The organism is Clostridium sp. BNL1100 (assembly GCF_000244875.1).
Lineage (GTDB): Bacteria > Bacillota > Clostridia > Acetivibrionales > DSM-1351 > Ruminiclostridium.
Window position 1 is genome coordinate 2384043 of record NC_016791.1, and the last position, 461373, is coordinate 2845415.

Below are 461373 nucleotides of genomic sequence, written 5' to 3' on the forward strand. Positions count from 1 at the left end.
GATTTGAAAGCATTCCTCCGGGTACCTGATAAATAAGTGTGTTAACGTCAACACCCATTACTTTTACATCCAATAGTCCGCTTTCTATATATTTTTCTTTAAGAGGTCTGAAATAGTCTGCAATTTCACTGAGTTTTTCCAAATCCAGTCCTGTATCGAATTCAGTTCCCTTTAAAGTTGCTACCAACGGCTCTGTAGGCGGCTGTGACGTTCCCATTGACATAGGTGAAATTGCACAGTCAACAACATCAACACCTGCTTCTATAGCCTTCAGATATGTCATTGATGCTACACCGCTTGTATAGTGCGTGTGCAACTGTATTGGTATCTTTACACTTTCTTTTAGAGCTCTTACCAATTCGTATGCCTGATACGGTACTAAAAGTCCAGCCATGTCCTTGATACAGATAGAGTCTGCTCCCATGCTCTCCAACTGTTTTGCATCTTTTACAAAAAGTTCAAGATTATGAACCGGGCTTATTGTGTAGCAGATACAGCCCTGAGCATGGCCGCCTTCTTTTTTACATGCCTTAATTGCCGTCTCAATATTTCTGGCATCATTCAATGCGTCAAATATTCTCATTATGTCCATACCGTTTGCAACTGCTTTTTGGACAAAGTATTCAACTATATCATCTGCATAATGCTTATATCCTAAAAGGTTCTGACCTCTAAGCAGCATTTGCAGAGGTGTCTTTTTTGCAACATCTTTTATTTTTCTCAGTCTCATCCATGGATCTTCATTTAAAAATCTCATACATGAATCAAAAGTAGCTCCACCCCAAGCTTCCAGCGAATGGTAACCAACATTGTCAAGCTTCTCAACAATGGGAAGCATATCTTCGGTCTTCATTCTGGTTGCTATAAGGGACTGGTGAGCATCTCTTAATACTGTTTCCGTAATTCTTACGCCTGCCATTTTTCCATCTCCTTTGCGGTAAAGTCAGCCTTTTAGGCTATAGATACCATTAATTCTCCAGCAGTAACAGACTTTCCGGCTTCAACAGTTAAAGTAGTTATTTTACCGTCAGCCGGTGCTACTATTTCATTCTCCATTTTCATGGCTTCCAGTATTAAAAGCACCTGTCCTTTTTTAACCTCGTCACCGAGATTAACCTTTACCTTTAAAACAGTTCCCGGCATTGGAGCAGCAACATCCCCTGCCTTGCCTGCCTGAGGCTGTGCAGATTTTGCAGCCGCAGTCTGCCCTGGTTTGGAGGCTCTTGGCTTTGGAGCAGCCGCAACCGGTCTTCCTCCGCCAACTTCTTGAACCTCTACTTCATAAGGAGTTCCGTTTACCTTAATTATATATTTATTCATTACACTCATCCTCCAGATATTTTGTTTCCTATATTATAGCGGAATGTTACCATGCTTCTTTGAAGGCCTGTTTTCCCTCTTCGTATCCAACATTTCCAGTGCCTTTATAATTTTTATTCTTGTTTCAGAAGGCTCTATAACATCATCAATATAACCTCTTGATGCTGCTACATAAGGATTTGAAAATTTGTCTCTGTATTCCGCAATCTTTTCCTGTCTGGTTTCTGCCGGATTTTCAGACGCTGTAATGTCCTTTTTGAATATGATATTTGCTGCTCCGTCAGGTCCCATAACAGCTATTTCAGCTGATGGCCATGCCAAAACCATATCTGCTCCGATTGTTTTGCTGTTCATGGCAATGTAAGCTCCGCCATATGCCTTTCTGAGAATGACATTTATCTTTGGAACTGTTGCTTCTGAGAATGCATATAAGAGTTTTGCACCATGGCGGATTATACCGTTATGCTCCTGTGCCACACCGGGTAGGAATGCAGGTACATCTGTCAATGAAACTACAGGTATATTAAAAGCATCACAGAAACGGACAAAACGTGCCGCCTTATCAGCTGCATTCATATCAAGGGAGCCAGCCATTACTTTTGGCTGATTCGCAACAATACCAACACTTTTGCCATTCATTCTTGCAAATCCGATTATTATATTCTGAGCGAAATAACTTTGAATTTCAAAGAAATCGCCATCATCTACTACTTCAGCTATTACGTCAAACATATCGTAAGGTTTGTTTGATTCTTCAGGAATAATACTATTTAGGCTTTCGGCTAATCTGTCAGCAGCATCAGACACTCCGTAGTACATAGTATCTGATACGTTATTATCCGGAATAAAGCTTAAAAGTCTCTTTATATCTTCTATGCACTCTTCTTCACTTGAAGACTTGAAATGTGCCACACCGCTTACAGCAGTATGAACGTCTGCACCTCCCAGATTTTCAACTGATACGTCTTCACCCGTAACAGACTTGATTACCTGTGGTCCTGTAATAAACATCTGACTTGTTTTTTCTACCATAAATATAAAGTCGGTTATAGCCGGTGAATAAACGGCACCGCCTGCACATGGCCCCATTATTACTGATATCTGGGGAATGACACCTGATGCGAGAGTATTTCTGTAAAAAATATCTCCATAACCTGAAAGTGCATCCAAACCTTCCTCGATACGAGCTCCGCCCGAATCATTAATTGCTAAAAAAGGTGCTCCCATTTTCAGAGCCATATCCATAACCTTTGTAATCTTCTTTGCGTGCATCTCTCCCAATGAACCGCCTATAACAGTAAAGTCCTGAGACGCTACAAAAACTTTTCTGCCGTTAACTGTTCCGTAACCGGTAACAACCCCGTCACCAGGAAGTTTCTTCTTCTGCATACCAAAGTCAAAGCATCTGGATTCTATGAATGCATCTACTTCAACAAAACTGTTCTCGTCAAATAACAAATCGATCCTTTCTCTGGCAGACAGCTTTCCATCTGCGTGTCTTTTTGCTATTTTCTCTTCTCCGCCGCCCTGAGCTATAGTTGTCTTCATATTTTTTAGATTTTGTATCTTTTCAATTTGTGACATGCAATCACCTCTTTAAAATATATACTAGATAAATTATTCTATAAATTCAACGTGTTAATTCTCAAATTGATAATTTATCCGGCAGTTTCATAACTATTATTAGTTATTAGCACCTAGTAATAATTATATTATATTAGGAAAAGAGTGTCAATATAGCTTATATACTCTCCTTAAATTTATTTGATACAACATGGAAATTTATATATAATAGTAGATATTTAATTATGTCAACACAATTGCTGTTTATAGGTTTGTTTTATAAAATTTTTCTGTTTGCCCCCTCAAAACAGAATGTACTTGCGAATAATATTGTAAGGAGTGAATATATAAGTTGACCATTCTAAATTTATTTAGCAAATCCCGGAAAAAAGCACAGTCTATCGAAGAAACTGTGGCTAAGATCAAGAATGGGGAAACTCATTTAAAAGAAGGCTTAATTAACGACTACAAACCTTTCATTTTAAAAGTAATATCCACGGTCACAGGTAAATTTGTTGACACTAAAAACAGTGATGAGCTCAGTATTGGCCTTATGGCTTTTAATGAGGCTATTGAGTCTTATAACCCTGAAAAAAATGTAGGGTTTCTGAGCTTTGCTGAAACAGTTATAAAACGAAGAATAGTAGACTATATAAGAAAGGATTACAAGCATAGTAACGTTTATCCTTTCACCTATTTTCAAACTAACGATATTGATGATAAAGATATTATTGAAAATAAATACATGGTAGTTGAAGCAAGTACTTTTTTTGATAATGTGGAACTAAAAGAAGAGATTGATTTATTCAGAACAAGACTTAAAGATTTCGGAATAAGCTTGTCTGATTTGGTTGGAAATGTCCCCAAGCATACAGATTCTAAAAAACTGGCAATAAGTATTGCCCGGGTTCTGTCGGAAAATAAATCCTTGTCTGATATGCTCATTACAAAGAAAACCATCCCTATGTCGCAACTAATGAAAATAGTGCAAGTAAACCGTAAGACCGTTGAAAGAAACAGAAAATTTATAATAGCAGTTTATTTAATACTGAACAGTAGACTTGAAGTATTACAGGAATATGTGAGCAATATAGAGAAAGGAGGAAATAACCATGGGAAATAATACCGGAATGATTCTTGAATTTAAGGGTAATAAAGCTATCGTAATGACAAGTACATGTGATTTTATAACTATAACCAGAATGCCTGAAATGTTTGTTGGACAGCAGCTGGATTTAAGCAACTCTGTTCTCCCAAGGAAAATTAATCCGATGAAATATTTTGCTATCGCCGGGATGTTTGTTTTAATATTTTGTTCGCTTTTAATTTACCAATTGGTTAAACCGTCTTCTGTTTTTGCATATGTTGATGTAGATATAAACCCAAGCCTTGAATTATCAATAGATAAAAAAGCCAATGTTATTGAGGTCAAAGCACTGAATAGTGATGCGGCAGCTCTTATAAAAAATATAAGACTTGTAAACAAGTCCTTAACCAGTGCCGTAAGGATTATTATAGAAGAATCACAAAGTAAAGGGTTTATTCATCCCGGCACCAAAAATGCGGTTTTGATTTCGGCTTCAATAAAGTCCGGTAGTGAAAAAGTTCTTGATGGTATTGTTTCTGAGCTTCAAAAAACGGATTTCAGAGTGGGGTCTGAATCTATAAAGCCGGAGGTAATTAAGGTTAATCCAACCGAAAGATCCAAGGCTGTAAGAAATAATATTTCCATGGGACGTTATAAGCTGTTTGAAGAAATTTCAGATTCGGACGGTGATATAGATATACAAAAGGCCAAAACCGAAGGTATTTCCAAAATAATTGAAGCATATGAAGCCAAAAAGCAGAACAAAATATCTTCTGATAAAAATAAAGACAATAATTACAAACCTGTACAAGAAAATGAAAAAGCCCTTGACATGCCAGAGAAAAGCACTGATAAAGATACTCCCACGGTTCCTAATAGTAAGAAGCCAGAAAATAACGACTCTAAAAATTATAGTAATGAGAAAACAAACAACTCAATAAGTTCTGCTGAGAAACCGGATAAAGCAGATAAACGGGTTAAGGTCATTCCTTCCGGCAGTGAAGATAAATCTTCAAATAATAGTGATAGCAGTGGAAATACTGTCAAAGAAAGCCCTGATAAAAAGGAAACTTTTAATCAGGGCTCAAAACCTATTCCTTCGGAAAACGGTAAAAAAGCTCCTAATGATAATACCAACGGAAAGCCTAATAACAATTCCTCAAGTGAGAAAAAAGAAGAAAATGGTGCTAACCAACAAAATGAAAAAGGTCAAGGTAAAAAATAGAGAGATAGCCGCTTTTTCCTAACCAATCTTCTCTAAACAAACAAAAATAGGAGGACAGTTTATCTGATTAACAAATTCGGTTTGCATTACACTGAATTTCTTGCAGTCTATTGTTTTAATATAATTAATAACTTCGTTCTTTTCATCAAAACCACTGTCCCCCCCATAGTATACAACTATACTGATTATACCGTGAGGAACTACCAGCTCCATGGCACTTTTAATAGCCTCGATGGTAGTTCCTCCCCTAGTACCTATGTTATGGTCTCCTCCCGGAAGATACCCCAGATTAAACATAGCAGCTTTAATAGGCTTATTTACATACTTCATCATATTTTGATGGCCGTCATGAATTAGATTAACCCTGCTCAAAAGATTTTCCGATTCCAATCTGTTTTTTGTGGTATCTAGTGCCGATTCCTGAATATCAAAGGAATAAACCTGCCCACCCGCGCCCACTAGTCTTGCCAGAAATGCCGTATCGTGCCCGTTCCCGGCAGTCCCATCAATAACGGTATCGCCGTTACAGACCACACGGGAAACTATTTCATGAGATTGGTATAATGAATTTTTTAAAATACACATTAAAAACTCTCCTTTTCATTAACTTTACTTATCGTAGATATATTATAATGATTGTTTTTATGCTATAATTTAAACACACATTCTAAAATTTGTATTAAGGAGATTTAATTATGGATCAATATAATGAATCGGATATTGCTTTACAGGATGATCCCCAATCAACAGCAACTAACAACGCAGTATTAAACAACAATACCTATCAGCAGCCGCAAGCTGACTATCGGTATCAGCAACAACATATACCTCAACCGGGTATTTACAATTCCATCATCAACAGTCTGTCAGGATGGATGAAATTTTTAGGAATATACACAATTGTAATCGGTGCAATAACCTGTATAGGTATTATATCTGCAGCAATCGGTGTTCCTCTTATATTTGCAGGTATTTCCCTTACAAATGCATCTAAGGCTATAAAGGAATATGCTGATTTTAATAATCCCAATGTACTGTATAATTTGTTTACATATCTTAAAAAGTACTTTAAAATCCAAGGTATCATGGTAATCGTGTCTCTTGCACTTACCTTTGTGTATATTGTTATTATATTGGTTGTTTTTGCCCTTGGTGCTTACAGTTATATGTACAATTATTAATATAGAATTTTTATTTCATTGTCATGAAGATGTCTCCACTTTCCCTCGGGAAGGTTATCCAGAGCTATAGGCCCTATCTGAATTCTTTTTAATGTCAGTACTTTATGGCCTATGGCTTCGCACATCTTTCTCACCTGTCTGTTTTTCCCTTCATGGATGGTAATTCGGACAAGTGTATTAATTCCCTGCTTACCTAAAACCAGAAATTCTGCCGGAGAAGTTTGATAATCTTCTATTTTCAATCCGGATTCAAACCTTTTAATTTCATCCTTTTCAGGAAAACCCGAAATGACAGCTTCATAAACCTTATTTATCTCATGCTTTGGATGTGTTAGGCGGTAAGTAAAATCACCGTCATTTGTGAGAAGAATAAGCCCTGATGTATCATAGTCAAGTCTCCCGACCGGATACAACCTCTTTCCCGCATCCTTTACCAGGTCAATAACCGTGGGTCTTCCGAACTGGTCTTTGCTGGTAGAAACATAACCCACAGGCTTGTTCAGCATTATATATACTTTTTTCTCTTCTGTTATAACAGGCTTTCCGTCTACAGTTACTACATCAGTGCTTGATACAGTAACCCCCATGTTCTCCACTATAATGTTATTTATGGCTACCCTACCCTGTTTGATCATTTCTTCTGCTTTTCTTCTGGAAGCAACCCCGGCATGTGCCAAAAATTTCTGTAATCTGATTTCCAACATTCATAATATTCCTTATATAAATTTTAGTATACCTTTTATTCTATATTTGATTTTAAATTGAGTCAACATTATCAGAACTTACAGACAGTGTAAAACTACGTTAAGTAAAACAACAACTTACAACAAAGTCACTTTGTCCTTTGCGAGTTGTTGTTTTGCTTTAACGTTAAGAAAAATGTTTTCCGACACCTTTTATTCTTTACATTTTTCATTTTCTTCTTTTTTATTTTTACTGTGTTCTTCTTTTGGTTTTGACATCTTTTCATTAAGCATTTGACTTGCTTTTTGAACCAATTCCGGAACCATATCCAGAATTTTGTCAACAGATGAATTCACATTTACAGGAAGGAGTTTAACCTGATTCTGTCCGCACACCATAAATGCCACAGGATTTATTGAAACACCTGCTCCACTACCTCCGGCAAAAGGGAATTTTCCTTTATCTTGTTCTTCCTGTGAATTATTAGAGGATGAATCTTCACCATAGTCCCCTCCTCCTGCTGCAAATCCAAAACTAACCTTAGATATAGGTATAATTACAGTTCCGTCAGGTGCTTGAACTGCATCTCCAACTATTGTATTAACATCAACCATTTCCTTGATACTTTGCATTGCTGTAGTCATTAGACCTTCTATTGGATGATTTGACACCAGCACCACCTCCCTTTCTATTTTTTAAGTACAGTATGGCAATTACTTTAGCTACAGTAATAATATTTACAATTTTTAGGCTAAATATGCAGTCTAAGTTTACTTTAATATATTTTCCATTAAAATCGGCCTCAACTTTAATTTCTTTATTTTTAACCTTATATTGCGTAAAAATCAGATTCTCTATCATTCCAATTGCGCTCCATAAAAAGCCGTATAAAATAGCAGTGTTGAACGCATCTCCGGTTCCTTGCTTAATATGAAGCTTGAAGTCTTTTATTATTAAGGATCTTCTGAAAAGTCCTCTCAATATGTGCAAGCTTTTTTTTAATTCTTTCAAGTCTCTCTTACCATTTACCGTTTTTCTCTTAGGTTTTTTATTCTTTTTGGGAATAGGATATATCATAAAGTTTTTAACAACATTATTTCTAAATGAATATATAGTAATAAAAACTGAACAGTCCTTGTTTTGAAGTTTTGCTGTAAAACCCAGTGTCAGTCTGATATTCAAAATTATAGTTACAAGAATGCAAATTATTATAATAACAATAAAAAAAATAACCAAGGGAATCACCTCTTGGTTATTTTTGACATGTTTTACAGTTTTAAATCACTTATTATCCTCTTCTTGTACTTCATCAACAAGTTCCTGAAGATTGAGATCACTTAAATCATCAATATCCAGCAATGGCAAATCCCTAAGGGATTTAAAACCAAAGCATCTCAAAAACTCATCGGTGGTTTCGTACAATCTGGGTCTTCCCGGTACATCCAGTTTTCCTGCTTCTTTAACGAGGTTTCTTTCCAAGAGTCTTGTTACTGCACTATCGGAATTAACACCCCTGATTTGCTCAATCTTGGCCTTTGTTATAGGCTGATTATATGCAATAATCGCAAGTACCTCATATGCTGCCTGTGAAAGAGCCTGTTTCTGCCTGATTTGATAGAGTTTAGATACATAATCAAAATATTCGGGTTTTGAACACATCTGGTATTTCTCGTTGATTTCTCTTATAATAATACCCCTGTTTGACCTGTTATACGAGTCCATCATATTTTTAATTATGCTTCTTGCAGTTTTTTTATCCAACTCCAGTATTTCGCATATTTTATCTAGTGGTAAAGGATCGCCGTAGGAAAAAATAAGGCTTTCAATTACGCACTCTATAGTACTGATTTCCATTTTAGACCTCCATTTTATGACCGGTTCTAGAATTCACTTATGTTTTCATCTATATCATTATATAATTCATAGTCTTCTTTTTCGTTCTGGGTATTGCCGATTACATGAATATCTGAAAATTGTTGATTCTGAACAATTTTGACCTTCTTCATCTTAGCCAGTTCTAAAATCGCCATAAAGCCTGTGACAACCTCTGTTTTAGACTTGGTTTTAAAGGAAAAAAGCTCTGAGAACTTAAAGGAAACCTTGTGAATCAGCTGTTTTACTACCTCTCTCATTTTGCTACGAAGTGAAACTTTTTCATGTTCAACAAGCTTTGTAATGTTTTTTGCACCCAAATTTATTTTTTTCTTATTTCTGTCTAATATTGCAATGTACTGCTGCCGCAAAACCTGAGGGTCGATTTCCATGATTTCCTCTCTTACGGGCAAATCAAGTGCTTCCGGAAGTCTGAAAGAAACTCTATCCCATTTCTTTTCCATCTCTTTTAGTTCTTGTGTAAATTCCTTATATCTTTTATATTCAACCAAACGTCTGACCAGTTCTTCCCTTGGATCTTTTTCCTCTTGCTTTTCCTCTTTTTTGCTTGGGAGAAGAGTTTTTGACTTTATATGCAACAACGTTGCAGCCATTATCAGAAATTCGCTTGCCACTTCAAGGTCAAGCTGCTGCATGGCATACAAATAATCAAGATATTGGTCTGTAATAGAACTTATAGGTATATCGTAAATATCTACCTGATTCTTTTCAAATAAATGAAACAACAAATCAAATGGACCTTCAAAATTGTCAAGTTTTAAAGTACAGGCGTTTGTAAGGGAGCTTTCCATCAACTACCACCTTAATTATTTATGTAATATCGTTTTTTTAACCTTTTAATCTTATCATAAATGGGGCAATAATTACAATATTATTGCGATGGTAGACATATCATTAAAGTTCTAGTAAAATTTATACAGCGACATCAAAGAGATGCTAATAAAGTCGGCCTTTCAGGAATGGAGGAAATATGCTTTTTTCACGCGGGGATATAATTTATACGTTAATGATTATACCGGGAATACTTTTGGGGTTTGTACTGCATGAATTCGCTCACGCAGTTACCGCAAACAAGCTTGGTGATCCTACACCTAGGGTTCAGGGAAGAATTACTCTTGACCCCAGAGCTCATATAGATATTATAGGATTTATTATGATTCTTCTTGTGGGATTTGGTTGGGCAAAACCTGTTATGACCAATCCACGACATTACAAAAAGCCCAGAAGGGATGACATTCTTGTTTCCCTTGCAGGGCCTTTCATGAACTTACTGGTAGCAATCGGTTTTTTATTAATTTTAAAACTGGTAGCAGTAACGGGGTTTCTTTCAAATAACCAGGTTGTTCTTGAAAATGTGGCTAATCTTCTGACATATTCAGCTCGAATAAATGTTGTACTGTTTGTGCTGAACCTTCTTCCAATACCGTTTTTTGACGGCTATCATGTTATTTCAAACATATTTAATACTTGGAAGTACCGTTTCTTTACCATATTGGAGCAATATAGCATGGTTATTTTCATACTTTTGTTATTTACCAGAGTTTTTAATAAGATAGTTGGAATTCCTGCATCATATATTTTTATTTCACTTTATAAGGCAATTATTTTTTAAAGGAGGGAGAGCTTTTACGCTCTCCCCAGACTGAACCACCTTACAATTAGTTTTGAAAAAATTCTGCCGTAAGATACTTTATCAATTCTTTCACTTGCAATGAGATCAAATCTTCCTGCTTCTTTTCCGTCTATTTTATAAATTACTTCCCCAACCTTTTGATTTATTTCAACTGGTGCAGAAAGACCCGGTACAAGTGCTACTTCCTTTTCTACTTTACCCTTTTGACCTTTTGAAACCATTATACTGGTATCAGTACCATATACCGCACTAACACTCAGTTTGTTTCCCTTTTTTACGGGTATATTGCCTACAGCATTTCCTCTTTTATCCAGATTTATTACCTCATAGTTTGCAAAACCGTAATCCAAAAGTTTCCTTGACTCAGCAAACCTTGTATTAGAATCGGGTTCGCCAAGTACAACTGAAACCAGTCTTAAATTGTTTCTACATGTTGTAGCTGATAAGTTAAAGCCTGCTTTGCTGGTAAAACCCGTTTTAAGGCCGTCACAATTTGCGTAGAATTTTACCAGCTTATTTGTATTATACAGGTCAAATGATCCGTTTCTGAAAGTGTCATGCCATTTTCCGGTAAACTGGAGAACTTTCGGGTGTTTCATAATCAGTTCTCTTGACATTAAAGCCACATCGTGTGCAGAACTGTAACCGTCATCATTCAATCCCGTACAATCCATAAATTTTGTATCCTTCATTCCCAACTCTTGAGCCTTGTTATTCATATCAGTTACAAATGTTTCCTCGCTCCCGCTGACCTTTTCTGCCAAAGCAACCGCAACATCATTTGAAGAGTGTATTGCCAAAGCATTCATCATTTCAGTAACAGTAAATTCCTCACCAGGCTCCATGTACGCTTGAGAGCCGCCCATGCCTGCCGAATATTCCGATACGCTTACTTTATCATCAAAAGTAAATCTACCTGAATCTATAGCCTCCATTACCAGAAGCATAGTCATAACCTTGGTTACACTTGCAATCGCAAGTCTCTCATGGCTGTTCTTTTCAGAAAGAACTTTTCCGGAAGCTGCGTCCATCAGTACAGCAGATTTTGCCTTTAAATCAAGAACATTTGTCTTGGTTTCCAATTTTGTTACTGTCACAACGTCATATTTTGCGGATGCCTCAACTGCAGCTTCGTTTGTATCTGCTAATACCGCAGCCGGTAACATGGTTGTAACTATAGCTATAATCAAAGAAAAAGCTAAAACAGAGTTTCTTTTCACTTAGGTCCCTCCAGTTAACTATTCGTTATTTAAAATACAATTCGTCCTAGTTAATTGTTATGCGGGACAATATTAGTATATTCTAGTAAAATAATTATTTTTTTATGTTTCCTTCACTGTCGATATACGCCAGAATCAGCGGTTTTCTTTCATGAGGCAAATCATTTATTACAACTGCTTCGTTTAAAAGAGAAACAGCCTGTAAAAGCGTCTCTTCCCTGTTTGTATACAAAAATGCAAGACAATCTCCAACTTCAACCCTGTCGCCGGTTTTTTTATTTAACATAATACCTGCACTGTAGTCGATTTTACTATCCTTTGTCTCCCTTCCGGCTCCAAGAACCAGTGAAGCCATGCCAATTTTATCGGTTTTCATAGACTGTATATAACCCGGCCTCTTACATATAAAGCTCATCTTGTAAACAGGCTGAGGGAACAAGGTATAGTCATTTATAACTTCTTTATTTCCCCCCTGATTCTCAATCAACTCAGCAAATTTGGACAATGCTTTTCCGCTTTCAACCGCATCGACAACTTTTATCCTGCACTCTTCAAGATTGCCTATGCCACTAAGTTCAAGCATTCTGGCAGCAAGTTCAAATGAAACATCTTTCAAATCCTCAGGCCCCTTGTTTTTTAGTGTATCAATGGCCTCAATTATTTCGAGTGAATTCCCTACTGCATAGCCCAGCGGTATGTCCATATCAGTAACTACAGCAACTGTTTTTCTACCTGTATTACGGCCTATCTTTACCATAGCCTTCGCAAGTTCTACAGAATCCTCATAGGTTTTCATAAATGCTCCACTTCCGGTTTTTACATCCAACACAATTCTGTCGGCACCCGAAGCAAGCTTCTTACTCATAATACTGCTTGCAATAAGCGATATATTATTTACGGTTGCAGTCACATCTCTCAAAGCATATATTTTTTTATCAGCAGGAGCCAGATTTCCTGTTTGTCCAGCAATTGAGATGCCTATGCTTTTTACATTATCTATAAACTGTTCTGTTGAAAGGCTTGTATTGAATCCGGGTATTGACTCAAGCTTGTCTATTGTTCCTCCTGTATGTCCAAGCCCTCTTCCTGACATTTTTGCAACGGGTATTCCGCAGGCAGCAACAATAGGTGCTAGTATAAGCGTGGTCTTGTCTCCTACACCTCCTGTGCTGTGTTTATCAACCTTTATACCGGGTATTGAAGAAAGATTTATTCTATCACCTGAATTCGCCATTACATTGGTTAAATCCGCCGTTTCCCTTTCATTCATCCCCCTGAGGAAAATAGCCATTAAAAGTGCAGCCGCCTGATAGTCAGGAACATTATTATTGCAATATTCCGTAATGAAATAATTTATTTCATCCAAGCTGAGTTCTAAACCATCTCGCTTTTTCTCAATTATTTCGTACATTCTCATGATATAACCTCCATTGGACTTTCTTTGGTTCAAGTAAATCGTATATGTAGCATTTTATCATAAAAAAAGGACATCTCACTATAAATGAGTGTCCCTTTGTACAACAAAATTATGCTCTGGGATGAGTCTTTTTGTAAACATCTTTAATTTTGTTTTTAGCAATCTGCGCATATATCTGAGTCGAAGAAATATCTGAATGACCAAGCATTTCCTGTATTGACCTTAAATCCGCACCATTTTCAAGTAAATGTGCTGCAAAGGAATGTCTTAATGTATGTGGTGTTATGTCCTTATTTATTTTTGCTTGATTCTTGTAATGTTTTATTATCTTCCAGAACCCTTGTCTTGTAAGACGTTTACCGTTTACATTTACAAAAAGTGCTGTTTCCTGACTGTCCTGAATCAAAAAGTTACGGGATTTTTCAAGATACTCATGTACTGCGGCCATTGATATGGATCCGATGGGAATTGTCCTTTCACGTGTGCCTTTATTGCACTTTATAAACCCTAATTCAAAATTAATATCGTCTAAGTTTAGTGATATAAGTTCTGAAACACGAATACCTGTTGCGTATAATAATTCAAGCATAGCCTTGTCACGGATTCCTTTAAGATCAAGGCACTTAGGCTGGTCGAGCAGCAACTCAACCTCTTGGGTTGATAATATCTGTGGAAGCTTTTTTTCTACTTTAGGTGATTCCAACTCGGAGGTAGGGTCATTGTCTATTACTTTATCCTTATAGAGGAATTGATAAAAGGACCTTATTGACGCAAGGTTCCTTGATATGGTAGATGTAGCTCTACCCTTTTTCTGTAAATGTAACAAGTAGGCAATTACAGTTGTCTTATTAGTATTTGCGATGTTGGTTACGTTAATTTCTTTTAAGTATGTTATGTATTGTTCTATGTCCCGTTTATAGGACTGAAGCGTATTGAGCGATAATCTCTTATCTCTCTCTAGAAAATTAATAAACTTTTCAACATTAGCTTCCATCAAACAACGACTCCTTTATTATCTATTTATCCATTTTATGTAAATGGATAATTATACGAAACCATTTTATAATTTGGAATGGTTTTCTAATAATATTCTAATACAAATTATGTAATTTTGAAAGGATTATTTAGGATTTTTATCAATTTTTAACAAATTTTCTATCTGTAATTATACAAATGTCAATAATCTTAAGGTAAATGGAGCTATAAAAGCATCCATAATTGTCATAACCAGTATAAATAAGGAAAAGAAAATAGCAACAAAACAGTAGGGCAGAAATCTAAATTTTAATGTGTCTTCTTTTTTAACAGGTTTTTTAATCCAATTCTTGAATATTCCTTTTGTTAATCTTATACCATTAACTCCGAGGGCAATAATAAAAGGTACTGTCAGGATTTCTTTCGGGAGAAAGCAGAAAACTGAAACCAATATTCCCTTTTCTCCCAGAACTCCCATTACAATCCCTGAACTGAATCCGGTACTAAACCCTTTCATTCCCAAGGTCAGGTAATAAACAGGTAATCCTATTACTGTAACACCAAGCAGCCAAAAAAGTATTATAATTCTCATACTGTCCAGTATTGAAATCTTTAGTAACGATATTCCATTTACATTATCACTGTTTAACAACTTTAAAAAGTCATTGAAAAATGTAGTCATTTCGGTTTTCTGGTGGTAGTCCAGCTCATTAACAGATAGTGCACCGGCCACAATTCCTATTATATAAAAAATAAACAAACTAAGGTATGTGTATTTATTATCTCTTATGTGTTCTTTTACTACATTTGCTGTTTTGTGAATCACAATCTTATCCCCCGGCGTCAAATTGTTTAACCCTCGTTACTTATTAAATATATATGCCGGATAAACATAAGATATTACTATAATTTAATAACTTTTTACATTACTTTTCACGCAATATTTTTTCTGCCATCATAACACCTATAATAGTCTTTGCGTCTGTTATTTCGTGATTGAGAATCATGTCAACGAGTTTTGAAACATGAATTTTTTCTACATCCAGAAATTCGTCTTCGTCAGTACATGAGTCTCCCTGGGTAAGCTCAGTTGCTGCATACATATGAATAACCTCGTTACAGAAACCCGGCGTGGTATGTATGCTTATCATATGTTCTATCTTTCCGGCGCGGAGACCTGTCTCCTCCATTAACTCCCTTTCGGCGCATAGTTTTGGATCTTCCCCGGCTGAATCAAGTTTACCGGCAGGCAGCTCAAGGGTTGTCATATCAAGAGGTTTTCTGAATTGCTTAACCATGTACAATTCACCTTTTTCGTTTATTGGAACAACAACCGATGCTCCCGGGTGTAATACTATATCTCTTGTAGCCTCTTTTCCGTTTGGAAGGCTGACGGTTAAATTTTGCACCTTAATTATGTTGCCTTTGTAGATATCCTCTGTTTTAAGTGTTTTTTCATTATAATCCATATTTCAATTCCTCCTAGCTGTTTTTCTTAATTTCGTCCGTTGCAAGCTTGTCACACCGATTATTATATACATTATCTGCATGACCTTTAACCTTTATCCATTTTATTTCATGAATATCTGCAAGCCTAACAAGTTCTTTCCATAGTTCTATGTTTTTTACTTCCTCATTTTTATTCCGCTTCCATCCGTTTTTTATCCATTTATCAAGCCAGCCCTGTAAAAAAGCATTTACCAGATAGGCACTATCACTGTATAAATTTACCTTACACGGCTCTTTTAGCCTTTTCAGAGCTTCATATGCCGCCGTCAGTTCCATTTTATTGTTTGTGGTACTCTTTTCAAATCCGGATATTTCAACTTTATGCTCACCATACATGAGCACTGCTCCCCAACCGCCTGCACCGGGATTTCCGGAGCAGGCTCCATCGGTGTATATTTCTACCTGCTTCATTCCGCCTCCTGCTAATCAGCAAATTCTTTATCCGTAGATTTTACCAAGCTCTCTTGCTTTTTTTGTACACTCGTTCATAGCTTCCATTATAGAGTTTCTGAACCCGTGCTTTTCCAAAGCCGCAACCGCTTCAATTGTAGTACCTGCCGGTGAGCAAACCTGATCTTTTAATTCTCCCGGATGCTTACCTGTCTCAGCTACCATTTTTGCACTTCCTGCCACAGCCTGAGAAGCAAGCCTGTACGCAGTTTGCCTTGGGATACCTGATAAAACAGCCGCATCTGCCATTGCTTCTATTAACATAAAAATATATGCAGGACTGCTGCCGGTTAACGCTACAACTTCATTCATAAGTTTTTCTTCCATACATTCTACTTTTCCAAGAGAACTCAGCAAATTCATAGCTTCTTTTACTTCACTATCCGGAACACAAGAATCAAAGCTTATGAGGGTCATTCCTTCACCAATTACTGCGGGAGTATTTGGCATAGCCCTAATTATTTTTTTGTCTTCGCCAAGTGTATTCTTGTAGGTTTTGAGAGGAATACCAGCCGCAATACTTATAAAAAGCTTTTCATTGGAAAATACATCCTTTATATCTTCTAAAACTATTTTTACTACGTTTGGCTTAACTGCAAGAAATACAAAATCACATTTCTTTACAATTTTTCGTGAACTTTCTTCTGCATTTACTCCCAAATCGCTGCATAATACATCAAGCTTTGCTTTATCCAAATCAAAAACATGAATATCTGAAGGGTTGACAATCTGTGCCCCAATTATTCCTTTTATCATTGCTGTTCCCATCATTCCTGTACCTATAAATCCTATTTTTTTCATAAAGTTTCCTCCATTCATATAATTTTCCGTTTTATCAATACTACTATTATATCTTATAAACAGAATTTGAAAAGTAAATCTGAAATTTCGTTAAAATGGCACAGTACCATTAGTACTGTGCCACAGCAAATCCCAACGAATGTTTTTATTGGTTTCTCATATCAATAACACGCTTTGCTTTTCCTGTTGTTCTTTCAATTGATTTTGGTTCTACAAGCTTAACCTTTGCATCTATCTGAAGAACGACTTTTAATTCATGACGTATCTTTTTCTCAAGTTTTTCTAACTCGCTAAACTTTTCAAGGAGTCTCCCATCAATAAGCTCAACATGTACTTCTATTGCGTCCATATATCCGTTTTTAGTAACAATTATCTGGTAATGAGGTCCAATTCCTTCCATACCTACAAGTACACTCTCAATTTGAGAAGGAAATACATTTACACCTCTAATTATCAGCATATCATCAGTTCTTCCAAGAACCTTGTGCATTCTAACGGTAGTTCTTCCACACTCACATTTTTCCGGGTTCAGTATGGTTATATCCTTTGTTCTGTAACGAAGCATCGGAATTCCCTCTTTTGTAATTGTTGTAAGTACAAGTTCTCCTTTATTTCCATACTCAAGAGCTTCTCCTGATTCTGAATTAATTATTTCAGGATAAAAATGGTCTTCATTAATATGCATACCGCATTGGCAGTAACATTCACCTGCAACACCGGGGCCCTGTACTTCACTTAGTCCATAATTTTCTGTAGCCTTTATACCCCATCTTCTTTCTATTTCAGCCCTCATTTCAGGAGTATGACCTTCACCGCCGAATAAACCCAACTTTAGCTTAAGCTTACTCTTGTCAAGACCCATTTCATCAGCAGTCTCTGCTAAATAAAGTGCATATGATGGTGTTCCTACAAGAATGGTGGTTCCAAAATCCTGCATAAGCATAAGCTGTCTTTCGGAATGACCACTGGAGGAAGGAACAACTGTAATTCCAACCTTTTCAAGACCCTGATGCAGTCCAAAGCCACCCGTAAAAAGACCATATCCGAAAACAACCTGTGCTATATCGTCTTCACTTCCGCCTGCTGCAATAACAAGTCTTGCTATGTTTTCAGACCAGTTTTCCATATCATTTTTGGTGTAACCTACAACTATGGGTTTACCTGTTGTACCGGATGATGCGTGAAGTCTTACTATTTTCTTTAAAGGTACTGCAAAAAGTCCATAGGGATAGTTGTCTCTTAAATCATTCTTTGTTGTGAATGGAATTTTCTCTATATCTTTCAACGATTGGATATGCTCAGGCCTCAGGCCTATTTCGTCAAATTTTCTCTTATACATTGGAACATTCTCATATGCAACTCTTACGATATTCTTCAAACGTTCCAGCTGAAGCTCTTTCATAGAATTTCTTGTCATACACTCAACCTGAGTATTCCAAATCATTTTAACTTCCCCCTAGTTATCTTATATTTTTAATCCTATTTTAAGCAACATCATTGCGTACACAGATGTTACAAATGTCAAAATTAATGCGAAAACAAATGCTATCCTGATTACTTTGTTTTCTTCACCAAGCTTGTCTATTGATGCTGCTGCATTTTGAAGCTTTGCAGGAGATATTACACTTGCGAGACCTCCTCCAAATGCAAGTGCAGCAGTAACAATTATAAGTCCGTCAAGTCCCAGATTCAGCTTATTAGCCGTCTGCATTGTATAGTTTGCAAACATGGCAATGGTTGAGGCTTCACTTCCCGTTACAAAACCACCAAAGAGACCGACGAATCCTGTTATAAATCCATAAGCTCCACTGAATGCATTTGCTGATGTACTTGCAAGGACTTTTATCATACTTTCGGTTTGGTATGCCATGGTATTAAGACTCCAACCCGAATAATTCATTACATCACCTATTGCGAAAAATATTGCAGCCGAAAACACAGGTCTTGGAGCTCTCTTAATCCATACTTTTACAGAGGCTTTTAACTCTGATTTTTTAGGCTGTATTACAAGCATTGAGACAACTACGGCAACTGCAATCCATGTATATGCATTCCATAGTGCTCTTGTAGCTATAGGCCTTCCATCAACAGTTATTCCCTTTATAGGCAGTGCCAGATTGTAAAGGTAGTCATAAATCGGCTTTGGAAGATTTAATGCAAGTATAAAGCCAATAAGTATAATCCAAGGACTCAATGCCTTCCAAAGAGGGTACTTCTTCTCATATTCTCTTTCTTCATCGGTTAAGATGCTTTTATCAATAATCTTTTTACCGGTAAATTTCAGGTAAAGCGCCATCGCTAATATTACCGCAAGGCCGCTTAAAACTCCGGTCAATGTTACCAGATTATCAACCTTGTTTGTGAAAAATGCTACAAGTGCTATAACCCCGCCCGTTACAATACAAGGTAGAAAGCCCTTCTTAATTCCGTTCCATTTGTCAACGATATACAACATACAGAATCCGATTAAAGTTGAAACTAAAGGTAAAAACATAAAAAATACTCTTCCTGCCTGTGAAGGTGTTATTTCATGCCCTTGTCCCAAAAAGTTGTTTGCAAAATCCAGAAATGCCACAAGAGGAGCACCCAGAAGTGAGTATGTACAAAGTGAATCATATCCTATAGATGGAAGTGCAATTGAAACATATGTGGAATATCCCATTGCTAGGAGTATAGGCGGAAGTATGGATACAGGTGTAGCACCCACAGCTACCATCAAAGTACCAAACCCTATGTTAATCATCATAATCTGAACTGCTTTATTATGACTTGCTATTGTCTTTATGAATATTATTATTCTTTTCAGAGCACCGGTTTTTTCCATATAAGCCATCATAAATAATGATGTCAATACTATCATTGAAACCGGAAATGAACGAATGAATCCCGAAGCAGTTGACCGGAAAATAACCGGCAAAGATGTTTTAAAAAATAGAAATGCTACAACAGATACGCAAAGCCAGCCTACAATACCACTGATGTCAGCTGACTTCTTAAAAATTACAAGCATACATACTATTACCAAAATTGGTAATAGTGTCAAAATTAGTGACCCTACCATTCTACCGTCCTCCACAAAACTAAATTAATTTTAAAACCCATTCTACTAAACTACTGACGCAAAATACAATCGCTACTATAATATTTTATTACAAACTTCTACAAAAATAAAGAATTATTTGGAGGATTCTTCCGAAGTATAATATTTTGAGAATAACTGGTAGTAGGTATATGTCTCCTCTGCATATTTTTCTTTTGTCTTAATTGGTCCGATGTTTTTTGAAATTTTTGACTGATTGTATTCAGCCAATATCTTATTTAGCTGCTCCTTCTTAAGATTATTTAGGTTTACGTTTTTGTCACCGGTAATTTGAATTGCCCTTGCTTTAAGCTGAACCGCACAAAAGTATACTGCCAGTTCCGGGGTTTCCAACATTTCCCTGATAAGTTTATCGGAATAATTTACAATCAAAGAGCTTTTTCCGTGTACAACCTGTTCGTTAAGGCGGACATTATCTATTCCAATCTGACAAATACCTATTGATTTCCCTCCCAGAATAGGAACCCCATCAAGAATATCCTCCTGCCCGAGAAACATCATTTCTCTGAATAAAACTGAAGATAAAAAGGCCTTAGGCATCTTTTGGGCTTTTGCAGTTTTTGCAATGACAGGCTCAAGTTCTTTTAGAGCATCAAAAGTATACTCAAAATCGTTTATATAATAAAAACCGAGCTTTTTATCTCTGTATGAATCTGCTTCAACCTGACTTTTTAACTGCTGAGTGATACTTTTAACCTCAGGTTTGTACATAAAATCACTGAATTCAAAATCCCCTCCGGAGCTTTTAAAATTTTGCTCTTGAAGGTACATGTATCCTTTGCTGCTGCTGTTAATTAAATTGTTAAGGGTCTTACCATCATATGTATTATTTGAATTATATGTTACGTTATCTCCGTCGGAGTCATTAGAACCTCCCGTATACCGGTCTCCCTGCGATGTTCGTTCACCGTACATATACTTCATTTCTTTTTCTTTTATTTTTACGTATGTCTTTCCTATATCATCTTTTATATGTATATATCCGTTTGCATAATTAAGCAACGTAAAACATGTCATTATCATAATTAAAGAAAAAGCAAATTTTTTCTTTAATTCAGCCGTCTTCATATGATTTTCCTCCATGCACCGACTTTATCAGGTACAATAATGTAAGTACTCAACTTTAGTCAATATCCCTATTTGTTATACATATTTATAAAAGAAATGTCAATTATTCTATTTTACCAAAAACATTAAAATTCAGTAAGTGTTATCCATTACCGCCATATAAATCTCTTTATTTGCTAAAAGGTATGTTTTCCTAGCACATTTGCAAAATTGCTCAAAGTCTTCATTTCCTAAGGATTTCAGGCATAAAAATAGACAAAAACACAGGAGTAACCCTATCCTTTTTTGTCTATTTTTAATAGTCCCATATTCAAAATTACAATATAGTAATTTTTATTTTAAGGCTTCAATAATCGATTTTTCAACCATTTTGAGTTTGGCAGCAACTTCGTCTATTTCCACATCTGACTTTTCCTGCTTTAAATCATTTTTAAGTATTTCTGATAATTCATCAAACTCTTCTTTTAATGTTTCAAGCATTTCAACCACCGCAAGACGTCTAAATCTCTTTTTGGCATTTGCACTAGGAACATGTTCGTAAATGCTTCCTCCACTTATGACATAACTCTCACCTCTTGAAGGAACAATGCACTGTAAGCCAAGCTCATCAGTAATAGTCTGTGCAAATGAAGCAGCAACGCCCTGTTCTCCATGGACGACAAATATGTTCTTTGGCTTTCTTCCGATGCTCCTAATCCAAGAAAGAAGTCCTGCCTTGTCCGCATGTCCCGAAAAGCCGTCGATACTTTCTATTCGTGCATTTACAGATATCTCTTCACCAAATAGTTTTACCTTCTGAGCCCCATCCTGTATTTTACGTCCAAGAGTTCCTTCAGCCTGATAACCCACAAAAAGAATTGTTGATTCTTTACGCCAAAGGTTATGTTTGAGATGATGCTTTACTCTGCCGGCATCGCACATACCGCTGGCAGATATAATTATCATGCTTTCAGCTTTTTCATTAAGTTTCCTTGATTCCTCGGGAGATTGTGTAAATTTAAGAGACGGAAAGTCAAGGGGATTGTCTCCGTTGGCAATATATGCCTTTGCCTCCTCGTCAAAGCAGTCAAGGTTTTCCCTGAATATCTGGGTTGCTGAGGTTGCAAGGGGACTATCAACATATACGGGAACATTCAATATCTCATTTACCTTGTCACCGAAAACATCCATATGCTTGTTTAAATCATATATCAGTTCCTGAGTTCTTCCTACCGCAAAGGATGGTATAACTACATTTCCTCCCTTGGAGATTGTTTCTGATATTATACTTATAAATTTTTCAATTTTGTCAGTCTCTTTTTTTAGTGTATGCAGCCTGTCTCCGTATGTAGATTCAACTATAAGGTAATCAGTATCCCCGATTATGCTGGGATCCCTGAGAATTGGCATTCCCTTGTTTCCAAGATCACCGCTGAATACAACCTTTGTTTCCTGGTTATTTTCCCTTATCCAAATTTCCAGTATTGCCGAACCAAGAATATGTCCTGCATCATTAAATCTAACCCTCACATTATCTGAAACAGATATTACTTCATCATATGCCACACCTTTAAAAAGGCTGAGGCAATCAGTAGCCTCTTCTAACGTATATAATGGTTTAACAGGAGGTTTTCCGGCCCTCTGCCTCTTTCGGTTGGTCCATTCATTTTCCATTTCCTGAATGTGCCCGCTGTCGGGAAGCATTATACCACAAAGTTGTACTGTAGGCTTGGTGGCGTAAATAGTTCCTTTAAAACCGTCCATATAAAGTTTTGGAATTCTTCCACTGTGGTCAATATGTGCATGGGTCAAAAGCATGAAGTCCAATTCACCGGGATTAAAAGAAAATGGTTCTGTATTTAATAAAACTTCATTTGCCTTACCTTGAAACATTCCGCAATCAACCAGAAATTTTGTTTCCTTCGTTTCAACCAAATAACATGAGCCTGTAACGGTTTTTGCTGCCCCCAGAAATGAAATATTCATAACAGACCTCCATTCGACAAATAAAATTAAATCTTTATCTCTAATAATACTAATTCTGCTTTAAATCCTGAAATTCCTTGTTGAAATTTCCAATATTTTAAATTTGAAACTTTCATTTACTTGTAATGTTTCATAAACAGACCCGCCAGCTTGACACAGTTATTTAAATCTTGAATGCTCACCATTTCACAAGGGGTATGAACATACCTGCATGGAATTGATATACCTCCGCATGGTATTCCTGTTCCAGATGTCTGCATTGCGCCGGGATCACTCCCTCCCCTTTCCAGTAATTCCAAGGTATAGGGAATATTGTTTTCCTGGGCTAAATCCTGTAAAGTCCTGCGAATCTGTGGATGAGCTATATAAGAAGAATCTTTTACTTTTATTGCAGGGCCCTTGCCAAGCTTTACTTCCATACTGTTACATTCCGGTGTATCACCTGTACGTGTAACATCAATTGCGATGGCACAATCCGGCATAATTCCGAAAGAAGCTGTCTTTGCACCTCTCAGTCCCAATTCTTCCTGAGTAGTAAAGACAAAGTAAATTTCATTATCTGTTTTAGGCATGGTTTTTATAAGCTCAATAAGTACTGCACAGCCGCTCCTGTCATCCATTGCCTTTGAAACGGCAAAATCCCCCTGAACATGAAAATCGCCTGTAAAGCTGGCTGTATCTCCAACCTTTACGTATTTCTCAGCTTCCTCTTTGCTGGTGCAGCCGATATCAATATACATTTTTCCAAGTCTGAGATCCTTCATGCTTTCAAGTTTCTCTTCTGCATTTATACAACCCACTGTGCCGTTTTTAAACCTCACTCTTTGTGCAAGGGAATTGAACGCTGATACTCCCCCTAAATTGGAAAACCTTATAAATCCTTTATCATCAATAAAGGTAGCTATGACACCAATTTCATCCATATGGGCCGCAAATAGGATTTTCTTCTTTTTTCCTTTTTTTACTGCAATCAGATTTCCCATTGCATCAACTTTTATTTCATCAACATATTTTTTTATTTCAGAAGTAATTATTTCTCTGATATCTTCTTCATTTCCGGATACACCAAAGGCCTGTGTAACTGTTTTTAATGTTTCCTGCATTTAAATCCCTCCAATTTTGTTAACTCACCTGTCTCTATACTGCTGCCATGTTTTTTATAAAATCCTTATCTTTGTTCATTTCATTTAATGCCGCAAGTGTAAGTCTTTCTACACATTCAAAATCACTTCTGCTCATAACAGAAACGGGAGAATGTATATACCTGCAAGGAACAGAAATTGATGCCGTTTTAACACCACTACCAGTTCTTTGTATCTGTCCTGCATCATTTCCACCTGTTGTGGTCTGTTTATATTGAACTTTTATTCCATTTTTAACTGCCGTATCATATAAAAACTGTACCAGCTTTCTGTCGCTGTAACAGGTTCTGTCTACCAGTGTAAGAGCTGCACCATTACCTAGTTCTGTAGAAAAATCAAAGGGTTTTACCTCGGGAACGTCGGCACAAGTAGTTCCTTCCAGAACAAGGGCTACATCCGGCATAATTTTAAATGCCGCTACTTGTGCACCTCTAAGTCCAACTTCTTCCTGCACTGTAAAGCACGCATACAAATCAAACTCAAAGTTATACTTTAAAACCTCCATAAGTACTGCACAGCCTACTCTGTCGTCCAGTGCCTTTGCCTTTATACTGTCTTTCCCAAGTTCTACATAATCACTGTCAAAGGCTATAAACTCTCCCAAAGGAGCTAATTTTTCGGCTTCTTCCTTTGTTTCCGCTCCAATATCTATATATAAATCCTTAATTTTAGCTATCCTTTCCCGTTCTTCAAGACTTTGCTGATGTAGCGGCTTTGCACCGATTACACCTTTGAGTCTTTTTTTACCAATTACCACTCTTTTACCGGGCAAAATTCTACTGTCAATACCCCCAACAGGTTTGAATTTTAAAAATCCTTTTTCCATATAACCCGAAACCATGAATCCTACTTCATCCATATGGGCTGAAAGCATAACCTTAAGCCTGCCGCTGCTGCCTTTTTTATAAGCAATAATATTTCCGATTGTGTCAACCTCTATAGAATCACACAATCCATTAATTTTATTTTTAATATATTCTCTCACTTCATTTTCATTTCCAGATACACCATTTAAATCTGTAAGTTCTTTTATCAACGTCATACAATCCTCCACAAGCCTTACTGCCGTAATATACTATTTATGATATGATTTAATCAGATAGTCTTTCATTGCAGAACTTTCTCTAATTTCTCACTGCTAAGTCTTAAAAACTCCGTTATTATTCTGGCCGTATACTTTATATCTTCCAAATTAACAGTCTCTACAGCAGTATGCATATATCTGACCGGTATTGAAAGCAGAGCGGTAGGTATTCCGCAGCCGCTGACCTGAGTTGCCCATGCTTCAGTTCCTGTATCCCCTGATTCAACCATTTTTTGAAAAGGAATGCATATATCTTTACCAAGTTCAAACAGCTTTTCAACCATTCCCTGATGGAGGTTTGGGCCTATCGATATTTCAGGCCCTTTTCCCGGGGTTGAGGACACATCCTTTGAAAGATCAGGTATGTCTCCATGGCATGCATCAATTACTATTGCAGCATCCGGCTTCAGTGCAAACGCTGCGGTTGTGATACCTACAAGACTTGTTTCTTCCTGAGTTGAAGCCATAAATATGATATCATTTTCATGGTTTATATCCTTTAGAGACTGTAATATTTCCATCAAACAAACAATACCGGTACGATTGTCAAAAGACTTTCCGCTGGCTTTGTTTTTGTTCATTAAAGAGAAGCTTGATTTAAAGGATACAACATCGCCAATTGAAACTACTTTTTTAAGATCTTCCCCCTTTAGTCCTGTATCCACACGTAAATCCTTTATTTTTACTGCCTTTCCTGCATCCTCCGGCTTCATCAAATGAGGCGGCATTGCTCCTATTATACCGGGGATATCCTCTCTGCCGTGTATTATTACTTCCTGTGCCAGCAATATTTTGCTGTCTATACCTCCAATTGAGCTTATACCGATAAAGCCCTTATCGTCTATGGAGTTGACCAGAAAGCCTATTTCATCACTGTGTGCGGTAATCAATATCTTTTTTGCCGACTTATTAAAACCTTTTTTCAGGAAAACTACATTGAAAAACTTATCTATTCGGACTTCGTCGCAGTAATCCTTAAAGGTTTCAGCAATTTTTGCAGCTGCTGTTGCTTCAAAGCCTGCTACTGCCACAAGTCCTGACAAATACTCCAAACAATTTGCTATTTCCATTCTTCTGATTCCCCTATTTTTATTTGATCTGTTATTAATCTTTTATATAATACTAGCAAAAAATCATAGATTTTCCTAGAGAATTGTAAATCTTAAAGCACTAAAAAAATATTTATTAATAAATTTATAATATTACTATTGACTTAATTTAATTTTTTTATTATACTAAAACTCGTCCTTTCGAGGGCCTTTAGCTCAGTTGGTTAGAGCAACCGGCTCATAACCGGTTGGTCCGGGGTTCGAGTCCCTGAAGGCCCACCAATTAGTTTGTTAGTGTTTTAAAAAACACTAACAATCTTGCCCAGATAGCTCAGTCGGTAGAGCAGGGGACTGAAAATCCCCGTGTCGCTGGTTCGATTCCGGCTCTGGGCACCAAAAAAGAATTTTTCGTCTACAAAACGAAAAATTCTTTTTTTATTTTCAAAGCCATATCTTCGTCAAAAACATCGTCAGGAGCAAATACACTCCAATACTTATCAAAATATAAGGCCAGACAACCTGAATGATAGCTATAAAAATTGCTAAAATGTCTTTGAATGATTCTCTTTGTATTAATTTCATATTCTTACTCCCTACCTCAGGTAATTGTCAAGCAAAATGACATGCAACTTTATGGTTTTGTCCAACATCTTTCAATTCCGGTACCTGTTGTTTGCAAATATCGCTGCACTTTGGGCATCTTGTGTGAAAGCGGCAGCCGGACGGAGGATTTGCAGGGCTGGGCAAATCCCCGGATAAAACTATTTTTTCTCTTTTAAGTCTAGGGTCAGGCAGTGGGACGGCCGATAAAAGGGCCTTTGTATACGGATGAAGCGGATTATCATAAAGCTCTGTTTTGTCAGCAATCTCAACAAGGCAGCCAAGATACATTACTGCCACCCGGTGTGAAATATGCTTTACTACGCTTAAATCGTGTGAAATAAATAAGTAGGAAAATCCATATTCTTTTTGAAGATCAGATAAAAGGTTTATTATCTGTGATTGAATGGATACATCCAATGCCGAAACAGGCTCATCGCATACAATAAATTCAGGATTCAAGGCCAAAGCCCTTGCAATACCGATTCTCTGCCTCTGCCCTCCTGAAAATTCATGGGGATATCTGTCAATATGAAAGGTCAGCAGTCCGCACTGTTCCATAACCTTTAATACACGCTGTTTTAAATTCTTTTTTTCACAAAAACCGTGTTCAAGAAGTGCTTCACCAATAATTTCACCAACTGTAAGTCTGGGATTCAAGGAGCTGTACGGGTCCTGGAAGACAATCTGAATTTTGGGCCTCAGCTTTTGCATTTCTTGTTTCTTAAGGTCAAATAATTCTGTTCCTTTAAATAAAACCTCTCCTCCGGTTTTATCATGTAGCCTCAGAATTGTACGGCCTACGGTGCTTTTTCCGCATCCCGATTCGCCTACCAACCCCAGAGTTTCACCCTTATTTATTTCGAAGGATATATCTTCTACTGCTTTAACGTGTCCTACCGTTCTCTGGAATACTCCTCCTTTTATGGGAAAGTACTTTTTCAAATTTTTTACCTCAAGCAAAGCTTCACTCATCTTGTCACCTCCCCAAACAATGTACATGCAACGAAATGGTCATTTCCCATATCAATCAGCTTTGGAAAACCTTGTTTACAGACATCCTTGCACATTTTACACCTATCTGAAAAGTAACAGATTTCAGGTAAATTAATAAGGTTCGGTACCTGTCCGGGTATTGTATAAAGCCTGTCACTTACAGTAGTTATACTCGGTTTTGATTTTAGAAGCCCTATTGTATACGGATGCATGGGATTCAGATAAATGTCGTTTACATTTCCCTGTTCAATTATTCTTCCTGCATACATTACTATTACATAATCCGCCATTTCGGCTACGACCCCAAGATCGTGTGTAATTAACATTATGGAAGTCCCGAATTTTCTCTTTATTTCTTTAAGCAAATCTAGTATTTGTGCTTGTATTGTAACATCCAAAGCTGTTGTCGGTTCATCTGCAATCAAAAGTTCGGGATTGCAGGAAAGTGCCATGGCTATCATGATTCTCTGTCTCATACCTCCGGATAATTCATGGGGGTAAGAGTCATATATGCCTTCTGCACGAGGTATTCCAACAGTTGAAATCATTTCGATTGCTTTTTCCCTTGCCTGTTTTTTTGTTAAATTTTCATGAAGTATAAGTGATTCTGCTATCTGGTTACCAACTGTAAAAACAGGATTTAATGAAGTCATAGGTTCCTGAAATATCATTGAAATCCTGTCTCCGTTTATTTTCCTCATTTCACTCTGGGATAGTTTTACAAGATCCTGACCATTGAAAATTACCTGTCCCTCAACTATTTTTCCCGGTTCCTGTATTAATCGCATAATAGAAAGAGACATGACACTCTTTCCACAGCCGGATTCACCAACTATGCCTATCGTTTGTCCTTTATTAACCTGAAAGGAAACGCCGTTTACCGCTTTAACAACACCTGCATCAGTATAAAAAAATGTATGTAGATCTTTAATTTCCAAAAGTTTTTCAGACATAAATGCTTCTTCCTCCTACTTTTTCATTTTAGGGTCAAAGGCATCCCGTAGGCCGTCACCCACAAAATTAATTGCAAGAACTATGGTGAAGATACATATTCCCGGTGGTATCCAAAGCCATGAGCGGAGAATGAAATCATTGGTATCTCTTACTGCCTGAACCATGTTTCCCCACGATGGGAACGGCATAGCCACGCCAAGTCCAAGAAAAGATAATGCAGATTCCATCAATATGGCATCACCTATCCCAAGAGTTGCAGATACAATTATACTGGGGATAACATTAGGAATAAGGTGTCTTACTATTTTTCGCCTGTCCTTGAGTCCAAGTGCTTCTGCTGCAATCATATACTCCTGTTCACGTAAGGTAAGAATCTGTCCGCGAACCAATCTCGCCATTACAGGCCAGCTGAGAACTCCTATTATGAACATTACGAAATATATCCTGCGTTGAGGAGGTATATTTAAATCAGACATTATTGCACCTATTATTATTACAACAGGCAAAAATGGGATACTAAGGAATATATCAACAAGCCTCATAAGCATATTATCAATTTTACCACTGTAATAGCCTGCCAAGCCTCCTATAGTGGTACCCAGGAGTATTTCCAGGAGTACAGCAACAAAGCCTACGGTTATGGAGATTCTCCCTCCATACATCAAGCGTGTTAAAATATCACGTCCGCTGCTGTCAGTACCCAATAAATGCTCAGGCCCCGGTTTAAGCTTTGCCATAATTATGTCTGTTTTCAGTAAAGGATATTTAGAAAATACCGGCCCGTAAAAACATATAATAATAAGAAAAGATATCAAGAATAATCCCACTATTGCCAGTTTGTTTCTTTTAAATTGTTTGATAGCCATAGTCCAAGGTGTCTGAATATTGTCTCCTTTGTTGCGTTCCCTAGTATCCAGTATTTTGAGTATAGCTACAAAAATCAAGGAAACAAATGCAACTATAACCAGGAGCTTTGCACCCGGCCCGGTCTGAGACGTAATATCACTGGTTTTAAATATAGTTTTACCATCACCGGTTTTTAATTCAAGGAGTATGGTACCAAAAAAATCAGTTATGGATGTCTGACTGTTGGAAAGCTGTACTCCATATGATATTACAGCACATATAACTGCCCCCAAAGCACCTGAAAGTGCTTTACTGCTTTTACGTAACTGATAGTACGCTAATAAAGCAATAGCAGCAATAAACAATAAAAATGTTACAAGCAGTGGAACAGAAGTGCTTGTAAATACATAAGTCTGTATGTTTTCAGTAAGCTTGTGAAGCTCTTTTCTTTTGAACAGCGACGTTATAAGATTAAACCCGTTTATTGAACTATAATCCTTAAATGTGAGAAATGGGAGTATATAACACAAAACTGCTGCAAACAATGATATCATCGTAAATATTTTTATCTTCATTTTTCTTTCCACCTCACTTTAGCTTAACTCTGGGATCAACAATTGCATAGAAAATATCCGAAAGCAGATTTCCCAGAAGGGTAAGTACAGCAACAAACAGTGAAAATCCCATCAAAAGCGGATAATCTCTTTTTGTCACTGCTTCCAGTGCAATTTTTCCTATACCCGGAATACCAAATATACTCTCTGTTATGATTGCACCTGAAAATAATCCCGGAAGTGAAAGACCAATGAGAGTAACGATAGGAATCAATGCATTTCGCAATGCATGTTTATATATAACCACCTTTTCACTGAGACCTTTTGCTCTGGCAGTCCTTATATAATCCTGTTTTACAATTTCAAGTACAGCAGTTCTTGTGTATCTCATCATAGACCCGGCACTTATTAATGCAAGTACTAGAACCGGTAGTATCATATGTTTCAGCCGGTCAATTATAAACGCAAATCCTATATAGTTGGAACCCGGCGTATTTAAACCCGCCAGTGGCAGAATATGAAGGTTTACGGCAAAAACTTTTATTAATATATATCCAAGGAAAAAGGATGGAAAGGAAATTCCGATTAGTGCTAAAAAAGTAAAAATCATATCAGTCTTTGAGTATTGCCTGGTAGCAGAAATAATACCTATAGGTATTGCAATAAGCAGCTCCAGAATAAAAGCCACAAGCGCAATACTGAAGGAATTCCATACATATGTATTGATTACGGTAGAAACAGGCTTCTGGTATGTAAATGAATCACCAAAGTCAAAATGAACGGCACCTTTAATCCATTTAAAATACTTGAGATAAATGGGGTCGTTAATCCCGTAAATATCTTTAAGATGTTGAATCTGCTGGGGTGTCATATGTGTGGATGAAACTTTTGAATCAATAAAATTTCCGGGAACCAGATTGATTATTAGGAATAATATTATGGAAACTCCAATTATAATAGGTATCATCTGAAGGATTCTTCTGGCTAAGTAATTCCACATGTTACAACTCTCCTGTCGTTTGTTAATTTGGGTTAAAGAGAATGTCCGTTCATTTTAATGACGGACATTCTCAAAAACATATGTGAAAATTTCTTACTTTCCAATTTCGGCTTTATATAAGTTATAGAAAAAATCCCTGAAAGATGAAAGTTCATAGTTCTTTATTCTGGAGTTGGCTACCCACATGTCACTTCTCTGATATACAAAAAGTACAGGTAAGTCGTTATTCAATATTTTGTAGAGTTCCTTGTAAATAGGCTTTCTCTTTTCTGTGCTTATTTCGTTCAGACCTTCTTCGCACAGCTTATCAACTTCGTCATTTTTGTAATTGTAATAGTTTTGAGTTGCGTTTGATTTATATGCATTTGCTAATGAATTATCAGGATCCGGAGTAAGTCCGTTAGCCATAAAATAAGCTTCCAGCTGCTTTTTGGTTGCCTTTTGCTGAAGAGTCGGCCAGTCAAGATTCTCAACAGTAACATCTATCCCCAGCTTTGCATAATCGTCCTTCATAACCGGAACCATGATGTCCGTTACAGGATGAGGGCTCATACAGGAGAACTTGATTTTAAACTCTTTACCATCTTTTTCACGTTTTCCGTTGCTGTTTAGCTTCCAGCCTGCTTCATCCAACAGCTGTCCTGCTTTATCCAGATTATATTCATATGTATTGCAGCCTTCATCGTCGTATGCCCATGATACATTTGACTCAGGTATATTCACGACTCTTGCATATTCACCGTATACCTTTTCTACAACAGCAGCTCTGTTAAGGGCATACATAAGAGCCTGTCGTACTTTTACATCACTGAATTTAGGGTCAGCATCGTTTAATCCCACATATCCGTAACCATTGGTTGCGAATCTGTATATGTCTATAAACCCTGCATCCTTTGCTGCTTTCATATTATCAGGTGAAACATCAGCCATATCTATATCCGTCTCCCCTGCCATGACTCTCTGAAGTTCCTGACCTGTAGGTGTTACTGAAAATATAAGATTTTTAATTTTAGGAGCTCCCTTGAAATAACTCTCGTTAGCTACAAGTTTCAGCTCCTGACCTGCTTTATAATCAACAAATTTATATTGACCTGTACCCATTGGTGCTCCGTTTTTTTCCTTGACCTTCGCAGTATCACCCTTCTTGAAATCTGCACCGTAATACTTCTTTTCAAGTAACGGAACCTGTAATGCATAGATTGCAGGGCCACTGGCTTTGTCAACGGTAATTTGCAGTGTTTTATCATCAATTACCTTTATACCTTCGATTTTATCAGCGCTTCCGTTTTTATATGCATCAAGACCTTTTATGAATGTTTTTGATATATCCGACGGTCCATCATATTTGGGGTCTGCTTCAAGATAATATGCAAACTCCAAATCAGAAGCTGTAGCAGGATTTCCATCCCAGAACTTGACACCGTCTTTGATTTTAAAAGTATATGTGAGTCCGTCATCCGAAACTTTATAATCGGTTGCACCCGGTATTGCCTTACCATCGAAATCAACTTCTATATTGAAATCAAACATGGTATAGATTGCATACCAATCGTAAGCATTATCGCCGTACAAATAATTAAATATTCCTGTTGTATCCGGTAAACCAATAACTAATGTGTCCTTTCTGTCTGTTGCAACTTTAGGACTTTTTCCTACATCAGTAGCGGCAGTATATTCAACGCCGTATTTCTTGTAGCCAAATCCTGTCTGACTAGCCTTTGTTCCTGTTGATGTGCTTAATGACGAGCTCTCGGATGTATCTCCGGGTTCAGATTTACTGGTGCATGCAGGTATTGTCAATATAATTGACAATACAATTGATAATATTGCTAATTTCTTCTTCATTGCAATCCCCCTTTTTTAATGTTAATAGCATTCTGCTTACAAAAAAACACAGATAGTTCTACTACATGGAGCGCCCTTGCTTCCATTTAGAATTAATCCATGTTAATTTCAACATGCATGTTTTGAATCTAGATTGTGGTTTGTAATTATTTGTTATTTTACCATATATTTGTGTGTTTAGCAATTTATAACTGATATTTATAATTATGTTATTATTTTTTACAGTAAGTATTCTTCAAATAATACAATTAAATAAAATTATCAAAAGTTGTTGACAAGATGTAGTATTTAGTGCATAATTTTATTTGTTGCTGAAAACAACATATTGATTTTGGAGGGGTTCCCGAGTGGCCAAAGGGGGCAGACTGTAAATCTGTTGTCTCTGACTTCGATGGTTCGAATCCATCTCCCTCCACCAACAAAGCTCTGTACATTCGCTTTTATGCTGTGTACGGAGTTTTTTCATTATCAACCTTTCTTTAGGAAACATAATACTTTTACATTTTTTATTTTACAAATATATTACAGCTATTGACAGGACTTACTATGCTGTAATAACATATGTTGGTAATGTATTCTTTTATATTACAAATTCGGTGAAAGGAGTGTTTAAAAAATATGTACAATAAAATTAGCGGGGTATTTCATCCATAATTTAATATCGGACCTTTATATAAAGCATTTGTTATTTTGTTTTGCTTTTTAAGGTCAGCACTTAAGTAACCGTCATACAGTTAAATATGTTAAATAAATATATTGAACACGATGCTTGCGTTATCGTGTTTTTTTATTCCTTATTTTTCAAAAATTTCTCATAATACACCCTGTTTTTATGTGACTGTTACTAAAAAATCATTACATTTATATAAGGAGAATTTATCATGCAATCCAAAAACAAAGGTCGATTTAAGATGCTCTATTCATTCATGGAAGGATATAAATGGTTATTTGCTCTTGCTGTGTTGTTTACAATGCTAGCAATAGTATTCAACTACCTGATGCCACAAATAACTAAGATTATTGTTGATTCAGTTATTGGCAATGAGGAGCTGAAACTGCCTAAATTTATTATGAATTTTATCAACAGCCATGGAGGCAGGGATATGCTGAGGAGCAATCTGCTTGCCTGCTCCCTTCTGGCACTGGCACTTGCCGCTTTGTCAGGTTTGTTTACATTACTTTTCAGAATATGTATCGCAAAGGCTTCAGAGGGTACAATCCGTAAAATGAGAAATCACTTGTTCAGTCATATTCAGAGGCTACCCTACAGCTGGCATGTTAAAAACCAGACTGGCGACATAATACAAAGATGTACTTCTGATGTTGAGGTTATAAGAAATTTTATCTCCCAGCAGCTTATAGAAATGATAAGAACTGTTTTTTTAGTAGGCTTCTCTATTACTATCATGTTTACAATGAATATCAGGCTGTCTCTTATAGCACTAGCTTTCTTCCCTATCATTGTGGCATACTCAGCAATTTTCTATAATAAAATTGCTGCCAAGTTCAAGTTTGCTGACGAAGCAGAAGGTGCATTGTCTGCAATGGTACAGGAAAATCTTACCGGAGTACGTGTAGTGCGTGCTTTCGGAAGACAGAACTATGAAATAGAAAACTTTGACACTAAAAATGATCACTTCGCCAACTATTGGATTAAATTGGGCTTTCTTCTAAGTAAATATTGGGGAATCGGGGATTTTGTTTCCGGCCTTCAGGTTGCGCTCATAGTAATCATGGGATCAATTGACGCAGCAAATGGAGTTATTACACTTGGTGAATTTCTTGTATTTGTTTTCTACAATTCCATGTTGATTTGGCCGGTAAGGAACTTCGGACGTATTCTTTCAGAACTTAGTAAAACCAGCGTTTCTCTGAATCGTGTACTTGAAATAGTTGCAGAAGAAGAAGAAAAAGATTGTGAAGATGCTGTGACACCTGAAATGACAGGTGATATTGAGTTTAAGAAGGTCAATTTTGATTATGAAGGTGTTAAGCCGGTACTAAAGGATATTTCATTTAGAATTAAGGCAGGAACCACTTTTGGCATACTGGGAGGTACAGGTTCGGGTAAGTCCACAATAACATACCTTCTGGACAGATTATATAACCTGCCTGAAGATCAGGGTTCAATTGAAATTGGTGGAGTGGATATCAGAAAAATACAGCTTGAACATCTCCGTAAAAATATTGGGTTTGTTCTTCAGGAACCGTTTTTGTTTTCCAAAACTATTAAGGAAAATATAGATATTTTTGAGAATACGGGAGATATGGAGCGAATCCGCTATTGTGCAGATGTTGCTGCCGTAGATGATGCCGTTATGAGCTTTTCCAAGGGGTATAACACTATTGTAGGCGAGCGTGGAGTTACTCTCTCGGGAGGACAGAAGCAAAGAGTCGCTATTGCAAGAATGCTTATGCAGAAGCCACCAATCATGATATTTGACGACTCCCTTTCTGCAGTTGACTCTGAAACAGATGCAAAAATCCGCAGTGCCTTAAAGAATAGTACCGGGCAAAGTACAGTACTTCTGATTTCCCATAGAATTACAACATTAATGCAGGCAGATGTAATCATGGTTCTGGATAACGGTAAAATTTCGGAAATCGGTTCACATACTGAATTACTTGCCAATGACAAAGGTATCTATAAAAAAATATATGAAATACAAAGCAGTCTTGAAACTGAGCTTTCAGATTCAGCTGTTCAAACAGGAGGTGGTAATTAATGGCATATTATGAAGAAGAAGATTACAAAAAACCTTTTTCCATAAAGGTTTGGGGAAATGTTGTTCCCTTTGTAAAGCTTTATAAAAAAGCCTTTGCAATGGCTATGTCATTTTTAATACTTGTTTCTTTGATTGACATTATATATCCGTTTTTTCAACGGTATGCAATAAACAATTTTATAATACCAAAGTCTACTGAAGGAATAGGAAAATTTGCACTGGTAAACACTTCTGTACTACTTGCTCAGGCCTTAGCGGTAATTATTTTTATACGTAATGCAATGACTGTTGAGCTTAATGTATCAAAGTCCATTAGGAAGTCTCTTTTTGTACACTTGCAGAAGCTTTCCTTTACTTATTACAATAAGACTCCCGTGGGCTATATGATGGCCAGGGTTATGAGTGATACCGGAAGGATAGGCCAGATGGTTTCCTGGGGTCTTATTGATTTGCTATGGGCTGTTATTTATGTAATCGGTGTTTTCATAGCAATGCTGTTCCTTAATGTTAAACTGGCCTTGTTGGTAATGACTATTATCCCGTTTATTTCTGTTATAACTATGTACTTTCAGAAAAAGATTCTAAATGTTAACAGAAAAATCAGAAAAATCAATTCAACCATGACAGGTGCTTTTAATGAAGGGATAACCGGAGCGAGAACCTCTAAAACTCTGGTAATTGAGGACAACAACTTGAAGGATTTTTCACAGGTTACAGATAAGTTTTACTCCTCGACTATGCGTGCAACTGTATTGAATGCAGTATTTATACCAATCATTCTATGTTTCAGTGCAACTTCTCTCACAATGGTATTGACCTATGGCGGTTACATAGTAATGAAAAATCCAAGCGAATTAGGTACTCTCTCTGTATTTATTACCTATGCTGTCAGCATTTTTGAGCCAATACAGCAAATAGCCCGTGTATTTGCAGACTTTGTATCTACCCAGGCAAATATAGAACGTGTTACGGGTCTGTTGGAGACAGAGCCTGATATTACGGATACTCCTGAGGTTATTGAAAAATACGGAGATAATTTCAACCCCAAGAAAGAAAACTGGGAACCACTTGTAGGTGATATTGAGTTTAAAAATGTTACCTTTAAATACCCTGACGGTGACGAATATATATTGACGGATTTCAATCTTAAAATACCGGCAGGAACAACAGTTGCAATTGTAGGTGAAACCGGTGCGGGCAAAAGCACTCTGGTTAATCTTGCATGTAGGTTTTTTGAACCAACCTCCGGTGAGATACTCATTGACGGAAGAGATTACAGGGAGCGTTCACAATTGTGGCTACACAATAACATAGGCTATGTGCTTCAAAGCCCCCACCTGTTTTCCGGAACTGTCCGGGAAAATATTCGTTATGGTAAGTTCGACGCCACTGATGAGGAGATAGAAGCCGCCATAAAAATAGTGGCTGCAGACAGTGTTATAAACAGTCTGGAAAACGGTCTTGACACAAACATAGGCGAAGGCGGCGACCGACTGTCTACCGGGGAAAAACAGCTGATTTCATTTGCCCGTGCGGTTATATCAGACCCAAGGATTTTCGTACTCGACGAAGCAACCTCCTCTATTGACACACAGACTGAGCAAATGATTCAGGAAGCAATCATGCATATTCTGAAAAACAGGACATCGTTTTTAATTGCTCACAGGCTTTCTACCATCAAGAAAGCAGATATTATTCTAGTTGTAAAAAACGGTAAGATTATGGAACGTGGAAATCATAGCGAACTGCTTAAACAGAAAGGTTACTATTATTCCCTGTACAAGAAGCAGTTCGAAGATGAGACAGGTGCAGCAGTTTTGAATAATGCATAAATAAAACTTGTAAGTGTTGAACTGTCACGTAAGGACGACAACTTCAAATAAATATGAAGCATAATTCATAGCTTTTGCTAAAATTGTAGGCTCACAGCAATCCTTTTTTCCGTTAAGTGACAGGATGTCACTTTATGCAAAACGCCGAGCACACGATGTGCGAGTCGTTGCAACGCTAAAAAAAGGTGAGCTGTGAGCCGAACTATTTCAAGCAAAGGCTTTGTGTGCAAGCGTTTATTTGAAGCTTGTTCAGGGTAAGCAGGCGACCACCCCCATGCAAGTTAAATCAAGTTGATAATTATCTTCCACCCATTGATAAATTTTATTAATAATTGATATAATACCCATATCAAATGACATGGAGAGAACAAATGAAGGTACTTGGAATAGTTGCAGAATACAACCCTTTTCATAACGGGCATATGTATCATATAGAAGAATCAAAAAAACTCACCGGCTGTGATGCAGTGGTTTGCGTAATGAGCGGTAACTTTATACAAAGAGGTGAACCGGCCATTATTAATAAATTTGCTCGTACTGAAATTGCTCTTGGTAACGGCGTGGATTTAATCATAGAGCTGCCTGCTCCCTTTGCGGTATCAAGTGCAGAGTTTTTTGCATTTGGTGCCGTAAGCATTTTAAACTGTATAGGTATAGTTGATTGTATCTCTTTCGGAAGCGAGTCAGGCGACATTCGTTCTCTTAAAAAATTAGCTAAAATCCTTGTTTCCGAGCCGGAAAGCTATAGGGATGAATTGAAAAAACAGTTGTCCGGAGGGCTGTCTTTCCCTGTTTGCAGACAAAGAGCTTTGGAAAAATATCTTAAACTACAAAATGATTCAAATGAGGATCTCTCCTATTTACTTGAAACCTCTAATAATATACTTGCTTTAGAATATTTAAAGGCTCTTATAAAACTTAATAGCCCCATACAGCCGTGTACTGTAAAAAGGATCTCCAACAGCTATAATACACCGGAGCTTACCGGTAGTATTTCCAGTGCAACTGCTATCAGAAACAGTATTCATGAGAGTGAAATTGTTGCCAGCAGGCAAGCCCTTCCCACACTGGCACTGCAGATTTTGGATAGGGAAATTTCCGCGGGCAGAGGGCCGAACAGCTTGTATTCTTTTGAAAATATAATATTGGCCTTTCTGCGTCACGCCACAACACAAGAGTTGGAAAATATTCAGGACGTTGCAGAGGGCCTTGAGTATAGGATAAAAAATGCCGCAGAAAATTCAGGCTCCTTTGATGACCTGCTTGCCAATATATGCACTAAGCGTTATCCTAAAACACGTATACAGAGAATACTCATTTCTCTCCTTGCCGGAATGAAAAGGGTTGATATGGAGGGATTCATGGGAAGTGGTGGTCCTCAATACGCCAGAATTCTAGGATTTAACGAAAAAGGACGTGAGCTACTGTCCATTATGAAAAAAAAATCAACAATCCCGGTTGTAACTAAGGCATCCCACTACAAATCATCCTCCGACAGTTTGATTTCAAGAATGCTGGAGGTTGAGGCACAGGCAACGGACACGTATGTTCTGGCATATAAAAACCCGGCTTTCAGAAAAGCCGGGCAAGAATTTACTCAAAATATTGTTATTTGCAGGTAAATGAACTTATATTTCCATTATTATAGGCAATATCATTGGTTTACGCTTTGTACGTTCGTAAATACAGTCCTTTAGAGCTTCTCTGATAGCTGACTTTCTTATGGACCAATCTCCCTGATTTTTAGAAGAACTTTTGAATATTGCCTGTTTTGCTATTTCTTTAAGCTGTTCCATTAAATCCTCAGATTCACGGACATATACAAAGCCTCTTGAGATTATGTCAGGGCCTGCCACAACATTTCCGGTATCGCCCTCTATTGTGATTACCACCACTATTAGACCATCCTGTGAAAGGTGCTTTCTGTCCCTTAAAACAACATTTCCTACATCTCCGACACCTAAGCCGTCAACAAGAACCTTTCCTGCTGTAACAGACCCGTTAATTTTTGCGGAGTCATTGGTAAGCTCCAGAACTTTTCCTGTTTCCATTATGAATATTTTCTCTCTTGGCAAACCCATTTTTACGGCAAGCTCAGCGTGCTGTCTAAGATGCCTGTGTTCTCCATGTACCGGCATAAAGAACTTTGGTTTAACTAAGTTATGAATTAGCTTGATTTCTTCCTGACATGCATGTCCTGATACATGGACATCCGCAAGTGCTTCATATATTACCTTTGCACCTTTTTTGAACAACTCATTTATTACCTTTGAAATCAGTTTCTCATTTCCCGGTATTGGGGACGCTGATATAATAACCAGGTCATCCGGAACTATTTCAACTTTTTTATGTTCATTGAATGTAATCCTTGTAAGTGCTGACATAGGCTCGCCCTGACTGCCTGTAGTTATTATTACAAGCTTGTCCCTTGGTACCTTGTCCATGTTGTCAAGATCAATCAGTACTCCTTCCGGCACATTAAGATAACCCAACTCCATTGCAACATTTACAACATTAATCATGCTTCTTCCAAGAACTGTAACCTTACGTCCAAATTTAACTGCTGCGTTGAATATCTGCTGAACCCTGTGAACGTTTGAAGCAAAAGTTGCAACCAGAATCCTGCTTTTACAGTTCATAAATATCTCGTCAAAGGTCTCTCCTACAGTACGCTCTGAAAGTGTATACCCTTCGTTTTCTACATTTGTACTGTCGCACATAAGTAGAAGTACACCCTTCTTGCCTATTTCCGCAAGTCTTGCGAGATCCATTGGCTGTCCCTCAATCGGGGTATAGTCAATTTTAAAATCTCCGGTATGGATTACAGTACCTACAGGTGTAAAAATTGCCAAAGCTACGGCATCGGCAATACTGTGAGTAGATCTTATAAACTCTACCTTAAAAGACCCCAGCTCTACTGTTTGCCCCTGATGAACAGTTTCCATCTGGACAATATCAAGAAGTCCATGTTCTTCAAGTTTGCACTTTATCAAACCAAGAGTAAGCTTTGTTCCATATATAGGCACATTTAGTTCTCTCAATACATATGGTAGCGCACCTATATGGTCCTCATGACCATGTGTCAGAACAATTCCTCTAACTTTTTCTTTATTTTTAACCAGATACGTAACATCAGGTATTACCAGGTCTATACCCAGCATTTCATCCTCAGGAAATGAAAGACCGCAATCAACAACCAGAATGTCATCTCCATATTCAAAAGCAGTTATGTTTTTCCCTATTTCCTGTAATCCGCCAAGTGGTATTACTTTTAATTTCTTTTTACTCTTTGACACAATTAAACCTCCAATTTTAACTAAATAATAAAATCAATCCCTATTTGAGCTGTTATATTGAGAAATAACATAGTTATATTCATGTAAAATTTGCTCCGTTATTCTATTCCAATTATAAAGCCTATGTACATTTTCCAATGCATTAATACTAATCTGTTTTGCTAAATTATCATCACAAAGCAGTTCAAGGATACAGTCTGCCAGAGAATTGGAATTTCCGCTGTAAAATTTCATTCCGTTCACCCTGTGATCCACTATTTCCCTTAACCCTCCGGTATCCGATACCACTACTGGAATGCCTGCAACCATTCCTTCAAGTGCTACAATTCCAAAAGGTTCATAGGTACTTGGAAAAACTGCAATATCTGAACATTTGTATAACTTCTGTAAAACCTCCTCACCTACAAAACCGGTAAAATAAACTCTGTTTTGAATTTTAAGATTACGGCTTTGTTCAATTAAACTATTTAAACACGGTCCTTTGCCCGCAATTACAAACTTAACATCATTATAACTTCTTATAATTTTAGGTATTGCATTTAATAGCACATGCACTCCCTTTTCACTTACAAGTCTTCCCACAAAAAATACTATTTTTTCATTAGGGGCAGCATAATTATTTCTGAATTCACTATCACATTCTATGTTATCGAATTTGCCCAGCTCGATTCCATTACTTATTACACTTATTTTGTCCCCAGTTATATTAAATATAGATTTAATTTCTTCTTTCATATATTTACTATTTACTACTAATTTTCCCGATTCTTCAGAAAGCATTACTTCAACATCGTTGATTGCTTTTTGCATATCAGAGTAAATTCCGTTGTTTCTACCAAATTCTGTTGCATGAATGGTCGAAACCAACGGAATTGAAAAGGAGTTTTTTAAAACTTTTGCTGCATAAGCAACAAGCCAGTCATGCGCATGAATAATGTCAAATTTGCTTTCCCGTAAAAGCCTGACTGCTGATTCAAGCATTGCGAAGTTCAGCTGCAAAACCCATTCTATAAAGTTTGTTGTAGAAACCTCACTGACATGGACTCTATGTACAGTTACATTACTTTCAATTTCAAAATCCGGGGTACCTTCTTCCCAGCACGTAACAACGTGAACCTGATTACCGCAATGACCTAACTTATGTGCCAAATCATGCACTACTCTTGAAATACCTCCGATTATCCTTGGCGGGTATTCCCATGAAAGCATTAATATTTTCATAAATATTCCTCATTTTCAATGAAGATATATAATGTATATACATAAAATTACAAATAACCTATACTATTTTATCATAATGGTATATCTTTTTCAAAATAAACATTTTATGCTATATTTTAAATTTATTCCTAAAAAGTAATTGACACTATATTAGAATAAAACTATAATATTATTACCAATATACACAGTCTCTTTTGTTTTCCCCGGACGGATAACAAAGAAGATTACTTAAAAAAACAGAAGTTTTATAACTTCTGTTTTTTTGTTTTATACAGAATAAAGTTATTCGTACACATGAAAAAAGTATTTCAGTTTGATTAAAACCAAACTGAAATACTTTTGGCTGCGGGTCAAGGGCTCGAACCCTGACAAACTGAACCAGAATCAGTCGTGCTACCATTACACAAACCCGCATCGCTCATCGACAAGTGGTATTGTAGCACATCCCGAATATTTATGTCAATACATTTTTCACTATTTTTTTATTTTTTACTTACTAATTTTAATACTTTATTTCAGATAAAATATTTACCAAAATTTAACGCTAACATAATCATATTTAAAAGCTCTACTCATATAATTATATTAAGCATTTGTAAATTTCCTATTTAAAGGCTTAAGAATAACAAGGCCTTTTTTTTTACATTTCTACTATATCCCCTGTTGAGAATAAATAAATGTATCTTTCCTTAACCCGTTTTAAGGTTAACATTTCTAAAGCTCTTGAATAATAAGAAATTTGCAGTTTGTACTTTTCCTTCATGACCTCAATGTCACCGTTAGGAACATAATCCGTTTTATAATCAATAAGAACGATATTATCCTCCTCTTCAAAATAGCAGTCAACAACACCCTGAAGCAGTATTTTGTCCTCATAGCCGCTCACACCAGGCAACTGAGGGTAGATTTCCTTATAAGGCAATTCAATGTTAAAGGGAACCTCTCTGTGTATCTTACCGGACTCGAGCATCCTTTTCCCTACGGTTGAATTAATAAAGGCATATATTTTTCTGATATCAATATTTTTTGCCTGAACTTCAGTTAAAAGTTCTTTTTTAACCATCAATTCAATTTGTCCGGCAATATCTTCATTACGGAAATCCACATGCTGCATTACAAAATGCATGGCAGTTCCCTTCTCTGCCGGACTCAGTCCTTTCTTTTTCTCCAGAAATGCAGGTTTTTTTATGGTAGTAGTTTTGTATTCCTGCTGACTATTTTCTTCATCGTTATTAAGATTAAAATACCTTTTTAGCTCTGTTACTGATATTTTAGAGGGTATTTGAGCAAAATCGCTGTAAGTATATTTCCAGCCTAAACGGCGATGAATCTCACTAGCATCTTCTCTATCGCAATTATCCTTTTGCTGAAGCCAATTTAATATGTCTTCCCTGTCCTTGATATCTGCTTCGAGCTTCTTTGCCACAGCAATATCCGACTGATTGGTAAGTATTATTTCCCAGAATGAGTCATCTGAAATAGTAGGCCCGTTATAATCCACACCAAGGCCTGCTGCTTTTCTTAAAATTTCAGAATCCTTGTGTCTCATAATGGATGGGCATATCCAATCCAGATAATTCTGTGCCTTAAGCATATTATTGGCTGGGAACTTATTACCGTTGCTCTGTGCTGTACCCAACCATTTTAATGCAGATTTTTCAATATTATTTACCGACCCGGTAATTATCAGCTTTTCTCTTGCTCTTGTCATTGCTACATAGAGTATTCTCATTTCCTCCGACAAGGTTTCAACTCTTATTTTCTGCGCAATTGCCTGCTTTGGAATCGAAGGATACTTTATTCTCTTTTTATAATCAACAAAATCAGGCCCAAAGCCCAGTTCCTGATGCAGTAAAACACTTTTATACATATCCTGCATATTGAACTTTTTCCCGCAGCCGCACAAAAACACAACGGGGAATTCCAATCCTTTGCTCTTGTGAATGCTCATTAGCCTGACAACGTTATCGTTTTCTCCAAGAACCTTTGCACTTCCCATATCTCCCTTGTTTGTTTTTAGCTTATCTATAAAACTTATAAAATTAAAAAGCCCGTTGTAGCTTGTATTTTCAAACTGTAAAGCACGTTCAAACAGTATTTTCAGGTTTGCTTGTTTCCTTTCACCGTCCTGCATTGCTCCTACTATACTGAAATAGCCTGTCTCGTCATAGAGCTGCCAAATGAGTTTGTGAGTTGACATATAGAGTGACATTTCTCTCCATTTTGCAAGCTTTTGCAGAAATTCAGAGGATTTCTTTGATACCTCTGTGTCCTGCACTGCTATTTTTTTAAGTGCTTCAAATATGGAAGCGTTACGGTTCATTAGGCGTACTTCTGCCAAATCACCTGTACTGAAATTTACTATTGGTGATCTTAATACTGACAGCAAAGGAATATCCTGATAAGGATTATCAATTATTTGAAGCAGGGACAATATTACCTGTATTTCCGGTGTCTTAAAAAATCCGCTTCCTGTATCTGCAAAAACAGGTATATCCGACTTGGCAAGTTCTTCTGAAAACACTTCCGTCCAATTTCTGGTGGTTCTCAGCAATATTACTATGTCATTAAACCTAACATCCCTGTAATCCCCTAGTTTTTTATCGAATACAACAAACTTCTTTCCCTCTGCGTCAGGTTGAAATAGCTCAATTATCCTGTTTGCAACCATTCTGGCTTCCTTTTGAATATTATCAAGTATTTCATCTTCTTCCTGGGAATCTTGTTCGTCCACCGGTTCACTACTTTCTGCTTGCATGCTGTTATCCACAGCAGAGGTTTCTATAAGATGCAGCTCTATAGGCCCTCCAACTACTTTTTTTTCATTTTGGCGTGGTGGAAAGCCTGCTCCTGGATTCAGCTCTTCTATTTCATTGTAATCAAGCTCTCCCACCTTTTGAGACATTATCTGCTTAAAGATGTAGTTGATACCGTCAACAACATCCTTCCTGCTTCGGAAATTCTTAAACAACAGTATTTTTCTATAGCTGCTGCCTTCATCAATTGAGTAATTATTATATTTTGCAAGAAAGAGTTCCGGTTTAGCCTGTCTGAACCTGTATATGCTTTGTTTTACATCTCCCACCATAAAAACATTAGGGCTTCCTTTATCCTCTTTTGAAATCATATTAATTATGATTTCCTGAACTAAATTGCTGTCCTGATATTCATCTACCAATATTTCAGTAAATTTATCCTTGTAATACTTAGCAATTTTTGTAGGACGTATGTTTCCGCCCTCATCAGTTTCCGCTAAAATATTGAGGCAAAAATGCTCAAGGTCGTTGAAATCAACAGAAGCTCTCTGATTCTTTTTCTGTGAATATCGTCTCCCAAAATCCATAACCAACCTTGAAACACATTTCAGTATTGGGTACATGTCCCTAAGGTCAGAAGCTATTTCATCCGACTTCATGAAAAAAACTTCATTTCTAAGCCCAGTAATTACAGCCTTTAACTCGTCCCTTGTTTTCTTTACACTTTCCTGCACTGTTTTTTCTGCATCCTTTCCGCATCTGGGCAGGGTCTGAAATTCAAAACTATTGATATAATCGTACAGTTTGTCCCATTGCACTCCGGTTTTACATACTTCAATAAGCCTATTCAAGTTATCGTTATCCTCAACAAAAACAGGCAGATATTTTTCCAGACCTGGTGCGTATTTGATTTTTTCACATGCTTCATTCATAATATCTCTGAGGCCTTCAAGCCTCATAAAACCGGTTTCCAGAAGAATTCTACCCCAGGGTGTTTCTCCAAAGTCGTTGGTCTCGAAATTATAATTTTCCACTTGTTGTTCAAGCCATTTTTCCGGCCAAGGATAACTCTGGACGAAGCTGTAAATATTGAGAACCATATCTTGAATCTTCTCATCATCTCTGTTTCCCCCATAGGACTCTAACAGGTCAAAAAAATCTTCGTTTTCCTCAACATTTTCGTAAATTTCTTCAAACAACTCACTCAAGGTCTCCGATTTTAATAGAGTAGCTTCCGTCTCGTCAAGTATCTTGAAAGCCGGGTCTATTTCAATACTCTGAAAGTTGCTTCTTATAACCTCCAGACAAAACGAATGAATTGTAGTAATGGAAGCCTTATTTAGAAGTATAAGTTGTCTTGAAATATTTTTTGAACCTTGATTTTTTTCTATTGCGTCGGAAATTGCCGCCCCTATTCTTTCTCTCATTTCAGTAGCTGCAGCATTTGTAAAAGTTACTACCAGCAATGAATCTATATCCACAGGGGTTTCTTCATCAGTTATTTTCCTTATTATCCTTTCAACAAGTACGGCGGTCTTGCCTGCACCGGCCGCCGCAGCCACAAGCAGGTTGCAGTCCTTTTTAGTTATGGCGGCGTATTGTTCTTGTGTCCACTTAGTTTCAGACATGTATTGTTCCCCTTTACTTACATTCATTAATTATCTTTTGAGTTTATTCCATCCATAAGTTTCCATATATCATCATCTTCTCTGTCATGCAGCATCCTGAAGCTGTTCTCCTTTTGGGTTTGATCAAACTGGCATACTGATGAATAATTGCAGTAGCTGCAAGAAGTTAACTTCTTTTTTTTGTATGGACTTATGGGAACATTCCCCTTCATAAGTTCGCTGCACATATCTTTCAAAATCTGCTTTACGAAACCTCTTAATACTGTAAATTGTTCTATGGTAGCAGCAGATGATTTTCCTAAAACATCTCCTTTATTTATCCTTGCAGGAATAATGATAGAGTTCCCTTCTATTGTATTGTCCATATATTTAATAAGCTGGACATCAGCAAGGAGCAACCCCTTCATTTTTAGCTTCTTCATTATGGCTGCTTCTATTTCTTCCGGTGAACTGCTGCCCGTACCCCTTATCATTGGATCATCAACCCGGAAATACAGAATTCCTCCCGGCAAGGCCTTTTCTCCACTCTTTTCGGAGTGTTCCCATAATGCATCCAAGTAGGTAATAAGCTGCATTTGAAGGCCATAATAAACATCACTGAGTTTAAAATCCTTTTCACCGGATTTATAGTCTACTATTCTTAAATATGTTCCGTTATCAGTACTCAAAGTATCGATTCTGTCAATTCTGCCAACAAGTTTTATCTTTTCACCTGTATCCAATTCAATGACTATGGGAGGATATGCTCCACCCTCTCCGAATTCCACCTCATAACCCACAGGTTCAAAACTGCTCCGCCGTATATGCTCTGAAATAAGCCATACAGCTCTTGTAACAACTCGTTTCAGTCTTACTGCAAGAGCTTTAAACCTTTTTGAGCCCCCAAGTATGGTATTTTTCATACTGGCCAAAAGCTCATCTACTATTTTTGAAATCTCATCACTACACCATTGTCTGTCAAATTCCCTCCAGGAATAGTTGTTTTCATCTACCATTTTTGAAAATCTTTCAATGACTGCATGCATAAAGGTTCCGACATCCGGTGGACTCAGCCGGTATATCTTTCTTTCTCTTGCCCCCAGACCGTATTGCACATAAAATGCAAATGGGCATGAAGTGTACTTTTCCAGTCTTGAAACTGTAAAATAAGGATTTTTTCCGTACAACTCTCGCATTTTTGACTTATCAACGGGGACAGCTATGTTTCTGTATTTCAATGCATTTATCATTGCAGCACACTTTTGCTTCCATTCTTCCTGATCTGAAAACCATGCAAATAATTCCTTCCACATGTCTCCCGGCTCTATTCCCTCATTTTTCTGCCTAAGAATAGAAACCAACTGATTAAACGCTGGTACAGGTGATGCTAATAAATCAATGTTCTGCTTGTCCTCAGCAGGTTTTAAAATATTATTTTTTTCGATGATATTTGGAAATATCTTTCGCATCCTTGATATTATTATGGAAGGACGCATTGTTCTTCCCTCATGGTCGGCAATAGGCCAGCTTATTCTCAAAAAGTTTTTCGGTGTGGTCAATGTTCTATATATAAGGTACTGCTCGTCAAAAGCTCTGGATTTTGTATCGCTGGCCAGTTCAATACCGCTTTTATTAAGTATTTCCCTATCGGCATCCGACAAAATCCCCTCGCTTATCCCTGCGGATGGAAATACTCCGTCGTTGGTTCCAAGAATGTACAGAGCTTTTATTTCGTGGCTTCTTAGATGCTCGATACTGCCTATCAAAACCTGGTCAAGGGATGCCGGAATAGATGAAATCTTGTATTCTGCCAGTCCTATTTTGAATACATTGGCAAACTTTTCAATTCCAAAGGTTTCATCTCCCATTACTTCTACAACCTGATCAAAAACATCCATTAGTATGTTCCACACCTGCTGATATTCCCCTGCAAGCCTTAACTGTCCACTTTGGGTAAAGCTGTCTATATAATCACGAATTCTTTCTTCTACACCGATTTCAACCAGATACTCATAAATTCCGGTGCAAAAATCTTCCGCAGTTCTTCTTCCCTTTGTCCTGTTTCGAAAACGTAAAAGAGGCTCCCTTATTTCGTTTCTAGTCATATTTACCTTTAAGAGCATTTCATCATTTTCAGGATTCTGGCTATCGTCAGGCCTGAATTCAATACTTGTATTCCAGTTTGGCTCCTGAGTCCAACGGCTGCCCCTGATACCGCAGGCCAGAACGTAGTTTTCCAGTAGGTCTATCTTTGTATCATCTATTCCCGTAAGCCCTGACTTGAGATATCTGAAAACCGCTTCATAGGACCAATTTTCAGTAAATATCTCCAGCATTGAAAGAACCATCCTAACCAACGGATGATTTGTTATTTCGGTTTTTGAATCTATAAAACAAGGTATGTTGTACTGGTCAAAAATTACCTCTATAAGATGTTCATATCCTGTAAGATTTCTTGTGGCGACGGTTATGTCCTTAAACTGCATACCATTGTCACGGCACTGCCTGATTATATCCCTTGCACATTCTTCGATTTCAGTATAAATATTTACCGATTCAAAAAGCTCTATATCTGTTGTTGGCTGCTGATAAACCCTATAAGGATAGGAAAAGTAATTTGCTTCAAGACTCTGCAGTTCTCTGCTGTCTTTAAACCTGGGCAGTTTTGCCGTATTCAGACCCATAGGCGGAAGTATATTAACACCACATGATTCCGCAATACTTACAAATTTTTTGCAGGATTTTTTTACTGCTGCAAAAACATCCGTTGAATCTGACTGCGCCTCGTCAAAAAGGATATCGGTACACATAGTTATGTAAACATTCTCCGCCTGTTGAATAAGCTTCGATATTACATCAACCTCCTGAGGAGTAAATCCAGCAAAGCCGTCAATCCATATCTCCGATTGATTATACATTTCTGTCGATTCGAGTTTAGAAGCCAGTAAAGTCAGTTCATCATCCGTATCTCTGTAGCGACTTTCCAGCATATTGTCAAACTCACTGTAAATAAGCTTTATTTCCTTTAGCTTATGTAAAAGATAATTGTCGTCGGTAAGTTCTTCTAAAACTTCATCGAAGCTTTCAGCCCTTACGTTATATCTTTTGAGCTCGGTTATAAGTGTTGATAAAGTATTTACAAATCCTTTGCAATTGGCAGATTTGTGAAATATAGTAAATTGTTCTTTTAATCTCTCCAGAATACGATATATAATCATACTCTTTCCGGCAGGATGTATATGCGGATATGTAATTCCACCAACCTCGTTCATAACCCTGTAGGCCATTCTTCTGAAGCTCAACACCTCAGTATTTAAAATTCCTCCTGTTCCGAGAACCTTTATCAAGTCACGTTCCGCCTGTAATGTATACTGCTCAGGTACAAGCAGGACAAGTTTCTTATTAATATCCTTATTCTGTTTCGTTTTTATTGAATTCAGGCAATGGAAGGATTTCCCTGAACCTGCCCTTCCATATATAAATTGAAGACTCATAGCTTCATCCTTTTCTTATGTATTTTAACAAGTAGTTTTTATGTCTTCTACGGTCTGCACCGGCTCTTTAATTATAAATCCTGTAATAAAGTAAAATAAAATACCTGTAATTATTACTGAAATGAGATTACCTGCGGAGTTAAAAGCTGATGTGTAAAACACGGTATTTGTGGAAAGTACATTATCAGGATAGCTCATAATTAAAAATCCTATCAGATTGTTTACCGCATGAGCCCCTATTGCTGCCTCCAAAGAGTTTGTTTTTATTGTAATCATAGCTAAAATCATTCCAACCACGAAATAATTCAAAATCATGCATATAGTACTTAAAACACCTATTTTGCTTGAAGCAGTTACTTCAGGGTTCATTAGATGCGGAAGCGTGAACATAAAGCCCGAAATAGCCGAAAGTAGCATACCGTTTTTTATTTTAAGTCCAAAGCTCTGGATTACATATCCCCTGAAAACAAATTCTTCTGTAGCCGCCTGTATAGGTGTCATTATAAGGATGAAAGGCAAAGCTATCCAAAATTTTGACCCATCAAAACTAAATGTATAGGTTTCAGGTGATAAGAAATAATCAATTACAGACCCGGCAGCAATAAGACCGCCGTACACTAAAAAGCCTATCCAGAATCTGCTCCACTGCATTTTTGTTTTCGTTGTTATAAGTGAAGTAAATGTCCTGTAATGTATAAACTTTGTTGCAATAATCAATCCCGCTAACATAAGGTATATTGTAAAATTGGTAAATATGTAATTGGTAAAAGGGTTTACATATTTATCCATAAATGCATAAACATCAGTTGAAAATGTTAAATCAAAAATAGCATCCTTATTTTTGAATAAAGCATATACTATCGGTATTGAGCCTATAAAGCTTCCGATAAAAAAATAAAAGTATAGTATAACTGAAACAGATGCTACAAATCTCGATGGCTTAGTATTACCTGTCATGGCCATATCCTGATATTTAATTGACATGTCAGTCCTCCAACATTTTATATTCAAGCAGTTATAGTTTTAATTATACTATTTTTTTATTTTTATTAAAATCCTTTAATCCAATATGTAAAAAAGCAACAGTCAATAGGGCTGCTGCATTTTTAATTAATTTATGTCTACCTCAAAGCTACTAGTACACAAGCCATAACTGCATCAAGTCCAAGCTCGTTAATCCGCTTTAACAATTCATCATCATATGTTCCGGGCTGAAGCCAGATGTTTTTAATACCCAATTTTGCAGCTTCTTCTATGACAATCCTCCCTCTTTTAGGGGAAACAACCATATCTATTACTTCGGGTTTTTGTGGAAGCGAGGACAAATCCCTATAGCATTTGTCACCTTCTACAGTCTCATATCCCGGGTTGACAGGATAAACTTCATATCCCCTGTTTTTCAACTTTTTATATATTCTATTGCCATACTTTTCGGGGTCCTGATTTGCACCTACTACTGCCCATACCTTTTTTTCAAGCATTTGTTCTTCATTCATTTGATTTATCCCTTTCTATTTATATTCTTTAGAAAATCTATTTATACTTTTAGTATACCACCTGTTTCAATTATAAAACGGTAATTATGTTCTACGTGTGTACAGGTTTGTACGTGCTATTGCATTTGCCGCTTCCATGCCACTTTTGAGAGCTCCTTGCTGCCATCTGTGTATTGCTGATACGTGTTCTCCTGCAAAGTATACTCTTTCCCCATATTCCGGCAAAGTCATTATCCATGAAAATAATTTTTTCTGCTGGGGTGTAAAATAACAGAATGCACCTCTGAAAAGGGGATCATTATCCCAAACCTGTGTTTTAAAGTCTGTAACAATGTTATTTAGATATCCTTTAGAAAGACCGTGTACTTCTTCAACATTTCTTTTTATTTTGTCAAATCGATCTTCGTCCGTCATATTACCCAGCCTTACAGCATCCAGATTAAAATTATAAGAACCTACAATTACGCCGGGTTCGGCTTCTGTTCTTCTTTGATTAAGTCCCTGCGGAACCTGCCCCCGGCTGGAAGTATACCATATACCAGTTACAGGCAGATCTGTATATGAACCGCCACCGAATATCCCCTGTTCCTCCCAGAATCTCCTGTTGCAGTTAAGCAGGGTCTTTTGAGAGTTGCCGTAGGTTACTTCCTTTATTGCCTGCATTTTTAAACTGCTGAACATAGGAGCTATTTCAAAGGTTCTCAAAACGGAGAAAGGAACTGCACATACAATATAATCAAAATTTTCATATCCTGTTTCCATGAGCTTTGTATTATCATATGTAATGGTTACTCTGCCGTCTTCAAGGCATTTATATATGCCTTTTACCTTTACCCCCTGCTTCCATGTGACTTTACCCAGAAGTTCAGCCGGTATATCCGGATAGTACTCCCAAGGCGCATTACTTATAAATGATCTGTGGAATGCTAAAGGTAAATTTACCATTCCTCCTGTTATTTCATATAGGAACCAGAAATTCACAGGAAAGTACTCCTGCACCAAATCAACATAATTGTGATACAGGAACTCTCCTCCTATTGGAAATAGGTTTGAAAGGAGGTTAATCGCACCCTGACTGAGTTTTTTATATTCAAACATCTGACGCGTATTAAGGCTGTCCCAAAACAACAGTTGCCTGCTATATCGTGGTTTTACCTGAATAACTTCAATTCTGGCAGCCGGAGGAGCTTCAAGAACAGGTGCTTCTATCCCGTAATACCCCAACTCCTGCCAGGATGTTTTTGCTTCCCATGAGGCGAGATCGTAGGTTGGATAAATATACTTCATAACATTTTTACCGTATGGATCATTTCTTGCTCTTCTTTGGTGAAGATATATAAAAGTCTCCGGGTAACTCTGTATAAATGGCCTTGTATCAAGCTTGAATAAATTAATATAATGCCATACTGTCTCATGGTTAACCGGTATTCTCATAGGCCCTAATTCGCCATAAAGTTTTTTTTCCCTATCAAAATAATATGTATAAACCCTTCCGCCTATCCGATCCTCCGATGCCTCTAATATTGTTATATCAAACCCAAGCTTACGAAGCTCATAGGCGGCTGCCATTCCTGCTAGGCCTCCTCCTATAATTCCCACACTTTTTCCTTTAAACTGGCCGGGCTTGGCTATTGATGTAATATTCTCAGATGGTGAAAATGCATTCAAAATATTGCAATAGTCCTCCGGATGACAGGTTCTGTATAATGCATATTTTGCCATGGTCTGACGTTCCTCGAATGACGGATTATCAGGTTGCGGAGGCCTTGGTTCTTTAGAATAAAGAATATTTGGACAAATCATATGCGCTCTCTCAATCTACAGTACTTCTAATTATTTATATGAAAAGTGATTATTTTTTGTGTTTTATTTCACTTTAATATGGGAATTCATATAATATTATATTTAATCTTGGAGGCAATAGTTTATGAATGACGTTATAATAATAGGCGGAGGTCCGGCAGGCTATACAGCTGCTCTCTATAGTTCCAGAGCACAGCTAGACACCCTGGTTATTGAAAAAATGTTTTCGGGTGGTCAAATGGCTACAACGGACGTAATGGAAAACTACCCGGGATTTGAGGAGCCTATCGGAGGCTCCGACCTTGCTTTGAGAATGGAAAAACAGGCTAGAAAATTCGGTACCGTAGTATTAAATGATGAAGTACTTGAGCTTGATCTGGATTCACATATAAAAAAGGTTAAAACAAAAAATAATACTTTTGAAAGTAAAACAATAATTCTTAGCATGGGAGCATCACCAAAAATGCTGGGCCTGCCAAAAGAAGAAAAATTAAGGGGTTCAGGCGTCTCCTACTGCGCAGTATGTGACGGTGCTTTTTTCCGTGGAAAAACAGTTGCAGTTGTTGGAGGCGGTGATACTGCTGCTGAGGATGCACTATATCTGGCAAGATTTTGTCCCAAAATATATATAATTCACAGAAGGGATACAATGAGAGCCACAAAGCTCCTTCAAAACGAGCTGTGTTGTAACAAAAAAATTGAGTTTTTATGGGACTCGGTAGTAGAAGAAATTGAAGGGCAATTTGGTGTTGAAGGCTTGAAAATTAAAAATATCAAAACAGGAGAACAAAGTTCTATAAAAGTAGACGGCTTATTTGTAGCAATTGGTTTAAACCCCAATAATTCCCTTGTAAAGGATAAGGTAGAACTTAGCAAAGATGGTTATGTTATAACCGATGACAGAATGAGGACTAATATTCCCGGTGTATTTGCAGCCGGAGATTTACGTGAGAAGTACCTTAGACAGGTCATTACTGCTGCTGCTGACGGAGCTTCTGCAGCCTACACTGCCGAACAGTATATAAACGAAAATATGAAAAATTTTAAATAAAAAAATTTCCACGACTTTAATCATTTCTTTCGGAAACAATAATTTTGAATTCATTATGAAAGGATGATTGCGATGAAAGTAAAAGATATAATGACCACAAATGTAACTTATGTTGAACCGAACGCTTCTATTCTCGATACTGCAAAGTTAATGCAGCAGCACAATGTAGGGTCAATTCCTGTTTGTGACAAGGGAAGCGTTGTAGGTATGGTAACTGACAGAGATATTGTTGTCAGGAACATTGCTATAGGCAAGAACCCTCAGCAAACACCGGTTAGTGATATTATGACAACCGGTATAACTTCTGTCAGCCCTGACATGGATATGTCACAGGTTACCAAAATGATGGCTGATAGCCAGATAAGAAGAGTACCTGTAGTTGACCAGAACAATCTTGTAGGTATTGTTGCACTGGGCGATGTGGCTACTGATGCAAAATTTGACACTGAGGTTGCCGACACTCTTACTGAAATTTCAAGACCTTCAAAGCCTCAGTAAAACTATTGAGGTAGTCTAAACAAGGCTTCATCAGATGAAAATCTGATGAAGCCTTGTTTATTATTTTAGCCTTTTTTTCCGGTGTAGATGAGAATTGCATCTCTCAGGAATTCTGCCGTACCCGGTTGTTCCTTATCATAATATGCTCTGAATCTTTCGTCATCTACATACATTTGGGCAAGCCCTGCATGAGCCTCACTGCTGTAACTTGGCCACGAAAAGCCAAGCCATTGACGATGGAGGTCAGCAGCTTTCTGTGCAAGTTCTCCCGACGGATCTCCTGTTTTAAAGGCCTGCTTTAATGTCTCCTGAACAAGGGCTGTAAGTTCTTCAAGTTCCTTATATTGTTCCTCTGACATACCCCTTAATTTATCGTATGATTTATTCACAGTCTCTTCGCCGTACTTTTCACGGATTTCCTCTCCATATTTCCTGTCATTTTCATTAAGAATCTTTTGTTTGAATCCCTCAAATTTCTCTTTATCAGTCATTTCAATTCTCCCTTCATTGGCAGCTATTGTTTTATCAATAGTCCTTATTAACTGCTCCAACTGGTTTTTCTTTTCCAAAAGCTTTCCTCGGTGGTCTTGTAAAGCTGAAATACAGTCATATTCCGGATCATTCACAAATTCTCCAATTTTATCGAGTTCCACACCCAGTTCACGATAAAACAAAATGTGCTGAAGCTTGTCTATTTCCTCCTGACCATATATACGGTATCCCGATGAATTTATTCTCGCCGGCTTGAGAATACCTATTTCATCATAGTACCTGAGTGTCCTTGTACTTACACCGGCTATTTGAGCCAGCTTTTTTATTGTGTATTCCATAGCTTTTAAACCTCCTGACAGGATTAATATACACCTTTACGTTGCGTGAATGTCAACATTGTTTTAAAAAATTATTCACCAAATATTAGTTTAAAACATACAATATAAACAGTATTCCCTTTTACATATTTATGGAGGTAATGATGAGCTATACATATCCATCCGGCCAGCCCCAAGGCACTGCACGTAAGGTTACCAACAGGCTAAGAGAAATAATGATTGCAGAATTAATTGCTATTAACGGGTACCAAAGACACATTGCTAATTCCTACATGATAAATGTAAACGAGGTCTGGCATCGTATAATGCTAGATGAAATAAGGCACTATGAAACCGTTCTCAACCTTCTGAGAAAATATGACCCTGTCCAGTATAAAGCTTCTTTAGAACAACACGAGGATTATCTGAAGCCAAAATCACCCATGCAATTGTACAATCCATCTTATGAAAAGCAAATAATACTAAATAATATAAGAGAAGATATTAAGGGAGAATTGGAAGCCGTAATACTTTATGAGGAAGAAATTGAGGCATATTCTTCCTACAAGGATATAAAAATTGCAATTCAATCTATAATTGATGATGAAAAAGAACACACAGAACATTTAACTCAAGTTCTCAAAAAGTATGAAAATGAGCAATTTATCTATATAAAAGAAAAAGGAAAGAGTGAATCACACAAACATAGTAAACCGTAAATTTTCCCACGTTTTGAATTACATAGAATACTGAATAAAACCAATAATAATTTAATAAATAAATTTTTATTGGGAAGGTAATTACTTTGTTTAAAAAACTGTCAAGGTTCATAAAATTTGTTAATGATGTAAGAAGCAAGCAAAGCGATAATAACAAGCCTTCACCTGATAATGTGTCTTATGTAGGTAATCATCAAAGCTTAAATGATTCTTTGGACGAAAATTCACAAAAGCTAAAAGCAGCCTTGGGCAAAAGTGATGACATCATATTCAGAGAGTTTTATTTTGGAGTAAAGCATCAAACTAAAGCTCTAATCAGCTTCATTGACGGAATGGGGGATAAGAAGCTGATACTTGAATATGTTGTTAAATCTCTAATGGTTAACATCCATATTACAGACCCCCATGGTAAACTTGTAGATAAGCGGAACATGTTTGATGATATCAAAAAATATATCCTAAGTATTGTCGAAGCAACTGAAGTAAGCAATTTAGATCAAGCCATCGACGCAATTTTATCAGGTAATACACTTCTGTTAATAGACGGATGTAATCTGGGATTCTCAGTAAGTGCAAAAGGCGGAGAAAGCAGAAGTATACAACAACCTGAGACTGAAGTTGTTATTCGTGGTTCACGAGAGGCTTTCGTAGAAACACTCAGGGTTAATACTTCTCTGATACGTAAAACAATCAAAAACCCCAACCTTATTTTTGAAACCCTTGTAGTCGGCAAGCAGACCCGAACTGATGTTTGCGTTGCATATATTCAGGGAATTGCCAACGACAAGGTTGTTCAGGAAGTACGGGACAGGATAAATCGAATAGACACCGATGTCGTACTGGAATCAGGTTATATCGAGCAGTTCATTGAGGATAATCCCCTTTCCCCTTTTGCAACTATAGGAAACAGCGAAAGGCCAGACAAGGTTTCTGCAAAACTTCTTGAAGGAAGGGTCGCAATTTTCTGTGGAGGAACCCCTATTGTATTGACAGTACCCTATACTTTTGTTGAGTCACTTCAAGTACCGGAGGATTATTATTCCCGGCCGTATCTGACCAACCTTGTAAGGATACTGAGGGTTCTGGCTTTATTTATAACTCTTACCCTGCCTGCAGTATATATTTCACTTACCACCTTCCATCAGGAAATGGTCCCCCCCGTCCTTCTTGTTACCTTTGCTGCTGCGAGAGAAGGAATTCCTTTTCCTGTTATGGTTGAGACTCTTATTAGTGAGATTATATTTCAGTTCCTGCGTGAATCCGGAATAAGGATGCCTAAAGCTGTTGGTACGGCAGTGAGTATTGTTGGTACTCTTGTTATAGGACAAGCCGCTGTTGAAGCAGGAATAATTGGCGCACCTATGGTCATCATAACAGCATTGTCAGCTATTACAAGTTTTATACTCCCGTCCATTTACGATGCTTTAATAATTTTGAAATTTCTAATGATTTTTATCAGCAGTGCTTTTGGGCTTTTTGGCGTTATCGTAGGTATGTTCTGCATATTGGCACATATGTGTTCCCTTAGAACCTTCGGAACACCATTTATGTCACCTTTGGCCCCTATAAACTGGAGCGACTTGAAGGACAGCATTCTCAGATTTCCCCTCTGGATTATGAAGAACCGTCCTAAAGCTATTACATGGAAAAAGTCTAGCCGGCAAGCATCAAAACAAATGCCCAATAAGCCTGACAAGAAAAAAGGAGGGAAAAAATATTGAATAAAAAGATTGTTGCAATAACAGTTATCATTACCTTTTCTGCAATGCTTCTAACAGGCTGTTGGGACCGTAAAGAACTGAATCAATTGGGAATTGCAATGGCTATAGGGTTGGATAAGGGAGATGACGGCAGAATCCAATTAACAAGTCAGATAGTCCGTCCTGCAGCAATGGAAAAAAAAGGCGGTGGAAAAGAACCTCCTTATGAGCTAGTCATTTCGTCAGGAGACTCTATATTTGAAGCAATCAGACATACAGTTAAGGAATTTGACAGGAGAAGCTTTTTCTCTCATATTAAAGTAATAGTCGTTGGTGAGGACTATGCACGAGAGGGCCTTGGAGACACAATTGACTTCATAACCCGCAGTCATGAATTGAGAAAAACAACATGGCTTATCGTTGCTTCAGACTGCAAAGCCTCCGATGTACTTGGCGTTAAACATGGACTTGAAAAGGTACAGGCAAACTATATGGAAGGCATACTCAAATCTCAGAAGATAGAGTCAAGTTCCGCAGTCTCTAAAGTAATAGATTTTATAAAGACAATGCCCGGTGAAGGAAGCAACCCTGTTACCGGTGTTTTTTCGTTGATTGATGTTAAAAGTGTCCCTGCAGAAGGAACAGAACCAGAGCAACGCAAAGGACTAAGTCTTACCGGATCAGCACTATTTAAAAAGGATAAACTGGTGGGGTTTCTTGATAATAAAGAAACTCTTGGTCTGAATATTTTGACCGGAAAATGCAAAAAGACATCCATGAATGTACAAGCTCTTAGTAATAAAGCCGACAGTCAAGTTACAATTGAACTGATAAAAATTAAATGTTCTGTCAAACCATCCATCAATGATAAAGGTAATATATCATTTGATGTTGCAATAAAAGCAGAGGGAAATATGACTGAAGTCAAGCAAGACCTTGATGTGACTAATCTACAGCTTTTTGAACAAATTAACAATAATTTTTCAAATTATATAAAACTTTTAACTAGCAAAACAATAAAGGACATACAGGAAAATATGAAAACAGATGTATTTGGTTTTGGAAGAGCTTTAGAAATAAAGTACCCTAAAACCTGGAGTAAAATAAAAAGCAAATGGGATGATGAGATATTTCCTAATGTATCATATACAGTCGAAGTAGCCACTTGTCTCAACAGAACCGGACTGACCTTAAAACCACTCAATGCTAAAAAGCTTGGTAAGTAAAAGTAGCCTTTAGTTTTTATTACCTGAAATCAGTCTTATCAGTGATAGTACCGCATAGTATAAAGCTACGGCTACTAAGATAAAAGCATATCCCCATGCCGAAAATGCTATTATACTTTGCCCTATCCCTGTCTCTATTGTGTCATTTATTATTTTTGTGATAAACTTCATCATACTTCTTCTCTTCTTCCCTAACTTTTATTTATTTTGAATATTTAAATCCTTATTACAATATCTTTTTAGATGAAATATCAATAAAAGCATTATAGGAACTATATTGCTAACTGGAACCCATTGCTGCCAGTACTGCGGTACAAGGTATTTTACATGAAACGGATAATTGGGCTCGTATATTTTTGAATACCACATAATGAAAACAGCCAATGGAATTAAAACCCATCTGTAATCTTTTATATGAAATAATTCTGCAAAGATTAAGACTGCCGAATAGTAAAACAATATGGTTAGATAGAATCCACCCATAAATACAAGAATAACTCCTATTGCATCAAGGTTAGTAATTATATCTCCTATACTAATGAGTTTGATTACCTCCAGGAACGGTATAGTTGCATTGGAAGTATAATTAGTACCCATTGAAGTAACCATTATAATAAGGGAAACAGTTAGATTTACCCCTGTCAATGCTAGTGCCCAGTAAGTTGTTTTTTTTACTTCCTTTATCGACCCGTTATACTTCCAGAACTGAAAAAACACATAAACCAAACCGAAGGGAAAGTTAATTCCTATTGGATAAAAAGCCTTTAGTATAGGTTTGAACCCCCCTTGAAATACAGGCAGCAGTTCTTTTAGATTTATTTGTTTTGATGCAATTATCATAATATAGATAGATATTATTAATAAAATTACTACAGGAAATATTATTTCCGCAATACGTCCCAGAGTCTCTATCCCTAAAAAAAGCACATAAATAATTGCTATATAAAAAATAATCTGTATTACCAGATTGGGTGTATCCTGGAGGAATGTTACATTTATCAGATCAGCAAATTCACTTGTGGTTCTGGTGGCATTAAAAGTATATATCATAAAATAAATAAATCCCAATGGCCATCCCAAAGTTTTACCCAGAATGGATTGAGTTATTCCCACAATGTTCTTTTCAGGATATTTACTGTATATGGATGTATACAACCAGACCAAACCCATTCCGGCAATTGTTGAAATTATATCTACAATCCAGGCATCTCTTTTTGCTTCAATACCTAAAGCCCATAGATTGGTGCTGCCTATCTGTCCCATCATTATCAGACAGAAAAGTTGGTTCTTACTTATTTTCTCCATAATAAACCACTCATTCTTATTTTTTATTTCAATATTATGCGCATTTGTATTAATGTGTATTCGGCGGTGTTTTTTACCATTTTTTAAACTCCCATTCTTACATTAGACAATCCCGCATATATTTCTTTAGAGGGAGGTTTAGCATGTTTATCTTAATAAATAGGAACAGATTATTCTCAATCTTCACAATTTTTATAATGTCCATTGCTCTCTTTTTTGCAGTTAATACTTATGTTATCAAAGGGAGTTTTACAAGGCATGCAGCTAATAACCAACAACAATTTCTGATATTGATACATATAGATGAAAAAACACTTTACTTATTTGAAAACGATAAATGTATAAAGAAATACCCTATTGCATCGGGAAAACCCGGATGGCCCTCTCCAATAGGAGAATGGAAAATAGTTGAAAAAAGCCAATGGGGAAAAGGTTTCGGCGGAAGGTGGCTGGGCTTGAATGTCAGATGGGGTAATTATGGGATTCATGGTACAAAAAACGAAGCCTCAATTGGAAGGTCGGCAAGTCATGGATGCATACGTATGTATAATAGGGACATAAAAGAGCTATATGATATAGTGCCTTTGGGAACAGCAGTTGTTATACGCAACGGTCCATTTGGGCCCTTTGGAATGGGATTCAGAAATTTGAAACCGGGAGACAGGGGATCAGATGTTCTGGCCGTTCAAGAAAGACTAAAACAATTGGGATATTTTAATGGTTATGAATCAGGTATATATGAGGATGATTTAAAAGAGGCTATCTTTCAATTTCAAAAAGATCATAATCTTAAAGTAAAAGTTACAATTTCCACGCCAGATTATAATGCAATGGGTTATTCGGAATTTGAATAGGATTTTAGAAAGGCTATGGGCATACTGTCTGAAATTACTGGAATTCCCAATTTGCCTTGATTCTCAGTTGGATGGCAGGAAAATCAAAACCGTAAAATGGCCCTCCCATTCACTTCTAATAGTCGTTAAGCGTGGTGAACAGGAGATTATCCTAAAAGGAGATACCTTTTTACAATCAGGCGATTATCTTGTTATGCTTACAAATGAGGATAGAGTTTTAAAAATTAATGATTTGATGCTAACATTAACCGAAAGCAAATAAAATAAACCCCTCAATATTAGTCTACAATTTGGCCATGCTTTTCGTAATTGGTTTTACAAGTAATACGATTATTTTCGTCAACAAATACTACATTGGGTTTATGCTTCTGGGCTTCTTCCCTGGTCATCTGTGCATATGCCATGATAATAACTTTATCACTTATTTGTGCATATCTGGCAGCTGCACCATTTAGACAAATCACACCCGAACCCTTCTCACCAGCAATTGTATATGTTTCCAACCTTTTACCGTTATTAATATTTACTACGCAAACTTTTTCATATTCCATAATCCCCGCTGCTTCCAAGAGATCTTCATCTATAGTGATACTTCCTACATAGTTTAATTCTGCCTGCGTAACTGTAGCTCTATGGATTTTTCCGCTTAATAATGTAATATTCATACCTGCACCTCGTATAAAATCAATTAGATTGTTTAATCGGGTATAAAAGAAAAATTGTCAATTAGTCTGACATTTCCTATATAAACCGCCATTGCTATTAGAACAGGTCTGTCTATAGTATCAACCTGCTGCATTGTCATTGCGTCTACAGCTTTTAAATAATCTATCCTTGCTAACGGCTCCTGGTCTATGATATCTTTCATCTTCTTTAAAAGAAGATCTACTTCCCTGCATCCTTCTTTAACCATATCTTTACCGGCGAAGATTGATTTACTTAGTGCCAACGCCGCTCTTCTTTCTTCACTGTTCAGGTAAGTATTTCGCGAGCTTTTTGCAAGACCGTCTTTTTCTCGGATAATGGGGCAGCCGACAATTTCAACATCCATGCTTAAGTCCTTTACCATTCTCTTTATGATAGCCAACTGCTGTGCATCCTTCTCTCCAAAATAAGCTTTGTCCGGATTTACAATATTGAGCAGCTTATTTACAACAGTGCATACTCCCTTAAAGTGCACAGGGCGGCTAAGCCCGCATAAATCCTCGCTCAGAACCGATATGTCCACAGAAGTACAGAAGCCCTCAGGATACATCTCTCCCGGTTCAGGGTTGAATATTAAATCCACACCTAATTCCTCGCAATACTTTGAATCCTTTTCCAAGTCTCTGGGATACTTGTCCAAATCCTCTGTAGGCCCAAACTGCATGGGATTTACAAATATACTCACTACTACTTTAGAATTTTCACGGGCTTTGATAATAAGGCTTCCATGGCCTTCATGCAAATATCCCATAGTAGGAACAAAGCCGATTGACAAGCCTTGTTTTTTCCAAGCATTTACTATATTTTTTACTTCATTTATCGTCTTGACTACTTTCATAACTTATCCTCCGAAATCAACTTCTCAATAACCGCTGCATCTATCTTATAAGAATGTTCTTGTTCCGGAAAAGTTGAGTTCTTTATTTCACTAATATATCTTCTAAATGCCGATTTCATCTCCGAACCTATATCAGCATATTTTTTTACAAATTTAGGAGCAATATCCGAATAAATACCCAGCATATCCTGATATACAAGTACCTGCCCATCACAGTATTTTCCTGCACCTATTCCGATTGTGGGTATAGACAGCTTATTGGTAATAATTTTTGAAAGTTCTGCCGGAACACATTCCAGTACAACAGCAGTAGCACCGGCAGCTTCAACAGCTTTGGCATCATCAATTAATTTAATGGCAGCTGCTTCATCTTTACCCTGTACTTTAAATCCACCAAAAGAATTTATGGATTGGGGTGTCATACCCAAATGGGATACCAAAGGTATTTTTGCATCTACAATTGCTTTTATCTGAGGACATACTTCCTTGCCACCTTCAAGCTTTACTGCATGTGCATTTCCTTCCTTTATCAATCTTCCTGCATTTACAACAGCATCGTAAACAGAAGTATGGTAAGACATAAACGGCATATCTGCAATAATAAATGCAAACTTACTTCCCCTTGATACGGCCGCTGTATGGTGTATCATGTCCTCCATTGTAACCGATAAAGTATTCTCATAGCCAAGCATAACCATACCCAGTGAATCCCCCACCAGAATACAATTAACTCCTGCTTCATCCATCAATTTTGCTGTTGAATAATCGTAAGCTGTAAGCATACTGATTTTATCGCCGTTTCTTTTCTGATTTTGAATAGACGCAGCTGTATTTTTTATTCTATTTCCTTCTACTGTCATTCCATCAACGCCCCTATCGTATTTACTTAATTTTGCCCTAAAAGGTCTTCTAATTCAATGTAATTTTTTTCAGGGTTTTTTATTTTGGCTATTTTAACTAATTTTCTGGATAATGAAATATATATATTTTTTTCTTCTTCTGATAAAGCCTGAAGATGCTTTCGTACGGTCATTATATCATTACGCTCAACAGGCCCTGTTAATGCCTCTGACAATCCTTGTTTCTCAATATTTTCAATGGCATGACCCATTAGAAAAAGAACGGATTTTATAGCTTCATCCCGGGTAAAACCACATTGCTCCAGAAGGTCTGCGCCCTGCCCGGCAAGTGCTATTGGCTGATTACTGGCAAAAACCGCTGCAGCATGATATTTAATTTTTTGGGTCGAATCAATTATTCTGGTACTGTTTCCAAGTCTTTTGAAGAATTCTTCAACTTCCTGCAAACGCTCCCGGCTTCCTTCAATTGTTATCAACGCATCATACAGTTTTTTATATGAGGAGGTTTTGCTGCTACACGAAAAAAGAGGATGAATTGAATAACCAAATGCCCCTTTCTCGCCAATCCCCTTAAATACATCCGAAGACAAGGCTCCAGAGCAATGACAGATTATTTTACCTTCAATAGATAGATCTTTTATATCTCCCCATACGTTTTGTATAGTATTATCAGTGGTTGTAATAAATATAATATCACTGCATTTAACAAGCTCGCTTAATGATGTATATACTACCGACAGTGTAAAATCCGCTGCTTCCATTGCAGCATTTATATCAGTATCATAATACCCCGTCAGTTCTATGTTATTTTGTTCAAAGTATTTTCCAAGAGTATTGCCGACTTTTCCCGCTCCAATAAATCCTACGTTCATTACAAGTAACCTCAATAAGCATATTTGGTTAAATACCCAGCCTTATTATATGTATAATATACTTTTTCGAAGTGTACTTGTCAACCTTTTACAAATATCGCAAATTCGTACCTCTTTGTACATTTATTCTACAGTTGTTACCTTAGTACTGACAGACACCGACTTTGGTTTGTGAGGATTACTTCTTTTTAACAAGAAACAGATAGGTACCGCAATCAGCACTATAACCATAGATATGAAATAAACATCATTTATACCCATTACAAAGGACTTATCACTTATAAAATCCTTGCTCAGTTTTAACGCATCACCTGTTTTTACAAGGTCAACAGCATGCTGTTTTGCCTGAAAAGTCAGTAATGATGTGAAAATACCTATTGATAAACAGCCTATACTTTGAGTCACCCAGTTATTAACGGAAGAACCGTTACCTACAAGTTTCCTATCCAAAGAAGACATGCCTATATTAGTCACAGGAGAAGTCGCCAATGCTATTCCGATATTACGGAGCATCATGCATAATACTATATAGGTATGACTGCTATCCACAGTTAAATGAGATAAAAAATATGATCCCACTGCCATTGAAATTACTCCTGTTATAACAAATATTCTAGGGTCAATACGGTCGCATAGTTTTCCCACAATCAACATGCTTAATGCCATAACCAATGAAGATGGAAGGAGAATCAATCCGGCATCCAAAGCTGAAACATGTTGAGCATTTTGTAAAAATAACGGCGTCAACAATGACCCTGCATATAGGCCCATTGTAATGACACTCCTGATTATAACACTAACAGTGAACCCTTTGTTTTTAAATATACTCAAATTTAGTATAGGATTCTTGGCCTTCAATTCACGGATTATAAATACTGACAAAACTGTCAAACCTACTGCCATAAATATTATAGTTTTAAGGGAAGTCCAACCCCATTTTGCAGCCTCGCTAAATGTTGTCAATAGCAAGATGCTTGCTGCCAAGCATGTTGTAAAACCAAACAAGTCAAAACTCACAGGTGGATTCAGCTTATAAAACGGGATAGCTTTGATAATTAATAATATCGCAACTATTCCAAAAGGTATATTGATTAAAAAGATTGCTTTCCAATTAAATACTTGTATGAGCCAGCCACTTAATGTAGGCCCGAATGCAGGGGCAAGCATTGCAGAAAGACTCCATAAACTTATTGAAAATCCTTGCTTTTCTCTGGGTACAACCTGATAAATAATTGACATGGTTGAAGGAACCGCAAACCCATTGAAAATGCCCTGAAATATACGAAAAACTATTAAGGATTGTACATTCCAGGAAGCTATACATAATAATGAGCATACTGTAAATCCGGTAATTGAAATCAGGTATGTTCTTTTATAACTGAATTTTTCTCCAAAAAAGCAGGTTATCGGTGCCATAATTCCGGTTGCCAGCATAAAGCCAGTCATAGTCCATTTCACCATATCAAGACTGGTATTAAACTGACTCATTAAATAAGGTAATGCTATATTAATAGTACTGGAAGCGAGACTCATGAGAAATGCGCCTGTGACTAATGCAGTCATTAATAATGCGTAATTTAATTTGCTTTTTTCATTGGTTTCCATTAAATAACTCCTAATATTAAACTTAGTAATTGATTATATGTCAATATTGACATATAATATGTTATATATTACTCTTGTATTTTTAATATGTCAATAATGACATATTGGATAAGGAATGCTTATGAACAAATTATCTTATGGATTGCTTAGCTTTTTATCAACTGAACCAATGACAGGGTATGATTTAATGCTTAAGCTGAATCAGTTCTGGCGTACTACCCATAGTGCAATATACCCTTTGCTTGCTGAACTGGAAGAAAAACAATACGTTATATATACGTTGGTTGGCCAAAATAGCAAGCCTGATAAGAAGGTTTACGAAATAACCGAACCCGGCAGAGAAGTTCTCAAAGGATGGATTTCGTCTCCAACTGATGAAGCGGTTAGAAAAGATGAAATGATGCTAAAAATTTATTGTATACAAGGTTTTGACGGTGCAACTATTGAAAAGCTAATTAATGAAATGGAAGAAAGGTATCAAAAGCAGCTTATTAGATATACTGAGTCGCTGAATAAACTGATATCCGGTGTTAACAATAAATTTGATTCCTTTAAATCACAGGGATTCGGCTCTTATTTGCTGCTTGAGAAAGCAATATGTGACGTAAAATTATCAATAAGGTGGTGCAAATGGATTCGTGATATATATAATCGCAATAAGGAAATTGACTGCACCCACGATAATTTTAGAGGATTTCAGGAAAATTAATTTAGTTAAATAAAAGCAGGCATTGTAAAATGCCTGCTTTTTTATACATTACTATTATTAAAATTCAAATTTATTTTCAAAATATGCCGCAAGATCTTCAATTTTGATTCTAACCTGTTGCATTGTATCTCTGTCTCTTATTGTAACACTCTTGTCTTCAAGTGAATCAAAATCAAAAGTAATACAATATGGTGTTCCTATTTCATCCTGTCTTCTGTATCTCTTACCTATGCTTCCTGTTTCATCATATTCACAGTGATATGTCTTAGTTAACATATGGTAAACCTTCTCTGCTTCTTCGCCCAATTTCTTTGAAAGCGGAAGAACAGCTATCTTTACAGGTGCTATAGCAGGATGGAATTTTAAAACAGTTCTTACATCACCCTCTGCAACTTCCTCTTCGTTATAAGCATCACACAGGAAAGCCAGTGTAACTCTGTCAGCACCCAAAGACGGCTCTATACAATATGGAACATACTTCTCATTTGTAGTAGGGTCAAAGTATGACAAGTCATCTTTTGCATGGGTCATGTGTTGTTTCAAGTCAAAGTCAGTTCTGTCTGCAATTCCCCAAAGCTCTCCCCAACCAAATGGGAAAAGGAACTCAATATCAGTAGTTGCATTACTGTAGTGTGAAAGTTCTTCCTTTTCGTGGTCACGAAGCTTCAGATTTTCCTTTGTCATATTCAGGCTTAGGAGCCAGTTATAACAGAAATCCTTCCAATATTTAAACCATTCAAGGTCTTTTCCGGGTTCACAGAAGAATTCAAGTTCCATCTGTTCAAATTCTCTGGTTCTGAATGTAAAATTACCGGGTGTTATTTCATTTCTAAAAGACTTACCTATCTGTCCGATACCAAAAGGTATTTTTTTTCTGGTTGTACGCTGTACATTCTTGAAATTAACAAAAATACCTTGTGCAGTTTCCGGTCTCAAAAATATTTCAGCCTTTGAGTCTTCAGTAACACCTTGAAAAGTCTTGAACATAAGGTTGAACTTTCTGATTTCAGTGAAGTTTGCAGATCCACATCCAGGACATTTTACACCTTTATCCTTTATGTATTGCATTAATTCTTCATTTTTCAGACCATCAACTCTGAACTCAATATTATTTTCTGCATTCCAATCTTCAATAAGTTTATCTGCCCTATGACGTGTTTTACAATCCTTACAGTCAATTAAAGGATCACTGAAACCGCCTACGTGACCTGAAGCCACCCACACCTGAGGATTCATAAGTATTGCACAGTCAACTCCTACATTGTATGGACTTTCCTGTATAAATTTACGCCACCAGGCTTTTTTTACGTTATTTTTAAGCTCTACGCCAAGAGGACCGTAGTCCCATGCATTTGCCAATCCTCCGTATATATCGGAACCTGGGTAAACAAACCCTCGGTTTTTAGCTAATGCAACTATTTTTTCCATTGTCTTTTCAGCTGCCACTTTACAACGCCCCCTATTTTATCCCGCTCTTTGTTCTAACATAAGTTATTTTATCCTCTGCTATCTCATGTATAGCAATAGTAACTTCTTTATCGGAGTTAAACTTAGTCATCTTGCTTGATCCGTCTACTAATTGTCTTGCCCTTTTTGCAGCTTCAACTGCTAATGTGTACCTACTGTCAACTTTTTTCATCAATTCATTAATTGAAGGATAAATCATTATATAATACCTCCCGTATTACTTGAATAAACTTTCTATCATTTCAATATTTCTGGATGGCTTTAACCGCTCGCTATCTAAAACCTTTTCTATATTCAAAACTGCTTCATCAACACTGTCATTTAAAATTAAATAGTCATATTTTGAAACATATTTAATTTCGTTGGCAGCCTTTTGCAATCTTTTTTCTATAACGTCAGTACACTCTGTAGCTCTGCACTCTATTCTCCTTCTTAATTCATCAAAGGACGGCGGCAGAATAAATATAAGTACGGAATCAGGGTACTTTTGCTTTATTTCAAGAGCCCCTTCAACGGTTATTTCCAATATTATGTCCATACCGTTTTCCATGCAGGAATCAACATATGACTTTGGTGTTCCATAGTAATTGTCACAGTACTTATCCCACTCGATGAGGGCATCATTCTTTATCATATCCAAAAATTTGCTTTCTGAAACAAAGAAATAGCTCTGGCCCTCAATTTCACCTTCACGTGGTTTTCTGGTAGTAGCTGAAACAGAATACCTTACATTTTCCCTTTGAGACAACAACTTTTTGCATACCGTACCCTTTCCTGTTCCTGAAGGTCCGGACACTACAACTAATAGGCCTTTTTGTTGCATGATTTCCTCCTACTCAGTAACTGAATCTTCATCAGTTTCGTTGTCATCGTTGTCCTTGGTATTTAATCTGTGGGCTACTGTTTCAGGCTGTACCGCTGATAAAATTATATGGTCGCTGTCGGTAATTATTACTGCTCTTGTTCTTCTTCCGTATGTTGCATCAATCAACATACCTCTGTCTCTTGCTTCCTGAATAATTCTTTTAATTGGTGCCGACTCCGGGCTTACAATTGCCACAAGTCTGTTAGCGGAAACAATATTCCCAAAGCCAATATTTATAAGCTTCATACGATCCTCCTGATATCTATTCCATATTCTGAATTTGTTCTCTTATTTTTTCTGCTTCACTCTTTAATTCCAAAACGTTCTTAGTAATAATTATGTCATTTGATTTTGAACCGATTGTATTTATTTCCCTGTTTATTTCCTGAACCAAAAAGTCAAGCTTTCTTCCAATAGGCTGTTTCTTTATATTTAATATATCTCTTAACTGTGTTAAGTGACTTCCCAGTCTTACCAATTCCTCATCTATACCACACCTATCAGCAAATATTGCCACTTCCATTGCAATCCTGTTTTCATCTACTGTTTGCTGATTCAGCAATTCTTTTATCCTGTATTCCAGCTTTTGCTTATATTCAGTGACAACCTGAGGACTTCTTTGAGAAATATCTGATATAATGGTTTCCATATAATCAGCTTTCTGAAGTAGGCTGTTTCTTAATTCATTTCCCTCTTTTTCTCTCATTTGGAGAAGCGAAGCTATTGCCAAGTCCAATGCTTTTTTAAGAACAGACCATAAATGTTCTTCATCATCTTCATTTTTCTCTATTCTTAAAACATCCGGAAAACGGGAAATAAGTGATACACTCAAGTCATCCTTCAAGCTATATTTTTCCTTGAGCTTTTCAACTGCCTGTATGTAAGCACTTGCCAGTGGCTCATCAAGTGTAACACTTCTGGAATTATCTGAGCGGTCTTCGAAGGATATAAATATATCTACTTTACCTCTAAAAAGGCTTTGAGAAGCTACTTCTCTGACTCTTTCCTCAAGATAACCAATCTGTCTCGGTAATTTTATATAAAAATCTATATAACGATGGTTTACAGTTTTTATTTCTACAGTAAATTCTTTGCCATTATCACTAAAGGTTCCTCTACCGAAACCTGTCATACTCCTAACCATATATGCCTCCGGTAACTGGGATAAAATTTAACCCAAAATATAACTATTAATCCCGCTTAGTATTATAACACAAATTTGCAGAATTTAAAGGATAAATTACTACTTTTCATATATTTTTATCAATTTACTTCAATTTACTTATGTTTTTAATTTGTTGCAATATTTCCTAAAATAATGTGTTATTACTCAAATTTATAAAAAATAAAATGGAGGACATTATCCCCCATTTATATAATAGACATATTATCAGAGATTTATAACATTTTCAATTGCTTGTTGAACCCTGGTTTTATCAAAGGGTTTAACAATAAAATCTTTAGCTCCCATTTTTATTGCATCTATTACCATAGCCTGCTGCCCCATTGCCGAAACCATTATTATCTTGGTAGCAGGGCTTACTTCCAATATTTCCTTGATTGCCATAATTCCATCCATCTCCGGCATTGTGATGTCAAGAGTCATTATATCAGGTTGATTGCGCTTTGCCTGTTCTATAGCTTCTCGGCCATTGGCACCTTCACCCACTACATGATAGTTTATATTTTCTTCAATCATTCTTTTTATTAAGGTTCTCATAAATACTGCATCGTCAACAACAACAAATTTAAGTTCTCCCATTAGACACATCTCCTAATTCATACATCAAAAGTGATAAAGCTACCATTCCGGCAGTTTCCGTGCGTAGGATTCTTGGCCCCAGAGATATCTTCTTAACCCCTCTGTCTTCTGCCAGTTGAACTTCTTTTTCTTCAAACCCGCCTTCAGGACCAATGATAATACTTCCACTGGTAATTCCTTCATAACGGGGTACAATATTTTTAAGCCCAACCGCACTTTCCTTTTCATAAGGTATAACTGCCAGTTCAGCTTGAGATGCCATTTCAACAGCCTCTTTAAAGGTTATGGGATAGAGAATATTGGGAATCGTTCCCCTATTACACTGCTTTGCTGCCTCTCTTGCTATCTTTTGCCATCTCGCAAGCTTATTTTTAGCATCCTTATCAGTATTTATCCTTGAAACGCAACGTTCTGTAATTACAGGAACTATTTCCCATACTCCAAGTTCAACACATTTCTGTATAATTAACTCCATCTTGTCCGACTTTGGCAAGCCCTGAAACAAGGTAACTTTTAATGGCGATTCTGTAAAATTTTTATTTACATCTGTTATTACACACGAAATTGAACTATCATTTATTTTTTCTATTTCAGCCGTGTAGTCAAATCCTCCACAGCACACAGTTACTTCGTCCTTTATCTGAGCCCTTAGCACTTTTTTTAAATGCTGAAAATCTTCACCGATAATGTTAATTCTGCCATTAGCTATTTGAGCTTCTTCTACAAAGTATCTGGACATTTAAACACCATTGCCACCCATTCTCCCATTTCAAGGGTTTCTATCCGTGACATCCCGTTTTTTTCACACGTATCTATTACTTCTTGTTTTCTTTCTTTGATAATACCTGAAGTAATAAACAAAGATTCCTTTTTTAAATAATAAGGTATTAGCGAGGACAAGTCAATAATTACATTTGCTATTATATTAGCTACTATTATATCGTATTTATGATCTTCCTGCTTCAAATCAGACAATATAGCCTTATATGCCGATACTTTTGATATTTCCTGATTCAGCTCGATATTTTCCTTGGCAACTTTTACAGCAACTTCATCTATATCAATAGCTTCAACTGTTTTTGCACCAAGTTTCGCTGCTATTATTGAAAGGATACCCGTACCACAGCCGATATCAAGGACCTGTGTGTTATCCTTCATGTACTTATCAAGCAATATAGAACACATCTGTGTTGTTTCATGTGTCCCTGTTCCAAAGGCCATTCCGGGGTCCATTTGTATTATTATTTCATCACCTTTGGGACTATAATCTTCCCAAGTTGGTTTTATTACTATTCTATCTGTAAGCTGAAGGGGTTTATAGTACTTTTTCCAAGCTGTAGACCAATCCTCATCATCTACTTCGCCGTATCCCTCAAGACCTTTTCCAATATTTAAAAATTGGGAAATATTTCCCAATCCATCATTTATTTTCTTTAATAGCTCGTCTATATTATTTCCGCTCTGGAAATATGCCTGTATAATAACGTCCTCACCTAATGATTCAAGGAATTCATCATCTGCATAGTCCAGAGTATTTGGCTTTAATATTTCTTTTTTTATATCAAAAGGGTCCTTGATAGCCACGCCTCCGGCACCCATTGTAGTAAGCATTTCAGAAACCGCATCACTTGCTTCGTCAGTAGTACTTACACGTATTTCATACCATTTCATATTATTCCGTTTGCCTCCATGAGCAGTAAAATTCTTAATTATTTAAACGCATCCTTCATTTTGTCAAAAAAGCCTTTTCTCTGCTCGTGGGATTCATCGTCACTGATTTCAGCAAATTCCCTCAGCAATGCTTTTTGTTTGTCATTGAGTTTTTTCGGAACTTCAATATTTACCTTAACATACTGGTCTCCACGTCCATTCCCTCTCAAATAAGGGATTCCCTTGCCCTTTAATCTGAAAACAGAGCCTGTTTGAGTTCCTTCCGGTACGGTATATTTAACTTTTCCGTCAAGGGTAGGTACTTCTAATTCAGCACCTAATGCTGCCTGTGTAAATGTAATGGGTACATCACATACAACATTATTTCCCTGTCTTGAGAATAACGGATGAGGCTTTACACGGATGTTAACATACAAATCTCCGTTTGGGCCACCTTTTAATCCCGGGTCTCCACCACCTCTTAATGAAATGGTCTGGCCGTCATCAATTCCCGCAGGAATATCTATTTTTATTTTCTTTGTACTCCTCAGTCTGCCTTTTCCGTTACAAGCAGGACAAGGCTCTGTAATAATCTTTCCTTCACCTTTACATGCATCACATGTTTTAGTGTTTATAAATTGCCCGAATGGTGTGTTTTGTTTTACCTGAACCTGCCCTGTTCCGTTACAATGACTACAGGTTGTTACATTACTTCCGGGTTTGGCTCCTGATCCGGTACATTTTGAACATAATTCCATTTTGCTTACATTTATTTCCCGTTCAATACCAAAGGCAGCTTCTTCGAAGCTGATCTCCATAGAGTATTTAATGTCAGCACCCTTTTGAGGACCTCTTCTTGTTTTGCTTCTTCCTCCAAAGCCTGAGCCTCCAAAGAAAGTTTCAAATATATCTCCGATTCCTCCAAAGTCAAAATCAGAAGAGAAACCTCCTGCACCGCCAAATCCGTTAGGGTCTGTTCCAGCATGACCGAACTGGTCGTACCTGCCCCGTTTCTGAGAATCACTAAGAATCTCATAGGCTTCATTTACCTCTTTGAACTTTGCTTCTGCAGTCTTATCTCCTGGATTGACGTCCGGGTGGTACTTTTTTGCAAGATTTCTATATGCTTTTTTTAGTTCAGCATCAGAAGCGTTTCTCTCAACGCCCAATACTTCGTAATAATCTCTTTTTTCTGCCATCCAATTCAACTCCCGTCTCATTACACAGCAAACCAGCAACCTAAAATAAGCCAGAGCTGTATTATGTAAGCTTTGGCGTTTATAAAAACCTTATGCTGTTAATGCTGTTAATGCTGTTAATGCTATAGGGGCTTTTTAAGCCCCTATACATTATTATATATTTATTTATCATCGTCAACTACTTTATAGTCTGCATCAACAACATTATCATCCTGTGCTGCTCCAGCTGCTCCCTGTTGTCCTCCAAAACCAGCAGCTCCAGCGTCTGCCTGTGCTCCTTGAGTCTGTTGATATATTTTTGAGGATATATCATAGAAGGACTGCTGTAATTCTTCGGTAGCTTTCTTTATTGCTTCGGTATCAGTACCTTTAAGGGCATCCTTTACCTTGTTTACTCCGCTTTCAATCTTTGACTTGTCTTCAGCAGATACTTTATCGCCAAGATCTTTTAATGACTTCTCTGATTGGTAAACCAAGGAATCTGCATTATTTCTAACATCGATTTCTTCTTTACGCTGTTTGTCTTCCGCAGCAAATTTTTCTGCTTCTTTTACAGCCTTGTCTATATCGGAATCAGACAGGTTAGTTGAGGCAGTTATTGTTATCTTCTGCTCGTTACCTGTTCCAAGGTCTTTTGCGGATACATGAACTATACCGTTTGCATCTATATCAAAAGTAACTTCGATTTGTGGTACACCTCTTGGTGCTGATGGAATACCTGTAAGCTGGAATCTTCCAAGAGACTTGTTGTATTGAGCCATTTCTCTTTCGCCCTGCAATACATGAATCTCAACACTTGTCTGTCCGTCTGCCGCTGTGGAGAATACCTGACTCTTCTTGGTAGGAATAGTTGTATTTCTTTCAATCAGCTTTGTGAATACTCCGCCAAGTGTTTCAAGTCCAAGTGATAATGGTGTAACATCCAGAAGCAGAAGTCCGGTTACATCACCTGTCAATACACCCGCCTGAATTGCAGCACCAACGGCAACACATTCATCAGGATTAATTCCCTTGAAAGGATCTTTTCCTAAGTACTTCTTTACTGCTTCCTGAACTGCAGGAATTCTTGTAGAACCACCAACTAATAGAATTTTGTCTATCTTGTCAGGTGTAAGTCCTGCATCCTGCATAGCCTGTCTTGTAGGACCCATAGTATTTTCAACCAAATCAGCTGTAATTTCATCAAATTTTGCTCTAGTAAGAGTTACATCAAGATGCTTTGGTCCTGTTGCATCAGCAGTTATAAACGGCAGGTTTATATTTGATGAAGTCACACCGGAAAGTTCTATTTTTGCCTTTTCAGCTGCTTCCTTCAATCTCTGCATTGCCATTTTGTCGTTTTTGAGATCTATTCCACTTTCCTTTTTGAATGTATCAACAAGGAAATCTATTACTCTCTGGTCAAAGTCATCTCCGCCAAGTCTGTTGTTACCGTTTGTTGCAAGAACTTCGAATACGCCGTCTCCGATTTCAAGTATGGATACGTCGAATGTTCCTCCACCTAAGTCATAAACCATTATTTTCTGGTCATGCTCTTTGTCAAGACCATATGCCAAAGCTGCTGCTGTAGGCTCGTTTATAATTCTGAGAACTTCCAATCCCGCAATTTTACCGGCATCCTTTGTTGCTTGTCTTTGAGCATCGCTAAAGTATGCAGGTACGGTGATTACAGCCTGAGTTATGGTTTCACCAAGATAAGCTTCCGCATCAGATTTAAGCTTTTGAAGAACCATTGAGGATATTTCCTGTGGTGAATATTTCTTACCATCTATATCAACCTTACGGTCGGTTCCCATATCTCTCTTTATTGAAATAATTGTTCTTTCCGGATTTGTGATAGATTGTCTTTTTGCGACTTGCCCTATCATACGTTCACCTGTTTTTGAAAATGCAACAACAGAAGGGGTAGTTCTATTTCCTTCCGGATTTGCAATAACAACAGGCTCACCGCCTTCCATAACTGCCACACATGAATTTGTGGTACCTAAATCTATACCAATTACTTTTGACATAAATAATACCCTCCTTAATATATTTATTAATCGTTTTTTTATTTTTAAACTACTGTGTTAGTTTACTACCTTTACCATACTATGTCTGATTACTTTACCCTTCATTGTATAACCCTTCTGAAATTCTTCAACCACAATATTTTCACCGATTTCATCATCTGTTACATGCATTACGGCATTATGGAGTTCTGGGTCAAAAGAATTATTGACCGCCTCTATTGCTTCAACTCCTAGTTTGTCGAGACAATCCTTCAACTGTCTCATAACCATTTCAACGCCTTCCTTCAATGGACTATTTTCAATGTTTTCTGCGGCTTTTAAGGCTCTTTCGAGGTTATCTACTACCGGAAGGAAGGTATTTACAGTGTCTATTGCTATATCAAGGCTAAGGGCTTCCTTTTCCTTGATTGTTCTTTTTTTATAGTTGTCAAACTCGGCTGCTGTACGCTGAACCATATTTTTGAAATCTTCACATTGTTTTGCCTTTTCTTCCAACTTTGATTTTAGTTCCTCAATCTCCGTACTTACTGCTTCGTCACCCTTCACATCAGCAGTCCCTGATACCTCCGGATTTTCTGCTCCTTTGTTGATTTCTTCAGCATTCATTTCATTAGTGTTTTCGTTTTCATCCTTAGGATGTTTTTCTTTTTTCATTACCTGAATACTACCTCCTTATTTATACTATCCATTATCCAGGAGTTTAAGAATCTCCTGATTGATTTTATTCCTTATATAATTCATAGATGACACAACCTTTGAATACTCCATTCGGGTTGGCCCGATAATGCCTATTGTTCCTATTACATGATTACCTACACTATAGGATGCAGTAACCAAACTGCAATCCTTTATACCTTCTATAGCATTCTCATTTCCTATGTGAATAATTATCTCATTATTTTTATTTGAATTATTTGTAAGAAGGTCAGATACAAATTTCTTTTCATCTAATATATTCAAAAACTCCTTGGCCTTATCAACTTCCTTAAACTCCGGAAAATTCAGAATATTTGTAGCTCCTTCAAGATATACTTCCGGCTTATCAATGGTCTTAATCAAATCCTCTATTCCGTCGAGGATAGGTTTAATTAATCCATAAGGCAATGAATTCAGTTTTTCAAACTTTTCATTTAATATGTCCGATTTTAGCATTTCCAAAGTAAAACCTTTTAACTGCTCGTTTAGCATATTTGAAATCTGAATTAAGAAATCGGGCGTAACACTTTCAGGAATTCTTATCAGATTATTTCTTACAACGTTAGCATCTGTAACAATAATTACCAATGCTTTCCCAGGCTCTATAGGTACCACCTGAACAGCTTTTAATACACTCTGTTTCATATGAGGGGTTATCGCCATAGAAGTATATTTGGTAAACCTGGACATAACCGCTGATGCATTCCTTATAAGCTGGCTGAGTTCATTTATCCGAATGTTCATATCACTTCGGATTTTCTCTATTTCACTATCTGTTAATTCATTTATCTTCATCAGCTGATCAACATAAAGCCTGTACCCTTTATCGGAAGGAACTCTGCCTGCCGATGTGTATGGCTGCTCCAAAAGCCCCATTTCTTCAAGATCAGCCATTTCATTTCTAATTGTAGCCGAGCTTAAACCAAGTTCATGCTTCTTGGCAATAGTTCTGGAACCTACAGGTTCAGCAGAGTATATATAATCATCTATAATTGCTTGTAGTATTTTCAATTTTCTATCGTCAAGTAGCATTATAATCACCCCTCTTGTTAGCACTCTTTAATGTTGAGTGCTAATTATATACTAAAAATAACATTAGCATATTTGTTTGTCAAGTATTTTTCTTGTAATATTCGGTAATAAATTATAAAATCTAAAAGACCCTGCACAGAATAAATATACATTCCGATACAAGGTCTTTTTTAGTATTTCAAATAGTTATTTTTAAATTCCGCCGCTCATTTGTTTGTAGTATTCTGCACAAGCATACTTTCCTGATTTTTCACGATATATTTCAAAGAAAAATACAATTGTTATAAATTCGGCAAGATATGATACTATGGACGATACAGCTCCTCCAATAATAGGAATCCATCCTACCACCAATCCTAATATTGATCCGGCAATTGTTCCAATTATAGTAATAAGGATAGTGGTACCTAAAATTGTCCAGAAATTACCTGAAACATAACGGAATGATTTTTTCAACCCTGTCAGTATATCTGAATCTTCTACACAAACTGATGTAAACCACAGTGAAGTGTATACACCAAGCGCTACACAAGCAACTATGAAAGCCAAAGTAAACAGTACCATCAATATTGCACCTGCAACATTTGAAACCACTGTTATTACTACCACTGCAATTGCAACAAGTATTAAATAAGCAACTATCATTCCTATCCAAAGAGCAATTTTTAATAATCCGTAGAGTACAAATCTTCCGATATACTTTGTCATGGAAGATGTCATATCACTAAGAGTTGAAGTACCTGTCTCATACTTTTTATTTATCATTCCGTATGTTGCAGGATAAACCAGAATAGATAAAACCAGAGTCAAAACTGTTGAAATTATCATACTTATAATCATTGCAGGCCCATACAAGCTGAGGAACATATGGTACGATGGAATAAATTGCCCACTATTGTCCATCATCTGTTCAAATATCTGTTCAAAATTCTTAATATTAAATAAAAATCCTAAGGATCCCACACCCATGATCATACTCGGTATTGCCATAGCTATTAGCAATGGAATCGTTATTATAAAGTTCTTAAACGTAAACTTAAATGCGTTTTCAAGGTATCTCATACCTAACCTCCCAATTAATATATTCTTCTATTTCTTATTGCTATTGCCTTCAATATATGCCGATATAAGACTGTTATAACCTTTCATAACATTTTGGGTTAGAATATTCTCCGATGAATTTAATATACACCCATCTATTATTTTTATCGGCAATGCATTAATGGATGTACCAGTTATAAAAGCTGCATCAAAATTACTTAACTGATCAACACCAATCAATGTTTCTATAACTTCGTATCCTAGTTTTACACAAACATCAATTATATATTGTCTTGTAATACCTTTCAATATATATTCTTCGGGAGATGTATAGATTTTGTCACCTTTTACAAAAAAAACATTGGATTTTCCGCCCTCTGTTATTTTATCGTTGTCATCTACCAAAAGCACTTCAAAAGCATTATTTTCTTCTGCAACCCGCTTAATTTCTGCCTTGTATGAAATATTTATCATTTTGATATTTGGGTTGCTTCTCTTGAGCTTAACGGTACAACACTTTACACCACTATCATATTCGTCTTGTGAAGGATAGTAGAACTTGTTTATATGGAGTAGTGTAATCTGCACTTTTTCATAGAGAAGCACCAACACTTTTACATTGCAGTCTGCTAGATTATTTAGCTCACATATTTCAGTAATTTGGGTCCTTAAATCCTTTTTTGTTACTTCTAATTCATTTAGAGTCTTTTGTACAGAACTTTTAAGACGTGTAAAGTGATCATCATAAAATAGCGGAATTCCCTTTATTATACGTATAACTTCATAGCAAGCCGTATACTTTTCTTCTGAATATTTATTCAATGCTTCAGACGACAAGGTTTCACCGTTTATAATGCACTTTGTACCTATGTTATCTTCAAATGTCATTTTTTTGCCCCTTTTGATATTGAATTAAAGAATGTATTAATTTTATATTTTTCCAATACAATCTTAATTATATAACAGTCTTAATAAATTAATCAATCTCATCAAGGGACAAATTAAAGCTTGGTATAAATTTTTCCATGAAATACATAACCTCAGGCAAATCAATCTCCATTATTGTTTGTAGAATGGTTTCCCGGGCCTTTTTGAATTCGTTGTTTCCGGCCTTGACTTCTTCTATACATTTTATATAGGCAGAAATCCTGTCAGCCGCCTTTACAAGTTTCCAACAATTCATATCATCCGGATTTTTAAAGAATAAAGAATAATATTCATCTGCCATTTCCTCAGGCAGCATAGATATAATTTTCTCCTTTGATATATCTTCGATATCCTTGTAAATTTTACTTATCTGAGGGTTATAATATTTTATGGGAGTAGGCATATCCCCTGTTATTATTTCATTGCAGTCATGAAACATCGCAAGAATTGCCACTCTCTCGGGGTTTATTTCTCCGTTAAAATATGTGTTTCTGATTACCGCCAGCCCATGTGCTATTATGGCAACCTGCAAACTGTGTTCCTGTATATTTTCAGTAGACGTGTTGCGCATAAGTCCCCATCTATTTATATATTTCATCCTTGATAGAAATGCAAAAAAATGAAAGCTCTTATCATCCATATTTCCACCTACATCCAGTATATTTCTTCAAAGCAGCTTTGTGCAAACTGGTCTGTCATGCCTGCTATAAAGTCAATAACTTTCTGTGCATCACTTTCAGACTTATCATATGCCTTGTCTGCTATAAAGTTATAAAACATTCTGTAAACCTTATTTTCATTTGTCTGAAGCCTTTCAAAATCTGATAGGCTGTTGAGCAGGCTGTCAAACAAGCCTTCAAGGGTATTTTCAGCAATTTTTTCGTACCGGGTTATCTTATCGGCCTTGTAAATCAACCTTACATTCTCGTTGATTAGTTTTTCAAGTGCCTGACCTTTTTCCGGACTAAGCTGAATACAATCCCTGCCATAGCTGTTCTCAACCATATCGCAAACCAGAGTGTTTATTATTTCTCCATTTGTATTTCCCAATTCATTTCTTATATCCATGGGTATGTCATGCATATTCATTAGGTTTACACGTACAGCATCCTCAATATCCCTGCCAACATATGCTATTTTATCCACCAGTCTTACAATGCAGGCTTCAAGAGTAAATGGAAGATGGCCTCTATCTTTAACATTATGCAGTGATCGTGGTGTTTTCCCTAAATCTCTTCTTAAAGAGTATTCATTATAGTTCTCGCCGCAATGTGAAACTATTCCGTCCTTTACCTCAAATGTAAGATTAAGACCGCATTTTTCATGTATCTTTTCTTTTGAGATACGTGTAGCAAGCTTTTCTACAACCCGAAGGCTGTGAAGTTCATGTTTAAAGCCACTTTCTTTACTTACTTTCTTCATGCATTTATCTAATACACGTTCTCCGCTATGACCGAATGGTGCATGCCCCAGATCATGTCCTAAAGCTATTGCATAAGTAAGGTCCTGATTCAGATTGAGGGTCCTGGCTATAGTGACAGCTATTGATCCTACATTTAGTACATGCTCCATCCGTGTACATATGTGGTCGTTCTTTGCATTAAAAAATACCTGAGTTTTGTGCCTTAGTCTTCGAAACTCCATAGAGTATAGAATTCTGTTTCCATCCCGCTCATAATCTGTCCTGATAGGACATTTTTCTTCATTGATTATCCTGCCAAAAGAATTAACACTTCTTGCGGCATAGGGACTCAACAAATTCTCTTGTTGCTCTCTTAACTGCCTCCACACCATAAAAACACACCTCCGGCCTTTAACTCTAATATACCATATTCTTGCAGGAAAGTATGCATTACAATTTATGACCTAGTTTACCATTGTCCCTTTGTTTTCTTACCACTGGCAAATATTGCAATACCTGCTGCTATGAGTGCCACCGGAATGAAAAGACTTGGTTTTATAAATGTCAATATTGTGTTAAGGAACATACATGCAAAGAAGAATGCTGAAACTCCTGCAATTATCAAACTTGCTATTAATAAACCCTTTTCTCTATTTGAAAACAGATACATCTGAAATAGTCCAACAGCTACAGATAATATATATACAGGCCAAGTATACTCTGCAAAATACCAATTTGTTGCAACCTCGAACATAAAGAGTAGTCCGATAGTTGTAATAATTCCTCCGGGTATGAGTAGTCCGGGCTTTCTTCCTGTTAAGAAATAACTGAATTCAAAAGTCAACCCAAACAGAAGTACTATAAACACCCAAAGATCTCCGGTGTTCAAATCCAGAAAATTTATACCAAACAGCATTTTTAAAACCAGTAGCAAAGCACCCACAGCTATGAGTAATGTGCCTACCAAAGAATAATTTTTTTTCATAATATCCCTCTCTTTTTTAATTTCTATTGAGCTTATTTTTAATTACATTGATTATACATAATTTTGTTATTTTTTGTCTGACTCTTCTAGATACGAATTTTATTTTTTTAACTGGAAATAATATGCCTATTATTCAAAAACAGGAGTTGAGTACCATTAAGAAGAGAGGCAGGTTATTATTACTTATTATCAGTGTCCTTATTAGTTTATTTTGCATTTTTATCTGGAAAAACGTTTATGATGCCAGCTATACTCCTGAAGGCCCTCAGGCGAATATTTCATGTATTTTAAAGAAAAATAAACTTAGCAGTGAAGATTATTCTTTTTTATTTAAACAAACAGGCCTTTCTCAAACAGCTATTGATGAGTTTCGTTTATCCTCTGATGGTAATGAAAAAATACTTTCAATTCAGAGTAACTATTTTAAAAGAAACAAGATATTCAGAGAGCAACTGAACCCTTTTACAGTTCAGGAATCAATTCTTGTTAACGGCTCTTTAAGCAGGTTTATTCAAATGGCGCCGGTTAAAAATGGGGACATACTTTTGACTAAATCCTGCTACACCCTTTACTGGAGGCATGGACACTGTGGAATTGTTATTGATGCTAAAAAAGGAATAACTTTGGAATCTCTTACACCGGGAAGCCACAGTATAAAACAGGATATATCCAAGTGGCAGTACTTTCCAACCTTTAAGATTTTAAGGCTTAAAAATGCAGATCAGAAAAAGCTTGATGAAATCGCAGCTTTTGCAGCTAAAAATCTTGCAGGTATAAAATATGGCATTTGCTCTCCTAAGCGCTACGATGATACCAAGCCAAAGGTGGAGAACTGCTCACAAATGATATGGCAGGCATATTACCACTATGGATATGATATAGACGGAAATAAAGGCTTATTGGTGACACCTTCCGATTTAGCAAAGAGTGATCTTTTTGAAGTGGTCCAAACATTTGGATTCCCTCCGGATAAACCTTGGTGATTTTTATAAAATGATAATGCTTGTCAATAATATCAATACTGAAAACAGCATGGCAAAATAATCCGGACAAAAAAAGCGATATGTCTTATACCCGCTGTCCTTCTTTCTTAAATTAAACCCTCTTAATTCAGCAGATATTGCACTACCCTCAATGCGTTTTACGGAGGATATGAGAAGGGGAACACACAGTGGGAGCAGTAACTTCAGCTTCTTCACAGGGTTTTTTGTATCAAATTCAACTCCCCTTGCAGTCTGGGCTTCGATTATACCCGTCATCTCATTTTCAAAAATGGGTATAAATCTCAGGGCTGTTATAAACGCAAAGGTGTACTTGTACGGTATATGAAGTTTTTGTACCATAACATTGGTAAGATCGCTCATTCTGGTAACTGTCAGAATTATAACCAAAGGCATGGTAGCCCCTACAAGTCTCAAAACAAGCATTATACTAAATTTCAAACCTGTATCTGTAATGTACAAATTGAACGGAAGATTCAAAAGGGTATTTCCTGTTCTGATGAAAAAAACCTGTAATAAAAAAAGTACAATTCCTATTTTAAATAGTGTAAGCAGCAAAGAAAATGCCCTGTCAACTATTCCAGCAAGATAGGCTATAAAAAGGTTTACAACAATAATTCCAATTGTACAATAAATGTTACTGTTGGCAAAGCTGCTCAAGCAAAGCAAAAAAGCAATTACCATTTTTGATAGAGGGTTTAACCTGTGTATAACGGTCTCACCCTGACTGTATTCTAAAATGCCCTTCACATTATACACCCTCTCTCTTGGCTTTTTGTGATATAATTCCTGTCATTTCATCCAATGTAAATACACCCTCAAAGCCTTTACCAAGCCGTATAGCAAGTTCGGCTATCTGAGGTGGGGCTAGGGATGCCTCCTCTAATACGTCCGTCCGGGACATTACCCTGCGGCAAATATCATCAGCAAGTATACGGCCTTCACCCACCACAATTATCCTTTGTACAAAATCAGCTACCAGTTCCATATCGTGGCATACCATGACAACGGTAGTTCCGTTGATGTTCAGTTCATTTACAATTTCCATTATATGCATACATTCCTTATAGTCTAACCCGGTAGTGGGTTCGTCCAATACCAGTATTTCAGGAGACAAAGCCAGTACTGATGCAAGCGCAACTTTCTGTCTCTCTCCCCTGCTCAAAGAAAAGGGATCCTTGTCAGCGGTCAAACCAAATTTCTCTATTGTGTTCCTGCACCTTTTTTCTATATCAGCATTGTCTGTCAGAATACATTTTAGGCCGAATTCTATCTCTGCCTTAACTGTGTTGCGGCAAATCTGCCTGTCGGGGTTTTGAAACAAAAATCCTACATGCCTTGCCAGTTCACTTGTCCTTGTTACTGAGGTATTAAGGTTCGCAATGGTGACTACACCCGAGGTAGGTTTCAGTAAGCCGTTTAGCAGCTTCATAAGAGTAGTCTTTCCTGCACCATTTCTGCCTACAATAGCAACAAATTCTCCTTTTGTTACGGAAAGACTTATATTGTTCAGAATATTCATTTTGTCATATGCGAAGCACACGTTGTCGAACATTATCACCCGATCACCCCCCTAACCATGGTTTCAGCTTCCATTATATTGACGGGAACCGGTCCATTGTATATTTTGAGCTGATTAAGATTGTTTGCCAGAGATGCTACCCTTGGGCAGTTAACACCAATATTAGTCAATCTGGTGGTGTCACTCAGCACCTCTTTTGGTGTCCCCTCCAGATAGATTTCACCGCTGTCCAAAATTATGATTCTCTTGGAAAACTCGCTGAGCAACATTATTTTTTGTTCAACAACTATAATTGTTATGTTCAGAGTTTTGTTCAGCATTTTCAACATGTTATATATTTGCAGGCTACTCTGTGGGTCGAGTTCAGCAGTTGGCTCGTCAAGTACCAGTATATCAGGCATCATTGCAACCACTGCCGATATGGCAACCTTTTGCTTTTGACCACCGCTTAGTGTATTGATGTTTCTATATCGTAAATCTTCTATACCTACCATTTTAAGGATATCTGTTATTCTCTGCTCGATTTCTTCTTTCGGTACTCCGAAATTTTCCAGACCAAATAATATCTCATCTTCAACAACTGAGGATACCATCTGCCCGTCAATATCCTGAAATACACTTCCTACGCTCAATGCCAACTGTGTCGGTGATGAATCAACAGTATCCTGCCCCTTCACCCTGACCTCACCATAAAAATCACCTTCATAGTGATGTGGAATAACTCCGTTAACTGCATAGGTAAAGGTCGACTTGCCTGCTCCGCTATTTCCTATGATACCTACGAAATCACCTTTTTGGATAGAGAGATTCTTTATTGTTAATGCAGGCTTTTCACCTGTTTTATATTTAAATGAGAAATCCTTGAACTCAATCATCTTTTCCACGTCCCAATGCCAGTTTTACAGGTATATAAAGGATCTGAACTATTACCGCATTTACTATAGCAGTTAACAGTATCATTATTGAAAACATACTGAAGGGTATTGCCTCTACATCCGCACCTGCATAAAATGCAATATACAATACTCCAAGATAAGTAAGGCCACTTGCCAGAGTACTCAGGAAAGTACCTAATACGGGTTTTAATAATGAATAGGTTTTAAACTTCAGAGGTAGGCTAATAAGAACAGCCATTACAAAAGCACCTAAGGGCTCACTTATTAAATTTATGTACGGTGTCCCCGGGAATACCTGACAGATGGCCCCTGCTATAATGCCTATGATTATAGCTTCAGATAACCTTGGCTTTATTATAAGAATTGCCAGACAATACATTGCAATAATAAAATTTGGCTTCATACCAGCATTGAACATAGAGCCCACGAAGAACTTAAGTACAGCCCCAGTTGCCAGTAACACACCTACAAGAATTACGTCGGAAATAGTAAGTCCTGCTTTTTTCTCTTTTAGAACTACTCTTTTTTCCATAAAAAAACCTCCATCAATATTTTTTTGAGTAGAGGTTTTGAATTTGTATTTATTATTTTAAGCAGCCAAGCTAAATACAACCTATTAAGCCAATAGGCGTACTCATCCTTTTCTGTTTCTGATCTCATCTAATCTAAACTCGTCTCTTCTCGTCTCTACTTGTAAAGAATATAACATTCATCGGCAAGGCTTGTCAATATAAGACAATAAATATTATAATTTGTAAATAATTTACAACCATTTACAAATTTATTTATTAAATACTTTATTGTAATAATTTGTATCCAATATTTTTGCAGAGTACGTAAACATATTGTTTACACGTTGTGAAATATCTGCCCTGTATTGTTTGTTTGCAGTTTCTTTTGTTTCTCCTTCTGCCAAAATAAATTTACCATTTTTTGAATTGTAGCGGGCTTTATCTGTAAGCCAGCTCCAGTTTGAGAACACAACAAGTGGTGGTTCATCTGAAAGTATATCTCTTCCCATTAGTAATCTGGAATCATATTCCACACCCATCAGGTTAGAAATTGTAGGCAATATGTCCAGACTGGCACAGGGCTTGTTTATTTCTTCAGATTTTATTCCCTTTGACCATAAAATAAATATTCCCTTGTAAAGTTCGAAATTTGTCTCCACAGGGTGCCCTGCAAGTTCACTTATTTCGCTGTTTGTAAGTCCGTAGGGATAGTGATCGGGGCTTATAGCAATAAGTGTATCTTCAGCAAGCCCGGATTTTTCAAGTCTGGCAATTAACTCTCCCATAGCCCTGTCGAATTCTATATTGCAAGCAAGATAAGCTTTAACTGCACGTGAATATGGCAAGTTTTTGACAAGCTCTCTATTTTTTTCTGCCATGGCATTTCCGTTAAATGTATACATCAAGTGTCCGCTGACAGTCATATAATATGTGTGAAAAGGTGTTTTCCCTATATAGTCATCTGTGGTCTTCTGAATCATTTCAAGGTCTGATTCCGGCCAAGATTTTGTCATTTCAAGTCCATTACCAACAGCTTTAAAAGCATATCCCATATTTGGGTGGGATACATCCCTGTGATAATAGGTATAAGAGTGGTCGTGGTATGCACGTGTACCATATCCAAGCTTTTTTAACTGGTTTCCCATACAAAATGGCATATAGTTTCTTCCCGAAACATAGAAGCTCCATATTCCGGGCTTTGGTATCAGTGAATTGCAAGCTACATATTCTCCGTCAGATGTACTTACTCCCCATATAGGCGTATAAAATTCGGTAAATCTGAAACCTTCCTCAGACATTTTATACAGTGTTGGTGTCAAATCCTTGTTTACCGCATATGGCGAAAATCCCTCAGCAGTTATCATTATCAAGTTTTTACCCTTGAAGATTCCGGTGTATTTATTCTTTTTAGTCGGTTTGACAGATTTAAAGTATCCGTGCATCGAAGCAATGGTAGAGTCGCTTTCTCCTGCTATAAGTTTGTCAAAATCAATGTCCATTATATTATACTCTTTGCTTGGTTCCGGAGTAGAATTGACTTTATCATTCGAAGAATTCTTGCTTTCATCAAGCCGGGGTTTTCCAGTACTTTCCTGACTTTGCTTTGCTGACTGATATGGAGTCCCCATTCCTTTGTTATCGTCAACAGCAGTCATTTGTTCTTCTTCTCCACCGTCATCGATGCTTGTAAATCCAAAAACCAAATGCTTTACATCCAAGCGTGAAGTAGTAAGCATACCGAATCTGTTTACTGCCAAATCTGGTATAACTGCTTTTGAATAAAGAAAGCTTGTACTGAGCTCTCCGGTATTTGACATAGAAACTAGAATTGTAGCTGCCACCTGAAAACATATCATGCCCCCTGCCAAAAATGCTTTCCGCTTTCCCGTGGTCTTTTTCGCAAGAAAAAGAATCCTACCGAAAATAAGCAGAAATAAAATTGGTACCAGTAGTAAAAATATAGCACCGGCATTGTTTTTTACGGCAATGAGTACCTCCTGCCAGAATTGGAGTACCTGATTTGTACCGTTTAGTGAGAATAAAGCCAAAAAGGTACTGAATATTTGATAGTAAACAATCTGGACTATATATACGAATGTTAGAAATACAGTAAGAAATATGGACAGAATTCTGTTCACTCTGCTGTTGAATAAGCTACATAATAAATATAACAATATCCCAGCCGGAATTGAAAATAAAACCATATATATAAAACCAATGTTGAATAGTTCTTTAAATACAGCTAATTTAAATACTGACTCAAGATAAATAATAGATATAGGAAAAAACAATATTGAGCCATAATGTTGTAAGCGGTCTATTTTTTTATCCACACACATTCCTGCTCTCTAATAAATTTGTAATAACATTTGTACATTTATTATCAGTAAATCCGCTGACAATATGATATGTCAGCGATACTTTTTTATTGGTACTTATGGGTTGTTATGCCTTTTAATGTCCTTTATTTTCCTTCTATAAAATATGTTGCTTCCATGTCTGCCGTACATAGTGCAAATGCCAGCGGAAATTGCTCAAATGCATCTCCTATGCATCTTTTATCTTCACAGCCCGAAAAGCCCATGTGATAACGTATAGCAAAGGCTTCCTCTCTAGTCAGCTTCATAAACCCAGTTATTATGTATACTGATTTTTCACCATGTCCATAAGGCAGCCTGTCATCATACTCATAAGTTGGAACGGTCTGCCAAACGCCACGTTCATCCTTCACATTCCGGGTTCCCGGCCTGTAACAGTTTATTTTACATAAATCATGTAAAAGTGCAGATATTGCAATGGTTTCCGAATCGTAGTTTAAACCATAGATATCCTTTACTCTTGTCCTTGAAAGGTAATCAACCAAACATTCATATACATTTATACTATGTTCAACTAAACCACCTTCGTAAGAGCCGTGAAACCTTGTACTCGCCGGGGCAGTAAAGAAATCACTTGATTTGGACAGCATGTATTCCAAAAGTTTGTCGGCTCCGTCACGTTTAATATATGTATTATATAATTCAATATATCTATCTTTTAAATTCATATGTAACCCCTTCACTTGGATAATTCTAATTTAAACACAGTTAACAAGCTATTTTATTATAATATTTTTATAAGAATCAAAACAAGAGTAACTTTAAAAAAGCTGTACAGTACCTGAACCTCAGGAAAACTGTACAGCTCCATAAATATTGATTTTTTAATTGTTATACTTCATTAAACTACATTTATTTGGCATTCAACCTTCTGAGAAAAAGGTGTCCCGGTAAATACAAGCTTATGACTTCCCGGTTTTACTGCGGTGAATGTCCAAACTATTAAGTACATGGAATCAGCCGAATTCGGGTGCTCATCCAATATCTCTTTTGAAAGTAACGTAAATGGTATTTCTTCGGGAATGGTGTATTTCCAAGAATAACCAGCAATTCCTCCGCCAATCATTGCTATTTTAAATGTATCACCTTGCTTTACGTTTATTACGGTACCATTTACAGTACTTACATATATATCACATTTAACGGTTTTCAATGGCTCCACATCTGTTTCCCAAGGCTTCCTGTATGTAAACTGAATTGTATACCTACCCGCCATTAATGCTTTAAAAGTCCATACCTTTTGAATAGGCGTACCATCAAGATTTGGAGTGAAACAATAGCTGTCTTCTGAAATTAATGTAGCTGCAGCAACATCCGATATTACATAATCCCACTGATAACCTGTTGACCCGTTTTCCTCTAATGCTATTTGAAAAGTATCATTAAGAAAAGGATAAATACTGCTGTTATCACCGGTACTCGGATATTTTGTTTTAACAGGAAATGTTCTAATCTCTCCGGTGATGAACTTTCCCATTATAGCTAAATCTAATGAATTAACATCCTCATCACCATTTAAATCTGCTGCTTTCAGATTTACTGTACTCGGAACAGTCGTTCCCAATAATATCATTTTCATTTTTGCATAATCAAGAGAATCGACGTTATTATCACTATTGAGATCTCCGAAAAGTGTATAACTTCTCGCCACTCCGTCATCCGTAATAGATGTTTCCGCACGTACTTCTGCAAGAGCAATAACGCTTAAAAACATTACTACAGCCATAAAAACAGAAGTGTACCGTATAACTCTTTTGGACATCCATCTAAAATCTTTTTTCATTAAGTTTCCTCCTTATATAAGCTATTTTCACCTTCTTTTTGCAAAGAAAGTGAAAATAGTCATGATGCTTCATTAAACAACATTTATATCGAATTTCGCACCATTTGAAAAAAATGAGCCCCCTTCAAATATTAACTTATAGCTTCCGGGTCTCACTGCAGTGAATGTCCATTGTGTCAAATTTAGGGCATCTGGTATCCCCGGATTTTCCTCAATGATTTCTTTATTGAGTAAACAAATTGCTGTTTCATCAGTATTGGAATACTTCCAAGTACCCCCGAAGATTCCTCCACTAATAAGTGCTATGTTAAAGGAATCACCTTGCTTTATATTTATTGTTCCACCAACATTACTTACATATATATCGTATTTAACGGTTTCCAGCGGTTCCACATCTGTTTCCCAGGGCTTTCTGTATGTAAACTGAATTGTATGCTTTCCAGACTTAACTGCTTTAAACGTCCATACCTTTTGGATAGGTGTACCCACAAGATTAGGAGTAAAACAATAGCTGTCTACTGAAATCAAATTAGCTGCATCGGCATCCGATATGACATAATCCCACTGATAGCCTGTTGACCCGTTTTCCTTTAATGATATTTGAAATGTATCAGCGGAATCAGCAAGAAATAGATACGTACTGCTGTTATCATAGGTACTTGGATATTTCGATTCAACAGGGAACGTTCTTATCTCTCCAGTGATTAATTTTTTCAATAATACTAAATCTAATGAATTTAAGGCCTCATCTCCATTCAAATCTGCCGCTTTCATATTTACTGTATCCGAGGCATTTGTTCCCAATAGTACCATTTTCATTTTTGCATAATCAAGAGAATCGACCTTATTATCACTATTGAGATCTCCGAAAAGCGTATAACTTCTAACCACTCCATCGTCAGTACTTGATGCTTCTGCATTTACTTTTACCGGAGCAATAAGTATTGAAAAGATAAATACAGACATAAGAACAGAAATGCATTTCATAACTCTCATGGACTTCCATGTGTAATTCTTTTCCATTAATATTTCCTCCTTACATAATCTATTTTTCAAACCTTCTTGTTTTATCTGATTTATCAAAAGATTTTACAGAAAAGTAATATAGATTAGTTACTTATTTTGGGAAATATGGTTTCTATATACATTATATTGAATAGGATACAAAAAGTCAATTTTCTTCTATACCTTTACAGTAAGCTTCTTAATAATATCATTTATTTTCACCGCTACCCATATAGGAAGTATTGAAGTAATTATTTTTTGACAAAAGTTAATAATTCCAGCCATAAAAGGTGGTCGTATTCCATATTGTTTTTTTGCTCTTTTGCGCACAATAGATATAAATTTAAAGGTTCTTTTAATATCTGTCGAAATAAGTGAATTCTGCCTTTGACGGTAGAGTATGATTGAATCTTCTATATTGGCAAACTTTCCGTATTTAAATAACCTGAAATACAAATCCAAACCTTCAGCTACTGTAAGGGTTTCATCAAAGTAGAAAACTTCGGGAGGGATTTTTGAGCAGTTATACATACTGGTTGGATCTGCGATAGGCTGAAAGGAGAAAAACTTCTTTTTTATTTCTCTGTCGCTAAGGGGAAATCTGGTTCCGCCTATTATTTTATCATCCTCGTCAATATACGTTTCCTGCCCTCCAACAACTATACACTCCGGATTTTCCATCAGATAAGCAACCTGTTTTTCAATCCTGTCTTTGACCATGATATTATCTGAATCCATGCGTGCAACTATTTGACCTGAACTGTATTTAAGTGCATGATTCAGTGTATGGCTAACACCCCTGTTTACATCATTCTGAAATACTTTAATACGACTGTCTTTTTTGCTGTATTCATTTAGTATTCCAATGGAATTATCCCCGGAACCGTCATCTACTGCAATGATTTCTATATTTGTATATGTCTGGTTTACAACACTCTCCAGACATTTGGCAAGATATTTTTCAGTATTATAAACAGGGATGATAATACTAACCTTTGGGCAATCATGGCTTTTATTCATAATAAATCACCTTTTTAAATACATATTTATAGATAATGGATTGTGATCTGATAAACCCTTGTGGGGAAGGTATTTGTGTGAGCTGATAAGGATATTGTCATTTTCGGGGATAAGAGCGTAGTCAAACCTCCATAGTTTTAATCCATCCATCTCAAACGTTAGTGGTAAAATATCTCTTGAATATTTTACTGTATCAATATGATCTTTCAGCAGTCCGTTCATTACCCCCATAGATTTTGAAGAATTGAAATCTCCTTCAATAAAGTAATCTGTATTCGTTTTTTTGATGTCTTCGTTTAAGTTTCTGAACCCAATTTCCCTAGCCTTATATCTTCTAGATATTGCATTGTAAAAATACGGTACAAAAGGATTTCCGGGTTCTATGTGAAGTAGCATATGAACATTAAAAAAGCGCATTGTTTTACCGTTTATATCTACATCTGAAACCGCATACTGCTCAGAATAGTCCGCATGAGACCGAATTATAGGATATCGAGAGATAATAACAAACTGGCCGTCTGTTGAGAAAAAGTATCCCGGAAATTCTTTTTTAATTCTTTCTGTTTCGTCTATTGTAAGATAATTCGGTGGAAATCCCGGAATAATATTGCAGATTTTAAATGGCGTCTGACTTTTATCATTTCTGTCAGTTACACAGTGAAGGTATTCCTGAAGAAGGTATACATCTGCTTTTTGATTTTTCAGATAATCATAAAACGCATTTCCGTCTTTCAGCTGATCCCAGAGGTTTGTATTCCAGCAAAATACCTTCACTGGTATGTAATTATCCTTATTTATATTGTTATTGCTTTTTGTTGCAATATTTATATCTAACTGAGTTGTTCCCATTACCAAGGAGACTGACATTATACCTATGAATATGACTCTTCTCTTTTTTTGAACTAAAAAGTATACCAACAGTATAACGGGAACAATTACGAAAAAGAATGTAGGCGTACTTGCTGGGAAATTCAGAAGAAAGAATTTTCCTACAAATGCAATATGTATAATCATATAAACAAACCATAATACTGCCAGTACCTTAATTGCATTTTGTACATGTTTTTTCATCACAGATATAAAACCTCCGAATTTATTTAGACTTGGATTCAGAAGGAGCTAACGGTATATAAGCTTGTTCAGAAATTTTGCCATTCGTATTGAAGCTTTATCTCCTTCAATCTTTCTGAGGAAATACTCAAAGTTCTTTTGATTTTCGCTACTTTGTTGAGATTTATTTACAGGATGAACAAGATGGTAATTTACTATCGAGAAATTTCTTTTGATTTTAACTCCCGATTTGCCTAACCTGTATCCCAGATCTGTATCCTCAAGACCCCATCCGGTAAAATTTTCATCAAACATATTGACAGCTATCAGGTCTTCCCTGCGTGCCGAAGAATTTCCGGTACTGAAAGTTATTCGTTCTATAAGCTGGCCGAATATAAGGCGCGCAATTTTTTTTGCGGGTTCATAGGGTTCAGGTATTGAATCCCTGTCAATCCTACTGTAATCTGATTCTGTTAAGCCATTCAAATAAAGCTGTTCAAGCACTTCTTCCGGATATTCGACATTGTTTCTTTGTCCAACTATTGCAAAACGCCCATTTTTATGGCTAATTACATGTTTTGATATAAAATCACTGCAAGGTATCCTGTCATCATCAAGAAAAATGACTATTTCACCGGATGCCTTGAGAATACCGGAGTTACGTGCTTTTGACCTTCCAACGTTTTCAGAGTAAATTATTTGTATCGGTTCAAAACCCAGCTTCAACTTTTTAAAATCACAAAGCACTTCGTCAGAGCAACCATCAAATATTATTATAACCTCTACAGTATCATCAACCTGAGATTCCAGAGCCTTTAGAATCAAGCGGAGCCTTGAAAGCTTATTCATTGTAGGAATTACAATACTAGCTTTTTTCATACGTTTACTCCCTCTGTTGTTTTCTTTTTAAGACTAGCTTTTTAGCTTTTTAAGGTAATCAAAACCTACTTTCCATAGGTTATCACTTAAAACTTTCTTGAGGGATTCAATAAAGTAATCTATTTGTTCTCTGTTAATAATAAGGCTTGGTGTAATAAGTATCTGGCTTGAATCATGAGGAGGTGTGTTAAGCAGAATACTGTAGTCCTTGAGCATTGAGGTTATTACAGAACCTGTAACAAACTTTTCTACCAAATCCGTACCTGTACTTGAGAAAAATTTAACTATCTTCTCTGCCCTTGAATGGAAGATGATACATGCTAACAGACCAACTCCACGTACAGCGGCTACTATATCAGGGAATTCCTTTTTGACTTCCTGAAGTCTTGACAACAGGTATTTACCCATTTCTTCTGTATTTTCCAGCAGTTTTTCATCTCTGATAATATTCAAAACTTCAATGGCGGAAATTACCTCTTCACCAAAACCGTTATATGTAGTTGAGTGTAATGTTGCTTCATTCATTTTTGAATATGCCTTATTAAATATCTTTGGTCTTGTAATAAATCCTGCAAATGTGGCCTTTCCACCACCAAATGCCTTTGAGAAGGAACAAATGTCAGGGCAAATACCATAATGCTCAAAGCCAAACATTTTTCCTGTTCTACCGAAGCCGGTAAACACCTCATCCATTATAAGTACGATGTCATACTTGTCGCAAAGTTTGCGAACCTCCTGATAATAGCTTTTATCAGGTATAACAACACCTTCGGAGCGGATTGCTTCTACTATAAATGTACCTATTTTAGTTGAATTTTTTCCGGTTTTATTTTCTTCAATAACTCGTTTGAAATCTTCGATATCCCCATACTTTATCATTATGCAGTTTTCGGTTTTATTGAAATGATGATTTTGATGCTTTTCAGATCCTGATAATGTAAGTGTTGCATGAGTCTTGCCGTGAAATGATATGTCCGTATAAACAACGGTTTTTCTTGACATTCCGCTATATTTTTCTGCAAGCTTCAATGCTCCCTCATTGGCCTCGGCTCCACTATTGCAGAAGAACATAACTTCAAGGTCTTCGGGAAAAATAAGTGAAAGATTATTACAAAGTACTCCCTGATATGGTGAGGGGAAAAATTTCCATGACTCCAATCTCTTTTCTTCCGCCCACTTTCTTCTCACTTCTATTATTCTCGGATGGTTATGTCCCGCAACAAGCATTCCCAAATGCCCCGTCATATCAAGAACTTTACGCCCATCTCTCAAAGTAACATACATTCCGCTTGCTTCTACAGGTATGGAATCGGCAAAACCGAGCATTGAAAGTGTTTTTCCCAGCTGGCTTGAAATGTGCTTTTTAAATAATCTCAGGTTTTCTTTCTCTGTCATGTTGTGTGCATCTTCAATTGTTAAAAAATTCTTATCCTCGTACATTTTCTAACTCCCCCTTGTTTATATTTTTAAAATCTTATATTTTATGACTTAAAAAAATAGTTTGGCATATTTTAAAATTCCCTGGTTCCAAACAACATTATTGCTTGCCCCCGGTTTGTTTCCTATCTTATTCTTGTTTTCAAGATACCACCGGTAATTTCTTACCAAAGAATCCTTGTTTGAATGCTTTGGCTTATAACCAAGCTTCCTTTCTGCCTTTTCAATAGAAACGTAGTAGTTTCTGTTGAGCTTGAGATAAAGCCTTTTGTAAAAAGGAGAAAGCTTTAATTTCTCAAGGATATTCAGAATAAAAAACATCGGTTTTGCGGGAAAACATATTATCTTTTTATTAAAACCTGCCGCATCAAGTACCGCCTGGTAATCGTCCTTTATACTCGAAAATTCCTTAGCTCCGATGTTGAAAAGGTCATTTGCATTGTCAGCATTTACCGATATGGCCAAATAAATTGCCTGACATAAGTCCTCTACATCCAGTAATTGGTACTTGTTTTTACCCGGCCCCAGCATGGGGAAGTTCCTTCCTTCACTTGCCCATTCATAAAGTATCCCGAAGGTTCCCAGTCTTTCAGGCCCTAAAAAAGATCTCGGACGAAGTACGCTGACACAGTGACCTTTAGATCTCCACTGGTCACAAAGTCTTTCTGTCTCTATCTTGCTCCTGTTGTATGGGTCATAGGGCTTAACTTCGTCTGTTTCATATATTGGAGCCTTTTCAGGCACTCCATATACGGAGGTGGATGATATGTAAACAAACCTTTCGACCTTTCCTACAGTAAATGCACATTCCAATAAATTGGCTGTACCGTTTATAATTATGTCGTATATCTGAGATTCCTCATAAGAAGGAGATGCTCCGGCACAATGAACTACAATATCAATATCACCTATAACCTTTTCTATATCTTCTCTTTTTCTTATATCACCCTTATATGCCAGAAAGTTTGAAAATTCGGAGTTATTCTGATTTATATCAAAAAGAACAAGTTCGTAGTTTTCACTTTCGTTTTTATGTAAATACTTAACAAGATTTCTGCCCAAAACTCCGTTATTTCCGGTTATAAGAACTTTCTTTTTCATTTGTTCACCCCTCATAGGAATATTTAGCACGGAATTTACTACTGAATATCATGCTTAAAACACCTCTGACAAATCCCCAAAAGGCAACAGCAGTGATAAACCAGTGAAATGCTATAAATACCAGAGTAAAAAAGAATCCTTTTTCCTTAAAAACAAACAGATATTGTCCAAAATCTGAGAGTACAAAAGCCAGAACACAAGCCAAAAATAAAGCTGCAAAATACAGGCTGAGTATTGTCGCCGGAATCGCCAGCGTACTTAAACCCACAGCCAACATTCCAAGCCCTCTCAAAGGAGTTTCAAAACCTTTTGTAAGTTTTTTCCTGTGTAAATAAAACGGTATTCTTTGCACAGCTCTGATATGTATCTTTCTTGCAAGAGTTTTCAGGCTTTCTTCATCATCATGGCAGCCTATCACCTTATCGGAAAGTAGTAGACGGTAATTCTGATTTAGTCGGTTACCAAATTCAATCTCTTCCGTATTACTGAGATTAACATTAAATCCTTTTAGTTCTTGGAATACTGATTTTTTTACAGCTCCTAATGAGAAAAAGCCTGCCGTTACATAACCTACAGAAGTTATTCTCCAATAGTGGCCCTGAAGGGTCCGATAGTCTTTCGCCAAACCTCCCTTAAACAGTGGATCTTTTGAATAAATTCCGCACACTGAACCAAGTGAAGGATCCTTCTCAAATTCTTTTAAGGTGTTTTCAATTGCATCCTTATACAAAGCAACGTCACTATCAAGAAAAAACAAAATATCTCCGGAGGCATATTCAACCCCAAGGTTTCGTGCCGCTGCCACGCCTCCGTTTTTAGGTGTTTTAAATATTTTGCATGGATACTTTTTAGCTACTTCTATGGAATTATCAGTACTGCCGTCATCTACAAATATAATTTCAAAATTCTTATATGTCTGATTCATCAGTGCTTCAAAACATTTTGGCAGGGTTTTCTCATAATTATAGTTAGGAATAATGACTGAAACTAAAGGTTTACTATTCATCTTTTCTCCTTTCACTTCTGAAAATCATTTCAGTATTTTAATTTGACTTTGTTTATTTTTTAGATATTTGAATTTTATTATAATTAAAAACACTCCCACCAATGTCAGCTGAGTTACAAGTAATGAAATCAACTGACCCGTTATTCCCCATGACCTTGTCAACATAATACTTGCAAATATCAATACCGGCATAGGTAGACCTAATACACTCATACAAATTAAAGCACCATTTTTACCCTCTACAGTAAAAACGGAATTAAATACGTAATACAAAAAATGAAAACCCAGACTTACCGAAATAAGCAAAACATATATCCAATTAATGGTGTAATTTTTTCCGTAAAGTAATATCATACAGATACTAAGAGCCATGTTGGCAATTATTGCAATTGGAAGCATAAGAGGTATAAGAGACTTAATCCTTTTATATATTTTCATGGTATCCATCTGAACAATAGTCGGAAGAAATACTACTGCAAATATCTCATGAAACATCAGGTTAAAAAAGTTTTTTACATTAACCTGATAAAGTGAATATATACCTACATCATAAGCTGAACAGAAATGATTAACGATATAAAGGTCGCTGTTAAACATGATATAGGATAAAACACCACTGACCATATTGATTGCTCCATATTTATACGCCAGTTTTGAGGTTTCCATGGAAAATCTGAACTTCTTGATTTTTATGGTTTTTAATGACCATATTATTACAACAACCTGATTTATGATCATACCATACACAAAGTAATAGTAATTTTTAAAAACAAGACTTGAAATCAATGTAAATGTAAAAAATATCAAAGAACTTACCATCTTAATAATGCCTAAGGCTAAAAACCGTTTTCTTGACCGTAATATTGCCTCGGTAATCATTGAATAGTTTATAGTAACCGCCATAATCACAGTCAATAATAATTGTATTGCGGAAAAGTCCAATGCTTTGTTTATTAATGAGTGAAACAGCCAGTATAGGATTATTGATATCACTGTTAAAGCTAAACTCCAAATACCGATTGAGCCCAGAAGCCTCTCGCTTTCTTCTTCATTTTTGCAGTCAGGTAAAAATTTTATTATTGAAAGGTTTATGCCAAAACACATTGGAATATAAAGAAGATAAGCAGTATTTTGAATCAGTGTAATATTTCCTACCGAAACTGCTCCAAGATACCTTGCTGCCAAAACTAACCCAATAACACTTAAAATGGCAGATGTAAATCTGAAAATAAAGACAATACCTAAATTCTCAATAAATGCACGTATTTCTCCATTGCGAATTAATTTGCTGGATTTTTGCTTTAAGTTTTCTATTAACCCTTGTGTAGATGTCATTGTTTCGTCCTTTTCCTTGAATTATGCTATTGTATTAGAATAAACTGTTTGTCAGTAGTTTTGCAGAAATATATATAGCTCCCCACACCAGTATAGCCAAAACTATAGGCCTGTCCTTTAGCAATACCATTTCGGGACTTTCACCGAAGCCAGCTTTATCAGTAAGATATTGATACCTGAAAATTCCATATACTACTATGGGGATTGTAAGAATTGTATATTTCACCTTTACTTCATACAGGGTATGGAAAGAATAAGATATTACCGCACAGGCTGTCAGCATCGGAATTATTTCGTTAATTAATCCAATGGAATATTCACCAAGATTTTTGCGGTGTTTTTGAGAATCCTCTTCCAGTGTAAGCAGCTCTTTTTTACGTTTATTCATTCCAAGATATAATGAAAGAAATGCTATACTTAATAAAAACCAGAATGAGTCTTTTCCATTAACTAATATAATTCCCGATAGTGTCCTAAGAACAAAGCCAAAAGAAATAATTAATAAATCAATAAATACAAAATCTTTTAGTTTCAGAGAATAGGATAAATTCATCAAAAAGTATACGCATATAACTATTCCAAAGTATTTGTTGAGGAAAAAGGATAATACTATTGTACCCGGACAAATTACATAAAAAATTGACAGAGCAAACTTTACTTTTATTTTGCCTGAAGCCAGAGGTCTAAGTCTTTTTACCGGATGCAGCATATCCTTTTTTAAGTCAATTACGTCATTAATAATATATACTGCACTTGAAATCCCGCAAAATAATAGGAATGCAATAATTATTTTAACTACCTGCTGTAACCCAATTAAACCTGATGGAAACAGTACTCCTGAGAAAACGAAAATATTTTTTGACCATTGCCTTACACGTATTAATTTAATAAAGCATTTAACAGTATTTGTAAAACTGGTTTTTTCTTCAATTACGTTCAAAGTACTTTCTTGCTTCATGTTATTTCCATCTTTCTTTATGAAATATCTGTAAATTTTCACTTTTCTTACAGATTATATCATAATGTGCAATTGCTACCACTGTATTATACTCCAGTAATTTGTAGCTTAATTTATTGACTGGATTATAATACAGTGGTATCTTATCTATAATTCCATGTCATCCAAAGATATAATTCCATATTTAAGAACCTTCATTATAGCTTGTACACAGCTTTCAACATTTAGCTTCCTGAAAATATTTGTTTTATGATACCTGACAGTTCCAAGACTTATACCCAGTTCCATGGCAGCGCATTTGTCCGTATAACCCCGGGCAAGTACTTTCAAAATCCTTAGTTGACTATTAGTAAGCTTAACATCACAAAAATCAGTGTTATTTATTTTTCTTTTTTTGTATTCATTGGAAATTTTATAAGCCAGGAGCCTGACTATAAGAGCTATTTCTTGACTAATGCAATTTTCTCTGGAAAGTATGCTTATACACCCCTGATTTTCATTCTTCGTTTTTATTGGAACAGAAAACATATACCAATTTCTAAGAAAATCACAGTAGTTGCTTTCAGGCAGCATATAAGAACTACTGTTAAGTCTCATTGCTAAATCTATAGAGTTTGTCCCACTTATTAATTCATCAAAATTTGTTCCTGTTTGTATTAGTGATTCCTGTGCATAGGATAGGAGTTTTTTTCTTCCGAAAAGTTTTAGAGCGACTTTGTTAACATCTGATAATATAAAAAAAGACATTTATCGATATTTTTACTTTCTATATTATCTAATGCTTCTTCAAAAACTGATATTAAGATTTTATTTTTATCCAACCTCTTCTTTATTTCTTTTTCTTCAAAATAGCTTAGGGGTACTTCTTTCTGTGGTAAAAGATTATTTTCTATACACCTCCTCCATGATAGTAATATTTCATCTTTTTGCTGATAGTTTTCCATTACATAGCCTCCCAAGAATAAGTTAATTTTATGTTAAGTCTAAAAAATAACATCAGAAGTTTAACATTGTAACCTTATTTCCAAATTATGTAAAATTATTAAAGTGAATTCTCTTATGGAAATTTTAGAATTTTATTCGGTTAGGATGAGGCTTATTGCCAAGAGCTTATTACATTATCTTCTTGCAAAATACTAGTTTCGGACTTAAGGCTTGAGTTATACGGATTATATCGGAATTTTCGGAATAGTTGAACTACCTTCTGCAATGAGACATAAATTTACTTGTACATATATTTCCAGTCAATAAATCTCAATTCAAAAATTAAACTTACCTATTTTTTATTAATTATTCTAATTCTATACAATATTTACAAATATATCAATGTATTGATTTGGCATCACATTTAAACAAAATAAAAAAGGACAATAGCGGAAGTACTTTAAAAATTAGCTGTTATGCCCTTTTTATTGTCTTATTAAAATTATAAAAATAGCCGGATATTAAGAAAATGCTTTCATTAATATTCGGCTATGTACATTCATTTGTTATTGTTTTAAAAATTTCTTTTAAGGTTACGGTACAGAATCAAATTTTGGTTATAGCAACAGATTGCTCAAGTTACAAAACTCATAACTATGACTTTGAAGTTTAGGAATAATAATATACAGAGCTTCAGGTGTAGTATGTGGTAAGCCTTGAACATCATGCATCAGAACAATTGAACCATAATTTAATCCGTTGATAACGTAATCCGCTCTTTGCTGAGCAGTTGTTCCGGCTTCCCAGTTGTGAGAAAGAACACCCTGAATGAATGTTAAATCAATGGCACTTGACATTGTACTGCTTGTTGCGGTTTGGTGCACGGAAAAATTTAGGAGTTGTACCTGAATACTTTTTATTAGCTGCATTTGTGTCATTTATTGACTTTTGTATATCTGCAAATAACATTATATTCATGCTTGAATATCCCCATGAATGATTTCCAATCTTATTTTATTTAGTTTTTTTACTTTTAAAAATATATTTTTTTAGGTTTATTGAGTAACTTTTTATATATTTGTTTTTATAGGCTTATTTAGTAATAGGATGGCTTTTATGGGTGAGTGTATTATTGTTTCATTTTTTATCCTATCTTGTATGCCATACTCTCCACCCACACAAAAAACCCCCTTCAACACTTATGTTGAAGGAGGTTTTTTGTGGAGCTGGTAAGCGGAATCGAACCGCTGACCTGCTGATTACGAATCGGAATTTTTACTTTCTATTGCTTTGTACAAATTCTCAAAAGTATTGATATAAGTCTATTACAGAGTTTTTATTCATTATATCCTTTTATGAATTCTGACTACTTTTTATAACAATAGTAGTCAAATAGTAGTCAATTTCTAAAAAACGACTAACCACGATGGATTGAGTGGGATACCTTCTTTGGTAAGTGTATAGTATGATATTTTCCTCCTGGTCGAATCCAGTCTTTCACTCAAACCAAATTTGGGGTCAGTATCAAAGTTACACCATTACCAAGCTTTTCAACTCACCTCGGATTTCTTACATTATACCTTCTTGTTTCTTACTTATTTAATTTATATGACGATCTCTTCTCTATCTCTTGTGACTTTAAATTCTCCATAATAACATTAGCTAGGAAATCATATATAGGGTGGTCTTCTGGTATTACAGCTTTACTTATATCTTCTATTACTGTCCCGTCAGCAAGTATATGGACAACATTTATTTTCGTATTCTTTTTCATACAATCACTCTCTTTTTTATACTTTTACAGGATTTTCTTTAGCTTTCGGGAACTATTATAACTTTTTTTGGCTTTCTTCAATATTGCCAATATATTGTTCAAACTGATATGGATTAATATAATAAGTCCATTTTGAAGAAAGTTTTATAGCAGTTCCGAAAGGTAGTCTACCTAACTGCAATCCAACTCTTACAAAGGATGGTGTTTTACCCATTCTAAAAGCAGTATCACGAACTGTTATATTTTTCAAGATAACAAAACTCTCCTTTAATAGTTTAATTAACTACATTGTTTTTTATCAACCGGCTTTCTATTATCCGCTATCATGATTTTGTACACTATTTTACAACCGATTAAATATCCATTTTTAATGGCTTCTAGTATAAAGTTATTTATGTTTTTTTTGTTTCTAAGATGAACCTTAGGTAAAGAATTTATTAAACTCGCATTTTCCTTTATAAAGTATTCTCTTGCTTCAATTAATTTTTGATTTATTGTGTTAAGTGTATTCTCAAATTGATGATTTCTTATTTCTTGGAGGTTATTAAGCATAAATTCAATAAATATCCTTTCCCCTTTTTTCGTTGCTAGACTCGCTATCTCCATTAATGTTAAACCGCAATGTACTTTTCCTGAATAGTAGTTCTTGATACTTTGGAGAATGAATTGATTATTTAAAGTTGTTATTTCCTTTACCACTTCTTGAGTAGAAATCTCTTTTTGCATACGCATAAGCCCCCTTATATATTAACTCAAATTAGTATTTCCATATGTTTCTTAATTATGTTTTTACAATTAATTTTTTATGTAGGGTTTTGTGTTCTGCCCTTGTATTATCTGCAATTTTATATTCATCTTGAACTGTTTTTCTTCTTTCCCTTTCCTGCCTTATTCCATCTATCCGGCCCATTTCATAAACTGCAGCAAGGCCCCAATAAAACCCTTTATATCTTGTTATACTTTCAAAATACAATCTTTTTAATGAATTCAAGTCAATATTTCCAAAAGATTTAGATTTCCCAAATAAGAAATTCATTTTTTTAAGACCTTCTTTTGTTATAGAAGTTATCATATTTCAGTCCCTCCCTTATTTGCTTCCATAGCTTGTCCTATAGTTATGCCGTGTAAAAATGCCTGTTTACATGCAAAATCAATTATAAATGCATCTGATTTAGATTCAAGTTCGTCTATTTTCATAAGTATTTGAAGTTCTGATTCAGACAATTCCTTTCTTAGTTCTTCTTGAAGTGTGATTATTTCTTTATTTAAAGTTTTGTATTCATCGGTTTTTCCAACCTCTTCAGAAATGTCAAAAGCTATGTTCCTAACAAATTTACATATATTCATATATACATAAGCCCCTTTCATATTTTTATTTAAATAATCAAGTAGTCAAGGTTATCCCTGCTTATGCTTTTGTGGATTTAACGGGTTTCTCATTTGTAGTATAAGTCATTTCTTAAGTACTAAACAAATTTATGGAATTTAATAATTCAGAAGTTCATGATTAAAAAAGATTTCTTCTAAATCGATAGTCCTCCTTCGTTTTTATTGAACGAAGTCACCTAAAATGATATAATAGATTTCAAAAGAAGGTAACTTCTAATTGGAAATAGGGATTGTTCGCTTTGGTCGGGGAGCAATCTCTATTTTTTTTTGTCAAAATATTCTGAACATATAAGCCTTACAATAGATGCTAATGAAATATTTTTACTTTCAGCTTCTTTTTTCAATTTTTCGTATAATTCAGAAGGTATTTTGATATTTAATGCTTTATCATTCAAAAAAGTCACCCTCCTTTCAACTACAATATTACTACAATACTTGTAGTAAGTCAATAAATATTCCTAATTAATTATAAAAAAATATGGGAAATTTAATACTCTCAAACGACTAAAAAAAGAATGAGAAATTTATTACAAAAAGCAAGATGGAGAGTTTTTATAAAATTGATAAGGCCTGACTGACAGTCCGACCTAAACAAAGGCTGGGTATCACAACCAACCTTATTAAGTAACCCCACAGTTGTAGCAAATAGGATTGATGATGAAGAACGGTCTAAGTTCAACTTAGGTCGTCAGGGAAAGGCTATCAGTATTAATGAAATTGGTATTTCTAATTGTAAAAAGGGTAAAAACTTTCAACTTAAGGCAAGGTTAAATCACTTAGGACTTTCTCGGTTTTAAACGGAGAAAGCGCAGAAATCAGTTATAGGTATACTTAGTAAATTCAAATAATATAGAATACTTTAGGAAACCTTAAACCTCCGATTTAAAATCAGAGCATGTACAAAGTATAGTAACCTATTCTAAGCTCGTAAACGCCACGCTAGGCATTGAAGCAGGACAAAGAGACAAGTTTACCTACTATTTGCATTAATACCATCAGAGCCACTGAGATCAATATCAACGGCCTCAATTAATTCGCTTCCCCCAAATTCATATTGTTCAATATCACAAATTAATATCAAATTACCTTTTGAATCAATAATTTTACTTTTAAATATATATAATGTAACAACTCCTTCAGAATTACGATCTCCATTCTCACTGTCGGTTCTATTATATTTATATCTTAAATACCTATCTGATGCCAATAATTCATTTCTTTTTGCGTTGTTTATTTCAAATACAGTTTCAGATAAAATTGAACTACTAAATGGATCTTGATCAATTACAACAATCCATACTCTATTTTCTCCATTAGATATATCCTCAAATGAGCCTCCAGAAAAAAATTCCTCCCAGTTAATATCAATTAGCATAATACGTCTCCTTTTTCTTTATCTGTTTACCAGTGTTTATACTACATCTTCAATTTTTATTATTGCTCTACGATATCGGGGTGAATTTGATTTATATCCATTTTGCACATTAAAAATATCACCCTTAATCCTTATACTTGTTACATATTTAACATCAAATTCTCGCCAATTGCCACCGGCGACTAAGGGGTTCGAGGAATCGCCCTGAATCTGGAATAAATCAAATAAAATATTGTTTGTAGAAGTATGTACATACAGTGCGTGAGGATAACCAATTCTTTCACCTTTTGCATTGTCTCCAGGTGTATCATATTTTAAAACTACTGACTTTCTTAACTTTATCGCCTCAGATAAAATATTTATAATCTCTCTACTAATCAATCGCTTTATCCCCCTTTAATATCTACTGCAATAGAAAAATATACAAATATAAATTAGTTTATTTGAAATAAGTTTCTATTAACTGATTCCACTTTTATTTAACTTTTTTTCCAATCGAGCCCTCTTTTTCGCTTCTTTTTCAAGCCTCTCTACTTCCCTTCGTGCTTCTGCAGCATCACGTCTTTGCTGATTTATTTCCTTATTTCTTGTATAGTCATCAATTACTTTTTTACCAAAAGGTGTTTCGGCCCATTCAAGAAGTTCATCCTTTGGGAACATATATTTGCCACCCTCTTTAATAATCGGTATCTTATAGTATAAAAATGCATGAGCTATTTCACGCATTTTCCCAAGAGAAATCCCCAGTAGATTTGAAGCTATCTCCGTATCCACTTTTTCCTTCTCTTCTTTTTCCTCTCTAAATTCCAGTCGAAATTTCTCATTTGCCCCGACAGGATTAATTGTAAATCTCAAATAATTGTTCAATATAGCCACAGGATCATCGTCATTACTAAACAGCCTCTCTCTATTACGTTTTTTTATTGCCTCAATTTTCTCGAATAGGTATGACATATTTACATTGTGGAGCCATGCCATTAAAGCTACTCTTGAAAATATATATTTCGAACCTATTTTGCGAAATGGAATTTCTTTATTATTACAGCCTTCAATAAGAGTTGATTTTGATATTCCTAACAATTTAGCTGCCTCTGTAGAGTCGAGAATTGGGTTTGTGACATCATTAAGTGGCTCAAGTGTAAACAATGCCAATAGCTTATTAATGCCTTCTAAAATTGCTATCTGACCATTTATAATTTCATTAACCTGTTCTTCATTCATTTAATGCTCCCATCCTTTCAGCACTTTAAGGTCTTACTATTATTTGAACAAAAATATATTTGAGAAGAAATGTCCAACTACTTGACACTTTCAACAGCATTCCAAAAATCATTTTCGTGTACAATTAGAATGCCCTTACCTGATTTCCTTAATGTAACGGCCTGTTCAACTTTTCTACCGTAACATGAGAAAGCCCAACATGGATTACCGTTATCGCCTATAATTAAATATTTTGTGTCTTTTGTTACAGTGTTCTTAAATTTACCTCCTAAAGATTCCACAATATTCTGAATATCAGCCCTTCTAAGCCTTGAGGAAACTCCGGTAAAACAAAACAATTCATTGCAAAAATTAATATTTGGATCTACGCTACACAATCCTTCAATTTTTATAATATCTTTCAGTTTATTTATTTCATCAATATCAATATTTACAGAACTATCAAAATCAATGAAATCACTAAAGAATACCTTAAGCATCAACTTTTCATTATAATCCAATTTACCATCTGATAACACTGAAGAAACAATTGAAAGCAGTTCATCATAAGGATAAAGTCCTTTTAAGTGGTGATTCTCAAAAATCCAGTTCTGCAGACCCTCAACTTCCTCTAAAGATATCTGATTGTCAGCCAATATTCCATGCATAATTCCATGCAGCTTCTGAATATCAGCTGTAATTACATTGTAATATTTGCTTGAACCCTTAAAATTGTTACAGGCCCATAATATATCCTGAATTTCATCTTCAGTAAGAACGTTATCTTCAAGAGATGTTTGGATCAGTGGGATAAGTTCATCAAAAGGCTTTTTATAAATCATTTCTTTATATTGATCGCACCAATTCATAAGTTCAACTACTTCAGCTGTATTTATCTCTCCATCAATTTTAATGCCATTAATTATTCCTTCCAACATGTTTATTGCTTTATCAAGTTCACTTTTAAATGTATATTTCGCATATTCCATATCTTCATAATTTGCAATAGACATATAAACCCCTCCTTATACGTGTACATATTATTAATCTACTATATATTCCCATATTATACAAGTCTTGATATAACAATGTTAGAATAGCTTGAGTTTACTGCTGTCACTTTTTGGGAGAGTAAATAAATATAAGGAGTAATAGAAATAACAAAAAATCAACATTTACGTTTAGATTAAAACAATGTATCCTGTATATAACACATCTTGATTCAAATCAAAAAAATGTGTATTGTAATACCACGCAAAAAACGGGCGAAAGCCCGTTTTTTGTTTTACAGAAAAATAAGCCCCCACCGGAATGAGGGCTTTATGTTATGCTCCAAGGGTACGAACTTTGTACGTATCCTTATGTAGCTCTTCACTGTTTGTTTTTAAGGATTCTTTTTTAAATACAACCCTCTGTACTTTCTGTTGTATATGCCACCAAAAGTCCAAAACGTGAATATTTACGGATTTGTTCTTTGATATATCAGTTAATATATACACATTTTGCTTTTGCCCGCTATTATCTTTATACTCACTGACGATAAAATAGTCGTTAGCATTTCCCCACTTCGGAAAGGATGGACTGGCAGTCTGACCTTTAAAAGATATAACTTTTGTGTGTTGACCGCTTTTTAAAGGTTAGTTCTGGTATCCAACCTTTCAGAGTTCTTCAAAACCTCTAATATAACCCTTATTTATTACTGTTTGTTAAGTTTAACCGCAAAGAAAAAGCTTGAATGTATGACCCCATTGGAATACAGACAGCATCTAGCTAGCTAGATGGTATAAAAACGACTCCAACCATCATTAAATGATTGACGTCATAAAGAATTTTATATTTTTCCACTGTCTACTTAAGGGAGCAGATTGTTTCTCCCTGAGGGCTCTTTCTATTTTTAGTCTAATATTATATCTAGCAAACCGTAATTCTCTAGCTTACCTAAAATACCATTAACTTTTGTTATAACATCATCCAAAGTTGCTGTGTTTGGTAATTTAGATGCAGTTTGCTTTGGAATAGGCTCTTTATCAAAAAAACCAACAGCTCCCACAATTTGCGTACCATCATAACCATTATAAATTCTTCAATGCTCTAATTATATCATCAAGTTTTCTATCTAGATTACCGGTATTTGAGTCTATACTACTTGTGTTTCCCTCTGTATAGCTTACTCTATTATTTATACAATCTAATTTATCATCTATGCTTTCGAGTTTTTCAAAGATGCTTTCCAATAAATTAATAACCGTCTCGTTATTAGACATAGTATCACACTCCCTTCTATTACATAATTCTACATAAAAGAGAAATATCCTTCTATTATCATTAATCGTTCCAAGCTCCTCACAATGATGCCAGAGCTTTAATATGTGCTATAGTGTGACAGTTTTCATTCGGGCTAATCGCTATAATTTAGAATTCATTTATCTCTTTTTCTCAAGGGTTGGGTTAAAGCTCTATCAATATCCCACCCTCTCATGAGCCGTTTCTTCAGTTGATAGTATGTCATACCCCTTAATCTTGCCCATTCAGCTACTGTTTTTGTCTCTCCATTATATGTAACAGATTCAACTGCAGATATAGGTTTTAATGCTTCATCAATGGCCAATCCTTTCTTAAGCCTGTGGCGAAAGAGCTCGTAATCAATACCATATTTATCTGCCGTTTGAGAAACAGTTAGTGTTTCCCCTTTATAGGTAATATGACGGTTTGCTGTCGTGTTATTGGCCTGAGTTTTTTTATCTACCCATCTACAATTTTCTTTATTATAGTTACCATTAACATCTATTCTATCAAGTGTCAAACCTTTTTTATAATCATCCAGCATATCATCCAGGAATCCCTCAAAGGTTTCCCATTTCTCACAATAAGTTATTCCTCGTCCTCCGTAATTTTTAAAAGACTTATTTTTAGGATTATTACATCTTTTCTTCATGTTAGCATGAACATTCCTTAAAGGAGACTGTGAAAGTCCATGCTTATAATTTGAACGCCCGCGTAAACAGCCACAGCTTGTTTTGTGCCCGCTTCGTAAATATGATGTTTTTGATATAGTTTCGTTCCCGCATTCGCATTTACATAGCCATTCGTATTCTTTCTTACCTCTTCCAAGCCCTTTAACGACAGTAAGAATGCCATACTTTTGACCTTCTAAATCTATCACCTTTGCCATATTACGCTCCTAAAGTTATTTCAGATTATACCAACAGTTGCTCTGATCCTTTTTACAAGCCTCTCATACAAATCCTCTTCATCTTTCCAAATAATGTGGTTTATCTGTTGAGTATCAAAATGAGGATTAAACATGTCTGCTTTGCATGTCATAATTACATCTTTTTTCAGTCCTCGAGCATATCCAGCTTCATAATATACCCCTCCTCTTCCCCCTGTAAAATCAGCAACAACAAATCTACAGTTTTCTATTTCATAGAGAATTTCCGGAACAATAAAGCTGTTGTACTCCTTTTCATCAATAATTACAGGGATGTATCCACAGTATTTTATGGCTTGTATTATTTTACCCCTTGCTGCTGCCATGCTCTGATCAAACCACATTGCAATGAATGCTTGAGGTAATGACTTGCTTTTAACCTCCTGAACCATGCTCCATGCTAGCGCTGTTAAAGTATAGTACCGGTTATTGTCATACGATACTATCCTTTTGATATAACCATTTTCTATGAGAATATTAAGGATTTCATCCAATTGTGAAACGGCATACGTCGTGTCATATCCTTGATCAATAAAGAACAGAGGATACACCTTACTATATTGAGCCTCTTCAACACCAAATTCGCCGCCAATAAAACCAATTTCATTTGATATATTGGTAATAACCATTTCTATTTGTTCATTGATGTTTTTAGGGTAAAGTTTTAATAAGGAATTGACATTTATTAATTGATAATTATTAATAATCCCTTCATCCCAATCCGAAGATATAATATGTGGAATCGGTTTACCCTTTTCGCTATTATTATTAATCTTTTTAAAATACCAGTAAACACATGCTCTCACTTTAGGACCTGATGCAGGATCGCAAAATAGGTTAAGAGTATCAGCTTCTATAATAAATTTGCCACACCTTTTACATAGATAGTAATTTGCAAAATAATTTGTAACCGGCTGTTCGTATGCATCCATACTGCAAACTGGGCATTTACAATTTATATTGGACATATAATTTTCTCCAATTTAAAGTAATATTTAATTTCCTTTATTTTACCACTTTTCACCTTAAATTTGGAGTTATCTTTATTATCAGTTTCTAAACATTACCTATTGCAGTGGCACAATACTATTTTCCGCTATGAGTTGAGCCAACATTTTAAAAAAACAGAACAAAAACAACTACCTTTGATTATGACTTTTTTACCACTTACTCGATGTCGGAGTTAATTCAGGGTAACATACTATTTTTCCAAACTGATTCAAGCAGCCTATTTTTAATAGGTTACGCTATTTTCTCTTCAAAACTGAGAAAAACTTGTGTTAAACATAGATATTTACGATATTCCTCAAAATGAACTTTATGAAGGTTGATACCGATAGCCCCTACCTTTGATGTGTTGCATTTTATTTCATATATGGCATTGTAAATAACCTATACTCGGTAACATATTTATCCTGATCCTGGAGAGCTTTTTATTATCCTATTATCGGGACCGTACCACGGTCATAAGCCAATATCTTTTATTACCGGCCAATCTCCATGGAATACCTTCCCTATCTGAATCCAGGTTTGACTTAAATTATAGTTTAGGCCGTAAATCTCGGAAAACTGCCTAAAATTATTAAACGAGTAGTATATGAAATGCGTATACAAAAGGAACCAATCATGCCGGGCATATTTAGGCAGGGGAAAAAAGGCTTTTTAATTTTTCAGCCCTATCAGCTATTATCGTATCAAGCCCAATTGGTCTTGCCATAATTCCTACTTACATGCACACGCGCGAGATAAAGTTATGTTTTCTTCTATTTTTAACCCCTCTTTGTAGTACCGGAGCTATTCATTTACGTCTGTATACAAATAACCTCAAAAAGGAATATAATTCAATTAAAGGGTTAAATAATACAATTTGGAGGTGCAAATCAGATGAAAAAATATATAGCCGGACTGATTACCGGCTTAATAATTGCAGTTTCTTTTACCACTTATGCAGCTGTACAACTAAAGGTAGTGCCAAATCCATACCCAGTATTCATAAATAACACAAAAACTAACGTACAGGGATATAACATAAATGGCTCAACCTATCTCAAGATCTCAGACCTTAAAGCTGTCGGCCTTGATGTCAAATTTACTGACAATAAGATTAATGTAACATCTGCCAATGAACCTAATAGTAACGTCCCCTCCGCAGAGCAATGCTATGCAAATAAAAATATAGATGGCTTTAAGGTATTTCAAAAAGACGGTAGGGAGTATATAAAGTATGGAGATGTTCTTAATTACTTCAGGGGTAAATATATAAGAGGATATAAGATTGGTGAAGCATCTGAAAAGCTTGATGAACCCGAAGTATGCGAACAAGATACCAAATATTGGAAATCCGTGTCTATAAAAATTATCAAAGAGTCAACTTCTAGAATAGCATTTTCGTATATTCCTTGTGAGTATGTATCAATTGATACTAGTGGAATGTTTACTGTATTTATAACAGTAGATGATTATCAAAAATATATTAAGCCACTAATAAATTTATCAATTGAAGAAATTTGGAATAAGGCACATTAGTGCCTTATTTTTAGTACGTAGTAATCAGTCCTAAATTCTCTAGCTGATGCATTAATCCATTTATTTTTGTTATAATTTGTGCTGTTGTCGCTGTACTTGGTAACAACTGTGCCGTTTGTTGAATAATAGGAGCTTTCCCATAAAAGCCGACATTACCATATACCTGCAAATCGTCTGTTGTTGTTGGCCCACTAATATAGTTATTAGCTCCCGAAATATAGTTATTACTTTCTTGGCTATTTATATTAACTCCTTGTGTTGCCTCAACGGTAAATGTATCCTGACAGACAACATTTAGCCCGGATGTGGAACTCAAAATCATACTACCCTGGTTATCCAAACTTATTGCTGATTTATTCGAGCCCCCATTATAAAAATTTAGACTTCTATACCCCGTCGGTAATTGATCCGAATCCCCAATATTAACTTCCTCATTTAAATTCGCTACACCGCCGTTAAGTTGATAGGCGAATATTTTTCCAGTAACTACATAATCCTGTCCCAAAGTTGTGTATAATTGTTGACTTGTCAATGCTCCTAAATCTGCAGCTGTTTGAGGTATAAAAGGCTGGTCAGTTAACTGCCCCCAACTAAGTCGGGCATCCGGGCCCATATTTACATTCCGTCCGAAAGTCAAATCCTGCATAGCATCCTCGTATACTAATTTAGCCCCATTTCTATCTATACAATAAATTGTAATTTTCCCTCCGACTGCATCTTCTTTTTGTGAAACCTGTCTATAGGCGTTCACAATATTTTCAACAGGTTGAATATTTGAAAAATCTCTTAATATTAGTTTCATTGCTAAATCTTGGCCCATACCCCTTGTTTTCAATTCAGAGTCGTTATGTACTATAGGAATGAAGCTATCTGTATGGCAATAGTCAACATAACCAGAGATATTATTTTCAACGTCATAGTAAGCAAGTATTGCAGCTATTGTGGTATACCCTGAATCACAGTATTTCTTTAAGTCAGGGTATCTTTTTAGATAATCTTCGTGGCACTTTCTTGACACATTTTGTACTAAAGTGAATATTTCATTTATAGGCGTTTGTTCACTTACTTCTTTCTTAACTTTTTTAGCCACATAATCCGCAGCCCCCTGTACACCAGAAGCGAATAGCAGAACATGCTCTGTTATTTTTGTAATCTTATTGTGGTTATCTGAAATAAGACTATTGCCTATATTTCTGATTCTTCCGTCTGAGGCTAGATATACGAAGTTCTTAGGGTTATTCATTGCTACACATAAACTCATTTTGGTAATCTCCTCTACTTATAAATAATTAATCTCATAACTCCAATATTAAGTATTTGGTATCACTTCATCGTAGAGATTTCTAAGTCTCAAATAAAACCATTCCAGTGTCGGAAATGGTACCAACCTCAATACGGATTCAATTATTTCATTCCGGAGATTGTAAAGTCTCCGAATCCAATTTTACTTGCTACCATTTTCTTTCGTAGTTCTTCTTATGCGTATTAAATAAATCTGTCAAGGGATACATATTTTTCATAATATTTAATTCTTTATTTTGGGAAAAAATGTACTCCAAAGAGTTCAAAAGTTAATGTGGGAATATTTTATTTACAGAGGTGGACACGTGGTATCCGAGGGCCTTAGTTTTTTATCATGCCATACCCCGGGGGGTATACATAGCCATATTGCTCTGATAATAAGTCAAATAACACTTCTTTTTTGATTTCCCCACGTTCTGCTTTCTTGTGGTACTCATCGGATAATGTAATAAGGTTCTCATCATCCAATCTTAAATCCCAATTGTCTTCAATAGGTATGATATGATGTGTTGATAAGTTAGTGTATACATATCTTGGTGGATTCTCTCTTAATGATAGTTGGCAAAGATATTTGTCTCTTTGCTTTATATCTTCACTCTTATTTCGCCACCTTCGAACAAACTGCTTAATTTAGCTTTTTCAGCTTTTATAATTTCATCTTTTGTCATATCCTCGTATGTCTTTGTTTTTGTCAATAAAATTCACCTCTTTTCAAATACTACACCCCCTATTGTAAAATCCCGTGTGTTAAATGTAGGTGGACACATGGTATTCACTGTTTCCCCACCATCGGGTTTTATGGGGGGGTTACGCCTACATGCATTTATCCTCCACTGGTATTACATTTCCTTGATCATCAAACCTATATCTAAGTTCAATAGGACTATAGCCATGTTCATTGAGCTCGTCAGCATTATGACAATCCAAGCAAAGATATTCTAAGTGCCTATGATTATTTGTTTATGTAATCAGGATCATCTGCAGTCTGACCCTGTTGGTTTATATTATTTTTCTCTGCTCTAACCACTCATTTTCAGCATTGAATTTATTAATCAGTTCATCCAAATTTGTTTTTACTGGTGGAGCAATTATTCCATAATCCTCTGCTAGAACTCTTAATTTATTGTTACGCTTAAGTTTACTTCTTGCCTTATTTATATGGTTATGTATGTCTCGCTCAGTAAGGTTATACTTTTTGCTTAAATATCTTATTGATAGCTGCTTGCCTAAATTTTCAAATATCAATTCTCTTGCTGGGCGGTCAGTAGTTTCTGTTAGTATTTTTTGTACTTCTGATTGAATAAAACTTAATTCTAAATCATCAACAAATTTCTCAGCTTCGGGATCCTGTATCATATCAATAAATTCAACATCTTCGGTATCATTATTTACCTTTGAATTAAGAGACATATTATTCTCATACCTTCTCATTTGGCCTTTTTTTCTTAATATCATCCAAACTATTGCATTACCCAAATATGAAATGAAAAGTATCTCACGTTCTGGTTGATAAGCCTTAACACAATTCAAAAGTACAAAATAACATTCCTGGAGGAAATCGTCTCTATCCTGCTTTGAAACGCTGTATCTAAAAATGAGCTTATGCATGATACCGATATTTTTGTCGTACAGAGCTTGTAAAGCTTGTTTATCTCCTTGCTTTGCCTTTAGTATTAATTCCTCATTAGTCATTGTAATAAGCCTCCTCGACATGGTATAATTGATATATAGAATTCGAGCCGAAAAGGCTTCTTTTTTTATGCCTTCATGTATGACTCATACTCCATTTTTATGAATTCAAGTGTTAATTCTTCCTGTTTGATATAGTCGTCTGTGTCTCTAATTCTGAAAATAAGTAGTTCATCTGTTTCAAACAAAACTTCGCATACTTCACGTTCTGGGCAAAAAGACGTTGAAATACTGCCGTCCTTAAAATCAATATTAATCTTAATTACGTTTTCTTCGCTACCGTCTCTTATTTCTTTTGGAATACTATCGTTAATGGGTATGTATTCAAAGGCTATATTCTTTACCCCATAAGCCCAAACATCATTTACCATTACAGTTTTGCAATTAAACCCCTTAACTGCTTTTTCTACTATTTTCATGTTGTATTTTTCTAACCTATTATTCATAATTTTTCTCTCCTTGTTATTAAAAATATTTATTTGAATCCGTCCCGGATTTCTTGGTCACTTACAACTACATTCCACTTTTTTAGAACATATATGTACTTAGCCATTGGTTCAAGTATCTCTAGTCTAATTTCAAGTACATATAAATCCTGTTCTTGAACTGTATCAAGAAAATCAGCGGCTTTGTTTTGACGTTCGATTAGCCTGTTATAGTTTTCTTTTATTGCAGCTATTATTTGGGGTGTAGGCTTAATGATATCCCATATCTCAAGTGAAGTACTCAAAAAGGCCGCCCCCTTTGTTCTCTGAAACTAATCCTTGGTTGTATGTTTAAACTTTTTCCTAATAGTCTGTATACCTGTCTTTTGATTTCATCTACTCCGGAAACTATAGGCGTTTTTTCTTCTACAAGATTAAGCTCTGATGCACTTGGTACATAATATTCTGATTTATGATCGCTGATTTGAGTACCATTATAGGTAAACTGCTCTCCTGCAGCACAATCACAATGAGCTACAAATGGCTGACTTAAAAGTTGTTCGTCCTTATACTCATATTGATGCCTATAGGTTAAATAACCTCTAGCATTACACTTGGGACAACTACAGCTAATGATTTCCTTGTTTCTGTTATCATATTTCCAATATTCTTGTAAAAATGAGGATATAGGTGGAAGGCTTTTACTATCAGCTCTTTTATACTGATCAATCAACTTGTCACATTTTTTAAAATCGAGGGTTCCCATAGACTTCATCCATTCAACCTTAACACCGTCGTCACCAAAGTTATGAAATGTAAATACTGCCTGTAACCGCTTTATTGTTCTATCAGCTTCACTCTTTGTCAAAATACTCATCCCCTATCTCGTCAAGTATGTGCTGATTACTGTCTGTACTTTTTGACTTTGCCTTTATACCTTTTTGGTTTGATACCTCTTTAAGTGTAAATATCCCTTGCCAACTATTTAATATTGATTGGTTTAGTACATCAATCTTAGATTGCTCATTGTCAGCAAGCCTGTCCAACTTTTTAAGTAATAAGTTTAATGCATATTCCGATTTAATTGGTTTTTTCAGCCCTTGCCTGAACCTTATAAATTCATTAATTGTATTTCTAAGGTCTGGGTTTGTTGTGTAATTATCAACTATAGATTGAAAAATTTTCGTGTTATTATATTTAGTATTTGTATTAGTATTTGTATTAGTATTTGTTGTACTGCATTTTTGAAGTAGGTCGTCCTCTATTTTTGAAGTAGGTGGCACTTCACTTATGAAGGTACTGCATTTTTGAAGTCCCTCTATTTTTGAAGTAAGTATAAAATATTTGTTCCCAATTCCTGCTACAGTCTCTTTTTTTAAATATCCTTTTCTTACCAATCCGTTTATGCTATTTATTAACGTTTTGTCATGTTTAACTTTACTTACATTTTTAAGTTGCTTGTAGCTAGGGAATGCATATCCTTTTACTTTGTTATTAAACCGTATTAAGGTAATTACTATTAATAGTTCTTCTTTGTTTAAATTCTCATCCTCAAATATGTAGTTTGGAATTACTGTAAAACCGTTTTCGCCCACTAAACCACCGCCCTAAATCTTTCTGAGCTTACCATATTGGGTTTTGTCTGCAATATTTTCCTCCATTACCGGGTTTTTAAGCCACTCTTCAAACCAATCAACATTTATTAAGTATTTTGCCCCGACTCTTACAAATTTGATTTTCCCTTGCTTCAATAAACTTCTTAGCATAGTAGGGTTTACTGCGGTCTGCGGATCATTTTCCTTAAAGTATGCTACTGTTTGTTCAACTGTTCTCATTTTAGCCGTTGCCATTTTCTAAGCCTCCCTTATTTCAAATAGATCATCAAAACATTTCCCTAACGCATCACATATTGCTTTTGCTGTTTTTGGTGAAGCACTACATTTTGAATTTTCTACATTAGATATGGTAGAATAATGTGTTTTGGACTTAATTGCTAAACCTCTTAAGCTTAGTCCCTTTTTTATTCGAAGCACTTTAATTTCTTTCCCTTTTGGAACTATTGAAATCATTCTTTTCCCTCCTTTTTATATCAAATTTGTTGATACGTTTTATAGCTTGTATTAATATTGTTTATATTTATACTATATCAATATTATTGATTCGTCAATGTGTAAATAAAAAAAGTGTTGATTTTCGTTTATATCCATAGTATACTGAAACCAATATATAAAGGAGTGTTAATTATGAGTGCTTTTCATGAAAGATTAAAATTATTGAGAGATGAATCAGGTAAGACACAGGCTGAAATAGCTGCAGCGTTGGGCTTAACTCCACAGGCTTTATCATATTATTTTAATGGCAGAGAACCTGGATATGATCTTTTAGCAAGACTAGCAAAACACTTTAATGTTTCTACTGATTACTTACTAGGCATTAGTGAAAATAGAAATAACGCAGAAGTTATAAAAACAAATGGTCTTTTCTTTAAACTTTTTAAGATGTTGGATGCTAATGAGGATATGAAAGAAAATATGTTCAATATTGTTAAAAATATGAATTCAAGTATATTTAGTTACGCTGAAAAAAACTATATCAATAATAATTTTACGGACTTATTGTTTTTATACAATATTGCCTTAGTAAATTTAATAAATATAAAACCAAACCTAAAGTCTGCCGAGGAATCGTATGCAAAATTATCATTGGATTCTGCTTTTAATTTTGTCCAGATAGTAACAAGAGGTACACTATCAGATACTATTGCAAGCATAAACTCATTAATTAACGATATGTGTAATGTTTTAGATGCTGATGAAAAAGCCGAGCGACCTATAATTAAAGACGATATGAGTGAAGAAATTATCAATAGTTATTTAAATGATATTCAGTCTTACAATAGCGATAACCCTTCGAAGGGAGACGAGTAATCTATGGCCAGCATGAGACAAAGAGGAGAAAACTCATATCAGGTAACTGTTTCAAATGGATACGATAGTAAAGGCAAAAAACTCCTAAAAACAAGGACAATAAATTTAGACCCCAAATTAACAGAAAAACAAAAAGAAAAAGAACTTCAAAAACGAGTTGTATTATTTGAACAAGAAGTAAAATCCGGCTCTTACTATGAACCAACTAAAATGACTATGTCTGAATTTATTGGATTGTGGCTTGATAAGAAGAAAAATAACATTGAAAGTAAGACACATCAAGGTTATTCCGGACTATTAAAAGGTAGGGTTTTAAAAGTTATGGGTGATACTAAGTTAATAGACTTAAAACCTCTTCATCTTATTAACTTTTACGAGAATCTTCAAGAAGTAGGCATCAGAGAAGATGGCCGGGAAGGGAAATTATCGGCTAATTCTATTTTACATTATCATAGAGCTTTAAATGCCATGTTTGGTGACGGTGTTCGTTGGGGACTTATTAAAGAAAACCCATGTTCAAAGGTTAGACCGCCTAAAGTAGTAAAAAAAGAAATGAGTTGTCTTGACGAAGACCAGATTCCACAACTAATAAACGCCTTAAGGAAGGAACCTATAGACATAAGTACTTTTATAACACTAGACTTGGTAACGGGGTTAAGACGTGGAGAGTTATGTGGGCTTCAGTGGGATAATATTGATTTAAAAAATAATACAATAGTAGTTGAACAGGCTGTAAGCTATACACCTGAGACCGGTACTATAATAAAAACTCCGAAAACCAAGTCATCTATTAGAATGATTACTATTCCTAAAACAACAAGTTACCTACTATCTCTATATCGTAAATGGTGGTTGGAACAAAAAATAAAAGTAGGCGACCTATGGCAAAAATCCGCTAGAGAAGATGCTGAAAAGAATGGAGAAACCTGGGAAGATCCTGAGTATTTATTTACTACTTGGAACGGTTATGTTATGCATCCAGACACATTAACTAAAACTTTTAAAAAATTTATTAAAAGAAACAATTTGCCGGATATAAGGCTCCACGACCTAAGACATACAGCTGCTACAATGTTAATCCATGCAGGATTAAACATCAGGGCTGTTGCCGCTAGAATGGGACATGAAAACCCTAATGTTACATTAGCAATATACTCACATGCATTGCTCAGTGCAGACAAGCAAGCCGCTGACGTAATGGGAAATTTGATAAAAAAGAAACCCAAAAAAGAAAAAGCTAAATAAGTATTATAACTAAAACCTTAGGACATTTCGTTTATGAAGTGTCTTTATATTTTATAAATTCTTATAAAACTCAGTATCTTTAGTAGTCAAATAGTAGCCAAATCAATCGTCAACAATAAAATATACTTAAAAGCAAAACCCCTCAAAGCTTTATGCCTCAAGGGGTTTAAATGGAGCTGGTAAGCGGAATCGAACCGCTGACCTGCTGATTACGAATCAGCTGCACTACCGACTGTGCTATACCAGCATACATGCAATTTTCATCTTGCACTCTATATATTAGCACTAAATTCCTGCCAGTTCAATTATTTTTCTAGAATTTGCTTATTAGATAAAGAAGGTATTATATTATAAATAATTTCATGCAAAGCGTTTTCGTCATTACTCACAGTCACTATATCAGCCGCAACTTTAACGCACTCTCTGGCGTTACCGACTGCAATTCCTACATCGGCTAAGCTGATCATTTCAATATCATTATCATAATCACCTACTGCGATAACTGTTTTATCACTGTACTGGTGTGAATTTTTTAATCTCTCTAAAGCCGATCCCTTTGAAATGCCTTTTTTAATAAGCTCAAGATAAAATACCTGTGAAAAAACACTATCTACCTTATCAAGCAAATTAAAACCTTCCAACTTAAACTGTGCTTTTTGAAGAATTTCCGGGCTGTCATACAAAAGTACTTTAATCCAGTCCATTTTCATAACCTCATCAAGTGTAGTTCTGCTGAACACCTGTTTTTCACTCTCAACATAGGGGTCGAGTATATGGTCAGGTGTTATTATGTACATCATTTCAGGCGTGAATATTTCAACTGCCATGTTTTTATAGTTTTTCATACAATAAATAATATATTCCTTAACTGCACTTCTGTCCAGAAATTCCGTACCCAGAAATCTTTCCTCTTGGAAATTGTAAATTCCCCCTCCGTTATATAGGATACAAGGGCCATTCAGGATTAAATTTTCTATGTAGGGACGAATATTGTCCTTTGTACGTCCTGTGGCAACAGCAAAGCTTCCACCATTTTTTGTAAAATAGCTTATTGCATCTAAATTCTCTTGTGATATGAAATGCTGTGAATTTATTAAAGTACCGTCTAAATCGCTTATTATAAGGTATTTATTATAATTAAACATATGACCTCGCAAAATAATTTGTACGCTTTCATGATAATTAAACTATAAAATATAATATGGTTTTCTCTGTAAAAAATCAACTTTTATTTTAGATATGCTACAAAATACAGCTTCCCACATGAGAGATTCATGTGGGAAGCTGGTTTTAAGGAAGTTGGTTCTTGTACTGCTGATTTGAAATTTTATCCGTTTCTTCTACGTATCCCTGATTATCAACTTCATTTGTGTAAAATTCTTCATAATCCGCATATCCAGACATATCCTGAGGGCTATCTGCACTTCCGTATTTTAACAGGTCATTAAATTGATCCAAACCTTCAAACTCGTCGTCTTCTTGCTTATTCAAGTACTTTCTGCCAAATGGGCTTTCAAAAATTTCGTCATACTGCTGATCCGGCGTATTAATCTCTTCTGCCTCTTTATCCTCCTGACATTCCATACAAAACCTGGCAGTCGGCACAACTTCCAGCCTCTCCGGATTTATATCCTTTTTACAGTTTTCACAAACACCATAGGTTCCGTTATCTATTTTTTTCAAAGCAAGCTTAATATCATTAAGTTTTGTCTGTTCATGGACTTTTAGAGCCAGATTCATCTCCAGTGTATATAGCTCGCTTCCCAGTTCTGCAGGATGATTATCGTAATTTGACAGCTCCAAAGAAGTATAATTGCTCATTTCCCCCTGGTCTAAATCCCTCATTTGTTCCAATGCAGTGTCAGCCCTTTTTGCTTCGGTTATAAGCTTATCTTTGTAATGCAACAGCTGATTCTTGTCCATATGATTCCTCCTATGTTCATCTGTCATCTAACATTTCTACTGCTGCTTTGCACAATCTTCACTATATCACTTATAAATTGTCCGATGTATGGAAGATTTATTTTTACTATAATATTTAAAAAGTATATGGCAATTGCTCCTAGAATAGTAAAACCTATAGCTATTCCAAAGCCTCTTGCCAGACCACTTACAAAATTGGCCCATAGCATTTTTCTCGGATGTTCAAGATAATAAACGTAATCTACGAATTTCATCTTCTCCATTTTAAGAGACAAATTATCAACTTTTTTTGACAGTTCACTAATTAAATGATTGTTGTTGGCCATATTTTTATAAGTACTCCCTCCACATGAAAACAATTTAAAACTTTTCACTATAATTATGGTTGTTCTGTTTAGCTTTATTTATTCGTAAGAAATTTTTCTAAAACATACAAAAAAGCATATTAACCGTATTATCAAATACTAAAACGGTTAATATGCTTAATCAAAATTTTTTAATATTAATTGGCCAAATCAGAAAGAACCTTTTTAATCAATCCGCTGTCTTCAATGGTACACTGGAAAACCTCTCCAATTCTACGTGGTAAAACAAACTTTAGCCTATTGTCTTTTACCTTTTTATCGTAAAATATCTGGTTGTATACTCTCTCAACATCCAGTCCCGGCAAAGAAACGGGAAGTCCAAGTTTTACAAGAATGGCTTTAACCTGATTAACTGTTTGCTCACCCAAAATTTCCATGTAATGCGCCATTTTGTATGCTCCAACTATTCCGATAGACACACATTCTCCATGCAAAAGCCTGAAATTTTCAACTGTTTCAATGGCATGACCAATTGTGTGACCCAAATTAAGAATAGCCCTTAAGTCGTCCTCTTTTTCGTCCTGTTCAACAACATAGCCTTTTATGGAACAATTCTTTTTAGCCAGATATTGTAGTACATTTTCATCAAATTTAAAAATTTTATCAGTGTTGTAATTAATATAATCACAATATTCTTCATCCATAATCAAGCCATGTTTGATTACTTCGGCAAGACCTGCAGAAATCTCTCTCTTAGGCAGTGTCTTAATAGTATTTACATTAATAAACACTGCTTTAGGCTGATAAAATGCACCCACAATGTTCTTATGCCCATTGAAATCAACCCCGGTTTTACCTCCAACACTGCTATCTGCCTGAGCCAATAGTGATGTGGGTATCTGTACAAAGTTGATACCTCTCATATAGGTGGCAGCGGCAAAGCCGACAATATCGCCGACTACACCGCCTCCAAGTGCCAGCGCAATACTGCTTCTGTCCAGCTTGCACTCTGCCATTTTATTATATATACCATAAACTGCCTCAAGTGTCTTATTATTCTCACCGGGCTTCAGAACATGCTTGTTAACCTCTATTCCGCTGTCTTGAAGTACTTTCATACACTCATCAGAATAATAGTTATCAACATTCTCGTCGGTAACCAACAGTGCTTTGTTACCCTGTCTGAATGATAGGACAATTTTCCCAAGTTCCTGAAAGTCTGTTGCAATACAAATAGGATAACTTCTTTCCTTTAGATTTATAGTATGTCTAATCATAATATGTCTCCCAAATCTGATATGCTTTATTAACCTACTATATCAGCACATCTCTTACAAAGTGTCGGGTGTTTTTCGTCCTTGCCCACAAATTCGCTGAACATCCAGCATCTTTCACACTTATCTCCAGGTGCCTGTTCAACCGAAACCTTTATTCCGGGCATTTCCTCTCCCTTTTGAGCAGCAGCCGGAGCATCAGCAAGATTTTTAATTTCGACAGCTGAAACTATGAACACGGTAACAAGGTCGCTTTCAATGCTCTTTATAAACTCAAGACTTTCTCCATCAGCATATAAAGTTACTTTTGCATTTAGAGAATGGCCTATGGTTTTGTTAGCTCTTGCTATTTCCAGTGCCTTTGAAACATCTGACCTAAGCTCGAATATTTTTTCCCACTTTTCTGACAGTTCTGTATTTACATACTTTTCATTTACCTGTGGCCAGCTGTTCAACTGAACACTTTCAGTATCATCGTCTGCTCTGTGAGGCATGTACTGCCATATTTCTTCAGTAGTAAATGCAAGAACCGGAGTCAACATTCTTACAAGGTTATGAAGGATCTCATACATTACAGTCTGAGCTGCTCTTCTTTCCTTTGAGTCAGCATTTGAAGTATAAAGTCTGTCCTTTATTATATCCAGATAGAAGTTACTCATGTCAACAACACAGAAATTGTGTATAGCATGGAACATCAAATGGAATTCATATGTGTCATAGGCCTCATTTACCCTCTTTATGAGGTTATTCATCCTGCTCAATGCCCATTTGTCCAGTTCATTAAGTTCATTGTAATCAACACTATCTGTGTCTGGGTTAAAATCATTTATATTACCAAGAATATATCTTGCAGTATTCCTTATCTTTCTATAAACCTCTGACAGCTGCTTCAACAAATCCTTTGAAATTCTTATATCAGTTGTGTAATCGGAAGAAGCAACCCAAAGTCTTAGTATATCTGCTCCATACTCCTTAATAACATCTGCAGGGTCGATACCGTTTCCAAGCGACTTAGACATCTTACGGCCTTCGCCGTCAACAACATAACCGTGTGTCAGTACTTTTCTGTAAGGTGCATTTCCCTTTGTAGCCACAGATGTAAGAAGTGAGGATTGGAACCATCCTCTATGCTGGTCACTTCCTTCAAGGTACAGGTCTGCCGGCCAGGATAATCCTTCTCTGTTTTCGAGAACCGCTACATGGCTGGAACCTGAATCAAACCAAACATCCATAATATCTGTTTCTTTTGAAAATTCGTGATGTCCACATTCACATTTAGTTCCCTTTGGAAGAATCTCTGAAGCGTCCATAGCATACCATGCATTTGATCCCTTTTCTCTGAAAAGATCAGCCACAGCCTTTATGGATTCATCAGTTATTAATTCCTTACCACAGTCTTTACAGTAGAATATCGGAATCGGCACACCCCAGATACGCTGTCTGGAAATACACCAGTCTCCTCTATCCCTTACCATGTTAGTAATTCTTTCTTCTCCCCATTCAGGTATCCATTTTACATCTTTGATTGCTTTCAATGCTTCTTTTCTGAACCCGTCAATGGATGCAAACCATTGTTCGGTAGCACGGAATATGATTGGGTCTTTGCATCTCCAACAATGGGGATATTGGTGAGTAATCTTCTCGGAAGCTAAAAGTCTGCCATCCTGGGTCAATTTTTCAATAATTGCAGGATTGGATTTCTTGTAGAACATTCCCGCAAACGGTCCTGCCTCTTTAGTCAGGAAGCCCTTGCTGTCAACAGGAACCAATACAGGAATCTTGTATTTCTGGCATACAAGAAAGTCTTCCGCACCATGTCCGGGAGCAGTATGAACACAACCAGTACCTGCTTCAAGGGTAACATGGTCTCCAAGAATAACTATTGAATCCCTGTCCAGGAACGGATGCTTGCAAAGAATTCCCTCAAGCTCGCTTCCTTTGAACTTTGCAACGGTTTCATATTCTGTTATAGCAGCAGCCTTCATGGTATTTTCCACAAGTTCTGCAGCAAGTACATAGTATTCATCGTTTGCCTTTACAACAGAGTATTCAAATGACTCATTCAAACAAATTGCAAGGTTTGCAGGCAAAGTCCATGTAGTTGTTGTCCATATTACAAAGTTAATCTTTTCCTTCGGTGCAACACCTTGGAAAATTCCCTTGTCATCCCTTACCTGGAACTTAACATAAATTGAAACGGTAGTATCGTCCGCATATTCAATTTCAGCTTCAGCCAGAGCGGTTTCACACTCAGGGCACCAGTATACAGGCTTCAACCCCTTGTATATATGGCCCTTCTTAGCCATTTCACCAAATACTTCTATCTGTTTTGCTTCAAACTCTGGTTTCAGCGTTATATAAGGATGTTCCCAGTCAGCCCTTACACCCAGTCGTTTGAAAGATTCTCTCTGTATATCCAGGTACTTCATGGCAAAGCCTTCACATGCCTCTCTGAAAACAACAGGACCAACTTCATGCCTCTTTAGCCCCAATTCCTTGATGGCTCTCTGTTCGATGGGAAGTCCGTGTGTATCCCAGCCCGGAACATATGGAGTATAGTATCCTGACATACTTTTATACTTTACAACGATATCCTTTAATACCTTATTCAAAGTAGTTCCAAGGTGAATACCTCCATTTGCGTACGGGGGTCCATCATGAAGTATAAAGGAAGGCTTTCCTTCTGCTTTTTTTAATTGCTTATTATAAATATCCATGTCTTCCCATTTTTTTAGGAATTCTGGTTCCCTTTGAGGAAGGTTTGCCCTCATGGGGAAGTCAGTTTGTGGTAGATTTAAAGATTTTCCATAATCTTCTGCCATTTCTATTACCTCCGGTTAAATATAGTAAATTAATTATTCTAAAATATAATAAAGCCCCGTTCCATCAAAGGGACGAGGCTATTTTCGCGGTACCACCCAAATTATTTTGTAGCATGAAAAATAATAACATGACAATAATCACTTCGTTTTATAACGGCTCATCACCGGCACACCCTACTTCAATTTATGTCCTATACATTTTTATTGAATTTCAGGCTGCAACTCATGGATGATTTTCAAAAGCTTGAACCTGCGGAAATCCCACCACGCTTCCGCTCTCTGTGAAGCCAACTGCTTTCTACTCTTTCCAATCATCATATTTAGAATATTTTATATTAAATTAATAATACATCAATTACCCAACCGCCGTCAAGGCTACTATTTTAATTTTTACCACTAAACGACTCTCTTATAATTAAAAATCACATAATCAAATCGTTTGAATAAAATGTAATGTACTTTATATTTAGGAGCACAAAATGCATTTTGACTTTGATGAACTCATTTTTAATCTAAAAAAGAATAACTATAAACGTATCGGTTCGGGTTCATGTCGGAACGTTTATGACTTAGGCAATGGTTATGTAGTTAAGGTAGCAAAGGATGTCAGAGGCATTTTACAGAATGAAACCGAGTATTCTACTTACCGTTCATGTAAGTCAGACTTCTTTGCAGAAATTGCTGCTGCTTCTGAAAATCATAGGTATCTTATAATGGTAAAAGCTAAAAAAATCACTGATATTAGAATAGTTTTAAGGTACTACAAAGTACAAACTATGAGTGACCTTATTAAAAGGCCATTGTTTGAGGAAGATATAGAAAGTAAAAAAATAGGCAGTGGTGACTTAAAGAGAGCATCAAGCTGGGGAATCGTTAACGATGTCCCCGTCTTGATTGATTATGGATTAAGCCAAAGTACCTATAAAAAATATTACAGAAACAAGCTTTTCGGAAGATTCAGACGGCTTAACTATTCTTCTTGATAATTATTTTTAAGACACTTTTCCAAAATCGCCATACCTTCACTTATTTGGTCAATTCCTGCTGATGCAAAACTAAGTCTTATATAATCATCACAGTTTTTGTGTATATTATCATAAAATATATCCGATGGAATAAACACAAGACCATTTTTTTTGCACTTTTGATAAAAAAGCTTTGCTGAGAGATAACGTGGCAATTTTACCCAGAAGTACAACCCTCCACCTGGTCTTTCATATTTCAGTCCATATTTTCTCAGTCTTTCCAAGCCGGTAAGCATAAACTCAAACCTGCCTCTGTAAATCTCCTTCATATACTGCAAATGTTCGTCCCACTTTTCGCTTCTGAAATATAAGTCAAGGGACCTTTGTATCAATCCGGATGAAGAAATATCACTTGTATGCTTTATTTTAGTAAAATCATCAATTAAATTTTTAGGTATAACCATGCTTCCTACTCTTAAGCCCGGCATAAGGATTTTTGAAAAGCTTTTTAAATAAATTACATACTCGTTGTCTTTATCCAGAGCCTTCAGAGACGTAGGCTTTTCCTTTTCAAAATATAACTCCGACATAGAATCATCTTCAACAACATACATGTTATTCTCTTTCGCTAGAAGCATCAGTCTTTCAAGCTTTTCCTGACTATAGCACACCGTAGTTGGATTCTGATACCTTGTCATGACATATACAAATTTGGGTTTGCATATACGAATCTTTTTTTCAAGTTCTTCCATGTCCATTCCATCTTTATCCATGTTTACACTGACAATCCTTGCACCTCTTGATTTAAATGCTGCAACAGCACCATCATAAGTAGGAGTTTCTGTTACAACATAATCTCCGGGGTTTAAAAGTACTTTGCCTATAATATCTATACCCTGCTGTGCTCCTGAAACAATTTGGAGAAAACTCTCATTTTCAACGGAAATAGAATACTCCCTGTTAAAATAATCAAGAATTGACTGCCTCAATGGCCTGTAGCCATTACTCTCGTCATACCCGAAGGCAAAGCCTTTGTCCCTTTCCAACACCTCATTTATACAAGCTTTAAATGATTCAATAGGAAAAATTGACGGGTGTGGGGTTGCACTTGCAAAGTTAATAACAGAGGTATCCTTGAACAATCCAAGATCACTGGAAAAATGTGTATCCAGCTTTCCGGTTTTTGTATTTGAAACAAAATATCCGCTTCCTTTTTTGGCTGTTATATAGCTGTTGCTCTCAAGCTGTTTATATGCATTAACTATTGTACTCGTATTTACTCCCAATTGGGAAGCGAGACTCCTTATTGCAGGAAGACGCTCTCCAGGTTTCATTTCGCCCTGTGAAATCTGTTCTCTGATGCTGTTAAATAGCTGTAAATACTTTGGTTGCTCATCATTTGTTAATTGTATCGATACAATTTTCATACTGCCTCCACCTTCACATTAACTGACACAAGCTCTAAATTTATATTATACATTTGAAATACTCCATTTTATCTGTGTATTCAAGTAAAAAGCCATTTTATTTTTTTTGAAATTCATATTGACATTTAATTTTCTTTGTGTAAAAATGTACGAAATTTAGCCGCAATCACTTATAAGTGTATCGGTACAATTAGTATATTCTATTTATAAATAAAAGTAAAGGAGTATGTATTATGAATGAGAGATATGAATTAAACAAAAATCTTGCACAGATGCTCAAAGGCGGAGTAATAATGGATGTAGTAAATGCAAAGGAAGCCGAAATTGCACAAAAAGCCGGTGCCGTTGCAGTAATGGCACTTGAAAGAGTTCCTTCAGACATAAGAAAAGCCGGAGGAGTTGCAAGAATGTCCGACCCAAAAATGATAAAAGATATACAAAGCGCCGTATCAATTCCTGTTATGGCCAAGGTTAGAATAGGACATTTTGTTGAAGCACAGGTACTTGAAGCCCTTTCAATCGACTATATTGATGAAAGCGAAGTATTAACCCCCGCCGACGAAGAATTTCACATAGATAAGCATACATTTAAGGTTCCATTTGTATGCGGTGCAAAAAATCTCGGAGAAGCTCTCAGAAGAATTGGTGAAGGTGCATCCATGATAAGAACAAAAGGTGAAGCCGGCACCGGGAATGTTGTTGAAGCTGTCAGACATATGAGAACTGTAACAAACGAAATCAGAAAGGTTCAGAGTGCATCCAAACAGGAACTTATGACCATAGCAAAAGAATTCGCTGCTCCATATGACCTTGTGCTCTATGTTCATGAAAACGGTAAACTTCCTGTTATTAACTTTGCAGCAGGCGGAATCGCAACTCCCGCAGATGCAGCATTAATGATGCAGCTTGGATGCGACGGTGTTTTCGTTGGTTCAGGGATATTCAAATCTTCAGATCCTGCCAAAAGAGCTCAGGCTATTGTAAAGGCAACTACTTATTATAATGATCCCAAAATTATAGCAGAAGTTTCAGAAGAGTTGGGTACTGCAATGGATTCCATTGATGTAAGAGAACTGTCAGGCAACAGCCTGTACGCCTCCAGAGGATGGTAAGCTTACAGAAAGGGATAAAAATGAAAAAAATAGGTGTATTAGGTTTGCAGGGTGCTGTCTCGGAGCATTTGGAGAAACTATCCAAAATACCAAATGTAGAGCCATGTAGTGTAAAATATAAAGAAGACATTGATACAATAGACGGACTTATTATTCCCGGTGGTGAAAGCACTACAATTGGAAGGCTTATTTGTGATTTCAGTTTGACAGAACCAATAAAAACAAGAATAAACTCAGGGATGCCTGTATGGGGAACCTGTGCTGGCATGATTATTCTTGCAAAAGAAATCACAAATGACCACCGCCGTCATCTGGAAGTAATGGACATAAACGTTATAAGAAACGGGTATGGGAGGCAGCTGGATAGCTTTACTACGGAAGTTTCCCTTCCGGCTCTTTCCTCTGAAAAAATTCCTTTGGTATTTATAAGAGCACCCTATGTGGTTAATGTAGCTCCACAGGTGGAGGTTCTCCTTCGTGTAAACGAAAATATAGTTGCATGCAGACAAAACAATATGCTGGCCACATCCTTTCATCCGGAACTTACAAATGACCTTAGTTTTCACAGGTATTTTTCAGAAATGGTCTAAAAACATATATTAAAAGGCATATTAACCAAATTTATATTGGTTAATATGCCTTTTCTTGCTTTGTTTCTTATTTACTGTTTTCAATACCGGAAAGCATCTCATTAATATTTTCAGTATTCGTTGAGCCTGATTTTTTGGCTTCCTCAAGCTCCTGCTTGGCTTTATCAAATTCTTTTGTATTATAGTATATGACACCCAGCAGATAATGTCCGTCAGCCGGACTTAGTTCCGCTAAAGCCTTTGAATTCTGAATCCCCTCATCAAGTTTTCCCTGACCTACTTCAGCCCTGATTAATGACCATAATACCCTAATCTTTGTATTTTTGTCGGATGGGTTCAACTCAAGAATTTCCTCTGCCTTTTTTTCCGACTCCGGCCAGTTATTCTGAATATCAAACTGCTCCAGTGCAGCAAGCTTAGGAGAAAGAACATTTATATCATTATTAAAGCCGTAAAATAGCATTCCGACTGCAATTGCTGCCACAAGCAAAATCGATGTTGCTTTTTTCAGTAAGGTTTTTCCATTTCTTTCTTGGTAAGAATACACTGCTGCGGTAGTCAGAAATCCTCCCACAAAACCACCTATGTGTGCATGGTTGTCTATTCTCTTGTTCATAAAACCATAAGCAAGGTTTATTACAAGCATAGTAATAAGATTCACACCATAACTGCTTTTTAAAAGAGCAGGACGTCGTAACGAAAAATACAACATAGCACCTACCAAACCAAATATTGCACCTGATGCCCCTACAGAGGAATTCAGCGAGAAGGCAAAACTTGCTGCCGAGCCAATGAAACCCGACACAAAGTAAATAGCCAAAAACCTTCCTCTTCCGAATATTTTTTCCACCTGAGACCCTATAATATAAATGGAATAGCAGTTTACAGCCAAGTGAACAATATCAGCATGGAGAAACATAGGTGCAAAAAATCTCCAATACTGCCCTTCCATAATGAGATTATTTACCTTGGCCCCAAAGGGTTCTAGCTGTTGTTCATAAGCAGTTCCGGTTTTCATGGACACAAGCTGCAACAAGCCATACATAACAATATTTAATGCGATAATAATATATGTCAGCCATGGCGTTTGAACCTTGAATTGTATTTCAAAGTCCTTTTTTCTTTTCTCAATAATGCCTTCTATATCCTGATAATCGGTTTCTCTTCTATCAAGGCCCTTTGAAAAAAATCTTTTAAAAGACTTTACCAATCCGGCATCAAAAGCCGGAACACTGAAATATTTCTCAACCTGTTTTGCAGAAATGTTTAAAGAAATACATTTCAAAAAACGTTTCTCCGAGGTAATATCCATCTGATGTTGCTTTATAATTTCAACTTTATCCATATCAGTTGTGTTTTCAAACAGAAAAACCTTGAAAATATAAGCGTTACTACCTTGAATATTATTCAGCATTGCTGCACCATTTAACATGATGTTCCTGATTTGTTCTATTGTGTATCTGTCTGCATCAATAATTTCAACAAATACAGAAGTTCCCTGAATCTCTCTAATCATACTTGCAATACCATTAGATAAATCAGGCATCTGATTGTCAGCTGATATCAGGTGGTAATAATCCTTTTCCACAAGATATCTAACAAGGGAATTTAAAAAATTATTTTTCATTCGAAATAAATCCTCCAACATTTACAGCCCCGTACTTATAAAGTAATTCATCCACACAGTCAGAAGCCTTAGTAATTACTCCCGCCCTGCCTTTGTATATTCTCAGAGCAGCCTCCAGAGACTTGGGATTGTCCGATTTTAAAACAAATGGCTGTTTCAAGTAAGTCTGAGCTTCCTTTACTACATGAGATAACAGCAGTTCGTCTGCCCCGGCCACATCTACATCAATAGCTATTAATCCATAGTCCTCTTCCATCAAATCCATAGCGGTATCTGTAATGGAAGATACATCTCCTGCCAAAAGGTCTTTTTTCAGAATTTCTTCCTTATTAATATCTATCCATCCAATTTCTGTTTGTTTTATATCTACAAAAGAAATTACTTTTGTAGAGGATGTGATAAAATCTACATTCAAAGGAAAACTTACCGCATTACATTCGCTAACTACCTTTGAAATTTCAGCAATAAATTCAGGTCTTGATCCGCAGCACCCTCCAACAAGCCTTGCTCCATTTTTTATAAATTCATGTGCGTATTTTGCAAATTTTTCAGGAGTTTCATCATAGACCAATTTACCGTCTACTGTCTGAGGAATCCCTGCATTGGGCTTAATACTAAAATTCAAACCAGTCTTTCCGTAGATTTCGGCAACCTTTATCATGTATTCCGGTCCAAAGGAACAATTTGTACCAACCATATCAGCTCCAAGTGAGTGCAGAATGTAAGCACAAACAGCGGGGTCTGAGCCCATCAGCGTTCTTCCGTTCTGCTCATATGAGATTGAACAAATAACAGGTAAGTTACAATTTTCTTTAGCAGCTAAAAGGGCAATTCTCATTTCACTTACATCTGTAAATGTTTCAAAGCTTATAATATCAGCGCCCCCGGCAGTTACAGCAACAACTTGCTCCTTAAATGTATTGTAGGCCTGCTTAAAAGTCAATTCTCCGAATGGCTCCAAGAGTTTTCCCAAAGGGCCTATGGAAGCAGCTACATATCCATTATCCCCCATTACTTCCTTCGCAAGACTAACACCTGCAAAATTAATATCATAATGCTTGTCCTGCAATCCATATTCAGAGAGTTTCATAAGATTGGACTGAAAGGTATTTGACTGAATTACATTCGCCCCTGCATTACGGTATGCCGTATATATCTCCTTGACCTTATCAGGGTGAGTAACATTCCACTCTTCGGGACAAGTTCCTACTTCAAGTCCTTTGCTTTGAAGCATAATCCCCATAGACCCGTCAAACACCAAAACTTTTTTTTCTATATCATTTAAAAAAGACATATATACCTCCATATATAAAAATTGCCAGTATTTAAACTGGCAATTAATTACTTCTATTATATTATTATAATATTCATTAAGTAAATTGGCAACCACACATTATGCAGTCTCTATAGCCGCTTCATCCTCAAGTCCAAGTTGGGCAATGGCATTTTCCCTCATTTTGTACTTCTGAATCTTTCCGCTTGCAGTCATTGGGAAACTGTCCAAAAAGCCAACATATTTAGGAGTTTTATGTCTTGCCATATTAGCTTTTACTGCTTCTTTAACCTGTTCTTCTGTTAAGACGCAACCCTCTTTAAGTATAATACAGGCCATTATTTCCTCTCCGTATACTTTAGACGGAACACCGATTACCTGTACATCCTTAATTTCCGGCAGGGTATATAAAAACTCTTCTATTTCCTTTGGATAAATATTTTCTCCACCTCTGATAATCATATCTTTTATTCTGCCGGTTATCTTGTAATATCCGTTTTCATCCCTTGTTGCCAAATCACCTGTATGGAGCCACCCGTCATCATCTATGGCCTGTGCGGTTGCTTCGGGCATCTTGTAGTACCCTTTCATTACATTATAGCCTCTGGCAACAAATTCTCCGGGAACGCCGTCCGGAAGGTCCTGATTCGTTTCGGGATCAACAATCTTACATTCAATGAACGGAAGTGCACGGCCCACAGTCGAAACCCTAAGTTCAAGACTGTCTCCTATTCTTGTCTGGGTACATACGGGAGAAGCCTCTGTCTGACCATAAGGAATAGTTATATCCTTCATATTCATTTTTTCCACAACTGCTTCCATAACTTTTATAGGACATGGTGAACCGGACATAATTCCTGTTCTTAATGACGAAAAATCAAATTTACTAAAATCGGCATGATCAAGCATTGCTATGTACATCGTAGGAACACCATGTACTGCTGTACAGCGCTCGCTTTGAATTGCATTCATGACCTTTAATGGTGAATAATAATCAACGGGAACCATTGTTGTTCCATGAGTCACGCAGGCCATTATTGCAAGAACCAATCCAAAGCAATGGAAAAACGGAACAGGAATACACAGCTTATCTTCGTGGGTAAAATGCATACAGTCGCCTATACACATACCATTATTTATAATGTTGTAATGTGTAAGCATTACACCCTTTGGAAAACCCGTAGTTCCTGAAGTGTACTGCATGTTTATAACATCGTGACAATCAAGACTATTGCTGATGTTGTAAAGTTCTTCGTCAGAAATATCTCTGCCAAATTCAATAATATCATCCCAGCTAAACATTCCCGGATGTTTCTCAGTGCTGACACTTATGATATTTTTCAGATACGGCAGTTTTTCACTATGAAAACTACCCGGTTCGGAGTTCTTTAATTCAGGACAAAGTTCATTAATAATCTGTATGTAATTGGAATCCTTGAAACCATCTAAAAGAACCAATGTATTTGTATCCGATTGTTTTAACAAATATTCAAGCTCAAATACTTTGTAGTTAGTGTTTACAGTAACGAGAACAGCTCCTATTTTTGCTGAGGCAAACAGTGTAATAAGCCATTCTGGTACGTTTGTTGCCCAAATTGCAACATGATCACCCTTTTTAATCCCCATTTTGAGAAAACTCTTTGCAACTTTATTGCACAGCTCGTTGAATTCAGAATAAGTTTTTCTGAATGGGCGGTCTGTGTATAATGCACAGTCATGATCTGGATATCTCTTTGCCATATCATCTAGTAAACTACCAACAGTAATCTCTATCAGTTTCTCCACAACCAACACCTCCAAGTTAAATTGTAACCATATTCATAAAATGTTTAAAAAAATAAAAAGCCTTCCGTCTCGTAATCATGAGACGAAAAGCTATGTTTCCGCGGTACCACTCAAGTTAATTCCTTTTCAAGAAATTCTCTTTAAATCATATAACGGTGAAAACCGTTTCAGCCTACTTATTTCAGCCAAAAATGCTCCAGGGCGAGCTTCAACCTTCAAAGCCGCTGTCTTTCACCAACCGACAGCTCTCTACTGACTTATGTACGGTTTACTATTCCCATTCACTGCACTCTTCTATTGGAAATTATTAATATAATACTATGTCGGCAAACTAAGTGTCAATACTTTTTATACTTTTATGTTATGTTTAAATGCATAGATGGCTGCCTGAGTTCTATCATTTACATCCAGTTTTTTGAATATATTTGATATATGATTTTTAACGGTCTTTTCACTTATATAAAGGGTTTTAGCAATTTCTTTATTAATCATTCCCTCTGCTATAAGTTTTAAAACTTCCACTTCACGATTGGTCAGATTGTTTACAATAGATTTATCCTGTTCATACAATGTTACTCTGTTAAACTCCTTCACAAGCTCGCCAGTCATATTAGGCTGTATGTACGTTTGGTCACGGTAAACACTTCTTATTGCCTCTATCAATACTGATGATTCTGCATCCTTTAAAACATAACCCTCGCACCCAAGCTGTAATGTCTTAAACAGATATTCTCTGTCCTGATGCAGCGTCAGTACTATTATTTTATAATTAACAGACTCCTGCTTCAACATTTTAATGGCCTGAAGGCCATTTATAACAGGCATATTTATATCCATCAGGATAATATCAGGCCTTATCTTTTTGGACATGGCTACAGCTTCCTCACCATTAGAAGCCTGCGAAACCACGCAAATATCTTCCTCCAACTCAAGGATAGTTTTTAATCCTTGTCGAACCATAGCATGGTCGTCCGCAATCATTACCCTAATTTTATTCATTTCTGAGAGTCCTCCCCTTCATCCAGTAATGGTATATGAATCGTAATTTTTGTTCCTACTCCTACCTGTGATACTATATCCACCTCTCCTTCAAGCAGGGCTACCCTCTCTTTCATGCTAAAAAGGCCAAATCCGCCAGTACTTTCAGGCTCTATTATTTTAACATCTTCGGTGTTAAATCCAACACCATTATCAGCAATAATAATATTTAATTTTTGATTGACATGCTCCAAGAGAATTGAAACTCTTTTTGCCTGTGCGTGTTTTAGTACATTATTCAAAGATTCCTGTACAATTCTGAAAACGGCAAGAGATATGACGGGCTTAATTTCTTCATTAATTGCTCTGGATCTGAGCTGAACATCTATCCCTGTTTCTTCTCTGAATGAAATTACATAACGCTCTAAAGTCGGCAATAAACCTAAATCATCAAGAGCCATTGGCCTCAGGTTATAAATTATCTTTCTGACCTCCTGGAGACTGTCCCTCATAACTTTTTTAAGGTTCTGCAGTTCTTTTCTTGCTTCATCAATATCTTTATCCATCAGACGTTCACAAATCTCAGCTTTAATAACGATATTCGACATTGATTGTGCAGGACCGTCGTGAATTTCTCTGGCTACTCTTTTTCGTTCTTCCTCCTGAGCCTCTATAATCTTGATACCGAGAAATTGCCTCTGCTGCAAATTGTCCAACTGCTCCCCTGCATTTTGCAGATCTCCGCTAAGATAGTCCAGCGCAATGCCCACATGTCCTATGAGACTACCTGCCCTTTCCAGAGTTTTTATACAATCCTTTATTCTTATTTCAAGATCGTTTCTTCTTCTTATAAGAAAAGTCTCCTGTTCACGCCTTACTGCAAGCTCAACCCTTATATTGTCCGCTGTCTGGTAAGCCTTAGCAAGCTCATTCTGGCTATGTCTGTTAAATTCCTTATTAACATCGTATAGTTTCTTTTTACTTTGTTTAAGGTCATGTTCCAGATTTTCGATTACACTGACAATTTCAAAGACCTGCTGTTTTAATGTTACCAATTCATCTTCAAGTCTTTTGCATTCCTTTCTGGAATTCTCAGCAATTTCAATAATCTCATTTTTACCTGATTCAAGAGATTTTATTGTTTTTGTAATTATATCATTCATCTGTACAGAATTATGTTTATAGCTTCTCATGTTTTTGTCCAATCATAAATAATCCCGCAAATAGCAGGTGAATATTTTTACACTATAGTATATTTTACCTAATATCTATTTTTCCTACAATAAATATTATAAAAAATATCATAATATATAAATATTAGTAAAAAATACTGTACATTTAACTGAAAATTTTATATTATTTTTAGAAATTAAGTGTTGACAATAATAATAACAGCTCTTATAATGTAAAAGTGTTCGGAGGGCAAGTCCTTAAATAAAATAGGCGCCATTAGCTCAGTTGGTAGAGCACCTGACTCTTAATCAGGGTGTCCCGGGTTCGAATCCCTGATGGCGCACCAAACAAAAACCGCTTACTTAAGTAAGCGGTTTTTGTTTGGTGAAAATTCTTAAATCATAAAAATAGAGAGCCTTTCAGCTCTCTTTATCTTTTCTGATTACTTGTTACGGCATACACGAAAACCTTGATCGTATCCCTTACCATTTGCATCAAAATTACCTCTGTAAGAAATTTCACAGGCATGTTCGTCACTTAGCCAGCAGCCGCCCCTCCAAACCCTGACAGAGCCACTTTTACTGTCCAAAGCATCTCCATACCAGTTCCAACACCATTCCCTTACATTACCCGACATATCATAAAGCCCTAATTCGTTTGGTTTCTTTGAACCAACAGGTTTTGTTTGATTTTTATTGCTTTCAATCTTTGGCCAGTACCAATCTCCATCTAATTTTTTATTACCGGAGTTTACCCAGTCCCATGCTACTTCATCTACATTATTACTTCCGCTGTATGTATAATTTTTACTATCCTGGCCTCCGCCCGCAGCATATTCCCACTCTGCCTCTGTAGGTAATCGATAACCATTAGCTTTTGAATTGATAGTTACTGTCCATTTTATATCATCTATTTCGCTTATATTATTTGAGTCTTTTTTATTTTTGTCTATGTTGTAATATGGATCCAGCCCCTCTTTTATACTCCTTTTATTGCAGTATTCAATACATTCATACCAGTTTACCATTTCTACCGGTAAATTATCACCTTTGTATTGTGATGGATTGCTTTCCATTATGTCTTTCCACTCTTTCTGGGTTACTTCATATTTTCCAATATAGAAATCAGAAATTTTTACTTTTTTCTCATAGAGGTTGGACTTCGTATTCTTAAAAATTCCTCCTTTGACTAATACAAAATTATCAGACATTTCTTTCTTATTAAGATTTTCTTGCGCACTAGGTTTATCTTGAGAACATGCGCTAATGGTAACCATCATTGTGATTAAAAGGAAAATTAATAGCTTTTTCATTAATATGTCTCCTTAACTGATAAAAAGTTATAGACTGTAAAGTCCTATAAATTTAGTCTTTTTAGCATTGAAGGCCGTTCATCTAGAAACGGCCCAACGCTTTTGGACTATTTAATCAAACCGGAATACACACCTACTGGCCTGTCTCCAATTTACAGGAACCGTGGATAAAAATTCCACCCTGTTCTATTTTACTCTTTTGAAAGATAATATTCAATTAATATGTAGGTAAGTAATTTTTTTATATATAAGGCAACCGATTTGTAACCGGGCAACCTTACATATATACAGTGAAAAGTATTTTAATGGTCAAATGACCTCTTACCATACTGTTACGTTAGCGCTACCGCTACTTTGATATCCTTCTACGCATAATGCCTGGTATGACCAGCTGCTTCCAAGATTCATTCCTTTACTTTTCCATGCATTAACATGGTTAGCGAAGTTAATCTGAACGTTTTGTCCAGTAGATCTCTTAGACTGTCTAACACTCCAGTACTGAGTAAAAGTCTTTGTACCATCAATGGAAGGTGCATTTACTCTCTGAGTAGTATATATATCATAAGTACCGCCATCACTTGTTACGGAACCCTTGTATGTACCAGTAGGTCTATAAGTACCCCATGAATCAACAACATAATATTCTATAAGTGAGTTTCTTGTCCATCCATAGAAAGTTAAATAACCATTACCTGAAGGTGAGAATACGCCTGCATTGTAGTTACAAACTCTATTTGCAGTTCCGTAATTCCACCCTTTACCAACAACGAAGTTTCCACAATTAGACCAATTAACGCTGTAATTTCCGCCAGATCCATTAGTTACATTTACTGTTCCGCCACCATCGGTCCAGTTCTGCCAGTAATCAGTTGCTGCATATGTTGTTCCTGCAAATAAGCTTGTAACACTCATTGAAATTGCAAAAATTAGTCCTAAAACTTTCTTATTAAACTTACCCATACTATAATCCTCCTAAAAATATAGTTTATTTTACTACTTACCTACATACTAGTTGAATACTATCTTTCTTTTAGCCCTGTTTGTGAAGTTTTTTACTTTAACACAAAAATTTGAACAAAAATTAAGCCATCGCAAAGTCACTAAAAAGAAGTTTTTTATAAATAAAACCCCGGATTTAGTAACAATACCATAATATGCAATATATAGAATGCATTTTTTGTGTAGTTGGGAATTAGTAAATACGTTTAGTAGAATTGTGCAATAACATGTTGAAAATATAGATAATTACTTAGATAACGATGTAATAACTTCTAGATAAAGTAATCTGTAGAGTAAATGAAAACTTAAAAAATCTATTCACCTCCTATATTGTGAATTAACGTAATGACTCTACTAAATCATGTTATCATATTTATACAGTTTTGTAAATATTTTTATTGTATTTTTTTGCTATTTAGTGGAAAAATTTGTTACGCAGGTCGAATCCGTAATAAATCAATATGGAGTGCTAATTTCCCATCAACCTCCTAAGTACAAGATAGCGGGAATATTTTCCTAAATCATAATATCATTTTTATACACATTTGTAAATATATTTCATGTAAAATGTTGCTATTTTGTGGAAATAATTGTGTGCGTAAGAAGAAACTTTGAATTGTCGTATCCTAGATGAAAAAAATAAAAAATACTAAAACAATACTTTAATAAGTTGTACCATTTAGCTCATTTGAGACAAGTTTACTGATCCGCCTCCCAAGTATAAATTAACGTAATCATTCTACTAAAACATATTATCATTATTATACACTTTTGTAAATATCTATTGTAAAATATTGTGGTATAAGTAGAAAATATTGTTACCAAGATTCAACAATAGGTATTCTACATTTTTTTCAGATAAATAAGTATTTTGTTGTTGACATTATCAAATATTGCTCTTATAATATAAAAGTGTTCGGGCGAGGTAAGCCCATAAATATTAAATATGCGCCATTAGCTCAGTTGGTAGAGCACCTGACTCTTAATCAGGGTGTCCCGGGTTCGAATCCCTGATGGCGCACCAAAAAGCCGTTTGAATAATCAAACGGTTTTTGTTTTTTTGTGAAACAGTTCTATTTAATCCATTTGAGCCGAAATTAATGTTTCTTTTTGCCTTCTGGTCATTTTTTTAATGCTGTATTCTCTCGATAACGCTATAGATTTGGTTTCAGCCTCTTCGTAATACACAAGTGTCACCGGCAGTCTTGCCCTGGTATATTTTGCACCCTTGCCTCGGTTATGAACTTTAATTCTTTTTTGCAAATCATCTGTATACCCTGTATACAGTGTCTTGTCAGCACATTGCAAAACGTAAACGTAATACATTTTAAGAAAACACCTCTGATATGTAAATATTTAATGATTTATTCAAGTATTTTTGCAACTGCCCTCACCATACAGGAATCAGCCCTTATTTTTAAAGGAAATGCCATTAATTCAAAATCAGAACCAGCCGGAATTTTGTCCAGGTTGGTTAGATTCTCAAGTAGCAAAATACCGTTGCCGAGCAAATATTTGTGTATTCCAAAAGGAAATCTGTCAGGTGAAGGAGCATCCATTCCCACTAATTTAATTCCATGTTTCACTAGCATTTCGCAAAATGTCATACCTAGCACAGGATGATTATCATAATAGGTTTTCTGTCCATAATATTTATCCATTCCGGTACAAACCATCACTATTCTCTTATCTTTCAAAACTTCCAAATGGCTGCTTTCTGCTTCTAAAACGCTTTTACCGTATGTATGTATTACACAAGCGGCGCCATAAAATTTTTCCAGAGGATAATTACATATATATTCACAAGCATCAGTAATGTGCATTGCTCCATCAACATGAGTTCCGACGTGCATCCCTGTTTCCAGCCTATGATTATTATACTGGTCCTTAGAAAATTCATGGGTTTGGTGTAATCTCACAACATCATCTCCGGGATAAACAGGCATATTGTTAAATATATCACGAGATAAATCTATAAGTTTCATAATTTACTTCCTAATATTTTTTTAGTTTATATTAATTATACAGTTTTTTTGAACTTACGCAAAACTAATAACAAAAGGCTTCATAAAGCCAAATTAAAATCAGCTGAATGAAGCCTTTTGTTACTTATTGTACACTGTAAGTCGTCACAAGTCTGCTTGCGCCGCAGGTAATCTCAATATTATATGTCCCGGTATCCGTTTTTTCGTCCACCTTCCAAGTACATAAAAGATTTCCATCCTTACCTGCAACTAAATTTCTCACAGAAGAATAATCTCTCCCGTTTATTTTATAGGATGCAATAATTCTACAATTTGAGCCGGGTGCAACCCTTATTGCAAGTACCCCTATTTCTCCGCGTCTGATATACGGTCTTCTTGCAACAATTTCTATTCCTCCGTCAGTCTGGGCTTGGAGGTTGATTTGCCTATTTGCTACATCTATACTTCCGCTCTTTAAAGCCTTGTAGTTTATAAAGCCCGGCAACAATAATGTAATGGCTAATAAATAAGATAAAATACGTTTCAAATAAAATCACCTCAAAGTATTTATTACTTATTTTTCACCATTATTATTTTAATATTAATTGTTCAAGGTAGTAATTAATGCTAATTAATAATTTTTTGCAAGCATTTGGAAGTATGCTTGAGGATGGTCGCATACAGGGCATACTTGAGGAGCTTTTTCTCCTACATGAATGTGTCCGCAGTTTGCACACTGCCATATTACTTTTTCACCTTTGATAAATACGGCATTACCTTCAACATTCTTCAGAAGAGCTAAATATCTCTCCTCATGTTCTTTTTCAATTTTTCCTACAGCTTCAAAAAGATATGCTATCTTGTCAAAACCTTCTTCTTTAGCCTCTTTAGCAAATTGCGCATACATATCAGTCCATTCATAATGCTCACCGTTTGCAGCATCCTTGAGATTAGAAGCAGTATCACCTATGCCATCATGCAAAAGTTTAAACCATATTTTAGCGTGCTCTTTTTCATTATTTGCTGTTTCAGTAAATAATGCAGCTATTTGCTCGTATCCCTCTTTTTTTGCTTTTGATGCGTAGTATGTATACTTGTTTCTTGCCTGTGATTCGCCTGCAAATGCAGCCATAAGATTTGCTTCTGTCTTAGTTCCCTTTAAATTACTCAATTGAAATTACCTCCTGTTTAATTAAAAATAATAATAGATTTATTAATGTTATACCACAGTTTTCTGAATTTGAAACCAACATTTTCAGAAAAAAACTCATGATAAATTATATCACACAAAGGTAATTTTAATGAATTATGCCAATACTATGTTTGCTTATATAAGTTATAATGTTAATCAAAAGACATTGTTTAATATTATTAATAATAGATATAGAATAGGAGGTTGATTATCATGGATAAATCAATTAGAAAAAAAGTATCTGATTCCAGAACTGAACAAATTCAAATACTAATGCCTGAACATATAAATGGTTTTAACCGCCTTTTTGGTGGCAAGCTTATGGAATGGATTGATGTTGTTGCAGCTGTTGTTGCCAGAAGGCATTCCGGCTGCAACGTGACTACAGCATCCATAGACAATTTACAGTTTAAAGCACCTGCTTACGTTAATAGTACTATATTTTTACTGGGACAGATTACTTATGTAGGAAATACGTCAATGGAAGTAAGGGTAGATACTTTTGTTGAAGAACTTAACGGAACCCGGCGTATGATAAACAGGGCATATCTGGTTCTTGTTGCATTAGATAAAAAAGACTTCCCTATTCCCGTTCCAGGAATAATACTGGAAACTGAAGAAGAAAAAACAGAGTGGGAAGCCGCCAGAAAGCGCTGTGAATTGAGAAAGCAAAGACGCCGTGAAGAGTTCTGAGAAAGTACTGTTTAATCTGAATCAAATAAATATCTGATCATTTTTTGGGGAGTGTTGAGGAATTGTCTGGTCACAATATAATGCTCTGTTTCTTCATATTGAGTCAGCTTGATTCCATTCTCATCTAATGTAAAAATGTCTGCATCCGGATAAGCCAATAGAATAGGTGAATGGGTCGCTATAATAAACTGACAGTTTTGCTTCACAAGCTCTTTTATACGAACCAGCAGTGTCATTTGTCTGGTTGGGGACAGTGCAGCCTCAGGTTCATCAAGTACATACAGGCTGTTCCCTCCAAACCTGTTCAATACCAGTGACATGAAACTTTCTCCGTGTGACTGGCTATGGAGAGATTTTCCTCCATATGTATGTATGAATGGGTTTGGTGCGGCCTTATCAAGCCTGTCAATCTCACTTGCAACATTATAAAAGCTTTCCGCCCGCAGGAAAAACCCATCTTTCGGTCTCTTTACGCCCCTTACAACAGTGAGATTTTTATATAACGTAGAATGTGTTTCAACTGAAGAAAAATTAAAATTTCTGGAACCACCCTCTGGATTAAACCCTAGATTTACGGCAATAGCCTCAAGTAAAGTTGATTTTCCGGTACCGTTTTCACCCACAAAAAAGGTTACCTTCTTATTTATAATTAAAGGTTCAAGATTCCTGACAATGGGAAGAGAAAAAACATAGCTTTCATCGGATGAAATATCCTCTCTTAGCTTAATTTCTCTTACATATAGATCATTGAAAAGGTTAGGCATCCTTCTTCCTCCATCATTTCCTAAGGGTTTAATCAATTTCCATTATATACATGTTTCTTTAATTTTTCAAGAACATTTGTTCTGTTTGTTTTAACTTGTAGCCTTTGATTATTTAGGAAAATATGCAATAATAATTATATAATCAAAGACGGAGATGTTTTTAATGAATATTGAACTATTGACTGATATCTTAAAAAATGCTGACAGCATTGTATTTTTTGGAGGAGCAGGAATGAGTACCGAATCTGGTATACCTGATTTTCGTTCCGAAAATGGTCTTTATATGACATCTGACGGCTCACAATACTCACCCGAAACAATGCTTTCACACAGTTTCTTTGTTTCACATACCGATGAGTTTTTCAAATATTATAAAACTAAAATGATATACAGAGAGGCAAAACCAAATGCAGGACATTTAGCTCTAGCAAAACTTGAGGAATCCGGCAGACTTAAAGCAGTTGTAACACAGAATATAGACGGCCTCCACCAACTGGCTGGCAGTAAAAAAGTTTTTGAGTTGCACGGCTCGGTTCACAGAAATTATTGTACCAAATGCAGAACCTTTTACGATTTGGATTATATATTTTATGCAAAAGGTACTCCCCGCTGTGTCAAATGCAACAGTGTTATCAAGCCTGATGTGGTTCTGTATGAGGAGGCTCTGGACGATGACGTTGTAAACGGGGCAGTAAATGAAATAAGGAATGCCGACGTTCTTATTATCTGCGGAACCTCGCTGGTTGTATATCCTGCAGCAGGACTTATTGATTTCTTTAGAGGCAAAAAACTCATTCTTGTTAATAAAAGCCCTACTCCCTATGATTCCAAAGCCGACCTTGTAATAAATGATTCAGTGGGAAAAGTCCTTGAGACTGCTGTGAAATCCATCTAATAAAAAATTATATATTCGCAATTGTTTTAGCAAGCATTTTGCCTAATACAACACCTGTAAGGCAAAATGCTACGCTTAAAATAATATTTGCCACACCAAAAACTGCTTTTCCTTCCTGAAAAAGGTTAACTGTTTCTAGGCTGAAGGTTGAAAATGTTGTAAACCCACCTAAAATACCAGTAGTTAAAAACAACTTTATTTTTTTATTATCAGGGCACAAGGCAGCAAGCAATTCTGTAAGGAGTCCTATTAAAAAAGAGCCCAGAATGTTTATTATAAGTGTTGAAACCGGAAAACCACAATTCCCTGAACGATTTATAAAGCTTGACAGCAAATATCTTGATGTTGCGCCAATAAATCCGCCAAGTCCAACAACTAATGCGTTCATTTAAAATCCCCTTCTTAAAATACTTCAACAATTGAGAACCAATGAGAACCCAAAATAAATGTTCTCTCTGGTTTAAACAAAATTTGAATGTTTTATTATTATATAACATGTTATGTTTATACTCAAATTCTATTTAAATCGATTTGTTTAAATATCCAGATAATTTTTTCAATTACATAATTGCACTATTTCAAAAGATATGATAAATTATTTATGCGTGTTTATGCATAAATTCGACTTTTTATGCATTTACAGCTCTCTGGAGAGTCCCAGGTATGGGCGCCGAAGGTGCAAGGCAGTGGTTTTTCCATTGCCGGTCTCTCAGGCAAAAGGACAGAGCTTTATAGCTTAACGTCTTTCTCTTGGAGAGCCAAAACATTTGTTTTGGCTTTTTTGTTTTTCAAAAATTTCAAGAAGGGATAGGTTAAAAATAATGTTAGAAAAAATCAGCAGTTTCATTTCTTGGTTTGATGGTATTGTTTGGGGATTGCCATTAATTATCTTAGTACTTCTCGTTGGAATTTTACTCACAGTAAGAACCGGCTTGCTGCAAGTCAGGCATCTGCCCCGTGCTCTAAAGTATATGGTTAAGAATGAAGAAGGCGGGAAAGGTGAAGTATCCAGCTTTGGCGCACTTTGTACAGCACTTTCTGCCACAATCGGTACAGGAAACATCGTAGGTGTTGCAACTGCAATCGTTGCAGGCGGACCCGGAGCTTTATTCTGGATGTGGATCGCAGCGTTTTTCGGTATGGCTACAAAGTATACTGAAGGACTACTGGCTATAAAATACCGTACCATTGACGAAAACGGACACGTTTTAGGTGGGCCATTCCTTCTACATACGAAACGGTATGGGTAAGAGATGGGGCTGGCTTGCAAAGGCTTTCTCATTTTTCGGAGCTGCTGCCGGGCTCATGGGTATCGGAACCTTTGTGCAGATAAATGGTATTTCTGATGCAGTTCGCAATTATTTTGATCCAAAAAATCTTCATACAATATCTATTCTGGGAAAAAGTTATTCGTGGGCAATAGTATTAACTGCTGTTATTGTTACTTTGTGTGTAGGATTGGTTATTATCGGTGGCTTAAAAAGAATAGCAAGTGTATCGGAAATCATAGTTCCTTTTATGGCAATTTTTTATGTTATAGCTACACTCATAGTTGTTTTTGTAAATATAAAGGCTATTCCCGATGCTTTTGTTCAGGTTTTTCAAGGTGCATTCGGGCTCAAAGCTGTGGGTGGCGGGGCAATAGGTGTTGGAATAAGTTCAATGCTTAATTCCATGAGAATGGGTATTGCTCGAGGTATTTTCTCAAACGAATCCGGTTTAGGAAGCGCCCCTATTGCAGCTGCTGCCGCTAAAACACATGAACCCGTACGTCAGGGTCTTGTTTCAATGACAGGTACTTTTGTTGATACAATTATTATCTGTACAATGACAGGTCTCTGTATTATAACCACAGGTTCATGGAACATAGGACTTAAAGGTGCCTCTGTAACACAGAACGCATTTAAAGAAGGTTTCGGTTTTGCACCGACACTTGGTTCCTTTATTCTGATGATAAGCCTGGTATTCTTTGCCTTTACAACAATTATCGGCTGGAACTATTACAGTGAACGTTGTATGGAATATCTCACAAACGGTAATATGAAGGCAGTTAAAGTTTTTCGCTGGTTTTACATTCTGGCTGTTTTTGCAGGCCCCTTTATGACAATAGAGATCGTTTGGAATATATCAGATATTTTCAACGGCTTGATGGCCTTTCCAAACCTGATTGCACTGATAGCATTAAATGGTGTCGTTGCAGCGGAAACTAAAAAATATTTTGCAAAGATAAAGGAAAAAAAGCTTAGTTAATTTTTGATTTGTTTTTTATTTCAGCAAAAGCAGCAAAGGGTGAGTGTCGTAAGACTACTAAAAAGTAGTAGCGATTTACAAAATTTAGTTGACATATAAAAAACAGCTTTCAAAATATTGAAAGCTGTTTTTTTATGGTCGGAATGACGTGACTTGAACACGCGACCTCTTGCACCCCAAGCAAGCACTCTAGCCAAACTGAGCTACATCCCGATAATGCGAAATTAATTATAGCACACTAAATTTAGAATGTAAAGACTAAACAATATTATTTGTGTACTAGGAAAAAAACCGGAATGCATATCAGCAATCCGGTTTTCTCTATTCCTCTTTTGGTTGTAATTCACTTATATGATACGTAATACACTTGGAAGCTTTTGGTACTTTAGTAATCTTTGGTGTTGTATTAATCACAGCAGCAGCTGTTGTGGTTTTAGCACGCCCTGCTTTTTTGGCCTTTGCTTGTAAAAGCTTGCCCAAATTTGTACTACAATGTTTGTTACTACAACTTCCATTAATAATCATTGACCCACACTTGCAGAATTCTACCATATTATTCATCCCTTCAAGTCTTGTATGAAATACTAGTATACCACAAGAAGGTCTATAAATGTAACTGGAAATAAATGTATTTAAATTGTAAACCTATTATTTCTTATTAACCAGCTTTAATGTAATTTTGAAACTCACATTACTCTTCCGCTTTGTTTTACCATTATTAAATGTCCTGTTTTTATTTCTGCGCACCGCAGTAACGGGATAAATTCTCAAAACCTTATGTATCATTTTTAAAACCGCCTTATCCACAATACTCCAGATAATATATCGGCATTTTAAAACAAAAAAATAGCCTCTAATAAAAACAAGGCTAATGTTTGAGTAGTATTCTATTTGAAATACACAAGGTTAATAGCGTTGACCCTTTTTAGTGATTAATCTATAAACTATATATCCAGCAATAACAAGGATTGCTAATGGTATTAATTGTTTTAGTATGAACCCTACTATGCTAATCGCCGTTATCAGCAAAAATATCGCTACTATTATAGTTATAATTCTTTTAGTTTTATCATCCATATATTTTTTCCCTCCATCTTTATTATAGGTAAATTATACACCTATATGTATACTTTTGTCTATAAAAATTTAATTATTTTGATTCAATTATTAATTTTTTTAATATTTGAATCAATTTCATTAATTTTCATAACCTTTTGCAATCAAATTTATTGATTGTATTACAAAATCGACTTCAGCATTTGTGTTAAAACATCCTACACTCAATCTAACAATTCCGGAATTTACTGTTTTAAAATGTGAATGTGCCAACGGAGCACAGTGGAGACCTGCTCTACATTCAATTTTATACTGTTTGTCAAGCTGATAGCTGACTTCTGTAGAATCCACTCCCTCAAAGTTAAAAGCCACTATCCCACTGTTTTCTTCAACACTTTCGGGGCTGAACATCTTTATATTATTAATACGGCATATTCCATCAAAAAGTCTGATGATTAGTTCATCCTTTTTTTTACGAATTTTATCAATACCGTTTTTCTGAATAAACTCCACTCCCGCCCCAAGTCCTGCTATACCCGGTGTATTAAGAGTTCCGCTCTCAAGTTTGTCTGGCATTATTTCTGGCTGATACAGCAGTTCTGAACTGCTGCCTGTACCACCTCTCATTAGAGGCCTCATCCTTATTTGAGGTGACACATATAATCCACCTGTCCCCTGAGGGCCAAGAAGTCCTTTATGTCCGGGAAACGCAACCATATCTGCATGAATCCGGTTTATATCAAGTTCTATACTACCCAATCCCTGAGATGCATCTATCAGATACATTATGCCATTATTCCGTGCTATTTTTCCAATCTCCTCCACAGGCATAATTATCCCGTTAACGTTTGAAGAAAGAGTACATACAATCAATCTTGTTCTTTTATTTATACTTTTTCTTATATCCTGCGGATCAACACGTCCAAGACTGTCAGCACTAACTATGGAAAGTTTTACTCCTCCGTATTTTTCAAGTGTTTTTAATGGCCTTATCACTGAATTATGCTCCATACAGGTCGTAATTACATGATCCCCGGGTGAAAGACTTCCGCAAATTGCTATATTCAAGGCCTCTGTTGCATTTTTTGTAAAACTTATATTGAGATCGTCCTCTATTTTTAGCAGCTTTGCTATACGTTCACGGGTAGTAGTCACAGTTGAAGCACTGGCAACCGACATTGTATGACTTCCTCTGCCCGGATTAGCACAGTAAGTTCTCAGGCATTTGTCTATTTCAATATATACAGCTTCAGGTTTCGGAAAGGAAGTGGCAGCATTATCCATATAAATCATAATATACCTCAACTATTTGGGTTTATTATATGGTATGAAACAATTATTTCTTTAGTTCCTCTGTAAGAAGCTCTCCCAATATTTTAACTCCCTTAACAATTTTGTCCTCTGTAAGTCCCGAAAAGTTGAGTCTCATTGTATTTTCGTGTCCTCCTCCCGGATAAAAAGCACTACCCTGTACAAAAGCCACTCCTCTTTTCATTGCATTAATTAGAAGCTCCCTGCTTGACATTCTTTGCGGTAAAGTCACCCACAAAAACATTCCCCCCTGCGGTTTAGTGTAGGATATTTCCTTGGGAAAATATCTCTTTATTGAATCAAGCATTGTATCTTTTCGCTTTTTATAAATTAATATATTATCTTTGATATGAGCTTTAATATCGTATTTTTCTATATAACGTGCAATAAGCATTTGCGTAAAAAAATTTGTATGTAGGTCTGTCCCCTGCTTTAGAAGAATATATTTTTTTAAGATTTCTTTCGATGCACTCACCCAACCAACCCTGAAACCGGGACAAACTGTTTTTGAGAAAGTGCTCAGGTATATTACTCTTCCTTCGGTATCAAAGCTTTTCAATGGGGGAAAGTTATTTCCATCAAAGCAAAGTTCACTATAAGGATTGTCCTCAACTATAATCAAGTCATACATATTGGCAACATCAATAAGAGCTCTACGACGCTTCAGACTCATTCTCCTTCCCGTAGGGTTTTGGTAGTCAGGTATAGTGTACAAAAATTTTATGTTTTTATTTTCATTTAGCTTCTTCTTTAAGCCTTCAATAATTAAACCTTCTTCATCCATTTCAATTTCGATATATTCAGGGTAACATGGGTTAAAAGCATTTATCGCAGATAGATAAGTAGGACTCTCACAGAGAACAACATCTCCCTCGTCCAGAAAAACCTTAGCTGTAAGATCTAAACCCTGCTGAGAGCCTGATGTTATCAGAATATCGTCAGGTTCGACATCAATTCCCTTTTCACCCATCAGCTCTGCAATAATTTTATGTAGTTCATTATATCCTTCTGATACTGCATACTGCATTGTTTTAGCTCCATTTTCGGATAATACCTCATGGCAAAGTATTTTCATTTCTTCAACAGGAAACGTCTCCTCAGCAGGGAGACCACCACCAAAGGATATTATGTCCTCCGAATCCGTTAATTTCAGAAGTTCTCTTACTTCAGATGACTTAAGTGTACGAGCTCTCCTTGCAAATGTATCATTTAGCATTAAATTCCCTCCTCCATATCAAGAATTTTATAAAAACGGATTAACCTCTGCTTCAAATTCATATTTCTTTTTTAAGCTACCTGTCGAGTACTGCTTTATGCAATTTTTTAAAATAGAAATACCCTCTTTTATGTACTTTTCACTGGGATATGAAAAATTAAGCCTTATATAGTTACCATCAATACTATAACCCGGATAGAATATATCACCCAGCATCACCACAACTCCTTTGTCGGCCAAGCCTTTGACAAATTCATTCATGCGTATATAATCAGGAAGCCTGAGCCATATAAAATATCCTCCATTTGGGACGGTTATTGTCATACCGTCCAAGTTACTTTTGTTTAGTTCATTTAGCATCAAATCTCTTTTATCTTTATATATTTTTCTTAAATAATCTAAATGGGGCCCCATATGTCCACCATTTAAAAATTCATTAATTATAAACTGCGAATGTGTACTTGTCTGTATATCCGTAATCTGTTTAAACTGAATAAACCGACCTATAATATTCTCACTTGCCACAACAAAACCTACTCTTAGACTGAATGAAATTGTTTTTGAAAATGAGCTGAGGTAAACTACATAGTCGTTATTATCCAAGCTTTTCAGAGAAGGTAATGGGTTTCCACTGTAATATAATTCACCGTAAGGATCATCCTCAAGAATCGGTAAATTATAATAATATGCAAGCTTCAGTAATCCTTTTCTTCTTTCGAGACTCATGGATATTCCCGTTGGATTATGAAAATTAGGCTGAGTATATATAAATTTCGGCCTGTACTTTATAAGACAGGATTCCAGAATATCCAGCCTTATTCCCTCATCATCCATTGGTATTCCAATAATTTTTGCATCATAACTTTGAAATGCTTGTATGGCACCTATATACGTAGGTTCCTCCACCAGAACTACGTCACCCGGTTCTATAATCGTCCGTGCAAAGAACTCTATAGACTGCTGTGATCCTGATGTAACCATTATTTGTTTTGTTCCGGCATTAATACCATTTTCCTGTATGTATGCCTTGATTGCCGTTTTCAGTTCAATACTTCCATCAACCGGAGTAGGCATAAACAGCTTCTCTCTGTATTTTTCTATTATCTGAATGTGTAGATTTTTCATGAGATTAATATCACACGCGTCTTCTGAAGAAATACCCGATGCAAAGGAGATAATTCTTTCTTTTTCAAATACTGATAATATATTATTGATTGTTTGCTCTCCTGATCTTGCAGATCTCTTGCTTTCAAGCTGTCCCCACCTCAATGGTGGTATGTACATTTTCTCCTGAGCGATGTCTTTTGTCAGTGGTGCAAGAACTACAGTTCCACTGCCTATTCGTGACTCGACCAGCCCGTCAGCTTTAAGCTCCATATACGCTTTAACAACTGTACTTCTGTTTACACCAAGTTTCATGCTTAGTGTCCTTTCGGCAGGTAAAATAAAATTTGCAGGCAGCTTGCCAACTGCAATCTGATGCTCTATCTGTTTTTTTATCTGCAAGTATATAGGAGTTTTTGATTCTCTGTTTATAATAATATCCATTTTTTGCCTCTCCTTAGACTACTAATGTACTTTATATAAATAACTGGAAAAAAATAATTCAAAATTGTAATTACCATTAGTAAGTTCATAAATTGGTATCATCCAATTTCATTATACGTCATAATTAATTTGAGAAAAACATCCAATTTGGATATTTTACACCAATCCAATTTTAGATAATATAAGCAAAAAGCTGTACCCTTGAAATCGTCTCTCTTCAAAGGTACAGCTCAATAATTTGTTTAAACTAATTAATCTATTGCCTTCCTCAACCTGGTGATTATCGGTATTGCAATAAATCCTCCTATCAAGGCAGTTACAAGCTGTGGCCAACTGAACATAGCTAAAAGTTTTTGAGCAAACTTTGGAAATTGAAATATATTCAGAAACAAATTAATTGAACCGTACAAAAATCCAAATTTCAAAATAGAGCCCAAAATAACACCTGAATATTTGTTTTTGTTATATAGGAAGTAAAATATTATTACCAATATAAGGTTTGCTACCGATATTACGGGAGCATATAAAAGTAGTGCAGCTGCCAGCGGAGCATGGTTATTTATTAGTGATGTAAACGGAGATAATACTGCAATTGCTACCCCACCTCCGATTCCGGCAGTCATTGCTGCTATCAGAATACACATATTTACCAGCGGGCCGACTATAAAATTATTGTAAGGAAGGCTTCTCCCGGCCATCTGCACCACAACTACAACAGCAAGAAGAACCGAAGTTCTTGTAATCATTCCAATCTTATCATTTTTCATATATGTCCCCCTTTTTATAAATAATATTAATTATATGAAATGAATAATATATAGAATTATTGTATAAATATACCACAAAATTCTGCTTATTAACATCATTTTAGTAATGTGCTTAACTAAATTCCCATTTTCTATAGACTTTTTAAATGAAAAGTAGCATAATAAATCTAGAATTTTCACATAAATTGATTGATACTTTCTTATAAATTATCAAATTTTGTTAATAAATCATAGAGAAGGGAGTAATACGAAAATGAATATTTCTATTACCAAAACTACAAGTCCTAAACAAAAACCTGATCAGAACAATTTAGGATTTGGATCATATTTTACAGACCATATGTTCATTATGGATTATACTGAAGGAAAAGGCTGGCATGACCCGAGAATAGTGCCATATGCTCCTTTAGAAATGGACCCGGCTTCAATGGTTCTTCATTATGGTCAAGCTATTTTTGAAGGTTTAAAAGCATACAAAGCTAAAAACGGCCATATTCTTCTTTTCAGACCCGATAAAAATATGGCAAGAGTAAACAGTTCAAATGAACGTCTTGTAATACCTAGAATTGACGAGGACTTTGGTGTACAGGCTATTAAAGAACTAGTAAATGTTGATTCAGACTGGATTCCTGATGCTCCGGGTACATCTTTGTACATACGTCCGTTTATAATTGCAACAGATCCATTCCTTGGTGTAAGGCCTTCTGACACTTACAAGTTTATAGTCATTCTTTCACCTGTTGGAGCTTATTACAAGGAAGGAATGAATCCTGTAAAAATATATGTTGAGAACAACTATGTACGTGCGGTAAAAGGCGGGCTGGGGTTTGCAAAAACAGTTGCCAACTATGCATCAAGCCTTAAAGCACAGGTTGAAGCAAAACATTCCGGGTATACTCAGGTTCTTTGGCTGGATGGTATTGAGAAGAAATATATAGAAGAAGTAGGAACAATGAATGTATTCTTCAAGATAGACGGAGAAGTAATAACTCCATCCCTTGAAGGCTCAATTCTTCCGGGGATTACTCGTATGTCAACTATAGAGATGCTGAGAAAATCAGGTGTAAAAGTTACTGAACGCAGAATATCAATTCAGGAACTATATGATGCACATGCAGCAGGAAAATTGGATGAGGCATTCGGTACCGGTACCGCTGCTGTCATTTCACCTATAGGTGAATTTAATTGGGACGGAAATGTTATTGCTGTAAACGGTGGAGAAATAGGACCTGTAGCTCAACAAGTATATGATACAATCACCGGAATTCAAAGCGGTGAACTTGAAGATACTTTTGGCTGGACACAAATAGTTAAATAATTATTTTTGATTAGAAAAGCTGTTGTTTTCGAACCATGAAAACAATGGCTTTTTAATTTGAAGTTATAATATAAATGGTACAGGTATATATTAGAAAAGGATATTCTAATAAGTGCGGTATCAATTAGAAATGAATTATTTTTTATTTTCATCATTTATTGCTTTTGCTTTAACTTTCTATTTTTGTAATAAAAATAGAATTTCCCATTATATTAAAAAAAGCTTTCTACCCCTTTGTGCTGTATTATTTATTATAGCTTTGATAGTTTATCCAAAAACGGCTGTTTCTTCAGCTTCAAAAGGTATCCACCTATGGTTGGAGGTTGTTTTTCCATCTCTTTTTCCATTTTTCGTTGCTTCCCAATTGTTAAACCGCTCAGGATTTATTGGATTTGCAGGTATTATAATGGAACCGGTAATGCGGCCAATTTTCAATATACCCGGTTGCGGCTCTTTTGCTCTTGCTATGGGTATTGTAAGTGGCTATCCAATAGGTGCTTCTATTACAAGTGATTTAAAACGTCAGAACCTTATATCTAAAACTGAGGCCGAGAGACTTCTGACTTTTACTAATAATTCAGGCCCCCTGTTTATTATGGGAGCTGTGGCTGTGGGAATGTTCAATATGCCGGCAGCAGGTTACCTTCTATATATTAGTCATGTTGCTGCTTGCCTTACAGTAGGGTTTATTTTCAGATACTACAAAAGTTCTGAAAAAAGTTCTAAAAAACCTTATTTAAAGGTGTCACAAAAAATTAGAATTGAACTTAAAAAGTTGAAGAACTCAGATATAAACCCATACACCCTTTTTGGTGAATGTGTAAAGAACTCCATATCAACTATCTTAGCTATAGGAGGATTTATTATATTTTTTTCAGTTTTAATAAATATTTTGATTTCAAGCGGAATTAGCGGGTGGGTATGCAGTAGAGCCCCGGCTTTGCTTGACAAATTGGGTCTGGGGCGGCAAATATTAGAAGGAATTTTTTGCGGCTTCTTTGAAATAACTACCGGTGCAAACTTTATCAACTTAGCAAATGCAGACTTGATTATAAAACTATGTACGGTTAGCCTGATAATAGGTTGGGCAGGTCTTTCGGTACATGCTCAGGTTTTAAGCGTAATAAACGGCTCCGATATAAGCGCAAAGCCGTATATATTAGGTAAAGCCCTCCAAGGAATTATTTCATGTATATATACTTTTATAGGTTATAATTTATTCAGTAGCTTCATTCATAAAACATCTTCTGTATTCTCCAATTCAGAAAAGGTATTTTCCGACAACTGGAAAAGCATATTACAATCCTCTTTTCACTCTGTCTTGTCAATATCAGTAATAATGCTGTTGATTTCCGTTATTTATATATGTACAACTACTTTTGTGTCAAGGAAAAACTTATTTTAATTCTTCCCTGTTGGTCCTGATTACTTCAGCAGCTTCAGACAGTATATCCTCGACTTTATTTAGAACACCGTCGGCATACTCTCTGGCACCTAAACGCACTTCTCTGGCATTTTTCTGTGCAGCTGCAATGATTTCATTGGACTGTTCATAAGCTTTTTTGGTAATTTCATGCTCGTCAACAAGAGATGCAATTTTATTTTCAGCATCTTTCATTATATTGTTGGCTTCCCTCTGTGCTTCCAGCAAAATCCTCTGGCGTTCTTCCTTAACCCATTTTGCCTGCTTTATATCGTCTGGTAGCTTGAGCCTCATCTCTTTAATTATTTCAAGTATTTCTTCCCTATCCAGAAGACATTTTCCTGAGAATGGTACACTTGGACTTTTCTCAACAAGTTCCTCCAATGTTTCCAGTATAGTTAAAATTTCCATATCATAAACCTCCCCGGGTTATTTGAGTTTAAATTTATCAATAATGTCTTTTTCTATACATTCAGGTACCAGGCCACTTATATTTCCACCATGTCTGGCAAGCTCTTTTACCATACTTGAGCTTAGAAAAGAATAGTTTATACTTGACATCATAAAGAGTGTTTCAATGTCAGGCGCCTGATTTTTGTTCAACAATGCCATCTGCAGCTCATACTCAAAATCTGATACAGCCCGTAGGCCTTTAATTATTACATTAGCGTTTTTTTCCTTTACAAAGTCAACCAGTAATCCTGAAAAACATTCAATTTCAACATTCGTACTATCCTTAACTACCTTTTTTAATAAGTTAACCCGTTCTTCAATAGAAAAGAGAGGATTTTTACTATGGTTAATTAATACTGCAACAATAAGTTTGTCACAAATTTTTGATGCTCTCTCAATAATATCTAAATGACCGTTTGTAACAGGATCAAAACTTCCGGGATATATAAATGTGTTCATTATTTTATCATCCTTGAAATTTATATTCTTTTGTAAAAAGTTAATTTAGTTTTTCCGTAAATCTGCTGCCTGGACACACAAAGTGTGCCTATTTCCTTCGGTAGCTGATCTTCTATATCTGTTTCCACAGATATTAAAACTTTTTCATCCAGTACTCCATAGTTTTCAAGATCTTGTAAAATACCCGGTACAATTTCCTTTTTGTATGGAGGGTCTAAAAAAATTATATCAAACTTTTTACTTAGTTGGGAGAGTTTTTTCAGTATTATTTGTGCTTCTCCCAAAAAAACCTCCGATTTATCAATTAATTTTGTATGCTGTAGGTTTCTAGTTATAATATCTGCACTTTGTTCACTCAGGTCACAAAATACAGCACTGTTTGCACCTCTGCTCAATGCCTCAATGCCAAGGCTTCCAGTTCCTGCAAACAAATCCAGTATGTTTGAACCGGGCATATACGGTGCTATTATATTAAATAGATTTTCTTTTACCCTGTCTGTAGTGGGCCTTGTGTTCATCCCTTCCAAAGTAAATAACTTTAAACCTTTGGCACTTCCTGAAATTACTCTCAGCATGCTAATCACACCTTACTTCTGTTATGATAATGTAACCTTGTCCCCAAAATACACGGCAAGGTATTTTTTCAGTTCGTTATGTTTCATAAGCCCCGGGTCAGCCTGGATAATCTCCATTGCGCTATCCTGAGCCAGCTTTAAAATTTCCATATCCTTGTACAGATTCGCTATTTTTAATTCGGGAAGCCCGTGCTGTCTGGTACCAAAAAACTCACCGGGACCTCTTATTTCTAAGTCTTTTTCTGATATTACAAAACCGTCGTTTGAGTGAGTCATAATTTTCATTCTTTCTTTTGCAACCTTTGAGTTTGATTGGTTAAACAAAATACAGAAGGACTGCTCATCTCCTCTGCCGACTCTCCCCCTCAATTGATGCAATTGTGCCAGACCAAATCTTTCAGCATTTTCTATTATCATGATTGTAGCATTAGGTACATTTACACCAACCTCTATTATAGTTGTAGATACAAGTATACTGATTTCACCTGAAACGAATCTTTTCATTATATCTTCTTTTTCAGATGATTTCATTTTTCCATGAATAATTCCTACGTTTAAATCGCTGAATACACTTTTGCTTATATCTTCTGCAGTAACTACTGCTGATTTCGCCTCAATCTCCTCAGATTCTTCTACAAGGGGACAAACAATATATACTTGCCTGCCTTCTTTTACTTTCTCCCTTACAAATTTATTAATTCTCTCCCTCATAGTTTCATTTACAGAGTATGTTTTAATTGGTTTTCTGCCTGGCGGGAGTTCATCAATTATTGATATATCGAGGTCCCCGTATAAAATCAGTGCCAGGGTCCTAGGAATTGGCGTTGCAGTCATAACCAACACATCAGGATTCTGACCTTTTTCTGTCAATATCGTTCTTTGGCGAACTCCGAATCTATGCTGTTCATCAGTGATAACAAGCCCCAGCTGTTTAAATTCTACATAATCCTCTATAAGTGCATGAGTTCCAATAACTACATCAGTTTTTCCTTCCTTTAACTCTTCTACTATTAACTGCTTCTGCTTTTTAGTCAGACTGCTGGACAGTAATTCAACTGAAATACCAAAGCTGTCAAATAAGCTCTTTATAGATTTAAAATGCTGTTCTGCCAATATTTCAGTGGGTACCATTAAAGCTCCCTGATAGCCGCACTTAACAGCTTTAAACAGCGCCAAAACTGCAATCATTGTCTTTCCTGAACCAACATCACCCTGCACAAGCCTGTTCATCACATGAGAACTTTCCATGTCCTTTTCGACTTCTGCAAAAACCTTTTTCTGTGCGTTTGTAAGCTCGAAGGGAAGAGATTCAATAAAGCCTTCCATTTCGTCTATGTGAGTATATTTTATACCCACTCTTGTATCGGTTGCAAGGCTCTTGTACGATAAAAGACCCAGCTGCAGCATAAAAAGTTCTTCAAAAACCAGTCTGAACCTTGCTCGTTCAATATCCTGGGTAGAAGCCGGAAAGTGTATTTGTTTTATTGAATAGATTTTGTCAGCGAGCTTATACGCTTCTCTGACTGGTAAAGGTATCATGTCTTCAAGCTCAATATCATTTATTCCCTTAATTGCCTCATATACAACCGACCTTATAATGTTCTGTCCCAAATCTTTCGTAGATGAATAAACAGGAAGTATTTTAAGGCTTTTTTTCATGTCTTTAGAACTTGTTTTTTCAAAAACCGGATTTACTATTTGAAGTTTATTTAATTTTCTTTCTGCTTTTCCGAAAAATATATAGTTTTCTCCAAGAGCCAAAGAGTTTTTTACATATGGCTGATTAAACCAGATTGCCGTAATCTTTCCGGTACTGTCCTCTATTGATACTCTTGATAGAGTCATACCTCTCTTAGGTCTTGTTAAGCTTACATTTGATACTATAGTTCCCTCAAAGGAACACGGAACACCATTCTGAAGATCGGCTATATTCTTTATACTGCTCCTGTCTTCATAGTCTCTCGGATAATAGGTTAAGAGATCAAAAAAATTGTGAATTTCCAATTTTTTGAATAGTGATTCCCGTGATTCACCAACACCCTTTATATATCTGATTGATTTTTGTTTCAAATCGTTAATTGTTATTTTTTTCATACAACCTCTTTTGTAAGTACACTAACAATATCCCGTTAAGTCTACGGCTATGTAAAGTAAATTGTACCATATTTTTCGACATAGAAAAAGGGTACATGGTCCTGTATCCTTTTATCAGCTATAAATGCTTTTACTTTTAAATTAAAAAGACTTGCAGTATATGGCTTTTGTGTGTTAAAATAGTTATTGCTTGATGCCGAAATATTGAGAAAATAAAATTCTCCAATAATTAAAGGAGGTGTAATATATGGCAAAGTGTGAAGTATGCAGTAAAGCAACTACTTTCGGTAACAACCGAAGCCATGCATTAAATGCTACTAGCCGTACATGGAAACCTAATGTAAGAAAAATAAAGATAATTGATAATGGCACACCAAAGTCAATTAACATATGCACAAGGTGTCTTCGTTCAAACAAAGTTACCAGAGCTATATAATTTGATTACGTTAAATTTCTAAAAATAAAAAAGCGTTACGAGACGCTTTTTTATTTTTTTTTATTTTTATTACTTCCTCATCAGTAAGATTAGCCTATTTTAAATACCTTCTTTAATATGTTTCCAAAAAACTTAGGCATTTTTACGACTACTATTTTCATAATTACACTCCCCCTGAATAGCTCTTACTATCTATCATATTCTGCAAAAAGTACTTTCGTGATAGTAAATACAAATTCTTAACCTAAAAAAGTTGTCTAAATCTCTATTATAGTGAATAGATATATACGGATAAGCTATTTTTTTCAAAGGGAGTGGTCAGATGTTTTCTTTATTTCATGTTAGTCAAAGAAAAAAACTTATAGTGATAATAGCATTTATTGTATTTTTTGTTGGCATTATTACATTTGTTCGTATTTTTTTTTATGGAAACTCTCATTATACTATAACAGTTAACAGCCAAATCTCATTTTCTTATCCCATGGATTTCTCAATTAAAAATGTGTATGCCAGCGACCCTGCTTCTGCTCCTTATATTCAGGCAAGCAACAGTAAATATAAGAGTTTTATTGATTATAAGTCACCCGAAGACAAATTTCATTTCAGCTATCCTTCCAATTTCAAATTGTATCAACAGGCTTTTCCGGGCAGTGAAATACTATATCATGTAGATTTTCAAAACAAAAGCGATAATTCCTTTACAGGGTTTGTTCAGGTCTGGAATCTGCCTTATGAACTCAGTAAGTTTCTTGAAGAATCAAAGGAAAACTCCCTTACCGATTTTATCAATTTCAATTCCAAAGAAATCGAAGTTAATAAAATGAAGGGGTATTTTTGGGAATATACCGTAAAAGGTTCCAATGAAAATTATAAAACACTTGAAGTATTCCTCTCAAAGGATTCCAGACTATATAGAATAAGTTTTTATATACCTGAAAAAAAATATACCAATGAAGACTATGATATGTTTTGGAAAATGGTAAATTCCTTGAAAGTTAATTAACCCACTTTTTGAGAAATCATAATACAGTTTCTTCCATTTTCCTTTGCCTTGTATAGTGCATTGTCTGCATCTCTGATTAATCCTACTTGGTTGGAAGATGTTTCAGGATAGCACGCTATTCCGAAACTTGCAGTAACAGAGGCTGATATAAGATTGTCTTTAATTACATTGCCTGCAATCTTTGTCCGCAAAAACTCAACTTTTTCATGAGCCTGCTGTATTGATGTGCGAGGTAATATAAGTACAAACTCTTCTCCCCCGAACCTTGCAATGGTATCAGTTCCCCGCAGGTTATTTTTTACGGTTTGTGCTACTTCTTTCAGTACTACATCACCAAAAAGATGGCCGTATGTATCATTAAATATTTTGAAAAAGTCAATGTCCAGAATTACCAGAGATAAACTGTACCCCTTTTCATCTGCCATCTTAAATTCATATTCGAATTTTTCATGGAAGTAGACACGGTTGTAAACTCCGGTCAAACCATCAACTGTGGCCATTTCCTGAAGGTTTGCATAAAGCTCGGCATTTTCAATTGCCATACTTACCTGTTTTCCCATGGTAGTAAGCAGCCTTAAGTTTTCGGTATTAAATGTATTGTTATTTCGGTGTTCAATGAGAGTGAGCCCGAACTTTCTGGATTTCAAGCTCAAAGGCACGCACATAAAGGAACCTATTTGTCTTGTTTGAATAAAATCATATTTATCAGGGTTAACCATATTTTCTATCAAAGGCTTTTCATTTTGCAATATATCAAGGAGAAGCTCACAATTAACATTATCAGCCAAAATCGCAAGCTCTTCTTTATTGGTGATATTTGTAAATTGTACCTTAAGTCTGTTTTTCTTCTGATCAAACAGTAATATGGTAGAATAATTCACGCCCATTACACCTATTATTACATCATTTACAAAATTAAGTAACTCATTTATGTCTAGAATGGAGCCTATGGCCTCACTCACTTGTTGAAGCGTATAAAACTCTGCAATACTGGACGTGAGCCTTTTATTTGTATCTTCAAGCTTAAAATTGGTCTCCTTGAGCTTTTCATACTGGTTTTTTATTTCATCTTTGGCTGAAGCAAGCTGCTCATACTTCTCACCCAATTCATCAATCAACCGGTCATTTTCCTGTTCATTTTTTAAGTTTTCAGAGTAAATTTTAGCACTTATACTAAATATACAAAGTAGTAATATGTATATGCACACAATCCTTAAAAGACTATAAAGTACTTTTGTAGCATCAAAGGACTCTTGTACACCATATAATATAAATATATGTGTTACCTTGATTACTGCACTGAAACTCAATAACGTATAGGTTAACTTTTTGCCCTTATGAATGCTTATAAAAAATAAAGGCAATACAAGAGAAAGGTACTCTATTCCATCCGAGAATGGCAATAAGAATACAGAGGTCAAAAAGACTTCGATTGACCTGAAAATGTCAAATACTTTATCTGAATATAAATTTATACTCTTTACAAATATAATTTTAACAATATTCAGAGCCAGAATTAACACTATAAATAATGTGAGAAAAATTTCCTTACTAAAATAAACATTAGCATCAGTATAAAGTTCCTGCTTGAAAATCAATGCAGAAAACAGTAATACAATAAATACCCAATAAAGGTTAATCATAACCTTTTCATATTTTTGTATTTTATTCATATATTTCCTTTCTAACTACAATTGCATATTCTCCCAATAAATTTCTATATTGTCTCCCTGAGAAATTGTATCGGTAAAATTTGCCTGACTTCCATTTAATTTTAATATAATGTTTCCTTTAGGTACTGACAAATCAAAATTAATATAGTTGAAAATATCCACAAAAATATACTGCTTGTTTTCTTTCAATTCAATTCTTTCACCGTTTACATATATAATAAAGCCTTTTTCAGGCACAGGAACAATGTTGTTTTCCATATAGTACTGTTCAAATTTATCTATTGGTTCAGAATAAGTCTCATAAATCTCTTGTTCTTCAAACCCCTGATCAGGAGCAGTTACAGCATCTGATTCCTCAGGTTCTGAATCAGTTATCCTGTCGTTGTCCTTTAGTATGTATTCAGGACTGACGATTTCCCCATTTACCCGCAATAAACTGCTTTCAAGACCAAGTTCAAATTTTGTTAAGAAGTCCTTTAGTGTGACTATTTCCTCTATTTGAACCTTATCACCATTTTTTATAGGTACATCCATACCGCATACCTGCCCGTTAATTGAACAGTACGGTACGAGCTCTATCCTGTCTTCGTTCAAAAAGACAGTTAGTCCTCTTGCGTATTTTATATAATCAGTCGCTCTCTTTTGGGCGTCCATACCATTGTATGAAGGCTTTATATAAATGGAATCATTATTATTTATTCTAGTATCAAGACTTGCCGGCTCATTGTTAACGAAAATTTCAGCCGCCATTCCAAGTTCACCCTTAATGCTCATATCTTTACCATTAAGTGTGAACTTCAATGTCTTACCTGATCTGCCAATCAGCTTATCAGGATTATATCCTACCAATATTAAAGCATCTGCTACACTTAGCTTCTTGGAATTGAACAGCTTTATTTTATTTTCATTTACAGTGACAGTCATAAAGTCCTGGCCTCTTTGCATATGTGCCATCATAGCTATCCCAAAAGGTGTGATGGATTCAGGCCCTGTTAGCTTTTTAATCTTGGTCTTTATGTTTTGTATTACATCCCTCCCCCTTACTGCAACTCTGTTATCAGGAAGTCCCAGTCCTTCAGCTATCCTGTTTGTAAGCCCGGGTATCTGGCTCCCGCCTCCTATCAAAAACACCGCATTGGGAGCCTTTTGGTTAAATTCCAGAATTTTATCACATATACTTCCTGCTAAAAAATCTATAGCAGGCGTTATTATTTCAATAGCCTTTTGGTGTGTAATCTCATACTTATTCCCTAGTATATCTGTATACTTGATATTTTCTGTACCAGATGAAATAGATATTTTAATTTTTTCTGCTGTATTGAAATCAACCAAAAACTCCTGAGCGATTTTTTCGGTTATCTCGTCTCCAGCTATTGGAACCATGCCATAGGCCACTACGGAGCCGTCCCTGGTTAGTGCGATATCTGATGTTCCGGCACCAATATCAACCAGAACAAGATTCAAAAGTCTTAAATCCTTTGGAATAGTTACATTTATTGCAGCTATAGGCTCAAGAGTCAGACTTATTACCTCCAGTCCAACCTTTGACATAACCGTGTACAAGCTGTCTACTACAACGTGAGGTAAGAATGTAGCCAGTACTTCCACCCCGATTTTCTTACCCTTATGCCCTACCAGTGACGAAATAACATACCCATTGAGAAAGTAGTTTACAACACTATACCCGACACAATAAAAGGTCATTTTTTCTTCATTGGATATTTCGTTATCAAGCTTAAATTGTGCATTCTGAATAGCGTCAACTTCCAGACTGCCAACAATTTCCGATGTTATTTCACGTCCCTGTTCAATATCGTATTCCAGTTTGGTCTGACTTGTTTTTAGAACCCTTCCTGCAGCTGCTATGGCTACTTTTGTCAAAGTAACCCCAAGTATCTTCTCCAGTCGTTCTTTTACTTGAGTTATTACTTCGGCAACCTTTTCAATATCATGTATTTGTCCATCAAGCATTGCACGACTCTTATGTTCACATATCTCAGCCGCAACAACTCTGAAACATTCCTTCTCATAAACCCCTACTATACCTATAACTGTTCTTGTTCCAATATCAAGAGCAAATATCAAATCTTCCTCATTAAAAGTTTCTACTTTAGTTTTTGTTATCTTCTGTTTACCAGGCATACATTACCCCCATGTATAAAAACAGTCGTGACCCTATTTCTTAGCATAATAACTACATAAATGATTCATTTCACACTTTTCACATTCAGGTTTTCTTGCGTTACACACAGCTCTGCCATGAAAGACCAACTTATGGCAAAAGTCTGCCCATTTATCTTTAGGAATTATTTTCTGTAAATCGTATTCAATCTTCTCAGGATCTTCATTCTTGGTTAGACCCGTTCTGTTTGAAAGCCTTTTAGCATGAGTGTCAACAACTACTCCCTGCTTTCCATGTATCTCATATAAGTAAAGGTTTGCTGTCTTACGTCCTACTCCGGGCAATTCAAGCAGTTCCTCCATATTATCAGGAATTTTTCCGTTGTATTTTTCAGTAATAATCTTACAGCAAGCGATTATGTTTTTTGCTTTATTTCTGTAAAATCCCGTTGATTTAATATCCTCCTCCAGTTCTCTTACATCTGCATTTGCAAATGCCTCTACCGTAGGATACTTTTTATATAAATCCTTTGCAACTATATTTACCCTGGCATCAGTACACTGGGCTGCAAGTTGAGTAGAAATCAAAAGCTGAAGCGGATTCTCATACTGCAGGGAACACTCAGCATCAGGATAAAGCTTGTCAAGAACTTCTATCATCTGCAGAACCTTTTCCTTTTTAGTCATCGAATTTTATACCTTCTTTGTGTTATGTTATCTATTTTTGTTTTCTATAGCTATATTATATAAATCTAAGTACTTAATACAAGGCTTCTTCCAAGAAAAATCACTTTCCAATGCCCTGACAACCAGTTCTTCCCACTCTTTACTCTTTTTGTAATAAACCTGTATTGCCCTATTCAAAGTATTCTCAAATTCCTTTTCATCAAATTCAGAGAAAGAGAACCCATTTCCGTTTTTTCTATCCTTATCATAATCTATTACAGTTTCAGCAAGGCCTCCTGTAGCCCTTACAACGGGAATAGTACCATATCTGAAACTAATAATCTGTCCTAAGCCGCACGGTTCGAAACGAGAAGGCATTAAGAACATATCTGCTGAGGCATATATCTTTTTAGCCAGTTTTTGATTGAATTCCAAAAAAACTGCTACATTATCGGGGTACTTTTTCTCAAGTTCCTTAAATGAGTTGTGATAATATTCATCCCCGATTCCAAGCACAGCCAACTGTATATCATTTTCTTTTATAAATCTGTCAATACACCCCAAAATTAGTTCCAGCCCCTTCTGGTGTGTCAATCTCGTAACAACTGCCAACAGTGGAGCATCACTTTCAGCTAAGCCGACCTCTTTCTGGAATTTTCTTTTATTTTCCTTCTTATTCCATGGGCACTTAGAGTCATAAACCTTATATATATCTTCATTCTTACCGGGATCGAACTCTTCGTAAGATATTCCATTTACAATACCAAAAAGGTCTTTTTTCCTGTTATTAAGTATACCTTCCATTTTTTCTCCGTATGCAGTTGAAAGAATTTCTTCTGCATACTGCTTGCTTACTGTATTTATTTTATCGGAATATACAAGCCCGCATTTCATAAAGCTGAACATTCCATAAAATTCAGCCTTGTCATAGGTAAAGAAGTCTTCCTCCACGTTCAGAAAACCGCATATATCAGCACCGAAATTTCCTTGATACTCAAGATTGTGAATTGTATAAACCGTGGTAATATCTTTATAAAAATCCTGTTTTGCATATTTTTCTTTCAGCATCAGGCATAACGGGCCTGTATGCCAGTCATTGCAATGAATAATATCCGGCTTAAAGTCAATATATGGCAACATTTCAAGGGCTGCCTTGCACAGCATTATAAATCTTTGTGCATCATCCTGATAGCAATATATACCGTCTCTATAATAATAATGATAGTTTTCTATAAAATAGACCTTAACTTCTTTTGAACCTGAAACAGGTATACAGCTTTCCTTGATTACACATGTTTCTTTTCTTTCGCCCATTTCAACAGGAAAATCGGCAACATAAGTTAAATCTTTATTTATACTTTTGTATCGTGGCATAAGCACTCTTACATCCTGCCCCAACAACGTTAACTCCTTTGGCAGAGAACCTGCAACATCAGCTAAGCCCCCGGTCTTTGCGAAAGGGTCAACTTCTGCGGATACAAAAAGTATTTTTAACTGTTTATTAGATAAATTCACCACATTACCTCCAAAATGCTAGTTGTTAATCAGCTCTTTAATCATGTTTATAAAAAGATCCGATATTCTTGGGTCAAACTGAATCCCCTTGCATCTTTCAATTTCGTTAATTGCCAATTCCATTGTCATACCTCTTCGGTATGTTCTGTCACTTGTCATTGCATCAAAGGCATCGGCTATACATAATATTCTTCCTAAAAGACTGATTTCCTCACCCTTCAGCCCATTAGGATAACCTCCACCGTTATATTTTTCGTGATGTTCCAGAATTGCTTTTAAGCCGTTTCTTAAAAACTCTACATTTTTAAGTATATTATAGGAAATGAGTGGATGTTTTTTAATTTCTTCATATTCACCATCAGTTAATTTGTCTGATTTATTGAGAATTGAAGCTGATACTCCTATCTTTCCAATATCGTGCAAAATAGCCGCATATCTTAAATCCTGTATAGTATCTTCATCCAACTTCATGCGAGCAGCAATTTCACATGAAATTTCCATCACCCTCTGGCAATGTCCGCTGGTATAAGCATCCTTTGCCTCGATTGCATTTACCAAAGACATAACAGTTTGTATATATCCTGTATTTAGGCTTTCTGAGTACCTTAGAAGCTCTTCATTTTTTTGGCGAAGTTCGTCCTTGGCTATATTGAGACTTTCAATATTATTATTCAAATCGTCGTTTACCGCAGCAGTTTCCTCATAAAGGGCTTCTATTTCCTGCTTTTGTAAATATACATCATTTATTAGCTGAGATTTATACATGGCAACAGCCGCATAATTTGCAAGACTTTGGAGAAATGTAAGGTTTACTTTTTTAAAAGAATCTTTATTTTTTGTTTCTAGAAAAATAACACCCAACTGTTCGTCTGATATGCTCAGTGGTATCACAAGCTTATCTCCCAGTATACCTCTTCTTTTAATCTCAATTCCGCATTTAACTACAACGGAATTTGTATTAAAACATTGTGTAACAACAGAATCCTCATCAAAATATTTCCCTACTTCTCCAAACACTATTTCTCCCAATTCATATTTACAATATATATCTTGAGAATTTACATCTTTGAAGCAAATAAGGCACCTGTCACACCCGGTAAACTTTTTAAATACATCGTACACATATCTAATTATATTTTCAATTTCAATTGTAGAGTTAAATTTTTCAGACGTTATGCTTAAAGCTTCCAACTGATTCTGTTTTTCTACAAGAAGTTTTAAAGTCTTAAAATAGCTCTTTCCCGCTATTGTATTGAGAAGATACTCATTTTGCTGGAGAATACCATATTTTTTTATATTTTTTCGGTTTTTTCTATCTATAATAATATATTCACAAATATCATATGCTAAAAATAAAATACACAAACCACAAGTTATAGCCAACGGTTTCTCAGCATTCATATAAATTCCGTATATAAAGCATGGTAAAGCTATAACGCATATAATTATTTTAACTAGATGTGAATAATATTTGCTTAAGTTCATATATGCCTCCAGCATTTTATAATTCCAGAAAAATCCTTAGATTATATATCTAATTGTAAATTTTTTTTTACTTATTAGCAATACAATTTATTTATTCCCTAAATTTTTTTTATTTTTCAATTAAAGAAAGCTGTCCAATGAAACAATAAATTGTTCACAAGACAGCTTTCATTTAAATGTTATTTACTTTGTTTCGCCTAATTTCGCCTGAACAGTTTTTGTATTTCCATCTCTGAAGATTTCAATCTTAACAACATCTCCAGGTTTCATCTTATTCTTCAATTCTTCAAGCTCATCATAGGACTTAACTGCTTTATTATTGAATTTAGTTATTACGTCCCCAGGCATTATACCTGCTTTAGCAGCGGCACCAAACAGTTCAACATCTGCTACATATACACCTGCCGGCATATTATTTGCCTTTGCTATATCCTCCGTATATTGCTCATTAACTGAAATCCCCAGATAAGGTTTTGCAATGTAGGTTTTTGTCATAAGTTCGTCTGCTATTCTTTTTGCTTCATTTACGGGGATTGCAAAACCAAGTCCTTCAAATCCTGTTGCAACCATTTTTACTGTATTTACTCCAATAAGCTGTCCCTTAATATTCACCAATGCACCGCCGCTGTTTCCGGGGTTTATAGCAGCATCTGTCTGAACAAGCCTAATTCTCTTTCCTCCATCCAACTGAACGGTTCTGTTTAGTCCACTAATAACACCGTATGTCAAAGAACCCATGTATTCGAGGCCTCCCGGATTGCCTATTGCAATGGCCGGCTCACCTATTTTAATGTCATCTGAATTACCAAACTCTATAACAGGTAGATTTGTCTCATTTATTTTCAAAACAGCAAGGTCTGTTTTAGAATCGTAGCCTTTAACTGTCGCAGAATATGGCTTATCTATTTTGTTTGGAAGGAACACTTCAATTTTTGCATCACTTCTGATACCTCTGGTTTTGTCATTTAAAGCCCCTTCAATAACGTGATGGTTAGTAAGGATATATCCATCTGCACTAATTATTATTCCTGAACCTTCGCCGCCTTCAGACTGAACACCAAATAATTCATTTGTATTCTGATAAGATGTTTTTATACCAACTACAGAAGGCCCAACTTTTTCTGCTACACTTGTAACTGCTGATTCTCCGTTTTGTACAATTTCTACTCGTTTTAGTTCTCCGGTAATATTGGGTTGTGTACTTTCTGTTTTAAGACCCGGGAAATTATTTCCAAGGTATTCTTTAATATGTGGCTGTACAACCGGAGCTATAAAAAGCATTAACAATGCAAGAAGAGCTGCTCCAACAAGTGAGCTTACAGCTGATACCAATACATATTTCCATGCATTAGACTTTTTAGTATTTGTTTTTTTAAAGCTTTCCTTGTAATAATTGTTATAAGCCGGGCTCGTTACACCTTGCGTTTCCCAACTGTTATCTTTTACACTAAAATCAGACGTAACGCCTTCTTGTGGTCTGGTTTGTGATTCTTGTGTGTTTAAATCAACAGTATCTTGATTTGTTTTTTCTCCGGCTACATTATCAACCGGCTCATTATTCTCAATTACAGGATTCATTTTTTCATATTGGTCGCTACTATTTGTGTTATCCTCCTGACTTTCATTTACAGACCCCTGTGATTCAGAATTACTGTTTACTTCATAAGTGCCGTTATCATTCTGCGGCTGGTCACTATTGGAACCATTTTCATTTATCTTATCATCTCTATCGTCGATCATTATGAAGTCTCCCTTCCTTTTTCTATAGTTTTATTTTAAAGATGTATTTTTAAAAAAGTATGAACAAAGTGTTAATCTTCAATATGACTTTTGTAGTAATCAAGTGTAAACGTAAACTTTGTTCCTTTTCCTACCTCACTTTCTACCCATATATCCTGCTTATGTTCAGTTATAATATTTTTTACGATTGCTAAACCAAGACCGGTACCTGTTTTATCCTTTCCCCTTGATTTATCGGATTTGTAAAATCTGTCCCATATTCTTTTTTTATCATCGCTGTCTATTCCGATGCCGTTATCTTTAACAGATACATTGACCTTATCTTTATTCTTTGCAGTTTCAACTATTATCTTACCATTTTCATTTGAAAATTTTACGGCATTGTGTAATAGGTTTATAATAACCCGTTCAATGGAGTCTTTGTCAGCTAATACCATCATGCTGTCTATCTCAAAATTAGCTTCAATTTCTATATTTTTAGAGGTGATTAGAGTTTCCAACTTTATTACGCAAATTCTTATTAATTCGTTTATGTCAAATGCCTTCATAGATAACGTCAACTCACCGGATTCCATTTTCGCCAGATCCAGAAGATCATTCACCAATCTGTTAAGCCTGTTGGTTTCATCCCGCACAATCCTTAAGTAGTCTTTTTGCTTTTCAGGCGGTATAGTACCGTCAAGGATACCTTCTATAAAGCCTCTTATAGAGGTCATTGGCGTGCGTAGTTCGTGGGAAACATTGGCAATAAACCCTCTTCTGAGCTCTTCCAGCCTATGCAAATCTTCAACCATATGATTAAAACTGTCCGCAAGTTGCCCTATCTCATCCTGCGAACTGACCACAATTCTTTTTTGGAAGTCTCCCCCTGCAATTATTTTTGCGGCATTGTTAATCTGTTTTAAAGGACGTGTAAACCTTATTGAAAATATATAAACTAGAATTATTGCCAGAATTATGGCTACTCCACCTGAAATAAGAAATAGGCTGAATACCGAGGTTCTTACTTTTTGAATTGCAGGTACCGGAGTATGCAGGTAAACGGCCGCTATAGTCTGCTGCCTGCCATTAATTGGTGTTACTTCAAAGGGCATCTGGATGGTAAGCCACGAACTTCCGTATTTTTGGAAAGCTTCATTACTAAAAAAGCCAAAAAAGTTTCCTGTTTCTGTTTGAGTTTTACCACTGCTATTCATTACTTTTATATATTGCCTTATATCCGGCAGCTTCGGATATCCCGAATCATCTATGTACTGCTTCAGAACATCACTTATTTGGTCATCGCTGGATACCGATATAAGGATATGTCCTGTATTATCGACAATCCAAATTATAGAATTACTTGAAACACTATACATTTCAAGAGTTTGACGGAAAATCCCCTGCACCAGTTGGTTGTTTTTATTTGGTAGGTAATAATTGTAGAAGAAGTCCCTTATATTTTCTGCGCTCTCACCAAGAGTATCAGTCTGCTGTTTTGTTACGAAACCATTTAAAAAATAGTACAAAAAGCCTCCTGTAACTACGTAGCTTAAAACAAGGAGTCCTATAAAAACCACTACGAGCTTCTGAAATATTGTCTTTTTAAATCTGATCATTATTTCACCTCAAACTTATAGCCAACACCCCATACGGTTTTTAGCTGCCACGGTTGACCTTCCAGATCTATTTTTTCACGAACTCTCTTTACGTGTACATCAACAGTTCTGGAATCCCCATAAAAATCAAATCCCCATACGTGTTCCAGAAGCTGTTCCCTTGTAAAAACCTTATTTGGATTGGAGGCTAGGAAAAACAAGAGTTCCAGTTCCTTTGGAGGAAGTTCTATCAGGTTGCCCTTAAGCCTGATTGTATAATTGCTTTTATTTATAATCAGGTTTGGAAATGCAACTTCCAATGTATCAACTTCCTTATGCTCATATCTTCTCAATACTGCCTTTACCCTTGCAACAAGCTCTTTAGGCTCGAAGGGTTTAACCATGTAATCATCTGCTCCCAGCTCCAGTCCAAGGACCTTGTCAAAGGTTTCGCCTTTCGCAGTTAACATAATAATAGGTATAGAACTTACCTTCCTTATTTCCCGGCATACCTGCCAACCGTCAATTCCGGGAAGCATAATATCCAGAACTACCAGGCTAGGAGTCTGTATTTTAAATGTATCAACAGCGTTAAGCCCATTATAAGCATAAAGGACTTCATATCCTTCTTTTTCAAGGTATAGCCCTATCAACTCACATATATTTCTGTCATCGTCAACTATTAATACTTTACTTTTACTACTCATAAGTACTCCTTGTCTTTATAAGTTAATTTTTTTCATAAAATTAATTTAATTATATCAATTCCGCATGAAAAAAGTTAAAAATTTTAAATTGTTAACAAAAAATTAAAATCAGTATTATTGATAAACATAAAAAAACCTCTTTATTCATAGGTATTATTTTACCAAATAAATAAAAAGGTTTATTACTAATTTCTAAAAGCATACCTTACTAGCTTACCTTCAATTCCAATCTCAGCTTATCGGCAATCATAGCAATAAATTCTGAATTGGTAGGTTTGCCCTTACCGATATTTACTGTATATCCAAACAATGCATCAATAGCCTCTACCTGACCTCTGCTCCACGCAACTTCAATTGCATGGCGTATTGCTCTTTCAACTCTGCTTGGAGTAGTATTATATTCCTTTGCAATACTGGGGTATAACAATTTTGTGATGGAATTTATAACGTCAAGGTCTTTAACAACCATCATTATTGCGTCTCTCAAATACTGGTAACCCTTAATATGTGCGGGTACTCCAATCTCATGCATGACATTTGTTACTTCAACTTCAAGGCTTCTTGAAGTATTATTAATATGTGCCGGTTTCTTTTCTGTGATGAATGAATCACTTTTGTGTTGCGATATGGAAGAATTCATTGATGTGGAAGTGCTAGCTGAAGGTAAATATGTGTTATCCTTAAGTTGTCTGATTCGGCTTACAAGAACATCCATGTCAAATGGCTTCACTATGTAGTACTCCGCACCTAATGATAAAGCGCGTTGGGTAATCTTATCCTGTCCTACGGCAGAAAGAACAATAAATAAAGGCTTTTTCTCAAGATTGGATGAAGCTATTTTTTCCAAAACGCCCAAGCCATCCAAATGAAGCATTATTATGTCCAGAATTGCTATATCAGGAGTATTTTGAAGGATCAAATCAACTGCTTCGAATCCATCTCTTGCAAGACCAACAACCTCTATATCTTCCTGGTTGGACAAGTACTCGCATAAGATGTCTCCAAACTCTCGGTTATCATCTGCGATTAGGACTTCTATTTTTTTACTACTCAAACTGAAAACCCCCCATGTTTTTAATTTTTCCATTATATGTCATGAATCTATTATATTTTGAACTCGACATTATTTCAAGTTTTTTACACCAATTGCCAAGGAATTATTTTTTTAGAAATTTTAAAATCCGCTCTATAAGTCTATAGTAGCACATTTTCTTGCATTTTAAAAATTTTCTTTTAAAATAAAAAACATTATATTATTGCCCAAAAAGAGAAATAAGTATAATGTTTTCATTTATATTTATGTTACTTGCTGACATTTTATCTGTAGTTTATCCTGCTTCTTTCTTTGCAGGGAATTCGGAAATATTTTTTAACATCCATTCTACAAATATTCCGTAACCTCTTGTAGGATCATTAACCAAAACATGTGTGACAGCTCCGATTAATTTACCGTTTTGTATTATTGGACTGCCTGACATACCCTGAACAATTCCTCCGGTAGAATTCAATAGCTTCTTATCAGTTACCCTCAGAACCATCCCTTTTGGCCCACTGAAAGACTGCCTTGAAACCTTTTCAATCATTATACTGAACTCTTCAATTTTGTTTCCTTCTATATTTGACAAAATCGTTGCAGGTCCAACTTTTACTTGTCCTCGTAAGCCTATTGGATATAATCGGTTTTTGTTAATATGAAAATCTTCAAACATCTGCCCATATATTCCGCATTCTGCATTGGTAAATATATTTCCCAATGGAGGCTTGTTTTCCATGAATATTCCTTTAAGCTCTCCCGGCGTTCCTTGCTCGCCTTTTCTTACCGAAATAATATTTGATTCCATTACTTCTCCGCTGTTAACGGGCATCAATGTTCCGGTGTCAGCATCCGTTATTCCATGCCCCAGTGCGCCAAATCCGTGAGTTTCGGGATCATAAAATGTCATAGTTCCTATACCCGCTGTGCTGTCTCTTACCCATAATCCAATGTGATATTTTTTGTCATTTACGCCTTCAATTGGATTAATGGTAGTACTCATAAATTCATTTCCACGTTTGAATTTAATTGTTAGCTTGTCTCCTTTACAGTAATCAATCTGGTCAATCAGATCTTTGATACCTGACAATTTTTTGCTATTTACCTCATAAATGACATCTCCTGTCTTTATACCTCCATCCTTGGCAGGCGCAGACTTAGAACCGTCAGGCTTATCAACCTCACTAAGACCGATTACTAAAATACCATCCATTTTAATTTTAACCCCTATAGTATTTCCGCATGCAGCAAGCTTTTTGCTAGGAATTATGTCTACTTGCATAGTCTTTAACGGTATAACTCCAAATGCTTTGAAATTAAGTTTCACCGAGCCTCTCTTTTGTGTTTTAAAAGAAAGGGGTGATATTAATTCCAGGTAATTCCCCTGTGCTTTTATATCAGTATTATTAAGTTTTAAAACTGCCCTGTTATCAGCCTTGATATTTACAAAATAGAAGCTCTTAAAATTGTAAATATACTCCTCTCCTTCCAGAAGAATAAGCTTTTCTGGAATTACGGAAAATGCTTGCAAGTAACTGAGTGTAATAACACAAAAACAAACAAATAATAATACAAACAGCTTTTTCTTATTTGATTTGATATAGTGCATTTATTTTCACTCTCCCGATATTTAAAATATCTTTACGGCTGCTTGCGGATAATAAAATCACGCCTATTAAAGCGTGATCTCAAAATCATAATCATAAGTTAACCTTTATGCATTTTTATTATTCAAGTAAAAAAAAACATGACAGGTAATTAAAGCTCATATCTGTCATGTTTAGCGACTTTTCGATTTTTGGAAACGATTTCTATAATTATTTTTTCTTAAAATTTTCAGCAGAGTGAAGTAATTCTTCCGCATGCTTATAAGCAATGGAAGTTATGTCAGAACCTCCTATTATTCTTGCTATTTCCTGAATACGGCCCTTTTCATCCAAAATTCTTACGGTAGTGTATGTATTTTCACCGTTAGAATTTTTTTCAATATAGAGGTGATTATCCGCCATACAAGCCAGCTGGGACAAGTGAGTCACACAGATAACCTGATGGGTTCTAGATATATAGGACAGCTTTTCTCCAACTTTTTGAGCTGCTTTTCCGCTGATTCCAGTATCAATCTCATCAAATATAAGTGTTGGGATTGCATCTACATTGGCAAGAATAGTTTTTATAGCAAGCATAATTCTTGACATTTCACCACCCGAAGCTATTCTGCTAAGTGGTTTCAGAGGTTCCCCCGCATTACTTGAAATCAGGAATTCCACATTATCCAAACCATTTTTAGTAAAATTATTCTTTGTATCATCCATTATAATATTGACTTTGAAACGGGCATTTTTCATTTCAAGATTTTCAAGTTCAGCGGTTATATTACTTTCAAGAATCAGAGCTGCCTTTTCCCTCTGAGAATGCAGCTTGGTAGCTGTTTCCAGTAATTTTTGAGTTATGGATACCAGCTGCTTTTTCAAGTCTTCAGCAAGGCTTTCACTCTGGAGTAATTCGTCATATTCTACCTGGGATTTCTTGAGAAAATCCAAGGCTTCCATAATACCTGCTCCATACTTCCTCTTTACCCTGGTAATAATATCAAGTCTTTCCTCTATTACGGACAGTTCATCAGGGTCAAAATCACCTTCATCCCTTCTTGCCCTCAACTCCTCACAAATATCCTCAAGCTGGTAAACAACTGATTCCAGTTTTTCAGACAAAGGAATAAGTCCTTCATCGTACTTCTGAACGGCAGCAAGCTCGGAAAGTGCCTTGTTAATATTATATAGAGCTGATTTACCACTGTCTCCGCCATCACTCAGCAATTGATAAGAACTATGTATGGAATTCATTATTTTCTCGGAATTAGCGAGTAGTTGTCTCCTTTTTAATAGCTCCTCGTCCTCGCCTTCCTTTAGTTTGGCATTTTTTATTTCGTCAATCTGAAATTTCAGCATATCCATTCTGCGTTCAATTTCACCTTTATCCCCAACAATGCCTTTGAGTTTGGATTTTACTGATTTATATTCCTCAAAGAGACAATGATATTCAGACTTAACTTTTTGAATGGCTTCTCCGCCAAAAGCATCCAATAATTCAATATGTGATTCTGTTTTAAGCAGCGACTGATTGTCGTGCTGACCGTGGATATCTAAAAGAAGCTGCCCTACCTGTTTGAGCACTGAAACATTTACCAATCTTCCGTTTATACGACACGTATTCTTTCCGCTCAAGCCTATTTCCCTTGATAGGATTAAACTGCCATCCTCATGTTCAATACCCAGTTCGTTCAAAATGTCATTTATATATGTACTGTCATATTCGAACACAGCTTCAATAAATGCCTTTTCTTTACCATTTCTAATTATGTCCCTGTTTACACGTTCTCCGAGGACAGCATTTATTGAATCGATAAGAATGGACTTTCCTGCACCGGTTTCACCTGTAAGGACATTTAACCCCGGTGCAATTTCAAGACTTATCTTATCAATAAGTGCAATATTCTGGATATCGAGCTGTAACAGCATACAAAAACACCTGCCTGTTTAAAAAGTAATTTATGATTTTATCATTTTATTAAATTTATTAACAATGTCCTCAGCAATTTTTTCAGCCCTGCAAACCATTATCAATGTATCATCTCCGGCAATTGTACCCAGTATTTCAGTCCATTTGAGGGAGTCTATTGCAGAACCGGCTGCCTGAGCCATACCTGAAAGAGTCTTAACAACAACAATATTATTTGCGTAATCGCTTGAAACATATGCTTCTGTAAGTATGGTAATCAATCTGTTTGAAACCTGATTTTCAGACTGAGCGAAAGCAGAATATTTATATTTGCCTTCAGCAGTCATAACCTTAATCAGCCTTAGTTCCTTAATATCACGGGAAACTGTGGCCTGAGTTACATCCATCCCTTGTTGTTTGAGCTTTTCTGCAAGCTCTTCCTGTGTTTCAATATCGTTATTATCGATTATATCCAAAATTTTTGCATGCCTGTTATATTTCATATTTTACTCCTCTTTTCTCTCGTAAATTTTACTTCTAAGTACGGTAAAAAAGTTTTTAGAATTCACTCTGATTATTTTTACAGTACTGTCTGTTTTCTCTATTTCCAGGTAATCCCCACCTGTAATTTCAAGATTTTTTTGTCCGTCCACAGTTACAATAGCTTTGTGCTCAAAACCCTGTGAGACACATATTTTTATTTTTCGCATATCCGATGTAATTAATGCTCTTGAAGACAAAATATGCGGACAAATCGGAGTTATGATAATCAGCCCCGATGTAGGCTCAACTATGGGCCCTCCTGCCGATAAAGAATACGCTGTGGAGCCTGTTGGGGTAGCAACAACGATGCCGTCCCCCGGATACATCTCAACAAGGTTATTATCAATATAAGTACTAAGGTGAAGTATTCTTGGAATACCCCCTCTCGAAATCACAATATCATTTATTGCCACGTCCCGGGCAACCAACTTCCCATCCTTATATAATTTGGATGATAACATTATTCTATCTTCTAAAGTGTACCTGTCATTCAATATATTTTCTACCGCTTTGTCTATTTCACCTTTTTCAACATCAGTTAAAAACCCAAGAGAACCAAGGTTAATTCCCAACATAGGGAGTCCGTACAAATATGCGGTTCTGGCTGTTCTCAGAAAAGTGCCGTCTCCACCGAGGCATATGATCATATCGCAATTATCACAAATTTCAACTACATGGTTGTCAATATCATCCATTTCAAAAGTACCGTCATAAGTAGGCAATACAGCTTGTCCACCGTGTTTTTTAATACTTTCAACCAATTGTTTTGTATATTCTAAACCTTTATCTTTTTCTCTGTTGGTTATAATTCCGATTTTCTTCATAGTCGTCAGCCTCCATGAGCCGTGCAGTAACATAGTTGTTTATCTTTTTTTACACTTTAACAGATTATTCAGCTTTTTACCAGTGTGTTGTGTGCTTCGGAAACAACACTTTCTACAAGTTCATTAATATCTTTTGAATCCTGATTTTCTTTTTTTGTTGTATACAATAAATACTCTATATTGCCTTCCGGGCCTTTAATCGGTGAAAACGATAACTCTTTTATATATAAATTACTGGCAATAACAAAATTAATTATATTAAATATAACTTCCTTATGAACAGCGCTGTCCCTCACAACACCGTGCTTGCCAACCTTTTCCCGCCCTGCCTCAAACTGTGGTTTTATAAGACATACCAGCTCAGCCTCGTCCTTTAAAAGTGCCAAAACTGCCGGCAACACCTTTGTAAGTGATATAAACGAAACATCTATTGACGCAAAATCAGATAAAAAGCCGATATCTTCCGGCTTAACATATCTGACATTTGTACGTTCCATACATATGACTCTGGGGTCGTTTCTCAACTCCCATGCCAGCTGACCATACCCAACATCTACAGCAACTACCTTTGTTGCACCGTTTTTAAGCATACAATCCGTAAAACCTCCGGTTGACGCACCTATATCAAGGCAGGTTTTATCTTCAAGATTTATATTAAAACGACTGACGGCTTTAGCAAGCTTTAATCCTCCCCTGCTTACATAAGGATTGACATTTTCCTTTATTTCAATCTCACATTCAACAGGGACTTTTGTACCCGGCTTGTCCTCCCTGATTCCATCAATCCACACAAGTCCGGCCATAATAGCACTCTTGCATTTTTCACGGCTCTCAAACAAGCCTTTATTTACAAGTAGTACATCAAGTCTTTCCTTTTCCAAAATATACCCTCCAAAAGATTTATTATAACGTGGTATTTTTTAACATATCTATTATATCATTTGTTACGGCGTCTGTATCTAATCTGAGTTTTTTCATTAGTTCTTCTCTTGAACCCTGAGATATAAACTGCTCCGGCAAACCTTTTATGAGTAAACGTGTTTTATAATTAAAAGTGTTAAGGGTATCAAGTACTCTGCTGCCGAATCCACCCATTACACAATTGTCTTCCATTGTTACGAGGTTTGTATATTTATCTGCACATTCCTTAATCAATTCTACATCCAAAGGCTTAATAAACCTTGCACTGACAACTCCTGCATTAATACCTTGCTCTTTCAACTTTTCTGATACTTGTAAAGCTGTTTCAACCATACTGCCGACAGCCAGTATACACACATGCTGTCCCTCTCTTAGCACTGCTCCCTTGCCAGATACTAAAGGTATTTCCTGTTTTAGTAAATCTTTTCCTCTGCCTCTGGGATATCTGATAGCTATAGGCCCGGTATGTTTGTTTATTGCATAATCAACCATTGCTTTTAGCTCATAATAGTCGGCAGGAGCCATTATTGTAAAATCAGGTATGTGATTTAAAAATGACAGATCAAATTCACCCTGATGAGTTTCTCCATCCTCACCTACAATCCCAGCTCTGTCCACGCCTATAACTACATGCAGTTTCTGAAGTGCTACGTCATGTATTAACTGGTCATATGCTCTTTGTAAAAATGATGAATAAATTGCAACAACCGGTATCATACCATTAATGGCCATTCCGGCAGCTGACGTAACTGCATGCTGTTCGGCTATACCCACGTCAAAAAACCTTTGAGGGTACTTTTCACTGAATTTGGATAACCCGGTTCCCTTTGCCATTGCTGCTGATATGGCAACCACCCTGTCATTCACTCCGGCAGCTTCTAAAACCGCTTCTCCAAAAACTTCAGAATAGTCGGGCAACTTCTTACCGTAGGTTTCTCCGGTCTCCACCTCAAAAGGTGCTATTCCATGAAATCTGTCAGGACTTTCTTCTGCATAAGAATAACCCTTTCCCTTCTGAGTACATACATGAATTAGAACAGGCCCTTTAATTTTTTTTGCTGCCTGTAGTGATTTATTTAACTCATCCAGACTGTGTCCATCTACAGGTCCGTAATATTTATAACCTAACTGTTCAAAAAATACTCCCGGTGTAATGAGGTATTTCACAGTACTTTTTAATTTTCGTACAGCTTTTCTGGCTTTCTTACCAATATTCGGCATTTTGTCAAGAAAATTATCTATATCCTCCTTAGTCTTTGTGTAAACAGGGTCAGTACGCAGTTTACTTAAGTATCTTGACATTCCGCCAACATTTTGTGCTATGGACATCTCATTGTCATTAAGTATCACAATAAAGTTACTTGTCAGTCTTCCGGCATCATTTAAGGCTTCATAGGCCATTCCGCCGGTCATTGCTCCATCACCTATCACAGCCATTACACTGTAGTTTTCTTTCTTTATATCCCTTGCACGGGCAATACCCAGTGCTGCAGAAATTGATGTACTGCTGTGCCCTGTGTTGAAACAATCATGTACGCTTTCACAGGTTTTGGGAAATCCGGCTAAACCTCCGAATTTACGTAACGTATCAAAATCTGCTTTTCGGCCTGTCAATATTTTGTGGACATATGATTGATGTCCTACATCCCAAACAATTTTGTCCCTATTTGTATTAAAGTTATTATGAATCGCAAGTGTCAATTCAACAACACCAAGATTAGAGGCTAAATGCCCCCCGGTTTTTGAAACTTTATATATAAGAAATGTTCTGATTTCTTCTGCAAGAACCTTTAACTGTTCAATCTCCAATTTTTCTATATCTTCAGGAGAGTTTATACTATCCAAATACCCCACTTGTATTACTCCTTTATAGTACCTTTGTTAGTGCATTTTTTTTTATTATTCCATTTCTTTTTCTTTTTAAAATTTAATTTTCCGAAAAGAAATTTTATAACAACTGCTACTTTATATATAATGTAATTACTATTTTGCAATGCTACGGATTTACCCAGTGCTTTTCCGCCAACAGTGAGGGATGCAACCATTGCTGTAATTGAAAGTCCAAAAATAGAATTTTGTGCATCAGTACCTCCGCCCGAAAACTTGTATACTATAAAAGCAGCCGCCGTACCACTTATTACACCGCAAATATCCCCAACGACATCGTTGCAGAAATTTGAGACCTTGTCGGCATTTCTTATTAATATAACAGCCTGTTTAGCACCATAAAGCTTTCTTGATGCCATAGAATGAAAGGGTGCTTCATCCGCAGCTGTCGCAGCTGTACCTATCAGGTCAAATAATATACTTATGATTATTATAACAAAAACAATAAGAAATGAAACAACTGTGGTAGCATTACCTAATGTTTCATTTGAAAAAAAAGACATAAAAATAGAAATGAAAAAAGTGATTACCGTTATTAAAAGTGTCCAAACTCTTGTTTTTTTTTAGAGCTAATTGCATTAGCCCTGAATTTAACTTTCTTTTCATCGGCTGGATGTTTAAAATTATCTTCCACACCAATCCTCCAGATTTATTAGAAAAACAGGTGGCAGTTTATTGAGTAAATTTTGCGGCTTAGGTCAGGCAGGATTTCCCTGACATGTGCTGGAATGTCGCCAAACCAGTGGTTTCCCTTTAAACACATCACCGTACGTCTCCGTTTACGGGGCCTGATTACCACTTAGTCCACACTTTAATCCCCAATAAACCACTTTTAAGAACAGTCTAGGGGTTTTCCCCAGCAGTCAAAATGATTCCTAGCCTCTTTTGCAAAAAAGGTTTCAAACAGCAATAATGCTTATATATCGGCCAATACATGAAGCATCTGATCCGTTATTCACCGGATTTCACTCAAGGCAGGCTACACTGTTCACAGCCATCATAAAGACACCGCATAACAGGTTTAATCCCTTTTCGTAGTCGAGGTGGCAAGCAAAAGCTTGACTTTTCTTCCACAAGTAAGGGTCTCCACGGAAAAGGGGTCAACGCCCGCATGCCATTGCGGATCGCCCCTAAGCCTTAACTCCCAGCATCAACCCACCACTGGGCGTAGCAAGCCGACACAAGGAACTTCATCGATGTGCCCTTAAACGGATTTTTAGGCCCGTCTTCAGAATCATCAGTACTGACTAGAATACTGCGCCACCCTGTTTTTTTGTCAATAGTATTAATATTAGATAACATAAATGTCATCGAGACAACATTATAACATAAAAACTTTGATAAACAAAGAGAATATTATTCCCCAAAATTCATCTTACCGGTCCCTTACAACCAGTGATAATGCAAGTTCTTTCAAAAACTGCGCCTTATGGCCAAATGCTTCAAGGCAGGAAATACCTTCTTGAGTTACTGTTTCCAGAAGCTTTTTTGACTCTTCAAGTCCATACATGGTTACATAAGTTGATTTATTACAGGAAGAATCGTTTCCGGGATTCTTTCCCATATTTTCAACGGTTCCTTCTATGTCAAGGATATCGTCTTTTATCTGAAAAGCTAGCCCCAAATTTGCTGCATATCCTGACAGAAGCTCAAATTCTTTTTTATCGGCACCACATATTACTGCCGCAGCTTCCACTGGCGCTTTTATCAACGCACCTGTTTTCAGTCTGTGCATTGTTTTAAGCCTATCACTTTCAATGGTTTTTCCTTCTGATTGAAGGTCAATTACCTGACCTCCTACCATTCCTAATGCCCCTGCTGCCTTAGCAACTATTCCGGCAGCCCGCATTTTTTCAATACTATTTGATTCAACTGTATCATTAATCATTATTTCATAAGCCATATTTAATAGTCCGTCTCCGGCCAGTATTGCCATGGCTTCACCAAACACCTTGTGGTTTGTCGGCTTTCCCCTTCTATAGTCGTCATTATCCATAGCCGGTAAATCATCATGTATCAGTGAATATGTATGAATCATTTCGATTGCACAGCCAAAATTAATTACCTCATTAAGCGGCTTATCTAGCATTTCTGCAACAGCTAGTGCCAATAAAGGTCTCAATCTCTTGCCTCCAGCTAAAAGACTGTATGACATTGCTTCCTTTATTTCAAGGTAGTATCCGTTTACTTCCGGAATAATATTATGAAGCCTCTCTTCAATCATATTCACATATATATTGTTTTTTTCCTTAAAATTCATATTTCCTCCGCATTACATGTTAAAATCTTTTTCTTGCAAATTACCCTCTTCATCCTGAATTAACATTGTAATTTTCTTTTCTGCTTCATCCAGCTTTGCTGCACAGTACCTTGACAGTTCTATTCCCTGCTGGAAGCTGGTAATGGACTCCTCCAATGTGGCTTCACCCTTTTCAAGCTTCACAACAATTTGTTCAAGCTCTGCAATAGCCTCTTCAAAGCTCTTTTCAATTTTAACACTCTTGCTCATATATTTTTCCCTCTCTTACCGATATAACGTCACATTCTGCTAATCCGTCATTTATCAATATTTCCAACTTATCTCCTGTATTAACCTGCTTTACACTATTTACAACATGTCCTTGAGAATTTTTTACAACACTATATCCACGTTCCATTATTTTCAAGGGACTCAAAGCATCCAGTTTTCCTGCAAGCATTCCAAACTGTGACCTCTTATCTTTTATAAACGATTGATTTTCTCTTATAAGACTTTTTATTAAATTGTCTAATGTCTGCCTTTGCTGGTTTACTCTGTCATACGGCTGTGTAAAAAAAGGTCTTGAATTTATTTTTTGCAGTTGGTTCTGCAATGCGGTGACTTTTTTCACAAGGGCATTTTTCATTCTCATATTGTAACTTTCCAGCTTATATAATAGTACCTCTATATCAGGGACTGCAAGTTCCGCGGCGGCAGAAGGAGTTGGTGCTCGCATATCCGAAACGAAATCGCATATGGTGAAGTCTGTTTCATGTCCAACAGCAGATATAACAGGAATATTTGATGCATATATGCTTCTGGCAACAATTTCCTCATTGAATGCCCACAATTCCTCCAGTGAGCCGCCGCCCCTGGCGACAATAATTACGTCAACCTTATTATGCTCATTGAGGCGCTTTATTGCTTCAGCTATCTGCCCTGCTGCCTGTAGTCCCTGAACGGCTACAGGATACAGAACCAGTTTCATTTTGCTGTTTCTTCTATAGGTAACATTTATAATATCCCTTATAACGGCACCGGTTGAAGATGTTACAATGCCTATACTTCCAGGCAGCACGGGAATACTTTTCTTTTTTTCCGGATCAAATAACCCCTCCCGCTCAAGCTTCTCTTTCAGCTGTTCAAAGGCAACATGGAGAGCACCCACTCCATCCGGCTGCATATTACTTGCATACAGCTGATACTGTCCGTCTCTTTCAAAAACAGAGATATAGCCGGATACTATCACCTTCATACCGTTTTCGGGAGCGAATCTAAGTGCAATGGCCTGTGACTTGAACATAACGCATTTTAAAAGGCTGTTTTCGTCCTTAATTGTAAAATACATATGCCCTGTATAATGGTGCTTAAAGTTGGATATTTCACCCCTAATTGACACATCCGATAATATTAGGTCCCTTGATACCAACTGCTTTATATAATTATTTATGTCAGAAACCGAATAAACTCTATTCATTATTCTTAAAACTCCTATATTTCAAAAAAGGATAATGTCAAATGTATCACATTACCCTTTAAAGCTTCTATTATTCAGAATCAATTTCACTAGCTACCGTTTCTTGAGGCAAATCACTCTTTGATACCTTAGCCAAAAGTCCATTAACAAACGCTCCTGCATCCTCATTGCTATACTTTTTAGCTAATTCTACAGCCTCATTTACAGAAACACTAAATGGTATATCGTCCCTGTACAATATTTCGTAAATTCCTATTCTTAAAACTGATAAATCTATTTTAGATAAACGATTTATTTTCCATCCGGTTGCTTTTTTTTCTATTATACCGTCTAAAACCGGTGTTTTTTCGTATACCCCATAAACGATCCCTTTAATATATTCCCTATCGTTTTCAGTTAAACTTTCGTCTTCCAGGGCCATGTTAATTTGTTCGTCTCTGTCAGTTTTCTGTATTTCCAATTGATACAACAGTTTCATCGCAGATTCCCTGGATGCACGGCGTCCCATTGATATTCCTCCTTAAATTAAGTTATTTCTGTCTATCTGTATGTACCAGGCGGCAGTATCCTGTCCAGAAGATTTTTGATATAGTCTTTGTCCTGGTACAATTTTTTTCCAACATAAAATCCAAAAACTACACACAACACTATAAACAATGCCTTTAACAATCCAAGAATCAATACAATAACTGCAATCACAAAACCAATTGCGGCCCCCAGTATTTCACCCTTGTGCTGATTGTAAAATTCGGTTAATACCTGTTTATTCATGGTAACACCTCCAATTGTTACTCAACTCTAGCAGATTTGTAACCAGTGAAAATGCTCTCCACTAAAACTCTGACACTATCCACCTGCACGCCCGTGCAATCTTCAACTGCAGATTTTACTTTCAGCTGCATATCTTCAGACAGTAGCGGAATGTTTATGTCAGGAAGAACAATTGCTTTCACAGTAATGCTTACACCTTCGCCTACTTTTGTAACAAATGCCTTGGAATCACGAATCCCGTTGAGCTTTCTCGATGTAGCCAATGCAATGTTCTCGATTGAGTTTAAAGTAATTCTGATATCGCCGTTTTTATTGTATTTGGTTATAGCTTTTTTATCTCCTTCAGGCTTAAAACCGGAAAGAAGGAATGTCAAACTCAAACAGAAAAATATTGAAGAAACAATGAACATTAAAATTGATGGATTCCGATACGCCAACACATCGTTATATAAGTATGTATAAGCCTCCGACAATATGTCAGACTTAATTGTAACAAGCATTGCGAACATGGATGCAATTGTCAGGAAAAATGCATATACGGCTAATAGTACACGTAAAATTATGTTCATATAAACTTCACCTCTATTCTTTTATTTTAAGCAAACAATACCATAAATTCGGTAATTAATTTCATTATATTTCAATTATGTATAAAAATCAAACGTATATGAGAATGTTTGGATAATAATCATTCTCATATACTTTATTTAATTATTTCCAATAACACCGATATTGATACCCTACTTAGTTTCGGAATCCTTTTTAATCTCTTTGTCAAAATTAACTCCCTGAATGTGAATATTAACCTCAACAACATTGAGTCCAGTCATTTCCTGTACTGTGCTTTTTACCTTGTCCTGTATGTCCCATGCCACTTCAGGTATTCTTGCACCGTATTCTACTATTATATATAAATCTATAGCTGCCTCTTTTTCTCCAACCTCAACTTTTACCCCTTTTGAAAGGTTCTTCCTTCCAAGAATCTCAGCGATTCCTCCTGCTATACCACCACTCATTCCCGCTACCCCAGGAACATCAGTCGCAGCAATTCCGGCGATAATGGCAACAACTTCCTCAGATATTTTTACAGAACCATAGTCATCAATTATATTATTTTCTTCCATAATATACCTCCATTATATCAGTCAGGCAATATTACCATTTCTTCTGGATAACAGCTTGTAAAATTATATCACTTCAATCTTTAATTATCAATCTATACTAGTATTTTAAATAACAGCTGTTTCTAATCATTTGGAATAATGTTGCTGCTTGTCCAAAAAACTTATAAAAACAAAAAGGCTATCTTTTTCAAGATAACCCCTTTTTGAGCTGATTTATTTATAAAATTATAAGAATCAGAACATATTCTTGATTATAATCTTATCAAAAGGAACATTTCCCTGTCTTGCAACAATGTCAGCTATTTTAGCCCAGTCAGCCTTGGATATTGCTGGAGCTTTTACAACAACATCTACACTTCCGTCATCAGAAAATAATGCAACTACATCGTTAAAACCTTTTTCTTTAATAAGTGTTTCAATATTGGCCTCTTTCTGAGACGTTTCAACTATTTTCATCATTTTTTCATATGCCTTGGATTTTGCATCCTTACTGGCCATATCGTCTTCATAAACACCCTTCATTGTTTCAATGTCCTTGTCTCTTGTAACATCCCTATCCATTTTTGCCTGGGCAAAAAAGTTGTTTGCTTCCTTTGATGCCGTAGCTGTTTTCTCTTCATCCCCGGCAGTTGCAGTGTCAATATTTTCCTTATCAGATGCATCCTGATTATCTACATATACTGCATCGCCAATTTGAGCGGAGTCATCTTCGCTGTATTGTGAGCTTTTGTTGTAGTTGTACTGCAGATAGCCTGCTACTAACAGCATAAGTACAAGGGAAAGTACAATTATTTGTTTTCTTTTTAAAAAATTCATTACATAGACCCTCCTAACAATCTTTTAGTTTATTGTTTCTCCTTGGCTTTTCACCTAAAGGATTTTTGCTCGTCTCACACATTATGTATATTCATGTATATTTAAGTTTATTTCTATTTTTTAAAATTAGTTTTTATTTCTCTCAAATACCTGTATCTTGTGGGAAGCCACTTCAAAAAGTGCCTCCGTAGCTTTTGCCAGGCTACTTCTGACTTCAGCATCTCCGGCCCCGTCTGCAACTATGACAACACCTTTTACTTTTGGGAGCAGCTCCTTTGTTATGTATGGTTTTTTTACTCCGTCGCTTTCTTCGAAAATGATGCTATTCTCCCTGTCTGCCTGTTTAACTGACCTCGTACCTCCTTCCTTGTCTTTCTCCTGTGTGTCGCTTGTACTGTTTTTAGTGTTATAAGCCGGCACGGATTCATTACCGGAATAAAAGGTCACCATAACACTTACCTTACCAGCTCCTTTTATTTGGGACAGGATAGCTTCCAGACTTTTTTCCAGTTTATCCTTTGTTTCACCTTCCTTCTGACTTAATGTTTCCACAGCCTCTGTCCCGTTTTTAGGCTGGGGAGTAACCTTCTCGTTTTTCTTGGTTGTGCCTTGAAAAAATACACTGCCTGCAATGAGTAGAATTATTCCTATAATTGCAACTATTACGGTATTCTGAATTACCTTTTTACTCCCGTCAGCAGTTATTCTTTTTTTCAGATCCGTTATAAGCTTACTAAATTTATACATTTATATTCCCTCCTGCACCATTTATTCCGAAAATTTATGGGTTATCAAAAATAAATTAATTGACTGTAACAATAATACTGTCCTTTTTTATTTCGAAGGATTTATTTATGGTCTGTTTTAATTGTTCCGTTATTTTTTTACTTTCATCATCTGCAGGTGCTTCTAGTGTTTTGCTATCTTTCCCCTTTACAAAAGGTAACGAAATATCAATCTTTTTAACAGGCATTACAGAATTAATTTTTACACTGTCCGACTGCTTTTTACCCCGTTTTATCTTCAGATTTACTCTGGTTATTTCCCCGAATTTATTTGAAGAGTAGTCCTCGTTGATTTCAATATCAGCTTTCGCCTGAGAAACTCCATCAACCTTAAGGGCTTGTTCCTGTATACTGTTAATCACTTTTTCCTTGTACACCTGGGATACTTGTTTCATCTGCTTGTCCTTAAACAGTTTGCTGCTGGCTTCCAGCTCATTTTTATCAATATACATGCTATCCGATATCACATTCTGTCCAAGATCAAAATTTTTATTTTTAAGAGTTAAAAAAGGGTTTATTACAGCAATCAGCAAAATAAATCCAGCTACAAGACTTATTATTTTCTTTATTTTTCCTGAAGGCATTATTATTTCAAATAAGACAAGAATGATTGTGATTGTAACAATGTTGATAATCCAGCTTTTTAAAAATTCAAGCATTGAAAGCCCTCCCTTACCTTATTGCGGCAGACATATTAGTAGTACTTATTACAATTGTAATTGCTATTAGGAACATAACTGCTATAGCGGCTGTTACTCCTAATATATATGTCAACGAGCCTGACATATCATTAAGGCAATTTGTAATCTTCTTATCTGATATGGGCTCTACAAATGCACAGGCCAGCTTGTACAACACAACCACGGCAAGAATTTTCAAAAGTGGTGCAAGGCATATTAATAGGATTCCAATCATTGCAATAAGTCCTGATGCATTTTTAATTACAAGAGTACAACCTACAACCGTATCCGCTGCATCTGCCAGATACTTTCCTACTACCGGTATAAATGTTCCCAGTGCAAACTTTGCTGTCTTGCTTGTCACGCCGTCTACCACTGCACCCATTGACCCCTGTATTGATACAATTGCTATAAATATTGTAAGGATAAGCCCCAGCCCCCAGGTACATATTTGTTTCATAAAACCAGCAAGTTTGGTTAATTGAATCTTATCGGAAATATTATTTACGATGTTAAGTATGGTAATAAGAAAAATTAATGGGATGAAAAAATTCTTGATTGCTGTGGCACCTATTTCAATCAACATTACCAGTACAGGTTGGAAAACACCTGCTGAAGATATACTTCCTGATGTTGCCAGAAGTGAAATTAGCAGCGGTATAATTGAATGCATAAACGACACCATATTATCAATAATATCCATGCACATTTTCATAGCCGTACTAAAGCTAACCATCAATACTGAAACCAATACAATGTAGCAGACGAAAAAAGCCATTTCACCCACACTTTCACTTAGAAATGAATTTTGCAGGTTTTTCAGTATAGCGCAAATAATGCAAAGGATTATTATTTTTATTAATATGTCTGCATTTAAAAAGACTTCTTTAAGAAGGTACCTGATTACTCTGTTAATAACTCCTGTAAAGCTGAATTTCAAATTACCTTTTGCCGCATCGGAGACAATTTTCCCGGGGTCGAAGTCCGGAAAGAGTTCTTGTGAATCTTCCCCATAATACTTACTTACATTGTCGCTTATACCAGAGTTATCCTTGAGCTGATCGTTAAGAATCTTATCATTTTCAGTACTGCTGTCAGTATTTTGCTGTAATGTCTCTGCATGTATGCAAAGTGGAGAGAAAACAGTTATAAATAATAAAACTGTAAATACAAGTTTTTTTAGTTTCATTGGTAAAATTCCTCCAAGGCTAAAAGCAGCCATTAACGTGATGTATGTCGGATACCTGCTATGGCATCAGTTTTACTACCAGGTCCAGGAGTGATGTTATTATTGGTACTGCCAGAACTACTATGGTAACCTTACCCGCAAGTTCTATTTTGGATGCAATTGACGATTCTCCTGCATCTTTGCAAACCTCTGCTCCAAACTCTGCTATATATGCGATTCCGACTATTTTAAGCAAAATAGCAATATATGTTGAGTCTATATCAGCCTTCTGACTGAAGGTTTTTATAAAATCTATGACTGCGGATAGCTTTACTGCTACAAGCATAAATATGAGAATCCCGGTAATAATGCTGACCTGCAAAGCAAGCTCCGGTTTCTGTACCTTTATCACTGATGAAAGTGCTACCGCAACTATACCAATACAAACAATCTGAAGTATGTCCATATCATATGTACCCTCGTATCCATAATGCTTTTGTTAAAACTGAAACATGGTTTTTACCGCCTCAAAAAGGCCTGCAATCTGTTTTGATACCATTAAAAGTACAACTACTATTCCTGCCAGAGTAGTCATCATGGCCTGCTCTTCCCTGCCTGACCTGATTAAAACCTGATTCAATACCGAAACTAATATGCCTATTGCTGCAATTTTAAATATGAGATCTACTTCCATAAAACTTCACTCCTTTGTACCTAAAATAATACAACTACTATAGCCAATCCGCTTAATACACCAAGGCTTTTGTACATTTTTTCATTTTTCTGTCTCATCTGCTCCGCTTTCATTTCCTGAAGTTTCAGTTGGGATGAGACAAGATTTATATTGTTAATCTGGCCTTCCAGATCTGAACTGCCAAGCATTTTACCGAAGGTAATTAAAATGGCCTTATCTTCCTTATTTAAACCCAGCTTCGAACAAGTGTTCTCTACAGCCTTTTCCCACGCTGTATCTGCAGTTATTCCGGGCAAGGACAGGTTTTCAGCTGCTTCCTTGAAGAGTAGTGAGGCATCAGTTTTGGAGCTTGTATATATCCTTTCAAAGGACTGTGCCAATAAATTTGACAGATAGCTTATCTCATTTGCAAACATTTGCATCAATACCTGAAGCTCTCTTAGCACTTTAGGTCTTTTAGAGCAGTCTGCTGCCAGAGAAAAGCCCATAAGGCTGGTGGCACATATGAGAAGCGCCGAGCCGATAATTTTTATAATCATTTTCGCAGCTCCCTTCTATGGTGATATTCTGTAGACCGGTGTCATACCTGAGTCTACAACTTCTTCAAGGGTTCCCGGCCCGTTTCTGGAACTTAGTACTATATACCTTTCAAAGGCTGCGGATTTAATCAAAGAAAGGAGTTCATCCCTCATTTTTAGCTCTGTTATGTTATAGCCGTGTGCTGAAGCTATTATTTTGATTCCGGAATTTAACACTTTCAGAATAGCATCCCTGTCACCATGAGTCCCTATCTCATCCGTAATTATTATTCCAGGTGACATGCTCCTCAAAAGCATTTCCATCCCTAATACTTTTGGACAACCGTCTAAAACATCGGTTCTATATCCAACATCACTCTGAGGCACACCTTTACAGCATGCAGCGATTTCAGACCTTTCATCAACTATTCCCACCTTCATACCGTTAAAATCGTATTCTGCCTCACCGCTACTCAACATTCTGGACAAATCTCTAAGTATGGTAGTTTTTCCGCATTGAGGCGGCCCGACGATAAGTGTGTTATAAATATCTGAGCTGTTTTTTATTATATATTTTATTATATGTTTTGCACTTCCCTTTACCTCTTTTGCTATACGTATGTTTAGTCCGTTAAAGTCCTTTATATTTCTGATTTTACCTTCCTGCAATACAACCTTACCGCTGAGTCCTATTCTGTGTCCTCCCCGTAAAGTAATATAACCTGATTTTATTTCGTCCTGATATGCGTAAATGGAATTCTCACTCATAAGTTCCAGCGTTTTGACTATCTCTTTTTGGTCCACTATATAAGCCTCGCTCAAAGAACGTGTTAACCGCCCGTTTTGAGTGACAAACCAGTCATTTTTTTTATAAAATACCATTAGAGGTTTTCCTGCCCGCAATCGTATTTCTTCCAAATTGTTTAACTCATTAATATGAATTTTTTGAATAACTTCCCTGATACCGGGAATGAGGAAAGGTAATATTTCAAATTGTAAGTTAGTCATGTGTTAATCACTCCTTGCTTTTCTTTAGTTAACACCCTAGTGTTAAGAAACTGCCTGAATCTCAAATAAGAAATTTATTTATTTATATATATTAGGCTTTGTCCAACATTATGACAAAAATAAAAAAAGGTATAAAAAAACACCCGACGATACCATTTTTGGCTCTATCGGGTGTCTTATTTAATCTATATAATTTTCTCTTATCTCAATGAAACTTTTTTATTCATAATGCGGCCTGTAGTATAGAAGAGGACACATACCATTATTATATCAAATGTATATCCTCCCAGACCAATAACCATATTTGAAGGATTTTGGTTGTTTATGTTATTTATTAAATATCCAACCATATTCTGTGCAGTTAAAGAAATATCAAAACCGCCGGTCAGGCTGACTGAAATTGAAAAAGGAATTATTATGGTAAGTATAGTCTCTACTATCTTTAGTGCTACATTTGTAACCAGAAACAATAGAATCGAGGCTCCTGCCGCCCCTAAATTATGAAATCTTGGACGATTTGCCAAGGTTATAGAAAAGTAAATCTGGCTCATTAAGTACAGTATTGATAAACATACCATAGGTATAATCGCATATATATAATTTCCCATACCATAGCTTTCTATTTCATCCAGAACCGACGACCACACCTTCCCATCTACTCAAAGTCCATACAATGCAACAAAGAAAGCTCCCATACAAATCAGTACACTCAATATCATCCAAATAAATGATACGATTGACTTCGAAACGAGGTGAAGGTGAGGTTTTAAAGGTAATGTAAAACTTAAGTATCCTTCGTTTGAGTATAAGTTTTTATAAAATCTCATACATATTACTACCAGTGTAACAATAAATACTGCAATTCCAACTAATAGCAGTAGCACTGAAGATGTTACCTTGAACCAACCCAACTCCAGTTTTCCGGCAAGCAAGGACAAACCTGCCAGAACTGCTGTTATTACATAAAAGAAAGGTATTATTCTTGATGTATCCTTAACCTCATATTTGAATAATTTCCCTAACATTTGAACACCTCCTCAAAAAGCTCTTCAACAGATTTACCATTTTTCTCACGTATATTATCAACAGTATCATCTACCAGAATTCTATTTTTTCCCACCATGATTACCCTATCAAATATTCTTTCAACATCGTTTATCAGGTGAGTTGAAAGAAGTACTACTGCATCCTCAGAATAATTGTTCAGTATAATATCAAGCATTGCTTTACGTGAAGCGGGATCAAGTCCTCCCAGAGGTTCATCCAGCAAATATACCTTTGCTTTTCTTGACATTACAAGAATCAACTGAACTTTTTCCTGCATTCCTTTTGACATGCTTTTTATCTTTTGATTTGGATCAAGCTTAAATTGAGAAAGCATTCTCGTTGCCTTCTCCCGGTCAAAGTCGGAGTAAAAATCTTCAAAGAAGTCCAGAGCATCCTTAGCTCTTAAATTATCAGCAAGATATGTTTTCTCCGGCAAGTAGGAAACAATGGACTTCGTGTACTCGTCAGGTACTCTTCCATCAATCAGTACCTGCCCTTCATAATCCTGTATAATACCTGCAATTATCTTAATCATTGATGTCTTACCGCATCCGTTTGGTCCCAGCAGACCTACTATTGTTCCACTTCTCAAGGATAGAGACACATTGTCCAGCACCTTTCTGGCCCCATAACACTTATGCAGTGCGTTTATTTCTATTACATTACTCATTTTTAAGACCTCCTTTTTCAATATCAGCCAATCTGCTTGATACTACATATATTATTTCTTCTTTCTTATAACCTAGCTTCTTCATCAGGTTGTAATAATTCCCGGTGTATTCTTCAGCCATCTCATCTCGTGCTTTTTTTATTTTTTCCTCGTCCTGAGAAACATATCTTCCCGATGTTCTTTCGGTATACAGCAAGCCCTCTCTTTCAAGTTCAGAAAAAGCCTTCTGCATGGTATTGGGATTAACTGAAAACTCTACAGCCAGTTCTCTGACAGATTGAAGTCTTTGCCCTGCTTCCCATACTCCTGAAACAATCTTGAGCTTAACTTCATTCATTATTTGAATATATATGGGAACATTAGACGAAAAATCATTAGCCATCAGACCATCTCCCCTTGCAGTTATTTTTCATTATCTTCACTTGCCTTTCCCCATGTAATTTTGTAGCTTCCGGAGTGCTTTTCACCTGAAACTTTCAGTTTGTAGTCCCCGGGCTTATCGAGACTTACTGAAAAGGAGGATGTAGGTATATCCTTCCCTTCATAAACACTGTGGTCCTTTTCATCTGTAATCGACATGTCCAGCTTTCCTGTATTTGAAACAATATCAACATTTACGTCAACGGGATTGCCTTCCTTTACTTTAATAGAAGTAGCTTTGTATCCGTTAAATTTCTCATAGCTCATGGACATTTGACTGGAAGTACTGATTTCAACCGCTCTTGTGCTACTATAGCTTCCGTAAGTACATCCGGATAATAAAATTATTGTTAAAACAATTATTAGTAATATGTACTTTTTATTTATCATAGATTTTTCTCCTTTAAGTTGTATTATTGTATTAAGTGATTAATACAATAATACAACTTAAATATACCATTGTCAATAGCAAAACATTAAAAAAGCTTCCAACAAATATTTGTTGGAAGCTTTTAATAATAATTATATTAAATTATTCTTCATCATGATCATGTCCGCAGCCGCAACCACATTCATCATCACATTCGCAATCCCATTCCAATTCAATCTTCTCGTGGCAATGGGGACACTCGATGGTTTCAGCATCTTCATCAATCATTTCAAGATCAACGTCGATTTTTTCGCCACAGTTTGGGCACTCAATTTCTTCAAACTCAATGTCATCCTCATCATAAATAAGCTTTTCAATCTCTGCGAGATCCTCATCTATGCTGTCTACCTGCTCACCAAGGTCATCCTGAATTTCCTCAATATCTTCAATTGCAAGTGAAATGTCATCAAGTACATCAATCATAGCGTTTAACAGCTTACCTTCATTGGTTGAATCATTAATCTTCATACCCTCTGCCAAACCTTTAATGAATGCTACACGTTCGCTTATATAGCTCATATTTACCTCCTCATTACCACTTCGGTATTTTATTATTTAACTCTTTCCATGTATTCATTTGTTCTTGTATCAATTCTTATTATATCTCCAGTGTTAACAAAAAGGGGCACTTTTATAACAAAACCTGTTTCAACTGTAGCAGGTTTTGTTGCACCGGTAGCAGTATCACCCTTAAAACCGGGATCTGTTTCTGTTACCTCAAGCTCTACAAATGTTGGAGGCTCGATACCGAAAACATTTCCTTTATGTGAAAGAATCTTTACAATATCATTTTCTTTAACAAGATTAAGAGTATTTCCAATTGTTTCCTTGTTTATAGGAAGCTGTTCAAAGGACTCAACATCCATAAAGTAATATAAATCTCCATCATTATATAAATACTGCATATCTTTTCTTTCGATATGAGCTTTTGGCATTTTGTCTGTTGGATTGAAAGTTCTTTCAACTGTTGCACCTGTTATTATATTCTTTAACCTTGTTCTTACGAACGCAGCTCCTTTTCCCGGCTTTACATGTTGGAATTCAACTACCTGAAATATATTATTATCCAATTCAAATGTTACGCCATTTTTAAAATCTCCAGCTACTATCATACCTTACCTCCATAAATATAAAAATGCATAAAACTTTATTTTATCTTTAATACTATCCTAGTTTATATTAAATTAATTTTCTCTATTAGGCAAGAAAAATTTTCAATTTAATGATAAAAGTCAATAAATACACCGAAAAAGTCTAATTTTGGCTTATATAATAATCAAGTCCTTTTTAGAACGGGTTAAAACAAGAGGGTTGTCATCCCTGATTATAATGGTATCCTCAATTCTTACTCCTCCAAGTCCCTCCACATAGATACCCGGTTCTACGGTAACTGCCATATTGTTTTTCAGTATTGTTTCTCCGCTTGGGGACAGGCGTGGATTTTCGTGTATCTCAAGGCCTAAACCATGACCAAGTCCATGCCCGAATTTACCTTCAAATCCTTTGCCGTATATTTTATCCCTTGCTATTTTATCTATTTCCTTCCCTGTTTTTCCTTGAACGGCACCTCTCTCTGAAGATAATTGAGCCTCTAAAACTATATTATAGATATCTACCATTTTTTTATCCGGCTGACCAAGAAAAACCGTTCTTGTTATATCGGAGCAGTAATGGTTATATAATGCGCCAAAATCCATTGTAATTGTATCACCAATTTCGAGTTTCTTTTCAGATGCTACTCCATGAGGCATGGATGACCTCAGCCCTGATGCAACAATTGTTTCGAAGGAAGCACCTGATGCCCCTAATTTTTTCATTTGATATTCCAGTTCAGCAGCAACATCAAGCTCTGTAATTCCGGGCTTTATGATACCAAGAACGTAGTTGAATGCACCATCTGCAATTTCTACAGCCTTGGTTATAGTATCTGTTTCAAAGGAATCCTTTATACTTCTTAACTTTTCAATAACAGAACCTATTCCCTCCAGTTCAGTATCCTTGAATTTGCTTCTAAATGATTTGTATTCCGCATAAGTCAGGCTTTCGTCTTCAAAGCCAAGCTTTTTAATTCCTTCTGAGTTTAATATTTCAAGGATAGAATCTTTTATATCGGTCTTATGCTGAATTATTTCAAACATAGGTGCCTGCTTTGCCGATTGTTCAACGTATCTGAAGTCGGTCAGCAGATATGCTTTTTTATCAGTAATAACAAGGTTTGCCGAGGTACCTGAAAAACCTGACAGATACATATAATTTTCTCTTTTTGTAATCAATGCGCCATCCTGGCCGAGGTTTTTCAGTTCTTTTCTGAAAGTATCCAACCTATTTGATAATATTTGTTTGTCAACCATTTAACTACCTCCATAAATCCCTATTTTTTAACTATATATATATATATATTAACCTTTAAAGGTTTGCCGCCGCATGAAGCGCCAATATGTAGCTCATCTTTCCGAATCCGCATATCTGTCCTACACAAACGGGTGCTATCATGGATGTATGTCTGAATTCTTCTCTGCTATGTATATTTGAAAGGTGTATCTCTATTGTAGGTATTTCTATTGCCTTTATTGCATCTCTTATAGCTATGCTGTAGTGTGTATATGCCCCCGCATTAATTATTACAACATCATATACACCACGTGCTGCATGTAGTTTGTCTATTATTTCCCCTTCATGGTTTGATTGTATAAAATCTGACTCTAACCCAAGCTCCTGAGATACGATATTAACCTCTTTGGCAATATCCAGCAGTGTTTCGCTACCGTAAACAGCTTTTTCCCTGATACCTAACATATTCAGATTAGGCCCGTTTAAAACAAGTATTTTTTTCATTTTAACCTCCATTTTTTATCTAATGAACTGTTGCAAAACAGAAAGTTTTTCTATTTTAACACCGATTCTTCCGTATAAAATTATATCAATGATTGCTTCCAAGATATTTGCAAAAGTTTATAGCGGCTCATCTTTGGATATTTTACCGTCACTCACATTCATCGTCCATAATTCATTGTGTCGCTAAAACTTACATCGTGTAAGTTTTTCGGTAAAATATCCGTGTTCGCCGGTAAACATCTGCAAATATCTTTAACCAAGCTTCCATTGATATACAATTTATACTCCAAAGTACAGGTTAGAAAAGATAAAATTAATTTTGCGACACTCACTTATAAACTACTTTAAAACAAGTTTTGATTTTCCAATATGCCATAATAAATTTCTTTCATTTCTGCGGCATCTTCAGCCATCATGCCTCTTGATTCACAAATAATAACAGGCTCCATTTTCCTGTTAACCAGTACAGGTGCAAGATGCTCGAATTCAGGCCCAAACTGCTTGTCTGCAAAATTCCAGTGCTTTTTTTCTCCGCCTTTGGAAAACTCTATCCGGCTGAAGTGACAATGGATTCTTTTAGTTCTTTCCTTGCCGATTGAGTTTTCTATAAAATCTATGACCGTTTCAAAGTCTTCTTGAGAATTCAGTATTCCAAGGCCTCTGGCATGAATATGTCCGAAATCTATAGTAGGTATCAACCTTTCATCAATTTTGCACATTTCCATTATTTCTTCAAGTGTTCCCAACTGATTATGCTTACCCAATACCTCCGGACATATACTGATATCGCCAAAACCCGCAGCATCAGACATTTGCAGAGTTTCTTTAAGAATCTGTATTGCCCACTCAAGGGACTTTTCCCGTCCTAGTTTGCTGGTGGATCCTGTATGAGCAACTATTCTCTTGGCACCCATCCACTTTGCAACCTGTAAGGTTTCCATAATGTATCTCTTAGAATTTTCTCTTTTGTCCTCTTCTTCACTTGACATGTTTATATAATACGGAGCATGGATACTGACAAAAATATTGTTGTTTTGAGCCTGTTGACCTATTTCCCTTGCAGTTGCCTCTCCAACCTTTACTCCTTTTGTACAGGAGTACTCGTAAGCATTCAGGCCCTTTGAAGCAAGCCATGCAGGCATTTGCGCCGACGATTTGTATCCCTGTTCATAAAAGCTGTCTGAATTTCCAGATGGTCCGAATCTTATCATGTCCTTTTCTCCTAATAACGTTATTTGCTTTCAAGGAAAACTTTCATACCCTTGTAACTCATGTAAATATCTATTTTACTTGATATTTCAATTGGAGAGTGCATAGAAAGTATCGGCACTCCACAATCAAGTACATCAACACCAAGGTTAGCAACATGTTGAGCAATAGTTCCTCCACCGCCCAAATCAACTTTACCCATTTCTGACAAATGCCATATAATGCCTTCTTTATTAAATAAGTTTCTGATTTCTGCTACAAATTCCGCATTGGCATCACTTGCATCATATTTGCCTCGTGAACCTGTATATTTTTGAAATACAATACCATTTCCCATATATGATGAATTTGACTTTTCATTTACACTTTCATACGTAGGGTCAACAGCTGCATTAACATCAGCTGAAAGCATTTTAGAATTTTCCAGACATTGATTTGTTAATATGTCTGAATAGTTATCTGCAGTTAAATATAATAGTTTTGATACAAAATTCTTAAGAAGACTGGACTGGGCTCCTGTATTTCCCATGCTTCCGATTTCTTCTTTGTCCGTAAGAATACATAATGCAGTTTTTTCAGGCTGTACAAGATCGAGCATTGCTTTTACACATGTAAATGCACAAACCCTGTCATCCTGACCGTAAGCTCCTATCATACTCCTGTCGAGTCCAATATCTCTTGCCTTGTATGCAGGTACTGCCTCCAGTTCTGCTGATATAAAATCTTCTTCTACCATTCCGTATTTTTCGTTTAAAAGTTTTAATATATTCAGCTTAATCTTATCTTTTACCTTATCATCCTTTAAAGGTATTGAGCCAAATAATATATTAAGACTTTCACCTTCAATAACCTCGGTGGCTTTTTTCTGCATCTGCTCCTGAGCCAAATGAGGAAGTAAATCTGTTATGGTAAATACAGGGTCTTTTTCGTCCTCACCGATACTGATTTCCACCTTTGAACCATCTGCCTTAATAACCACACCATGTAATGCATAAGGAATGGTTACCCATTGATATTTTTTTATCCCTCCATAGTAATGCGTCTTCAGAAGTACCATACCGGAATCTTCATAAATCGGGTTTGGCTTTAAATCAAGGCGTGGAGAATCTATATGGGCACCTACCATATTTATGCCCTGAGTAAGAGGCTCTTGCCCGATTACAGCAAAAACGGCAGACTTCTCCTTATTTATGTAGTACACCTTGGCACCTTGTTTCAACTTTGTACCTTTTTTCATAAGTTCAGTCAGATTTTCATATCCTGCCTTAACTAACTTGCGTTCTACAACTGAACAGAATTCACGTTCTGTTTTTCCTTCATCAAGGTACGTCTTATATTCATCGCACAATTCAAAAGCTTGTTGAACCTCTTTTTCACTATTCTCCCAAGCATTTTTTTGTTTGTAGGTAAGCTTTTCTTCTAATAATTCACCCTTGGTCTTTTCTTGATTCATTTTCTAACCTCTCTCTTTTTTGACTTTTAGTTTAAAAATGTAGATAATATTAATTAGTATTACATTATTAACGTATCATATTTTATAGGATGGTTAATTTTAGTTTTATTATACTTTTCAAAGGAGAAAGTTACAATGCATGACAACCATATTCATTCAAAATTTTCTACAGATTCACGCATGGACGCTGAAGAAGCCTGTAAAAGAGCAGTCGAAATAGGGCTTCAAGGGTTGGTTTTCACTGACCATGTCGATTATGACTATCCGGATTTTGATGAGAGTTTTTTAATAGATTATAATGAGTATTTTTCCTATTTTAGTAAGCTTAAAGATAAGTGGGAATCAAAGCTTGAAGTACTTATAGGTGTTGAAATGGGTTTTCAGCCCCAAGTCGTTGACAAAATTAATAATATTTTGAATCGTTATGACTTCGATTTTGTTATTAACTCGGTTCATATAATTGAGCACAAGGATCCTTATACCGGGGCTTTCTTTTCAGGTAGAACACAGCATCAAGCTTATGAAAGATATCTTGAGGAAATCCTTTGTTCAGTAAATGCATATGATAATTATGATGTTATAGGTCATATAGGTTATGCTGCCCGATACGGCAACTTTGAAGACAAGCCTCTCAGATACAAGGATTACAGCGATATTATCGACGAGATTTTAAAAGCAGTTATAGAAAAGGGAAAAGGTATTGAGCTGAATACTTCCGGGTTAAGAAGCGATCTTGGATGTACAATACCTGGTTATGATGTTTTTAAACGCTATTTTGAGTTGGGTGGAGAAATTATTACCATAGGGTCAGATTCCCACTTTACCGAACATCTTGGACATAGTTTCAGCGAGGCCTTGGAACACCTAAAAAGTATTGGATTTAAACATGTGGTTCATTTTGAAAAAAGGAAACCTGTTTTTGAAATGATAAAAAGGGGTGCCTAGAAAAGCACCCCTTTGTTTGAATTTATTTGTGTATCAGGTCTATGGAACCCAGTACAACGTGTGCTACTCCAAACCCAATAACGCCTGCTCCAATTGCAACTGCTGTATCACGCTTCTTCATGCCATGTCTTTTCATGTCATAACCTCGCATTGCCAGTCCTGTTGCGGTAACAGCCGTTCCTAATACCGTTGGAATTAATCCTTCACGCAAAGTAAATCCCTCCTCCTGCTTTTAAAACAAATACTTATTTATGGTTTGCACTTAAATAAAAAATATGTTGGAAAATAAACAGTATCAAAGAAATCCTTGGTTCTTTGACCATTTTTCTTTGCTTTGGTACAATTTTTCTATTTCAGCAGGAATTTTGCCTTCAACGGTTTTTAAAATCTGTTTAAAAAACACAAGGTCATTGTATGTAACTAACGGGTAATCATCTGTATTAAATACACCCTGTGGTGTAACCCTATACCATAAATCACCGTTAGGACGTATCCACTTGCTGCTGGTCAACTTTATGGAATTGAGCATTTCTAAAGCAATTTTATGACACTCTTTATCACCTGTCAGATTATAGTAAAGAAACATTACCTCTGTTTCTGCAATAAAATGATTTAGTGAGGTAGGATTAATCTTGTTTTTACCGCTGATATCCATATAATCTGGTACAAATATTGCTTTCCCAACCTTATACTGTTTTGTTTTGTAATAATTTTTATAAAAATTTATATACTTATTCAACTTTTCAAGTACGTATTTATCCGGATAGTCCTTATATATGTATAACAGCGATGTCATGGTATCTGAATTGAACCTTGTATCATAGAAATTGTAACTAATGTTGTAATCCGACTTCAACCATTCAGACATTGGCTGTGTTGGTATGTAGCCTTTGTTACCTATTGAATCGGCAAATACATACATTGAATAGACCCCTACAGTTTTAAAAAGACTTCCTTTATCCAAAACCCATTTGCAAGCCCTTACCTGAAGGCCTGCAGGATTCTTAAAATAGGTTCTTACGCTGGATGACCTGGGAACATAATTATACATGTTTTCCCTGTATACTCCATCACTAAAAAATATTGTACCTGTTTCGAAGTCCATTTTCAGCATTGTATTAAAAGCGGTTTTATGACTCCAATCAACCATAGGATTAACGGATAAAAGCCAGTTTCCCCTGATTTCTCTTTTTGCAATTGAGTTTAATGTTATCTGTGAGTTGAATCCATCTTTTGATTTTGTCAGAACGTTGTCTGCCTTATACTTGTATATTTCGCATACTGTGGAGCCTAACCCTCTGGCTGAAATAATTTCGCCGAACTTAACATAACGTTTTGCACTTTCCAGATATGTAACTTTATTTGAGAGGGTTACTTTGCTCGATGTTTTTTCTCTTTTTAATACATATTTGCCCTTTTGATTTGGAAAAGTCAGTATATCCACATTTGTCTGTTGAGTAAATGCTTTGATTTCATATTTGAGTTTAATGTTATCTTCGTCCGAATAGTAGTTAACAAAAAACATCCAGTTATTGTTATCACTGAGACTTTTCATAGTAAGGTTAACATATCCCGTTTTTTTGCCGTTTTTATACTGTACCAATTTATAAATCTTAGATGTCATATATTTGTATTTATTGATATATGGATTTTGAACTATATATTTCACATCTGAACGGGTATTGTACAGAGATACCTTGAATTCAGGATTTTTATCATTGTCGGCATCAATATCGACAGATTGAATAATCGTATCTTTATTAATGTGGTCGGCACTATAAATATTGTCTACATGAAAAAATACTGCAATAAAAACTACTGCTAGAAAAATAAATTGCAACTTATTTTTTTTCATAATTACCTCCATTTACTATTTCTATGATATATTACCAGTACATTTATGTAAATTCAATCATTTTTTTGAATATAATGCAGAAAATCTCCTATCATAGCTTGAAAATAAACTTTGATAGAAGATTTTAAATAGAATTATGTTAATTATTAATCTATAGTACCGCCGCCTACAACTACATCGCCGTCATAGAAAACTACCGATTGCCCCGGAGTAATGGCTCTTTGAGGTATATCAAATACAACCCTTATCCGGTTTTCATCAATTACATTTATTGTTGCAGGTGCTTCCTTTGCAGAATACCTGATTTTTGCGTTTACCCTCATTCTGTCTATCGGCTTCTCGATTGAAATAAAATTCAAATCAGATGCCGTCAGTGTTTCGGAAAACACCTCACTGTCTTCTCCAAGAACAACTGTATTATTTTCAGGATTAACGGCTACCACGAACATTGGTTTTCCAAAGGCTATGCCAAGTCCTTTTCTTTGTCCTACGGTGTAATGAACAATTCCTTTGTGATTACCCAGCACATTCCCCTTTGTATCTACAAATTTTCCGGGAACTATTTTTTTGTCACAGTTCTCACTCAAAAATTTGCCATAATCGTTATCATGTATAAAACAAATTTCCTGACTGTCAGGTTTCGTTGCTACCGAAAGTCCTATTTCCTTTGCAATTTCTCTGATTTCATCCTTTGTATAATCACCCACCGGCATTAGCGTATGGCTTAATTGCTGCTGTGTCAAATTATACAGTGCATATGTCTGATCTTTTCTGTCGGTAACTGACTTCTTCAGAATAAATCTTCCCGTTGCAGCGTCCTGCATTACTTTTGCATAATGTCCTGTGGCAATATAGTCTATTCCCATGGAAAGAGCCTTGTCCAGCATAGCCTGCCACTTAACATGTCTGTTACAGGCAATACATGGGTTTGGTGTTCTTCCCTTGAAGTATTCTTCTTTGAAGTATTCTATAACTGTTTTATTAAAAATGTCCTTAAAATTTAAAACATAATAAGGTATACCTAATTTATTTGCCACCCTTCTGGCGTCATCAACAGCTGAAAGTGAACAGCAGCCGCCTTCCGACTTCTGCCTTTCTTCATCCATGTCCTGCCATATCTGCAAAGTGACTCCTATTACCTCATAACCCTGTCTTAATAAAATGGCGGCAGCTACAGAACTGTCAACGCCGCCGCTCATACCAAGCATTACTTTCTTTGAACCCATTATATATCTCCTGCAAGAATTCTATTCTTCGTCTTCAAAGTCTTCCTCACGTCCATGGCTGTGGTGACAACATGAACATTCACCTGTACAATCTTCGCCTTCATTAGGGTCAATCAAACCGTTTCTTTTTCTGTAATCTGTCAATGCAGCGGCTATTGCTTCCTCTGCAAGGTTTGAACAGTGCATCTTTGCCGGAGGTAGTCCGTCCAGTGCTTCCGCAACAGCCTTATTGGTGATTTTCATTGCTTCTTCAACAGTCTTACCCTTAACCAACTCGGTTGCCATACTGCTAGTGGCAACAGCTGCTCCGCATCCGAAGGTCTTGAACTTTGCATCAACAATTATATTATCTTCTATTTTAAGATACATTTTCATTATATCCCCGCATTTCGGGTTTCCTACCTGGCCTACACCATTTGCATCTTCTATTTCTCCCACATTTCTCGGATTTGAAAAATGATCCATAACCTTTTCACTATACATTTTTATATACCTCTTTTCCCTATATAATAATTTACTTTTTATCCTTTACAGCTTCCCAAAGAGGTGACATATCTCTTAGTTTGCTAACCGTTTGGGGTATAACCTCAAGTATATAATCAACATCTTCCTGGGTATTTTCATCTCCAAAAGTAAGCCTTAGTGAACCATGTGCAATTTCATGGGGTAAACCTATAGCTAATAGGACATGAGAAGGATCAAGTGAACCTGATGAGCAGGCTGATCCGCTGGAGCCGTATATTCCTTTCATATCAAGCATAAGAAGAAGCGATTCTCCCTCTATAAACTCAAACGAAATATTTACGTTACCGGGAAGTCTGTTATGTCTGTGTCCGTTTAACCTAATATAAGGAACTTTCGCAAACAGACCCTCTATAGTTTTTTCTCTGAGCTCAATGAGTTTCTTGTTGTATTCATCAAGGTTTTCCGTTGCAAGTTCAATTGCTCTTCCTAAGCCAATTATGCCCGGAACATTTTCTGTACTGGCTCTTTTTCCACGCTCCTGCTGTCCCCCGTGGATAAAGGATGAAATCTTAACGCCCTTCTTTATATATAACGCTCCTATGCCCTTTGGTCCATAGAATTTGTGACCTGATAAAGAAAGGAGGTCTACATTCAAATCCTTAACATCTATATTTACATTTCCAACTGCCTGCACAGCATCCGTATGGAATAAAACTCCCTTTTCCTTTGCGATGGCACCGATTTCCTTTATAGGCTGAATAGTACCTATCTCATTATTTGCAAACATTATGCTGATAAGTATTGTATTATCTTTAATTGCATTTCTTACCTGTTCAGGTGATACAAGTCCGTCACTGTCTACCGGAATATATGTTATCTCAAAACCCTCACCCTCAAGATACTTGCATGAACTCATGATTGCGGGATGCTCAATAGCTGATGTGATAATATGGTTTCCCTTTTTCTTGTACGCAGCAGCTATTCCTTTAAGTGCCCAGTTATCTGCTTCACTTCCTGAGCCGGTGAAGTATATCTCTTTGGGTTCTGCACCTATTGCCTTTGCAACCTTTTCTCTGGACTCTTCTACAGCTTTTTTGCTGTCACGGCCCAAACTATATATAGACGAAGCATTTCCGAAATGCTCACTGAAATACGGTTTCATAGCTTCAAATACTTCAGGTTTAACATATGTTGTTGCAGCATGATCTAAGTATACTGTTCTATCCTCCATCACTAACACTCCCTTTTATATATGTGAAAATTGTATTTATTTTAATTATACCCCTGCAAGAAGCAACAAAAACAGCTTATATGTAGTAAATATAATCATTATTGGTTTTATTTCCCAACTCTGAAACAAGATCAGCCAGAGTTATTGAGTCAACTACTTCGTTAATTTTATCTCGTATCTTGGCCCAGACATCTGCCGTAACACACTCATCAGCCCTGTCACAACTGGCTGGCACATCAGGGTCAATACACTCTACCGGGCATAATGTTCCTTCAAGGGACCTTAAAATATCTCCAACGGTTATTTTATCAGCCGGTCTTGCCAGAAGATAGCCGCCTTGAGCCCCTCTTATGCTTTTAACGAGACCTGACTTTTTCAGGGATGAAAATAACTGTTCCAGATAGTTTTCTGAAAGTCTTTGTCTTTCGGCAACACTTTTTAGGGAAACCTGTCCTTCACTTTCATGGGCAGCAAGATCAACAATAGCCCTGAGTCCATACCTTCCTTTTGTTGATACTTTCACTTTAACCTCCACGCCCCTTATAAAAATTAATTTAGGCAATCAGCCTTTTAAAATAGTGTCTTAAAAAAGCTAATCACCTCAATTCCAATTAAATTACTATGATTTAATCAGATGTTAACACATTAACAAAGTTAATGCAAGCATCTGTTAATTTTTTTATTGTTTTATTTTGGCTAAAAAAACGAACTATAACACCTAGTCTTTAACATATAATCAATTTCGTCAATACTCTTGCCGTTTGAACATACTATAAAAACTCCGTAACCTGTACTGCCTGTACCATCATTAGAACTTACGTTATCTTCGGTAATTGCAGAGAAATCAAAGTTTTTTCCCTGATAAACAACTGCATCCACAGGCTTTTTATAGGAGTACAGGTCAACAACCGTATAACCTCTTTTTTTTAACCCTTCTGCAATATCCAATAGATTTGAAGAAACCGCAACAATCATAAATCCACCTCAAATATCCAATAGTCTGTACCAGGATATTATTTGCTGTGGATTTATTATTATTCTTAGTTCTATTTATTTTTTTCAACATCCGACTCTGTTTCCTGATGTCCGGTAGTATCTGTGAAATTTTTGTTTTCTCTTGCCAGCCTTGGCCTTGAAAACAGAAAAAATATAGCTATTATTAAATACAATGCCACACTTGGCACAATTAAAACATGGAATATCGTTATATTTAACAGCAGAAGTACGAAACCTGCAAGTAATACCCATGCCAAAACTCTCTTAAAAGTACTAGTTTCCATTTTACCTCCATTTTTCGAGCCATTCTTTTATTCTGGCTTCATACCCATTTTGAGTAGGGTTGTAGTAGATTGTTCCCTTCATTTCCTCAGGGAAAAACTCCTGCTTGACTATGTTGTTTTTATAGTCATGTGCATATTTATAACCTATACCGTACCCCAGTTGTTCCATTCCCTTTGCTGCGGCATTTCTCAAATGCATAGGAACACTTCCGGTATTTTTTGATTCTACATCTGATAATGCCTTGTTTATTGCCATATATGCCGAATTGGATTTCGGGCTGCATGCCACAGTAACAGCTGCATGGGCAAGTATTATCCTTGACTCCGGCATGCCTATCATTTTAACTGCTTGAGCTGCAGCTACTGCCACCTGTAACGCTGTGGGATTGGCCATTCCTACATCTTCCGATGCACATATAATTATTCTTCTTGCAAGAAATTCGACATCTTCACCTGCATAAAGAGCCCTTGCCAAATAAAATACAGCTGCATCAGGATTACTTCCTCTCATTGACTTTATAAAAGCACTGATATTATCATAATGCTCTTCTCCGTTTTTATCAAATCGTATTGCCTTTTTTTGAACACACTGTTCTATTGTATCAATTCCAATGTCTATTTTACCGTCTTCGCCCAGTTCCGAGGTAAGGACTGCAAGCTCCAATGAATTCAATGCAGTCCTGGCATCACCGGAACTAACCTCACAAAGGTAATCCATTGCTTCATCCGTTATATTAATCTCGTAGTTTCCTAATCCTCTTTCTTTGTCCTCAAGAGCATATTTTAACAACTCTTTGATATCATCACTTTCAAGCGGTTTCAGCATAAATACGGTAGATCTTGATATTAGTGCCTTATTTACTTCAAAAAACGGGTTTTCCGTAGTAGCACCAATAAGTACAATAGAGCCATCCTCAACAAAAGGGAGCAGTGCATCCTGCTGAGCTTTATTGAACCTATGAATCTCGTCTATAAACAATACTGTTCTTCCATTAGGGTTTAACAGTGTGTTTTGTGTATCAGCTGCTATTCTTTTTATGTCCGCTACACCGGAGGTAACAGCATTCAGCTTTTCAAAGCTGGATTGGGTTGTATTTGCTATTATTCTCGCCAGAGAGGTTTTTCCTGTCCCCGGCGGGCCATACAAAATGATAGAGGTTATTCTGTCAGCCTTTATCATCCTGTAGAGCATCTTGTCCTTCCCGATTATATGTTTCTGTCCGACAAATTCATCAATTGTTCTCGGCGACATCCTGTACGCCAAAGGTTGTATCCTATCTCTCATTTTACACCTGTTATTTCGTGATTGTAAATGACTTCCAGATATCATTAATCTCCTTGACTGCCTTATCAGTTGCAGTCAAATCAGGCATGAAACTCATAAATAAATATGAATAGCTTCCTTTTTCAAAAATGTGGATTTGTACAGTCCCGTATAAATCCTGTTCTTCATCTTCTGCCCGGTACGTATAGTTACTGACTTTTGTTCCCTTGTCCGAAGTAGTACTTTTTGAGGTAAGTTTATAACCAGGCATAGACATAATCGAGCTAAGAAAAAACTTTTCCTTATCCGGAAGGTTTTTGGTTTCAGGAGTATTCTGTGTAGCTTCAATCATTATAAAAGCGTTTGAATTGGGATTGCTGAATTGTATAGTGTTAAACATACTGGAATCCGTCCAATAGCCCGGTATTTTCAAATTCCATTTATAGGCTTTATTTACGTAATTGAACGGTTTATCATTTGGAGATACTCTGTCCTCTTCCTTTGAGGCGTTAAAATCACTTATTTCGTCAACCAGCTTATCCCCATTTTCACTAAATAATGATATTTTATCAACCGTATTCAGATATTCATTTTTTGCTTTGGAATATTCATTTTCAGGAAGCTTTACTGAGATTTCATAAACAAATGAACCTTTCTGTAAGTAATATTCATCAATAACGTAACTTTTTCCACCCTGTTTTATCTTGAACTTAAGGTTTTTAGCGGTTTCTCCGGCTAAAGTTCTTTCTCCGGCACTGACAAAGGTATATGCCTTTGAACTAAAGTTTTTGTCATAACCTTTTTTAACATTTTCTACATATTGTCCCAGAGTTTTTTCTTCCAAAATGTTTACAGCAATTTGAACAAAGTGTTTTGTATCAAGTCCTAGAAAAGTTGTTAACTGATTACTAGAAATTTGAAGATTGTTCCAGTTTGCAGGAATATCCATAGACCATGAAAGGTACTTATTACGGGATGAAAATGAAATATAGTTATAATAGCTCACCTTACCGTTAACTACTTTTGAAAGATCCTGTATTCCTTTTACATTGCCTTTGTATTCAAGGCTAAAGGAGTTTATAATGTCTGAGTAATACTTGTCGGACATCAGATGCTTGGAAGATACACTCCCGTCGTAGCAGCCAATTGTCAAACAATAAAAATACTGACCCTTATCGTAAATCCTTGTTCTTGTGGGTTCATCGTATTCTGATGTACCTGAACACTCGAAGTACGGGACTTTTGCCTTTAGATTTAAATTAGATTCTTCTGTACTATTCTCAAGCTTAAATGTATTTGAATATTGTGATAGTGTTCTGCCATTTTTGGGTTCAACCTTAATTTCAAAATACAACCCTCTACCCTCGTTTGTCAACTGAATAGAGTCGGACTTGAAACTGTTGGATATAACTCTTGAACCGGAAGGTACACTGAGACTCCATCCAAAATAACTATTACCGATTTTAGGGGTACTAATACCACCTGTAAGAAATGATAAATCACTTAATGAACCATCGTCTTCCAGAACAATTTTTACTGTTCCTCTATCAACATCGTTTGTGACAGTCACAGGGAAATTTGATGTTATAAAATCCACAGGAACCATTGTACTGTTGTTTTTTTGTTGAGGAGCAACTGACATGGTCTTTTTTTCATAATTTGATGTGTATAAAGTTTGACCTATAGTTATTTCAGCTGTATTTCCGCCGTAAATGATTCGTTCACCCTCAGAGGTTTTAGTTACCTCGGCACCTATTGTATCGGCAAACCACTCCATAGGTACTAAAAAAGTACCGTCAATAACATACGTTGATTCAGCTATATTGAAATAATTTCCATCTACACAAACCTGATTGGTACCTGCCCGGAGTTCAATTACCGTCCTGTCATCATCAGATGCATATGTACCTGAAATGCTTGCCAAAAGAATTGCTAAAACAATGAGTATACTTATATATTTCTTTTTTTTCATATTTGCACGCCCTTATTAATTAATATTATTTCTCCCCAAAAGTAACAGTTATATTTATTTCCCTATTGTCACGCTGTAGTTTAAATTCAGCAATGTCGCCGGGCAGATAATTCTTTAATTCTTCATTGTAGTCTGTGGTTGAGTTGACCTTAACACCGTTAATGGAAATCAGTCTATCATCAACTTTGATATTGTATTTTTGAGCAGGAGCGTTTTTTTCAATTGATTTTACAGTTACTCCCGATGCAGTATTCGGTAAGCCGTATATTGATGTTATACTGTCGGAAAAAACCAAGCCTAAATAAGGGCGTCTGATTTTCCCAAACTTTTCAAACTGGTCTATGGCATATTTAACTGTATCTACAGGTATTGAAAATCCCATACCCTGTACACCTATTCCAGCATAAACCCATGAATTTATTCCTACTACCTCGCCTTTTAAATTAACCAACGGACCCCCGCTGTTTCCCGAATTAATAGCAGCGTCTGTCTGTAGAAATCTATACTGTCTGTTTTCAGACCTGTTCATCCCGCTGATTATTCCCCTTGTAGCGGAATTTCTCAGACCAAAGGACAATGGTGTTCCTATTGCTACAACCTCATCTCCTACAGCTACTTTTGAAATGTCCCCAAATGTTGCAGGTTGGAGACCGCCTTTATCAATTTTTATCTCTGCCAGATCAAGATCCTCATCAATAGCTTTCAGCCTTGCCTTGTATGCTTTACTGTTTGAAAGTACTACAACAATGCTCTCCATATCTTTTACAACATGGGCATTTGTTATTATGTAACCGTTACTGCGATATATAACTCCTGTGCCGAATATGATGTTGTCTGAAGTTTCATCATATTCGTAACTGCTTTCTTTCAATTTACCTATAATTCCGACTACGGAAGGGCTTACTTTTGATACTACATTTGAAATCCTGTCCGAAGAATTTATTTCGACGGAACTGTTCCCCTGTGTAATTGAAACACCTTCCAGATGGGATGACAATGCATCAACGGATATATACTGCTTACCCTCTATTGTCTTTATTCCGCTCGATAGTTCCTGTCCGTTTATCCTAAGTGTAGTTCCGGCTGCAAAGGTATTTGCAGTGCATAAAATGGAAACAAAAACTAGAACTGCACATTTTGCTAAATTATTCCTTTTCATTTTTACCTCCGTATGAGTTTTCTTTTGTAAACCATGTCCCCAAATGCTTTAAATGCTATTTGAGTAATATTTTATCATTATAATTACGTGAATACAATCAGACGAATCTGTAACCTTTTTAGTTAAATCTACAAATCATGTTGGAGTTCAGCCCTTTCAAGGGGAACATATGCAAGCTTATCATTAATACGCTTGCTTTCCATGAGGGATATTGACTTCACTTTGACAGTAAGCTTCTCAATTTCTGTTTTTTCTGCCAGTGATCCAAAATCCCCCATTTTGACTTCCCTTGCCAGAGTTATGTGAGGATTATAGCTTCTTTCCTCTTTTTGATATCCGTTTTGAGACAGGCTATTTTCCATATTATTGTAAAGCTGTTGAAGTTGTAAACTCTTTTTCAAGCCAACCCATATTATACTCCTGTTTCCTTTCCTGAAATTTCCCAGTTTGTCCAGTCTGAGCTCAAATTCAGAAATTCTGGCTGAATCTTTTAATACCTGCTTTAGATTTTCAACCTGCTGCATATTCTGTTCACCTATAAATCTTAGAGTAAGATGAAAATTTTCTTTAAAGGAAAAATTACCGGAGATACAATGGGATCTGACTTCATGCTGAATTTCAAATAAATAATCCTTTATAATTTCGTCAAACTCAATAGCGAAAAATACTCTCATAGCGACTCACTCCATTTTATATAGGTAAATTTTAACATAACATTTTTATTTTTACATCTTTAATCTTTGCAGATATAATACCTGTTATTCGTTATAGTGTAACTTAAAAATGCATCTGAAACTTAAAGATTCAGATGCACTAAAATAAATATGAACATTCAAGTTATCTTGTTTTGACTGATTGTCTTTACTTTATCTACAAAAACATCTGTTAATTCATGAGCAAATTCCTGAGTATAACCTTCCCCTATTACCTTACAAACAGGCTTTTCTGCATCAGGCAATACCAGAACCCACCCCTTATCACCCACTACTTTAACTCCTTCAATTGTTTCAACACTGTCTGAATTCTCCTCAATTATAGCCCTAATAACCTTTCCTTTTGCAGACCAGGAGCATTTTACCTCTTTTTTTATGATATGAAAATCGGGTATCGAATCCATTATCTTTGCAAGGTTTGTATTACTAAGCGCCATATAGTCTATTATTCTGATAAAAGCTTCTATAGGGTCAAAATTCATAGCAAAGAAATCCAACATACTTTCGTCAAATTCATCATCAAGTATCCTGTTCATCAGCTCTTTTGCTGACGTCTTTGTTCTTATAACCCTTTCTTTATTCTCTCCTGCCATTTTTTCAATTACAGTACTGGCATTTAATGGGACTATAACCTTATTGCCAGCTTTTGATTTTAAATGAATGTACGAAATAAGTGCCATATACAAGTCATCAGCTATTATTCTGCCCTTTGTATCTATAAGAAATATCTTATCATATGAGTTTGCAAAATAAACTCCCACATCAAAGCCTCCGCGCCTGACAACTTGCGAAAGTGTTTTCAAATCTGAAAAAAGGCTTTTTCGTTTATCATGGGCTTCTTTTGTATTAACAAACTCATACCGGCAATTCAACTCGTTTAACACTGCCGACACTATATTCTTCAGATCACCCGAAGGTGCTATTAAGGCAATTTTCAAATCATGGTTTTCCGATATTGTATGATTTAGTATACTTCGAATATAGAATACTTTATGATCGGGTACATTAATAACTGCTTTTATTTCATCTGCCTCGCATCTGGTAAAGTCTTCCCTTATATAGCAGTTTTCAATTTTTCTCTCTTCATTTCTGGAAATATTTCTTCCCTTATTATCTAAAATATCAATTATGATTTTGCCTTTTTTATTTCCTTCGGAGATATGAATTCCACCGGCTAAATTATAGTAGCGTATAGCAGACCTTGTAACAGGCAGCAAGGACGTTCCTAAATCGTAGGCTTCCGCACCTGCTGAAAGCACACCTGAAACGCAGGCGTTTTTCACCATTTTTAAAGCATCTACTTCCTCACAGCTTATAGCCAGTCCCGAACCTTTTTTACATACAGCACCGTAGGCCGCAGCCATTCTTGATGCAAATTCAGGTGTAATATCAACATTGATTTCACCGGAAATTCCTCTGCTTCCAAAAAGGTTTTTTGAATATCTGGAACCCCAAACAATGTTTGTACATACTTCCGTACCCATGTCAATGTGCTTTTCAGGCCAGATCTTTATACCTGGCTTGATCAAGGAATTTTCACCCAGAATACAATTTTCACCGACAACCGTTCCTTCAAAAGCCGCTGTTTTTTCCCTGCATTTAACACTACTGCAAAGTACGCTTCCTCTTAGCTCAACATTATTCTTCAAAATACAGCTATTCCATAAGATACTCCTTTTGGTGGTACTGCCTTCACCAATATGACATTCCTCACCTATGACAGTATAGCGTCCCAGTACACTGCCATCCTTTATAACAGAATTTTTACCTATTAACACGGGAGGCTTGATTACAGCTTCTTTTGATATTGCTACTCCTTCCGAGGCCCAAACCCCCTGTCTGATTTCCCGGGCATTAATGCTTATGTTAACCTTTTTATCAAGAATATCGGTGTGTACTCCAACGTAGGCATCCAAATCGCCGATATCACACCAGTAGTCTTGAGTTACAAAACCATACAGTGGCTCTTCTTTTTTCAAAAGGATTGGGAATAAATCCTTACTGAAATCAAAAACAATTCCCTTTTCGAAATATTTAAGTACCTCAGGGGACAAGACATAAATACCGGTGTTTACAGTATCACTGAAAACCTCTCCCCAGCTTGGCTTTTCAAGGAATCTTCTAATTTTTCCGTCTGCAGCTGTTACAACAACTCCGTATTCTATAGGACACTCAACTTTCTTCAAAACCAGTGTCGCAATAGACCTGTTCTTTTTATGAAACTCAAGAGCCTCTTGCAAATTAATATCTGTCAGAGCGTCCCCGCTTATAACTATAAATGTCTCATCCAAAAATTCCTCGGCATTTTTGACGCTTCCGGCAGTGCCAAGGGGAACATCTTCTGTAAAATATTTAAGGTTGACTCCGTACTCTCTTCCATCGCCAAAATAATCTTTTATTTTTTCCGGCATATACTGCAAGGTTACCGCAATATCCCTGATCCCATATTTTTTCAAAAGCTCAATAATATGCTCCATTACAGGCTTGTTGGCAATTGGCACCATAGGTTTTGGCCTATTACAGGTCAGCGGTCTTAGACGTGATCCCTCTCCACCTGCCATAATCACAGCTTTCATCAGATCCATCCTTTCAAAATGTTTTTGTATAACCTTTTGGTATGTCCAATTAAACTGCAAAATTTGAATGAGAGCCTAAGGAACTATTTTATAATTATTTGTTCCAAATATGATAATGAAATTATTTTTACCTTATGTATAGAAACTATTCGATATAGCTTTACAAAATATTTGGTAATGGTATTTTGGTTTAAAATTTACAAAAGACTGTGCAATGTTATCGCACAGTCTTTTTTCTGCTTTTTATTTTTTTAATCAAGCTTCAGAACGCTCATAAAAGCTTCCTGTGGGACTTCTACAGAGCCGACCTGACGCATACGTTTCTTTCCTTCCTTCTGCTTTTCAAGGAGTTTTCTCTTTCTGGTTATGTCACCACCGTAACATTTTGCCAATACGTCTTTTCTGAATGCCTTAACAGTTTCACGTGCTACTATCTTTCCTCCTATACATGCCTGAATAGGTATTTCAAACATCTGTCTCGGTATTGATTCCTTTAGCTTTTCCGTCATTCTTCTGCCTCTTGTAACTGATTTTTCACGGTGTACTATAAAGGACAAGGCATCAACTATTTCACCGTTTAGCATTATATCAAGCTTAACAAGGTCGGATTCCCTGTAGCCTATAAGCTCATAGTCAAAGGATGCATAACCTTTGGTTCTTGATTTCAAGGCATCAAAGAAGTCATATATTATCTCATTAAGAGGCATTTCATAAGTAAGCATAGCCCTACCCTCATCGATATAGGACATATCCTTGTATACCCCTCTTCTCTCCTGGGACAATTCCATGATATTTCCTACGTATTCTGTGGGTACCATTATTGTTGCTTTTACCACAGGCTCCTCCATCATATCAATTTCAGTAACCGGCGGTAGATTGGTTGGGTTATCAATTTCAATAACATCACCATTTGTGGTTGTAACCTTGTATATAACACTTGGAGCGGTTGTAACCAAGTCAAAATTGTATTCTCTTTCTAGCCTCTCCTGAATTATCTCCATATGAAGCAATCCTAGAAACCCACATCTGAAACCGAAGCCAAGGGCTACCGATGACTCAGGTTCAAAGGTAAGTGCAGCATCATTAAGCTGCAGCTTTTCTAAAGCATCACGAAGATCACCATACTTTGAGCCGTCAGCAGGGTAAATTCCGCAGAAAACCATGGAATTTACTTTTTTATATCCCGGAAGCGGTTCTTTAGCAGGATTATCAGCAAGAGTTATAGTATCACCAACACGGGTATCCCTTACATTCTTGATACTTGCCGCTATATATCCTACATCACCGGCCTTGAGTTCTTCAGCAGGGGATAGTCCCCCGGGTCTGAGATACCCCAACTCGGTGACAACAAATTCTTTTTTAGTGTACATCATTCTGATGGTGTCGCCTGTTCTGACAGTACCTTCCTTAACCCTCATATAAACTATGACGCCCTTGTAACTGTCATAGAATGAGTCAAATATCAAAGCTCGCAGCGGTGCATTTTCATCAGAATCGGGACACGGAATCATATCAACTATTTTTTCAAGAACCTCTTCAATATTTAGCCCGTTCTTGGCTGAAACCATTGGTGCTTGCGAAGCATCAAGCCCTATAACATCCTCTATTTCCTTCTTTACAACGTCGGGTTGTGCACTTGGAAGATCTATTTTATTTATAACCGGCATTATCTCCAGATTATGCTCCAGTGCAAGATAAACGTTTGCCAATGTCTGGGCTTCTATGCCCTGTGCCGCATCAACAACAAGAATGGCACCTTCGCAAGCAGCAAGGCTTCTTGACACCTCATAATTAAAGTCAACATGTCCGGGAGTATCTATTAAATTATAAATGTATTCATGACCGTCAGGTGCTTTATATACCATTCTGACCGCTTGGGCCTTTATGGTTATCCCACGTTCTCTCTCGAGCTCCATATTGTCCAGAACCTGTTCCTGCATTTCTCTGGATGTCAGAACCCCCGTCTTCTCCAACAATCTGTCTGCCAGGGTTGACTTACCATGATCTATATGTGCTATTATACAAAAATTTCTTATATATTTCTGTCGTTCACTAGGCATTTATTACCTCCAAAGCTTTGATTCCACATAAACACAATTATGCGCATTTAATTATACCATATACTTTTAAAGGTGCAATATAGTGATTTGATACTTATTGTCCCAAAAACACAAAGCTATAGTCACCACTTTTTGCAGGTGACTATAGCTCATGACTTAAGTCCCGAATAATAATTACTCTTTAATACCGGAAATCTCAAAGTACTCCTGATCCTTCACCTTGCTTACAGACAGGGTTACTATGGTGTCAGACGATTTTCCAGTAGATGTAGCCCAATGGAATGTTATTTTAAAAGTACCATCGCCGTTATCCTTAACATTATATGTTGTAACCCACGGGCTGGATACCCCTGTTACCCAATTCATTTCTTCAAAACCCGTTTTGTTGGCAGCCCTTAATTTTGCTGACATAAGGCCGTACTGAATTACTCCTTTACGTTCCTTTACAGCTTTTGCATATAAATCAGCACATTCTTTTCCACTGTCAGCTCTCATAAACTCAGTGCTCTGTATATCAAACTGACTCGGGGTTACGGTTGATTTAGTGAAAAACCGTATTCCCTCTCCGTCATAACTTACATCCTCTTTTAAAACTTCTGAAAAGTATGAAATAGGTACATACATTACATTCCCTACTATTTTAGCAGGAGTCAGCTTTATTTTTTTTGAACCTTCTGTGTAATATGTGTCAACATTATTCTTAATATATCCACCTGCTATGCTTGCTCCCTTCTTTGAATCCCAGCCTACCTTGTAGCCAAGAATTTCAGCAGTTGTTTTGAGGGGTACCATTAATACATAGTCTTTTTCAAACGTTTTGAACTGGGTTTTCATGCTTGTACCATTAAATCTTATTTTCTCAAGAGGTTTTGCATTTATCATTTGGTTATAGACGTCATCCTTCAGCAATCCTTTAAGCTCTTTGGCAGGTAGGCTGAATTTTGATATCCCCCCTGCATATGGCCTTAATTCATATACTCCGAAGTATATTACAAGTCTGTTTCCGTCAATATAAAACTTGTAATTACTCTTTGCTTCATCTACAGTAGTCTTTGCATCATCAAAATACATATCCTTTTCTTTATCTATTGACTTTTTAATTTTATCAAGAATAACATTCTTGTAGTTTGAGTTGGGATTAAACAAAGAATTAAACGAATATATTTCACCTGATTTGGTATTTACAGTATATGATTCCAGAGTAGTCATACCGTGTGCACCACCGGTGTACACATATGTATTTGTAATCAGGGATAGAATATCACCGCTTGTGTTGTAATCAAATAATGAATCTATGGATGCTAAAGGAAGATTTTGTTCTCTTGGAGGCATATCTTTTATGTATTCATCCAAATACGCCTGTTCTCTCCTGATAAATCCGATAGAATCAAGGTTTGAATTATTGAGTAAATCATTTATTTTTTTAGCTGAAGTAAACCCGCTTAAAACAGGATATATTATCTTAATGGAACAGATGCCATCAATTTTTTCTATCTTTGCAGTCTCAACTTTTGCAGACGTTTCTGAGTCCGCAGCGACAGATGAAACACCTGTAACAGCCGGAAATAAAGTTAATGCTATTGCAATAATCATAACAAATAATAGTGCTTTTTTCATTGTGTCAGACCCTTTCTGTTTTTAAATTAATATCTAAATGTAGATTAACACATCCTACCGATATATTGGTAACAATATGGTTACACTACCGGTCAGTAATAAAAAAAGCTCTTACTTTTAAAACATTACCCTTTAAATACTTCAAATTAAGGTCAAAATAATTACCTAAAAAGGTTATCCGATATATATTTGGATCAACAGACGATATTTGCATAATTTCCATTTTGGGTTCACCATAGTAAATATAACTTTTACTATAATCAACTGCTAAAAGTCCAAATACAAGAATCAGCACAAATACTACTGATACAAGTGCAATTTTAAATCGGTACAATCTCCTTTGCTTGAATCTTGTTTTTCTTGGCATATATAACCCCGCATTTTTTGTTATTTTCGGGTTCAAATCCGTTTTAGTAACAAACCCTTATGTACATTTTTAACAATACAAAGTTATTTTAACCCTATTTCTTTTTGGATATAACATCATTTATAGCCTCTGCCAAATACGATGTACTACGGACACATTCATCAATTACATTTCCGTCCCCTCCTATTTCCACTATAACCGAACCGTTCATTAAATGCTGGTTGTACCTGTTTTTACTTACGTAGATTGGCTTTGCTATTCCTGGACATATTTCGTTCAGCCTGGCCTGGACTTTAATTGCAAGTTTCAGGTTCTCCTTCCACCGTGGGTTGCTTAGCTTGGCATCTGTACCAATAACAAACATTATTTCCGCTACATTTTTGCCGTTAATTTTCTTCACTGCTCGCAGTTTTCCTTCGCCTGCGGCATCACGGTGAAGGTCTATGGCCATTTTAAGGGAAGAATACTTGTCAACATAGCCTGTCAGCGTATTAAGAGACTTTACATAGGAACTGTTATAGTCAGCATCATGTATGGTAGTATTATGCAGAACATCTATATTATATTTTTTCAGATTATTTATCAAAGCGTCTCCAACTCTGACAACATTGTATTTATTGTTAGTGGTCCTTGAAGGGGTGTTGCTTTTACCTATTTCGTCGGCGCTCTTTAAAAAGCACTCCGTTGTGTGGGTATGATAAATAAATATCTTAGGGCCTTTTTTATCAGGAGCAAGCTTTAAAGGCTCATTAAGCAACTTCTTTATATCTATTTTTAAGCTTGTTTCGTTTTTAATGTTGATTTTTCCACTTGAAACAATAGGATTATTTTTCTGATCCGTTTCTTCAACATCACCCTCAAAGGTTATACTGCTTGATGCCTCTTTTAACTGTCCTGCGGGAGTATCTGAAGGCTTTTTAGATACATTTTCCTGTTGCTGTACAGGTTTTGTCTGTGCATCTTGGATTTTGTTAATCTCCTGTTGTACTTTTTCAGAAGCAGGCGGCTGATATTTTTTATCATAAAACATTTTAAAATATGGATAGTTTGTATTTAATATTGTTATGGGATTGTACAGGTCAATTCCAAAAAGCTTAAAAACATGCTCCTTTATGCTTTCGGATGATTCTATTGTTGAAGAAGCTTTCGGGCTAATCTGTTTAAAATCGATTGGTATATTTACCTTTCCGTTAGCCAATCTAAAGGCTAACCCCCCCAGTACAATACCACCAACGGCACACAAAATTATAGGTAGTTTTGTCAGATTACCCTTATTTCCTTCCAGATAGGTATTATCGTAAATAGTATCTCTCATAGCGTTGACCTCCATATCTAACGGCAAAATCCTTATAAATTTCGGGTTATAAAAACTATATTCATATAAAATAAAAATATTACTGGCTTGTACATATTTTCAAAATTTGTAACGTATTCATGGGAAATATTGTAATATAATTTAGTACTATTTATATGAATGAAGTTCTAAAAATAGTCAATTCTAAATATACCTTATAGAATATAATTGAAATGGGGGAAGATATTTTGAATTTTTGCACGATTAGATGCTGCATTTGTGAAAGTGTGCTATTAAACCTTCCGGAAGAAGAAATAAGCAGACTGAATGGACTTACTTTCAGATGTGAAAGCTGCGGGCATAAGCTTTTACTTGACGGAACAAATGTATCAAAGGATATGAGTGTCGACTCAACTTATAATTTGTATAAATACGACTTGAATATCTAGCCAAACGGGAGTGCCATTACCTGTTAAGTACAGTAAAGGCACTCCTGTTTATATAAATTATCTTTTCTTTATTTTCTATATAAACCATCCCCTTCATGTTAAGAATATCTTAAGAATTTTATCAATAGTTCCGTAAGATTGTCCTGCTATTATTGTGTAATGTAGATTATAGCTATATTTTACATGTCCTGAAAACCGAATAAAAGGATGTGATATAATGTTTGCGTTGAATAATTTCAACTTTAACATAACTTTAGCAGTATACTTTGGGAGGTAGTTTTTTGTGAATATTCTTGTTTGTGATGATGATAAGGAAATTGTGGATGCCATCGAGATATATCTGAAAAATGAAGGTTATTGTGTTTATAAGGCATATAACGGTGCTGAAGCTCTTTCAGTATTTGATAATTCTGAAATACATCTGGTTATCATTGATATAATGATGCCTGTAATGGATGGAATCCGTGCCACTATGAAAATTCGTGAAAAGTACAATATTCCTGTCTTAATGCTAAGTGCAAAATCAGAAGACACAGACAAGATCATTGGTTTAAACATGGGTGCGGATGATTACGTTACCAAGCCGTTCAACCCTCTTGAACTCGTTGCCAGAGTAAAGTCACTGCTTAGAAGGTATGTATCATTGGGCAGCTTTGTTACAAACTCAGGTGTATTCAAAACAGGAGGCCTTGTTATTGATGATGACGCAAAGGAAGTAAGAATCGATGATAAACCGGTAAAGTTAACACCTGTTGAATATAAAATTCTAAAATTTTTATGTGAAAATGCCGGAAAAGTGTTCTCCATTGACCAAATATATGAGCAGGTGTGGAACGAACCCTCCTTTTCACCTGAAAATACAGTTGCTGTTCATATAAGAAGAATTCGCGAAAAAATTGAAATTAACCCGAAAGAACCAAAATATTTAAAGGTGGTATGGGGAATTGGATATAAAATTGAAAAAATATAGATATTCCGTCTGGCTGAAAACTTTGGCAGTAATAGTATGTGTTGCGGGAATGCTTACAGTAGCATACGGATTGGAAAAAGCCCCTTATTTTGATACCGGAATTCAGAATAAGGATTTTAAGAAAAGTATGTACCTTCGGGACATTCTAACAGAAACTTACAATCAGGTTTTTGATATTACCGTGAACTACATAAATGAAGAAAATATAAAATCAGGAGCCTGCTTGGATAAAAACAATATAAACGATAGAAAAAATCAACTTCTGAGCGATAAACAAATGGAGATTAACCGAATAAACGATTATTATCGTTCAATGCTGGTCAATTATACAAGCGTAAATGATGATTTTAACGATACTATCGACTCTCAGGGCGAAAAAAGTCCTGAAACGCAAAAATTGCTGGATGAGAGAAAAAGTGAAATTGATAAATTAGAAAACGAATATAAAACCAAAATATATGACATCGAAGCCGATTATATCAAGGAACAGTTGGCAGATTACCATATGAAACTGGATTCCCTGAAGAAAACTAAAGGAATCTATTACGCTGTTGTAAGAAATGGTACCGTAACGTTAACAAATAACAGTAACTATAACGTTACAGATTTCTTTAATTCACTCCCTGTAAATTTTCAATTTAAGCAGCCAGGTGAAAATAAGAATCTTGACATATTTTTTTATACAGGCAATATTCCCTCAGATACTACTATCTTTCTGGGGTTATCTCAGGAACGATACGATGCCGAACTGTCAGTCTATAATAGAAATGTTCATGAAGGACTGTTAGGAATCAAATTTGTAGTAATTGGAATAGTGGTCTTTTTATTTGCCCTTTCCTATATTGTTTATGCGGCAGGACGAAGCAGACGTAAAGACGGGCTCCTGCTTATTCCCATAGATGATATATATCTTGATGCTGCCTTAGCAGTTTTAGCAGGAATTGTAGTTATTTGCATTGCCTCTGTTTTTGAGTATGGAAGGTATGTAATATACAAAAATAGCTCCTACTACAATGTAAATATTTTGACTCTTCTGTTAGGTGCTGCAATATCCATTGGAACACTTGCCGGAATCGTTTTTGTTACTATGTTTGTAAGAAGATTTAAGAGGCATGAAGTTCTAAAGAGTACTGTTATCTGCAGAGCTTTTATATGGATAAAAAATAGCTTTTTCAAGAAATTATTCAAAAAAATTCTCTCTGTATATGATAACAGTCCTGCAGCATTAAGATTAATTCTCATTTTTGGAATATATGCTCTTGCCACATTGGTTGGCGTAGCATTATTGTTTACAAAATCACTTGGCATTCTGGTTGGCCTGGTCATGGTAGTTGGTATTAATGTTACAGCAGTGTATTTTCTGATGAAGGCCTTTAAGATTCTGAAGATTATAACGGAAGGTGCAAAAAGAATCCGCTCCGGGGAACAGTCAACTAATATTCCCCCTCAAAGAATCCCTGAGTTTAAAGAGCTCTCCGAAACCATTGACAGTATTGCGGACGGCTTGAAACTTGCAGTAAGCAGTCAGGTAAAGGCCGAGAGGATGAAAGCCGAGTTGATTACTAACGTCTCTCATGACCTTAAAACTCCTTTGACCTCTATAATAACCTATGTTGATTTGTTAAAAAGCGAGGGACTTGCTTCTGAAAACTCTAAAAAATATCTTGAAATAATTGATAAAAAGTCTCAAAGGCTTAAAACATTAACGGAAGACTTATTTGAGGCTGCAAAAGCATCCAGTGGAAGCATAACTGTTAACCCGGAAGAAATAAATATTGTATCCTTAATAAATCAAGGCCTTGGTGAATTGTCAGACAAAATTCAGGCATCAGGACTGAATTTCAGGACTAACTTTTCATCTGATAAACTACTTGTCATAGCTGACGGCAAGCTTCTTTGGAGGGTTATAGAAAACTTGATTTCAAATGTTTTCAAGTATGCAATGCCAAATTCCAGAGTTTATATTGAAACTGCTGATGTAAATGACAACATAGTTGTTTCAATAAAAAATATTTCTGCATATGAATTGAATATTCCCGCTGACGAGCTGATGGAACGCTTCAAGCGTGGAGACTCATCCCGTAACAGTGAGGGGTCCGGCCTCGGTCTTTCAATCGCCAGAAGCCTCACGGAAATCCAGGGTGGAAGTTTTTCAATCAGTATTGACGGAGACCTTTTTAAAGCAACAGTTGTAATACCTAAAGCGAAATAAACTATTGAAAAAGCTTCAGGATATCTATCCTGAAGCTTTTTTTATTTCCTACATTTCTTTTATACTGAAATGCTACGCTTGCTTTTTCTCCTGTTCGGGATTCTGATAGCTTTCCTGCAAATCAGTCTCACCTCTCATGTTTTTAAATGCAACCGACATCATAAGCTTTATTCTGTTAAGTTGGTTAACTTCACTGGCACCCGGGTCATAGTCAACTGCAACAATGTTTGATTCAGGATATCTTCTTCTGAGTTCCTTAATCATACCTTTTCCCGTAACGTGGTTAGGAAGACAGGCGAATGGTTGCATACATATAATATTTCCGGCTCCGCTCTTAATCAGTTCAATCATCTCCGCCGTCAGGAACCATCCCTCCCCTGTCTGGTTTCCCAGAGAAAGAATCTCCGAAGCACTGTTTGCAAGATGATATATTGAGTGAGGTGCATCAAACCTCTTACTTTTGCGAAGGTATTTCTTTAAATGGCGTCTATACCACTCTATTCCGCTTATGGCAGCGTTGTTCACAACTTTACTCTTTAAGGAACCTGCCAGATGCTTACGCTTGAAGTTAGGCCCATATGCGCAGTAAAGGAAAAAGTCAATGAGGTCAGGCATTACCGCTTCTGCACCCTCTTTTTCCACAACATCAACTACATTATTGTTTGCATCAGGGTGGAATTTTACCAATATCTCACCTACCAGCCCAACCCTTGGTTTTACCTGATCACTAATTTCCAGTTCGTCAAAATCCTTAATAATTGCCTTTATATTCCGCTTAAAACTACCTTTTTTATCTTCATATATAGACTTCATACAGATATCTGCCCATTTTCTATACAGTTCGTTTGCAGAACCCGGTACCTTTTCATAAGGTCGAACCCTGTACAATACCCTCATCAGCAAATCTCCGTAAACAAGACCTTTTAAAGCAAGATCCAGAAGCTTCAATGAAATCTGAAATCCCGGCTGGTTTTCCATACCCAGTGCATTTAAAGATATAACCGGTATCTGTTTCATTCCTGCTTCTGCAAGGGCCTTTTTAAGGAAGCCTATATAATTTGTAGCACGGCAGCCTCCTCCTGTCTGAGTAATCAGTACGGAGGTGTTATCAAGATCATACTGTCCGGATTTTAGTGCATGTATAATCTGTCCAACAACAATAATAGACGGGTAGCACGCATCATTATTTACATATTTTAACCCATCCTCAATTGCATTATTATCAACATCCTGAAGCACGACGATATTATATCCTGCTTTTTTGAAAGCAGCCTCTACAAACTGAAAATGTACAGGTGACATCTGCGGTGCAAGGATAGTATGTGTCTTCCTCATTTCTTCGGTAAATACTTTTCTTTCAAAGCTGCCGGATTTATTCTGGTGTTTGACTGTTTTCTTATCTCTTTCCTCAATGGCAGCAACCAATGATCTGATTCTGATTTTAGCTGCTCCCAGATTGTTGCCCTCGTCTATTTTCAATACGGTATAGATTTCATCATTGGAGTGTAGTATCTCCTGAACCTGATCTGTTGTAACAGCATCAAGCCCGCATCCAAAGGAATTCAGCTGAATCATTTCAAGTTCCGGATGTTCCTTTACTACTGTTGCCGCTGCGTACAGACGTGAATGATATTTCCACTGGTCAACAACCCTAAGCGGTCTTTCTGTCTTTCCAAGGTGAGCCACAGAGTCCTCTGTAAGTACTGCAAATCCAAAGGATGTAATTATTTGAGGAATTCCATGGTGTATTTCGGGGTCCACATGATACGGTCTTCCTGCAAGCACTATACCCTTTTTGCCGGTATCCTGTAAATATTTAAGGGTTTCTTCACCTTTTTCCCTGACGTCTTCCCTAGCCTTTTCTTCTTCTGCCCATGCCTTTTCTACGGCCTGTTCAATTTCGGCTTTAGAGATACCTAACTCTTTGCCCAGTACTTGGAAAAGTCGTACCTTGAGTTTCTCCTTATCATCATACGGTAAAAATGGATTAAAGAATTTAACTCCGCTTGTGTGAAGTATGTCCATATTATTTTTAATTACTTCAGGATATGAAGTAACAATCGGACAGTTATAATGATTGTCAGCTTCCTCATCCTCAACCTTCTCATAAGGTAAAGAAGGATAAAATATATAGTTAACCTTTTGGTTTATAAGGCTCATTATATGACCATGTACAAGCTTAGCCGGGTAACAAACCGATTCCGAAGGCATAGTCTCAATACCCAGTTCATATATTTTCTTTGATGAACGAGGTGACAATACCACCTTAAATTTCAATTCATCAAAAAAAGTAAACCAGAACGGATAGTTCTCATACATGTTCAGAACACGCGGTATACCTACTGTTCCCCTACTGTGTTCAACATCGCTATTTTGCTTGTATCCGAATATCCTTTTATATTTGTAGTCATACAAATTCGGAAATTCCTGTGTTTTGCTTTCAATGCCTGCACCTCTTTCGCATCTGTTTCCGGATACAAATCTGTTTCCGTCACTGAATTGATTAATAGTAAGAAGACAGTTATTGCTGCAAAGTTTACATCTTTGAAGCTCAGTATCAAAGACAAAGTTTCCTATATTCTCCCTTGATAAAATGGTTGATTTGCCCCCGGTATACCGTTCTTTTGCTATAAGAGCAGCACCGAAAGCGCCCATTAATCCTGCTATATTAGGCCTTACAGCTTCTCTCTCCGATATGAGCTCAAAACTTCTTAGTACAGCATCATTGAGGAAGGTTCCTCCCTGTACGATTATTTTTTTTCCCATTTCCTTAGGGTCTCTTATTTTTATAACCTTCAAAAGTGCATTTTTAATTACGGAATACGATAAACCTGCTGATATATCTCCAACCTGAGCCCCTTCTTTTTGAGCCTGCTTAACTCTTGAATTCATAAATACGGTACACCTTGAACCGAGGTCAACAGGCTTTTCAGCCAATAATGCCTGCCGGGCAAAGTCTTCAACTGAAAAATTCAGTGACTTGGCAAAAGTCTCAATGAAAGACCCGCACCCCGAAGAACATGCCTCGTTAAGCATAATGCTGTCAATTACTCCATCTTTTATTTTAAGGCATTTCATATCCTGACCACCGATATCAAGTATAAAATCTACTCCCGGCAGAAAGAAATCTGCAGCCTTATAGTGTGCAATTGTCTCTATTTCTCCGATATCTACCCCTAACCCTGACTTTATCAATCCTTCACCGTAGCCTGTTACGGTGGAGTTAACAATCTTTGCGTCAGCAGGCAATTTGGAATAGATATCATTTAATATTTTAACAGATGAACTCAAAGGGCTTCCCTGATTGCTGCCGTAGAAGGAATAAAGAAGTTCGCCCTCATTATTAATTAAAACAGCCTTTGTTGTTGTGGAGCCGGCATCAATTCCGAGGAAGCAGTCTCCCTTGTAATTCTCAAGGGGTTTAACCGAAATTGACTGCTGCCCATGTCTGTTTCTGAATTCATCCAATTCTTCCTGCGAACTGAATAGGGGCTTTAAACGCTCAACCTCATGTACAGATATAGTATTTAAAACCGGTAATTTATTCTTTATTTCCTTAAAGGATGTTATTTTACATTTCTTTGAAGATAGAGCTGCACCCACTGCTACAAAAAGCTGTGAATTTTCGGGAAAAATAACTTGTTCCGGTTTCAAATTAAGTGTAATCTCAAACCTTTTTCTAAGCTCAGAGAGAAAATAAAGAGGACCTCCCAGAAACGCAATATTTCCGCTTATGGGTTTTCCGCATGCAAGCCCACTTATTGTCTGGGTTACTACAGACTGAAATATTGAAGCAGCTATGTCCTCCTTTGCAGCACCTTCATTAAGCAGCGGTTGTATATCTGTCTTAGCAAAAACACCGCACCTTGCCGCAATTGGATATATGACTCTGCTTTTTTTGGCAAATTCATTAAGCCCTGCTGCATCCGTCTGCAGTAAGGAGGCCATCTGGTCAATGAAAGCACCTGTACCACCTGCACAGGTACCATTCATCCTCTGTTCGAGTCCTCCTCGGAAATATGTGATTTTAGCATCTTCTCCACCTAATTCTATAGCTACATCTGTTTGAGGAATGACGGTTTGAATTGCTTCCGAACCTGCAATTACCTCTTGAATAAATTCAAGTCCCAACCACTGTGAAACCAGCAATCCACCGGATCCGGTTATCATCATCGTACATTCTTCCTGATAAAAATAATTACACATTTCATTCATTAATTCAAATATAGTTTTACGTATATCTGAATAATGTCTTTGATATTTTGAATATACCATTCTATTATCTTTATCCAGTACAGCCATTTTTACAGTGGTTGAACCAACATCTAACCCCACATGATATTTTTTCTTCATAATTAGCGACCTAATCTCTCCAAACTAGAATTTTAAATTGATTATTCTTTTGTTATATTTATATGCAATTCTTCCATCTGTTTTTCATCAACAACGTCTGGTGCATTTGACATAGGACATGATGCATTTTGTACCTTCGGAAAAGCTATTACGTCTCTGATGCTGTTTCTCTTTGCCATAAGCATTACTAGCCTGTCAAGACCAAATGCCATTCCACCGTGAGGCGGGGTTCCGTACTTAAATGCCTCCAGAAGGAAACCAAACTTCCTGTTAGCGTCCTCTTCTGAAAAACCAAGCATTTTAAACATCTTGGATTGTAATTCCTGTATATGAATTCTGATACTTCCTCCACCAAGCTCAACACCGTTTAAAACCATGTCATAAGCCTTTGCACGTACTCTCCCCGGGTCTGTATCCAAATATTCTAGGTCTTCATCCATTGGACTGGTAAAAGGATGGTGTTTTGCAGCCCATCTCTGTTCTTCCTCGTCATACTCGAAAAGCGGGAATTCAGTAACCCACAGGAACTTGAATTCATCCGGATTCAAAATATCGAGTTTTCTTGCAATTTCAAGTCTCAACTGACCCAGTGCATCAAAAACCACATTGTTCTTATCAGCTACAAAACATATCAAGTCTCCAGCCTCAGCTTGAGCCCTGTCTAGGATAGCCTTCATTTCATCCTCTGACATAAACTTGGCAAATGAGGATTTTATCTCGTTTTCCTGACTAATGGAAATCCATGCCATTCCTTTTGCCTTGTATGTCTTAACTACTTCTACCAATGCATCTATTTCTTTTCTGCTAAATTTTGCACAGCCCTTTGCATTTATCGCTCTAACACTGCCACCCATGGAAACCGCGTCGGTAAACACCTTAAAACCGCAATTTGCAACCATGTCTGACATATTTATCAGTTCCATTCCGAAACGGGTATCCGGCTTATCCGAACCAAACCTCTCCATAGCTTCCGCATAAGGCATTCTTATAAACGGAGTTTCAACATCTATATTCAAAGCTTCCTTAAAGGCTTTCTTTACAAATCCTTCATTTACCGTAAGAACATCATCAACATTCACGAATGACATTTCAATGTCTATCTGAGTGAATTCAGGCTGTCTGTCAGCTCTCAAATCTTCATCCCTGAAACATTTAGCAATCTGGAAATATCTGTCATAGCCTGATACCATTAATAACTGTTTGTATAACTGTGGGGACTGAGGTAATGCGAAAAACTTTCCGGGGTGAACTCTGCTGGGAACAAGATAATCTCTTGCACCTTCGGGTGTACTCTTTATCAATATAGGAGTTTCAATTTCCAGAAATCCGTTTTCATCGTAATAGTCTCTTGCCACTTTTGCAACTCTGTGTCTGAGTATAAGATTCCTTTGCATATCAGGTCTTCTTAAGTCCAAAAATCTGTATTTAAGACGTGTTTGTTCATTAACCTCTGAATTCTCCTCTATATACATAGGCGGTGTTTCAGAACTGCTGAGTATTCTCAACTCACTGGCAATAATCTCAATTTCTCCTGTGGCCATCTTTTTGTTTACTGCCTCTGGGGAACGGGCCGCAACAGTTCCTACGGTTGCTATTACAAACTCGCTTCTTATTGATTTAGCCTTGTCAAACATTTCTCCGTCTTTATCCGTAAAAACAAGCTGTACAATTCCGGTTCTGTCTCTTAAATCAATAAAAACTAAGCTTCCCAGATTTCTTTGTTTTTGAACCCAGCCCATTACCGTTACTTTCTCGCCTATATTTGAACTGCTCAGTTCTGTGCATTTATGACTTCTTTTCAAGCCATGTATTGATTCTCCCATGTGTTTATCCTCCCATCAGAATTTTTCTGATTATATGTTATCCTGTGCTTTTAGTTTTTCAATAATCTGTTCAACAGTCAAATCAGCCTGTTCCCCTGTTGCCATGTCCTTTAACTTATAAATACCCGATTTAACCTCATCTTCACCAACAACTATTACATAAGGTATACCCAGTTTATCGGCATATGAAAACTTCTTTCCTATTTTTCCTTCGTTAAAGTATATTTCAGCAGACACGCCTTCATCCCTTATTTTTGTTGCTATTTCCAAAGCATTTCCCATTGTTCCGTTCATTGGTATTACAAGTATCTTTGAAGGCGTGGCTCTTTTCATTTCCCCAAGGATTCCTGCTTCCCTCAGCTGATAAAACAGCCTTGAAAAACCTATGGAAATACCTACACCCGGCAATTTCTTTGTTGTATAATTTTGAGCAAGATTGTCATACCTTCCGCCTGAACATACACTGCCTATAGACGGATACTGGTTAAGAACAGTTTCGTAAACAGTACCCGTATAATAATCCAATCCCCTTGCAATAGTAAGGTCTATGGTATAATTAGCTGAAGGTACCTTGAAGGAATCTATGTAATTAACCACTAATTCCAGTTCGTCTATACCTTCATTAAACATTTCATTCTGAACATTCATTTCTCTAAGATGTTTTATTATGTCCCTGCAGCTGCCCTTGGTGCCCACAAATTCCAAAACTCTTTGAGACTTTTCCTTGGATAGTCCTATGTCTTCAAGCTCCTTTAAAACCCCTTCATTGCCTATCTTTTCAAGCTTATCTATGGTTCGTATGACTTCAGTTTTGTCTGATACCTGAAGTCCCTCAAAAAATCCGTTAAGTACCTTTCTGTTATTTATCCTGATAGTAAAATCATCAAATCCAAGTGCTTTAAAAGTTGAATATATAACGCTTAATATTTCAGCATCATTAATTACGCTGAGACTTTCATTTCCTATAATATCTATATCGCATTGATAAAACTCTCTGAATCTGCCCTTTTGTGGTTTCTCACCTCTGAAAACCTTGCCGATATGATACCTTTTGAAGGGAAATGTCAAATCACCAAAATGCTGTGACACATATCTGGCAAGCGGAACCGTAAGGTCAAATCTCAAGGATAAATCGTTATCTCCCTTATTAAACCTGTATACCTGCTTTTCTGTTTCACCGCCGCTTTTTGCCAGCAAAACTTCCGACTTCTCAATCATCGGTGTATCAAGAGGTATAAAACCGTACTTTTCATATGTTTTTTTAATGGTATCCAGCATATTGTTAAAAACAATCTGATCAACCGGCAACAATTCCATAAAACCCGGTAATATTGAAGGCGTAATTACTTCCTTTGCCATTTAAACAACTCCTATCATAAAAGTATAATACACTACCAATTATTAACACATTAATTAAAAATTAAAAAGAAATATGTAATTTCTAACGAAAGCATATCCACGAACAGTAAAAAACCTCCCGTATCCCAACAAGGGACGAGAGGAACTTCCCGTGGTGCCACCCTAATGATTCCAATATAGAACCCACTTAGATCCTTAACGCGGAAAACGGACGAATCATTCTCATCAGCCCGGAGCTATGCTCTAAAGGGTGTCTTTCAGTAGTCTTACTATAAGCTGCTCTCAGTCCATGACAGCTTTTCCCTTAATAGCAGTACTAATTACTCTTCCCTTTTAAGGCTACTTCCCTATTTACATACATATATTTTAGAATTTACATTTAAGCTTGTCAATATTTATTATTTTCTTCCATAAGAATGTTGGCTTTCCGTTCCAGCATTTCGTCAATTCTACCGATATATTCCTCAACACTCTTTACATTAAATGACCTTTCTATTCTATTCATTGGGAAAATTACCTTTGTAACAGCTCCTGCTCCGCAAGCGAGAATTGTCTGACGTTCTTCCATAATTTGTATATTGTACAAACATTCCATATGAGGCCGACTATATCCTACATTTTCCAGATTGCCAAGAATATTTTTCTGTCTGTAAAGGTAATACGGGTTAAGACCCATTTCTATTGCGCAGGCCCGGGCCATATCAACCATTACGGCAGAATCAACATACTGTGTTTCCAGACTGTAATTGTCCATTTCCCTTGTAAGCTGTGAAGCTCTTTTTATAGCCATTGTGTGAACTGTTAAACTGTCCGGGTTCAACTTTTTTATTTTACTTAAAGTTTCATCAAACATTTGAACGTCCTCTCCGGGTAGTCCGCAGATTAAATCCATATTTATATTGTCAAAACCCATATCCCTTGCAGCGTAAAAAGCCTTGGCCACATCTTCCGGTTTATGTAGTCGGCCTATTCTCACAAGGGTTTTTTCATTCATTGTCTGAGGATTTATGCTGATTCTCGATACCCGGCTATTTTTAATAACCTTAAGCTTTTCAATAGTTATGGTATCGGGACGGCCGGCCTCAAGGGTGTATTCTCTAAGGTATGTCATATCAATACACTCTTCTACCCCACTAAGGAGACGGCTAAGCTGCCGTTCGTTCAAAGAAGTAGGTGTCCCCCCTCCAATATACATACTTTCAACAACAAGTCCTTTTGCTCTCATAAGCTGTGCTGTATGCCTTATTTCTTTCAAAAGCGTATCTACATATACATCAACCATTTTTTTATATTGAGCTATCGTACTTGAACTAAAGGAACAATATAAACAGCGGGTTGGACAAAAAGGAATACCCATGTACAGTGATACGCTATTTCCCTTTGATTCTGTAAACAATTCCCTTTGATTAACTGCCACCTCATAAAGAAGCCTTGATTTATTCTCAGTTACAAAATAATCCTTGTGTAAAACAGAAAGAATATCGCTCTTTGCCATCTTCAGATCAATTAACTCGTTTACCAGTTTAACAGGCCTTATACCTGTCAGGATACCCCACGGAATAACCTTGCCGGTATATTGGGTTAGCAATAAAAACATCTTTCTCTTTAATATTCTTTTAAACTCTTTTACTTTAAGCTTATCCGGGGAATCAATTATACCTGTGCAGGGAAGGCTTATTATCTCGCTAAATTCTTTGTCCTTCAGACTGATATTGAAGAAGTCATTTCCGTCCTCGTAAGACATAAAACAGAAAAGAAATGCCCCGGAACACTCATCCCAAGGCTCATCGGCTTTCTTTATTTCGTTTTGAGTAAAAAATAATTTTATTACATCTTCAAGTTCATAATCAAAATATTTAGTCTTGTTATTGTAAATTAACATTTTATCCTCTTTTTACCATTGTATCGCATTTTTTATAGGATTGTTTCTTATTTCATCTATAATAGTTGTACTCCCACCATGCCCGGGATAAACTACGGTTTCACCATGCAGTACAAAAAGTTTCTCGACAATGGAGTTATAAATGTCAGAAAAATTACCGTTGGGTAAATCAACTCTTCCATATCCGTATTTAAACAGTGTGTCTCCTGAGAAAAGTATATCTTCAACCTGAATACAGATTGACCCGGCAGAATGGCCCGGAGTATGAATTATTTTAAACTCCAGTTCTCCGACTTTTATACTGGTTCCATCCCTAAGGATTTCATACTTGCTCTGAAAGGTTGATGGGGTGCCGGTAAATGCAGAAACATTGAATCTTGCATCCGTCATCGCCTGCTCATCATCAATATGGATGTAAACCATGGCATTTGTTTTCTGTACTATATCGTCAACATGTATTATATGGTCAATGTGCCCATGGGTAAGTATTATTTTTTTAATATTGGTATTAAGTTCTTTTTGTGCAGCAAGCACCTTGTCAGCGGGAACTCCTGCATCTATCAGCACTGCTTCATTTCCATTTCCAACAAGATAGGAAACCGAGTCAAATAAACCTCCGTTTATCGGTTTTACAAACATATGCCGAACCTCCGTCATCTAAAATTCCTTTTTACTGTCCAATAAAAGTGTAACCGGACCGTCATTGCTTATATCTACTAGCATATCAGCCTGAAAAATTCCTGTTTCGGTAACTACACCGGCTTCTCTGCACTTGTTTACAAAACGTTCGTACAGTTCTTTTGCAATCTCAGGCTTGGCAGCTTTGTCAAAACCGGGCCTTCTGCCTTTCCTGCAATCCCCGAAAAGTGTAAACTGTGATACAACCAGCAACTGCCCTTCTATATCTATCAGAGACTTATTCATTTTACCGTTTTCATCCTCAAAAATACGCAAATTCAGTATTTTATCTGATAGATATTCTATATCACGGTCGTCATCTTCCTTACCAACTCCAAGAAGAACCATAAGGCCTTGACCAATGTTTCCTGCAATTTTCTCACTTACAGTAACAGTTGATTTTTTTACTCTTTGAACAACTGCTCTCATTTACATACAAACCCCCGATTTATTGTTTATTTCTGGTTACATCAAATACGCTGTCTATTTTTCTCAATCTTTTAATTATTTTTTCAAGCTGCTCGGTGTTTGTTATCTCAAGTGTAAGAGTTATAACCGTAATCTGTTCCTTGGTAGTCCTTGCGTTTACTGCCTTTATAGGTATTTTTGCTTCTGTGATACAGTTGGTAACATCCAGTAAAAGAGAAGTCCTGTCATTAGCCATAAGTGTTATGTCTGCCTTATAGGCAACATCATTGGTAGTACGCCACTTAACGTCTATAAGCCTTTCTTCTTCCTCCTGATCAGCAGAAATATTTATACAGTCGCTTCTATGGACCGAAACACCTCTTCCTCTGGTTATATAACCTATTATCTCATCACCGGGAACAGGGTTGCAGCATCTTGATAAACGTACAAGACAATTGTCAATTCCCTTTACTACTACACCGCTTTCAAGTGTGTGCTTTTTCTTTCTGTCATTTTTAGTCTGGGCTATTGTTTCCAGTATTTCTTCCAATTCTTCAGGCTTAAGTGTCTTCTTGAATTCTTCCTTGAGCCTGGTTATAACCTTATTTGCCGTAATCGCTCCATACCCTACTCCGGCATATAAATCTTCCTGAGATGCAAAATTGTATTTTTTTAATACAATTTCAACCCACTCGGTTCTAAATAGCTGTGTATAGGACAAGCCCTGCTTTTTAAGCTCACGCTCAAGCATTTCCTTGCCCCTGATAATATTTTCTTCACGTTTTTCTTTTTTAAACCACTGATTTATCTTACTTTTTGCCTGACTGCTCTTAACAATTTTAAGCCAGTCCCTGCTGGGACCATGAATTGTTGATGACGTAAGAATGTCTATTATATCGCCGTTTTTCAGCTTGTAATCTATAGGCTCCATTTTACCGTTTATCTTGGCACCTATCATTTTGTTACCGATAGCACTGTGTATTGCATAGGCAAAGTCTACAGGCGTGGAGCCCACCGGAAGATTTATTACATCACCTTTTGGAGTAAATACAAATACCTCGTCAGTAAACAGGTCAATCTTAAGTGTTTCCATAAATTCGCTTTCGTCTCTGGTATCCTTCTGCCATTCCAAAAGCTGCCTGAGCCATGCAAATTTATTGTCGGAATCCTTTGCGTTGTTAATTCCTTCTTTATACTTCCAATGCGCCGCAATACCAACCTCTGCAACCCTGTGCATATCCCATGTTCTTATCTGAACCTCAAAAGGCTGCCCCTCAGGTCCAATCAATGTTGTATGTAAAGATTGGTACATGTTTGGCTTGGGCATGGCAATGTAATCCTTGAACCTGCCCGGCATTGGTTTATATAGCTCATGGACAAGCCCCAGCACTGCATAACAATCTTTTACAGAATTTACAATTATTCTGAAAGCAAATAAATCATATATTTGTTCCAGAGTCTTGTTCTGCTTTACCATCTTCCTGTAAATACTGTAGAAATGCTTTGGCCTTCCGTCTATCTGTGCGTTTTCTATTCCAAGTTCATTTGTTTTTTCACGTAGAGTATCAATGATTATTGTTATATATGCTTCTCTTTGTTTTCGTTTCGTATTAATTTTTTCAACAAGATCATAGTATCCCTTTGGATCAAGATATCTGAGACAAATATCTTCAAGCTCCCACTTAATTTTGGAAATACCAAGTCTATGCGCAAGGGGGGCGTATATCTCAAGGGTTTCTCTTGCTTTTTCAAGTTGTTTGTCCTGAGTCATGTACTTAAGGGTTCTCATATTATGAAGCCTGTCGGCAAGTTTTATCATAATAACCCTGATATCCTTGGCCATGGCCAAAAACATTTTACGAAGATTTTCAACCTGCTGCTCTTCTTTTGTAGTGAATGGGATCTTTCCCAGTTTGGTAACACCGTCCACCAATTCTGCTACTTCTTGTCCAAACTGAGCTTTCAGCTGATCGTAAGTACATGTTGTATCTTCAATGGTATCATGTAAAAGGGCAGCAACAAGAGCCGTACAATCCAATTCCATCTCGGCAAGAATTATAGCAACCTCAACCGGATGAATAATATATGGCTCTCCTGATATTCTCTGTTGACCCATATGTGCTGCTTTTGATACAGAGTATGCTTTTTCAAGCATCTCAAAGTTGCAGCCAGGGTCGTATTTTTTAACTTTCTCAACAAGTACTGAAAAGCTGTCTATCAATGTGTCCCTCCACCTGTCAAACGACTCCCGAATGAATTACATAATTAATCTTGTTAGAATTTTACTAAAGAATCAACTTTATAACCTTTGAGCTTATCTCTTCCATTCAGGGACATAAGCTCAATAAAGTATACTATTCCTGCAACCTCTCCTCCCAGCTTCTCAATAAGTTTAATATTAGCTTGAGTTGTTCCGCCGGTTGCAAGAAGATCGTCAACTATTAACACTCTCTGTCCCGGCTTGATTGCATCTGAGTGCATTTCGAGGACATCTTTTCCGTATTCCAGATCATATTCTTCACGTACGGTTTTATATGGGAGTTTTCCTTTCTTTCTGACAGGAACAAAGCCCTTATTCATGTGGTACGCTAGGGGTGCACCAAAAATAAATCCTCTTGACTCTGAACCTACAATAATATCAAAATCTCCCATCTTTTCCGCAAGTGTCCTGAATGTGTCCATACATGCTCTGAATGCTTCGGGGTCCTGAAGAACTGTTGTAATATCAATAAAATCGATTCCTTCCTTAGGAAAATCCATAACGTGTCTGAGTTTATCTTTAAAATTCATAGTAAACTCCTCTCATAAATAAATATTATATCATACATAAATATATTATAAATAAATAAATCCAAGGTTACAAGGTTGTATAAATTTACTGTAGGAAAATATTATTTTTTCTGTAAGTAAAAAAGGACTAAAACACAAGTATTATTTTATCATGTTTTAGTCCTTTTTGATTACCTCATGTTTTTTGCTTTTGCTGCATATTTTTTCTATTCAACCGGGAATTGCGTTCTTTTTCCAAGCAGATACTCTTTCAGAAGTACATAATCCAGTGCATCTATTGAACCGTTTCCGTCCAAGTCCGCAGCAGTGAGTCCATCGGGGGAAGGGAACTTTGTTATTGTTCCAAGAATGAACTGCTTCATAAGTGAAAAGTCAATTGCATTTATGTCTCCGCTTCCGTCCAAATCTCCATATACAATTTTATTTGCTTGAGTGCTAAATTTCCAATTATTTACATTAAATAAATACCCGCTTCCCCCTGTAAATTTCAGATATAGGTCGTGTACCCCTGTTGCACCGCTGACTGTACAGGATTTTGTTGCCCAAGTCTGCCAGCCTCCGGTTCCTGAGATGTTACAAGTTCCAACAAGTTTTCCATTAGCACTGTCAAGACGTATTTCTATATTGCCTCCACTGGTTGCTGATGCTACACTTGCATCGAATGACGTTGCACCGGTGGAACCAAAATCAACGCCTCTCACCTTTACCCAGTCTCCATTCTCAATATTGCAGACATCACGGCCACCTGAACTGCAATCCTCCGTATTTATACCGCTCTCCTGTGCCATGGTTTCTGCTTCATTAATAACATAAGGATTTACATACTTAAGTTGGGTAAGACCATCTGTTGTAATGTTAACCTTCTGCATAGTTCCGTCTGCGTTGTATGTTATTTTATCTATACAAACACTTCTCTGGTATGTTCTTGCATCACCGCTGGAAGCACCATTAGCTATGGCAACCGCTCTGTTGTGATAAGCTATATACCAGTTATTCTTAAATGAGAATATTGAGTGATGGTTATTATTACCCTCATTAGAAGGAGGGTTTGGCAATACGGTTCCTTTGTATTGGAATCCTGTCATTGGGTTGTCACTCATCATATAATCTATAGTAGCAGCTCCTTTTGAAAAATCGGTAGAATATGAGAAGTAATACTTTCCATTGTACTTGTGAAGCAATGAAGCCTCAAAGAAAATCGGTGCCACAATCTTTGATGCGGAACCGTTAATACTAATCATATCACTGTTAAGCTTAATTACCCTTGTATTCCCCTCGCCATTTCCGCCAAAATATAAATAAGCCTGTCCGTCATCGTCTACAAAAGCGGCCGGATCAAAGCACCAGAATCCGTTAGGGGGATTTACACCGGGAGTGCTTCCGGTTACAAGTGCTTTCCCCAGTGCATCCTTAAAAGGCCCGGAAGGACTGTCGCTTACTGCAACTCCTATTCCGCCGCCGCCATTTCCATAGTACATATAAAATTTATTATTCTTGGCTACAACTGATGGAGCCCATGACAATGAAGCCCAGCCGGATGCTTTAAAAACCTCTCCGTGATCCGTCCAGTTCTTTAAATCATTTGTAGATATACAAGTTATATCATTCATGATATAGCCCGGATTATTTGGATTGTACACATCGTGTGAACAGTATAAATACAGCCTTCCGTTGGCTTCGATACCAGTAGGATCAGCCGTATAGCGCTGGTAAAAAATCGGATAATCGGCGAACACGGTATTAATCCCTGAAATTGATACCAGTATACAAACCACAAGAAGAATTGACAATTTCTTAACTCTCTTAAACATAAAATAAGCCTCCTTAAAAATTTTTAAATTGGGGTTTAAAAATTGAAGCACTAAAATAGCTCCTATGTCACCTGTCTAACATAATGATGAGTTATTACTTACTTTACTGAATTTATTGACACAAATTAACGTAAATTTGGAGAAGTGTATAAATGATTCGATTTCTACATATTAACCTCCCTTCTTAATTTTTATAAATTAATTTTCGAACCAACGAGGCACTTTATTTGATTATCACTAATGCTACGACCGAACAATTTTTCTCAATAATTTGTAGGCATAATTTTTTAATAGGCAGGTGTAAAGAATAGGAGCAAGATGAAAAGATCGATTAGTAAATCTAATTTCAACTCATTATAAAATGTAAACTGTTTCCATCTCAATATAAATTCTTTTGACTTTGGTATAATAATTTTGTGACTCTTTATACTTGGGCAAAAAAAAATACAACAACTTTGTATTTTTTCTCAAAACCTTTTATTATTTATTTTTGTTAAGCTGTTACCTGTAATATTGTAAAACAAGTTGTACATTTCTATAACCATTATACTCATTAATATCAATGTTGAAAATCATATCCAGCTTTATTTTATTGGTGCGTCCTGCATAGATGTTTTGCAACTCTTCATTTCCAAACCTTTCAGCAACATATGAATCAAACTCATCAATATTTCCGAAATAAATGCAGTCGGCAAAACTGTTTCCGCCCTGCAATCTGAGCTTTAGTACTTTTCTTTCGTTTCCGAATACCCCGGCTCGCTTTACCGATATATTTTTTTCAGCAAACAGAGGTTTTGTGTTTCCTTTTCCGTATGGCTCCAAATAATATAATTCTTCTGCCGTCCTCAAATTTATTGCAGATAACGGTATATGTGCGTCAATATATATTTTAGGGATAAGGTCTTCATCTGTAAGTGTAGTAATACTGTTTACCCTTTCTCTTAAAATATCAACTTTGTCAGCGTCTAAACTGAATCCGGCCGCCATTGGATGTCCCCCGAATTTGGTAAACAGTTCCTTACATTTTAAAAGTTCCTCAAACATATTATATTCTTCTATAGAGCGACCCGAGCCTTTTACACAATTCTCACCCTTTGTAAGTATAAATGTGGGAACATTATATTTCTCTCTTACCTTTCCCGCAATGATACCAGCAATACTTTCATGAATTTCCGGCTTATATACTACCAAAACCCTGTCACCTTTTAAATCACTGTTTTCAATTGTTTCAATTGTCTCCTCCACACCTTTTACAGTCATGGATTTTCGTTCATTATTCAGTTCGTATAATTCAGCTGCCAAGACCTCTGCTTCCTGTTGGTCGTCAGTAAGGAGTAATTTCAGCCCCCTCATAGCCCAATCCAACCTTCCGGAGGCATTAATACACGGACCTAATATAAAACCAAGATGATAAACACCGATATTTTTTCCCAATATTCCGGTCTTTTGCAGAAGTGCGCTAAGTCCGATATTTTTTGTATCAGCTATAGCATTAAGCCCCTGTCTTACAAGAATCCTGTTTTCTTCTGTCAAATCAACTACATCACAAACAGTTGCAATTGCAACAAACTCATAAAACTCGCATTCCTCCTCCCGGGGAATACACATTTCCTCGTAAAGTACCTGTGTAAATTTAAACGCTACCCCCGCCCCGCAAAGTAGTTTAAACGGATACTGACATTCTGCCTGCTTCATATCTATAATTGCATCAGCTTCAGGAAGAATGTCAGGTACATCATGGTGGTCTGTAACTATTACTGTCATACCGGATTCTTTTGCATATTGTATCTGTTCTCTTGCTGCAATACCGTTATCACAGGTAATAATCGTGTCAATTCCGTCATTTAAAGCATTTTCAACCAAGCTGTTGCTTATACCGTATCCATCCAGTATCCTGTGAGGAATGGCATAGTCAACAGTTGCCCCGCACCTAGCCAAGGCTTTATATAATATATAAGTACTAACAACCCCATCAACATCGTAGTCGCCAATTATTCGTATTTTTTTATTTAGCTTGATTTTTTCTTTAACAATTGAAACGCCTTTCACAATATCCTTCATTAACTTTGGATGGTTTAAACCTTGCAAATCGGCCTTTATAAATTTTCTGGCATTATCTAAATCCTTTATACCTCTGTTTACTATAATCCTGCAAAGAAGTTCGCTGATTCCCAATTCCTTTGACATTTTCTTAAAGTCAAACTTAGGATTCTTTAGTATCCACTTTTGCAAATCCACCTGACCCCCATATATTAGTATTATTTCATTGAGGCTATGAGAAGCTCAATCGCCGTTCTATCAGTCATTTTTCCAGTTTTAATGGACTCATCCAGTTCAAGGCTATAATACATGGCCTTTTCCAAAATACCTATTTTCATATTTCTGCTTAATGCAAGAACTTTTGAGGCAACAAAAGGTGTTAATCCCATTTGCTTTGCTGCCGCATCCTCTCTCATGCCCTGTTGTTTGAGTAATTTCATTCTGTAAACCATTCTTATTTGTCTTACAATCATGTACATTATTTTCTGCATTGGTTCCTTCAAAGAAGCCATATCATTCAATAGTATCAGTGCTTTGGAAATGTTGCCTTCTGCTACGGCATCAGTTAAATCAAAAATTCTGCTTTTTATGGTTTTTGTACATACCGACTGAACATCATCAATGGAAATCTGCTGTTTATCCTCTGTAAAATTAACTATTTTGTCTATTTCGTTCAGTAGCTCTACCATAGAATATTCACTGTTCTCGACTATATACGATGCTGCAACATTATCTATGTTTTTTTTATGGCTTTTAAATACCTTAACAACCCATTTTACAAGGTCAGCAGGCTTCTGATAATTAAACTCAACAACAAGACCTTTTTTCTTTATAACATTTACCAGCTTAATTCTCTTGTCTACTTCCTGTTCCACAAAGATAAGACATGTATAGGGAGGCATATTTTCAATATAGTCTGCAAGTTTATTATTTTCTGATTTCTTATCAGAACCCTCGCCCCCACCTTTTTTTGACTTAAAAAAGCCGGAGTTCCTCGAAATTACAAGCTTTTTATCACTGAAAACAGGCATTGTCTCACAGTTTTCTATAAGAGTTTCAGTATCTTTTTTACCTTCAAGATATATATAATTTAAATCCTTTGTTTCTTCGTTAACAATCAGGTTGGCTATAGCATTCATATAATACTTTATAAGATAATCTTCCTGACCATAAAAGAGGTATACATTTTGCAGTTTATTTTCCTTTAATTCTTTTTTTAATATATCAAAACTCATATTCTTCCTCTTTTTATTATATTTTTAAGGTAGCATTGTTCTAATGTTAAACCCATTTCCATAGCTGGTTGCAATAACTGCTCCGTTTTCGTCTGTCCTAAAAAGTTTTGTTCCATTCTCTTGAAATGTATCAATAACAAATTGGCTTGGATGGCCGAAATTGTTTCGCCCTACTGAAACAACCCCATATTCCGGCTTGACCGCCTTTATGTAATCGTTGCTTGAGGAGCCTGGAGAACCGTGATGCCCTACTTTTATTATGTCCGCTTTTAAATCCAGACCTTGTTTTAACATTCTCTCCTCTGACGGAATCCCACTGTCCCCTGTAAACAAAACTTTTACATTCTTATAAACTAATTTTAACACTAATGAGCTTTCATTCAAATCCTCTTGGGCAATGCTGTCTATTTTATAAGAGAGCGGGTTTAATACTTCAAATATCGTTTCGTTATCAAGGTTTATTCTATCTCCTTGCTTACATTTGATTACTGAAATATTTTTTTCCTTACAGATACTATTTACTTTCTCCAATCCTCGTCCATCAGTTTCAGGTACAATTACTGTCCCTACAGACAGCTCTCTGAGCACTGCCTCAAGTCCCTCCGTATGGTCAGAGTGTCCGTGGGACGCAATAACAATATCAACTTTTTTCGTACCCCTATCAAGAATATATGGTACCATAACTGACTCACCTATATCAAACTCGGATTTCGAATTTGCTTCACGTCCGCCTCCGTCAATAAGTATTTTTGTACCATGAGCTGTTCTTATAAATGTGCTGTCACCTTGTCCAACATCTAAATAAGTTATTTCAAGTGGCTTAGGTATTAGCGACTTAGCCCCGAATATAATAATTATTAAAATAATAATTGCTCTTTTCAGATGTTTTGTGTATTTTTTAGCCTGAAAATAATTTCTGCCTTTAAATATATAAATTATAAATAAGTAGTAAAATAAAACCATTCCAAATGTTGGGGTAGGTAATTTTAACAATGAAAATGGTATTTTAGAAGTTACTTCTGTAACAAACAATATGAAGGACAGAAATGTGTTATTGATATACCCGATAATAACCGCCAGGTATATATTAAGTAAACCTGCAAAAACCATAATAAAACCTATTATTGTTACAAATTCAACCAAGGGCACAACGAGGATATTAGAAATAATGGAGAATGTTGAAAAATTGTTAAAATAATATAAGGTAACAGGTATAACTCCTAACTGTGCTGCAATTGTTGCTGCAAGAGTATCTGAAATCACGTTGGGGATATATTTGTACTCAGTGAAGGATTTAATTTGCGGATAAAACATGACAAGTGACAGTGTTGCACCGAATGAAAGCTGGAATCCTATATCAAATAGTGTATAGGGATTGATTATTAGTAAAATAAGTGCTGAGGCTGAAATACTTGTATATATATCGGGTTCCCGCATTATGATTCTTCCTGTCAGTATTATTATTCCCATAATAACAGCCCTGACTACCGAAGCTGAAAAACCCGTAACAAATACAAATAATATAAGTATAAAAATAGTAATTATATTTGCTTTTAAACTGCTCAATCTCAACTTTTTGAAAATAAAAGTAAATGGCAGAATTATAAATGCGACATTCATTCCTGAGGCTACCATGATGTGGCTAAGTCCGGCTTTACTGAATGCTGTAAAGGCATTTTCATCCAAGCCGTCCTTATATCCGATGAGCATACCTTCCAGCAGTCCTGCCTGATTTTTATCAAGAGAATAACTGATTATGTCAACAACTTTATTTTTAATCGCATATCCTATTCTATATAAGTAGCCTCCTCCTTTTTGACCGGAAACTTGAATATCTGATGCACCATGTAAATATATCCGTCCTGAAATCCCTATTGATGCCAGATATCTTCTATAATCAAATCCTGCCGGATTAGTTGCAGGCTTTGGCTTTTCAACAACCCCTGTAAAACCGATTTTTGTTCTGTAGCCTATTTTTATGTTAATATTGTTTACATAAACCAGTATCCTGTTTTTAACCTTGACGGTCTTATTTTTATAAACTACAGATTCTGTTTTTAGAACAAAATTTGACTTGCCGTCTTCCGAATTCTGTATTTCACTATCAATAAAACCCTTTACTTCTACAGGAATACCGTAATATTGATTAAAGCTTCCAATATAGCGATATTCTGCATTATAGAAAAGCATTCCGCCTGCTATAAAAAAAGAAAGCAAGATAAAAATTATAGTTTTTAAATTTCCGAGTTTTTTAAGAAGACAGATTATAGCTAACATCATTATAGAAGAAATTATAAGAAAACGATTCAATCCAATGCTGTTTATAAGTAGTATCCCTAAAATAAAGGACACAGCGAAAAGACAGAGCGGTCTTTTGATATTCAAAACAACCTCCATATTAAGTTTATAGTAAACTAGAAATTATGAATTTTCAAAGATAAAAAATGAAAGTTAAGAATTAAAAGTTGACATAGACCACAAAAACGTCTTATAAAAGACGTTTTTGTGGTCTATGATAAGATTTAAATTACTCTTTTTGCACCAATGTAAGTTCCCCGGTATTCAGATAAACTCTGAATAAGCACTTTTCCATTGGAAGTTGATGCATGAATAAATTGGTTGTTACCTAAGTAAATACCTACATGGTCTATAGCACCAGCTGATTTTCTGGAAGATGCATCAAAGAACAACAAGTCTCCAGCCCTTAAAGCTGTCTTAGAAACCCTTGTGCCATTTGAATACATGCTTGATGCTGAGCTGTTGAGGCTAACGCCAAAGTTCTTATATACGTAGCCGACATAGCCAGAGCAATCAAAGCCGCTTGGACTTTTCCCACCATAAACATACCTTACACCAATAAACTTCTTTGCATATGCAATTACCCTGCCAACCAGAGAATCATCCTCTTCGCTGACAAATGTTGCAGCTTCCGTAGAACGGGAAGTTTTTGTTGAATTCGCCGCTGAAGAAACAAATTTCTTTGAAACGTATCCAACCTTTGAACCTACTTTAACCTTGTGCCATTCAGTAAGTGTATCCAGTATTTGTACATCGGTTCCTTCTTTTAGAGAACTAATTACTTTGCTGCTTGTACTGGCACTTTCTCTGAAATTGACACCATTAGCATTAATACTTCCTTTTGTGGTAAGAACCTTTATGTAGTCACTGTTTACCCAACCGGTCTTTCCATCAAAAGAAATCTTGTACCAACCGCTAGACTTATCAAGCACTGAAACTCTCTTATTGGAAAGTTTAGTGATGACACTTGCTGAAGTATTTGGGTCTTTTCTTACATTGACGCCAGTACCCTGAATCTGGGCTGACTGCGAAGCAGCCATTGCAGCAGAGCATACTAACACAAGTGAAAAGGCGAAAATACAACCGACAAGTACCTTGGTAATCTTACCTGTCATTGGCCCCTCCTATAGTAGCGCTTCCGAAGTTAGCTGACGGGCTCGGGCAATAGGACCTCCCTACCATTCATTAAATAATAAAGAATGGATTAACCCCAAATCTTGGTTCCTCCGTACCTCTTTCGAGGATTCAGCTTATTAATTTCGTTATTATTATATTTAATTTATTACAGTTTGTCAAACTTTTAGTAATAAAACAGCAATTTTTTGGTAATATTTTTGTAATATTAATGATTTTTACACTTTCTTCCACATGATCAGAGCATGTTCAGTTATTTTTTGTAAATCATAAAACGTGTCAAATTCATATTCGGTATAACCACACTTTTCCCAGAATTTTATACCGGATGTATTATTTTTGCTTACCGAAAGACAAACAGTATTCACATTGTATGATTGCTTAAAATAACTTTCGAGAATACTAATGACTTTTTTACCATAACCTTTGGATTGGTATGGCAAGTCAATAGCTATTGAATTTAACCAGAGTATATTTTCCTCAACAGACAACGAACCTTTGACCAGACCTATAGACTTGTCGATAATAAAAGAATCCTTTTTTTCAAGAAAAATATCCAAAAAGAATACATTATTCTGAGATATAAACTTAAAAAGCTGACTGGAAAATACATCATAGCTTATAAAACTATAAACACCGGTTGCATATTTAAAGCCGTCTGTATTTTCGTAAATTGAATATATATTTTCAATACTTCCGTAGCTAATATTTTTTAAATGCAAATCATCATTCAATATATCTATCTTTAGCATATTACCATATCCTTACTGAACAAAAAGGTATTGATACAAAGAATTATACCAAATAATTGCAGTATTAAGAACAGCATATATTAGGAAATATTTGACACATAATATAAATAGCTTTATTTTTATTATATAAGCAATATAAACATTTTACAAAAGACAGAGAGGAACTAAAAATGTGTAAGGTATTTAACGAGCAATTATTTGAATGTTCTTTTATAACTCTTAAACTGTTACTGGAAGTGTTTAAAAAAAATCTAATAGATATAACTGATTTTAAGAGCAATACCGAACTTAAAATCAGTTATATCCAAAGTAACCTTAAGCATATAAATCAAATTGAAAGAAGGTCATTTATTGAATGTGTAATTCATGAATGTATTGAAATTAATCGCAGTTGCTAATTAAAACTGTAAAATTGCAAAATTAAGTCATCTAATCTTTTACTGATTCTAAGAATGTCGTGTTTCGCCCATGGTTCATTATCCAACAAATCATAAAGCTGCTGCTTAAGACACTCGACTTCTTTGTTAAGTGTATAAATATTTGTTTGCATTATGTAACCCCACTTCTTTTCTTTGGTAAAATATATACTTATTTTACCATTATTTTGTATTCAAGTAAATACATATCCTAAAATTTGTAAGTCCTTGTTGATTTTTTTGCTAAAAGCAGTTTACTTTTTAATCGTTCAGTAGTATATTAAAATAAAATAGTTTGAAATTCAAATTAAGTGAGGATTAAAGACCATGAACTCAGAAACAGAAAATAGTTTACTTATTGTGGATGAACTATTTAGAAAGCTTTTTGATAAGTACAATAAACTTGAGAGTAAAAAATTTTTTAGTAAAACTCTTGATGATCTTACTGTTATCGAAATTAATACAATAGTTGTTATAGGTCACGGTGAAGAAGATAAGAAGATGTCAGAGATTGCAAATACTTTGGGCGTCACCTTTGGTACTCCTACTGTAACTGTTGACAGGCTTATTAAAAAAGGTTATGTAATAAGAAGGCGTGACAAGGAAGACAGAAGGCAAGTTTTTATTTCTCTTTCTGAAACCGGGAAAGATGTTTTTGAATCTATTATTATTATTAGGAATATACTTGCTGAAAAAATATACGGTATCCTTAGTGAGGACGATAGAAAGGCCCTAATTAATATACTTTCATCACTTAATTCACACTTTGATGATATTTTTTGCTTCAAAAATAAGTAGTTTTTTTTTGTCGAAATACTTTGAATTTCAAATTATTTAAATTTACAATATTCGAGGTGGTGAAGTAAAAATAAAATGAACATCTATCCAGAAAAAAAGGAGGTAAAAATTATGCAAACACTGAAAAAGTACAAGAAATTTGCCGTAGTCATTGCAGTTATTTTAATTCCATTGGTCTACAGTTTTTTCTATCTTGATGCCTTTTGGGATCCATACAGCAAACTTGATAAACTTCCTGTAGCCGTAGTAAATCAAGATAATGGAGCAACTATCGGCGGTGAAAACAGAAATCTGGGAAAAGAAATTACAGACAATCTAAAAACCGATAAAAATCTTAAATGGGTTGTTACATCAGAATCTGATGCAAAGGACGGTGTAGAGAACAGAAGGTATTACGCAATGATTAATATACCTGGTGATTTCTCCAAAGATATTTCTTCGGCAGCCGACAGCGATAAAACTCAAGGTAATTTAACATATACTGTTAATGAGAAAAGAAATTATCTTGCAAGTCAAGTCCTAAGCAGGGTTACATTAGAGTTTAAGGATAAAGTCTCCAAGTCTGTTTCCGAAGAAATCGTCGGAACCCTTTTAGATCAGATAAAAGATCTTCCTAATAGTCTCAAGGAACTTGATAATGGCTTAAAGGAAATAAAAGACGGAGCTGAACTACTCTACGACAGCAATGGTAAAATTGTAAAAGGTCAGAAAAAATTTAATGACGGTGTTAATAAGCTTAACAACGGACTCTCAGAAGCCAATAACGGTTCTACTACTCTGTCAAAAGGTTCAAAACAACTCAGCGACGGTGCAGAACTGTTCTACAAGAGTTTATCAGGCGGTTCCGATAAAATAACCGGTTTGGTTAGCGGTTCCAATGCTTTTATGTCAGGTCTGTCAAATCTGAATTCAGGTTTAAATCAGCTAAATTCAGGCATTGCTATAGCTGCTCCCCAGATATCTCAACTGACTAAAGGTAGCTCTGACTTAAACAGCGGAGTACAGTCTTATACATCAGGTGTTGACAAGTATATTGAATCGGTAAACAAGGTTTCTCAGGCTCAATCTGTTTTAGCAAGCTCTATTCAGAAGTATGTGGCAACCCATCCGGAAGCCTTGACAGACCCGAATTTCAAGGCTGTAATCGCTACTCTGGAGGCCTCAAATTCTGTTCCTGAACAGCTCAAAGCTGGCGGAGAACAATTATCTTCTTCTGGAAAACAACTTGCTGAGGGTTCAGGTAAAGTTGCAGGCGGAGTTTCCCAGTTGGCTATACAATTGGGTTCTGTAACGGAAGGTATAAATAAACTTACTGCAGGATCAAACAAATTGAATAAATCATATCCAATGATTAACAAAGGTATCCTTGATACTGCTTCTAGTATCAAAACTGCCTCTGATAAATCCAAGGAGCTTGCTTCAGGTGCTTCATCAGTTAATGAAGGAGTCGCAAAACTTTCAAGCGGTGTTTCTGCACTTGCAGCTGGTAGCGAGGAATTGTTAAAGAATTCTGGTGTTATCCTTGACGGTGAAACAAAGATTCAGGATGGTTTAGGCAAACTTAAGGATGGAGTAACAGCAGCCAGCAGTGGTGTATCCTCTTCCCTTCTAAAGGCTGACGGTAAATTAAACGGTACAGACGGCTTAAAGGAATATGCAGCAGACCCTGTTAAAATTACAGAAAAGAAGGTTTACGGTATTCCTGACTATGGTACAGCCTTTACACCTTATTTTGTATCTCTGTCCCTTTGGGTTGGTGCATTGCTGATGTTCTTTGCAATTTATCTGGATGAGGAAGTAAGATTCCGCAGGTTTTCTTCCGAATCTAAAGGCTATATGAGATTTTTTGCATATACTTTCATAGGCATTGCCCAAGCTCTTGTCTTAGACATTGTTATTTTAAAAGGTTTGCACTTGGAAGTTGCTAATATGGGACTTTTTGTACTGACAAGTATCATAATTTCATTGTCATTTACATCTATAATGAGATTTTTACTTGTACAATTAAGGGATGTGGGCAAGTTCATTGCAATTCTGCTTTTGATATTACAGCTTACTTCCTGCGGAGGAACCTTCCCGATGGAACTTGTTCCACGCTTCTTCAATGTGCTTAATCCGTTTATGCCAATGACATATTCAGTTAATGCATTGAGAGAAGTAATTTCAGGTATTAATGATGGATTCCTGGCACAGAACCTGATTGTTTTAGTTGCTATAATGGCAGGTTTCCTTATATTGAACCTTATAGTATCAAAGCTGAGGTTTGGAAGCATTTCTTCTGATTCTGATGATTTTGTTAAAATATCCGAAGAAGTTTCAGCTTAAATAAAATAAATTTATAATAATTTACAAAATCCGTAAACTGACATAGTTTTTGAACTGTGTCAGTTTTTTATTGGAAGCATATCTTTGCTGTTTTTCTAGCAAAATATTATTAAAGGTATTCACATTATTTTATAGCCATAATTTGGCAGACGGAGGTATAAGCTATGAGAAACAGGAAAATAGACGATGACTCGCTTTTAACCGTTTTTGAGCGAATTATAAATAGTATTCCAATAAGATTTCAAAGTAACACCAGGGAGAATTCATATGATGACAGTAAAATGTCTGAGGATGATATCGAAAAATTCCGATAAACTGTTAATTTTAAGACTATGGCCGTATATACCATAGTCTTTTTCTCTTTTTTATTAAATTATATTCACACCTGTCTTGACAAATATGTATTCTATTTTATATTCTTTTGTTATAAGAAAATAATATTCATTTTAGAGATAATTCGTTTAATTTTATATGAGGTGATTATATGTCATGGAAAATTGAAACCAAATGCCTTCAGGAAGGCTACAAACCAGAAAACGGTCAACCACGTGTACTTCCTATTTACCAGAGTACAACCTACAAATATGACTCTACCGAGCATGTTGCCAAGCTTTTTGACTTATCTGTTCCCGGGCACATGTATTCCAGAATCAGCAATCCTACAGTTGAGTGCGTTGAAAACAAGATTGCCGCACTGGAAGGCGGTATCGGAGCTCTCTGTACCTCATCAGGACAAGCTGCTTCTCTGATATCAATTCTTAACATATGCGAAGCAGGAGATCATTTTGTATGCTCAAGTACTATTTACGGAGGCACAATAAATCTTTTCGGTGCCAGCTTGAAAAAACACGGTATAAGCGTAACTTTTGTTGATCAGGACAGCTCGGAAGAAGAGATTCAAAAAGCTTTTCAGCCTAATACAAAAGCTCTATTCGGTGAATCAATTGCCAATCCTAAAATCAGTGTACTTGATATAGAGAAGTTTGCAAAAATAGCCCATAAAAACAATGTTCCCCTTATAATTGACAATACCTTTGCAACACCTATTCTACTGAGACCTATAGAGTATGGTGCAGATATTGTAATACATTCCACTACAAAATACATGGATGGACATGCCGTAAGCGTTGGTGGAGTTATAGTTGATTCAGGAAACTTCAACTGGGAAAATGGCAAGTTCCCCGGTTTAACAGAACCTGATGATACTTACCACGGTATGGTTTATACAAGAGACTGCGGTAAAGCTGCCTACATAACCAAAGCAAGAGTACAGCTTATCAGGGATTATGGCTGCTACATGTCTGCGAATAATGCATTTTTACTGAATCTTGGACTTGAAACCCTCCATTTGAGAATAGAGCGTCACTGTCAGAACGCCGAAAAAGTTGCAGAATATCTTTCAACAAGTGATAAAGTAATATCTGTAAGCTATCCTACTCTGGCAAGCGATCCATATCACTCACTTGCAAAAAAATATCTTCCGAAGGGTTGCAGCGGAGTTGTGTCCTTCAGAATTAAAGGTGGCAGAGAAGGTGCGGTTAAGTTTATGGATAAGTTAAAGCTTGCTGCGATAGTAGTTCATGTGGCTGATTGCAGAACAGCGGTACTGCACCCTGCCAGTTCTACACACAGGCAATTGAGTGATGAACAGCTTGTACAGGCTGGCATCGATCCGGGGCTTATCCGTTTTTCCGTAGGTATTGAAAATGTAGAGGATATAATAGCAGACATAAAACAGGCCTTGGAAGATTAACAATTATATAGTATGGATAATACTGCTTAGTATTTTAATTGCAGTGTTATCCATATTATTTTGTACCAGCCAATATTTTAATGAGGTGTTAATATGCAATTTACTTTTGACGAATTAGATAAACAAATACTTGAAATAATACAGGCAGACCCCGTAATTTCAAACAAAGACCTTGCCGAAAAGGTTGGGCTCTCTCCTTCTGCATGTCTCAGCCGTACAAAGAGACTAAAGGAAATAGGTGTTATAAAAAAGTTTGCAGCAGTTATGGATGAAAAAAAGCTGGGATATGAAGTAATAGCATTTACTTTTGTAACCCTTTCACCTCATACCAGGGATATAACTAATGCTTTCCTGTCTAAAATCAATGAAACGCCTCAGATACTTGAGTGCTATAATATTACAGGCAGCTGGGATTACCTTATTAAGATTGCTGCCCACAACCTAGCAGATTGCCGGGACTTTCTTATCGATACTCTTCTTTCATTTCCGGGCGTAAACAAAATTGAAACCAGTATGGTTCTAAGCACTGACAAGCAGAGTTTCAGCCTGCCGGTGGATTCGGCTGACCAAAAACAGAGCTAGTCTGTTAGCCTCTAAAATGGTATACTAAATATAATTTGGGAAATAAGTTGAAATAATTGCAGCTTTATTTTTTACAAATTGCGTTTGTTAAAAATATGCATGTCAGGAGCTTTAAAAATGCCATTTGATGGAATAGTAACAAAATGTATAGTCAGTGAACTAAATGATTTACTTTCAGGAGGTAGAATAGACAAGGTATTCCAGCCGGAGAACGATGAGATAGTTTTGTTGGTACGTTCAAAAGGTCAGAATTACAGACTTGTTGCAAGTGCAAATGCAAGTAATCCAAGACTTCATTTGACAACCTTACAAAAGGAAAATCCTGCTACTCCCCCTGTTTTTTGTATGCTTATGAGAAAACATGTTGCAGGCGGAAGGCTTTTGGATATAAGCTTCCATGATTATGAACGTGTCATTACATTAAATATAGAGTCTGTCAACGAGCTTGGAGACCTAACAGTAAAAAAGCTTGTTGTAGAAATCATGGGCAAGTACAGTAATATTATCCTACTTAATAGCGAAAATAAAATTATAGATTCCGTTAAGCATGTTGACAGCGATATAAGCAGCGTCAGAGAAGTCATGCCTGCCAGAACTTACATCCTGCCTCCTGCTCAGAATAAGGTGCTTCCTGAGAATATGGAAGTTGATAAAATTTTCAATGAAGAAAACATTGAAGGATCAAAGCATCCGGAAGGTTTGATTTTAAATGCTATTAAGGGATTTAGTCCTTATACCTGCCGCGACATATGTTCTGCTGCAAGGGTTCTACCAAAAACTCCTTTAAATGAGTTAAATGACTCTGATAAAGAAAAAATTAAGGTTGCCCTTGCAAATTATATTGACAAAATTAAAAGCAATAATTTCTCGCCCTGTATTGTTTATGAAGATAAAAGCTTGTTGAGGCCAATTGACTTTTATTGTTTTGAGCCTTCAAAGGAGGTTTTCTATAAAAGCTACGACCTTTTGTCCACAGCTTTGGACCAATACTACATGCTGCGTGATACCAACGAGCGTCTTGGCCAGAAAATGGGTGATGTTTTAAAGGTTGTCAAAAACGGTATTGAACGATGCCAGAAAAAGGCCTCAATGTTTAATGAAAAGCTTAGGGAAGTAGCAGACAGAGATAAACTTCAACTGTACGGAGAGTTGATTACTGCAAATATTTACTGTATCCCTGAAGGTGCAAAATCTGCAAAAGTACTGAATTATTATAGTGAAAATGAAGAATATGTTGATATTCCTCTAAACGAGTATAAATCTGCTCAGGATAACGCTCAAAAATATTTCAAGCAATATTCAAAGGCAAAAAGTACTCATTTAAATGTAACCAAACAGCTTGAGGAAACCTTGTCAGAGCTTGAGTACCTTCAAAGTGTCCTAGCTATGCTTGAAAATTGCAGTTCAAGACAGGAAATCGATGAAATTAGACAGGAGTTAATCGACCAGGGATACATTAGACAGTCATTGAAGAATGCCAGAAAAAAGCAGGACAAGCCGTCTTCCCCTCTGGAATTTGTATCAAGCGACGGATTTCAGATTTTAGTGGGCAAAAACAATAAGCAGAATGACTTGCTTACTCTAAAGACAGCAGCTTCCAATGATTTATGGCTTCATACAAAAAACATACCCGGTTCACACGTTATTATCAGGACTGAACGTAACACTGTTCCCGATTCTACATTGTTAGAAGCCGCAACCCTTGCAGCATATCACAGCAGTGCAAAATTGTCTTACAATGTTCCTGTAGACTATACCACTGTTAGAAATGTTAAAAAGCCTTCCGGCGCCAAGCCGGGTATGGTAATATATGAGAATTTTAAAACTATTAATGTTACACCTGAAGAAGAAATGGTAATTAAAATAACTAATAATAAAAATATTCTTTGTAAGTAGGATTGGGGGACTCATTTAAAATGATATCTAAAAAAATAAGCCATAATCTGGCTAATTCATCAATGATAAGAGCGATGTTTGAGGAAGGTGAAAAGTTAAGAAAAATATATGGAGCGGACAAGGTTTATGACTTTTCGCTGGGCAATCCTGATCCTGAGCCTCCTTTTGAGGTTAAATCTGCCATCATGGAACTTGCAGGCTCCAGCGAGCAAAAAATGCATGCCTACATGAACAATGCAGGATATCCGGAAGTAAGGGAAACTATTGCTCAGAAAATAAACAGTGAAACAGGACTAAATTTAAGCTTTACCAATGTTGTTATGACTGTCGGTGCAGGAGGTGCTTTAAATATTGTTCTTAAAACACTGCTTAACCCAGGTGAAGAAGTAATAGTATTTGCACCGTTTTTTGTAGAGTATACTTCTTATATCGATAACCACGGAGGAAAAACGGTAATCCTTAACACTGATTTCAAAACCTTCCTTCCTGACCCTGAGCTTTTAAGAGCCAAAATAACTCCTAGTACCAAGGCAATTATTATAAATACACCTAACAATCCTACAGGTGTTGTTTATGGAAGAGATACTTTAGAAAGTATTGCGAAAGTTTTAGAGGATAAGAGCAATGAGTACGGAAATACTATTTATCTTATATCCGACGAACCATATAGGAAACTTGCTTATGATGTTGAGATTCCTAATATTTTAACAATTTATAAAAATTCAATAATGATTGACTGTTTCAGTAAATCATTATCACTTCCCGGTGAACGTATGGGATATATCGCTACAAATCCTGAAGCGGACGACGTAGCTACCCTAATGAGCGGTCTTATTTACTGCAACAGAGTGCTAGGCTTTGTTAACGCCCCCGCCCTGTTCCAGAAAGTTATCGCAAAATCTATTAACTCATTAGTTGACATAAATATTTACAAAGAGAGAAGAGATTTATTGTATAACAGTCTTACTGAATTCGGTTATGAATGTGTTAAGCCTGACGGAGCCTTTTATCTGTTCCCGAAAGCACTAATTCCTGACGATATTGAATTTAAAAACCGTGCTGTAAAATACAATCTGCTTATTGTACCGGGTTCAGGGTTTGGAGCACCGGGCTACTTCCGGCTTGCATACTGTGTAAGTCTTGAAACAATTAAAAACTCTCTGCCGGCCTTTGAAGCTCTTGCAAAAGAATTTAAATAATTCTGAACTGTCTTTTTTAATAAAACACCCGAAAAATTTGCTTTCCGTAAATTTTTCGGGTGTTTTTATTTTTCAATTTAATTTATTAGTTATTTTCATTATAATCCAATCCCCATGTTATTCCGTACTTATCCCTTACTACAGCATGGTACGCTCCCCAAAAGGTCTTCTGAAGTTCATATTCCGCCTTTCCTTCCTTTATAAGGTCTGCATATACCTTCTCTATTTCCTGCTTTGAATCCATTCCAAGTATCATCTGAATATGAGAGCTTTGTGATTTGTCACCGAAAATGTCTGTAAGATATATAACACAATTTTTGCCGACATGAAGCTCTGAATGCATTACCTTACCTTCATGTCCTTTGAACATTTCCTCTGTATCCGCAATTTTAACATTTTTTAGTTCTCCGCCAAAAACATTTTTATAGAATTCCATAGCTTCTTGGCAATTATTTACTGATATATTGGGTATTATACTTTTCATATAGTATCTCCTTTTATATAATTTTATCCTTTGTCTACCGAAAGACCATCTCCGTATGCGACCTGACTGAATATGTTTTCTGCCTGTACCAACGGTATTCCCTCAATAGTGATTTTCTCAATATCACTTTCACCAATTTTTTTATTACTGCATTCGAATAAATATCGTATTGCCTGAGGCTTAAACCCCATAAGCCGTGCTGCCACAGTATCTGTTGCTACCGGATCGCACCCTGCAACCACCAGTCCTGTATGTCTGGCAATACCTTTTGTAGGACCTGTTCCAATCATTGCCGGGCTTGCACTTACTATTGACAAATCAATAGGTATTTGCTCAGCCATTGCTGATATGAACCCATGAAGCTCCTTATGGATTCCACAGTTTTTCTTTGGATGACCATGCTCGTCTGCCGGAGGCCAACCCAACGCTATGTTTTTAATTGCAGCCGATATTGTTGCCTCTTCATGTTGTTTTAACTGTGTAAAAGAGATAAGTACAGTAACCTCTTCCAAAAGCTTGTTTATATTAGTGGACGGCACAACTGAATGGTTGAGGTTTATCCGTATAAATGGTCCATGATTAAGGTCAATAAATTCTACCCCTTCATTTCTTATTACTTCTCCAAATCCGACATTATTCATTACATCAGCTGTCTCACCATCTGCCGTACCGGTTGCAACTACAATTCTTTTGGGTTGCATCTGCTTTATCATTGATATAATCTGCCTTAAACTTTCCGGACCTACAACTACCCCTGAATCAGGACTTTTTTTATTATTTACCCAGTTAGGAGTAATAACAACAACATCCTCTTTACCGATTGCAGGTAGAACCTGGAGGAGTTCAACAGCTTCTTTTATAGCAGTTGACTCATTAACATTCCGTGTAATAGCTACTGATGAGTTTTTCCATCGTCTTTCTTTTCTCATATTACCTCCAATTTACAGCTGTGTATATTTATTTATTCTTCATATACAAAATGACCATCGGGACTATTGTACCAAGTATGGCAACTACGATTGTACTGAAGCCTCCCAGCCTGTTTCTCCGTTTTATCTGGTTAATTCCGAAAGTAAATGTATAATATCCGCTTAAAAGCATTAAAAACATCAGTATATATATCATATCTCTTACTCCTATTTTGCAGTTTTATCACTGTATCTTACCGGCATACTTTCAGCCATAAGCCCGGTTCTTCTTATATTAGTATAAACACTTACATTTATCTTGGCATCTATAAAATGTGATAACCAGTTATATTTTTCAAAATCGTTTATTGTTAAAAATTTACTTGCAGCGTAATAACCAAAGCCGAAAATATCGGTTCCCATTTGCTTCTGAACTTTTTCTACAGTTTTGCTTACCCCGTCTTCTATAGAACCCTTTAATAATCCGTTTAATTCATTCATTTTATCTATGCTTTCATAGTGCATACCGCTTTGTATACCAACTATGTCAGCTTCAATATTAAGATTTAAGTCAATTACGGGTTTGCTTTTGTCAAACCTTACCTTGATATCGGGTTTTCTTCCCGGGCGTAAATCAAAGGGTATAGCCATTCCGGGATTCTTTTTGTCCTCAACAGTCAAAATTCCATGTTTGAACTCGTTTATTATCATCATAAAATAACGGGTTTCATCTGCATTTAGGGTACCGGTTAGCTTGTCACCGTTAAATACAGCCGTTCCTATCATTTCCTGTTTTAGGTTACCTTTCTTTGGAACCTCACCGGGATAAAACTGCTCGTCGGTTTTCAGTGGAGGCTCTTCCTCAGTTTCTTTTTTGAGGTTCTTAAAATTATTCAACCCTACATATAGTGCGTATGGCTGTGAGTAAGGCGATATAGTACTCCTGTAAACATTTGTAAAAAAAGCCATAGGGAACAGTCCTGAATTTTCCGACTGAGAAAATGCAAGCTCTATTGATTTTGAAATATTTTCACCTATCAGTGTTTTATTTTCCATGATATAGTCTTCTGCTTTTCCCCTGCAAATACCTACCGTTGCAATACGTCTGGTTTCTCTGAATCTCGCAAAATCGGACAAATATAAGTTTATTCCCTCATATGCTAATTGCTCTGAGAAAATAATACCCTTGCAATGGACAAGGGATATATGTCTGGAAGTTGAAGTACTAAGTAAATTGATACCTTCCAGCACAGTTGAGGATTCTACCGTAGTGACAATCGTTCCGTCAACCTGACCTGATTCCTTTTCTTCACTTTTTCCGCCCCCGCCTCCTCCGCCGCCGGCGCCTGAAGCACTACCGCCTCCCCCTCCTTTATATGTGGGAAACTGAACAGTCAGCCTTATTTTATTATCTACTCCCTTGTCAATTCCAATCATTATTGCATATACCTGATCGTCAATATTTTTACTGTCTGTTGTACAACCTGTTAAAATATATACAAATATCATTGCCAGAATGATTATTTTACTGACTTTGCGCATTGTCTATCCCCCTTTTTGCCGAATATTACTGAGATTAATAAGACTAGTATCGGTATTCCATATATTAATGCCATACTGTATTCACGCATAAAAACGATATTTGTTTTTGCAAGCTCTATAAGGCCCTCAGGCAAAAGGGTCACCATAAATGTTAAGAAAGCAAATTGCAATATCAAAGGTCTATGATTACTAATCTTAAATGCTTTGCAAAAAATACTAATAGCAATATAGAATGCCAGTCCAACAGTTATTAGGGATGCAATAATCCAAATAAAAAGAAATATTGATTCAATTCTTTGGAAGAACCTGCTAAAATATATGACTCTGGCCAACTGGAAAAGATCTGACACATTTTCGCTTGCCATTGTGTAGTCGAAAGCCATAATATCGCATAATGATGAAAGAGAGAAAGCAATTCCCGAGATAACAATGCTATATATTCCTACTTTCTTAAATGTCTTAACACCGTCTATTGAGTTTATTATAAATGCCAATATAATTACTTCGTCATATGCTGAGCTTCTGAAAAAACCTGATTTTATTGTTTCTGCAATACCATAGCCACCGATTGGGAATATAGCTCTTACATTATAATAAGGATACGCAAGAAAGAGAATTATGATTATTCCTACAAATATGGGATAAAAACTAACTGCTGCCAACCTGGCTATACCCTCTAGTCCAATATACGCCAAAATTACCACTACTGCCATAAAGGCAACAATTATTAAGCTGGGTGGTGTATAGGGAAGATTATATGCCTTTATCATTTCGAGAAATTCCCTGAGACTGGATCCTGCGTAGTACACAAAATATGCCGAAAATATAAGCGTTAATATCTTTCCAAAAAATCTACCCGTAACAAGTTCAAATATTTCAACCAAGTTTTTGCCCGGAAATCTTTTCATAACCAAGGAGATCATGAGGAAGAATATTATGGTTATAATACATGATACAAGGGTCATATACCATGCAGCTGTTCCTGTGTTTTTTATCATAACACGTATACTAGTATAAAAGGTTTTTGATGCTATAACAAGAGTAATCAGGTAGATTGCTTCTGCTGTCCCGAATTTTCCTTCTTTAATCATCATCTTCATCCCTTTCATAGCTGTATTTTGGCTCATCCTCAGTCCACTGTCTTGATATCTTGGCTTGTCTTTTCTGTTTTAAAGCATTTAAATAATCCGGTCTGTAAATTTGCTGCCATGCAGGTTTTTTAATGAATAAGTCACTGCTTTCTTTTGTTTTAGGGGCAATAGGAGCAAAAAATGGCACTCCAAATGATTTGATATTGGTAATCAGTATAGCAAACAAAGCAATTCCAATGCTTATTCCATAAAATCCAAGTAACGCTCCCAAAATAATAAAGCAGAAACGGGATACTCTCGCTGCTAATGCCAGACTGTAATTGGGTATTGCAAAGTTGCCAAGGCCAGTTACCGAAACAACTATTATCAAAACGGGGCTTACAATATTTGCCTGAACGGCAGCCTGTCCGAGAATCAATGCACCAATAATACCCAGTGTGTTACCGATTATACCTGGAATCCTTATACCAGCCTCCCTTATAAGTTCAAAGGATAATTCCATTAATACTACCTCAACTATTGTTGGAAACGGTACATTCTCTTTTGCCTTTGCTATGGCAATAAGAAGCTCTGTAGGTATCATTTCCTGATGGAAATTGGTAATGGCAACATAAAGACCCGGCAGTAATGTAGCAATAAATGCGGCTATAAACCTTATTAGCCTTATTAAGGTGCCATATGGCCATCTCATATATGAATCCTCTGGGCTATGCATTAGAGATGGAAGAGTTACAGGAACAATCTTTGCAAAGGGTGCTCCTTCAACAAGTATTGCGACCTTTCCTTCCAGTAAGTGCGAAGCGGTTCGGTCAGGCCTTTCAGTACTTAATATGGTGGGCACAATTGAATATGGATTATCCTCTATAAACTGTTCTAAAATTCCGTCCCCAAGAACCATATCGCTTTTGATGTTTTTTATTCTTCGCTTTACCTCTTCTATTATTGCAGGATTAGTTATTCCGTTTATTGACATAACCGCACATAACTGTTTGTTTACATTTCCAACCTTAATAAATTCGGTAGTAAGGTTGTTATTTTTCACCAATTTTCTGATAAGGGTTACGTTTGTTCTCAGATTTTCATTGAATGCTTCCTGTGATCCAAGAACCACTCCTTCTATAAGAGGTTTTTCTACTCCCCTTTTGTCATAGCCTTTTGTTTCATTGGAAATATAAAAGTTACACCCATCAACATATAAAAGTGTATTTCCTGAGAGAATTTCGTACATAAATTCATCGGGATTATCTACTTTTTTTGCCTGATTGGTCTGCAATATGTTGGACAATATAAAATCCAGCTTGCATTTATCATCAGAATCTTCATCGAATTTGTCGTCGTTTACCATTAGCGCCCTTAAAATAAAGTTGTTTATGGTTATCCTGTCAACCATTCCGTCAATATATGCAATAAATGCTTTGTACTTTTTTGCGACCGTCAACTCCCTTATAATAATATCTTTATTAACAGGAGAATTAAATTTATGCTTTATATATTTTATATTTTCTTCAATGTTTATAGATATTTTCTCATCGTCAGCCTTTTCATATTCAGGCTTATTTTCTTTATTTGATTCTGAAACAGGAACAGGCCTCTTAATCCTTCTGTTTTTTAGACTTTCTCGTTTTATGGTAGTATTTTTTTCTTGCTCGGTTTTAGTATCTTCATTATCTATCTCAGGAACATAAAATTGTTTTACAGGTTTTTTTTCTTTATACGTTATATAAGAAAACAGAGTTTTTATAAAACCTTTCTTTTTACTCATATTGTTCACCTTAATCTCTTTTTAGTTGTAATTAGTATAAGAATATTTTAAAAAAGGTATCCGAAGTAATTTTTGCAAATATACTCAAAATATGAGAAAGTTTTTATATAATAAGAATAATATATATTGATACAATAATATGCAAAGGACGGTTTTTATGAGTAATATATTTACTGAAAACGAGAAGCTTTTCTATATAGATATAAAAGAAGGGCTTATTTGTGAAGGAAAATTTATAGAAAATAACGGCAACGGAATCTGGATCAAGTTAAAGGGAGATGCCCTTAACACCTATGTCTACTCTGACTTAGTTGATGAAAGAGTCTTTAAAGATTACGGCCCTGCTGCTGAGGGACTAGAAACGATTAAAAACAAAATGAAATCAAGACTTTCCAAAGATGACGCATTTATAAAAGATTTGCTTACAAGGCTAAAGAAAAGCGAAGGTGATCTGTATGCCACCATTATTGGAGAGATATTGTATGAAAAAACAAATACCTAGTTTAAATTAAAAGAACTGACTGCTGTATTATTAATAATACAACAATCAGTTCCTTTTTAGATTATTTTAATTAATTATTATATCGTCATATACAGCAGTATTTGTAAAACTGTTTCCGGTGTCCAACGCAATTCTGTCAAACTGAGCAGCGGAACCTGTAAACGGGCAACCTGATTTTATGAGAATATCATTAATGTATGCGTCAAATTTCTGAGTAGAGGTATCGGCAACAATTTTTAAATTGTACCACGCGTTTGCAGAAATCATTTGTATTACATTTCTTGTAGAAGTTCCCGTAAGCCAGCCAAGCCCTTCTTCAAAATTTATAATGTCTATTCCTATGTTGGTTCCATTGTAAAATCTGATTCTATCCCATCTCCCGGTATTAGCATATTTAAAGCTTACGTTAAATGTAACTATACCTTTTTTCGCCGGAAAATCCTTGTAGGCATAACAATAGTTGGATGTTGTGCTATCCGACATTTGTAAAGCCTTATCTCCGTCTACCGAAAGCACTTGTAAATCAGTCGATGCAGGTTGACTTACATTCCATTGATATGGATCAGCGTTTGTCAGCACTCCTTCGAAAGTATACTTGCGATAATCATTAGCAATAGCACCAAATTCTGCTGCAACCTTTACCGTATCAGTGTAGTTTAGAGATACTGATGTTTCATTAAATAGTAAAGGCATCATCAGGTATGACGAATCACTGACTTTTCCTCCCCACGCACCGGCCCATCTATCAGTGAGGTAAACAAAATTTTGTCCTACCGGAAAAACACACGCCCCCTGAGAGTCATAGCAGGTTGCATTTCCTAGGTTTGTTAAGCCCGTCCATCCTGAGGATATTGATGTGGAAGTAGCATATTTCTGCTGGTTTGGACTCCATCCCGTGCATCCTGATGTTATCAGATAATATGTATTGTCACGTTTAAACATACATGGAGCTTCTCTTTTTTGTCCCGGCCAAAGAGTTACCACTTGTGAGGCTATTGATTTATAATCAGATGTCAGCCTGTAAACTATCAAATCAGCATTTTCGTTTGCAGCAGAGATAAAATAGCCTGTACCATCAGTATCCACAAAGGTAGTACAATCTCTTGACATATTATTATTGGGTCTGAAACTTCCGAGATAAGTAAATGGCCCTGTCGGACTTGTACTGTATGCTACAGCTGCCCTTGCTAATGAATAGTCCCTACCGTTTTCGTAATGCATCCACATTACATATTGATTAGTTGATGCATTGTACATAACTTTCGGTCTTTCAATATTACAGGAGTTAAGCTCTGCCGCAGATGTACTGGATAAAGCATTGCCTCTGTCTACCCAGTTAACTAGATCGGTAGATGAGTAAACCTTCACTGATACAAACAGGTTATTTGTATTACGGTTTTCTCCATACCAATAATATGTATCACCAACCTTGATGATGCTCCCACCGTGCGCCTGTACTCCTCCGAAATTTGTTCCGTTATTGATTATGCCAATATCAGCAAAAGCCACAGAGGTGCCTAATATAAGCACAGCAAGCATAACCATAAATAAAACGGCTATTTTTCTAATCATATTTTCCCCTCCTAAAAAACAAGTCTTTACTAATAATATACATATGTTTTCTATTATTGTAAATAATTTGAATTCAGTTAATAGGAATACTTTTTCATCTCTGAAATCCAAAGAAGTTATAGGGTGAAAAGGTTAATGTCTATGGCTTCTGCAACTTTTTCATATCCAGCCGGACTAAGATGCAAATGGTCTCCGCTATCATATGTACTTAGCAGCTTGGTTGGATCGTTTGGATTTTTAACTGCAGCATCCAAATCTATTACTGCATCAAATTGACCGCTTGTTCTTATCCAGCTATTTACTGTCTGTCTTGCCTGTTCATGTATGTTGCTATCGTATTGTGAGCCTCCAAAGGGTGTAATTGTAGCTCCATATACAAGGATATTTTGGGAATGTGCCTTACTGATAAATTCTTTGTAGGCATTTATTAGGTTTGTTGCTACTGATAAAGAAGAACTTGGCCCTATATCATTAACCCCCTCAAATACGATGAGAAATCGCACTCCGCTTTGTTCCAGTACATCACGCTGGAATCTGGAAAGCGCAGTCGGCCCTAAACCTCCTGAAAGTACGGCATTTCCGCCTATTCCCTGATTAAGTACCGATATATTTAACGTAGAAGGATTATCTCGTAAACGACGTGAAAGGTTGTCTGTCCACCTATTGTTTGCGTTTGAGGTGGACCCTCTGCCGTCAGTAATAGAATCGCCCAAAGCAACTATCCCTTTACATGAGTCATCGGTAAGTACATCTATTCCGGCTATAATATACCAGTGTTCAGTAGTAACTGCCGTGGGCATACTCAAACTATTAACACTATTACAGGTTTGAATATAAGATATTGTCCTGGAGCCTGGATGGCCTGTTAATGCTGACGGTACACTTCCAAAGTATATTGTAATGGCAATATTTTTAAGCTTTGATAAACTAAAATTAACAACATCTGAAACAACAGTTTTTCCGGCTGGAATTGTTACAGCTTCCCTTCCTTCGAAAGTCACTGCCTTGTCTGTACCGTCCTGAATTGAGCTTCCACCTGTTGAAACGGCTAAATGAACAGAATTCATGGTAACAGGTGTACTCCCGTATTGATTGGAAAATTTCATTCTCAATTGATTCCCACCAATTGATACATGTACTACCTGACGAAGGGTATTATTAGTTAATCCCGGACTTGGCGGCATATTAGCAGGTTCAGTCAATTGCTGTGCCGCTGTCCATGTACCAACCCATTTAGCTGCCGGTTGTGATGGGTTGTAAGGTAAATTGCTAACCTTCCCCAGTAAGTATTGCTTCATTATTGAATAATCAATTGCATCCACTGCATTATCTTGGTTTAAGTCCATAATGTTACTATATTTGTCACCCTGATTCATTATATTTTGCTTTAACAATGCTAAATCCAGAGCATCTATATTTCCGTCATTATTGCAGTCCCCGAATGCTAATGCATCGACTGCCAGTTGTCTGTCCATTGGTGCAGCTGAAGTAGTGTAATTATTAGGTATCAACATAAACATTAATGTGAAAGATATAATAAACGAAATAATTCTGTTTATTATCTTCAACAACTATGTACCATCTCCTTTAATATTATAAATATACAGCCCAGTCTACAAGCCAATTCATTATACCAATTACCAATATTTACAGTCAACCAATCATATTAAAAATAGGCACTAGTTAAGAAATATTTTATTCAGATTGATAGTACTAAATAAATCCTTACAAATTTACTACTATAAAAAAATTACCAGCCGAGGGCTTGAATCATCTTTTCAGCATATCTCTTGCCCAGTGTTACTTGTGAATCATGACCAAAATGAAGCTTCCACTGTGTATTCGAAGGATCAACTACCAAGCCGCTTGCAGATACTACAGAACAATTCTTTACAATAGAAGGCAGTTTATTTACCAGTGTATTATGTCCTGCACAGCTACCACTGTAAAGCAATTCTCCGGCAATAAAAGGAATATCGCCCAGATTAAGATCCTTTTTCAGGTCTTCTACTAATGTATTTACCTTACCTGGCCAAGTGGTGTCCCCATTATTTGATTCACCTTGATGGAAGAGAATACCTTCAATTACTCCTCCCTTTTGCTGGGCGAGCTTTGCACGGTTAACAATCCAATTATATTTACTTCCGCCGGACTTTAGAAAAGTCTCTATTCTCTCGCCGTTAATAGCACAAGGTATCAATCCTATCGTATCACCGGCAGGTATTTTTTCTACAATGGTCTTTGCAAACCAGTCACCAGGGCCAATGGCACCCTGATATGTTGAATGCAGTGGAGGACAAGCTATATCCCACTGATCCGTTACTCTTCCGAGAGCAGGGTTATTGTCATATCCTAATACAAGTACCCGGGGATCTTCTACTTTATCAGAAGCCAGTGCCTTGGGATAACCCTCCATATTTGACTGACCTAACAATAAGAAACAATGGAATTTCGGCTGAGTTACTGAATCAACCGGAAATTTGGATATCTGTCCCAACAGATATTTTTTGAATAAAGCGATGTCAAGAGCTGTAATACTGCCATCACCGTCTACATCTGCAGCCGTAGTGTTTGTAATGCTTTTAATCCCAAGCAAATGCGATTTCATTGCTGCAAAGTCCAGAGAGTCCACAGTACCACTGGAGTCAACGTCCCCATAAACCGTAGCTGCTTGAATAGCACTAAAGCTAAATGCACTGAGAATTAGCATTAGTACTAACAATAAATAGATTTTTCTTTTCATACAAAATCCTCCCAAAAATTATTTTTGATATTTTAGTACTATCAATCTAAAATATATTACAAATTTTGTATTAATCGTAAATGTTTGTAGAAGTTAACAGTGATTTTAAGTTTAGCTCTCTTTGACGTGTATTTTGGAATTTTTATAGGTTAGATTATAGATAAGTCAACTTGTCTTTATTTTACCATTACTTACATTTAAAATCAATGAAGGGGAAATACGGAAAATATGACAAAGGGGTCTGTCACCTATATACCGGACTGACAAGACCCCTTCTGGCCGTACTTTAACTTCATTAACTACTTATTTTACCGGATAAGCTACTCAACTTGTTTTCTAACTCGTTAAGCCTGTTATCAAAATTATTACTATCTGTTACTCCAACAACAGTACCACATACCAAGCACTGAACAAATGACAAATTATAGTTGGTTCCTGCTAAAGATTTTTCAACAACCTCAAAATTATGATTATTACATTTAGGACATGTACTCCAAGCCATACAGCAACCCTCCTGTTGTTTTTCTAAATTAATAACAATTAAGCTCCGTTATACACGGAGCCGTAAAAAGGATGTACCCTATGAATAAGGTTTGTAATTATTTTACATCTATCGTATTAATTTAGTATTTTGAAATCGTTAATTTCTTGTTAATTTGATTCCAAATTTAATTCGGAAGATTCTACATCAACCTCTATTTCATTCTTTGTCTTTTGTTTGAAGATTGCACCAAAAAGGAATCTAACAAAAGGCTGTATGAAAAACAACTGAGTTAACAGTGCAAACGGAAAATTAAATACAATTTTCTGCATCCACTGAGCAAGAAACTCTGTACTTATTCCGTTATATAAGATTGTAGCTATAAAACTCATCGTTGGACACATAAGTACAACCGTTGAACAAATTATAGCGGTTGTTATAATATATGGTTTTTCATCTCTCGGATTTATAATCCGAAAAGCCATTTTTTCTGCAAGTGGACCGACAATAAATATTTCGAGTAAAAAAGCAAACAAAAACTCAATTCCAACTACTTTTCGAGATGCTATAAATACCTGATTAGACATTCCCCCCATCTCGATGGCAAGATTATAAAATACGAATAAATGAACCGTGATTATAACGGTTAAAAATGCAAAAACTACTCTTTGAAACTTTGTTGTTGGCATAAAAACTCCCTTTCCTGATTATTATGAATTTTGACAATAAAAAAACACATTGCAACACTTTGTACCGTAATCAGATTTACGTGCAAAGCACCACATGTGTCGTTTTCATTTCAAAAAATATTTAATTGACTTAGTTATTATGCAATATTTCCTTCAAAAAGTCAAGGTGTTTTGCCTTTGAAAAACCAAAGATAGTACTTTCTGGATAGGTACAGTGTTAAATAAAATGTAATCCATGAATAGTACCAAGTCCAGTGGATATATTCAATCAGGTCAGTGTAAGTCTCACATAATACCTCAAAAATTGTCATTCCTGTACAGTAACAAAAAAAGTATAAAAACTGCTTTTTCTTACTGCTGTCTTTTGGGTAATGTAAATTGAAAATAACACAAATTGAAGGGTATATAAAATATTCAAAGGAAAAGCTTGTTCTGTTTGCATAGGAAAATAATCTTACAGGATACTCTATAAGTCTCATTTGAACTATTATTAGTCCTAAAAGCCAGGTAACAAACTGTTGAAATAAGAATATAACCTGAGCATGCCTTATTTTGTTTTTGGGGACAAAGACTATTAACGTTATAATCATTAATATCCAAGCAGCAACTAATATCACTATTTCCTTCAACATATATTCTCTCTTATATCTATTTATTTACAACAATAATTGTATTTTCATTTATCTATGTTTACCTTTTTATCGGTTTTTATTTGAATTAAATAAAAAAACATGATGCAAAATTGATTTTGCATCATGTTCTTTTTCAATTATTTTATTATTTTATTATTTTATTCTTTTCCTTCAGGCAGTTCTTTTTTATAAAAACTTTCACCGCTATCATCATCTGAATCTTCTTCGTCTTCATCATCTTCTGCTGTAGGCAACATAGGTTCTACGACATATTTCTTTATAGTAGGATCAACGAAGAAATTATTCATAAGTCCAATGAAGCTAGGAATAATGAGTAAATATAAAACTGCTCCAATGATAGGGTTATAGAAAGTTGCGTACGCTATTAAAATGTTTAATATTAAAAACAGTATGTTTGGCAATAGCTTTAAAAGCGAAAATATAAATGCATTCTTATAAAGATTTTTTATACTTAATTTTACTGTTACCAACATTGGATATAAATATAAATGCATAATACAATACACAATTATGGATAGAAATACAAAAGCTGATGCCGCTGTCGCAAGTATTCCTGGGGTACTAAGATAGAAATTCAATGCTATACCCAAAATATACATTACAACAAAATCAATCCCTGTTATTATCATACCTTGTTTAAAATTCTTGATGAAATTATCCTTAAAATCCCACCAGATAAATGCATGTTGTTCTCTGGAATAATTCCTCATAATATAAGTGAAACCTGCTTGTACGGGCCCAATTGTTACCACTGATAAAAAAATCATAATAGCTGCAAGGAATACCCTGAGATAAAAATCGCTAAATCCTGTATTATCTATTTTGACTTTCTGTAGATAAACGGTGGAAACATATAATGCCAATAGCAAAGCGGGTATATTGCAGAGAACGTACAAAAAGTTAATCTTTATAAGATGCCAGAATTTCCTTTTTAATACCTCAAAAAATATAAAAAATCGCGGTTTTGGAGGTGCATCTTTATCAACCCCAGGTCCCGGCTTATTGTAATTTGCACTAAATAGACCCACGTATAACTCTCCTTTTTATTTGTGTCATTAAATAGTATTGTACCAGCCGTAGCATTTCACTTCAACACATTTTGCGTAAAATAAATAATTTATTTACATTATGTTATGGTAATATAATTTAATAATTTTTTTTAAAATATTGTATTGACAACCTCAATAGTAGCTAGTATAATCATACTTGCTGATGCGGAATGCGGCAGCGAAAACACAGAAATTTAATAGATGCGGTCGTGGCGGAACTGGCAGACGCGTACGTTTGAGGGGCGTATGGGAGACCGTGTGGGTTCAAGTCCCACCGTCCGCACCAAAAAAAGTAATCAACATAATATGGTTGATTACTTTTTTTATGTCATTTTTCTGATACTTGCTTCTACATAATTGTCATTCATCCACCGTTTTGCTTACCTTGCGAAGTCTTCCTTTTATAGGTGTTTTCTGTAATTCCTTAAAGACCAGCTCACCTTTATTGTTTAATATTTCTACAAACGTAGATACATCAAGTATATTGATGATACCTATATCTGCCGCTGTCATACCTTTTAAATTACAGAGTGTCCCAACGATGTCCACCGGCCTCATCTTGGTTTTCTTTCCTGCATTGATATGTAATTTCATAATCTCTTTATTAAGTTGCACACCTTTTGTTTCTTTAATTTCAGGCGTAGTAACTATTTTCTCAGAAAATTCCTGCTTTAAATTATTCACAGTATCTTTATCGGGTATTTCTTTTAATAAAATTTCTTTACCAATGTATTGATTTATATCATTCAGATACTTACTTTCATCTTTTGTTACAAAAGTAATAGCTTTGCCATCCCTGCCTATACGACCGGTTCTCCCTATCCTGTGTACATAAGTTTCACCATCTTGTGGAATATCATAATTAATTACAAGTGAAATGTTGTCTATATCTATCCCTCTGGCTGCAACATCTGTAGCTATCAGATACCTGAAATAGCCCCGCTTGAAGTTATTCATTACTCTTAATCTGTCACGCTGCTCCATTCCTCCATGAATCTTTTCACAGGAATACTTGAAAAGTGAAAGTTTATTATATACCTCATCCACCTTTTGCTTTGTATTACAAAATACTATACAGCTATCCGGGTTTTCTACTATTGTTATATCTCTTAAAAGGTTTATCTTATTTACTCGGTCTACATCATACCTCTCCTGATGCACCCTTTCTGCCGTTGGATTTTGCTCCTCTATTTCAACACGTATAGGCTCTTTCATGTATTTGTTGCATAGAGCCTCTATATCTCTTGGCATTGTTGCTGATAGTAGCACCGTAACACGTTCCTTCGATAGACTTGATACTATAGTCTCTATTTGTTCAATAAATCCCATATGGAGCATTTCATCAGCTTCATCTATTACAAGATACTTTATTTTTGATGTGTCAAATGTATTTCTTTCGATATGGTCTATGATACGTCCCGGTGTTCCAACCACTACATGCGTTTTTTGTTTGAGTTCCTTTTCTTGATTATAGAAGGGAGACTTGCCGTAAATCGCTGATACTTTAAGCCTTTTAAATCTACCTAAATTAAACATATCTTCCTTCACCTGAATAGCAAGTTCTCTTGTAGGTGTAATCACTAATGCCTGAGGTTTATTTTCATCCCATTCTACCAATTCACAAATGGGGACAGCAAATGCAGCTGTCTTTCCACTTCCTGTTTGGGATTTTACTATAATGTCCTTTTGCTCTAAAACAGCTGGTATAACCTTTTCTTGAACCTTTGTAGGACTTTTAAAATTCAACATGCTTATTGCTTTTAATATTTCACTACTCAATTTATAATCACTAAAAGCTGGGTTCATTTTTTAGTATCTCCTTTATCACGATTTCTCTTTTGGCTTATTTTCCTTAACAGTTTCGGGAGAAATCTTAGCGGGCCCTAGTATTTTTCAAACTTATTCTTCTTAATAATTATTTATTTTTCATACTTAAAGCCTATTTTATACTTGTCCATTATTACAATGTACAATTATATCATATCTTAAAAATAACCCTAACACAAAATAATACTCCTATGAGAGGGTAAGGTAGACTGTGTGGGCTCAAGTCCTACTCACCACACAAAGAAAAGAGAAGATTACTTAGTCTTCTCTTCTATAAATTATTCAAGTTGCGCTCAGTTTCCAAAAGAGTATTGCTTTTACTCAGAAAGACAGTGAATTATAATACCTGTGTGAACTACAATATCAGATTCTTTAGAGAGATTGCCACTCTTCTGCTAATATCGCATATACACAATCATCATACCATTGGTTGCCCAACCTACAACTTTTAATAAAGTGAGCTTCTTTTCTAAATCCGATTTTTTGAAGAAGTTTTATTGATTTTAAATTATCAGGGTCAACTGATGCAGTAATTCTATGTTTTTTAAAAACAGTAAAGGCATAATTAATTACGGCCTTGACTGCTTCCACAGCATACCCGTTACCTTGATATTTAGGAGAAAGTGTATAGCCAATTTCAATCTGATAATCATCCTCTAAAAAATGAATTCCAATATCTCCAATCAGTTGCCCTTCCTTTAAGCACACAGCCAATTGCATCCACGTATTTCTTGTGTTAGGGCATACAGAAATATTTTTATTAATAAACTCTTCAATTTCGTCGATATCCTTTGGTCTCCATGCTTGGTATTGATAAATCTCAGGCATGGAACGATATTGGAAAAAATCATTTTTATCTTCCATTTTAAGTATTCTAATTAACAATCTTTCTGTTTGTATAAAATAAAATTTGTGCATTTATTATTATTCCTTTTTAAATACTTTATTAGTATCTATTATGCATCTTTTTTATTTTCTTAGCAAACAAACAGTCTCCATGTATCATAAAACCGCTTAAAATCTATTTTTCACAATTAGTTAGAGTCAAAGTTTAATCTCTAGCTTTCCCATTTCATTTCTCAATTGTAATAGTAGTTTAAATTCATTCATCTCAGACGGTTTCCAACCGTCCCATTGCTTCTTCCCGATTCCTGACTTAATAAAAACTCACAGACAGGGTTACACACGTTCTGGCACTCAAAATACTTTACCACATCCACGTAAGATTTGGCGTTGACCTTGTCAAAATCTTTAGGATCAGGTGTGAAGCTAAAAAGTTTGAGTGGACTTGCATCCAGCTGAATACAGTTATCATTAAAAGGCTGTGTTCCTGACATATGAGCCTCTCCGGTACCTCCAAGCAGGCTCAAATATTGTTTTATAAAATCCAAAATGTTAAATATCGGTGTTTGTTCATCCTTGTTTAGTCTGAGACCAAAAGTATTTGGCTGGGATGAGCTGTTTGAAAACTGTTTGAAGGCATTTATAGGAATATTGTTAGTTAGACCTCCATCTACCCAGACCCCTTCCAGTTCCCTATGGTTTTTCCAGTCTGAACTTCCAAAGATGTATTGCAGGTCTTCGGGCTCAATTATTATAGGTTTATATGCAAATGGAATACTCATTGAAATACGGACAATATCCGCCGCGGATATTTTATTTGTCATATCATCAAAGCTGGAAAAGATGTAACTTTTCATATCCAGCATATTAGTACCTGTAAATGCAAGCTTGGTTTTAGTCAACTTACCCAAATCACCGATAGAAGTATTCATATAGAGTTTCTTAAATTCATAAGATGATTTACTCTGATCATAAGTACGGGATAAGTCAGATATACTGGCATTTTTAAACATATCAGGGTTCTCAATTCTCACCCTTGCCATAGAGATCCATTTGTCAAAGAAATTTCTTATTTCATTTCCCGTAAATACTCCAAAATCGGTATGAAGGCAGTAAACTAAATCTCTTTTCCCTTTTTTGATTCTAAGAAGTACTTCGTCGGGTAGGTTGTTTTTGCCGAAATTTGTAATCACATCGTCTATAATTGGGTTTAAATATTTTCCTATTATTCCTTGAAACTCTCCCAGCTTAAAATCTCTTAACGTTTTGAATTTTATTCCAAGCCCCTGTAATATCTTCTTGTGTATATCACTTAGACCATTTAAACGTTTTTGTTCTCTTTCAAGGAACCTTGTGTTGCTCATTTTATTATTGTTTATTAAAAACGGCTGCTTATTTATATCAGGTCCATCAAAGAATTTATTAAAGTTCTCCAGCTTTAAAATGTCTGTTATCTCTCTGGAATTATATCCGCATGCCAGAAAGAGCGATGTTATAGAGCCGGCGGAAGCGCCGGCTACTCCTTTTATATTTTTGATACGGAAGTTCTCATGCTGAATTACATTTATATCCTCAAGAGCCTTGATTGCTCCGATAAAAGCATTGCCACAGCCACCTCCGCCTTCTAAAGCCAGATATTCTATATCTTCCTTCATTATCTTCAACTTAAGTATCCCCCCCCTATTAAAAGGCTGTTGTTTATTATCTAAACAATAAGTGACTTGTATTAACATAATTCACTGAATTCCTAAGCTTCCAGTTCATCACTCTTCTGAAGAATAACTAATGAGGTTGGGATTGTAACTTCCCACTGTTCACCGGTAAATACACCTTCTGCCGTATCATTGGTCTGTGATTTTATTTCATCAATAATCGATACATAAAGATCATCATCAATAAGAGGGACAGTTCCTCCATTCCAAAGCTTGCCGGTGTTTGTATAGAAAGCCAGTGCTTCTTCATAATTGGGGCGAACGGGGACAATCACCTTTGCTGCACCTGCATGCAGGAACTTGGTGAATTGTGGGTCGGAGCCTTCAGTGTCTTTAATTGCATCATCCCAACCTTCATTTCTCCCCCAGAAATATGGATAGAATACATACGACACTTGTTCCCACTCAAAAGCCTGCTCAAAGAATTGCACATTTTCACCAATTTTCGGAACACTGTTTAGTTTTATATTAATTTCTGAATCGGTTTCGTTGAATGCACTAAAATTAAATTCCTCTCCCCTCAGTAAGTGAATACACCACTTTTTCAATTCTTTCTTTTCAATTTCTCTATTTGTTGCCGGATTACTATAAACGGGTTGGGTATATTCCAATTCAGAGAGCTGTTTGCGGTATTCTGCCATCTGAGCTTCATAAGCCTCCACTATGGCTGTGTATGTTTTAATCTGCCAGCTTTCATAAAGTTCGGGGGTTCTTTCACACTCGACAACGATATTTATTGCAACTCCGGCATAATCTCTCATCATTATGGCTACAGGTATATCACCTATATAACCGTCAAGGTTCATTATTTCGAATAGCTGGGGTTTATCTCTCCATACTTTTCCTATCACTACCTGAAAATCACTATTATTACCTACACCGCCTCCTCCGGCATATGCCCGCACAGCTTTGTATCCATCCGGCACTTTAAGTTTTTTGGTTACATTAGTTACTATAGCAGGATGATCTGCAGGTATATCATAGGATTCTCCAATTGATACCAGCTTAACAGGTGGCGGTGTAACTCCCTTTACATTATATTGATGTATAAAGTTATTGAAATTGTTCTCGGTTATATCTCTATGTGTTATACTCAGTGCACTGGGCATTTTCACACCTTTTTTCATTTCAGTCTTTGATTTCTTATTTATAAAGTTGTAAAAAGCAGCCGGCTCGGGAACGATAAATTCATAAAGCATTCTCTTGCCAAAATTGAATATTTTTGCTTCGTAAACCTTATCCACCCATCTATATATCCCAACCACATTATCAGCACCTGTTTTGTTGTCGAAAGAATGGTTGTTTTTTTCTTCTATCTCGCTTATTGATGTACTTGTACGGGACTCTTTAACTCTTTCCGTTATTTTGGAGACTGCACGTGACACTATTTCTCTGGAGTAGTCCGAAGCTATTCTGTTTGTTTCTGATTGTGAACCGGAGTGTGATATATTTGTGTTTGCAGTAAGTTTGACAAATTGTCCGTAAGAAGCGGATACACTCAAGCCTGCGCTAAAATCGGTATTTGAGGAAATTATGCTTTGGGATTCTCTTTGAAGACTGAACCTTTCACTGTTTTGAAGATCCTTTTCATCCTCTTTTGTTGTTTCTGTTTCTAGAAACGAAACATCTTCTGTCCTATCAAGCCTCCGGTGAATCCTCTCTCTAAGCTCTCCCTTTAGTACATTTTCAATATAGGCTATATCACCCATTTTAGCCCCTTTATATGTCTGCTTGACAACTTTAAGGTCGCCTACGCCCAGTACTTTGAAATGTTCACTCTGGGAAGGATTTGAAGAGGTTTTATTCTTGAAAAAATGCTTTGGAATAACAACTGATGCATTTAAAATTGTATGTATATCTTCAATAGTCTTTGTTTTGATATCATTGTTTGTTAAATAATCTATAAGGTTTATTACTCTTAGGGAGGTAATTACATTTTCATGAGCCTGAGGATCGTCATATGTCCAATAGGCAAACGAAAGCAGCTGCTTCCAAAGTATACTGTAAATACTTTCATTCGTTTCTTTATTTTCCTTCTTAACCGATGAATAAAGCTCCAATGAGCTTGCATACCCTTTTTCCATAAGAATAGCATCTATATCATGTATGAGTTTTTCAATATACTCATTTTTCTGTATATTAGATGCCAAACTATATATACAATGCATAATATCGTAAAAAAAAGGTGGGATTTTCGTGGTGTATGAGCGGATTTTTCTTGCTGCAAGATATCTGTTTCTATAACTTGCTATAGAATGTGTCAGGTTGTCATCAATGTTTAGCGTATAATTTAGGTATTTCAAACCGTCCTTATAATTTATTACTTTTTGTGCAGGCCTGATGCCTACAAATCGGAAAATTTCACTTTCCAAATACATCGCCCCCTAAATAAAATTTAAATTTAAGGTCTAAAAAAACAAAAACAGAGTGCAATTTACATAATTATACAATTAGCTCGATACTGTGTCAATGGACTAAATGAATTTTTTGGAATAATTTTTAATTTTTTGAAAAATTGTGTTCCATTTTGTATATTATCGCACTCTTCTTGCCATTATTATCAAAAGTAAAAATCTCAAACTCTCTAGAGTCTGAATAACAGGGCGTCATATTCTTATAACTTTGCTGTGTAATTGCTTTCCCGTCTAATCCAAATAATTTTGATAAACCATTGGCTTCAGCACAAATTACGTTTTTTACAACCTGAATTCTTGTGAAGTTTGGATTTAGAATAACTGTACCTTTTTTATCAAGTATTCCGAACTTTCCTTTTTCCTTTACTATATACAATTGATTTTCGTAACTATGTTCAATTGAATCGTATTTAGGATTCGTTAAGTACTTTCCATTTTTATCTATAATCCCGTACTTACCACCTTTTAATACAACTGCAGTTCCAAATTCAAAATTCTCATTACTGTTTTGATCTTTCATTATTTCAAATTGTGCCGGAATAACCAGCTTATTTTTTATATTGATATAGCCTATTTTTCCTTTTATAACAACCGGGGCTAAACCGTAACAAAATGTCCCTGCTCCATCATACTGCGGTTTAATTATCTCTTTACCGTTTTTATTTATAAAACCGTATTTGTTACCTTTTTTTACTTTTATATATCCATCGGCTGATATTGTACCGGCAGCGTCAAATTGCGGCTTAGCGAGTACAGTCATATTTTTATTTATTAGACCCAATTTTTTACCTTGAGAAAAGAAAGTGATATCATTTCTCCCAAAGTCATAAATATTATCATAAATCGGGTTAAGTACTACACCGTCCTTAGTTGCAAGCCCCACTTTTTTATTTTTTACAAATGGAGCAAATCCGTCTCTATAGTCATATGCTTCATCAAACTGAGGCTTAACAACCTCCTTTCCGGCTTCATCAATATACCCCCATTTATTGTTAAAATCCTTTACCTGAGCAATCCCACCCCGAAAGCTGATGAGAGTACCGATACCTTCTGCTTCATAGCCAATCTGTGCATATTTGGGGGCAAGTATCTCTTTACCTGTCTTATTGATAAGTCCCCATTTCCCATTAACACATACAGGTGCAACACCATCAACAAAATTAAACACATCATCATATTTTAGTGGTATGACTTCTTCTCCTGTAGTGTCTATGAAGCCCCATTTTCCATTAAACTCCACCCTGGCAAGTCCTTCAAAAAAGTTTCCGACACCATACATATCATATTTGATGTCAGTAATTTTTTTACCGTTCTCATCTATAAAACCAACTTTATTTTCTTTTGTAACAATAATAAATCCATGAAAGTAATCCCATATATCATCATAAATTGCATCTACTATAATAACCCCGTCTTTATTTAAAACTCCATATTTTTCACCTTTTTGAAATTTTAAAAGTGGCAGGTTATTGTCATTTATATCATAATCTGAACTTGAGAATCCCTTTAAATTGTCATACTTAGCTTGTATAATTGTTATTTTCGAATCTAAAGAAGCTGCACCAACATTTGTGCATAGTAATAATGATAAAACTGCAGTTAAAAAAATAAGACATCCTCTCTTCATAAATTACCTCTTTTCAAAAAATAAATGTAATATACATATATTAGAACATATTGAATTTAATAACAATCAGTTGAATATTACCATAGTCCATCAGCAATTTAATGCTTTTTATTTTTCATGGATATCCTTATGTTTTTGACACTCCTTTAATTTTTGCACCAAAACACAGGTAATCTCCATCTGTAATATAAGGGTCGTATTTGACTGTTTAATTACTCCTTTTTCCCAGTAAAAAAATAATATCTGTATTTTCGACATTTTTCTCCACGACTATTTTTCACACAAAAAAGCAGGTACATACTTGTACCCGCCATTCCCACTAACCTTATTGAATTTTTTTCAATTTCTACTCAGGTTTTACCCCGTTATTAAGCCATTCAACGAACTGTGCTTCTGTTATAATACTTATGTTTAACTCCTTTGCTTTTTTATTCTTTGATGAGTTAGACATATTATCATTATTTATCAGGTAGTTGGTTTTTGAAGTAACTGAGCCGGTTACTTTTCCACCTTTTTCCTCAATGACATCCTTTAATTCATCCCTGTTTTTAAACTTCTCAACGGAACCTGTAATAACGAAGTTCATATTTTCGAAAATCTGTTCTGATTGAGATAACTGAACCTTTTCAAGTTCCAATTCTTTTAAAACATCATGAACTATAACCTTTTTCTTTTCATCAGCGAAAAATCTAATAAATGATTCCGCCATAATATCCCCGATTCCGCCTATCTGAATCAATTCAGTAAAGTCAGCATTCTCAATTTTATTCCAATCGTATTTAAAATATTTGCATATAAGCTTCGCATTAGACAGACCTACATTGGGGATTCCAAGGCTGTACAGAAGCCTTACAGCAGTAGTTTTTCTAGCCTTATCTATTGACGCAACCAATTTATTAAAGGATTTTTCACCCAGGCCCTCCATCTCAATTATTTCATTTTTGTATTTTTCTATATGAAATAAGTCCGCCAGCTCTTTTATTAAGCCTTTTGCAATTAATTTTTCCAAAGTGGCTTCGGATAAACCTTCTATATTCATAGCATCTCTGCTGACGAAATGCGTAAATGACTTTATCTGCTTTGCAAGACACTCATTATTAACACAGTATAATGTTTTTACTCCATTTTCCTGCTTTATTTCGGTTTTGCCCTTACAAACAGGACACTCATCAGGTATGGGAGCCATACCGCTTCTGGTGATATTTTCAGAAATCTGGGGTATTATCATATTTGCCTTATATACACCTATGGTATCACCAATTCCAAGCTGCAGACCTTCCATAATGCTTAGATTATGGATACTGGCCCTGCTTACGGTGGTTCCTTCGAGTTCAACGGGCTCAAAAATGGCAATAGGATTTATCAACCCGGTTCTTGAAGCGCTCCATTCAATGTGCAGAAGGGTAGTTTCTTTGATTTCGTCCCTCCATTTAAAAGCAATGGAATCTCTCGGAAATTTTGCTGTAGAACCCAACGACTCCCCGTAGGCGATGTTATCGAATGTAAGTACCAGCCCGTCTGACGGTAAATCGTTTGCTTCAATATTCTGTGAAAACCATTGAACCGTTTCTTCTATATCAGTACTTGTTACCTCTTTAAATTCCACTATATCAAAGCCCTGATTTTTCAACCAGTTCATTTGAGAAGCTCTGGAATTACCTAACTCAACATTATCGGCTTTCACCAAAGAAAAGGCAAAGAAATAGACATTCCTTTCCGATGTAACCTTGTTGTTCAGCTGTCTTACAGACCCGCTGCAAAGGTTCCTCGGATTCTTATACTTTGCATCAACATCCTCTATTTCATTATTTATTTTAATGAAATCAGAATAGCGGATAATGGCTTCTCCACGCAAAATCAACGTACCCTTGTATGCTATGGTAACCGGCAGGTTCCTGAATACCTTTGCATTATTTGTAATAACCTCTCCCACTTCACCATTGCCTCTTGTAACCGCCTTTAACAAATGCCCGTCCTGATAAGTCAACACAATAGTAAGCCCGTCAAGTTTCCATGAAAGAATGCCCTTTTGGCTGCCTATCCATTCCTTTAAAGTATCTACATCTTTCGTTTTATCAAGAGACAGCATTGGCTTTTCATGATGTTCTTTTGGCAGATTGCTCAGTAGTTCATATCCTACATGAATAGACGGACTGTTGGATAGAACAACACCTGTTTCTTTTTCAAGTTCCAATAATTCGTCATAAAGCTTGTCGTATTCTATATTGGGCATTATTTCAGTATTTTCCTGATAGTATGCTTTTGCCGCTTTGTTAAGTATCTTAATCTTATCTTTCATTAATTGAATTTTATCTGCCATGTTTCCCTCCGAATAGTCATGTATAATCAATATTTATGTTAACATTTAAAAATTAGCCTATTTATATAATCAATATTTTTTCCGTGAAGGCTTACTTTTGCTCTTTAAAAAAACAGAATACACCGCAAAAATGGATATACCTACCCAAATCATACCCCAAACTATTGCTGGAATATGAGTTAGTCTGGATAAAGATACAGCATCAGTTACCGGCATACTGCCCATTCTGAAAAGGCCAAACTGATAATTAAGCTGCATTATCACGGTATCCACCAGCGTGTCATATATTGCATATGTAACACTTCCAATACCAATTATCTCAATTACCCATTGGTTTAGGGTGTCATTCTGAATCATATAAAGTATGAGTGCAAAAACAGCAAATATTACTGAGTAAAGCATTGTAAATGACGCAATACCGGAATATCTGAATGTAAATCCAAGAAATATAATGGCTATGACCCCTATTATGTATTTTCTGAAACGGGTATTTTTAAGAACCAGTATCAGAATTGCAAAAAGAACACTTCCCAAATAACCTCCATTGGCGATAAGAAAGGCTGACCACCAGCTTTTGGGAAGTGACATGACATGCCCGCTTTCATTAAAATATATTTTAAGCTCAGTTATACCGCTGCCGGTGGCAATAGCCATAAAAGCATGCCCCAACTCATGGAGAAAAACAGTAAACAATTTTATGGGCTTAATCAAAAATGTATTCCATAATATCATAAGTGAACCGAATATTATCAAAAATCTTCCTGTTTGCTTCAAAATTACCTCCTAAAGGGAAATGTCGATGTAAATGCCCAAATAAAATTATAACCTGTGAGGCAGCAAAAGGGAAGATATTCATATATATCAGTTAATATATCTGCCTACATCGTCAAGTGTGATTCCTTGGTGTAGAGCCATATTGAGCCCATTTGCCACTACCTTTGAAACACGGCTGATAATATCATCTATTTCCTTAGGAGTAACAATAAGGTGGCCTACAAAGGGATTTAAGGCCTCCTTGATAAGTTCATACTTCTGGTCACGGTCAATATCCTTTAAAGTGTTGTAAAACCCGGAATCCTTTGGTGATTCATTCATAAGGCTGTCAATAACAAGGTCCATAGCATCATTTGTCAAAGTAGCCGCATCAACTACAGTTGGCACTCCTATAGCAACCACGGGCATCCCCAAAGTCTGCTCGCTTAGCTCCATTCTCTTGTTTCCAACTCCTCCTCCCGGTGCAATACCCGTATCTGCAATCTGAATGGTAGTGCTAACCCTCTCCATGCTTCTTGCAGCAAGAGCATCTATCGCAATCAAGGCATCAGGTTTAAGTCTGTCAACGACGCCTCTTACAATTTCGCCGGTCTCAATTCCAGTTATGCCCAATACTCCCGGTGAAATTGCACAAACAGGACTAACCCCCTCATCAACATGTTCAGGTACATATTGAAGCAGATGCCTTGTTACCATCAGGTTTGAAACGACCTTCGGTCCCAATGCATCAGGAGTAACGTTCCAGTTTCCCAACCCAATAACAAGGGTAGTAGAGCCTTCTTTCAGCTTCAGCATATCCCTTAATTCTCTTGCCATAGCGTCAATAGTCTTTTTATTTACATCCTCATTATTATCCTTTAATTCAGGGATCTCAAGAGTTATATAGTTTCCCATAGGTTTTCCGATGGAAGCTTCTCCTGTACGTGAAGTAATACGCACTCTTGTAATCTTTACATCCTCGTCTCCGGCATTTTCAATAACCACTCCGGGAGGTGTTTGGCCTTCCTGGGCCTGCTGCTTTGCTTCACTGCTGTTCATAAATATTTCATGTGCCTCAATGGCAAGGTCTGTATACCTGTTGGACAAATTAATCATAAATAATTTTCCTTTCGTTATAAAACTATTAAAATTCATTAATATTATTTCAAAATGTCACATTTTTAGTATTAAATTTTAAATATTAATATAGTGTACTAATCAAATTTATCCAGTTTGTACTTGCAATTTAAAACCTTTCATGGTAAAATATCATCTGTTATGGGCAAGAAGCGGTTTGTAAAACCGATTAACATATTTTTTGTAATTTTTGCTCACTTATTATGCTAAACCGGCTCGCAGGAGGTGAATACTGTGCCAAACATTAAATCTGCTATAAAGAGAGTTAAAGTAATTGAGACTAAGACTTTGAAGAACACTATCAGAAAGTCTGCACTCAAGACTACTGTTAAAAAGTGTAAGGAAGCTATCGCTACTGGTGAAAATAAAACAGACGCTTATAAAGCAGCTACAAAGGCTTTAGATAAAGCCGCAGCAAAGAACTTAATGCATAAAAACACCGCTGCGAGAAAGAAATCCAGATTAGCAAAAGCCTTAAATGCAGCAAAATAATTAAAAAACAAAAACTCAGGTTTAACCCTGAGTTTTTATTTTTGCATTTTATATTCATACAAATTCTACAAACACCTGATTAGCCAAGTCAAAACCAAGTCTTGTTAATTTAACGGAATCACCTGTTATCTCAATAAGTCCTTTGTTCTTAAGCCTTTCAAGAGAATCATTATATTTTGTAAATAAGTTCTGATTAAAACGCTGAAAGAATTCTTTTCCTGTCACCCCTTTTGTTAACCGTAATCCCAGAAACATGTACTCAGACATTTTATCTGTTAATTCAAGTGGAAATTCCTCATATACAGGCTTGTCCTCACGTTTCAGATAATCTATATATCCCTCTATGGAAACTTCGTTTGAAAATCTTATGTCCTTTAAACATGAATGTGCCCCTGCACCCAAGCCAAGGTAGTCCACACACTTCCAATATGTCAGATTGTGCTTACATTCATACCCCTCTTTTGCAAAATTGGATATTTCATACTGCTTTAATCCCTTTTCACTTAGGTAATCAACTGCATAATGATACATTTCTCTGTCAAGCTCGTCTTCCACCGGAACAAGAACGCCTTCTTCCTCCATACTGCCAAATTTGGTACCCTCTTCAATTTTAAGACTGTAAGCTGAAATATGGTTGATACCCAAAGAAATTAAATATCCAAGGGTTTCTTTCCAGTCATCAAGGGTCTGTCCGGGAATTCCAAAAATAACATCCGCATTAATATTTTCAAAACCGGCATCTCTTGCATTTTTTACACTTTGAGAAAAATCCTTGTGGCTATGGCATCTTCCAAGGTATTTAAGAAGCTTGTCCTGGTGTGCCTGTAATCCCATACTTATTCTATTTATACCTGCATTTTTATAAGCCTTTAGTTTTTCTATGCTTAACGTACCGGGGTTGCTTTCTATACTTATTTCACAATTAGCGGATATATTAAACTCAGTCCTGCATTTTTCCAGTATTTCAGAAATATATCTATCATTAACAGCTGAAGGCGTACCACCACCTATAAATATCGTATGGATTAGATAATCTTTCATATTTTCTTTATAAAGCTCGATTTCTTTTTTCATGGATTTAAAGTAATTCTCAGCAAGATTAATCTTTCCAGCATAGGAGTTAAAATCACAGTAATTACATTTCGAACTGCAAAAGGGCACATGGATATATAAACCTGCATTATCCCTATAAAGCAAAGCCTTCATCTCCCAAAAGTAAGGTTTTATTAACTTTACTTATGGTATCACATTATGATATTGTATACTAGTTATAAAATGATTCAAAATACGGAGTATTCAAAATGGAAAACAACATCATAACCAAGGATACTAAATCCTTCTACAAAATGGCTTTCGCTCTGGTTCTTCCTATGGCTATCCAAAACCTCATAAATGTAGGAATAACCTCAATAGATGTTCTTATGCTTGGAAAAGTAAGCGAAACTGTACTTTCTGCCGCTTCTCTGGCAGGTCAGGTTCAGTTCATAATGACGCTTATATTTTTTGGGCTAACTTCAGGTGCGGCAGTACTTACAGCTCAATACTGGGGTAAAGGTGACACCAAAAGCATTGAAAAAATAATGGGAATCTGTATGAGATTTTCTCTTTTGGTTGCACTATTTTTTACTGCAGTCGTATTACTATTTCCTGCACAGGTAATGACAATTTTTACAAATGAAGCACCGGTTATTGCAGAAGGTGTTAAATACCTAAAAATTATAGCATTATCATATATTTTTATGTCAATTACCATGATTTATTTGAACATTATGAGAAGTGTGGAACGTGTAATTATTTCAACAGTTGTATACCTCGCTTCACTTATTGTAAACTTAATTATTGCGTCATCTCTTATTTTTGGTCTTTTTGGTTTACCTAAAATGGGAATAGTTGGTGCAGCAATCGCAACCCTGGCTGCACGTGGAGTTGAATTATTAATCGTAATCATATATCACTTAAAGGTTAATAAGCTGATTAAATTCAAGCCATCCGATTTATTGGTACACGATAAATTATTATTTAAGGATTTCTTGACTTATTCAATACCCGTAACAATAAATGAGCTTATGTGGGGTGCAGGTGTCGCTACCAATGCGATTGTAATAGGACATCTGGGGAGTTCTGTAGTCTCGGCAAATTCCGTAGCCCAGATTACCAGACAGCTTGCTACAGTCATAGCATTTGGTCTCGCAAATGCAACAGCCATAACTGTCGGTAAGGCAATCGGAGAAAATAATTATGAAGGTGCAAAAAATTATGCAAACCGTTTTATAAAGCTAAGTATACTTGCAGGTATAGCAGGAGGGGTTCTTATACTCATTGCAAGGCCTTTTCTTATGTCAACACTTAACCTTACTCCCATAACAAGGGGGCATTTATCGGTTATGATGTTCGTCATGTCCTATTTCGTGGTAGCACAAGCCTACAATACTACCCTTATAGTTGGTGTTTTCCGCGGTGGCGGAGACACAAAGTTTGGCCTATTCCTTGATATATCAACCATGTGGGGTGGTTCAATTCTATTTGGTGCATTGGCGGCTTTCGTTTTCAAATGGAGTGTACCTGTTGTCTACATAATTCTGATGAGTGATGAAATTATTAAAGTTCCTCTGGTTTTATGGAGATATAGAAGCCTTAAATGGCTTAGAAATGTGACAAGGGACTAGCCAAAAAGAATAATAATTGCCTGAAAAGCACAGTATCTGCCACATATATGTGAAGGATATTGTGCTTTTCTCTTTCAGGTATTTCTATTCAAGCATATTCAGCTTTTCTCTATAGTCGGTAGGATTTATTCCCACAATTTTTTTGAACGCCGTACTAAAATAATATGCATCACGGTAACCAACCCTGTCTGCAATTTCATAAATTTTAAGGTCTGTACTTTTAAGCAGATTTTTAGCACTTTGAATTCTTAGGTTAGTAAGATAATCTATAAAATTCTGTCCGATATGATCATTGAACAGTACACTAAGGTAACCGGAACTAATCCCAAAACCCTTTGAAATACTTGTGAGGGTTATGTTTTCATTATAATTCCTATCCACATAATCCTTTACTTTCGAAAGCAGCTTTTCATTTCTGTTACTTCTTTTTTGATTAATATATTCATTAACTTTATAAAAAAAGCTGAGCAGCCATTCTTCAAGCTGTACCAGATTATTTATTTCCTTTACATCAAAATGAAGGTTGAAATCCTCGCCCATTATTTCAAAAACATCATAGCCCAACTCATTTATAGTTTTGCAGGATAAAAGTACTATATTATAAATAATGGTATTTATAGCATCCAACTCAAGTTTGGAGCTCTTAATCTGTGTAATAATGTCAACAATATCATTTTTTATTTCGGGAAACGCACCTATTTTAAGGTCATCATACAGCTTTGTATCTCCAAGAATATGAAGTTGTTTACTGTAAACCGTATTACCAAAATTAAGGTCATTGAAAATATAAACTATTTCCCTTCCGTATACACGGTCAAGCAAGGCCGCAGAACAAGCTTCTCTGTAAGAAATATGCACATCTATAAAGTTTTTATACTTATTCCCGATACCAATAGTTATGGAAAATCCCAGTTCCTGTCTGCCTGACTTAATTAAGTCTTCGAAAGCCGGAATAATTTTATCTATATCATCATAAACAGCAATAACAAGCTGATCTATTTTATAATTTATAACAGAATAAATAAGCTTGTCTTCATAGGTATTGGATGAATCTGTTCCGAAGGATGAAAGAAACTTGGTAACGAGGTTGTAAAAGGACAGATTTACTATATATTTCTGCTCCTCATCCTCTTCTTTAATAAGCTCCATAAAATTATTAATATTTATTACTGCAATAAAGTAATCCCGGTCCTTTATTTTTGAAAGCTCAAGATAATTCAAGTCACTCTCTATATCGCCGATATAGCTGTTGCTTAATAAATCATTGAAGAGTTTTTCACGTAAGGCTTTCTTATTTTCTCTTAACTGCCTTCTCAGGTTTTCAACTTCTACGCGCTCGTTCCTCTCCCTTATAATTTCCTCGGAGAGTTTTTTTACAATATCTAACAGATCCTTGGACTTAAAGGGTTTAAGGATATAATCATTAACATTCAGCTTGACCGACTCCTTTGCATACTCAAACTCTGCGTATGCAGTAATAATTATACACTTGATACCCCGATTAAGGCTTTTTATCTCTCTGATAAGCTCAATGCCGTTCATTTCGGGCATTTGTATGTCAGTAATTACTATATCAATGTTATTTTTTCTGACAATATCAAGGGCCTCTATACCGTTTGCTGCTTGAAAAACCTCAACAAATCCGTGTTCTTTCCAATTTGTATTGTATATTATTTTGTTCCTTATCATTTCTTCATCTTCAACAACTAAAAGCCTGAACATACCCTCACCTACCTATCTGCGGAATATTTACCACTACTTTTGTACCTACAGATACCTTGCTTTGGTATTTTAAGCCGTACTCACTTCCAAAATTCAATTTTATGCGTTCATTTACATTTCTAATACCAAAATACATGTTCTGATCCTCAACCTCTTCTTCCCCCGCCATTATTCGGTTAAGCTGCTCAGTTTTTTCTTCGCCTATCCCTTCACCGTTATCTGAGATTTCAAATATAATCTGGTCATCCTTTAAATAGCCGTTTATAACTATAAGACCTTTTTTATCCAGATTTCTTATACCATGATATATAGAATTCTCAACAAGTGGCTGTAGTATTAACTTAACAGTTCTAAAATTGTAAATTTCATCATCTATCTCAAACAAATAGTCAAATTTGTAGGAAAATCTAAATTGCTGTATCATAAGATAGCTTCTGATGTGGTCAATTTCTTCCCTTATAAAAACAACTTCCCTTCCGTGGCTAAGGCTTGTTCTAAAGAACTTGCCCAGGGAATCAACAATATCTATAGCATCATCATTCCTATTCTGTTCAAGAAGTCCGATAATAGAATCAAGAGTATTGTAAACAAAATGTGGCTTAATAAGCTCCTGCATTGCCTTCATTTCCATAACTCTTATTTTCTGTTGATCGTCTTTGACTTTATCCATAAGCTCCCTTATCTGATTCATCATTTTATTAAAACTGCTTGCCAGCTGCCCTATTTCATCCCTGGTTCTTATATCCGCATAAATAGACAGATCATTTTCAGAAGCTTGTTTCATGATGCTCCTCAGCTTCCTCATTGGATTTGTCAGAACAGAGGTAAGATATATGGTAAGCAGTAAAATTATAATGATTATCAAGGTTATAAGCCAGAAAAATACCCCTCTTAGCGTACTGACTTCTCTGGTCATCTCAGCTTCAGGAGTAACTCCTATGATTTTCCACCCGGTAATGGCAGATGTCTTATAAGTAATGATATAATTTGTGTTGTTTATGCTGTCTACAAGGCTTCCATCTCTGCTATCCATAAGCTTAGGATTTTGAGTTATTATATTTGAAAATCCGTGCTTATCCGAGCTCTGTGGGGTAAATACCACTTCACCATCCTTTTCAAAGAAAACAAAACCTGTTTCACCCAGCTTAATATCACTACAGATTTTTTTCAGGAAATTAACGTCTATATCAATAGCCATAATTCCCATATCTCCTTTTACAGTGCGGTTCACTGCCTGACCGATGGAAAATACTTTTTTATTCAGAATATTCAAATGTGGCGGCTGTATAGCTACAACATCCTTTTTTTTGGTAACCAATTCGCGATATAACGGTTCAGTTGTTATATCTCCCCAGTACCTGCCGTAACAACTTATAGCACTTCCGGAGGGAGACATATATCTTATGTCAACCAAATCTGTTTTCATTTGTTTAAGACTGTCAAATGTTTCCCATATTCTTACTGTGTATTTTCTGTTTCCTTCTATATCCCCTGCTTCATTTAATTTTGAATATTGTTGAAAGTAATAATTGCTTCTTAACCGCATAATATTTTCAATATCACTGATGTAAGTTTCCAGATTTTTGTCAACTCTTTCTATTACCTGTTCCGAATAGCTTGATACATTTTTGTGGAGGTTTTGCAAATAAAGATGGTATGAAATAAGTCCAAAAATAAGAATAGGAATAAGACCCAAAGCCAGAAAACAAATGGTCATTTTGGATCTTATACTGTAAAAACTGAACTTTCTGAACAAACCGAAAAAAAAGTTGTCCTTCATAACTATTTTATCTCCCATCTTTGTTTTCCCTGAAGGAGTTTAGCAAAATTACTCTTATTACCCAGTTCAAGGCCTGTATCTATAAAACTTGAAGGAATCTTTTCACCCTTAATTGCTTTATACAGATTTTTTATACTCAACTCGCCCATCTTATTAAAATTCTGGCCCACCAAAGAATCCGCCAAACCCTTTTCAGCGGCTTCCAGTACCGGATAATAGGTATCTACAAGAATAGAAATTCCTCCATTTTTACACCATGCATGAAAACCTGGAAGTGATTCCGGCGGCGAAACAAAGGGCCATCCCCCCGTACTAAAAAATACATCCGGAGTATCCCCTGTCCTAATATGATTTTCAAGCATATCTCCTGCAATATTCACGTCATCATTGCAGTACAGGGTAGCTGTTATATTGAGTTGGATTCCTCCCTCACGAGCTGTTTCAAGAAAGCCATTGAGTCGCTTGTTCAGATTGTTGCTTTCTTTATCTGCTGTCATTATTAAAAGGTCTAGTGCCTGCTTGTCCTTTCCCTTTGCCTTTGCTTCTTTTATCAGAGCCTTTCCGCATGCTACTCCCGCCGCATAATTGTCGGTTCCGCAGTAAAAAAGCCTGTTGCTGTCAGGAGAATCCGAATCAAATGTGGCAACCTTTATACCAGCCTGGACAGCTTTGTCAATAACAGGCTTTATTTTACCGGGATCAATACAACTGATAACAATTCCGTCTACTCTGCGTCGTATAAGGCTCTCAACTATAGCAATCTGTACATTTGTATCAGACTGCATAGGTCCCTGCCATTCAACTTTAACACCCAATTCCCTTCCAACACGCTCACCTTGTTCAAGTGCATCAAGAAAAACAGGGTTATCCAACGATTTTGGAACCATTGCTATTATAATATCCTTTTTCTCAGAAACCTTCGAATTTTCTTCATAAGATGTGCTTGGCTTAGCTTCTTCGCCTTTTTTTTCATAGGTTGAACCGCCGCACCCCGGTAAAGCTATAAATAACGCCAATACCAAGTAAACGAGTTTGGTTTTATTGAAAAATCCGCCTTTATCCATTTTCAATCAAAACTCCTTAATTATATCAGTATTTGCCTTCACAGAATTATATCATTAAAGCCGACCCAAATATAAATAATAGGATTTCTACCGCCGCTAGTAAATAACACGGACAGTACGAAATCCTATTTTATATTTGTAAGCTTACCTCTTTTTATTTTGATTTTGATTTAGAAAGTACATCAAATGCAACTGCTACCAATAATACAAGACCTTTGATTGTCATCTGCATGTCACTACCTACTCCGAGTATCGACATACCGTTATTCAGAACACCCATAACCAGGGCACCAATAACACCCCCAACAACTGTTCCTATTCCGCCGTAAGCAGATGCTCCACCTATAAAGCAGGCTGCAATAGCATCAAGCTCAAAGTTAACTCCGGCTTGAGGAGAAGCTGCATTAAGTCGTGCAGTGAAGGTTATACCTGCAAGCGCAGCCAACACTGCCATATTTACATATGAGAAGAAAAGAACCTTGTTGGTATTTATACCTGACAGTTTTGCTGCTTTTTCATTTCCACCCATTGCATAAAGATAACGTCCTGGTACTGTCTTCATTGTAAATACTGAATATGCCAATATAAGAATACCAATTAATGCAAGGATTATTGGAATTCCCTTGTAAACAGCCAACCAGTAGGTGAAAACACCTATTGCAGCTACCACAAGAACTAATTGGATTATGAACAGATATCCCGGTGCAACTTCAAAATCATATTTTTTTCTTTCTGCTCTTTTCTTAACTTCAAGATAAATATATATAATTGAAACAATTACTCCTATGAATAGAGTTAACATGTTGAGTTTTGTACCAAATCCGTTAAATAGGTCAGGAATGTAACCTGCGCTAATATTAGTAAAGCTTTCAGGGAAAGGTGAAAGAGTCAACCCTTTAAGCATAGTTATTGTAAGACCCCTGAAAATAAGCATTCCAGCCAAGGTAACTATAAATGCAGGAATTCTTACATATGCAATCCAGAAACCCTGCCAAATTCCAATAATAAAACCAATTAACAAGCACAGTAAAACGGCAAGTCCAACATTCATTTTCATATTTATTACAAAAATACCCATGATGCCGCCAATGAAAGCACAAACGGAACCTACCGAAAGGTCTATGTTACCGCCGGTTAAAATACATAGGGTCATACCAACTGCAAGGATAAGAACATAGCTGTTTTGAAGTATCAAATTTGACACGTTCATCGGTAACAGAAGGACACCCTTTGTTGAAATCTGAAAAAATGCCATTATTACAACCAAGGCAATCAGCATGGCATACTGCCTTATGTTCTTTTTGAAAATATTTTTAATTGTTTCCATTACACTACCTCCCTGTTACTCTGCATAATGCATTTCATAATGCTTTCCTGTGATGCTTGACTCCTGTCAAGTTCTCCTACAATCCTTCCTTCATTCATGACATATACTCTATCACTCATGCCAAGTATTTCAGGAAGCTCTGATGATATGATTATGACTGACTTTCCTTCGTCTACCAATCTGTTTATTATGGTATATATTTCATATTTGGCTCCGACGTCGATACCTCTTGTAGGTTCATCCAGAATCAGCACATCCGGTTCAGTATATATCCATTTGCTTAAAACAACTTTTTGTTGATTTCCGCCTGATAAATTGCCGGTTTTTTGTAATATGCTAGGAGACTTAATGTTCATTTTTTTACGAAAATCCTCAGCAACACGGATTTCCTGATTCTCATCCACAAGCATATTTTTCTTGAGTTTTTGAATTCCTGAGAGAGATATATTATTTTTTATATCCTGAATAAGGATAAGACCCGCTGACTTTCTGTCCTCAGTTACATAAGCCAGTCCATTATCAATTGCTTGTTTTATATTGTGAAGCTCGATCTTTTTTCCGTCCTTAACAATCTCTCCGCTGATATTTTTACCATATGACTTTCCGAATACACTCATTGCCAGTTCGGTTCTTCCTGATCCCATTAACCCGGCAATACCTACTATTTCACCTTTTTTTACATTAAGGTTTACGTTCTTTATAACCTTTTTGCCTTCAATAGCAGGATCATAAACATTCCAGTTCTTAATTTCAAAATTTATATTACCGATTTTAGGTGTCCGTTTAGGAAACCTGTCAACCAGCTGACGTCCAACCATTCCCTTTATTATTCTGTCTTCAGTTAAATCCTCATCTTTTTGGATTGTCTCGATAGTTGCCCCGTCACGAAGAACAGTAATAGTGTCAGCTACCTCCAAAACCTCATTAAGCTTATGTGAAATTATAATGGAACTGATTCCTTCTGCTTTTAACTCAAGTATAAGTTTTAGAAGATTTTCTGAATCATCTTCGTTCAATGCAGCAGTCGGCTCATCCAATATAAGCAGTTTAACGTCCTTAGCAAGAGCTTTTGCAATTTCAACCAACTGTTGTTTACCTACACCAATTTCAGATATAAGTGTATATGGATCTTCCTTAAGACGTACTTTTTTCAGAAGTTCGGTTGCCTGAATATGTGTCTTGTTCCAGTTTATAAAACCGTACTTTGACCTTTCATTACGTAAGAATATATTTTCTCCTATGGAAAGATAAGGTTCTAAGGCTAATTCCTGATGAATAATAACGATACCCATCTTTTCACTATCTTTAATATTACTAAAAATACATTCCTGTCCGTCAAAAATTATATCTCCTGCGTAAGTGCCATGGGGATAAATTCCACTTAGTACATTCATCAATGTGGATTTTCCCGCTCCATTCTCTCCAACAAGTGCGTGGATTTCCCCTTTTCGCACTTTGAAATTAACGTTGTCAAGGGCTCTTACTCCGGGAAAAAGCTTTGTAATATTTCTCATTTCAAGTATAAACTCTGCCATTTCCTCATCTCCCTTTACTTTGTATTCGGCTTGCATATATGAAAGCTTATCAAGCCTTGACATATGCAAACCGAACACATCCATGTCCGGTTTGCATAATGTAATTAGTTTGCTTAATTAAATTATCTGCATATTCCTATTATTTATTACTTCAGATCAGCTTCCTTGTAATAACCACTGTCAACAAGAATTTGCTTGTAGTTGTCTTTGTCAGCGTATACAGGATCACAGAGGAATGAAGGAACAACTTTGCTTCCGTTGTCATAAGTCTTAGTGTCGTTAACAGGAGCTTCTTTTCCCTGTAACAGAGCATCAACCATTTCAACAACCTTTGATGCAAGAGTTCTTGTATCCTTGAATATTGACATTGACTGTTGTCCGTTAATCATTGCTATAACGTTTGGCTTATCGCAGTCCTGTCCGGTAATAATCGGATATGGCTTGTCACTGCTGCCGAAACCTGCATTTTTGAGAGATGCAACAATACCGATTGCAAGGCTGTCATTTGGTGAAAGAACTGCGTCAAGTTTCTTACCGCCTGCATAATTAGCTGTGATCAGATTATCCATTCTTGCTTGTGCTTTTGCAGAATCCCAACCTTGGATTGCGATTTTTGCAAAATCTTTCTGACCGCTTGTTACAACAAGCTTACCGCTTTCTATATATGGTTTCAAAATACTATATGCACCGTCGAAGAAGTAATTTGCATTATTATCATCAGGTGATCCACCAAAAAGTTCAATATTGAATGGTCCTTTTCCATCTTTAAGGCCCAATTTTGTTTCAATATATTGACCTTGAATCACACCAACCTTGAAATTATCAAATGTTGCATAATAGTCTACGTTTGGACTCTTCATGATAAGTCTGTCATAAGCTATTACTTTTACTCCGTTATCTGCTGCTTTTTTCAAAACGTCAGTGAGAGCTGAACCGTCAATTGCTGCAATAACAACAACTTTACTGCCCTTAACAATCATGTTTTCGATCTGCTGAATCTGAGTGTTTACATCATTGTTAGCATACTGAAGATCAACCTTGTAGCCTTTTCCTTCAAGTTCCTTCTTCATGTTGGCACCATCTTGGTTCCAACGCTGTAATGACTGAGTAGGCATTGCTACACCGATTAATTGTCCGCTGGCAGCTGTATCTGTAGCTTTTGCAGAATCAGTTGATGCTGCTGATGAAGATGCGGAAGTATCAGTTGAAGTTCCACAAGCTGCAAGCATACCTACTGAGAGGACAGCTACCAAAATCAAAGCGATTACCTTTTTCATGTCTTTATTCCTCCTGAAAAATATTTTACCCTTCCGACGTATATTAGAAGTAAGTTCCGGGAACAATAAGTATGTCGGTCAAGTTTTATACTGTTATATTAATCTTTTGAGGAATCTAAATAAATGTGATTTTTTTTATAATCCTTTGATTTTTTTAGAAAATTTTTAGTAATTATAGACAAAGACAGACAGAAAATTAATTTGTTTACTATAAATTTTGTACAAAAATAATCTCATTTCCATACTCTTCGAAGCTTAAGGGTTTCCTGAATATATCCCCAAACAGAAATAGGACTCATTAACATCTGATAAAATAAAACATATAAAACGAATCCCATAACATTTTTTCTTACACGCAGATTTAAAGATTTAAAAACACCCTTTTGATAGGTGTACAATACAAAATTCTGAAATAATGCAAGTGGTATTACAAAAAGAGTCGCCGGGCCCACAATCCAAAAATGCCCAAAAAAGGCCAGTACCAACCCCGGTAGCCAGCAAAACGTATACACAAAATCCATGAACGGCATGAATAAGTTGCAACCCGTAAGATATCTCCCATAATATACTGGCTGGGACCAAGGCTTGAATAGCTTCAAGGCTTCAACCATTCCTCTGGCCCACCTGCTTCTTTGTCTGAAAAAATGCTTCAAAGAAGTAGGAACATCTGTAAATGCAACTGCCAACGGCTCAAAATAAACCCTGCAATTATTTTTTAAAAAACTCCAGGTCAAAACTATATCCTCTCCTATTGCATCAGGCCAGCCACCCACTTGCCTAATCAGCTTAGTCTTGTACAATGAAAAAGCTCCCTGTGCTACCAATGTGCTTTGAAACAACCCCTGCAATCTTTTAATACTGGCAATTCCTAAAAAATAGTCCCATTCCTGAATTCTTGCCAGCATTTTCCCACGGCTGTTCCTGACAAGAACTGTTCCTGCAACAGCGCATACGTCGTCAGATGAACTTTCCATACGGGCAACAATATTCCTTAAAGCAGATTTATGCAGCAATGTATCTGCATCAAGCGTCAACACATATTCTGTCTCTACATGTTCCAGTGCAGCATTTAAAGCGAAGTTTTTCCCGGGAGTACTCTCATGAATTACGGTCAGATTGAGCTTCATTTTTTCTCCTGCTTTTATTGCAGCTTCAGCTGTTTTGTCCTTTGAATTATTATCTATTACTATTATCCTTATTTCTCCCTCATAATCCTGTGCTGCTACATATTTTACAGTATTTTCAACACTTTTTTCCTCGTTATAACACGCAATCAGTATGGTTACGGGGACTTTGGGCGTAGAATTTTTAACTTCCGGCTGCCTGTCCAATAAGAGGCTTGATACCATGAATGCATTCATATATCCGGGGATATATGCTATACCGGCAATTACCAGTATGGAGATTGGCAAAGTTATGTAATGTGATAAATCAATAATCCATGGTATGGAAAAATAGATGGATAAAGCCATCCAAATTAGTCCTACAATCATGCTTATTATAAACTTGTTTTTTACAGGGATATAAATTTTTTTCTTAGTCTTTACCCTGGTTGTCATCATCCGCTTCATTGATTTGCTCCGTTGAATGTCATAAATTAATTTACATAATAATACCATTGACGAATTTATTAAGTCAACTAACGTTAATTTAGTTTTACCAAACAAAGACATTGATTATGCTATTGGCAATTTTTAATCAAAAAAGCACAAAAAAATACCCCAAATCCTTCCTTTATCCGTTAAGATTTGAGGTATTTTTTTTAAGCTTTTTTCCCAAATATTTCAAGCATTTTTTCAGCAGATAATTTTATATCCTTTTGTGCAATAATAGCCGATACTACAGCAATCCCGTCTATTCCCGTATTTTTCAGTTCAACTGCATTCTGTGCATTTATTCCGCCTATCCCTACTATAGGAATTGATACTTCTTTTAAAATTTTCATGAGAGTCTCTTTGGACACTGACTTTGCATCTGTTTTTGTGCTTGTAGAAAACAAGGCACCCACCCCGATATAGTCAGCCCCGTCTCTTTGAGCCTCTATTGCCTTCTCAACAGACCCTGCCGATACACCGAGTATTCTGTCTTTACCTATAATTTTCCGCACAACAACAGCCGGCAGATCACTCTGCCCTACATGAACTCCGTCAGCTCCTATTGCCAAAGCGATATCAACTCTGTCATTTATAATAAGCGGTACCTTATAGTTGTCTGTTATTGCTTTAACTTTAAGTGCAGTTTGGTAAAATTCCCGGGAAGAAGCTGTTTTTTCACGTAACTGAACCAAAGTACAGCCTCCCATTATTGCCTGCTCTACTGCTTCTTCCAGTGTTTTGGTACTCATGAGGTCACGGTCGGTTACAAGATAAAGGGTATAATCAATTTTAGAGTTCATTTATTATTGCCTTCTCTCCGAAAATATTTTCATCCATCTTACTAATGGAATCAATTATTGCAATATGATAGCTTCCCGTTCCTTTATGTCCTGCTGCTTCATAGGCAATCTCTCCCGCTATTCCCATTACTGTCACTCCTGCAACAGCAGCTTTGAAATAATCTCTTTCTGCACCACAGAAGGAGCCAACCAAGGCAGTAGTCATGCAGCCAGTTCCCGTGACATTTGACAGCATTTTATGTCCGTTGGAGATAGTCACAACGTTTTTGCCATCTGAAACTACATCAACGGCTCCGGTTACGGCTACAATACAACCAAGCTTTGCAGCGGCTTTTTTTGCAACGGCCGTGGAGTCATTGGATTCAATATCAGTTTCTGATGCATCAACACCTTTTGTTGTGGCATTAAGCCCTGCTATATAAGATACCTCAGACAAATTTCCTCGCAAAACACTTATTTTCACTTTATCCAGAATAGTTCTTGTGACTTCATTTCTGAACGTCGAGGCCCCTGCACCGACAGGATCAAATATTACGGGAATACCCTTCTCATTTGCTTTTTTACCTGATAAAATCATTGATTCCACAGTTCTTTTGTTTAATGTCCCTATATTTATTACAAGTGCGGAAGAAATGGAAGTGATATCCGCAGCCTCATTAATATCATCTGCCATAATTGGGGAGGCCCCTATTGCCAGAATTACATTTGCACAATCATTTACGGTTACATAATTTGTAATATTGTGAATAAGTGGCTTTTTGCTTCTGACTTCAGCAATTAAGCTTGCTATTTTCTTTGTATAATCATTCATAGTTGGTCTCCTTTACTATTTCTCTGTTACAAACTCGACCTTTTCACCGGCTAAGATCTTATTTGTAGTCCTCATAGCACACATTTTTCCGCACATTGAACAGGTATGTTTGTCAGTGGGAGGTGTACTTTCAAAATATGCTCTTGCCTTATCTTCGTCAATAGCATACGAGAACATTTCTTCCCAGTCAATTCTGCGTCTGGCATCGCTCATTTTGTTATCAATTTCACGTGCATTGGGTATTCCCTTAGCAATATCGGCGGCATGGGCAGCGATTTTTGAAGCAACAATTCCTTCTTTTACATCCGAAAGGTCTGGCAATCTTAAATGCTCTGCTGGAGTTACATAACACAAGAAATCTGCACCATTAGCAGCAGCAATTGCTCCGCCAATTGCCGAAGTAATATGGTCATAGCCCGGTGCTATGTCAGTTACGAGAGGCCCCAGTACATAGAAAGGTGCTCCATGACAAAGTCTTTTCTGAATAGTCATATTGGCGGCTATTTCATTCATAGCCATATGTCCCGGCCCTTCAACCATTACCTGTACATCCTTTTCCCATGCACGTTTGGTCAGGTTGCCCAGCTCTATAAGTTCACTTAATTGTCCGGCATCTGAACTGTCGTTGATACTGCCGGGCCTCAGTGCATCTCCGAGACTTATTGTTACATCATATTCCCTGAGAATTTCAAGGAAATCATCATAATATTCATAAAAAGGATTTTCATTGCCGGTCATCTCCATCCATGCAAAAAGAAGGGAACCTCCTCTTGAAACAATATTGGTAAGTCTTTTTGAGCGTTTGAAGCACTCAACAGCACGTTTATTTATTCCTGCATGAATTGTCATAAAGTCCACGCCTTCTGCAGCGTGAGCCTCAACAACTTTAAAAAAGTCTGAAGCCTTAATATCCATCAAGTCCTTTTCAAGGTAGCCTATGGCATCATACATGGGAACTGTTCCTATCATGGCAGGAGAACGCTTAATAAGCTCTTTACGGAAGGTGTTTGTCTTTCCGTAATTACTAAGGTCCATTATGGCTTCAACGCCAAATTTGATTGACATATCAACCTTTTCCATTTCTTTTGTATAATCAGGACAGTCTCCTGATATACCCAGGTTTACATTGATTTTTGTTCTAAGTCCTTGGCCTATTCCCTCAGGACTTAGGGACCTGTGGTTTATATTTGCCGGAATGGCTATTTTCCCCTCACCTACAAGCTCCCGCAGGTTGTTTTCGTCAATTGACTCCTTCTGTGCAACAATCATCATTTCATTTGTAATAATACCTTTTTTTGCCGCTTCCATCTGTGTTTTATAATTCATAGCAACCTCCAATTATCCAATCCGTTTTTGTAAACTCCATATAAATGATGTGTGGGGCCATGCCCCTTTCCGATTTCAAGTGAATGTTCAATTGCCATTGTGACGTATGCTTTTGCTTTTTCAACCGCTATTGGAAAAGACAGTCCCAAGGCAAGGTTCGAGGCTATGGCAGAAGAAAATGTACACCCTGTTCCGTGGGTATTTTTTGTCTGAATTCTTTTAGTTGAATATATGTAAAATTCTCTTCCGTCAAAAAGTATGTCTTCCGCATCTCCATTCAAATGTCCGCCTTTTATCAGAACATTTCCTGCACCCATTTGGTATATGCTAACAGCTGCCTTTTTCATATCCTCTGAGGTAGTTATCTCCATTCCGGTTATTGCCTCCGCCTCGGGAATATTGGGGGTTAGTATGCCCGCCAGAGGTATCAATCTTTTTTTAAAAAACTCCAAAGCGTCTTCTTTCATCAGGGCGTGACCGCCTTTTGCAATCATTACAGGGTCAATAACAACGTTTATAGGCTTATACTGTTCCAATTTTTCAGCAACTGCTTCCATACACTTCCTGCCTGACAGCATACCTATTTTTACAGCGTCGGGTGTTATGTCTTCAAAAACTGCATCCATCTGCTTTTTAAGCATATCAGGAGTTATATCCTGGATATCAATAACCCTGCACGTATTCTCTGCTACCACCGATACAATAACACTCATTCCATAAACTCCATGAGCAGCAAAGGTTTTCAAATCTGCCTGAACTCCTGCTCCTCCACTGCAGTCAGATCCTGCAATAGTTAATACTTTTTTCAATAATTGCTACACCTCCTTAATGTAACAGGGGTATTTGTTCCGCTTGGCCTTTGGCAAAGTAAAAGACACATAAAAAAGATGCCTTCCAACAGGAAAGCACCTTTAACCTATACAATAAGTAATCGTATTTGCTTCCCTACACCGGTATTAGCCGACAGGTTCCAAGGGTCAGGTTTTACCTTCTCAACCAAAAATTGGTCCCCCCACAATCTCTAATATAAAATTTTACAATAAAAAACGCCCACCTTTGTAAGGTGAGCGGCATTTATCAAAATCTTTCTAAAATTTCTGATAATATTTTGCTTCCCTACACCGGTGTTAACCGACAGGTTCCAAGGGTCAGGTTTTACCTTCTCAACCAAAATGGTTCCCCCGCAACTGGTACTATTGAATTTTATCATAATATAGTAAATGGGTAAAGAACTAATTTACCTTTTCAAATTGTCTGAAGTCTCCTGCCAGCTCTAGTCCCGTATTATTACCGGAATCTGAAAAAATTATATTACCGCTTTTATCTTGTAAAATAACGTCTACCTGAGAAGTTATGCTTTCAGTTATATCTATATCCATAATGCCGTTTTTTGGTGCTTTTAGAACTCCGCCCCTTGATACGGAAGCTTTTAGTAAAAGTGTATTCTTGGAATCTTCCACAACAATTTCAAGAATGTTATTTATATAAGATAGATTTTTAATTTTAGCTCCGGTATAAGTGGCAAATCTAAAAAAGTTGTCTCCAAACTTTAAAAATGAAATCAAACCGTCAAAACTTGATGTCAGCCATGGTATGGCTGCAATTGAAAACATAAGGCAAGTGTTTTCCGATTTAAAATGATTACACTGAAGCCAAATCCATGACTTTGGAAAAGAGGTTCCCCAATCCTTTTCAAGATATCCGTAACCTCCCATAAAATCCGTATCCCTCCCGTTAATATTTAAAAATCCTTCAATTCCGCAATGTATGTTTACAATTCCATGGTAACATTCCATAAAAGGTATAAAAGAAAAAGGCCCCATAATGCCGGGGTTAAATATGGTCTTGGGAAACGGAACCACCTCTGTATAACCTATTTTACCTTTTAAATTAAAGTCCCCATCCTGTATATTAACTGAAAAACCATTTCTGTCAAAGTGATTGTCTTTTATTGAAATATCAAATTCTTTTACAGAATATGAAAAGTCACTGATTGGGAACCTTTTATACAGTGTTTTCCCCGAAACCGCATCAATTACCTGTATAAAAGCATGCTTGTCACTTTTGGTTTTTGACACACCAGGAATAACCGCATAAATATTTTTAGCATATTTATCAATTATTTTGAAATACCATCCCTCAAAATAACCTCTATGCCTATACCTTCCCTGATATATTTCCGGGTTGAAAATTCTGTTGATTAAATACATAAAGAAACACTCCGTTATTTATATATAACGAAGTGTTCCCATTATTTAAGCGATATATTATTTCTTTATAAATCCGGCAATATCATTTATAACATATTGAGGAATATATTCCATTAACATAATATAAGTTATATAATTTATTCCCTGCATTTTTTACATAATCCATAGAACTGTACTCTGTGGTCTTTTACCAGAAAGCCGTTCTTTCTAAGAATTTCTTCCTCCAGATTATCCAGTAAGTCTTCCTCAACTTCCGAAACACACCCGCAGGAACTGCAAATAAGATGATGATGTCTGTGATCCTCATTGGGTTTGACCAGCTCATACCTGCTAAAACCGTCATCAAAATCAAGTTTATGAACAAGATTGAGCTTATCCAACAAAACCATAGTTCTGTACACTGTTGCAAGGCCAATTTCAGGATGCTTGGCTTTAACCATATTGAACAGCTCCTCCGTACTTACATGTTGTCCTGAACACTGAACCAATGTATCAAGGATTGCCGCTCTTTGCCCTGTAAATTTATATCCGCATTCCTTTAATTTTTCTTTTAAAAAGCCGCTGTCGCCAGTATTCAAAAGGTAGTCCTCCTTCAACTATTTTTGCAGGTTTTCCACAATGAACATCCTTTACAATTTTCACATCCCCGCTTTTCTATAAATATTTTACCACATCTTGGGCACTTTGTATTTTCTTTTTTCTCTGAATTATATTCAAACTGGTAATTACACTGGCTGCACACAACTAACATAATTCATGCCTCCTTGTTAGACTATCAATTGAGCCAGAACTCCTCCTACCAAAAATGCTATAGCAAAGCTTCCAAGCCAGATTGCAGTTGCCTCTGCCTTTGATCTTTCCTTAAATATCATAATAATTGAAGCTACACATGGTACAAACAACGTAATAGTAATAAGTGCCACCAGCATTTGCGGATTTGTCAGTACCATGTGACTTAGTCCTGCTGCGCCAAAGTCTCTTCTGATAATTCCCATTATGAAAACTACAGATGCCTGTTCAGGCAGCTTAAGCCATTGAACCGTCAAAGGTGATATGGCATTTTCGATTATTCCAAGGAGACCTGTGTACTGTAATACCGTTATTAAAACCGCACCAAGAGCAAATATCGGTGTAGCCTCAATAAGGAAGGCTTTTGCCTTTACAAATGTCTTTTTCATAACATTCTTAAACTGAGGCATCCTTATTTGCGGTAAGTCTATAAATAACTGCGTAGATTCTCCCGGCAGGATTTTGTTCATTAGAACTCCTGAAATGCCGAATATTAAAATTAATAATAGGGTATAAGCTATTATATATTTCATTCCCAAAGGGGTCAGCAATCCTATGATTACACCAAACTGTGCTGAGCATGGAATCGTCAGTCCCAATAGAAACGTAGCAATTACACGCTCTCTTCTTGACCCTAAAAGACGGGTTGTCATTGTAGCCATGGTTATACAGCCGAATCCCAATATAAGAGGTATTATTGCCCTTCCGTTAAGGCCAACCTTTGAAAGGGTTTTGTCTGAAAGTACTGCGATTCTGGGCAAGAAGCCGGAATCCTCAAGAATTGACATAAGCATGTAAAACCCTATAGTCAAAGGCAGCAGCAGTCCTAATATATAAATTACTGTCATTGTTAATAATCCGTAATCGCCTATCAATAAACTTCCGATAAAGGAGTTTTTAGGGATAAAACTTAAAATTGATTCAATAAAAGGTTTATAATAGCCCTCCATCACTGTTCCTTCTGTAAAATCAACAACTGTTTGTGCTACAAAAACTCCTATGAACCAGAACATACCTACCATTATTGCAAGCAGCATTGGTATACCTGTAATAGGCTTTAACAGCAGTCTTCCAATGGTAGTTCCCAAACTTGTTCCATTATATGAATCAGAAAGAACGCTTTCCAGAATTTTGTCTACTCTTTGACGCCTATTTTTATAAATCTCTTCCCGTTTTCCCGCAGTAGGCAAATCCTTTCTTTCCGAAAGAACCTCATCATCTTCCAAAAGCATCAAAGCTTCTGCTTCGGTTATTTCGTTTAGGTCATAATTATTCAAAAGCTCCTGAACACCTTCAGTTTTTATGCCAACTCCGGCATTGGCTATCTTTTGCTTAATTTCATTCATGCCAATACCTTTGAGCGCGGAGGTAGCAACAACTTCCACCCCCAATTGTCTGGACAGCGCTTCAGTATCTACCTTAATGCCGTTTTTAGTGGCCTCATCAATAAGGTTCACTGCAACAATTACTTTTTTGCCCATATCAATAAGCTGCTGTGTCAGAAAAATATCTCTTTGCATATGAACCGCATCAATTACATTTAATACCAGGTCTCCGTTAATTATTACGTCCCTGGCAACTCTTTCCTCATCATTAAATGAGGATACACCATATATTCCGGGTGTATCCTCTACTATATAATCTCCGTAACGCCCGGTGCTTATATCTACCGTAGTACCGGGAAAGTTCGATACATCAACATACACTCCTGTAAGTGCGTTGAAAAATACCGATTTCCCTACATTTGGGTTTCCCACAAGAACCAGATGCTTTAAATCTTTTTTAGTAATAGTCTTTTCCATAATATCCCCCAGGCATACCAATAATTTCAGTTAGTTCAGCTCACTTTTTCAATAATTATGTGTTCTGCAAGTTTTCTGCTGATAGCAACTTCCTGAAGTCTGTTCTGCAATATTATCGGTCCAGCCGGCAGTTTTTCGGCACACTTCAGTTTGGAACCTTCGTATATACAAAGGCGGATTGCTTGGGCACGGATATCCTTATCTTCTATACTTACAATTTCAATGATATCTCCTCTGTTAACTTTGTCTAATGTCAAATTAACCGCCACCTTTTTGATAACTATTCTCAATAATATATTAACTTAAAATGATAATCATTGTCAATAAGATAAAGGTAATTTGTACTAAACTTTTTCACAAATTTTACTCTTTTTTCAAGGCTTATTTTGTTTGTCCTTTACATCATAGCCCTGACAATTGTTCCCCGATGACTGGCGAACGGAAACAGAAGGCATCTGTCTGCCTTTAAAGCCAAAAAGCTTACAGCCGTAAGGCATTCTGGCATCATAAGTTATAAAGTAATGCTTGCATTTAAGGCAATTTACTTTTTCCTGTTCCATTAAAACCTCCAGTTTACAATTTTTCTACTTTAGTAACCTCCTTGGTTGATATGAGCTGTGCTCCCGTTCCCAATAGGTCATTTATAATTATCTGATGAAATGTTACCGGGGCTTCAAGCCGGATTTTTTTTATTTCATCCAAAGCCGCTGATATCTTTTCTTTTGGAATGGGCTTATCAGTTCTGACACTTACCAAAGGCAAAACGCCATTTATTACACCCACAGTTGAAGTAATACTTCTTTTAGGGAATTGTATTTCGTTTACAGCGTATTCCTCACCTTTTTTACATGAAGCATTTTCTACAAGTGTTACTTCGTTATTTTCATCGTAGGCAACATTCATTCTGCAGCCGTTTGGACAAACTATACAAACTATTTCACGGCTTTTATTCATCTATGCATACCTCCAGACCGCTTATATCCTTGAGTTCATGGGATTTTAGTTCAATCCTTACCATTTCGGCAGGATTTAAAGCCATAAAGAATTTTTTCTTTAATTGTTTTTCCCCGTCTTTAAAAACTATTGTTTTTCTTTTTGAAGGATTATTAACCCTCATTGAAAAGGTAATATCCTTGTCTGCGGAAATGGTCTGGGGGAGTACATATCTGATACCCTCGCCGGCTTTAACCATAACTTCTGATTCTATTGGCTTACTATTTCTTATATAGGAAACTGCACTTTTGGCAGCAAGTTCACCTTCCGCAGAAACATAGTCAACCAGATCATGTACCTGTAAAACATTGCCACATGCAAAGATTCCGGGTATATTGGTTTGAAGGTTTTCATCTACAGACGCACCGCCTGTGACGTTATCCAGAATTATTCCGGCGTTCAGAGCAACCTCATTTTCAGGTATTAATCCAACTGATAAAATTAATGTATCACAGTCAAATTTTATAGATGTTCCACGTATAGGGTCTCCCTTTTCATTGACTTTTGCTACAGTTACACTTTTAATCCGTTCATGGCCCTCTATATTTGTCACAGTATGACTTAACAAAAGCGGTATGCCAAAATCTTCAAGACACTGGGTTATATTTCTTTGCAGCCCGCTGGAATAAGGAAGTTTTTCTACAACGGCTAAAACCTCAGCACCTTCCAAGGTCAACCTTCTTGCCATAATAAGCCCTATATCGCCTGAGCCGAGTATCACTACTTTTTTTCCTACCATTATATTTCTGATATTAACCAGATTCTGAGCTACCCCTGCTGTAAATACACCTGCAGGACGTGTTCCCGGTATGCAGATTGCACCCCTAGTCCTCTCCCTGCACCCCATTGCCAGTATAACAGCTCCTGCCTTGTAGGTTTCTAATCCGTCCGGGCTTATGGTAGTAACTTCTCTGTTGCTGCTAATATCCTGAACCATGGTATTTGTGGCTATTTCTATTTGCAGCTTTTCAGCCTCGTCTATATATTTTCTGGCATATTCCGGGCCGGTCAGGGCTTCATTGAACTTTACAATTCCAAACCCATCATGAATACATTGGTTTAATATACCTCCTGCGATAGGTTCTCTTTCAACCACCAGAATATCTTCTATCCCGTTCTTTTTAGCTTCTATAGCTGCGGCCAGGCCTGCTGGGCCTGCACCAACTATAACTAACTCTTTATTTATTATCATACGCCTCACCTATACTTTTTTACTTTACCTGTCCGGTAAACAGTTTTGAATTTTTACCTCGTAGAGTTATTTCTTCAGGATTTAAACCTTTTTCATTTTTCAGTATATCGACAATTCTAGTCAGACAGTAGCCACCCTGACATCTCCCCATCATTGCTCTTGCCCTGTATTTTATTCCTGCAAGAGTTGTAACTCCAAGTCGATTATTTACTGCGTCCAGTATTTCCTTTTTGGTGATACCCTCACATCTGCAGACTATCTCTCCATATTCAGGACATTCTTTTATCAATGCCTGCTTTTGCTCCGCAGGTAATTCCCTGAACTGAACAATGCCCTTTCTTTCGGAGGTAAAGTCCTTTTTAGATATCAAATCCTCTTTGTTTGCAATAATATCCCTAACCATACGGCTGATTGGAGCTGATGATGTAAGTCCCGGAGATTCAATTCCTATAAGGTTTATAAGGCCCGGTACTACATTTGATTCCTCTATAACGAAGTCCCCGAAGCCCCCGGTTTTAGGACCTACAATTTTTGATCTGATTCCCGTATAACTGCGTATAATATGTTTCATGCTCAGGGGAGGAAGGAGTTCCTTTGCCTCTTTAAAAAGCTTGTCCATTACAGTCTTTGTAGCACTGTAGTCATTTTTTGTTTTAATATACTCTGCACTTGGGCCAACGAGTATATTTCCCTCCATTGTAGGTGTCAGGTGAACGCCAAGTCCTCCGATTCCGGGCCTTGGAACAGGGTAAACAGGCATATTCAGATATTGGCTTGTACGTTTGTCCAATATAAAATATTCTCCGCGGCAGGGATAAATCTTGTAGCCTGTTTCTCCTGCCATTGAAGCTATCCTGTCTGAGTAGAGTCCTGCACTGTTAATGACATATCTGCTATAGTAATACGTCTCTCCAGCCTTTATACGGAAGAGATTGTTTCTTTTTGAAATTCCCTTTACCTCGGTTTCCAAAAAGAACTTAACTCCATTTTGTACTGCGTTTTCAGCAAGAGCCACCGTATACAAAAAAGGGTTTGTTATAGCCGTATTGGGGGACAACATTGCTCCAACCCCTCCAACGTGGGGTTCCAGTTTCTTAACAACATCTTCACCTACAAATTCAAGGCCTTTTACGCCATTCTTTTTACCGTTTTCAATTAACTTGTCTATTCCCGCAAAGTCACTTTTATCAAAAGCAACTATTAGCTTTCCTGTTTTTTTATATGGGACATCCAGCTCTCTGCACAGGCTCTCAAAGCCTTCATTTCCTTCTACACAAAACTTTGCCATAAGGCTGCCTGGCTTATTGTTGAAGCCTGCGTGCACTACAGCACTGTTTCTGCCGCTGGTTCCGGCTGCCACATCACTTTCCTTTTCAAAAACCGCAATTTTCAATTGGTATCTGGAAAGCTCTCTTGCTATTGCGCAACCCACAGCGCCCGCCCCAACTATTACAATATCAAAATTATTATCATTCACTTCCATAAATACCTCCGTAATGTCCAAAGACCTGCAAAAGTCCCCGGACAGCTAAGCTCATTTTTCAGTTGATATGCATATTTAGAATTGTATAAGTAAATCATATCCTTTATATTGTATATCTTATAGATAATATGTTACAACCATTAAATTCTATAAAATAACAATCTCATATATTTTAGCACTGGTACTCCCTATTGATCGAAGTTATACTCGCATACCAGCAAGAATTATACTATATTTGCAACAGACACCATAATTTCCTTAACATAAAAAACAGGATGCAACAGATTTTTAATTCACTGCATCCTGTTTTATTAATATTCATTAAAATCCCGGCTACAACCCGGGTTTCGTACCCGGGCTTATTTCATAGAGCACTATTTGACAACTATATTTACATTCTTTGAAAATCTGCCGTAATTAACCGTAATAGTTGCCTTTCCTTTTCCGACAGTAGTAATTTTCCCTGTTTTTGAGACTGTTGCAACTTTCGCATTGTTTGTCTTATATGTTGCTTTAGAGGTTACATCCGTTTTACTAAAGTTACTTGCACAGCTTTGCAGATTAACCATAAGCTGAACGGATTGTTTTGGTTTCATTGATGAAAATACAATTTTTTTGTCAGTACTGAGGACTTCAAGCCCGTCTCTATAGCTATAAAGCTTTTGGATATCCGTCGGACTGACCGCAAAATTATAAATTCTAAGTTCATCCATCATGCCTTTGAAATATATACTGTCGGTTGTGCCGCCTATCCATAACGGGCCGCTGGAATTGGATATATCTCCGTTGAACTCAGAAGATTGAACCAATTTACCGTTAATATAAATTTTTACTGTATTTGAGCCGCTATCTGTGGATTCTTCATCATCTGCCATGCCATTGTAGGTTGCAGCATAAAAATACCATCTGCCATTAGTTATTTGTGAATTATCATCAATATCAAAATCACTAAGCTCCCCATCTTTTTCAAAATCAGACAGTGTAATTCTGGGCGTTGAGTCTAACCAATCGATCAATTGATAAGAACATGCTTTCCTTTCATTACTGGAACCATATTTAGATAAGATAGGCTGGTTTTTGTTAGTATTTTCTTTATAAATCCACCCTGCAATAGTAAAGTCCTTGTCTAAATCAAGGGAATCACTGTCCTTCACCTCTATATAGCTTGATCCGCTAAATTTAATTGCCTTACCCGCAATTCCATCTACATATTTGAAGTTATTCGCCTTTACGGCAATACCATTGTTACTAAACCCAGAATAATCTTTTAAATTATTTTCAAACTTATAATATGCTACAAGATTATGGGGCTTATCTATTAAATTCTTCCCGGAAATGCTTGCTGCAACTTTACTATACAGGTCTTCAACTTCGGAATAAGTAAGATCAGTATTATATATTTTCATATCATCCAGAACACCCTTAAAGTAGTTGTCAACTGTCATAAAGTGGCCGAAACCTATATAGAGCGGTTGAGAAGTTCTTTGCAGATTTATATTTGTTAGCTCGCTTTTTACCAGTTCCTTGTCCCGGTAAATCTTCATGGTTTCCCCGTCATACGTAACTGAAATCATAGTCCATTTGTTTATGTCCACTTTTTTTTCCGAAGTAACTTCATATGAACTGGAATCATCTGAAAATGTTATTCCGGGAGTCAACTCAAACCATTCGTAAACACCGTACGGAATATCTTCATATGGATCCGGCTTCTTGATTATATAGGGTACTCCGCCATCCATAGAATCCTTTTTTCTCATTTCATCCTTATATACCCAGAATGAAAAGGAAAACTTGTCATTTAAATCTAATGAATCGCTGTCGCTTACCTTTATGTAGCTTTTACCGTCAAGCTTTACACCTTTGCCTATAATGCCGTTTACAAAAGTTACACCTTTTGCTCCGCCAACAGCTGTCCCGTCATTACCAAATTGTGCGGAATCGTCCAGATTGTTGTCAAATTTCCAGTGTGCAACAAGCCCTCTAAAGCCTCCCAAGTCAGAACCCTCTTCAGAAACAACCTCCTCCGATTGGTCATCCTGCTGTTCTTCGTCATCATCTGCCAGCACTATAACGGAAGAAAAGACAAATGTCAGCAGCATACTGATAAATACCAATAAAACAAGCCAGTTTTTATATCTCTTCATATTCAGCCTCCTTAGCTTTATACATGTATAACAAAAGTATAACATTTACTAAAAAGGAAGTTCTTCGGATAAATTGCCCTGCAGACACGTTATTATTGCTGTCGGATTGAGAAAAAAGTATTATTCAACTGTAGTTTTGATAGAATTTTTTCGAAATTGAGATGGAAGTATTCCTACCTTTCTTTTAAAGGCTGACGAAAAATGCTCCAGATTGTTAAATCCACACTTAAGGCCTATTTCAGTTAAGGTATATATATCCTTTTTTAGATACTTTATTGATTTTTCTATCTTTATATCCAATAAAAAATCATATGGGGTCTTACCGGTTATTAATTTAAATGTCCTAATAAAATAGTACGGACTCAGGTTTGCAACTTTAGCCACATCCTTAAGGGAAAAGTCCCGGTAGTATTCTTCATGAAAATAAGCAATAACTCTATTTATATTTTCCTTTTCACAATATCTTTTTTCTTCTGTAAGACCGGATATGTTGCTTTTAAGCTGCCTTATGAAACTTACTGCAATCAGGTTTGTCAGATTCTCCGCAGCAAACCTGCTGGCTATTTTATTATTTGAGGTTTCCTGAATAAACATTTTTATAAGGAAATTAGTTTCAGAAGAAATACTGCAGCTTTGATTTTCAAAAATTATATCCTTTTTTTGACAGAATTCTTCCGAAATATCATTAAAGGTTTCACTGTCTATCTGAATTCCGGTAAGCCTGCAATCATAAATTTCTCTCATTTGACCGTGAGGCTGTTGTGGATTTATTGGAAAAAGCCTTTCTTTGGGAATACTCATCAGCCTATTGTCAATAATTGAATAGGCCATATCATTCAATGGTATCAAAAATTCATAGCTTGAATGCATATGACTCCCTTTTGGTAATTTAATACTTCCTTTAGGTGAAATTATAATTATTCCCGGCCCAATATATGTATCAATCAGCACATTGTTATCGAATTCCTTTTCAGGGAAAGGATATGGGCCATAGCCCAGTATTCTTTTTATTTTTTCATCCATTATAGACCTCACAATATTAATATATGGTTTAAATTTTATTTTTATTTAACAGTATTGTCAATGTATGGTAACCAGTTTTTAAGGTAATTCCTGTAAATGTTAAAGGAAACAGTGAAACACATAATATCATTTAGCAATATTAAGATAAATCCATAAGATATGATTCTATTTCAATCTCTTAATATAAACAGACTAAAATTTGGCAGAATAAGGGGTAGGTTGCTTTGGTTAGTCTCTATTTATATGGTATAATAATTTTTGATTATATATTTTATTGAAAGAGTGATGAGTTTTGTATTCCCGTAAGGAAAAATATTATGACGGCCGGGGAATTTTAAGAAATCCCGGAGACAGTTTCTTCGATAAAGAAGGAATAATTCGCGATCCGGGCGAAGATTATTTTGATTATTTCAGTATATTAAGAAAAGCCGATGAAAACTTTTATGATAGTCAGGGCCTTTTAAGAAATTGTGATGAAAGTTTTTATGATGGTGCAGGAAACATGTGTGAAAGATAAATATAGGATGTCTCTTATTGAGACATCCCTTTTTGTATTTAAAATAATTTTTTCTTGTAAAGTGTGTAACCAGTAACCATACACATAGCCACCGCAATAATTACTATAAACCAGAATGAATGTCCTCCTCTTAAAGGCAAATCAACATTCATACCAAAGAAGCTTGAAATCATTGTAGGTATTGCCATAACAATCGTTACTGATGTTAAAAACTTCATTACTATATTAAGGTTATTTGATATAACGGAAGCAAAAGCATCCATTGTTCCCGACAGAATACTGCTGTATATATTGGCCATCTCTATGGCCTGCTTGTTTTCTATGATAACATCCTCAAGAAGTTCTTGGTCATCCGGATAATTCTTTATATACTCAAATTTCATTAATTTTTCCAGAACAACTTCATTTGATTTTAATGCTGTTGAAAAGTATACAAGACTCTTTTCAAGTTTTAGCATCTGAATTACTTCCTTGTTCTTCATGGACTTGTAAACTTCCTGTTCTATTCTGCTGCTGGTTTTGTCTATATGCTTGAGGTATTGTAAATACCTTGTTGCATTCCTGTATAGAATCTGGAGCACAAACCTTGTCTTAAATTGAGTTAAAAAGGATTTAACTCTGTTGTTTGCAAAATCATTAAGTATTGTGTCTTCTTTCAGACATACCGTAATAATTATGTGCTTTATAAGTATTATTGCAAGAGGTATGGTTGTATACACATTGAGCTTACCCTCTTTTTCTACAATGGGTACGTCAACGATTATGAGAGTCTGTCCATTGTCACTTTCAATACGGGCCCTCTCCTCTTCGTCGAGTGCGGCCTTAAGAAAGTCCATTTCAACACCCAGTGTATTGTGTACCTTTATAATCTCTTCCTCGGTAGGATTAATGAGATTCACCCATACTCCATCCTCAAATGTTTCTGTACGCACGATTTCATTATTTACTGTTTTATAAATTTCAATCATAGATATCCCTCTTCTCTATATAGTCTTACATTAAGGGATTATTTGCATACATTACTTTGTCGACAAAGTAAACGGCACAGCAAACAAGCCCACATAATTTATTGAATTACGTATGTGATAATTACTATCAGGGTCGCAATCCATACCGTTCACCTCCTAAAGAAATTAAAAGAAATAAAAAAAACCGTCGCAAAACGAGTGACGGATTTATGTCATAGAAATAACCTTCACTCGTTGAGTTTTAGCACTATACAGCTTTGGACCACTTCTCTCCAGCTACATTAAGTAAAACCTTATTTCGGTAGTACCTGTTGACCCATTGGCATCTCTCGATGTTTCCGGGCAGCAGCATATATCTGTATAGGAACCTCACCTAACGAATATTTAATTAACAAAGTAATTATATACCTCTATTGTTCTTTTTTCAATATCTATGGATAATTAAATTTTTTAGAATTTTTTCTCGAATTTCTACAGTTGGTTAAGCAGGTTTGCCATTTCTATTGCGGTTACAGCCGCATCATACCCTTTGTTCCCTGCTTTGGTACCCGCACGTTCAATGGCCTGCTCAATTGTATCGGTAGTAAGCACTCCGAAAATAACCGGTACACCTGTATCAAGTGATATTCTGGCTATCCCTTTTGACACCTCTCCCGCCACATAATCAAAGTGCGGTGTAGAGCCTCTGATAACTGCACCTACACAAATTACTGCTGCATATTTACTTGAATTCGCCATTTTTTGTGCGGCTATGGGTATTTCAAAAGCACCCGGAACCCATGAAACAGTGATATCCGATTCATCAGCACCATGCCTTACCAATCCGTCTATAGCCCCTGACAAAAGCTTGCTGCTTATAAACTCATTAAATCGCCCTACAACAATTCCAAACTTCAAACCACTTGCAATAAGATTACCTTCATTTGTTTTAATCGACATTTTTATTTTCCTCCTGATGCGCTGTTGTATTTTCCTGACTTGCATTATTGTTTAAGCCTTCAAATAAATGGCCCATTTTTTCTTTTTTAGTTCTAAGATAAAATTCATTTTTTTCATTTTCTTTTATTTGTATAGGCTCCCGTCCAACTACCTCCAGACCATACCCATTTAGCCCAACCAGTTTTTTGGGGTTGTTAGTCAGTAGCTTTATTTTCTTTATTCCTAAATCGTACAGGATTTGGGCACCTATACCGTACTCTCTCAAATCTGCCGGAAAACCCAGTTTTATATTTGCTTCAACAGTATCCATTCCTTGGTCCTGAAGCTCATATGCACGTATTTTATTTATCAGGCCAATGCCCCTTCCCTCCTGACGCATATAAAGCAAAACACCTTTTCCCTCCTGGTTGATTCTGCTCAATGCGGCTTCAAGCTGTTCTCCGCAGTCGCACCTTTTAGAATGAAAAGCATCGCCTGTGAGACATTCCGAATGGACTCTGACCAAAACGGGGTCTGTTGAGCCTGCAACATCTCCCTTGACAAGTGCTACATGGTGTTCTCCATTAGTGGTATTCTCATAACCTATTATTTTAAATTCGCCATAAGCAGTGGGCATTTTTGCTTCGGCAGCTTTTTTAATCAACTTTTCATTTTTTCTGCGATACTCAATGAGATCTGCTACAGTTATTATCTTTAAACCATGCTTTTGGGAGAATTCCATTAATTGAGGAACCCTTGCCATCCTTCCATCATCATTCATTATTTCACATATTACTCCCGCCGGATGCAGTCCGGCCATTCGAGCCAGGTCAACTGCAGCTTCAGTATGTCCGGTGCGTTTGAGAACTCCTCCGTCTCTTGCCGTAAGGGGAAATACATGCCCCGGCTTTTTGAAATCTCCCGGACGTGCATTCTTATTTGTAAGTTCAATTATTGTATGTGCTCTTTCAAAGGCCGAAATACCTGTTGTTGAATCCTTGTGGTCTACAGTTATCGTAAATGCCGTACCGAGACGTTCCTCATTGTGACTTACCATGGGGAAAAGTTCCAGTTCTTGTGCTCTCTCTGATGTCAGCGGAACACATATCATACCCTTGCCGTAGGTAGCCATGAAATTTATACTTTCCGGGGTAGCCTTTTCGGCGGCCATAAGGAGGTCACCCTCGTTTTCCCTGTCTTCATCATCTACCACTACAATAATTTTGCCTTGGCGGATATCCTCTATTGCTTCTTCTATTGTACTAAAATTCATGAAATTCACTCCCTTTTTGATTTTTATTGTTACATAAACCCGTGTTCCCTGAGAAATTCAGCTGACAAATCCTTTTTGGAAGATTGTGATTCCAAGGGTTCGCCTTTTAACATCTTTTCTACGTACTTCCCTATAATGTCACATTCTATATTTACTCTGTCGCCTATACTTTTAGAGCCAAGTATGGTGAATCCCCGGGTCAGCGGTATAAGGGAAACCGTGAAGGTATTTGTACTTAGCTCCGCTATGGTAAGACTTGTACCGTCCAGAGCCACCGAACCTTTTTGAACAATATATTTCATAATTTGTTCAGGTGCAGTAATTGTAATAAGAACTGCATTATCCTCTTTCTTTAACCCGGTAATAGTCCCCGTTCCATCAATATGACCGCTGACTATATGTCCTCCCAGCCTGTCAGCAAGTCTTAATGCCCTCTCCAGATTTACCTTTCCGCCGGGCTTCAGCTTTTCAAGCCCTGTTTTCCTCATGGTTTCCGGCATTACATCAGCCGTGAACCAGTTTCCTCCTAATTCAGTAACAGTAAGGCATATGCCGTTTACAGCTATGCTGTCTCCTTTAACAGTACCTTCAATTACAGTCGTACACTCTATGGAAAGCTTAATTGAGCTGCTGCCATATACAATGTTTTTAACACTTCCCATTTCTTCAACAATTCCCGTAAACACGCCTGTCACCTCCCAAATCGCTATTTGTCTGCAATATATCCCTCAATAAGTACATCCCTGTCAAATTTTTCGACTCTGATATCCGACAGAGCTATTGCATCCTTCATTTTATCTATTCCATTCCCTCCTACAGGCGTTACAGCCGAACTTCCGCCTATTATTTTGGGTGAAATAAAGGACATTACCTTATTCACTATTCCTGCCTCCAGTGCTGAAAAGTTAAGGGTACCTCCTCCTTCCAAAAGAACACTGTCAATTTCAAGCTTGTACAATTCCTTCATAAGCTCCCTGAGATTCACCTTACCATTTTTCTCAGCGGTTTTTATAATCCTTACCCCACGGGATAAAAGCTGAGTTTCCTTGTCTTTATTAATTTTATCTGTAGTTGCAAGTATAAGTCCTGCCTTTGAATCACAATAAATAACCTTGCTATCCATTGGAATCCTTCCACAACTGTCAACTACGATACGGACAGGGTCAATGCCATCTCCAGAGGACGGTCTTGCAGTCAATGAGGGATTATCATTTATTATTGTGTTTACGCCTACCATAATTGACGATACTCTATTACGTATTTTATGGACATACTCTCTTGAGGGTTCACCGCTTATCCATTTGGAGTCGCCTGTAACCGATGCAATTTTACCGTCTAAGGTCATTGCCGTTTTCATAATTACAAATGGAAGTCGTTTTGTTATATAGTGTATAAATATTTCATTCAGCCTTTTTGCCTCTTCCTCAAGAACTCCCACTATGACATTAATATTGGCATCTTTTAGTATTTGTATGCCCTTTCCTGCTACCTTGGGGTTTGGGTCCACCATGGCTACAACTACTTCCTTGATTCCAGACTCTACAATCGCTTTTGCACACGGAGGCGTCCTTCCGTAATGGGAGCACGGCTCAAGATTTACATAAATAGTAGCGCCTGAAATATCAGTGGTAGCATTTTGAAAAGCACAAACTTCGGCATGGGCACACCCTAAGGCTTCATGGAAACCTTCAGAGATTATTTCGCCATCCTTTACTATAACAGCTCCAACCAATGGATTCGGGTTTGTTCTCCCCCACCCCCCTTTTGCAATTTCCAATGCCCTTTTCATATAAAACTCATGTATATTCATTTTGTTCTCCTTGCTTTTATTTCCTTAAAACGCAAAAATCCCCAGAGGTAGACAACCCCCGGGGACAAAATAGCAAAATTAAATACACTATCTTTCATCCAGACTGTACTGTCGGCTCCGGAGTTTGACCGGATCTGCTTTCGCTCGCGGGCTTATAGCTTGTGCTATCTACCGCCGGTAAGGATTTTCACCTATCCCTGAAGTGTCATTATTATTATTAACATATTTTATTAAAGTAAACTATAACAGTATTGGATGTTTTAGTCAAGGTGTAGTTAAAAAAACCCGAAGGCCGATAGTCCTTCGGGTTTTTCTACTTTCTTTGGCTTATTGATTAATAAGCTCTGACTTTTGTAGGAGTTTACGCACTATTACTGCGGTTTCAGCCCTTGTAATATCAGATTTTGGTGCAACCATATTATTTCCTCTTCCGGTTACAATTCCGGATTTTACACAGGCTGCAATTCCTGTTATGGCATAGCCGGAAGCAATTTCAGAGTCTTTGAATCCTGATAGAATACTTGCTTGCTCATCCTGTGTTAATTCAATGTTTAAGCCTGTTATATCCATTGCTTTTGCGATTATTGTCATTGCCTGTTCACGTGATATTCTGTCCATAGGACCGAATTTTCCGTAGCCATAGCCGGAAATAATTCCGTACTCGCTTGCAATGGAGACTGCGTCATAATACCATGTACCCTTTGCCACATCATTAAATGTGTCTTTTCCTGTTCCGGTACACATCAAACCAAGGCCCTTTACAACGATTGTAGCAAATTCAGCTCTTGTAATATCTCTTTGTGGTGCAAATTTTCCATTGCCCACACCGCTGATTATAAGCCTTGAGCCCATATCATTAACAGCAGCCTTTGCCCAATGGTTTTCTACATCATCAAATGTTTTCGGACTCCAGATTACTGAATATGTACTATTTGTAATGCTGTTTATTTTTGCATAATATCTGTTGTCTATTTTATTTATCACCGTTGGTACATGAGAGAATGATCCATCTGCGTTAAGCACAATTCCGGTAGTAATCTTGTTTGGGTCTATTCCGTCCGGTATTGCAACCATTCTTTCAACATATGCGTTAAATCTGGTAACATCTATAGTTTTGTCACCATTTGAACATGTAATATCAAAGTCTACAGGCTTCACCATGACTTGATAGTTGTTAGTTTTAGCCGTAGTTTCTACGGTCTTTACTGCACTGTCCGGAGATGCCGAAATTTTTATTTCTACATTGATATCCTTTAATTCTACTTGTTTTCCTATCTTTTCACTTACATTATCTATATTGATTTGTGAAGCCTGTATAGTATAGGTTACATTATCTGTTTGAATTTTCAGAACAGAATTCTTTGTTTCCATATATTTTACAGTCTGTCCGGTCAATTGACTTACGACGATATCTGAACTATTTCTCACAGGAATTGTAACAACTGCATTGTTACCTTCTTGTTCTATTTTCTGTTCTACTTTTTTATCATCAACCGTAAGTGTTAATACTGATTTACCATTTTGTTCAGATTTTGTTGCCGTTGCAGCAGTTTCAACCTTACCGTTAACTAATATCTCAACCCCTGTATCACTCGGTGTTGGAGTTGCAGGTGTTGAAGGTGTTCCTGTTGAATCACCACCCCCGCTTGAAGGTGCTGAAGGTGTTACCTGATTAGATGGTGCCGACTCATTACCCTCTCCAGCCGCATTTACAGCCTTTACGGTAAAGGTATAGGTTGTACCATTGGTAAGACCTGTAACTATTATTGAATTTGTATTTCCAGTTGCTGTAATACTACCCGGAGTTGATGTTACGATATATCCTGTAATAGGGCTTCCTCCGTCAGATGCAGGAGCATTAAAAGTGACTGTCGCCTGTGCGTTGCCCGCAACTGCTTTAACAGTTTGTGGTACACCGGGTACGGTGTATAAAGCAGGTACATTATTTACAACATCCTGAAGTCCAAATGTTGCCAGTACTCCTGTATCTGCGGAAATTATACTTCCGGTTGCATAGGATATCTTAACAATCTGACCGTTTACAACAGGAGTTGCAAGAGTAAACTCCAATGTTGAATCAAAATCTGCGTTGGCAATTGATGTAACTACCGCCGGACTCCCGTCAACAGTTACAGTAAACTGACCTTGTCTTCCATCAGGCCTTGCCATCATGGTTTTATCAAAAACCGCAATTACTTTTGAACCAGATGTGTCTGTAGCGGCACTTTGAAATACAGGTGCAGCTGCCGGAACATTGGCTCCGATTACCTCTGTATCCATTGATGAGTTCCCATGCTTATCTGTAAGTTTTACTGATACTACACGGTTTCCGTTTCCTGCATTGATTGATTTAAAAAGTAAATGGTTTACCAGTTTACGAACATATTCATTTGTAGCGTTACTATTAAATGTTACAGTAAACAATGTATTACCTGATACCAGATATTTTGCGGTATTAGCACCTGCAGCTGCAGGTACAGACATTGTTCCGATAGATACCCCGGCTGCGGTAACATCAGTACCTGAGAAAGCTATTATGGGAGCTAATGTTGAATTTTCAAAAACCCCTAATTGGTCGTTCTCAGTTGCATTCCATTCTAATTTTACTTCCATTTTTCCGCCATCCCAGTCCTGATCACCATCACGATCATTTACAACTGCTCCGGCGCCAAACCAGCAATCGAATCCGCTTCCCAAATTATAAACATTTATATTATTATTCAGATCAATAACAGGTGCTGAATTGGATGGAGATATTTCTCCATTTGTTCCTACGTTGTTAGTTTTTGACAACAAGTTATCTATAAGGTCTATAGGATTTGAATTGAACATAATTCTTGTATCATCATCAAAACCGTCCCCATCAAAGTCACCATATGATGCCCCCTCTAAAACACTTTCTGAAAAAACCTGAGAGACTAAAACGCCATCATTTTGCAAAAGTAGTTTATCACCATACTTTAAATCCCATATTACAGTTCTCGACGCATTATCAGCTGAATCCACTATAAATGTATTCTGACCACCCAGACCAAAGAGGTTGTTATTTCCTGCACCTCCGTTAATTGTGTCGTTTCCGGCACCAAAGGTTGGATTGTTTAACAAAAGTGTCCTAAGTACTGATTCTGTAAAATAACCACGTACACTGCCTGTAGTGTCATTATATGTATGTTGGTTGGTATCTCCGTTTGCTCCGGTTAGTCCATTTGCATTATTGGCCCCTGCTCCTCCTGCGGCTCCTCCGAATCCTGCTCCACCACCTCCTGCGTATACAGAAGGTGCACCACCGGCACCAGGAACCCCATTTTCATTAGATGTTGTACTTGCCCCACCGGTTCCACCGTTTGTACCGCTTTGAATTCCTCCTGAATTACCTACTCCAGTGATAAGAGTTGCACCGGGGATACATGCTCCGCTTCCTCCGGCTCCGCCGCCTCCGCCGCCAATTCCGCCGATTCCACCTGCAGGAGGCTGTCCAAATATACCGCCTGCACCTCCGGCACCTCCGCCTCCTATTCCTCCATTTCCGGGATACCACCCAAGATAGTCCTGTCCGTTAAAACCATCGCCAAATATGACGTCATCACCGTCTCCGCCATTGATTATGTCAGCTCCACCGCCACCAACTCCTCCTCTGGGGTTGATTGAACCGCCCACGCTTCTGCACCCGGCTCCACCGCCGCTGCCATCTCCAAATATAACGTCACTTCCTATGGTCCCGTTAATTGTATCGTTATCCCCTCCGCCGTTACCTCCGGCACCCCCGGCAAAATTACTGCCACTGGCTCCTCCGCCTCCGCCTCCACTTCCATCACCTATAATATATTGACCTGGAGCAGATGCTGCATTTGCATTAAAAGGTACAACTAAGGTTGAGAGTGCCATAACCGCTGATAATGCAACGCTTAAAAATTTGGCTTTCCGATTGTGCATGTAATAGTCCTCCTTTTGGTGTGTATATTTCATAGCTTGTCAGTTGCCCCTCTTGCCTAATTACATGCATTAGAGTACAACTTAATTCCCATATACTTCTTCAATGGAAGGTTATGTAGATTTATTACTTATTACATTATCATTGCCATATATTTGTAATAAGTTTACATAATTTGCATCGACGAATGATATTATATTATAGAATATTTTAATAGTCTACATAATATCATGATAATTTTGTACAAAAAGCAAAACAATTTTAGAGATACACAATTTTACCTCTTTACAAGAACATTTGTTCGGATTTATAATGATTATACGAACAAACGTTCTGACTGGAGTGACCTTATGGATAGAGTAATTTTACACTGTGACCTGAATAATTTTTACGCTTCTGTTGAATGTCTGTACAATCCACAGTATAGGGATTATCCTTTAGCAGTATGCGGAAGCCAGGATTTGCGTCACGGAATTGTCCTGGCTAAAAATTATATTGCGAAAAAGTTTGGAATAAAAACAGGCGAGGCTATCTGGCAAGCAAAACAAAAGTGTCCCAATCTCGTTGTTGTTAATCCCAATTATGCTTTATACCTGAGATTTTCAAAGGAAGCCAGAGAAATTTATTCGAGATATTCCAACCTTGTTGAGAGTTTTGGCATAGATGAATGCTGGATTGACGTTTCCGAAAGCACCAAGCTCTTCGGAGATGGAGAAAAGATTGCAAATGAAATACGTGAACTTATTAAAACAGAGCTTGGTGTTACTGCTTCAGTAGGAGTGAGTTTTAATAAGATATTTGCAAAGCTTGGGTCTGATTTAAAAAAGCCTAATGCTACTACTGTTATTAATCAAAATAATTTTAAGGAAATGGTTTGGAAATTAAATGTTGGCGAATTGCTTTATGTGGGCAGGTCAACCCGTAGGAAACTTAATCAGGTCGGCATAATGACTATCGGAGACCTTGCAGGGACGCCTCTTTCTTTCACTAAAAGATATCTTGGAAAATGGGGAGAAACTCTCTGGAATTTTGCTAATGGCATGGACTATTCCGAAGTAACTGCAACAGATTACCAAGAAACTATAAAAGGCATAGGAAACAGCATGACAACCGCAAGAGACCTTGTAAACACAGAGGATGTTAAACTTACTTTTACTGTGCTGGCTGAAAGTGTTGCGGAAAGGCTTAGAAAACATAATTTAAAGGGTTCTACAATACAGATTTCTATTCGTGATAATGAGCTTGCATCAATTGAACGACAAGCAAAGCTCCCGGTTCCCAGCTATATATCCGGTGAAATTTCACGTAAAGCAATGGATATTTTTAATGCAAATTGGAATTGGCATAAGCCTATACGTTCTCTTGGTATACGTTCAACTGATTTGGTTACAGCGGATACTCATACCCAGCTTTCCTTTTTTGAGGATTATAATAAACGTCCACAATTGGAAACTCTGGAATTTAGTATTGATACTATTCGTAAAAGGTTTGGCCATTACTCTGTTCAAAGGGCAATTTTGCTTAAAGATAGTGCTCTTAACGCCAACCCAGTTGAAGACAATATTATTCATCCCGTTTCATTTTTTAGGTAAGGTGATATTATGAAGAAGGTTTTTGTACAATTAAATGCAACATTTTCTCCCAATGGTGAGCTGATACCTGTTTCCTTTATTTGGGAAGATGGATCAAAATATATAATAGACAAAGTATATGACCATAAAAAAGCGGCAAGCTTAAAAGTAGGCGGGCAAGGTATTCGCTACCGTTGTAAGGTTATGGGAAAAGAAGTATTTATTTTTTTTGAGGAAGGACGTTGGTTTGTAGAGGGCAAGTAGCTCTATCGTTTATAAAATATAACTTGGAGGAGCAATATTTATGTGTGGAAGATACGCTATTTTTACAGAGGAAGAGAATCAGGAACTTAGAAATATAGTTAATGATATTAATGAAAAACTTAAGGAGAAAGCTACAACAATTAAAACAGGTGAGATTTTTCCCACTGATACCGTTCCGGTTATAACTGATATTTCTTCTGATGGTAAAAAATCAACTGATTTGTTTAAGTGGGGATTCCCCAATTTCAAACAGTCCAGCGGGGTTATTATAAATGCCAGAAGTGAAACTGTTCATGAAAAACCCACCTTCAGAAAGCTTCTTCAATCAGGAAGATGTATTGTCCCTGCCAGCGGTTTTTATGAATGGAGAAAAGCTGACGGTAAAAAAGAAAAGTATTTCATTCGCTCAGCAACAGGCAATTTAATATATATGGCAGGACTGTACAATAGGTTCATTGATAACATGGGAGCTGTAAGTAACAGATTTGTTATTCTGACCACAGATGCAAACGAACAGATGTCTTATATTCACAGCAGGATGCCTGTAATTTTAAGTCCTGAAGATACTTTTATCTGGCTTGACAACAAGCGTGGTTATTTAAAGTTTGCTGAGCTTTTTAAACCTTATGGCGGAAGTATTTTGTTAAATAAAATGGGGTGATTTTTTTCTAAACCAAATCTTAAAACATATAATTCCAATAAATAGTGCAATAATTAAAATAAGCTTTCCTATATCTGAAATCCAAAAGTATTTTATATCTCCTGCCAAAATATAATTAATTGATTTGTCCTGGAAAAGGTTGTTATACCACTTTTGTGTAATTTCTACATCAGGATTAGTTTTGAATTCTTCATTACAAGTTCCATTATCAGTTAATCCCATTGTAATTGAGAGACTAAATACATAGCCACTATTAGGTAATGCACAAATTAAAGGGCTTCCTACAATACCATCACCTCCTGTCTTTTCTCCTACTATAGTCGCAAAACCAGTATTTTTAGAAAATATAGCAAAGGCTTCTGCTGAAGAAAAAACGTATTTATCAACAAGCAAATATATTTTGCCCTTAAAATTTATAGAATTAACCGGATAAATTGTATTTACAACCTTTTTGTAATACTTAAAATTCTTTTTCAATTCAGGTGGTGTATTAGTTAATCCTTCCCTGTTAATTTCCCTGACTAAATCCAGTCTATCATAGCCATTCCCAATCATATGGCTAATAAATGGCTCCTCAAAGGTTGCCCCCCTAAAAACCCAATATATTTTGTTGCTTAGTGGTTTGCTAATAAGAGGCTGAACAATATTTTCTATCCAATATCTGTCATTACCTCCACCATTTCCTCTAATATCAATAATCAATTTACTGTAATCTTTAATGCTGTTAAGAAAAGGTTTTATTATTCTTCTATCTTTCTCAATATTATAATAATCAAATCCACTAACAGCCAGGTATGCAACTTCCCCTTTTTTAATTATTTTTGTATTAGTATTTGTATGTGGTAAAAAGCTCAAAATATCGAATTTACCACTGGCTACGTTGTTTCTCTGAAATATATCTGATGAATTTGAAACTGATTGTTTACTTTCTTTTTGGTTATAGCGTAATAAAACTTTATCATTATTTAATTCTTTTAACCAAGGTTCATTACTACCACTTTCCCAGTTTAAGACAAGATTTTTCCAATAAGAATAATCCTTTTCGCTAAACATGTGCGTATGCCCATTATGAAGTTCATTAAGTATTTTTGACATTGTATCAAAAAATTCCTGATCATTTTTTGTTGACTTCACCATACTTACATATGTATCTTTCTTTGCTAACCAGTCTACACTATTATTTCGTTTATTAACTTCGAAAAAAGGATAATTTTCTTTGAGTATATTACACATGTATTCAAAATCTGCTAATTTTTCATCTTGTGATAATTGATTTGGTAATTCAGAATCTACTTTGCATCCGGTAGTGATAATTGATATAACTGCAATTAAAGTAATAAGTAATAATATTCTTTTCAATATAATTCAACCCCTAGAATTTAATCAAAATTCCCTGCTTCAAAATATAATTATATATCTATTTGTAATAATGTTACAGCAAATATTATTTATTCCAGGGGGCGTGGCTTTGATTTATAGAAAAAACTTTACGTATTCAATTCATCCAGCCTACCAAAGTTTTTTAGAAAAATAATTTTATCAATGGCAACTCTGGCTTTCCACCAATTTTCACTTATAGCAAATTCCTTTGCAAATCTCTCATTGTTTTCAAACCAGCTCCATGTAATATTCCAAACACCATTCTGAGGCCTTGTATCAATTAGGTAATCAAGTTCTTTTGTTATAATATCCTGGTTATCCTTATAAAAGATACTTTCAGGTGAATTTATATAATCGGAAGGCCTTCTAGTATAATAAATCCATTTAGTTGTATCTCTTTCGATAGAATTATATACAAGCTTTTTTACTTTTTCTGTAAGTGATTTATGGTCAAATTGTAACGCCATCCCTGTTTTTCCCAAAGCTTCAAGTAACACACAATAACCTCTAATTCCCATTTCTCCATAATTGTCCGCTTTGCTGAGATTACCGATTATACGGTCAGAAATCATTAGAGCCTTATTGAATATTTCAGAGTCTTTATCAGCATTCAAGAATATGAAACTGGCAATTTCTGCGGTTAGTCCAATGCCTTCAAAAGAGTTGGCTTCCATATTGTATGTCCACCAAGGTGCATGAGCATAATCATCATTAGACGGAATATTGAAATACCATCCGTTTTCAGAACAATAAGCATTACTTTCCAGAAACTTAAATATTCCTCGTACTATCGGATGATGCTTATCATTAAAACCAACTTCTTTTAAAATATTTATTGCCTTTAATGTTGTATATGGTGATGAATTTGGGTTCCAACTATCTGCTTCAAGGGCATGACCAAACCCACCGTCGTCATTCTGATAAATCTCTAAAGCAGAAAGCACTGCCTCCTTACTGCCGTTTTCAAAGTAAAACTGCCAAATTGCTAATTCTAACGGTCTTGCATTACGGTACATCCATGATTTAATCTCTTTGTAGTCTTTTAATGTAAGTTTTTTCACAATATCACCTTCAAATATTAAAATTATTAGAATCTTTATTAAAAATCAGGCATTATATAAATAGACACCACCATACACCATACTTATCTATCAATTCCACTCCACATGGGCTAAAAAATAGTTCACCAAAAGGAGTAATAATTTCGCTACCGTCAAGCAGGGTTTCATATGCCTTACGTACCCTCCTCTCTTGACCTGCTCCAAATTGAATGCAAAATTGCATAGTATTGCCTGTAAGCCTTTTATCTCCGCCGGCACGGGTGGTGTCATGAGCCTCACCAACCGCAATGGCTTGTCCACAAACGTCAAGTTCCCTATGGATGACTGTACCATTTTCGTCTACATCCTCAAAACCTATATTTGCATCAAACGCCCTCTTATATAACTCGAAAGCCTCATCACTTCCTTTAACATAAATTTGAAGTATTGTTCTAAACATATATAACCCTCCCCAGTGATTTAACACTTTTTATCTGATGCTCAACTACTTCCCAAATATAATCAAGCATCAAGTTTTTATATAATACCATTTTCAGTTTTTGTTGTATTGTAAAAATCCGACATCACCTGGTTTTATAAGCAAATATTCTAGCATCTGCAGTAGATAAGGTGTGATATTTTTTGAAATCATTAAGTAAATGCGATTGGTCTGTATATCCATATTTGCAAACACTATCGTGAATATTTAAATTTGTATTATATAAAATATCCTGCCAAAGGTATTGGTAGCGAACAAGACCTGAAAGTTTTTTGGGCGAAACCCCGACGTACTCTAAAAACAACCTTTCTAGCTGCCTTTGGCTTACTGCCGTGAAACCGGCAAGTTCAGAAATATTGGCTGTACCTTTAGACTTTAAAATTTTATAAACAGAATTCATTATATTATTGTTCTGTTTGTCATGGTTTATCTTTTTAATGAGATATTGCTGAACCTTATCTACTCTATCAAGAAATAACTGATTGCTAATCAGTATATCATACAAGTCACGCTTAAAGTTTTTAAAGTAATCTTCAACTACAACGAAAGAATTAAGAACATGTTTCATTGATTCATCGGAAAATAATAGTACAGCCCAGCAATAGAACCTAATGGCAAAGCAAGACATTGAAGATGTAACATTTTTTGTCTTATCTATAAATGTAGTATCACTTACACCTGCAAAAAAACCATCAAGCTCGTTTTTATCCGTATTAATGTTAAATATTATATCCATGCATGTATCAGGTATTACAAGCTTATCTTTTATTTCAGTTGAAGTAAAACTCGAATAAGGCTTCCGAGTACCCCAAAAACAGCATATGTAGGGTTTAAGCACTTCACAAGGTTGAATTTCAGTATAAGATTCGTCATTTAAAAACGGCTGGGCAGTAATTGGCCGATAAATAGTATTTAATTTAAACATTTACTAATCCTTATAGGTCTATTTAGATAAGTTATTAGTTTAAAATCCAAAATATAAAATTACGTAGTAAATTTCTCCAAGATGTTAATCATATTATTACTTGTACAATACCAAAAGTCAATGACAAAAACCAAGGGTTTCAGCGAATAGCTGAAACCCTTGGTTTTTCTGGTACAGGTTTATAACAGATTCCTATTTGTAAGGTAAAGTTTTTACGATACCCAGCAGGTACTGCTTCATGATAGCAAAATCAATTGCATCTATAGTGTTATCAAGATTAAGATCCAAAACTTGATTGTATGTATGTGTGGGACTCATCAAGTACATCTTTAAAGATGAGAAATCCAAGGCATCAATACTTCCATCATTGTTACAATCTCCATATTTTATTGTAGGAGTACTAGTACCAAAAAAGTTAACTTTTTGCATTTCAGCCCACATAGCTTTTGCTGTTGCTACGCTTCCAGCTGTAGTAGGATGTATACCATCAGGTAGTGTATACTCTGATAAATGTCCGTCCCATGTTGGTCTTATATCAAAGAAATATGTTTCCGGCTTTACTGCTGCGTTAGCTACTGTAGATTGCATTATAGGTCTTAATGCATCCAATTTTCCCTTTAAACCGTTGAGATCTCCGTTTGGATCAGGGTAGAACAAATAAAATACTTTAACAACGCCATCAGCTTTCATTTGTTTCAATAGATTAGTAACTGCATCTGTTGCATTCTTAATAAAAGGAGTGCTTTCAGTATACGGTGGAGCAGAATAACCTTGTAGACAATCGTTTCCACCACCATCCATTATTACATACTTAACTTTACTAGAACTAATACCATTTGTGTACTGAGAAGGAATGCCATTATTTGCTAATGTAGCTCCAGATACTGGATTGTTTCTAAATCTATCATTTGCACCTAAAACACCAGCATTTCTAGCTTCATTTTCTAAGGCTCTGACAATTTCACCAGACAATGCGAAATACGAATCGCCAATAACCATTACGTCACTTCCGTTGATTTGAGGGGTGGCAGCAAAAATAGTTGATGGTGCAAAGCTTGCCACAATAACAGCCACGATGATAGAAAATAAGAGTAGTTTTTTCATGTTTCTTACCTCCAAAAGATATTTTTATATATGAATTCACTTTGATACTAAAATTTTTATTGTGGAGTTACAGCCAAGAGACTATCTGTTGATATAATTTCATTGAATGCATTCGGTGAATTTCATTTTATATTACATTATATTACATATTGATAATTATATAAAGATAATATTGTAAAAATATACAAATTATAATCAATACTGCTATCAACAAATTGAGCCTTGAGAAGCCGATTTGAGAACTTTTTGTAAGGTTAAGGATTTACTCGTCAGTAATCCTTAATTTGCATGGCTTGAAACCATTTTTTATTATTCTAATTTCTAATCTCGAAAGGGTTGTATAATATCTGTATCTCGTTTATCATTTACCTCAAAAAACTACTGATTAACTTGGCTATCCAAATAAATCAGAAATAAATGATTATTCTATTACATACCTACTTTTGGTATAATCATTGTATTAATAAATGAGGTGGATAATAATGAAACTTTACAGACCCGTTGGAATTAAAGAACTTGATAAATTTAAATAGTCAAATAATTGGGAAAATTCGTGTTATTAATACATAATACGGTGAGAACTATCAAGGTGATAAGCAGGAACTTCCCTATTACAATTCTATATAAACTAATCTTTTTATTTAGATATACGTTAGGAGGTTATTTTATGTTTCTATTTACAGTAACCACTTATCCAAGTAAACATCAAAGAGAAAACTGCTATTCCGAGTTTAAAGAAGAGCAAGCTTGGTACTTCGGAGCTTTAATTAAAAACGGTCAGATTCTGATGAATGACTGCAATACAATTTTTCAGGAAGACAAGTTTATAACTTACTTATTGGCTCCTGAGCAGGATTCTCTGGACTTAAGGAACGCAAATAAATACGTAAATGAATTTTATATAAAACTACTTACCCTTTGTACCCAAGAGCCTACAATCCAATTATTAGGTAAATCTTCGGATTATGAAGAAACTTGTAGCTGTGAAACACCTAGCTGGTATATGTTATACTCGTACTATACAACTAATGAGTCTCCAGTTGTTTGTGGTGATTGCGGCAAATCAGTCCCGCTGTATAGATTACCTAAAATTCTAGGCGAAGACGAGTATTATTCTGTCCTTGGATGGCAGAAAGCTTATAAAGCATGCAACCGTTTATTTCTTGAAGGAATTGCTGAGCGAGTAGCATATCAGAGGTTATCAAAACCCACATCAGATTTATCAAAATTAGGCCATGAAATATGTACAGCATTCGAAAATGCCACTGAAAAGCCTTTTTATTACTATCTATTCCGATATTATTCTTCTCATAAACCAGTATGTCCTATTTGTTCATTACCGTGGAAACTAGAAGAAGATAATAAATCATTTATGGACTATAGTTGTGATAAGTGTAGATTAGTAGCTGATGAGGTTAACTTCAGATAGCTTATTGAAATAGAGATTTACCTCATATTTTCCAAGAAAGGATATGTATATGAAGAGAGAGAAAAAAAGAAAATCTAAAAAAAACAAATTGATAAAAAGTAAAATGCTTAATAATCAGCCTACTCCAACCATTTTAAAAGATACTGATATTGAAATATCATACAAAAATATTAATATTACAATTCTTTTTGTTGGTTTAATAATATCATGTGGAATTATAATGGGTTATATTAAATTCTTTCAATGGAGTTATACACTTAAGGTTAATATCTATATTAATATATTTATAAGAACTCTATCTGCACTTGTGTTGGTTCCATTTCTAATACTTGGAGTACTTTTAATACTAAACAGTATAAAAGATATCAATAAAAATCTATCAATTAAAATCGAAAAAATAAATAAATTATTAAGCCCTCCATTAATTAGAATTCTGCAAATTGAGTATAGACCTATTGGTGCGATGATTGTAGCCTGTATTTATGTCTTACTGAGCTTAATTCTCTTTGTTTTAACCGTAGTACTTATATCATATCTGGGTAATGGGAAATTAACTTATGATAACCTCTATTTTTTGACGGGGACAATTTTAGTATTGGTAGAAGCGTATTTATTTGGATTTTTACCTTATTTTTTCTCAAAAGCTGCAAAGTATTTCAGTTTAAGTAAGGACAAAGAAGATATTTCTCTTGATATATACAATGTTACTGCCTTAAAAGTAACTAGATTCATCCTTTATCTAATTGCAGGAATTGCATATTTATGTAAGAATGTAGATTTTTTTATGGTAGGAGCTATAGAGTTAATAAAAATATTAGGATTCGGTACAATATCTAAAGATCAGTATAGTAAAATTATAATTGAAGTATTCCTTACATTTATTATTTTTGATACTGCCTTTTATATTTTATTCGTTGATATTTTAAACCCGTACTTGAAAAAAGGTAAAAAACAAGAAACAAACTAAAAGTAGATGATATTAAATAAGATATTGTTAAAATTTCGCCAAACTAGCAAAATTTCATGTAGATTATGTGGGTGTCCCTAACCTTTTTATAATTATTTTCTTCTTTAGCAAAACCACATATAAACAAAAAACAAGGGTTTCAGCTATTCGCTGAAACCCTTGTTTTTTTGGTGCCGAAGACCGGAATCGAACCGGTACGGTATCGCTACCGCTGGATTTTGAGTCCAGTGCGTCTGCCAGTTTCACCACTTCGGCATACATAACATCTGCTGCTTGTATATATTAACACAGAAAATAAGATAACGCAATACTAAAATTATAAAAAACTAATAATTTTTAACAAGCTATTTAATACCGCATATTTTCTTTACGAGGTAGTCTAAATCCTCATTTTTCTTAAACTTATATGTTCCCGAAATAATCTTTCTGGAAGCCTTGTAAGAATGAATAACATTGGTAAAATCTTTTTCGCTTGTTATAATACCTTTATCAAGGAGTTGTTTCATTACCTCGTTAGAAATATGACCGTCTTCTATTTTAATTACAATATTTCGTTCGTTAGTATCAGTACCTGTTTTCTCTTTGTTTGCGGTGCTTGCTTTATCCGCAACCTCTGTTGAAGCCTGAGAAACTGTACTTACTCCCGGTGACTTTTCGCTTGTCGTATCAGCAACTGTACTGTCTGCTGCTGAATTATTTTCATTAAGTAATTTAACCGGTTCAATCAAGCCATAGCTCTTGGCACGGCTGATTATCTCATCTTTGGTTAGTTCCTTTTGTGTCCCCCCGGAATAAATCATCCCGGCTATTGCGGTTATAATCATTCCGATACCGATTCCCAACAATATACTTTTCTCGTGCACTTTTCTCATCTGTATACTCCTATGCAAATATCACTTTAAATTGTAAATTGCACTATTTACTGCTGCTTAAACCACGTATAAGTCCGATTTCACCTTTTCCCATTTTCATTTTCTCTGCGATTTCGTCATTGCTCAAGCCCTGTTCAATTAATTGCAGTACTTGCTTTCTTCTGCTGTTGAGTACTAATTTTGAAGGCTTCTCATCGTCTTCCTTGGTATCAATTGTTTCATTGGTTGGCTCATTTTGCTGTTTTTTACCGCTTTGCATATTCTTGTAGCTCTGGATATTTGTAAGCTTCTGAATATCCTGATTGATTTGCTGATTAATTTTATCGACTTCAGCTGAAAGCTCCGGGGTTGAAATAACCGGCTCCTCTATTTGTGTCTGTTGTTGAATTTTGTTAACAGGTTTTTCTTGAACTTTGTCTTGGTTATCTAAATCTTTAACTTTCTTGAAAAATTCCTGATTTTTTTCAGAAATTACTGTTACAACGTAATCAGACATTCTGTTAAGTTCATGTATCATTTCTTCTGAATCCTGAATTAAACCAAACATCTCGTCCTTTTTGCGATCAAATTCTTTAAAAAAGTCTTTACCGTTAGCCCTATCCATTATAATAAGGAAAAGAGATACTGCTACCAAAATAACTCCCAAGAATATTATAGTAACGTAAAATGCTCCCATATCCACCTCTAGAACTTATCATTTGTTTTTATCAGACCCGAATGTCTATTGTGGGTCTGTCATCATCCTTATTCTGCCGTTTCTTTTTCTTTTCATTCTGCCTTGAATTGTCTTTTTCCTGCTTTTCTTTAACACGACCGTTTTGTACATTTTCTCTATTAACAACCTGTTTCAGATTATTGTCTATTTTCGTCTGACTGGCTGTTTGCTGCTGCTGCTGAATTGCCTGATTTTTATTAACGTCGTCGTTATAAATCTTTGATACTTCAGATGTCTTTGGAATTACCATCTGAAAATCTATAGGTTTTATTGACAAAAAAACCGCCCCCTATGCCGGATTTATTTAACTAAACAATCCTTAGAAATACTTGTAATAAGCATATGGAAAGAGCATTAGCCGATCTCTTATTACTTGTCAATAGGCCCAACACGTACATCTGCTCCGTCTCTGTACAAGGTACAGTATTGAAGAGGTTCCTTTACATACATCATACATGTTCCTATTGAAACCTTTACTCCGGGATAAATATAACTTAATGCACGTATCTTGCCATTGCCTTCCTGTTGCAACTTTTCATCCAAAATTGCAATTTCATGCTTTACTTCCTCAATCTTTGTTGATAAGTATACTTTTGTCCGGACACTCTTTGTTAAAATCTCCTGCTTATCCGGAGTCAATGCACCCGCACTTTCCATCTTACGTAATATTGTAATTGCCTGATCTGCCTTTTTTATATCACTTTCCATTGAAATCATTTCTTCTCTTGCATTTTTGTATCTTTCTCTTACAGAAGGATCTGCACCTACTTCAACATCTGTAATTGTAGCCATATGTGATCCGATAACCTTAGCAACTACAATGTTGCCGACCTTACACGTACCTCCCACCAGAAGTCCCTTGTTTCCGGTTAGCTCAAGCTTGTTCCCACATTTTACATTACTGTGCATTACGGCTTCTGCCTGAATATTGTTACTTGCTTCTATGCTGCTGTATTCTATGTATCTAGCTACTATATCACCGCCGGCAATGAGTGTTCCTTTACCCATACCCTGCATTCCCCGTCGTAATATAATATTCCCGCCGGCTCTAATTGTTGCACCTTCAACAACCCCAAATACTTCAACATTTCCACCAGCTTCTACTGAGAAACCTGATAAAACATTTCCCTTTATAATAACGCTTCCTACGAAACTTACATTTCCTGTTGAATTATCTACATCAGCAGGAACTTCATGATTTGTATATACGCTTACTTTCGTAGCATCCAGATATTCAACCTCTCCCGCAGTAGTTGCAACAAGATTTTGTCCATCCTCAGATATTGCAACATTCTTACCTCTTGGGAGTACCGCAAGTTTACCGCTTACAGCAGGGATAACTCTACCTTTAACGGTTTTTCCTTCCACTCCTTTTACAGGAGGAACCAAAGAGCAAAGTACCTGCCCCTCCTGAACCGACTGAATCAGATTTAACTCTCTGTAATTTATCCTGCCATCCTCCATTAGAGTTGGAGTTTTGTTAACATCAGTGTTAAAATGATATGTAACCATCCCATTTTTACCATTTTGGGGTGCGATACCTTCCGCTACACAAAACGCTTCGTTGTACATTGGGCTTTCAACAAGATATTCTATTATATCTTCCTTGATACCAAAAACTACTCTCTGACTGTCAAGAGCACCGATAATATCATCTTTTTTAATTGCTAAATTGTCTCCGGTGTTGTAAAGTGTTATAAAAGCTTTTAGCTCGTCTGGTGAAACCGTTACCAAAATTTTTAAATCTTTTTGTTCTACCATATTTTCTCCTTTACGATTCAAGCATTATCCTATGCCTAAACAGCTTTCCCTTCATTCTAAGTAGTGCTTTTGTATGCAACTGAGAAATTCTTGATTCGGTTACATTCATTATAGCACTTATTTCCTTTAAAGTCAGTTCTTCAAAATAATAGAATGTAATTACTGCTTTTTCTTTCTCAGGTAACTTATCTATAGAATCTGCAAGAAGTTGCTTCATTTCATTAAATTCCAGGGAAGCCTCCGGTTTGTCCTCAGTACTTTCACTGAATATTTCAAGCCCTCTCTCGTAATTTTGTTCCATGAACTCATCAAGAGACATCATTGAGGACACATTTACGTCGTTTAATAATTTATAGAAATCGTCCATACCCAATCCCATTTTCTCAGCAACTTCCTTATCGGTTGCAGTATGGCCTTTTTCGTTTTCTATTTCAGCATATACTTTTTCGAGTTCCTTATTTTTTTGCCTCAGTGATCTTGGAACCCAATCCATATCACGTATGCTATCTATAATTGAACCTCTTATTCTTAAAGAGGCATATGTTTCGAATTTAACACCCTTAGCGAGATCATATTTTTCTATCGCATCTATAAGGCCAAATGCACCGTATCCAACCAAATCATCAAATTCCACATTCGAACCAAAATATATACTTAACCTTCCAGCAACATACTTTATCAGGTATGCATACTGAATTATTAGCTTTTCTTTTGCAGAAGCATCTTTAGTTTCAATATACTGTTTCCACAGATGATTAATACTTTCGCTAAACATGTTAGTCCTCCAATTAGTATCTTACTATAAATATCACTAAAGTTACTCTTTCATTCTAGTCCTCACTGCCTGTGATAAATCTAGTGGAGTAAAGCCATCGTCTAGATTGCTATCTGCAACTAAATCCAGGTTGTTACCTAAATGTTGCTCTTTGGCCAATTTTTCCGCCTTTTCTTTTTCTATTCTCAATCTCTCCTGATTTTCCTCTTCCTTCTTTTCCTTTTCAGCCTGCTCCTTCAGCTTGTTTTGTTCTCCTACAATGCCGGTAATAGTAGCTTTTAATAGTGTACCGATAAAATAAAAGATTACCATTGCAATTATCATATATATACAAGTCTGATTCAAACTTTTATTATTGCTAATACCGATTAATCCTGTAATAATAGCTGCAAACAATGCAAATAGAAACGGTATTTTCATGATTGTCTCCATTCTTACACCTCAGTTGTAAAACAAAATCATATCTTCTCTCTATATTTGTTTTATTCCAAAACCGATTGTTTTTATCATTAGTCTTCCATCATCGGAATACAGTTCTATGGTACGTCCGTAATTTCCTCCTGTATCCTCTGATATGATGGGAATATTTAATAGTTTGAGTTTTTCCTTTGATGCAACCACATTTCTGTATCCTATTCTCATTAAATCCGAACTTTGATTGAATACGAACATTTGGGCTCCACCGGCTAGTTTTGCTACTATTCTGTCCTTCCTTGCACCAAGTTTTATCATGTCATCTACTAATTTTACTATAGCCGTATCAGCAAATTTAGCAATATTACTGTTATTTTTTGCCTGTTCGCTGCAAGGCAGCATAACATGTGCTAATCCGGCTATTTTTGATGTAGAATCATACAGGGCAACCCCCACACATGAACCGAGACCTAATGTAGTTATCATACAAGGATGACGCGATGAATTAAGGTCAGCCATACCGACCTTTATAATTTCAATATCCATTATTCTATAACTCCCAATGCTCTTAATAGTATCTCGTATGATTCAACATCAGGTATCAGTAGAAAGTCTCCAAAAACCCTTGTAATACCTTCACTAAACTCAGTCTCTATGTACAATACCGAATCGCCGACCTTACCAAACTCAATTGCCGGTACACTCAGTATTGCACCTGCCATGTCAATAGCCAGTTCAGGTACAGAAGGCAATATTTTTAAGTTTGTCAAGCCAGCCAATGCTGAAAGATATGATGCCGTTAGTATGTTACCGATTTCCTTTAGTGCAGATAACTCCAATTCGTTAAAATCCAGATTAGTTTCATCATTGGAACCCAGTAATATATTTACCAGTTTTCTAGCAGCATTAATGTCCAAAATAAACATCATATTACCAGTTATATCCCCGGTTACATTAAGCAAAATTCCAACGACAAGTATTTCTTCACCGCCAAGAATCTGACTTACCCTGTCAAATCCCATTATTTTAACTTCGGGTACAGCCATATCCACTTTTTTGTCTATCATTTTGGCCAAAGAAGTTACTGCATTTCCTGCTCCTATATTTCCAATCTCTCTAAGTACATCCATCTGAATATTGTTTAATTCATCAAAACTAATTGACATCACTCATACCCCTATTTTTATATTTAAACAATTATATTTTAACAAGCTTATCGAAATTCAGAAGTGTTACAATTTCTCCGTCAACCTTACCAATTCCGAATATATAGTCCGCTATAGTACTGTTCATCAAACTTGCAGCACTCTCAATAGACTCTCCGCCCAGCTGTATTGTTTGAAGTACCTGATCAACTATGACCCCTATAGAAACTTCTTCAAGCTTCAAAATTATTATACGTGTTTCTTCTGTCTCTTCTGCTACAGGAAGATTGAATTTTAGTCTTAAATCCATTACAGGGATTATGTCTCCTCTTAGATTTATAACACCCTTAATATACGGTGGTGTTTTAGGTACCCTTGTTATTGTTTTCATTCTGTCTATAGTGGTAATTTTTAGTGAGTCAATACCAAAACGCTCTTCTCCGAGACTAAATACAATAAACTGTTTTGTTTCAAATTCTTGAAGTTGTAAGTCAGCCATATTTATCTCCATTTCCGTCACAGACTAAAGTAATGTATAATGCATCTTTCCGGTCTGTGCCATTTTTTTATTTTATTTACGAATCCTTGTCCGAAATCCGCATATGAAAATTATAGTCCTCATCGTTAAGTAATGGAATTTACATCAACTATTAATGCCACATTTCCGTCACCAAGTATTGTAGCCCCTGCTAAATACTTGATTCCGGTCAGGAGTTTGCCCAAGGACTTAATAACTATTTCCTGTTGTCCTATAACACTGTCTACAACAAGTCCTGTCAGCTTTTCACCTTTTCTCACAATTACTATCTTCAACTGCTTCTGGTTAGCCTGCTCATCACGGTTTGGAACCTCCAGAGAATCAGCAAGCCTTGTGATAGGCACAACCATGTTACGAAGCAATATAACCTCCTGTCCCTGAACTGTTTTAACCTCTTCAGCAGACCAATTGTATATCTGATAAATCGCACCTAACGGTATGGCATATTTTTCTCCGCCTACATTTACCAATAATGCCTGATATATTGCAAGAGTCAGCGGCAATTTAATAATAAATTTACTTCCCTTACCGCTTTGCGTTTCAACTTCAACCGTACCTCCAAGCTGCTCAATTTTAGTTTTAACTACGTCAAGGCCCACACCTCTCCCCGACAATCCTGTAATCTTGTCGGCTGTGCTGAAGCTTGGTCTGAAAAGAAGCTCTATAGCCTCCTGTTGAGTCATGGAACTGGAAGCTTCTTTAGTTATTATACCGTTTTCTACAGCTTTATTCTTTATCTTTTCTATATTTATGCCTGCACCGTCATCTTCAACCTCAATTAATACGTTATTTCCTGACTGGTATGCTGTAAGGTTGATTCTTCCTAGCTCAGACTTACCAAGTTCTTTTCTTTTTTCGGTAGATTCCAGACCGTGGTCGCAGGAGTTTCTGAGCAAGTGGATAAGAGGATCTCCGATTTCATCAATAACAGTCCTGTCAAGTTCTGTTTCCTCACCCGACATCTTCAATTCTATTTCTTTTCCCAAATCCTTTGCAATATCTCTGATCATTCTAGGGAAGCGATTGAATACGGTCTCAACAGGAACCATTCTTACCTTCATAACTGCGTCATTCAGATTAGTTGTTATTCTTTCAAGGTATTCAAGAGTTTCATGGTATTCCTGAGGCTTTTCGGTTATATCAGTTCCTTCAAGTCTCGTCTTTGTTATTATAAGTTCTCCAACCAGATTCATTAAAACATCAAGTCTGTCTATATCAACTCTGACTGTTCTCTGTGTTTTTTTAGGAGCGTTATTAGCACTTTGTTTTGCAGCTTCCTGACTCTCAACGGCATGTTTTTGAGCCTCCTGCGCAGTTTCACTGGCTTTTGTCTCAGAAACAGGTTTATTTTCGTCTGCAACTGAAGACGAACTGTCAGCATCAAACTTTTCAAGAGTGGTTATAATTACTTCATCGACCTCTGCTATGGAATTCAATTCCTTTGCAAAAAGTTGTTCATTTTCTTTTGACACTACAATTACTGTGAATTCATTATCAAATTTTTCATCTTCAATATCTTGCACTGAAGGCTGTGACTTTATAATTTCACCATATCTTTCCAACGTCTGGAACAATATGAATGCTCTCGCTGATTTCAACAAACAACCGCTGTTAAGTACCAGAGTAATCTTTAATGCATTAATGCCCATATCTTTTGCTTTGTTGACTGCATTTTTCTCAAACTCATCAAGCTGCATCTGTGCAGTTAAATATTTACCCTCATTAACAGGCTGTTCTGCCTTCTCTGCTGTTCTTGTTTTCTCCGGAGTTTTAACAGTACCCTTATTGGCAAGTATCTCATTTAGAGCGTCTATTACATTTTTATATTCTTTATCGCCCTCGCCGCCGGTATTAACTACACTGTTTACATAATTTTCAAGTGCATCGAGACACTTAAACAATACATCAACAAGGTCTGAAGTAACCTTGATTTCATCGTTTCTAATAGCATGAAGAACATTTTCCATATCATGGGTCAACTTTGTCATTTTTGTATAGCCCATGGTTCCTGCCATTCCTTTAAGTGTATGTGCTACCCTGAAAATCTCGTTCAACACATCTTTATCTTCAGGATCCTTTTCTATCTGCAAAAGACATTCATTCAAGCTCTGAACGTGTTCTTTTGCTTCCTCTATGAATATTTGTAAATACTGACTCATATCCATTTTAACGCACCCCCAAATATTGGATTATTTCACTTGGAATTTTATCAAGTGATACTATTTTGTCTACTGCACCGGTTTGTACTGCCATTTTCGGCATTCCATAAACTACGCTTGTTTCTTCGTCTTGGGCTATTATAAAACTTTTATTTACTTCCTTTAATTTTTTAATTCCTACACTCCCATCAGCACCCATACCTGTCAGAATAACACCGATTATATTTTTTAGCCCAGTTTCCGACAAAGAAGTCATCATAACATCTACTGATGGTCTGTGTCCTCCGACAGGAGGAGATTTGTCCAAATTAATTATTATATCACCATTTGCAGATGTTTGAATCTTCATGTGTGAGTCCCCCGGTGCTATATATGCATAACCCTCAAGTACTTTTTCTTTATGGGTTGCTTCTTTGACTATCAAGTCACTCTTACTATCCAGTCTTTCTGCAAGAGACTTTGTAAATCCGGGAGGCATGTGCTGAACAACCAGAACTGCTATGGACATATCTCTCGGTAAATAAGGTATAACCGTTTGCAATGCCTTTGGTCCACCTGTAGAACTTCCGATTGCTATAATATTTTTCACAGGCTTTGTGCTTTTTGAGGTCACTCTTTTATCATTATCTATCGACTTTTTCTGAATAGATTTTAGCTTAATATTTTTAGCTATAATAATTTTTTCTATTATTTCATTTCGTTTAGAATCATTTTTAATTTCAAATATATTCTTGGGCTTTACAACAAAATCAACTGCACCTTCATCCAGTGCTCTTATGGTCATTTCAGTACCATACTCTGTTTCACTTCCAAACATTATTACGGGTCTTGGAATTCTCTGCATAATTTGCCTCAGACAGTTAATTCCGTCCATTACAGGCATGTCTACATCTAATGTTACCACATCCGGATGCAGATGATGTATTTTTTCCAATGCATCCTTGCCATCAACAGCAGTACCAACCACAGAAATAGAATTATCTGAGTTAAGCATGTCTGATAACACTTTTCTCATAAATGCAGAATCATCTACAATCAATACCTTTATTGGATTGTTCTTTTTTAAATTTAAACTCATTGGTTACCTCAGCCTTTTATTAGAAGTTTCATTGCTGACCTACTATTATCCTATTATCTTCTTCATGTCTTTGTAGCCAATTTTATATACTTTAAATATAAATTTTTATTTTTTCCCCGTTAAAATTATAAAACATACCAAAATAATCCTATCTAATTATAGTATACTCTCTTATTAATGAGTAAACAACCCAACAAAACGGTTCAGGAAACCTTTAATGCCAGATTGTGTATTTTTTTGTTGATTTATGTCGTTTTTTATGAGTGTATCAGCAAGTTCTATGAACAATTTGCTGGTGTAATTTTTAGGATAGCTTAATAAATACGGTTTCTGAAGCTTTACTGATTTTATTAACATCTGATCAAAGGGCAAATAACCCAAGGACTGAAGCTTCATACCTAAAAACTTTTCAGAAACCATTGCAAAGTTATTGTATACATTTCTAGCCTCTTGCTCACTTTCAGCTCTGTTTATCAAAACATTTATAGCACAGTCCTTTTTTATATTTGACACAGTCTTTACTAATGCATATGCATCAGTAATTGACGTCGGTTCGGGTGTTACAACAAGAACAACTTCGTCCGCAGACATTACAAAATTCATAACAGTATCAGATAAACCGGCACCTGTATCTATTAAAATATAATCAGCAATATGATCAAGTAATGACATATTTGCCATAAAAATTTCCAAGGAACTTTTGTCAAGATTAATTAGTTCCTGTACCCCTGACCCACCGGAAATAAATTTTATATTACCCGGTCCGTCACACAATATATCCAATAAACCTTTGCCATTTTTAATACAATCCAGCATTGTGTATTTAGGAACTATTCCAAATACGACATCTATATTTGATAAACCCAAGTCAGCATCAATTATTACAACTCTGTAGCCTCTTTGACTAAGAGCTATTGCAAGGTTAACGGTAACATTTGTTTTACCTACTCCACCTTTTCCGCTGGTGACAGTAATAACCTTTGCACGCTTTTGTTCTGCTAAGTTTTGAGGCTGCTGCGGGTTTTCCGTTTTATTAAGATTATTAACTATCTGCCTTAACTTATCAGCTTGATCTATCATATTATGTTATACTCCCCAGTAGATTTTTTGATATCTTTTCTGTGTTCACCACTTCTATATCATCGGGTACATTTTGTCCGTTAGTTATATACGCCAAAGGTTTATCCGAGTAGCATTTTGTATTGAGTATACTGCCATAAACAGGCGTTTCATCAAGCTTTGTAAAGATAAGTCTGTAATTTGGTATAAATCCGTAATTTTTAATTATATCTCTGCAGTTTTTTGAGCTTACCGTTGCACTCAGTACAAGGAATACTTCATCTGCATTGCAGACTTCTATGATTTTTTGTAATTCCTCAAACTTTTGTTTATCCCGGTAGCTGCAGCCTGCAGTGTCTATAAGTATTACATCCTTGTCACTGTAATTCTCTATTTGACTGCTAATTTCCTCTACCGAATATGCAATTGATATCGGTATTCCAAGTATCTCTGCATAAGTCTTTAGCTGGTCGACAGCAGCTATTCTATAAGTATCAGCAGTTATAAAACCGACGTTTTTATTGTTAGTCAACATAAATGAAGCAGCAAGTTTAGCAAGTGTAGTTGTTTTTCCTACACCGGTAGGGCCCACGAACAGTATTACCGTTGGCTTGCCATCCTGCCTGAAGTTGATAGGTTCTGCCTTGCCCAATATTGAAGATATAACAGATAACATAGCGACTGATGCATCATTAATATTTCTTGCATCACTCTTCTCAGCGACTTTTTCTATGATCTTCTGTGCAATATCCTGATCTACTTCATTTTTCAGCAGGTTATTGTATAATAATTGAAAAACCTGTGACAATTGTGCAGTTTCATCACTTTTAGCAACATCAGCACTTTTGTTTTCCGGTTTTATAATGTCAAGTATACGATCCAATAAAGTCTCTATTTTAGTTACTTTATTCTCTAGCTGAGTTATTTTTTCCTCTTTTTGTGACAGCATATTTTTAGGGCTTACATCGTTTTCCAAGGAATTATCAGGTCTTGTTAACTCCTTTCTGGACGTTTTTGCTGAATCATCATCTATTGCAGCCATTACCTCCATCATAGGACTGGTAAAATACTTTTTAAAGCCTTTTTGCCTTACTTTTTTTGTACTCAATATAATTGCATCATTTCCCAGATCCATTTTGACTTTCAGCAAAGCTTCCTGTGTATTTTTACCCATATAGCGCTTTATTTTCATACGTTAACCTCCGGATTTGTTTGCAATAGACTACTCTTATTAGTCTCCATTAAACACTGACTGTTCCTACTGATTGTATTTCTACCCCAGAATCAACTTCATTATAAGATAAAACCACCAAACCTGGAATTACATTTTCTGTCATACGTTTAAAATATAATCTTACAACAGGTGAAGCCAGTATAATCGGTTGACTTCCAAGTTGTATTAATCTCTGAACATTTTTTGAAACGCTGTTTATTATTGTGTTTGATACAGCAGGGTCAAGAGCAAGATATGAGCCAAATTCCGTTTTTTGTATGGAATCCAGTATCATTTGCTCTACCTTAGGATCCAGTGTAATTACATTTGTATTTCCGTTAAGGAATTTCTGCGATATTGACCTTCCTAAAGCCTGACGCACATACTCAGTCAGCATGTCAACATCATGAGTGGCAGGAGCATAATCAGCCAAAGTTTCCATAATGGTAACCATATCCCTTATTGTTACATTTTCTTTTAACAGGTTTGCAAGTACTTTTTGTATTTCACCGATACTCATAATCTTAGGAACAAGTTCATCAACAATAGCCGGATAAGATTGCTTGATATTGTCCACCAATGCCTGTACTTCTTGTCTTCCAAGCAATTCAAATGAATGTTTCTTTATAACTTCGGTAAGATGTGTTGCTATAATTGAAGGTGGATCAACAACAGTATATCCAAGCATTTCTGCTTTGTCCCTCTGATTTTCCTGAATCCATATTGCGGGCAAACCAAATGCCGGCTCTATGGTTTTTATACCCTCCAGCTCTTCGTCAACATCCCCTGAATTCATTGCAAGGAAATAGTCAAACAACAATTCTCCCCTTGCCACCTGAGTACCTTTTATTTTAATAATATACTCATTTGGCCCTATCTGAATGTTATCTCTTAATCTGATAACAGGAACAATCATACCAAGTTCAAGTGCCAGTTGTCTTCTGATTAAAACAACTCTATCCAGCAAATCTCCCCCCTGATTTACATCTGCCAGAGGGATAATACCGTAACCAAACTCAAGTTCAATAGGGTCAACTTGAAGAAGGCTGACAACATTCTCAGGTTTTCTGATTTCCTCAACTTCACTTTCCTGAATTTGCACTTCCTCATCCTTATCAGCTTCTTGTTGAAGTTGTTTAATTTTATAAGCTACGATAAGTAGGACAGCAGCAAGAATTAGAAATGGCACGGGGGTTAAAAACGGCGCCATTCCGATACTGAGTAGGGCTGCTATAATAAGAACTTTGGGATTATAGAATAACTGCTTTACTACATCCTTGTTAAGATCAGAATCTGCACCTGCACGTGTAACAATAAAGCTTGTAGCTGTTGACAGCATAAGTGCAGGCAATTGACTTACCAAACCATCACCTATAGTCAGAATTGTATATGTATGTAAGGCTTCACCGACATCCTTCCCTAGCATAACAACTCCTATGATGATACCGCCTGTGATATTTATCAATGTAATAATAATACCTGCAATGGCATCATTTTTTACAAATTTACTGGCACCATCCATAGAACCATAAAAGTCTGCTTCTCTTTGTATCTTTTTCCTTCGCTCTTTTGCTTCTGCATCATTTATAAGACCTGTATTCAAATCGGCATCTATAGCCATCTGTTTACCGGGCATAGCATCCAATGTAAATCTCGCTGCAACTTCTGCAACTCTTTCAGAACCCTTTGTAATTACAAGGAAGTTAACAATCATAATTATAAAGAATATAACAAAACCAACAACCAGATTATTTCTTCCTACAAATTGTCCGAAACCCCTGATGACATGACCTGCTTCACCATTTGCCAGAATAAGCTTTGTGGCCGTAACATTAAGTGACAGACGAAATATAGTTGTAACGACTATCAACGTTGGAAACACGGAAAGATCGAGTGCCGTTTTAAGATATATTGTATTGAGCATAATTATAGCCGCAAGTATTATATTTACTGCAAGTAAAAAGTCCAACACGCCTGTAGGTATTGGCAAAATAAGATTTAAAATTGCAAGTACAACAATTAATGGTACAAAAAAATTGTTAAGCTTTGCCACTTTTTGTCCCCCTTTTCGTAAGTAAAAACTTCGTCGCTATCCTGCCTTACCGCCGTTTTTCAAGTTGTATACAAACGCAAGTATTTCCGCAACAGCTTGGTATAGATCAGGCGGAATAGCCTGTCCGATGTCTACTGTACTGTACAATGTTCTAGCCAATGGCTTGTTTTCAACAATCTGCACCTTGTTATCAGCGGCTATTTGTTTTATTCTAAGTGCTACATAATCCTGCCCCTTTGCTACAACAAATGGTGCAGCCGCCTTTTCCGAATCATACTTTAACGCTACGGCAAAGTGCGTAGGATTGGTTATAACCACATCAGCCTTGGGGATATCCTGCATCATTCTTTTCAGCGACATCTGACGCTGTTTCTGCTTGATTTTGGACTTAATCTCAGGATTTCCCTCCATCTGTTTATATTCTTCTTTAACTTCCTGTTTAGTCATTTTTAGGTTCTTTTCATAGTCATATCTTTGGTATAGATAATCGGCAAACCCTAGAATCACCATAGCCATACATATTCTTAAAGCCACGGTGAATGCTGCATCAGCTATAAATATCAATACACTCATCAAATCAGTATCAATCAGTGTTAAAACCTGTTCGGTTTTTGATTTGAGATATGAGTACGCTACCCAACCCACAATTATTATCTTAATAATTGACTTTAAAAGTTCTACTACCGACCTTAAAGAAAATATCCTTTTAAAGCCGCTTAAAGGATTTATTCTGTCTCCCTTGATTTTCAAGGTTTCCATAGTAAACAGTATCCCGACCTGTGCATAATTAACGATCAGGGCTGTAAGAAACGCTACTAAAAGTAGCGGAAGCACCGTTTTTGCCAGAACCATTAAGACATCAATAAATAGATTTGCAAGTATATTAAAATCTATTGCATCCTTAACTGTAAGATAATCATTAAATGTCTTTTTTAAATATTGTGTAAGCTGTGCATAAAATGTACCGCCGAATATCCTCATTGCAACAACAGTTACAATAAGGATTAGTGATGCTGACACTTCTCTGCTCTGAAATACTTGGCCTTTTTTCCTTGCATCACTTTTCTTCTTTGGAGTTGCTTTCTCGGTTTTATCCTCTGCACCACCGGATGCAAAAAGCTGATAATTTAATTCCAACCTACAATCTGCTTCAAATATATTGTTTGTTATGGGGTTTCTCATTCCACCCTCCAATTGGCGCCGAATAAATATTTATGTTTTCAAGGAATTCCCCATATCCTTAAGGAACTTGAATATCTGTGTATTCATGTCATCTGTAATAACTGTCACTATATATACAAAAGCAGGTATTGTTATCATAACAATAAGTATACCTAAAAATATTTTCAAAGGCATACCAAGTATAAATACATTCATTTGAGGTATGGTCTTTGATATAATTCCCAAAACTACGTCAGTAATAAAAATTGCGGCTACTACGGGAGCGGCTATTTTGAAACCCATACTGAATACTCCCGATATAATACCTATTACATCATCGGTAAGCTTGGGGCCAATTACTCCGCTTCCTAACGGAACAATCTGAAAGCTCTCATATAATGCCTTAATCAGCATGTGGTGCCCATTAGTCACCAAAAAAATTATCATTGCCAATATAAAATAAAGATTTGCAGTAACAGGAATCTGTATATTTGACATTGGATCAAAAACATTTACCATTCCAAACCCAATCTGCATGTCAATAATCTGTCCCGCCAGATATATACATGTAAATACGGCATAAGCTACAAATCCTATTATTATACCTACTAAAAATTCTTTTAATATATATAAAGCAAAAATTAAAAAATTATCAGTATTAATTATATGATCAACCCTTATGACACTAGACGCTAAAATAGCAGTTATAAAGGCAAATCCAACTTTAAAGTATACAGGTATGTTCCTTCTTCCAAAAATGGGAGCTGTTACAAACAAGCCTGTCATCCTTACAAATATAAGCAGAAATAGTTCTACATTGTTAAGCAACATACCAAAAGGTATCTGCAATGACCTCAACTCCCAAATTATTTTATAAACTGATTAATGTTTATAAATATATTCTGTGTATATTCTATCAATACTCTCAACATCCATGAGCCGAAAAGTGCTATGGCAGCCACAACCGATAAAATTTTCGGAACAAAGGTCAAAGTCTGCTCCTGAATCTGTGTAGTTGCCTGAAAAATACTTATTACCAAACCGACAACCATACTGATTAACAGAATAGGTGCGGATACATACAATATTACTTTTAAAGCTTCTTGTGCGATGTTTATAATGCTGCTCTCGTCCATTGAGAATCCACCCCTCTATACACTAACGTAAAACTATTACTCAATATACAAACCAACTTTATCCTCCCGGCTCGTCACCGGGCGAAACTAGTAATAATTGACTGAGTAAGCATAGACCATCCGTCTACCAGGACAAAAAGTAATATCTTGAAAGGCAATGAAATCATTATTGGAGGAAGCATCATCATACCCATTGACATCAATGCACTTGATACAACCATATCAATTATTAAAAAGGGAAGAAATATCAAAAATCCAAATTTAAATGCTACGGTAAGTTCACTTATTAAAAAGGCCGGAGCAACTATGGTAAGTGACAGCTTAGAAGCATCCTGAACCTTTACAGGGTCCTTCTGACCTCCAAGAGTCATAAATAACTCCAAATCCTTTTCCCTTTTATTACTGAAAATCTGCTTAACCATCCAGGTTTTAATACTTTGAGAACTTTTATCTATAGCCTGCTGCTGTGAAATTTTTCCGTTAGTATAGGGCTGAAATGCATTTTCATTGATATCAGACAACACGGGACTCATAACAAACAGTGTAATAAATAAAGCTAAACCTATTAATACCTGATTAGGCGGCATCTGCTGTGTTCCAAGAGCATTTCGTAAAAAGGACAGAATAATTATTATCCTGGTAAAGCCTGTCATCATAATCAATATTGAAGGTGCAATTGCCAGAACTGTTAATGTTACTAAAAGCTGTATACTTGAAGAAACCTCTTTAGGGTCACTGGATGCGCCTATATTTATGCCGTCTTTAGTAACAGATACTGTTGGTTCAGCAAGAGCTTGTCCGCCCATTAAGCAAAAAATAACAACCAGAATTCCGGTAAATACTATTAACCTTTTAATTTTCCTCTTTTTATCCATTTTCGCTCCGATGATTATTCATACTATTAGACAGGTTTTTTAGTTTTTCTAAATTACTCCTGAATACCACATTATTCTCACTCTCATTTTCATTTTGTGAGGGTTCAGGAACTTTTTCTTTAGTCGTCTTTACACCAAAGGTTAACCCGTTAGTGTATTTTTTCAGTATTGATGTAAAATCAACAACCTCTGAAATTGGATTTTTTACTTCTTGCTCTTGATAATCATTTATACTTACTTGTGATAAAAATTCGACATTCTTATTTGAAGCAGCTACAATAAAAAATTCTTTATCGACTTTAATAAGATGAATCCTGTTACTAGTCCCAAGGTTAAGCGTCTCAATAATCTGCATGTAATTTCCTTTAAGCATTTTCTTGGACTTATAGGCTAGATACCTTGTAGTCAGAAGCAATAGAACCATAACTACTATAAAAGCCAGTATAACAGTAAATACCTTCCCCATAATTCAATAAGCCCCTCTGCAATTTATGTTATTAAAATACTTACATGCTTTCTAAGTCCGGCTAACCCATCCATTACAAAATATCCTGCTGTTATCAGTAAAAGTTGTATGGCAATAGAAACAAATTCCTTCAACATACAGCTTTCTCAGCACTCAGCAGGATATCACAATTTAAAGCCTGTTTTTTATTAACCGATAACTTTCTTTACTGCTTCTACAACACGATCTGCTTGGAATGGCTTAACTATAAAATCCCTTGCACCTGCTTGAATTGACTCAATAACCATAGCCTGCTGTCCCATAGCTGAGCACATGATAATCTTAGCATCACTATGTATTTTTTTAATCTCTCTAACTGCTGTTACACCATCCATTTCAGGCATAGTGATATCCATTATTACCAAATCAGGAGTAAGTTCCTTATATTTTTCGATTGCCTTTAACCCATTGTCAACATCTGCAGCTATTTCATAACCGTTTTTTGATAAAATATCTTTAATCATCATCCTCATAAATGCTGCATCGTCAACAATTAAAATACTCTTCCCCATAACTTATCTCTCCTTAACAATTTGTTGATTTTATAACTATAATCGTTTTGATGGATGAATTATATCTGTAATCCTTACACCAAAGCTTTCATCAATAACAACAACTTCTCCCTTGGCAATAGCTTTACCATTGACTAATATGTCTACCGGTTCACCAGCCAGTTTATCAAGCTCAATTACTGAACCCGATCCAAACTCAAGTATATCTTTTATTAATTTTTGAGTTCTTCCCAGTTCAACTGTTACTTGCAGAGGCAAGTCCATAATAAGGCTTATGTTCTTTTTCTCTGCTGCTGAAAGCCCATCATCAAAAGCCTGAAATTGTGCAGGCTGAATATTTACAGGACTCCTTTGCCTTTGAGGCTCCTGATAACCTCCGTCAAAGCCAAAGTTAGGCATAGCCTGTTGCATCATCGGCTGTTGCATCATCGACTGTTGCATTTGCGGCTGCATTACGGGCTGAACAGGTGGCTCGATGTATGTATTCTGATTACTGAACGAAGGAGCCTGCTGTGGTGGAACAGGAGTTTTCGGCGGTTCAGGTATTACAGAATCCCGTTTATCTTCTGTTGAATTCAATAATGATGACACAAGTTCCTTGGCAAACTTAATTGGAAGCAACTGCATTATTTCACTATCAATCAAGTTTCCAACAACCATTTTAAATGCTATTTTAACCAACTGCTCATCCGGCTTAAATTCACCATATGGATCACTGCTGTCAAAACTTACAGTATAAGCCTTTGGCGGTGATATGTCAATCCTCTTGGAAAACATGGACGACATAGATGTCGCTGAGGACCCAATCATTTGATTCATGGCTTCACTGATTGCACTTAAATGAAGATCGGTCAGATCGCCTTCTATTTTGACACCTTCTCCTCCCATCATTAAATCAGTAATGATCTTAACATCATCCTGCTTTAAGATTAAAAGATTCGAGCCAATCAATCCGTCTGTATATTCTACTTTTACAGCAACGTACTGAGAAGAATAGCTCTTGGATAACTCCTCCCAAGTAGATAGTGTTACATTAGGAGTAGTTATTGTTACCTTCTGGGATAATAAAGTGAATAGAGTTGTTGCAGAAGTACCCATGCTTATGTTTCCAATTTCACCCAGCGCATCAATTTCTTGTGATGTTAAAGTCTCAGTTGTACTATTGCTGCCTGTTGCGTCGTCTGGTTCTTCTGAAGAGGAAGTACCATTCAATAGTGCATCTATTTCTGCTTGTGTGAGCATATCTCCCATTAATCTTCCTCCCTTCTAAGAACTTCAGTAATTTTAACTGCCACTTTATTCTTTTTTACACCTGGTTTAGCGTTAAACTTAGGTAAATCACCTACCAATATTTCAAGGTCTCCATTAACATTTGTATCAAGAGGCAAAACATCACCGCTCTGTAAATCAAGAAACTCGCTTATGCTTATGGAAGTCCTTCCTAATACTGCCCTGACCGGAACATACGTATGTTCAATCTTAAACTCAATATCGGATTTATTATGTTCAATCTTCTCATTCTCAACATTGGTAAACCAAAGTTTTGTACTGAGCTTAGGCATAATAGGTTCAACTGTCATATGCGGAATACAAATATTAATCATACCCTTTACTTCTCCGACTACAACATTCAAAGTAATTAAAGCAACCATTTCGTTTGGATGAATTATCTGTGCAAACTGCGCATTTGTCTCAATTTTTTCAAGCCTTGGCTTTATTGCAATTATACTCTCCCAAGGCTCTCTCATTAAATTGAGCATCTGAATGATAATCCTCTCAATAATAGCTATTTCTATTTCTGTAAATGAACGGACACGCTCCATTGATGCACCCCTGCCCCCAAGAATCCTATCAATAAGTGCATACGCAATGCTAGGGTCCATTTCAAATATAACTGAACCATTTAATGGAGTAAAATCAACAATGGCAAGAATTATCGGGTTTGCCAAAGAGTTACTGAATTCACTATATTGCAGGGCATCCACCGATAAAACATCTACCTGTACCAATGATCTTAAATATCCCGATAAAAACGACTGAACAAGTCGTGCGTAGTTTTCATTGATAAATTGCAATGTTCTTTTATGATCATTTGCAAACTTAGGCGGTTTTTTAAAGTCATGAATTTTAACTTTCTTTTCGGTTTTTGTTGATTGAATCTGCTGAACATCTATGTCGCCTGTTGTTAAAGCCTTTAGCAGCTCATCAATCTCATTTTGAGAAAGTATATCACCCACAAGCTCACCCCCTATTGATATAACCAGTAGTCAAAGATTAAATTATAAACAAGTGGACTTGTCTTTTTTTCATTTTGAGTCAATATTTCATTTATCTCTTTAGTGAGATAATCTGAAGCTTTTTTCTTAGCATCAAGCTGACTAACATCGTCAAGAGTTAATCCTTGAAAATAAGTGCCTATAGTCTGATTAATTTCCTTTGAATAGAAATCAATCTTTGCGGCTACTTCTTCTTCATTCAAGTCATCAGTGGTTTTATAGTACTTCATACTTGCACTGACAGATATAACCGCTACTTGTTTAGCGTCTGTCTTTTTAAGGTTAAAGTTCCTGTTTTCAAAAATTGTTTTCATTGCAAGATCATTATCGGATGGTACCGTATTGGTTACAACAACTGCTTCCTTATCCGCCCTGGAGTTGTTGTTTCCAAAAAAGAAAAACCCTATTGCAAGGAAAGCAAGTGTAATCGATAAAAAAGCCACGATCACCAATAAAATAAAATAGCTGCTTTTTCCCTCCAAATTTATATCCCCCTTCAAGCTTATGTATCCAGCAAATAATTACATTAGCATATAAAATGTAAACACATTATTTATTAAGGTTTATCTTATTTCCAGAACTTTAGGGCTAATTTTCATTAGCGTATTTTAAAATACCGGCTTTAAATTGCATTACTTTTTTAACAACTTCATCAACGCTCTCACATACTACATATTTTTTACCGTTGGTAAGTGTTATAACCGTATCTGGTGTACTCTCAAAACACTCTATTAAATCACTGTTCAAGACAAAGAACGTCTTGTTTAACCTGGTTAATCTTATCATAATATTTTTGCTCCAAAAACACAATAGATAAATCTCAACAATTTACAAAACAGGACCTAAATCGATATTTTACTACTATAGACTAGGCTTTAAGCCTTAGTCTATAGTAGTTATTTTTAACTAATAAATTACCTCTTTAGGTTTACAAGCTCCTGCAACATTTCATCTGATGTTGTTATTATTCTGCTGTTTGCCTGGAAACCTCTCTGTGTAATAATCATATCCGTAAACTCTCTTGAAAGGTCTACATTGGACATTTCTAGAGTACCCGGACTCAATGTACCTACACCCTGTGAACCTGCCGGAACGCCTTTAATAAAGTCACCGGAGTTAGTTGTCGGAATAAACAGGTTTCCTCCAACCTTTTGCAAGCCGGCAGGATTATCAAAGCCTGCTAGTGCTATAAGTCCCAACGGTTGTTGCTGACCATTACTGTAAACGCCTGTTAGCATACCGTCAGAACCAACGTTGAAGGTAACAAGATTACCTGTTGTATATCCGTTAACATTAGATGGCTTTACGGAACTATCTGCCGCATACTGTGTTAATTTTTTGAAGTCAAGAGTTACATCAATTTTTTTAGTACCACTAGTAGAGCCCTGATCATACTCTAAAGTGATATTATCAGGAGAAGCAGGAACATCCTTTGACAACTTTCCATTTGCATCAAACACAAGTGTAGGCTCAGGGGATGATGATATAGTATTCTTATCCTCATCCGTAATATTGTATGTCCATTGTGTAGCAGGAGCCGTAATAACTGTTTTACCATCTTTATCAAGAATAGGCGCAGTTACCGCATCACTAGTTTTTCTAAAATTAACCGACAACTGATGCGCATTTCCTAAAGAATCATAAATGGTAAAAGGTACTGAAAACTGTGAGCCAGCACCTGTAGTTACAGCATAAGCCGAATTCAAGTTTCCTGAAAATTCTGCATATGAAGTAGGTTTCGCTGCTATAATCTTCTTGTTGCCGTTGGTTGCATCAGAGTACAGATTTATCGGTTCAATCGGGGTTTCAGTATCAAACTTTACCGTACCATCACCTAATGTTTCATACTTAGTCCAACCATACACATTCATACCGTCGCCTGACACCAGATTTCCTAACTTGTCCAGACCAAAGTTTCCTGCTCTGGTGAATTTAAAGGTATCAGCATTTGAACCCTTCACTATAAAGAAGCCATCTCCTGAAATAGACAAGTCAGTAGGGTTATCGGTTCTTTGCGGACTTCCGCCAGTCATTTGGTTGTCGATTGAACCAACTGCAATACCCAAACCAATCTGCATTGGGTTTGTACCGCCTCTTGCAGTGGCAGCGTCAGGCGCTCCGGCACCTCTCAATGTCTGGTTGAATATTTCCTGGAAGGTAACTCTTCCTGCTTTAAAACCTAATGTGTTTACATTTGCAACGTTATTACCAATAACGTCCATTTTTGCCTGGTGTGCCTTTAATCCTGATACACCAGAAAACATAGATCTCATCATAATTTTTTGACCCCCTCATTTAAGGTTATCTTATTGTTCCGTCCGTCATTCGGGAACATTCTTTCAGCCTCCCGTCAGGGTCCAGCCGAATATCATTTGCTATGCAAAAATTGCACCATCAATGTTTGTAAATACGTTTTCTTTTAACTCACTATTGTTCACTGCCGTTACAACCGTTTTACTGTTTACGTTAACAACAAATGCCATGTCATCAAGTATTACCAGCGAGTCCTTAATCCCTTTCTGCTGAGCTTTTGAAACTGCATTACTGATCTTATCTTTTTGAGTCTGGGTAAGATCAATATTTCTGGCTTGCATTCTCATTTCAGCATGCTTTGAAAATTTAACTCCGGAACCCTTGTCAATCGCCTGCTGAAGAAAATTTTCAAAATTAACTCCTGAAGCATTGTTGTTGACATTTCTGGGATTCCCCGTTTGAACCTTCCCGGTTGTTAATGGCGGCTTAATTATCCTGTTTGAATAATTATTATTGATTACCATAACTCACCTTCTCTCACTTAGCAACTCCTAATGTGTCTATCTATGGCTTTTGTATGTTTGATACACTGTATACCGATATGTACATGTTATCAAGTACTGCGGTTACCTTACCTGTGTTTTCATCTATACTATAGCTCTTCAATGTTGCTGTAACAGGTACCTTTGCTCCTGTGGTACTATCCTTTATGGTTACCTTAACCTGCTTATCGGCTTCGGTTGTTCCGTTTACCTTTTGTTCAAGATAGTTCTTAATATAATTCGGATCTACAGCAGTCGAGCCTGTTACTTCGGCAATTTCAACGTTTACTCCGTCCATTACCGCATAGTCCTCATTTGCACCTCTCTGAATCTGCTTAACATTTCCTGAGAGATAAATAACGTTGCCATTAGATGAATCGTATACCGCACCTTTTACTTTATAACCTAACAGATTTGAAAAGTCAGCCAGGTTTTCATAGGAATTGTAAAGTGCGTCATCAACCTGTGTAATACTGTCTACGTCAACGTCCTTGTTATTAACCACAACAAAGGTTTTTCCGTCCTTCATTTTAACACTTGTAACTGTACCCTGTACGGAATTAACTTCAAGAGTTTTGTCATCTGATGTTGTTGCAGTAATAACCTTTCCTATCAGGGTGAATGCCTGAGATTTAGTCATTGAACCGTTCATATTCTGCATTTGTTCCAGAGAACTGAACTGAGCCATTTGGGCTATAAACTCTTTGTCGTCTACAGGTTGTAATGGATCCTGATATCTTAACTGTGTTACTAAAAGATTAAGAAAATCATTTTTTCCAAGCTCACCGCCGGTTTTTCTGGCAGCTGCCTCCTGCTTGCTCTTGGTACTTTCAATTATCTGATCAATTGTAAGTGAGTTATTTATTCCGCTGGTTTGTGCCATAATCGTACCTCCCTTCTATGCAGTCAGGTTAATTGTATTAAGATCATCTGTATACTGTGCCAACCTCTCGGGAAGATTCTCCAAAAGACTTACTCCGGCAACAGTTGACCCGGTCACACCTTCTGCATGCTTCATTCCGTTTCCTGAACCGTTATTTTTACCTTGAGTCAAACTCTGATTACGGTTTTCACTTCTGTTCTCCTGTCCAACCTGAACACTCACACCGTCTATTGCTATGCCCTGCTTTTGCAGTGAATCCTTCAGCAACTGCATGTTTGTTTCAATAATTTCTTTTACCTGCTGACTTTCAGCTATAAATTTTGCAGCTACAATACCCTGCTCAGTAACAACCTTTAGTTCAAGCTTTCCTAGGTGATCCGGCTTGAGCTGAATGATCATTTCTGTTTTATCCTGTCCCAGAATCACTTTAGCCTGTTCCATAACCTGATTTACAACGTCTGAGGTTTTAATTGGTTGGCGAACTGAAAAAACTGATTTTTCAGCAGCTATCTGGTTGTTATTTAGGACGGTCTTAACGTCTCCTACTGCCTGAAAATTCTGAGTCAAATTCTGCTCATCTGTTGTTGCTGTTTCAGCTGAAGTATTCAACCCTTGCAGTCCCAACTGTGGCTTGGTTGACTCTGTACTTTCATCATTGTCTTCCTTGGGCACATCTTTTGATTTAGTTTCAGTATGAACTTTATCGGAATCAGCTTTTTTACTGTCACCTTCTAGAGATACTTCCTCTACAACATCAGTATCAATATTTTGAGAAACGGCAGTTTCCACTGATTGCGATTGAGATTTCATTACCGCTATTATTTTAGCTGCTTCATCACTGATTAGCCCCGGATTATTCTGTCCGTTTTCAATAAGTGTGTCCAGCTTCTCTTTAACACTTAAAGCTACCTTTGACAAATCAATAGACACCTTTCCTGCCTGTGGATTAATATCCTCACTTGCCGGAATGTTATTACTATTTTCAGTAACGGCTACTGACTCAGGTTTTATCTGTTTTGTAACTTCTGTAGCCAACTTTAGCAGAATGTCCTTTTGCTTGTCATTTAGTTCAAGCAAATCAGATACCTTTTGCATAAAAACAGTCAGTTTGTCAACATTCTTGAGATCTTTCAACGAGAAACCAAGTTGTTTTGCCAAGTCAACCAACTGTCCGGGTGCAATCCCCAGCATTTGTGCAAGAGCTAATATCTGATCATCATACTTTTCAGATGCTTGAGCTTCGTCTGTGCTTACATTTGCTAATTCCTTATTGGAATCGGCTTGCACTACTGACTTTGTAGATACAGACTTTTTACTCAATTGAACTTCTGCAAATGACTTAAACTTCGTTTTACTGTCATTATCCTGCCCGACATTGTTGTTTGCTGCAGTCTCGTTACGTTTTGAATAATTGTTTACAGTGTTATCAAGTACTGATTTAAAAGATGTACCGGGTGAACTCTGTGTGGTTTTGGATTTAATATTCAAAATGTCATTACCGCTGTCCTGATTCAAGTTAAGTTTTAGTAAATTACTACTTGTCATTATCATTTTCTCACCTCCTTGTTTTTATTATATTTATGTAATGGGGTAGGAATTCTCCGTTCCCCCAATTACCTGAATTATTTTTTGGGAGTAGTTCCTGAAACACCAACCTTGTATTCCTTAGCCAATTGTTCAGATACCTTTGCTGCAAAGGCAGGTGTCATTTCAGTTAGTATTTCACCTGCGGTATCCTTTTTGAGATTTTTCATTATATCAATTATCAGTGTCATTTTACTGCTGCCCATCTGTTCCATTATTCCGGCAACAGCTGATGCGTCCATTTGTTCATATATTGAACAATATTTTTTAACATCGTCACTGACCTTTTCTTCTTTCATAATGCTTTCATACAGTTCTTCAGCTTTTTGCGGGTTAACCTTCTTAAAATAGTTCTTGTATTCGGTTGTGTCCCCAGCAGATATAACCTCGAACAGTTTGTCATAATCCTTTTGAAGACTGTCCTTTTGGGATTGCAATTTATTTTTTTCAGTCTCAAGGGCGTCCTTCTGTTGCTGAAGCAATGTGGTATTACTGTCCTTTGCAGTTACCTGATTTTTAGTATTATCTAACTGCTTTGTTAAGTCTTCAACCCGTTTTTCCAATTCTTCTTTTTGTGTTTTAATCTCGTTGTATCTGCTTCTTACCTGCTCTTCAGTCATATTTTTCTCGTCTTCGGGGTCAGGTTTCTCCGGCAGAGACCACTTTAACACAGGTATGCCCCGTATGCTGTCACCCATACTGTCTGCAACACCATTTACATTAAATTTGACAGCAAGAAATAATGCTCCCCCAATAATTAAGACAACAAGCAGCAAAGCTGTTATTATTGATACTATATAGAAAAGAGCACTGGTCGTCTTTTTCTCTTGTTTTTTTGACATTTCTGTCTTTTTAAAAAGTGTTTCTACTTTTTCATCTTGTTCTGTAAAATTAATATTTTCCGGCATTTTCTTCTCCTGAACCATCCTTGAACTTAAAACTGTTAAGCTCATCTATTAATAGTTGTTCTGCTTTACCCTGTTCCTTCAAGAACTCGCCATATTTCTTTTCTCTAAGTTTATCCAGTATCTTTCGTTCCTGTACTGCTTTGACCAGACTCTCTCTTCTTATATCGACTTGATTCTGGGCAATATATACATTTTCTTTCTGTTCTGTTATTTTTTGTTTTAAAAAGGACAAATAATTATTATAGGCCTTTATTTGACTAATGGAAATTCCTTGGTCTACCTTTGAATTAAGTTCACTGATAGAAGATTCTCTAGTTGTTTTCAAACTGGTCAAAAATTCTTTTTGCTTCTCTAACTCTCTTGAAGCTAAGGCCAGGTTATTTTTAGCATTGTCCTCCATCTGTACTTTAAGGTTCCGTACTGATTCAAGTCTAAATCCGAACTTTTGCAATCACTCCCAGCCTCCTTTACTATTTCAGTAAACTAAGTACTTGTGAATGTATATCCTCAAACGTTACCTTTTCATCGGTTTCCTGTTGAAGAAATGAAGTTATATCATCAATACTCTCTATTGCATAGTCTATCTTCTCATTACTTCCTTTTACATATGCACCTATATTGATTAAATCCTCTGCGTCTCTATGCACAGCCATTATTTTCTTTATTTCATTGGCAGATTTTTTATGTTCTTTATTAATAATGTCACCCATAACCCTGCTGACACTTGCAAGAACGTCAATAGCAGGATAATGATTTTTGTTTGCCATTGCTCTTGACAGGACAATATGTCCGTCAAGGATTCCTCTGGCAGTATCAGTTACAGGTTCCGTAAGGTCATCACCATCTACCAGTACAGTGTACAATCCTGTTATAGACCCCTTCTCAGAAGTCCCTGCTCTCTCAAGCAATTTCGGAAATACAGAGAAAACCGACGGTGTATATCCTCGTGAAACAGGAGGTTCCCCTATGGAAAGTCCTACTTCTCTTTGTGCCATTGCATATCTTGTCAATGAATCCATCAAAAGCAGTACATCCTTGCCACAATCCCTGAAGTATTCAGCAATCGCAGTGGCAACCATGGCTCCTTTAAGCCTTATTAATGCAGGTTGGTCAGAAGTAGCTACTACAACTACTGACCTTGCCAGTCCTTCGTCCGTTAAATCCCTTTCCAAGAACTCCCTTACTTCTCTTCCTCGTTCTCCAATTAAAGCAATAACATTTATATCAGCTTTTGTATTTCTAGCAACCATACCCATCAAAGTGCTCTTACCGACACCACTACCGGCAAAAATACCAACTCTTTGTCCTTTACCTATTGTTAAAAGTCCATCAATAGCTCTTACTCCCAAAGGTAAGGGCTCTGAAATCCTTTTTCTGGTTAAAGGGTTAGGAGGCTTATTATCGGTTTTATAAAAATGTTTGGATTGCAAGCTTCCCTTATCGTCTATCGGGTTTCCCAAACCGTCCAAAACACGGCCTATCAATTCAGGTCCCACTGCAACCTTTAATGTATCGCCATTGGCTGAAACAGTACTTCCCGGCCCAATACCCAGCATTTCACCCAAGGGCATTAATAAAACCTTTTCATCCTTAAAGCCTACTACTTCTGCTTTAAGTTTATTGCCACCGGGGATATGTATATTACAAAGGTTCCCAATACTCACCTGGGGGCCATCCGATTCTATAGTAAGTCCTACAACCTTTGAAACCTTACCGATATAATCTATATATTCTTTTGACTTTAATGCTTCCCTGTATTTTATTAGGTTAACGCCTGACATTTGACCTCCTGTAAAGAAAGCTGCAACGCACCTTAATTTGTTGATTCATTTAATATGTCTTTAAAGTCATTTTCTATTTTTTCTATTTTAGTTGCTGCGCTTGCATCTATGCTGCCGAAAGAAGTCTCGATAATGCAGCCACCTTCTTTTAATGAAAGGTCTTTTTTAATTTCAATTTCCTCAGACCTTTCAAGCATTGATTCCAATTCATCCTTATTCTCGTTCACAAAATCAAAATCCTGCTCACTTAATTTAAGAACTGCCTTCCGATCTTTTGAACACTTTTCAAAAGCATCCTTAACCAAGAGCAATATATTCTGCTTACTTTCCAGTTCTTTACTGATTACTTTTTTTGCGATATCAATAATGGTGTTTACCGAATCCTCTTCCAGAGAATCCAGAACCTTCTTGTATTCAATACCAGCTTGTGTCTTAATATCCTGAGCTTCCTTGATAAGAGCTTCATATTCCTGTTTTGCTAGAGCTAATCCCTGCTCATAGCCCTCTGACCTTGCTTCTCCATAAACCTGTTGTTTAAGATTTTCAACATCAACAGATGCATTTTTTAAAATATCCTTTGCTTCCAGCAAGGCTTCCTTTATTATCATATCTGCTTCTGCTTTGGCCTTATTAATAATGTCTTGGCCCATAGCATTATAATCGACTTGTTGCTGGTCATCTTCATCGTCCTGCTCTAAATCCAGTTTAAGTCCTATATTTCTTACGGGAGGCTGGTATGTTACAGGAAACTTAACTTGAAACGGAACGCCTACATTTACCTGATTGTTTTTATATATCTTATTAGACAATTATTTCGTCGCCTCCCCCTCTTGAAATAACTATCTCGCCTGCATCCTCAAGCTTACGAATAATATTAACAATCTTCTGTTGTGCTTCTTCAACATCTTTGAGCCTTACAGGTCCCATAAATTCCAAATCTTCTCTGATCATTTCGCTCAGACGCTTGGACATATTGGCAAATATAAGCTTCTGTACATCGTCTGTTGCACCCTTAAGAGCAACAGCCAACTGGTTGTTATCAACTTCTCTGAGGAATCTCTGAATTGATCTTCCGTCAAGAGTAAGAATATCTTCGAATACGAACATACGTCTCTTAATTTCTTCTGCAAGATCGGTATCTTCGATTTCCAATGTTTCCATAATGAATTTTTCCGTTCCTCTGTCAACAGAGTTGAGGATGTCAACAATTGATTGAACACCACCGGCAGCAGTATAATCCTCTGTAACCAAAGAAGAAAGTTTTTTTTCAAGGATTCGTTCAACTTCCTTTATTATATCAGGAGATGTTCTGTCCATCGTAGCTACTCTACGTGCAACATCTGCTTGCTTGTCCTGCGGAAGGGCTGACAGCACTACAGACGCCTGGTGTGGTTTTAAATACGCCAGTATCAATGCTATTGTCTGAGGATGCTCCCCTTGAATAAAGTTAAGCAACTGTGACGGATCAGTTTTTCTCACAAAATCAAAAGGCCTAACCTGTAATGATACTGTAAGTTTATTTATTATGTCTACAGCCTTTTGTGAGCCTAAAGCCTTCTCAAGTATATCTTTTGCATATCCGATACCACCTTCGGCAATATACTCCTGTGCAAGACATATCTGATAGAACTCCTCAAGAACTCTTTCCTTTTCATCAGGAGATACAGCCCTTATGTTGGCAATTTCCAAGGTTAACTGCTCTATCTCATCCTCTTTTAAATGCTTGAATATCTCAGCTGACTTATCAGGGCCAAGGGAAATGAGAAGCATTGCAGCTTTTTCCCTGCCACTGTATTCTGTCTTTGCACTTGCTTTAGCCAAGCTTTTCACCCCACATATACATTTTTCTATTCATAATCATCTGTTAACCAATTTCTTAAAAGCTGTGCAACAGCATCTGGCTTTTGCTTAACAAACTTATCAATCTGCTTTTTAACTTCTGACCTTTCCTCGGTATCAATTTCAGGTACAGGCTCAGGTCTAATGTCATTATATGCAAACTTGGTAGATGTAATTGCAGTATCGTCATCAACTGCAAATGCAGGCTCCAATTTCTGCTTTGATTTTTTCGGCAGAGCAATTATCACAAAAGCTATAACCATCAATGCCAATAATGCAAGTAAACCATAATTGGATATAAGATTCTTTAATGTATCTGCCGTAGAAGGTGTTTCTACTACAGGAGGCTGAACCTTCAGCTTTGTAATTGCAATGTTTTCCACAGGAATCCCTGTTGCCATACTGGCTAAATTCTTGACTTGAGTAATCATCTCATCATTAAGCTTTGAATCATCAGCAACTCTGTTGCCGTATAATAAAGTAATGGCAGCTGAAGATCTCTCTGGAATAAGCTCTCCCAAAGACTTTTCACTTTGTTTATTTGTTTCATTGTACTGGAAATTCTCAGTCACATCTGATTTGTTATAAGATTTAGAATCGTCAGAACCCGCCGGATAGGATGGCGTTGTCCCGGGGTTTGAATTTACACCGGGCGTTCCTCCGGTATCCCCGTTTTTTAAATTTTCCTTTGTCTCTTGTCTGCTAATGATAGCACCTGAGTCTGCACCATTAGGATTTGTAAATTCCTTTGAGGACTGAGTCAAGGTATCAAAATCAAGAACCGGATTTACAACTACTTTGGCTGTATCAAAACTATCTAATTGATCAACCAATACTTCTCTTACATTTTTTTCAAGGTCATTTTTGTACTTCTTCTTCATGTCGTATTGAGTGGACGTTTTATCTATCCCGGTGTCACTGTCTGTATTAAGTACGTTTCCTTTATTGTCCACAACAGTTACGTTTTTGGGATCCAACCCCTCAACACTGCTTGCAACTAGCTTTACTATACTTTCAGCCTGTTTGGCACTTATTTCATCTTTGGGAGTAATAACAACCGACGCCTTTGCGTCCTTACTATTACTATCATCAATCAAAAGGGTCTTTTCAGGTCTGACTATAGTCACATTAGCATCTTCAATATTCTGAAAAAGCTTTAACTGTCTGGCAATATCTGATTCATCAAGCTGCTGCCAGATATGCTTTTTATCACTTTCCGTTGTGTTTATCTTTAAATTACTGAGAGCATCAGCGAAAGTAAGGCCATTTTTTGAGTAACCTGTTGATAATTCAAAATGGGCTTCGTCACTGTCCTTTTCATTTACAATAATTCCTGATTTGTCATCAGTAAGCTTGTATGAAATTCCTTTTTCCTTTAAGATTTTTTGCATTGCAGCAACATCTTCAGGACTAGCATCGCTAATAACAGTAGTATAAGCCGGCCTTGTAATTAAAAATAGTCCTATACCTACAGAGACTACCACAATACCTGTTATAATAAAAATACGCGTTCTTTGAGATTTATCTAATCCCTTCCAGAAGTCAAGAAGCGGCTTGAGCAATCGGGTTAAAAATTCTGGCAAAGCTACCACCTCATCAATTAATTTATTTCATCATTAGTTTTCATTTTATAGAAACCTAAAAATAAATTTACATAATACTACAGAATTAACATAAATTCCTGATTATATCTGCATTCTCATTATTTCAGAATATGCATCTAAAATCTTGTTTCTTATTTGCATGGTAAACTGCAGAGCAACACTAGCTTTTTCTCCAGCAATTAAAACTTCGGGAATATTATCCGTTTTGCCTAAAGCAAAATCTTCTTGTAATTTATTAGATTGATTTTCCAGATCTGACACCTTTGTAAGTGCTGATTTCAAGTAATCTCCAAAACTTACCTCAGGCGTATTTTTATCGTCATTAATTCCTTTAAGACTAAAATTATCAGGTATTAATCGTTGTACTTCCCCTATCTTGTCTACCGCCATACCTTAACCCCCCTGATTTACAACTACAATCATAGAATTTAAACTAAAGTGTTCCGGTCATCTACAATTATTTACCAATCTCCAAAGCTTTCAAAGCCATAGATTTGGTGGCATTTACCGATGTAACATTGGCTTCATACGATCTTGTTGCTGAAATCATATTAACCATTTCCGTAACAATATCTACATTTGGCATGTTTACATATCCTTCTGCATCAGCATCAGGATGCCCAGGATCGTATACCTTTTTAAACTCTGTAGGATCTTCCATAATACTACTGACCCTGACTCCGTTACCGCCATTAAGTCTGTTTGATGCGTTATCCAAGGCCTGAGAAAATGAATTTGAATCTGAACGTTCTTCAAATACTACTTCTCTTCTTCTATACGGAGTACCGTCCGCAGTTCTTGTAGTGTTTGCGTTAGCAATATTCTGAGAAATGGTATCCATTCGTACTCTTTGTGCAGTAAGTCCGGAAGCACTTATATCCAATGCACTAAAAATACCCATAATCAGCGTCTCCCCTCTGAAATTACATTTTTAATCTTGCTATAATTATTATTAATCATTTGGATCAGCGAATTATATTGAATGGTGTTTTTAGCCAGATAAGCCATTTCACTGTCTATATCAACATTATTTCCATCAATACGCATACTCGTATCTGAATTGTCCTGAGTAATTTCAGGCTTAATCTTATCAATATTTTTTGATTTTATAGGTATATGCCTTTCATCAGTTGTAATCCCCTCAAGCTTTTTACTATCAAGGGAATCATTCAGGTACTCTTCAAAAGTAACATCCTTTCTTTTATAATTCGGAGTATCTACATTAGCCAAATTCTGGGATATAACCTCGTTTCTGGCCCATGAGGCATTTAGAGACTTTTCAAGTAAATTGCTCTTTTCGTATAATTTTTCTATCATATATAACCCCGCTCCCAATTTATAGCATATATCCAATAACTTTTTTATTAGCTAAATTCTAGCATATAAAGTTTAAAAATACAATAAATAAAGCTTATTATACCATATTAGGACTAATTCCCCAGATTATAGTGTCCTTAAAGTTCTACTTTTTTGACAAAATCAACAGATTTTTTTGCAATTTCCATATTTCGTTTTTTCTTATCTCTTATGGAAACAATTAAATCGTCTATCCCGTTAAATATTCCGAAATTAACATTCATTGGTTGGAAATTTCTTACACTTCCATCAGAAATATAATTACTTAATGCTCCAATTGCGGTATTAGGCGGAAAAACAGTTCTTCCGTTTCCCATACATTGTGCTGCTGCATTGATTCCTGCTACAAAACCTGATGAAGTTGATTCTATATATCCTTCAACCCCGGTTATCTGCCCTGCAAAGTACAAATTTTCATTGCTCTTTAATCTGTATGTGTTATCGAGCAGCTTAGGCGAATTGATATAGGTATTTCTATGCATTACACCATATCTGACGAACTCTGCATTTTCCAGTCCTGGTATCAGTCTGAAAACCCTTTTTTGCTCGGGCCATTTTAAATGAGTCTGAAAACCAACTATATTGTACAGAGTTGCATTTTTATTATCCTGTCTAAGCTGCACTACGGCGTAGGACTTTATGTTCGTCCTTTCATCAACCAGACCTACAGGTTTTAGTGGCCCGAACCTCATGGTGTCTTTTCCCCTGAGTGCCATACTTTCTATAGGCATACAGCCTTCAAAAACCATATTCTTCTCAAAGTCTTTTACTTCAGCAGCTTCCGCACTAATTAGGGCGTCATAAAAGATTTCGTACTCTTCCTTGGTCATTGGGCAATTTATGTAATCTTCAGAGCCCTTTCCGTACCTTGCAGCCTTAAATGCCTTGTTCATGTTTATTGAATCATAGGTAACTATTGGTGCTGCAGCGTCAAAAAAGTGAAGATATTCTTCACCGGTAATACCTTTTATATAATTAAACATCGGTTCTGATGTCAGAGGCCCTGTTGCAATAATAGTTATATTTTCATCAGGTACTGTATCCATTTCTCTATTAACTATTTCAATGTTACTATTTTCTTTAATTTCTCTGGTTATATATTGTGAGAATCCTTCTCTATCTACTGCAAGTGCTCCTCCTGCAGGAACCCTGGTCTCATCAGCAGCTTTCATTATCAAAGAATCCATAGTTCTAAGTTCCTCTTTCAGTAGTCCCACTGCATTTTCAAGTTGATCAGAACGCAGAGAGTTACTGCACACCAACTCTGCAAAATCGCTAGAATGGTGAGCAGGGCTGCTTTTTTCAGGCTTCATCTCATAAAGAGTTACATTAATACCCCTTTTCGCTATCTGGTACGCCGCTTCACATCCCGCAAGTCCTGCTCCTATTACATTTACTTTCTTACACATCTAAAGTCTCCTTCAATTTATGTCAATAAATAAAATTAACCGAAAGCAGATTTTTATTACCTTCGGTTAACATTAACTATTATAAGTATAAATAATATTTTGTTAATATACAATGTGAAAATTGTTCTATTTTCAAAATTTATTTAGTATCTGTTGAGGTTTCCGTATTACTGGTACACTTGTCATTGCTGCATTTAAGAGCCTTCTTTTTACCGGAGGATTTTTGAAGCATAAATGCTCCACAAACAGGACACATTTCCTTATTTGGACTCGGCATATCCCAGCTCATAAACGAACATTCCGGATTTCTCTCACAACCGATATACTTTTTACCTTTTTTAGTCTTTTTAATGAGTACCTTTCCCTTGCAAAGAGGACATTCCACCCCAGCCTCTTCTACAATCGGTTTTGTATTTCTACATTCTGGAAACCCGGGACAAGCAAGAAATTTACCGAATCTTCCATGTTTAACAACCATATACCTTCCACACTTATCACATTGTACGTCTGATACCTCTACAGGTAATTCAACATCGCCTATTGATTCTTCGGCCTCTTTAAGTACTCCTGCAAATGAAGAATAAAAATCCCTCATTACGGCCTTCCATTCTTTGTTACCATCTTCGACATCATCCAGTTCGCTTTCCATCTGAGCAGTAAATTTTGTATCAACAATGTTCTCGAAATGGTTCTTCATTATGTCATTTACTATTTTCCCAAGTTCTGTCGGTACCAACAACTTCTTTTCCTTTAGAACATACCCACGGGATAAAATAGTTGTAATTGTAGGGGCATAGGTACTAGGTCTTCCTATCCCTTTTTCTTCCAAAGCCCTTACAAGGGTTGCCTCGGTGTATCTGGCAGGAGGTTGCGTAAAATGCTGCTTTGGCGTATTCTTTTTCAATTCAAGAATATCTCCTTCATTCAGCTGAGGCAGGTTGTTTTCCTTTTCATTCTGCTCCCCATCTTCATCCTTGCCTTCAACGTCATTCCCTTCAATATACAATACCATGAATCCCGGAAATTTTACTTTTGATCCATTCGCTTTGAACATGTATTTCCCTGCGGTAATATCAGCTGCTACAGTGTCGTATATGGCAGATGACATCTGACTTGATATAAATCTGTCCCAGATAAGCTTGTAGAGCTTGTATTGTTCAGCACTAAGAAATTCCTTTAGTCCCTCAGGTGCCATATCCATATATGTTGGACGTATTGCTTCGTGGGCATCCTGAGAAGCTGATTTGTTTTTATATACCCTTGGATTTTCAGGTATATAATCCTGTCCATACTTTGTCTTAATATACTCTCTGGCCTCGTTCTGTGCATCTGTTGATATCCTTGTTGAGTCTGTTCTCATATAGGTTATAAGACCGACAGAGCCATGACCCTTTATTTCAATACCTTCGTATAGCTGCTGTGCAACCATCATGGTCCTCTTGGTTGTAAATCCCAGTTTTCTGGAAGCTTCCTGCTGTAATGTACTGGTAATAAAAGGTGCTGCAGCTGCCCTTTTCTTTTCCTGTTCTTTAACCTTTTGCACAATATATTGGCTTTTATTTATTTCATCTAAAATGGAATTAACCTGTTCCTCATTTGTTAATTCAATTTTTTCCTTGCCTATGCCATAGAATCTTGCTTCAAAATTCGGACTTGCTTTTGGTTTTGTAAGCTTTGCCGTTATTGACCAATATTCCTGTGACTCAAAATTTTCTATTTCATCTTCTCTGTCGCAAATCATTTTTGTAGCTACAGATTGTACTCTTCCTGCACTCAAGCCTTTTTTTACTTTCTTCCAAAGCAGAGGGCTTATCTTATAGCCTACTATTCTGTCCAGTACTCTTCTTGCCTGCTGTGCATCAACAAGGCCCATATCTATTGTTCTTGGCTGTTTTACAGCATTCTTTACCGCATTTTGTGTTATTTCATTAAATGAAACCCTACACTTCTGCTTTTCATCAATATTTAATATTTTGGCCAAGTGCCAGGATATCGCCTCACCTTCACGGTCAGGGTCAGTTGCAAGAAACACTTTTTTTGCTGCCTTGGCTTCTTTTTTCAGCTTTGATATAACATCGCCCTTGCCTCTTATAGTAATATACTTGGGCTCAAAATCATTATCAATATCAACACCCATCTGACTTTTAGGTAAATCCCTAACATGCCCGACAGAAGCCTCTACCTTATATCCCTTACCTAAAAATTTGCTTATAGATTTAACTTTTCCGGGAGACTCCACAATAACCAGGTTATCAGCCATTTTATTCCTCCGTGTCGAATATCCATTTTCTGTATAATATATTATTAAACACCTACTAATTTAAACTGGTTTTTTCAATCTGTCAACCTCACATTAGTAATTCTACATTAATTACTCGAAATTATTCTTATTTTTTTTATGTATTATGACTATATTATAACCTCAAATAATTTACCGGGGTTCTGTCCGATTATTCCTTTCATTTCAAGCATAAAAAGTACACTGTTTGCATCTTTTGCAGAAATATTACTTCTTTCAAGAATTTCTTCAATATTATGTGCTCCGTTTAAAATTACCTTTAATACTTTTATTTCGTCAGTTGTTAGTCCTTTAAATATATTTAGGTATTTTTTACTGATTATATTATTGGTATCCTCATGGATAGGTATAAAATTCTGTATTCCACTGTATTCAAATTCTTCCAAAATATCTGAGGCATTCAATACCAGTTTAGCTCCTTCTTTAATTAATTGGTTTGTACCCATACTATAGGCACAGTCGATTATTACCATCAAGGAACAACATATTATACCTTTTACCTAGCCCCATACAAACTTTCAACGTATTTCTATCCAATACTATTATTTCAGGGAAGAATTCTCTTATATTACTGTTAGTCCAAGTATTGATATCTCTCATAGATACAAGTTCTTCTTTAAATGATATATATTTTTCTTCTAGTTTTTTAGTATCATTTATTATTGAAGTAAAAGTAGACTTTTCATTCTGTAACGAGTTTATTTCTTCTTGAATCTCCTTGTTAAACTCTATAAATTGTATCTCAGTTAATCCTATAATATTATCACCAAAATAGGAGTCAAGAAGTTTTTTTTGCTTAGTGTATAGTTTTTCAAGCTGACTCTTAATATTTTTAAGCTTTTTTGTTGCATCATTCTTAGGTACACCTATTTTTGATAACATTCCAGAATAAAGTTTATCTATATATGTTCTATCTAACAAAGAAACAATCATATTATTAATTGCACGTTTCAATACTTCCTCATCAATTGCTTCACGTGAACAATTACTTATTACTCCTAATTTTTCATACTCAGAACAAGAATAAATATATTTCCCATGTACTTTTTTTCGCACATAATACGATTTACATCGTCCACATCTAATTATTCCAGAAAATAAATTGATTCCTGAATATTTAGTATTGTTCTCAGTCAGTTTAAATCTTCTTTCTTTCTCAATCTGAACATTATTAAAAACTTCTTCACTTATTATTGCTTCATGAGTATTTTTTGTGATTAGCCAATCGCTCTTTTCAAATTTAATGAGTTCTTTTGAGATTGGGTCTTTTGTTTTTGTTCTTCTTTGATATAAACTTCCCGTGTAGTTTGGATTTGACAATATCTGAATTACTGTTGTTTTTGACCATTTAACGGCGTTCTTGGGTGATATATCATTTTCATTCAAATAATTTACAATTTTTTGAATCCCATATCCCTGAGTATATAAATTGAACATTGTTTCAACATTATTACTCTCATCTTTATTAATAACTAACACATGGTTATCTAGAGTATAACCATAAGGAGGTCTATTACCAGTGAATAATCCTTTTTCACGCTGCTGCTCTATAGTCCAATTGATTCTGTCACTAATCTTTGCACTTTCAATTTCGGCTAACCACTCAAACAAGCCAAATTTTTGTCTATCTTCCCTTATATCACTATCAAGTTTTTCTTCAACAAATATAACTCTAATACCTAGTGGAAAAAGTATTTTTACTAATATATTTGAAGTATCTGCCCTATTCCTTCCAAATCTTGTCATACTTTTAGCTACTAATATATCAAACTTTTTTGTTTTAGCATCTTCAATTAGTTGAGCAAATTCTTTTCTCTTCCTCAAGCTCGTACCTGTAATTCCTTCATCAACATAATTTCTAAATAACTCCCATTCATTTTTATGCTTTTCCAACAATCTTTCAAAATAATTTTCTTGATTTATGATTGACGTTTTTTGGGATTCAAATTTTGTTGAAACTCTTGAATAAGTCGCTACTCTTAATTTTTCATTCATATATATACCTCGTACCTACTATTATAATCACTTAATATTTACTATTAGGAACATATTAACACGTTTTGTTAATTTTTTCTATAATTTCAAGTGCTTTCTTTCTGAAGAAAGCATCTAAATCCAACGTTCCCATAAACTCAATTTCTATATTAATATCTCTTTTATCTATTTCTTTTCTTTTTCTGCTCATCTAAATCCTCACTTTCTACAAGTAAACAAAAAGGTAGAGACACTATACTTCTGTATCCCTACCTTACAAATTTGATTTTTAATTAACTTTCTAAATCATTATATACATATAAAATATATCAATGTTTATCAGGTTTTAACTCTTTCTCATGGTCTTTATACTCTGCAAATAAAAACACAACTAAAGCAATCATAAAAGCAGTATCTTTATTAAACCAATCACAAGTAAGCTGATATATCCCATAAAACGCACAAAGAAAAAGCAATACTCTTACAAATACAGTTATAACAGTATTAATAGACTTTTTTATAGTCACAATATCACCTACTTTGATTTAGATTGAATATACTTAGATTTAGATTCATTATATACAGAATTTACCAATGACTGCAACCATTTTCTTTTACCTTCTGCTGAACTTTCTTTGTACTCAGGAGTATCAATAATAAATTTCATCTGTTTTAAAGTTTCATTTCCTACTGATTCTTTTAACTGTTTTAATTCTTTCGCACTGAGATTATATTCTACTCCGTCTGATGAAAGTGAACCTTTTAATTTTCTAGGTAGAAAATCAGTTTCTTTTGAATCTTTGTAAAGTCTTACTAATTCTTTTGTAACTGGTTCTTCTGATTTACCTTTAAAATAGCCGGGACTGAAAAATTGTTGAACAAACCCTCCTGTACTTTGTTTTTGTCCGAATACATCTAAATCAGGCTGTAAACTTTTACTTGCAAATGGTATTTTTGATTGAATTTCGTTTAATTCTTGTTTAATTGGATTAGGGTCATATGTACTACGTTTTGTGGTGTCAATACTTTTTGCTGTTTTACCTAAAATAGACGGAATTGCTTGTTCAACATAACTTAATGGTATACCTAATATTTTTTGAGTTACACTTCCACCACTACCAAATATATCTTTTATATTTTTCATCATAGTCATGTTTACTATAGTATCTCCACCAGTAGTAATAGCATTTAACAATGCATCAGCCTTACTTGAATTTTTCTTTTGAAGTCCTTCATAAAATGCGACACCCATTGCTAAAGGTATAGAAGCAGGTTGTGCCCAATCAAAAGTGTAACTGCCCCACGGAAACATTATTGAACTTGATTGTTCCCCCGTTGCATCTTGTAGTCCTGCTACTGTTGCTGATTTACTACGTTCCATTTTTGCTGCTCCCATTCCTGCTAAAACATATCCTACACCTAATGCAGCCGAACCAGTTAAAGATTTTGATAAATCTTCAATTACTTGTGCTCCACCCTTACCACTTGTTTTACTAAATATAGCTTTAACTACACCTAATGGAGAATATTCAACACCACGCATTGCAATATTAGCAGGAGTTTGAGAAAATGGAATAGCACCTTCAACTACTTTTCCTAATACTTTTATATTTTTAGCCTTATTAATTGTATCTGACAAAAAGTTTGCTTGTTTGAAAGTTGCTTCAAATGCTCTACGTTGTGCATAGTCTTTTGCTTGTTGTGTTACTTCCTTTATTCCATTTGCTTTAAGATAACCTCCTAATGCATCTTTGTATGCTCTTTCTAAAAATACTTTATCTTCAACATTAAGTGTATCTTTTGAAAATTTATCTACAGCGTTCATGGCTTTGCTTTCAAAAATCCTCTTATCACGATTCATAAATTTTATATTATTTATATCATAACGATTACTGCGAGTAAGATTTTTTATTTCATCTTGCCATGTATTGTCTACTACATTTCTTAAATCTTTGTCAAAAATCCAACCTACAGATTTTGTTCTTTCAATTCCTTTATTTCCTAATCCTTTTAAAATTTTATCTGTAGCTGTTTCTAATCCTGCTCCAATTACATCTGATGTTTTTCTCATAGCTCCCATTATTCCATTACCAGCTATATTTCTAATATGTGTAGTTGGATTTAATAACATAGCAGTTCTACGCCATGCATCAAATTTTTCCATTTTTGAGGATGGCATTGATTGAGAAATTCTGTCATAAACTCCTTCCATAAATTTCTCTCTTTCTTCCTCTGAAATAACATCTTTACTATATAATTGTTTCATTTCGTCATCAGTAAGATTTAAATCTGTCCATTTTTTACCATACATTTTATTACCTTGTTCATTTAATTTTTTGAATTGATTTTCCATAAAAGTATTAAAAGTGGCAGGGTCGGATTTTCTCAAAATACTTGCGGCTTGTGAATATTGTCCTGCTTGTGTTAATTTCTCTGCCGAATCTGCTATAATTCGTCTAGCTGTTTCCATATCTCCGTTCTTAGCAGCTTCATTTGCTAATTGTCTAGCAAGGGGAATATCTGAAGGGTCAAATTTATTAATGTTTTTGTTCCACTCTGCATATGCTCTAGTAAAGCCTTGTGACATTTTTTCATTTGCTTTTGATAATGTATCTTTATTCTTTAAAGTCTCATGAAATAATGGATTTTCATCAAATGATCTTCTAATATCTTCATGCATTGCACTATCAGTTTTAACATTATGTGAAAAACCTCTTTCATTTGGTAACTTCTTTTTAGTTTCAATATTAAAGATATTATCTGAAAATCCTGTTTCTGGGTTTATATTTAATTGTAATTTTTGTCCTTCAATATTACTTGCTACGTCTTTATTCAAAGTTGGTAAACCATCAACATTTTTATTAATCTCTGGCAGTCCATATTTATTATTAAAGTTTGATTCATTCTTTAATCTATTAGCTATATCATAAGTATTATCACTGGCAACACCTGAAACACGTTTCATTTTCATTGTATCAGCGTTGGGTAATTTAAAACCTTGTTGTGCTTGTTCCATTTTATTTACTATACCATCAAGGTCAATTCCTAATTCAGATTTAATTTTTGGTATTTCATCAGCTCTAAGTTGATTAGTCTTAAAATGATTTTGTATAGTTTCAATAGCTGTGTTATATTCATTTACTGCATTATTATAAGTATCATTTTTAATAGTGAATTTACCCTGTACAGTAGTTGGTTTTATTGGTTCTATAGCAAATTTTTCATTATTTTGTGCTAGTTCATCTGGGGAAGTCTTTAAAGCTGTTCTAAATTTATTAAATGCTTTTTCAGATATATCAGCTTCTTTTATCAATCCTTTTGTGCCTTGCATACCTAAATTACTTGCTTTAACTGCTTCACTTGCAATACCACCAGAACCTAACCAAGTTAACGGGTCACTAGCAACACCAAATATACCAGACGTTATTTTTCCTGCTGTTGAATTATAAAATTTATCTGTTTTATCATTGCCTGTTTCATGTAAATATTTTTCAGTATCTAATGTAGGGTCAAAAGATGGCTTTTTACCTTTAGATGTGTCTATAATAGCTTTACTTGCATTTAATACTAAATTTTGTGGTGTTTGTAATCCTTGTAATAACATTTGTCCTGTACCTTTTAATGAATTGCCTATTCCACCTAAAATATTACCGCTTGCAAAATTTTCAGGTACTTCTTTGTATGTTTTCACATATGGTAAATCGTTGGATTCATTAGTAGAGATGGGCATATTTTGCCCACCATCTACTTTAGCATTTCCTTTCATCCAATCCATTAATTTATTCTGCTTATCTTGTATTTCTTGACCACGTTGTATTCTTTCCTGTTGCTCTTTTTGCTGTTGTTCTTCTAACTCCTTCCTTCTACGTTCAAAGATATCATCATCATTAGGATTATTATCAATTTTTAATTCTCTTCTTCTACGCTCAAAAATATCCATTTTTAACCCCCTATCTAGGTAATGGAATGTTATATCTTTTATACAAGGCTTTTGTCATGTCATTTGAAAGATTTAAACCTAAAATTCTGCTCTCTCTGCTTTCTGTATTTGTATTACCATTACTTACAAGTGAACCATTTACATATTTAGGCATAAATTCATCATCTAAAACTTTTGCCCAATCATCAATTGAAAAAGTTGATTCTTTACTATTTGTTGGAACATCAACATATGAATATGTTTTAGTCTTTTCATTATATACTGCTTTCATTCCCGCACCTTTAAGTTTAATCTGATTATCTAAACTCATGGGGTCGTTCTCAGACTGCAAACGTGCCCATGATATAGCCTGACTAGCACCTTCCATACTTATACGTCTAGCCGATAATGCATTTTCAATTTTTGCCTGTGCTTCTTGGAAAGATTGTTGTCTTAAATTTAAGTCCATTTCTTTTTGCCACTGAGTATCTTTTACCTTATCACGTTCTTGTTGATAATCAAATTGTTTTGTCTGGAAATTTTGATTCCATTCCTGTGCCTTTTGTTCTGCTGTCTTATACTGACCTCCATATTTAGCCAATAATTCAGGTGAACTGAATAATTTTTCATTAGCAAGAACACGTGCATATCTACCCATTTCAGTATTAGGATTAGCATTTGCATATGCACTGTAATCATCAGCATATTTAGCCAATTGTTGCCTTATATTTTCAGGAACAACAACATTAGCAGTAGGGTTAACATATCCCATAGCTTGATTTACTGAATCCTGTCTATTTATTGCATCTTGCTGTTTTTGATAATCAAACTGTTTGTTAAATCTTTCATTTTCAGCATTTTGTGCCTGTTGTCTCTGCCATTCATTCATTAGATTTTGCATTGCAGTAGCTTCAATTCCTGCCTGTGCTGAATTTACATCACTTGCATAAGATTGTTGTGCCTGTGTTGTTCTTTTGGCTATATCATTGTAAGCCTGTAATTCTTCGCTATTTAAATCACTAATATTATTTTGTAATTGGCTGTTTCTGTTTAATTCAGCCTGTGCGGAACTACCATTATTAGTTGTTCCTCTTTGTGCTAAATACTCCGCAAAATTCTTTGCTTGTAACTGATTGTTTGCACTTACTTGCTGTTTAGCATCATAATATTGTGGCTGTATAGCTGATTTTTCAGTATTTAAACTTGCTAAAGTCTGATTATAATTATTTTGTAATTGTCCTAATACTTGTTGTGTCTGTTGTGCTTTTAGTTGATTCTGATATTCCATAAACTGTTTCATTGGGTCAACTGGTTGCTGTGGTTGTATTGGAGTAAATCTTGTATTTGTACTATCAGCTTGATAACCTTGTAAGGCACTTTGATTTAAACCACTTGAATTAGTTGAATACCCTTGTTGGCTTCTCAATCTTTCTGCTTCTGCCCTAGCATTTGCCATTGCTTGTGTATCTCCTTTTGCTTTTGCTTGAGCATATAAATTACCTTGCCTTTTTATTTCATCACTTTCCCATGCTTGAGCCATTACATTACCTCACTTCCTTTTATATTTCTGTCTTATTTGTAGGGTTATTGATTATACCAATACCAATTAATACAGGACACAATACATTCATAAAACCATTCATTTCAACACTTACATCTAAGTTAAAGAATGTCTTTACGCAAAATACAACTAATGAAGCTACTGCAAGCCATAAAGACCAACTTTTAAAACGATTCTGATTCATATTATTTTCCTCCTAGCTGTTTTATAATTGCTTCATCTTCTATATATGCTTTTGCTATTTTTACAAATAAAGCCGACAAAGAAGAATCTATATGAGATTTTTTATTCAACCAGTATTGATATGGTGTTTCTACCTTTTTACTTATAACATCCATTGCTTGGTCATATGTAGATATAATCGATGTATCAACATTAGTTTTAATTGTAGAATTATTCGACAATTGATTATTACCCAATATAGCATTACATACTTCAATAATCTCTTTTGCTTTTGCCTTAGTCTTATCTCCTACTTTACCATCGGTTTGTAGTCCTGCAAGTGCCTGAAAATCAGCTATATTCATAAATCTGCTCATTCCCTTCAATACAACATTTTTTATTTGTTCTTTCTGTTTTTCGCTTGCTCCTTGGTGTTCCAAAAGTTGCACATGCCACGGTTCGTAGGATATCGGTTTTATAAGCTGAAATTTCTTTAATTCTGCATTAGTTAGCGTATTAAACCAATCATCAGAAATATCCATTGCAATACAATAGCAATGATTGCTTTTTCCGTATGCTCCTGCCCAACACTTGCCAGTATTGTCATACACAGCACCATACATTTTATCGTTTGGGTCTGTTATTTGATATGCATTTTTATGACTATGTAAAGATTGTACATTTATAATTTTTTGTTTCTCTGGACTTCTATACCCTGAACTACACAAACAATCTTTTTTATAATAGTTACATACGTCAATAACTGCCTGTATTAATTTGGGATATACACAAGCTTCATCTGTATATTTAAACTTAACTGTATTCATTTATTACACACCTTCTTTATCTATTTTCTTTTCCATAAATTCCATTCTTAATTCTAGTCGTTCCATTGCACTTGCTATTTTTGCATGTGAGTCATTTGTTTTTTCAAGATGTTCCATTAATCTATCTTCCCTATCTTTTGATTCTTTGCTATTGTTTTCAATTAAATCCATCAAAGCTTTTTCTCTGATTTTATTGGTTTCTTCTAACGTTGCTATTTGTTTATTTTGCTTTTTGTCGTAAATAACTAACAATCCTAGTACAGCCAAAGGGAAAACTATTTGCCACGCTCCATTTTTTATTGCAGCTATAAGTGCTGATAATATTTCCATTATTTACACACCACCATATCTTTAATAACTTGTATAGTTTCTGCTCCAATTCTATCAATTTTATCAAGTTCCCATATGTCTTTATAAGGTCTATGTTTTATTATATTATCAGCAGTTTTATTACCTATTTTGGGTAGAGATATTAAGGCTTCTTTGGAACAATGATTAATATCAATTTTCTCTGACATTTCATTATTAGGATTAGTAATATTTAATATCTGTGTTTGTGTAGCATTATTATTTATTCCGGTGTTGTTAATTTTATTAAAATTGATTATTACTAGAATTGAAATTATTAAATATACTAATAAAAAAGCAATGATCAAGTATTTTAGCAGCTTATTATTGTGCATGATACACCTACTTTCAAAACTATTTGCATATAAAAAAGTAGGACACTGTTTACTTAATCGTTGCCAGTGTCTTACTTTATGTTTATTTATCGTCTTCTATTTTTGCTGAATCTAAAAAGAATGATTTATTGTTAGTTGTCTGATTAGTTATATTAATATATATTCCTGTTTTTACGGCTAAAAATACTAAATATAATATTCCTGCTATCTCAATTAATAAAGATATTGTAAACATAACAATAAATAAAAAATTCGTTTTATTACTTAAAATGACATAAAATATTGATAAGGTATTTAATATAAATTGCACTATAAACACCTTATCAATATTATTTTTAAGCATTGTTATTAATTTTATCAATGCTTTCACCGTCCTTAAGCTGGATAAGCTTCGTTAATATCCTGAATTATTAATTCATATTCTCCTGTTTCAAATTGTTCTGGATACTGTGAATATAATGAATTTACTTTTGTTATTAAATACTCTTTAGTTTTTCCTATAGATATTAAATACTGAAATTTTTCTCTCCACATATATTAACACACTCCTTTATATAAGTTTATCAATTACAATTTCAATAAGATTGTTAACATCAACTATACAAGAATCAACCTTTTCCTGTAATATCTGTAATTCTGTTTTTGGTAGTACTGGATGATTCATTAAATATAAATACTGTAAATACAAATGTCCTATTTCTATGGGGTCTAATGTCGTATCTACAGGCTTAAAAACATCATGCCTATTCAAAGTATCAATAAGTGTGTGTGGGAACTCTATCATGTTAACAGACCATGTATTAGGGTCTGAAAATAACAAAACTGTAGGTTCATTTGCTATATCTTGACGATATGATATTATTTCCGTTGCGGATAAGCCATTAATTGGGGAAACTCTATCCCAAATTGTAATTATAAAATTTTCTTCCTGCATTTAAAAACCCTCCCTAATATTAATAAAAGTAAACATATGTGTTATCATAACCGCCGTTTGATGTATATCCTCCGAAAAAATACACTTTATCATTTATAATACCTAATGAACCAACTTGTTTTCCCATAGGGGAATATGGTTTAAGTGTATATGTATTTGTTGTTATATCATAAACTTTAAAACTACCCTCCCACCAATCAGTAGTTTTGATTCCACCACCAATTAATAAAGTATTAGCATCTTTTAATATAATAGATAAATTATATCTTGGGTCAGTAGCATAATCAGCTTTTGAAACCCAAGTATTAGCCGAACAATCATAAGCATATAATGGTGTTGGTTGGTCGTATACTGTACTTTTATTACCAACAACATAAATTGTATTATTAGATGGATTGTATACACATGATGGATTAGACAAATAAACAGGACAATTTGTTCTTGAAGTTATTGTATCAGTGATTTTATTGTATGAATATGTAAGTTTTGAACTAGCTCCACCGATTGAATAAAATGTATTTTCATCAGTCATTATCCATCTGGAACTAGTATCATGAGTTTCTAATGTCTTTATACTAAAAGATGTCATTATTTTTAATATGGTATCATATGCATATATTTTGTCAGTAGTTGATGTTGTAGTTCCGTCAGTAATTTTTAAATATATAATATGATTGAATATCCCACATATATATGTAGAGTAAGATGGACTAACTCCAGTATATACGTAATCTTTTGTCCATAAATTAGTTGTTGGGTCATATACATTCCAACCCCAATAATTACTGGCAGAAGCAGGAAGAAAAAATGAAAACAAATATAGTTTATTATCACATACACAACCCATAGTACCTTTTATTGCATCCGAACCATTTGTAGCTGGATGTGCAGTACATTTATACCATTGATTATGCGGTTGAAACCATGCTTCATTGGGAATATCATAAGTACCAGTAATTTTTTGACCGTTAGCATATGCAATTTTGCCTTTCATAACATCACTTCCAGTTATTGTTGCATCTGCTGTAAATGTACCTGTTTTTAAACCAGTTTCAGTACCAAAAACAACACCTACTTTTACATCATTTGGGTTATCTGTTCCGTACTCACCCCCTTCACCCTGTTGTATAAAATTTCCTGTTGTTGCATTATATACTAGTGTATATATTCCATTTGCTTTCCAATTTGTAACAGGTAAACCATTTGCCTTAACTACTGGTTTTTCGTTTACAACATCAACATGTAAATATACTGCTCCTGTGCTATCAGAATTACATTTTGCCCTAAGTGTTTGTCCATCTGCTAATGTTGATACTGATGTATTTCCAAATCCTGCATAATAATAAGTATAATGATTTTTATATTCCTCTTGTGTAAACTGTGTAGCTACTCTAAAAGGTACATGCATTTCCTTATTATTTACATGATTAATTATATCTGTAGTATTTGTTGTTATAGCTGATGCCATTTCTGCAAATCCTGTAATTGGGTCTGTTCCACCTACTGCATGTGTATGTCCATGAGCAACGGGAACTGCTGTTCCTGTTGCTTCAAAAGTTATTGTTTTATCAGTATTATTAGGTGTGATTCTTATACCTGTTCCTGCAACTAAATCTATATTCTTGGTTGCATTACTTACCCCATCTATACTTGATGGCGAACCTAAAGTGCTTGATAATCTTGCATTTGTTTGACTTCTAAAAGATATAAAATTATTATTAATTGTTGTAGTTTTTTGGTCTAAACTTGTTACTTGGGTTTGTAATGATGTGTCTGTTGCAGTAAGTGTATCTAGTTTCGTATCAAGTTCATTGGTCAATGTATTATTTATATAATCCTTTGTATCTTCAACACCCTTATCAAACTTTTGTTTTAAACTAACAGGAGTTAAATTTTCATTTTGATTAGGCTTATCACTTAATGTCTGTATATTAGATACGTTAGCTGTTAATTTTGTTAATGCCATTGTATTATCACCCTTTCTTTTATTTTACATATCCACCCTTAATAACAGGTAATGTAATACTTACAACTGTTACAGTGTCATTTAATTCATTATTTTCAAGAATTAATTTTATGTAACTAAATTTTTTAGCTTTTAATTTTACTTTAGTTGGTGTTGGATTATAATTACATAGAAATGTAAAATCTGAAAAATCTATATCATTAAAATTGAAGAAATTAAAGTCTATTGTTGGTTTTAGTGGTATTTCCGTTGATTTTTTATCTGTTTGCCAATATAATTTTAAAGATGAACGTGAATCAGGATAAATTGAAATGAAAGCATACTGTATAAATTTTCTTAAATATTCATTATCAAAATTCATGAATCCTAATTCTGCAATAGAATTTATTGTTTGTCCTGCATCTGTACGTGCATCATAATTAATAGTTCCGTTTTCTAATGTAACTTTGTTCTGGAATTGCATTATTTTTCCTGTACTTGTACCAAAATAAAGAACCTTATCTATTGTTAAAAAACATGTTGGTATGTCTGCTAATTTATATTTATAAAATACATCTAGTCTATAATTATAAACCCAAACATTATTACTATAACAAATCCAAAACTCTCCTTTGTCCTCATAGTCATATGTTAAGCATGTTTTTAAATCAATATTATCAAGTTCTTTTTGTATTCTCATTGATTTTAATATAGCGTTCTTTTCATCTCTTACTGTTGTAGATACCCATTCATAAATACCACCCTTATACAATGTAAACGGATTATTTTGTAATAATTGACCTTTGCACAGCGTACCGATTTTAGAGTTTAATGGATATGTTGGGAAATCTATCAATCCTGTATCAGTATTAAATTCTAAACTTGAATACCATGCATTACTATCCGTAAAAATCAATAATGTGTTATATTGTTTTGTTAACCATATTACATCATCTTGTTTAGTTCCAATATTCATATAATTATTGGCAGGAAAATATTCAGCACTTGAAACACCATCTGCTAAACCTGAATAAATTATTGTATTTCCATTACCATATAGTAATATTCGGTTATCGTTTCCACCGCCATAAGCTATACTATATTTTTGGTTTGTAACATCTGTTGTATTACCTGTACCTTTTGTCCAAAAAACTTCTATATCATCATCTATTTGTTCTGGATATTGAACAGTAGTTGTTATAGTGCCATTTGTTAAATTTACGGTATAATCTGTTGTAGGTGTTAAAATGACTCCTAAGTGTTTAACTATATCTACACTTGTAATATTTTGTTCAACTAAGGTATATATTTTACTTGTTCCATTTGACCTAAATTTTTGACGTTTTTTACCTGTCAATAGATTTAAATTCTCATAATCTGTGCCTTTTCCGTCTGGTCTAGTAGCAACTTTTATAAGTGGTATATATGGTTCAACATCTACTATATTCCCTGTACCTAACCATTTTTTATAATAACCATTAGTCAAAAAGTATAAAATACCTTGAAAATCATATATTTCTATACTTTCATTGTCTGGTATAGTACCTAATTCAATTAATGGATTAGCATACTTATATACTTTTCCATCCCTTACAAATATATGGTGATATTCATCATTTATCTTACCATACCACATACTTTTAATTTTCCCACCAGTTCCAGTAGGTAAATATTGTTTGTATCCTTCTCTTTTTTTTAACTTATAATCGTCTGTAATTCTAAAATTAACTATATTTGAAGCTTCTCCAATTTGCATACTGGTATCATTCAAATTAACACCAAGAAATCTATCTATTTTAAATATTTGTGACATTATATCACCTCGTCATTACAACTATATATATCTTCAACATCTACATATACTGCTTTATTGTATTTATTTTGTGCCTGTGTATACTGTGTTATTAAATCATAATAATTTTTTCCATTAGCATCAGACATCATATCATCTTCTTTTATAAACATCGCACCTAATCCATATGTTAATACTTCTAAACACAAATCAGGTTCATATAATAAAATATCACTTTTAGATGTTACAACTTGTGCTGATTCTAGCGGTGTCAAACCTTTTGACATCCGATATTGATTATTTTTAGTAAAATTTTGTTGTAATAATAAATTAAGATAAATAAACAAATATGGGTCATAATCAATAGTGTTTACATCTTCAAAAATTAAGGCTAAAGCAGTTTTATTAATAGCATCCACTGTCATTTATATCACCATCTTTCTTTAAATAAAAAAAAGGGGAACTTTAATTTAGTCCCCCTTAGATTTATTTTACTTATTTATCTTCCTTTGGTTTTTCCTCAACCTTTTTAAAACCTTCTCTTATAAATACACTGAATGTATTAGGGTCTGTAACCTCAACTACATAATTACCTTTTTTAAACTTCATTTTTTCATCATCCTTTCATTATGCATTTTTATGTACAAATATTGCATTTTTCTTTGCTTCTAATACAAATGCATCATATATCTGTCTACCTTCTACTAACCAACCGTTTATGCCAGGAGGGTTATCATGTGTCTTATATTCTTGTAGCTTTTTAGGACATACTGTACATGATGGATGCAATAGAATAAAGGAATGATTAGTAGGAAGATATGAAGATGGTACACCGATAATTCTAACTCCATCAACTTCACCAACCTGTCCATTTATTAGCATTTTCTGTGACATATCTCCTGCCTTAGTAAAACTATCATCAAGCTTTAAAGCATTAAGAAATTTAGTAGTAACAAAACAAACTCTTCCAGTAAGTGGAACTTTTGCATCTGTCAATGTTTCCTGTGCATCTAAAAATTTCAAATATGCATTTTCCTTTGTGATTGCTTCTGTTGTAACCTTACCATTTGCAATTGCGGTTGCTGACCATGTTGCAAATCTATAAATATCAATTTCAGGGGTTACAACCTCTTTTATTTGTCTTGCCAAACTCTTTCCTGCTTCTTTTACCATTAACTGGTCATTGTAATTTCCTCTGTCAATAGTAAATGTAAAAGACCTATCTTTTGTTACAGTATATTCTGTAGTAGTGTCACCAAGTTCATTAGCTGTACCATATCTATTAGCACCACTTCTTGTGTAATCATTCATTGGTGCGGTGTCGATATTATATACAGTAATTGTTTTAGTACCAGACCAATCATACTCCTTATTAAGTCCTATGTTCTCTGTTAAAGAACCAACTGAAAATCTTTCGTCTACCTTATTTGAGTATTTACTAGCTAAATTTATTGCCATAATTATACCTTCTTTCTGCTCTATTGAGCTATTACAAATTAATTAATATTTATTTTATTAAAGCTTATATTGAATCAAATCCTGCTAAAAAGTCATCTTTGTAATCAATATTTGCATCACCTACAACACTACCTGTTGACTTCTTTTTAGTTTTTTCATTCTGTTCTTTTGCCTGTAATTTTGCTTTTAATTGCTGATTTTCCCAACGTGAATAAGCAGATAGTAAAGTTTGACCTTGGCATACTTTGTCCCATACTTCCTGTGGAATTGCTTCAGATTTAATATCTGGATATTCAGCCATAAAATCAGAATACATTTTATTAGTTTCGTCTTGTTTTTTCTGTTCTTCTGCTCTTTTCTTTTCTTCAAGTTCACGTTTATTTCTTTCAATTTTCATTAGTGCAATTTCTTCTGCTAGTTCATCTGAAATTTCAGGACTTTTAGATTTAACATCATTCATTTCATTTTTTAAAGCTTGTTCTTCTTTATTTCTAAACAAGTAATCAGTATATTCCTGTCTTGTCATGCCATACATTTGAGCATAATAATCTAAAATTTCAAATTCTTTAGATTTTTCTAAAGCTTCTTTTTGTGAAAGAATCTTATCGTAGTTCATACCCTTCTGAATATACTGTGTAGCTTCATCAATAGGTATGTCCATTTCTTCTTTATTAAATTTTACTTTTATTGTTTCTACTGATTTATTCTCGTCCTGACTTTGTTGGTTTACATCATCAGTATTATTAAATTCATCAGTTTCATTTGTTTCATCTGTTGATTCATTGTTATCATTAGAATCAGTATTTTCATTTTCATTTGCTGTTGTAAGGAAATCACTTGCATCTAATGAGATACTATCATCATCAATAACACTATTTGTTTCTGTGCTTTCATTTTGTGGTGTAATATCTCCACCACCACCTAAATTTACTCCATCATCTGCATCAAGATATGGTTGTCTATTTGCAAATAAGCTAAAATATTTCATATAAAAACCTTTCCTTCCTGCCCTATGGTTGGGGCATATATAAAAAGCCTGTTGAATAATTCAACAAGCTAATTAGTATAATTTATTTTATTATTGTTGTGGTACTTGTCCTGCCTGTTGCATCATTGACATTACTGTTTGTTCTAATTGCTGTGGTGGCAATTTCTTTAACTCTGCCTGTTGTTCTGGTGGTAATGTGTCTAAGAATTGTGCCATCTGCTGATATAAAACTGTTTTGTTTTCTAATTGTGCTTTTTCTTTCTGTAGATGTGCAATTATTTCAGATTTATTAGGTATATTTGCACTTTCAGGAAGTGATTCAAGGTATAATATTTTATCAGTAATAATTTGATTATGATATAAGTTATCAATAGTCTGTATTGCTGCTAATTCGTCATACCATGCTGCCCTACCTATTTCAACATTAAGTTTTAAATTAATATCCTTTAATCTGCTGAAATCATAATTACCATAAGTATCATTACCATTTTCATCTATAGTTTTTACTTCTCTTATTCCATAATCAACTGACATTATATCTAGCCATATTCTAAATGTATCTTCAACAAAGTTATAATATGATTTCTGTTGTAATGCTAATGGTTGCTTACTATTATTTGACACAGCTATTATTGCCGACGTGTTTTCAGGATTCTTTAAATTTCCTAATGCTACGTCACTTGCTCCCATCATTTGCTTTGACTTCTCTGCTAATTTATCAGCAAATTCAATTATTTCATTTTTAACCTGTACACCATTAAATACATTAAATATTGCTTTGTTTGGGTCGCCTGATACACCTATTGGCTTACCAATTGCACTAGTGTATTTCTGTTGACCAAATACATCTCTGTCATAAATTATTTTAGGAAATGCAAAGTTTTGTACAACATGATAATGGAATGACCATAACTTATTTATTGCGTCTTGATTTTTTATGATGCCTGAAACAGGTGAAATCCCGTGGCAACTATTAGGGTTTTCTGACCATGACCAATATGAAATAGGATATAAACTATATTCAAGATTCCAAGGTTTACGTACCCATGCATCCTTAGTACATTTAGCACACCATACTTCACCATTTATTTTAGTAAAGTATACTAATTCTGTTACAAAGTTGTCAGGTTCATACTTAGAATTATATTGGTTTATATCTGTATCAGCCTTAATTGCTTCTGGATTTTCTCCATTTTCACTAGCTTCTTGTTGTACTTTTTCTAATAGTTTTCTAAAACTTATTATAATAAAAGGCTGTTTCTGTACATTCTTTGTTGTAGGATTACCAAAATATACCTGTGTATTTTTCACAAGTTCAATATCTATATCCCCTTCATTAAGCTGTCCTTTTATTTTAATATCTGGATTCCAATAAGAATATATAATAGAATCTCCGTTTATTGCACAATCTCTAGTGGAGTCTTTTAATGATTCCTTGAATTGTGTATTTTCCATTATCCTTAATATTTCAGACGAAATAATATTAGGTATTGCCTTATTATCATCCTTATCAGTACGATACATTTTTATATTTGCACCAACATTATCAGTGGTTAACATACTAACACTATAACTAACAACTTGTTTAATTATATTTAAAGTAATCTTCTGTAAATCTGGTGCATTACAATTTTCCCACTGTTTATCACAATAGTAATTTGTATTGTTCTTTACAATATCATATAAGTTAAGACTGTTCTTATAGTCTATACCTTTTTCATATCTATTATTGATTAATACTGGTGATAAAGATGATATTGCTTGTGGTATTTCATTGTTTTTTAATTCAGAGTTATCCATTTTTCACACCCTTTTCTAAATTATAGCTCTCCACTGTGTTTCATTAAATTTTGAAACTGTCTTTCATATTCTTCTTGCTGTTTTTCCTGTTCCAATAATTGCTCATTTGTACTAGTTATATTGTCTATATGTTTTGTTTGTTTGGGTAATGGACACCCTTTACCAAGCCAAAAGCCTAGCAGAATACATATAATACTTGATATTGTTCCTAATATATAAAACATTGTTAATCTCCTTTATGTACATTTACACATTTCTGATATTTGTTCATCATATGACATGTAATCATCATCATCTATATTCTCATCATCAGATATTAAATCAGCATATATATTTTTTAGTTTGTTAATTGCTTGTGACATACAATCTACTTCGTCATCATTAACCCCTTTTGGAAATTTACAACATTCGTCTATAAATTCTTCTATCCATGGTGCTATATCATATGATGGTAAATATACATGTCCTGCTTCTATTTGTGGTGATATAGCTGATACTCTTGCTTCTTTACTTTCTTTAGGTGTAACTGGAATAATGTAAGGAATTGAACTTCTAAGAGTAGATATTATTGCTGAACCATTTGCCTTATCTTCAATGTATATAGAGTTAATATCAGAATGTTTACTGTTCATAGTTTTAATAGCTTTAACAGTATCAACAAAGTCCATTCGTTTCTTAATCCTATCAATTAGAAACATGTCATTCCCTATCTTACCCCATACTTGTATAGCAACAAAGTCTGATTTCTTACTATCTTTGAATGTTGCATCTACTGATATTATCTTTAATCCCATCTTAGGTAATGTAACATATTTCTTCCACCATTCACGCTTTAGCATATTACCTTCTGCTGATGTTGGCTTACCTTGAAATAATGCTAACCATGTTCTACTACCTTCATCGGTATAATAGTTCTTTTTAAACTTTTTTAACCATGCATTATCTTTGCCTATCTCTGGGAATAAAGCATCTCCCACTTTACGTCCTAATATATCCCCTTCTTCTGCTTCACAAGTAATATTGATATACATTGCATCATCTTTATTATGTTGTAATATTCTGCCTGTCAAATCATCTTCATGCCATCTCGTTTGGATAACTATTACCTTACCTTTAGCTGATAATCTAGTGATAACTGAACTCATCCACTCATCCCATACTTTATTACGGTATGTTTCTGATTCTGCTTCTTGTCTATTCTTTATAGGATCATCAACAATAATCAAATCCGCTGGTTGTCCTGTTATTCCTGCCATAATACCACGTGATAACATAGAACCTTTACGACCTTTTATATCAAACTCTGTGATTGATTTACTAGTAGGTGATAGTTCTATATCAAATATCTTCTTTCCAAATTCCTCAATTTTCTCTTTGTTACGTTTACCGAATCTACTTGCTAAATCATCACCATAAGACACAGCTATAACCCTTTTATCAGGGAATCTACCTAAGTAATATGATGGTAATGTTTCAGTAATTGTATTAGATTTACCATGTTGTGGTGGCAATGATAGACAGAGTATTTGTTTATCTATCTTACCTTCAATAAAGTCCTGTACAGTCTGACATATATATTCTAAGTGTTTAGCACGTTTCCAATATCCACGATGAACATATTCAACATACTTACAATAGTCTGCTTTTGCTTCTCTGATTTCCTTTATCTCTAACAGTTTAGTCAATTCTTTCTTTTTGTCATTGGATAAGTTATTGATATCTATATTGTTATTTATTTGTATCACCTTCTTTATTGCAATAAAAAAAGAACCCTAGTTAATAAGGTTCTTGATAATTATCTTATATTACATTAAACATAAGTGTTGTGCTATTGCATCTTCTACCTGTTTACTACTTACACCTATATACTTTTGTGTTACTGACAATGCACTATGTTGTAACAATTCCCTTACTAAGGCTACATTACAACCACTTGCATTATATATTTCAGTGGCATAAAACTTTCTAAAACTATGTGTACTAATATCAGTCAATCCTAAATAATTACATACTATTTGTAAGTTCTTTTGTAATGAGCGTTCAGTAATATCAAATATAGTTGCAGTTGGTTTTATATTATTTTCTAAGCAGTACATTTTAAGATAATTATATATATCATTATTAACTGTAAAAGTCCTTGATTTACCTGTTTTTTCCTCTATAATATCAAGCCTATATCTATTACCATCTTTAATGATATTATTTAGCTTTAAGTCTAATATATCACCTATTCTAAGTCCTAAATTAGCCTGCAAAGATAACACAGTAGCCATTCTATTATTAGGTTTAAATTTTACACTTTTACCTTCGCACTGATATACAAACCCTTCACGAATAGTATTAATAATTAATTTATATTGTTCAGTGTCTAATGCTCTAGTTCTTTTATTAGCCATATACAAAACCACCCTTATAATTCACTTTATATGTAAATTATATACAAAAGTTCGTATAAAGTCAATAAAAAGTTCGTTTATATGAAATTAAGATTTTTTAACCATTGATAAATAAGCATAGTTCGTAAAAGTATTAGAAATACGAACTATTTATTGTTATTAGATTCATTTATCAGTTGATTAATTTTACTGTTTAATTCTTCATCAGAAATATTAGTATTATCAGTTTTAATATTGATATCCTGCTTATTATTATATAAACCAATCATTTCTAATAACATCTTTCTATCAGCGTTATTTTTAGCGTTATTTACACCAAATTTAACACTAGCCAATAGCACATCTGATATATTATTCTTAATAATATCCATTACCATATCCCGTCTGAACTCTGCAAATCCTTCTTTTTTCATTGCATCATAATATACTTTACGTTCTACTCCTGCTTCGGCACATATGTCTACAACTGTTTTTCCCAAAGAACTGGGATTGCATAATACATCAAGTAATTTTTGTTCTGCGGGGGTTGGTAAATATTTGCTCCTGTCTGTATATTGATTTAATCCTAAAGGATTAGTCATTTTATATCACCTCTTTTCTTATTTTAAAACAAGCCATAAAAAATGAACCTATATCACCATAGGCTCATTCAATAAATTATAATTTACCTTGTTATTGTTGTTTCATGATATACTGATATCTTAGGTTCAATATCAATTCCAGCATTCTTTTCATAAACATTCCAAATAACTATTTTATCGTAATTTTTAATTACATCGCTCATTGAAATAATTTTTAATGGTACTTTTCCATCGTTTATACTTTCAATAGTACCCTTTAACAATTTAGTCGGAAGTTTTCCTAAAAATTGCCGATTATAATCCTTTATAAAATCTTCTGATATAATGCGACTAAATGTATAATCCATAAAAGCATTTACAAGAGTTATTTCATTATATTCTTTTCCAGTTGTCTGCCTTACACCATGGTAAAAATTACCATATTCATCTTTTATTAAATCCGTCAATAATCTAATTTGCATTATAAATACCCCCTCCCAATATTATTTTCTTATTATACTTAATATTCTATATTAAATTGTTAAATCCTTTAATTTTTTACATATAATTACATCATAACCCTTACAATACTGCTCCTCAATTTCTGAAAGCCTTTTTACTGCATCATTTAACAAATTCTTCTTGTACAATATAAAAAGGCAAGCTACCCTGACCGCTGATAACTTCCCCTTTTATAAAGTTGTCGTTATAATTAAATATACTCAGTTAATATTCCAATTAACATAAGTTGTAAGATAATTTATATGCTTTGGTAAGTTATACTAAATCATCAATAACCTTAATCAGCTCTCCTGCAATTGCTTTATCTGTTCTTTGCAATATAACTCTGTTTCTTCCTTGCGAAATAATGCACTTATTTGCAACTGGATTCATCATAGAATTATAAAGTGCTTCATAAAAGAATTTTAGAAGAGTATTTTCAGTTTTCAATGACTTAATTAACCTTACTTCAACTTCACCATTACATTCGTCATAAAGATTTTGTAATGTCTTATTACTATGGTTGCCTTTTAATAATTGTTTTATATGCTCTACTTTTCTGGTTTCAACGCCACGTGATGAAACGCCTAGGTACAATAAAACATCATCAATTAACCTATATATGCCGTATATGTATATAATTAAACCTCACCTCCACGTAAAATAGGAACAGATACTTTTAATGTACCTGTTCTATTAATCTTTTATTTGCATAACCAAGTTTTTGACCGCTACTTTTACGTTCTGTAATTATAATGTTCTTATCTAACTCATCAAGTAATTCAAGTCTTATAGCTGTTTCAATTGCACTCATATAGTCTTTTGGGTATTCACGCTCAAGGATTGCTTTTCTGACATGCTCTCTTAAATGCTGCTTATACTCTTTAGCATTCATTTTTTTATGGTACAAATCTCTCTGTTTTTTACCTAAATCACTATTAACATCTAATATATTCAAAACTACTTCTTTAAGTTTCAATATATCACATTCCTTAATTTGTTTAGTGATCTGCTTAAATGTATAAGCTTCGACCATATTAGATACTTGCTCCAATGATGCATTAGGATTTATATAACCGCCATTAATTCTAATTTCCTTTAATATTTTCTTCACTTCTTTTTTAAATGACTTTGCAATGGGTTTTCTACTTTGCATTAAGACTTCATACAAACCGTCCTCTGTAAGTAGCCATACTTCACGATTTTGACCTGATACGTATAATGTACGTTTTAGCTTTTCTTCATCATCAACTAAATCGACCATACGAGATAAATCACTATGTTCTATCCATGTAGCAACATCCTTTGCTAAAAATAATGGATTTTGAATATCTCCGTATACAACAAACTCTTTTCCTAAAACTTCCTGACTGTGTACTGCTTTCAATTGCTTACTCATAATTTTACCATCCTTTTCTCGCTATCAAGTTGCGACCTGAATATTATTTATAGTGTATAACGGTACACTTTTGTGTCCTTTGAGAGATACAGAGAATCCGTTAATTCTCTATATCTCCGAAAAGGAGAGACACATTTCTGTACCTCTCAAAACGCACAATTTTTTCCCTTTTAAAACAGTCCAGTAGCTACCCCAAAACTAAGGTAGCCTAGCCAATAATAAAAATAGGAGGAGTATATTTAAACGGCACTTTGTAATACCGTAAATATCCTATACGTCCGTTCCTCAGTCAGGGAACGGGGCAAATTGAAGTGAAATTAAGTTTTTTGTCGAAAACTTTTTCTTTACAAATTAAATCTGTAATGCTATAATTGTTTGAGGAAGAAATAACCCTTTTCAAAAAAATAATATATAAGAAAGGTGCTGCCATAAGCAACACCCTCTATTGTAGTCCAATCGAAATGTCTTCACACTTCTCCTACTTCCTTATACTCAACTTTATCAAATTAGCTACAATGCAGTAATATCAAGGTTTTTAAGAGTTTCTGGGGCATGTTTTTATCTTCAAAATCCGCTATAAGCATTGATATTAATGGATAATTTTACATTTTCTAAATATGGAATTAAGATATTTTCTTTTTTCTTAATCTATCACTTTCACGAATCTTTTCTTTTGCACATCTCGGACATAGTTTCTGCCTATTACTTGTTTTTTCAAACCCTTCCCCACAGCTAGAGCATTGACTTAGGTTATCAGTCTTTCTAACCTTACCTGTTAAGTTACTCTTAATATTTTCGCAAAGATTATCATATACATAGCCACCCAAAATATCAAATAAGAAACTTTTACCATTCTCAGACTTTTTGGTGAATACATATTTTATAATAACATCAACTGCAAAATATACTTCTATTCCAAGAGCCGTTACTTCTTTGGCAAAATCTACAAGCAAACTCTGTTTAGATAATCTTGCCACTTCACGTTCATCAAGTTCCTGAATTTGATAAGAATTATTTTTATACGCTTGCTGCTGAAGGTTAACATATTTCTCATAAATTTCTATTACTTTACTATCAATTTCAATTTTGCTATTTTTCATCAGCTTGCGGTAATTGAATCTGGATATATTATCAAAATTGAAGTTGGTATATGGAATACCTTCGATAATTTTAGCAATCCTATCTACTGTACCATTTCCCCTTCCTAAACATTTACCACCATCATAATCTTTTGCAAACTTGAAGAAATATGGCATTTCTTTTTTTGACTTTAAAAATGTTTTCATACTTTTATTTATTTTTACAAAATCGAGGGACTTGGCGCTATCAATTGCGAAATTATTAAGAGCCGTTAGGATTTTTGCTTTTTTAAGCAATACTTTTTTTGTTTCAACGTCAGCTTCAGGATACTCATTCCATATTTGTGTCATTTTATTACTGTACTTTCCAACATTCCCAACCTTATAAGCATACGTTAGACTCTTATATATGTTTTCATTATTTATCACTTGGCTTCCCGCAACACCCATTTCATAAAAAAGCGGATTAATTCCTTGCATATTTCGCTTTGCTATTGTAATGAGGTTGTTTTGTCCGATAACCAGTAGCTTGTCTCCGTCACAGTCATACATCAAAACCTTACTTGCCAAATCGTGAATATTTACATATACTGCATTAGTAGTAAACCAGTCTCTATGTTCCTTTCGCTGTCTATTGTTAGTTATCCAATGCTCTTTATATAGACTAGGTGACCTATTAAGCAATATTTCTTTTTGAGGAAACATTCTACAATGTACTTCTTTAGCTCCAAGTATACCTTTGGGATTCTTTTTACCTTTAAATATAAACTCACAATATGCATATAAATCTGGTACAACGAATGTATATGTCCCATCAATTCTTAATTTTGCTACCTTTGTTGACTTTCTTATGCTCGTAAGTTTGCTTTCCAGTCTCTCCTTAACCCAACTGTCACGCATTATTGAAGGATATTTCTCAACACACATTGCTAGATTTGAATCCTCGTCATACCCAAGAACTTGAAGCATAGCATCAATTTTCGTATGAGCTTTTGTTATTAAATCCACTGTTGGTTGAGTCAGCTCTTGTAGTTCAGTATCAGTGATATCCGTTATTGTCTGTAGCATCTGATAACCATAAGTTGCCTTCTTATAGTAATATTTATCTTTACGAGTCTTAATATTTTCTTCAACATTACATTTACTAGCTTCGCATCCATACTTTTTGAACAGTTTTTTGTACATATCCCATCCTGTTAAAGCTGTTCCATTTTCAGCATTATATTTTTCGGCTATTGCTTTATAATATTTCCACATTTTGAATTGGCTTTTGCTGAAAATTATTTGAATATTGTCCTTTAATACATCGAATTCAGAACCAAAAATGTCCTTTACCATATAATTCCCACCATTTTCACTCTTGCACCAGCGTTTTATATTCCATACACCAAGAAGACCCTTCACCCATGGCAGCCTAACCATGAAGTTTTTATCTGATAATTCCGAACTAATCATTCCGCAGCCATCAATCTGATTTATAAGTATTTCTTTATTTTTTACATTAGGAGTAACTTCTAAATCTTTACTGATATAATCAACTGTACCTTTTACAACAGTCTCAAGATCATCACAAACAATACATCTATCAATATCAAATGATTCCCATACGTCAGTCGCTGAAAGTTGTAATGCCAAGTAACTTAACATTTTGTTTATATTGCAACCGTTATATTCAGATTCATTCATATCCTTAATATCAAGACCACACTGAATTTTACCTTTATACTGATTCCAAATAGACTCTTTGATAAAAAGTATCTTATGTTTTCTGATTTGTCCAGCACTAGAAGTCAGCGTTATGTAGCGTTCTCGATTCCAAATGAATCCATTATCTATAATAGATTTCATAATGCTTTGCTCATGTCCATCCACTATTTTTATAACGACAACTTTATCTGTTAAGTTATTCTTACCAAGTTCCAGAATCCTACTAAGTGAACCTTCAAAGACTGATATCGTATTATAATCAGTTAACTCTTTTGTCAGAACTCTATTATTGTTCTTTATCTTGTTAATAATAGTGATTAAATCCTTCTCAGCCTTCTTGATTTTCGTTTCAATCTCCTGATAAAATATATTATTTTTAAGAGCATTCTTATACATAGAAGCATTTCTTAGATGCTTATTTTTGTTTATAAATTGATTGAATCTCTTTTTGTCATATGATTTTAATTTAATAACATCTTGCCAGCGTGTATACTTCATTTTCATATTATCCTTATTAACTATCTCATATAAGGTAAAATTCATAATACCATACTTTATTTTCTTTAAATCGCTTAAGGTTTTATTAATCCTCTGTTCCTTTGATGTATAAAATACTCTTGTATCGACACTGTACATTTTGAATTGTTTATTTAACATATCTCATTTCCTCCTAGTCAAAAAAATTATATTTCTCCCCTTGATAGGGGAAAGGTAGCTGAAAAGCGGTTTTCTTTTCCGATACCCTAGGGGTGGTTTATCTTTTAATAAACTATAGTCTTGCAGACGGCTTTCTCCCCCTAGGATTTCGCAAACAAGTTTGCTCAATCTATCCCCCGCCGGGGGAAATATAATTTTTTTATTAATTTTTTTATTTATTAAAGTAATTTATATATGCTGGGGTTTGGGGCGAGCTAAAAATATTTGCAGGGGTAGCCCGTAGGGAAAGCAAATATTTAGCCCCAAGGTTTTGATTAATTATAATTATAAAATATTACTCTGTAATTCTCTTGTAATATATTCATATCAATTGCTCTGAGACATTTTACAGTGTTAAATTTATGGATAAAGCTATATAAAGAGCTTACTCCACATTTTTAGCACTTATAAAAACTATAGAACCCGATAAAATCAACTATTACAAGATACTTTATTAGTATTTTTACTAATTATCCAATAGGTCTTGTTAAAATTCCTATTCTTCTTACCGTTTTTTATTTTACGTCTATCTTGCTTGGGAATAATTTTGAATTGAAGATTATTACTATCAAAGTATGTGTTTAGTTGAGTATGACTTCTTTGGATACGACCCCTCTTATCTTTTAAACCTATACTATTAATAATTGTTTCTTGGTCTTTTTTCCATAGAGCCTTACCTTTATATTTATCAAGAAGTCTTTCTATTTCATCATTTTTATAATCTTCATCAATAAGTCTATAAGAATATCTTCCTTCATCGAAATCATAGAATCCTAATTCTCTAGCTAACAATTTACAATAGCCATAGTCTTTGTATGTATCAAGCATTATTGATATTTCTGCTAAATCAAATTTACACTTAAAGTACATCAGTTCATTAATTTTTTTAGTTCCCTTATCGTCCTCTGATACTATATCATCATATACAATATTACTAAAATCAATAGTTCTTCCAAATTCTTGAATGTATTCTTTTACTGTATGAGTTCTTAAATAGTCAGCCATTTTGATTTTATTTTTGAGCTGAGTCATTTTGCCACCTAATTGCTTATTTGTAACAGTTTTGATATACAAGTACAGCTTATCATCATCTGATTGGATACGCTTCCTGCCTATGCATTGAATTAGAGAGCCAATGTCATCCACATCTATAACTATGTGTTTTAAATTACTGTCAATGATATTTACTCCGGCATCCAAACATGTAGTTGTTATTAAAATGAGTTCTCCAAATTTCTCATTTTTAAGCATTGAGTCAATTTTATCTTGGTCTACATATTTGTAATGACTTCCGTTTCTCTTACTACAATTAAATAGGCAATGTTCTTTATATTTTAAATAAAGTTCGTATGCCTTTTTAGCTGATTGAATAAAGAATATACCCTTATCCTTTCTTGAAATTGCTTCTTCAATAAATTTTTCCATAGATTCGTCCTTATTAAAGAATGTCAAATTTTTTATAAAGTCGAAATTTATTTCTAATTCATAATCTATTGTTAGTATCTTCTTTACATTATTAATATAAGTTTTCATATCGTCACCTGTTGCACTCATAAAAATCCTACAACACTGTGTTTGAGATAATATCATATTTAAACTTATATCAGTTGTCTTAGAGAAGGCTGCATCTCCCATAAAATAATGAAATTCGTCGCAAACTATGTATTGATATTCACTAAAATCAAAATACTTTTTATATGTCTGGCTTAAAATCTCTAACTTTTGGTATGTCATGATGTCAATTACATCTGTTTTCTCTGCCTGTTTGATTTCCATCTGAAACTGATTAACACAATTTATTCTATGGATTAAAAATAGAATTTTTTTATTATTAGTCTTTGCAAAATTATACAAAGTATGTTTTACAAAGTATGACTTTCCTGCACCAGTAGGGGCTTTGATTGTTATAATTTCACTCTTCCATTGCTGAATATCTTTTATAGTGATTTTGTCACTTACTTTTTCTTTCATTAATCTCCTCCATTCAAATTATATTTCTTCATTCCGGCTCCGGCATAAATTATTCCGGCATGTACTTTGTTTTACTAGCTAGTAATTAGGGGACTGTCTATTTTTAAAGAAATAATACTGCATTTAAAAATACACAAATCCCACTTACTGGCTAAAATTCTATCTACTATTCTTCTTTACATGTTTGTGCCCATTCACATTCAATACATTCAACATACCAACCGTCATTTTCACCTACAACAGAGGATATTAAATGTACTTCACTTCCACAGTTAGGGCATTTTGTATATTTAGTATTAAGTAATTCAGAAATTTTCTTTGTTCTTTCGTTAGTATCTGCAAGCTTCCATTCCATATTATCCTCATCTGGTTCACACTCTTCACCAAAGAAGTTTTTAAGGATATCCTCATATACCCCCTCGTCATCATGCCCTGATTCAATTCTGCAAATACAGGATATTCTTGCTCCATCAATATAGTAGCTCATATCTTCTTTAATATTTATCATCTCAGAGTCAATATCATCAACATATTGTCCGACAATAAAGTCAATAAGACCATACCCTATTGGGTTCCACAGTACCTCCATATAATATTTCCCCTGTGACTTATCCTCGGAGGTATTTTCTTTGAATAGAAATTTGAATTCTCCTAGTCCATCAACAACCAACTCCATAAACCTACCCTGAATTTCTCTTGCTGTGATTGTTTCTGCATCAGGTTCATTATCACAGGTAATAATCCTTATGTAGAAACTTCCACCAGAAAATCGACCTTCTATGTGAGCAACATATTCAATTCCATCTTCTTGTATCTGAGATTCATCTAATAACATTAAGGTACCGTGCTTAACATTTTCATATTCTGCCGATATATCTCTCACCACAGAATACACAGCATCTTTAGCTGATTCTATAGACTGAAATACATCCTGAGTAACTACCTTTTGATTGTTATTCTTTATGGTTAAGCTCCATAGTAGTCTGTATCCCTTACAAGTATCAATAGTGGTTGTGTTTCTTCCGTTTATCATAGTTTTCATTATATTTTTCTCCTATCCTGGCTTAAATCTAAAGCCTATCACATGTTTTATTATTTGTAGGGGCAGGATGAACCTACCCCCCACCCATATATTTACTTTTATTTTGAAAGTACTTCAGAAACCTTCTCAAGTGCATTTGTAACATTGCTTATTGCTCTTTCCAACATATAGTTGTCATTTGGGTAAACCATATTGTTATTTTGAAATCCACCTGTCTGCCCAAAAACATTCATATTACTTAATACATCAGTTAAGCTATTGAGAGACTTTATCAATTCAATATGTAAATCCATATTGTGTGAATCAGCTTGCTCAATTAGTTCAAGATATAAGTGATTCAAAGTTTTTTCATCTGCTACAAATTCGCTATCTAATTCCGTAGTATTATTCTGATTATAATTATCAGCATACTTACATACTTTAGAGTTTCCTTCATTCAGAATTTTGATATCTTGTTCCTTATCATCTGTAGTAACAAATAATAAGTAACTTCTGCCATTACTAGCCTTAATTGTAATTTGATATACTCCATTTGTATCACATGCACCATTTTGATTTAAGTAGTTCTTAACCATTAAATAATTAATATTTCTCATTCATGAATCCTCTCTGGCTGTTCACTGGTAAGCCAACCTCACAATTTATCCTTGTATACTTACCCACTTTCGGGTATAATCTCTGTAACAAAATAATTTCTAATGTTCTTTCGAAGCCTCACATTGGTCTGATCATCTATGTGTGGCTTTTTTCTTTTATGTACTTTTCTGTGATGGACTTCTTATATAATTCATTGTTGTGAATCTCCTCCTGTTCATTAACGAAATTTTTATTACCTAAAATGAATAATTCTTGTTATTAATGGCAATAATTTCTTATCTGATTCTATAATATCATCATTATTTCAAAATTACAATATAAATTTCAATAATTTCAAAAATATTTTTGTCTATATTGAAATTCATAATAAAACCACTGTTTTATGACGTTTGTAGTTTTAAATTGAAATTACACATTTTTACTTATTTAAATTGACAAACATTCAAGTATTCTGTATATTAGTAATATAATAAATATTATGGAGTGGTATTGAAATGTTAAAACACAAAATAACCTTGACAACATCTATAAGTAATCGTGTAGCAGAATTACGAAAAGAAAAAGGACTCAAGAGTGCAAAATTAGCTACAGATATTGGGAAATCTAGTGGATGGGTTTCTTTATTAGAGAACGGTAAACTTAACACTGTTTTATCAAAGGACTTAGTAGTACTATTTGCATATTTACTTTCCATTTCAAATGATGAAGCAGAAAAATATATTGAAGATTTATTAAGCAAAGATTCTGAAAGTACTAATGAAAACCCAAATAGTGATGGTGGCGAAAATTATAAAGTTAGAGAATACAATGTTTTAATAAATGATAATGAATATATTAAAATGCTTAAAGATATTCAAAAAGGCTTTAAGTTTATTTTTGAAAACGCTAGCAATAAGGAATACGTTTTCCAAAATATTAAGAGATTCAATAATAATATGCATTTTGATTTAAGCTTCATGGTTGCTCTTAATGGAATCCCATTTTATGCACTTAAAAAAGTTCCGATTAAAGAAAAAGAAGTTCTTTTAAACGAAATAGCTGAGTTATTTAGTAAATATGTTGAAAAATATAAAGATGCTGAAGATGTCAAGGAAGATGACTATATTACTGAAGAAGATGATTAATAATATCAAGCACCCACTCAGAGTGCTTTTCTTTACCCTTACTCAAGAGGAGCAGTTAAAACCGCCCCTCTTATTTAATTGTAATTTTCTAGCATCTTGTAGAAACTATTCCTTAATATCATATAGCCGTGATAACAGCTTTTACTGCTTGACGATGCTTACTCATGTAACCAACAGGAATATCTTTTCTTATGAATAAGGAATCTTTGTAGGTATAACAATTACAGTCAGATAATTCTATATCCATCGAAGGCTCTTTATTTATCATGTCATATTGATTTGCTCTTATGACCTGCCAATCTAATTCTTTGCTTAATCCTGCTATATCTCTTAATGCTTTTAACATACGGCATTGTGATTCTGCCATTTGTTTATTACTATGCCAATTATCGTTACTTACATGATACACCCACTCCCAGCCGTTGCTAGGTTTTAAGTCTTTTTGAATCATATATAGCTTTCCACCGTAATTGCCGAAGGTGTCAGTAACGAAATACGAATAATTTCTAGGATTAATATACATACCACCTCTCCATTCGTGAACGGCTGCATAAAAATCATTCCAGTCCTTATTTCCAAGTGTCAAGTCATTTTCAACTAAATATGTAAGAACTTGCTCCTGCCTAAAGATATTGTTTTTTTGGTGAGTCTGGTTATAAATATTAACAAATAGACCTTCAACATCTTTATCAGGGAATTGTGTTTGGAGTTTAGTTATGTATGATTTTATACGAGGCTTTAAATCAATTTCTGATATATTCTTTTTATTATCAGGTATTTCAACTCTGCTTCTATCAAGCCAACCGAAATGATGAATTTTGTGCATTTTAAATACAAATTTCATTATGACCCATGATACACTTAAATCGTTTTTTCCCAGTGTTAATTTTTGTTCTTCAATTGTTTCAAGCAATTTTCCCCAAGCATCCGGGAATGTAAACATGAATACAAGTTCCTCAATTTCATCTGGTCTAAAATCGTTGTAACATGAGAATTTTAGATGGCTGTTACCCGTTTTTGTAAATCCTTGTTTTGTAAATAGGTTAGTAACCTCTCTCAGTGATTCACTTACATTTACATTCTGAATATTTAATCTTATCATAACATTTAACCCCTTTCGTTATTTAAAGTTTCATTAGCAACTATCATGGTTAAATTGTACTATCTTTAGTACGTATCATCAATAGTGATTTTGTACTATATTTAGTACGGACTTTTGTTTATTTTGTACTATGTTTAGTACGCATCATGTGATATACTATTATAGAAAGAGGTGATAAAAACCAATGCCAATATCATTCAAAAAACTTGAAATGCTGCTTAAATCAAAAGGCTTAAACATGTATTATCTAAGAAAAAATGGGATTAGTCCTTCTATTGTGGATAAATTGCAAAAAGATGAAGGGAATATTGATACCCGGACTATTACAAAAGTATGCGAAATCATTGGATGTCAGCCTGGAGATATAATGGAATATATTCCTGAATGTGATACATAAAATAAAGACTCCAATTTAGGAGTCTTTATTTTATGACAAGTAACTTATTTACCAGAAAATGCACATATTAAAATCATCATTCTCATTTCCATAAAGTGACCAGTTTATTATTGAATTTCTTCCCATTATTCTATATATACTTTCACGTAAGTTATATTGGGTTTTTACTGTCTGAAAATATCCATCTGTACAATTTAAAAATGGAATCATATGTAATCTATCCATATTTACTTTTGGGTTTTTACCAGAGGTTGAACCAAGACGTAATAAATCATTCCACCCAAATACAGTACTCCACCCAGCGATAAAAGCTCTTTTCCCTTTATATCCTTTGTCAATTTCATCACATAGCCAAAATATAGCGTTTGGAAATGAAGGTTCCCAATTTATTTTCTGTTTTCCAGACCCAACCTCCCAATTTCTCCAATATTTTACTTCCACTTCAAATTCATTGTAGTCAACAATTATGTCTTTACTTTTAGTTCCATGCATTGGATAACGAGCCATTTGTCTAAAAGGTGAACCTAATCTATAAGCTAAATCTGCTTCACAAAATTTATTATTTGCATAATCCTGCTTTTCTTCTAAAGATAATCCTTTTAAAATAAAATTAAATTCGTCAATAATAATTCTACATGTAGAGTCAAAATAATTTTTTATACTTGCGTCCATATAAATACCCCCAACGTTTTAGAATATAAGCAAGTATACAGGATAGTTTTAAAACCGTCAACCCCAGTAATATCAATACTTTCATGTCTAAATTTATATTTTTATTAACAATCAATTTGTATATATTGGAAGAATCAGTATTCGTGCATTAACCAGCCTTTGTTAAAATATTACATTGTTAATTATTTTCACTTTTTACTGGTTATTCCCTGTAATGGCTTACAGTAATAGGTTAAAAAATTTTTTAAATAGTAAAATTTAAGTGATTTCGATAGCACTTTATTCAATAAATTTATTTTATAATTAATGCTATGTTATTTTAAATTTCATAGACTATTTAAGCTAAAATCCTTATGGATGTACACATAACTTGAACATCCAAATTTTCTTATACTTATGTTTCTTATATCAGTTAATAAATAATAGTGGAAGGATTTACATCTTATTGACGGTTGCTGGAACCAATTTGGAAATTTTAGATTGTAATATATTTATAGGAATGTAAAACAAAACGCCCTCCGTTTTGGGAAGGCGTTGAGTGAAATACTTGATTCTTATTATGGGTTTTACGCTGTTACTTCTAAATGTCAATTATCTTCATGCGGAATTCATCCTGAATCTTTTCTCGTATTTCTTTTAATTTGGGCTGTGGGATTAACCTATAGGCAACTATATCTTGACTTTTACTATATTGTTTTTCTACATCTATAATGTATATATTTATATCATTAAGACAAAGAGTATCAATTAAATTTTCAATGCTATCGTTTGTTGAATTAAACACCATATTAGCACTTTTGATATATATTCTGGAGAAGGCATTTGACTTTTCGAACTGATATCCAACTTGTATATCATCGGCTATCATCGGTTCAGATGTAATTTTATAATTTGCTACAAAATCTGGGTTAATCTTATTAAGTAAATAAATAAATGGTGCTATCACGTGCTCATTTTCTTGAGGGTAATTCTTCATTTTAGCTATTAAAAAGTAAATTATTTTTTCTTTACTGTCTACTATATCTAATAAAATATCACTATGAATATCCTTGGCAAGCATATATTTTTCAATGGTTATTATTCCATTCTCAATTGCATAGTTAAATAAATTAATGTCCTCATCCTTAAAAATAGCACCTCTGCTTGTATTATACAGGTCTGTATTAGAAAAATCCACTTGTAATTCTATTCTATCAGCAAAAATATTGTTCATAAAAATCTCCTTCCGTTACCTTCCAAAATTTAGATCTCTTACTTCTTTCCCTAATTCTTCTTTTCGAGAATCTTCCCCATACTCTATTTTATAAAGCAAGTCAGAAATCATTTCTTTTAATTGACTAATATTATTCGCAAAACTTCCATGCATTTTTGCATTAGTCCGCTCATAAATTCTACCATCTTCTAACTGCTGAAGTTTATTATTAATTTTTTCTATCTCGATATTATACCTTTTTGAAATAGAGTATTTTATGTAAGCATCATCTATATTGAATATATTTCTATAGTACTCATTTTCTTTATCTCTTTTACATAAGTACTGATTTACATAATGGGTTGGGTCTTTAACAACACTTTTAATTTCATCAGCTTTTTCTTTACAATAATCTAATACCTTATCTCCATAACCAGTTAAGTCTTTAATAATTTTGATACTCATTCCAGCAGTCATCATATCAATAATAGCTCTTTTTGATAATCTTGCTGTAGCAGACCCCATTTCTTTATTCTGTCCGATATATTCATAAATCAAATTATTAAACGGTTTGTTAGTTAATGGCATACCATTAAAATCAATTAAAAAGAAATCATTATTATCATTAATTTTCTTTACCTGTATTAATCTATTTCTAATTTCATCCCTGTAATTAACTAGCTGTTTATATAATCTCTTAGGAATTTGTACAGAAAAACTCTTTTTTGTTTTCTTATTTTCAATTACTAAAAATTTATCAATTTTTGTACACTCTTTTTTCAAGCTCAGTAAAAGCCCAACTTTAATGCCAGTATAAGATAAAATTTTTGCCCCTAATGCAGATATATAACTTGTATATTTTCCATTATAGATATTAGCCTCTAAATCATTAGAATTAAAATTATCAATAATATAATCACATTCATCAATAAGTCTTTTTAGTTCATTACTGTCAATCTCTACTCCAGTCTTTTCTGTACTAATTGTTTTAGTACTAATCAACGAATTTATCTTTATATTTACCTTGTCTTCAAATCCATTATCTGTATTTCTATATCCAATTAATGATGCTAAATCTTTGTTCTTTTCAAAATTTCTTTTATCACAAAAAATAAAAAAATCCTTAACCGATGATATATAAAATCTCGCAGTATTTTCATATTTTATTTTTCTATCAGCAATATATATATCTAGACTTCTAAAAATATCAAATTCAGAAAGGGTTTCGAACTTACAATCATTTTCTCGTAAAAACCCTCCAAAAAACCTCAAAACATTTTCATAGATTGGTTTTGATGATTCAGATAGGTTTTCAGAATCAAGGAAGTCTTGAATTAGTCCATCAATATTCATAATTAACCCTCCATATTTACAATATTTACCTTTATTTTATCTTCCATATGTATTAATTGCAAGAAAATGTAAATAATAAATTGGGGGTGGCTATCCGTTAAGGGATGGAATGATGGACAAGAACAATTCTTCATCTTCTTTGTACGTCATTAAATACCTCTATAAAATAGATACCATATAACTTTTTGAGCCGTTTATTTGAGGGTGGCATATAAATTCATGATAAAAAGATATAAACGTTTTAAAGTGCCTTTTTAGCCCTATATAAGCTTAATGAAAAACAAAAAGAGCGAAGCCGAAGCCTCACTCTCTTTGTAAAAAAATCCACGAAACAAATTTTTTCAGTTTAACACTTAAATTGTACAATATATTACAAAATAATACAATAGTTACGGAAAATTTATGCGAATGCCCTATAGCACTTGTTAATACCGATGCAGTTTTTTACTGAAAATTTAATCACACAAATAAAAACATAACTAAAAATGTTCTTATTTCTGCATTTAATTGTATTCAAAAAAAACTCGATATTTATAATATTTAAGATTAATTCCAATATAGATATTATTGCACAGTCGATATTTCCCGGGACGGCAAAGACCTCTCTCCCCTGCTCCAAGGCACACCCTGCAGTAATTAGAGAGCCGCTTCGTTTAGCTGCCTCAATGACAAGGACTCCGCTGGAAATTCCACTTATTATTCTGTTTCGTGCCGGGAAGTTATGTTGCAACGGCGGCATTCCCGGAGGGTACTCAGATAACACTAATCCTTTGGAATCTACTATATCCTCAAAAAGTCCTACATTTTCCTGAGGATAAATATTATCAAGCCCGGAACCGAGAACCGCTATGGTTTTTCCTCCTGCGTCCAGACACCCTTTATGGGCAATACTATCAATTCCTCTGGCCAGACCGCTTACTATTGTTACACCTCTCATTGAGAGGTCATATGACAATCTACCGGCCGTTTTCGCACCATACCCGGTAGTCCTTCTCGAACCAACCACTGCAATAGAAAAACTGTCAGATTCAAGCTTTCCCTTATAATATAAAGCTATAGGCGGGTCATATATATTTTTAAGTTTTTGAGGATAGGTTTCTTCGTAAATATTTACCATTTTTATATTACTTCGCACCATCACTTTGTATATAGTACCAACTCTATCTCTTTTGTCCGAGTTCAAAAGTTCTTTTATATTTTTTTCAGTTAACCCTTTTGTATTTTTAAGATCATTTTCTGAAAGACCATATATAACATCGGGACCTTTATATTTTTCCAGTAAATCAAATGCCTTCTTCGAACTTAATCCTTCCAAGGATGATAACCAAATCCAGTACTCAATATCTCTCATAAATTCTCCTTCTATATTTTTATTCTGTCCATGCTGCGGTATTGTATCGCCTCGGCGATATGTTCAGATTTTATTTTCTCACTGCCATCCATATCCGCAATAGTCCTTGCTACTTTTAAGATTCTGTCATAGGCACGAGCACTCAGTCCAAGTCTTTCAAATGCCATTTTAAGAAGGCTTGACGTATTTCTGTCAAGTTCACAATATTTTCTTATTAATGTTGGCGTCAATTCAGAATTTGAATATATTCCCAACCCTCTGTACCTGTCAGTCTGAATCTTTCTTGCCCTATTTACTCTTTCACGTATAACGGCTGACGTTTCTTCCCTGACTTCATTATTTAAATCATCGTATCTTACTGGATGTATTTCTGCGTGTATGTCAATCCTGTCCAGCAATGGCTGACTTAGTTTACCAAGATATTGTTGTACCATTTTGGGCGTACAACTGCATTTGTTGGACGGTTCCAGATAATAACCGCATTTGCATGGGTTAGCTGCACAAATAAGAGTTGTTCTTGCAGGGTATGTAATACTTCCGTTGACTCTGGATATGGTTATCTCTCCATCTTCCAGAGGCTGTCTAAGTACTTCAATAGCACTTTTTTCAAATTCCGGAAATTCGTCCAGGAAAAGAACACCGTAGTGAGCAAGGCTAACCTCTCCCGGTTTGCACTGTTTTCCACCTCCTACAAGACTTATTGCTGATATGGTGTGGTGCGGATTTCTGAAAGGTCTGTGAGTAATCAGAGAAGTATTTCTCGGCAAAAGACCTGAAATACTGTGTAATTTTGTTATTTGAACTGCTTCCTCGAATGTCATATCCGGAAGTATTGACGGCAGCCTTTTTGCCAGCATTGTTTTGCCGCTGCCGGGTGAACCTATCATGAGCATATTATGCGAACCGCAGGCAGCTACCTCCATTGCCCTTTTTAAACTTGCCTGTCCCTTTACGTCACAAAAATCCAAACTGTCTTTAGTATTATGCATAAATATGCTGTCCACGTTTATAAGGTAGAATGGAATGGTATTATCACCATTCAGGTGTTTTATAATATCATTAAGGCTTTTTACCGGTAAAATGTTTACACTACTGAATACTGCTGCTTCATCGGAATTCGTTTCAGGTACAAATATATTCTTTATATCATTTGCAGCTGCACAGCAAACCATTGATATAATTCCGTCTATTGGTTTTATACTTCCGTCCAGAGAGAGTTCTCCTAAGAACATGTATGACGAAAGGTCGGTATTCTTTATTATATCCGAAGCTACAAGTATTCCTACTGCGATGGAAACATCATACATTGATCCTCCCTTCCTCAGACTTGCAGGAGCCAGATTTATTGTTATTCTCCTTACAGGAAAATCAATACCGCTGTTCTTAATAGCAGCTCTGACTCGTTCACGTGATTCTCTTACTGCCATATCGCCAAGTCCTACTACGTCGAAATTGGGTATACCATTGCTTATATCTGTTTCAACGTCAACAATACAGCCGTCAATACCCAAAAGGGCACAGCTCTTTACCTTTGAGACCATATAAAATATCCTCTCATTTAATTTTTTTTAGAAATTTAGATGTAAATCACATTAGAATATAACTTAAGAAATTTAAATAGAAACCTTACCAATATAGAAGAAATACTAAGAATTACAAGAAATGATATCGTTCTATCGGATAAAATTTTAACATAAAACTATAATAAAGTCAAAAACCCATTCAACAAAAGCGAATGGGCTGTATTTTTTATATAAACTATTCCATTTTTTCATCTCTAAGCAGTTTTCTAAGCTCGTCCATGAAAGTATTTATATCCTTAAATTGCCTGTAAACAGACGCAAATCTTACATAAGCAACTTCGTCCATGGTTTTAAGCTTTGACATAACCATTTCACCAATGTCTTCTGTAGTTACTTCTCTTTGAAGTGAATTATGCAGTTGTGATTCAATATTTTCTACCATTTTTTCCAAATCGTTTATAGAAACAGGCCTTTTCTCACATGCTCTTAAGAGTCCATTCATTAGTTTATCCCTATCAAAGGGCTGTCTTGACTTATCCTTTTTAATTACCATCAGGGGTAGACTTTCAACCTTTTCATATGTGGTGAATCTTCTGTTGCATTTTGTACATTCACGTCTTCTTCTGATAGCAGAGCCTTCATCTGTGGGTCTGGAATCAATGACCTTATCTTCTATAAAACCGCAAAATGGACACTTCATTTGTTTATACCCTCCTGTTGTAAAAGCAAGTGTTTTTTATGCTGATTCCATTTTACCTTATTTGATAATATTTGTATACCTACAGCCGCTATCATTCTAAAAACTTTCTGACAATATTCTCATTCATTTCAACCAGTATTATTTCGTCACCAACCTTAATTATACTTTCCCATGGAATTATGTATTCATTGTCCTTTCCAAACATACCAAACCATTTACCCGGTATAGGTACTACTATCCCCTCTATTCTTCCGTCATTGAGGTTTATTTCGACATCTGAGACCATTCCCAGGCGTGTACCATCCGAAACATTTATAACTTCCTTATCTTTCAGGCTGCTTGCTCTTCTCATGTATTGACCTCCGCAATCAAAAAAAATTAGGACATATATTAATAATTATATGTCCTAATTTTTTTGATATGAAATATTTAATTTTTCATATTTATTAAATATACTTCTTCATATGCATTAATGCTGTCTTTTCAAGTCTTGATACCTGTGCCTGAGAAATTCCTATTTCATCTGCAACTTCCATTTGAGTTCTTCCTTCAAAGAACCTGAGATTGAGAATCAGTTTTTCCCTGTCATTGAGTTTACGCATGGCTTCTTTCAGAGAAATAGTTTCAAGCCAATTCTCGTCAATATTCTTGTCGTCACTGACCTGATCCATTACATAAATGGCATCTCCTCCGTCATGGTAAACGGATTCAAACAACGATATAGGGTCTTGAATCGCATCCAATGCAAAAACAATATCCTCCTTGGGAAGTTGAAGTTCCTGAGCCAGTTCTGCTATTGTAGGCTCCTTTGAATTTTGTGTAGTAAGCCTCTCCTTTGCCTGTAATGCTTTATAGGCAATATCTCGCAATGAACGGCTTACTCTTATGGAGTTATTATCTCTTAGATACCTTCTGATTTCTCCTATTATCATTGGGACTGCATAAGTTGAAAACTTGACATTCTGAGTTACATCAAAATTGTCTATAGCTTTTATTAAACCTATACAGCCTACCTGAAACAAATCATCAACATATTCTCCTCTATTATTAAACCTCTGAATAACACTTAATACAAGCCTGAGATTTCCATTTATAAACTCATCTCTAGCAGAATTATCGCCTTTATGCATTCTTTCAAATAGTACTTTTTTCTGTTCATTAGTGAGAACAGGAAGTTTAGATGTATTAACGCCACATATTTCAACTTTATTGATAAGCATATAAAAACCTCCAGAGCAATAATAACTGTGCAATATCATTATTGCCATGAAGGTCTAATTTATACTGAATTAGCATCCAAAATATTTTTCTTGAAACCCTTGACAAGCTTGCTTTTGAGGGCTCAACGGCTTCTCTCTAGGTCATCCTGCTAATCTCTTTTTTTAGTCTGCTGATAATTCTTTTTTCAAGTCTTGAAATATAAGATTGGGATATACCCAGCATATCAGCCACTTCTTTTTGGGTTTTTTCAACACCGTTAGAAAGACCAAACCTCAGCTCCATTATCTTCTTTTCCCTTACTGATAATTTTTTCATTGCTGCAGCAAGAAGCTCCTTGTCAACCTCGTCCTCAATACTCCTATGAATCATGTCATTATCGGTTCCAAGTATATCCGACAGCAGCAGTTCATTACCATCCCAATCGATATTTAAAGGTTCATCAATAGATATTTCTGCCTTAACCCTGTTGTTTCTTCTCAAATACATGAGTATTTCATTTTCAATACATCTTGAAGCATATGTTGCAAGCTTAATATTTTTCGAAGGATTGAATGTATTTATAGCCTTTATCAAACCTATAGTACCTATGGAAATCAAATCTTCTACTCCTACACCTGTATTTTCAAACTTTCTTGCAATATAAACAACCAGTCTGAGATTTCTTTCAATTAAAATACTTTTAACGCCATAATCGCTTTGTTCAAGCTTATTAAGGAGGTATGTCTCTTCGTCGAGGGTAAGAGGAGGCGGCAAAGCCTCACTACCTCCTATGTAATGTACGGGAAATGTGCTCCCAATCTTAAATTTCCTTAATAGCGTTTCGTACTTGATAAGTAAGTACATCTTACACCTGGATACAAAATTCATTTAGCTGTCCCCTTTCAAATATGTATATAGTAATTCAGCCTACGCAACCAGTTCCGGACCAAGCAGTGCCTTGTACTTTTCATTCCTTGACAGGGACCTGTTGTATATACCTACAATCACATTTTTTACATCCCTTTTTTCTTCTTCCTCACCTATTTCAATAAAATCAGGTTTAAACCCTATAAGCATTCCGTTTTCCTTGCCCAACGAGCTAAAGGGTATCAGCCTAAACCTTGAAAACCACTTAGAAGTTGAAATTGTTGTAGTTACACAGCTTAAATCGTCTTCCTTTGAATTTTTAAAGATATCCTTTATCTCTATTGGCAGTAGTTCTTCCAGTGCCTTAAATTCTACAACCATTACAGGATTATTTGTTAAAGGGTCCTTTAATGAATTGCCGGTATCTACTAAAGCAGGAAACCCAATCTTTCTGTTATCGAAGGAAATCTTAACCGGTATCAGTAGATTATCTCTGGTAAATTTACTTTGAATGACTTCCATAAATATTTTTATGATTATACCCACTGTAACAAGTGAAAAAAACATCAAACTCCACTTTGATTGTCCAAATACATAAACAATACCGTTTTTCACAAAACCTCCCTGCTCGTTGAAAAACAAGAAAGCAAGTGCCGCACCGGCAAATATAAAAGTTGATATGTAAAAAATTACTAATGTTTTTATGAATGTCATAATCTTTCTGGGAGAAAAGGTTACAGCAATTATAAAGAAGGATAAAAGTATCTTTGCCAAAGTAGTATAGAATACCTTTATATCAGGCTCAATTATTATAACGCCAACATATAAGGCGCCTATTATCGCCCCTGAAAATAATCGCAAAGTACTGGTTCTGTATCTGGAAAACTTTGCAGTAACATATAGAATAAGATAATTGATAACCAAATTTTCAAGGATAAGAACATCCAAATAAATTTCCACTTTTATACCTCACAATTACTAAAAGACCTGTACGGAAATTATATCTATTAAATTATTATTCAAGCCTTTATGTTTTTATGTTTATTATACATAGTTAATTAACAAAAGTTTGTCAAAAAGAAATGTAGAAAAAGAATTTTCATTTGACAAAATAGGTTTTCAAAAACCCGGAAAATGCAAAAAACCCGTTGGAACTTCCAACGGGCTGCAAATGCGATAAATTAACCGAATTTATGCTCTATTTATTTAAATCTGTTTCTTCTCAGGAAAGTTGGTATATCAAGTTCATTGTCAACTGACATTGAACCGGAAGAATTCTTCTCTTGTGAAATAGAACCGTAGCTTCCGCTTTCAACAGGGGTTGAAGCATTTGTAGTTACAGGATTTTTAACTACTTTTTCAACAGGCTTCTCAGTCTTTTTAAGGATAGGACTAGTCTCAAAACCGGTTGCAATAACTGTTATCATAAGTTCATCCTTGAGATTGTCATCAATAACAGCTCCAAAAATTATATTTGCTTCGGGGTCAGCAGATTTCTGAACGAGTTCAGCAGCAGTATTTACTTCAAACAGACCCAAATCAGGTCCTCCTGTAATATTTACAAGAACTCTCCTTGCTCCCTCAATTGATGTTTCAAGAAGCGGACTTTGAATTGCCTGTTTTGCTGCTTCTTCTGCCCTACTTTCACCGGATGCTCTTCCTACTCCCATGTGAGCCAAACCTGAACTAAGCATTATTGTTTTGACATCGGCAAAGTCAAGATTTACTAAACCGGGAACAGCAATCAAATCAGAAATACCCTGTACACCCTGAAGTAAGACATCATCCGCCATTCTGAAAGCATCTACCATGGTTGTTCTCTTCTCAACAACCTGTAGGAGTCTGTCATTTGGAATTGTTACCAACGAATCAACTGAATTTTTAAGGTTTTCTATACCTCTTTCAGCATGCTGCATACGAGTTCTGCTTTCAAACATAAAAGGTTTTGTAACAACAGCTATAGTAAGAATACCCATTTCTCTTGCAAGCTGCGCTACAACAGGAGCTGCACCAGTTCCTGTTCCGCCGCCCATTCCGGCAGTAACAAAAACCATGTCGGCACCCTTTATCGCTTGAGCAATCTCATCTCTGCTCTCATTGGCTGCTTTTTCTCCGGTTTCAGGATTTGCTCCGGCACCAAGGCCCTTAGTAAGCTTGTCTCCTATCTGAATCTTTGTATTGGCTTTTGATAAAAATAATGCCTGCTTATCAGTATTAATCGCTATAAAATCCACGCCTCTTAACCCGGCTGCTATCATCCTGTTAACGGCATTGTTACCACCGCCGCCGCAACCAATAACTTTTATTTGGGCAAAATGGTCCATGTCAATCTCGAAATCTAGCAATTTAAATCCCCCTTTAGCATTTGTAATAAAACTTGATGTGTATATCTATTAAAATCAACGGAATAAATTGTCTTTTTTTATATATAGCGTAGAAAAACACATAATAATACTATATATTATAAAAACAAATAAGGCAAGTTTTAGATTTTATTACCTAGTAAAAAAATTCTTTTAAGGCATTTAATGCCTTTTTAAAAAAAGAACTTTCTTTAGCTTTTTTTACAGGCTTTAAATCAGTTTTTTTACTAATAGAACTTGTTGTACTTGCTTCTCTTTCCTGTTTTCCTATGTAACTGATTATACCGGCTGCGGTACAATGTTGCAGGCCGGATAAACTTCTTACCTTTGGCGATGCTACCCGTACAGGCATATTGAATAGCTCATTTGCAATTTGTACCGCTCCATCCATTGCTGATATTCCGTTTCCGGAAAGTACCACTCCTGCACCGTAATTACCGGGACAATTTTTTTGAATCAGATCACAGCATATGCTGAACATCTCATAAACTCTTGCTTCAATTACCTCTATAATATCTGAAACCTTAATATTCTTTTTAAAACTCTCGCTGATATCGTTTACTGTTATATCCTGATCAAATTTAATAAGAGCTGTGGAGGCCAGTTGAAGTTGTCTTTTTATCTTTTCCGCTTCGGAATATGTAATCTTAAGAGCTATAGACAAATCATTGGTTATGTGATCTCCTCCAACAGGAATACATTTGTTCATAACCAGCATCTCATTTTTGAAAACACTTATCTCGGTTGAACCTCCTCCAACATCAATAAGCACTACTCCCATTTCCTTTTCGTCGGGAGCTAAAATGCACTCCCCCGCTGAAAAGCCTTCGGGTATTATCCCATCAACTTTTAAACCGGCTTTCTCCATACTTCTTACAATATTCTGTACTGAGATAATCTTTCCTATTACTACGTCAAAATCTCCCTCAAGCTTTGCTCCCTTCATACCTACAGGATCAGTGATACCATCGTAACCGTCTACTATGTACTGTCTGGGAACAACATCAATAATCTCACTGCCTTCGGGTATATTCATAGCACCCGCAGAGTAAAGAAGTTTTTGAACATCGTTTCTTGAAATTTCCTTATTTTCGCTGGAAACAATAGTAAAATTTTTATGATTTATAATATCCACATGCAATCCTGAAATATTTACGTATGCAGTAACAACTTTGATTTCTGCCTGAGCTTCAGCCATTTTTACCGAATTTCTAATAGATGACGAAACCGCCTCAATATCTACAATGATTCCTTTTTTAACCCCAGTACAAGGATCAGTTCCTTTACCTAAGACCTCTACCTCGCCCATGCTGTTAATTTTCCCAATTACCGTACTTACTTTAGAAGTACCTATGTCAATTCCTACAATGATATCAGACACCGAACTGACCCCCTAAAAAGTGTATCTTTAGTACTTTACGTAACATTCTAATCTAAACATCCTCTTTTACTATATTATCTTTTTTAAACATTTTATTCAATAGATATCTTCTAATTAAAGCAAAGTTTAAGAAAAGTCTGTTACCGAAGGCAAAAATGGCTGCAAAGTATATTTGTATTCCAAGTTTGTCCCCAATATAAGCAAGACCAGCAGCAAGCAACGCATTTCCAAAAAAGCCTGACAGGAATATTCTCATCTCGAATTTTTTGTTTATTGACGCAACTATCCCGCCAAAAACAGAGTCTAATGCAGCAAGTATGGCCACCGCTACATATGTAAAATACTCTGATGGTATCGTTATTGGAATAAACATGCCTGCAATTATTCCCAGAATTAATCCTAAAATCGGTATCATATTAACCTCCATGAGCCACAGTTGTATGTATTTTAATTATTCAGCCGGAGCAAAGAACGGATACTTTCCCGTTGTAAAATCCAGTGTTCCTTTTTGCTTGGCAGTAATATTATTAACAAATAACTTTCTGAAGAAACCTATTTTGTAATCCAAATCATCCATGTCACCAAACTTTACGGTAACCCTGTTTTCAAATACAGCTGTTACGGCACCGGGATCTGACATATTAACTGCTGTCAGTTTTGGGTACAGTTTCAGTTTAGAATCCTTATCATTCTTTGTAAGGGCATTACAAAAAATCATCAAGTCATTCAGTGTATCTTTATTCTTAAATTTTACCTCTTGTCCCAATTTAAAGCTATCCAACGAATTACCTATTATTTTGAAATATTTCTTTTTTTCATTTTGATTTGTAAGAACTTCCAATGCATACCCCTGTTTATCAATCAACAGGCTTGCCCCTTTATTGTCGAGTATACAATAAGGTGTTCTCTCCGTCACCTTTATTTTTATGGACTTTGGTAGGGAAGGTCTTATACTGATAGAGCTTATGTACGGCATAGAAACTGAAACTGCTTTTTCCTTGTCTCCAAACTTTAGAGTTAACAGATTCTTTGGTTTTTCTCCAAGCATTTTGAACACATTCTGACCTGTAACAAGCCCTGAACGCAAAATTATTTCATTGGCCTGGTATTTTTTATTCCCAGTAACATTTATGTTATCTACTATAAAAAGTGAAGATCTGGCAAATAAAACAACTGCCGTCACAATCAAAACAAATGTAAATAACTTTTTCAGCCTTCTTATTTTAAATCTGTATTTTTTTTTCTTTTTGTCATTTGTAGTTTTTAAATTTTTCTTTTGATTATTATTCATTCGCTTTTATACCCTTATAATTTTTGCGCCTAAAGCTGACAGTTTATCTTCTATCTTGTAGTAGCCTCTGTCAATATGCTCAAGGCTTGTAACTATAGTTTCCCCTTTTGCTGCTAATCCGGCAAGAACCAAAGCCGCACCTCCGCGTAAATCTCTTGCTGTCACCTGCGCACCGTTAAGGCCGTCAACACCTTTTATCACAGCGACACGACTGTCTATTCTGATGTTTGCACCCATCTTTAAGAGTTCGTCAACATGTTTGTATCTACTTTCAAATATTGTCTCAATTATAATGCTGGTCCCTTTGCATATTGAAAGCAATGTCATCAGTTGTGCCTGCATATCCGTTGGGAATCCTGGATAAGGCAAGGTCCGTACTACTTCAATTGCATCTAACCTTGTTCCGGCGCTCACCTGGATGTCATTCCTCTTTATGGAAATCTGACAGCCTATATCCCTTAACACCGAGGCAATTGATATGATATGTTCCGGTATAATATTCTTTATTGTTATATTGCCGCCTGTAATAGCAGCAGCGACCATATATGTACCCGTAATGATCCTGTCGGGGATTATAGTATGCTCAACATTGTTCAGTTTTTTCTCAAGACCTTTAATTCTTATTACGCTTGATCCTGCTCCGGTAACCTTTGCCCCGATTTTTTGAAGGAAGTTCTGTAAATCTACAATCTCCGGCTCTTTTGCTGCGTTTCTGATAACAGTGTCTCCCTGTGCATAAACAGCAGCTATCATGGTATTTTCCGTTGCACCTACACTCGGATAATCAAGATAAATGTCGCATCCCTTCAGTCCGTCTGTCTCGCATAATATGTAACCGCCGCTAATATCATCTATTTTTGCACCAAGGCTTCTTAATGCTTTCAAATGTAAATCAATAGGTCTTGGGCCTAATTCACAACCACCTGATTGTGTTACTTTGCTGGCACTATGCTTTTATAATTATATCATAATGTAATATTACCCATCAATGCGATATAAAACATAAGAAATTTGTTAAAAATCATGATATAATGTTTACTAAAAGTTATTTTATTTTTGGTCTTAATATTACTTAGGAGAATATATGAACTTCAGAAAAATACTGACAATAATAATATCAAAATTAACCATAAGAATACTCAGAATACTGAAAAAAGGCGGTACAACCTTACCCGGTAAGGTTGCGTTTAAATTATATCCTGATATTCTAAAATCAATAGCAAAAGACTTTGAAATAATCATGGTTACGGGAACTAATGGTAAAACAACAACTTCAAGAATTATTGAAGAGATTCTAAAAAATAATAATGTTGATTACATAACCAACAAATCAGGTGCAAATTTATTAAGCGGTATAACTACAACTTTCATACAGGCGGTTTCTCCCTTGGGAAAGCCAAAACACCAGACAGCTCTTATTGAAAGTGATGAGGCAGCATTTAATCAGGTTACAAAGCATCTCCAACCAAAGTCTGTTGTAGTTACCAACTTTTTCAGAGACCAGTTGGACCGATACGGAGAACTCTATTCTACATTGAATGCTGTTAAATCGGGTTTGGACAGGCTGGATGAAAAAACTACCCTTATACTAAATGCCGATGATTCAATGTGTGCATCACTTGGACATCTAACAGAGAAGCCTGTATTTTACTATGGTTTCGGTGAATCTGCCAGTCAGCAGAGTATAGAGAATATCAATACCGATGCCATGTTCTGTATTTTCTGCAAAGGAAAATACCAGTACAAAAACCATGTATATGGTCATTTAGGCGGATTCTATTGCCCGGAATGCGGATATTCAAGACCTGCGGCAGACCTTGAATGTATTGGTATTGAGGAAGCAGGAAGCAGCTATACAACCATCAAGTGGAAATGTTCAAAGGCGTTAGGCACCCACGAGGCTGAACACACAACCCGGATTAATCTTCCCGGCCTCTATAATGTATATAATGCAATGGCGGCAGCAGCCTGTGGCCTTTCGCTTGCATATAGTCACGAAACGGTACAGAAGGCTGTGGAATCCTTTGAATGCGGCTTCGGTAGAATGGAAACTATCAATGTTGGAGATAAATTAATAAAATTAATCCTTGTGAAAAATCCTACAGGATTTAATCAGGTACTGAATTTTCTGACCCTTGACAGTCAACCCCTGAATATAGCTTTCCTTATTAATGACAAGTTAGCTGACGGAACAGACATTTCTTGGCTGTGGGATGTTGATTTTGAACACCTGAATACTGCAGGTGACAGAATCGTCAATCTTATAACCTCCGGTATAAGAGGTGAGGATATGGCTGTACGTCTTAAATACAGCGGCCTTGATACAAGAAAAATCAGAATTATAAAAGACTATCAAAGGGTTATTGATGAGGGACTAAAAGCAGTTTCTGCCGGCGGATGTTTTTATATCCTGCCTACTTACACAGCTATGTTGGATATCAGAGGTATTTTAAAGAAAAAGTTTAACTTAAAGGAGTTCTGGAAATAGATATGTATCAATTAAAAATTTGTCATTTATACCCTGACCTTTTAAACACTTACGGAGACATGGGAAACATACTTGCTCTTAAAAGACGTGCTCAGTGGCGTAATATAGATGTATCAGTAACCAATATCACAATAGGGGACAGTTTTAATTCGGAAGAGTTCGATATTGTTTTTCTCGGAGGCGGTCAGGATTACGAGCAGGAGATTATCCAAAACGATGTACTTACCCAAAAGGGAGCAGAGATTAAAAATGCAGTAGAGGGCAATAAGGTGTTCCTATGTATCTGCGGAGGATATCAGCTCATGGGAAAATACTATAAGACATGGGACGGAAAAGAGCTTGAATACTTGGGTGCGCTTGATTTATGGACAATCGGCGGTAAGGAAAGAATGATTGGAAATATTGTATTTGAAAGCGAACTGATTTCAGATAATGGCTCACCTCTCAAAATCGTTGGATTTGAGAATCACTCTGGACGTACTTATCTGGGTGATAGTGTTCGTCCTTTGGGTAAAGTTCTTTCAGGCAATGGTAATAATGGTACTGATGGGTTTGAAGGTGCGGTTTACAAAAATGTTTATTGCTCCTACTCACATGGAAGCCTCCTGCCTAAAAACCCGCATCTGGCAGATCATCTGATATCTATAGCTTTAAAACAAAGCTATGATGAATTCGATGGCCTTAATCAGTTGGAAGATGCTTTTGAGAATGCAGCAAGAGTTACAATGATACAAAGAATATTAAAATAGTTATAATGCATAAAAAAATCATTGACTTTTGATTATAGTGCATGTTACTATAATTCTAATACAATATTTGTAAGTAAATGTGATGAATGGGAAAAGTAGACTATATGAGTCTTCAAAGCGAGCAGTGGTCTGGTGGAAGCATTGCAGGATAGTATTTTTGAAGTTCTCCCATGAACAGTTGGCTGAACCTTTTATGTAGGTCATACCGGGTCTTTCCCGTTATAGAAAGAATTGTATCGGAAATTTCATTTGTTTTTCCCGTACATGATTAAGTGGGTTTTTACCAATTTGGGTGGTACCGCGTAGGCTATAAGTCTTCGTCCCTTGTTTATAGGGATGAGGGCTTTTTTATTTACTAAAACCCTGAAATGCTAACTAGTTTACTTGAGACATTTGTATTAAAAATTTAATTTGTGGAGGGTTAAGTTATGATTATTGTAATGAAGCAAAGTGCGACGGTAAAGGACATTGAAAACGTTGAAGGCAGGCTACTTGATCTGGGTTTTAAAACCCATCCCATTCACGGAGATATAAAAACGGTAATCGGAGCAATCGGTGATAAAAGGCTGCTTAATGTTCACGCTATATCCCAGATGCAAGGTGTAGAAACACTCGTTCCTATTATGAAACCGTATAAACTTGCAGGTAATGAACTTCAGCATTCACCAACAGTTATAGACATCGGCGGTGTTAAAATAGGCGGTGAAGAAATTGTTGTTATGGCCGGCCCGTGTGCCATAGAAAATGAAAAGGATTTTGTTGATACTGCAATCAGTGTGAAAAATAGCGGTGCTAAGATCCTTAGAGGCGGTGCTTTCAAGCCTAGAAGTTCTCCATATGCGTTTCAAGGGCTTGAAGAGGATGGTCTTAAAATAATGGTTGCAGGCCGTGAAGCCACCGGTCTAAAAATGGTTACTGAAGTTGTGGATACCAGAGATGTAGAGCTTGTAAATAAATATACAGATATCTTCCAGATAGGCGCAAGGAACATGCAGAATTTCAGGTTATTAAGTGAAGTGGGCATGACTCGTAAGCCTGTACTTTTAAAAAGAGGGTTGTCTGCCACTATTGAAGAATGGCTTATGGCAGCTGAATATATAATTGCAGAGGGAAATCATGAAGTTATCCTTTGCGAAAGGGGTATACGTACTTTTGAAACAATGACAAGAAATACCCTTGATTTAAGTGCAATCCCTGCTATTAAAGATGTTTCCCATCTTCCGGTTGTTGTTGACCCCAGCCATGCCACCGGTAACTGGAAGTATGTCCCTGCACTTGCAAAGGGAGCAATCGCTACCGGCGCAGACGGCCTAATTATTGAGGTTCATCCCAATCCACCATGCGCATTGTGTGATGGTCCCCAATCACTACGGCCAGAGAGATTCAAAAGCCTTATGGATGAATTGAGATTAGTAGCCCAAGCAGTACAAAGAACCATTTAATCCGTACCAAAAAAGGAAAGCTGCTGTTAGAATCAGAGCTTTCCTTTTTATTTGTATTTTTGTGTTATCTATACTATGTATTCCAAGTTGGCAGGCTTATATTTAATATCGTCATCCTCATTAAAAATAACCTGCATACATTCAACGCCATCGCAATTAAGCTTATCCAATTCATTTAGTTTCAGGTACACTAACGTGTTTTCAGATATTTTTATGTTTATTCTGTCAAATATCTCCTTTTGCAAAATATCAATTATAGTTTTAATATTATCAAGTGCCGAATGAATTGACTTCGACTCAATAATAACAGGTATCCTGGAATTTGTAGGACTTAAAAGCTTTACGTGAAGTATTCCGGGATCAATAACATTTTGTGTAGGATATAGCAAATCTCTCTCAAATAGAAGTGAATTCATATCGCTTGCACCCTCCTAATCAGATAGTACATTTTTCCTTACACTATAAAAATATCACTATTTGTCATCATCGTAAAGCTTTTTATACATTTTATAGTATTTTTGTATTCTTGAAACATAATTTTCTGTTTCTTCAAATGGTATAATACTAAGACTCTTTCCGTCATGACTTTTTTCAGGATCTTTCAACCATTTAGAAACATTACCGCTGCCTGCGTTGTAAGCAGCCAGTGCTACTACAGTGTCATTGTCAAACTGCTTTAACAAATTTGACAGATACCAGCAGCCAATTTTTATATTGGTTTCGGGTTCAAGGAGCATACTTTTTTCAAACTCATTAATTCCTGCCTTTTTAGCAGCCCACTCCCCAGTGCTATCCATTATTTGCATAAGGCCCTTAGCTTCTCTGGGAGAAACAGCCTGAGAATTAAATCCGCTTTCTGCTTTTATAACCGCATAAACCATATAGTTATCCAGCTTATATTGCTGGGCATACTTCTCAACATACTCTGTGTATTCCAAAGGATATAAATATTCTAAAACATACCTTGAAGCAAATATTCCAACTGCTGCTATTATAACCAGTGTGATTAACACACCTATTATTTTTAAACCGCCTTTTTTCTTTTTCCTCAAAGAAATCACCTTAACAGCCTTGCAAACTGACTTTCCACTTCTTGTCGAAGGATCGTCACATCATCATTATTATTGATAACTTTATTTGCGATACTTAAATATTCCTCATCGGAAATCTGGGAACGAATTCTTGAAACAGCTTCCTCATAGGTCATACCGTTTCTCTTCATTATTCTTTCAACCCTTATCTCCATTAGCGCAAAAACTGTCCAAACCTCATCACACAAATCAAGAAAGCCGTTTTTAATAGGAATGGGTGCATCAATAACAATAACTTTTGTCTGTTTTAGCAGCTGTTCTTCCACATTTTCTTTTATTTTTTGGGCAACAAATTTATGCACAATACTGTTCAAAATCCTGAGTTTGTTTTCATCATTAAACACTCTAGCCGCCAGTTCCTTGCGTTTTAGCTGCCCCCAATCATCAAGTATATCCTTACCGAACTCCTGTGTCAACTCCTCTAAGGCCCTTTTCCCGGGCTCTACGACCTCTCTGCTTATCACATCTGCATCAATTACAACAGCGCCAAGTTCTTTAAGAATACTGCTTACTGTACTTTTCCCGCTTCCTATTCCGCCTGTTACCCCTAAAATTATTGATTTTCTATTTTGTTTCATACCAACTATCCCCATGTTTTACATCTACTGTTAAAGGTACTTTTAATTGTACGGCATTTTCCATACAATCCTTTAACACTTTTGATACCTCTTCCAATTCAGATTTCTCTGTTTCCACAATCAATTCATCATGAACCTGTAGAATAAGTTTCGACTTAAGCTTTCTCTTTTTCAATTCATTATAAACCTTTACCATTGATATTTTGATAATATCTGCCGCACTTCCCTGAATAGGCGTATTCATTGCAACACGCTCTCCAAAGGAACGCATGTTAAAATTACTGGATTTAAGCTCAGGAAGATACCTTCTTCTGCTGTAAAGAGTTGTCACAAACCCAAATTCTTTGCCTTTTTCAACAGTATCACTCATGTATTCCTTAACCTTGGAATACTTATCAAGATAGTCATCTATATATTGTCGAGCTTCCTTTTTTGTTACCCCAATATCTTTTGAAAGGCTGAAATCCCCTATTCCGTAAACTATTCCAAAATTAACGGCTTTCGCCCTTGACCTCATTAACGATGATACCTCTTCCGGAGGTATTCCAAATACCTTTGAAGCAGTAGTAGTATGAATGTCCTCGTTTTTTAAAAAGGCTTCTATCATATTCGGATCATCTGTTATATGTGCAAGTACTCTTAGTTCTATCTGTGAATAGTCGGCATCCAGCAGTACATAATCTTGGTTGGTCGGAATAAATACCTTTCGTATTTTCCTTCCCATTTCCAGCTTCACAGGTATATTTTGTAGATTTGGCTCCGTACTGCTGATTCTTCCGGTTGCCGTCACTGTCTGGTTAAAGTTTGAATGAATCTTACCATCCTGCTCCAATACGGACAAAAGTCCATCGGCATATGTTGACTTGAGTTTCATCAACTGTCTGTATTCAAGAATTCTTTCTACTATCTCATGCTTATAGGAAAGCTGTTCTAGTACCTCTGCACTTGTTGAATATCCTGTTTTCGTTTTCTTTCCAACAGGCAGTCCCAATTTTTCAAAAAGTATTACACCCAGCTGTTTTGGAGAATTAATATTAAAGGTCTCTCCTGCCTGCATGTATATTTCATTTTCCAGTATTACAAGTCTTGAATCCATTTCCTTTGAATATGCTTTCAGGCCTTCCACGTCAACTTTGAAACCCCTTAGCTCCATATCAGCCAGTACCTCAACTAGAGGGAGTTCTATTTTATAATAAAGTTCATCCTGACCGTTATCCCTTATAATAGGCCTCAGCTTCTGTGTCAGCCCAAATATGGCATTTACCGCCGCAGCACAAACCTCAGATGAACTTATATCCTGTTCCTGATCAAGTCTTTTGCCATGTTTATCATACAAAACTTCAACGGGGGTGATACTTTGTTTTAGTTTATCTTCAGACAGCTCAGAAATTGTGTAAGTGCTTCTTGTAGGTTCAAGTATATATGCTGCTATAAAAGTATCAAATACTACATTTTCAAGCTCTATTCCACTAGATTTGAGATACTTGTATAAATTTTTTAAATCATGTCCGTATTTTTCAATATCCTTGCTTTCAAAAATTTCACGAAGTTCTTTAACAGCCGTTTCACAGGTTAATTTTTCTGAGAAAATGATATTTGCAGGAGCGTATTCCTCATTACAGGCAAAAATACACAGATCATCCAGATAACTGCCTGTAGGATCAACGTGATAATACACAGATACATTACCACTGAGCTTGATTACACTTATATATGATTGTAGTTCACTTATGGAATCAACATCCACATGTTCAATTTTTAAAGCTTCAGTTGCTTCTACAAAAGGAGTATTTTCCAGACCGAACTTTTCTATAAGGGTCTTAAATTCCAGCCGTTTGAAGATACCATATAATGCTTCTTTGTCAATTTCTGTTCTTGCAAAACTACTTAGGTTCTCTACACCGGGAACTTTTCTGTATATAGTAGCCAGCCTTTTACTCATAAAAGCAAGCTCTTTGTTATTCTCCAGTTTTTCACGGACGCCCTTCTTCTCTACTTTATCTAAATTTTCATATAATTCTTCTAAAGAGTTAAACTTATTAATTAGATCAATTGCAGTTTTTTCACCTATACCGGGTACTCCGGGGATATTGTCCGAGGTATCACCCATAAGCCCCTTTACGTCTATAAGCTGGCCCGGTGTTACACCGTATTTCTCTATAACCTTTTCATAATCGTATTGATCTGTTTCGGTTTTATTTCCTCTTGTTACAGGAAGTTTTATTCTTGTATGGCTTGATGCCAGCTGTAATGAATCCCTGTCGCCGGTTAATAGTATCGTTTCCATTCCCTGCTTTTCAGCATTCAAAGAAACAGTTCCCAGTATATCGTCAGCTTCAAACCCTTCCACTTCGACTCTTGCAATGTTCATAGCATCCAAAACCTGTTTTATGATGGGAACCTGAACTGCCAACTCATTTGGCATTCCCTTTCTTTGGGCCTTGTATTGATCATACTCCTTATGCCTGAAGGTAGGGGCTTTTAGATCAAAGGCTACGCAAACATACTTTGGGTTTTCATCCTGAAGATATTTTGAAAGTATATTTATGAACCCAAAAACCGCATTTGTATATAATCCCTCGGACGTTGTAAGCATGGCTGCTCTGCTAAGTCCGTAAAAAGCTCTGTTAAGTATACTGTTACCGTCTACAACTAAAATTTTGTCTTCCGAATTCATTTGTGCCTCCACTAATTATTTATCTGCAAAAAATATTCTTACCGTTATCATACCACTATTCTTTACAATCTCATCCATCTTTTGCGATAAATCATCTCTTTCTTTTTCCAGAGTTAACGTATTTTCACCTTTTATTTCCATATTGCTGATTTGCTGGGTCAATTCATCCCTCTGTTTTTCAAGTTCTTTATATTGATCAGTTATATTCTCTTTTGTAACAGGTAGCTTTATGCTAATGTCCAGATTATATTTATCATTAGCCAACTGCTGAATTTTAGTAAATGATTCTAACGTTATTACAAAATCAGCATAATTATTTTGAGCCATAATAACTATAGCTTTGTCATCAGCAGTTAGCTCTTTGCCTCCTAACTCTGACATTAAGCCTTTTAAGGCTTTATTTTCACATTCTTTATCCTGAGTTGCCGAATTTAAAGTCATTTCCGCAGTATTTGAAAAATACTGCAGGGTAGCAGTTTCTTCAGCAATTTTTGCTTTGTATACTGACTCTGTTTTCTCTTTTGATTCTTCATCCGTTTTTTTCGTACTTTGACTTGATTTTGATACAGCTTTGTTTTCACCTTTTTCCTCAAAAACTCTTTTTTTCGGGTAATCTTTCACTGTACTCTTGCTGTTGTCAGCTGCAAATTTGTCGGATGAAGGTTGGCTTTCATTATTATTACCCTCTTGGGCACTAAAGTTCTGTACTGATTCCTGTGTGGAAATAGCAGAATCCTTTGCACTAGCCTCAGTAGAATTAGAAGCAGTTATACCTGTAGAAATACCGGCAGCCTGCCGGTTTAAATCTGTATGAGGAAGCATACTGTATGCCACTAAGGATATTACCAGTACAGCAGCCGTTGACAGCACCGCAATTAACTTTTTATTATATATAAACAACCTGCCTTTATTTACTTTTTGATTTTCCGCGACGTCTACCAGCCTGTCATGGAGGGAAGACGAAAAATTCTGTGGCAACATAATATCGCCGCTTTCTCTGCACAACTCTGCCAGAGCTAAAGCTTCCTTGACCTTTTGAGAACATTTACTGCACTCATTTATATGCTTTTCAAATTCTATTTTTATTGCCTCTTCCAGCATGTCATCAATATATAAAGATACATAGTAATCTGATTCCTTGCAAAAATCCATTTCAATTCCCTCCTTTCAATTTATTTGACGTAATCGGTAAATAAATGTTCCTTATCCTTGCATAATAATTCCCTTAGCTCGTTTCTGGCCCTGCTGATTCTTGATTTCACGGTGCCAACAGGAATTTTCATTGTATCCGATATTTCATCATAACTAAGTCCCATAAAATCACGGAGTATGATTACCAAGCGGTTTTTTTCGTTCATTTTATCCATGGCAGCTTTAATGGCCTGTTTCTGTGCATTGGTCTCTGCTACTTTTTCCGGCCCCGGATTATCTGAAACCAGACTGTCTTTCAGCTGTAAATCCTCAAAAGTGCTCTGCTCTATGGAGACTACTTTCCTTTTCTTGTTTTTTCTAATAAAGTCCAGACATACATTAGTTGCAATTCTGTAAAGCCACGTAGATATGGCACAATTCCCTTTAAAGCTTTTTATGTACTTAAAAGCCTTTATAAATGTCTCCTGAGCCTGTTCATATGCATCTTCGGTGTTATTGAGCATCCTGTAGCAAATACTGTATACTTTTGAATAGTAAACAGTCGTAAGCTCTTCAAATGCCCCTACGTCCCCGTTGCGTGCCTTGTGCAACAAGTTGTTTTCATTTATTGTTTCCATATTTTAGATCCTTACTTTTTTTATAGATCTGAAATGCCATTGTACCCAATAGCCTATAATATTGCAAGCCTTCATATATTCAAAACAATTATACCATAATAATGTACAACAAAAATGTAACTTTAAATTCATCATTTTGTATAATATTTACAACCTTTTATTTTAAATAATAAATTTGGAGGTTTTTTGTATTCTATATCGAATACTGTACTGGAAACAAAATACAAATACATAAGAAGGAGTCTGCTATGATTAGTACTATCCTTGTAACTGATGATAATATCCTGGACAATGCAATACTAAGAAATTATCTTTACAAAGAACGTGTTAATATAGTTTCAGTCCTTAATGGACGAGAAGCTCTGGATATGGTAGAAAGCAGAAATGTTGATGTTATAATACTTGATTTGGTAATGCCGGTTTTAGATGGGTTTGGTTTTCTTGAGGAATTCTGCAAAATGAGTTCTTATAAGGAAATACCGGTAATAATTGCATCCAACATAGAAATGGATCAAATTGAAAAAGTGTTGAATTACGATATTTATGATTTTATCCCAAAACCAATTAATGAGATTAACAGAATGGTGGTAGTAAATAAGGTTAGAAAAGCCATACAATTCAGAAAGATGATTAGTCAACTTAAATTACTTGAATCTAAAGTAACACACTCACCCGGATAACTTATAGTCACTTTTCCTTCTCTGGCCAGTAAAGGACCCATTAATATTATTGATGATCTCATTTCTGCGGCGAGATGTTCGGGAACCTCTGTAGATGATAATGTTGATGAATCCACAGTAACAACGTTATCTTCTACTTTTACTTTGCAGCCGATAGTTCTTAAAATTTCAATTATAACTTCCACATCCTTAAACATCGGACAATTTTTGATTACATTCTCGCCACGATTAAGAATTGTAGCAGCTAATATTGGTAAAACAGCGTTTTTGGCACCCTCAATTTCTATTTCACCTTTTAATTTTTTACCTCCCGTGACTATTATTTTGCTCATAATAAAAAAACACCTCCGTCATTCCGGGACATTGTTGATATTTGTAATGTCACTTTTTTTCACTCCTATTTTAAAGTTAATTATAATACGTTTTATCTCGAAATATATGAAGCTTATAATAGCCCTATATAAAAAATTAAAATACATATATATAAACCTCTATCCCTGCAATATCAGTTTATGCGTATTAGAATAAAGTGTTACTCATGTTTAAATTACAACACAAGGCAGGCTGCTGCCTGCCTTGTGTTTTTTTTATCCCATTTGGGATTCTATACCCTTAACCTTTTGCTGTGCTTGTGAAATCTCCTGCTGGTTTGCGTTTTGTACAGAATACCAGCCTTTTTGGGACATCATATCAAAAACATGTTTCTGTTCATCAAAAGTTCTGGTCAATATGCTCTTTGCATCGTTTCTAAGAGCCTGATTGGAGCTTTCCAGAATCAAATTTGTTAATGATGATGCAGCAAGCTTTCTTTCATTTAATATAGATGCCATTATTTCCTTATCAGTTAACTCTGCCATATTCTACACCTCCTATTGTTGACCTGCTGTGTTTATGTGCTTCATCAAAAGCTGCAATCCATTCTTCTCTTCACTAGCCAATTGGTTGCAAAGATTCTTTACTTGGCTGTCATTTGCAAGCTGTGCGCAACCTTGTAAATACTTTATGTTGTTTTCACACATACTGATATTATCCTGAATCAGCATCAGTTCTTTACTTGTAAGTGGCATGTCAATCCTCCTTTTTACCTTTGTAAAAATATTCAACTTAGTTATAAGTTGAACTCAAATGTTATTTTATACAAATATAAATATCATATTCTTAATTAATAATAATCGTATCATATGATGAAAATTTCTTACTAAAGATGATAATTGAAATAATGGGTAATATATGGTAGTCTATATAATTAGACGTAAATACAAAAATATAAATAAAGCGGGTACTAACTAAATGAAAATGAGAAAAATAAAAAATAAGGAACATCATCTGTTAAATATTGCTCCATCAAAGCTTTTGGTTTTAAGTTTCGCAGTTTTGATACTAACAGGGGCCATACTTTTGTCCATGCCGTTCTCCAGCAGATCGGGAGAATGGACACCTTTTATTAATGCCCTGTTTACCTCTACCTCGGCATCATGCATAACGGGCCTGGTAGTTTACGATACCTATACTTACTGGTCCACTGCAGGGCAAATAATTATATTAACATTGATTCAAGTCGGGGCTTTGGGGATTATTACTCTGGCAACATTCTTTTCTCTGTTATTAAAGAAAAAAGTCGGCTTAAAGGGGATGCTCATTGCTCAGGAATCCATTAATGCCTTCAGGTACGATGAAGTTCTGAGACTTGTCAGAAGAATTGTAACTACTACCCTGCTGGTTGAAACAATCGGGGCAATATTATTGTCTATTAGTTTTGTGCCCAAGTTCGGTGCCTTTGGCTTTTATATGAGTGTTTTTCACTCTGTTTCTGCCTTTTGTAATGCCGGCTTTGACATAACAAGCGGTGCCGTTAGCGGAAAATTCCTCAGCATTACACCTTTTAACAACGACCCTATAGTAATATACACTATTTCAGGTCTGATAATAGTTGGCGGACTAGGATTTACGGTTTGGAGAGATCTATATGAGTTCAGAAAAAACAAAGCACTCCTCTTTCATACAAAACTGGTCCTGGTTATAACTGCTCTACTTTTGGTATCCGGTACTCTATTTTTCTTTGCAAACGAATATAGCAATGCTAAAACGCTGGGACCTATGAACTTTTTTGAAAAAATTAATGCAGCCTTCTTTCAATCGACAGCAGCCAGAACAGCAGGCTTTAATTCAATTAACCTTGCCGATATGAAAGAGATATCAAAAGTCTTCACAGTTTTCCTTATGTTTGTAGGTGCTGCTCCCGGCTCCACCGGAGGTGGTATAAAGGTTACTACATTTGGCGCCGTGATGATTGCTGTTTTTTCACAAATAAAAGGCTCCGGGGATGTAGTTCTTTTTAAGAGAAAATTGCACCAGTATACAGTAAACAAAGCGCTTTCAATAACCGGACTAAGCGCTATTCTCGTGGTAATAATTACCACTGCCATTGTTACAATCCAAAGTAATTTCCATGTATTGGACATACTATATGAGACAACTTCCGCCTTTGGTACAGTAGGGCTAACTCTTGGCCCCACACCCTTACTGAATACCGCCAGTAAAGCACTCATTATTCTTACAATGTTTTTGGGAAGGGTCGGCCCTTTATCCTTTGCTGTAGCATTGACCCTGAAGTCCTCTAAAAGAACTTCCGACATTGTTTATCCTGAAGCCAAGATACTTGTAGGATAAAAATAACCGTTTGAATCAGTTTATATCTAGAACTGATTCAAACGGTTATTTTTTTAATCTATATTACACAATCTTTACCTTTACAAAGTTCTTCTTGCCCTTCTGAAGCATCATTTCACCGTTGACAAGGTCATTTGTACCAACCGTGTAATCAAAAGCGGTTATCTTTTCGTCGTTCAGAAGTACCCCTCCCTGCTGAACAGCTCTCCTTGCCTCACTCTTTGAAGGGGTAAGTCCGGCAATCATCAGCAAATCAATTATTTTTATACCCGCCTCAATATCAGCAGTTTTCACTTCAACAAACGGTATACTGTCGGATTGGCCTTTTCCTCCGAATATTGCTTCTGCGGCTTCTTTGGCTTTTCTTGCCTCTTCTTCACCGTGTACGATTTTTGTAACCTCATAAGCCAGAACTGCTTTTGCCTCGTTTATTCCAGCATCTTTCAATGAACCAAGTCTTCTTACCTCATCCATAGGAAGGAATGTCATCAGTGCTAGACAATTCTCAACATCATTATCAGCTATATTTCTCCAGTATTGGTAAAATTCGTATGAGGTAGTCTTTTCAGGATCTAGCCAAACTGCGCCGTTCTCGGTTTTGCCCATCTTCTTACCTTCACTTGTAGTCAGAAGTGTGAAGGTCATTCCGTAGACATCCCTACCCTCTGATTTTCTTACTAGGTTGATCCCTCCAAGAATATTTGACCACTGATCGTCGCCGCCTAACTCCATCTTACAGCCATATTTTTTGTTTAAAACAAGAAAATCATAGCTTTGCATAAGCATGTAGTTAAATTCAAGGAAAGTCAAGCCCTTTTCCATTCTTGATTTAAAACATTCTGCAGTAAGCATTCTGTTTACAGAAAAATGTACGCCAACATCTCTAAGGAATTGAACATAATTTAACTCCATAAGCCAATCGCTATTGTCAACCATAATTGCCTTGTTATCGGAAAAATCAATAAACTTGGATATCTGAGTTTTGAAACTATCTGCATTGTGTTTGACAATTTCCCTGGTCATCATTTTTCTCATATCATTCTTACCCGTAGGGTCTCCAACCATGGCCGTACCGCCACCTATGAGAACTATAGGTACATGGCCCGCCTGCTGCATATGAGCCATAACCATCAACTGTAGAAAATGTCCTATATGCAAACTGTCTGCTGTTGGATCAAAGCCGATATAGAAAGTGACCTTTTCTTCACTTAAAAGCTTTTTTACTTCTTCCTCATGGGTAATCTGTGCAATAAATCCTCTTTCCTTTAATACATCAAAAACACTGCTCACCTTAATCCACTCCTTATTTTCTTTTTGAAATATCGCGATATATAAAATAAAAGCCCTTTGTCCTATATAAGGACGAAGAGCTTCGTGGTACCACCTTAATTCACACTTTTGATGTAAAAATTATCAAAAATGTCTTATTGAGCTGTAACGGGCCTACCCGGCAATAGCAGCTCATAATCTGTAATTCACTTATCTGCGTACTCCAATCTTTTCACCAACCAGACTGTTCTCTAAAAGTACGTTGCAGACAGTTACTGTAATTAATCATAGCTGTTTTGATATTCTTTTTACAATTCTAACATATGAAATCAATAATATGCAATAAAAATTATTATCCCAGGAAAAAGTCCTTTAATTCCTGTTGATCCTGTATGGATGAGGCAGCCAGTATATGGTCTCCCTCCAACAAAAGTGTATCACCGTTTGGTATTATTACATTCTCTTCTCTTATAACTGAAATTAAAACACATTCCCTTGGAATATTTATTTCCTTTAGTTTTTTGTTTTTTACCGGGGAAGTCGAAGATAGCAATATTTCACTCAGAGAAATTTTACCGTTTTTCAATTTCATAAGAGTTTTCATTCCTGAGTAATCAACTTCCTGTTCTATTAAATCGGCAATTATTGAAGTACTGCTGACTGCAATATCTACACCAAGTTTTTCAAAGACAGTTATGTTCTTTGGATTATTTACCCTTGCTATGGTACGCTTTATGCCAAAATTTCTTTTTGCAAGCTGACAGGCAATAAGGTTTTCTTCATCCTTTCCTGTAACCGCAATAAATATGTCCGCTCTCTCTACATTACATTCAGTTAAATGCTCAATATTTGTTCCATCTCCATTTACTACACAAACATTCAACTGGTTTGCAATCTTTTCACAAAGTTCTTTCTGCTTTTCAATAACTGCTATTTTATGTTTATACGGTAGTAGGGTTTTTATAAGATAAAATCCAACTTTTCCTCCACCGGCAATTACTATATACATTTAGTTGATCTCCTTATTATTCTTATGGGTAGTATCCGCCACAACCAATATGTCACCTTTAACTAATCGTCCTGTGGCATTAGCCAATATAAATTCTCCCGACCGGATAATACCAAAAATCATACTCTGTTTAAGCTTAACCTGATCAATCCTTTTGCCTATATAACCATCCGCTAAATTTACATGTTTGAATAATACAGAGGTATTTCCGATATTATGTGTACTAACATCAGCATTTGACTCAACCATAGCCCTCATTACATTTACAGTAATATCGGTTGGACAAATAGTTTCCAGACCAAATTGATGAAACACATGTTCACGTGCAGGGTTATAAATTCTAGCAACAACCTTGGGTACCTTGAATATTTCTTTTGCCACCTGACAAACCATGATGTTTACATTATCATCTTCCGTTACTGCCACCAATACATCAGCATTTTCTATACCTGCCATTTTCAAAACATCCTGATCAATAGGTACTCCCGTCAAGGTCACTCCGTCAAAGTCAGGTGGAAGATTTTTAAAAGCTTTCGGATCGTTTGAAACAATTACAATTTCGTTTCCTTCCTCAGAAAGAACCTGTGCAAACTTTGCTCCAACCTTTCCACATCCTATTATAACTACCTGCATGATTTCCTCCTATTAAAAATCCAGATAAAAATAATGAGCATCATAGGTATGGTGTTTCTATCCCATACGTAATGCCCCATAGTAAAGAATACCAAACAATTATAACACTATTTAATTATTTTATTAATCCGCAAAAAATCATTAAATATAAAAATTAAATCTTCATCGCACCAAATAGAACCAGAATTTGCTGATTATCATTTATTATCTCAATATTTCTTCAAATTTAAAACATTATTTATTATTTAAATTAAGATGTATTTTTTTTAAGCTAATAAAAATAATAAGTCTATATAAAACCACATATGAAAAGAGGTATTTAATTGCTCGTTGTTTTTATAAGAACCCTGATACTTTATATTGTCGTAATCATTGCAATGAGGGTTATGGGAAAAAGGCAAATAGGACAGCTACAGCCTTTTGAGCTCGCTGTTGCAATCATGATTTCAGAGCTGGCCTCAGTGCCAATGCAAAACACAGGTATACCTCTGGTTAATGGAATAATACCCATACTTACCATGCTGGCTGCACAAATACTGATATCCTTTATTTCACTTAAAAGTACCAGAGCCAGAACTATTATCTGCGGACGTCCAAGTGTTCTTATTGCAGGTGGCAGAATAATGGAGCAGGTTTTCCGGCAAGAACTGTATACCCTTAATGACCTTTTGGAACAACTGAGAAGTAAAGATATATACAATATTGCCGATGTGGAATACGCAATATTGGAAACTAACGGTCAGCTTAGTGTCATACCCAAAGCCGGAAAATCCAAAGTAACCCGTGAAGACCTTAATATTTCCGGCAAATATGAAGCACCAGCCGTTGAAATTATTATTGATGGTGACCTTATTGATAAAAACCTGAAGCTTGCCAATTTAAGCAAAGCAAAGTTGGAAAGCGAATTAAAAAAGATGAATATACAAAGCACTAAAGATGTATTTTTTGCATGTGTTGGTTCAGATGGTCAGTTGTTCTGTCAGGAAAAGGAAAAAACTAAAAGGAGCTAAAAGATATGTCAAACAACACAAAAACAGTTACTGTAGTTGTTAGTTTAGTTTTGGTTATAATCATTTCAGGAGTTCTGACTCTATATTATCTGAATCGTTCCTGCGAAAAACTTGAAAAAACCGTAGACTCAGCTGGTTTATTTATACAATCTAAGCAATGGGACTCCGCAGAAAAGCTCCTGAATGATTTTGCATCCGATTGGGACAGAACAAAGTTTGGTTGGGCTATCCTTTTAGACCATTTTGAGATTGATAATATTGATAACTCATATATAAAATCTAAGAAATATGTTGAGAGCAAGGATTATCCTTCTGCTTTGGCAGAACTGGAGGCATTGAAAGAGTATATTAAACATATCCCCAAAAAAGAGAGTTTTTCCTTGGAGAATATTATGTAGGATTATTTAAATCCTCTGAGTATTAAAAATGCGATAAACAATGCATAAAATACCCCACCGGATAGGAGCGGCAATGGTGTTAAGCTCTTTTTAACTTTTACCCAGATATATGTAACAAGAGTTGAAGACAATGCCAGCAGAGAGCTTACCAATGTTATTATGTCAAGCTTCCAGTCCGTTGTGAGTATCCCTATTGAAACCGGTATACAGCTTTGGAATACCATAGCACCGGATATATTTCCCAGGGAAAGTGTATCCTTGTTTTTACTTATCCATATAACACTGTTAAATTTCTCAGGAAGCTCTGTTGCAATAGGTGTAATTATAATCGACAGGGCAAGTGTTGATATGCCTAAAGCCCCGGATATAACTTCAATATTCCCCACAAACATTTCAGCTCCAAGTATAATTGAGAAAAGTGCAAGAGCAATCTGAGCCAAAATAACCGGGATATTTTCGTTTAATTTGAATGTCTTTGAAAATATAAGCTCATCAATTTCTTCATTACTTGCCTTATCACTGTTTACTGTCTTAAATACGTAATAGATATAAGCGGCTATTAGAAGTATTGCAGTTATATTCTTGATAAAGCCTACAGAGAAAAATGACACGGAAATGGCACATGTATAAACAATTACGAAAAATGAAATGTCACGCCCAAGGATATCCAAATTGGTATTGAGGTTCATTCCTGTCTGTCGTCTGCCGGAGAATATTATTACACTTAAACCCGTTATAAAAAATGCAAGGGTCGATAGCATAAAAGGTGCACCGACAATAGCACCGATTCCTATATCCACGGAGTCCTTACGATTATTTGAAAAAAGCAAAGCAATTACAGGTATCAGTGTTTCAGGCAGACAGGTTCCGACGGCAGAAAAAATACTACCTACAACCCCGTCTCCAAGCCTTAGCTTTTTACCTAACCACTCAATTCCATTTGTAAATAACTCGCATCCTGTAAGGATTATTCCAAGACTAAGTAATAAAATTAGTATGTTATCCAGCATAGCTCTCTCTCTTCTCACTTTTTTAGGACAATGTCCTTAAATTATTCATATGCCGGATAGACAAGATTTAACACAAAAAGGGGCTGTTGCACAATGAATAAATTTATTCACTGTGCAACAGTCCCCTTTTTGTCCCTAAAATAGTAAAATGCGGGTCCCGTAGGGCCCGCAAGTGTTGTATAATTTAATTTGTGAAAAAACTTATGCAACATAAAAATTATACCGAATTTAACGGATACTATCAATTAGTTTTGCCTTTAAATTTGGAGATGTTAATACCTGAAGATGATTCTGTCAGACTGTTAAGCCAAATATTGGAGGGATTGAATTACACAAAGTTGTATAAGGCTTACTCTTCTACTGGAAGAAAACCGGCAGTTGACCCAAAGACCATGTTTAAGGTAATAACATATGCAAACTCAAATAACATATACTCAAGTAGAAAAATTGAAACTGCATGTAAAAGAGATATTAATTTCATGTGGTTGCTCCAAGGGGAATCAAAGCCAGATCACTCAACTATAGCCAGATTCCGTAAGGATTATCTTCCAGAGGCAATAGAAGACCTATTCTATCAAATGGTACAGCACCTGCATTCTATCGGAGAAGTTAAATTCGAAAACCTTTTTGTGGATGGTACTAAAATTGAGGCAAATGCAAACCGCTATACCTTTGTATGGAAGAAAGTAGTCAATAAAAACGAAGCAAAGATGTTTGAGAAAATAAAAGCTTGCTTAGAGGATATAAACCAGTCATATTTGACTAACTTTTCAGTATCAAAAGATAGCATATTGGCGGATTTAGAGCAAGTTCTTGAATATTTAAAGGACAAGCAAAAAGAAGATAACATAGAATTTGTTCATGGAATCGGAAAACGTAAAACTCAATTACAAAGATTCACAGAGCAGTTCAAGGAATTTAAAGAACGTCAGGAAAAATACAATGCCCATAACCAGCTGTTCGAGGGGAGAAACAGTTATTCCAAAACGGATACTGATGCAACATTCATGCATATGAAAGATGACCACATGCGTAATACTCAGCTAAAACCTGCCTACAATGTTCAGATTGGAGTTGAAAGCGAGTATGTTACTGGCATTGGAATTTTTCAGGATAGGAATGACATTGCTACACTAATCCCATTTCTAAAAAGTATGGAATCAAACTTAGGTAGATGTTATGAAAACGTAATTGCAGACTCTGGCTATGAGAGCGAAGAAAACTATCTGTATTTGGAAGAAAAGCATCAGAAAAGCTATATAAAACCTCAAACATACGAGATATGGAAGAAGAAAAGCTTCAAGAAAGATATCAGCAAGCGTGAAAATATGCAGTATGATGAAGAGAAAGATGAGTATACGTGCCATAATGGAAAACAATTAAAAATGTCAGGAACAACTCATAGAAAATCAGCAACAGGATATCGTTCCGAGATTAGCATATATGAATGTGAAGATTGCAGTAATTGCCCCTATAAGTCTAAGTGTACAAAAGCCCAAGGAAATCGCAAAATGCAGGTATCTAAGACATTTGTAAAAAAGAGACAAAAATCTTATGAAAACATCTTGACGGAGAAAGGCATTCTTCTAAGGGTAAATCGTTCCATCCAAGTTGAAGGAGCCTTTGGAGTTCTAAAAAGTGATTACAATTTCAGCCGTTTTTTAACACGAGGGAAAAACAGTGTTAAAACCGAATTTATCCTGCTGTGTTTTGGCTATAACATAAACAAATTACACTCCAAAATTCAAAATGACCGATGTGGAAAAGAACTTCATGAAGTAAAAGCCTGCTAAAATTCCAACGAAATCTAATAGGCCTATTAAAGTGCGCTCAAATTCCACAAAATAGGGAATTAACTACAGAGTAATCAACAATTTAACAACAAAAAATATTGGAGCAAAAGAAGGGAGCACCGCTGACTACTTTTTAAGTAGTTTTGCGACACTCCCTTGGTGACGAATACTGGGCTCGAACCAGTGACCCCTACCATGTCAAGGTAGTACTCTAACCAACTGAGCTAATCCGTCATTTGTACTACTATTATCCATATATTTTTATCTACTGTCAAGTATCTGTAACATTTTTTTAAATATATCGAACTATTATCCTGCAAGATAATTATCAGATTCTACATTTTCCTTTTTTCTACTATTGGTCCTGAATTTATAGGCAAAAAATACTGCGCACAGAATTACAAGTGTACCTGATAATCCAAATATTATCAGCATATTGTTGAGTACAGTTATCCCAATATTAATTTTCACATTGTCCAGGGCTCCTACGAGAAATGCTCCCAGCAATGCGCTTGCAAATCCGGCCAGTCCTGCCGCTGCAGCATTAAATCCTACAAATATTGTACGCCCTTCCTGTGGTGCGTGTTTGAACTGAATATTGAACAGTGACATGTTTACCCCTGCCCATCCGGCTCCGGCTACTATCTGAATAAACGGTATAATTACATAGCAGATTTCTTTGGTTACAAAAGCCCAAGTCAGGTGGCACAAGCCCAACATACCTATGGAAGCAACAGTAGTAACCTCCCAGCTGAATTTGTCAGCCAGTTTTCCCCAAACCTTAGCTGTAGAAGCCTGTACTACGGATAACAGAATATTTGCAAACATTATAAACGTATATGACAGTTTTAGACCTGTTACCATATAAACAGAAAAGAAAGGCAGTGCAATCTGCGCTGCAAAATTCCATGCTGCATTTAATAAGATAACCGAGAGGAACTGCTTATTTTTTAAAGGCAGCGTAAACAGACTCTTGATATTTATGTTCTGCCTAATAGGTACTATTTCAGGCTCTTTAATCTTTCTAAGTACATAAATATTCATTACAACTAAAACCAAAACAATTGAGAAAACAAAAATAAAACCCAGAAATTCTCTCCCCGACACTTTGAATATGTCAAGTATCCTACCCATGGATAGTGAAAGAACAGCGGCTGATGAAATTATAAAGGTATCCCTTAACCCAAAATACCTGCCCCTGTATCGCTCGGGAACTAGACTAATAATCCAACTTCCGCCTGCAGGGTTAGAAAAGCTGAAAATAAGATATGACGTAAAATACATACCTCCCAGCAAAAGCAACCTGACTGACGTATTCTGTGTTAAAAGCGGAATGACTATCATCAGTCCAAGCAATGATCTATAAAAAATACAGGTAATAACAATCAAGCTCTTTCTACTGGTAAGCTTCTCCAAAAATATCGGGCTGAACATCTGTAGAATATTGGCCAGCAATGGCATAGCCGCAATAAGGCCTATAATTTGATCGGATGCACCTAAAAATTTTGCATACCCCGCCAAAAACGCACCTGCTGTAAGGGTATAGACACCGTTGGAAAGGCACCCCTCAAGTATAAAACGCCTACGGCTTAGCTCATAATTCTCATCTGAAACATCGCCATAAAGCCTTGGTCTTTTAAATTTGAATACCATGGAAAATAATCCCCCATCAAAGAACATTAGTATAAATTATGCTATAAATATTGAGTGTAAATATAAGTGTTACAGTTCTATTACCTATGGGTTACTTCTACCTTATATTCTAAATCCATATAAATTTTTATAATAAAACGTTGCAGAATCAGGTTGGTTATCGTTGTCAAAAAGGCTCCAATAAACACACCTGCTATAGAGTTTCCTACTAAAAGAAATACCGGTAATTTAAATATTACAAAATAAGTTACAAGTACGCTCGCAATCTGAGCTTTCTTTCCCTTTGTAATCTCACTGCTAGCAGTCATTGCATCCGCCATTGTCAATTTCAGATCCAAAACATAGCAGAAACCGAAAACAAACATTACGTAAGCTATTATACCGGGAATAACAAAAAACATGGAGCCAAACATTACTAAAAGCCCAAAAATAACATTATAGGCTATAATCCGGCCCATATGCTTGAAAACACCTGAAAAACTTGCCCTAAATCCACTGTCTTTGCCTCTTTGTTCTGATAAGTAAGAATACATATAAACCGATAAGAACAAATTTGAAACAAGTTTGGACAAAAGAGATACACCAAGTGCCACTAAAAAAGCATACAAAATATGTATAGACGGCTGGTATATATCTCCGGACGAAGTTGAGGTGAGTGAGGTTAAATTGTTATAAATCTTCTCAATTTCCTCCACAGGGAACATCTGGGCATATTTGTATAATGCATATTTGCCTATCAATTGGCAAAAAAGGACAAGCACAAATATGAACCGTGCCAGCCCTTCTTTTTTTAATTTGTGAAACTTAATACTCTCCGGAAGATATTCAAAAAAAGTTTTGACTCCTGAAGAATTTTCCATTTATTATCCTCCAAGCCGCCAAGGCAGCATAAAATTTTTATAAGTCATAAATTTGTGTCAACCACTAACAAAACAGACACTTGCTAGTATATACTTAGCATTATATAAATTCAAGAGTAATTTGTAATAATAAATTTCTTTTACTTTTAGCTAAATTAAAAAACCGCCGTTTGGGCTTATTACCTGCCCTGTTATAAATCCTGCATTGTCTGATGTCAGGAAGAAAACTGTTTCTGCAATATCAGTACCTGTTCCAATTATCCCCAATGGGGTTTGGTCCTTCAGCTCATCCAGGGTTTGAGAGTCAAGTCCTGAATTCATATCGGTATCAATTACACCGGGGGCAACACAATTAACCTGTATATTAGACGGGCCTACTTCCTTTGCCAATGCCCGTGTCAATCCGATAACTGCTGCCTTTGAAGCAGAGTAATGCACCTCACATGACGCACCTGTTAATCCCCATATAGAGGATATATTGACTATTTTTCCCCATTTGTTTCTTATCATTTGTGGAAGTACGGCTTTACAGCAGTGAAACATCCCTTTGACATTAATATCAAACATCCTGTCCCATTCTTCTGTTGTAATGTCCGTGAATAGTCTTTGGCCTGCTATTCCGGCATTATTGACCAGTATATCTATATTACCAAAATGTGAATTAACACTATCTACCATATAGAGAACCTGCTCCTGATTGCTTACATCCGCTTTTACAGTCATTACTCTGCATTTCTCCAGAGCTAACTCCCTTTCCAAACTTTCAGCTGCCGTCCTGTTAACGTTAAAATTTATCGCAACATTAAATCCTTTTTGGGCAAACTTCTTAGCGATGGCATAGCCTATTCCTCTTGAAGCACCCGTTACAAGAACAGTTTTTTGGGTATTCATTATATAAATTGCCTCAATTCATTTAGTTTTTTAAATAGCAGTAAGCTATCTGCCACTAATCATATTAAAAAAAGCTTCCTTATCATCAGGCTTTTTAAACATACCGAAGTAATCAGCTATTTCAATAGCAAAATCAACAAAAGATATACCTTTTGATGTTATGACATTTTTATCCCTTACTACTCTAGTGTCAATAAAGTTTTCCCTTGGAAACGGGTCATCCTCATTGTTAAATGCCTCTCTTCTGGCTTGTGTCCATTCAACTATTGAAGTAGTGTATTTAACATCGTCTAATATACCGGCCTTTGCAAGGTATCTGGGGCCTGCACAGATTGCTGCAACGAGTTTCCCACTTGTATAAAAAGCTTTTATCAGGTCGAGCATTTCGGTCTTGACAACAGGATTCCAACCGCCGGGAATCAAAAAGCCTTCATAATCATCTACTTTTGCTTCGGCAACTGTAATTACTGGTGTAAACAACAAACCGCCTTTACTCTTAATAATATCTTTTTCATATGCGCACGGAACTATTTCTTTTGATAATTCATGTCCTAACAGGTGCGTAGCATATGAAATTTCAAAATCAGCCATATCGTTATACATAAATACTAATATTTTACTCATATCTATACCTCCTAATTTTGTAAGTTCTTCAAGCTTGCACAGATATTCCAAAGCAAACTGTCCGGATTCCCCACACATTTCTCTGGAAGGTCTCAGGCTTGAACATACCTTAGGCCTTTCTGGCGACCCGAAAATCCTACAGCTATTATCACTATTCAACTGGACGCATCTTACTCCGGCGGGCTTACCTTTTGGCATACCGGGTATTGATGATGATATTGAAGGAGCAATACAACAAGCTCCGCAATATTTTCTGCATTCCATTTGTAATCTCTTTTCTTAAAACTTTAACCTGTTTACCAGGCGTTATAAGGATTATTGACCAGGTTTGAGTTATAATATCTGACATCAGAAGTTATTTCTTTTCCAAGCCAGTCTGGTTTTTCAAAACTATCCTTCTCATTATTTAGTTCGATTTCCGCTACAACAAGACCCTCATTTGCTCCAAGAAATTCATCTACAACCCATTCATTGCCTTTATATACCAGAAAATACCTTACCTTTTCTATTATAGGCTGTACACACAAATTATCAAGCATATTATCAGCATCCTCAGTTGGAATGCAATACTCGTATTCTAATCTGCTACAGTAATTTGTCTTCCCTTTTACCGTAATAAACCCTTTATCGTCATATCTTCTTACCCGTACAGTTCTTCCAGCGGACGTACTTAAATACCCCTGTTTGAATAAAACCGGCTTTGCAGAAGCCTTATATTCATTACTTTTTACAAGAAACTTTTTTTCAATTTCAATTGACATATAGCTACTTCTCCTTTTGGCTACAAATAATTATAATAAGCAGGCTCAACTTTTTCAATAGGTTCCGGGGTACTTTTAACGTACACTTAACTTTTGCTGGACAAGATTTCTTATATTACAGGCATATGCAAGAAAGAGTCCGGTATATACCGGACTCTTTCTTATTCTAATAACTTTTTTACTATTTGGTTAACTAATTTACCGTCAGCCTTGCCTCTGGTCTTAGGCATTACTGCCTGCATTACCTTTCCGATTTCCTTAGCCGATGTAGCTCCGGTAGAAGAAATAGCTTCTTTTACAATTTCCTCTATCTCACCTTCACTCAACTGCTGTGGTAAATATTTTTTCAAAACTTCAATTTCTGCTTTAAGATTATCTATAAGATCCTGTCTGTTGCTTTTTTCAAAGTCAGGCAAAGTATCCATTCTTTTTTTAACTTCTTTTGCAATAATCTCAACTATACCATCATCGTCAAGGGTAACCCTAGTGTCCTTTTCAACCTGAAGCACTGCTGACCTAGCCATCTGAATAGCTGTCTTTGAGACATTATCGCCATCCTTCATGGCTTTTTTCAAGTCTTGAACAAGCAATTCTTTTAGTGACATAATAAATATCTCCTATAGTCTTACTATTGTCACAAGATAAATTATTTAAATTTTCTTTTTCTTGCTGCTTCAGATTTCTTTTTTCTCTTTACGCTAGGCTTCTCATAATGTTCTCTCTTTCTAACCTCAGCCAAAACACCTGATTTAGCACAAGATCTCTTAAACCTTTTGAGAGCACTATCCAAAGACTCATTCTCTTTAACTCTTACTTCAGACACACACTTCCCTCCCTCCGATGGTAACAATTGTGCCGGGAAATAAGCCGTAGTACCTTATCACATACTGTAGGGAATTAAGCTAAATACAGCACACACTATATTATATATTAATTTTCAAAAAAGTGTCAATATATATTTGATAAAAGATACAAATAATAACGACTTATTTACAAAAAATAATGTTACAGTATTTTGGAACCCATTGAAGTTCCGCCTACCAGATGGTAATGCAAGTGGAAAACAGTTTGCCCTGCGTCTGCCCCGCAGTTATTGATTAATCTGTATCCGCTGTCGGAAATACCAAGCTTTTTCGCAATTTCATTGGCAGCCAGATGAATGTCTTTCATTACATCAACATTATCTCCAGAAAGTTCGTTATGTGAAGCAATATGTTCTTTTGGAACTATCAGCACATGTACCGGTGCCTCAGGATTAATGTCATGAAAAGCGTAAACCTTATCTGTCTCATAAACCTTCTTTGAAGGAATCTCGCCATTTATTATCTTACAAAATATACAATCGCTCATAGTATCACTCCTCTACTATTTTTGTACTTGATTTTATTTAATTTGTGATTCCACAATAGAAACAGCGGTCTTCAATGCTTCATCTATTTTAGACAAATCCTTACCGCCTGCCTGTGCCATATCTGGACGTCCGCCACCGCCACCTCCGGCAGTTTTTGCGACTTCCTTGATGATATTCCCTGAATGTATTCCCTTTGCCACAACATCCTTTGTGGCGGTCACAACAAAACTGACCTTATCGCCATAACCTGAGCCAAGAACTACCACACCTGAACCAAGTTTATTTTTCAGCATATCTCCGGTATTTCTAAGGCCTTCCATATCCATAGTGTCAAATCGTGCTGTAACTACCTTTACTCCTTTTATTTCAACAGCATTGGCAAGTACGCTTTCCGATTCTCCGCTTACCAGTTTGTTACGAAGCTGTTCTATTTCCTTTTCTGCATTTTTAAGTTCCTGTCCAAGGCTTTCAACTTTTTTAATACTGTCCTGAGGTGCTGTCTTTAAAGCCTGTGCAACTTCGTTCAGCAAGTTTTCTCTCTCTGTATAATATCTTATAGCTGCTTCACCTGTTAGTGCCTCCAGTCTTCTTACACCTGCCGCTACGCCGCTTTCCCCGAGAATTTTAACAAGGCCGGCCTGAGCAGTATTTTTCAGGTGAGTACCTCCGCACAATTCGATGCTGTAATCCTCTACCTTTACAACTCTTACGGTATTACCGTATTTCTCACCGAACAGGGCCATTGCTCCAAGTTTTTTGGCTTCATCAATAGGCATTTCTCTTACATCAACTTCCATGCTGCTGAGAATTGCCTCATTTGTCATGTCTTCAACCTTCTTTAGTTCTTCAGGAGTCATTGCTGAAAAATGGCTGAAGTCAAATCTTAGTTTATTGGGTTCTACAAGGGAACCTGCCTGATGAACGTGGTCTCCCAATACAGTTCTCAGTGCTTTGTGCAGTAAATGGGTAACTGTATGGTTTCTGTTTATTGCAATTCTTCTCTTTTCATCTATTGAAGCAGTAACAGTACTGCCTGTTTCCACAAGACCGGTTTCAACGAACCCTGTATGCAGGAATTTTCCATCAGCGGTTTTTGTGCAATTTTCAATCTTTATTACACCATTCTTGGCAGTCAGAACTCCTGAATCTCCTACCTGACCTCCCATTTCAGCATAAAATGGTGTCTTATCAAGAATAACTGTTATTTCGTCCCCTTCCTGAACTGTATCAACGATATCTCCGTCTTTTACAAGATACAGTATTTCAGACTGACATGCTGTATTTTCATACCCCATGAAAGCTGTCTTTTGACTTTTGTCCAGTTTGTCAAAAACACTGTCAGACCACGCTGATGTATCCTTGCTGTTGTGAGCATCTCTCGCTTTCTTCCTCTGGGAATCCATTTCCTTTTTAAAACCGTCCTCGTCTATTCCCAGACCGTTTTCTTCTGCAATTTCCCTGGTCAGATCAAGTGGGAATCCATACGTATCATGGAGTTTGAAAACCATTTCACCTGGTATTACTTCTTGCTTTTTAGCTTTTATTTCATCTATAAATTCATTAAGAATAACTATTCCCTGGTCAACAGTTGCCTCAAATCTCTCTTCCTCTATTTTTATAACCTTTTTAATATACTCAGCCTTTTCAGCAAGCTCTGGATAAGCTTCTTTTGATTCGTTTATTACCACCATGGCTACATCATACAGGAAAGGTTTATTTATACCTAATAGTCTTCCGTGTCTTGCAGCTCTTCTCAATAGTCTTCTTAAGACATAGCCTCTTCCTTCATTTGACGGCAGAACTCCGTCACAAACCATCATTGTTGTACTTCTGATATGGTCTGTGATTACACGAATGGATACATCTGTTTTCTCGGATTTTTTGTACTCAACCCCTGCTGTTTTACAGATATAATCCAATATATTTCTTACAGTATCAACCTCAAAGAGATTATCAACATCCTGTGAAATACATGCGAGTCTTTCAAGTCCCATTCCGGTATCGATATTGGGGTGAGCCAGTCTTGTATAGTTGCCCTGTTCATCTCTGTTGAACTGTGTAAAAACGTTGTTCCAGAATTCTACGTAGCGGTCGCACTCACAACCCACCCTACAGTCAGGGCTTCCACAGCCTTTTTCAGGCCCTCTGTCAAAGTATATTTCCGAACAAGGACCGCAAGGGCCTGTACCATGCTCCCAGAAATTGTCTTTCTTACCCATTCGTACAATTCTTTCAGCCGGCAAGCCTACAACCTTATGCCATATATCAAAAGCTTCATCATCGTCCTCATAAATTGTTACCCATAACCTGTCAACAGGCATTTTGAGGTCTTCAGTTACGAATTCCCAAGCCCATGGAATAGCTTCATTTTTAAAGTAATCACCAAATGAAAAATTACCAAGCATTTCAAAATAAGTACCATGGCGTGCTGTCTTTCCAACGTTTTCTATATCTGGTGTTCTTATACATTTTTGACAGGTTGTTACTCTTTTTCTTGGAGGCTCCTCTTGTCCTGTAAAAAAGGGTTTCAACGGTGCCATTCCCGAGTTAATAAGCAAGAGGCTGGGGTCATTTTTGGGAACCAGAGGTGCACTTGCAAGTCTTAGATGTCCCTTGCTCTCAAAAAACTTCAGATAACGTTCTCTTAATTCATTCAATCCTAGTTTTTGCATTTATATACGTCCTTTCAAATATATTGGTCTTCAATTTTTTAAAAAGTTCTTTACATTAAAAAACTCCCATCCCCCAAAATAAAGGGACGAGAGATATCTCACGCGGTACCACCCTAATTCCCCCGAACGGGGGCTCTTAGTCAATCCACAATAACGTCGTGGGTACGTCCATCCTTTTTACCGGACAGAAGCTCCGGAAACTGCTTCGTAAAATGCTCTGCAAGAACTTGCACCAACCGTTCTCTCTCTTTAGTCAGAAAACATAAAACTACTTCTTTCCTTCATTGCCATTCTTGATAAAATTATATACAATCTTATATTCCAGTGTCAAGGATTGCAACAAATTTAATCCCTGTGACCCCCGGTTATAAAGTCAACCAGTTCGGAAGGCGAAGCCAGCAGTATCTTTCCTCCGCATGCTATTAATTCCTCTTTCTCCCGAAACCCCCATAATACACCGGCCGCCAGCATCTCTGCCCTGTTAGCCGACTCCATATCACCACCCGAATCTCCCACATATATGGCTTGACTCGGTGCAACTCCTAGCCTTTCAGCCGCTTCAATCAGTGAAGCCGGATCCGGCTTACGGGGTATTCCCTCCCGCTCACCAAATACTACGTCAAAATACTCGCATCCCAATAATTTTTCAACTATCTCATTTGTAGATTTGTGAGGTTTGTTTGAGCAAACTCCCATTTTTATCCCTGCTTTTTTCAGATTATCCAGCATTTCATTTATCCCATCATAAGCTCTTGTTTTATTTACATAATTTTTATTGTATATTATACGGTAATCTTCGAGTATCTTATCAACAACGCTGTCATCTGTTCCGTCAGGGGCAGCGTTTTTTATCAGGTTCCGTACTCCGTTTCCTACAAACTTTTTATATGAATCCGTTGGGTGGGTTTTGAACCCATGTTTTCTTATGGCCTCATTGGCACTGTCAGCCAAATCCTCCAGAGAGTTTATAAGTGTCCCGTCCAAATCAAACAGTATTGCTTTGTATTCCATTTTCTCCTCCGAAAAATTGCATAGATTAAAGGTAGGACTATTATAGCATAATATTTTTAATTAAGATTGAATATATGCCAAATTTAATTGATTCATTCTGCATAATTATGTATAATCAACTTAAAATAAAGATGTTATTATTTGTATTCAAATTTAAATAGAGCCTGAATAGGCACATGGAGGTTCACATGAATATTATTGATGGTGGTGTTACTGCTCCCAAAGGCTTTAAAGCCGCAGGAGTTGCCTGTGGAATAAAGAAGAATAACAGGAAGGATCTTGCGATAGTTTGTTCTGAGGATACAGCCGTTGCGTCAGGCGTATTTACAACCAACGTTGTTAAAGGACACTCCCTGCAAGTTTCAATGGAACATATTAAGAATGGTTTTGCAAGAGCAATTGTAATCAATAGTGGAAATGCCAATGCCTGTGTCGGTGAAACCGGTTACAAGGATGCAAAGGAAATGACCGAGTTGACTGCCGAACTTTTACAGTGCGATGCTCAGGATATTCTTGTTAACTCTACCGGAGTAATAGGTACAAAGCTAAATATGCCTTCCATAAGATCAGGTATACGTTTGGCGGTCAATGCCCTAAGCTCTCAGGGAGGGTCAGATGCTGAAGAAGCTATAATGACTACCGACCTGATGCCAAAGGAAATCGCCGTTGATATAGAGCTTCAAGGTGAAACCGTTCGTATTGGTGGTATTGCAAAGGGTTCCGGAATGATTCACCCTAACATGGCTACTATGATAGGTATAATCACAACAGATGCAAATATATCGAGAAGCCTTCTTGATAAAGCCCTTAAACAATGTGTAAAAAAGACTTTTAACAGAGTTTCCGTAGATGGAGACACTAGTGTTTGTGATTCTGTTTTTGTACTGGCTAATGGTTTTGCAGATAATGATGCCATTGTAAAGGAAGACTATGAGTATTCAAAATTTATTGATGCAATGATGTTTGTCTGTACTTATCTTGCTAAGTTAATGGCTAAAGACGGTGAAGGAGCTACAAAGCTTATTGAGATTCAAGTTGACGGTGCCGGTGATGAAAGCGATGCCTATAAGGTTGTAAGTACTGTTGCTAAATCTCCTTTGGTAAAAACAGCTATCTTCGGAGAAGATGCTAATTGGGGAAGAATATTTACGGCTGTAGGATATTCCGGTGCTTCCTTTGACCCTAATCTTACAGATATATATATAGGAGATATCCTTGTTTGTAGAAATGGAGCGGCCGCTAATTTTGATGAAGCTGCTGTAAAAGAAATTATTAAGAAAAAAGAGATTGTTATTAAAATAAATCTTAAAAAGGGAAATGTGTCAGACAGGATATGGACTTGTGATTTTTCATATGACTATGTTAAGATAAACGGAAGTTACAGAAGTTAAACGATTGCCGAATTTTACTATTACTGATATAATGTTTGTACAAGAACTTTTTGGGGGAGGTAATTGTAAAATGTCTACGCAATTGGTTTTATTTAAGATAAACAATGAAATATTTGCAATTAGTATAAATAATGTAAATATAATTGAAAGAATTACGGATATTTACAAAGTTCCTGATACACCTGAGTATATTGATGGATTGATTAATTTAAGAGGAAAAGTCCATACAGTTTTTAATTTGAGAAAGAAGTTTGGATATTTGCCAAAAGAGTCTGATGACAATACAAGAATTATCATATTGAATCATCAATCAAACGTTGGCCTTCTCGTTGATGAGGTAATGGAAATATTCAGTGCGGAAGATTCCGAAGTAAAGCCTGCTCCTGAACTTATTTCAGGTATTTCAGGCAAATTTTTCAGCGGTGTTATTGAAAGAGACGGTCGTATAGTACTTATTCTTGATCTTGAAAAATTATTTGAAGCAAAGTAAAAACAACAAAACAATGGGCTGTCCATTAGTGGCTAAATAGTTACCAATGAACAGCTTTTTTTGCATCTGCTATAAATCTCTAATTTCTCCAAAGGCACTGTGTACATAAAAAAAGAGACTGAACAATAATCTCTTAATGATACAGCCCCTTTTGATGTCAAACTATATATGTAACCTATTTAAATAAATGATATATACCTCTAAAAAATATAAATCCTTTGTAAAAATCTATTCATTGCATTTCAGAACTTATTACCAAGTTGCCAAGATGGATGAATAAAGGCCATTTAAATTCATATCCTGGACTTGGCTATTGCCTTTACACTGGATATAACATTGGGCATAATTACAAGGGCAACCTGCAAATGCCATAACTGTGTTAGATACCTGATCATTTCTTTTTGATAGTTTCTTCATGAAATTCACCTCCTCTTATAAATGTTTTTATAGGTAAACCATTTAAAATAAATGATACATACCTTTAACAAATTAAAACTTCTCCGCACAACTCCTTCTTCATAATAATTTTAGTTCTTCTGGAAGCTTTGCCAATTCATTTAGTATGGCATCTGCTAAATTTGATAATTTCCAAATATTGTAGTCATTTTTCTCAAATATCCCGAGTATCTCTTTTCCATATATTTTCTCAAGTTCATCAACAACATATACCGCATATACCACTGGATATTTGTGATGACATCCGAGTATATTGTCATTCTCATCCTCTATTTGTATTCCTATTATCTGATACACAATTTCTTTTATTTTATCCATTATCTCGTTCTTTTCCATACGTCTCTCCTTACACAAGTTCTATATTATCCTCTAATTCCCCCAACATTAAGTTGAAAATATCATCCTTTGACTCTTCACGAAGCATATGGCAAAACTTCATAGTTTTATCACTAATTTCAGGGATACCTTTATTACACCGATGCCTATCCAACGAAAAATATTCTACTTCGTATGCTTGAGAAACTTTAAATTGTCTATTAGTCATATAAAAATAATCTGTAATGCATCCTATTCTTCCCTTACAAAAATTCGCTATTTCATACAGATCCTTTACCTTAAGGTTTTCATTATGATAAAGGCACATCATATTAATATCAATATTTAATGCAGATGTTATAATTAAAGAATTTTCCCCAAAATAGTTGGTTACATAACTATTAATAGGAAGGATTCCTCCGGCAACTCCTAGAATAATTACATCATAATCCTCTTTAAGCACTTCTCTATTTATATAATAGTTAAACATATATACTTTTTTGTCAATTGATATATTCTTTGACATAAGAAAATAAGGAAGTTTCCTGAAGCCAAACATTTCACTATAATCTTTTGTACCAAACTGTAATACTCTATACCCTTTGTCTTCAAATTTTTTCCTTAAATCCAATTGTGCTTCAAATTTATTGGTGTTCTCCCCCATAGACATGACTGTTATGACAGGAATATCCGGCTGTGTAAGTTTAGGAATTCGCATATTATCATAAAGTTCAACTTCCGAAATATTATCCAGGAGTTTGATATTTGACATAACATCTAAGCGAGCCTGACAGTAGTCGTATATTTTTTTATTTACCATTGCAATACGATTCTTTAGTATTGCCATTTTTATCTTTTCAAAATATGTATCTTTTAGTTCATCGAAGTTCTTATCTAGAATAAGTACCACATCACATTTTTCTATTGCATTTCCAAAATCACTTGTAATTATTATTCCAGTCTCAACTTCATCAAATACGCCTGCATCCTTACCATTTTCATATGCTCCCTCCAGGCATACAAGGCTGACAATTTCATAATTTTTTAGCATATTTCGATACCTAATTATAGAACTCTCGTTCAGATCATAAGGATATACCAATAATTTATACATATATCTCCTCCTTGCCAAAATTGTAACCAAATTCTTTTAGGAAACAAAAAGTAAGAAGTTTATCTTCAGCTTCAATTAATGAATTAATACAATTTGATTTCTTTGTCGCAAGATCAAACTTGCCATCTTTTATAGCATACATTGCACATAAAGAGCACCAGTTAATTCCCCAACAGTTTTTACAATCTTTCTCCGAGAGTTTACCAATATTCATTACCTTTGCAACTTTATCTGCCTCAGTACCTGTCTCCAATTTGCCAAGCATCAGGACTTCACTGGTTTCTACTGCTTTTTCGCATGGATATATAGTACCTTCGACATTTACAAACATTCTCATTGCACCTGCCATACAGGGTCCGGAATGATGCCATGCCCTGTGGAGAGAATTCAGTTCCCCCATGTTTGAATACTCTAAATCTATGCCATATTTGAACTGTTCCATTAATTCTGGTAATTTGTCCTTTTTTAGTTTTTTTATCATAGTCATCAATAAAAGAAAATAGTCATATCTTCTCAAGTTCACAAATTCTTCACTAAATAATATATCTCCGTTGTAGTTTTTGGAGTCCATTAAACTAATACCTACCTCTACGTCGCATATTATGTCTTCAGATGCAAAGTAATTTCTGACTGCTCCGTAGTCCGATTTTGGATTTAAAACAGTATTGAACCTAAGGTTTTTTATGTATTCATTATCATATTTGATTATTTCTTTGATGTTGTTTACTATAGTATCGAAGCTTCCCTCTCCATTTGCAAACTTTCTGTTTGCATCATGGTCTTTCTTTGAGCCATCAAGGCTGATTGCAATAGCGAATCTATTCTTTATTAAAAAATCAGCTACCTTCCTATTTAAAAGTGTACCGTTAGTAGTCATTCCATATCTTGTATTTCTATCGGGATACGCTTCTTTTACATATGCTACACATTTTTTTATTAAATCCAGACATAGTAAAGGTTCTCCGCCATAAAAGCTTATATGAACATCATCCAATTCATTTGAATGTTCGTATAAATAATCAATTGATTTTTTAGCTAATTCCCATGACATCACTTTGTTGGAATGAACTCTGTTTTCATATTCTCCTGAATAAACACAATAACTGCATCTAAGATTGCAATTCTGAGTAACCTGCAATATAAGAAACTGCACTCTGTGATCCAGATAGTGCTGAATATATTCAGTTTCAGGGTGTAAAATTTCTTCTATTACATTTTCTTTTAAGTAACCGTACTTCTGATATTTAGGCAAACATCCCACTTCATTTTCGCTAATCTCTTTTTTTTGTAACTTGTCCAGTTCCTCATAATCTTCTTTGCTTATGTTTAAGATTTTATTTCTATTCCTATCGAATACGTAATATTTTTTTGGCGTTTTTATAAGCTTGTACACAATCATAGATCATATTGTCCTTTCTGATTAAACCTACATGCTTCTTATATATATTAATATAAAAATTCTTCAACTGAATTAAATCTTTAAGAATTGATGGTGTTATAATCATCAAAATTAATAAATATACTCAAAATGAAATGAATACTGTAAAAAGTACCATTTGTAAACATTTTTAATTATTTACTTTATATTTAAATATTGTAATATAATGGTACATATTAGTCAATACAAAAATCATGCTTCTACCAAAATTTAAATATTACGTCACAATACTCCAATATTGTTAATATTTAACCCAAATTTTGCAGTAAAGCTAGTGGTATTAAGGTTTTGGTCATTATAAAAATGTTTTGACATGGAAAAATCCTCTGATCGTTGCTTTATATCAACAACTAACAGAGGATTTTTTATTTCCCTGAGTTCAGTAAACAGCGTAGCACATGAGGTTGCAGGTATTCCTAAACTTTGAATAAACCTACGGATGAATTCAGCTTTTTGGATAAGCCCTTAAATATGTTTGATTTTTCATGGACTTTTTTTACGGAAGTAATATTATTTTTTGTGTACTGATGTACATCGTCAGAACTATTTGCTATCTCTTCGGCAGCGTTATTGATTTGATCTACCAGTAATACAAGATTATCTTTTTGTTTATCCATTTCATGCAAATAATCAGTTATATTAAAAAGACGAGTATTTATATTGTCTATATCCTTTTTGATTTCCAGAAAGCACTCTTTTGTTTCATTTATACAGCTATTTTGTGTGTCTGTTCCTGTACTTACCTCTTCAAAACCCATACTAAGGTTGTTTGAATTCTGTACAATACTTTCAATCATTTTTCTTATTACCCCTGCCTGTGAGTTTGTCTGGTTAGACAGTTCCTTAATTTCTTCAGCTACGACGGCAAATCCTTTTCCTGACTCTCCTGCTCGTGAAGCCTCTATTCTGGCGTTTAGTGACAACAGCTGTGTTTGTTTAGCTATACTCTGAATTGTAGCAGTTATAGTATTTATCTGTTGCATTTGTGTCTGTAATCCAATTATCATTTCATTCATTTTGCTAATACTTTTAAGATTTAGGGTTGAATTTGCTTCCAGCTTAACCATTTGGCCCTTACCCCTTTCCGCTGAACTGTTGAGTCTGTCAAGAAAGCTGTAAACATTGTTTGAGTGCTCCCTTGTTGTAGCAATCTGATCTGCAAGACTTTTTATCTCTGCTGCTGCATAACTTGTATTGTCTGCTTGATTCTTTATATTGATATTTATTTTTGAAATTGATTTTTGAGTATATTCTGATTTTTCAAATGATTCACTGGCCTCACTATACATAAGAGCGGACATTTCGTCTATTTCCCTTGAAGCTGAACTGATACCGGATATAAGTATATTCAGATTACTAACCATTTTTTTGAATGCATTTCTTAAACTGTTTATTTCTGATATATTGATTTTTTCGTTAAAGTGAACTTCCAGAAAGCCTTCTTCAATTTTCTTTATTTGTGTGGTTAGTTCAACTACAGGGTTTGATATATATTTTGAATAAAAAATAGAAATGAGTGTAGCAAGCAGAAGCGATAATACTAAAACAATTATAAGAATAAGAATATATTGCTTTACAGGCAGCATAACTTTGTTGTAGTTCATTTGAGCACAAACTATCCAATTTGTAAGATCTGATTTCTCCAAATGGGCTATTTTTTTTATTCCTGAATCCTTATAATTAATATTTTCATCATATACAGCTCCTTTGATTGGGATTTTGCTGTTAACTTTACTGTTGTCCATACCGTAAAAAATTCTAAATTCACTGTCCAATACAATAATTTCGCTTTTTATTTTGTTTTTGTCAAACTTGAAGAATTTATCATAGTCCACTAATGCAGTTATTGTTCCGCTGAAACCTGCCAGACTTTTCACTGCTCTCGTAACTGGTATTACTTTTTTGTTTGCTTCTTTAATAATAACATAATTACCGACTATAACTTCATTGTTTGTATCTGTTTTTATTCTTTCAAAAAGCTGCATATCGTAAAATTTAACTATTCCTGATGTTTTTGTTTTTTTGGCTGCGGAGGCTATAACTTTTCCGTTTTTATTGCACAAGTACATCGTATCAATGAGTCCTTCTGAGCCTTCTACTACATTTTTCATTGAAAGCTGAATTCCGCTGTATGTTGCTGTATCCATCTTAGCATTAACACTGTTGGCCATTTCAAGTCCAACCAAGAAGTCGGTCTGAGAAGCTACTCCCTTAATGGTACTGTCTAAACTATTTATTTTTACTTCTATATTGTTCATAGTATTATAGGAATCAGATTTAAGATTGTTTAATGAAAGTTCCGTTATTTTTCCTATGGTTGTTATGTAAGTTGTAGTACTTACTGCAATTATTGGAATAAGTGTTACCGTTATAAGCACTATAAGAAGTTGTATACGAAGCCTTATATTAGTATTTATTATTTTTCTGTATATTTTTGTCACAATCATTTTTCCATTCCCCTTTGGAAATATTTCGACTTTTATATAAAACGTGGCACTTAATTTAAAGTGCCACGTTTTATAATATTTCAATTCTTATTTGAGCTTAGCTTTTTCGGCGTCATAGCGTTCGAGAGGTATATACCCTACTTCTTGGGTTAATTGTTCAGCATTATCCAGATAGAATTTTACAAATTCTTTAACCGGGGATTGATTAAGCTTATCTTTGTTTACATAAATATACAATGGTCTTGACAAAGGACTATAGGTCTTATCCTTAATTGTTTTTGCAGTTGGCTCAATAGGTCCCTTTCCGGAATCAATTTTCAATACTTTTAGTGAATCCTGATTTTCTTCGTAGTAAGCAAACCCGAAATATCCCATTGCATCCTTATCTCCAGCAATACCTTGAACCAAAACATTGTCATCTTCACTTGGAGTATAGTCAGTTCTTGATTCCTTTGCCTTTTTATTAATCATTTCAGTAAAGAATTCAAATGTACCTGAGTCTGTACCCGGTCCATATAGTTTTATAGGCTCGTCTGGCCATGCGGGATTTACTTCTTTCCATGTCTTTACTTTACTATCCTTGCCCCAGATTTTATTCAGTTCATTAACTGTGATTGAATGTGCCCAAGTATTATCTTTATTAACAACAACAGAGATTCCGTCATATGCAATTTCAAATTCTACATATTCTATTCCTTTTGCTTTTGCAGCCTCTGCTTCTTCCGGCTTTATTTTTCTGGAAGCATCACATATGTCTATTTCCCCTGCCGTGAACTTTTTCATTCCACCGCCCGTTCCTGACATGGCTACCGATACTTCTACCTCAGGTTGCTCGATTTGAAATTCTTCAGCAACAGCTGATGTCACCGGGTAAACCGTGCTTGAACCGTCTATAACTATCTTACCGCTTAGATTGGTGTTACCAACATTATCATTTTTAGTACCGCTGCCGCAAGCCGCTAATGAAACAGTTAAGGCAACGCCTACTGCTAATGAAACAACTTTTTTCATATTTACTAATTTAACCATTTTTATACCTCCCAAATTGTATCCTGCTTAGTTTTCGCAATTAACTGTAATTTATTATGATTAAATTATATTATGGTATTTTAAAGTCCATATTGGGATTTGGTTAATTAATGTTAATTCATTATTAAGAAATATTAACACATATTTTTATCACCATATAAAAAACGGACCTATAAAGGCCCGCTAACGTAAAAATGTCAGTTAACGTTGTTTTCTTTTTGCAGTAAATCCCGTTGAAACAAGTTTTAAAACCGTTACACCCGTAAGACGATTTTCTTCATATGTGTAGTCATTCTTTTGGGTGTATTTTTTCATTATAAGGTTCAAACCATGAATTTTATCTTCATTATTTACTACTATTTGAGCAACAGCATCTCCTATAACACTTTCGAAATCCATTGAACAGTCACATGCTTTTACTCCTGTTACCAGCCTATGTTTACAATCCATTTCAAAACATACCCTATTGTTCTTTTTTAATATGTCAAGCTTTCTTCCTTCATTTGCACAATGCAAATATATAATAATATTACTGTCCATAACCTCGTAACCAAAATTCATAGGTACAATATACGGCATATTATCATCTGATAATGCAATCCTGCAAACATCGCATCTTTCAATAATTTCAATTATTTCAGTCAATTCAGTTACTTGCCTGTCTTTTCTTCTCATTGTTTTCTCCTGAATTACAAATATTTTACTAAATATTATAATTCAGAAGAAATAATTATTCTATGGATTTTTGATATTTATTTCTTAGAACAATGGCAATTGCGTTTGTTGTTAAAAGTATTCCCAGAAGTACTATTATCCCTGCGGCAGCCAAATCCTTAAACTGTTCTTTAGGAAGCCCCATCCAATAATATATTTGCAGTGGTAATGCTGTAAATATTGAATTTAATCCTTCAGGAAGTTTGGAAACATATGTTGCAGCCCCTACCATAATAAGCGGAGCAGTCTCTCCCAATGCCCTTGATACAGAAAGTATGACACCTGTAAATATTCCGGGAAGTGCAGCCGGTATAACTATTTTTCTAATGGTCTGCCACTTTGTAGCCCCAAGAGCATAGGAACCGTGTCTCAAATACTGTGGTACCGCTTTTATGGCTTCCTGCGATGAAACTATTACTATAGGCAGTACAACTAGCGACATGGTTAAAGCTCCGGCTAAAATACTTTTTCCTAAGCCAAGAGTTCTTACAAAAACAGTGAGTCCAAGTAAACCGTAAACAATCGACGGAGTTCCTGAAAGATTTGAAATGTTTATTTTTATGAATTTGGTAAAACGATTGTTTTTAGCGTATTCTTCTAAATATACGGCTGTACCCAAACCTATAGGAACTGCGAAAAGTATTGTTAACAATATAATATATACACTACCATAGATTCCGGGCAGTATTCCGGCCTTTTTAGGAAAACGGGACGGAAAGTTTGTAAAAAATTGTTTGGTAAGAAACGGTACTCCTCTCATGATAATATCAGCAAGCAGAATGACAAGTACTACTATTCCTATCAGCGTTACACAAAAAATTACTCCGTGAAAAATAGAATTTTTCATTTTTCTATACTTAATCTGATTCATACAATTACCTCCGATATTATGCTTTTAATATTCCTTCCTGTATTTTTCAACCATGTAATGAGAAAGAATATTAAGTCCCAATGTAATAAGGAATAGTAGCAGACCTACGGCAAATAATGAATAGTAACCTACTGTTCCATGAGGGTTGTCACCTTGACTGGCCTGCACTATAAACGAAGTCATGGTCTGCACGCTTTCCAAGGGATTAAATGTAAGGTTCGGCCTTGCACCTGCAGCGATTGTTACAATCATTGTTTCGCCTATAGCTCTTGAAATTGCAAGGACGAATGAAGCCGAAATCCCCGATATTGCAGCCGGAACGACTACCTTCAAGGAGGTTTCCATTTTAGTTGAGCCTAAAGCAAGTGCCCCCTGCCTTAAACTGTCGGGAACAGCTCTTAATGCGTCCTCACTCAGTGAAGAAACCAGTGGTATGGTCATAATACCAACTGCAATACTGGCACTAAGTGCATTAAAAATTTCTGTCTGGGGCAAAACTGTTTTAATTAATGGTGTTATTAAGGTCAATGCAAAGTATCCGAATACTATTGAAGGTATTCCTGCCAAAACCTCCAGAATAGGCTTTATAACCTTTCTTACTCTTTTATTGGCATACTCGCTAAGATATATTGCAGTAAACAAACCTATAGGAATTGATATAACTGCCGATATCAGTGTGATTATTAATGTTCCCATAACCAGAGGCAGTACGCCGAAGCTTGGGTTGCTGAATAATGGTGTCCATTTCCTACCGAAAAGGAAGTCCGTAATTGAAACATTAGAAAAAAAACCAATGGAATCCTTTAAAAGTGAAACAATGATTCCTATAGTCGTTAATATTGTAATTATTGCAAACAAAAACAGGATGTTTCTTGCAATTACATTTGAAATCCTCATTCTTTTTATCCTGCTGTTTACAGCTTTTTTATTCTGAAAAGTACTTGTTGATTCTGTCATAAACACTCCTCCTAATATTGTAATAATAGCATTTGGAGCAATAGTCTAAAAGTAAAGTCATGTTAAACGTGTGTTAATATAATGTTAACTCATTCTCTGAATTTTCTATTTTAGTTTTGTCCTATTGGAACAAAATTTATATATTTTTGTGTTTATGTTAATAATAAAAAAAATATATATTGTTAACACCGAATTAACACGGAATTAAACCTGCATTAAAAATATATTGATATTATTAATCTGCATCAGTAATAATATTTTTTGTATAAGGAATGATAACATGACTAACGAATATAGAATTGTTACTAAGGATCTAAATCTTTACTATGGAGATATGCAGGCGTTAAAAAATGTTTCATTGGAAATTCCAAGCAACAAGGTTACTGCATTTATAGGCCCTTCCGGCTGTGGTAAATCGACCTTCTTGAAAACTCTAAACAGAATGAACGATCTGGTGGCATCAGTCAGGATTACCGGTGATGTCTATTTCGACGGTTTGAATGTTTATAAGGAATATGATATAGTTGAGTTAAGAAAAAATATTGGAATGGTATTCCAAAAGCCTAATCCGTTTCCAATGTCTATTTATGATAATGTTGCTTACGGGCCACGTATTCATGGGATAAAGTCTAAATCCAAACTGGACGATATAGTTGAAAAAAGTCTCAGAAACAGTGCCCTTTGGGACGAGATTAAGGACAGATTAAAGCAGAATGCACTGGGTTTATCAGGTGGTCAGCAGCAGCGTCTTTGCATCGCAAGGGTTTTAGCTGTAGAGCCTGAAGTTGTTTTGATGGATGAACCTACATCAGCTCTTGACCCGATTTCAACTCTTAAAATAGAGGATTTAATTGAAGAATTGAAACAAAATTATACTATTGTAATAGTTACACATAATATGCAACAAGCAGCAAGAATATCAGATTTAACAGCTTTTTTCCTCCACGGGGAGGTAGTTGAATTTGGCAATACAAACCAATTGTTCAGCAATCCAAAAGATAAGAGAACTGAAGACTATATAACAGGAAGATTTGGTTAAGAGGTGATTATTAATGGTAAGAAATTCATTTGACAAAGAACTGGAACATTTGCACGGTCTTATGGTAAAAATGTCAGCAATGGTTGAGGAATCTATTGAAAATTCAGTACTCGCTTTCAAGAAGCAGGATGTGAGTCTTGCTAAACAGGTATTTGAAAGTGATGATACCATTGATGATATGGAAAGTAAAATAGAAAAGATATGTATAAATCTGATTGCAAGACAGCAGCCGCTGGCAAAGGACCTTCGAGCAATAAGCACAGCTCTTAAAATAATAACCGACATGGAGCGAATAGCAGATCATGCGGCAGATATTGCTGAATTGACAATCAGAATGGCTGATTTAAAGCAAGTTAAACCTCTGATTGATATACCCCTTATGGCTGATTTGGCAAAGAAAATGGTTACCAAATCAATTGATTCCTATGTAAAGCAGGACATTGCTCTTGCTAAAGAGGTTTGCAATAGTGATGATGAGGTAGATAATTTATTTTCAAAAATTGTTCTTGAACTGATTAATATAATGAAGAACAACCCTGAAACTGTAGAACAGGCTACTGATTATATGTTTATAGTAAAGTATTTGGAAAGAATTGGAGACCACGCTACCAACATTGCAGAATGGGTTGTTTTCAATGTAACGGGTTCCCATGATCATTTAGCCCGGAAAAATGAGTAAATTTTAATTTTATGGGGTGACAGTATGTCTAAGCAGGTAATTTTTGTTGTAGAAGATGAAATGCATATTCAACAATTGATAAAATATAACCTTGAGGCCAATGGCTTTAAGGTTAATGTTTTTGATAATGGAGAAGATTTGTTGGCATATAGTTCTGAAAATGTACCGGATTTATTTATTCTTGATATAATGCTCCCCGGTATAGATGGGCTAGAAGTTTGCAGAAACCTGAAGCAAACCTCCAATACAAAGACTATTCCCATAATTATGTTAACAGCAAAAAGTGAGGAGTTTGATAAAGTATTGGGACTGGAGCTTGGGGCCGATGATTATATTACAAAGCCTTTCAGTGTAAGAGAACTTGTTGCCAGGGTTAAGGCCTTATTCAGAAGAGTGAATACAACTACTGAGCCTAAAATTGAAGTCCTGTCCCACGGTGAGATTACAATTGACTGTAACAGAAGAGAAGTATACAAGGGTGACAGACTTCTGGAAATGCCACTAAAAGAATTTGAACTTCTTAAAATGCTGATTCTTAACAAGGGTAAGGTTTTATCCAGAGAGCATCTATTGGATAAAATATGGGGGTTTGATTACTACGGAGAAACAAGAACGGTAGATGTTCATATAAGATATTTAAGGCAAAAAATTGAAGATAATGATGAAAATCCGACTTATATTGAAACTGTTCGTGGAATAGGCTACCGTTTTACAGATAAAAACCCTGATTCAGCCAATTAGATGTATTAATTTATCGCTAATGGGGGTGCCCTGAAAATAAATGAGAAAAAGAATAATTCAATACTCTGTTATGTTGGTAATAATCGGTATTACTATTGCAGGAATTTTCACATCTGCAATGGCCAGATATTTCTATAAGTTGGAAGTTCAAAATAATATTGAAAGTATCGCCGTTCTATTAAGGAATGATATAGTAGAAGAGACATCTGTTAAAAGTAAAATAGACTTTAATAAGTTTGTAAAAGATTATGCATATCTTCTTAATTCCAGAACAGATAAAGATAAAAATTTCCCTTTAGCGACCAGAATAACAATCATAGACTTCCAGGGAAAAGTCCTCGGTGACTCCGACTCAAATATCGATACAATGGAAAACCATTTAAACAGAAAGGAAATTCAGGAAGCTATCCAAGGGCAAACAGGAAGAGACCAACGATTTAGTTCCACCATGGGAATGCCTTATTTGTACGTCGCTCTGCCCATAAATGAGCATCGCATAATTGTAAGAATTTCTGTGCCTTTATATCAGCTTAATGCTATAAATAAAGCATTTTTATATTATACTTTGCTTGGAATTCTTGCAGGCTTGCTACTTACTTTACTTATTTCATTTAAATTATCCAGTTTTATAACCAAGCCAATTCAACATTTAATTAATACCTCTAAGGAGATAGCTGGAGGTAACTACAAAAAGAGAGTTGATGTTAATTATAAGGACGAAATTGGTCAACTAGCTTTAACCTTTAATGAAATGGCTGATAAACTTGATGAGACTCTCAGCGGCATAATGGACAAAAATGTAAAAGTAGATACCGTTATTAATAGTATGAGGAACGGTATAATTGCTATAGATACCAACTCAAAAATTATTATTGTAAACACTACAGCCTGCGATATATTTGATGTCCAGTACGGGCCTGGAATTATTGGTAAAAATCTGATAGATATTACAAGAAATTCTAAAGTTAATTCATTGTTACGAGAAACAATTAAGAATGATTCCTCTTTAATTGACGAAATTGTACTGTTCTCTCCCTCGCTGGGAATAGACAAAATCTACAGAATTTATACCAACACTATCAAATCATCAGATGGTAAAAATCAAACAGCAGGAGCGGTAATTACACTAAATGACATAACATCAGTAAGAAAATTGGAGCAAATACGTACCGAGTTTGTATCAAATGTTACCCATGAGCTAAAGACTCCCCTTACCTCAATAAGAGGATTTGTGGAAACTTTAAAAAATGGTGCTATTGAGGATGCCACAGTAGCTGTAAAATTCCTCGATATTATTGACATTGAAGCCGAAAGACTCTATACCCTCATTAATGATATTTTACAACTATCAGAAATAGAGGCTATGCGAAAAGATGACAGCATAATGGAAATAGACCTGAGGCAGATAATAGATGAAGTTGTTCTTATTTTAAAATCTTCAGCAGACAAAAAGAATATTATTCTGGAGGTTTCAACTATTCCATCGCAAATTCAGGTTATAGCCAGTAGAAACAGAATAAAACAAATGCTTATTAATCTTATTGATAACGCTATTAAGTATAATGTTGAAAATGGAAAAATATATATAAAAGCAGAAAAATATAATGGAAATACAGTAATTTCTATAAAAGATACCGGCATAGGAATTCCGGAAATACATCATTCAAGAATTTTTGAAAGATTTTACAGAGTAGATAAAGGGCGTTCAAGAAACATGGGTGGTACAGGACTTGGGCTGTCTATTGTAAAACATATAGTAAATCTATACAGCGGCGACATCCATATTATAAGTGAACCCGGTAAGGGAACAGAATTTATAGTTAAACTACCATTGTAATTTATATCTTGCTTTTAAAACAACAAAGCAGCCTTCTATTGTATAGCCTGTACAATAGGAGGCTGCTTTGTTTGCATATTGAGGAATCTATTTTAATTTACCGAAATTATCCCATTACAACTTCAACTTGGTGTGTCTTTCCATCATTAAATACAGGAATTATATTACCATCAATTTCATTTCCGTCTACAACAAGCTTCTTAACTCCTTTTGAAACGTGTTCAGGATTGGTGATGGCAATTTCAAAAATAGCATTTCTGAATTTTCTTGTAACTTTGTAGCCCTCCCAACTTGTTGGGATACACGGATCAATCTTCAACCCTGAGTAATCAGGCTTAATTCCGAGTATATTTTGAGAAATAACAACAAAGTTCCATGCTGCAGTACCTGTAAGCCAGGAATTCTTTGCTTCTCCCGGTCTCTTGGCATCCTTACCCGCAATCATCTGAGAATAAACATAAGGCTCAGTTTTATGGATCTCACTTATCTCTTCAGTATATGCAGGAGCGATTTTTGAATAATATTCAAAAGCCCTGTCTCCTCTGCCTATAGCGGTTTCACCTGCAATTATCCATGGATTGTTGTGGCAGAATATGCCGGCATTTTCTTTATATCCTGCAGGATATGTAGATATCTCACCCATATTTACATAATATTTTGTAAATGCTGGATTTTGGAGTACAAGTCCATATGGAGTATCCAAATACTTTCTTGCAGAATTTAGGGCTTTCTCGACATAGCCGTCTTCCATACCTATTTCAGCCATAGAACAGAAGCCTTGTGATTCTATGAATATCTTACCCTCTTCATTTTCATTACTGCCAATCTTCTCACCGTTATCATCATAAGCACGAATGAACCATTCTCCGTCCCAACCGTACTCTTTAACAGTCTTAGTCATTTTTTCAATTTCAATTTGAGCCTGTGCAGCTTCATCTTCAAGACCATTAAGCTTGCAAAGTTTTACATACTCAGGACCATAATAAACAAACATTCCCGCTATCAAAACTGACTCTGCAACTTTCCCCTCTTTACTTGTAGTTGTCTGGAATGATTCGTCTGGGGTCTCTGAGAAACAGTTAAGGTTCAGACAGTCATTCCAGTCTGCTCTTCCAATAAGGGGCAATCCATGGGGTCCAAGATTATTTACAACATGATAGAAAGATCTTCTTAAATGCTCAAATAGAGAAGCAGCTTTCTTATCATCATTATCAAAAGGAACATCTTCCTTTAATATATCCATATCCCCTGTTTCTTTTATATAAGCAGCAACAGAAGCAATTAACCAAACCGGGTCGTCATTGAAATTCCCACCGATTTCGTTGTTACCCTTCTTTGTAAGAGGCTGATACTGATGATATGCACCGCCATCCTCCAACTGGGTTGCAGCTATATCAAGTATTCTTTCTCTTGCTCTGTCAGGTATCTGGTGTACAAATCCCAATATATCCTGATTTGAATCTCTGAAACCCATACCTCTTCCGATACCTGTTTCAAAATATGAAGCACTTCTTGACATATTGAAAGTAACCATACATTGGTATTGATTCCATATGTTAACCATTCTGGACAGCTTTTCGTCTTTATGCTCCAGATTGTACTGTGTAAACAGCTGGCTCCAATAATTCTGCAGTTCTTCAAAAGCTGCCTGAACCCCTGCCGGATTACCCTTTTCTTCTATCATTTTATATGCTTTCTTTTTATTTATAACGCCTTTGCTTTCCCATTTATCATTGACATCGTTCTCAACATAACCTAGAATGAAGTCAAACTCCTTTTCTTCACTTGCTTTTAATTCAACGGTTATGCAATGTGAAGCCATTGGGCCCCATCCGTCAGCCATAGTATTCTTTGGTTCACCGCTAACAGGAACCTGAGGAGCATCAAAACCATTATATAAACCAACGAACTGATCTCTGTCAGTATCAAATCCGGTTACTTCAGCATTAACAGAATAAAAAGAATAGTGATTTCTTCTTTCCTTGTATTCTGTTTTATGATAAATTACTGAGTTCTCAACTTCAACTTCGCCGGTACTTAAATTTCTCTGATAATTTGTCATATCATCATACGCATTCCATAAGCAGAATTCAATACATGAGAATAATTTTACACTTTTATTATCAGATGTTGTATTTTTAACTCTTACACGATGAATTTCACCATTAAATTTTAATGGAACGAAATATAATACTTCTGCGCTGATACCATTCTTGCTTCCGGTTATCTTGGTGTATCCCAAGCCGTGTCTGCACTCATATGAATCTAGCTCAGCCTTAACAGGAGACCATCCAGGTGACCAAAGAGCACCGTTATCGTTTATATAGAAATATCTCCCTCCCATATCTATTGGGACGTTGTTATATCTGTAACGGGTTATTCTGCGCAAACGTGCATCCTTAT

Annotated in this window: 441 protein-coding genes, 11 tRNA genes, 2 pseudogenes, 6 riboswitches and 4 other annotated features (2 of these 464 running past the window's edge); of the genes and pseudogenes, 72 read left to right on the top strand and 382 right to left on the bottom strand. The window is 35.8% G+C overall.

The window, feature by feature from the left end; translation table 11 throughout:
* The 3 genes in view from CLO1100_RS09915 to CLO1100_RS09925 are tightly spaced (at most 33 nt apart) and all read right to left on the bottom strand, a layout consistent with a single transcriptional unit that may run on beyond the window.
* A protein-coding gene (locus CLO1100_RS09915) for an oxaloacetate decarboxylase subunit alpha (protein WP_014313620.1) crosses the window boundary here: on the bottom strand, positions 1 to 919 show its 5' portion. It extends 614 nt beyond the left edge of the window; 919 of the gene's 1533 nt are visible here — the first part of the coding sequence; it begins with the start codon at positions 917 to 919; its stop codon lies beyond the left edge, outside the window.
* 32 nt (positions 920 to 951) lie between these two features.
* Positions 952 to 1320 carry a biotin/lipoyl-containing protein gene (locus tag CLO1100_RS09920; RefSeq protein ID WP_014313621.1) on the bottom strand — a complete coding sequence of 123 codons (369 nt, stop codon included), beginning with the start codon at positions 1318 to 1320 and terminating at the stop codon, positions 952 to 954.
* Positions 1321 to 1353: 33 nt separating this feature from the next.
* Positions 1354 to 2904 carry a carboxyl transferase domain-containing protein gene (locus CLO1100_RS09925; RefSeq protein WP_014313622.1) on the bottom strand — a complete coding sequence of 517 codons (1551 nt, stop codon included), beginning with the start codon at positions 2902 to 2904 and terminating at the stop codon, positions 1354 to 1356.
* Positions 2905 to 3235: 331 nt separating this feature from the next.
* Between CLO1100_RS09925 and sigI the strand changes: the two genes are divergently transcribed.
* Both sigI and CLO1100_RS09935 read left to right on the top strand, forming a co-directional pair.
* Positions 3236 to 4006 (top strand): RNA polymerase sigma-I factor, encoded by a 771-nt coding sequence (gene sigI / locus CLO1100_RS09930; protein WP_014313623.1) that lies wholly within the window; start codon positions 3236 to 3238, stop codon positions 4004 to 4006.
* Complete coding sequence (locus CLO1100_RS09935; protein WP_014313624.1) at positions 3996 to 5195, top strand: anti-sigma factor domain-containing protein; 1200 nt, start codon at positions 3996 to 3998, stop codon at positions 5193 to 5195. The genes sigI and CLO1100_RS09935 overlap by 11 nt, the downstream gene beginning before the upstream one ends.
* An 18-nt stretch (positions 5196 to 5213) precedes the next feature.
* Here the strand turns inward: CLO1100_RS09935 and CLO1100_RS09940 are convergent, their stop codons facing one another.
* Positions 5214 to 5780: a class I SAM-dependent methyltransferase gene (locus tag CLO1100_RS09940; protein WP_014313625.1), complete on the bottom strand. Its 567-nt coding sequence runs from the start codon at positions 5778 to 5780 to the stop codon at positions 5214 to 5216.
* A gap of 110 nt (positions 5781 to 5890) precedes the next feature.
* Here CLO1100_RS09940 and CLO1100_RS09945 point away from each other — a divergent pair, with 110 nt between their 5' ends.
* Positions 5891 to 6376 carry a DUF5362 domain-containing protein gene (locus CLO1100_RS09945; protein ID WP_014313626.1) on the top strand — a complete coding sequence of 162 codons (486 nt, stop codon included), beginning with the start codon at positions 5891 to 5893 and terminating at the stop codon, positions 6374 to 6376.
* On the opposite strand, the gene CLO1100_RS09950 is transcribed toward CLO1100_RS09945, so the two are convergent.
* The 5 genes from CLO1100_RS09950 to CLO1100_RS09970 form a co-directional block, all read right to left on the bottom strand.
* Positions 6373 to 7080: a pseudouridine synthase gene (locus tag CLO1100_RS09950; protein ID WP_014313627.1), complete on the bottom strand. Its 708-nt coding sequence runs from the start codon at positions 7078 to 7080 to the stop codon at positions 6373 to 6375. The genes CLO1100_RS09945 and CLO1100_RS09950 overlap by 4 nt on opposite strands.
* 192 nt (positions 7081 to 7272) lie before the next feature.
* Positions 7273 to 7731 carry a GerW family sporulation protein gene (gene ytfJ / locus CLO1100_RS09955; RefSeq protein WP_083826370.1) on the bottom strand — a complete coding sequence of 153 codons (459 nt, stop codon included), beginning with the start codon at positions 7729 to 7731 and terminating at the stop codon, positions 7273 to 7275.
* Positions 7667 to 8071: a DUF2953 domain-containing protein gene (locus CLO1100_RS21065; protein ID WP_242836537.1), complete on the bottom strand. Its 405-nt coding sequence runs from the start codon at positions 8069 to 8071 to the stop codon at positions 7667 to 7669. Before CLO1100_RS21065 ends, ytfJ begins: the two co-directional genes overlap by 65 nt.
* A gap of 270 nt (positions 8072 to 8341) precedes the next feature.
* Positions 8342 to 8914: an SMC-Scp complex subunit ScpB gene (gene scpB / locus CLO1100_RS09965; protein WP_014313630.1), complete on the bottom strand. Its 573-nt coding sequence runs from the start codon at positions 8912 to 8914 to the stop codon at positions 8342 to 8344.
* A 26-nt stretch (positions 8915 to 8940) separates the two neighbouring features.
* Entirely contained in the window at positions 8941 to 9744 is an 804-nt protein-coding gene (locus CLO1100_RS09970) for a segregation/condensation protein A (protein ID WP_014313631.1), read from the bottom strand.
* A gap of 179 nt (positions 9745 to 9923) precedes the next feature.
* Here CLO1100_RS09970 and CLO1100_RS09975 point away from each other — a divergent pair, with 179 nt between their 5' ends.
* Complete coding sequence (locus tag CLO1100_RS09975; RefSeq protein ID WP_014313632.1) at positions 9924 to 10565, top strand: site-2 protease family protein; 642 nt, start codon at positions 9924 to 9926, stop codon at positions 10563 to 10565.
* Between the two features lie 14 nt (positions 10566 to 10579).
* On the opposite strand, the gene CLO1100_RS09980 is transcribed toward CLO1100_RS09975, so the two are convergent.
* The 14 genes from CLO1100_RS09980 to CLO1100_RS10045 all read right to left on the bottom strand — a co-directional run bounded on the left by CLO1100_RS09980 (position 10580) and on the right by CLO1100_RS10045 (position 26387).
* The gene (locus CLO1100_RS09980; protein ID WP_014313633.1) at positions 10580 to 11806 is read right to left on the bottom strand and encodes a D-alanyl-D-alanine carboxypeptidase family protein; all 1227 of its coding nucleotides are present in this window, start codon (positions 11804 to 11806) and stop codon (positions 10580 to 10582) included.
* Positions 11807 to 11900: 94 nt separating this feature from the next.
* A complete protein-coding gene (locus tag CLO1100_RS09985) occupies positions 11901 to 13223 on the bottom strand; it encodes a pyrimidine-nucleoside phosphorylase (protein WP_014313634.1) in 1323 nt (440 codons plus the stop codon).
* Between the two features lie 109 nt (positions 13224 to 13332).
* Positions 13333 to 14217 (bottom strand): site-specific tyrosine recombinase XerD, encoded by an 885-nt coding sequence (xerD, locus tag CLO1100_RS09990; protein WP_014313635.1) that lies wholly within the window; start codon positions 14215 to 14217, stop codon positions 13333 to 13335.
* A gap of 171 nt (positions 14218 to 14388) precedes the next feature.
* Positions 14389 to 15024, bottom strand: coding sequence for a stage II sporulation protein M (gene spoIIM / locus CLO1100_RS09995; protein WP_242836538.1), 636 nt, complete (start codon positions 15022 to 15024; stop codon positions 14389 to 14391).
* A gap of 100 nt (positions 15025 to 15124) precedes the next feature.
* Complete coding sequence (locus tag CLO1100_RS10000; RefSeq protein ID WP_014313637.1) at positions 15125 to 15667, bottom strand: NUDIX hydrolase; 543 nt, start codon at positions 15665 to 15667, stop codon at positions 15125 to 15127.
* A 13-nt stretch (positions 15668 to 15680) separates the two neighbouring features.
* Entirely contained in the window at positions 15681 to 16118 is a 438-nt protein-coding gene (rnhA, locus tag CLO1100_RS10005) for a ribonuclease HI (RefSeq protein WP_014313638.1), read from the bottom strand.
* Between the two features lie 27 nt (positions 16119 to 16145).
* A complete protein-coding gene (gene proC, locus CLO1100_RS10010) occupies positions 16146 to 16958 on the bottom strand; it encodes a pyrroline-5-carboxylate reductase (protein WP_014313639.1) in 813 nt (270 codons plus the stop codon).
* Positions 16959 to 17103: 145 nt separating this feature from the next.
* Entirely contained in the window at positions 17104 to 18402 is a 1299-nt protein-coding gene (locus CLO1100_RS10015; protein ID WP_014313640.1) for a phenylacetate--CoA ligase, read from the bottom strand.
* 21 nt (positions 18403 to 18423) lie between these two features.
* Positions 18424 to 20019 carry an L-lactate permease gene (locus CLO1100_RS10020; RefSeq protein ID WP_014313641.1) on the bottom strand — a complete coding sequence of 532 codons (1596 nt, stop codon included), beginning with the start codon at positions 20017 to 20019 and terminating at the stop codon, positions 18424 to 18426.
* A 114-nt stretch (positions 20020 to 20133) separates the two neighbouring features.
* Positions 20134 to 21126, bottom strand: coding sequence for a hypothetical protein (locus tag CLO1100_RS10025; protein WP_014313642.1), 993 nt, complete (start codon positions 21124 to 21126; stop codon positions 20134 to 20136).
* A gap of 333 nt (positions 21127 to 21459) precedes the next feature.
* Positions 21460 to 23091, bottom strand: a complete 1632-nt coding sequence (locus CLO1100_RS10030; protein WP_014313643.1) for an MBL fold metallo-hydrolase — start codon at positions 23089 to 23091, stop codon at positions 21460 to 21462.
* Between the two features lie 116 nt (positions 23092 to 23207).
* Positions 23208 to 24194 carry a M42 family metallopeptidase gene (locus CLO1100_RS10035; protein ID WP_014313644.1) on the bottom strand — a complete coding sequence of 329 codons (987 nt, stop codon included), beginning with the start codon at positions 24192 to 24194 and terminating at the stop codon, positions 23208 to 23210.
* A 34-nt stretch (positions 24195 to 24228) separates the two neighbouring features.
* Positions 24229 to 25275: a M42 family metallopeptidase gene (locus CLO1100_RS10040; protein ID WP_014313645.1), complete on the bottom strand. Its 1047-nt coding sequence runs from the start codon at positions 25273 to 25275 to the stop codon at positions 24229 to 24231.
* Positions 25276 to 25340: 65 nt separating this feature from the next.
* Complete coding sequence (locus CLO1100_RS10045) at positions 25341 to 26387, bottom strand: M20/M25/M40 family metallo-hydrolase (RefSeq protein WP_014313646.1); 1047 nt, start codon at positions 26385 to 26387, stop codon at positions 25341 to 25343.
* A gap of 184 nt (positions 26388 to 26571) precedes the next feature.
* Between CLO1100_RS10045 and CLO1100_RS10050 the strand changes: the two genes are divergently transcribed.
* Positions 26572 to 26648: transfer RNA gene (locus CLO1100_RS10050), tRNA-Ile, on the top strand.
* Positions 26649 to 26686: 38 nt separating this feature from the next.
* Positions 26687 to 26762: transfer RNA gene (locus tag CLO1100_RS10055), tRNA-Phe, on the top strand.
* Between the two features lie 213 nt (positions 26763 to 26975).
* Here CLO1100_RS10055 and CLO1100_RS10060 read toward each other — a convergent pair.
* The 5 genes from CLO1100_RS10060 to CLO1100_RS10080 all read right to left on the bottom strand — a co-directional run bounded on the left by CLO1100_RS10060 (position 26976) and on the right by CLO1100_RS10080 (position 33161).
* A complete protein-coding gene (locus CLO1100_RS10060; protein ID WP_014313647.1) occupies positions 26976 to 27941 on the bottom strand; it encodes a dipeptide ABC transporter ATP-binding protein in 966 nt (321 codons plus the stop codon).
* Positions 27938 to 28915, bottom strand: coding sequence for an ABC transporter ATP-binding protein (locus CLO1100_RS10065; RefSeq protein ID WP_014313648.1), 978 nt, complete (start codon positions 28913 to 28915; stop codon positions 27938 to 27940). Before CLO1100_RS10065 ends, CLO1100_RS10060 begins: the two co-directional genes overlap by 4 nt.
* 15 nt (positions 28916 to 28930) lie before the next feature.
* Complete coding sequence (gene opp4C / locus CLO1100_RS21070) at positions 28931 to 29782, bottom strand: oligopeptide ABC transporter permease (protein ID WP_242835251.1); 852 nt, start codon at positions 29780 to 29782, stop codon at positions 28931 to 28933.
* Positions 29783 to 30350: 568 nt separating this feature from the next.
* The gene (locus CLO1100_RS10075) at positions 30351 to 31316 is read right to left on the bottom strand and encodes an ABC transporter permease (protein WP_014313650.1); all 966 of its coding nucleotides are present in this window, start codon (positions 31314 to 31316) and stop codon (positions 30351 to 30353) included.
* A gap of 93 nt (positions 31317 to 31409) precedes the next feature.
* Positions 31410 to 33161, bottom strand: coding sequence for an ABC transporter substrate-binding protein (locus CLO1100_RS10080; RefSeq protein WP_014313651.1), 1752 nt, complete (start codon positions 33159 to 33161; stop codon positions 31410 to 31412).
* A gap of 333 nt (positions 33162 to 33494) precedes the next feature.
* Between CLO1100_RS10080 and CLO1100_RS10085 the strand changes: the two genes are divergently transcribed.
* The 4 genes from CLO1100_RS10085 (at position 33495) to CLO1100_RS10100 (ending at position 39341) form a co-directional block, all read left to right on the top strand.
* A tRNA-Tyr gene (locus tag CLO1100_RS10085) sits at positions 33495 to 33579 on the top strand.
* 463 nt (positions 33580 to 34042) lie between these two features.
* Positions 34043 to 35887 (top strand): ABC transporter ATP-binding protein, encoded by a 1845-nt coding sequence (locus CLO1100_RS10090; protein ID WP_014313652.1) that lies wholly within the window; start codon positions 34043 to 34045, stop codon positions 35885 to 35887.
* Entirely contained in the window at positions 35887 to 37719 is a 1833-nt protein-coding gene (locus CLO1100_RS10095) for an ABC transporter ATP-binding protein (RefSeq protein WP_014313653.1), read from the top strand. Before CLO1100_RS10090 ends, CLO1100_RS10095 begins: the two co-directional genes overlap by 1 nt.
* Before the next feature lie 371 nt (positions 37720 to 38090).
* Positions 38091 to 39341, top strand: coding sequence for a nucleotidyltransferase (locus tag CLO1100_RS10100; protein WP_014313654.1), 1251 nt, complete (start codon positions 38091 to 38093; stop codon positions 39339 to 39341).
* A gap of 6 nt (positions 39342 to 39347) precedes the next feature.
* On the opposite strand, the gene CLO1100_RS10105 is transcribed toward CLO1100_RS10100, so the two are convergent.
* The 8 genes from CLO1100_RS10105 to CLO1100_RS10140 all read right to left on the bottom strand — a co-directional run bounded on the left by CLO1100_RS10105 (position 39348) and on the right by CLO1100_RS10140 (position 53392).
* The gene (locus CLO1100_RS10105) at positions 39348 to 41015 is read right to left on the bottom strand and encodes a ribonuclease J (protein ID WP_014313655.1); all 1668 of its coding nucleotides are present in this window, start codon (positions 41013 to 41015) and stop codon (positions 39348 to 39350) included.
* 33 nt (positions 41016 to 41048) lie between these two features.
* Positions 41049 to 42236: a glycosyltransferase family 4 protein gene (locus CLO1100_RS10110; protein ID WP_014313656.1), complete on the bottom strand. Its 1188-nt coding sequence runs from the start codon at positions 42234 to 42236 to the stop codon at positions 41049 to 41051.
* Positions 42237 to 42576: 340 nt separating this feature from the next.
* Positions 42577 to 42650 (bottom strand) — tRNA-Gln (locus tag CLO1100_RS10115).
* A gap of 226 nt (positions 42651 to 42876) precedes the next feature.
* On the bottom strand, positions 42877 to 46620 hold the full coding sequence (gene addA / locus CLO1100_RS10120; protein ID WP_041700211.1) for a helicase-exonuclease AddAB subunit AddA: 3744 nt from the start codon (positions 46618 to 46620) through the stop codon (positions 42877 to 42879).
* 26 nt (positions 46621 to 46646) lie between these two features.
* Entirely contained in the window at positions 46647 to 50093 is a 3447-nt protein-coding gene (addB, locus tag CLO1100_RS10125; protein ID WP_014313658.1) for a helicase-exonuclease AddAB subunit AddB, read from the bottom strand.
* Positions 50094 to 50117: 24 nt separating this feature from the next.
* A complete protein-coding gene (locus CLO1100_RS10130; protein ID WP_014313659.1) occupies positions 50118 to 51077 on the bottom strand; it encodes a type II CAAX endopeptidase family protein in 960 nt (319 codons plus the stop codon).
* 137 nt (positions 51078 to 51214) lie between these two features.
* Positions 51215 to 51589 (bottom strand): CoA-binding protein, encoded by a 375-nt coding sequence (locus tag CLO1100_RS10135; RefSeq protein ID WP_014313660.1) that lies wholly within the window; start codon positions 51587 to 51589, stop codon positions 51215 to 51217.
* Between the two features lie 84 nt (positions 51590 to 51673).
* Positions 51674 to 53392 carry an FAD-dependent oxidoreductase gene (locus tag CLO1100_RS10140; protein WP_014313661.1) on the bottom strand — a complete coding sequence of 573 codons (1719 nt, stop codon included), beginning with the start codon at positions 53390 to 53392 and terminating at the stop codon, positions 51674 to 51676.
* Between the two features lie 124 nt (positions 53393 to 53516).
* On the opposite strand from CLO1100_RS10140, the gene trxB reads away from it, so the two are divergent.
* Together trxB and CLO1100_RS10150 are read left to right on the top strand one after the other, a co-directional pair.
* Positions 53517 to 54443, top strand: coding sequence for a thioredoxin-disulfide reductase (gene trxB, locus CLO1100_RS10145; RefSeq protein WP_014313662.1), 927 nt, complete (start codon positions 53517 to 53519; stop codon positions 54441 to 54443).
* Positions 54444 to 54515: 72 nt separating this feature from the next.
* The gene (locus CLO1100_RS10150; protein WP_014313663.1) at positions 54516 to 54941 is read left to right on the top strand and encodes a CBS domain-containing protein; all 426 of its coding nucleotides are present in this window, start codon (positions 54516 to 54518) and stop codon (positions 54939 to 54941) included.
* Between the two features lie 65 nt (positions 54942 to 55006).
* On the opposite strand, the gene CLO1100_RS10155 is transcribed toward CLO1100_RS10150, so the two are convergent.
* Entirely contained in the window at positions 55007 to 55771 is a 765-nt protein-coding gene (locus tag CLO1100_RS10155; protein ID WP_014313664.1) for a MerR family transcriptional regulator, read from the bottom strand.
* Positions 55772 to 55914: 143 nt separating this feature from the next.
* Between CLO1100_RS10155 and CLO1100_RS10160 the strand changes: the two genes are divergently transcribed.
* The 3 genes from CLO1100_RS10160 to CLO1100_RS10170 all read left to right on the top strand — a co-directional run bounded on the left by CLO1100_RS10160 (position 55915) and on the right by CLO1100_RS10170 (position 59395).
* On the top strand, positions 55915 to 56469 hold the full coding sequence (locus CLO1100_RS10160) for a ferritin-like domain-containing protein (protein WP_014313665.1): 555 nt from the start codon (positions 55915 to 55917) through the stop codon (positions 56467 to 56469).
* Positions 56470 to 56555: 86 nt separating this feature from the next.
* Positions 56556 to 58190, top strand: a complete 1635-nt coding sequence (locus CLO1100_RS10165) for a spore germination protein (protein WP_014313666.1) — start codon at positions 56556 to 56558, stop codon at positions 58188 to 58190.
* Positions 58187 to 59395 carry a Ger(x)C family spore germination protein gene (locus CLO1100_RS10170; RefSeq protein ID WP_014313667.1) on the top strand — a complete coding sequence of 403 codons (1209 nt, stop codon included), beginning with the start codon at positions 58187 to 58189 and terminating at the stop codon, positions 59393 to 59395. Before CLO1100_RS10165 ends, CLO1100_RS10170 begins: the two co-directional genes overlap by 4 nt.
* Positions 59396 to 59404: 9 nt before the next feature.
* On the opposite strand, the gene CLO1100_RS20790 is transcribed toward CLO1100_RS10170, so the two are convergent.
* Positions 59405 to 59569 (bottom strand): hypothetical protein, encoded by a 165-nt coding sequence (locus tag CLO1100_RS20790; RefSeq protein WP_014313668.1) that lies wholly within the window; start codon positions 59567 to 59569, stop codon positions 59405 to 59407.
* A 24-nt stretch (positions 59570 to 59593) separates the two neighbouring features.
* Positions 59594 to 60700 carry a GerAB/ArcD/ProY family transporter gene (locus CLO1100_RS10175; protein ID WP_014313669.1) on the bottom strand — a complete coding sequence of 369 codons (1107 nt, stop codon included), beginning with the start codon at positions 60698 to 60700 and terminating at the stop codon, positions 59594 to 59596.
* A gap of 143 nt (positions 60701 to 60843) precedes the next feature.
* On the opposite strand from CLO1100_RS10175, the gene CLO1100_RS10180 reads away from it, so the two are divergent.
* Entirely contained in the window at positions 60844 to 61554 is a 711-nt protein-coding gene (locus tag CLO1100_RS10180) for a L,D-transpeptidase family protein (RefSeq protein ID WP_014313670.1), read from the top strand.
* Complete coding sequence (locus tag CLO1100_RS10185) at positions 61547 to 61816, top strand: TrkA C-terminal domain-containing protein (RefSeq protein ID WP_041700212.1); 270 nt, start codon at positions 61547 to 61549, stop codon at positions 61814 to 61816. Before CLO1100_RS10180 ends, CLO1100_RS10185 begins: the two co-directional genes overlap by 8 nt.
* Before the next feature lie 16 nt (positions 61817 to 61832).
* On the opposite strand, the gene panD is transcribed toward CLO1100_RS10185, so the two are convergent.
* The 5 genes from panD to CLO1100_RS10210 form a co-directional block, all read right to left on the bottom strand.
* Positions 61833 to 62219, bottom strand: coding sequence for an aspartate 1-decarboxylase (gene panD, locus CLO1100_RS10190; protein ID WP_014313671.1), 387 nt, complete (start codon positions 62217 to 62219; stop codon positions 61833 to 61835).
* Positions 62220 to 62251: 32 nt separating this feature from the next.
* A complete protein-coding gene (panC, locus tag CLO1100_RS10195; RefSeq protein ID WP_014313672.1) occupies positions 62252 to 63097 on the bottom strand; it encodes a pantoate--beta-alanine ligase in 846 nt (281 codons plus the stop codon).
* A complete protein-coding gene (gene panB / locus CLO1100_RS10200) occupies positions 63094 to 63957 on the bottom strand; it encodes a 3-methyl-2-oxobutanoate hydroxymethyltransferase (RefSeq protein WP_014313673.1) in 864 nt (287 codons plus the stop codon). The genes panC and panB overlap by 4 nt, the downstream gene beginning before the upstream one ends.
* A 26-nt stretch (positions 63958 to 63983) precedes the next feature.
* The gene (locus CLO1100_RS10205; RefSeq protein WP_014313674.1) at positions 63984 to 64829 is read right to left on the bottom strand and encodes a Rossmann-like and DUF2520 domain-containing protein; all 846 of its coding nucleotides are present in this window, start codon (positions 64827 to 64829) and stop codon (positions 63984 to 63986) included.
* Positions 64830 to 64952: 123 nt separating this feature from the next.
* Positions 64953 to 66434, bottom strand: a complete 1482-nt coding sequence (locus CLO1100_RS10210; protein ID WP_014313675.1) for an MDR family MFS transporter — start codon at positions 66432 to 66434, stop codon at positions 64953 to 64955.
* Between the two features lie 121 nt (positions 66435 to 66555).
* Here CLO1100_RS10210 and CLO1100_RS10215 point away from each other — a divergent pair, with 121 nt between their 5' ends.
* A complete protein-coding gene (locus CLO1100_RS10215) occupies positions 66556 to 67143 on the top strand; it encodes a PadR family transcriptional regulator (protein ID WP_014313676.1) in 588 nt (195 codons plus the stop codon).
* A 57-nt stretch (positions 67144 to 67200) separates the two neighbouring features.
* Here CLO1100_RS10215 and CLO1100_RS10220 read toward each other — a convergent pair whose 3' ends face one another.
* The 17 genes from CLO1100_RS10220 to CLO1100_RS10300 all read right to left on the bottom strand — a co-directional run bounded on the left by CLO1100_RS10220 (position 67201) and on the right by CLO1100_RS10300 (position 82181).
* Positions 67201 to 68589 (bottom strand): glycine--tRNA ligase, encoded by a 1389-nt coding sequence (locus CLO1100_RS10220; RefSeq protein WP_014313677.1) that lies wholly within the window; start codon positions 68587 to 68589, stop codon positions 67201 to 67203.
* Positions 68590 to 68602: 13 nt separating this feature from the next.
* Positions 68603 to 68809 (bottom strand): DNA-directed RNA polymerase subunit omega, encoded by a 207-nt coding sequence (gene rpoZ / locus CLO1100_RS10225; RefSeq protein ID WP_014313678.1) that lies wholly within the window; start codon positions 68807 to 68809, stop codon positions 68603 to 68605.
* Between the two features lie 18 nt (positions 68810 to 68827).
* Positions 68828 to 69436: a guanylate kinase gene (gmk, locus tag CLO1100_RS10230; protein WP_202946041.1), complete on the bottom strand. Its 609-nt coding sequence runs from the start codon at positions 69434 to 69436 to the stop codon at positions 68828 to 68830.
* A 6-nt stretch (positions 69437 to 69442) separates the two neighbouring features.
* Positions 69443 to 69721 carry a DUF370 domain-containing protein gene (locus CLO1100_RS10235; protein WP_004617885.1) on the bottom strand — a complete coding sequence of 93 codons (279 nt, stop codon included), beginning with the start codon at positions 69719 to 69721 and terminating at the stop codon, positions 69443 to 69445.
* Between the two features lie 16 nt (positions 69722 to 69737).
* Entirely contained in the window at positions 69738 to 70619 is an 882-nt protein-coding gene (locus tag CLO1100_RS10240; RefSeq protein ID WP_014313680.1) for a YicC/YloC family endoribonuclease, read from the bottom strand.
* 246 nt (positions 70620 to 70865) lie between these two features.
* Positions 70866 to 71237, bottom strand: coding sequence for a response regulator (locus CLO1100_RS10245; protein WP_014313681.1), 372 nt, complete (start codon positions 71235 to 71237; stop codon positions 70866 to 70868).
* Positions 71224 to 71976 (bottom strand): 16S rRNA (uracil(1498)-N(3))-methyltransferase, encoded by a 753-nt coding sequence (locus CLO1100_RS10250; RefSeq protein ID WP_014313682.1) that lies wholly within the window; start codon positions 71974 to 71976, stop codon positions 71224 to 71226. The genes CLO1100_RS10245 and CLO1100_RS10250 overlap by 14 nt, the downstream gene beginning before the upstream one ends.
* Positions 71958 to 72908 carry a 50S ribosomal protein L11 methyltransferase gene (prmA, locus tag CLO1100_RS10255; protein WP_014313683.1) on the bottom strand — a complete coding sequence of 317 codons (951 nt, stop codon included), beginning with the start codon at positions 72906 to 72908 and terminating at the stop codon, positions 71958 to 71960. Before prmA ends, CLO1100_RS10250 begins: the two co-directional genes overlap by 19 nt.
* 38 nt (positions 72909 to 72946) lie before the next feature.
* On the bottom strand, positions 72947 to 74086 hold the full coding sequence (gene dnaJ / locus CLO1100_RS10260) for a molecular chaperone DnaJ (RefSeq protein ID WP_014313684.1): 1140 nt from the start codon (positions 74084 to 74086) through the stop codon (positions 72947 to 72949).
* A 161-nt stretch (positions 74087 to 74247) separates the two neighbouring features.
* Positions 74248 to 76098, bottom strand: a complete 1851-nt coding sequence (dnaK, locus tag CLO1100_RS10265; protein ID WP_014313685.1) for a molecular chaperone DnaK — start codon at positions 76096 to 76098, stop codon at positions 74248 to 74250.
* Positions 76099 to 76155: 57 nt separating this feature from the next.
* Positions 76156 to 76752 (bottom strand): nucleotide exchange factor GrpE, encoded by a 597-nt coding sequence (grpE, locus tag CLO1100_RS10270; protein WP_014313686.1) that lies wholly within the window; start codon positions 76750 to 76752, stop codon positions 76156 to 76158.
* A 27-nt stretch (positions 76753 to 76779) separates the two neighbouring features.
* A complete protein-coding gene (hrcA, locus tag CLO1100_RS10275; protein ID WP_014313687.1) occupies positions 76780 to 77826 on the bottom strand; it encodes a heat-inducible transcriptional repressor HrcA in 1047 nt (348 codons plus the stop codon).
* Positions 77827 to 78018: 192 nt separating this feature from the next.
* Positions 78019 to 78888 (bottom strand): hypothetical protein, encoded by an 870-nt coding sequence (locus tag CLO1100_RS10280; protein ID WP_014313688.1) that lies wholly within the window; start codon positions 78886 to 78888, stop codon positions 78019 to 78021.
* Between the two features lie 27 nt (positions 78889 to 78915).
* Complete coding sequence (locus tag CLO1100_RS10285; RefSeq protein WP_014313689.1) at positions 78916 to 79755, bottom strand: aminotransferase class IV; 840 nt, start codon at positions 79753 to 79755, stop codon at positions 78916 to 78918.
* A gap of 88 nt (positions 79756 to 79843) precedes the next feature.
* Positions 79844 to 80434: a 5'-deoxynucleotidase gene (gene yfbR / locus CLO1100_RS10290; protein WP_014313690.1), complete on the bottom strand. Its 591-nt coding sequence runs from the start codon at positions 80432 to 80434 to the stop codon at positions 79844 to 79846.
* 8 nt (positions 80435 to 80442) lie between these two features.
* A complete protein-coding gene (locus tag CLO1100_RS10295) occupies positions 80443 to 81588 on the bottom strand; it encodes an HD domain-containing protein (RefSeq protein ID WP_014313691.1) in 1146 nt (381 codons plus the stop codon).
* Positions 81589 to 81665: 77 nt separating this feature from the next.
* Positions 81666 to 82181 carry a hypothetical protein gene (locus tag CLO1100_RS10300; RefSeq protein ID WP_014313692.1) on the bottom strand — a complete coding sequence of 172 codons (516 nt, stop codon included), beginning with the start codon at positions 82179 to 82181 and terminating at the stop codon, positions 81666 to 81668.
* A 122-nt stretch (positions 82182 to 82303) separates the two neighbouring features.
* On the opposite strand from CLO1100_RS10300, the gene CLO1100_RS10305 reads away from it, so the two are divergent.
* Complete coding sequence (locus CLO1100_RS10305) at positions 82304 to 83164, top strand: hypothetical protein (protein WP_014313693.1); 861 nt, start codon at positions 82304 to 82306, stop codon at positions 83162 to 83164.
* 3 nt (positions 83165 to 83167) lie between these two features.
* Here the strand turns inward: CLO1100_RS10305 and CLO1100_RS10310 are convergent, their stop codons facing one another.
* The 34 genes from CLO1100_RS10310 to CLO1100_RS20010 all read right to left on the bottom strand — a co-directional run bounded on the left by CLO1100_RS10310 (position 83168) and on the right by CLO1100_RS20010 (position 110905).
* Positions 83168 to 83932 (bottom strand): energy-coupling factor transporter transmembrane component T, encoded by a 765-nt coding sequence (locus tag CLO1100_RS10310; protein ID WP_014313694.1) that lies wholly within the window; start codon positions 83930 to 83932, stop codon positions 83168 to 83170.
* Position 83933: 1 nt separating this feature from the next.
* Complete coding sequence (locus CLO1100_RS10315; RefSeq protein ID WP_242836729.1) at positions 83934 to 84737, bottom strand: ABC transporter ATP-binding protein; 804 nt, start codon at positions 84735 to 84737, stop codon at positions 83934 to 83936.
* A gap of 2 nt (positions 84738 to 84739) precedes the next feature.
* Positions 84740 to 85579 carry an ATP-binding cassette domain-containing protein gene (locus tag CLO1100_RS10320; RefSeq protein ID WP_014313696.1) on the bottom strand — a complete coding sequence of 280 codons (840 nt, stop codon included), beginning with the start codon at positions 85577 to 85579 and terminating at the stop codon, positions 84740 to 84742.
* Positions 85572 to 86132, bottom strand: a complete 561-nt coding sequence (locus CLO1100_RS10325; RefSeq protein ID WP_014313697.1) for a tryptophan transporter — start codon at positions 86130 to 86132, stop codon at positions 85572 to 85574. Before CLO1100_RS10325 ends, CLO1100_RS10320 begins: the two co-directional genes overlap by 8 nt.
* 249 nt (positions 86133 to 86381) lie before the next feature.
* A complete protein-coding gene (locus CLO1100_RS10330; protein WP_242836541.1) occupies positions 86382 to 88451 on the bottom strand; it encodes an alkaline phosphatase family protein in 2070 nt (689 codons plus the stop codon).
* Between the two features lie 125 nt (positions 88452 to 88576).
* Positions 88577 to 89158, bottom strand: coding sequence for an HD domain-containing protein (locus CLO1100_RS10335; RefSeq protein ID WP_014313699.1), 582 nt, complete (start codon positions 89156 to 89158; stop codon positions 88577 to 88579).
* 173 nt (positions 89159 to 89331) lie between these two features.
* On the bottom strand, positions 89332 to 90273 hold the full coding sequence (locus CLO1100_RS10340; RefSeq protein ID WP_014313700.1) for a protease inhibitor I42 family protein: 942 nt from the start codon (positions 90271 to 90273) through the stop codon (positions 89332 to 89334).
* Positions 90274 to 90345: 72 nt separating this feature from the next.
* Positions 90346 to 91296, bottom strand: coding sequence for a protease inhibitor I42 family protein (locus CLO1100_RS10345; protein WP_014313701.1), 951 nt, complete (start codon positions 91294 to 91296; stop codon positions 90346 to 90348).
* Between the two features lie 159 nt (positions 91297 to 91455).
* Positions 91456 to 92298, bottom strand: coding sequence for a glycosyltransferase family 2 protein (locus CLO1100_RS10350; RefSeq protein ID WP_014313702.1), 843 nt, complete (start codon positions 92296 to 92298; stop codon positions 91456 to 91458).
* Positions 92299 to 92304: 6 nt separating this feature from the next.
* Positions 92305 to 93369, bottom strand: a complete 1065-nt coding sequence (locus tag CLO1100_RS10355) for an endonuclease/exonuclease/phosphatase family protein (protein WP_242836730.1) — start codon at positions 93367 to 93369, stop codon at positions 92305 to 92307.
* A 48-nt stretch (positions 93370 to 93417) separates the two neighbouring features.
* The gene (locus tag CLO1100_RS10360) at positions 93418 to 94227 is read right to left on the bottom strand and encodes a glycosyltransferase (protein WP_014313704.1); all 810 of its coding nucleotides are present in this window, start codon (positions 94225 to 94227) and stop codon (positions 93418 to 93420) included.
* 33 nt (positions 94228 to 94260) lie between these two features.
* A complete protein-coding gene (locus tag CLO1100_RS10365; RefSeq protein WP_014313705.1) occupies positions 94261 to 95667 on the bottom strand; it encodes an aspartate aminotransferase family protein in 1407 nt (468 codons plus the stop codon).
* A 48-nt stretch (positions 95668 to 95715) separates the two neighbouring features.
* A complete protein-coding gene (locus CLO1100_RS10370; protein ID WP_014313706.1) occupies positions 95716 to 96765 on the bottom strand; it encodes an NAD-dependent epimerase/dehydratase family protein in 1050 nt (349 codons plus the stop codon).
* 4 nt (positions 96766 to 96769) lie between these two features.
* Entirely contained in the window at positions 96770 to 97771 is a 1002-nt protein-coding gene (locus CLO1100_RS10375; protein ID WP_014313707.1) for a glycosyltransferase family 2 protein, read from the bottom strand.
* 24 nt (positions 97772 to 97795) lie between these two features.
* Positions 97796 to 99106, bottom strand: coding sequence for an oligosaccharide flippase family protein (locus CLO1100_RS10380; protein ID WP_014313708.1), 1311 nt, complete (start codon positions 99104 to 99106; stop codon positions 97796 to 97798).
* Positions 99107 to 99140: 34 nt separating this feature from the next.
* Positions 99141 to 100064, bottom strand: coding sequence for a decaprenyl-phosphate phosphoribosyltransferase (locus CLO1100_RS10385; protein ID WP_014313709.1), 924 nt, complete (start codon positions 100062 to 100064; stop codon positions 99141 to 99143).
* A gap of 147 nt (positions 100065 to 100211) precedes the next feature.
* Positions 100212 to 100811: a LuxR C-terminal-related transcriptional regulator gene (locus CLO1100_RS10390; RefSeq protein WP_014313710.1), complete on the bottom strand. Its 600-nt coding sequence runs from the start codon at positions 100809 to 100811 to the stop codon at positions 100212 to 100214.
* Positions 100769 to 101008, bottom strand: a complete 240-nt coding sequence (locus tag CLO1100_RS10395) for a hypothetical protein (RefSeq protein WP_014313711.1) — start codon at positions 101006 to 101008, stop codon at positions 100769 to 100771. The genes CLO1100_RS10390 and CLO1100_RS10395 overlap by 43 nt, the downstream gene beginning before the upstream one ends.
* A gap of 597 nt (positions 101009 to 101605) precedes the next feature.
* A complete protein-coding gene (locus CLO1100_RS20490) occupies positions 101606 to 101845 on the bottom strand; it encodes a hypothetical protein (protein ID WP_148265069.1) in 240 nt (79 codons plus the stop codon).
* Positions 101829 to 101966, bottom strand: coding sequence for a hypothetical protein (locus CLO1100_RS20795; RefSeq protein WP_187288888.1), 138 nt, complete (start codon positions 101964 to 101966; stop codon positions 101829 to 101831). The genes CLO1100_RS20490 and CLO1100_RS20795 overlap by 17 nt, the downstream gene beginning before the upstream one ends.
* Positions 101967 to 102579: 613 nt before the next feature.
* Complete coding sequence (locus tag CLO1100_RS10405; protein ID WP_014313713.1) at positions 102580 to 102762, bottom strand: hypothetical protein; 183 nt, start codon at positions 102760 to 102762, stop codon at positions 102580 to 102582.
* Positions 102763 to 102817: 55 nt separating this feature from the next.
* Positions 102818 to 103012, bottom strand: coding sequence for a hypothetical protein (locus CLO1100_RS10410; RefSeq protein ID WP_014313714.1), 195 nt, complete (start codon positions 103010 to 103012; stop codon positions 102818 to 102820).
* A 29-nt stretch (positions 103013 to 103041) separates the two neighbouring features.
* Positions 103042 to 103488 carry a hypothetical protein gene (locus CLO1100_RS10415; RefSeq protein ID WP_041700213.1) on the bottom strand — a complete coding sequence of 149 codons (447 nt, stop codon included), beginning with the start codon at positions 103486 to 103488 and terminating at the stop codon, positions 103042 to 103044.
* 55 nt (positions 103489 to 103543) lie between these two features.
* On the bottom strand, positions 103544 to 103834 hold the full coding sequence (locus tag CLO1100_RS10420) for a hypothetical protein (protein ID WP_014313715.1): 291 nt from the start codon (positions 103832 to 103834) through the stop codon (positions 103544 to 103546).
* The gene (locus CLO1100_RS10425; protein ID WP_014313716.1) at positions 103831 to 104109 is read right to left on the bottom strand and encodes a hypothetical protein; all 279 of its coding nucleotides are present in this window, start codon (positions 104107 to 104109) and stop codon (positions 103831 to 103833) included. Before CLO1100_RS10425 ends, CLO1100_RS10420 begins: the two co-directional genes overlap by 4 nt.
* A gap of 299 nt (positions 104110 to 104408) precedes the next feature.
* Positions 104409 to 104546, bottom strand: coding sequence for a CopG family transcriptional regulator (locus tag CLO1100_RS20800; protein ID WP_014313717.1), 138 nt, complete (start codon positions 104544 to 104546; stop codon positions 104409 to 104411).
* Positions 104547 to 105121: 575 nt separating this feature from the next.
* Positions 105122 to 105526, bottom strand: a complete 405-nt coding sequence (locus CLO1100_RS10430; RefSeq protein WP_014313718.1) for a hypothetical protein — start codon at positions 105524 to 105526, stop codon at positions 105122 to 105124.
* Positions 105527 to 105562: 36 nt separating this feature from the next.
* Positions 105563 to 105907 carry a hypothetical protein gene (locus CLO1100_RS10435; protein ID WP_014313719.1) on the bottom strand — a complete coding sequence of 115 codons (345 nt, stop codon included), beginning with the start codon at positions 105905 to 105907 and terminating at the stop codon, positions 105563 to 105565.
* A 78-nt stretch (positions 105908 to 105985) separates the two neighbouring features.
* Positions 105986 to 106747 carry a helix-turn-helix domain-containing protein gene (locus CLO1100_RS10440; protein ID WP_014313720.1) on the bottom strand — a complete coding sequence of 254 codons (762 nt, stop codon included), beginning with the start codon at positions 106745 to 106747 and terminating at the stop codon, positions 105986 to 105988.
* A 77-nt stretch (positions 106748 to 106824) separates the two neighbouring features.
* Positions 106825 to 107739, bottom strand: coding sequence for a BRCT domain-containing protein (locus CLO1100_RS10445; RefSeq protein ID WP_014313721.1), 915 nt, complete (start codon positions 107737 to 107739; stop codon positions 106825 to 106827).
* A gap of 881 nt (positions 107740 to 108620) precedes the next feature.
* Positions 108621 to 108776: a hypothetical protein gene (locus tag CLO1100_RS20805; RefSeq protein WP_187288889.1), complete on the bottom strand. Its 156-nt coding sequence runs from the start codon at positions 108774 to 108776 to the stop codon at positions 108621 to 108623.
* Positions 108777 to 108798: 22 nt separating this feature from the next.
* Positions 108799 to 108990 carry a hypothetical protein gene (locus CLO1100_RS10450; RefSeq protein ID WP_014313722.1) on the bottom strand — a complete coding sequence of 64 codons (192 nt, stop codon included), beginning with the start codon at positions 108988 to 108990 and terminating at the stop codon, positions 108799 to 108801.
* 155 nt (positions 108991 to 109145) lie between these two features.
* On the bottom strand, positions 109146 to 109898 hold the full coding sequence (locus CLO1100_RS10455; protein ID WP_014313723.1) for a hypothetical protein: 753 nt from the start codon (positions 109896 to 109898) through the stop codon (positions 109146 to 109148).
* Positions 109899 to 109918: 20 nt separating this feature from the next.
* Positions 109919 to 110905, bottom strand: coding sequence for a hypothetical protein (locus CLO1100_RS20010; RefSeq protein ID WP_014313724.1), 987 nt, complete (start codon positions 110903 to 110905; stop codon positions 109919 to 109921).
* Between the two features lie 916 nt (positions 110906 to 111821).
* Here CLO1100_RS20010 and CLO1100_RS10465 point away from each other — a divergent pair.
* Positions 111822 to 112463, top strand: coding sequence for a hypothetical protein (locus CLO1100_RS10465; protein ID WP_014313725.1), 642 nt, complete (start codon positions 111822 to 111824; stop codon positions 112461 to 112463).
* Between the two features lie 10 nt (positions 112464 to 112473).
* Here the strand turns inward: CLO1100_RS10465 and CLO1100_RS10470 are convergent, their stop codons facing one another.
* The 9 genes from CLO1100_RS10470 to CLO1100_RS10510 form a co-directional block, all read right to left on the bottom strand.
* Entirely contained in the window at positions 112474 to 113724 is a 1251-nt protein-coding gene (locus CLO1100_RS10470; RefSeq protein ID WP_014313726.1) for a 20S proteasome subunit alpha, read from the bottom strand.
* 362 nt (positions 113725 to 114086) lie between these two features.
* Complete coding sequence (locus CLO1100_RS20810) at positions 114087 to 114233, bottom strand: hypothetical protein (protein WP_187288890.1); 147 nt, start codon at positions 114231 to 114233, stop codon at positions 114087 to 114089.
* A gap of 531 nt (positions 114234 to 114764) precedes the next feature.
* Positions 114765 to 115457 (bottom strand): sigma-70 family RNA polymerase sigma factor, encoded by a 693-nt coding sequence (locus tag CLO1100_RS10480; protein ID WP_014313727.1) that lies wholly within the window; start codon positions 115455 to 115457, stop codon positions 114765 to 114767.
* A gap of 65 nt (positions 115458 to 115522) precedes the next feature.
* Positions 115523 to 115900, bottom strand: a complete 378-nt coding sequence (locus CLO1100_RS10485) for a hypothetical protein (protein ID WP_014313728.1) — start codon at positions 115898 to 115900, stop codon at positions 115523 to 115525.
* 29 nt (positions 115901 to 115929) lie between these two features.
* Entirely contained in the window at positions 115930 to 116184 is a 255-nt protein-coding gene (locus tag CLO1100_RS10490) for a hypothetical protein (protein ID WP_014313729.1), read from the bottom strand.
* On the bottom strand, positions 116181 to 116756 hold the full coding sequence (locus CLO1100_RS10495) for a hypothetical protein (RefSeq protein WP_014313730.1): 576 nt from the start codon (positions 116754 to 116756) through the stop codon (positions 116181 to 116183). The genes CLO1100_RS10490 and CLO1100_RS10495 overlap by 4 nt, the downstream gene beginning before the upstream one ends.
* Positions 116734 to 117474 (bottom strand): helix-turn-helix domain-containing protein, encoded by a 741-nt coding sequence (locus tag CLO1100_RS10500; protein ID WP_014313731.1) that lies wholly within the window; start codon positions 117472 to 117474, stop codon positions 116734 to 116736. Before CLO1100_RS10500 ends, CLO1100_RS10495 begins: the two co-directional genes overlap by 23 nt.
* A 12-nt stretch (positions 117475 to 117486) precedes the next feature.
* Complete coding sequence (locus tag CLO1100_RS10505; RefSeq protein WP_014313732.1) at positions 117487 to 117729, bottom strand: helix-turn-helix domain-containing protein; 243 nt, start codon at positions 117727 to 117729, stop codon at positions 117487 to 117489.
* 3 nt (positions 117730 to 117732) lie between these two features.
* Positions 117733 to 117948 (bottom strand): helix-turn-helix transcriptional regulator, encoded by a 216-nt coding sequence (locus CLO1100_RS10510; protein ID WP_014313733.1) that lies wholly within the window; start codon positions 117946 to 117948, stop codon positions 117733 to 117735.
* Between the two features lie 174 nt (positions 117949 to 118122).
* Here CLO1100_RS10510 and CLO1100_RS20015 point away from each other — a divergent pair, with 174 nt between their 5' ends.
* Both CLO1100_RS20015 and CLO1100_RS10520 read left to right on the top strand, forming a co-directional pair.
* Entirely contained in the window at positions 118123 to 118806 is a 684-nt protein-coding gene (locus CLO1100_RS20015) for a helix-turn-helix transcriptional regulator (protein ID WP_014313734.1), read from the top strand.
* A 3-nt stretch (positions 118807 to 118809) separates the two neighbouring features.
* Entirely contained in the window at positions 118810 to 120051 is a 1242-nt protein-coding gene (locus CLO1100_RS10520; protein WP_014313735.1) for a site-specific integrase, read from the top strand.
* Between the two features lie 171 nt (positions 120052 to 120222).
* Here the strand turns inward: CLO1100_RS10520 and CLO1100_RS10525 are convergent.
* The 6 genes from CLO1100_RS10525 to ileS all read right to left on the bottom strand — a co-directional run bounded on the left by CLO1100_RS10525 (position 120223) and on the right by ileS (position 126375).
* Positions 120223 to 120298: transfer RNA gene (locus tag CLO1100_RS10525), tRNA-Thr, on the bottom strand.
* Between the two features lie 58 nt (positions 120299 to 120356).
* Positions 120357 to 121196 carry a Cof-type HAD-IIB family hydrolase gene (locus CLO1100_RS10530; protein ID WP_014313736.1) on the bottom strand — a complete coding sequence of 280 codons (840 nt, stop codon included), beginning with the start codon at positions 121194 to 121196 and terminating at the stop codon, positions 120357 to 120359.
* Positions 121197 to 121341: 145 nt separating this feature from the next.
* Positions 121342 to 121974: a TraR/DksA C4-type zinc finger protein gene (locus CLO1100_RS10535; protein ID WP_014313737.1), complete on the bottom strand. Its 633-nt coding sequence runs from the start codon at positions 121972 to 121974 to the stop codon at positions 121342 to 121344.
* A gap of 23 nt (positions 121975 to 121997) precedes the next feature.
* The gene (locus tag CLO1100_RS10540; RefSeq protein WP_014313738.1) at positions 121998 to 122300 is read right to left on the bottom strand and encodes a DUF5665 domain-containing protein; all 303 of its coding nucleotides are present in this window, start codon (positions 122298 to 122300) and stop codon (positions 121998 to 122000) included.
* 176 nt (positions 122301 to 122476) lie between these two features.
* Complete coding sequence (gene aroB, locus CLO1100_RS10545) at positions 122477 to 123556, bottom strand: 3-dehydroquinate synthase (RefSeq protein ID WP_014313739.1); 1080 nt, start codon at positions 123554 to 123556, stop codon at positions 122477 to 122479.
* A gap of 29 nt (positions 123557 to 123585) precedes the next feature.
* The gene (gene ileS, locus CLO1100_RS10550; protein ID WP_014313740.1) at positions 123586 to 126375 is read right to left on the bottom strand and encodes an isoleucine--tRNA ligase; all 2790 of its coding nucleotides are present in this window, start codon (positions 126373 to 126375) and stop codon (positions 123586 to 123588) included.
* 65 nt (positions 126376 to 126440) lie between these two features.
* Positions 126441 to 126699: a binding site (T-box leader), on the bottom strand.
* 155 nt (positions 126700 to 126854) lie between these two features.
* Here ileS and CLO1100_RS10560 point away from each other — a divergent pair.
* Positions 126855 to 127358, top strand: a complete 504-nt coding sequence (locus tag CLO1100_RS10560; RefSeq protein WP_014313741.1) for a hypothetical protein — start codon at positions 126855 to 126857, stop codon at positions 127356 to 127358.
* Here the strand turns inward: CLO1100_RS10560 and CLO1100_RS10565 are convergent.
* On the bottom strand, positions 127346 to 128767 hold the full coding sequence (locus CLO1100_RS10565) for a PLP-dependent aminotransferase family protein (RefSeq protein ID WP_014313742.1): 1422 nt from the start codon (positions 128765 to 128767) through the stop codon (positions 127346 to 127348). The two genes, CLO1100_RS10560 and CLO1100_RS10565, sit on opposite strands and share 13 nt — an antisense overlap.
* A 233-nt stretch (positions 128768 to 129000) precedes the next feature.
* Here CLO1100_RS10565 and pdxS point away from each other — a divergent pair, with 233 nt between their 5' ends.
* Positions 129001 to 129879 carry a pyridoxal 5'-phosphate synthase lyase subunit PdxS gene (pdxS, locus tag CLO1100_RS10570; protein WP_014313743.1) on the top strand — a complete coding sequence of 293 codons (879 nt, stop codon included), beginning with the start codon at positions 129001 to 129003 and terminating at the stop codon, positions 129877 to 129879.
* Between the two features lie 20 nt (positions 129880 to 129899).
* Positions 129900 to 130469: a pyridoxal 5'-phosphate synthase glutaminase subunit PdxT gene (pdxT, locus tag CLO1100_RS10575; protein ID WP_014313744.1), complete on the top strand. Its 570-nt coding sequence runs from the start codon at positions 129900 to 129902 to the stop codon at positions 130467 to 130469.
* Between the two features lie 67 nt (positions 130470 to 130536).
* Here pdxT and CLO1100_RS10580 read toward each other — a convergent pair whose 3' ends face one another.
* The 5 genes from CLO1100_RS10580 to CLO1100_RS10600 form a co-directional block, all read right to left on the bottom strand.
* On the bottom strand, positions 130537 to 132096 hold the full coding sequence (locus tag CLO1100_RS10580) for a rhomboid family intramembrane serine protease (protein WP_014313745.1): 1560 nt from the start codon (positions 132094 to 132096) through the stop codon (positions 130537 to 130539).
* Positions 132086 to 133390, bottom strand: a complete 1305-nt coding sequence (locus tag CLO1100_RS10585) for a homocysteine S-methyltransferase family protein (RefSeq protein WP_014313746.1) — start codon at positions 133388 to 133390, stop codon at positions 132086 to 132088. The genes CLO1100_RS10580 and CLO1100_RS10585 overlap by 11 nt, the downstream gene beginning before the upstream one ends.
* A gap of 99 nt (positions 133391 to 133489) precedes the next feature.
* The gene (locus CLO1100_RS10590; RefSeq protein ID WP_014313747.1) at positions 133490 to 135154 is read right to left on the bottom strand and encodes an AMP-binding protein; all 1665 of its coding nucleotides are present in this window, start codon (positions 135152 to 135154) and stop codon (positions 133490 to 133492) included.
* Between the two features lie 75 nt (positions 135155 to 135229).
* Positions 135230 to 135448: a binding site (T-box leader), on the bottom strand.
* Between the two features lie 54 nt (positions 135449 to 135502).
* Positions 135503 to 136153, bottom strand: a complete 651-nt coding sequence (locus CLO1100_RS10595) for a response regulator transcription factor (RefSeq protein WP_014313748.1) — start codon at positions 136151 to 136153, stop codon at positions 135503 to 135505.
* Positions 136150 to 137325 (bottom strand): sensor histidine kinase, encoded by a 1176-nt coding sequence (locus tag CLO1100_RS10600; protein WP_014313749.1) that lies wholly within the window; start codon positions 137323 to 137325, stop codon positions 136150 to 136152. Before CLO1100_RS10600 ends, CLO1100_RS10595 begins: the two co-directional genes overlap by 4 nt.
* 250 nt (positions 137326 to 137575) lie before the next feature.
* Between CLO1100_RS10600 and CLO1100_RS10605 the strand changes: the two genes are divergently transcribed.
* Positions 137576 to 137651: transfer RNA gene (locus tag CLO1100_RS10605), tRNA-Lys, on the top strand.
* A gap of 96 nt (positions 137652 to 137747) precedes the next feature.
* On the opposite strand, the gene CLO1100_RS10610 is transcribed toward CLO1100_RS10605, so the two are convergent.
* Positions 137748 to 138617 carry an SUMF1/EgtB/PvdO family nonheme iron enzyme gene (locus CLO1100_RS10610; protein ID WP_014313750.1) on the bottom strand — a complete coding sequence of 290 codons (870 nt, stop codon included), beginning with the start codon at positions 138615 to 138617 and terminating at the stop codon, positions 137748 to 137750.
* Positions 138618 to 138938: 321 nt separating this feature from the next.
* On the bottom strand, positions 138939 to 139577 hold the full coding sequence (locus CLO1100_RS10615; protein ID WP_014313751.1) for a glycoside hydrolase family 11 protein: 639 nt from the start codon (positions 139575 to 139577) through the stop codon (positions 138939 to 138941).
* Between the two features lie 987 nt (positions 139578 to 140564).
* Here CLO1100_RS10615 and CLO1100_RS10620 point away from each other — a divergent pair.
* A tRNA-Lys gene (locus tag CLO1100_RS10620) sits at positions 140565 to 140640 on the top strand.
* Positions 140641 to 140693: 53 nt separating this feature from the next.
* Here the strand turns inward: CLO1100_RS10620 and CLO1100_RS10625 are convergent.
* From CLO1100_RS10625 to rbr, 4 genes are all read right to left on the bottom strand, one after another.
* Entirely contained in the window at positions 140694 to 140942 is a 249-nt protein-coding gene (locus CLO1100_RS10625) for a GIY-YIG nuclease family protein (RefSeq protein ID WP_014313752.1), read from the bottom strand.
* 38 nt (positions 140943 to 140980) lie between these two features.
* Positions 140981 to 141601: a cyclase family protein gene (locus CLO1100_RS10630; protein WP_014313753.1), complete on the bottom strand. Its 621-nt coding sequence runs from the start codon at positions 141599 to 141601 to the stop codon at positions 140981 to 140983.
* Positions 141602 to 141725: 124 nt separating this feature from the next.
* Entirely contained in the window at positions 141726 to 142127 is a 402-nt protein-coding gene (locus CLO1100_RS10635; RefSeq protein WP_014313754.1) for a hypothetical protein, read from the bottom strand.
* Between the two features lie 84 nt (positions 142128 to 142211).
* Positions 142212 to 142751 carry a rubrerythrin gene (gene rbr, locus CLO1100_RS10640; RefSeq protein ID WP_014313755.1) on the bottom strand — a complete coding sequence of 180 codons (540 nt, stop codon included), beginning with the start codon at positions 142749 to 142751 and terminating at the stop codon, positions 142212 to 142214.
* 234 nt (positions 142752 to 142985) lie between these two features.
* Between rbr and CLO1100_RS10645 the strand changes: the two genes are divergently transcribed.
* Entirely contained in the window at positions 142986 to 143465 is a 480-nt protein-coding gene (locus CLO1100_RS10645) for an acyl-CoA thioesterase (RefSeq protein ID WP_014313756.1), read from the top strand.
* Between the two features lie 11 nt (positions 143466 to 143476).
* On the opposite strand, the gene CLO1100_RS10650 is transcribed toward CLO1100_RS10645, so the two are convergent.
* On the bottom strand, positions 143477 to 144229 hold the full coding sequence (locus CLO1100_RS10650; protein ID WP_014313757.1) for an AAA family ATPase: 753 nt from the start codon (positions 144227 to 144229) through the stop codon (positions 143477 to 143479).
* 163 nt (positions 144230 to 144392) lie between these two features.
* On the opposite strand from CLO1100_RS10650, the gene CLO1100_RS10655 reads away from it, so the two are divergent.
* Positions 144393 to 145124 (top strand): NAD-dependent protein deacylase, encoded by a 732-nt coding sequence (locus CLO1100_RS10655; protein ID WP_014313758.1) that lies wholly within the window; start codon positions 144393 to 144395, stop codon positions 145122 to 145124.
* A gap of 7 nt (positions 145125 to 145131) precedes the next feature.
* Here CLO1100_RS10655 and crcB read toward each other — a convergent pair whose 3' ends face one another.
* A complete protein-coding gene (crcB, locus tag CLO1100_RS10660; protein ID WP_014313759.1) occupies positions 145132 to 145512 on the bottom strand; it encodes a fluoride efflux transporter CrcB in 381 nt (126 codons plus the stop codon).
* A 249-nt stretch (positions 145513 to 145761) separates the two neighbouring features.
* A riboswitch (glycine riboswitch) is annotated at positions 145762 to 145859 on the top strand.
* 86 nt (positions 145860 to 145945) lie between these two features.
* Here crcB and CLO1100_RS10665 point away from each other — a divergent pair.
* Positions 145946 to 147374 (top strand): annotated as a pseudogene (locus tag CLO1100_RS10665) (alanine/glycine:cation symporter family protein).
* Positions 147375 to 147509: 135 nt separating this feature from the next.
* Here CLO1100_RS10665 and CLO1100_RS10670 read toward each other — a convergent pair.
* From CLO1100_RS10670 to CLO1100_RS10695, 7 genes are all read right to left on the bottom strand, one after another.
* Positions 147510 to 147587: transfer RNA gene (locus tag CLO1100_RS10670), tRNA-Pro, on the bottom strand.
* Between the two features lie 108 nt (positions 147588 to 147695).
* Complete coding sequence (locus CLO1100_RS10675; protein ID WP_014313760.1) at positions 147696 to 147926, bottom strand: hypothetical protein; 231 nt, start codon at positions 147924 to 147926, stop codon at positions 147696 to 147698.
* Between the two features lie 354 nt (positions 147927 to 148280).
* Positions 148281 to 148451 carry a hypothetical protein gene (locus CLO1100_RS20815; protein ID WP_014313761.1) on the bottom strand — a complete coding sequence of 57 codons (171 nt, stop codon included), beginning with the start codon at positions 148449 to 148451 and terminating at the stop codon, positions 148281 to 148283.
* A 120-nt stretch (positions 148452 to 148571) separates the two neighbouring features.
* Complete coding sequence (locus CLO1100_RS10680; RefSeq protein ID WP_014313762.1) at positions 148572 to 149723, bottom strand: aminotransferase class V-fold PLP-dependent enzyme; 1152 nt, start codon at positions 149721 to 149723, stop codon at positions 148572 to 148574.
* 43 nt (positions 149724 to 149766) lie between these two features.
* Positions 149767 to 150957, bottom strand: coding sequence for a PLP-dependent aminotransferase family protein (locus tag CLO1100_RS10685; RefSeq protein WP_014313763.1), 1191 nt, complete (start codon positions 150955 to 150957; stop codon positions 149767 to 149769).
* A gap of 27 nt (positions 150958 to 150984) precedes the next feature.
* A complete protein-coding gene (locus CLO1100_RS10690) occupies positions 150985 to 152505 on the bottom strand; it encodes a PLP-dependent aminotransferase family protein (protein WP_014313764.1) in 1521 nt (506 codons plus the stop codon).
* A 251-nt stretch (positions 152506 to 152756) separates the two neighbouring features.
* Positions 152757 to 153272, bottom strand: a complete 516-nt coding sequence (locus CLO1100_RS10695) for an ECF transporter S component (RefSeq protein ID WP_014313765.1) — start codon at positions 153270 to 153272, stop codon at positions 152757 to 152759.
* A 253-nt stretch (positions 153273 to 153525) separates the two neighbouring features.
* Here CLO1100_RS10695 and CLO1100_RS10700 point away from each other — a divergent pair, with 253 nt between their 5' ends.
* Positions 153526 to 154590 (top strand): branched-chain amino acid aminotransferase, encoded by a 1065-nt coding sequence (locus CLO1100_RS10700; protein ID WP_014313766.1) that lies wholly within the window; start codon positions 153526 to 153528, stop codon positions 154588 to 154590.
* A gap of 130 nt (positions 154591 to 154720) precedes the next feature.
* Positions 154721 to 155995 (top strand): sporulation integral membrane protein YlbJ, encoded by a 1275-nt coding sequence (ylbJ, locus tag CLO1100_RS10705; RefSeq protein WP_242836543.1) that lies wholly within the window; start codon positions 154721 to 154723, stop codon positions 155993 to 155995.
* Here ylbJ and CLO1100_RS10710 read toward each other — a convergent pair.
* The 4 genes from CLO1100_RS10710 to recG are packed head-to-tail and all read right to left on the bottom strand — an operon-like array spanning position 155987 to position 159594.
* Positions 155987 to 156424 (bottom strand): ATPase, encoded by a 438-nt coding sequence (locus CLO1100_RS10710; RefSeq protein ID WP_004617762.1) that lies wholly within the window; start codon positions 156422 to 156424, stop codon positions 155987 to 155989. The genes ylbJ and CLO1100_RS10710 overlap by 9 nt on opposite strands.
* An 18-nt stretch (positions 156425 to 156442) precedes the next feature.
* A complete protein-coding gene (coaD, locus tag CLO1100_RS10715; protein ID WP_014313768.1) occupies positions 156443 to 156925 on the bottom strand; it encodes a pantetheine-phosphate adenylyltransferase in 483 nt (160 codons plus the stop codon).
* A gap of 20 nt (positions 156926 to 156945) precedes the next feature.
* Positions 156946 to 157500 (bottom strand): 16S rRNA (guanine(966)-N(2))-methyltransferase RsmD, encoded by a 555-nt coding sequence (gene rsmD / locus CLO1100_RS10720; RefSeq protein WP_014313769.1) that lies wholly within the window; start codon positions 157498 to 157500, stop codon positions 156946 to 156948.
* A 21-nt stretch (positions 157501 to 157521) separates the two neighbouring features.
* Positions 157522 to 159594 (bottom strand): ATP-dependent DNA helicase RecG, encoded by a 2073-nt coding sequence (gene recG / locus CLO1100_RS10725; protein WP_014313770.1) that lies wholly within the window; start codon positions 159592 to 159594, stop codon positions 157522 to 157524.
* Positions 159595 to 159841: 247 nt separating this feature from the next.
* On the opposite strand from recG, the gene rpmB reads away from it, so the two are divergent.
* Together rpmB and CLO1100_RS10735 are read left to right on the top strand one after the other, a co-directional pair.
* Positions 159842 to 160030 carry a 50S ribosomal protein L28 gene (gene rpmB, locus CLO1100_RS10730; protein ID WP_004617754.1) on the top strand — a complete coding sequence of 63 codons (189 nt, stop codon included), beginning with the start codon at positions 159842 to 159844 and terminating at the stop codon, positions 160028 to 160030.
* Between the two features lie 322 nt (positions 160031 to 160352).
* Positions 160353 to 161033 (top strand): PsbP-related protein, encoded by a 681-nt coding sequence (locus CLO1100_RS10735; RefSeq protein ID WP_014313771.1) that lies wholly within the window; start codon positions 160353 to 160355, stop codon positions 161031 to 161033.
* On the opposite strand, the gene CLO1100_RS10740 is transcribed toward CLO1100_RS10735, so the two are convergent.
* The 43 genes from CLO1100_RS10740 to CLO1100_RS10940 form a co-directional block, all read right to left on the bottom strand.
* Positions 161030 to 162706, bottom strand: coding sequence for a GGDEF domain-containing protein (locus tag CLO1100_RS10740; protein ID WP_014313772.1), 1677 nt, complete (start codon positions 162704 to 162706; stop codon positions 161030 to 161032). The genes CLO1100_RS10735 and CLO1100_RS10740 overlap by 4 nt on opposite strands.
* A gap of 15 nt (positions 162707 to 162721) precedes the next feature.
* Complete coding sequence (locus CLO1100_RS10745; RefSeq protein ID WP_014313773.1) at positions 162722 to 164848, bottom strand: cell division FtsA domain-containing protein; 2127 nt, start codon at positions 164846 to 164848, stop codon at positions 162722 to 162724.
* A gap of 33 nt (positions 164849 to 164881) precedes the next feature.
* Complete coding sequence (gene nth, locus CLO1100_RS10750; RefSeq protein WP_014313774.1) at positions 164882 to 165514, bottom strand: endonuclease III; 633 nt, start codon at positions 165512 to 165514, stop codon at positions 164882 to 164884.
* A 27-nt stretch (positions 165515 to 165541) separates the two neighbouring features.
* Positions 165542 to 167008 (bottom strand): glycogen/starch synthase, encoded by a 1467-nt coding sequence (locus CLO1100_RS10755; protein WP_014313775.1) that lies wholly within the window; start codon positions 167006 to 167008, stop codon positions 165542 to 165544.
* Positions 167009 to 167026: 18 nt separating this feature from the next.
* Entirely contained in the window at positions 167027 to 168493 is a 1467-nt protein-coding gene (locus CLO1100_RS10760; protein ID WP_014313776.1) for an HD domain-containing phosphohydrolase, read from the bottom strand.
* 183 nt (positions 168494 to 168676) lie between these two features.
* Positions 168677 to 170233, bottom strand: coding sequence for a trypsin-like peptidase domain-containing protein (locus CLO1100_RS10765; protein ID WP_014313777.1), 1557 nt, complete (start codon positions 170231 to 170233; stop codon positions 168677 to 168679).
* Positions 170234 to 170304: 71 nt separating this feature from the next.
* Positions 170305 to 171831: an ATP-binding protein gene (locus CLO1100_RS10770; protein ID WP_014313778.1), complete on the bottom strand. Its 1527-nt coding sequence runs from the start codon at positions 171829 to 171831 to the stop codon at positions 170305 to 170307.
* Positions 171831 to 172517 carry a response regulator transcription factor gene (locus tag CLO1100_RS10775; RefSeq protein WP_014313779.1) on the bottom strand — a complete coding sequence of 229 codons (687 nt, stop codon included), beginning with the start codon at positions 172515 to 172517 and terminating at the stop codon, positions 171831 to 171833. Before CLO1100_RS10775 ends, CLO1100_RS10770 begins: the two co-directional genes overlap by 1 nt.
* 208 nt (positions 172518 to 172725) lie before the next feature.
* Positions 172726 to 173571, bottom strand: coding sequence for a sporulation transcription factor Spo0A (gene spo0A / locus CLO1100_RS10780; RefSeq protein WP_014313780.1), 846 nt, complete (start codon positions 173569 to 173571; stop codon positions 172726 to 172728).
* 274 nt (positions 173572 to 173845) lie between these two features.
* On the bottom strand, positions 173846 to 175159 hold the full coding sequence (gene spoIVB / locus CLO1100_RS10785; protein ID WP_014313781.1) for a SpoIVB peptidase: 1314 nt from the start codon (positions 175157 to 175159) through the stop codon (positions 173846 to 173848).
* 208 nt (positions 175160 to 175367) lie between these two features.
* Positions 175368 to 177068, bottom strand: a complete 1701-nt coding sequence (recN, locus tag CLO1100_RS10790; protein WP_014313782.1) for a DNA repair protein RecN — start codon at positions 177066 to 177068, stop codon at positions 175368 to 175370.
* 30 nt (positions 177069 to 177098) lie between these two features.
* Positions 177099 to 177551: an arginine repressor gene (locus CLO1100_RS10795; RefSeq protein WP_004617715.1), complete on the bottom strand. Its 453-nt coding sequence runs from the start codon at positions 177549 to 177551 to the stop codon at positions 177099 to 177101.
* Positions 177552 to 177554: 3 nt separating this feature from the next.
* Positions 177555 to 178415, bottom strand: coding sequence for an NAD(+)/NADH kinase (locus tag CLO1100_RS10800; RefSeq protein ID WP_014313783.1), 861 nt, complete (start codon positions 178413 to 178415; stop codon positions 177555 to 177557).
* A 68-nt stretch (positions 178416 to 178483) separates the two neighbouring features.
* Positions 178484 to 179296 (bottom strand): TlyA family RNA methyltransferase, encoded by an 813-nt coding sequence (locus CLO1100_RS10805; RefSeq protein WP_014313784.1) that lies wholly within the window; start codon positions 179294 to 179296, stop codon positions 178484 to 178486.
* 22 nt (positions 179297 to 179318) lie between these two features.
* A complete protein-coding gene (dxs, locus tag CLO1100_RS10810; protein ID WP_014313785.1) occupies positions 179319 to 181190 on the bottom strand; it encodes a 1-deoxy-D-xylulose-5-phosphate synthase in 1872 nt (623 codons plus the stop codon).
* Positions 181191 to 181195: 5 nt separating this feature from the next.
* Complete coding sequence (locus tag CLO1100_RS10815) at positions 181196 to 181726, bottom strand: Mg2+ and Co2+ transporter CorB (RefSeq protein ID WP_014313786.1); 531 nt, start codon at positions 181724 to 181726, stop codon at positions 181196 to 181198.
* 634 nt (positions 181727 to 182360) lie between these two features.
* Complete coding sequence (locus CLO1100_RS20820) at positions 182361 to 182525, bottom strand: hypothetical protein (RefSeq protein WP_187288891.1); 165 nt, start codon at positions 182523 to 182525, stop codon at positions 182361 to 182363.
* A 73-nt stretch (positions 182526 to 182598) separates the two neighbouring features.
* On the bottom strand, positions 182599 to 183483 hold the full coding sequence (locus CLO1100_RS10820) for a polyprenyl synthetase family protein (RefSeq protein WP_014313787.1): 885 nt from the start codon (positions 183481 to 183483) through the stop codon (positions 182599 to 182601).
* 12 nt (positions 183484 to 183495) lie between these two features.
* A complete protein-coding gene (xseB, locus tag CLO1100_RS10825; protein WP_014313788.1) occupies positions 183496 to 183732 on the bottom strand; it encodes an exodeoxyribonuclease VII small subunit in 237 nt (78 codons plus the stop codon).
* Positions 183716 to 184939, bottom strand: a complete 1224-nt coding sequence (gene xseA, locus CLO1100_RS10830) for an exodeoxyribonuclease VII large subunit (protein ID WP_014313789.1) — start codon at positions 184937 to 184939, stop codon at positions 183716 to 183718. The genes xseB and xseA overlap by 17 nt, the downstream gene beginning before the upstream one ends.
* 70 nt (positions 184940 to 185009) lie before the next feature.
* Entirely contained in the window at positions 185010 to 185447 is a 438-nt protein-coding gene (gene nusB, locus CLO1100_RS10835; RefSeq protein ID WP_014313790.1) for a transcription antitermination factor NusB, read from the bottom strand.
* A 32-nt stretch (positions 185448 to 185479) separates the two neighbouring features.
* Positions 185480 to 185710 carry a DUF2273 domain-containing protein gene (locus CLO1100_RS10840; protein WP_014313791.1) on the bottom strand — a complete coding sequence of 77 codons (231 nt, stop codon included), beginning with the start codon at positions 185708 to 185710 and terminating at the stop codon, positions 185480 to 185482.
* Between the two features lie 17 nt (positions 185711 to 185727).
* Entirely contained in the window at positions 185728 to 186279 is a 552-nt protein-coding gene (gene amaP, locus CLO1100_RS10845; RefSeq protein WP_014313792.1) for an alkaline shock response membrane anchor protein AmaP, read from the bottom strand.
* 171 nt (positions 186280 to 186450) lie between these two features.
* A complete protein-coding gene (locus tag CLO1100_RS10850) occupies positions 186451 to 186834 on the bottom strand; it encodes an Asp23/Gls24 family envelope stress response protein (RefSeq protein WP_014313793.1) in 384 nt (127 codons plus the stop codon).
* Positions 186835 to 187068: 234 nt separating this feature from the next.
* Positions 187069 to 187650, bottom strand: coding sequence for a SpoIIIAH-like family protein (locus tag CLO1100_RS10855; RefSeq protein ID WP_014313794.1), 582 nt, complete (start codon positions 187648 to 187650; stop codon positions 187069 to 187071).
* Between the two features lie 126 nt (positions 187651 to 187776).
* Positions 187777 to 188397, bottom strand: a complete 621-nt coding sequence (locus CLO1100_RS10860; RefSeq protein ID WP_014313795.1) for a stage III sporulation protein AG — start codon at positions 188395 to 188397, stop codon at positions 187777 to 187779.
* A gap of 55 nt (positions 188398 to 188452) precedes the next feature.
* A complete protein-coding gene (locus CLO1100_RS10865) occupies positions 188453 to 189094 on the bottom strand; it encodes a stage III sporulation protein AF (protein WP_014313796.1) in 642 nt (213 codons plus the stop codon).
* 13 nt (positions 189095 to 189107) lie between these two features.
* Entirely contained in the window at positions 189108 to 190304 is a 1197-nt protein-coding gene (spoIIIAE, locus tag CLO1100_RS10870) for a stage III sporulation protein AE (protein ID WP_014313797.1), read from the bottom strand.
* Positions 190305 to 190362: 58 nt separating this feature from the next.
* Positions 190363 to 190749, bottom strand: coding sequence for a stage III sporulation protein AD (gene spoIIIAD / locus CLO1100_RS10875; RefSeq protein ID WP_014313798.1), 387 nt, complete (start codon positions 190747 to 190749; stop codon positions 190363 to 190365).
* A 33-nt stretch (positions 190750 to 190782) separates the two neighbouring features.
* Positions 190783 to 190977 (bottom strand): stage III sporulation protein AC, encoded by a 195-nt coding sequence (gene spoIIIAC, locus CLO1100_RS10880; RefSeq protein ID WP_014313799.1) that lies wholly within the window; start codon positions 190975 to 190977, stop codon positions 190783 to 190785.
* Between the two features lie 20 nt (positions 190978 to 190997).
* Entirely contained in the window at positions 190998 to 191516 is a 519-nt protein-coding gene (spoIIIAB, locus tag CLO1100_RS10885; protein WP_014313800.1) for a stage III sporulation protein SpoIIIAB, read from the bottom strand.
* A 15-nt stretch (positions 191517 to 191531) separates the two neighbouring features.
* The gene (spoIIIAA, locus tag CLO1100_RS10890; RefSeq protein WP_014313801.1) at positions 191532 to 192503 is read right to left on the bottom strand and encodes a stage III sporulation protein AA; all 972 of its coding nucleotides are present in this window, start codon (positions 192501 to 192503) and stop codon (positions 191532 to 191534) included.
* 200 nt (positions 192504 to 192703) lie between these two features.
* Positions 192704 to 193150: a hypothetical protein gene (locus CLO1100_RS21075; RefSeq protein ID WP_242836545.1), complete on the bottom strand. Its 447-nt coding sequence runs from the start codon at positions 193148 to 193150 to the stop codon at positions 192704 to 192706.
* A gap of 12 nt (positions 193151 to 193162) precedes the next feature.
* Complete coding sequence (locus CLO1100_RS21080; RefSeq protein ID WP_242836547.1) at positions 193163 to 193528, bottom strand: hypothetical protein; 366 nt, start codon at positions 193526 to 193528, stop codon at positions 193163 to 193165.
* Positions 193522 to 194220: an ABC transporter ATP-binding protein gene (locus CLO1100_RS10900; RefSeq protein WP_014313802.1), complete on the bottom strand. Its 699-nt coding sequence runs from the start codon at positions 194218 to 194220 to the stop codon at positions 193522 to 193524. Before CLO1100_RS10900 ends, CLO1100_RS21080 begins: the two co-directional genes overlap by 7 nt.
* Positions 194213 to 194602 (bottom strand): GntR family transcriptional regulator, encoded by a 390-nt coding sequence (locus CLO1100_RS10905; RefSeq protein WP_014313803.1) that lies wholly within the window; start codon positions 194600 to 194602, stop codon positions 194213 to 194215. Before CLO1100_RS10905 ends, CLO1100_RS10900 begins: the two co-directional genes overlap by 8 nt.
* 20 nt (positions 194603 to 194622) lie before the next feature.
* The gene (locus tag CLO1100_RS10910; RefSeq protein ID WP_014313804.1) at positions 194623 to 195030 is read right to left on the bottom strand and encodes a hypothetical protein; all 408 of its coding nucleotides are present in this window, start codon (positions 195028 to 195030) and stop codon (positions 194623 to 194625) included.
* Positions 195031 to 195172: 142 nt separating this feature from the next.
* Positions 195173 to 195589 carry a CD1247 N-terminal domain-containing protein gene (locus CLO1100_RS10915; protein ID WP_014313805.1) on the bottom strand — a complete coding sequence of 139 codons (417 nt, stop codon included), beginning with the start codon at positions 195587 to 195589 and terminating at the stop codon, positions 195173 to 195175.
* 32 nt (positions 195590 to 195621) lie between these two features.
* Positions 195622 to 196182, bottom strand: a complete 561-nt coding sequence (efp, locus tag CLO1100_RS10920) for an elongation factor P (RefSeq protein WP_014313806.1) — start codon at positions 196180 to 196182, stop codon at positions 195622 to 195624.
* Between the two features lie 153 nt (positions 196183 to 196335).
* Positions 196336 to 197421 carry an aminopeptidase P family protein gene (locus CLO1100_RS10925; protein WP_014313807.1) on the bottom strand — a complete coding sequence of 362 codons (1086 nt, stop codon included), beginning with the start codon at positions 197419 to 197421 and terminating at the stop codon, positions 196336 to 196338.
* Positions 197422 to 197476: 55 nt separating this feature from the next.
* A complete protein-coding gene (gene aroQ / locus CLO1100_RS10930) occupies positions 197477 to 197905 on the bottom strand; it encodes a type II 3-dehydroquinate dehydratase (protein ID WP_014313808.1) in 429 nt (142 codons plus the stop codon).
* Positions 197906 to 198249: 344 nt separating this feature from the next.
* Positions 198250 to 199116, bottom strand: a complete 867-nt coding sequence (locus tag CLO1100_RS10935; RefSeq protein WP_014313809.1) for a TIM barrel protein — start codon at positions 199114 to 199116, stop codon at positions 198250 to 198252.
* A gap of 20 nt (positions 199117 to 199136) precedes the next feature.
* Positions 199137 to 200567 (bottom strand): aminopeptidase, encoded by a 1431-nt coding sequence (locus CLO1100_RS10940; protein WP_014313810.1) that lies wholly within the window; start codon positions 200565 to 200567, stop codon positions 199137 to 199139.
* A 135-nt stretch (positions 200568 to 200702) separates the two neighbouring features.
* On the opposite strand from CLO1100_RS10940, the gene CLO1100_RS10945 reads away from it, so the two are divergent.
* The gene (locus CLO1100_RS10945; protein WP_014313811.1) at positions 200703 to 201512 is read left to right on the top strand and encodes a histidinol-phosphatase HisJ family protein; all 810 of its coding nucleotides are present in this window, start codon (positions 200703 to 200705) and stop codon (positions 201510 to 201512) included.
* A gap of 22 nt (positions 201513 to 201534) precedes the next feature.
* Here CLO1100_RS10945 and CLO1100_RS10950 read toward each other — a convergent pair whose 3' ends face one another.
* The 17 genes from CLO1100_RS10950 to CLO1100_RS11030 all read right to left on the bottom strand — a co-directional run bounded on the left by CLO1100_RS10950 (position 201535) and on the right by CLO1100_RS11030 (position 220612).
* Positions 201535 to 201723 (bottom strand): hypothetical protein, encoded by a 189-nt coding sequence (locus CLO1100_RS10950; protein WP_004617662.1) that lies wholly within the window; start codon positions 201721 to 201723, stop codon positions 201535 to 201537.
* A gap of 84 nt (positions 201724 to 201807) precedes the next feature.
* Positions 201808 to 203367: a hypothetical protein gene (locus CLO1100_RS10955; protein WP_014313812.1), complete on the bottom strand. Its 1560-nt coding sequence runs from the start codon at positions 203365 to 203367 to the stop codon at positions 201808 to 201810.
* 146 nt (positions 203368 to 203513) lie between these two features.
* A complete protein-coding gene (mnmA, locus tag CLO1100_RS10960; protein ID WP_014313813.1) occupies positions 203514 to 204593 on the bottom strand; it encodes a tRNA 2-thiouridine(34) synthase MnmA in 1080 nt (359 codons plus the stop codon).
* Between the two features lie 21 nt (positions 204594 to 204614).
* Entirely contained in the window at positions 204615 to 205076 is a 462-nt protein-coding gene (gene nifU / locus CLO1100_RS10965) for a Fe-S cluster assembly scaffold protein NifU (RefSeq protein WP_014313814.1), read from the bottom strand.
* A gap of 31 nt (positions 205077 to 205107) precedes the next feature.
* Entirely contained in the window at positions 205108 to 206289 is a 1182-nt protein-coding gene (gene nifS / locus CLO1100_RS10970) for a cysteine desulfurase NifS (protein ID WP_014313815.1), read from the bottom strand.
* A 76-nt stretch (positions 206290 to 206365) separates the two neighbouring features.
* Complete coding sequence (locus tag CLO1100_RS10975) at positions 206366 to 206812, bottom strand: Rrf2 family transcriptional regulator (RefSeq protein WP_014313816.1); 447 nt, start codon at positions 206810 to 206812, stop codon at positions 206366 to 206368.
* Positions 206813 to 206985: 173 nt separating this feature from the next.
* On the bottom strand, positions 206986 to 207264 hold the full coding sequence (locus CLO1100_RS10980; protein ID WP_014313817.1) for a YkuS family protein: 279 nt from the start codon (positions 207262 to 207264) through the stop codon (positions 206986 to 206988).
* Between the two features lie 71 nt (positions 207265 to 207335).
* The gene (locus CLO1100_RS10985) at positions 207336 to 207569 is read right to left on the bottom strand and encodes a hypothetical protein (RefSeq protein WP_014313818.1); all 234 of its coding nucleotides are present in this window, start codon (positions 207567 to 207569) and stop codon (positions 207336 to 207338) included.
* Position 207570: 1 nt separating this feature from the next.
* Positions 207571 to 208854 (bottom strand): replication-associated recombination protein A, encoded by a 1284-nt coding sequence (locus CLO1100_RS10990; RefSeq protein ID WP_041700429.1) that lies wholly within the window; start codon positions 208852 to 208854, stop codon positions 207571 to 207573.
* 10 nt (positions 208855 to 208864) lie between these two features.
* Entirely contained in the window at positions 208865 to 210805 is a 1941-nt protein-coding gene (locus tag CLO1100_RS10995) for a copper amine oxidase N-terminal domain-containing protein (RefSeq protein ID WP_014313820.1), read from the bottom strand.
* Between the two features lie 25 nt (positions 210806 to 210830).
* Entirely contained in the window at positions 210831 to 211964 is a 1134-nt protein-coding gene (locus CLO1100_RS11000; RefSeq protein ID WP_014313821.1) for a trypsin-like peptidase domain-containing protein, read from the bottom strand.
* Positions 211965 to 212092: 128 nt separating this feature from the next.
* Positions 212093 to 212638 (bottom strand): RNA 2',3'-cyclic phosphodiesterase, encoded by a 546-nt coding sequence (thpR, locus tag CLO1100_RS11005; RefSeq protein ID WP_014313822.1) that lies wholly within the window; start codon positions 212636 to 212638, stop codon positions 212093 to 212095.
* A gap of 158 nt (positions 212639 to 212796) precedes the next feature.
* Entirely contained in the window at positions 212797 to 215253 is a 2457-nt protein-coding gene (locus CLO1100_RS11010; RefSeq protein ID WP_014313823.1) for a mannose-1-phosphate guanyltransferase, read from the bottom strand.
* A 251-nt stretch (positions 215254 to 215504) separates the two neighbouring features.
* Positions 215505 to 217313: a translation elongation factor 4 gene (lepA, locus tag CLO1100_RS11015; protein ID WP_014313824.1), complete on the bottom strand. Its 1809-nt coding sequence runs from the start codon at positions 217311 to 217313 to the stop codon at positions 215505 to 215507.
* Between the two features lie 174 nt (positions 217314 to 217487).
* Positions 217488 to 218930: a DUF3298 domain-containing protein gene (locus CLO1100_RS11020; protein WP_014313825.1), complete on the bottom strand. Its 1443-nt coding sequence runs from the start codon at positions 218928 to 218930 to the stop codon at positions 217488 to 217490.
* Positions 218931 to 219015: 85 nt separating this feature from the next.
* Positions 219016 to 219297 carry a hypothetical protein gene (locus CLO1100_RS11025; RefSeq protein WP_014313826.1) on the bottom strand — a complete coding sequence of 94 codons (282 nt, stop codon included), beginning with the start codon at positions 219295 to 219297 and terminating at the stop codon, positions 219016 to 219018.
* A gap of 94 nt (positions 219298 to 219391) precedes the next feature.
* Entirely contained in the window at positions 219392 to 220612 is a 1221-nt protein-coding gene (locus CLO1100_RS11030) for a stage II sporulation protein P (protein WP_014313827.1), read from the bottom strand.
* Between the two features lie 227 nt (positions 220613 to 220839).
* Here CLO1100_RS11030 and CLO1100_RS11035 point away from each other — a divergent pair, with 227 nt between their 5' ends.
* The 3 genes from CLO1100_RS11035 (at position 220840) to CLO1100_RS11045 (ending at position 224222) form a co-directional block, all read left to right on the top strand.
* Positions 220840 to 221040, top strand: a complete 201-nt coding sequence (locus CLO1100_RS11035) for a hypothetical protein (protein WP_014313828.1) — start codon at positions 220840 to 220842, stop codon at positions 221038 to 221040.
* Positions 221041 to 221323: 283 nt separating this feature from the next.
* A complete protein-coding gene (locus CLO1100_RS11040; RefSeq protein ID WP_014313829.1) occupies positions 221324 to 222010 on the top strand; it encodes a response regulator transcription factor in 687 nt (228 codons plus the stop codon).
* The gene (locus CLO1100_RS11045; protein WP_014313830.1) at positions 221985 to 224222 is read left to right on the top strand and encodes a HAMP domain-containing sensor histidine kinase; all 2238 of its coding nucleotides are present in this window, start codon (positions 221985 to 221987) and stop codon (positions 224220 to 224222) included. The genes CLO1100_RS11040 and CLO1100_RS11045 overlap by 26 nt, the downstream gene beginning before the upstream one ends.
* Positions 224223 to 224294: 72 nt before the next feature.
* Here CLO1100_RS11045 and CLO1100_RS11050 read toward each other — a convergent pair whose 3' ends face one another.
* The 14 genes from CLO1100_RS11050 to CLO1100_RS11115 all read right to left on the bottom strand — a co-directional run bounded on the left by CLO1100_RS11050 (position 224295) and on the right by CLO1100_RS11115 (position 246785).
* Positions 224295 to 228575 (bottom strand): 2-hydroxyacyl-CoA dehydratase, encoded by a 4281-nt coding sequence (locus tag CLO1100_RS11050; RefSeq protein ID WP_014313831.1) that lies wholly within the window; start codon positions 228573 to 228575, stop codon positions 224295 to 224297.
* A gap of 41 nt (positions 228576 to 228616) precedes the next feature.
* Entirely contained in the window at positions 228617 to 230398 is a 1782-nt protein-coding gene (gene aspS, locus CLO1100_RS11055) for an aspartate--tRNA ligase (RefSeq protein WP_014313832.1), read from the bottom strand.
* A gap of 30 nt (positions 230399 to 230428) precedes the next feature.
* Positions 230429 to 231757, bottom strand: a complete 1329-nt coding sequence (hisS, locus tag CLO1100_RS11060; RefSeq protein ID WP_014313833.1) for a histidine--tRNA ligase — start codon at positions 231755 to 231757, stop codon at positions 230429 to 230431.
* A gap of 388 nt (positions 231758 to 232145) precedes the next feature.
* Positions 232146 to 233639: a coproporphyrinogen dehydrogenase HemZ gene (gene hemZ / locus CLO1100_RS11065; RefSeq protein ID WP_014313834.1), complete on the bottom strand. Its 1494-nt coding sequence runs from the start codon at positions 233637 to 233639 to the stop codon at positions 232146 to 232148.
* Positions 233640 to 233651: 12 nt separating this feature from the next.
* Positions 233652 to 234278 carry an MBL fold metallo-hydrolase gene (locus tag CLO1100_RS11070; RefSeq protein ID WP_014313835.1) on the bottom strand — a complete coding sequence of 209 codons (627 nt, stop codon included), beginning with the start codon at positions 234276 to 234278 and terminating at the stop codon, positions 233652 to 233654.
* A gap of 18 nt (positions 234279 to 234296) precedes the next feature.
* Positions 234297 to 234746 (bottom strand): D-aminoacyl-tRNA deacylase, encoded by a 450-nt coding sequence (gene dtd, locus CLO1100_RS11075; protein WP_014313836.1) that lies wholly within the window; start codon positions 234744 to 234746, stop codon positions 234297 to 234299.
* A 19-nt stretch (positions 234747 to 234765) separates the two neighbouring features.
* Positions 234766 to 236946, bottom strand: a complete 2181-nt coding sequence (locus CLO1100_RS11080; RefSeq protein ID WP_014313837.1) for a bifunctional (p)ppGpp synthetase/guanosine-3',5'-bis(diphosphate) 3'-pyrophosphohydrolase — start codon at positions 236944 to 236946, stop codon at positions 234766 to 234768.
* Between the two features lie 53 nt (positions 236947 to 236999).
* Complete coding sequence (locus CLO1100_RS11085; RefSeq protein ID WP_014313838.1) at positions 237000 to 237515, bottom strand: adenine phosphoribosyltransferase; 516 nt, start codon at positions 237513 to 237515, stop codon at positions 237000 to 237002.
* A 206-nt stretch (positions 237516 to 237721) separates the two neighbouring features.
* The gene (locus CLO1100_RS11090) at positions 237722 to 239326 is read right to left on the bottom strand and encodes a carbohydrate-binding protein (protein WP_014313839.1); all 1605 of its coding nucleotides are present in this window, start codon (positions 239324 to 239326) and stop codon (positions 237722 to 237724) included.
* A gap of 501 nt (positions 239327 to 239827) precedes the next feature.
* A complete protein-coding gene (gene recJ / locus CLO1100_RS11095; protein ID WP_014313840.1) occupies positions 239828 to 241558 on the bottom strand; it encodes a single-stranded-DNA-specific exonuclease RecJ in 1731 nt (576 codons plus the stop codon).
* 26 nt (positions 241559 to 241584) lie between these two features.
* Positions 241585 to 242601 (bottom strand): DNA polymerase III subunit delta, encoded by a 1017-nt coding sequence (gene holA, locus CLO1100_RS11100; RefSeq protein WP_014313841.1) that lies wholly within the window; start codon positions 242599 to 242601, stop codon positions 241585 to 241587.
* Between the two features lie 24 nt (positions 242602 to 242625).
* Positions 242626 to 244986, bottom strand: a complete 2361-nt coding sequence (locus CLO1100_RS11105) for a DNA internalization-related competence protein ComEC/Rec2 (RefSeq protein ID WP_014313842.1) — start codon at positions 244984 to 244986, stop codon at positions 242626 to 242628.
* A 137-nt stretch (positions 244987 to 245123) separates the two neighbouring features.
* Entirely contained in the window at positions 245124 to 246014 is an 891-nt protein-coding gene (locus CLO1100_RS11110) for an NlpC/P60 family protein (RefSeq protein ID WP_014313843.1), read from the bottom strand.
* A gap of 4 nt (positions 246015 to 246018) precedes the next feature.
* Positions 246019 to 246160, bottom strand: a riboswitch (cyclic di-AMP (ydaO/yuaA leader).
* Positions 246161 to 246251: 91 nt separating this feature from the next.
* Entirely contained in the window at positions 246252 to 246785 is a 534-nt protein-coding gene (locus tag CLO1100_RS11115; RefSeq protein WP_014313844.1) for an N-acetyltransferase, read from the bottom strand.
* A gap of 170 nt (positions 246786 to 246955) precedes the next feature.
* Here CLO1100_RS11115 and CLO1100_RS11120 point away from each other — a divergent pair, with 170 nt between their 5' ends.
* Entirely contained in the window at positions 246956 to 247183 is a 228-nt protein-coding gene (locus CLO1100_RS11120; RefSeq protein ID WP_014313845.1) for a hypothetical protein, read from the top strand.
* On the opposite strand, the gene CLO1100_RS21245 is transcribed toward CLO1100_RS11120, so the two are convergent.
* Positions 247180 to 247335, bottom strand: coding sequence for an aspartyl-phosphate phosphatase Spo0E family protein (locus CLO1100_RS21245; RefSeq protein ID WP_041700222.1), 156 nt, complete (start codon positions 247333 to 247335; stop codon positions 247180 to 247182). The genes CLO1100_RS11120 and CLO1100_RS21245 overlap by 4 nt on opposite strands.
* A 193-nt stretch (positions 247336 to 247528) precedes the next feature.
* Here CLO1100_RS21245 and CLO1100_RS11130 point away from each other — a divergent pair, with 193 nt between their 5' ends.
* The 7 genes from CLO1100_RS11130 to CLO1100_RS11155 all read left to right on the top strand — a co-directional run bounded on the left by CLO1100_RS11130 (position 247529) and on the right by CLO1100_RS11155 (position 255754).
* The gene (locus CLO1100_RS11130) at positions 247529 to 247999 is read left to right on the top strand and encodes a MarR family winged helix-turn-helix transcriptional regulator (RefSeq protein ID WP_014313846.1); all 471 of its coding nucleotides are present in this window, start codon (positions 247529 to 247531) and stop codon (positions 247997 to 247999) included.
* A gap of 111 nt (positions 248000 to 248110) precedes the next feature.
* A complete protein-coding gene (locus CLO1100_RS11135; protein ID WP_014313847.1) occupies positions 248111 to 250324 on the top strand; it encodes a YhgE/Pip domain-containing protein in 2214 nt (737 codons plus the stop codon).
* Between the two features lie 164 nt (positions 250325 to 250488).
* Positions 250489 to 250638: a hypothetical protein gene (locus CLO1100_RS20825; protein WP_014313848.1), complete on the top strand. Its 150-nt coding sequence runs from the start codon at positions 250489 to 250491 to the stop codon at positions 250636 to 250638.
* Between the two features lie 170 nt (positions 250639 to 250808).
* On the top strand, positions 250809 to 252077 hold the full coding sequence (locus CLO1100_RS11140) for an O-acetylhomoserine aminocarboxypropyltransferase/cysteine synthase family protein (RefSeq protein WP_014313849.1): 1269 nt from the start codon (positions 250809 to 250811) through the stop codon (positions 252075 to 252077).
* A gap of 93 nt (positions 252078 to 252170) precedes the next feature.
* Positions 252171 to 252659, top strand: coding sequence for an Lrp/AsnC family transcriptional regulator (locus tag CLO1100_RS11145; protein WP_014313850.1), 489 nt, complete (start codon positions 252171 to 252173; stop codon positions 252657 to 252659).
* A 117-nt stretch (positions 252660 to 252776) separates the two neighbouring features.
* A complete protein-coding gene (locus CLO1100_RS11150; RefSeq protein WP_014313851.1) occupies positions 252777 to 254555 on the top strand; it encodes an NFACT RNA binding domain-containing protein in 1779 nt (592 codons plus the stop codon).
* Positions 254556 to 254575: 20 nt separating this feature from the next.
* Positions 254576 to 255754 (top strand): pyridoxal phosphate-dependent aminotransferase, encoded by a 1179-nt coding sequence (locus CLO1100_RS11155; protein ID WP_014313852.1) that lies wholly within the window; start codon positions 254576 to 254578, stop codon positions 255752 to 255754.
* A gap of 85 nt (positions 255755 to 255839) precedes the next feature.
* Here CLO1100_RS11155 and CLO1100_RS11160 read toward each other — a convergent pair whose 3' ends face one another.
* The 6 genes from CLO1100_RS11160 to CLO1100_RS11180 are packed head-to-tail and all read right to left on the bottom strand — an operon-like array spanning position 255840 to position 261541.
* Complete coding sequence (locus tag CLO1100_RS11160) at positions 255840 to 256238, bottom strand: VOC family protein (RefSeq protein WP_014313853.1); 399 nt, start codon at positions 256236 to 256238, stop codon at positions 255840 to 255842.
* Positions 256239 to 256261: 23 nt separating this feature from the next.
* Entirely contained in the window at positions 256262 to 257167 is a 906-nt protein-coding gene (locus CLO1100_RS11165) for a DUF362 domain-containing protein (protein WP_014313854.1), read from the bottom strand.
* A 28-nt stretch (positions 257168 to 257195) separates the two neighbouring features.
* Entirely contained in the window at positions 257196 to 257363 is a 168-nt protein-coding gene (locus CLO1100_RS20265; protein WP_014313855.1) for a YczI family protein, read from the bottom strand.
* Positions 257364 to 257374: 11 nt separating this feature from the next.
* Positions 257375 to 258688: a Ger(x)C family spore germination protein gene (locus tag CLO1100_RS11170; RefSeq protein WP_014313856.1), complete on the bottom strand. Its 1314-nt coding sequence runs from the start codon at positions 258686 to 258688 to the stop codon at positions 257375 to 257377.
* Positions 258667 to 259779, bottom strand: a complete 1113-nt coding sequence (locus tag CLO1100_RS11175) for an endospore germination permease (protein WP_041700224.1) — start codon at positions 259777 to 259779, stop codon at positions 258667 to 258669. The genes CLO1100_RS11170 and CLO1100_RS11175 overlap by 22 nt, the downstream gene beginning before the upstream one ends.
* Complete coding sequence (locus CLO1100_RS11180; RefSeq protein ID WP_014313858.1) at positions 259772 to 261541, bottom strand: spore germination protein; 1770 nt, start codon at positions 261539 to 261541, stop codon at positions 259772 to 259774. Before CLO1100_RS11180 ends, CLO1100_RS11175 begins: the two co-directional genes overlap by 8 nt.
* Before the next feature lie 157 nt (positions 261542 to 261698).
* On the opposite strand from CLO1100_RS11180, the gene CLO1100_RS11185 reads away from it, so the two are divergent.
* Complete coding sequence (locus tag CLO1100_RS11185; protein ID WP_014313859.1) at positions 261699 to 262043, top strand: hypothetical protein; 345 nt, start codon at positions 261699 to 261701, stop codon at positions 262041 to 262043.
* A 66-nt stretch (positions 262044 to 262109) separates the two neighbouring features.
* Here CLO1100_RS11185 and CLO1100_RS11190 read toward each other — a convergent pair whose 3' ends face one another.
* From CLO1100_RS11190 to CLO1100_RS11220, 7 genes are all read right to left on the bottom strand, one after another.
* Positions 262110 to 263615 (bottom strand): family 43 glycosylhydrolase, encoded by a 1506-nt coding sequence (locus CLO1100_RS11190; protein WP_014313860.1) that lies wholly within the window; start codon positions 263613 to 263615, stop codon positions 262110 to 262112.
* Between the two features lie 116 nt (positions 263616 to 263731).
* Positions 263732 to 265186: a GDSL-type esterase/lipase family protein gene (locus tag CLO1100_RS11195; RefSeq protein WP_014313861.1), complete on the bottom strand. Its 1455-nt coding sequence runs from the start codon at positions 265184 to 265186 to the stop codon at positions 263732 to 263734.
* A gap of 179 nt (positions 265187 to 265365) precedes the next feature.
* Positions 265366 to 266358 (bottom strand): sialate O-acetylesterase, encoded by a 993-nt coding sequence (locus tag CLO1100_RS11200; RefSeq protein ID WP_014313862.1) that lies wholly within the window; start codon positions 266356 to 266358, stop codon positions 265366 to 265368.
* A 295-nt stretch (positions 266359 to 266653) separates the two neighbouring features.
* The gene (locus CLO1100_RS11205) at positions 266654 to 266860 is read right to left on the bottom strand and encodes a hypothetical protein (protein ID WP_014313863.1); all 207 of its coding nucleotides are present in this window, start codon (positions 266858 to 266860) and stop codon (positions 266654 to 266656) included.
* A gap of 149 nt (positions 266861 to 267009) precedes the next feature.
* The gene (locus CLO1100_RS11210; RefSeq protein ID WP_014313864.1) at positions 267010 to 267528 is read right to left on the bottom strand and encodes a DUF2798 domain-containing protein; all 519 of its coding nucleotides are present in this window, start codon (positions 267526 to 267528) and stop codon (positions 267010 to 267012) included.
* Positions 267529 to 267689: 161 nt separating this feature from the next.
* Complete coding sequence (locus CLO1100_RS11215) at positions 267690 to 268160, bottom strand: CBO0543 family protein (RefSeq protein WP_014313865.1); 471 nt, start codon at positions 268158 to 268160, stop codon at positions 267690 to 267692.
* Between the two features lie 158 nt (positions 268161 to 268318).
* Entirely contained in the window at positions 268319 to 269209 is an 891-nt protein-coding gene (locus tag CLO1100_RS11220; protein WP_014313866.1) for a YesL family protein, read from the bottom strand.
* Positions 269210 to 269433: 224 nt separating this feature from the next.
* Between CLO1100_RS11220 and CLO1100_RS11225 the strand changes: the two genes are divergently transcribed.
* Positions 269434 to 269516: transfer RNA gene (locus CLO1100_RS11225), tRNA-Leu, on the top strand.
* A gap of 74 nt (positions 269517 to 269590) precedes the next feature.
* Here CLO1100_RS11225 and CLO1100_RS11230 read toward each other — a convergent pair.
* From CLO1100_RS11230 to gpr, 8 genes are all read right to left on the bottom strand, one after another.
* Positions 269591 to 271036 carry a DEAD/DEAH box helicase gene (locus CLO1100_RS11230; protein ID WP_014313867.1) on the bottom strand — a complete coding sequence of 482 codons (1446 nt, stop codon included), beginning with the start codon at positions 271034 to 271036 and terminating at the stop codon, positions 269591 to 269593.
* 393 nt (positions 271037 to 271429) lie between these two features.
* Positions 271430 to 271975, bottom strand: coding sequence for a GNAT family N-acetyltransferase (locus CLO1100_RS11235; protein ID WP_014313868.1), 546 nt, complete (start codon positions 271973 to 271975; stop codon positions 271430 to 271432).
* Positions 271976 to 272163: 188 nt separating this feature from the next.
* The gene (locus tag CLO1100_RS11240) at positions 272164 to 273555 is read right to left on the bottom strand and encodes a patatin-like phospholipase family protein (protein WP_242836731.1); all 1392 of its coding nucleotides are present in this window, start codon (positions 273553 to 273555) and stop codon (positions 272164 to 272166) included.
* Positions 273556 to 273647: 92 nt separating this feature from the next.
* Positions 273648 to 275984, bottom strand: coding sequence for a hypothetical protein (locus CLO1100_RS11245; RefSeq protein WP_014313870.1), 2337 nt, complete (start codon positions 275982 to 275984; stop codon positions 273648 to 273650).
* A 127-nt stretch (positions 275985 to 276111) separates the two neighbouring features.
* A complete protein-coding gene (locus CLO1100_RS11250; RefSeq protein WP_014313871.1) occupies positions 276112 to 277653 on the bottom strand; it encodes a WG repeat-containing protein in 1542 nt (513 codons plus the stop codon).
* Between the two features lie 346 nt (positions 277654 to 277999).
* On the bottom strand, positions 278000 to 279973 hold the full coding sequence (gene ligA / locus CLO1100_RS11255) for an NAD-dependent DNA ligase LigA (protein ID WP_014313872.1): 1974 nt from the start codon (positions 279971 to 279973) through the stop codon (positions 278000 to 278002).
* Between the two features lie 69 nt (positions 279974 to 280042).
* Positions 280043 to 280747, bottom strand: a complete 705-nt coding sequence (locus CLO1100_RS11260; RefSeq protein WP_014313873.1) for a M50 family metallopeptidase — start codon at positions 280745 to 280747, stop codon at positions 280043 to 280045.
* A gap of 87 nt (positions 280748 to 280834) precedes the next feature.
* Positions 280835 to 281842 carry a GPR endopeptidase gene (gpr, locus tag CLO1100_RS11265; RefSeq protein ID WP_014313874.1) on the bottom strand — a complete coding sequence of 336 codons (1008 nt, stop codon included), beginning with the start codon at positions 281840 to 281842 and terminating at the stop codon, positions 280835 to 280837.
* 255 nt (positions 281843 to 282097) lie between these two features.
* Here gpr and rpsT point away from each other — a divergent pair, with 255 nt between their 5' ends.
* Positions 282098 to 282355 carry a 30S ribosomal protein S20 gene (gene rpsT / locus CLO1100_RS11270; RefSeq protein ID WP_004617529.1) on the top strand — a complete coding sequence of 86 codons (258 nt, stop codon included), beginning with the start codon at positions 282098 to 282100 and terminating at the stop codon, positions 282353 to 282355.
* Positions 282356 to 282409: 54 nt separating this feature from the next.
* Here the strand turns inward: rpsT and hemW are convergent, their stop codons facing one another.
* Complete coding sequence (hemW, locus tag CLO1100_RS11275; protein WP_014313875.1) at positions 282410 to 283552, bottom strand: radical SAM family heme chaperone HemW; 1143 nt, start codon at positions 283550 to 283552, stop codon at positions 282410 to 282412.
* 104 nt (positions 283553 to 283656) lie between these two features.
* Between hemW and CLO1100_RS11280 the strand changes: the two genes are divergently transcribed.
* Complete coding sequence (locus CLO1100_RS11280) at positions 283657 to 285021, top strand: MATE family efflux transporter (protein ID WP_014313876.1); 1365 nt, start codon at positions 283657 to 283659, stop codon at positions 285019 to 285021.
* Positions 285022 to 285105: 84 nt separating this feature from the next.
* Here the strand turns inward: CLO1100_RS11280 and CLO1100_RS11285 are convergent, their stop codons facing one another.
* From CLO1100_RS11285 to CLO1100_RS20020, 21 genes are all read right to left on the bottom strand, one after another.
* Positions 285106 to 286743: a response regulator gene (locus CLO1100_RS11285; RefSeq protein ID WP_014313877.1), complete on the bottom strand. Its 1638-nt coding sequence runs from the start codon at positions 286741 to 286743 to the stop codon at positions 285106 to 285108.
* Positions 286744 to 286747: 4 nt separating this feature from the next.
* Positions 286748 to 288523 (bottom strand): histidine kinase, encoded by a 1776-nt coding sequence (locus CLO1100_RS11290; RefSeq protein ID WP_242836549.1) that lies wholly within the window; start codon positions 288521 to 288523, stop codon positions 286748 to 286750.
* 2 nt (positions 288524 to 288525) lie between these two features.
* Positions 288526 to 289587, bottom strand: coding sequence for a substrate-binding domain-containing protein (locus CLO1100_RS11295; protein ID WP_014313879.1), 1062 nt, complete (start codon positions 289585 to 289587; stop codon positions 288526 to 288528).
* A 154-nt stretch (positions 289588 to 289741) separates the two neighbouring features.
* Positions 289742 to 290914, bottom strand: coding sequence for a multiple monosaccharide ABC transporter permease (gene mmsB, locus CLO1100_RS11300; protein ID WP_014313880.1), 1173 nt, complete (start codon positions 290912 to 290914; stop codon positions 289742 to 289744).
* Entirely contained in the window at positions 290914 to 292449 is a 1536-nt protein-coding gene (mmsA, locus tag CLO1100_RS11305; protein WP_041700431.1) for a multiple monosaccharide ABC transporter ATP-binding protein, read from the bottom strand. Before mmsA ends, mmsB begins: the two co-directional genes overlap by 1 nt.
* A gap of 146 nt (positions 292450 to 292595) precedes the next feature.
* The gene (gene chvE / locus CLO1100_RS11310; protein WP_014313882.1) at positions 292596 to 293726 is read right to left on the bottom strand and encodes a multiple monosaccharide ABC transporter substrate-binding protein; all 1131 of its coding nucleotides are present in this window, start codon (positions 293724 to 293726) and stop codon (positions 292596 to 292598) included.
* Between the two features lie 233 nt (positions 293727 to 293959).
* Positions 293960 to 295297, bottom strand: coding sequence for a glycosyltransferase (locus tag CLO1100_RS11315; RefSeq protein WP_014313883.1), 1338 nt, complete (start codon positions 295295 to 295297; stop codon positions 293960 to 293962).
* Between the two features lie 191 nt (positions 295298 to 295488).
* Positions 295489 to 296121, bottom strand: coding sequence for a thiamine phosphate synthase (gene thiE, locus CLO1100_RS11320; RefSeq protein ID WP_014313884.1), 633 nt, complete (start codon positions 296119 to 296121; stop codon positions 295489 to 295491).
* Positions 296111 to 296932, bottom strand: coding sequence for a hydroxyethylthiazole kinase (thiM, locus tag CLO1100_RS11325; protein WP_014313885.1), 822 nt, complete (start codon positions 296930 to 296932; stop codon positions 296111 to 296113). The genes thiE and thiM overlap by 11 nt, the downstream gene beginning before the upstream one ends.
* 15 nt (positions 296933 to 296947) lie before the next feature.
* Positions 296948 to 298258: a phosphomethylpyrimidine synthase ThiC gene (thiC, locus tag CLO1100_RS11330; RefSeq protein WP_014313886.1), complete on the bottom strand. Its 1311-nt coding sequence runs from the start codon at positions 298256 to 298258 to the stop codon at positions 296948 to 296950.
* Positions 298255 to 299067, bottom strand: a complete 813-nt coding sequence (thiD, locus tag CLO1100_RS11335; protein ID WP_014313887.1) for a bifunctional hydroxymethylpyrimidine kinase/phosphomethylpyrimidine kinase — start codon at positions 299065 to 299067, stop codon at positions 298255 to 298257. Before thiD ends, thiC begins: the two co-directional genes overlap by 4 nt.
* A 115-nt stretch (positions 299068 to 299182) precedes the next feature.
* Positions 299183 to 299282, bottom strand: a riboswitch (TPP riboswitch).
* Between the two features lie 71 nt (positions 299283 to 299353).
* A riboswitch (TPP riboswitch) is annotated at positions 299354 to 299451 on the bottom strand.
* Between the two features lie 39 nt (positions 299452 to 299490).
* Positions 299491 to 300468, bottom strand: coding sequence for a tocopherol cyclase family protein (locus CLO1100_RS11340; RefSeq protein WP_014313888.1), 978 nt, complete (start codon positions 300466 to 300468; stop codon positions 299491 to 299493).
* A gap of 137 nt (positions 300469 to 300605) precedes the next feature.
* Complete coding sequence (locus CLO1100_RS11345) at positions 300606 to 301046, bottom strand: Fur family transcriptional regulator (RefSeq protein WP_014313889.1); 441 nt, start codon at positions 301044 to 301046, stop codon at positions 300606 to 300608.
* 189 nt (positions 301047 to 301235) lie between these two features.
* Positions 301236 to 303059 carry a ferrous iron transport protein B gene (gene feoB, locus CLO1100_RS11350; RefSeq protein ID WP_014313891.1) on the bottom strand — a complete coding sequence of 608 codons (1824 nt, stop codon included), beginning with the start codon at positions 303057 to 303059 and terminating at the stop codon, positions 301236 to 301238.
* A gap of 35 nt (positions 303060 to 303094) precedes the next feature.
* Positions 303095 to 303316 carry a ferrous iron transport protein A gene (locus CLO1100_RS11355; RefSeq protein WP_014313892.1) on the bottom strand — a complete coding sequence of 74 codons (222 nt, stop codon included), beginning with the start codon at positions 303314 to 303316 and terminating at the stop codon, positions 303095 to 303097.
* Between the two features lie 117 nt (positions 303317 to 303433).
* Positions 303434 to 303619, bottom strand: a complete 186-nt coding sequence (locus tag CLO1100_RS11360) for a hypothetical protein (RefSeq protein WP_014313893.1) — start codon at positions 303617 to 303619, stop codon at positions 303434 to 303436.
* Positions 303620 to 303632: 13 nt separating this feature from the next.
* On the bottom strand, positions 303633 to 304013 hold the full coding sequence (locus tag CLO1100_RS11365; RefSeq protein ID WP_014313894.1) for a DUF1667 domain-containing protein: 381 nt from the start codon (positions 304011 to 304013) through the stop codon (positions 303633 to 303635).
* Positions 304006 to 305244, bottom strand: coding sequence for an FAD-dependent oxidoreductase (locus tag CLO1100_RS11370; RefSeq protein ID WP_014313895.1), 1239 nt, complete (start codon positions 305242 to 305244; stop codon positions 304006 to 304008). Before CLO1100_RS11370 ends, CLO1100_RS11365 begins: the two co-directional genes overlap by 8 nt.
* A gap of 19 nt (positions 305245 to 305263) precedes the next feature.
* On the bottom strand, positions 305264 to 306727 hold the full coding sequence (locus tag CLO1100_RS11375) for an NAD(P)/FAD-dependent oxidoreductase (protein ID WP_014313896.1): 1464 nt from the start codon (positions 306725 to 306727) through the stop codon (positions 305264 to 305266).
* A 374-nt stretch (positions 306728 to 307101) separates the two neighbouring features.
* A complete protein-coding gene (locus tag CLO1100_RS11380) occupies positions 307102 to 308871 on the bottom strand; it encodes a LamG-like jellyroll fold domain-containing protein (RefSeq protein ID WP_014313897.1) in 1770 nt (589 codons plus the stop codon).
* A gap of 120 nt (positions 308872 to 308991) precedes the next feature.
* The gene (locus CLO1100_RS20020) at positions 308992 to 309894 is read right to left on the bottom strand and encodes an AraC family transcriptional regulator (protein ID WP_014313898.1); all 903 of its coding nucleotides are present in this window, start codon (positions 309892 to 309894) and stop codon (positions 308992 to 308994) included.
* A gap of 292 nt (positions 309895 to 310186) precedes the next feature.
* On the opposite strand from CLO1100_RS20020, the gene CLO1100_RS11390 reads away from it, so the two are divergent.
* Positions 310187 to 310411, top strand: a complete 225-nt coding sequence (locus CLO1100_RS11390; protein ID WP_014313899.1) for a hypothetical protein — start codon at positions 310187 to 310189, stop codon at positions 310409 to 310411.
* Between the two features lie 38 nt (positions 310412 to 310449).
* Here the strand turns inward: CLO1100_RS11390 and CLO1100_RS11395 are convergent, their stop codons facing one another.
* From CLO1100_RS11395 to CLO1100_RS21250, 6 genes are all read right to left on the bottom strand, one after another.
* Positions 310450 to 311379 (bottom strand): magnesium transporter CorA family protein, encoded by a 930-nt coding sequence (locus tag CLO1100_RS11395; RefSeq protein ID WP_014313900.1) that lies wholly within the window; start codon positions 311377 to 311379, stop codon positions 310450 to 310452.
* Between the two features lie 219 nt (positions 311380 to 311598).
* Positions 311599 to 311767, bottom strand: a riboswitch (M-box (ykoK) riboswitch).
* 83 nt (positions 311768 to 311850) lie between these two features.
* A complete protein-coding gene (gene ribE, locus CLO1100_RS11400) occupies positions 311851 to 312318 on the bottom strand; it encodes a 6,7-dimethyl-8-ribityllumazine synthase (RefSeq protein ID WP_014313901.1) in 468 nt (155 codons plus the stop codon).
* Positions 312308 to 313570, bottom strand: coding sequence for a bifunctional 3,4-dihydroxy-2-butanone-4-phosphate synthase/GTP cyclohydrolase II (locus CLO1100_RS11405; RefSeq protein WP_014313902.1), 1263 nt, complete (start codon positions 313568 to 313570; stop codon positions 312308 to 312310). The genes ribE and CLO1100_RS11405 overlap by 11 nt, the downstream gene beginning before the upstream one ends.
* 29 nt (positions 313571 to 313599) lie before the next feature.
* A complete protein-coding gene (locus CLO1100_RS11410) occupies positions 313600 to 314256 on the bottom strand; it encodes a riboflavin synthase (RefSeq protein WP_014313903.1) in 657 nt (218 codons plus the stop codon).
* Between the two features lie 20 nt (positions 314257 to 314276).
* Complete coding sequence (gene ribD / locus CLO1100_RS11415; protein ID WP_014313904.1) at positions 314277 to 315380, bottom strand: bifunctional diaminohydroxyphosphoribosylaminopyrimidine deaminase/5-amino-6-(5-phosphoribosylamino)uracil reductase RibD; 1104 nt, start codon at positions 315378 to 315380, stop codon at positions 314277 to 314279.
* 82 nt (positions 315381 to 315462) lie between these two features.
* Positions 315463 to 315588, bottom strand: a riboswitch (FMN riboswitch).
* 119 nt (positions 315589 to 315707) lie between these two features.
* Positions 315708 to 319313 carry an S-layer homology domain-containing protein gene (locus CLO1100_RS21250; protein ID WP_014313905.1) on the bottom strand — a complete coding sequence of 1202 codons (3606 nt, stop codon included), beginning with the start codon at positions 319311 to 319313 and terminating at the stop codon, positions 315708 to 315710.
* Between the two features lie 348 nt (positions 319314 to 319661).
* Between CLO1100_RS21250 and dinB the strand changes: the two genes are divergently transcribed.
* From dinB to CLO1100_RS11435, 3 genes are read left to right on the top strand one after another with little or no spacing between them, the layout of a single operon-like run.
* Positions 319662 to 320903 carry a DNA polymerase IV gene (gene dinB / locus CLO1100_RS11425; RefSeq protein ID WP_014313906.1) on the top strand — a complete coding sequence of 414 codons (1242 nt, stop codon included), beginning with the start codon at positions 319662 to 319664 and terminating at the stop codon, positions 320901 to 320903.
* Between the two features lie 9 nt (positions 320904 to 320912).
* Positions 320913 to 321146, top strand: coding sequence for a hypothetical protein (locus CLO1100_RS11430; RefSeq protein ID WP_014313907.1), 234 nt, complete (start codon positions 320913 to 320915; stop codon positions 321144 to 321146).
* Positions 321147 to 321186: 40 nt separating this feature from the next.
* Positions 321187 to 321807: an SOS response-associated peptidase gene (locus CLO1100_RS11435; RefSeq protein WP_014313908.1), complete on the top strand. Its 621-nt coding sequence runs from the start codon at positions 321187 to 321189 to the stop codon at positions 321805 to 321807.
* Here the strand turns inward: CLO1100_RS11435 and CLO1100_RS11440 are convergent.
* The 5 genes from CLO1100_RS11440 to CLO1100_RS11460 form a co-directional block, all read right to left on the bottom strand.
* The gene (locus CLO1100_RS11440) at positions 321790 to 323166 is read right to left on the bottom strand and encodes a S41 family peptidase (protein ID WP_014313909.1); all 1377 of its coding nucleotides are present in this window, start codon (positions 323164 to 323166) and stop codon (positions 321790 to 321792) included. The genes CLO1100_RS11435 and CLO1100_RS11440 overlap by 18 nt on opposite strands.
* A 128-nt stretch (positions 323167 to 323294) precedes the next feature.
* Positions 323295 to 324248 carry a hypothetical protein gene (locus CLO1100_RS11445; RefSeq protein WP_014313910.1) on the bottom strand — a complete coding sequence of 318 codons (954 nt, stop codon included), beginning with the start codon at positions 324246 to 324248 and terminating at the stop codon, positions 323295 to 323297.
* A 52-nt stretch (positions 324249 to 324300) separates the two neighbouring features.
* Positions 324301 to 324687, bottom strand: a complete 387-nt coding sequence (locus CLO1100_RS11450) for a hypothetical protein (protein WP_014313911.1) — start codon at positions 324685 to 324687, stop codon at positions 324301 to 324303.
* 124 nt (positions 324688 to 324811) lie between these two features.
* Positions 324812 to 325651, bottom strand: a complete 840-nt coding sequence (locus CLO1100_RS11455) for a helix-turn-helix domain-containing protein (RefSeq protein ID WP_014313912.1) — start codon at positions 325649 to 325651, stop codon at positions 324812 to 324814.
* Between the two features lie 192 nt (positions 325652 to 325843).
* Entirely contained in the window at positions 325844 to 326755 is a 912-nt protein-coding gene (locus tag CLO1100_RS11460) for a dockerin type I domain-containing protein (protein WP_014313913.1), read from the bottom strand.
* 667 nt (positions 326756 to 327422) lie between these two features.
* On the opposite strand from CLO1100_RS11460, the gene CLO1100_RS11465 reads away from it, so the two are divergent.
* Together CLO1100_RS11465 and CLO1100_RS11470 are read left to right on the top strand one after the other, a co-directional pair.
* On the top strand, positions 327423 to 328184 hold the full coding sequence (locus tag CLO1100_RS11465) for a DUF2310 family Zn-ribbon-containing protein (RefSeq protein ID WP_014313914.1): 762 nt from the start codon (positions 327423 to 327425) through the stop codon (positions 328182 to 328184).
* A gap of 49 nt (positions 328185 to 328233) precedes the next feature.
* Positions 328234 to 329151, top strand: coding sequence for a hypothetical protein (locus CLO1100_RS11470; protein WP_014313915.1), 918 nt, complete (start codon positions 328234 to 328236; stop codon positions 329149 to 329151).
* 168 nt (positions 329152 to 329319) lie between these two features.
* On the opposite strand, the gene CLO1100_RS11475 is transcribed toward CLO1100_RS11470, so the two are convergent.
* The 69 genes from CLO1100_RS11475 to CLO1100_RS11810 all read right to left on the bottom strand — a co-directional run bounded on the left by CLO1100_RS11475 (position 329320) and on the right by CLO1100_RS11810 (position 395846).
* Positions 329320 to 329406 (bottom strand) — tRNA-Leu (locus tag CLO1100_RS11475).
* Positions 329407 to 329495: 89 nt separating this feature from the next.
* Positions 329496 to 330023, bottom strand: coding sequence for an ABC transporter substrate-binding protein (locus tag CLO1100_RS11480; RefSeq protein ID WP_014313916.1), 528 nt, complete (start codon positions 330021 to 330023; stop codon positions 329496 to 329498).
* Between the two features lie 43 nt (positions 330024 to 330066).
* Positions 330067 to 330699, bottom strand: a complete 633-nt coding sequence (locus tag CLO1100_RS11485) for a response regulator transcription factor (RefSeq protein WP_014313917.1) — start codon at positions 330697 to 330699, stop codon at positions 330067 to 330069.
* A gap of 31 nt (positions 330700 to 330730) precedes the next feature.
* Entirely contained in the window at positions 330731 to 331015 is a 285-nt protein-coding gene (locus CLO1100_RS11490; RefSeq protein WP_014313918.1) for a hypothetical protein, read from the bottom strand.
* 92 nt (positions 331016 to 331107) lie between these two features.
* On the bottom strand, positions 331108 to 332499 hold the full coding sequence (locus tag CLO1100_RS11495) for a FapA family protein (RefSeq protein WP_014313919.1): 1392 nt from the start codon (positions 332497 to 332499) through the stop codon (positions 331108 to 331110).
* A gap of 10 nt (positions 332500 to 332509) precedes the next feature.
* Positions 332510 to 333274 (bottom strand): FliA/WhiG family RNA polymerase sigma factor, encoded by a 765-nt coding sequence (locus CLO1100_RS11500; protein ID WP_014313920.1) that lies wholly within the window; start codon positions 333272 to 333274, stop codon positions 332510 to 332512.
* 42 nt (positions 333275 to 333316) lie between these two features.
* The gene (locus CLO1100_RS11505; RefSeq protein WP_014313921.1) at positions 333317 to 333706 is read right to left on the bottom strand and encodes a hypothetical protein; all 390 of its coding nucleotides are present in this window, start codon (positions 333704 to 333706) and stop codon (positions 333317 to 333319) included.
* Positions 333707 to 333745: 39 nt separating this feature from the next.
* Positions 333746 to 334234: a chemotaxis protein CheD gene (locus CLO1100_RS11510; RefSeq protein ID WP_014313922.1), complete on the bottom strand. Its 489-nt coding sequence runs from the start codon at positions 334232 to 334234 to the stop codon at positions 333746 to 333748.
* Positions 334234 to 334854, bottom strand: coding sequence for a chemotaxis protein CheC (locus tag CLO1100_RS11515; RefSeq protein WP_014313923.1), 621 nt, complete (start codon positions 334852 to 334854; stop codon positions 334234 to 334236). Before CLO1100_RS11515 ends, CLO1100_RS11510 begins: the two co-directional genes overlap by 1 nt.
* 31 nt (positions 334855 to 334885) lie before the next feature.
* Positions 334886 to 335332, bottom strand: a complete 447-nt coding sequence (locus CLO1100_RS11520) for a chemotaxis protein CheW (protein WP_014313924.1) — start codon at positions 335330 to 335332, stop codon at positions 334886 to 334888.
* Between the two features lie 125 nt (positions 335333 to 335457).
* Positions 335458 to 337536: a chemotaxis protein CheA gene (locus CLO1100_RS11525; RefSeq protein WP_014313925.1), complete on the bottom strand. Its 2079-nt coding sequence runs from the start codon at positions 337534 to 337536 to the stop codon at positions 335458 to 335460.
* A gap of 1 nt (position 337537) precedes the next feature.
* Positions 337538 to 338608 (bottom strand): chemotaxis response regulator protein-glutamate methylesterase, encoded by a 1071-nt coding sequence (locus tag CLO1100_RS11530; RefSeq protein WP_014313926.1) that lies wholly within the window; start codon positions 338606 to 338608, stop codon positions 337538 to 337540.
* 174 nt (positions 338609 to 338782) lie between these two features.
* Positions 338783 to 339688 carry a MinD/ParA family protein gene (locus tag CLO1100_RS11535; RefSeq protein WP_014313927.1) on the bottom strand — a complete coding sequence of 302 codons (906 nt, stop codon included), beginning with the start codon at positions 339686 to 339688 and terminating at the stop codon, positions 338783 to 338785.
* 1 nt (position 339689) lies between these two features.
* The gene (gene flhF / locus CLO1100_RS11540; protein ID WP_014313928.1) at positions 339690 to 340859 is read right to left on the bottom strand and encodes a flagellar biosynthesis protein FlhF; all 1170 of its coding nucleotides are present in this window, start codon (positions 340857 to 340859) and stop codon (positions 339690 to 339692) included.
* Positions 340860 to 340908: 49 nt separating this feature from the next.
* On the bottom strand, positions 340909 to 342933 hold the full coding sequence (flhA, locus tag CLO1100_RS11545) for a flagellar biosynthesis protein FlhA (RefSeq protein WP_014313929.1): 2025 nt from the start codon (positions 342931 to 342933) through the stop codon (positions 340909 to 340911).
* 36 nt (positions 342934 to 342969) lie between these two features.
* Positions 342970 to 344115, bottom strand: coding sequence for a flagellar biosynthesis protein FlhB (gene flhB / locus CLO1100_RS11550; RefSeq protein ID WP_014313930.1), 1146 nt, complete (start codon positions 344113 to 344115; stop codon positions 342970 to 342972).
* Positions 344116 to 344145: 30 nt separating this feature from the next.
* Positions 344146 to 344943 (bottom strand): flagellar biosynthetic protein FliR, encoded by a 798-nt coding sequence (gene fliR / locus CLO1100_RS11555; RefSeq protein WP_014313931.1) that lies wholly within the window; start codon positions 344941 to 344943, stop codon positions 344146 to 344148.
* Positions 344944 to 344960: 17 nt separating this feature from the next.
* Positions 344961 to 345230 (bottom strand): flagellar biosynthesis protein FliQ, encoded by a 270-nt coding sequence (gene fliQ / locus CLO1100_RS11560; RefSeq protein WP_014313932.1) that lies wholly within the window; start codon positions 345228 to 345230, stop codon positions 344961 to 344963.
* Between the two features lie 74 nt (positions 345231 to 345304).
* Positions 345305 to 346105, bottom strand: a complete 801-nt coding sequence (gene fliP / locus CLO1100_RS11565) for a flagellar type III secretion system pore protein FliP (RefSeq protein ID WP_014313933.1) — start codon at positions 346103 to 346105, stop codon at positions 345305 to 345307.
* On the bottom strand, positions 346098 to 346571 hold the full coding sequence (locus CLO1100_RS11570) for a flagellar biosynthetic protein FliO (RefSeq protein WP_014313934.1): 474 nt from the start codon (positions 346569 to 346571) through the stop codon (positions 346098 to 346100). The genes fliP and CLO1100_RS11570 overlap by 8 nt, the downstream gene beginning before the upstream one ends.
* Before the next feature lie 188 nt (positions 346572 to 346759).
* Positions 346760 to 347122, bottom strand: coding sequence for a response regulator (locus CLO1100_RS11575; protein ID WP_004621994.1), 363 nt, complete (start codon positions 347120 to 347122; stop codon positions 346760 to 346762).
* A gap of 36 nt (positions 347123 to 347158) precedes the next feature.
* Positions 347159 to 348373 carry a flagellar motor switch phosphatase FliY gene (gene fliY, locus CLO1100_RS11580; RefSeq protein WP_014313935.1) on the bottom strand — a complete coding sequence of 405 codons (1215 nt, stop codon included), beginning with the start codon at positions 348371 to 348373 and terminating at the stop codon, positions 347159 to 347161.
* A complete protein-coding gene (fliM, locus tag CLO1100_RS11585; RefSeq protein WP_014313936.1) occupies positions 348373 to 349359 on the bottom strand; it encodes a flagellar motor switch protein FliM in 987 nt (328 codons plus the stop codon). Before fliM ends, fliY begins: the two co-directional genes overlap by 1 nt.
* 11 nt (positions 349360 to 349370) lie before the next feature.
* Positions 349371 to 349880 carry a flagellar basal body-associated FliL family protein gene (locus CLO1100_RS11590; RefSeq protein ID WP_014313937.1) on the bottom strand — a complete coding sequence of 170 codons (510 nt, stop codon included), beginning with the start codon at positions 349878 to 349880 and terminating at the stop codon, positions 349371 to 349373.
* A gap of 106 nt (positions 349881 to 349986) precedes the next feature.
* Positions 349987 to 350184, bottom strand: a complete 198-nt coding sequence (locus tag CLO1100_RS11595) for a flagellar FlbD family protein (protein WP_014313938.1) — start codon at positions 350182 to 350184, stop codon at positions 349987 to 349989.
* Positions 350185 to 350312: 128 nt separating this feature from the next.
* The gene (locus tag CLO1100_RS11600) at positions 350313 to 351674 is read right to left on the bottom strand and encodes a flagellar hook protein FlgE (RefSeq protein ID WP_014313939.1); all 1362 of its coding nucleotides are present in this window, start codon (positions 351672 to 351674) and stop codon (positions 350313 to 350315) included.
* Between the two features lie 99 nt (positions 351675 to 351773).
* Complete coding sequence (locus tag CLO1100_RS11605) at positions 351774 to 352175, bottom strand: TIGR02530 family flagellar biosynthesis protein (RefSeq protein ID WP_014313940.1); 402 nt, start codon at positions 352173 to 352175, stop codon at positions 351774 to 351776.
* 40 nt (positions 352176 to 352215) lie between these two features.
* Entirely contained in the window at positions 352216 to 353076 is an 861-nt protein-coding gene (locus tag CLO1100_RS11610; RefSeq protein ID WP_014313941.1) for a flagellar hook capping FlgD N-terminal domain-containing protein, read from the bottom strand.
* 15 nt (positions 353077 to 353091) lie between these two features.
* Positions 353092 to 354627 carry a flagellar hook-length control protein FliK gene (locus CLO1100_RS11615; protein WP_014313942.1) on the bottom strand — a complete coding sequence of 512 codons (1536 nt, stop codon included), beginning with the start codon at positions 354625 to 354627 and terminating at the stop codon, positions 353092 to 353094.
* Between the two features lie 71 nt (positions 354628 to 354698).
* Entirely contained in the window at positions 354699 to 355568 is an 870-nt protein-coding gene (locus CLO1100_RS11620) for a hypothetical protein (protein WP_014313943.1), read from the bottom strand.
* A complete protein-coding gene (fliJ, locus tag CLO1100_RS11625; RefSeq protein ID WP_014313944.1) occupies positions 355552 to 356019 on the bottom strand; it encodes a flagellar export protein FliJ in 468 nt (155 codons plus the stop codon). The genes CLO1100_RS11620 and fliJ overlap by 17 nt, the downstream gene beginning before the upstream one ends.
* 19 nt (positions 356020 to 356038) lie before the next feature.
* The gene (fliI, locus tag CLO1100_RS11630; protein WP_014313945.1) at positions 356039 to 357349 is read right to left on the bottom strand and encodes a flagellar protein export ATPase FliI; all 1311 of its coding nucleotides are present in this window, start codon (positions 357347 to 357349) and stop codon (positions 356039 to 356041) included.
* A 32-nt stretch (positions 357350 to 357381) separates the two neighbouring features.
* Positions 357382 to 358158, bottom strand: a complete 777-nt coding sequence (locus CLO1100_RS11635) for a FliH/SctL family protein (protein ID WP_014313946.1) — start codon at positions 358156 to 358158, stop codon at positions 357382 to 357384.
* Entirely contained in the window at positions 358151 to 359170 is a 1020-nt protein-coding gene (gene fliG, locus CLO1100_RS11640) for a flagellar motor switch protein FliG (RefSeq protein ID WP_031341797.1), read from the bottom strand. Before fliG ends, CLO1100_RS11635 begins: the two co-directional genes overlap by 8 nt.
* A 26-nt stretch (positions 359171 to 359196) precedes the next feature.
* Complete coding sequence (gene fliF, locus CLO1100_RS11645) at positions 359197 to 360771, bottom strand: flagellar basal-body MS-ring/collar protein FliF (RefSeq protein WP_014313948.1); 1575 nt, start codon at positions 360769 to 360771, stop codon at positions 359197 to 359199.
* A gap of 102 nt (positions 360772 to 360873) precedes the next feature.
* Positions 360874 to 361182 (bottom strand): flagellar hook-basal body complex protein FliE, encoded by a 309-nt coding sequence (gene fliE / locus CLO1100_RS11650; RefSeq protein ID WP_014313949.1) that lies wholly within the window; start codon positions 361180 to 361182, stop codon positions 360874 to 360876.
* 67 nt (positions 361183 to 361249) lie between these two features.
* Positions 361250 to 361693, bottom strand: coding sequence for a flagellar basal body rod protein FlgC (flgC, locus tag CLO1100_RS11655; protein ID WP_014313950.1), 444 nt, complete (start codon positions 361691 to 361693; stop codon positions 361250 to 361252).
* A gap of 2 nt (positions 361694 to 361695) precedes the next feature.
* Complete coding sequence (gene flgB / locus CLO1100_RS11660) at positions 361696 to 362109, bottom strand: flagellar basal body rod protein FlgB (protein WP_014313951.1); 414 nt, start codon at positions 362107 to 362109, stop codon at positions 361696 to 361698.
* 137 nt (positions 362110 to 362246) lie between these two features.
* Complete coding sequence (gene trmFO, locus CLO1100_RS11665) at positions 362247 to 363557, bottom strand: methylenetetrahydrofolate--tRNA-(uracil(54)-C(5))-methyltransferase (FADH(2)-oxidizing) TrmFO (protein ID WP_014313952.1); 1311 nt, start codon at positions 363555 to 363557, stop codon at positions 362247 to 362249.
* Positions 363558 to 363696: 139 nt separating this feature from the next.
* The gene (gene topA / locus CLO1100_RS11670) at positions 363697 to 365817 is read right to left on the bottom strand and encodes a type I DNA topoisomerase (protein ID WP_014313953.1); all 2121 of its coding nucleotides are present in this window, start codon (positions 365815 to 365817) and stop codon (positions 363697 to 363699) included.
* A 149-nt stretch (positions 365818 to 365966) separates the two neighbouring features.
* On the bottom strand, positions 365967 to 366302 hold the full coding sequence (locus tag CLO1100_RS11675) for a helix-turn-helix domain-containing protein (protein WP_242836558.1): 336 nt from the start codon (positions 366300 to 366302) through the stop codon (positions 365967 to 365969).
* Between the two features lies 1 nt (position 366303).
* Positions 366304 to 367851, bottom strand: coding sequence for a recombinase family protein (locus CLO1100_RS11680; RefSeq protein WP_014313954.1), 1548 nt, complete (start codon positions 367849 to 367851; stop codon positions 366304 to 366306).
* 55 nt (positions 367852 to 367906) lie between these two features.
* A complete protein-coding gene (locus tag CLO1100_RS21255; protein WP_014313955.1) occupies positions 367907 to 368041 on the bottom strand; it encodes a hypothetical protein in 135 nt (44 codons plus the stop codon).
* Between the two features lie 324 nt (positions 368042 to 368365).
* Entirely contained in the window at positions 368366 to 371770 is a 3405-nt protein-coding gene (locus CLO1100_RS11690) for a hypothetical protein (RefSeq protein ID WP_014313957.1), read from the bottom strand.
* A gap of 10 nt (positions 371771 to 371780) precedes the next feature.
* The gene (locus CLO1100_RS11695; protein ID WP_014313958.1) at positions 371781 to 373289 is read right to left on the bottom strand and encodes a hypothetical protein; all 1509 of its coding nucleotides are present in this window, start codon (positions 373287 to 373289) and stop codon (positions 371781 to 371783) included.
* A 19-nt stretch (positions 373290 to 373308) separates the two neighbouring features.
* Complete coding sequence (locus CLO1100_RS11700) at positions 373309 to 373494, bottom strand: phage holin (RefSeq protein ID WP_014313959.1); 186 nt, start codon at positions 373492 to 373494, stop codon at positions 373309 to 373311.
* A gap of 1 nt (position 373495) precedes the next feature.
* Positions 373496 to 374299, bottom strand: a complete 804-nt coding sequence (locus CLO1100_RS11705; protein ID WP_014313960.1) for a hypothetical protein — start codon at positions 374297 to 374299, stop codon at positions 373496 to 373498.
* A gap of 3 nt (positions 374300 to 374302) precedes the next feature.
* Positions 374303 to 374629: a hypothetical protein gene (locus CLO1100_RS11710; protein ID WP_014313961.1), complete on the bottom strand. Its 327-nt coding sequence runs from the start codon at positions 374627 to 374629 to the stop codon at positions 374303 to 374305.
* Positions 374629 to 374982, bottom strand: a complete 354-nt coding sequence (locus tag CLO1100_RS11715; protein WP_014313962.1) for a helix-hairpin-helix domain-containing protein — start codon at positions 374980 to 374982, stop codon at positions 374629 to 374631. The genes CLO1100_RS11710 and CLO1100_RS11715 overlap by 1 nt, the downstream gene beginning before the upstream one ends.
* A gap of 82 nt (positions 374983 to 375064) precedes the next feature.
* Entirely contained in the window at positions 375065 to 375343 is a 279-nt protein-coding gene (locus CLO1100_RS11720; RefSeq protein ID WP_014313963.1) for a hypothetical protein, read from the bottom strand.
* Between the two features lie 14 nt (positions 375344 to 375357).
* Positions 375358 to 375516 (bottom strand): hypothetical protein, encoded by a 159-nt coding sequence (locus CLO1100_RS20830; protein ID WP_014313964.1) that lies wholly within the window; start codon positions 375514 to 375516, stop codon positions 375358 to 375360.
* Positions 375517 to 375532: 16 nt separating this feature from the next.
* Positions 375533 to 375916: a hypothetical protein gene (locus CLO1100_RS11725; protein ID WP_014313965.1), complete on the bottom strand. Its 384-nt coding sequence runs from the start codon at positions 375914 to 375916 to the stop codon at positions 375533 to 375535.
* Positions 375917 to 375935: 19 nt separating this feature from the next.
* Complete coding sequence (locus tag CLO1100_RS11730; protein WP_014313966.1) at positions 375936 to 377882, bottom strand: hypothetical protein; 1947 nt, start codon at positions 377880 to 377882, stop codon at positions 375936 to 375938.
* Positions 377883 to 377901: 19 nt separating this feature from the next.
* Positions 377902 to 379674: a hypothetical protein gene (locus CLO1100_RS11735; RefSeq protein ID WP_014313967.1), complete on the bottom strand. Its 1773-nt coding sequence runs from the start codon at positions 379672 to 379674 to the stop codon at positions 377902 to 377904.
* Complete coding sequence (locus tag CLO1100_RS11740; protein ID WP_014313968.1) at positions 379674 to 380078, bottom strand: hypothetical protein; 405 nt, start codon at positions 380076 to 380078, stop codon at positions 379674 to 379676. Before CLO1100_RS11740 ends, CLO1100_RS11735 begins: the two co-directional genes overlap by 1 nt.
* 202 nt (positions 380079 to 380280) lie before the next feature.
* Entirely contained in the window at positions 380281 to 381111 is an 831-nt protein-coding gene (locus CLO1100_RS11745) for a hypothetical protein (protein ID WP_014313970.1), read from the bottom strand.
* A gap of 64 nt (positions 381112 to 381175) precedes the next feature.
* Positions 381176 to 382099 (bottom strand): hypothetical protein, encoded by a 924-nt coding sequence (locus CLO1100_RS11750; RefSeq protein WP_014313971.1) that lies wholly within the window; start codon positions 382097 to 382099, stop codon positions 381176 to 381178.
* A gap of 90 nt (positions 382100 to 382189) precedes the next feature.
* Positions 382190 to 383899, bottom strand: coding sequence for a hypothetical protein (locus tag CLO1100_RS11755; protein ID WP_014313972.1), 1710 nt, complete (start codon positions 383897 to 383899; stop codon positions 382190 to 382192).
* A 20-nt stretch (positions 383900 to 383919) separates the two neighbouring features.
* Positions 383920 to 384123: a hypothetical protein gene (locus CLO1100_RS11760; RefSeq protein WP_014313973.1), complete on the bottom strand. Its 204-nt coding sequence runs from the start codon at positions 384121 to 384123 to the stop codon at positions 383920 to 383922.
* Between the two features lie 12 nt (positions 384124 to 384135).
* The gene (gene terL, locus CLO1100_RS11765; RefSeq protein WP_014313974.1) at positions 384136 to 385644 is read right to left on the bottom strand and encodes a phage terminase large subunit; all 1509 of its coding nucleotides are present in this window, start codon (positions 385642 to 385644) and stop codon (positions 384136 to 384138) included.
* A 60-nt stretch (positions 385645 to 385704) separates the two neighbouring features.
* Positions 385705 to 386295 (bottom strand): tyrosine-type recombinase/integrase, encoded by a 591-nt coding sequence (locus CLO1100_RS11770; RefSeq protein ID WP_014313975.1) that lies wholly within the window; start codon positions 386293 to 386295, stop codon positions 385705 to 385707.
* Between the two features lie 146 nt (positions 386296 to 386441).
* A complete protein-coding gene (locus tag CLO1100_RS11775; protein WP_014313976.1) occupies positions 386442 to 386876 on the bottom strand; it encodes a hypothetical protein in 435 nt (144 codons plus the stop codon).
* An 83-nt stretch (positions 386877 to 386959) separates the two neighbouring features.
* Positions 386960 to 387337 carry a hypothetical protein gene (locus CLO1100_RS11780; RefSeq protein ID WP_014313977.1) on the bottom strand — a complete coding sequence of 126 codons (378 nt, stop codon included), beginning with the start codon at positions 387335 to 387337 and terminating at the stop codon, positions 386960 to 386962.
* Positions 387338 to 387632: 295 nt separating this feature from the next.
* Positions 387633 to 387953, bottom strand: coding sequence for a hypothetical protein (locus tag CLO1100_RS11785; protein ID WP_014313978.1), 321 nt, complete (start codon positions 387951 to 387953; stop codon positions 387633 to 387635).
* Positions 387954 to 388035: 82 nt separating this feature from the next.
* A complete protein-coding gene (locus CLO1100_RS20270; protein ID WP_014313979.1) occupies positions 388036 to 388755 on the bottom strand; it encodes a Bro-N domain-containing protein in 720 nt (239 codons plus the stop codon).
* Between the two features lie 623 nt (positions 388756 to 389378).
* On the bottom strand, positions 389379 to 392198 hold the full coding sequence (locus tag CLO1100_RS11795) for a hypothetical protein (RefSeq protein WP_014313980.1): 2820 nt from the start codon (positions 392196 to 392198) through the stop codon (positions 389379 to 389381).
* A gap of 471 nt (positions 392199 to 392669) precedes the next feature.
* Positions 392670 to 394208 (bottom strand): DEAD/DEAH box helicase family protein, encoded by a 1539-nt coding sequence (locus tag CLO1100_RS11800; RefSeq protein WP_014313981.1) that lies wholly within the window; start codon positions 394206 to 394208, stop codon positions 392670 to 392672.
* Between the two features lie 166 nt (positions 394209 to 394374).
* Positions 394375 to 395250 carry a hypothetical protein gene (locus CLO1100_RS11805; RefSeq protein WP_014313982.1) on the bottom strand — a complete coding sequence of 292 codons (876 nt, stop codon included), beginning with the start codon at positions 395248 to 395250 and terminating at the stop codon, positions 394375 to 394377.
* A gap of 98 nt (positions 395251 to 395348) precedes the next feature.
* Complete coding sequence (locus tag CLO1100_RS11810; RefSeq protein WP_041700232.1) at positions 395349 to 395846, bottom strand: hypothetical protein; 498 nt, start codon at positions 395844 to 395846, stop codon at positions 395349 to 395351.
* Between the two features lie 495 nt (positions 395847 to 396341).
* Here CLO1100_RS11810 and CLO1100_RS11815 point away from each other — a divergent pair, with 495 nt between their 5' ends.
* Entirely contained in the window at positions 396342 to 396971 is a 630-nt protein-coding gene (locus CLO1100_RS11815) for a helix-turn-helix transcriptional regulator (protein WP_014313983.1), read from the top strand.
* Positions 396972 to 397089: 118 nt separating this feature from the next.
* Here the strand turns inward: CLO1100_RS11815 and CLO1100_RS11820 are convergent, their stop codons facing one another.
* Positions 397090 to 398073 (bottom strand): hypothetical protein, encoded by a 984-nt coding sequence (locus CLO1100_RS11820; protein ID WP_014313984.1) that lies wholly within the window; start codon positions 398071 to 398073, stop codon positions 397090 to 397092.
* 184 nt (positions 398074 to 398257) lie between these two features.
* Between CLO1100_RS11820 and CLO1100_RS11825 the strand changes: the two genes are divergently transcribed.
* Positions 398258 to 398470: a helix-turn-helix transcriptional regulator gene (locus CLO1100_RS11825; protein WP_014313985.1), complete on the top strand. Its 213-nt coding sequence runs from the start codon at positions 398258 to 398260 to the stop codon at positions 398468 to 398470.
* 48 nt (positions 398471 to 398518) lie between these two features.
* Here the strand turns inward: CLO1100_RS11825 and CLO1100_RS11830 are convergent, their stop codons facing one another.
* From CLO1100_RS11830 to murA, 15 genes and pseudogenes are all read right to left on the bottom strand, one after another.
* Complete coding sequence (locus tag CLO1100_RS11830; RefSeq protein ID WP_014313986.1) at positions 398519 to 399142, bottom strand: hypothetical protein; 624 nt, start codon at positions 399140 to 399142, stop codon at positions 398519 to 398521.
* A gap of 580 nt (positions 399143 to 399722) precedes the next feature.
* A complete protein-coding gene (locus CLO1100_RS11835) occupies positions 399723 to 400355 on the bottom strand; it encodes a hypothetical protein (protein WP_014313987.1) in 633 nt (210 codons plus the stop codon).
* Between the two features lie 15 nt (positions 400356 to 400370).
* A complete protein-coding gene (locus tag CLO1100_RS21090; RefSeq protein ID WP_014313988.1) occupies positions 400371 to 401687 on the bottom strand; it encodes a site-specific integrase in 1317 nt (438 codons plus the stop codon).
* A 400-nt stretch (positions 401688 to 402087) separates the two neighbouring features.
* A complete protein-coding gene (dprA, locus tag CLO1100_RS11845) occupies positions 402088 to 403038 on the bottom strand; it encodes a DNA-processing protein DprA (protein WP_014313989.1) in 951 nt (316 codons plus the stop codon).
* 11 nt (positions 403039 to 403049) lie between these two features.
* The gene (locus CLO1100_RS11850; RefSeq protein ID WP_014313990.1) at positions 403050 to 404579 is read right to left on the bottom strand and encodes a YifB family Mg chelatase-like AAA ATPase; all 1530 of its coding nucleotides are present in this window, start codon (positions 404577 to 404579) and stop codon (positions 403050 to 403052) included.
* Between the two features lie 217 nt (positions 404580 to 404796).
* Complete coding sequence (nrdR, locus tag CLO1100_RS11855; RefSeq protein ID WP_014313991.1) at positions 404797 to 405261, bottom strand: transcriptional regulator NrdR; 465 nt, start codon at positions 405259 to 405261, stop codon at positions 404797 to 404799.
* Positions 405262 to 405352: 91 nt separating this feature from the next.
* Positions 405353 to 405613, bottom strand: coding sequence for a YlmC/YmxH family sporulation protein (locus CLO1100_RS11860; RefSeq protein WP_014313992.1), 261 nt, complete (start codon positions 405611 to 405613; stop codon positions 405353 to 405355).
* Positions 405614 to 405707: 94 nt separating this feature from the next.
* Complete coding sequence (gene sigG, locus CLO1100_RS11865) at positions 405708 to 406481, bottom strand: RNA polymerase sporulation sigma factor SigG (RefSeq protein ID WP_014313993.1); 774 nt, start codon at positions 406479 to 406481, stop codon at positions 405708 to 405710.
* 136 nt (positions 406482 to 406617) lie between these two features.
* The gene (sigE, locus tag CLO1100_RS11870) at positions 406618 to 407349 is read right to left on the bottom strand and encodes an RNA polymerase sporulation sigma factor SigE (protein WP_014313994.1); all 732 of its coding nucleotides are present in this window, start codon (positions 407347 to 407349) and stop codon (positions 406618 to 406620) included.
* Positions 407350 to 407388: 39 nt separating this feature from the next.
* Positions 407389 to 408288: a sigma-E processing peptidase SpoIIGA gene (gene spoIIGA, locus CLO1100_RS11875; protein ID WP_014313995.1), complete on the bottom strand. Its 900-nt coding sequence runs from the start codon at positions 408286 to 408288 to the stop codon at positions 407389 to 407391.
* Positions 408289 to 408530: 242 nt separating this feature from the next.
* On the bottom strand, positions 408531 to 409673 hold the full coding sequence (gene ftsZ / locus CLO1100_RS11880) for a cell division protein FtsZ (RefSeq protein WP_014313996.1): 1143 nt from the start codon (positions 409671 to 409673) through the stop codon (positions 408531 to 408533).
* Positions 409674 to 409827: 154 nt separating this feature from the next.
* Positions 409828 to 411072, bottom strand: coding sequence for a cell division protein FtsA (ftsA, locus tag CLO1100_RS11885; protein WP_014313997.1), 1245 nt, complete (start codon positions 411070 to 411072; stop codon positions 409828 to 409830).
* A gap of 52 nt (positions 411073 to 411124) precedes the next feature.
* Positions 411125 to 411487 (bottom strand): small basic family protein, encoded by a 363-nt coding sequence (locus CLO1100_RS11890; RefSeq protein ID WP_014313998.1) that lies wholly within the window; start codon positions 411485 to 411487, stop codon positions 411125 to 411127.
* Between the two features lie 36 nt (positions 411488 to 411523).
* The gene (locus tag CLO1100_RS11895; protein WP_014313999.1) at positions 411524 to 412363 is read right to left on the bottom strand and encodes an FtsQ-type POTRA domain-containing protein; all 840 of its coding nucleotides are present in this window, start codon (positions 412361 to 412363) and stop codon (positions 411524 to 411526) included.
* Positions 412364 to 412369: 6 nt separating this feature from the next.
* Positions 412370 to 413296: pseudogene (gene murA, locus CLO1100_RS11900) on the bottom strand (UDP-N-acetylglucosamine 1-carboxyvinyltransferase); the annotation flags it as partial.
* A gap of 151 nt (positions 413297 to 413447) precedes the next feature.
* On the opposite strand from murA, the gene CLO1100_RS11905 reads away from it, so the two are divergent.
* The 3 genes from CLO1100_RS11905 (at position 413448) to aroF (ending at position 417042) form a co-directional block, all read left to right on the top strand.
* Entirely contained in the window at positions 413448 to 414851 is a 1404-nt protein-coding gene (locus tag CLO1100_RS11905) for a Mur ligase family protein (RefSeq protein ID WP_014314000.1), read from the top strand.
* Between the two features lie 2 nt (positions 414852 to 414853).
* Positions 414854 to 415600, top strand: a complete 747-nt coding sequence (locus CLO1100_RS11910; RefSeq protein ID WP_014314001.1) for a glutamine amidotransferase — start codon at positions 414854 to 414856, stop codon at positions 415598 to 415600.
* A gap of 73 nt (positions 415601 to 415673) precedes the next feature.
* Positions 415674 to 415928, top strand: a binding site (T-box leader).
* Between the two features lie 100 nt (positions 415929 to 416028).
* Positions 416029 to 417042 carry a 3-deoxy-7-phosphoheptulonate synthase gene (aroF, locus tag CLO1100_RS11915; protein WP_014314002.1) on the top strand — a complete coding sequence of 338 codons (1014 nt, stop codon included), beginning with the start codon at positions 416029 to 416031 and terminating at the stop codon, positions 417040 to 417042.
* A 68-nt stretch (positions 417043 to 417110) separates the two neighbouring features.
* On the opposite strand, the gene CLO1100_RS11920 is transcribed toward aroF, so the two are convergent.
* From CLO1100_RS11920 to CLO1100_RS11945, 6 genes are read right to left on the bottom strand one after another with little or no spacing between them, the layout of a single operon-like run.
* Positions 417111 to 417458, bottom strand: a complete 348-nt coding sequence (locus tag CLO1100_RS11920) for a hypothetical protein (RefSeq protein ID WP_014314003.1) — start codon at positions 417456 to 417458, stop codon at positions 417111 to 417113.
* A gap of 57 nt (positions 417459 to 417515) precedes the next feature.
* On the bottom strand, positions 417516 to 418103 hold the full coding sequence (locus CLO1100_RS11925; RefSeq protein WP_014314004.1) for a lytic transglycosylase domain-containing protein: 588 nt from the start codon (positions 418101 to 418103) through the stop codon (positions 417516 to 417518).
* Entirely contained in the window at positions 418100 to 418711 is a 612-nt protein-coding gene (gene coaE / locus CLO1100_RS11930) for a dephospho-CoA kinase (RefSeq protein ID WP_014314005.1), read from the bottom strand. Before coaE ends, CLO1100_RS11925 begins: the two co-directional genes overlap by 4 nt.
* Positions 418698 to 421388, bottom strand: a complete 2691-nt coding sequence (gene polA / locus CLO1100_RS11935; RefSeq protein WP_014314006.1) for a DNA polymerase I — start codon at positions 421386 to 421388, stop codon at positions 418698 to 418700. Before polA ends, coaE begins: the two co-directional genes overlap by 14 nt.
* 15 nt (positions 421389 to 421403) lie before the next feature.
* Positions 421404 to 422540: a zf-HC2 domain-containing protein gene (locus CLO1100_RS11940; RefSeq protein ID WP_014314007.1), complete on the bottom strand. Its 1137-nt coding sequence runs from the start codon at positions 422538 to 422540 to the stop codon at positions 421404 to 421406.
* A gap of 20 nt (positions 422541 to 422560) precedes the next feature.
* Positions 422561 to 423157 (bottom strand): sigma-70 family RNA polymerase sigma factor, encoded by a 597-nt coding sequence (locus CLO1100_RS11945; protein WP_014314008.1) that lies wholly within the window; start codon positions 423155 to 423157, stop codon positions 422561 to 422563.
* Positions 423158 to 423405: 248 nt separating this feature from the next.
* On the opposite strand from CLO1100_RS11945, the gene CLO1100_RS11950 reads away from it, so the two are divergent.
* A complete protein-coding gene (locus CLO1100_RS11950; RefSeq protein ID WP_014314009.1) occupies positions 423406 to 423837 on the top strand; it encodes a response regulator in 432 nt (143 codons plus the stop codon).
* On the opposite strand, the gene CLO1100_RS11955 is transcribed toward CLO1100_RS11950, so the two are convergent.
* The 3 genes from CLO1100_RS11955 to CLO1100_RS11965 form a co-directional block, all read right to left on the bottom strand.
* The gene (locus CLO1100_RS11955; protein ID WP_014314010.1) at positions 423792 to 424169 is read right to left on the bottom strand and encodes a UDP-N-acetylglucosamine 1-carboxyvinyltransferase; all 378 of its coding nucleotides are present in this window, start codon (positions 424167 to 424169) and stop codon (positions 423792 to 423794) included. The genes CLO1100_RS11950 and CLO1100_RS11955 overlap by 46 nt on opposite strands.
* A 255-nt stretch (positions 424170 to 424424) precedes the next feature.
* Entirely contained in the window at positions 424425 to 424694 is a 270-nt protein-coding gene (locus CLO1100_RS11960) for a spore coat protein (protein ID WP_014314012.1), read from the bottom strand.
* Between the two features lie 12 nt (positions 424695 to 424706).
* Positions 424707 to 424904: a hypothetical protein gene (locus tag CLO1100_RS11965; protein ID WP_004622077.1), complete on the bottom strand. Its 198-nt coding sequence runs from the start codon at positions 424902 to 424904 to the stop codon at positions 424707 to 424709.
* Positions 424905 to 425127: 223 nt separating this feature from the next.
* On the opposite strand from CLO1100_RS11965, the gene CLO1100_RS11970 reads away from it, so the two are divergent.
* Positions 425128 to 426507 carry a TrkH family potassium uptake protein gene (locus tag CLO1100_RS11970; protein WP_014314013.1) on the top strand — a complete coding sequence of 460 codons (1380 nt, stop codon included), beginning with the start codon at positions 425128 to 425130 and terminating at the stop codon, positions 426505 to 426507.
* 63 nt (positions 426508 to 426570) lie between these two features.
* Here CLO1100_RS11970 and tyrS read toward each other — a convergent pair whose 3' ends face one another.
* From tyrS to CLO1100_RS11985, 3 genes are all read right to left on the bottom strand, one after another.
* Positions 426571 to 427797, bottom strand: a complete 1227-nt coding sequence (gene tyrS / locus CLO1100_RS11975) for a tyrosine--tRNA ligase (RefSeq protein ID WP_014314014.1) — start codon at positions 427795 to 427797, stop codon at positions 426571 to 426573.
* Between the two features lie 331 nt (positions 427798 to 428128).
* On the bottom strand, positions 428129 to 428785 hold the full coding sequence (locus CLO1100_RS11980; RefSeq protein WP_014314015.1) for an NAD-binding protein: 657 nt from the start codon (positions 428783 to 428785) through the stop codon (positions 428129 to 428131).
* A complete protein-coding gene (locus tag CLO1100_RS11985; RefSeq protein WP_014314016.1) occupies positions 428786 to 429418 on the bottom strand; it encodes a TrkA family potassium uptake protein in 633 nt (210 codons plus the stop codon).
* Positions 429419 to 429741: 323 nt separating this feature from the next.
* Here CLO1100_RS11985 and CLO1100_RS11990 point away from each other — a divergent pair, with 323 nt between their 5' ends.
* Entirely contained in the window at positions 429742 to 430428 is a 687-nt protein-coding gene (locus tag CLO1100_RS11990) for a DUF421 domain-containing protein (protein ID WP_014314017.1), read from the top strand.
* Between the two features lie 5 nt (positions 430429 to 430433).
* Positions 430434 to 430826 carry a DUF4363 family protein gene (locus CLO1100_RS11995; RefSeq protein ID WP_014314018.1) on the top strand — a complete coding sequence of 131 codons (393 nt, stop codon included), beginning with the start codon at positions 430434 to 430436 and terminating at the stop codon, positions 430824 to 430826.
* A 2-nt stretch (positions 430827 to 430828) separates the two neighbouring features.
* Here CLO1100_RS11995 and CLO1100_RS12000 read toward each other — a convergent pair whose 3' ends face one another.
* On the bottom strand, positions 430829 to 431836 hold the full coding sequence (locus tag CLO1100_RS12000; RefSeq protein ID WP_014314019.1) for a sodium:calcium antiporter: 1008 nt from the start codon (positions 431834 to 431836) through the stop codon (positions 430829 to 430831).
* A 203-nt stretch (positions 431837 to 432039) separates the two neighbouring features.
* On the opposite strand from CLO1100_RS12000, the gene CLO1100_RS12005 reads away from it, so the two are divergent.
* Positions 432040 to 433629 carry an IS1182 family transposase gene (locus CLO1100_RS12005; protein WP_014312332.1) on the top strand — a complete coding sequence of 530 codons (1590 nt, stop codon included), beginning with the start codon at positions 432040 to 432042 and terminating at the stop codon, positions 433627 to 433629.
* 157 nt (positions 433630 to 433786) lie between these two features.
* Here CLO1100_RS12005 and CLO1100_RS12010 read toward each other — a convergent pair.
* The 11 genes from CLO1100_RS12010 to CLO1100_RS12060 all read right to left on the bottom strand — a co-directional run bounded on the left by CLO1100_RS12010 (position 433787) and on the right by CLO1100_RS12060 (position 443452).
* Positions 433787 to 433863, bottom strand: a tRNA-Val gene (locus tag CLO1100_RS12010).
* A gap of 75 nt (positions 433864 to 433938) precedes the next feature.
* Positions 433939 to 435282 carry an MFS transporter gene (locus CLO1100_RS12015; protein ID WP_014314020.1) on the bottom strand — a complete coding sequence of 448 codons (1344 nt, stop codon included), beginning with the start codon at positions 435280 to 435282 and terminating at the stop codon, positions 433939 to 433941.
* A gap of 80 nt (positions 435283 to 435362) precedes the next feature.
* The gene (locus tag CLO1100_RS12020) at positions 435363 to 436142 is read right to left on the bottom strand and encodes a hypothetical protein (RefSeq protein ID WP_014314021.1); all 780 of its coding nucleotides are present in this window, start codon (positions 436140 to 436142) and stop codon (positions 435363 to 435365) included.
* 150 nt (positions 436143 to 436292) lie between these two features.
* A complete protein-coding gene (locus CLO1100_RS12025; RefSeq protein WP_014314022.1) occupies positions 436293 to 437033 on the bottom strand; it encodes an SDR family oxidoreductase in 741 nt (246 codons plus the stop codon).
* Positions 437034 to 437078: 45 nt separating this feature from the next.
* Complete coding sequence (locus tag CLO1100_RS12030; protein WP_014314023.1) at positions 437079 to 437921, bottom strand: DJ-1/PfpI family protein; 843 nt, start codon at positions 437919 to 437921, stop codon at positions 437079 to 437081.
* A 32-nt stretch (positions 437922 to 437953) separates the two neighbouring features.
* Positions 437954 to 438418 carry a CYTH domain-containing protein gene (locus tag CLO1100_RS12035; protein ID WP_014314024.1) on the bottom strand — a complete coding sequence of 155 codons (465 nt, stop codon included), beginning with the start codon at positions 438416 to 438418 and terminating at the stop codon, positions 437954 to 437956.
* Between the two features lie 161 nt (positions 438419 to 438579).
* The gene (locus CLO1100_RS12040; RefSeq protein WP_014314025.1) at positions 438580 to 439023 is read right to left on the bottom strand and encodes a GatB/YqeY domain-containing protein; all 444 of its coding nucleotides are present in this window, start codon (positions 439021 to 439023) and stop codon (positions 438580 to 438582) included.
* Positions 439024 to 439064: 41 nt separating this feature from the next.
* A complete protein-coding gene (rpsU, locus tag CLO1100_RS12045) occupies positions 439065 to 439241 on the bottom strand; it encodes a 30S ribosomal protein S21 (protein ID WP_004622093.1) in 177 nt (58 codons plus the stop codon).
* A gap of 182 nt (positions 439242 to 439423) precedes the next feature.
* Entirely contained in the window at positions 439424 to 439768 is a 345-nt protein-coding gene (locus CLO1100_RS12050; protein WP_014314026.1) for a histidine triad nucleotide-binding protein, read from the bottom strand.
* Between the two features lie 33 nt (positions 439769 to 439801).
* Positions 439802 to 442441 (bottom strand): alanine--tRNA ligase, encoded by a 2640-nt coding sequence (gene alaS / locus CLO1100_RS12055; protein ID WP_014314027.1) that lies wholly within the window; start codon positions 442439 to 442441, stop codon positions 439802 to 439804.
* 79 nt (positions 442442 to 442520) lie between these two features.
* Positions 442521 to 442735, bottom strand: a binding site (T-box leader).
* A 51-nt stretch (positions 442736 to 442786) separates the two neighbouring features.
* Positions 442787 to 443452, bottom strand: a complete 666-nt coding sequence (locus CLO1100_RS12060) for an HAD family hydrolase (protein WP_014314028.1) — start codon at positions 443450 to 443452, stop codon at positions 442787 to 442789.
* Positions 443453 to 443640: 188 nt separating this feature from the next.
* On the opposite strand from CLO1100_RS12060, the gene argJ reads away from it, so the two are divergent.
* Positions 443641 to 444843, top strand: coding sequence for a bifunctional glutamate N-acetyltransferase/amino-acid acetyltransferase ArgJ (argJ, locus tag CLO1100_RS12065; protein ID WP_014314029.1), 1203 nt, complete (start codon positions 443641 to 443643; stop codon positions 444841 to 444843).
* A gap of 70 nt (positions 444844 to 444913) precedes the next feature.
* Positions 444914 to 445333 (top strand): chemotaxis protein CheW, encoded by a 420-nt coding sequence (locus tag CLO1100_RS12070; protein ID WP_041700236.1) that lies wholly within the window; start codon positions 444914 to 444916, stop codon positions 445331 to 445333.
* Positions 445334 to 445849: 516 nt separating this feature from the next.
* Here the strand turns inward: CLO1100_RS12070 and CLO1100_RS12075 are convergent.
* The 8 genes from CLO1100_RS12075 to pstC all read right to left on the bottom strand — a co-directional run bounded on the left by CLO1100_RS12075 (position 445850) and on the right by pstC (position 454674).
* Entirely contained in the window at positions 445850 to 446125 is a 276-nt protein-coding gene (locus CLO1100_RS12075) for a hypothetical protein (protein WP_014314032.1), read from the bottom strand.
* 10 nt (positions 446126 to 446135) lie between these two features.
* Positions 446136 to 447218, bottom strand: coding sequence for a TIGR04066 family peptide maturation system protein (locus CLO1100_RS12080; protein WP_014314033.1), 1083 nt, complete (start codon positions 447216 to 447218; stop codon positions 446136 to 446138).
* Entirely contained in the window at positions 447211 to 448617 is a 1407-nt protein-coding gene (gene ccpM / locus CLO1100_RS12085) for a Cys-rich peptide radical SAM maturase CcpM (protein ID WP_014314034.1), read from the bottom strand. Before ccpM ends, CLO1100_RS12080 begins: the two co-directional genes overlap by 8 nt.
* 455 nt (positions 448618 to 449072) lie before the next feature.
* A complete protein-coding gene (locus CLO1100_RS12090; protein WP_014314035.1) occupies positions 449073 to 451103 on the bottom strand; it encodes a methyl-accepting chemotaxis protein in 2031 nt (676 codons plus the stop codon).
* A gap of 87 nt (positions 451104 to 451190) precedes the next feature.
* Positions 451191 to 452132 (bottom strand): PstS family phosphate ABC transporter substrate-binding protein, encoded by a 942-nt coding sequence (locus tag CLO1100_RS12095; RefSeq protein WP_014314036.1) that lies wholly within the window; start codon positions 452130 to 452132, stop codon positions 451191 to 451193.
* Positions 452133 to 452333: 201 nt separating this feature from the next.
* Complete coding sequence (locus CLO1100_RS12100; RefSeq protein ID WP_014314037.1) at positions 452334 to 452807, bottom strand: pyridoxamine 5'-phosphate oxidase family protein; 474 nt, start codon at positions 452805 to 452807, stop codon at positions 452334 to 452336.
* Between the two features lie 55 nt (positions 452808 to 452862).
* Positions 452863 to 453717: a phosphate ABC transporter permease PstA gene (gene pstA / locus CLO1100_RS12105; RefSeq protein ID WP_014314038.1), complete on the bottom strand. Its 855-nt coding sequence runs from the start codon at positions 453715 to 453717 to the stop codon at positions 452863 to 452865.
* A 24-nt stretch (positions 453718 to 453741) separates the two neighbouring features.
* A complete protein-coding gene (gene pstC, locus CLO1100_RS12110; RefSeq protein WP_014314039.1) occupies positions 453742 to 454674 on the bottom strand; it encodes a phosphate ABC transporter permease subunit PstC in 933 nt (310 codons plus the stop codon).
* Positions 454675 to 454954: 280 nt separating this feature from the next.
* Between pstC and pstB the strand changes: the two genes are divergently transcribed.
* Genes pstB through CLO1100_RS12130 form a run of 4 tightly spaced genes read left to right on the top strand, consistent with a single transcriptional unit; the run spans position 454955 to position 458970 of the window.
* The gene (gene pstB, locus CLO1100_RS12115) at positions 454955 to 455713 is read left to right on the top strand and encodes a phosphate ABC transporter ATP-binding protein PstB (RefSeq protein WP_014314040.1); all 759 of its coding nucleotides are present in this window, start codon (positions 454955 to 454957) and stop codon (positions 455711 to 455713) included.
* A gap of 13 nt (positions 455714 to 455726) precedes the next feature.
* A complete protein-coding gene (gene phoU / locus CLO1100_RS12120) occupies positions 455727 to 456392 on the top strand; it encodes a phosphate signaling complex protein PhoU (protein WP_014314041.1) in 666 nt (221 codons plus the stop codon).
* Positions 456393 to 456416: 24 nt separating this feature from the next.
* Positions 456417 to 457133 carry a response regulator transcription factor gene (locus tag CLO1100_RS12125; protein WP_014314042.1) on the top strand — a complete coding sequence of 239 codons (717 nt, stop codon included), beginning with the start codon at positions 456417 to 456419 and terminating at the stop codon, positions 457131 to 457133.
* A gap of 40 nt (positions 457134 to 457173) precedes the next feature.
* Positions 457174 to 458970 carry an ATP-binding protein gene (locus tag CLO1100_RS12130; protein ID WP_014314043.1) on the top strand — a complete coding sequence of 599 codons (1797 nt, stop codon included), beginning with the start codon at positions 457174 to 457176 and terminating at the stop codon, positions 458968 to 458970.
* Between the two features lie 106 nt (positions 458971 to 459076).
* Here the strand turns inward: CLO1100_RS12130 and CLO1100_RS12135 are convergent, their stop codons facing one another.
* Positions 459077 to 461373: the 3' portion of a glycosyl transferase gene (locus CLO1100_RS12135; RefSeq protein WP_014314044.1), read on the bottom strand. Its footprint extends 139 nt past the window's final position; the window shows 2297 of its 2436 coding nt (coding positions 140-2436); its start codon lies beyond the right edge, outside the window — the gene reads right to left on this strand; it ends in the stop codon at positions 459077 to 459079.

Coding starts and splice junctions, on each gene's coding strand:
- CLO1100_RS09920 (WP_014313621.1), bottom strand. CDS start 1,320: ATGAATAAATATATAATTAAGGTAAACGGAACTCCTTATGAAGTAGAG.
- CLO1100_RS09925 (WP_014313622.1), bottom strand. CDS start 2,904: ATGTCACAAATTGAAAAGATACAAAATCTAAAAAATATGAAGACAACT.
- CLO1100_RS09935 (WP_014313624.1), top strand. CDS start 3,996: ATGGGAAATAATACCGGAATGATTCTTGAATTTAAGGGTAATAAAGCT.
- CLO1100_RS09940 (WP_014313625.1), bottom strand. CDS start 5,780: ATGTGTATTTTAAAAAATTCATTATACCAATCTCATGAAATAGTTTCC.
- CLO1100_RS09945 (WP_014313626.1), top strand. CDS start 5,891: ATGGATCAATATAATGAATCGGATATTGCTTTACAGGATGATCCCCAA.
- CLO1100_RS09950 (WP_014313627.1), bottom strand. CDS start 7,080: ATGTTGGAAATCAGATTACAGAAATTTTTGGCACATGCCGGGGTTGCT.
- scpB (WP_014313630.1), bottom strand. CDS start 8,914: ATGGAAATCAGTACTATAGAGTGCGTAATTGAAAGCCTTATTTTTTCC.
- CLO1100_RS09970 (WP_014313631.1), bottom strand. CDS start 9,744: ATGGAAAGCTCCCTTACAAACGCCTGTACTTTAAAACTTGACAATTTT.
- CLO1100_RS09975 (WP_014313632.1), top strand. CDS start 9,924: ATGCTTTTTTCACGCGGGGATATAATTTATACGTTAATGATTATACCG.
- CLO1100_RS09985 (WP_014313634.1), bottom strand. CDS start 13,223: ATGAGAATGTACGAAATAATTGAGAAAAAGCGAGATGGTTTAGAACTC.
- xerD (WP_014313635.1), bottom strand. CDS start 14,217: ATGGAAGCTAATGTTGAAAAGTTTATTAATTTTCTAGAGAGAGATAAG.
- CLO1100_RS10000 (WP_014313637.1), bottom strand. CDS start 15,667: ATGGATTATAATGAAAAAACACTTAAAACAGAGGATATCTACAAAGGC.
- rnhA (WP_014313638.1), bottom strand. CDS start 16,118: ATGAAGCAGGTAGAAATATACACCGATGGAGCCTGCTCCGGAAATCCC.
- proC (WP_014313639.1), bottom strand. CDS start 16,958: ATGAAAAAAATAGGATTTATAGGTACAGGAATGATGGGAACAGCAATG.
- CLO1100_RS10015 (WP_014313640.1), bottom strand. CDS start 18,402: ATGATTTGGAATACTCAGGTTGAGTGTATGACAAGAAATTCTATGAAA.
- CLO1100_RS10020 (WP_014313641.1), bottom strand. CDS start 20,019: ATGGTAGGGTCACTAATTTTGACACTATTACCAATTTTGGTAATAGTA.
- CLO1100_RS10025 (WP_014313642.1), bottom strand. CDS start 21,126: ATGAAGACGGCTGAATTAAAGAAAAAATTTGCTTTTTCTTTAATTATG.
- CLO1100_RS10030 (WP_014313643.1), bottom strand. CDS start 23,091: ATGAATATTTCATTTCTGGGGGCAGCAAAAACCGTTACAGGCTCATGT.
- CLO1100_RS10035 (WP_014313644.1), bottom strand. CDS start 24,194: ATGCAGGAAACATTAAAAACAGTTACACAGGCCTTTGGTGTATCCGGA.
- CLO1100_RS10040 (WP_014313645.1), bottom strand. CDS start 25,275: ATGACGTTGATAAAAGAACTTACAGATTTAAATGGTGTATCTGGAAAT.
- CLO1100_RS10045 (WP_014313646.1), bottom strand. CDS start 26,387: ATGGAAATAGCAAATTGTTTGGAGTATTTGTCAGGACTTGTGGCAGTA.
- CLO1100_RS10060 (WP_014313647.1), bottom strand. CDS start 27,941: ATGAGTGAAGCTTTGCTTGAGGTAAAAAATTTGAAAAAGTACTTTCCC.
- CLO1100_RS10065 (WP_014313648.1), bottom strand. CDS start 28,915: ATGTCTGAAAAACTTTTGGAAATTAAAGATCTACATACATTTTTTTAT.
- opp4C (WP_242835251.1), bottom strand. CDS start 29,782: ATGGCTATCAAACAATTTAAAAGAAACAAACTGGCAATAGTGGGATTA.
- CLO1100_RS10075 (WP_014313650.1), bottom strand. CDS start 31,316: ATGTGGAATTACTTAGCCAGAAGAATCCTTCAGATGATACCTATTATA.
- CLO1100_RS10080 (WP_014313651.1), bottom strand. CDS start 33,161: ATGAAGAAGAAATTAGCAATATTATCAATTGTATTGTCAATTATATTG.
- CLO1100_RS10090 (WP_014313652.1), top strand. CDS start 34,043: ATGCAATCCAAAAACAAAGGTCGATTTAAGATGCTCTATTCATTCATG.
- CLO1100_RS10095 (WP_014313653.1), top strand. CDS start 35,887: ATGGCATATTATGAAGAAGAAGATTACAAAAAACCTTTTTCCATAAAG.
- CLO1100_RS10100 (WP_014313654.1), top strand. CDS start 38,091: ATGAAGGTACTTGGAATAGTTGCAGAATACAACCCTTTTCATAACGGG.
- CLO1100_RS10110 (WP_014313656.1), bottom strand. CDS start 42,236: ATGAAAATATTAATGCTTTCATGGGAATACCCGCCAAGGATAATCGGA.
- addA (WP_041700211.1), bottom strand. CDS start 46,620: ATGTCTGAAACTAAGTGGACACAAGAACAATACGCCGCCATAACTAAA.
- addB (WP_014313658.1), bottom strand. CDS start 50,093: ATGAGTCTTCAATTTATATATGGAAGGGCAGGTTCAGGGAAATCCTTC.
- CLO1100_RS10130 (WP_014313659.1), bottom strand. CDS start 51,077: ATGTCAATTAAATATCAGGATATGGCCATGACAGGTAATACTAAGCCA.
- CLO1100_RS10135 (WP_014313660.1), bottom strand. CDS start 51,589: ATGAATGAAGAACAAATGCTTGAAAAAAAGGTATGGGCAGTAGTAGGT.
- CLO1100_RS10140 (WP_014313661.1), bottom strand. CDS start 53,392: ATGATTTGTCCAAATATTCTTTATTCTAAAGAACCAAGGCCTCCGCAA.
- trxB (WP_014313662.1), top strand. CDS start 53,517: ATGAATGACGTTATAATAATAGGCGGAGGTCCGGCAGGCTATACAGCT.
- CLO1100_RS10150 (WP_014313663.1), top strand. CDS start 54,516: ATGAAAGTAAAAGATATAATGACCACAAATGTAACTTATGTTGAACCG.
- CLO1100_RS10155 (WP_014313664.1), bottom strand. CDS start 55,771: ATGGAATACACAATAAAAAAGCTGGCTCAAATAGCCGGTGTAAGTACA.
- CLO1100_RS10160 (WP_014313665.1), top strand. CDS start 55,915: ATGAGCTATACATATCCATCCGGCCAGCCCCAAGGCACTGCACGTAAG.
- CLO1100_RS20790 (WP_014313668.1), bottom strand. CDS start 59,569: ATGATGAAGTTTATCACAAAAATAATAAATGACACAATAGAGACAGGG.
- CLO1100_RS10175 (WP_014313669.1), bottom strand. CDS start 60,700: ATGGAGAAAATAAGTAAGAACCAACTTTTCTGTCTGATAATGATGGGA.
- CLO1100_RS10180 (WP_014313670.1), top strand. CDS start 60,844: ATGTTTATCTTAATAAATAGGAACAGATTATTCTCAATCTTCACAATT.
- panD (WP_014313671.1), bottom strand. CDS start 62,219: ATGAATATTACATTATTAAGCGGAAAAATCCATAGAGCTACAGTTACG.
- panC (WP_014313672.1), bottom strand. CDS start 63,097: ATGAAAGTAGTCAAGACGATAAATGAAGTAAAAAATATAGTAAATGCT.
- panB (WP_014313673.1), bottom strand. CDS start 63,957: ATGACAGTAGAAGGAAATAGAATAAAAAATACAGCTGCGTCTATTCAA.
- CLO1100_RS10205 (WP_014313674.1), bottom strand. CDS start 64,829: ATGAACGTAGGATTTATTGGAGCGGGAAAAGTCGGCAATACTCTTGGA.
- CLO1100_RS10210 (WP_014313675.1), bottom strand. CDS start 66,434: ATGGAAACCAATGAAAAAAGCAAATTAAATTACGCATTATTAATGACT.
- CLO1100_RS10215 (WP_014313676.1), top strand. CDS start 66,556: ATGAACAAATTATCTTATGGATTGCTTAGCTTTTTATCAACTGAACCA.
- rpoZ (WP_014313678.1), bottom strand. CDS start 68,809: ATGATTTATCCTTCAATTAATGAATTGATGAAAAAAGTTGACAGTAGG.
- CLO1100_RS10235 (WP_004617885.1), bottom strand. CDS start 69,721: ATGAAGCTTATAAATATTGGCTTTGGGAATATTGTTTCCGCTAACAGA.
- CLO1100_RS10240 (WP_014313680.1), bottom strand. CDS start 70,619: ATGGTTAGGAGTATGACAGGTTTCGGTAGAGGAACCTTTAGTGATAAT.
- CLO1100_RS10245 (WP_014313681.1), bottom strand. CDS start 71,237: ATGGGAGAACTTAAATTTGTTGTTGTTGACGATGCAGTATTTATGAGA.
- CLO1100_RS10250 (WP_014313682.1), bottom strand. CDS start 71,976: ATGTCCAGATACTTTGTAGAAGAAGCTCAAATAGCTAATGGCAGAATT.
- prmA (WP_014313683.1), bottom strand. CDS start 72,908: ATGAAATGGTATGAAATACGTGTAAGTACTACTGACGAAGCAAGTGAT.
- dnaJ (WP_014313684.1), bottom strand. CDS start 74,086: ATGGCAGAAAAAAGAGATTATTACGAAGTATTGGGCGTTGAGAGAAAC.
- dnaK (WP_014313685.1), bottom strand. CDS start 76,098: ATGTCAAAAGTAATTGGTATAGATTTAGGTACCACAAATTCATGTGTG.
- grpE (WP_014313686.1), bottom strand. CDS start 76,752: ATGAAAAAAGAAAAACATCCTAAGGATGAAAACGAAAACACTAATGAA.
- hrcA (WP_014313687.1), bottom strand. CDS start 77,826: ATGCTACTTGACGATAGAAAATTGAAAATACTACAAGCAATTATAGAT.
- CLO1100_RS10280 (WP_014313688.1), bottom strand. CDS start 78,888: ATGAGATACCTTGAAAACGCATTTAAGTTTACGTTTAAGAACTTTATA.
- CLO1100_RS10285 (WP_014313689.1), bottom strand. CDS start 79,755: ATGACATTTGAAGATAACATAGGTACAAAGTGCATTATAAACGGTGAA.
- yfbR (WP_014313690.1), bottom strand. CDS start 80,434: ATGGATGATAAGAGCTTTCATTTTTTTGCATTTCTATCAAGGATGAAA.
- CLO1100_RS10295 (WP_014313691.1), bottom strand. CDS start 81,588: ATGGTGTGGAGGCAGTTAAGAGAGCAACAAGAGAATTTGTTGAGTCCC.
- CLO1100_RS10300 (WP_014313692.1), bottom strand. CDS start 82,181: ATGAAAAAAAATTATTCTTTGGTAGGCACATTACTCATAGCTGTGGGT.
- CLO1100_RS10305 (WP_014313693.1), top strand. CDS start 82,304: ATGCCTATTATTCAAAAACAGGAGTTGAGTACCATTAAGAAGAGAGGC.
- CLO1100_RS10315 (WP_242836729.1), bottom strand. CDS start 84,737: ATGTTCGACAACGTGTGCTTCGCATATGACAAAATGAATATTCTGAAC.
- CLO1100_RS10320 (WP_014313696.1), bottom strand. CDS start 85,579: ATGATTGAGTTCAAGGATTTCTCATTTAAATATAAAACAGGTGAAAAG.
- CLO1100_RS10325 (WP_014313697.1), bottom strand. CDS start 86,132: ATGGAAAAAAGAGTAGTTCTAAAAGAGAAAAAAGCAGGACTTACTATT.
- CLO1100_RS10330 (WP_242836541.1), bottom strand. CDS start 88,451: ATGTGTGTGGATAAAAAAATAGACCGCTTACAACATTATGGCTCAATA.
- CLO1100_RS10335 (WP_014313699.1), bottom strand. CDS start 89,158: ATGAATTTAAAAGATAGATATATTGAATTATATAATACATATATTAAA.
- CLO1100_RS10340 (WP_014313700.1), bottom strand. CDS start 90,273: ATGAAAAAAGATTTTAGATGGATGTCCAAAAGAGTTATACGGTACACT.
- CLO1100_RS10345 (WP_014313701.1), bottom strand. CDS start 91,296: ATGGAAAAGAATTACACATGGAAGTCCATGAGAGTTATGAAATGCATT.
- CLO1100_RS10350 (WP_014313702.1), bottom strand. CDS start 92,298: ATGAATAAAAGCCATGATTGCCCAAAGGTTAGTATTATCATCCCTGTT.
- CLO1100_RS10355 (WP_242836730.1), bottom strand. CDS start 93,369: ATGAAAAAACATGTACAAAATGCAATTAAGGTACTGGCAGTATTATGG.
- CLO1100_RS10360 (WP_014313704.1), bottom strand. CDS start 94,227: ATGAAAAAAGCTAGTATTGTAATTCCTACAATGAATAAGCTTTCAAGG.
- CLO1100_RS10365 (WP_014313705.1), bottom strand. CDS start 95,667: ATGTACGAGGATAAGAATTTTTTAACAATTGAAGATGCACACAACATG.
- CLO1100_RS10370 (WP_014313706.1), bottom strand. CDS start 96,765: ATGAAAAAGAAAGTTCTTATAACCGGAAATAACGGAGTTTTGGGCAGA.
- CLO1100_RS10375 (WP_014313707.1), bottom strand. CDS start 97,771: ATGAATAGTAAACCTTTAGTTTCAGTCATTATTCCTAACTATAATTAT.
- CLO1100_RS10380 (WP_014313708.1), bottom strand. CDS start 99,106: ATGACATCTACACAAGGGTTAATAGAAAACTTAAAGCAAAAATCCAGC.
- CLO1100_RS10385 (WP_014313709.1), bottom strand. CDS start 100,064: ATGAAGCAAGAAAGTACTTTGAACGTAATTGAAGAAAAAACCAGTTTT.
- CLO1100_RS10390 (WP_014313710.1), bottom strand. CDS start 100,811: ATGTCTTTTTTTATATTATCAGATGTTAACAAAGTCGCTCTAAAACTT.
- CLO1100_RS10395 (WP_014313711.1), bottom strand. CDS start 101,008: ATGGAAAACTATCAGCAAAAAGATGAAATATTACTATCATGGAGGAGG.
- CLO1100_RS20490 (WP_148265069.1), bottom strand. CDS start 101,845: ATGTCAAGTGCCATTGATTTAACATTCATTCAGGGTGTTCTTTCTCAC.
- CLO1100_RS20795 (WP_187288888.1), bottom strand. CDS start 101,966: ATGAATATAATGTTATTTGCAGATATACAAAAGTCAATAAATGACACA.
- CLO1100_RS10405 (WP_014313713.1), bottom strand. CDS start 102,762: ATGAAAAAGAATACGAAAATAAATGTTGTCCATATACTTGCTGACGGG.
- CLO1100_RS10415 (WP_041700213.1), bottom strand. CDS start 103,488: ATGCAAAAAGAGATTTCTACTCAAGAAGTGGTAAAGGAAATAACAACT.
- CLO1100_RS10420 (WP_014313715.1), bottom strand. CDS start 103,834: ATGATAACTTCTATAACAAAAGAAGGTCTTAAAAAAATGAATTTCTTA.
- CLO1100_RS10425 (WP_014313716.1), bottom strand. CDS start 104,109: ATGAATATATGTAAATTTGTTAGGAACATAGCTTTTGACATTTCTGAA.
- CLO1100_RS10430 (WP_014313718.1), bottom strand. CDS start 105,526: ATGCTAATTGATATTAACTGGGAGGAATTTTTTTCTGGAGGCTCATTT.
- CLO1100_RS10440 (WP_014313720.1), bottom strand. CDS start 106,747: ATGAATGAAGAACAGGTTAATGAAATTATAAATGGTCAGATAGCAATT.
- CLO1100_RS10445 (WP_014313721.1), bottom strand. CDS start 107,739: ATGTCTATTGCAAATTATGAAGATATGGAATATGCGAAATATACATTT.
- CLO1100_RS10450 (WP_014313722.1), bottom strand. CDS start 108,990: ATGTCTAATAACGAGACGGTTATTAATTTATTGGAAAGCATCTTTGAA.
- CLO1100_RS10455 (WP_014313723.1), bottom strand. CDS start 109,898: ATGGCAAAGGTGATAGATTTAGAAGGTCAAAAGTATGGCATTCTTACT.
- CLO1100_RS20010 (WP_014313724.1), bottom strand. CDS start 110,905: ATGTCCAATATAAATTGTAAATGCCCAGTTTGCAGTATGGATGCATAC.
- CLO1100_RS10465 (WP_014313725.1), top strand. CDS start 111,822: ATGAAAAAATATATAGCCGGACTGATTACCGGCTTAATAATTGCAGTT.
- CLO1100_RS10470 (WP_014313726.1), bottom strand. CDS start 113,724: ATGAGTTTATGTGTAGCAATGAATAACCCTAAGAACTTCGTATATCTA.
- CLO1100_RS10480 (WP_014313727.1), bottom strand. CDS start 115,457: ATGACTAATGAGGAATTAATACTAAAGGCAAAGCAAGGAGATAAACAA.
- CLO1100_RS10485 (WP_014313728.1), bottom strand. CDS start 115,900: ATGAATAATAGGTTAGAAAAATACAACATGAAAATAGTAGAAAAAGCA.
- CLO1100_RS10495 (WP_014313730.1), bottom strand. CDS start 116,756: ATGAGTATTTTGACAAAGAGTGAAGCTGATAGAACAATAAAGCGGTTA.
- CLO1100_RS10505 (WP_014313732.1), bottom strand. CDS start 117,729: ATGGCAACGGCTAAAATGAGAACAGTTGAACAAACAGTAGCATACTTT.
- CLO1100_RS10510 (WP_014313733.1), bottom strand. CDS start 117,948: ATGATTTCAATAGTTCCAAAAGGGAAAGAAATTAAAGTGCTTCGAATA.
- CLO1100_RS20015 (WP_014313734.1), top strand. CDS start 118,123: ATGAGTGCTTTTCATGAAAGATTAAAATTATTGAGAGATGAATCAGGT.
- CLO1100_RS10520 (WP_014313735.1), top strand. CDS start 118,810: ATGGCCAGCATGAGACAAAGAGGAGAAAACTCATATCAGGTAACTGTT.
- CLO1100_RS10530 (WP_014313736.1), bottom strand. CDS start 121,196: ATGTTTAATTATAATAAATACCTTATAATAAGCGATTTAGACGGTACT.
- CLO1100_RS10535 (WP_014313737.1), bottom strand. CDS start 121,974: ATGGACAAGAATCAGCTGTTGCATTACAAAGATAAGCTTATAACCGAA.
- CLO1100_RS10540 (WP_014313738.1), bottom strand. CDS start 122,300: ATGGCCAACAACAATCATTTAATTAGTGAACTGTCAAAAAAAGTTGAT.
- aroB (WP_014313739.1), bottom strand. CDS start 123,556: ATGATTAGACATACTATAAATCTAAAGGAAAGAAGTTATCCTATTTGT.
- ileS (WP_014313740.1), bottom strand. CDS start 126,375: ATGGCAGAAGATTATGGAAAATCTTTAAATCTACCACAAACTGACTTC.
- CLO1100_RS10560 (WP_014313741.1), top strand. CDS start 126,855: ATGCATTTTGACTTTGATGAACTCATTTTTAATCTAAAAAAGAATAAC.
- CLO1100_RS10565 (WP_014313742.1), bottom strand. CDS start 128,767: ATGAAAATTGTATCGATACAATTAACAAATGATGAGCAACCAAAGTAT.
- pdxS (WP_014313743.1), top strand. CDS start 129,001: ATGAATGAGAGATATGAATTAAACAAAAATCTTGCACAGATGCTCAAA.
- pdxT (WP_014313744.1), top strand. CDS start 129,900: ATGAAAAAAATAGGTGTATTAGGTTTGCAGGGTGCTGTCTCGGAGCAT.
- CLO1100_RS10580 (WP_014313745.1), bottom strand. CDS start 132,096: ATGAAAAATAATTTTTTAAATTCCCTTGTTAGATATCTTGTGGAAAAG.
- CLO1100_RS10585 (WP_014313746.1), bottom strand. CDS start 133,390: ATGTCTTTTTTAAATGATATAGAAAAAAAAGTTTTGGTGTTTGACGGG.
- CLO1100_RS10595 (WP_014313748.1), bottom strand. CDS start 136,153: ATGAATAAAATTAGGGTAATGATTGCGGACGACCATGCTATGGTTCGA.
- CLO1100_RS10600 (WP_014313749.1), bottom strand. CDS start 137,325: ATGAGAAGCTATAAACATAATTCTGTACAGATGAATGATATAATTACA.
- CLO1100_RS10610 (WP_014313750.1), bottom strand. CDS start 138,617: ATGAAAAAGCTATTAATTTTCCTTTTAATCACAATGATGGTTACCATT.
- CLO1100_RS10615 (WP_014313751.1), bottom strand. CDS start 139,577: ATGGGTAAGTTTAATAAGAAAGTTTTAGGACTAATTTTTGCAATTTCA.
- CLO1100_RS10625 (WP_014313752.1), bottom strand. CDS start 140,942: ATGTATTACGTTTACGTTTTGCAATGTGCTGACAAGACACTGTATACA.
- CLO1100_RS10630 (WP_014313753.1), bottom strand. CDS start 141,601: ATGAAACTTATAGATTTATCTCGTGATATATTTAACAATATGCCTGTT.
- CLO1100_RS10645 (WP_014313756.1), top strand. CDS start 142,986: ATGGATAAATCAATTAGAAAAAAAGTATCTGATTCCAGAACTGAACAA.
- CLO1100_RS10650 (WP_014313757.1), bottom strand. CDS start 144,229: ATGCCTAACCTTTTCAATGATCTATATGTAAGAGAAATTAAGCTAAGA.
- CLO1100_RS10655 (WP_014313758.1), top strand. CDS start 144,393: ATGAATATTGAACTATTGACTGATATCTTAAAAAATGCTGACAGCATT.
- crcB (WP_014313759.1), bottom strand. CDS start 145,512: ATGAACGCATTAGTTGTTGGACTTGGCGGATTTATTGGCGCAACATCA.
- CLO1100_RS10675 (WP_014313760.1), bottom strand. CDS start 147,926: ATGGTAGAATTCTGCAAGTGTGGGTCAATGATTATTAATGGAAGTTGT.
- CLO1100_RS20815 (WP_014313761.1), bottom strand. CDS start 148,451: ATGGATGATAAAACTAAAAGAATTATAACTATAATAGTAGCGATATTT.
- CLO1100_RS10680 (WP_014313762.1), bottom strand. CDS start 149,723: ATGATTTATATGGATAATGCTGCCACTTCCTTTCCGAAACCTGAAGCT.
- CLO1100_RS10685 (WP_014313763.1), bottom strand. CDS start 150,957: ATGCTAAATGATACATTTGCAAGGAGAGCTCGTACACTTAAGTCATCT.
- CLO1100_RS10690 (WP_014313764.1), bottom strand. CDS start 152,505: ATGGATATTATTATAAACAGAGAATCAAAAACTCCTATATACTTGCAG.
- CLO1100_RS10695 (WP_014313765.1), bottom strand. CDS start 153,272: ATGAAAAATGATAAGATTGGAATGATTACAAGAACTTCGGTTCTTCTT.
- CLO1100_RS10700 (WP_014313766.1), top strand. CDS start 153,526: ATGAATATTTCTATTACCAAAACTACAAGTCCTAAACAAAAACCTGAT.
- ylbJ (WP_242836543.1), top strand. CDS start 154,721: ATGAATTATTTTTTATTTTCATCATTTATTGCTTTTGCTTTAACTTTC.
- CLO1100_RS10710 (WP_004617762.1), bottom strand. CDS start 156,424: ATGGAAATTTTAACTATACTGGAAACATTGGAGGAACTTGTTGAGAAA.
- coaD (WP_014313768.1), bottom strand. CDS start 156,925: ATGAACACATTTATATATCCCGGAAGTTTTGATCCTGTTACAAACGGT.
- rsmD (WP_014313769.1), bottom strand. CDS start 157,500: ATGCTGAGAGTAATTTCAGGAAGTGCCAAAGGTTTAAAGTTATTTACT.
- recG (WP_014313770.1), bottom strand. CDS start 159,594: ATGAAAAAAATAACAATTAACGATTTGAAACAAAAATCAATCAGATAT.
- rpmB (WP_004617754.1), top strand. CDS start 159,842: ATGGCAAAGTGTGAAGTATGCAGTAAAGCAACTACTTTCGGTAACAAC.
- CLO1100_RS10735 (WP_014313771.1), top strand. CDS start 160,353: ATGTTTTCTTTATTTCATGTTAGTCAAAGAAAAAAACTTATAGTGATA.
- CLO1100_RS10740 (WP_014313772.1), bottom strand. CDS start 162,706: ATGAATAAAATACAAAAATATGAAAAGGTTATGATTAACCTTTATTGG.
- CLO1100_RS10745 (WP_014313773.1), bottom strand. CDS start 164,848: ATGCCTGGTAAACAGAAGATAACAAAAACTAAAGTAGAAACTTTTAAT.
- nth (WP_014313774.1), bottom strand. CDS start 165,514: ATGACTAAAAAGGAAAAGGTTCTGCAGATGATAGAAGTTCTTGACAAG.
- CLO1100_RS10760 (WP_014313776.1), bottom strand. CDS start 168,493: ATGAACTTAAGCAAATATTATTCACATCTAGTTAAAATAATTATATGC.
- CLO1100_RS10765 (WP_014313777.1), bottom strand. CDS start 170,233: ATGATCGACGATAGAGATGATAAGATAAATGAAAATGGTTCCAATAGT.
- CLO1100_RS10770 (WP_014313778.1), bottom strand. CDS start 171,831: ATGATCAGATTTAAAAAGACAATATTTCAGAAGCTCGTAGTGGTTTTT.
- CLO1100_RS10775 (WP_014313779.1), bottom strand. CDS start 172,517: ATGAGTAGTAAAAGTAAAGTATTAATAGTTGACGATGACAGAAATATA.
- spoIVB (WP_014313781.1), bottom strand. CDS start 175,159: ATGCACTATATCAAATCAAATAAGAAAAAGCTGTTTGTATTATTATTT.
- recN (WP_014313782.1), bottom strand. CDS start 177,068: ATGCTGTTACAGCTCGATATCCAGAATATTGCACTTATTGATAAGATA.
- CLO1100_RS10795 (WP_004617715.1), bottom strand. CDS start 177,551: ATGAAATATAACAGGCATGCAAAAATTTTGGATATAATCGATAATAAC.
- CLO1100_RS10800 (WP_014313783.1), bottom strand. CDS start 178,415: ATGAAGAAAATCGGAATTATAACCAACAGAGAAAAAGATAAAGGTTTA.
- CLO1100_RS10815 (WP_014313786.1), bottom strand. CDS start 181,726: ATGTCTTTTTTTTCAAATGAAACATTAGGTAATGCTACCACAGTTGTT.
- CLO1100_RS20820 (WP_187288891.1), bottom strand. CDS start 182,525: ATGTTATCTAATATTAATACTATTGACAAAAAAACAGGGTGGCGCAGT.
- CLO1100_RS10820 (WP_014313787.1), bottom strand. CDS start 183,483: ATGAATTTTAAGGAAAAAAACAATATATATGTGAATATGATTGAAGAG.
- xseB (WP_014313788.1), bottom strand. CDS start 183,732: ATGAGCAAGAGTGTTAAAATTGAAAAGAGCTTTGAAGAGGCTATTGCA.
- xseA (WP_014313789.1), bottom strand. CDS start 184,939: ATGAATAGAGTTTATTCGGTTTCTGACATAAATAATTATATAAAGCAG.
- nusB (WP_014313790.1), bottom strand. CDS start 185,447: ATGGGACGCCGTGCATCCAGGGAATCTGCGATGAAACTGTTGTATCAA.
- CLO1100_RS10840 (WP_014313791.1), bottom strand. CDS start 185,710: ATGAATAAACAGGTATTAACCGAATTTTACAATCAGCACAAGGGTGAA.
- amaP (WP_014313792.1), bottom strand. CDS start 186,279: ATGAACATAATTTTACGTGTACTATTAGCCGTATATGCATTTTTCCTG.
- CLO1100_RS10850 (WP_014313793.1), bottom strand. CDS start 186,834: ATGGAAGAAAATAATATAATTGATGACTATGGTTCTGTAAAAATATCT.
- CLO1100_RS10855 (WP_014313794.1), bottom strand. CDS start 187,650: ATGAATTTTTTAAAAAGAAAACAAATAATTGTACTTTCCCTTGTACTT.
- CLO1100_RS10860 (WP_014313795.1), bottom strand. CDS start 188,397: ATGTATAAATTTAGTAAGCTTATAACGGATCTGAAAAAAAGAATAACT.
- CLO1100_RS10865 (WP_014313796.1), bottom strand. CDS start 189,094: ATGCTTGAATTTTTAAAAAGCTGGATTATCAACATTGTTACAATCACA.
- spoIIIAE (WP_014313797.1), bottom strand. CDS start 190,304: ATGAAACTAAAAAAACTTGTATTTACAGTTTTATTATTTATAACTGTT.
- spoIIIAD (WP_014313798.1), bottom strand. CDS start 190,749: ATGGACATACTTCAGATTGTTTGTATTGGTATAGTTGCGGTAGCACTT.
- spoIIIAC (WP_014313799.1), bottom strand. CDS start 190,977: ATGGAAGTAGATCTCATATTTAAAATTGCAGCAATAGGCATATTAGTT.
- spoIIIAB (WP_014313800.1), bottom strand. CDS start 191,516: ATGATTATAAAAATTATCGGCTCGGCGCTTCTCATATGTGCCACCAGC.
- spoIIIAA (WP_014313801.1), bottom strand. CDS start 192,503: ATGACTAACTTACAATTTGAAATATTACCTTTCCTCATTCCCGGTATC.
- CLO1100_RS21080 (WP_242836547.1), bottom strand. CDS start 193,528: ATGTTAGGGAAATTATTCAAATATGAGGTTAAGGATACATCAAGAATA.
- CLO1100_RS10900 (WP_014313802.1), bottom strand. CDS start 194,220: ATGAGTAATGTAATAGAAATAAACGCACTGCATAAGTGTTATGGGGCC.
- CLO1100_RS10905 (WP_014313803.1), bottom strand. CDS start 194,602: ATGGCTAATGATTTTTCGTCTAATGTTCCCATATATATTCAAATAATG.
- CLO1100_RS10910 (WP_014313804.1), bottom strand. CDS start 195,030: ATGATAAATAAAAAGTACATATTACTAATAATTGTTTTAACAATAATT.
- CLO1100_RS10915 (WP_014313805.1), bottom strand. CDS start 195,589: ATGAGCTATATAAGCGAACGTGTAGCATTCATTAAAGGTTTGGCAGAG.
- efp (WP_014313806.1), bottom strand. CDS start 196,182: ATGATAGTAGCTGGAGATTTTAAAAATGGCGTAACATTTGAATTGGAT.
- CLO1100_RS10925 (WP_014313807.1), bottom strand. CDS start 197,421: ATGGTTGACAAACAAATATTATCAAATAGGTTGGATACTTTCAGAAAA.
- aroQ (WP_014313808.1), bottom strand. CDS start 197,905: ATGAAAAAAATACTTGTTTTAAACGGGCCTAATCTGAATATGTTAGGT.
- CLO1100_RS10935 (WP_014313809.1), bottom strand. CDS start 199,116: ATGATAAGATTCGGACCATCTGGAAATTCAGACAGCTTTTATGAACAG.
- CLO1100_RS10940 (WP_014313810.1), bottom strand. CDS start 200,567: ATGAATCAAGAAAAGACCAAGGGTGAATTATTAGAAGAAAAGCTTACC.
- CLO1100_RS10945 (WP_014313811.1), top strand. CDS start 200,703: ATGCATGACAACCATATTCATTCAAAATTTTCTACAGATTCACGCATG.
- CLO1100_RS10955 (WP_014313812.1), bottom strand. CDS start 203,367: ATGAAAAAAAATAAGTTGCAATTTATTTTTCTAGCAGTAGTTTTTATT.
- mnmA (WP_014313813.1), bottom strand. CDS start 204,593: ATGGGTTCAAAGAAAGTAATGCTTGGTATGAGCGGCGGCGTTGACAGT.
- nifU (WP_014313814.1), bottom strand. CDS start 205,076: ATGTATAGTGAAAAGGTTATGGATCATTTTTCAAATCCGAGAAATGTG.
- nifS (WP_014313815.1), bottom strand. CDS start 206,289: ATGGAGGATAGAACAGTATACTTAGATCATGCTGCAACAACATATGTT.
- CLO1100_RS10980 (WP_014313817.1), bottom strand. CDS start 207,264: ATGATTGTTGCGGTTTCTTCAAATCTATTGGATATTGCAGAAGGGTTA.
- CLO1100_RS10985 (WP_014313818.1), bottom strand. CDS start 207,569: ATGGAAACTAGTACTTTTAAGAGAGTTTTGGCATGGGTATTACTTGCA.
- CLO1100_RS10990 (WP_041700429.1), bottom strand. CDS start 208,854: ATGAGAGATAGGATACAACCTTTGGCGTACAGGATGTCGCCGAGAACA.
- CLO1100_RS10995 (WP_014313820.1), bottom strand. CDS start 210,805: ATGAAAAAAAAGAAATATATAAGTATACTCATTGTTTTAGCAATTCTT.
- CLO1100_RS11000 (WP_014313821.1), bottom strand. CDS start 211,964: ATGAAAAGGAATAATTTAGCAAAATGTGCAGTTCTAGTTTTTGTTTCC.
- thpR (WP_014313822.1), bottom strand. CDS start 212,638: ATGAGAGTATTTTTCGCTATTGAGTTTGACGAAATTATAAAGGATTAT.
- CLO1100_RS11010 (WP_014313823.1), bottom strand. CDS start 215,253: ATGAAAGCTGTGATTATGGCAGGTGGAGAGGGATCACGTCTAAGACCG.
- lepA (WP_014313824.1), bottom strand. CDS start 217,313: ATGCCTAGTGAACGACAGAAATATATAAGAAATTTTTGTATAATAGCA.
- CLO1100_RS11020 (WP_014313825.1), bottom strand. CDS start 218,930: ATGAAAAAAGCACTATTATTTGTTATGATTATTGCAATAGCATTAACT.
- CLO1100_RS11025 (WP_014313826.1), bottom strand. CDS start 219,297: ATGCCAAGAAAAACAAGATTCAAGCAAAGGAGATTGTACCGATTTAAA.
- CLO1100_RS11030 (WP_014313827.1), bottom strand. CDS start 220,612: ATGAGAGATACTATTTACGATAATACCTATCTGGAAGGAAATAAGGGT.
- CLO1100_RS11050 (WP_014313831.1), bottom strand. CDS start 228,575: ATGAAGAAAAAATATCATGTGGGGTTAGATGTTGGTTCAACCACTGTA.
- aspS (WP_014313832.1), bottom strand. CDS start 230,398: ATGGGAGAATCAATACATGGCTTGAAAAGAAGTCATAAATGCACAGAA.
- hisS (WP_014313833.1), bottom strand. CDS start 231,757: ATGGCAAAGGAAGTAATTACGCCTTCAATATTACCGGGTTTTATGGAA.
- hemZ (WP_014313834.1), bottom strand. CDS start 233,639: ATGTTAATTTACAATAACAAGACTAAATATTTTGATTATGAACTTGAA.
- CLO1100_RS11070 (WP_014313835.1), bottom strand. CDS start 234,278: ATGTTTGTAAAACCGATAAACGGAGGTTTATTTGACTCGGTTTCCTAT.
- dtd (WP_014313836.1), bottom strand. CDS start 234,746: ATGAGAGCAGTTGTTCAAAGAGTAAAAAAATCAACTGTTACTGTAAGT.
- CLO1100_RS11085 (WP_014313838.1), bottom strand. CDS start 237,515: ATGAATTTTAAAGATAAACTCAGACACGTTATGGATTTTCCTAAGGAA.
- CLO1100_RS11090 (WP_014313839.1), bottom strand. CDS start 239,326: ATGTTTAAGAGAGTTAAGAAATTGTCAATTCTTCTTGTGGTTTGTATA.
- holA (WP_014313841.1), bottom strand. CDS start 242,601: ATGAGTTTTGATATATTAAAAAAAGAATTAAAGGAAAATAAACTGCAA.
- CLO1100_RS11110 (WP_014313843.1), bottom strand. CDS start 246,014: ATGACAGGTAAGATTACCAAGGTACTTGTCGGTTGTATTTTCGCCTTT.
- CLO1100_RS11115 (WP_014313844.1), bottom strand. CDS start 246,785: ATGCTAAAGATAGATATATTGAATGATGATTTGCATTTAAAAAATATT.
- CLO1100_RS11120 (WP_014313845.1), top strand. CDS start 246,956: ATGTGTAAGGTATTTAACGAGCAATTATTTGAATGTTCTTTTATAACT.
- CLO1100_RS21245 (WP_041700222.1), bottom strand. CDS start 247,335: ATGCAAACAAATATTTATACACTTAACAAAGAAGTCGAGTGTCTTAAG.
- CLO1100_RS11130 (WP_014313846.1), top strand. CDS start 247,529: ATGAACTCAGAAACAGAAAATAGTTTACTTATTGTGGATGAACTATTT.
- CLO1100_RS11135 (WP_014313847.1), top strand. CDS start 248,111: ATGCAAACACTGAAAAAGTACAAGAAATTTGCCGTAGTCATTGCAGTT.
- CLO1100_RS20825 (WP_014313848.1), top strand. CDS start 250,489: ATGAGAAACAGGAAAATAGACGATGACTCGCTTTTAACCGTTTTTGAG.
- CLO1100_RS11140 (WP_014313849.1), top strand. CDS start 250,809: ATGTCATGGAAAATTGAAACCAAATGCCTTCAGGAAGGCTACAAACCA.
- CLO1100_RS11145 (WP_014313850.1), top strand. CDS start 252,171: ATGCAATTTACTTTTGACGAATTAGATAAACAAATACTTGAAATAATA.
- CLO1100_RS11150 (WP_014313851.1), top strand. CDS start 252,777: ATGCCATTTGATGGAATAGTAACAAAATGTATAGTCAGTGAACTAAAT.
- CLO1100_RS11155 (WP_014313852.1), top strand. CDS start 254,576: ATGATATCTAAAAAAATAAGCCATAATCTGGCTAATTCATCAATGATA.
- CLO1100_RS11160 (WP_014313853.1), bottom strand. CDS start 256,238: ATGAAAAGTATAATACCCAATATATCAGTAAATAATTGCCAAGAAGCT.
- CLO1100_RS11165 (WP_014313854.1), bottom strand. CDS start 257,167: ATGAGAAAAGAAAGACGATGGAAAAACTCATCAGTAGCTATTACACGG.
- CLO1100_RS20265 (WP_014313855.1), bottom strand. CDS start 257,363: ATGATATATATACTGATGTTTTTAATGCTTTTAAGCGGATATTATACA.
- CLO1100_RS11170 (WP_014313856.1), bottom strand. CDS start 258,688: ATGCGCAAAGTCAGTAAAATAATCATTCTGGCAATGATATTTGTATAT.
- CLO1100_RS11175 (WP_041700224.1), bottom strand. CDS start 259,779: ATGATTAAAGAAGGAAAATTCGGGACAGCAGAAGCAATCTACCTGATT.
- CLO1100_RS11180 (WP_014313858.1), bottom strand. CDS start 261,541: ATGAGTAAAAAGAAAGGTTTTATAAAAACTCTGTTTTCTTATATAACG.
- CLO1100_RS11185 (WP_014313859.1), top strand. CDS start 261,699: ATGAGTAATATATTTACTGAAAACGAGAAGCTTTTCTATATAGATATA.
- CLO1100_RS11190 (WP_014313860.1), bottom strand. CDS start 263,615: ATGATTAGAAAAATAGCCGTTTTATTTATGGTTATGCTTGCTGTGCTT.
- CLO1100_RS11200 (WP_014313862.1), bottom strand. CDS start 266,358: ATGAAAAGAAAAATCTATTTATTGTTAGTACTAATGCTAATTCTCAGT.
- CLO1100_RS11205 (WP_014313863.1), bottom strand. CDS start 266,860: ATGGCTTGGAGTACATGTCCTAAATGTAATAATCATAATTTTGAGGTT.
- CLO1100_RS11210 (WP_014313864.1), bottom strand. CDS start 267,528: ATGCCAACAACAAAGTTTCAAAGAGTAGTTTTTGCATTTTTAACCGTT.
- CLO1100_RS11215 (WP_014313865.1), bottom strand. CDS start 268,160: ATGTTGAAGGAAATAGTGATATTAGTTGCTGCTTGGATATTAATGATT.
- CLO1100_RS11230 (WP_014313867.1), bottom strand. CDS start 271,036: ATGAACCCAGCTTTTAGTGATTATAAATTGAGTAGTGAAATATTAAAA.
- CLO1100_RS11235 (WP_014313868.1), bottom strand. CDS start 271,975: ATGCACAAATTTTATTTTATACAAACAGAAAGATTGTTAATTAGAATA.
- CLO1100_RS11240 (WP_242836731.1), bottom strand. CDS start 273,555: ATGAAGGAAGATATAGAATATCTGGCTTTAGAAGGCGGAGGTGGCTGT.
- CLO1100_RS11250 (WP_014313871.1), bottom strand. CDS start 277,653: ATGAAGAGAGGATGTCTTATTTTTTTAACTGCAGTTTTATCATTATTA.
- ligA (WP_014313872.1), bottom strand. CDS start 279,973: ATGGCAGATAAAATTCAATTAATGAAAGATAAGATTAAGATACTTAAC.
- gpr (WP_014313874.1), bottom strand. CDS start 281,842: ATGATTAATTTGTCCAACAGGTATACAGACCTTGCCATTGAGGCACAT.
- CLO1100_RS11280 (WP_014313876.1), top strand. CDS start 283,657: ATGGAAAACAACATCATAACCAAGGATACTAAATCCTTCTACAAAATG.
- CLO1100_RS11285 (WP_014313877.1), bottom strand. CDS start 286,743: ATGTTCAGGCTTTTAGTTGTTGAAGATGAAGAAATGATAAGGAACAAA.
- CLO1100_RS11290 (WP_242836549.1), bottom strand. CDS start 288,523: ATGAAGGACAACTTTTTTTTCGGTTTGTTCAGAAAGTTCAGTTTTTAC.
- CLO1100_RS11295 (WP_014313879.1), bottom strand. CDS start 289,587: ATGGATAAAGGCGGATTTTTCAATAAAACCAAACTCGTTTACTTGGTA.
- mmsB (WP_014313880.1), bottom strand. CDS start 290,914: ATGGAAACAATTAAAAATATTTTCAAAAAGAACATAAGGCAGTATGCC.
- mmsA (WP_041700431.1), bottom strand. CDS start 292,449: ATGGCAGAGTTTATACTTGAAATGAGAAATATTACAAAGCTTTTTCCC.
- chvE (WP_014313882.1), bottom strand. CDS start 293,726: ATGAAAAAGGTAATCGCTTTGATTTTGGTAGCTGTCCTCTCAGTAGGT.
- CLO1100_RS11315 (WP_014313883.1), bottom strand. CDS start 295,297: ATGAAGCGGATGATGACAACCAGGGTAAAGACTAAGAAAAAAATTTAT.
- thiE (WP_014313884.1), bottom strand. CDS start 296,121: ATGAACTCTAAAATTGATTATACCCTTTATCTTGTAACCGACCGTGAC.
- thiM (WP_014313885.1), bottom strand. CDS start 296,932: ATGAATGATTATACAAAGAAAATAGCAAGCTTAATTGCTGAAGTCAGA.
- thiC (WP_014313886.1), bottom strand. CDS start 298,258: ATGAATTATAAAACACAGATGGAAGCGGCAAAAAAAGGTATTATTACA.
- CLO1100_RS11340 (WP_014313888.1), bottom strand. CDS start 300,468: ATGTATTTAATCAACAGAATTTTCAACCCGGAAATATATCAGGGAAGG.
- feoB (WP_014313891.1), bottom strand. CDS start 303,059: ATGGAAAAGACTATTACTAAAAAAGATTTAAAGCATCTGGTTCTTGTG.
- CLO1100_RS11360 (WP_014313893.1), bottom strand. CDS start 303,619: ATGGAACAGGAAAAAGTAAATTGCCTTAAATGCAAGCATTACTTTATA.
- CLO1100_RS11365 (WP_014313894.1), bottom strand. CDS start 304,013: ATGAATAAAAGCCGTGAAATAGTTTGTATAGTTTGTCCAAACGGCTGC.
- CLO1100_RS11370 (WP_014313895.1), bottom strand. CDS start 305,244: ATGATAATAAATAAAGAGTTAGTTATAGTTGGTGCAGGCCCAGCAGGC.
- CLO1100_RS11375 (WP_014313896.1), bottom strand. CDS start 306,727: ATGGAAGTGAATGATAATAATTTTGATATTGTAATAGTTGGGGCGGGC.
- CLO1100_RS11380 (WP_014313897.1), bottom strand. CDS start 308,871: ATGAAGAGATATAAAAACTGGCTTGTTTTATTGGTATTTATCAGTATG.
- CLO1100_RS20020 (WP_014313898.1), bottom strand. CDS start 309,894: ATGGATGAAAAAATAAAAAGAATACTGGGCTATGGCCCATATCCTTTC.
- CLO1100_RS11395 (WP_014313900.1), bottom strand. CDS start 311,379: ATGATTGAAATTTATAAAACAGTAAATAATGAAATCGTGCGTACAGAA.
- ribE (WP_014313901.1), bottom strand. CDS start 312,318: ATGTCGATTAAAACAAATGAAGGTAATCTTATTGCAAGTGGTTTGAAG.
- CLO1100_RS11405 (WP_014313902.1), bottom strand. CDS start 313,570: ATGAATTTTAGTACAATAGAAGAAGCAATAGAGGATATCCGCCAAGGC.
- ribD (WP_014313904.1), bottom strand. CDS start 315,380: ATGAATATACATGAGTTTTATATGAAAAGGGCATTGGAAATTGCAAAA.
- CLO1100_RS21250 (WP_014313905.1), bottom strand. CDS start 319,313: ATGCACAATCGGAAAGCCAAATTTTTAAGCGTTGCATTATCAGCGGTT.
- dinB (WP_014313906.1), top strand. CDS start 319,662: ATGGATAGAGTAATTTTACACTGTGACCTGAATAATTTTTACGCTTCT.
- CLO1100_RS11430 (WP_014313907.1), top strand. CDS start 320,913: ATGAAGAAGGTTTTTGTACAATTAAATGCAACATTTTCTCCCAATGGT.
- CLO1100_RS11435 (WP_014313908.1), top strand. CDS start 321,187: ATGTGTGGAAGATACGCTATTTTTACAGAGGAAGAGAATCAGGAACTT.
- CLO1100_RS11450 (WP_014313911.1), bottom strand. CDS start 324,687: ATGTTTAGAACAATACTTCAAATTTATGTTAAAGGAAGTGATGAGGCT.
- CLO1100_RS11455 (WP_014313912.1), bottom strand. CDS start 325,651: ATGTTTAAATTAAATACTATTTATCGGCCAATTACTGCCCAGCCGTTT.
- CLO1100_RS11460 (WP_014313913.1), bottom strand. CDS start 326,755: ATGAAAAAACTACTCTTATTTTCTATCATCGTGGCTGTTATTGTGGCA.
- CLO1100_RS11465 (WP_014313914.1), top strand. CDS start 327,423: ATGTTTCTATTTACAGTAACCACTTATCCAAGTAAACATCAAAGAGAA.
- CLO1100_RS11470 (WP_014313915.1), top strand. CDS start 328,234: ATGAAGAGAGAGAAAAAAAGAAAATCTAAAAAAAACAAATTGATAAAA.
- CLO1100_RS11480 (WP_014313916.1), bottom strand. CDS start 330,023: ATGAGAAAAGTGCACGAGAAAAGTATATTGTTGGGAATCGGTATCGGA.
- CLO1100_RS11485 (WP_014313917.1), bottom strand. CDS start 330,699: ATGGGAGCATTTTACGTTACTATAATATTCTTGGGAGTTATTTTGGTA.
- CLO1100_RS11495 (WP_014313919.1), bottom strand. CDS start 332,499: ATGGTAGAACAAAAAGATTTAAAAATTTTGGTAACGGTTTCACCAGAC.
- CLO1100_RS11500 (WP_014313920.1), bottom strand. CDS start 333,274: ATGTTTAGCGAAAGTATTAATCATCTGTGGAAACAGTATATTGAAACT.
- CLO1100_RS11505 (WP_014313921.1), bottom strand. CDS start 333,706: ATGGAGACAATCATGAAAATACCGTTTCTATTTGCATTGTTTGCAGCT.
- CLO1100_RS11510 (WP_014313922.1), bottom strand. CDS start 334,234: ATGGATATTGAAATTATAAAGGTCGGTATGGCTGACCTTAATTCATCG.
- CLO1100_RS11515 (WP_014313923.1), bottom strand. CDS start 334,854: ATGTCAATTAGTTTTGATGAATTAAACAATATTCAGATGGATGTACTT.
- CLO1100_RS11520 (WP_014313924.1), bottom strand. CDS start 335,332: ATGGCTGACTTACAACTTCAAGAATTTGAAACAAAACAGTTTATTGTA.
- CLO1100_RS11525 (WP_014313925.1), bottom strand. CDS start 337,536: ATGGATATGAGTCAGTATTTACAAATATTCATAGAGGAAGCAAAAGAA.
- CLO1100_RS11530 (WP_014313926.1), bottom strand. CDS start 338,608: ATGAGTTTAAATTTAAAAAAGAACAATCCAATAAAGGTATTGATTGTA.
- CLO1100_RS11535 (WP_014313927.1), bottom strand. CDS start 339,688: ATGATAGATCAAGCTGATAAGTTAAGGCAGATAGTTAATAATCTTAAT.
- flhF (WP_014313928.1), bottom strand. CDS start 340,859: ATGAAAATAAAGCGCTATATGGGTAAAAATACACAGGAAGCTTTGCTG.
- flhB (WP_014313930.1), bottom strand. CDS start 344,115: ATGAGAAACCCCATAACAAACAATATATTTGAAGCAGATTGTAGGTTG.
- fliQ (WP_014313932.1), bottom strand. CDS start 345,230: ATGGACGAGAGCAGCATTATAAACATCGCACAAGAAGCTTTAAAAGTA.
- fliP (WP_014313933.1), bottom strand. CDS start 346,105: ATGGATAAAAAGAGGAAAATTAAAAGGTTAATAGTATTTACCGGAATT.
- CLO1100_RS11570 (WP_014313934.1), bottom strand. CDS start 346,571: ATGGGGAAGGTATTTACTGTTATACTGGCTTTTATAGTAGTTATGGTT.
- CLO1100_RS11575 (WP_004621994.1), bottom strand. CDS start 347,122: ATGGGGAAGAGTATTTTAATTGTTGACGATGCAGCATTTATGAGGATG.
- fliY (WP_014313935.1), bottom strand. CDS start 348,373: ATGGGAGATATGCTCACACAAGCAGAAATAGATGCACTATTGAATGGT.
- CLO1100_RS11595 (WP_014313938.1), bottom strand. CDS start 350,184: ATGATAAGATTAACCAGGTTAAACAAGACGTTCTTTGTCTTGAACAGT.
- CLO1100_RS11600 (WP_014313939.1), bottom strand. CDS start 351,674: ATGATGAGATCTATGTTTTCTGGTGTATCAGGATTAAAGGCACACCAG.
- CLO1100_RS11605 (WP_014313940.1), bottom strand. CDS start 352,175: ATGGTAATCAATAATAATTATTCAAACAGGATAATTAAGCCGCCATTA.
- CLO1100_RS11610 (WP_014313941.1), bottom strand. CDS start 353,076: ATGGCACAAACCAGCGGAATAAATAACTCACTTACAATTGATCAGATA.
- CLO1100_RS11615 (WP_014313942.1), bottom strand. CDS start 354,627: ATGATAATGACAAGTAGTAATTTACTAAAACTTAACTTGAATCAGGAC.
- CLO1100_RS11620 (WP_014313943.1), bottom strand. CDS start 355,568: ATGCCGGAAAATATTAATTTTACAGAACAAGATGAAAAAGTAGAAACA.
- fliI (WP_014313945.1), bottom strand. CDS start 357,349: ATGTCAGGCGTTAACCTAATAAAATACAGGGAAGCATTAAAGTCAAAA.
- fliE (WP_014313949.1), bottom strand. CDS start 361,182: ATGGCGGTAGACAAGATAGGGGAAGTACAACGATTAATACCTGATAAT.
- flgC (WP_014313950.1), bottom strand. CDS start 361,693: ATGGGTATTTTTAGTGCATTGGATATAAGTGCTTCCGGACTTACTGCA.
- flgB (WP_014313951.1), bottom strand. CDS start 362,109: ATGATAGAAAAATTATACGAAAAGAGCAATTTACTTGAAAAGTCTCTA.
- trmFO (WP_014313952.1), bottom strand. CDS start 363,557: ATGTGTAAGAAAGTAAATGTAATAGGAGCAGGACTTGCGGGATGTGAA.
- topA (WP_014313953.1), bottom strand. CDS start 365,817: ATGGCTGATAACCTGGTTATTGTGGAGTCTCCCGGAAAAGTTAAATCT.
- CLO1100_RS11675 (WP_242836558.1), bottom strand. CDS start 366,302: ATGGGTACAAACCAATTAATTAAAGAAGGAGCTAAACTGGTATTGAAT.
- CLO1100_RS11680 (WP_014313954.1), bottom strand. CDS start 367,851: ATGAATGAAAAATTAAGAGTAGCGACTTATTCAAGAGTTTCAACAAAA.
- CLO1100_RS21255 (WP_014313955.1), bottom strand. CDS start 368,041: ATGAGCAGAAAAAGAAAAGAAATAGATAAAAGAGATATTAATATAGAA.
- CLO1100_RS11690 (WP_014313957.1), bottom strand. CDS start 371,770: ATGGATATTTTTGAGCGTAGAAGAAGAGAATTAAAAATTGATAATAAT.
- CLO1100_RS11695 (WP_014313958.1), bottom strand. CDS start 373,289: ATGGCTCAAGCATGGGAAAGTGATGAAATAAAAAGGCAAGGTAATTTA.
- CLO1100_RS11700 (WP_014313959.1), bottom strand. CDS start 373,494: ATGAATCAGAATCGTTTTAAAAGTTGGTCTTTATGGCTTGCAGTAGCT.
- CLO1100_RS11705 (WP_014313960.1), bottom strand. CDS start 374,299: ATGAATACAGTTAAGTTTAAATATACAGATGAAGCTTGTGTATATCCC.
- CLO1100_RS11710 (WP_014313961.1), bottom strand. CDS start 374,629: ATGGAAATATTATCAGCACTTATAGCTGCAATAAAAAATGGAGCGTGG.
- CLO1100_RS11715 (WP_014313962.1), bottom strand. CDS start 374,982: ATGCACAATAATAAGCTGCTAAAATACTTGATCATTGCTTTTTTATTA.
- CLO1100_RS20830 (WP_014313964.1), bottom strand. CDS start 375,516: ATGTGGAGAGAAAAATTTCAGTATTTAATATCTATAGGAAAAACTAAA.
- CLO1100_RS11725 (WP_014313965.1), bottom strand. CDS start 375,916: ATGCAGGAAGAAAATTTTATAATTACAATTTGGGATAGAGTTTCCCCA.
- CLO1100_RS11730 (WP_014313966.1), bottom strand. CDS start 377,882: ATGGCATTAACAAAATTAACAGCTAACGTATCTAATATACAGACATTA.
- CLO1100_RS11735 (WP_014313967.1), bottom strand. CDS start 379,674: ATGTCACAAATATTTAAAATAGATAGATTTCTTGGTGTTAATTTGAAT.
- CLO1100_RS11740 (WP_014313968.1), bottom strand. CDS start 380,078: ATGACAGTGGATGCTATTAATAAAACTGCTTTAGCCTTAATTTTTGAA.
- CLO1100_RS11745 (WP_014313970.1), bottom strand. CDS start 381,111: ATGGCAATAAATTTAGCTAGTAAATACTCAAATAAGGTAGACGAAAGA.
- CLO1100_RS11750 (WP_014313971.1), bottom strand. CDS start 382,099: ATGAAATATTTTAGCTTATTTGCAAATAGACAACCATATCTTGATGCA.
- CLO1100_RS11755 (WP_014313972.1), bottom strand. CDS start 383,899: ATGGATAACTCTGAATTAAAAAACAATGAAATACCACAAGCAATATCA.
- CLO1100_RS11760 (WP_014313973.1), bottom strand. CDS start 384,123: ATGTTTTATATATTAGGAACAATATCAAGTATTATATGTATTCTGCTA.
- CLO1100_RS11770 (WP_014313975.1), bottom strand. CDS start 386,295: ATGGCTAATAAAAGAACTAGAGCATTAGACACTGAACAATATAAATTA.
- CLO1100_RS11775 (WP_014313976.1), bottom strand. CDS start 386,876: ATGACTAATCCTTTAGGATTAAATCAATATACAGACAGGAGCAAATAT.
- CLO1100_RS11780 (WP_014313977.1), bottom strand. CDS start 387,337: ATGCAAATTAGATTATTGACGGATTTAATAAAAGATGAATATGGTAAT.
- CLO1100_RS20270 (WP_014313979.1), bottom strand. CDS start 388,755: ATGAGTAAGCAATTGAAAGCAGTACACAGTCAGGAAGTTTTAGGAAAA.
- CLO1100_RS11795 (WP_014313980.1), bottom strand. CDS start 392,198: ATGTTAAATAAACAATTCAAAATGTACAGTGTCGATACAAGAGTATTT.
- CLO1100_RS11800 (WP_014313981.1), bottom strand. CDS start 394,208: ATGAAAGAAAAAGTAAGTGACAAAATCACTATAAAAGATATTCAGCAA.
- CLO1100_RS11805 (WP_014313982.1), bottom strand. CDS start 395,250: ATGAAAACTATGATAAACGGAAGAAACACAACCACTATTGATACTTGT.
- CLO1100_RS11810 (WP_041700232.1), bottom strand. CDS start 395,846: ATGAGAAATATTAATTATTTAATGGTTAAGAACTACTTAAATCAAAAT.
- CLO1100_RS11815 (WP_014313983.1), top strand. CDS start 396,342: ATGTTAAAACACAAAATAACCTTGACAACATCTATAAGTAATCGTGTA.
- CLO1100_RS11820 (WP_014313984.1), bottom strand. CDS start 398,073: ATGATAAGATTAAATATTCAGAATGTAAATGTAAGTGAATCACTGAGA.
- CLO1100_RS11825 (WP_014313985.1), top strand. CDS start 398,258: ATGCCAATATCATTCAAAAAACTTGAAATGCTGCTTAAATCAAAAGGC.
- CLO1100_RS11830 (WP_014313986.1), bottom strand. CDS start 399,142: ATGGACGCAAGTATAAAAAATTATTTTGACTCTACATGTAGAATTATT.
- CLO1100_RS11835 (WP_014313987.1), bottom strand. CDS start 400,355: ATGAACAATATTTTTGCTGATAGAATAGAATTACAAGTGGATTTTTCT.
- CLO1100_RS21090 (WP_014313988.1), bottom strand. CDS start 401,687: ATGAATATTGATGGACTAATTCAAGACTTCCTTGATTCTGAAAACCTA.
- dprA (WP_014313989.1), bottom strand. CDS start 403,038: ATGAGAGATATTGAGTACTGGATTTGGTTATCATCCTTGGAAGGATTA.
- CLO1100_RS11850 (WP_014313990.1), bottom strand. CDS start 404,579: ATGGTCTCAAAGGTAAAGAGCTGTGCCCTTTTGGGTATTGACGGCTGT.
- nrdR (WP_014313991.1), bottom strand. CDS start 405,261: ATGAAGTGTCCATTTTGCGGTTTTATAGAAGATAAGGTCATTGATTCC.
- CLO1100_RS11860 (WP_014313992.1), bottom strand. CDS start 405,613: ATGAGAAGAGCAAGCAGCCTGAAAGATAAGGAAGTTATAAATGTTTCG.
- sigG (WP_014313993.1), bottom strand. CDS start 406,481: ATGCTTATCAATAAAGTTGAAATATGTGGCGTTAATACATCTAAACTT.
- sigE (WP_014313994.1), bottom strand. CDS start 407,349: ATGAATTTTGTATCCAGGTGTAAGATGTACTTACTTATCAAGTACGAA.
- CLO1100_RS11890 (WP_014313998.1), bottom strand. CDS start 411,487: ATGATACCGATTTTAGGATTAATTCTGGGAATAATTGCAGGCATGTTT.
- CLO1100_RS11895 (WP_014313999.1), bottom strand. CDS start 412,363: ATGAATAATAATCAAAAGAAAAATTTAAAAACTACAAATGACAAAAAG.
- CLO1100_RS11905 (WP_014314000.1), top strand. CDS start 413,448: ATGAACTTCAGAAAAATACTGACAATAATAATATCAAAATTAACCATA.
- CLO1100_RS11910 (WP_014314001.1), top strand. CDS start 414,854: ATGTATCAATTAAAAATTTGTCATTTATACCCTGACCTTTTAAACACT.
- aroF (WP_014314002.1), top strand. CDS start 416,029: ATGATTATTGTAATGAAGCAAAGTGCGACGGTAAAGGACATTGAAAAC.
- CLO1100_RS11920 (WP_014314003.1), bottom strand. CDS start 417,458: ATGAATTCACTTCTATTTGAGAGAGATTTGCTATATCCTACACAAAAT.
- coaE (WP_014314005.1), bottom strand. CDS start 418,711: ATGAAACAAAATAGAAAATCAATAATTTTAGGGGTAACAGGCGGAATA.
- polA (WP_014314006.1), bottom strand. CDS start 421,388: ATGAATTCGGAAGACAAAATTTTAGTTGTAGACGGTAACAGTATACTT.
- CLO1100_RS11940 (WP_014314007.1), bottom strand. CDS start 422,540: ATGGATTTTTGCAAGGAATCAGATTACTATGTATCTTTATATATTGAT.
- CLO1100_RS11945 (WP_014314008.1), bottom strand. CDS start 423,157: ATGGAAACAATAAATGAAAACAACTTGTTGCACAAGGCACGCAACGGG.
- CLO1100_RS11950 (WP_014314009.1), top strand. CDS start 423,406: ATGATTAGTACTATCCTTGTAACTGATGATAATATCCTGGACAATGCA.
- CLO1100_RS11955 (WP_014314010.1), bottom strand. CDS start 424,169: ATGAGCAAAATAATAGTCACGGGAGGTAAAAAATTAAAAGGTGAAATA.
- CLO1100_RS11960 (WP_014314012.1), bottom strand. CDS start 424,694: ATGGCAGAGTTAACTGATAAGGAAATAATGGCATCTATATTAAATGAA.
- CLO1100_RS11965 (WP_004622077.1), bottom strand. CDS start 424,904: ATGCCACTTACAAGTAAAGAACTGATGCTGATTCAGGATAATATCAGT.
- CLO1100_RS11970 (WP_014314013.1), top strand. CDS start 425,128: ATGAAAATGAGAAAAATAAAAAATAAGGAACATCATCTGTTAAATATT.
- CLO1100_RS11980 (WP_014314015.1), bottom strand. CDS start 428,785: ATGTATATAGTAATTGCCGGTGGAGGAAAAGTTGGATTTTATCTTATA.
- CLO1100_RS11985 (WP_014314016.1), bottom strand. CDS start 429,418: ATGCAGGTAGTTATAATAGGATGTGGAAAGGTTGGAGCAAAGTTTGCA.
- CLO1100_RS11995 (WP_014314018.1), top strand. CDS start 430,434: ATGTCAAACAACACAAAAACAGTTACTGTAGTTGTTAGTTTAGTTTTG.
- CLO1100_RS12000 (WP_014314019.1), bottom strand. CDS start 431,836: ATGCTGGATAACATACTAATTTTATTACTTAGTCTTGGAATAATCCTT.
- CLO1100_RS12005 (WP_014312332.1), top strand. CDS start 432,040: ATGCAACATAAAAATTATACCGAATTTAACGGATACTATCAATTAGTT.
- CLO1100_RS12015 (WP_014314020.1), bottom strand. CDS start 435,282: ATGGTATTCAAATTTAAAAGACCAAGGCTTTATGGCGATGTTTCAGAT.
- CLO1100_RS12020 (WP_014314021.1), bottom strand. CDS start 436,142: ATGGAAAATTCTTCAGGAGTCAAAACTTTTTTTGAATATCTTCCGGAG.
- CLO1100_RS12025 (WP_014314022.1), bottom strand. CDS start 437,033: ATGAATACCCAAAAAACTGTTCTTGTAACGGGTGCTTCAAGAGGAATA.
- CLO1100_RS12030 (WP_014314023.1), bottom strand. CDS start 437,921: ATGGAATGCAGAAAATATTGCGGAGCTTGTTGTATTGCTCCTTCAATA.
- CLO1100_RS12035 (WP_014314024.1), bottom strand. CDS start 438,418: ATGTCAATTGAAATTGAAAAAAAGTTTCTTGTAAAAAGTAATGAATAT.
- CLO1100_RS12040 (WP_014314025.1), bottom strand. CDS start 439,023: ATGTCACTAAAAGAATTGCTTGTTCAAGACTTGAAAAAAGCCATGAAG.
- CLO1100_RS12050 (WP_014314026.1), bottom strand. CDS start 439,768: ATGAGCGATTGTATATTTTGTAAGATAATAAATGGCGAGATTCCTTCA.
- alaS (WP_014314027.1), bottom strand. CDS start 442,441: ATGCAAAAACTAGGATTGAATGAATTAAGAGAACGTTATCTGAAGTTT.
- CLO1100_RS12060 (WP_014314028.1), bottom strand. CDS start 443,452: ATGGAATACAAAGCAATACTGTTTGATTTGGACGGGACACTTATAAAC.
- argJ (WP_014314029.1), top strand. CDS start 443,641: ATGAATATTATTGATGGTGGTGTTACTGCTCCCAAAGGCTTTAAAGCC.
- CLO1100_RS12070 (WP_041700236.1), top strand. CDS start 444,914: ATGTCTACGCAATTGGTTTTATTTAAGATAAACAATGAAATATTTGCA.
- CLO1100_RS12075 (WP_014314032.1), bottom strand. CDS start 446,125: ATGGAAAAGAACGAGATAATGGATAAAATAAAAGAAATTGTGTATCAG.
- CLO1100_RS12080 (WP_014314033.1), bottom strand. CDS start 447,218: ATGTATAAATTATTGGTATATCCTTATGATCTGAACGAGAGTTCTATA.
- ccpM (WP_014314034.1), bottom strand. CDS start 448,617: ATGATTGTGTACAAGCTTATAAAAACGCCAAAAAAATATTACGTATTC.
- CLO1100_RS12090 (WP_014314035.1), bottom strand. CDS start 451,103: ATGATTGTGACAAAAATATACAGAAAAATAATAAATACTAATATAAGG.
- CLO1100_RS12095 (WP_014314036.1), bottom strand. CDS start 452,132: ATGGTTAAATTAGTAAATATGAAAAAAGTTGTTTCATTAGCAGTAGGC.
- CLO1100_RS12100 (WP_014314037.1), bottom strand. CDS start 452,807: ATGAGAAGAAAAGACAGGCAAGTAACTGAATTGACTGAAATAATTGAA.
- pstA (WP_014314038.1), bottom strand. CDS start 453,717: ATGAATCAGATTAAGTATAGAAAAATGAAAAATTCTATTTTTCACGGA.
- pstC (WP_014314039.1), bottom strand. CDS start 454,674: ATGACAGAATCAACAAGTACTTTTCAGAATAAAAAAGCTGTAAACAGC.
- pstB (WP_014314040.1), top strand. CDS start 454,955: ATGACTAACGAATATAGAATTGTTACTAAGGATCTAAATCTTTACTAT.
- phoU (WP_014314041.1), top strand. CDS start 455,727: ATGGTAAGAAATTCATTTGACAAAGAACTGGAACATTTGCACGGTCTT.
- CLO1100_RS12125 (WP_014314042.1), top strand. CDS start 456,417: ATGTCTAAGCAGGTAATTTTTGTTGTAGAAGATGAAATGCATATTCAA.
- CLO1100_RS12130 (WP_014314043.1), top strand. CDS start 457,174: ATGAGAAAAAGAATAATTCAATACTCTGTTATGTTGGTAATAATCGGT.